Origin of the sequence: Mucilaginibacter sp. OK098 (assembly GCF_900142915.1) — a bacterium.
GTDB lineage: Bacteria > Bacteroidota > Bacteroidia > Sphingobacteriales > Sphingobacteriaceae > Mucilaginibacter.
The window spans coordinates 230687-692059 of record NZ_FRCM01000001.1; the positions used below are offsets into that span (position 1 = coordinate 230687).

Below are 461373 nucleotides of genomic sequence, written 5' to 3' on the forward strand. Positions count from 1 at the left end.
CAAGGCTGTCAGGCCTTTTAGTCGCTAAAAAGTAGCGCTGGTAAATAAGTTTGGGGTTAATTACCCCATATTCCATCGCATTAGAGTAATTTATTAATGAATTGGCCGCGGTAAGCTCAATTTTGGCTATTTCGCGATAGGCGGAATCAATGCTTTTGGTATTTTTTCTGCGGGCAAATTCATATATCAGCGTCCTTAACCTGTCCGCCTGGAATATTTTGGGATTAAGGCCATGCTCATCAGCTTTAAAACAATAACTTGCTATAGTCAACAGATCGCCATTAAATAAATGAGCCATTACCAATTGCGGTGTGTAATGATTTTTTATATAGTAATCATTAATAAAATCAGCATGTTTTAAATTTGACCGCTCACGGATCAGCTCGCTTTTAAAAACCTTTGCAAAAGCTTCAGGTGTATAATCCTGGTAAATTTTGTTGTGGGTTTTTTTAAAGAAAAATGTGGCGGTATTGTTACGCTTCTTTTTACAGCTTTGAAAAGTGATAATGAAGGCAGAAAGGATTAAAAGGGCTACGGTAATTTTTTTTACCGGGTAAAATTTGATCATAACTATTAATGGTCTCAAAGATAAGGCTTTGTTAGCAATTCATGGGAACAACTTGATATTAGATTTTTGTTAATTTTGAAATGCACAAAAAGCAACCCTTTATTACCCGGGTCCTGATTTTTATAACCAATAGCATGCCAATGAAAAGATATTTCCTGATTATTTTAATTTTATTTACTACCAGCTATCTGAAGGCTCAAAAATTTAACCCTGTAAATGAAAACGCAACGGCAGAAGTAAAGAAAACCCTTAAGTTTTTGTATGAAATAAAGGGCAAAAGTATTTTATCAGGACAGCAAAACTATAACAGCGACATGAACGTGTTTTCAGACAGCACTAAAAATATTACGGGTAAGTATCCCGCCATTTGGGGGAGTGATTTTATTAATTGGGGAGATAAGGACCTTGGGCCGCAAATAGTAGAGGAAGCCATCAAGAAATCCAAAGAAGGGTATCTGATTACCCTGATGTGGCATGAAGGAAAACCAACAGATGCCCCTCCGTATGACTTTGAAAAAAATGTAAAAGGTAAAATGACTGATGCTGAGTGGAATGAACTGGTAACACCCGGTTCTGATCTTAACAAAAAATGGCTTGCTCAGATAGATGTAATAGCAGGATACTTAAAGCAGCTTAGGAATGCAGGGGTAACCGTTTTATGGCGGCCATACCACGAGATGAACGGCGTATGGTTTTGGTGGGGAAACAGAAAAGGAGAAAACGGCATCAGTAAATTATGGAAAATGATGTTTGACAGGTATACCAATTATTTCCATTTAAATAACCTGTTATGGGTATGGGGCGCAAACGGACTGCGGGATATCCCTTTTGATGAAGCTTATGATTATAAAGATTACTACCCGGGCGCTAACTACGTTGATATTTTAGGGGCCGATGTGTACCACTTTGATTATGAGCAAAAAGACTATAATGAATTGCTTAAATTGGCCAACGGAAAACCTATAGCGCTTACTGAAACAGGCGAACTGCCCAAAGCAGAGATCTTAAAAGTACAACCTCAATGGACCTGGTTTATGGTTTGGACAAGCTGGCTATGGACAGATAATACGCATGATCGTGTCAGGGAGATTTACAATCTGCCCCAAACCCTGAGCCATGATGATGTTAAAGTTAAAATGGATCGGTTAAAATAATATTTATGAGTGATAAACCTGAAGTTTGGCTCCGTGGGCCATTAGATAATGTACCTGGTCTGTTACAGCCTGTTGCCCACGCTTTATTACAGGCGCGCGAAGAGGTCACTGAATTGATGACAGACTTTCCGGAAGCGCTATTATGGGAAATGCCCGCAGGCCTTGCATCTCCGGGCTTTCACCTGCAGCATCTTGCGGGGGTGCTTAACAGGCTTTTTACTTACGCTAATGGCGAACAGCTTAATAAACAACAATTGGATGCATTGGCGGCAGAAGGTAAACCACCGAAAAAAAAATATAGCGTAGGCGCTTTAGTCGAAATATTTAATAAACAAGTTGATGATTGCATCGCTCAGCTAAAAAACGTTGATGAATTAACCTTAACAGAAAGCAGGGGAGTGGGCAGATCAAAATTGCCATCAACCGTTATTGGTTTATATGTGCACGGGGCTGAACATACTATGCGACATACCGGGCAGCTTTTGGTTACAGTAAAAGTATTTTGGTCGATAAGTATGCTGATGTAGATTCGAGGCTTATAACTTAGGGACTTCTCCACTGTTTAGGCCGTGAAAAATAACCTGGGTTGCAAAATTTTCTATAAAGCATCGGTTACTGTCGATCGTATATATCAAAAGTAATTATTTAACTATTAAGCCACCAAAAATCAGGTGATCATAGTAATTGTGCAATAGATCCGTTTTGAATCTTCGCCGGTTGCAGAACCATTGAATATTGTGACTTTTGTAAAAGTGCCTTTAGCTTTAGTTTATGCCCAAATCTTTTGAACAGGTACGTCAATAGTAATAGAATCATAAATTTGATTTTAAGTTATGTTTTGAATTTTAATCAATGTTTATTAAAAATTAATTTTTATCCGTTAAATAGTATTTTTATATCATATTAAAGTGCAGTACGAGTGTGGTAGGGTATAGGTGCAATGATTTTAATTACAATAACTTATACGTTTACCTTTATAAATAAGATGTGTTTTTAGTTTAACTTGTTCAACTTATTAAAATGGGGAAAGAAACCGTAAGCGATCTTATGAAATTTATGCTTCCGTACCCGGATAGTGTAAAGGCTGCAGCTTTATGGTTAAGAGAATTTGTATGGGACCTGTATCCCGATACTAATGAGCTTATTTATGATAATTACAATGCGGTAGCTTTTGGCTGGTCGCCAACGGATAAGGCTGGTGATGTGTTTTGTAGTATAGCCGTGTTTAACAACCATGTGAATTTTGGCTTTAACCGCGGAACCGATTTCCCCGATCCTCAAAAAATATTACTGGGTAACGGCACACGATACAGGTATATAAAAATAAAAGAAAGGGATGATCTTCCGGAAGCCTATATAAAACAGCTATTAGAATACGCCTATGAAAATTCTACATCAAGATTGAAGCCCACCAAAAAGATAATAAAAGGCGAAACTATTGTTAAATCTATATCCCCGGTTAAAAGAAGACCTTTGTAGAGATTAGAGGCTGGAGATTAGAGGTTAGGCCTTTTCGAGTTTTAGATTGAGAAACTAATCTCTGATCTCCAGCCTCTAATCTCTAACACTAATGATTCCCTTTAACGGCCGCTTTATCTATTGCCGCCTGTTTTTTGGGGTCGACGTATTCTTCATCGCGGCTTTCGGGCACATTTCTCATGTCAATGTTTTCAATGTACACCCACCTGCCATTTTTAAATTTATAACCATCATAAGTCAAATCCGGTCCGTAAGTAGAGTATTTGCCTTTTAATTTGGGATCAGGAGGGGCAAGGTGATCAAATACGATCAAATTTTGCTCAGGCACATACTTTAGTAGCATTGATGCCTGGCGGGTATATTCAAATACTATCCGGTCGCGTGTTTTTCCGTTACCATCGAAAATACGCATCCCTAACACCGGTTTATCTTCATTAAATGATAATACATCAATTACCTTTTTTGTTGATTCTACCGTATTGCCCTTCCATCCCACTAGCACATAATAGAGCTTAGGGCTGTAAACAGGGATTATTTTATAGTATTGCGCACCATACCACTTACGATTATCAGTAACAGAATCTTCCGGGTTTTTTAACAGGGGCGAATAATCTTCCAGCGGGTACATTTTTAAATTACCACCGGTGTTTAATTGTATAGTGCCATAAAACCGGTAGCTGCCGTCTAAATTGGTGATATGCCAGCTAAAGATGCGAAAACGATTGTCGGGCGAATTTAAAATGCTGATGCTTTTTATCGAGTCGAACGGGAAAAGGAAAGAATTGGGAATCTTTAAAGCATTAACAAGTGTTTTAATAAACACATAGTTTGCATTTTTTCGCTCAAGGTCATTCTCATCGTTAACAAACTTTTTCCCCAGGTCAATCAGGGTATCTTCGTATAAATGCAGTTGTTTAATCCGTCCGCTTTCATCTGAATGCTGGGCGAAACCAGGCAAACAAAACAATAGAATAGTAATTGTTAAAAAGAAGTACTTTATCACCATTTGCATTTGTAATGTAACTAACCCAAATAACGGAAATATATTTATTTTTATTTCCTCTTAAAACTAATAATATTTAATAGGTATATTTAACTGTTAATTAGTTATTTAACCTTTATCCTTATGGCAGCGGCAGATCAAATTGTGCAAATAGCAAATACTTACAGTACTGAAAATATTACAGAGATCCAGGTAAATGCAGGGTGGACTGATAAACAGTACCAGGCCGATATGGTATCAATAGGGTGGGAGCCCGGCGATGAATGGTGCGCAGCCTCGATAAAACTTACCTGGAAAAAGGGATACGCAGACAACCCTGCTGTTTGGGCGCATGCTTTACGCCTTTTATCACTAAACAGCCAACAAATAGCAACAAACTTTCATGCCGATCCGGTATGGCCAACATCAACTCACATTCCCAAATTAGGTGCGATTGCGGTATGGCAGCAAGGCGATAGCCTAACACAGGGACATTGCGGCATTGTAGTCGCTGTTAATGGCAATCAATTTACTACTGTTGAAGGCAATACATCATCACCAAGTCAGCCCAGCATCCGCAATGGTTGGACGGTTGCTGCACATACCCATACACTAGGGTTACCACATATTGTAAACGGTCTTAATTTTGATAGGTTCGTATATGCAATAGAGAGCTACGATCCGCTGGTTGTTGCATAGTTTTCAATAACCATTGCACTGGCGCCGCCGCCGCCGTTACAAATTCCCGCCGCACCAAATTTCCCATTGTTTTGCTGTAATACATGCAGTAAGGTTACGATGATACGAGCGCCTGACGCACCCAGCGGATGGCCTAATGAAACAGCGCCCCCATTTACATTTACTTTTTCGGGGTCGAGTTTTAAAAGTTGGTTGTTTGCTATTGATACAACTGAAAATGCTTCATTTATCTCAAAATAATCAATTTCACCTGCTGATAGCCCTGCGCGATGTAAAGCCAGCGGAATAGCTTTTGACGGAGCCGTTGTAAACCACTCAGGCGCCTGCTGCGCATCAGCATACGCTACAATCTTTGCCAATGGTTTAATGCCCAACTCATCTGCTTTTTCCCTGCTCATTAAAACAACAGCTGCTGCGCCATCATTAAGGGTGGATGCATTAGCAGCGGTTACTGTGCCATCTTTTTTAAATACGGGTTTTAATGAAGGGATCTTATCAAACTTTACCGCCTTTGGCTCTTCATCATCAGCAAATAAAATTACGTCGCCTTTTTTATCTTTTAACTCAACAGGAGTTATCTCCTGCCTAAACTTGCCTTCGCTTTGCGACTGCTGCGACCTTTTGTATGATTCTATTGCAAAAGCATCCTGGTCTTCGCGGCTTATATTGCATTCAACAGCACACAATTCTGCAGCCGAACCCATGTGGTAATCGTTGTACACGTCCCAAAGACCATCTTTTATAAGACCGTCAGTAATTTGTCCGTTGCCCAGCCTGTAGCCATTCCGGGCCTTATCTAAATAGTAGGGCACATTGCTCATGCACTCCATACCGCCGGCTACAACAATTTCATTTTGGCCTAGCGCAATGCTTTGAGCTGCCAGCATAATAGCTTTCATGCCCGATGCGCATACTTTATTTACTGTAGTAGCGGGTAAATATGGCAACCCTGCAAATATGGCTGCCTGTGTTGCCGGAGCCTGGCCAAGGTTTGCCGATAATACATTTCCCATATAAACTTCCTGGATCTGTTCAGGCTTTAAACCTGCCTTTTCAACTGCAGATTTAATAACTATGCTGCCCAATTGGGTAGCTGAAAGGCTTGCTAAACTGCCGCCAAAGCTGCCTATAGGTGTACGGGTTGCCGAAACTATTACTACTTCTTTCATGAGTGATCTTTAAAATTGGTGCGGCAAATTTAATAAATTTTATTATGCACGCATAGTATTTTATAAAAGTAGAAACGCAATACTTTGCGTCTCCCTCTTTTTGTTGTCGATTTGCAATAAGACGCAAAGTATTGCGCCTCTACTAATCCGTTTTTTTCTTTTTGCTGCTTTTTTTACGCTCATTTAAAACTTGCTGCAGCAGGTATTCTATCTGGCCGTTAGTGCTCCTGAATTCATCCGCGGCCCAGTGTTCAATTTCTTTAAGCACTTCCGGGTTAATACGTAATATAAATGCCTTCTTCTCAGCCATAAATTAATGTGCAGCTTATCTTCTTCTTCTCAAAATAATTAAATACGAACCCAAAAAGGTAAGTAAGGGAATTAGTGCTGCCGGCGCCATGCTTTGATCAATATAAATGGTATTCTTTAAGCTAAAAGGGTTGCTGTGAATATGCATTATTTTCCCATAACCGCCAGATTCCCAAACATATTCCCGCGCCCAGATTGACGGCTTGTAAAATTCAGCGCTAAAACCGGTTTGTAATGTTAAAACCACCTTTCTGCTAAACAATTCCTGTGTTGCCCGTCCTGTTGTCACACTATCCTGGTTGATAATTAACAATGTCCGGCTAAAAATACCTTCCCGCTTAAGGATCCATGTATTATTAGCAGTAGCTACTGTAGCTTTACACATTGAAAGCCGGCGATAGGTAATCTTACCATAGCTGTAAGCATTGTCGGTCAATTCATATTCAGGGCTAAACCAGCCTTTTCTTATCATGAAAAGTTCACTTACTTTTTTTGTGTCGAGTATGCTGAACATGCTGTTAATGATATAAGGTACCTGTGTTTACCACCGGATTCACACTTCTGTCGCCGCATAAAACAACCAGCAGGTTACTTACCATTGCGGCTTTGCGCTCTTCGTCCAGTTCAACTATATTTTTTTCAGATAAACGCGTTAATGCCATTTCAACCATGCCCACTGCGCCCTCAACTATCAGCCTGCGGGCCGAGATAATTGCAGAAGCCTGCTGACGTTGTAACATAGTATGCGCAATTTCAGGAGCATAAGCTAAATGCGAGATGCGTGCTTCCAGTACCTCTATACCTGCCCGGGCAAGTCGTTCATTTAATTCTTTTTCTAATAAAAGGCTCACCTGCTCAGCACCGCCTCTAAGAGAGATGTGGGCAGATTCGTCTTCAAAATTATCATAAGGGAAAGAATTAGCCAGGTGCCTTACTGCGGCTTCACTCTGTATATTTACATACTGCAGGTAATTTTCAACTGCAAAAATAGCGCTGGCAGTATCCTTTATTTGCCAAACTATTACCGCGGCAATTTCAATTGGATTACCAACGCTGTCATTTACTTTAAGCTGCTGCCCGTTCAAGTTAAATGCTTTTAACGAAACTTTCTTTTTTACAGTAAATGGGTTTACCCAAAAAAAGCCGTCCTGTTTAACAGTACCTACATATTTGCCAAAAAGTGTAAGCAATTTAGACTCATTTGGATTTACAATTATAAGTCCCGGTAAAACAAAAATAAAATCTACTAAAATAATAATTACACCCGCTGCAACAGCTCGAAACACAAATGAAATGATTGCTGCGGCAAGCAGCGCCAAAAACAAAATGAAGGCAAGATAACCGGAAGGAGGGTTAATGGTTTTTTCAGTGTTCATGATTTATATTGATTTTAAAATGATATCACAAAGATATCATTCTTTATTTCATAAATACAAGAAAAACTGCATATAACAGAAACTTATATTAATTTTGAGATAGAAACGTATAAATGGCAAAACTATCTTCATCGCGCCAAAAGGCTTTATTTCGCAAATACTCCCGTAATGTTAAGTTTTTAATGATGCTGGCGAGCATCTGTGTAATTGTTTTTACGCTCCCCAAACAAGCGAAATTTAGTTATGATATTGAGAAGGGGAGGATCTGGAACCAGAAGGACCTGGTATCGCCTTATAATTTCGCCATATTAAAAACGCAGCCAGAAATTGAAAATGATCAAAAAATAGCGCTGGCAAGCATAACCCCTATATACCAGGCAGATGCCGATCTGGCCCAGCATCAGCTTGAAGGATTTAATAATGACATTGAAGTAAAATGGCATGGCGCAGGCATTGCCGATAATAAAAAAGCCAGGTATGCCCTAACCGGTTTTACCTTATTAAAAAGCATCTATGATAAAGGCGTTTTGGCGCTTAATCCAAAATACCAGCAAAATGCTGAAAATTACCAGGTAACCATATTAAACCACAATGTAGCAACCGATAAAAACACGGCTGAGCTTTTTACCAAACAAAAGGCTTTGGATTACTGCGACCAATTTTTAACTGCTCATAAGGAGCTTGATAAGGCTTTTTTACTTGATCTGATCAATAACAGGCTTCAGCCCAATTTAATATATGACAACAAACTGACCTCAAGGCTTGAAAAAGAAGTGGTTGAAAACCTGTCGACCACCAGGGGGATGGTGCAAAAAAGCGAAGTAATAATAACCAAGGGCTCAGTGGTGAGCGATGAGGCTTATCAAAAACTACAATCATACAAAAAGGCGTTTGAAGATAATGCCCGCATAAACGGCGACCGGCGATTGGTCTTGCTTGGCCAGTTCCTGCTGGTAGGCATTGCCATTACATTGCTTATTGTGTTTTTATACCTTTTTCGTAAGGATATTTATGCGGATAACCGTCTTGTAAGCTTGATATTGCTGGTAATTACGGCAATGCTGTTCACGCTATCAATAGCTATAAAGCTGCAGCTGCCCAATTTATATTATATCCCGTATTGCATAGTTCCGATAATTATCCGGATCCTGTTTGATACCCGCCTTGCGTTGAACATCCATTTACTGGTAGTGCTGATTGCCGGCTTTTTTGTACCCAACAGCTTTGAGTTTGCCTATTTTGAAATTACGGCGGGGATGGTTTCCATTTATAGTATTAAAAACCTCATCCGCCGCGAGCAGTTCCTTGTTTCGGCGCTTATCATCACCTTTACTTATTTTGTTTCTTTCCTGGGCATCTCGTTTATTCGTGAAGGCAGTTTCAGAAATATCGACTGGATGGACTTTTTGCCGTTTGTGGTGAGTGTGCTGTTAACCTTGCTGGCTTATCCGCTCATTTATATTTTTGAAAAGATCTTTGCCATAACATCAGATATTACATTAATAGAGCTAACCAATACCAATGCACCGCTGCTGCGCGAAATGGCCTTCACAGCGCCCGGTACCTTTCAGCACTCGTTACAGGTTGCCAACCTTGCAGAAAATGCCATATACAGCATTGGAGGCAATGCCTTGCTGGTTAGGGCAGGGGCATTGTACCATGACATTGGTAAAATGGAGAACCCGCTGTTTTTTATAGAGAACCAAACGTCCGGATTTAACCCGCATGATAAGTTGCCCTACCAGGAAAGCGCTCAGATAATTATCAGGCACGTAAGTAAGGGGATTGAAATGGCCCGTAAAGCAAACCTGCCCGAAATTGTGATCAACTTTATCCGCACCCATCATGGCGATACCCGGGTGGACTATTTTTACCAGTCGTTTTTGAAAAATTTTCCGGAAAAATTCATCGATGAGAACACTTTTAGGTACCCGGGACCCATTCCTTTTTCAAAAGAAGGCGGTGTTTTGATGCTTGCCGACTCGGTTGAGGCTGCTTCACGGGCATTAAAAGAACCGGACGAACAATCAATAAGTAACCTTGTTGACAGGATCGTAAAATATAAACTGGATCAAAACCAATTGAAAGACAGTGATATAACGCTTAAGGATATTGAAACCATAAAAACAATATTCAAAAAAATGCTGATGAGCATTTACCACGTTCGGGTAGATTATTAAGAAAACGAAGTTTTTTTTTGATGGATAAGCGTAATTGCTATATTTGCAATCCCGAAAAAAAGGGAATTATTGGAATACGATTCGAAAGGATCAAAATATGGTGAGGTGCCTGAGAGGCCGAAAGGATCAGTTTGCTAAACTGACGTACGGGAAACTGTACCGAGGGTTCGAATCCCTCCCTCACCGCTGAAATAGTTCGGTAGTACCGAACATTACTGTAAAAGCCTCCTTAACTTTTTAAGGAGGCTTTTCTATTTAAAACTCCAATCACCTTAAATGAATTGACTAAGCTTTTTCATTCTCATCACTTTCCAAATGTGGCGGGATCAGTTTATACATCACGGGTGTCACGATCCTCGATAATATGGTAGAACTGATGAGCCCGCCGATCAATACAATCGCCAATGGCGAAATGAGGGGGTTAGGGTTCAAAGCAATAGGAAGTAAGCCGCATATTGCGGTTATAGAAGTCAATACAACCGGCAGAAAGCGCGTTTCGCCAGCCATGCGGATGGCCTCGTCGATGCTGTGTCCTTCCAAGCGCAACTGATTGGTAAAATCAACCAATAACAGGGAATTTTTAACCTGTATTCCCGCCATTGCCACAACGCCAAACCGCATGTTATATGCACCTTTTATTGTCATTTTAAAAAATCTTCTTCTATCATAGCGTTATTTAAAAATACTCCTGTATTACTCCCTGTTGATACAGCATATGGTACAGAACGAAGAGGATTGGCACTGTCTCCACAAGCGAATATATTGTCTACTGTTGTTTTCTGAAATGCATCTACTTTGAGAAGTCCCTGTTCTGTCAATTCACAACCCAATAATTCGGGGATTTTACAATGTTGTTCAAAAGGAGGTCTTGAATAGATAACTTTTAATTGAAAAGTTGTATTGTCTGAAAAAAATATTTCTTCAACTACTCCGTCTTTGTGTTTCAATGAGGTAATTTCCCTTTCAACTATGGAAATATTGTGTCTTTTTATTTCATCGGTTTGCTCTTGTGTCAATTCCGACTTTCCATTGGTAAATATGGTTAAATCCTTTGTCCAGTTACGAATAAGTCGAGCCAGATGAAATGCACCATATCCATTTGCAAAAATCCCTGTTTTTTGATTCTTTACTTCATATCCGTGGCAATAGGGACAATGAAGTACCGTAATTCCCCAACATTCAGAAACCCCCTTGATGTTTGGCATTATGTCTTTTAAGCCTGTTGCAAAAATGAGTTTTCTAGCTGAAAACAATTTTCCTGATTGGGTTGAAATCTCAAAACCTTTATCCGTTTTCGTTCCCTTAACGGCAAGATCAGTTAAGAATTTTACCGTGTCGTATTTCAACACCTGTCCTTTTGCTTTTTCCGCAATAACGCTTGGTTTTTCACCGTCTTGGGTAATGAAATTATGTGAATGAGGTGTTTGCCGGTTACATGGCAAACCGCTGTCAATGATTAAAACATTTCTTAATGCTCGTCCCAAAGTCATTGCTGCCGAAAGTCCTGCATAGCTTCCGCCAATTATGATTACGTCAAAATTTTTGTTATCTGTCATTTCGTTAAAATTTAAAAATGCTGTTAATGGAAAAGGTAAAGTTAAAACTGATAAAACAAGTCCCCCTTGTTTAATTAGTTCACGTCTTGATATTTTTTTCATTTCAGATTATACTTTTATTGTTCCTCGTCGCTTTCTAAATGTGGCGGAATCAATTTGTACATTACGGGGGTTACTATACGCGACAGTATAGTAGAACTGATGAGGCCGCCGATCAATACAATCGCCAAAGGCGAAATGAGGGGGTTAGGGTTCAAAGCAATAGGAAGCAAGCCGCAAATTGCCGTTATAGAAGTGAGCACAACAGGTAGGAAACGTGTTTCGCCTGCCATGCTGATAGCCTCATCTATGCTATGACCTTCCGCACGTAACTGGTTGGTAAAATCTACCAGCAATAGTGAGTTTTTAACCTGTATGCCCGATAACCCAATAAATCCGATAATAGACACCATCGACATCGGGTTGCCTGTCATCAGTAACAGAACCACCCCGCCAAGTATGCCTAATGGTATGATCGAAAGCACGATAATAATTCCTTTAAATGTTTTGAATTGAAGGAGCAGCACACCGATGAAAAGGAAAGTGCTGAGTATGATCACAGACAGAAAGTTGCCGCCCAATGCATCGCCTTCCGACTCTGCTTCGCCGGAAAGTTTATAAAAATAGCCCGGCGGCATTTTTAATTTGTTTAGCTGCGGAACGATATCCTTTAGGATATCATTGGCCAAAACGCCTTCTTTAGTAAGGGAGGTCACTTTCGCAAAACGTGATTTGTTGAAATGGTTGATAGCAGTGGGCGATGTCTCAAAGGAAACAGTGGCGATCTGATCAACCAGTACCGGGGTGCCCTGCACATTGTTGACATACAGGTTTTTTAAAGCATCCAGGTTAGAGAATTTATCCCTTGGAAGTGTGATTACCACGTTGCGCGAATCGCCCCGGTCATCGATATAGTCCCCGACAGTTAATCCCGCTACGGCCATTCGTATCACTTTGTCTATGTCACTGGTCAATACCCCTAATGTTCTGGCCTTTTCTTTATCGATTTTTATTTTAACATCCGATTTATAAGAATTCAGTTCATTGTTGACGAAAAAAGTTCCCGGATGTTTTTTCAAAAGTTCTTCCACTTTAAACGAAAGCGCACGTAAGGTATCCTGGTTTTCTCCAAATACCCTGACTACAATATTAGCTTCAATAGGCGTCCCTTGGTCTAAGTCTTTAACTTCTATCCTTGCATATGGGAAATCCTTAAACTTTTTCCTCAACTGCTTGATCAGGTCTGTTTTTTCCCTGGGTTTAGCCTCTTCACCCAATTGCACAAATACCTGGGCAAAATCTGGTTTTACATCCTGCTGATGCACATTGTAATAGATCTGTGGGTTTCCTTTGCCTACATTGGAAGTGTAATAAACGATCTCCTTGTGCTTCTTCAATTCACCCTCTACCAATCTGGTCACCCTGTCACTTTCCGGGATATCTGCCTGGAGGGGTAATTTAATATTGATCAAAAACATGGGCTTCTCAGAAGTAGGGAAAAGCTTAAAGCCAGTTTGTGTGAACAGGAAAAAGGCAAGCCCGCTTAGGGCTAACGATATCCCGATAGTAGCTTTGGGCCATTTTAAGGCAAGCGGCATCACACGGGCATAAGAGCGGGTCAAAAACCTTTGCAGGTGCTTTAAAAAGAAATTACCCTCGCCATGCGTATGGGTTTTTAGCATACGGCTACCCAGGAAAGGCACCAATGTTAAAGCGACGATCATGGATGCCAAAACGCTGGTCATTATGGCCATGGGCAGGCTGCGCATAAATTCACCGGCCGAATCAGGCAAAAAGGCAAGCGGCAAAAAAGCGATCACCAGGGTAGCTGTACAGCCTACAACCGCCGCACCGATCTGTTTTGTCCCTTTCAGGATAGCTTCCATTCGGGAGTGCCCTTCCCTGAGCCAGCGTTCAATATTTTCCACCACCACAATACTGTCGTCTACCAGCAGCCCTAATGCTACGACAAACCCAACAATACTCAGTTGATTTAAAGAATACCCTAATAAATTCATGGCGATAAGGCCCAAAGCCAATGAAAGCGGAATGGAGATCATCACGATCAGCGAGGCTCTGAATCCTAAGGGTAATAGCGTGATCACCACCAAAAGTATGGCTAATCCAAAGTCGAAGCCAAGGTGGCCCAAACGCCTGGATACCATATCGGCCTGATCAAAGTTTTTGACCATGCGGATGTTTTCCGGCAGGCTTTTGCCAAATTCGTCCAGTACCGGTAGAAACTCTTTCTGAACGCTGGCAATATTCACATTGTCTTTCATTGCCGCCGTAACCAGCACGCAACGGTGTCCGTTCAAACGGGTAATGTGGTCAATTGTAGCGTCCTTATAACTTACATCGGCCACATCTTTAAGGTAAATGATCTTGCCGTTCGCATTATAGATAACCGTATTGGCGACATCATCGACGCTCTTGAACTTGCCACTGGTTTTTACGTTAAAGATCTTGCTGTCCAGGTTGACGCTGCCGCCGGGGATATCAGCCGCCTCGCTTTGCAAACTGCCTATGACCACATTAAGCGGTATTTTCAATTGTGCCAGTTTATTGAGCTGCATATCGATCCGGATCTCCTGCTCGGGCATGCCAAAGTATTTCACCTCTTTTAAATTGGTGATCTTCTCTAATTGTGTTTTCAGGATGTCTGCTTTATCCCGCAGCAATTTACCGGAGGCGTTATCTGACACGAGCGCAACCTGCAAAACTTTTACGTCTGATGAGGCCACTTTTTCTGTTTTGATCAGGTAGATATCTTTAGGAAGTTCACTGTTTTTTAGTGCGTTGATCTCTGTGGATATTTCCTGGTATTTGTTGTCCACATCTACGCCATATTTAAATTTTGGCTGGATAACGGCTACACCGTCTTCTACGGTTGTCAGGATCTTTTCAATGTTCTCCAGTCCATAGATCTTGTTTTCAATGGGTTTTACCACCTGTTCTTCCATATCCTTGGGACTGGTACCCGGATAGATAACCGTAATAATATATTGCGGCGGATGCGTGGTCGGGTCTTCCGAGCGGGGCATGGTGAACAGCGTCAGCACGCCGACAACTGCTACCAAAAGAAATATGATCAGTGTGAACTGATAGTTCTTAACGGCAAAATTTGTGATTTTCATGGCCTTAGTTGATGATTTTAATAAAAGACTGTTCGTTGAGGTAGGCGCTGTTGGAGATCACGATCTGGTCTATACCTTCCAGTTTATCTTTGAGGTACACATTTTCGTTATCAAACTTCAGGATGGTAACCGGTACTCTTTTTACCCTTGTTGCGCTAATTGTAGTGAATACAAAGCCTTTATTGCCGTCTGCTTCTACCAGTGATGCATATGGAATGACCATTACGCTTTCATCCTGATGGGTGGCTATTTCTGCTTTCCCAAACATACCCACGGCGGGTTTTACGCCGTTTAATTGTAGTTTCAGTTCTATCTGGAACGAGCCCAGTTCGCGATCAGCCGCCTGCGATTTGCGGAACACAGTGGCATCAAAGGTTTGACCGGCATAACCGTCGAGCGTTACTTTAGCTGTTTGTCCCGGTTTGATGATGGCCCATTCGCGGTCGGTCACGCCAACTTTAAGTGAATAACTGTTTCGCTGTTCAGTAGAGTTGATGAGCAGCACCGGCATCCCTTCGGCAATCACTTCACCTTCATTGGCTATCTTCTTGCTCACAAAGCCGTCAGATGCTGCATATATTTTAGAGTAGCGCTCGTTAAAGGCCGTTGCTTCACGGGCTTTTTTGGCAACATCCAAAGCTGTTTTGGTATTCTGCAATTGCTCTAACGTGTAAACACTGTCTTTGTAAAGATTTACTGCGCGGCTGTAGTCACGCTGTGCCTTTTCTACCCCCAAAGTGGATTGCGCCAGGCCTGCCGAAATTTCAGTAGAATTGAGTGTGGCCAGCAATTGACCCTGTTTAAAGAACTGGCCTTCTTGTACCAGGATACGGCTGATCACGCCGCCTATCTTAAAGGCATATTTGGCTTCATCCTCCGTACTGACCAGGCCTGTAGCGGTGATTTGATCGGGTACGCCTAAGGTAGACACCGGGGCGATTTTAACCGGGATGATATCCGGTTCTCCTATTGGATTACCTTCCTGGTGTTTTTCTTTACAGGAAGCCATTAAGGCTAAGACTGCTATGGTAATGCTGAATAATTTTATTTTTTTCATGATTGTTTGTTTTTTTAAGGTATTCAAGAGCCCTTCAGGGTTTTTCATGATCTTATTTTTATTGAATGGTGAAACTGGCGTTGGCGCGTTCGATGGCTGCATCTGCGATCCAGGTGTCGTAAAGAGCAATATTGGCGTGAAGCTGGGCATCGATCCATTGGTTCTGGGCATCCAGCAGTTCAATGTAAATGGCCGTTCCCTGTTTGTATAACTTCAGCATATCCCCGTAATAGGTCTGGCTGGTTTTCAATTGCGATTGGGCAGCTTCATATTGGGCGATAGCGCTTTGCATACCGGCCTGGCGCACCTTGAGTTCCGTGAGCAGTTGCTGTTGTACATAATCGGTCTGTGATGCCAGGGCCTCGCGGTCGGCAATCGCCTGCTTCACGCGGTAATTGTTTTTACCGGAAGAGAACAGGTTCCATTCCAGGGAAACTCCGAACAGGTAATAACGGCTGTTATTGTTGAACTTCCAGTCAAAAGCCTGCGAACCCAGATCGATAAAGGTTCCTAATTTGGGGACGATATAGGATTTGGCCAGCCCGGTCAGGTTGCCGTTGATATCTTTAGCTATTCTTAGCTTGGACAATTCTTCCCTGCCGCTAATGCTGTTTCCCAGTAATTGTTCCCGGGCAGGGAGCGCCGTAATATTATCTGAACCAATACTGTCTGTAAGCGGGCGGTTAAGCAGGAAGTTAAAGTAGTAACGGGCTGATTCTGCTGTTTTCTGTGCCTCAATAAGCGAAGCATTGATCCTGGATACTTCGTTTTGGCTTCTGAGCACCACCGTCCGGTTTACTTTGCTGTTTTCATACAACTTCGTATTGATCCTTTGCCCTTCATCAACCAAACGAAGTGAAGATTCGTAAATACCGGTAGCATAAACGGCTTTCTGGTAATTGTAATAAGCCGTTTTGATCTCTTTGACCAATTCGCGCTTATAAAGCAATACCTCAGCTTTTTGCAGGTCTATCTGCTGCTTTTTGATCCGCTTGTTATAGATCAGTTCCGCATTCAGGATGGGAAGTGTCGTGCGGAACTTGGCATCGTAAAAATTATCCGGGTTAAGCAGAATTCGCTGATTTTGCAACTGCGGAAAGGTGTTGCTGCCCGTTAACCGGTTTAGTGTGGAGTAAACTCCGTTAAACAGGTCACCGGTCGGGAAATCTATCGTACGGCCGCCATCAGCTTTCGTGTAGGTTGTGGAAAAAGTAACCTCAGGCAAAAACATGCTTTTGGCTTCCTTCAGCGCGTAGATATTTTTTTCGAGTACAAAGTTTTGTTGCTTTATACTTTCGTTAGAAGCAAGGCCCTGCCGGATATACTCATCCAGCCTGCCCTGGGCTTTTGCAATGGGTGCAGCCAGTAAGGCTGACGATAAAAGCAAAAGTTGATAGAATGTTTGACTTTTAAATTTCATTTTTAATCATTGTTTTAATTTTAAACAGTGTTCAATAATATTGCAAAAAAAGGCTAACTTTTTTCAAGCAGCGCCACAAAAGACTCATATCCGTTTTGCATCAGTTCTTCATTCGTCTTGCCGATAAAGCTTGAATTGCGGTGTTTGCAAAAAAGCGCGCAGATGCCATGAACCACCGAGATGATCAGGAAAGTAAAGTATTCCGTGTCCATATCCTTGAACTTCCCTTTTTGCTGACATTCCTTTACCATGTCCTGCATATAACTGATCGCTTCTTCTGCGATCTGAAATCCCTCGGACAACGAATCTTTAACCGGTTCGTCAACAATAAACATCAGGTTATAATAATCTTTGTTCTCCTGGGCAAATTGAATAAAAACACGCCCGGAAGCCTTTAACCGCTCGAAGGGGTCTCCAACCTTGTCCAGTACTTTTAACTGGTTCAGCAGCAGGCGAAAACCTTCTTTATGCAATTCGTGGAAAATTTCGCTTTTATCCTTAAAATAGAAATATAGCGAGCCCGGACTATAACGGATCTCCTGGGCAATACTGCGCATGCTGGCCTGTTCATAACCCTTTTCTAAAAAAATCTTACGTGCACCGTTAAGGATGCGTTTGTGCATTTCCTGCTTCTCTTCCAGTTTTCGTTCTGCTATGCCCATTTTTAGATGATGATAAGATACAAATATAAGATCGCCGTTCGTGTGGCCAAATTTCGCAAGGGTATTTCCAACTAATTAGCCATTCCCGGACTGATCCGGCCCATAATGCCCACCGCGGCCTTTCTATTTAATAACTTGAAACCGAACAGCATGAACCGGTTCTTCCAGCCTTGCACCACTCTTGGCTTTTGCCTTCTTTGCAGCGCTCTTACAAGTTCAGTAGCAACATCTTCTACGGAAGAGACAACGAACTCAGGAAAGTCGCTCGTCTGCTTGCCCGCATGTACATGAAAGTCTGAGTTCGCAGCTCCTGGATTAAAACCCATCACGTAAACACCTTTGGGCTTAAACTCATACCATAATGATTCTGAGAAATTGGCAACAAAACTTTTGGTGGCTGCATACACAGAACCGCCCGGCAGCGAAGAATGGGCAAGCAACGAGCCAATATTGATGAGCGCATCCCCTTTGACAGCTTTCTGTAAGAAGCTATACGACAAAGTAACCAAAGCTTGCATATTGAGCTGCATGGTGGCCAGCTGGTCTTCCAGCGGGATATCCGTAAATTTTCCGTAAGTACCTGTACCTGCATTGTTAATGAGAACATCGTACTTTTCAACGCTGAGATGTGCCGCCAGCTTTTGCAGATCCTCTTTGTTGTTCAGATCAGCGACCAGGATGGTGTGGCCGCTGCCGCTTAAACTGCTTAACGCCTTTTCGAGGCGGTCCCTGTTACGGGCTACCAGCGTTAGCTGGTAATTCTGTTGAGCCAGCTGCCGGGCCGTTTCGAGCCCGATGCCTCCGCTGGCGCCTGTGATCAATGCTTTTTTCATGATTGCCTGGATTAATTTAAAACCAGGACAAATTTATTGAACAGTGTTCAATAAAACAAAAGCAACCAGTCGTTATTTTAAAACCTGACATTAAAAACAGAAAACGTTACCCAATGAAGTTTAGACACTACGCACAGTTAGGCGCAAAAGAACACTTATTATTTCTCCTTGTAAACCTCTCTAATAATCCTTAAAATTTCCTGTATGTGTTCTAATAGCGTCTCTTTATCCCCGCTGATAACAATATCAAAAACACAGATGTCAAGATCTTTTATTGAGGATGTGAAAAAAAAAGTCTTGCATTATCAATAAACAATTTTGCTAAATGGGATACCGACGGTTAACCCTACGAAAGTTTTATTACGGGATAATTCGTCTCTAAGCTGCGTATGATTAATATTGGAAAAGCAAACCTGGGCCTCGAAATTTACGGCAGGCACGCCCTTTTTATCGATTAATACAATGGGTATTCCAATTATTGAATTAACAGCATGGTATGCACCAAAGTTTTTTTCAGTTTTGAAACTTAACCCAACATGAGAATCCCCGGGTATGTAGACGAATTTCCCGGAGATTGCAGGGGTAAGATAATTGTTGTAAGGCCCGGCAAACTCACCGTAAGAGGTAGTCAATAAGTCGGGATTGCCTCCTTGTACGCTGTTGCTGATAGTTGTTTTAGCTGTAAAAGTCAAAAAGAATCGACCTGCTTTAGGGCTGTCCCAAAAACGGGTATGGGTAACAAAAACCTGAAAAGGATAATTATATCTGGATCTTGTTCCATTATTCATGTTTACTATTTCAAATTTTTGCGGAATGACCGGCAAATAAACCCCAAAAGTTGTCCAGCAGTCGCTTACCAGTTTATAATTGTTGGTATTGATCAAAAGTTCAGACTGTCCTTGTGAAAAGCTTTGAAGATATTCATCTCTAAGAGCAGCATAGAAATTAAGCCGCAGGGTAGTTTTTACGATTTTTAAATCCTGCCCGGGAACATCAGCTGGCTTTAAGGAAGCCAAGCTATTTTCAAAGACGGCCACCTTTGTACGTATCTTCGCAGCTATATCTTGAACTAATATGGCCCTGCCTGCGTCCATATTCATTTTTTGGGCTCCGCAGTTATCATACCCGGTTTTGGGTTTTCCCATCCATGTTTTTTGCAAGGCGAAGCCTAACTGGTTATTGGTGTACTTATTCGTGAAATTTCCGGTATAGGTATTTGCGATATTGGCTCTCGCGCCGATAACAATAAATGACCTCACCCAATCGTCGCTATCAACCGGTTGATGAAAATTATGGTTGATTGTTATGCTCCCTTCTGTGGCATCTATAGTAATGTAATTTTTATAAAGCGAAAGATCATAATTATCTGAAAGGTATGAGCTAACCTTGTTAGAAAGAAAGGTATTCATGGCTTTATTAGAGATCAGCATACCTGTGCCGGTGACGCAAGGGGTATTTACAACTTTTGTATTTACTGCATTTATTTCAGTAATAATTTGCTCAGACGTTTGTGCCCAAACAATTTTCATTGAAATGCAGCAAACAACAAGGATACAAACACATTTTCGAACTAAGCTAGACCCCATTGCTGCAGAATTGGATTGGTGAATACTTTAATAGTGTTGGGGTCAAGCAATTGGTTACGTGCTGCTTGCCATGATGTTACAGCTGCTCCATACATATTATTTATTCGGGCTGGGTACAGTTCATTTACCTTTCCCCAATGAAAGGTGAATGGAATATCGTTGTCTTCCAACATTTTCCAAACCTGTGTATAGAAATTATAAACGCTGCTGGAATAACATGCGTCGAGCTCCATTACACAAGTTTGATCAAAACGAGTGAACCCCATTGTAGCCTGTGTCTTTTTAACAAACCTGAAAGAAAAGAGGCCGGGAAATGGACCAATGCTGGAATTTGTACTCATCATCAGCTGAATAACCTGGTTCACATTGGCGATAGAAAAGCCCACTGCAGCGCTCAGGAGCCTGCCTCTTAACGTGGTATTGTTAAAAATTTCGCCCATGGTGCCAAATTGTGGGATGGGATTGTTTTGCGAATCAACTTTACTCAACGATAGGCTTGCGCCAAGAACTTTGTTCACCAGTACAGGCACCAACGCGGGTATCGATTCTGTTAGTAAACCAATAAAAGCCGGGGCGTCATCACCCGGCCCAATGCCGGCTTCGTTGTCAACTGGCGGCGAATAGGTATTGTTATAGTCCCGCTTATACATTGTAGTTACGTAAGCCCCCTTGTCCATATCATAAGGATTCAATAAAACCGCAAAGTGATAGGGCCTCTCAGTGCCGCATGGCAAATTGGCGTTAGTAAAATCAAGCGTTTGCATGATGTTTTTTAAAGAATCGTCATAAGGCATACGCGTCATGTATGTTTCCAGCAAAAAGATCTTTTCTGTTTCTATCATCACGCCATGTACAACTCCAAAACTGCCAAAACTTACCAATGCAGCGTTAAAAAGATCATCGTCCTGAATAAACTCAGCCTGTATATTACTTATAAACGCGGCTGAAACCACCGGCGCCGTTTTTCGCTCCAGGTATACGTGCCGGTTAGGGCCAACAATTAAATGTATACCAACAACGCATTCCTGAACTGCGCCAAAATCAAACGCCGAACCATGGATACCTGTACCAATAGCGCCGGCTATTGTTTGTCCGTTACTGGCTCCGGATGCTTTTAACGATTGGTTTTTATCTTTCAAATAATCGCCGATCTCCTGGATACTCATCCCGCTTTGTGCAAAAAGCAGGTAATTTGGATCGCCTCCATAGCCGGCTGCCACACTATTTTGGGTAACATCGAAACGGGTATTAAGCGGTTTAGTGTCCAGCATAATTCCGTTATTTACTGTTGCAATCTTCGTCCATGACCAACCGGCGCCGAGTGAGCGTAAGGGAGTTTGCGTAGCGATGGCTTCGCTGATCATATTTAAAAAACCTTTTGTGGCGTCATTATAACCACTAAGCGCGTCCATATCTGGTTCATCCCCTAATTCATAAAGGTTTTTAATATCTTCTGTAAACGTCTGATGCCGGTTTTGCCAGCTCGTTTGATTTGTTTTAATAATTTTCATAGCATTACATTTTTCCGGTTTTAGGGCAAGGTTTGCTGCATTTCCAATATAATTTGGCAGGGCTCCAGATGCCGAGTGTTACGACACCTATAAGATATTGGCCAAAATTCCTTCTTAAATAAACTTCCGACATTCCGGGAGACCCCAGCGAATCACATATCGGTGTGGTTACTGCCTTCGGGCTTTGAAGAATTCCCCATAAATAAACATTGATGGGATGACTTTGATATTCGGTACCTTCCTGTTTATGAGTTTGGACCCGAAAAGTAACGCAGCTGCTTGTAAGTAATGTGATAACCAACAAAAATGCTACCACTGGCTTACGGAAATAAATTGGTTTAAAATGAATATTCATGATGGTTTTGGTTGATTAGGTTTAAAGTAAAACTTAATAGTAGTTTATAAAGAGCCTTGTTTATCCTGGGCTAACAGGGATTTTGTGTCGGCTGAAATATTGGACGTAATGCCATTTACCGTTGCGCCTGCATTAACACTGGATGGAGTTACCGGGGCATTTTTGTTTTCAGATGTTTTCAGGCCCAGGTAAGCGCTTGCGCTTATACCCATAAGGCCTAGCAGCTGGTTATTGATAACGGAATGATCAGGCAAAATTTGCTTTTGATGAACTGACGCTATATAAATAAATCCGACAACTATTATCCATATCACGTTTTGTAAACGGTGAATGCTTACACCCTTTTCATCTGAAATGATATCCATAAAAAAGCCTTTTGAGGGGATATCCTGCTGGGGAACCGCATCGCCCTGGTTATTTTGCTGGCTGGTATCAATCACTTTTGCAACAGCAGTTGTACCCCCGGCTATTCCCAATAACAGTAAATTGACAGGGTCAATATCTGGCACAGAAATAGCGCCTTTTAGTAACCCCGGGAAGATGGTATAAATAAACGAGCTTACGATGATAACAGTCCAAAAAGCGAGTTGAGTCCGCCCAAGACTGTAGGCCGGCCTCGGTTTTTTGATGCCTTTTGTGATTGTTAATTGCTGAAAGTTAGCAATGTTAAAAATTTCGGTACGTAACATCGATGATTTTTTCCCGATGATGATGACCAGTGCGCTAAAAATAAGGAGCAGAAAAAAGTAAATCATGACAGGTTGGTTTTGATTATTTATAAATTCAGTTTATTGTTCATTTTTTGTATACATCTAATTATTTAGCTTTTCGGTCTGCCCGGTAGATTACATACTTATCTTTAAAAAAAAGTGTGTTTGTTGTAAAAGGGATAAAGAGCTGAAACTTCGTTCCATCCTGCACATAATAAAACGTATTATTATTTATACTTTCTTGATTTGCTTTATTCTGCGCGTCCTTTTCCATAAAAATAATATGCCAGTCGTTTTGTTTATGAAAAGTCATACCGTTATACAGCGCATCATTTATCTCATACACATTCTCATAGGAAGCATAGCGTTTTTCTGCCACGCGGAGCAGAGTAAGCTGGTCGCCACTTTTATCCACAGTCCAATTATCGGTATGGATGCCGTCGTCAGCATAAAATATAAACTGATTTGGATCTGAATCATCTACGCTACCAATTAAAAACACCCTGAAATCGGCGCCATTGGGATGATCAAGCCCGGCAAAGCGCGAAAGATCACTGTACCGGTTCTGATACCGGTCAGCAACTGTTGATATATATACTACCGTTTTTTCAGTTTGCGAAATCCACAAATATTCGATCTCTATAATTTTTTTGTTTTGGGCGCCTGTTCCTACTACCCCAGGATTCATCGAGGTTTTGTCATCATGTAACCCTAATACTTTTTGGACTTTATCTGTTCCTTCAATAGGTTTATCCTCCGAAGTTATCGCGCGGTAATAAAAATCATAGGAGCTATCCAGCCTGATTGGTTTCCAGTTGGTTGGGACGCTGGCTGGCGTAGGAAGCGTTTTATAGGCAAACTGGCTACAGCCATTGAAAAGAAACAGCCAGCTAAGCAACGCAATGATGATCAATTTTTTTTTCATTTCAGTCCCGTTTGTTGTATTAAACCATAATAAGTTAAACCAATGGTATAATATGCCGGGGTATAAGGCACCATATGATAAGTATCCAATACTTCAGTATGAATATCGTGTTGTAAATCTAACCTCACAGAATTATATTGCTGAATTTGAAGCCCATAGCCGCGAAATGGATTCCCCAGGCTTAAATCAAACAAGCTGCGGTTAAATTGCCGTTGGTCCTTATCAAAATAATCCATAAAAGCTACATACAATTTATTGGAAGCCTCGAAGGTACTTTGCGAGTAGCCTGTGTATTTATGATAGGCAAGCTCAACTTCATTTATTAAGGTATTTCTCGGCCCGTTGTAAATCAGCATCCCGCCGCCTGTTTGGTACCGGTCAAAGGCATCGCCCAACGCGAGCTGTTTAAATGGAACTGAGCCGTCGTTGTAATAAGCGAACTGAAAGCCCCCGGCAATGTTCAGATCAATAAAACCAATACGTTGTATTTTCTTTTCAGGATCAGTAACCAGGGATACAACAGTACCAACAGAAATGGAATGATCGAATGGGTTTTGGAGGGCAGGCCTTGCATAATTTGAGAAGTAATATAAATTGACATATCGGTTAGGGTCCTGTATACCATGTAAACGGTTAGGCCAACCTGCGGTCAATGTTAATGCGGGTAATATTTCAAAGTTGGCTGGATAGAGTTGATCGTCATTACTCCGCGTACCCAAACCAAAATTATATAGTTGAAACTCAACGTTCGCTGATTCGTACAGCCAGCTGTCTATAAAGGTTGATCCAACACCAACATCGGCGCCGAGTCTGAAATATGGGTTCCTTTTATGCTTCTGGGTATCGAACAATAAAGAGGCTTTAATACTAAAACCATATTGCATATTGTTAGCAGCATAAAAATGACCTGTTGTAGTTTGCCCGAAACCTTGTATCGTTAGAAATAGCAACAGGAAAAGGCTGGTCAAACTTCTCATTATATCATCGATTTAATAATAAGTTGATGAACGAAGTATGGAACAATGTCGGGAACATATACAATAAGATTTGGTGGAATAAATTTAAATAAATAATATTTAAATAAAAGGGTGTTTTTACGGTATTTTATTAGTAATCAACGGGTAATGCATCTTACTTGGAAGTTCAATTAGTGGTTGCTGTTACAGTAATAATAGTATTTTATTTATTAAATAAATATTAGATATTCCAGTAGGTTTGGCCATTCCGGGCTACAGGTTCATTCAATAGTATAAAATACACATTTTGAAGCACAGAAACTAAGCTTGGTTAAAGTGTTTCGGAATGTTATGATCAACGGAGCAGAATCAGATGATCAATGGTTCAATTTATCCGGAAATCAGCAACATAATAATTTCATAAAAAGCATGGTAATCTTCATTACTACTGTGCTTTTTTGTGATCTTATTGTAAGAGGCTCAAGCTCTTGAAAATAATTGGTATCAAAGTATGATAGAAACAATAATTAATTCATCCGCTATTATTAGAGTAAGTTCAAAATGGATTTCATTACTCATATAAAACATAATGCGCTTTTAAAAGCTAAAAGTTATCCTTATTTTAACGATAGATATACAGTAGTAAAAATCGGGTGAGTGATTCATGTAGTTAGACAATCTCATGTGTATTAAGTGGCTGTTAATGAGAGTCAGCCATTTTTTTTTAATTAAATGTAAAAAGGCAATAACTAGATAATTGTATAGTATCGCTAGTTGCAAGATCCTCTATTTGCTAGGCCTCTTCCCCCAATATTTTCTCAAAATAAATGGTTCCTGCTATCGGACTATACCTGTAAGGTTCTATTTCATAAAACCCTAAGTAATGATATAGTTCCTGTGCCTTTGTTTGTCCCGGTACGGTGTCCAGCCTGATGGATTTATAATTCAACTGTTTTGCTGTATCAATTGCCGATTCCAATAGTCGTTTTCCTATTTTCAGGCTTCTGTAACCGGGCTTTACGTAAAGCCGTTTAAGTTCTGCTATTCCTTCAGCAAATTTACGAACGCCAGCACAGCCTATTGCATTTTCATTATCAAAAAAACACAAAAGCAAAGCTCCATCCGGTTCTTTGTATTGTTGGGCAATCGTGCTTAATTCTTTTTTAAAGTCCTGGTATCCCAAATCGAAATTTAGTGAACCTGCATATTCTTCAAACAATGCTTTTCCTTGTTAAAAATCCTTTACTGTATCAGCTCTTTTAATATTGACAGTCGACATTTATTTTATTTTTTGGCAGCAATTCTTTTATCTGTGCAATTAAAGCTACCAATTTTTTCTGTTGTGTTTTACTCAAATGTTCAATGAGGCTTTTAATTTGCCGTGAGCCTCAACCGGTGTTTGTTGGAGCAATACCATAAAAAGTAAAAAGATACTTTGTTTTCTTTAAGATCTGAGAAGAAATTTTAAGACAAAATCGTTTATATAAGTATATATTTTACCTAAATTGCATTGTTTTAAATCATTAATCACAGGCTGAATAAACACTCGCCTAAAACCTAAATCACATAAAAATGGACATGAATATGCCCGGAATGCCGGTTACAACAACCGGATCCTCAACAAATGCTAATATTACAGAGTTTAGTTTAGACTGGCCGCTCAGTAAGGGCGAAAAGCCGGGGTCAACACATGAACTGGTAATTAATAAAGAATTTATTTTTGTTACCGGCCAAAACATGCACAAGGTGGCTAAATTTAATTACGCTGGTGAATTACTGGTGTATTATAATATGCCTGATAAAAGCGGACCGCATGGACTGCTGATTGATAAAAAAGGACATCTTTGGGTATCACTTGAATTTTCCGGCCACGTAGTACGGCTTGATGAAAGCGGGAACGTTGTTCAAAGTATTGACGTGAAGATCTATACCGGCAGTGATCATACCCATCCCGTTAATACCGCCCCGCATGGCATTAGTCTTGATGCCGATGGTGAAACCATTTGGTTTACCGGGAAACGTACCAGCACCATAGGAAAAATTTCGCCGGATGGTAAGGTTACGCACTTTCAACTGGACACGCTGGCTTCGTTACCAATATTCCTGAATGCCGGAAATGGCAGCGGGATGTGGGGTACAGAACTATTGGGTAATTGTATTCTTAACATCTCACCTGATGGTAAGGTAAAAGAATATGCTATCCCAACTACAGGCAGCCGGCCCATTGCTGTAATAAATGACCCGGTAGAAAATTGTATGTGGTTTACCCAGGAGGCTGGCGTTAAGATAGGGAAAATAGATGCCCATGGTAACATCAGCGAATACCCGGTTCCGGCTATTCAAAAAAATGATATCCTGGCCTCTTTATGCTTTGATGATGAAATGAACCTGTGGGTGCAGGTGTATGTAGACTTCAATAACCCAAAGCCAGAGGGCAATGATTATATTGTAAAGTTTGATAAATCAATCAGGCAGGCTTGTGGTGTAGCTGTTACAGGCGTGCCATTTACCACACACGTTGTTCCGAGCAGGATGGTGATGATGCACCGGATAAGAAAAGATTATGAAGGCAATCTGTGGTTTACCGAAATGATGACAGACAGGTTAGGCAAGGTCACTCTGAAAAAATAGCCAGATCAACTTTTACAGCGCAAATATGCCTGATTTGCACGAGGGAGACGCAGAACTTTGCGCCTCCCTCGTGCGTTTTTAGAAAAACTCAGCGGAAAATATTTTTTTTTAAATCATTTATGGAATGTCTTTAATCCTTGCATCTGTTAGGAAAATAAGCAAACCATGAAAAGACTAAACTCCTTCCTTTTATCGGTAACTGTACTTTTAGTATTACAAATATCGATCGCCTGCGCCCAAACCCCGCAACTTACTGTAGATGGGAAAAGCAATAACGGGGTAAAGCTCCAGCAGCTAAAAATTGATGTTGCCATTTACGGTAACATCAGCCGTACTACCTGGCAAATGACGTTCTATAATTCTACTTCCCGGATTTTAGAAGGTACACTGATGTTCCCGCTTAAAGATGGTGTAAGTGTAAGCCGTTATGCATTGGATATTAACGGCAAAATGCGCGAAGCGGTTCCTGTTGACAGGGGAAAGGGCACCGTTGTTTTTGAAGCAGTTGAACGCAGGAGAATTGATCCGGGTTTGCTGGAAAAAGTAGAAGGTAACACTTTTCGCACCCGCATCTATCCGATTAACCCGCACAGTACCCGCACGGTAATTATTGGCTATGAGGAAGAGATCCCTTTGGCAGATAACGGAAACCTTAAATTTACCTTACCGCTGAATGTAAAAGATACGGTAGAGAAATTTTCGCTTAACGCATCTGTAATTCAAAGTGTGGCAGCGCCGGTTACAGATAACTCAAATGGCGATAACCTGCAGTTTGATAACCATCAAAATACTTATTCTGCTTCTATTGAAAAAAGTAATTATACTCCTGATCATTCTTTGTCGTTTTCGATCCCTAAACCACTTGACGCTAACGAAGTAATGATCCAGGCGCAAGGCAACAAGTATTATTATTTTATCAACACTACTTTACAGGCCCAAGCTATAAATAAACCTGTTCCGCACCGGATCGGTTTGTTGTGGGATGCATCATTAAGCGGTGCAAACCGGGATAGCAAAAAGGAATTTGCCCTGTTGGATGCTTATTTAAAAAAGATAAATAATGCCGAAATTACTTTAGTAGCCTTTAGCAACGCCATTATAAATACTAAGGTTTATACCATAAACAATGGTAATTGGCCGGAGCTTAAAAACGACCTGGAGCATATCACATACGATGGCGCTACTGATTTTGGGAAGATCAATTTATCTCAATACCCGGTGGATGAGTTTTTATTAATGAGCGACGGACATCAAACTTTTGGTGAAAGGTCATTGAAATTGATTAATAAGCCTGTTTATTGCATTAATTCATCAGCTTCGGCAGATTATAGTAACCTGAAACTGATCGCCCTCAAAACACATGGCGAGCTTATAGATTTAACCAGGGATGACAATGACAAGGCGCTAAAAAGTTTAACAACCCAACCATTGCGTTTTTTAGGAATAAAGGCAGGTAGTTCAGTCGAAGAAAATTATCCTTCTTTGCCTGTCGCTGTAAGCCATGTATTCTCAATAGCAGGCATCACACGCAATCCTAATCAAACAATTATTTTACAATATGGCTATGGTGATAATGTAACCTACGAAAAAGTGGTTACGCTCGATCTGTCAAAAAACGCAGTTGAAGATGTTGATGTAGCCAAACTTTGGGCACAGAAAAAGATCAGTGAACTGGACATCAATTACAACGCCAACAGGCAGGACATTGAATCGTTGGGAAAGCGGTTTGGCATTGTTACCCGTAACACTTCCCTTATTGTTTTAGAAACAATAAACGATTATATCCAATATGGTATTGAACCACCCGCTGAATTGCAGGCGGAATATAATGCAATTATGAAACAAAGGGGTGCTAACAACTCTCCGCCACAAAGAGAAAACGTTAGCGTTGCGGAAAATATGGAAAAGGAGCTAAGCCAATGGTGGAGTAGAGATATTCAACCAAAAATAGTTGAGGCAAAAAAAGCGCCGGTAAACCCACCTGCGCGGCCTGTTAGAACTATTCAAGAAACAGGGTCGGGCCATTCACAATTTACCGGGAAGATTATCAGTAGCGATGACAGACAGCCCTTGCCCGGTGTTACTATACGAATCAAAGGCACTCAGGAAGGAACCCAAACCAATTCAAACGGAGAGTTTTCCCTTAATTTAAGGCCCGGTAATGTATTGACAATATCTTTTATTGGTTTCCGGACGAAAGAGGTTACTGTAAGAGGTAATTCAGTGGGCACCATTACTTTACAAGCTTCTGCTAATAATTTAAATGAAGTGGTGGTGGTAGGTTACGGAACACAAAGAAAAACATCTGTTACTGGTTCGGTACAAACAATAACAATGAATTCCAGCTCAAATGCCGACCAAATGGTTGTGGCTCCCGACCTGAACGCAGTGCGCGAACCCAATATAAACACTGCCCTGGCAGGAAAAGTAGCTGGGGTACAGGTAATGTCGCAATCTGCAGCAGCTCCTGGTATGAACAACGAAGTACGTATTCGTGGTGCCTCTGGTGTAGGGAATGGCCAGCAAGCAATATATATTATTGATGGGACGATCTCTGCTGATAAGTCTGACGTTAATCCAAATGATATTGAATCGGTAATCGTATTGCAGGGTGCAGCTGCGGCTTCAATATATGGCTCTCGTGCCGGAAATGGCGCAATTGTAATAACAACTAAAAAAGCAAAGAAAACTTCTGCTGACACTGTTATTAATGACACAGAAAAAGATGAAGCTATTAATATTACCTATAAATCTGTTGTTACCGATTATTTGAAATCGCTCCAAAATACTGTTAAGGCTAACCGGTATCAAAAATATTTAGAGTTAAGAAATGCATTTAGTAGTAATCCTGTTTATTATTTTGATGTAGCCGACTATTTTATAAAAACCGGCAACAAAGAATTGGGCCTGCGAATCTTAAGCAATTTAGCTGAATTGGATTTAGGCAGTTATGAGCTTTACAAAATGCTGGGTTATAAACTGAAGCAATTGGGGGATTTTGACGGAGAGGTATTTGCCTTTAAAAAAGTAACCGAACTGCGCCCTTTAGATCCGCAAAGTTATCGTGATTACGGACTGGCTTTGGAAGATGCAGGTGAGCATCAGAAAGCGCTGGACGTACTTTATGCTGCCATGACAAAAAGCTACACTGCTGAAGCTGATAATCTTTATAACGGGATCCAGGAGGTCTTTCTGCCCGAAATAAACAGGATCATCGCCTTAAATAAAGGAAAGCTTAATCTTTCGCTGATCCCTAAAGCAGTTATCAAACCCTTACCGGTAGATATCCGGATTGTAATGGACTGGAATATGAATAATACCGATATTGATTTGTGGGTAACTGACCCTAATAATGAAAAATGTTTTTACAGCCATAATCGTACAGAAATTGGCGGGCGCATTTCGCATGATATGACACAAGGTTTTGGCCCGGAGCAATTTTTATTAAAAAATGCCATAAAAGGTACCTATAAAATTGAGATCAACTATTATGGCGACAGGCAAGCTACCATTGCCGGTCCTACCACCATTATGGCTGAGCTATTTACTCACTACGGTACCCCGCAGGAGAAAAAGGAAATTATTGTATTACAAATGAAAAAAGAATCGAACGGTACCGTTTATATCGGGGACTTGGATTTTAAATAACCTGGAGTCCCATAAAAAACAGTGCTTTAAAAAAGGCTGGTGTAAATTTTTACACCAGCCTTTATAGGTAGAGGATAATATTGGTTAAACTATTGATTTATTCCAAAAGCTTCCCATCCCGATGCGGTAGTGCGGGTACAGGTCATAGGCTGTGTGCCATTCTCGCTCGAAATGAATTTTCCATTGTTGCCTCTTAGGGTAACTTTTCCGTCGGTTGTTGGTACCCAGTCAAATTTTTCCCAGTCGCTAAAGGAGGTACGGTTACAGGTGATGGCTTGTGTGCCATTTTCTGATGACACGTATTTACCCATGCTGCGCAGTGCAATTTTACCACCGCCGGCATCAACAACGGTAAACGTTTCCCATGCCGATGCTGTGACACGGGTACAGGTCATAGCCTGTGTGCCATTTTCACCACTTACGTATTTGCTGTTAAATCCCTTTAGGGTGATGGTTTGCCCAATAGGAGGGTTTGTAGTCCCGCCGCCACCGGCATGGGCAACTACCACCTGGTTAATGGCAGATAGCAGCGAATTTGCACCGGTAGCATCGCCTGCTAACTCCCATAACATCATGCCGCCAATTCCATTGTTAAAAGCCAGGTTGGTTTTGCTGGTTATAGTAGGAATGCCATTATAGCCAATAGTTTGAAAAGTATCTGAATTAGGACTGCCTCCTTGTGATAGAATTACGTTATAATTAACGGTTAAATAATCATACCTGTTATCGCGCCCGTAAAACGGCACACCTAAAATGGTCTTTTCGAGCGGTAAGCCGCGGCCGCTCCAGTAGTTCAGGCAATCAACCGCTGATTGGTAGGTAGAATGTTGGAAGTTATTATCATCATAATCCATTATGTTAAGCCAATCAAGCGCGGTAAACATGCCGCTTGTAATATAAGTGGCGCCCGTTGAAATTACAGCGATGGTACAAAGCTTGCCCCCGTTATGCATAGCAGTAGCCAGCTGCTGCATCATCAATAAAAAATTACTGGCTTCGGTGCCTGCCGATGGGAATTCCCAGTCAACATCAACACCGTCTGCATTATACTGGTTCACAAAGCCAACCATGTTATTCACAAAGGCCGTGCGTAAACTTGCGCTGGCTACAATGGTATGAAAAGCGTCGCCGCCTCCGCCACCTCCAACGGAGATCATTACCTTAACATTGTTGTTATGAGCGGTAGTTACCAGGCTGGTGAATTTAGACAGGTTGTCGAGCGGATTTAATCCCCCACTGGTAGTTGGAGTTAAAAATGCATAGTTAATGTGCGTTAGCTTGCTATACTGAATGGCGTTTACATCGCCTTCCCAACTGGGTAAATAGCCAACCACCTTAAATGTTGCCGCTGTTACAGCAAGTGAGCTTTGTTTGTTTTTTGAAGACAGGTCGGCAGAAGCAGGGGCATAATCGAGTTTGTTTTCCTTACGGCAGGATGATAAGGCAAACAATGCAGCCAATACGCTGGTGAGCAGGTAAGCGTTTAATTTTGTTTTCATAAAGTAATAATTAAAGGTTAATAATCAGTTATTAGTTATTGGTTAATCTTTAGTCAATTGAAAACGATCTGTAAATAGGTATCATTAGCCGATGTTTAGGCTGCTGCAATAAATAGTATAGGCGATATATTACGAAGGTAAATATATATATTATATTGTAAATATCTGATTATAAATATGTTATGTATAAAACAATACGTATTGATCACAAGCGGGACCCAGGCATAAAGCCCTGTTTCTTTAACACAGGGCTTTAATGAAAAAAAAGAATTTTTTTTGCTGATACGCTTAATTCACAGTGGTGATTTGTTAATTAATAGGAAATGTGGGTTTGAGGTAGTAATGTAGGGTATGAAGAACGCAGTTTTTTATTATTAATAAGATAAAAAGATTTGAGTGGGGTTAAATGGCGTAGTTTATACATCGTCAAATAAATTGTAACATTTAAATCTAAATAGATCGTCGCAGAATTTATATTTGAAAAATGAAATCATTAGTCTTTAAGATCATTGTTATAGCTATCTTTTTATCCTCACACGTTTTTGCACAATCGCAATTGGTTAAAAATTTACGAAAAGGTAAACACCAGGTTTTGGTGGTATATGGAACAAGCCTTACTGCCGGAGATGGCGGCCGGGCCTGGGTTGATTCTATAGGCACTGGACTAAATAAAAAATACGGTGGAAACTTAACAGTGCTCAATGCTGCCAAAAGTGCCATGTGGTCTGGCTGGGGCATACAAAACCTGGAAGATAGTGTGATCAACAAAAAACCTGATGCAGTGATGATTGAGTTTGGGATGAATGATGCTTTCCTTAATTATAAGACATCGCCTGCGTTAGCCCGGCTTAATTTGATTTATATGATCGACAGGATTAAATTATATAATCCGGCATGCGAGGTAATATTACAGGTGATGGATATCCCCATTAACGTACATGCGGAGGCAAGACCAAATCTTACTGCCTATTACGAAATGTACAGGCAGGTGGCAGTTGACCGAAGACTGCTGTTAATTGATCACTATCCGCATTGGCAAAGGATCCTTGACCAGGGAAAAGATCTCTACCTTAAATACGTGCCTGATGGCATTCATCCCAGCCCTGAAAGTGCAAAAAGTATTATTGCGCCTTACGTATTAAAACGCCTGGAAGAGGGCGACTGAGATCAGCTTAAAACCACCCCATTTTTTAACGCTGCTTCATATTTTTCTTTATCAAAAATATAAAGATGCGGCGAGCGGTGCGGCCCTATGCTCCGTTTCTCATCCAGCTTTTTCAAAAGCCCAAGCGCCATCAGCTTTTTTGGAAAATTACTTACGTCCAACTTTTTGCCTGATAATGTTTCGTAAAGCGCATGGATCTCGGTAAGCGTGAATTTTTCGGGTAGCATGTTGTAGCCTATAGGGTAGTGGTAAAGCTGTACCCGCATAGTATGCAATGCTTCTTTAACCATTTCATCGTGGTCAAATTCCAGCTTAGGCAGCTCATTTATATCAAACCATGCGCACTTTGTAGTCATTATGTCTGTCTGCAAAACGGTTTTTGAAAAATCTGTTATAGCATAAAAGCCTATTGATATGGTTTGATCTATCAGCCAGCTGTCTTTTGTGATCCTTAGGCCGGTTGCCTTAAACCATACTTCTTCATCAAACTCTGCGAGCCGGGCACGGTCCGGATCGCCAAATGTTTTAAATTGCTGTAAAAATAAATTATCAATGCCGGTTCGTTCCTTAACATTCCGGTTAGCTGCTTCTACCAGTTTTTCGGTGCGTTTAATGTAGCCGCCAGGCAGGCACCAGCCGTTAATAGCTTTATGTTTTATGAGCAGCAGTTTTAATTGTTGTTCGTGGTATCCAAAAATTGCACAGTCTAATGACACATGGGGTACATAGTGCAGATGCCCGTTATGTACAAAATCTTCAAACTCTGCCTGCGTTTTCATGCCATAAAAGTAGCATTCCTAAGCTTAATTTTTAATGAAAATAATTATTTAGTAAAAATTACTAAATAATAGAATATTCTTTTTATCTTCATTTTGTAAAATTCACTAAATAGAATTAACCATTAAGCCAATTAGAATGAAAATTAACCGAAGACACTTTGTAAAACAAGCCGCGGTGGGCGCGACAGGTTTAGGTTTAGCCGCCGCTTTACCCGGATCTTTGTTTGCCGATACAAGTAAAGAACTGTTTTTTAAAATATCCATTTCCCAGTTTTCTTTTGCCAGCCAGTTTTGGACCCAAAAGCTTAACCCGCTTGATTTTGCAGCGAAGGCAAAAGAGCTGGGGATCTCAGGTCTGGATTATTGTTCCATGTTTTTTGCAGACAAGGCAAGAGATCAGCAGTTTTTAAATGATCTTAAAAAACGTTCGGCAGATGCCGGGAGCTATAACCTGCGCATTATGGTGGATGGTGAAGGGGTATTGGGCGATTTAAACGAAGCTGTACGCCTAAAAGCTGTAGAAGGCCATTATAAATGGATAGACGCCGCCGCAACTTTAGGCTGCCCGATGATCAGGGTTAATGTAGAGGGTGAGGGTGCGCCTGCGGACGTTGCAAAGGCTGCGGTTGATAGTCTGGGTAAATTAATAGAATATGGCAGTAAACAGCATATTGATGTTATTGTAGAAAATCACGTAGGCATTTCCTGCAACGCTGCATGGCTTGCCGGTGTTATGAAACAGGTTAACAGCAAACACTGTGGCACACTGGCCGATTTTGGTAATTTTTGTATAAACCGCACCAAACCCGAAACCAATGATATTGCAGGCTATATGAAAACAAAATGCCTGGAAGAATATGATAAATACAAAGGCATAACCGAACTGATGCCCTTTGCAAAGGGTGTTCACGCTAAATCACATTTTTTTACCACAGCGGGCGATGATGCAGAAACAGATTTTTATAAAATGTTTAAGATCATTAAAGATTCGGGCTTTAATGGCTGGGTAAGTATTGAATATGAAGGCGGCTTGTTAAAAATGTATAGCCAGGACGCGAAATACCTGGATGACTACGCAGGAGTTACAGCCACAAAAAATCTAGTTGAAAAAGCCGGTAGAATGGCCTGATCTTACCTAAATCATTAATAAAATGCAGATAAAAAAACTATCAACCGTATATGATGTGGTCATTATCGGTTCGGGTGCTGGCGGCGGTATGTCTGGTTATGTACTGGCAAATGCCGGAATAAAGGTGTTAATGCTGGAGGCCGGGCCATTCTTTGACCCCGCAAAAGATTCGCAGCAATTGAAATGGCCTTATGAGTCACCGCGGAGGGGTGGCAACGCTACCCGCCCTATGGGCGATTTTGATGCCTCGTATGGTGGCTGGCAAATTGAAGGGGAGCCTTACACGCAAAAGGATGGATCAGAATTTCAATGGTTCCGCGCTAAAATGTTGGGTGGGCGAACTAACCATTGGGGACGCATCTCATTACGCATGGGTCCAAAAGATTTTAAATGTAAAACCAACTATGATGTTGGTGACGATTGGCCAATAACTTATGACGAGATCAAACCTTATTATGACAAGGTAGACCGGTTGATTGGTGTTTATGGATCAATGGAAGGCATGGAAAACGACCCTGACGGCATCTTTCTTCCCGCTCCAAAACCCCGCCTTAATGAGCTGTTTGTAAAAAAAGCGGCTACAAGATTGGGGATTAAGGTAATAGCTGGCCGTGGTTCAGTGCTTACTGCACCTTTGCCGGGCAATAAGGATAGGGGAGCCTGTTTCTTTTGCGGGCAATGTAACCGCAGCTGTAAGATCTACGGCGATTTCTCCGCCTCATCATGCCTGGTGATCCCGGCTCTGAAAACCGGGAATCTTACGGTGTTAACAAATTCGGTTGTTCGTGAAATACTGACAAATAATGAGGGAGTGGCTACAGGTGTGTCCTATATTAGTAAAGACGACATGCAGGAATACCAGGTAAATGCCAAAACTGTAATACTGGCGGCAAGTACTTGTGAGTCGGCAAGGATACTGCTCAATTCAAAATCGACGCAACATCCCAATGGATTGGCCAATAGCAGCAATGTAGTTGGTAAATATCTGCACGACTCAACACAGGGAGCAGGAGTAGCTATTTTACCGCAGCTATTAGATAGGGAGAGATTTAATGAAGATGGCGTGGGCAGCCTGCATCTTTATGCGCCATGGTGGCTGGATAATAAGAAGCTGGATTTCCCCAGAGGATATCACCTTGAAATATTTGGCGGCATGATGATGCCCGGCTATGGCGGCTATTTTGGCTTTGAAGGAACAACAGTACCTTATTTAAACGGCTATTTACCCGGTGCAGACGGAAAAATGAAGCCCGGTGGCGGCTATGGCGCTACACTTAAAAATGACTATCGCCGCTTTTACGGCACAATGGCGGGTTTCGGCTGTCACGGTACTGCTACTGCGAGGGAAGATAATTATTGTGAGATCGATCCAACGGTGGTAGATAAATATGGCATCCCGGTTTTGCGGTTCAGGTACAAATGGAATACGGATGAGATAAACCAGGCAAAACATATGCAGCAAACAGCGCAAGCTGTTATAAAAGAGATGGGTGGGATCCCGTTGATGCAGCCTGCAGGGCCGGAAACAAACTATGGATTGGATAAGCCGGGTAAAGGAATTCATGAAGTTGGTACGGTCCGTATGGGTGATGATCCTAAAAGGTCAGCCTTAAATAAATGGGGGCAAACGCACGATTGTAAAAACCTGTTTGTAACAGATGGTTCTGTTTTTACCCAACAGTCTGAAAAAAATCCAACATGGACAATCCTTGCACTTGCAATGCGAACTGCTGAATATATTATTGACCAGCGCAAAAAACAAAATGTTTAACCCAAAACAAACCAGATCATGAACAGAAGAGATAGTTTAAAAGCAATAGGCATCGGTACACTTTCAGCAGGCACACTTTTAGCCGCTTGCAAAACACCTGGTGAAAATAAAAGTGATATAAAGACAGATAAAACAGGGCGACAGGATTTTGAGGTTACAAGAGATGAAACAATACTAAAGGAAACATTTTTTAATCAGCATGAATTGGCAACAATTACCATTTTGGCTGATCTTATTATACCAAAGGATGCCAAAAGCGGCTGTGCTTCTGATGCAAAGGTTACCGATTTTATTGAGTTTATTGTAAAGGACGAACCCGAACACCAATTACCAATGCGCGGCGGGCTTCGCTGGCTTGATGTACAGTGCCTGAACAGGTATAGCAACGCCTTTATAGATTGCACTGCAAAACAACAAACCACATTACTGGATGAGATTGCTTACCCCATGATGGCAAAACCCGCAATGCAACAGGGAGTTGCCTTTTTTAATAAAATGCGCGAGCTTACAGCCATTGGTTTTTTTACAAGTAAAATGGGGATCCAGGACCTGGGTTACCAGGGAAACGCACCCGGTAAATGGGAAGGAGTACCACAGCATGTGTTAAAAAAATACGGATTGGAAAATGTATAATGAGTAATTCAGCATGTTAGGCGATTCAAAATATTTGGATTAATCCCGTATATTTACTTTTGTAGATAATAAAGGATTACATCTCGCTTAACATGCTGTTTCAAACAATAATGCCGCCACCTGCTTTGCAATCTGTTGTCAGGTATTTTTGGACGTTAGAAGGCAGTTCAGAAAATGAACAGCAGAAAACATTCAGAACTATGGCAGATGGCTGCCCCGGCATAATTTATCAGCATGCGGATAATGGAACATTTTATCAACAGGAGAAACAGCTACCTGAGCTCTTTTTGTTCGGACAAACTACCCGGTATGCAGAGATCAGCCTGGCGGGTACCTTTAACACTGTCGGTATATATTTTCAACCAAATGCACTGCAATGTGTATTTAATGAAAATGCGGAGGAGCTTACAGATTTATGTGTTGATATAAATTTGTTGACTAACAGGCATGGCTTTAACTTATCCAATCAACTTGCTGAAGCCACATCTGCAAATAAAAAAGTCGAAATCTTATCTGCCTACCTGTCATCGCAACTAAACAGGAATAACCGAAAAGAAAATTCAACGATGGAATATGCGCTGAATCAAATTATACAAACAAAGGGGAATATAGACTTAGGAAAATTGCAAAGCCACCTGCAATTATCAGAACGGAGCTTTCTCCGTAATTTTAAGCAGTATACAGGCATCGCGCCTAAATTATTTTCAAGGATCTGCAGGTTTCAGTCATCATTAAAACAATTGCGTAAAACAGATTATAATAAGCTCTCTGATATTGCCTATGAACAGGATTATGCCGATCAATCGCACTTTATCCGCTCGTTTAAAGAATTTTCCGGCTTATCACCCAATCAATACCAAAAACAAACAAACGAGGTAGTAGAAAACTTTTCTGAAGTTTTGAAATAATCGCCGCCTGGCGGTTTTGTTCTATTTTTAAATTTTATATCGTCGCATTTTTGTCTGAAAAGGTAAACGCGATGAAATCACTTATTTTTAAAATCCCGCACACATCGGCAAAATTGCTTGTCTTCTTTATTTTAATTATCTGGATAGGATTCCAACTGTCAGCCATGGCTCAAAAGTCACCGGTTGAAATGAACGGTAAAGTATTATTCGAAAAAAACTGTACTAGTTGTCACGGTAACGACGGGACTAAAGGTGCTTACGGCGCCAAAAATTTGCGTAAAAGCAAGCTGGATAACGATGCTTTGATAAAGGCCATTGCTAATGGCAACTGGATAATGCCAAAATGGAAGAAAGGGCTAAGCCCGGAGCAAATACAAGCAATAGCCAACTACATAAAAACATTTAGAGATTAACTGCGCTTGTTATGAAAAGTAAAAATATGACAAATATAATTTTGATTATAACCGCAACAGCTACAGGCCTTATTGCAGGCTTGTTTTATGCATACAGCTGTTCGGTAAATATTGGTTTGGGCCGCTTGCCTGATAAGGAATATCTTGCCGCAATGCAATCTATCAATATTGCAATACTTAACCCTTTATTCTTTGTAAGCTTTTTAGGGACATTACTATTGCTTCCATTAAGCACGTATTTAAACTTTGAGCAGCCACTTTCAACCAGGTTTTTACTTTTACTTGCAGCTGCTATAATATATGCAATTGGTGTATTTGGTGTAACTATATTTGGTAATGTTCCATTAAATGACGCATTGTCAAACTTTAACCTGGAGCATGCATCCGTTAAAAGTATCTATGAGCAGAGGATCCGGTTTGAACAACCCTGGCTGCTGTTACACCAGGTAAGGACAATTGCCTCAGTAGTGTGTTTAATATTGGTAATAATAAGCTGCTGTTATAGATCTATCCCAATGGTTTCTATTAATCATTAGTTTTAAGTATTAATAATTGTTCGGATATTTACCCATTCACAGGTGTAATTAATTCTATTGGGCAAGCTACGCAGAAACAAGGAAAATACTTCGGGAGATCATGCTCTTATTTTTGAAGATATTACAATCAATGTATTAACCGAAACTATTATTGCGCAGCATAATATTGCCGGCATCTATACTGACCAGGTGGATAGCCGCCACGTATTTCCTGTTGAGCTTGCGATTAACCAGGGCACATTTACCAATAAATATTTAAAGTCTGCCTTTCCTGACGTAACCGTTGTACAAAAACAGGATCAGCTAAACTTAACCTGCGAATGTGGTATTAAGGGTGAAAGGCTATGCGAACACCAGTCTGCCATACTATTTGCTATAATTAAAAGGGACGAGTTTTGTATTTTTTTTGATAAAAAACTGCGTTTTGAAAAGCTGAGACGATTTGCTGCTGATTACGGCCTGGAGCAGGAGCCAGATCTTGATAGTTTTTTTAAAATAGAATATGCCAATAACCAACTAACTATAACTCCACATTCATCTGCGTTAATGCCGGTGACCAGGGAAAGCATGGGGTTGCTAAAGGCCGTAATCGCGCCTGATGCAGGCCCTTTGGATACGGAAGAAAGCACGGTTTTTGTGGTGTTAAAACAGCATAAGTATTATGGATATCTTTTTATTGAGCTTTATAAAGCTCAATTTAGTAAAGAGGGGAAGATAAAAAATCCCCTTACCGCTCTTGCCCCGCTTGATTTTATCTGGGAGACCGAAGACCCGGCACAACTGAAATTTTTTACCGGGATTCATAAATTTCAGAATCACCTTAATAAAGTGGCAAGCGATGCCGATATAACAGCTTTAAAAGCAATTGTTAAAAACCCCATGGGGTATGACTTTTATTACCACGACAGTGAGGTATCAGAAAATATAACTGCCAGTTCGGTTGTGCCGGTAAAAGTTGGTTTGCTAAGCGAAGAGGTAAAATTAGCCGTTGAGCCAAAAGATCAGTTTTTTGAATTATCAGGCACTTTGGGAATTGACGGTAAAGTTTATGAGGTAAAGGACCTGAAAATAAAATTCACCTATTTTATATCCGATAACGAAGGGCTGTACCTGGTAAATAACCTGCAGCAGCTTAATATAATTAGCCTGTTAACCAAAAAGCAAGATAATATTTTAGTACATACTTCAAAATTTGATGAGTTTCAGAAGCAATTGTTATCAAAACTGGAAGACAAGGTAGCTGTTGATTATAAACATATTCCAACGGCTACGCCTGTTCAGTTAAAACAACAGGGCTTTGATAACGAAGTGGAAAGAATAATTTACCTTTCAGATTTTGGTGCCCACGTGATGATCATCCCGGTAATGCGGTACGGAGAGGTTGAGATCTCTGTACGCACCAAAAAGCAGATCTACTCCGTAGATAATAAAGGAAAACAATTTTTGGTTAAACGAAATGATACCGATGAAGTTGATTTTACTGCATTGCTGGTAAAACAACACCCTTATTTTGAAGAGCAACTGGACAACGACCTGTATTATTTCTATCTGCATAAGAAGCGCTTTTTGGATGAAGACTGGTTTTTAAATGTGTTTGATGACTGGCGCAATCAAAAAATAACAGTATTGGGCTTTAATGAGCTGGAAGGGAATAAGCTAAATCCAAACAAGGTTAAAATAAATATAAAGATATTAAGCGGGTTCAACTGGTTTAACGTTGCAGTAAATGTGCAGTTCGGAAAAAAGCGTGCGGCCCTTAAACAGATCTATCGTGCGGTAAAAAACAAAACAAAATATGTGCAGCTTGATGATGGCACAACTGGCATTATGCCTGCCGCGTGGATAGAAAAGTTTACCAATTATTTCAACTCCGGCGAAATTGCGGATGATGAAACCCTGCAAATCTCCAAAAGTAATTTCATAGCTATTGAACAATTGTTTGATGCCGCCATGCTGGATGAAAAAGTTAGAGATGAGATCAGCATCTATCATAAAAAGCTGGATAATTTTGATTCCGTTAAATCTGTTGATGTACCGGATGGTTTTATTGGCAGCCTAAGGCATTACCAGCTGCAAGGCCTTAGCTGGCTTAATTTTCTGGATGATTTTAATTTTGGCGGCTGCCTGGCGGATGACATGGGCTTAGGGAAAACAGTGCAGATTATTGCTTTCATTCTTTCGCAAAGAGTAAAAGTTAAGCATAATACCAACCTGGTTGTTGTGCCGACTTCACTGATCTATAACTGGCAGCATGAAATAGAAAAATTTGCGCCATCTATCAAAGTGTACACCATTTATGGTGCAGACCGCATCAAAAATACCACTGACTTTGACCAATATGAAGTTGTGCTTACATCATACGGCACTTTACTTGCTGATATTATTTTTTTGAAAGATTATGAATTCAATTACGTTTTTCTTGATGAATCACAACAGATCAAGAACCCGGAATCTCAAAGATATAAGGCGTCCTGCCTGTTAAAATCCCGGAATAAAATTGTGCTCACAGGTACCCCCATAGAGAATAATACATTCGATCTTTATGGACAGCTCTCGTTTGCCTGCCCGGGATTGCTTGGCAGTAAATTATATTTCAAACAGATCTATTCTACACCTATTGATATGTTTAAAAGCAGCAAAAGGGCTCTGGAACTGCAAAATAAGATCAAACCTTTTATCCTTAGGCGAACAAAGCAACAGGTAGCCCCTGATCTGCCCGAAAAAACAGAGATGGTGCTTTATTGCGAAATGAAAGGCGAACAGCGGATTATTTATAATGCTTATGAAAAAGAATTCAGGGACTATGTATCGGCAACAACCGGAGATATTTTGAAGAAGACCCCCATGAATGTTTTGAAAGGCATTACCAGGCTCCGGCAGATCTGCGATTCACCATTGTTGATAAAAGGGGAGAAGATGCCCGGCAACGCCTCGTCAAAAATTGAAACGCTGATTGAAGAGATTGAAGGCAAAATGCCGCAGCATAAGATCCTGGTGTTTTCCCAGTTTGTATCTATGCTTGATCTTATAAGAAAAGAATTGACAGGTAGAAACATTGGTTTTAGTTATCTAACAGGCCAAACCCGTAACCGGCAGGCAGTTATTGAGGAGTTTCAAAACAATGCTGAGGTCCGTGTTTTCCTGATTAGTTTAAAAGCAGGGGGTACCGGCCTTAATTTGACTGAAGCAGATTATGTATATCTTGTTGATCCCTGGTGGAACCCCGCAGTGGAAAACCAGGCTATTGACCGTTGTCACCGGATAGGGCAGGATAAAAATATTGTTGCCGTAAGGCTCATTTGTCCGGATACTATTGAAGAAAAGATCCGGTTAATGCAGGACTCAAAAAGCGATCTGGCTAATGACCTGATAAAAACAGAGACATCTTTCTTAAATTCTCTTTCAAAAACCGACTTGTTAAATTTATTGAGTTAAAACTAAAGCCGTTACATTTTTTTTAAAAATAAATAAAACACTTTGTATTTGTATCTGTTGAATTGTCGCTTTCAAGAAGAGAATTAGGAACAGTCATTTAAACAAAATAATTGTTTTAGATTAATTTATTTACATAAAAAAAATAAAATAATAATATGAATATAATATTACCGGTTCAGCAAGTTTACATGGATGAAAAATGTAAATTGGGGATAAGAAGATAATTAAGTTAAGAGTTTAGAACCACCTGCCTGCTCGAATAAAATTTTTGCGTTTCCTTAAAAATATATACTTTTAACCCGAATGCTATTCTAAAAGATTAGTAACTATCCATGTAAACACCAAGTATGAAAAGAAATCTTTCCCTGAATATATTTTTATTTCTGGCTTTCATAATAACAATAACTTCTTGTGCCGATCAAAAAAAATATATCTATTTTCAAAAGACAAATAATCAATCAGATACGCTTAACGTAGCAAAAGCTTATACTCCTAAAATACAACCCGGAGATATTCTCTCCATCCCCATTAGCTCATTAAGCCCGGCAGCCAGCAGTTTCTTTAACCCATTTTCAGGCTCAAGTGGCACCAGCGATAATAGCTCGGTTGCCGGTGGATCCGGCACCACACCCGGACTTGCCCAATCAACAGCAACTGGGTTTTTAGTGGATGATGCTGGAATAATTGAAGTTCCTATTATTGGCAATGTTAAAGTTGGAGGGCTTACAACTTCTATAGCCAGGGATACTATAAAAAACAGATTGAAGTTTTATTTGAAAGAGCCAACTGTAAACGTACGTTTTTTGAACTACAAAATATCGGTAATGGGTGAAGTAGCACACCCTTCGGTGTATGTAATACCTAATGAAAAGGTTACCATACCTGAGGCGTTAAGCATGGCTGGTGACCTCACCATCTTTGGTAAACGCGAGAACATTTTAATCATAAGGGATGTGGATGGAAAAAAAGAGTTTGGAAGAGTGAACTTAAACAACAGGGAAGTATTTACTTCTCCATATTACTACCTGCACTCGGGTGACGTGGTTTATGTAGAACAGGGAAAAGGGAAAATAGCTCAAAGTGATAACGCTTATAGAATTCTTCCAATAATTATCAGCGCGCTAACCTTAATCTCTCTTTTTGTACTTAGGCTTAAATAATTTTTAAACGAATTTAGAATATACTCAATACATGAATACAGATAATGATTTCAACATTATTAATGAAGAAGAGCAACAGGTAAATTTAAGGGAAATTTTATTTAAGTATTTACATCATTGGAAGTGGTTTGTTTTATCACTGATTATTTTTCTTGCTTTAGGCTTTGTTTACATTAAGATCACCACTCCTTTATACCAAATAGAAACTGATTTATTAATAAAAGAAAATAAAAATAATTCAAGTGCCGGAGGAGATGATATTTTAAAAAGCCTGGATTTATTTTCATCCGATAAAGTAATTGATAACGAGATTCAGATCCTTAAATCATATACTTTAATGGAAAAAGTTGTAAAAACTTTAGGATTACAGGTTTCATATTATCAAAATGGACGGGCAAGGAAAATTCCACTCTATGAAAATCTTCCGGTTAGTGTTGAACTTTTAAAACCAACCAATAAGAGTTATAGCGATTATTTGAAAATAGAGCTCTTGGATAGCAAAAGAGTAGAAGTTGATGGCAAAGTTTTTTTACTAAATCACCCCTTTCAAACAAAACTTGGATTGGTAATGATCACTGCAACAAAGCAAATTGAGCCCATCTATCTGAATAATGAAATTGACGTATATTTCAACAATTTTTCTAACTTTTTTGATGAATATAGTAAAAATTTAACAATAACCCCTGTAAGTAAAGAAGGTACTGTTCTTATTATTACTTACAAGGATGCCATACCAAAAAGAGGAGAGGACATTCTTAACAAGTTAGTATCTGAGTATAATAACGCCGCTGTTGCAGATAAAAATAAGGTTGCTTCGAGTACATTATCATTTATTCAGGAACGTTTGGTTAAGCTGGCAGATGAGTTGGGGACTGCTGAAAAAAATGTAGAAAGCTATAAATCAAGTAATAGGATAACAGACATCAGCGCTCAATCGCAGGTGTTTATTCAAAATGTGCAACAAAATGATGCTGAATTAAGTAAAGTTACCATTCAGCTTAGCGTTTTAAAAAATATTGAAAGCTATATCCATGGTGCAAAGGGAGATCAGGGCAAGCTCCCTTCAATGCTGGGTATAGAAGATCCAACATTACTAGGTTTAGTAAATCAATTATCTGAAACGCAGCTTAGGAAAGAAAGTTTATTACAAACAATTCCTGAAACTAACCCCATTGTTAATTCTATTAACGATCAAATTAAAGCACTTAAAATTAACATTGACCAGTCTGTTCAAAATCTTCAATCAGGATTATCAGTTACCAAACAACAATTAGAAAATAAGAACAACAAATTTGAGTCAGTTATACAACAGGTCCCATCAAAAGAACGTGGCTTGATTGATGTAATGCGGCAACAAGATATAAAGAATACTCTTTTTACCTTTTTGCTTCAAAAGCGTGAAGAGCAGGAAATGTCACTAGCATCAAACTTGCCTGATAGCCGTACTATTGATGAGGCAAGAAGTACACCTTTGCCTGTAAAACCTGTAAAACCTATAATTATGTTGGTTTTTTTTATTGTGGGTTTAATAGTGCCGTTTATCGTTATTTATTTGAGAGAAGTTTTAAATAATAAGATAACCAAACGGGCAGATATTGAGAAATTAACCAGAGTACCAATTTTGGCAGAAATTGCACATTCGGAGGAATCAATCCCGCTTATAGTTGTAGAAAAACCCCGGTCTATGATATCGGAGCAAATCAGGGCATTACGTACAAACCTTCAGTTTATAAGCGCTGAACAGGAGCATAAAATATTGTTATTTACATCAGGTACAAGTGGTGAAGGTAAATCATTCGTGTCACTTAATGTTGGAGCCAGTTTGGCAATGTCAGGAAAAAAAGTAGTTATACTTGAGTTCGATCTTAGGAAACCTAAACTTCATTTAGCTCTTCAAATGGAGAATGGTAAAGGGTTATCTAATTATTTAATAACAAATTATAGCTACAAAGATGTTATTAGGGAAGTTCCTCAGCAGCCTAATTATCACATAATTACCAGTGGGCCAATTCCTCCTAATCCTGCAGAATTATTAACTAACGGACGGATAGAGTCTCTTATTAAAGATTTACAAAAGGATTTTGATTTTGTAATTATTGATGCCCCACCTATTGGGCTGGTTACTGATGCGCAAATTTTAGGTCAATATGTAAACGCCACTATATTTATTGTACGGCATAATTATACGTTCAAAAACCAGATTCTGTTAGTTGATGAGCTATACAAGACCAAAAAATTCAAAAATTTGAATATTGTATTTAATTCTATTGATTATTCTTCGGGAAGTTATGGTTATGGTTACGGCTATGGTTATGGCTACGGCTATAGTGGTGGTTACTACCATGAAGATAAACCAAGTAAAAAACGTTCTTGGCTCGGTAAAAAGAAATAGCTCATCAAATTATATGTTATTAATATATTAAAATGGCACTAACTGTTTCATCTTTCGACAATAAGTTTCCTGAAAAGGCTAAAATAGCTATTATAGGATTAGGCTATGTTGGTTTACCACTTGCAATTGAATTTGCAAAAAAATACGATGTTTTGGGTTTTGATATTGACAAGGCGAGGGTTCTGGAATTAAGTCAGGCAATTGATCGTACTAAGGAAGCTAATTTAGAAGATCTGCAAAAAGTAATATCCTTAAAAAAAGATAAAGGAAGTATAGGGTTATTGTTTTCAGACAATAAAGAGGATTTGCGAAATTATAATACTTTTATTGTAACAGTACCTACGCCAATCAACAAATTTAATGCGCCGGATCTTACCCCGTTATTAAAGGCTTCGGATATGCTGGGCACCATTTTAAAAAATGGTGATCTGGTAATTTATGAATCAACTGTTTATCCTGGCTGTACTGAAGAGGATTGTGTGCCGGTTCTTGAAAAAGTATCCGGATTGACATTTAATATTGATTTTTTTGCAGGCTACTCTCCGGAACGTATAAACCCGGGAGATAAGGTAAATACCTTAACAAAAATTAAAAAAGTAACAAGTGGTTCAACACCCGAAATTGCGGAAAGAGTTGATGAATTATACCGTTCAATTATAATAGCGGGGACGCATAAAGCCCCCAGCATTAAGGTTGCAGAAGCTTCAAAAGCTATTGAAAACGCACAAAGAGACGTAAATATTTCCTTTGTTAATGAATTAGCGTTGATTTTTGACAGGATGAATATTGATACTCATGATGTTTTGGACGCCGCAGGTACCAAATGGAATTTTTTAAAATATAAACCAGGCTTGGTTGGAGGGCACTGCATCGGTGTCGATCCTTATTATCTTGCCCATAAGGCCGAGTCATTAGGCTATCATCCACAAGTAATTTTATCAGGGCGCCGTGTAAATGACAATATGGGGATGTTTGTGGCCAACAAGGTTGTTAAACTTTTAATTCACAAGGAGCATAAAGTGTCTAAAGCGAATGCTTTAATACTCGGGATTACATTTAAAGAAAATTGCCCTGATATTCGTAACACTAAAGTTATGGATATTTATTATGAACTACAGCAATTTGGGATTGAGGTAGATATTCATGATCCATGGGCTGATACTGCCGAGGTTATGCATGAATACAATATTAACCTTATAAATCATATCGATAATAAATATGATGCCATTATACTTGCTGTCGCGCATGAACAGTATAGAAGCCTTGATTTTAGTAAGCTCATTAAAAATAGTAATTCGGTAATATTTGATACAAAATCTTTTATCCCAAGAGATATTGTTGATGCCAGACTATAATTTAGAAGTATGAAATTGTTAAATAAAAAAGTACTGGTTACTGGAGCCGATGGATTTATTGGAAGCCATTTGGTAGAACAGTTATTACAAGAGGGGTGTTCCGTAAGAGCATTCACTTATTATAACTCGTTTAACAGTTGGGGATGGTTGGATACTTTTCCACCTGAGGTGCTGTCAAAAATAGAAATATTTACCGGCGATATAAGAGATCCTAACGGTGTGCGTACCGCGATGAAAGATATTGAAATTGTTTTTCACTTGGCGGCTCTTATCGCTATTCCTTTTAGCTATCATTCACCAGATTCTTATATTGATACTAATGTAAAAGGCACGTTAAACATTGTGCAGGCTGCAAAAGATTTAAATATTGAACGAGTGTTGGTTACATCAACCTCTGAGGTATATGGTACTGCACAGTACATACCCATTGACGAAAAGCATTCAAGGCAGCCACAATCTCCTTATTCAGCCTCTAAAATTGGAGCTGATTGCATTGCAGAATCATTTTACAGAAGTTTTAATTTACCCTTAACTATTGTTAGGCCCTTTAATACATTTGGCCCCAGGCAATCTGCACGTGCTGTTATACCTACCATAATTACCCAGTTGTTGAATGGTAAAGAAGAAATAAAATTAGGAGATATTACGCCGACAAGGGATTTATTATACGTTAAGGACACCGTAAATGGCTTTATTGAAATCGCAAAATCAGAGGAGTTAATTGGGCACGATTGTAACATTGCTACACAATCAGAGATCTCGGTAGCTGATTTGGCGAATGAACTTATCAGGCAAATTAATCCTGCTGCAAAAATTATAGCAGATATAGACAGGATAAGGCCCGAAAAATCAGAAGTATTCCGTTTATATGGCTCAAATGAAAAAATAAAAAAGCATACAAACTGGCAACAAGAATACAGTTTGGCGCAGGGCCTGGCTGAAACCATAGAATGGTTTAAGCATACCGAAAATTTGATAAAGTATAAAGCTGATATTTATAATATATGATACCATTATCTGTTCCTAATCTTTCCGGTAATGAATGGAAGTACGTAAAAGATTGTTTAGATACTAATTGGGTATCATCAGTAGGCAGCTATGTAAACCAGATGGAAGAGGTTTCTGCTTCATTTTGTGGCGTTGCAAAAGCAATAGCCACTTCAAATGGAACATCTGCGTTACATATAGCTTTATTACTTGCTGGTGTAGAGCGTGGTGATTTGGTTATTTTGCCCAATATTACTTTTGTTGCCCCGGCTAATGTAATTAAGTATTTAGGCGCCGATACAGTATTAATAGACGTTTACGAGGATACGTGGCAATTGGATGTAGACCTTTTAAAGAAATTTTTAGAAGAGGAATGTATTTACCAGGATAACGCTTGCTATCATAAAGCCACCGGCAGAAAAATTTCGGCAATTGTGCCTGTACATGTTTTAGGAAATATGGTAAACCTGGATATGTTATTGCCTTTAGCAGAAAGTTATAATATACAAGTAGTTGAAGATGCTACGGAATCATTAGGTTCAACTTACGATAATAAACCTGCGGGCTCGTTTGGTTTATTTGGTTGCCTGAGTTATAATGGAAACAAAATTATTACTACTGGTGGCGGAGGTATGATTTTGACCAATAATATTGAGTTAGCTAAGAAAGCTAAACACCTGACTACACAAGCCAAAGTAGATGGAATAGAATATTATCATGATGAAATTGGCTACAATTATCGCATGGTTAACATTCTGGCTGCTATTGGAGTAGCACAAATGGAACAATTGCCAGGGTTTATAACCCACAAAAGGAATATAAGTAAATTATATACAGAAGGTTTAAAAAATATAAAAGGTTTTAAACCTCAAAAAACTACGGATAAGGTAATATCAAATTCCTGGTTATATACCGCTGTTTTTGAACGGTCAAAACAATTGTTTGAATACCTGGAGCAGCATGGTGTGCAAACCAGGCCATTTTGGGTGCCTATGAACAGACTGCCGGCTTTTGCATCAGACATTTATTATAATGAAAACGATGTTGCCGGAAATGTTTATAGTAATTGCCTTAGCCTACCCTGTTCTACTGGCATAGCCAATGAAGAAGTGGAAAAAGTTATTGAAAAAATAAATCAGTTTTATGCCTGAAAAAAAACCATTAATTTTAATAGGTGGAGGAGGGCATTGTAAATCATGTATAGAAGTTATAAATGCCACTGGTGATTGGGAAATTAAAGGAATATTAGACCCGAACTTAAAAAAAGGAGAATTTGTATTGAATTATCCGGTTATTGGTTCTGATGATGATATTGGTAAATTAATAGCTGGCGGAAACTATTTTTTAGTTACTGTGGGGCAAATAAAATCGACAGTTATCAGGAAGCGGATATATGATAATTTAAAATTAAAAAGCGCTAAAATAGCTACTGTGATTTCCCCAAAAGCCATAGTTTCAGAATATGCCAGCATTGGCTCAGGTACAATTATTCATCATTATTGCATGGTGAATGCCGATGCTTATATAGGTGAAAATTGCATAATTAATACTGCTGCTATTATTGAACATGATGCGCACGCAGGTAATAATAATCACATTTCAACCTGTGCGGTGTTAAATGGTCATGTTATTTTAGGAGACTATTGTTTTATAGGCAGTGGGGCGGTGGTATCGAATGATATAAAAATAACTGATAATGTTATAATTGGCGCTGGTAGTGTTATTGTTAAAAATATTGAAGAGCCAGGCGTGTATGCAGGCTGCCCAGCAAAAAAAATAGGAAAATGAAAAGAATTTTAATTATTGCTGAAGCCGGAGTAAACCATAATGGCAGTTTGGAGAATGCTTTTAAGTTAATAGATGCTGCAAAGGATGCCGGAGCTGATTATGTGAAATTTCAAACCTTTAAAGCAGATAAGCTGGTAAATAAATCAGCTCAAAAAGCAGATTATCAAAAAACTAACTTGCCTGATGTTGATAATTCACAATATGCGATGCTTAAAAAGCTTGAGCTAACGGAACACATGCACAATGAAATATTGAGCTATTGTGAAAAAAAAGGCATCAAATTTTTATCAACCCCTTTTGATCAGGACAGTATTATATTCCTAAAAGCTTTAGGGGTTACTATTGGTAAAATACCTTCAGGTGAGATTACTAATTTACCTTATTTGCGCCAAATGGCTCATGCATTTCCAGAGTTGATTGTATCAACAGGGATGTGTACAATGGAAGAGGTTAAAGATACAGTTGATGCTTTAATAGCTGCCGGGGCCCAAAAAGAGAATGTTACGGTTTTACATTGCAATACAGAATACCCCACTCCAATGCGGGATGTAAACTTGAAAGCAATGTTGAACATTAAAGAAGAATTGGGAATAGAGATAGGTTATTCTGATCATACAATGGGTATTGAAGTACCTATTGCTGCTGTAGCTTTAGGCGCTACAATTATTGAGAAGCATTTTACTTTGGATCGTACAATGGAAGGACCGGATCATCCGGCGTCATTAGAACCCGGTGAGTTAAAAGAAATGGTTCGCTGCATAAGAAATATAGAACAGGCTTTGGGCGGTGGTTTTAAAATACCTTCAGATTCAGAAAAAAAGAATATACAGATTGTTAGAAAAAGCATTGTTGCCAAAGTAGATATGGTAAAAGGAGCGACTTTTTCTGAAGAGAATTTGACTGTTAAAAGGCCAGGAACCGGTATTAGTCCAATGAATTGGGATAAAGTAATTGGGCAAAAGGCAAATAAGAATTATAAAAGTGATGAAATTATTTCATTATGATCAATAAAAGGAAAGTTTGCGTTGTTACCGGAACAAGGGCTGAATATGGCTTATTGTATTGGACAATTTACGGATTGCACAAAGACCCAGATGTTGAATTACAACTTTTAGTTACAGGAATGCATTTGTCTCCTGAGTTTGGCTTAACCTATAAGCAAATAGAAGCAGATGGTTTTTTTATAACAAAAAAAATAGAAATTCTGCTTTCATCAGATAGCCCTGTAGGAATATCTAAAAGTATAGGTTTGGGGGTAATGGGTTTCGCGGATGCTTACCAGGAATTATCGCCGGATATCATATTATTGCTTGGTGACAGGTTCGAGATTTTTTCAGCCGCGATTGCTGCTACGATCGCCCGTATTCCAATAGCACACTGTCATGGTGGAGAATCAACAGAAGGGGTTATTGATGAACCTATAAGACATTCCATCACTAAAATGTCGCATCTTCATTTTACTTCTACTGAAGAATACAGAAAAAGAATAATTCAGTTAGGAGAACAACCTGATTTTGTGTATAATTTTGGAGCTCTGGGAATTGAAAACATTAACAGATTAAATTTGTTATCCCGCGAAGTTTTTGAAAAGAGCATTGCGTTTAAATTAAATAAACGCAATATATTGGTTACATTTCATCCGGTAACATTAGAAAATGCTACAGCTGAAACTCAATTTAAAGGATTATTGGAGGCAGTAGATAACCTAAAAGAAGCAACCATTATTTTTACAAAGGCAAATGCTGATACGGACGGAAGAATAATTAACCAATTAATTGATGAATATGTAGCAAGGCATGGTGATAAGGCAGTAGTGTTTACCTCCATGGGGCAACTTCGTTATTTATCGGCACTGCAGTTTGTGGATGTGGTAATAGGAAACTCATCCAGCGGCCTCATAGAAGTGCCATCTTTTAAAACGGCAACTATTAATATTGGTGATAGGCAGCGCGGACGGATAAAGGCACAGAGCGTTATTGATTCCGGTGCCACTCCTGTAGAAATTAATAAGGCGATAGATAAAGCATTAAGCCTTGAATTTAGGAATAGCTTAAAATTAGTGGAAAATCCATATGGCACAAGCAATGCCTCAGGAAATATTATACCCTTGCTAAAAAGTATCCCGTTGGATAATTTGCTAAAAAAGGAATTTTATAATCTCAATTTTATATAAAAGTATTTGTTTTAGAAATTGTGATATCGGGAATAAATAATAAAATCTACTCAAGGGTACATTTGAAAAAATAATTATAGGGTTTAAAGTATCTATAAAATGATTAAATACCAGGAACATATAATTCATAAAGATAAACAAGCGCGTACCGCACTTAAAGTTTTGGATGAATTACCTTTATACGCCAGCCGCACTATATTCATTCTTGATGAAAATGATAAAATGGTTGGTTCCCTTTCTGATGGAGATATACGAAGAGGGCTTTTAAACGGACTTGAAATTTCTCAGCCAATTGAGTTATTCATGAATACCAGGTTTAAATTTTTGAATGAAGGTGCAGATAATGTTGAACTGATAAAAGCCTATCGTAAAGCCGATATTCACTTAATTCCGGTATTGGATGAAAATTTTCAGATGGTACAGATCCTGGATCTGAAAAAAACAAAAACCATTTTACCAATTGCAGCATTAATTATGGCCGGGGGGCGTGGCGAAAGATTAAAGCCTTTTACCGATCTGATACCTAAGCCCATGTTAAAAGTTGGGGATAAACCAATATTAGAACATAATATTGATCGCTTGATCTCTTACGGCATAACCGAATTTTATATAAGCGTAAAATATCTGAAAGAACAGATAATGGATTACTTCGGCGATGGATCAACAAAATTAGTAAGCATCCGCTACATCGAGGAAAATGAGCCATTGGGAACAGTTGGTGCGCTTTCATTGATTGATGAAATTAACCACGAAGATATTTTGGTTATGAATGCCGACTTGTTAACCAATATTGATCTGGAGGACTTTTATGATTTTTACAAACGGGAGCAAGCTACTATGGCATTAGTGAGCATTCCTTATGTTGTAAATGTGCCATATGCTGTATTAGAAACCAAAAATCATGAAGTAGCCTCGTTTATCGAAAAACCAACTTATACTTATTATTCTAACGGGGGAATATATATGCTAAAGTTTGCGCTAAAAGAATATTTATTGAAGGGTGTTTTTTTTAACGCCACAGATCTTATGGACAGGATAATTATTGAGGAGAATTGTAACCTTGTACATTATCCGTTACTGGGCTATTGGTTAGATATTGGTAAGCACCAGGATTATATGAAAGCACAGGTAGATATTAAACAAATTACATTTTAAAATGAGCACAAGCAAGAATATATTGGCTATTATACCTGCGCGTGGAGGATCAAAAGGAATATCTAATAAAAATATACGTGATCTTAATAATAAACCTTTAATTGCTCACCCTATTGATACTGCGTTTAAATCTAATTATATAAATAGGGTTGTTGTTTCTACTGATAATGAGTTAATTAAAAATGTTGCAATTAAATATAATGCAGAAGTAGTAGATAGGCCTGATGAATTAGCAAGTGATTCATCCCTTGTTATTGATACAATTAGGCATACTGTGCAGTATTTAGCAGAAACGGAGAATTATAAAACTGATATTATTGTTCTTCTGGAATGTACTTCACCTATAAAGAGCGTAATAGATATTGATTTAGGAATTGAAAGCATTTTGGAAGAGAAAGCAGATTCTTCCACATCATTTAAAGAGTCTCCTATATCTCCTAATCGTTTATGGAGGATTGATGAAAATTCAGTTGCTCCTTATATTGAAAATGCAAAGCCTTTTCTTCCGCGTCAGCAACAACCTGTAGCATATCAGCTAACAGGGCAATTTTATGCGCTATCAAATAAAATATTACAGGAAAATCCAGGCTCTATTTCTATAATGTTGGGTAAAGTGTATCCTATTAAGTCAACAACAGCATATGTTATTGACATAGATGAAGAAATAGATTTTTTGATAGCAGAAGAAATTTTTAAGAAAATAATTTAACATGAAATCTTTAAGTGATTTATTAAGTTTAAAAGGTAAGGTAGTATTAGTTGTTGGCGGCGCCGGCTACCTCGGAAATTCCATTTGTGAAACCATGGCTGAATTAGGCGCAAATGTTGCTATTGCATCAAGAAATAAAGAAAAATGTGATAGTTTGGCAACAGAATTAACTGAAAAATTTAGTGGCAAACACATTGGTATTCAAGCCGATATTTTGGATATTGAAAGTATAAAAGCATGTTTGGATACAGTGAAAAAGGAATTTGGAAAACTTGATGTGCTTATTAATAATGCATGGTCAGGGAAAAAGAATTCTTTTGAATCTATATCATTTGGTGATTGGGACTACGATATCAATATGTGCCTGAACGCGGTGTTTTATACAACTAAGGAGGCGTTTCCACTGTTAAAAGAAACTAAAGGTGTAATAATAAACACTGCATCAGTATATGGCCACGTTGCACCAGATTATCGTATTTACGATGGTATACAATTTACAAATCCACCAAGCTATGGTGCAGCAAAAGCAGGAGTAATTCAATTAACAAAATATTTAGCAAGTTTTTTATCTCCGCATGGTATCCGGGTAAATGCTGTAAGTCCGGGTTCTTTTCCCTTCCCTGAAACGTTAAAAAATGAAAAATTCAAAGAGAATCTTTGTGGTAAAACGATGTTAGGTAGAACGGGAGTACCTGAGGATTTAAAGGGGGCGTTTGCCTTATTATCATCTGATGCTTCTAAATATATGACAGGGCAAAATATTTGTGTAGATGGGGGATGGGCTGCATGGTAGAAACAAAAAAAATAGGGATAATAGGATATAATGAAGGCAATGGGCATCCATTTTCCTTTTCGGCAATAATAAATGGATATAGCCAGGAAAAAATGGATGTTTCCCCTTATCCTAATATAGCCAAATACCTTTCTTTACGGTTGCCTTCAGATTTTGGCATTGATAATTGGAGGGTCTCTCACATTTGGTGTCCTGATAAATCAATGGCTGATACTATTGCTAATTGTACATATATTGATAATCGGGTTGATGATTATAAAGCAATGTTGGGAATGGTTAATGCCGTAATAATAGCCAGGGATGATGTAAAATCACATATGCCAATTGCTCAATTTTTTTTAGAAAATGGAATCCCGGTGTTTATTGATAAGCCGCTTTGTGATGATTTAGCGGAGTTAAAATATTTTAAACAATATTTAGAGAACGGACTATTAATGTCTTGCACTGGTTTAAGATATTACCCAACCATCACGAATAGATTTAGCAATAAACTTGATCCTAATGACATAGTTTGGTCTCATAATGTTAGTATCATTGATTGGTATAAATATGGCATCCATGTTTTGGAAAGTATGATTGCTGTAATGGGGAGTGATATTGTATGGGTCCAAAACTTAGGAGAAGATTCAAACGACATTGTCAGGGTTCAATTTGCATCTGGAAAATTTAGCATTATTCAAGTAAATAAAGAAACAGGCTTTGTTATTCAAAGTACCTTTTACACTAGAAATTCAGAACACTTCAGGATTGATTATAATGATAATTTCACATGTTTTAGAAATATGTTATTGAATTTTGCTAATCAGTTAAATACAGGAAAACCGGCGATTAATCCTGAAGAAACAATAAAAATAATGAAAACACTTTATGCAGCTCACCTTTCCTTAAAGGAAAATGGACGCAGGGTGTATATTAATGAATTTGATTATGTATAGTTTAAAAGATAAAGTAATAATAGTAACAGGTGGAAGCGGGTTGTTGGGTAATGCTTTTATTAAACAGATAGTGAGCGAAAATGGAATTGCAATAAACGCAGACATTAATTTACCAACAGATATAGCGCAGGGAAATATTGAATGCGACATCACTAACCAAAATTCTTTAAATAATATGTTAAATATTGTTTTAGATAAATATGGAAAAATTGATGGACTGGTAAATAATGCATACCCGCGAACAGGAGATTGGGGCTTAGATTTTGAAGAAATTCCGATTGATTCATGGAGAGAAAATTTAGATATGCAATTAAATAGCTGTTTCAGCCTGTGTCAAAAAACATTAAGGATTATGAAAGATCAGAAATTTGGTTCAATTGTAAATATTGCTTCAATATATGGGGTAGTTGGTCCGGATTTTTCTGTTTATGATGGAACAGAAATGACTATGCCTGCAGCTTATTCAGCTATAAAAGGTGCGCAAATTAATTTTACAAGATATATTGCCTCTTACTATGGTAAGTATAACATAAATATAAATTGCGTGTCGCCTGGAGGAATCTTTAACGAACAAAATCCAACATTTGTAGAAAATTACAATAAGAAGGTACCTATGAGAAGAATGGGAACCCCCGAAGATATATCGCCTACGGTAGCATTTCTATTATCAGATAATGCGAAGTATATAACAGGACAAAATGTTATAATAGATGGAGGCTGGACGGCTATATAAATTCTTTAACCAATTATAAATTAAAAGCTAATAGTAAATTATTTAACATTATTCTTATCAGGATATAATGTGTTTGAATAATTGATGTTTAATAAACATTTTTCAAAAGTGTTCTTAAAAGTAAGATGGGTCATCTAAGAAAATCTTTAATCTTCTCTGCATTACGCTATCTCGAATATGGTATAATAGCACTTTCCTATATTATTATTGCAAAAAAAGTTGGCCCGGCTGAGTATAGTAAAACTATTCCGGGATTTATTTTTATTACCTATTCTCAATATTTAATGATGGGGCTTAATCAGGCTTTAATGAAAGCTTATGTAGTAGAAAGTGAGTTAGAAATAAAACAAACATATGTTAAAAACACACTATACTATATTTGTTTTATTTCCCTGGTTGCTTTTCTTACTGGGATTATGATCTTGCCTAAACAGTTGTTTATAGTTTCTCTTATATCGTCAATGATATATTTTCAAAGCATTTTTCAGACTTTACTTAGGCTTGAAAATAAAATTTTGGGAATTAATATCTCTAATTTGGTTTTCTCAATCATATATTTTGTTTTGGTGTTTTTTTATGCCTACGATATAAAGCACTTTTTTTTGTATTGGTTATTATCGTTAACAATTTCAAATGTTATTAATGGTATACAAGCATATCCTATACTACAAAAACTACAATTAAGGTTTTATAAAAAAGATATCTTAAATATTGTAAATACAATAAAGCCACAAATAAAACTGGGAATTAAAATGACGCTAATAGGCTTAATTAGCACCTACTTTTTGACTTATGATAGATTTTTATTGAATTTTTTTTCAGACAATAAATCTTTAAAAGGTAACTATCAATTAGCTGACAATATTGCCAGCACCATTTATCTGTTCTTTGTTACTGTTGTGTTTTATTATTTCCCAATACTTTTAAAAAGAGCAAGCTTAAATTCAGTTTACAGATTTCAAATTTTAAAATACGGAGCGATATTTATTTCTATAATATCAGCCCTGATTATTATTATAGGGCCATTTTCAAATGTTATTATATTAAAATACTTTCCTGCTTATAGAGTACTAGCACATTATTTGATCTATCAATCGGTATTGAAAATAAATATTTTAGGGATAGGCGTTGCCAGTACAATATCAATAGCACTCAATTTTGAATTGAAATTTCTAAAATGGTGGTTTATGGCTATATCATTAAATGGTTTATTGCTATTTATTCTCTACAAATTTTCAAATAAAAGCATCGATGAAATAGTAGTAATAACTTTAGTTTTTCAGGTGTTTACAATTCTAATTACCAACGGTCTTTATTTGTTTATAAATAGAAAAAGTTTTTTTGTAACTAAAGCGGAGGCGGTTTAAGATGAATTTATTGATTGTTTTAGATGATACAAAATATACCAAGAGTTGGGATAAATATGACTTGATACTTTGTGAAAAAAAGACTCAACAAATATCCTCTGATAAACAATTTACATTTGATTCTTTTCAACCTGAGCGGAGTGAAATTTTAGAGATGTATGATAGTCAGTATAATGCTTTTTTAAAGTTAATACCTATTGCATACATTGATATTTTTGAATCTAACCGGTCCACCGCTTTTCATGGATTAATAGTGGATGTTTATTCCCGTTTATTAGCAGTTTCTGACGTAATAACAAAGTTTAACATTACAGAGGTAACTTGTGACTGTTATGTTTATACGAGGAATTATATACCGTTTTACGAGGCCTTTGGTGAAATAAATCTAAAGCTTCTATTTAAAAACTCAGATTTTTTATCGTCATTGATAAAAGACATTTGTAATGATAAAGGAATTAAGTTTTCATATCTTAAAGAAGGTTCAAAATTTATATTAAATCTGAAGATATTTGGCAGAAGATATTGCCTCCTGCTAATAAAATTACTTTTAAGCATAAAAGCATACCTTTTTTTAAAAAAGTTCTCAATAAACCGAATAGATTTAGATGAGAATAAACCCCAATTTTATATTTCTGTTAGAAGTACCGTTCACTCAGAATTCTTATTGCCGTTTGTTCAGAAATATGCTCCTAATTGTTTAATAGTTGTTGGTGAGCGACAATTTGCCTATGGAGAAAACCGTAATTTTTGGGAAAGGAATTTTAACTTTAATGTATTTCCAGAAGGCTTTTTTTTTAGAATTGGCGACTTCTTTTCTGTTTTCTGTAAAATAATTGTTTTGATTTTTTGGGATAGTAGAAGGTTTAAAAAAGCAGTAAAGTCTTTTGAAATAAATTTTGGTTCTTTCAAGATAAAACCATATAATTTATTACCGGAATTTTGTATTGCATATTTTGAACAGTATTTACATTTTCAAAGTATAAAGCGTTTTTTAGAATATACAAATGCTAATAATGGAATTGTTATATCAACTGAACAATTAACTACATATCCGTATTGGCTAAGCAAAGCTGCCAGAGAAAGGCAATTGAAAAGCCTACAGATTCAAACAACCTTATTAAACCCTTTGGAGCATGCTGATTTTGTTAGAGCAGATAAGTTTTTGTTTTACGATGAAGGATTATTGCAGGCCTTTTCCATTAAAAATCCGTTATTAAAACATAAGTTTGATTATTGGGGCTTTTTGAAAACTAATGATACAGGTTTATCTAATAAAAATAAAACATTAAATAAAATAATTTATTTCACCCAACCTTATGAGTATGAGTCAGAAGACGAGATAATAACGTTTATAATTCAAATGGAAAAGGAGTTCGGGTTTAGGCTGTTAATTAAATTGCACCCCAGGGATCAGTTTTCACGATTTAAAAAATTCGCCGAACGTATATTGAGCAAAGATGTATCGATGAATACAATGAGGGATCAGTTTGATTTAGCAATTACAAGAACTTCAACTATTGGCTTAGATTGTTTTATTAATGATCTACCCGTGATTTTTTGTGTAATGTCTGAAACCGGAAAAAAAATTTCAGCGACATTTCTTGATAAACAGTATTTAGGCTACATTTCTTCGTTTGAAGGAATAAAGGGTCTTTTTGCCAATTATAATGATTTTTTAAATTATTTTTATAAGTATAACGATACATTCAAAAAGAAAAATAATTTAATATTTGATAGAGAAAAATTTGATGAGAAGGTGAAAATGTTTATGGCCTCTTAAATCAACCCAACTTTGAAAAAAGGTGATTATTTCACGTATACAAATCTGTAATGAATAAAATTATTAAATACTATCTTTATTTTCTCCCTTTTTTTTCATTAACAGGAATTGTTCTTGGAACTCTTAGAACAGCTTACCATGATTCCTACAGCGAAGCTTTTTTAACAGTCGGCGCAATTATTGACTTATTAATTATTTTATACGGCTTTAAACATTTATTTAAAAGGAAAATTGCAATAGTTTTTCTTTTATTGATTTTTAGTTTGATAGTCGGGGCTTTAAACAATGAGATTTCAAGAAGATTCATTACTGATTTTACTAATCCATTTTTCTTTTTTGCAAAAGTTTACATATTCGGTCAGTATTGGCTTTCAAATAATTTTAATACATATATAAAGTATTATACAAGAATAGCATTTGCGGGTAGTGTTTTGTTGTTACCTATAACTTATTTTTTATTTCAATCAACAGGCACAACCAGGTTAGCAATATTTCCACCAATGGAATTACCTTATGCAAATTATATGTTATCAAATAGCTTGTGGCTGCTTGTTTCTTTTATTATAATTATGCTGTATGGCAAAAGAGCTCAGTTATTTTCTGCAATAATTACCTTTTTATTTTATACTTTTTTATTCAAAAGAAAACAAATATTTAAATATTTTATTATGCTTTTGATCTCGGGGGGAGCTGTAATATTTATATTCAATAATTTTTCCAATAATTTGGCTGTTATTCGATTGAAAGGTACGTTTGATTTATATAATGAAAACCATTCAGGTAATGATAATTTGGATAAAATTAGTGCTGGCAGGTATAATGAATTAGAAACTATAATTAATCAAATGCAATTGAAAGATTACTTTATAGGTAAGGGATTGGGTTTTGTTTACCTCGTTGATACTGGTGTAGCATATGCCGAAACTACTAATGCCCATTTTTCCCCAATTGGATTTTTGTCGAAATATGGCCTTTTGTTTACTATCTATATTTATTATTTTATTATTTCAATTTTTGTAAAAACAAATAAAAAGTTACTATCCAGTAATGCCTATGTTATTGCTTTAGGTGTGTCCGTTTTTGTTTTTTTGGAATCTTTTTTTGCTTATGCTATATTTGTCACCCCAATTCTCCCTATTGTAATGGGTGTTTTAATCGCTATTCAGAAAAAACAAAAGCTAAGTTCATTGATAAGGCAAAATGTTGATGTAGCAGCAACCTAAATATTATAATTTGTGTTCTAATGTTAAAAAGCTACTTTAAATCAAATGTATTCTGTTTATAAATTAAATTAATTAAAATCATAAAAACCATGAAAAATTTATTTTTAATCATAAGTATAGTATTACTGGGTACAATAAGCTCAAGTGGCTACCATAAATTCTTAAATCCTAAAATTAGACATTTGAGTAACAATCAAACTGATGATTCAGATGCTTTACAGGCACTATTAGATAAGGGCGGCGTTATCAATTTGCCAGCTGGCCGTTCATTTACAACAGCTAAAACATTATATCTCAAAAACAATAGTGAAATAGTTAATGGAAACATGTGCATTATCACTTATTCAGGTACAGATGCTGCCATTGATTTTCAACGCACTAATAAGAATTTCCCTGTTCGAAACACTATTTCTGATCTTACAATAATTGTACAAAGCCCAAATGCAGTAGGCATCAGGTGGAAAAGTTCATACTCTAGTCTGAAAAACTGTTCGATTGCATTAAAATCAAGTAACCAAATAGGCTTTGAGCTATGTGGCGATGTTAGTGGAACAGGCAGCTATTACAACTTATTTGAAAATTGTTTTGTACAGGGATCCCGGCAATTAGGAAAGACAAATCAATATGGATGGAAATTTACCTATGATGCAACTTTTCCAAGCAGATGTGCCAATGCCGACCTTTGGATAGGAGGAAGAGTGGGACAATGTGACGTAGGTATGTATATAAATGGTAGTGGTAATGAAGTTAACCATGTTGCCGCTGAGGGTTGTGGCATCGCATTTTATTTCGATAATCCCGATAGTAAGGCGGGTTGTGTGTCAAACAAGGTTATAATGCCCTACATTGAAAAATGTAGTACTGCCTTTAAATATGGCTCCAATTCCATAGCTAATATAGCAACAAGCCCGTATATGACAGGTGTACCATCAATTAAAGAAGATGTTGGCAAAAATAATGTATCAAATTAACAGTGCTTTTAATTACAGTTGAATTTAAGATATGTAATTACAAATTTGATTTCGAAATAATTTGTTTGAGTAATTTACAAGCGTTTTGGTCTTGACAGTTGACCAAGGACAACCTTACAATTTGTTTCTAAACAAATAACATGCATTTTTCAGAAAAGAAATAATGTAAACGTATACTAAATCAACTATCAAACAAATAAAGGTTTAAGAAAAATATATTATAGAATTGCTTTAATGAGTTTCTTTTCCAGATTTAGAAGGATCACTTCTACAGGCAAGTATTTGCCATTTATTGATGGCCTTAGATTTATAGCAATTACGCCTGTTGTATTAAGCCATATTTTTCATTTAATTATGGTGAAAAAAAATATCCCGCAAAGCCACATAAATTCCTTTTTATGGAATCCGGTAAATAATGGTGGCCAGGGCGTTCAGATTTTTTTTGCAATAAGTGGATTTATTTTAGCCATTCCATTTATTTCTTATCACCTGGGAATTTCCCAAAAAAGTATCTCAATAAAAGGTTACTTTCTAAGGCGTCTGACAAGATTAGAACCCCCATATATTATATCCATGCTGTTTTTCTTTATGGTTTTAATTGTTACGCATAAAAATGCCTTTTCAGAGCTTTTTCCTCATTTAATTGCGTCTCTGTTTTATGTTCATAATATTATTTACGGCAAAGGAAGTGATATAAATACGGTAGCCTGGTCTCTGGAAGTTGAAATACAATTTTATATCCTGGCTCCTCTTATTTTCCTCATCTTTAAATCAAATCAACTTTTAAGAAGATCTGTAATTGTTTTGTTTATAATAACATTTGCTTTTTTAAATGCTTATTTTGATATCTACTATAGAACATTATTGGGGCAATTTCAATTTTTCTTAATAGGTGTACTTGCTGCAGATATTTATTTAACTCAAAAAGACACCAACATAATTAAGCAACTTAACAGGCCGCTGATCTTTGTTTTTTGTTTGAGCATTTTATTATTTATTAATTATAGAGATAGTTTTTTTTCTCAGTTATTATTCCTTTTCGACCTGTTAGTCCTTTTTTTATGCTCAATTTCATCAAATTTGAAAAACAAATTTTTGAAGAGTGATATAATTACTTTTACTGGTGGAATGTGTTACAGCATATACTTAATACATTATCCATTGATATCTCTTATTGGTAATAAAATCATCACCAAAATTTATTTCAATAATATTGTCCTCGATTTTATAATTAGTAGTTTGATTATTGTTCCTGTGATTTTTTTCACTTCAGTTGGTTTTTATATTTTATTTGAACGACCATTTATGGACAAAGAATGGTATAAAAAAATATTTGTTTTTAAGAATAAAAAAAGAAAATTAAATTTTTGAGTATGCTGATAGATATTATTGCGGGTGCACGCCCTAACTTTATGAAAATATCTCCTGTCATTGATTCCATTGAGCGGGCAAAGAAAGACGGTAAGGATATATTATACAGACTTATTCATACCGGTCAGCATTATGATAAAAATATGAGCGGGAGCTTTTTTGACCAATTGGGTATTCCTCATCCTGACATTAACCTGGGTGCAGGCGGTGGCTCGCAAGCGGAACAAACCGCTGCCATCATGATTGGCTACGAAAAAGTACTACTTGACAAAAAAGCCGATTTGTGTTTGGTGGTTGGGGATGTAACCTCAACAATGGCTTGCGCCATTGTTGCTCAGAAACTGCTGGTAAAGGTTGCGCATATTGAAGCCGGCATCCGCTCTGGTGATTGGACGATGCCGGAAGAAATAAATAGGATGGTAACTGATGCTATAACTAACTACTTTTTTACCACATCGGCTATCGCAGACCGAAATCTAAGAAATGCAGGTGTTGGTGATGAAAGAATATTCTTTGTAGGTAATACCATGATTGACACATTGCTTAAAAATCGCAATCGTTTTATAAAACCGGCAATATGGGATAAGTTGGGACTGGAAACAGGACAATACTTAGTTATTACGCTTCACAGGCCTGCCAATGTGGACGAAGAGGGTAAGTTAAAGGAATTAATGGAACAGATACTTATCCATACACAAAACTTACCATTAATTTTCCCGGTACATCCGCGAACTGCTCAAACTTTAAATATTTTAGGTATTGGGGATGCCAACCTGCATATGATTGAGCCTTTAAGTTACCTGGAATTTAATTATTTGGTTGAACGGGCTAAGGCCGTAATAACTGATTCGGGCGGTATTACTGAGGAAACAACGGTAATGGGTGTACCTTGTATTACTTTGCGGGATAATACAGAAAGGCCCGAAACTATTACAATTGGTACTAACGAGCTTATAGGTACCGATCCGAAGGCAATTGAACCGGCAATGAAAAAACTGTTTTCCGGCCAATGGAAAAAAGGGGGGATCCCGCCTTTGTGGGATGGCAAAACAGCAGATCGTATTGTTGAATGCCTGTTACAATTACAATTTTAACCTTAAGTTTTACCAGCTGTAAATTTAGTAATCAAATGTGTGGGATTTTTGGATTTATAAATTATAGTAATCAAAGTAACAGCCATGGATCAGGCGCTTTAAAAAAAGCATTGGATATAGTTAGTTATCGCGGTCCGGATTATTCAGGCTACAGGGAATTTACATCAGATATTGATAACGGCTCTTTCCTGTTTCTTGGGCATAATCGCTTATCAATAATTGATCTGTCTGATGCTGGTAATCAACCATTTTCTATCGATAACCGGTACCATATAATTTTTAACGGTGAAATATATAACTACCTTGAATTACGTGATGAGTTACTGAAAAAGGGGTATGTGTTTAAAACACATTCTGATACCGAGGTACTTCTGAATATGTACATTGATAGTGGTACCAGCCGTTTTAATGAACTGAACGGAATGTGGTCATTTGTGATCTATGACCAGGTGAATAACCGGGTTGTGGCAAGCAGAGACCGGTTTGGTGTAAAGCCAATGTATATTTTGGAGCAGGATGGCACAATTTTTCTGGCATCTGAGATCAAGCAGCTACTTCTTTTCCAGCATAAGCAACAAGCAAACAGCCAGGTGCTATCCCATTATCTTTATAATTATTTGCTTGATTATAATGATGAAACCTTTTTTAATGGCATAAAAAAGCTGCCGGCCATGCATACTATGGTGATTGATCTGCAAACAGGACAAAAAACGCTTGAGCCGTATTGGGAATTTACTGATATCGATTTTAGCCATCACGGTGAACAGGATATCATTGACGAGTATAAAACCTTACTTACATCGGCTGTAGCAATCAGGCTTCGCAGTGATGTGAAAGTTGGGAACACGTTAAGCGGCGGCCTTGATTCATCAAGTATTGCTGTTTTAGCACATCAGTTAACAGGAGGTAACATTTATAATTACTCGGTTATAAGTAATAACAAAGCCGTTTCTGAAGAGAAATATGTTGATTACCTGGTAGATCATAACGCAATTAATGTCCATAAGATAAATTTTGACCAAATAGACCCCTGGGAAGCTGTTGATCAGGTTATCTGGCATCATGATGAGCCTATATTATCCTTAAGTACTGTAGCTCATTTCAAAATGCTTGAGAGCCTTAAACGGGAAAGTGATATTATCGTTGTTCTAAGTGGTCAGGGGGGAGATGAATCATTAGCCGGGTATAATAAATACTTTTTCTTTAATATTAAAGATCTGATTGCAAAAGGCAGGTATGCTGAGGCTTTTTTTGAAATGGCTAAGCTATTTCCAAGAATGCGTTATGAATTTAACTGGAATTTTGCTAAAAGATATATTCCGGTTTTAAACCGAATGAAAAATAATGCCGATGTTTTAAATAAGATCTTAAAAATCGACAAAACGTATTTAAATATCGGATCGGCTAAGGATTTGAAATCAAGACAAAAAATCGATATACAACAATATTCAGTACCCGCTTTGTGTCATTATGAAGATCGGAATTCAATGGCACACTCCCTTGAAATAAGGCTTCCATTTTTAGATTATCGTTTGGTTAATTTTAGCTTAAACCTGCCTAATAATTTGAAAATAAAAGGAGCTGTAAATAAGCAGGTACTTCGCAGGTCAATGAGTGAGCTTCCCCAGGCTGTAAGGTATCGATTTGATAAAAAAGGATTTACAATTGATGAAAAAGGCCACCAGGATCACCGTTTTTTTGAGTTGCTTGATAAAACATTTCAACAATCAGCTTTAGCTGACCTGGGATATATTGATATTAACAAGTTGCGTGCTGAAAGCGATAAGATGCGAGGAGGTAAAAGTTCATTATGGGAAAGGGATTTGCATCGTTTATTATTCGCCGAAATTTGGGCCAAAAAATTCCTATAATGAATAATCTTAAAAATAAGCTAAAAACATATAAGGAATTGTTTAATCAATTTGGCCCAAGGTATGCCGCCTTTAGGTTAAAATATGAAATAAGTAAAAAATCAGGCCTTTATAAGTCCAGGTTTCCGGTACATTTCAAAATTAAACAGTATATAGATTTAGATAATTGGCGACAATCGTATTCAGATAAATTCATTACGCCAGCTAAGGAAGACTTTGATAAAGCGGGAATATCCAGATCTGATAAGTTGCAGTTTCAGCTATCAAAAATATTGAAGGGCGAAATTTTGTTTTTTAATTTTGATTGGAAACATATTGGGTTTGAAAATGATTGGAAAGAGCACCCGGTTTCAAAATATAATTACCCATTAGTGCATTGGACTAAAATGCCCATTTATGATAAAGATACCGGAGATATTAAGTATGTGTGGGAAAAATCCAAATTTTCGTATCTTTTGTATGTTTTACGTAATGATTTGCATAATAATCAAGATCACTCATCATTCGTATTCAATGAAATCGAACGTTGGATAGATCAAAATAAACCCAACATTGGGCCGCAGTATATTTGTAGCCAGGAAATGGGTATCCGGTTGATTAACTGGTGTTTTGCAATTTTTTTTTATAAGAATTCGCCGGCATTAAACCAGGATTTACTAAATAAAATATTGACCTCTATTGATGCGCAGATAGCACATGTTTTTACCAACATAAATTTTTCACGTATTGCCGTTCGCAACAATCATGCTGTAACAGAAACCTTAAGTCTTTATCTGATCAGCCTTTATTTTCCATTTTTACCAAATTCAGCAAAGTATAAAATAGCCGGTAAGCGGTGGTTTGAGCAGGAAATAGCGTATCAACTATTTGATGATGGTACCGATTCTCAATATTCTTTTAATTATCATCGTGTAAAGGTGCAATTATTAAGCCTGGCTATTAGTTCGGCTAAGGTGAACGATGAAAAATTAGACGAGAAGGTTTACCGGAAGGCTGAGCAATCACTCAAGTTTTTGTATCAGCAGGTGAGTAATTTCAACACGGGCAGTTTAACCAATTTTGGTGCTAATGATGGTTCCATCTATTTTAAATTGAATGATTGTGATTATAATAACTATCTGCCTCAATTAAATGCATTAGCATCATTGCTGGAGCTTAAACTTGCAGATATTAGTTCTGATGTGGAAGTACTTGAGGATGAACTTTGGTTTATGCAAAAACTGAGAACCAAACAATCTCCCCAAAGCACACTTAATGTTAAACAGGGAATGATCTATTATCCGGAAGGTGGGTATGTTCAAATGCGGGATAAATTATCAGTATCTTTTTTAAAAACACCGGAATTAAAATTCAGAGCGGCTCAAAATGATTTGTTCCATGTTGATATTTGGGTAGATGGTGTAAATCTATTCAGGGACGCGGGATCATATTTATACAATACCACCGAAGAAAACAGCATGTATTTCAACGGGGTAAAGGGGCACAACACAGTTGCTGTAAATGGCATTAACCATATGTTTAAAGGCCCGCGGTTTACCTGGCTTTATAAGCCTGAACATTTAAATACCCGGGTAACTGAGACGGAGGAGTTTTACGAAGTTATATCAGTTATGAAACTGGTTTTTCCACAACAATACACTCTTCAAAGAACTATGAGAAAATTCAAGTCTGGTTTAAAATGGGAAATTGAGGATAGACTTAATGAGAAACAAATGACCTCTATAGAACAATATTGGAATATTAATCCAAATTCACATTTTCCAACAAAAATTACCAGTATAGATGTTGAGGGTAACACTTTAACACCTTTAATTACTAAAGGGCACTATTCTGGTTATTACGGTTATAAGCAGGAATCTATATTACAAACATACATTTCAGCGCAGGGATATATTAAAACAACTATTACTATTGAGTAAGTAATAAAAAAAATGAAGATATTATTACTACATCAGTATTTCCTGGAGCAGGATGACTCCGGAGGCTCCCGGTTTAATGAACTAACAGCACAATGGACAGACCAGGGAAATGAGGTTACCGTTATTGCGGGTATGATGCATTACAATGGAAATGAAAAAAGGCCGGAATATAAGGGAAAGTGGTTTAAAAAAAATCAACAGGGAAAAGTTTCAGTTTGGCGTACCCATGTTTCTGAAAGCTATAACGCTGGCTTTGTTGGGCGCTTATGGGGCTATTTCTCATTTGTGTTTTCTGCTTTTTGGGCTGGATTGTTTAAAGTAAAAGGCAAATATGATATTATCCTGGTTACGTCGCCGCCACTTTTTATTGGCATTACAGGTTATTTGCTTTCAAGGATAAAAAGGGTCCCCTTTGTATTTGAAATAAGAGACCTATGGCCAGAATCAGCTATTGATACCGGTGTAGTAACCAATAAATTTATTATCAGGCTTGCTTATGCGCTTGAGGCATTTATTTATAAAAAAGCTAAAAAAATAAATGTACTAACCCCGGCTTTCAGAAAAACGCTTATTGAAAAGAAAAATGTGTCTCCTGAGAAAATTATTTTTATCCCAAATGCGGCTGATTTTAGCTTATCTGACCATTTACTTGAAACTTTTGATACGGAGCTATTTAGGAAAGAGCATGGTTGGGATGGGAAATTTGTAATAACCTACGTAGGAGCGCATGGCGTTGCCAATCATCTGGAACAAGTGCTTGAAACTGCTGACTTATTAAGAGATACAAATGTATTATTTGTTTTAATAGGGCAGGGGATGCAGAAAGATCATTTGAAAAGCTTGGCTCTGAAAATGGAGTTAATTAATGTTTTGTTTTTAGACCCTGTAGCTAAAGCTGAAGTGTTCAAATATATTTTTGCATCAGATATGGGAACATCGGTTTTAAAAAATGTTGAAACTTTTAAAACAGTTTACTCTAATAAAACATTTGATTATATGGCATGTAAAAAACCAATTTTAATGGCTATAGATGGTGTATCAAGAGAGTTAGTTGAAGAGGCTGGTGCAGGTATATTTGTTGAGCCGGAAAACCCGGATGACTTTGCGAAAAAGGTTAGGCTGTACTTGAATGATTCGGAAAGAATACAACTTGAGGGCGAGGCTGGCTATTTATATGCAAAACAAAACTTTGATAGAAAGAACTTAGCCAATAAGTATATTGATTACCTGCAATTATTTAAAAACTAAGAATGCTCGCTATTATTTATAAACGTTTTTTTAAGTTATTATTTGATGTAATTATTGGCTTATTAGCCTTTATTATATTGTTGCCGGTTTTTTTATTGGTAATAATATTGTTACTAATTTTTAATGATGGCAACGTGTTTTTTTTTCAGACCCGGCCTGGCTTGAATGGTAAGATTTTTAAAATTATAAAATTTAAAACCATGAATGACCGTTGCGACAATTCAGGCGAATTGTTGCCTGATGCTGAAAGACTTACTGTTCTGGGTAAATTTATACGTAAGACCTCAATGGATGAGATACCCCAATTATTGAATGTGATTAAAGGCGATATGAGTTTGGTTGGCCCAAGGCCGTTGCTTATAGAATATCTCCCGCTATATAATAATATCCAAAAAAAAAGACACGAAGTACGCCCTGGTATAACCGGATGGGCGCAGGTTAATGGCCGCAATGCTATTAGCTGGGAGAAAAAATTTGAATATGATGTATGGTATGTAACTAACATATCTTTTTTATTTGATATTAAAATATTATTTTTAACTATTAAAAAAATATTTAAGCCTGAAGGGGTCAATTCTGCAACCTCTGCAACAATGGAAAAATTTACAGGTTAATAATATGGTAATTTACGGATTAATAATATGATATTATACGGTGCTGGAGATCATGGTAAGGTTATTGTTGAAATATTAGAAGCTAATAATATTCAAGATATAGTTTTTTGGGATGATAATCCTAAGGGAGATTTATGGGAATTTAAAGTTTCTAAGTCATCAACTAATATTATAGTAGATAAATATATGATTATTTCTATCGGTAATAATATAATAAGAAAAATTATTGCTGAAAAAACAAATAAACAGTTTAACTTTGCTAAAGCTATTCATCCAAATTCAGTAATTTCTCGACGTAGTGTAATTGGCCAGGGAAGTGTGGTAATGCCGGGAGGGATTATTAATGCAAATTCAATTATTGGCGAACATGTAATTATAAATTCATGTGCGGTAGTTGAACATGACTGTGTACTTGCTGATTTTATCCATATATCACCTAACGCCTCAATTTGCGGAAATGTATCAATAGGAGAAGGCACCCATGTTGGGGCCGGAGCTGTTATAATACAAGGCATAAAAATAGGTAAATGGTGTACAATTGGGGCTGGAGCGGTAATAATTAAGGATATACCTGATTATGCTGTTGTAGTAGGTAATCCGGGTAAAATTATTAAATACAACCAATCAACCTAATAAAAATATATGAATCCAAAAATATGGCTTTCCAGTCCCCACATGGGGCAACAGGAGTTCGCTTTTGTAAAGGAGGCTTTTGATACCAACTGGATAGCCCCGTTAGGCCCTCTGGTTAATGGGTTTGAAAACGACCTTGAATTATTTACAGGTTCAAAGTATGCCGCTGCTTTAAGTTCTGGCACAGCTGCTTTGCACCTTGCTTTAGTTATGCTTGATATTAAGATGGGTGATGAAGTAATTTGTCAAACTCTTACCTTTTCGGCATCGGCAAATCCAATTGCTTATTTAGGCGCTATTCCTATATTTATTGATAGCGAACCAGAAACCTGGAATATGTGCCCGGATTTATTGGAAACCGCTATTAAAGATCGAATATTAAAGGGTAAAAAACCCAAGGCAATTATTGTAGTTCATATTTATGGGATGCCTGCTAAAATTGAAGAAATTGTGGCAATAGGCGATAAGTATGGAATACCCATTATTGAAGATGCTGCGGAAGCTTTAGGTTCAACTGTAAACGGGAGGTCAGTTGGTACATTTGGCCTTATGAGCATATTGTCATTTAATGGGAACAAGATCATTACGACCAGTGGTGGTGGGGCATTAATTTCTGACGATGAAAAATTTATTTGCCAGGCACGGTTTTTAGCAACCCAGGCAAGGGATGCTGCAGTGCATTATCAGCATTCGCAAATTGGATATAATTACAGAATGAGTAATGTATGCGCGGCTATTGGCAGGGGACAAATGCAGGTATTGCCTGAGCGAATTAAACAGAGAAGGAGGGTTTATGAATATTACCTGGAAAATCTGTCTGAAATACCGTGTGTTGATTTTTTACCTGAACCCGATGGCTCTTTTAGTAACAGATGGCTTACCGCTGTATTAATTGATTCATCTAAAGGTAATGGTGTAAACAGAGAAACAATTAGATTGTCTCTTGAAAAAGACAACATTGAATCGCGCCCATTATGGAAGCCAATGCATTTGCAGCCAGTATTTAAAGACTATCCTTCATACATCAATGGTATAAGTGAACCTCTTTTTAATAATGGTTTATGTCTTCCATCTGGTTCGAATCTGAAAGATGAGGATTTAAAAAGGGTAGTTGATATTATTAAAAAACATTTTTAAACTTTTTTTGTTTACATAATTGAAAATTTTCTATTTTTTGGGCTTGAGAAGAATCCCTTTAATTAGATCAGTTAATAATAAATTTGATGGCTTATACTAATACAAGTTTCATAATTGTACCATTCTTGTATGGGATATTATTACCAATTATTAAGTGTTAACATAACAATAAACATACTATTATTTATTAATATAATATTTACAAGGGGATTTTATGTTTTTTTATAAAAAATATAATTCTACTTTTACTTTAGCTAAAAAATAGTCTTATGAAAAAATATTTACTATTTAATAAAGTGGTGCCACGGTGGGTTATAGTAATATTAGATTTTTTTATTGTAGCCGCATCTTTTTCTACCTCATATTTTATTGTCTACCGTTTTGAGCTGGTAAATATTTTAAGAGGTTACTTTTTTATTTACACAGATTTATATTGTGTAATTTCATTAGCAGTAATGTATATCATGCGTATACATACGGGGCTCATCAGGTATTCGAACACCAAAGATGTATTGAGGATATTCAGCGCTGTATTTCTATGCACTTTAATATACTTACTGGTAATAAATGTATGGTTTTTACCGCGGTGGCCTATTAGTACTGTTACTATAAACATGGTAATGCTGGTTAATTTTTCAGTATCCAGCACTTTATTAATTTTATTACGCACAGCAGCTAAAAGCGCTTATTACTATATTAATACTTATTCAAATGCAACAAAAACCGTTGTGCTTATTTATGGCTCTGATACCGGTGCTGTTCTCGTAAAGCAGGCCCTGGAAAGTAGTGTGAAAACTAACTTTTCGGTTATTGGATTTGTTGACGATAACCCAAATAAGATTAATAAAGAAATTCAACAGCTTAAAGTATATGATATTGATAAGCTTGACAATCTGATAAAAAAGCGTAAAGTAGACAGGCTTATTATTATGAATCATAATCTTGATGAAGAAGCCAAGAAAACAGCTTTGGAAAAATGTCTTGCTTTAGGTATCCAGGTACTTACTGTACCCCCGTCAGATCAGTGGATATACGGAAAACTAAACCTTCAGCAAATTAAAGATTTGAAGATTGAAGATTTATTGCAACGCAAGCCTATTCAAATTGATACAACGAGAATTTCCGAAGATTTACACGGAAAGCGGGTATTGATAACAGGAGCCGCAGGTTCAATAGGGTCTGAAATTGTGCAGCAAGTTTTAAGCTATAAGCCGAACATGGTCATTTTGTGTGACCAGGCCGAATCTCCATTACATGAGCTTCGCCTGCTGGTAGAAGAAAACTTTCCTGATGTGCCTATAAAGATCTTTATTGCCGACATAAGGAATTACACCCGGATGCGTAAACTATTTGTTGATTATAAGCCCGAGGTGGTATTTCATGCCGCAGCTTATAAACATGTGCCAATGATGGAAGAGAACCCTACAGAAGGCGTATTAACCAATGTTTTAGGCACTAAATATGTTGCTGATCTTTCCGTTGCCTTTGGGGTTGATAAATTTGTAATGATTTCTACCGATAAAGCAGTTAATCCATCCAATGTAATGGGTACAACCAAACGCATTGCTGAAATTTATATACAATCGCTTAAAAACGATCCGGAGAATAATGGAACCACACGCTTTATTACTACAAGGTTTGGTAACGTATTGGGCTCTAATGGTTCTGTAATACCACGGTTTAAAGCCCAGATCCAGAAAGGCGGGCCAATAACCGTTACTCATCCGGAAATTACCCGTTATTTTATGACTATACCTGAAGCTGTGCATTTGGTTTTAGAGGCAGGTACAATGGGTACGGGTGGCGAAATATTTATTTTTGATATGGGCGATCCTGTAAAAATTACAGACCTGGCATTGAAGATGATAAAGCTGGCTGGCTTACAACCAGACAGGGATATTGAAATTGTATACACTGGTTTAAGGCCAGGCGAGAAACTGTATGAAGAGCTGTTGAATGATGGAGAAAATACAATGCCAACTTACCACGAAAAGATTAAAATTTCGCGGGTAATTGATTACTCGTATGAACAGGTACATAATGATATTAGCGAGTTGCTTGCCTTAAATAAACAAAATGATGTGCTGGGTGTGGTAAATAAAATGAAAGAAATTGTTCCAGAATTTATTAGCAAGAACTCTGAATATGAAGAACTTGATAATAAGAACGTTTCATTAGTATTAAATACTTAAAGCCCGGCTCTTTTATTTAAAGGGTGTAACTGGTTTTTGACACTATTTTGTATACTTCCATAACTTAACAATAGCTTCTCTATTGTTAACCACTAATGCTGGTGCTTATTAGCTTACAGTTTATATTATTTAAATGTACATGTATAGTAAATACATGGTATCCCGGTTTAAAGTGCCAGGTAAATTATTCCATTGAAAAATCATCCTGACAAGAAAAAAAATCAGCCTGATGTCCAATCCATGTAATTTCGTTTGTTATCTGTGTAATTCATATATTTATTAACAGTTAATATCAAAACAAAATGGACGAATTTATTTTGATCTTTAGGCATGAAGATGGTTCAAAGGTAGCTTCGCCAGAGCAATTGCAAATTTGGATGAAACAAACAATGGACTGGATAGGCGGTATTGCTTCACAAAACAAATTTAGCGGTGCTAATGGCTTGCCTTTTGATGATGCAAAAGTTGTTCATCACAATAATATAGTTACTAACGGGCCGTTTGGTGAAATTAAAGAAACAATAGGAGGCTACATTATTGTTAAAGCCAGTTCTGTTGATGAAGCGGTTGAATTTGCAAAAGGGTGCCCTGTTTTGCAGGGAGAAGGCAATAGCGTAGAAGTACGTAAAATTTTTAAAGGAGATGGTGTTCATTAAAACTAATAATGTACCTGTAAACATATCACTTGCAGGGCCCTCTTTTATTTATGGAACAGCAGGAATTAATACCTCATTTATTCAGATCAGAATACAGGAAAATAGTGGCAGTGCTTTGCAGGCGTTTTGGTTTTGATCAAATTGAAACAGCTGAAGATCTTGCCAGTGATACATTTGTAACAGCTGCACAAACCTGGGCACTCAAAGGGATTCCGCAAAACCCGGTTGCGTGGTTATATAATGTGGCAAAAAATAAAGCAAAAAACTTCTTACAACGTGAATCTACCTTCGAAAACAAGGTTACCGTTGAAGTAAAAGAAGGTTTTTCAGAACTGCATGAATTTGAAATTGACCTGTCCCCGCAAAATATTAACGATAGCCAATTGCAGATGATGTTCGCAATTTGTCATCCCTCAATCTCACCTGAGGCGCAAATTGGTTTATCGCTTCGCATTTTATGTGGTTTCGGTATTGATGAAATTGCGGAAGCTTTCCTGGTAAATAAAGAAACTATAAATAAAAGGTTATACAGGGCAAAGGAAAGGCTGAGGGAAGAAAAGATAAAAATTGAACTCCCTGCCCAATCAGGAATCAATGAAAGGCTGGAAACGGTTTTAACAACAATTTACCTGTTGTTTAGCGAAGGCTATTATTCTGTCAGTAAAAATCAAACTATCCGTAAAGAGCTGTGCCTGGAAGCTATGCGGTTATGCTACATGCTTATCGAAAATAAAAACACAAATAAACCCCATGTAAATGCATTGCTGTCGTTAATGTGCTTTCATACCTCAAGATTTGATGCGCGAATAAATAATGATGGTGAGCTTATTTTATACGATGAACAGGACCCAAATCTTTGGAACTCCGAGTTGATAAGCAAGGGCGGGTACTTTTTAAATTGTGCAGCCACCGGCAATGTACTTTCAAAATATCATTTGGAGGCTGCCATAGCTTACTGGAATACCCAACAAGGCGACACAAAAGAAAAATGGGAAAATATACTGCAACTCTACAACCGCTTGCTGCAAATAGAATATTCGCCAATAGCGGCGCTAAACAGAACTTATGCACTTTCAAAAGCAAACGGGAAGATGGAAGCTATTGCGACAGCAGAAAAGCTGAATCTTGCTAACAATCATTTTTACTTTGCTCTGCTTGGCGAGCTTTATACAGGCATTGATAACCAAAAAGCGAAGCAGAATTTTCAAAAAGCATTTTCAATAGCGAAAACACAGACTGACAAACAATCCATTCAAAGGAAAATTGACAAATTGTGCTAAATTGATTGTTGCATGTAAAATTTCTGACCCTTATATCTCCTTGTAGAATAAAAAACTAACTTCAACTTTTGTTATTTAAATTGAGCATATGAAATGGAATAGTACTTTATTAGATCATTTGCAATGGTCAGATACAATAATAAACCAGGAAGCAAAACAAAAAGTTGCACAACAAATTTCGGATAAGGTAAAAACAGGCGATATTATTGGCGCAGGTTCTGGCTCTACAGTTTACCTGGCTTTGTTTGCTATTGCAAAAAGAATTAAAAAAGAAGGCTTAGCGGTACAGGTTATCCCTGCATCCCTTGAAATAGCTATGACCTGTGAGAATTTACAGATCCCGGTAACCAGTTTGCTGACCGACAGGCCAAATTGGTGTTTTGATGGGGCCGATGAAGTTGATCCGGATAGGAGTTTAATTAAAGGGAGGGGTGGGGCCTTGTTTAAAGAAAAGCTGCTGATCCGCTCTGGTTCTAAAACCTATATCCTTGTTGATGAAACAAAACTGGTAAATAAGCTGGGAACAAACTTCCCGGTTCCAATTGAGATCTTTCCGGGTTCACTTACCTATGTAGAGTCGGCCTTAAAAGAGATGAATGTAATTGATATTGCATTACGCCTGGCAAAAGGAAAGGATGGACCGGTAATAACCGAAAATGGCAATTTTTTGCTGGATGTAAAGTTTGTAGATATTAAGGCTAACCATGAACAACAGATAAAATCAATTACCGGGGTAATAGAAAGTGGACTTTTTATTGATTATGATGTGGAAATATTGATTGCCAAATAATTTGTAAGTTATACATTTAATTTGTTTGTATAAATCCTATATTAGTAACCGTAATTTGATGAATTAACGGGTGGCTTGAGATGATTGTGTTCTGCAATTATTTATTTCATATAAATTAATTTATTCAATTATAATTACCTAACAATTATTACAATGTAATGTTATAGCATTTATAATGCATTACTAACTTTATATGACGTCCCTAATGAAAAAGTTTATATTCTATACTTTAGTTATTCTCGGGCTAATTTGTGCTATCTGCCTGGCAATTATTATTATTAACTGGTCGGTTACTACTACCATATAAGATTTTAAAAATCCCCAAAAAGTTTTATTCGCCATAACTACCCTCCAATAGTTAGAACCGGAATTGTTAACTTATTGACTTAAAGGGGGTATAAAAACAGTTTGATAATTATTCAAAAATTTCAAAAGATGAAGTTTATTTACACTACCGGAAAAAGTAAAAAATGACTGAAATTTATTTGAAAATATATTTGCAACAGTAAATTTAAAGTCTACCTTTGCAAACCCAAACGGGATGTAGCGTAGCCCGGTATCGCGCCACATTTGGGATGTGGAGGCCGCAGGTTCGAATCCTGCCATCCCGACGATACCTTTCAAAGCCTGCAGATCAATGATTTGCAGGCTTTGTTGTAATATCCCGGGACTATACTCGCAATTTACACTTCATGTCTCAATTTTGTAAAAGTATGTTCCATATATAAAATTACCGTCCATGGTATATATATTTGTACTATGAAAATAGAGGATGAAATAAAACAAAATCAATTTCATATTCCACAGCATAAGGCTGGTATGAACATCATTTTCACTGCAAACTGGCTCTTAAACGAAATTGCGGTTTCGCTAAAACCAATTGGTTTATCTCTTCAACAATTAAATGTATTGACTATTTTAAAGGGGCAACCTGATTTTACAGCTACAGTTAACCTGATCCGTGAGCGATTGATTGATCGCATGCCAAATGTATCAAGACTGTTAAATAAGCTAATGGATAAAGGACTAATTAAGAAAGACCGGGACTTATCTGACCAGCGCGTGGTATATATTAAGTTAACCGCTGAAGGTGAAACCCTGGCCATTAAAGGCAGAGAGCTTTTTAACAAGGTTTCTTATGGTATTGATAATGAACAAGCGCATCTTCTAAATGATCTTTTGGATAAAGTGAGGAAGTAAAAAAATTTGATAATTTATATTCCATGGATTATTATTCCACGGTAATTAACTTAATAGTATGAAAAACAACACGATTATTTTGAAAAGCAGGCCAGTAAGAATGCCCGATTTTTCAAATTTTGAATTCATTGAGGAACCTATGCCGCAGCATGGTATTGGTGAGGTACTTTTGAAAACTGTTTATGTATCGGTAGATCCATATTTGAGGGGGAAAATGTCGGGGACTAAAGCACCGCGCTTTGAACTAAATAAGCCAATAGCATCCAGGATAATTGCAGAGGTTATTAAATCAGATAATAAAAAATTTCTTGAGGGGGATTTTGTTAGTGGTTACCTAGAATGGAAAGAATACCAGGTATCAAACGGAACGGAAATCCAGAAAGTAAGTGCAGAAACCGCCCCATTGAGTGCTTATTTAGGTGTATTGGGGATAACCGGATTATCAGCCTATTTTGCTTTATCAGATATTGGTAAACCTAAACTAGGGGAAACGCTTGTTGTTTCTGCTGCAGCTGGTGCGGTAGGCAGTATAGCAGGTCAGATCGGAAAGATCATGGGTTGTCGTGTCATTGGCATTGTTGGTACAGACGAAAAAGCAGAATTGATCAAAACTAAATTTGGTTTTGATGCGGCAATTAATTACAAAACCAGGCCAGATATAAAAACTGCTGTAGAAGAAATATGTCCGGGCGGAGTTGATATCTATTTTGATAATGTTGGTGGCGTTATCTCTGACGGAGTGATTGCTAACATCAATAAATATGGCCGCATTCCTGTCTGTGGTTCTATATCCAATTACAATGATATCGAAGAACAAACCAGCCCGAGCCTGCTGCCGGTAGTGGTTTACAAATTCTTATCTATACAAGGCTTTTTAATTTCAGATCTGGCCGAAAGATTTCCCGAAGGAATATCCCAATTGGCCTTTTGGCTAAAAGAAGGCAAATTAAGATACTCGGAAACAATAGTAGAAGGATTCGATAAATTGCCAGGAGCATTCATAGGGCTTTTACAAGGAAAAAACATAGGTAAAATGATTGTGAAGATATAGGTAAGATATTTGCAGATTATTTATAAATATAAATTATAAAATAATGATTAAAGATAAAGGCAGTAGGGGGAAAAGCCTTTTTTAAAGAAATTCGAAAAGGGCTTTTTGTTGTTAATTACTTGTAGTTTGGCAATTCCTGAATTTCCATTAAATAGCTTTTGGGAGAAACTTTACCTGCTTTTTACTTTAAAGTAACCTCCTCATTCTCCAAAAAATCGTACTTTTAAAGCATCTTACCAGGTAATGCTGTTGGCTGCGGTAAACTATAAATAATTAGGTGCATGAATATCATTCACAATAAAGATCTTGGAACAAAACAAAAGGCGCTTGCCATTAATCTTGACCCTGAAATTTATGGCTCATTCGCAGAAATTGGCGCTGGCCAGGATGTAGCTGCTAATTTTTTCAAAGCAGGTGCTTCATCTGGCACCATCGCCAAAACAATGTCGGCTTATGACATGACCTTTTCTGACGCTATCTACGGTGCGCAACAATTGCGCCGTTATGTAAGTGAACCCCGCTTAATATCAATGCTTGACCATGAGTACGGGCTATTGATTGAACGCCTGGCCGAGCAGCGCGGCAATACAACAACTTTCTTTGCTTTTTCAGGTACATTTTCAGCACTCAACTATTACAAAACAAATGAGGGGCATGGCTGGATGGGGGTGCGTTTTCAATTAGAGCCTAATGGCGTGCTTCATGATGTTGTAATTCATGTTAAATTACTGGATAATGATAATAATTTACAGCAACAGGCTGTGGGGATTTTAGGCGTAAACCTGATCTATGCTTGCTTTTATTATCACGAAAATCCACCTGTCTTTTTGATCTCGTTAATGGATAACTTATCTAAAGACCGTATTCAAATAGACATGATCCGTTTTGAAGGGCCTAATTTTGATAAGGTAGATAACCGGCTGATGAGCTTGCACCTGGTAAAATATGGATTTTCAGATGCAGCTGTATTTGGCCCCGACGGTAAAAATCAGCAGCCTTCCGAAGTATTGTATAAAAAACATATCGTGGTGATACGCGGGCGTTTTCGCCCCATTATCAATGTGCATTTAGATATGCTCAGTACAGGGGTTAAGCAATTTATGCAAGAGCCTGATGTTGACAAAACGAATGTTATGGTTGTTACGGAGCTTACCCTTCAATCGTTAAAAGAAAGAAACGCTGACCAAACCGCCGAAATTGATGAGAAAGATTTCCTCGACCGGGTGGATATTCTTTGCTCGCTTGGGCAAACGGTATTAATCTCTAACTTTCATGAATATTATAAATTGGTGGCCTATCTTTCAAAAATTACCAAATTAAAGCTGGGGGTGGTTTTAGGCTTTCCAAACCTGGAGTATATTTTTTCTGAAGAGCATTATAAGGATCTTCCGGGCGGTATTCTGGAGTCGTTTGCTACATTGTTTAGCCGCAAGGTAAAGCTGTTTATTTATCCTACTTTGCGCGATGGAGTGATCTGGAATTGCCTTAGGTTTCACCCGCCGGCGCACCTCATAGATCTGTATCGGTACCTGATAGCTAATAATAAAATAGAAGACATCAGCCATTATAACGAGAATAACCTTCATGTGCAAACAGACAAAGTGCTGCAGCTTATAAAGCAAGGTGCGGATGGCTGGGAAGAATACGTACCAGCTGAGGTGGCCACTATGATAAAAGACAGGTGCCTGTTTGGATATTCCTGTGAGATTGATCCTGCGAAAGAAGATATAACCAAAACCGGCGGTGATATTGATACCGTACTAGATACTGCTTAAAAAACTTAAATAGAATAAGTTGCTTGTTTCATTTATTTATCACGCTTTCAATTATATCGGGAGGCAAGATCATAAATTTATCGTCATCTTATAATAGTAAGGCTACCAGATAATACCTGGTTATAAAGTTTGGTGTCAATCACATAATAATAAACGCCCACAGGCAATTGTTTACCATTAAATATACCATCCCATGGCTTATCATATCCTATAGAATGGAATACTTTTTGGCCGTACCTTGTAAAAATATCAACAGTTGCATCTGTGTAGGCAATTAGCCCCTGGATATTCCACAGATCATTAATGCCGTCAGCATTGGGGGTAAAAGTATTAGGAACAATAACTTCAGGAGATACTTTGATCATTGCAGAATCTTTGCCAACGCATCCGCGGATATCAGTAACGTACAATGTATAGGTACGGTCAACAACACCGGTTATCACCGGATTTTTTACAGTATTGTCATTTATATCCAGGTTGGGCATCCATAAATACTTTACATTTTCATCGCTTACCGTTGATTTTAGTGTTATAGTACGGTTTCTTAAAACATACCTCGTACCGCCTGCATTTACAGTTGGAGGCGGGGTTAAAGTTACTTTCATCGTATCCCTTGATATATCACAAGGCCCTGCGTTAACTGCAAGCAGTATTAAATTAACCGATCCGGCTGTAACATCGGCTGCACTTGGTATATACGCAGCATTTAATTGGTTTGCTGATGGACTGAATGTTCCTGTTCCCGTTGTGCTCCATTGGCCGCCGCCGGCTATAAGTACTTTTCCGTTCAGGTTAACAGTATTAGTTTGTGAACATACGTCCTGATCGGGCCCGGCATCTACTGCAGGTAATGGCCCGAAAAATACAGTCACATCGTCTGTTGAAACTGTACAATCGTCATTACTTGTCGAAGTCAGCGTAAAAATAACTTTACCAGCCGCTTTATCCTGCGCGGTTGGAAAATATCGCGCATGCATGTCCGTTATAGATGGCGAAAACGTTCCCCCTCCTAGCGTTGTCCAGATCCCGGTTGATGTTCCGCCTGTAACAGTACCGTTAAGCAGTATATCCGGACTGGTAACACAAACAAGCTGATCCTTGCCAGCATCAGTATGAGGAGGCTCTCTCACATCTACAGTAGCCGTAGCACCAGGGCTTGAACAGCCATTAATTGTAACAAATAAATTATAAGTACCCAAATTAGCCAAAGTAACATTGGTAATATCAGGATTTTGCATTGGTGATGTAAATCCGTTAGGCCCGGTCCATAAATAAGTTGCATTGGCAACGTTAGGGGTACGCAATTTTATTGTGCTGCCTATACAGATAGGCGAATTGCTGTTTGCCACTGGCATTGCAGGCTGCGGATTAATAATTACAACATAAAAAAATGCAGGCCCCGGGCAATTATTAGCAATAGGAGTAATAATATAAACTACGTGTGTAGCTATAGCGCCGGTATTTATTAAAGTTTCATTAATTGTTGCAGATGTTTGATTTGTTACAGCAGGATTACTAATATTAGGTACTGCCACACGGCTCCATATATAGGTGGTTGCTGGTAAATTTGATGTTATAGCATAGTTTTGAGGCACACCACTACAAACTAATCCGGTTGGGGAACTGGTTATATGTACCGGTGGATTAACCGTAATAACCAGGTTAAACGGAACGCCGGTACAGGTGCTGCTTTGGGATGTGATAGTATAAGTTACATTAATTGGGGCATTTGTACTATTAAATAAAGTTTCCCTTATAATTCCTGTGGTTTGCCCGGAAACGGATGTGTTATCAATTCCCGCAACTGCTGCCCGGCTCCATTCAAAATTTGCTGGTGTATTAAATTTAATTTCATAATTAGCTGATGTACCGTTACAAATCACGGCCGTTGGATCGCTTATGACTGTTGGGGTTGAATATACTGTAACCGTATAATTAAATGGAGTGCCGGAACAATTATTATTTATTGGGGTGATGACATAGGTAACATTAACGGTTGTACCGCTTGTATTAATTAATGTTTCGCTAATTGTTGAAGTCGTTTGATTACTTAATGCCGGGTTACTAATACCAGCCACCTGCGCCCGGCTCCACAAAAAGGTTGCTGCAGGTATATTGGCTTTTATAGTATAATTTAACGCACTGCCGCTGCAAACAGCATCGGTTGATGAGCTTATAACACTTGGCACCGCCGAAACCGAAACATCAACTTGAGTCATTGGGCTGACACAGCCATTTACCGTTTGCTCAACATAATAGGTCTGGTTGGTGGTTAATAGAGGTGTTGAATAGGTGCTATTCTGCGATAACAGGTTACCACCGGTTGCAGCATCATACCATTTAAAGCTGCCTGATAAATCAGTAGGGGTTAGGGTTATGCCGTTGCCGGCGCAAACAGGGGTAGTTGGAACAATGGGTGCAGCGGGCACAGTATTAACAGTTACCAATACAGTGGTACGCGGGCTGGCAACTCCAATACTGTTTACGGCCTCAACATAATAGGTGGTGTTGGCTAAAAGTGCGGGAGTTGTAAAATTTGCGCCTGTAAATAAAGGTATTCCACCTGTTGGTACATCATACCAATTATAAGTCCCCCCCGGTGCAATTGCCGATAAATTTGCGCTGCTACCAGAACACGTAACGTTGCCAACGACTGTGGGAGAAGCAGGAGTGTTTTCAAAAGTAATGGTAACCTGGTCAGACTTTGGTCCGCAGGTACCCGGTGGATTGCTTGAAGTATAAGTAAGTATAGCCGAAGTTTCACCGGGAGCTGGTGTATAGACCGGATTAGGAATGTTACTATTTGAAAAACTTCCAGTACCCCCCGACCATTGGGCTGTAGCATTATTGCTCACACTTCCGTTTAATTGAACCGGGCTTCCCATAGGCACCGTTTGATTTGGCCCTGCGCTAATAATAACCGATTGGTCAATTGTTATATTTGCGGTTTTATGATCACTTCCGCAGCCACCGCTTGCAGAAATATCATTGGATACAGTGTATGACCCTGGCTGACTCTTCTTAATGTCAATCTCACCTGTACTGGTATTAATAAATACCAAACCTGCAGGTATTGCGCTAAAAGTACCACCGCCGGCGCCAATGGCAAAGGTAGGCCGGGGATTAGCGGCATCCTGGCAGTAAACAGCGTTATAACTAAACAAAGCGTTTGCAATTGTAAAAATTTCATATTGGATACTTGATGGTACAGCACAGGTTCCGTTACCTTTAAATGTAATGGTATAATTTCCGGGAGCGCTGGTGCTAAGATCAATTTCGCCCGTTGTAGAATTGATAGTCATCCCGGCCGGAGTAGCGCTGAAAGTTCCGCCTGCAGGATTATTTATAACCGGAACAGGATTTGGGGCCGAAATACAAATTGAACCGCTTGGATATTTAAACTGTGGTGAAATTGGTGAATTTACAGTTATTGTTATCGGTGTGCGGGTACTGGCGCATAGGCCAGTGGTGTTTTGCACATAATAGGTTGTAGTGGCTGCTAATGCAGGTGTAGTATAATTGGCGCCATTTTTAAGAAGGTTGCCACCTGAAGCAGCATCAAACCATTGGATGGTACCGGATGCTACACTTGCGGTTAAGCTGGTAGTTGAACCCGGACAGATAGTAGTGTTGCCACTAACAGTTGGAGGCGCCGGCGAGGGATTAACCGTAACAGTTACCGCTTTGCGGGCACTTATACAGCCGCCTGCAGTTGTAGTTTGTACATAATAAGTGGTGGTGATAGTTAATGCCGGCGTTGTATAAGCCTGGCCTGACGATAGGAGTGTGCCGCCTGTTGGGCTATCATACCACTCATAAGTACCGCTTCCGCCAGTGGCAGCAAGCGATGCTAAACTGCCCGAACAGGTACTTGTATTGTTAGCTAAAGGGGGAGGGACTACAGGGCTTACTGTAACAGTTACTGCAGTACGGGCGCTGGTACAACCCGACAATATTGTTTGTACATAGTATTTTGTAGTTACAGTTAACGCAGGTGTTGTAAAGCCAGGCCCCGTGTATATGGGTGTGCCACCGGTTGCTGCGCTATACCATTCATAAGTGCCACCTGGCCCTGTTGCGTTTAATGTTGCTGAGGAGCCGCTACAAATAATTGTTCCGGAAACTGACGGAGCTGCGGGTGGTGGACTGATAACAACTTGTACCGCAGAAAGGCCGCTTGAGCAACCACCATTAGTGGCCAGCACATAATAAGTAGTTGAGCTGTTTAATACGGGAGTTTGATAAGTAACACCCGTTGCGATAGGCTGGCCACCCGCTGGTGTATTATACCATTGATACGTTCCGGAGGGTGTAGCTGAAGCGGTTAACAAAACTGAGCTGCCTTTGCATGTAGTTACTACCTGGTCGCCAGGAACCTGGGGAATGGCATTTACGGTAACGGTAACAGCGGTACGTGCACTTTCGCAAGTGTTTATAGTGTTTTCAACATAATAAGTTGTTGATTGCGTTAATGGTGGGGTTGTATAATCCGGGCTTAAAATAAGCGCGGTGCCGCCGCTCGGGACATCAAACCATGAATAAATGCCCTGCCCGGGTGCTGTTACATGCAGCGTGGCTTTTGACCCTGAGCATATGGAAGTACCGTTAGCAACCGGCTTTTGAGGAGCGGGGGTTACAATAGCAGGCACAGGCGTACGTGCACTAACACAGCCATTTGTTGTTGCCACTACATAAAAATTTGTAGTAGCTGTAAGTATAGGGGTTACAAAAGTTGGTCCTGTACCCAATACGCTGCCGCCGGTTGATGAAGCGTACCATTCATAAGTATCTCCGCCGCTTGCTTTTAAAGTGGCACTGTTGCCATAGCATACAGTCATCCCCGCAACAGCCGGATTACCCGTTGCATTAACAAAAACGCCCGATCTTAAACTTGTACAACCGTTTACTGTTGTTTGTACATAAAAAATTATTCCCGAAGTAATAGGGGGAGTGACAAAAGTATCACCGCTTCCTAAAAAATTTCCACCGGTTGGCGCATCAAACCATTGGTAGAAACCACCGGGAGCAGTTGCATGCAGCGTAGCAGAAGTATTTGTACAAACCAATTGTCCTGCCACAGTAGGTGCATCCGGAGTGGGGGCGGTAATAATATTTATACTTTTTGATACAGGCTGGCAGCCAGGTGTTTTATCACTTACTATTACAGTGTAAGTATCTTCTTTATTCACATTTATTGATGGCGAAGTTTCACCAGTGCTCCAGGAGTAGCTATAAGGCCCTGTACCACCTGATGCGGTAGCTGTTAACAGTACCTTATTGCCGGCACAGATGCTTGTGCTTGATGCTGATACATTAACACTGAGCGTACACTGACTAAATCCGCTTACTGATAGTAAAAGAAAAACAAAAACAAGTAAATAATTCCTCATAGTTCAATGAGTTTTTAATTTTCTACATTCAACAGGTAAAACCACAATGATTTCTTTTATTTCATGGATAATAAGATTAGTATAAAGCAAATCTTATAATTCACCAGGAAATATTTTTACATATCATTATACGTAATAAGTGATGTTTTTGTTTAATTAACCTTTAACTTTTTGATTTTTATGAACTTAAATACTTAATTATTAGTAAAATTACTTAAAACCTAACCGATGTAACAAACTTATGACACTATAAGTTATTAACCATAAATGTGGCTGTTTGTGTTAACTGCAAAGCAGAATGAATGTGTAACTTAGATCATACTTGTATTAGCAGAATTGGTGCTTTCTAAATTATATTTGTAGCCCCGAACCTAATAATAAGGTTACAGAAATTGTTATTTACTGATACATGTATAAGCTATTACTCTTTTTAAAGTCCTCACCTGTTCAAAAGCGTAATTACACCTTGTTAATTTTATTACTGCTTAACTTTAATGTAAAAGGCCAGGACGTAGTTAAGATAGATGATAAGGTTGATCAGCACATTTTTTCATATGGTGAAATCATGTGCCTGGAAGATCAGGCAGGAAAATTAACCTTTAGCCAGGTAGTATCGCCCCAATATTCATGTAAGTTTACCCCAAGTGATATAAGCACCCCGCAAAATTTTAATATCAAGTCGGCATATTGGTATAAGGTAACTATTAAGGATACCGTAAAATCACGGAAAAGATGGATGATTGAATTTTTTGATCAAACTATCGATGATATAACTGCCTATATGCCACAGGATAATGGTTCCTATCAATCTACACAATTCGGTGCTTTATATAAATTTAAAAACAGGCAGTTTCATCATAAAAACTTCGAGATCAATTTAGCTGTAAACCCTGACAAAGAGTACACTTATTACTTTCGTATAAAATCACAACGAACTGCCGATATTATTTTAGTATTACGCTCAGTTAGCTGGTTTATTCAATATGCTTTAAATGAATATCTACTCTTTGGCTTGTTTTATGGAATGCTACTGATTTTTGCATTTTACAACCTGTTGATTTTTGTGGCGGTAAGGCAGCGCCAGTATTTATATTATGTGCTTTATAACTTAAGTGTAGGCTTTTATGAGTTAAGTACCGATGGAATAGCCTATCAGTATATATGGCCAAACTCACCACACTGGAATGAATATGCTTTTGCAGTAGCCCTTTGCTGTTTAAGCGTATTTACGCTGCTGTTTACGAGCAGCCTCTTACATGTAAAAATGAAGGCGCCAAAATTAAACCGCCTTATTAATGGAGTAATTATAGCCCGGATAGTATTCTTTTTTATTTGCTTCATTTTTGATAAGCAATTATTTAATTATAAACTGATTGAATTCATCCCGCTGATTATTGCTTTTTATACAGGCATTATTATACTTAGAAAGGGATACAGGCCTGCAAGGTTTTTTGTACTGGGGTACAGTTTCCTGTTTTTAGGTTTCATACTTAAATTTTTATTAATGCTGGGCATAGGCTGGCTAAACATGGGTGTAGTTAGCTATTATAGCTTAAGTATATGCTTTATATTAGAAATGTGCTTTTTGGCATTTGCACTTGCCGATAAAGTACGCTTGTTAAAAAAGAAAAAGGACAAGGCGCAAAAGAAAATTATAAAACAACTTACAGCCAATAAAAAGCTGAGTGAAGAAATTAATACCAGGCTGGAGGAGCAGGTTGGGGATAGAACGAGGGAGCTTCTTGAAAAAACAACCATCATAGAACAAAAAAATGATGAATTAAATAAAACAAACATTTTGCTGCAGGAGCAGGCCGGCGAAATTTCGAGAATGAATTTACTGCTGAAGAAGGATAATATTGACCTGCAAACCAATGTTGAGAAGGTTACACGCGCAAGGGTAATGTCGGCTGATGTTGACTTTGAAGAATTTAGCAAGATCTATCCTGACAAAGACAGCTGCCTGAAATTTCTATCCACCATAAAATGGAATGAAGATTATGAATGCCATAAATGTGGTAATAAGCATTATTTTCATGGGCATGCCCCATATAGCCGCAGGTGCAGTAAGTGTAGCTATGAAGAGTCGGTTACTGCTTATACCGTATTTCAAAATACCCGGATCCCTATAAATAAAGCGTTTTACATGACTTTCCTGATCTATTCAAGCAAAGGAAAGATCTCCTCACACCAGCTTTCCGAAATACTTTCAATAAGACAAAGTACCTGCTGGGCTTTTAGCAGTCGTATTAAAAAGCTTTTATCTGATAAAAAGAAGATGATAAAAGGAGCAGGAAGCGACGGTTGGAGCAAAATTATCGTAAACTACGACCAGGAACACCTTACCACAATTGTATAAGTTCTGTAAAGATTATGTTAAGATTCCCCGGATAACAGAGGGTATCTATGCGTATCACCCGCAACGCCAAATTACTGTCAAAACGTTATTTAAACGTTAATTATCAGCATATAAACTTCTTCATAATAGCGGTATTAAAGCGTATTGTTTTTAATATAAATAGCTATATATCAATTAGTTATATAAAAAATATTTTTATTTTCCCTTGTTTTATTAATTGTAATGAGCATAACTTTACCCCACAATTAATAACTGCGCCATCCCGGCACAGCAAATTTTATAAACTTAATACAGTTACTATGAAAAGAAGAATTACTTTACTGGTAGTTATTTTGTTCGCTCAATGTTCAATGTTGTTAGCGCAAAATAATACCTCGGTAAAAGGAGCGATCAAGGATGAAAGGGGGATCCCGTTACCAGGGGTTACCGTTACAATTAAAGGCACTACAAATGCGGCTGTTTCTGATGTTAACGGATTATACAGCATTTCTGTTCCGTCAAATACTACACTTGTGTACTCGTTTATTGGCTACGACTCAAAAGAAGAGCTTGTAAACGGGCGGAATGAGATCAATGTATCCCTAATTCCAAATGTTAAACAATTGGAATCGGTGGTTGTAATAGGTTACGGTTCGCAAAAGAAAAAGGACATTACCACAGCCATTTCAACTGTAAGTGTTAAGGACGTGAGCGAAAGGCCAATTGTAAATACTGGCGAAGTTTTGGCAGGTAAAGCACCTGGTGTGCAGGTATTTAATGCTTCCGGCGCTCCGGGGGGCGGCAATTTGAGTGTACGGATAAGGGGATTGTCATCGCCAAACGGTACAGAGCCGGTTTACGTTATTGATGGCGTAATTGTACGTAACACCGAAAGTTTAGATCCTAACAATATTGAGTCAATAAGCGTGTTAAAGGATGCATCGGCAGCAGGTATTTATGGCTCATTGGGCGCCACCAACGGCGTTGTTTTAATTACAACTAAAAAGGGAACCAAAGGCCAAACTAAGGTTGATATCAACATGTACACGGGCAAGCAGCAGATTGTTAAAAAACTCGACTTGCTTAATGCTGATCAGTACAACAGCCTGATGAGCGATGAGTATAAAAATGCAAATCAGTCGGTTCCTTCATTGCCTTCGAACTTTACGGCAAATAACAACTGGCAGGACCTTGTTTATCGCAAGGCTACACAATCAGGCATTAACGTAGGTTTATCAGGAGGTTCAGATAAAGGCACATTTTATTTAGGCCTGGGAGATATAAACCAGGATGGTATAATTAACGGCACAAACTTTAAACGTTATTCCATCAATCTTAGCCTGGAGCAAACCATGAAGAGCTGGTTAACGGTAGGAACAAACATAGCTTACAACAGGAGTGATGGCCGTACAGTAAATGACAACAACTCGGCCAATCATGGCGGCGTAGTATTATCGGCTTTGTATACACCCCCAATTGTTCCAATCTTCAATTCAACCGGGATGTACCAGGCAAATTCTGATAACTCAACAAACCCGCTGGATGATATTTACAGTAATGAAAATCATTATGTAAAAAATAACCTGTTAGGTAATGTGCATGCGGAAATAACTTTGCCTTTTAACATTAAGTACCGCTCGCAATTAGGTATTGCGCTCAATAATTATAATACGGATTCGTTTACCAACCCGCTTACCAACCAGGGCGCAAGCCAGGTAAATGGTATTGGCAGCAGCGAGAATAATGAAACATTTCGCTATACCTGGGATAATACGCTAAGCTGGTCTACCGTAATTAATAAAAAGCATAACATATCTGTAGTTGCAGGTACTTCAGCCATCGAAGAAAAGTATACAGACAGCTATTTGTATGGTACCGGATTCCCTGCCGGGGTAACCACTTTAAACGCTGCAAGTGCCAATAAATCAATCTCAACGTTTAAGACTGACTACACAGTAGCTTCTTATTTTGGCCGTGTAAACTATGCATTCGAAGATAAATACCTTTTGGCAGCCTCAATAAGGGCCGATGGTTCATCAAGATCAGGCATAAATAATCAATGGGGCTATTTCCCAACCGTATCAGGTGCCTGGAGGATTTCGAGAGAAGACTTTTTGAAGGATAACACTTTCATTTACGACTTGAAAGTAAGAGCCGGTTTTGGTGAAGTAGGTAACCTGCCTCAAACTTTGTATAATAGCTACAGCGCGCTAAACCCGGCTGCCTATTTGTTTGGGGGTAACAGCAGCTCAGGTTATACCCCCGGAACCCCTTTGGGTAATCCGGATCTTAAATGGGAGACAACTAAAGGAGTTAATTTGGGTTTCGATCTATCAGTTTTAAATGACAGATTGAGCTTAAGCGCTGATTATTACAGCAAAAAAACTACCGATTTTATTTTCCCGGTTACCTTTAACACCGCGGTATCAGGAAGCGCTAACCAGGGAGCCTATAACTTGCCGGGCTATGTTTCAAATAAAGGACTTGAGTTATCATTAACAGGCAGAATTATAGCCGGAACGGATTTTTCATGGACAGCAACCGTAAATGCCTCGTTTAACAAAAACATAGTTAACGGCATTCCGCAGGTATTGGATAACAGTGGCAACAAGGTTGACCAGGTATTTCAATTTGGCGGTATAGCATTCGGCGGTAGCGGCAATGCTACAAACTTAACCATAGTTAAAAATGGCCTTCCTTTAGGTTCATTCTATGGTTATCAATATGCTGGTGTTGATCCTGCAACAGGTAATGCCCTGTACAAAACAGCAAGCGGCGGAACTACTGCAACACCTTCAACCACTGATCAAACGTCGTTAGGAAGCGGCTTGCCGAAAGCGGTTTACGGCTTTACCAACACTATAGCGTATAAAAATTTAAGCTTAGACTTTTTAATTGATGCCGTAACAGGCAACAAAGTATTTGACGCTACCCGGGTTGAAACAGAAGGTATGTACTTATCAGGTAATGCAAGTACAGCTGTATTAAAACGCTGGAGAAATCCTGGTGATATAACCGATGTGCCTGCTGCCGTATACGGTGGTACAAATAGTGCCGGTGTATCAACCATATTGCCATCATCGCGCTTTATTGAGAACGGTGCATTTGTGAGGCTTAAATCATTATCATTAAGCTACAACATTAAAAATGCTTTTTTTGATAAGCAGGGGATCAAGCTGCGGGTTTATGCCACAGCTCAAAACCTGGTGACAATTACTAAATACAAAGGATACTATCCTGAAGTGAATGCATTTAGCAGCAGCTCACAAAATGGCGGCACACTTGGTTCGCCAAGTTCTACCGCTATTGGTATTGATTATGGTACATATCCGCAAACAAAGATTTATACAGCCGGTATAAACCTATCCTTTTAACAACTTAAAATTAAAGAGATGAACAACAAGATATATATGCTAACCATTGCTGCTATGGCTGTTGGATTAGTGTCGTGTAAAAAAGATTTTTTGAATAAACTACCCATATCGCAGGGTACGGTAGGTAATTACTACAAAACAGCGAGCGATGCCGAAGGTGGTTTGGTAGGCGCCTATCAACAGGCTTTTTTAAATGACCAGTATTGGGTATGGGATTATACGACCAATGGTGATGCCCGTGCCGATAACTGCTATGCCGGCGGCGATAACCCTGATAACTTTGGCGTTGATAATTTTACAACTACACCGCTTAACGGTAATATTACACGGGATTGGCAAGGCCCTTACCAGGATATTTATGCTGCTAACACCGTAATAGATAAAGTACCGCTAATCCCGGCTGCATCTTTTACCGGTAACAGGCAGCAGGAAATTATATCAGAAGCCAAGTTTATAAGGGCGTTGTCATACTTTCAACTGGTAACTTCTTATGGTGCGGTGCCGCTGGTTACATCAACAATAGCAGGTAAATTTCAGCCTACGCCATCACGCACTGCTGTAACTGAAGTTTATGCGCAAATTGAAAAAGATCTGCTTGATGGTGAAGGCGTTTTACCAACCACCTTTCCCAGCGTTGGGCATGTTACAAAAGGCGCTGTACAAGCTTTGTTAGCAAAAGTTTACGCACAGGAAGGCAAGTACCAGCAATGTTTAGACTATTGCAATAAGGTAATATCCAGTGGGACTTATACTTTGGTGCCCGATTTTAAAACACTGTTTGACGGAACAAAAAACACAACGGAATCAATTTTTGAGATCCAGCATTCATCAGGCAGCGGATTTACCACTTATAATGTTTCATTATACCTGCCCGCTGTTTTTGGTACTTATTCTTTCAAAAAGTTCAACCTGCCAACAAACGACCTGATAGCGCTTTATAAAAGCCAAAATGATAACATCCGTTTAGGTTCTTCCATTTATACAGCGACCGTTGGAGCGGATGGTTTGGCAGCAGGCGACCCCATCCCTGCACCATATAGTAATTTATCTCCTACCGTTCCATTTTTATATAAATGGAAAACCAACATATCTCAATTTGGTGGAGGTACAGATAATACCATATTACTACGTTTGGCCGACATCATTTTATTAAAAGCCGAAGCGCTAAACCAGTTAAACCAAACTCCTGCGGCTATCCCGTTAGTTAACCAGATCAGGGCAAGGGTTCAGTTAGCAGGAATAACTGCAACATCAAAAGCTGATGTAGGCTTAGCCATACTAAATGAAAGGCGAATGGAATTAGCCTTTGAAGGCCAGCGCTGGAATGACCTGTTAAGATACGGCAGCGATTATACCATTAATTTAATGAAGAGCCAGGTTGATCCTTTTGGTAAAGCACTTAACTACGGCATAAATCAAAACAGATTGCTGTTCCCGGTACCATTAAATGAAATTCAATTAGATGGTAACCTTACGCAAAACCCTGGTTATTAATTAACCGGTATTTATTGAATAAACATTAAAACGGCAATTAGATGATTTCAAATTGCCGTTTTATTTATATTAGCAAGTCAATTGTTTTAACCTTAGTAAATTACAACCATGTCTACCTTTTATAAAAATGTTATTATTCTCTTATTGTCAGTATTGGTATTCAACAATTCTTTTTGCCAGCAGGCTGTTCATCGGGAAAGTAATAAAGTACAGTTTTGGCTTACCGATCCATCCGACTCCACGTTGTTTAAACAAAAAGCGGCCATTGAGTTTGGCAAAATTGCCGATCAGGCACGAACTATAACAATCGATAAATCGCAAGCTTATCAATCAATAGATGGCTTTGGATACGCCTTAACAGGCGGGAGCGCTATGCTGATCAATAAAATGACTGCAGGCAGCAGGATGAAATTATTGAATGAGCTGTTTACCACTAATGGCAGTTCAATTGGTGTAAGTTATTTAAGAATTAGTGTGGGTTCATCAGATTTAGATGATCATGTTTTTTCGTATGATGATCTGCCCGCCGGTGAAACAGATCCTGAGCTGAAAAAGTTTAGCCTGGCTACTGATGAAGCAAATTTGATCCCGGTGCTTAAACAAATACTGGCGATCAATCCAAAAATAAAGATCCTGGTGTCCCCATGGTCGCCACCTGCATGGATGAAAACAAATGGGGAAACACACGGCGGCCATTTAAAGCCCGAATACTATAAAACATATGCACGATACTTTGTAAAGTATATTAATGGGATGAGGGCAAGAGGAATAACTATTGATGCCTTAACTATTCAGAATGAGCCGTTAAACCCTAAAAATAACCCAAGCATGGTTATGGAAGCGCCTGAACAGGCTGATTTTATAGCCAACAACCTGGGGCCTGCCTTAGCCGCCGCAAAACTAAAAACAAAAATTATCCTGTACGATCATAATGCCGACAGACCCGATTACCCGATCTCGATATTGGATAATAAGAACGCGGCAAAATATGTTGATGGTTCGGCATTTCATTTGTATGGAGGTAAAATAGATGCTTTATCAACAGTACACAATTCACATCCTGACAAAAACCTATATTTTACCGAGCAATGGGTAGGCTCTCCGGGAAACCTTAAGGCTGAAATTAATTTCCATATTAAGGAGATAATTATTGGTGCAACCCGTAACTGGAGTCGTAATGTTATTGAATGGAACCTTGCTTCTGATCAAAACCAGGAGCCGCATACACCCGGAGGCTGCACGCGTTGTTTAGGTGCAGTAACAGTAACCGGTGATAATATTATTCGCAACCCTGCATATTACATTATTGCACATGCCGCCAAATTTGTGAGGCCCGGTTCAAAACGAATAGCATCCAATTTGCCCGCTAACCTGCCGAATGTTGCCTTTATTAATCCGGATGGTAAAATAGTTTTAATAGTTTATAACGATGATAAAACACCACTGGTCTTTAATGTAAAGTATGGTGGAAAGGCAATAACATCATCATTAAATCCGGGTGCTGTTGCTACTTATACCTGGAATTAATAAGTCAGGACTACTTAAAGAGCTTGTTAAATACGCTATAAGGCACAGCATCATTTGAAAAGGTAAAAGTGCCTTTTTTACTTATCTCTTCTGCCGCATTCATAAATGAACCGTAGGCAGCACGTGAAAGTGATGAACCGAGGCTTATCCTTTTTACACCAAGCTCAGCAAGTCCGCTTACCGTAAAATCCGATGCGCCAAGGCCCATAACAACGTTAACCGGTCTTGGTGCTACGGCTTTAACAACAGCCTCAATTTCTTCGCGGGTTTTTAAGCCGGGGGCAAACAACACATCGGCGCCTGCATCTGCAAAAGCTTCAAGACGGCGGATGGTATCTTTTAAGTCAGGGCGCCCATAAATTAGATTCTCAGCCCTGGCAGTTAGCGTAAAATGAAAAGGTAAGCTTCGCGCTGCTTTTACAGCGGCCTTTACGCGTTCCACTGCCAGCTCAAACGGGTAGATAGGATCATCGGGATTGCCTGTAGTATCTTCAATTGAACCACCCACCAAGCCGGTTTTAGCTGCAAGCAAAATAGTTTCGGCACAGGTTTCAGGGGCTTTGCCAAAACCATTTTCAAGGTCGGCAGATAGGGGGAGGCTTGTTGCCATCATAATATCATGGGCATTTTTTAGCGTTTGGTCGCGGCTTACCGCACACAAGCCATCCGGCTTTGCCAGGGAAAATGCAAGCCCGGCGCTGGTGGTAGCAAGCGCCTCAAAACCGAGGCTTTCCAATATTTTTGCCGATCCCGCGTCCCAGGGATTAGGGATAACAAAAACACCCTCGCGCTGGTGAAGCACCCTGAATACTTCGGCTTTAATTGCTTGTGTGTTATTATCAGGTGTTTCCATTTTTATAGATGTAAAATTGAAAAATGTAAAACTAATGAATATAAAAAAATAGAAATCAGTGCGATAAAACGTGACGTTTAATCAACCCGCCTTTAACTTCAGATACCGAATGCGTAATAATAAACGCGTTGGGGTCAACCTGTTGTACGGTGCTTACCAGGCGTGATACGTCAAGCCGTGTTATAACAACGTACAGGATATCTATATTTTTATCTTCAATTACATTTTTTCCAAAGCCACGCTCGCCTTTGTAAACAGTAACCCCCCGGTGCAATTGCCTGATGATCACGTTTTTTATCAATTCACTTTTAGGTGATATGATAGTAACGGCTGTATACTCGTCAAAACCCTGTATAATATAGTTGATGGTTTGTGAAGCAGCAAGATAGGTAAGGATAGAATATAAGGCAGACTGGATCCCTAAAACAAATGCAGCAACCCCAAATATGCCAATATTTATTGCAAGGATTATTTGCCCTACAGATAAAAAAGATTTTGGATTAATATACACCGCCAGTAATTCCGTTCCATCAATCACACAGCCGCCGCGCATGGCTAAACCTATTCCCGTGCCAAGGAAAAAGCCACCAAATACCGCTGTAAGCAGTTTGTCATTGGTAACATGTGGGAAATTTATAAAGTATAATACAAGGGATAGAATAAAAATGGCAATTAATGTTTTAACTGCGTATAGTTTATTTATCCGCTTATACCCCAGCCATATAAAGGGGATATTTATAACTATAATTAAAATGGATATCGGCCAGCCGGTTATTGAGCTGATCAACAGTGAGATCCCCGTTACACCACCATCAATAAATTCATTTGGGATCAAAAAGCCCTTCAACCCAAATGCAGCGCTAAATATGCCTGTTATAATAAGTAATACGTTAGTTATTTCTTTTCGAAGTTTGAATCTGCTTCTTTTCATATATTGATTAGTGATGTTTTAAAATTATCAAAAAATTACGGCTTAACGCTTTAACACTGATCTTTTACAAGATTAAGTAGTATTTAACGGCTCTTCCGATTAATTGAAAGAGCCGTTATCCAAACAAATTAAATTATCGCCTTGATCATTACTTCCCATTGAGCGGCTAACCGGATATTTCTTTTAAGCCGCCCCTCGTTATCAACGTACTGCTGATAAAAAATAATAGTGTGAAGTGCTTGCTGATCTTTGCCAATTAAAACCAATTGCAGTTGGTTGATTGCTGCACCTCGTCTTTTTTCCACTAGTGTACAATCAGTTATACTCTTAAGGTTTATAAGTTGGGGGCTGTAATCTTTCAAGTCCATTTTTATAATGATTTTTTTGCCCCTGTCTATCGCTAAAACAAAAGAATCAAACTGTTCAATTGCTTGTAATGCCAGGTCAAGATCCTTTTCTATCAATGACAGTTCGTTACTGATCTTTTTAGTTTTCTTAATGCGGGCGCTTCTTACAGCCAGGTAAATTGGAATAAATATAATAATGCACAGAATAGCCGTAATGAGGCTATTCTCAATGGTATGAGTCATTTTTTTAATTTTAAAGGTGAATATTCAGCGTGTTTTACGCTTTAGTATGTTTAATTCAAAGTCGTTTAGTGGAAACCCTAATAATTAAGCCCCCTCTAAATCTCCACCGGTAGGGGAGACTTTAGCTTCGCTCTTTTTAAAGCCCTCCCTTCCGGGGAGGGTCGGGTGGGGCTAAAATACTTTGTGGGAAGTATTATTTTGTGTTTTCCTTAACTAAACGATTAATAAACATAAATTTTACCCAAAAAAATGATACGGGAATAATAATGATCGGACAAATTGCTGCCTGTGAATAATATGCAGCCTGTTTTGAAGGAATAATGTATGGCATGCAAGCGTAAGTTCGCTTCCTGAGAGATCGGAATTCCCAACCCATAAAGGTTTGACAGATCCATAGGTGGGGTGCGTAATAACACCCTGATGAACAATCTTTTCTAATGAAAGGGCATGTGCCTGAATCTTAATGCCGGTTTGGTAATAATCAGCACCAGGGTTATTATAATATTCAGGTGCACTGTAAGCCTCCTGATCTATTACAGAAAATAGAAAAAGCGCTAAAAGTAATTTTAACAGTGCCTTGTGCATGCAGCAAAGATAAAACTATTAATGTTAGCGAAAGCGGAAGGGTGGGCGATTCTCCTTTTCGTTGCTTGAAAAGGAGTTTTTTTACGCAGGCGTGATTGTCATAATCCCCCCCTTACATTGTCATGCTTGGCACCTTCGTAAATGTTTTATGCGCTGTATGTTTGTATTGTTCAATCACAAACAATATAAAAACGAAAATCAATAAGCCATGAATATTTTATTAACCATACTTATAATTATTGCAGCCCTGGTTGTTTTGTTTTTAATAGTAGCTGCCCTGATAAAAAAAGAATACACCGTTCAGCAAGAGGTAATTATTGATAAGAACAGCAGGGACGTGTTTGATTACATCAAACTACTTAAAAACCAAAAGAATTTTAACAAATGGGCAATGATGGACCCTGATGCCAAAATGGATTACATTGGAACAGACGGAACAGTTGGATTTATTTACACCTGGGACAGTGAAAATAAAAACGTAGGGAAAGGTGAACAGGAAATAAAAAGCATTAGTGGCAACGCCCGGATTGACAGCGTGGTGAGGTTTGAGAGGCCTTTTAAAAACGTGGCTGATGTTTTTATGGAAACCAGGGCGGTGTCGGAAAAACAAACAAGCGTACAATGGGCAATGAATGGCAAAAACCCATATCCCATGAACATTATGAATTTGATTATACCCGGTATGCTTAGTAAGGACATGGGAACAAGTCTGAATAACCTGAAAAATATCCTGGAAAGCTAAAATGATCATAAAAAAAAAGCCGAAACCCAATCCGGAGCTTAAAAAGCTTGACAAGTTAGTCGGGATCTGGAATGTATCTGGCGAAGTATGTGGTCAGGTTAGTTACAGTTGGATGGAAGGTGGCTTTTTTTTAGTGCAATATGTTGATCTTGAAGGGGCAAAGGGGCTTGAATTTATCGGGTACGATGAAGAAAAGGGAGTTTTAAGATCGCACTATTTTGACGATGACGGCAAAGTATTGGAATATACCTATAAGATAAACGAAACAGATCATATTGTATCCATTGACATGCCCGGCATTAAAGGCGATTTTAATGGAAAATACAGCAATAATGGTAATACCATCAGCGGCAATTGGCACTGGAAACAAAATGGAGAAGAATTGGGATATAAGGCAATATTTACTAAAGTACACTTAAGTTAAAAACAAACCTATGAAAACACAGGAAATTGCAAAAGAAGCTAATGAGGCATTGAGCGGACTTATAGCACTGCTTTCAAAATTTGAACAGGAGCAAATTAATACTGTTCCGTTTGAAGGAAGCTGGACCGCCGGGCAACTGGCTCAACACATGATTAAAGCAAACTCAGGGTTTGCAGATATATTAAGGGGGCCAGTTAAAGATACCGAAAGAAAGCCCGATGAAGTTATACCGAAAATAAAAAACGACTTCCTGAACTTTGATATCAAAATGACCACTCCGGATTTTATTAAACCGGAAGCTAAAAGTTATGATAAGAATGAATTGCTTTCGGATTTGAAAAACATCAGAGAAAAAGTTAATAATGCAACTGAAACACTTGACCTGACAAAAACTTGTATGGCTTTTGAGTTGCCGGTATATGGTTATTTAACAAGGCAAGAGGCAATATCCTTTATAATTTGTCATACCCAAAGACATACGCATCAGTTAAAAAATATTTATCAAAAGCTTATTTGAGTAACTATTATTGAACTTATTATTATAAATTACAATCACCAATTAAAAAAAATCACGATGAAAAAAATTAACATTCTTTTTTGGGTTTTTAACGGACTGTTAGCTGCCCTTATGCTATTTTCTGCCATATCAACCTTTATGAACCCGGCGGCAACCAAGGAATTGATGAGCAAGCATTTAGGTTATCCCGAGTATTTTGCCTCACTGCTGGCTGTAGCTAAAGTATTGGGGGTTATTGCCATAGTTGTCCCCGGCTTTTCGCGCCTTAAGGAATGGGCTTATGCAGGTTTTGCCTTTGATTTGATCTGGGCCACTTACTCGAGTATTTGCGTTGGTGATCCGGTAAGCGGATGGGGCTTTATGTTTGTATTCATTATCCTTTTTGCCCTGGCTTATATCTATCACTTAAAAAAACAAAATGCTGCAATTGGCAGTACCAAATAAATAATAATGACAAACAAATCTACCTCCCTTAGTTTTAAACGCTTTTTCTTTTTATTAAAACAGGCTATAGCCGGCAGCGAACAGGACTATACAACAGGAAGCATCCGTAAGGCGGTGTTCCTGCTGGCCATTCCCATGATAATGGAAATGATGATGGAATCTGTTTTTGCGGTGGTAGATATATTTTTTGTAGGCAAACTGGGTAATGAAGCGGTTGCAACAGTTGGCCTTACAGAATCAGTTTTGAGTTTAGTTTATTCAGTAGCAATTGGTTTAAGCATGGCAGCTACTGCGCTGGTTGCCCGTAGGGTAGGTGAAAAAAACCTCGACGGGGCGGCGCATGCAGGCATACAGACCATTCTTTTTGCCGTTGTGGTCTCTGTAATTATAGCCCTTACTGGTGTTTATTCGGCAGAATCAATTTTACACCTTATGGGTGCAAATAACAAAATGATTGCTGATAATATAGTTTACACCCGCATAATGTTTGGCGGTAATATTGTTATCATGCTGCTGTTCCTGATCAATGGCATCTTTAGAGGGGCCGGTGACGCCAGTATTGCTATGAGGAGCCTTTGGATAGCTAATATCTGTAATATTATACTCTGTCCTTTACTTATTTATGGCTGGGGGCCTGTTCCGGCGCTTGGGCTAAAAGGAGCAGCTATTGCTACCACTGTTGGCAGGGGAATAGGTGTTATGTACCAGCTATACCGCTTATTCATTCGCAAAGGGCTACTGCATTTTTATGCCGCCCAGTTAAGGCCACATAAGGAATTATTGCTGCAAATTGTAAAAATAGGCAGTACCGGCACTATCCAGTTCCTGGTGAGCTCAGCAAGCTGGATCTTCCTGGCGCGGCTGATGGCCGGCTTTCATGAAGCAGCCATGGCAGGTTACCAGGTATCAATCCGGTTGCTTATATTTTTCCTGCTGCCTGCCTGGGGCATGAGCAATGCTGCAGCCACCTTAACAGGGCAAAACCTGGGTGCAGGTAAACCGGAACGTGCGGAACAAAGTGTTTGGACAACAACGCTTTACACAGTAATATTTATGTTTTGCGTAAGCTTATTCTTTTATCTTTTTGGCACCCCGGTAGTGAATTTTATGAACAGCGACCCGCAGGCCAGGCATTATGCCATACAGTCGTTACGGATAGTAAGCCTGGGTTATGTGTTTTTTGGGATTGAAATGGTAATGATGAATGCTTTTAATGGTGCAGGAGACACCCGTACACCAACAGTGGTTAACCTTATAGCATTTTGGCTGTTCCAGATCCCGCTGGCCTGGGTATTAAGCAAGTACTATATAAAAGAGCCACGAGCTATTTTTTACGCCATCCTTATATCGCAGGTGGTAGCTGCTGCATTAAGCTATTACCTGTTTAAAAAAGGAAAATGGAAGACAGTAAAAGTGTAGCCTTTTATTTACCCGGATAAAATTCACTTAATAATGGTAGAGATCTTCAGAACTAACGTGAAAAATAAAAGACTGGCCGGTAAAATATTGAAGGCGCTTCAGTCACATTTGCCGGCTTTTTATTTTAATTTCGATCTGGAGGATTGCGACAGGATCCTGCGGGTGCAAAGCAATAACACGCCTGTTGAATGCAGTAAAATAATGCAGATAGTTAAAGGATATTCAATTGAGATCAGTCTTTTTGAGGATTAAATAAGTGGAGATCAGACTTACGAAGTTTTGTGGAGACCGGACTTACGAAGTTTTCAAAACTTCGTAAGTCTTAAAGTTATTACCTTTCGCCTTTTACCTTTCAGCTTTCACCTCCTCCCCCTCACCCCGCCACTTTTATTTTTATCACAATCTTCTTCACCACATCATAGCCTGCAACTTTGATATTAGGGCGGTGAGCATCCCCAGGGAAAAACAGAAAAAATAGATCCGGAGTTGCGATATAATATTGCCCCTCGGCATTGTAATTGATGCTGTCATTTGCCTCGTTATACGGTTTAGTAACTGTGGCTTTTGATACAGGCGCCACACCAATGGTTTCCTGGCCCTTTATAACATGTTGCAGATCGATGTAGTTGCGGTGCGACTCCCATGCGGAATTTTCAAACTCTTTTGAAGGCGCTTCGGTTACTATGGCAAAAACATTAGTGCCATCTATCGGATATTTACCAGGTTTTAATTTAGTGAGATCACTATCGCGTAAAAATGCGAATGCTTTATCCCAGGCAGCCTGGTTTTTATGGTATTGTTCGGCAAATACAACTTTATTTACCGATGAATGGATCTCAGGTTTAAGCCCGTTCTTCCATTCCTTTTTATTAAGCCAGGCTGTTGCCGTATTCTCATTCCAGATGTTCTGGGCTAAGGCAGCGCTGGTTATTCCTAAAAAGGCAAAGAGCAACAGTGATTTTTTATAAATGATTAAATTTTTCATTGTACAATAGGTGTTTAGTTTTATTTAGGTTTTATGGGATGTAAATTAGCTTTTTTTTACAAAAACTAATTTACCTTTTTTTTGAGATCGTAAATATTAACTTTGGGTTTAAGTAGATGGGTTAATTTTTATCAACCAAACAATAATATCAAACCAATAAACAACCTTGAAAGTTTTACATAGTGTACATCCGGAAGATTTTAAAACCTACGACACATCATTAATAAGAGAACGTTTTTTAATAGATAATACAGTACAAAAAGAGGCTATCAATTGTGTTTATACACATTATGACCGCATGATTGTAGGCACAGCCACCCCGGTTACCCAACAGCTTACTTTAGAGAATTACCCCAACCTGCGCGCTGATTGTTTTTTGGAACGACGCGAAATAGGAATAATCAATGTGGCCGGTGAGGGAACAGTAACAGCTGATGGACAAGCTTATAAACTGAACAAGTTTGATTGCTTATATATAGGCAAAGGTGTTAAGGAAGTTACTTTTAGCAGTAAAAACAACAGAGATGCAGCCGTATTTTATTTGCTCTCAGCCCCGGCACATACAGCTTATCCAACAACTTTTATGGGGATAAATGATGCGGCCAAAGTTGAAGCGGGCAATGCGGTAACCGCTAACCTGCGTACTATCAATAAATACATTCATGCCGAAGGGATTAAAAGCTGTCAATTAGTGATGGGCCTGACCATCTTGCACCCCGGCAGCGTTTGGAACACCATGCCTGCACATACGCATGATAGGCGGATGGAGGTTTATTTTTATTTCGATTTGGCAGAAGGGCAAAAAATAGTGCATTATATGGGTGAAGGTGACGAAACCCGGCACATTATGATGAATAACTACGATGCCGTTGTTTCACCCCCATGGAGCATTCACTCCGGCAGCGGAACCAGTAATTATAACTTTATATGGGGTATGGCAGGCGAAAATCTGGATTATACAGATATGGATGTGATTTCAATAAGCGAGTTAAGATAGGTAGAGAGAATCAAGAAATCAAGAGTCAAGAATTAGGACTAGAAAAATTAAGAAACTAAACATAAATATTAACTTAAAAACATGCCTTGGATCTTGACTTCTTGATTCCTGGCTCTTAAAAAACATGGCTGATAAATTTTCATTAAGCGGAAAAGTAATTGTTGTAACCGGCGGTACCGGTATTTTAGGAAATGCATTTGTTAATGGCATAGTTGAGGCCGGCGGCACTGTTGGCATATTGGGTCGCAACGAAGCAGTTGCCGAAGAAAGAGCTGCACATATTAATGCAAATGGCGGAAAAGCTATTGCCCTGGTTGCCGATGTTATGAAGATTGATGAACTGGTGGCTGCTAAAAATAAAATATTAGAAGCATTCGGCAGGGTAGATGGGCTGGTGAACGGGGCAGGTGGTAATATGCCGCAAGGTGTTTTACAGCCGGAAGAAGATATTTTTAGTATGAACCTGCAAGGGATGAAAGAGGTGCTGGACCTTAACTTATGGGGAACACTAAACCCAACACAAGTCTTTGGCGAGGCCATTGCGAAAACTGGGAAAGGCAGCATCGTTAATATATCGTCAATGAACTCAAAAAGGGCCATTACAAAAGTATTGGGTTACAATATGGGTAAGGCCGCTGTTGATTGTTACAACCAATGGTTTGCTGTTGAATTAGCTAACCGTTATGGAGATGCCATCAGGATGAATGCACTTGCTCCCGGCTTTTTCCTTACCGAACAAAACCGGAATTTATTAACCCTGCCCGAAGGTGGTTATACAGACAGGGGCGCCAAAGTAATAAGGAACACGCCATTTAAAAGATTTGGGCATCCTGATGAATTGATTGGCGCTATTGTCTGGTTGTTAAGCGATGCATCGGCATTTGTTACAGGCTCAATGATTTGCGTTGACGGCGGTTTTTCAATATTCGGAGGGGTGTAAGGTTTGTTGATTAGGTTGGATTAGGTTGATTGAGTTGGATTAGGTTATTTTTTTAAAGGGTTTTATTTGTAACAAACCTGTGATGACTTGATTAACTTATAGTCAAATGTTCATACATTAGTGTATCAATGACAGATTTTTATTTTCCCTATAAAAGCTGGTCGACCTAATATGAATTATAACCCTTGTAAACCAAACCGTTATGGTTAATAAAAGTCTGTTTGTGTTATTACCGGCTTTGTTTTTTTCGTGCAGCATCTTTTCTCAGGGTGTTACATTACAACCTGGCAACCCGGTTGCAGAAAAATTCTCAGATGAAAGGCTTCAACGGATTGATAAGTTGATAAAGCAATATGTTGATTCAGGCTGGGTTGTTGGCGCTGATGCTTTTATAGCCCGAAACGGCAAGATAGTTTATAACAAAGCATTTGGCCAGGCGGATGCGGAGAAAAAGATTCCCATGCAAACAGATGCGATCTTCCGGATAGCATCACAAACCAAAGCCATTACCAGCGTTGCCGTAATGATGCTTTTTGAAGAAGGAAAGTTTTTGCTTGATGACCCTATCTCCAAATACATCCCTTCATTCGCGCACCCTAAAGTACTGGCTGAGTTTAATCCGAAAGATTCCACTTATACAACAATTAATGCCAGGAGGGAGATAACAATCCGCGACCTGCTTACCCATACGTCGGGTATTGATTATGCGCAGATTGGCTCGCCAAGCATGAAGGCTATTTACGCAAAGAATAATATTTATGCGGGTTTTGTATACGATAAGTTATTGCTTGCCGATGCCATTAACAAATTAGGCACCCTGCCACTGGTACATCAACCCGGCGAGCGTTTTACCTATGGTTTAAATATTGATGTGCTGGGCTATTTGGTTGAAAGGGTATCCGGCAAAAGCCTCGACCAGTTTTTGAAAGAAAGAATTTTTCAGCCCTTAGGAATGAATGACACTTATTTTTACTTGCCGCCATCAAAATATTCAAGACTGACACCTGTTTATACCCCTGACAAACAGCAGCACCTGGTTAAGGCAGATGAAAAAACTTTCCCGGGTGTAAACTGGGATTATCCCATAACGGCCGGCACTTATTACGCCGGGGGTGCGGGCCTAAGTTCAACTATACATGATTATGCCATTTTTTTACAGATGATGTTAAATAATGGTGAGTACAATGGTCATCGTTTATTATCAAGGCATACCGTTGAAATAATGACCATGAACCAGATTGGAAATTTGAATTTGAATTTAGAGCGAAACAAATTCGGTTTGGGCTTTGAGGTTTTCACTAAGGATGGCCAGGCTAAACTGGGTGAAACAGAGGGTTCATTTAGTTGGGGAGGTTTCTATGGCACTGTTTTTTGGGCTGACCCAAAGGAACACATGATCTGCCTGCTATTCGTACAGGAATGGCCCTATCCCCATGGAGAATTAACCGATAAGTTTAAAGTGCTGGTATATTCGGCTTTAGAGAATTAGAGAGTCCGAAAGTCAGTAAAGTCCGGAAGTCCGAAAGAAAAAGAGTTCTTTTTTCGGTGTAATCATTTTTAAATCAGTGCAATCATTAATAAAATAACTATGATCAACAGAAGAAAATTCATTCAAACCGCATCCGTAGCCGGAACAAGCTTTCTGCTTTCGCCACACTTGGGGAAGGCTGCCGGTTTTTTTAAGGGATCGCCAAATGAAAAAGTGGTGGTAGGTATGATGGGTACCCATAGCAGGGGATTATACCTTGCTCAAAACTTTGCAAAAATACCCAATACCGAAATTGGGTTTGTGTGTGATGTAGATTCGAAAGTTGTTGAAAGCACCATTGCCGATATTTATAAACGTACCGGGAAAAAGCCGGAAGGGTTTACCGATATAAGAAAACTGCTGGAGAAAAAGGATGTAGATGCGATTGTTATAGCTGCCCCCGATCATTGGCACGCACCAGCTACCATAATGGCTTGCCAGGCCGGCAAACATGTATATGTTGAAAAACCTTGCAGTCACAACCCGCATGAAGGCGAAATGGCTGTAGCCGCTTCAAAAAAATATAACAGGCTGGTACAGATGGGCAGTCAGCGCCGCTCGTTCAACAATGTGCAGGGGATGGTTAAAGAGCTGCATAATGGCGTTATTGGCCGCACCTATTATGCAAAAGGCTGGTATACCAATCACCGGGGTAGTATAGGCATTGGTAAACAGGTTGCTGTTCCGTCAAATCTTGATTATGAGCTTTGGCAGGGACCCGCACCGCGCAGGCCATACCAGGATAACCTGATCCACTACAACTGGCATTGGTTTTGGAACTGGGGAACAGGCGAAGCCTTAAACAATGGTACCCATGAGTTGGATGTGATCCGCTGGGGTTTAGATGTTGATTTCCCGACTAAAGTGGTTTCAACAGGTGGCCGGTTCCATTTTAAAGACGACTGGCAAACGCCCGATACGCAAAATATCCTCTACAATTTCCCAAATAACACAGCTGCCGAATGGGAGGGAAGAAGCTGTAATGGTTATAATATAGAAGGGTTAGGCCGCGGTGTTATATTTTATGGGGATAAAGGAACATTATTTTATGAAGGAGGAAATGGCTACAAGATTTATGATGGAGACAATAAGTTGGTACGGGAAGTAAAGGATGCTACTGTGGTTGATGCTACAAATAAAGTAAGCCCGACGGAAGCGCTGGATGGCTTACACATGAAAAACTTTATTGAAACCATACAGGGGACAGCAAAGCTGAATTGCCCAATTGAAACCGGGTTTAAATCAACCCTGCTGCCGCAATTGGGAAATATCTCGTACAGGGTTGACAGGGTTTTGCATATCAATCCATCAAACGGACATATTTTAAATGATCCGGAGGCTATGAAACTTTGGAGCAGGGAATATGAAAAGGGATGGGCGCCAAAGGTTTAAAATATGGCGCAGATGCATGGTGGCGAACCTACCCCCAGGGTGGGGAATCGAAAAAAGCTTATTGAATTAATCACAATATCTATATCTAACATGAAAAAACTAACTATTAATGCTGCAATTATCCTGTTGTTTGCAGCTTTCATTAATCCGTTTAATGCCAAATCGCAAAGCACACCTGGTTTGTTTGACGGCAAGACACTTAAAGGATGGAAACGACTGGCTGGTACTGCCGATTACAAGGTTGAAGACGGCGCTATTGTAGGTACTACAGTATTAAACTCGGGCAACACGTTCCTTGTAACTGAAAAGGAGTACGGCGATTTTATTTTGGAACTGGATACCAAAATTGAAAGTAAGCTAAGCAATTCCGGCGTTCAAACCCGCAGTCATTATGACCCGGCCGGGAACGACGGTAAAGGAAAAGTATATGGAAGGCAGTTTGAGATAGATCCGTCAGATCGTAAATGGTCGGGAGGAATCTATGATGAGGGCCGCAGGGATTGGTTATATCCGCTTGATCTGCATGCAAAGGTTAAAGATGTATTTAAAGTGGGAGAATATAACCACATCCGCATTGAATGTATTGGCAATGAAATGCGTACCTGGATAAATGGGGTTGCTATAGCTGATGTTGTTGATACTGTAGACAGCAAGGGTTTTATTGGTTTACAGGTACATGCTGTAAGCAAGGAAGAACAAGCCAATAAAAAGGTTTATTTTAAAAATCTTCGCATCCAAACGCAAAACCTTAAAAGAGCACCATTCCCGAAAGATGTTTATACAGTTAACCTGACCCCAAACTCACTCTCAGCAAATGAAAAAGCGGGGGGATGGAAGTTATTATATGACGGCCATACACCCAAAGGCTGGCATGGCGCAACAATTGCAACATTCCCGAACAAAGGCTGGGAATATGCTAACGGAGTAATGCATGTTTTACCATCAGAAGGAAAAGAAGAGTCAGGCGGTGGAGATGTGGTTACGGATGATTTATATAGTGCGTTTGATCTCTCTTTTGAATTTAAACTGACTCCCGGCGCAAACAGCGGTGTAAAGTATTTTGTAACACTGTCTGAAGTTACAAAAGGATCTGCCATAGGCCTGGAATACCAGGTTTTGGATGATAAACTACACCCTGATGCCAAACTTGGCAGAGATGGCGACCGGACCCTTTCATCATTATATGATTTGATCCCCGCCAAAAAGCAAGAACGTTTTGTTCACCCGATTGGTGCATGGAATATAGGGCGGATAATTGTTTATCCTAACAACCATGTTGAACACTATTTAAACGGGGTAAAAGTATTGGAGTATGAAAGAGGTTCAAAAGAATTCCGCGACCTGGTAGCCACCAGTAAATATGTTGTATGGAAAAACTTTGGCGAAGCTAAAGAAGGACATTTGCTTTTACAGGATCATGGTAATGAAGTGTTTTTCAGGAGCATAAAGGTGAAGAGGCTGTAGGATGGTTTTTGAACCATGATTTACCTGATTTAAGGATTAAAAGATTTCTTGCGGATAATCAAGATAATCTTTTAATCCCATAAATCATGGTTCAGACAACTTCATTTCTCTTTTGAAAACTGTAATACAAATAAAAGAGGGACGGAAGGATCAGCAAGCTTCCGAGCATGAGCCCGAGCGCTAAAACTTCAATTGTTTTTGCTGGTGCATGATAGGCAAACAGGGATAAATTTTGGCCGCCTTTTATCATTACTAAATAAGGGTAGTGCATGTATCCAACGGCCAGGAGGATCATTGTAACCTGGAAGCCGGCCCCAACACGGATTATTTTTCTTTTGCCTTTATTGATCAGCATCCATGATGCTGCTAATGAAATGGAAGCTGCAATAACAGCGGTTAAGCTAACAGGGTTTCCAAAGATCCAATGTGCAAGATGAATATGCTCAATTTCGGAAGCAATAAAAACTAATCCCCCAAACACAACTGCCAGTATGTTCATTGCCTTGGCTTTTAAAATAAACCGCCTTACATCATGGTCGTTATCTGCTTCGCCAATAAGGTAAATGGCCGCAAGATACCCGCTTAAAGCAACTGTAAATAAACCAACTGTTACAGAAAAATAATTTAACCAGCTAAATATATAAGCATCTAAAAATGACGTAGCATGGAGGTCGATCTGCCTTGAAATAGCGCTGCCTGCTATGATCCCCAAAAACAAAGGCGTTATAAAGCTGGAATAAACAAATACCTTGTTATAGATTCTTTGCGTGTTTTCACCTTTTATGGCGTCATAGTTTCTAAATGCAAACGCGGTACCCCGCGCGGTGATGCCCAATAGCATAATTAACAGCGGAATATGAAGGTAAGTACACATGGTACTGTAAATGGTTGGGAAAGCAACAAACATTATTACTACTGCAATTATCAGCCACATGTGGTTTGCTTCCCAGATGGGGCCAATAGCCTGGTAGCTGGTTTTACGGGTGCGCGGCTTGTTTTTCTCGGAAGTAAAAAGCTCAATTATTCCCGCGCCAAAATCAGCACCGCCAAGCAGGAAATATAAAACTATGGCCAAAAACAGGAACGAAATAACTACATACAACATAGGCTTTAAAATTTGCGGTCGTAAAGTTCAGGAACCATTTTTATCTGGCGTTTTAATAATAATATTACGGCTATACTTAAAATAATATAAACGGCGGTGAACAAATAAAACGAATATTGGATCCCCGGCATTGGTGTAACAGCCTCGCTGGTGCGCATTACGCCTTGTATTATCCAGGGTTGGCGGCCAACTTCGGTTACCGTCCAACCAGCTTCAACAGCTATAAAACCAAACGGTGTTGAGAGGATAAACAGGTTAAGGAACCATTTTTTTGAAAGCCAGCTTCGTTTTTTCCATACCGCCACAAAATACAAGATGCCAATAAGCATCATTGTTGAGCCAATAGCTATCATTATTTCAAAAGCAATATGGGTAACTGTAATTGGCGGCTGATTTTCTTTGGGGATAGTGTCAAGTGCTTTAACCGGCTGTTTAAAATTATCATACACTAAAAAACTTAACAGCCCGGGGATTTCAATACCATAATTCACTTTTTTATTCGCCGTATCGGGTATGCCGCCAATGGTTAGCGGCGAATAAGGTTGGGTATGAAAATAAGCCTCCATTGCAGCCAGCTTGGCGGGTTGTTTTGCTGCGGCATTTTTTGCAGATATATCACCACTGAAAGGTTGTAATATGGCCGCAATAGCCCCAAAAACTATGGCTATTTTAAAAGCTTTGGTATGAAACTGAACGTTCTGCTTTTTGGCTATCATTAAAGCGTGAATGCCTGCAACAGCAAAACCGGTTGCTGAAAATGCTGCAATTGTCATGTGCAGGGCTTCTGAAAACCAGGAGCCATTAAACATTGCTTTTATCGGGTCGATATTAAGGTATTGGCCATTAACATAATCAAACCCGGAAGGACTGTTCATCCATGAATTTGCCGAAACCACCAAAATGCCCGATGCAATTCCGCTAATGCCAACCATTACACCGGTGCACCAGTGGAACCATTTGTTAAACCTGTTCCACCCATACAAAAAAAAGCCTAAGGCAATAGCTTCAATAAAAAATGCCACCCCTTCCAATGAAAAGGGCATCCCGAATATTGGCCCGGCATGTTCCATAAACTTAGGCCATAATAAACCCAACTCAAACGATAAAATAGTACCTGATACAGCACCAGTGGCAAAAAATATGGCAACGCCTTTGCTCCAGGCCTGTGTTATATTCTTATAAACAGGCTCACCGGTCTTTATCCATTTGTAATGAGAGATGGCCATAAAAACCGGCATCACCATACCGATACATGAGTATATGATGTGAAAACCTAATGATATGGCCATTTGCGACCTTGCGGCAATAAAATCGTCCATCGTAATTTAATTTATTAATGAGGCAGCTTTTCGCGAAGCATGCCGTAAACCCAGGTGCCTGCAATGGCACTTAATAAGGTAACTATGGTTACTAAAAAACCACTGCCAATTTGTGCAAATAACGGCCCGGGGCACGCGCCGGTAATGGCCCACCCCAAACCAAATATCAATCCGCCATAAACATTTCCCCAATGAAACTTTTTTGTTGGGATGGTAATATCTTCCCCGGTGATTGTTTTAAGCTCAAACCGCTTGATAATTAAAACAGAGATCATACCCACAATAATAGCGCTGCCAATAATTCCATACATGTGAAATGCCTGTAGCCTGAACATTTCCTGGATGCGGAACCACGATACAACCTCGGATTTTACCAGTACAATACCGAACAACACCCCGGCAATTAAATATTTAGCATTTCTCATTATAGACGGATCAGGTAGGGTAAAATAAACCAGGTCATAACTAAACCGCCTGTCATAAAGCAACAGGTAGCTATTAAAGATGGCCATTGCAGTGTTGAGATGCCCATTATAGCATGACCTGAGGTGCAGCCTCCTGCATAACGTGTTCCAAAACCAACCAGGAACCCGCCGATAATTATAAAAACCAATCCCTTTAAAGTTAACAGTTGCTGAAAGCTGAAAATATCATTCGGTAACAGGCCTGTAAAATCTTTTACACCTTGCTGCTTTAACAGGGTTTCAGTGGCAGGGCTAATTTTAACATGGTGCTGTCCGTTTAAAAGTTGTACAGCTATAAACCCTCCTATAATAATACCGGCAACAAAAAAAAGATTCCAGGCCTCTTTCTTCCAATCGTATTTAAAAAATGAAATATTGGCCGGGATACAAATGGCGCAAATATGCCGGAGTGATGACGATATGCCAAATGCCTTATTTCCTGCAAATAGAAGGACGGGGACTATGAGGCCTATGAGCGGACCGGAAATATACCAGGGCCAGGGTTGTTTTAAAAAGTCCATTTACTATTGTTAATAGGGTACAGTACAAATATACCCATAACTAAAATGAACTAATAGCAGGCACAAAAATGATTGTTAAATAGAATATTTCTAAATATTAACCCAATTTAATAATATTTCAAAAAAATATTGCATTGTTAAACTAAATATTATATACATTTACTACCTAGAAGTAAACCATAATTATACCTGATTAATTGAAACGGTTATTTGCCATTGTAATGTTGTGTGTTCACCTGTTTACTATAGGTGGATATACCTTGCTGTTTCAATATTACATTCATAAATCGGATGTGCAGATGGTTAAGGAGATCTTTGATAATAAGATAGACAACGCAAAGCTTATTGAAATCAAAATTCCGGTAAATATGCCCACTGTGCAGGATTGGACAGAATATGAAGTGATCCAGGGCCAGATCCAGCTAAAAGATGCATATTATAACTACGTGCGGCTTAAAATGACCCACGATACTATGTATTTTGTTTGTATCCCCAATACGGTCAAAACTCATCTTGTAAAAGCAAACATTATCACAGCCAACCAGATAAATGATGTGCCGCTTACTAAAAAAGGGCATGATGCATCCTTCAAAAAAGTTAATACCCTTAGTGACTATAATTTACAGGCGTTTAAATACCATTACCAGGAATTTGAAACGCAGCTTAAACCTAATGACAAGTCTGTATCTTTTAAACTAAACAGTCCTTTTATCGACTCTCCGGGTAAACCACCCAATTCTATCAGCTAAAACTGCTTTATAACACACTTTAAGCAGCCTTATTTAAAGAGGCTGTAAATTCAATTTGTATATGTAAAACAATGCTGCATTATGCTTTTGCTTATTGCACATTTAACTATTGCTTTTGAATTAAAGTTTATAGCAGTTTCTCTTAATGCTGATGTTACCTGTCCGGGTTTTTAATCCAACTAAGCACTTACATTTTTTACTTTTTATTCACTTAACTAAAAACCATGATTAGATCTTTACCCCTGTATTTTTACAGGTATTGTTTTGTTGCATGCTGTTTCTTTTTTCTCTCAAAAACAGCGAGTGCGCAGACAGATGCCGACGCACTAATGATCCCCAAAAATTACCTCTGCACAGGCGTAGTTTACACCCACAGCGACTGGAAAAATTATTGGGAAGGAACTTTTAAACGCAATAATGCCAATATTGGCACGCTGTCGACCAATTCATTTATGGTTGTGGGCAACTATGGGATAACCAATAAGCTTGACGTTATAGCAATGGCGCCCTATGTTAAAACAAATGCATCGCAGGGAACGCTTAAAGGCCAAAGCGGTGTTCAGGACTTAACAGTAGCTTTAAAATACCTCGCTTTTACCAGCGAAATTGGAAAAGGTCTTTTCAGTATCCATGCTATTGCCGAAGGATCAATTCCGTTAACTAATTATGAGGCCGATTTTTTACCGGTATCTATTGGTTTACACAGTAAGTCGGTATCGCTGCGCGGACTTTTAAATTACCAAACAGGCAGGTTTTTTGTTGCAGGAGCAGGTCAGTATGTATTACGCAGCGATATAACCATTGACCGAAACTCTTACTATACCGATCATTTAATATACAGTAACCAGGTTGATATGCCTAATGTATCAAACCTGTTGTTCAGTGCCGGTTACCGCAGCCTTAAATTAAATATTGAAGGTATTGTTTCAAATACCACCACACAGGGCGGTTTTGATATCCGCAAAAACGATATGCCTTTTCCAAGTAACAAAATGAACATGACAACGGTTGGCGGCCTTGCAAAATACAGCTTTGAAAATGTAACCGGCCTTGAGCTTACTGTTGGTGGTAATTATGTGGTTAGTGGCAGAAATGTTGGCCAAAGCACCAATTTATTTGCCGCAGTATATTATATCCTTGATTTTTCAAAAAAGACTAAATAAATAAACCATGAAAAGACAAATACTTTATTTAATGCTGCTGTTAGTTTTAATGGCATCCGTTTTTTTAGGGTCATGTAAAAAAGCAGTGATTGATCGTACCACTTTATACCCTGCACTCGCCCCTGCAAATATTGATCTGAACGCCGATACCTGGAAACCAGTATTAGCAAAGGATCCCACTGTGTTTAACGTGCCGTCTCCCGATGCTACCAATTCAGCAGCTTATGCGGCAGACATAAATGAAATAAAATCATACCAGGGCAAATTAACCGACGATCAAAAGGCAATAGTTAAATACTGGAGCGCCGGTGCAGTATTAAGGTGGAATGAAATTTTGCGCGACCTGGTTGCAAAGCATAATTTACCCCCATATCAAAATTCTGACGGTACCTATCCTTTTCCAAGTGCCGCTAATCCGTTTGCTTATCCGCAATTCCCTTTTTCAAACCCGCCATACGCAGCTCGTGCTTATGCTTATGTAAGCGCTGCTCAATATGATGCTTTGGTAACCGCTTATCATTATAAAAACATATATAATCGTGCGGCGCCATACACTTTTGATACAAGCATAAACCCACTTATTCCTAAGTCTGCATTACCATCATACCCAAGTGAAGATGCTGTAGTAGCAGGCGCTACCGTTGAGATAATGAAATTGTTGTTTCCTGCAGACATAGATTATATAACTCAAAAAGCCGCAGATGAAAAATTATACCGCATAATGGCCGGAGCCAATGTGAGAGGTGAAATTACGGCTGGTGAAGCCCTGGGTATTAAAGTTGCTGATGTTTTTACCGCCCGCGCCAAAACAGACCGCGCAGGAAAAGCAATTGGTACCCAGGTATTATGGACACAATTACAGACACAAACAGCTGCAAAGGGCGAGCAATTCTGGATAAGCCAGGAATCGCCGTTAAGGCCGCCAATGTTGCCATTATTTGGCAAAGTTTTGCCGTTTTTATTTGATACGCTTACCGTTGTAGCTTTGAGGCCACCTCCCCCAAATCCAACAAAATCAGATGCGTTTAAGAAAGAAGTTGCAGAAGTACTTACCTATAGCGAAAACCCAACCCGCGAACACCAGGCTATAGTTGAGTTTTGGGCCGATGGTGTTGGTACTTATACGCCACCCGGACACTGGAATGCGATTGCAGCTGATGAGTTTGTAAAACAAAACTATAGCGAAGTGCGCTGGGCCCGCAATTTTGCTTTATTAAACATGGCTGAAATGGATGCGGCAATTGTATGCTGGGATACCAAGTATTTTTACTTTAACCAACGCCCAACCCAGGCAAATCCTAAAATTAAAACTTTAACGGGCATTCCTAATTTTCCGGCTTATACATCAGGTCACTCTAATTTTAGCGCTGCTGCCGCTACAGTATTAACCTATTTACTACCTGATCGGGGCAGCAAGTTTAATGATCTTGCTAACGAGGCTTCATTATCGCGGTTATACGGAGCTATCCATTACCGGTCTGATATTGACGCTGGCATTGCAACGGGTACAAAGGTTGGCCAGTATGCTGTGCAAAGAGGGAAAACTGACGGTGCCGGGAATTAAAAAACGTAACCAATCAAACAATCAAAATAAATTACTCAATCAATCAACAACCAGAAAAAAATCATGAGAATCACAATTAAATCAATTTTAACAATTTGCTTATTCCTTTTATTTAAAAACACAAATACTTTTGCCCAGGGCTGTGTTGCCATCCGGAGCACCGGCGGTATTGCTATAATGAATGAACATCCTGATAGTACAAATTCAAGCAACAGTTACTGGATCTTTAACAATAACAGCCGCTATTATAAATCATTCAGGCATTTTGTGGGTAAACAAGAACAATTTCAGCGTTTAGTATTGCATAATAACGTAATTAACAAAGTGTATACTCAGGATATGACCCTTACCCGTGTATTTAACAACCGGTGGTCGGCATCCATAAATATCCCTATGGCAGACAACAGCCGCTCACAAGTAACCAGCGGATCAAGGTTTAGCACCCATTCATTTGGTTTGGGCGATATTAATGTTTCGGGTTATTACTGGTTATTTAATCCGGCAAAAGCTCCAAAAGGAAATATACAAGTTGGAGTAGGGATCAAATTCGCTACGGGCAACTACAATGTACAGGATTATTTCCTTACAAACCCGGCCACAGGGGAAAGAACACTTAAGTATGTTGATCAATCTATCCAGTTAGGCGATGGCGGTACAGGCATCACTACTGAAATAAATGCTTACTATAATTTCACCACTAAATTTGGCGTGTATGGCAACTTTTATCACCTTACCAGCCCGCAAAATGTAAGTGTACCTAAGTCAACAGCGGCTGTGCCGGCAGTTTCTACTGCTTCGCCATATACTGCTGATGTATTTAGCGTACCTGATCAATACCTGGTAAGGTTTGGCGCAACCTTAGCTGTTAACAAATTTAACTTTTCATTAGGCGTACGTGATGATTGCTTGCCCACCCATGATATTATTGGCGGTAGCGATGGTTACAGAAGGCCAGGTTATATAATAGCAGCCGAACCAGGTATAAACTATCGGATTCACAATGTTTCATTATACGCTTATGCACCGATTGCTATAATCCGCGATCGCACACAAAGCGTAGCTGATATAAGACAAACAGAAGCAACAGGCGTTTATAAACAAGGCGATGCTGCTTTTGCTGATTACGTTATTAATATTGGCGTAACCGTTAAGTTTTAGTATAGTTGATTATTTGATTTATCAAAGCCGGGCGTGAGATACCCGGCTTTTTATTTTTATGTTTGTTTTTAATTACCACCTTTTAGAAAAATGAATACAGCTGATCAAAATTTTGCCGCACTGGGTCTTAACCTTCCGCCGGCGCCAAAACCGCTTGGGGTTTATAAGCCCTGTTTAATTGATGGAAAATATTTATATGTATCAGGCCATGGCACTGTTCAGGATGACGGGAGCCTGATCATCGGGCGAATAGGAGAGGCGCTTACACCGGAAGAAGGCAAGCTGGCCGCAAGGCAGGTTGGTTTGGCAATATTGGCCACCATAACTGCCAATATTGGAAGCTTAAACAAAGTGAAAAGAGTTATAAAAGTACTGGGGATGGTTAATTGTAAACCCGATTTTGAAAAGCATCCATTTATTATTAATGGCTGCAGCGAATTATTTGCTAAAGTTTGGGGCGAGGATAACGGGATAGGCGTTCGCAGCGCGGTTGGAATGGGGTCATTACCTGATAATATCCCGGTTGAGATTGAAGCGTTATTTGAGTTGTTTTGAGTAAGTCCGAAAGTCGGGAAAGTCAGTAAAGTCCGGAAGATTAAAGAATAACCAATAACCAATGAAAGAACAGGATTGGTACATTATAAATGATATTGACACATTAGATACACCTGCTTTGGTTGTTTATCCCGCCAGGGTAAAACAAAATATTGATCTGCTTATCAGCATGCTTGATAATGTTGCCCGCTTAAGGCCACATGTTAAAACCCATAAAAGCAAGGATGTTACTTTGCTGATGCTTAAAGCAGGCATCACCAAATTTAAATGCGCTACTATTGCCGAGGCCGAAATGCTGGCTATGTGTAACGCTCCTGATGTTTTGCTGGCCTATCAACCCATAGGGCCAAAATTAAACCGGTTTGTTGAACTGATATTGGCTTATCCTGGCACCAAATTCTCCTGCCTTGTTGATAATATAAATGTGGCAACCGAAATATCTGAAGTAGCATTACAGAACAAAATAAAGGTCCCAGTTTATATTGATCTGAATGTAGGGCAGGATCGTACCGGCATTAAACCCGGTAACGGTGCCTTGCAGCTTTATATTGATTGTAACGCTTTAAGCGGAATAACTGTAATTGGTTTACATGCTTATGATGGCCATATTCATGATGCAGACCTTAAGATCCGTACGGAACAGTGTAATAAAAGCTTTGAGCCTGTGCTTAAACTTCAATCAATTATAAAAGATAAGGGCTTTCCTGAACTTGTTATTGTAGCCGGAGGCTCGCCAACTTTCCCCATTCATGCTAAACGCGGAGTTGTAGAATGCAGTCCTGGTACTTTTGTTTATTGGGATAAAGGTTATGAAACAAGTTTTTTGGAACAGCCGTTTTTACCGGCTGCATTAGTGGTAACCCGGGTTATATCGCTGCCTGACGAAACTAAGCTGTGTTTAGACCTTGGCCATAAATCAATAGCTGCAGAAAGGGATATAAAGAGCCGGGTTTACCTGATAAATGCGCCTGAGTTGGAGGTTGTTGGGCAAAGCGAAGAGCATTTGGTTGTAGAGGCAGGTAAAGGACACGATTATAAACCGGGTGATGTGATCTATGGAATGCCTTACCATGTTTGCCCCACAGTAGCACTTTATGAAAGGGCAATTACAATTGAAAATAACAAAACAAGCGGAGAATGGAAAAACATTGCCCGCGACAGGAAAATAACAATATAATTTGTAGAGACGCAATACTTTGTGTCTCTGTATTAATGAAAATTAAAATCAGTACCTGAGACACAAAGTATTGTGTCTCAACAATTAAATAAAACATGTTCACAATTGATGCCCATTTAGACCTGAGTATGAACGCCCTGGAATGGAACCGCGACCTGCGGAGACCCATTGCGGAAATAAATGAACGCGAAGCCGGTATGACTGATAAACCCGATCGTGCAAAAGGAGTAGTTTCCTTACCCGAATTGCGGAAGGGCAATATCGGATTGGTTGTAGGCACCCAGATAGCACGCTATGTTGCACCGGGTAATCCGCTACCAGGGTGGCATTCGCCCGAACAGGCTTGGGCACAAACACAGGGCCAGGTAGCCTGGTATAAAGCAATGGAAGATGCCGGTGAAATGGTGCAGATAAATGACTTTAAAAGCCTTGAAAAGCACATTAGCCTTTGGGCTGATGGGAAACCGAATGCGGCTAAACCTGTCGGGTATATTTTAAGCCTGGAGGGTGCTGATTCAATAGTAACCATAAAACATTTAGAGTGGGCTTATAATTATGGGCTTAGGGCAGTTGGTCCGGCGCATTACGGTCCGGGGCGCTATGCGCAGGGAACGGATGCTACAGGTTTTATGGGGAGGGCCGGCCATGAGCTATTGAAAGAAATGGAGCGGCTTAATATTATTTTAGATGCTACCCATTTATGTGACGATAGTTTTTGGGAAGCATTAGATCATTTTAACGGGCATGTTTGGGCAAGTCATAACAACTGCAGGGCATTGGTGAACCATAACCGCCAGTATAGTGATGAACAGATAAAAGAGTTGGTAAAACGCGGGGCTGTAATTGGGGCCGCGTTGGATGCATGGATGATGGTGCCGGGTTGGGTACGGGGCCAGTCGGACCCTAAAGAAATGGATTGCAGTTTGGAGGTGATGATAGATCATGTGGATCACATCTGCCAGATTGCGGGTAACTCAATGCACATTGGAATAGGGTCTGATCTTGATGGTGCGTTTGGCCGCGAGCAATGTCCGTATGACCTGGAAACCATTGCAGACCTTCAAAAAATACCCGCCTTGTTAAAAAAACGAGGCTATAATGAAACCGATATAGAAAACATGATGCATGGCAATTGGCTAAGGTTTTTGAGGAATGCCTGGAAGTAAGCGTTTTTGATTTCACTGATTATAGGAAGTGATTTCACTGATTATTTTATGGAGATTTCACTGATTGTTTGAAGATCGCATCAGGTAATTTGCTGTATTGATTTTAATAGGATTGCAATAATATGAGTGCGTCTGTGCTTATAACATCCAAACTGTATTATTATGTTTAAATTATGCCGATAATCAGAGAAATCATTCCCCAATAATCAGTGCAATCATTTTAAAATCGGTGTAATCATTCAATAATCATCTCATAATATGAATGCAGAACAAACAAGACTAAAAGATCCATCCTGGAAGAAATGGGGACCGTATGTTAGCGATCGTCAATGGGGAACAGTGCGAGAAGATTATAGTGCAAATGGTGATGCCTGGAACTATATTACGCATGATATGGCCCGCAGTAAAACCTACCGGTGGGGTGAGGAAGGCATAGGGGGGATTTGTGATAACGAGCAATTACTTTGTTTTGCTGTAGCTTTATGGAATAAAAAAGACCCTATTATAAAGGAAAGGTATTTTGGCCTTAGCAATCCCGAAGGTAATCATGGCGAGGATGTAAAAGAATTATACTATTACCTGGATAATACACCTACGCATTCGTACCAGAAAATGCTGTATAAATACCCGCAGCAAGAATATCCGTATGCCTGGCTTTTGGATGAAAATAAACGAAGAAACCGAAACGACCCTGAATTTGAATTAATTGATACAGGCATATTTGACCAGGACGCCTATTTTGATGTGTTTATTGAATATGTGAAAAATGAGCAGCAGGACCTGCTAATTAAAATTACGGTTAATAACAGGGGCAGCCTTGATGCCGCTTTAAATGTTTTGCCAACCTTATGGTTCCGGAATACCTGGGCATGGGGGTATAATGATTATGTGCCTGAACTAACCGCTGATTCTCACGGTGTAATAGAGGTTTACCATGAAAAACTCGGGCAGATGTGGCTAAATGCCGAAGGATCGCCAGAGTTGATGTTTTGTGATAATGAAACAAATACCAGGCGCTTATACAATACCGATGATGGCAAACAGTTTTATAAAGATGGAATAAACGATCATATTGTACATGGCGCCGATACTATCAACTCCAAGAAAACAGGTACAAAAGCTGCGGTAAATTTTGACATAAATGTACCTGCAAAACAAAGCGTTACATTACGTTTAAGATTATCGCAGAATGCAAGTAACGGGTTTGATGATTTCGACAAGCTGTTTGATGCGAGGAAACAGGAGGCTGACGAGTTTTATTCAGATATAAATAAAGGGTCTACTAATGCTGATAAAATTTTAATCCAGCGACAGGCATTAGCCGGGATGTTATGGAACAAGCAATTTTATTATTACGATATTAACCACTGGCTGCACGGCGACCCTGCTGAGCCCCGGCCGCCTCAACAAAGAATAAACGCCCGGAACAGTAAATGGACCCACTTTAATACGAAGGACATTATTTCGATGCCCGATAAATGGGAATATCCATGGTTTGCCGCCTGGGACCTGGCTTTCCATTGTATCCCGCTTGCAAAAGTTGATATGACTTTTGCCAAAAATCAGCTTAGCTTGTTAATAAAAGATTGGTACATGCATCCCAATGGCCAGTTACCGGCTTATGAATGGGACTTTAATGATGCCAACCCGCCAGTGCATGCCATGGTTACGTGGAAAATATATCAGCAGGATAAAGCTGCAAATGATAACAAAGGCGATACTTACTTTTTAGAACGTATTTTTCATAAGCTGATGCTAAACTTTACCTGGTGGGTAAACCGGAAAGATGCATCGGGAAACAATATTTTTGAAGGTGGCTTTTTGGGGCTTGATAATATCGGCGTATTCGACAGGAATGCCCACCTGCCAATGGGTGAGCACCTTGAACAGGCTGATGGCACCAGTTGGATGGCCATATATTCATTAAACCTGTTACGCATTGCTGCCGAGCTTGCTGAAAGTAACAAGGCCTATAATGACATAGCCAGCAAGTTTTTCGAGCACTTTATATATATAGCCGGCGCCATATCAAATTTAGGGCAGGATAATGAAGGCCTTTGGGATGATACTGATGGCTTTTTTTATGATCAGCTGCGGTTGCCTGATAATAGTACTCAAAAAATGCGGGTGCGAAGCATTGTGGGACTAATTCCGCTAATAGCTGCCGAAGTGCTGGATGAGGATGACATTTTGAATAATCCAATTTTTAGCAACCGGATGAAATGGTTTTCAGAAAATCGCCCTGATCTTGCTTCATTGGTATCGCGTTGGTCAGAAACCAAAACGCCAGGCAAGCACCTGATAAGCCTGCTGCGCGGCTATCGTATGAAATCAATACTTAAGTACATGCTGGACGAAAATGAGTTTTTGAGTAAATACGGCATCCGTTCAGTTTCAAGATATCATTTAAATAACCCGTACCATGTTGCTATTGATGGCGTTGAGTTTAGCATAAAATATACGCCTGCAGAGAGTGACAGCGGCTTGTTTGGGGGCAACAGTAATTGGCGCGGACCTATCTGGATCCCTATAAATTATATGCTGATAGAAAGCCTGCATAAATTCTTCCTTTACTATGGAGACGACTTTAAAATAGAGTGTCCTACAGGCTCGGGTAACTTTATGAACCTGCAGCAGGTGGCAAATGAACTCTACAGCAGGATCTCAAACCTGTTTTTGAGAGATGAAGAGGGTAAAAGGGCTGTGTTCGGCAATTACCATAAAATGCAGAACGATCCTGATTTTAAGGATTATATATTATTTCACGAATATTTTGATGGCGATACCGGGCGCGGAATGGGCGCATCACACCAAACAGGGTGGACAGGGCTCATTGCTACCTGTTTGTATCAGCAAATCTAATTAGGAAGAGACGATTAAGCAGAAAACTTACGAAGTTTTCAAAACTTCGTAAGTCTGATGAGTTAGTTTCCTCCCGTAAACTTTTTATTCTCTAAAACATCCTGAACCTGCTGGGGCAAAGCCGATAATAAGTTATAACCGGTTGAATCTTCAATGCTTTTTACGGTGCAGGTATAATTCATCCAGTTATTGGAGATGTTGTTATCATTTGGTGTATCAATGGCTATAACCTGGGTATTTTCATCAATCCGGTTTAAATCATCATTACCCTCAGGTAACACCACTACAACTTTCCAGATATGCGCAGGTACATTTATCCGCCCTTTATCAATAGTGGTTGCAAAGCCGTTTCGCCCTGTTCCACCGCTACCATAAACGCCCATTATAACGTAAACTTCATTCCCTCTTTTTAATTTGTTCCTGCAATAGCTTTCCAAGTGTTCCCAGGTATGCTGGTTGTTATTTGGCGCCTGCGGAATTATATTATCCATCAAAAACGTGGCAGAATTTGCATCGGTTGAGCTGGTACGGTCGCCGCTTGGGCAGTTATGGCCTTTATCAAACCCTGATCTTTTATAGCTGTTGTTGTCAACTTCGTACCAGCCGTCAGGTAAAGTTTCATCGGGCCTGAAATTATTAAGCCTGTCTGTTGCGCCAAGGTCTTTACCGCACAAATGCCAGCTCACCCAATTAGGTTCAGCTTTATCCCTGTTATAGCTTTCAATATAGTATTTATGGTCGATGAGGTAGTTATCAGCATTCAATATACTTTTACTTGCATTGCTGGGATTGCCCAAAGCCATGTTGCTATCATCGGTTTGCTGAGGTTCATGCTGCTTGCAGCCAATTGCTGTTAATAAAAAAAGGCCTAAAAATGTTATTACTAAACGATTATAACGCATTTATGTTAATTGTGACAGTTCAAATATCCGGGCCGAAATATAGGAATATTTAGTTTGCTTAGCCCATTATGTGGATTATTTAAGGAGTTGATTTATAACAGAAAAAAATTATGCTTTAATGTGTATAAATGACACAATAATTTTTTAGCTTTACTAAACCACATAAACTAAATTACCAATTAAACATGAATTACAACAGGCGTAAGTTTTTACAAAGTACAGGTACACTGGTACTTGGAGGGATAGCTTTATCAGGTAAAGCCAGCTCTTTTTTATCAAATATGGCCCCGCATGCGGTGGGTTTGCAGCTTTTTACATTCTTTGGCATTATTGATGAAGATGTAAAAGGAACGTTAACTCAAATTGCCGCAGTAGGATATAAAGAAATGGAGTCGGCTTTTAGTAAAAAAGGCGGCTATTACGGTATGAAACCAAAAGAGTTTAAGGCTATGGTTAATGACCTTGGGATGTCCTGGAAGTCACACCATGTGTTGGGTGCTCCTTTTAAGTTACCAAAAGGGTTCAAAATGCCTTTGGGCGCCGATGGCAAACCTATGGTGATCCCGCCAATGATGAATTTGAGGGATAATATGCAGCAACTGGTTGATGAGGCTGCCGAAGGCGGAATCCAATACCTTGTTTGTGCTAATGCACCTACGGGTACACTTGAAGAAATTAAATCATCAATTGAAATATTGAATAAAACCGGCGAGGCTACCAAAAAGGTGGGAATCCAGTTTGCCTACCATAATCATGATATGGAGTTTAAGGCGATTGATGGCAAAGTGCCGTACCATTTGCTGCTAACGGAAACTGACGCTAAAAATGTAAAAATGGAACTCGACCTGGCCTGGGCAGTTAAAGGGGGACAAGACCCTGTGCAATTGTTTAAAGACCATCCTGGCAGGTTTCCTTTATGGCACGTAAAAGACCTGGATGCTTCTCACACTAATATTTTGCCTGTGGGTAGTGGAACCATTGATTTTAAGAGGATCTTCGCCAATAGTGTATCAGCCGGGATGCAGCATTTTTTTGTGGAACATGATAACCCTAAAGATGCTTTTGCAAGTATTAAAAGTAGTTATGGATATATAACTAATACCCTTAAAGCGTAGTCATTAAAAAAAGTAAAGCCGCCCAACACTACCAGGCGGCTTTATTTTTATTTATTGCCACAATTAAATTTATTTGTACCCTGTCTTTTTTAAGAGATAGGAGATGGTTTTATTGCCGACCTTATTGTAGATACGCGATTTTTTACCCATTGGTAAATTGTAGAGTATTCAAGGTAATTCCTTATCGTATCATCATTACGGATAGTAGTTACCAAATCTCTTAAGATGTTTTTTAAGGGAGATGTTTTGCTTACTGTAGTAACAATTTCTTCGAGTTGATCAGCGTAAACAACAGCTTCATATTCGTTATCAAATATAAGCTCAGTACCGCTTTTCCCTTTCTCCTTAATGCCTTTAGAGGGAGTTGGTAAATGATAATTTTTAAAATCAGCAGAAGTTAGTTTAGTGGGGCTGCTTGTAAACTTGATTCGTAGCATATGATTTATTTTTTAGTGCTTATTTTATCGTGTGTAACTCTGTACAAATTCATCATTCCGGATAGCCATAATAACATCACTTATAGCAATATATTGTGGCGAATGCTTATCATTTAATTCGGTTGAAAGATTCTCCAATTGTTCTGCATAAATAATCGCCTCCTCTTCATCTTCAAACTTTAATATTACATCGTTATTTATCTCAGCATCAACACCATTAAGCGGGGCAGGGAACCCGTATTCCTCAAAGGTAGAGAAATTAAGATTAGAATTACCCTGTGCGGAAATATTTATATGTAACATAATTTTATTGTCAAATCACCACTTCTCCAATAAGTGTTCAACAACTGTAAAGGTAAAGGTGTTTTAACAATTTTACATTTAATTATTGTTAAGTTTAATATATTTTTCTAAACAATCACCTAATAATTACATAATACGTGCCATTTTGAAATAACGTTGCCTTTGAGTATTTTAAAGCGATATAAAATTAGCAAATTACTCATAATGACATCCATCAAAACAGAACAATTAAAACGCGTATTAAAACCTATTCACCTTTGGGCCATTGCTGTAAGTTTAGTTATCTCAGGCGAGTATTTTGGGTGGAACCTGGGATGGAAATATGCAGGTACAGTTGGTTTCCTTATAGCCGCTGTGGTTATTACGGTTATGTACATAACTTTTATTTTCAGCTATACAGAGTTAACAACATCCATTCCGCATGCAGGCGGAGCGTTTGCCTATGCTTACCGGGCACTAGGGCCTTTTGGCGGACTTGTAGCCGGTTATGCTACTTTAATTGATTTTTTGTTCGCCACACCGGCAATAGCCTTTGGACTGGGAGCGTACCTTCATTTTTTAAACCCCGACATTCCGGTGTTATATTCGGCACTGTTTTTTAACGTGGTTTTTATAATAATAAATATTTTGGGCGTAAAGGAATCGGCAACATTTTCTTTAATTATCACCCTGCTTGCTGTTGCTGAATTATTGATTTACCTGGGTATAGTTTCCCCACATTTTAAAACCGGGAATTTTTTAAGCCACCCGATGCCGTCAGGGTGGACGGGTATTTTTCCGGCGCTGCCATATGCCGTTTGGTTTTATTTGGCCATTGAAGGGGTTGCAATGGTTGCAGAGGAGGTTAAGGATCCCAAACGGAATATTCCTAAAGGGTATATCTCCGGGCTGGCAACGTTAATATTTTTGGCATTTGGCGTTATGATATTTACCGGTGGTATTACCGACTGGCGTAAATTAGCCGAGCTTGACTATCCTTTGCCCGAAGCAATAAGTATTGTATTGGGCAAAACAAGCAGCCTTACAAAGATATTTGCCAGCATTGGGCTATTTGGCCTTATCGCCTCTTTTCACGGTACTATACTGGCATCATCAAGGCAGGTGTTTGCAATGGCCCGCAGCGGATATTTACCGGGTTGGTTATCAACAGTAAATCATAAATTTAAAACACCGCATTGGGCTATAATTGCCGGGGGCTTTATCAGCTTTATTGCCCTTTATACAGGTACCACCGGCGATGTAGTAATAATATCGGTTATGGGTGCAATTATAATGTATATGATGAGCATGATAAGCTTGTTTATATTGCGTAAAAAGGAACCGGCTTTGGAACGCCCTTTTGTAGCGCCATTTTTCCCGGTATTTCCGGCAATCGCCTTAGCAATATCGGCAATTGTCTTAATTACCATGATCTGGTTTTATGCACAGCTAAGCCTGATATTTTTTGCAGGGTTGGCTATAGCGATCGTAATATTTATGCTGATGGGTAAACATAAGCTAAAGCTTGAAGAAGAATTTATGACTGCACCGATTGTTGAATGATTGCACTGATAAATTTAAATGATTTCACCGATAAATAACTTTAATCCTGTAAATAAATCAAATCCTTAAATCGTGTACAGCTTCACCATCCGTAATAAAGTTTACAGGTTTAACGATCTGAAAACACTACTGGCTAAAGCCTCTCCATATCGTACAGGTGATGTACTGGCCGGCGTATGCGCCGAAAGCTATGAAGAGCGCGTGGCTGCCCAGATAGCGCTTGCAGATGTACCGTTAAAAACGTTTTTAAACGAGGTGATCATCCCTTACGAACAGGATGAGGTAACAAGATTAATAATTGATGATCATAACTTTGCATCGTTTAGTTTAATAAGTCACCTTACCGTTGGTGAGTTTAGGGATTGGCTGTTAAGCAATGAAACGGATACAGAGGTATTAAGATCTGTTGAAGCGGGCATCACTCCTGAAATGGCGGCTGCCGTGTCAAAGTTAATGCGTAACCAGGATTTGATCGCGGTAGCAAAAAAATGTGAGGTGATTACTGCGTTCCGTAACACCATCGGTCTAAAAGGGCATTTTTCAACCCGGTTACAACCCAATCATCCAACAGATGATCCTAAAGGGATTGCAGCCAGTATTATTGATGGTCTATTATATGGTAGCGGCGACGCCTGTATTGGCATTAACCCTGCTACTGATAGTCCTGCTGCAGTTTTAAGTCTGCTGAATTTAATAGACACCTTGCGACAGCAATTTGAGATCCCTACACAGTCGTGCATATTAAGCCATATAACTACTACTTTAGATCTTGTGAATCAGGGAGCGCCGGTTGATCTTTGTTTTCAATCAATCGGCGGCACAGAAAAAAGCAATGCCAGCTTTGGGATCAACCTGGCTTTAATTGATGAGGCTTACCAGGCTACGCTTTCCCTTAATCGGGGCACAATTGGGCGAAATGTAATGTATTTTGAAACCGGGCAGGGGAGCGAGCTTTCTGCGAACGCGCATCATGGTGTTGATCAGCAAACCTGCGAGGCACGGGCATATGCTATTGCAAGAAAATATAAACCGTTGTTAGTTAACACGGTAGTGGGATTTATCGGGCCTGAATATTTATATGATGGTAAACAGATAATAAGGGCTGCTTTAGAAGATCACTTTTGCGGTAAGCTGCTTGGGTTGCCAATGGGGGTTGATGTTTGCTATACCAACCACGCCGAAGCCGACCAGGATGATATGGATAACTTGCTGACTTTATTAGGTGTGGCAGGTTGCAATTTTATAATGGGAATCCCCGGTTCTGACGACATTATGCTCAACTATCAATCCACCTCGTTTCACGATGCCTTATATTTACGAAAAACTTTAGGCCTTAAGCCGGCGCCAGAGTTTGAACGATGGCTGATAAAACAAGGCATTACTGATGATAAGGGAGGCTTATTGCAAGTTAATCCATCCCATAAATTAATATCAGGATTATTATGAAGGATAAATTATCAATCCCCGATCCGTTAATTTCCCTGAAGGAGTTTACTGCTGCCAGGATAGCAATTGGCAGGGTGGGGAACAGTATTCCTTTAAAACAATCGATGGAGTTTAAACTGGCGCATGCCCATGCGCGGGATGCGGTATATTCCACATTGGATGTTGACGGATTGATCAATAAGCTTAAGGTATTTGAACTGCCTTTGTTTCATTTACACAGCCAGGCCGCAAACCGGCAGAAATATTTAAAGCGTCCTGATCTTGGCAGACTGTTAAGTGATGAATCAAAAGAGCTGCTAACAGATTTTACAACAAAGCCTGATGTTGCAATAATAATAGTTGACGGGCTTTCTGCAACCGCGGTTAATGAAAATGCCCCCGGCTTATTAAAAATCCTGGTCCCGCTGCTCACTGCCGCTAAAATAAGTATAGCCCCGCTTTGCCTGGTTGAACAGGGCAGGGTTGCCATAGGCGATGATATTGCATCCGGTTTAAATGCAAAATTATCCCTATTGCTGATAGGCGAAAGACCCGGGCTAAGCTCGGCAGACAGTATGGGCGCTTATCTTACCTATAACCCGCAACCGGGATTAACCGATGAATCGCGCAACTGCATTTCAAACATCAGGAAAGAGGGAATGAAGTATAAACAGGCAGCGGAAAAGATCTTTTATTTGATTAATGAGTCCTTTAAAAGAAAATTATCCGGAGTCGCATTGAAAGATAATGCCGGGCTGCTGAGATAGACAGATTCAAGAAGTTAAGAAGCAAGAGTCAAGAGATCAAGAGTCAAGATTAAAGATTGAATGGACTGAAATTTTATATCATTCTTCCAGTCTTGATTCCTGACTCTTGATTTCTTGCCTCTCTTCTTGCTTCTTTCTTAAACCTTAGCGCCCAAGATCCACCGCCATGCCCAGCGGGTGGTATTGTTGAAGCCTTTCCAGCTGTCAACAAAGTTTATAATATCCTTAAGGCAGGTTTCGCTGAATTTCTTTTTGAAATTTGCTGATGCCAGTTTGTACGCTTGTTCAGGGTTCTCAAGGCCTATGCGTTCATAGATCTCTTTTTTCACATACATGGTGCGCACAAACAGGATATTAAATAAAATTACAAAGCTGTATAAGCTTCGTTTAATATAGGCTGCCTTTTCGGCGTACTCCTTTAAAAGGCTTTTGGTGAAAAGGATATGCCGCCCTTCTTCAATGTTGTGCAGATCGAACATCTTTTTCAATACCGGGTAGATATTAGGCGCCCGGCGTACATAGTTTCCGTAAACATCAGTCACCAGCTCAACTGATACGCTTCCCATAAACAGATAATCAGCCGGCAAATACTTATTACTGAACTCGCCAAAAAACTTATGCATTCCTGATTGCCTGATCGGGCTGCCACCTATTTTGGCGATAGCCTGGCCAAACATTTCCTGGTGCCTGAATTCTTCTATCAGCTCGCGTAATAAAAAGCGATGTTCAACATTTTCTAATGGGAGGGTAAGGATATGCCTGGTCATAAACAGGCAAAACAGGCATTCGCCCCATGCGTAAGAGGCAATCACCTGTACTAATTCGTGCCTGCCAAGATCTAATTTTTGGACAGGGGTAAGGGTGTCATATATTTCAAGGCCCTGGAGTGAAGTTAGTATTTCGGGCAAAAAGATATCTTCCGACGTTGGTTCCAACTGCCAGGGGATATAGGTTTCCGGCATTAAGGGATGTTCCTTACTGATCTTTATCAGGCGCTCAACTTCTTGTACATCCATAATTTGGGGGAAGAGAGAGTCAGGAGTCATGATGACAAGAAGCAAGAGAAAAAAGCTTGATATCTACTTTCTTTCCTGATTCTTGTCATCTTGATTCTTGACTCTAATAAAGTATACCTTAAATAACGGCAACTGGTTGCCTATACAGCAAATAGCTGACCAATATCTTTAAACGATTTAAATTCGAGTGCATTGCCCGATGGGTCTAAGAAAAAGAGAGTCGCCTGCTCACCGGGTAAACCTTTAAAGCGGATGTAAGGTTCTATCACAAATTTTATGTTGTGGCTTCTTAGTCTTTCTTCCAGCTTATGCCATTCATCCCACTCCAAAACAACGCCATAATGCGGCACCGGAACATCATGCCCGTCAACCGGGTTAAAATGATGTTCAACCCTCCCGGCGGGCCTGGGTTTTAAATGAATTACGAACTGGTGCCCATAAAGGTTAAAGTCTGTCCATTGGTCCGAGCTCCGGCCTTCACTACAGCCTAATACTTCTCTGTAAAACTTACGTGCTTCTTCAAGATCATAAACAGGAACGGCTATATGGAATGGAGTTAGTTTGTTCATTTTTTTTTGAGTTAAGTAAGTTAGATTAGGTTGACTGAGTTGATTAAGTTGGAATTGCTGATCGGATGCCAAGTTTTTAACTACTCACTCAATCAACCTAATCTAACCCAATCAACTTACTTAACAGTATATCTAAATAATTGCCTGCCTATGTTACCATCTTTATCCATGCCTTCAATTATAGCGCGGTAGGTTCCTTTTCCATCAGCATTAAAATACTCAAATGAAGCTGTACCTGTTGGGTCGGTAATAATATTAGGGTTCCAGTAAATAGTGGTCCTGGTATCTGTTTGATTTGGCTGTAATTCTCTCGGGCCGCTGTACCTTGGCAGGTAAAATGATCTTTTTATAACATATCCTTTGGGGGTAACAGTCAGTTCGTTTTTAGGCGGGATCAGATCCCTAAGCTGTGCTAAAGTTATTTTTTGGCCTTCAGGGGCTTTTTTCATGTTAACAACAATCGCTCCGTTACTATTATTTGCACTATTTACCAGGCCAAGCTCATCTTTTAAAAAGATCTCTACCGATTCAATACCATCAGCTGTCATATTTGATAAATAATTCACATCAACGGGCATTCCCTTCACAAAAACCTGGACCGGGGTCCTTTTTCCCGCATTATAATCACGCATAACATAAAAGTTGTCATTTTGGAAAACCATGCCTGTGGCAAATACTTTTAAACAATCTAAAAGACTATTGCAACCCTGCAGCATATTTGGAGTAACAAGGTGGTCAGGCTCACTGCTTAAGCTTGATAAGCTACTGTAGTCCTTGTGAGTAACCAATTTTTTAATTCTTGTATCCTTAATAACCACCTCTTTTAAAATATGCGAATTACTGACCTGTACTTTGCTGTTTTTTAAATAAGGGCTAAGCGTACTGTCAATATTCATTATTTGATCGGGTGCGGCAGGGTTTACTGCAATTTTTTGATACGGATCACCATCAACATTTAATATAAGATCGCCTGCGCGCGTGTTGTTACGCGCACTTAGAAATACCTGTGTCGAGTCTGAAAACACTAAATTAGGGAACCTGAAGCGCCCATCGGCATCAGTAACTGTGTTTGCAGAAAGATTTTTATCTTTAATTTTCATGCTAACGTTACCATTGCCGATAGCCATACCATTTGAGGCACGCAACGTTCCGGTAACTGTAATGCCCTGTTCCGGCAGAAAACTTATAGGAGGATATTTATCATTCATTATACCATCGTACGAAAAGCGGCGATAACCCTGTGTCTGTAATAAAATATCCAGGTCCGCCAGTTTCTTTTCATCAGGATGATTAAAGTAATAATTTGGCTTTTCAATATAGCCGGCAATATCGCCGGTTAATAACAAATAGGTTAAAATGGTAGTTTCTGAATTTTCATCAAACGGAACTTTGGCATCGTCAATAACAGTCACAGAAAAATTTCCCTCAACCGGTTTGTCATTATTTTTAGCAGTGATGTTTAACTTAACTTTTTGCCTTGTTGTGTAAGATGGGTGATCACTTCCTACAGACAGGTTTAACTGATCGTTGTGCATTATATAAGCAATCCGTTCGCTCAAGGGCTCGCCATCATCAGCAAAAAGTGTTACCTGTACAATTCCAGTAGGAAATTTGCTTTTTGCTACCGAGGCGGTATAAACCTGGTTTTGTAATTTAGTTTGGGCAGCAAAAGCAATTGCACCGCTTGATTTTGCCAATATGAAAAATGTTTTACCCTCGTTTTCTTTTACAAATGCAGGGTCTGACAATAATTTTATTTTCAAAACCTCCGGATCTGTATTATCTATATTTACAGTAGTTGCATCAGCCAATACTTTGGGCAAATCAGGAGTTGCAATAGTTCCATCAACAAAAGCTACGTTGGCTTTGTAGGTTTTACCATCTTCAGGTGTTAATTGAAAAAAGCCCATGCCCAGGTGTGAAGAACTGAATTCTGCTACCACTTTATTGGTATTATCGGTAATGGTGCCTTTTACATCAATACCCAGGCCATCAGGCTTTAAGGCTTTAAAAGCTACTTTTGATGGGATGCCACTTATTAATTGTCCGCCTTCAGGGAAAAACTGCATGTCGTTTGGCTGGGAGACAGATTTTAGGGAGAATTTACTGGTACCCTGTTTTCTTTCACCCCTGTCAATAACTGTAATTAAGGCTGCAGAATCTAATCCTATATTTTTTGTATTGACAAAGCTGATATCAATAAAGCCATTTTTATCAGTTACTCCCTTTCCCTTTATTAGTTCATCGTAATCTTTTTCAACTGTCCAGCTTACCTTTTTATCGCTGTAGGGTTTGCCCTCATCATCTTTGTAGTATATACCCGCCGTTATTTTTGAAAACTTACTTGAAACAGATCTTTTTAAAGAAATTTGGGTTGATAAGTTGTTGTTTATTGCGTCGCCAATGGTAATGCTTTTATTAAAAAAATAGTCTGATCCGAAATTGTTCATCCAGTTTGTATAGGCTACTACCCGGTAATTTCCTTTTTTGTAGGTGAATTGGGAAAGTGCAATGTCTGCCCATGAAACGCTATTTTTTACCGGGATCTTTAACGATTCTACCAGTGAATCCTTAGCTGTTAATATATCAACATATATAATTTTACTTATTGGCGAGGGCAGATGCTCATCCATTGTCAAATATGCTTTAAACCATATGGTATCGCCTAAAGCATAGTACGGCTTATCAAAATGAAGGTAAACTCTTTCAATGGGCCTGTCATTGTAAAGCTTGGCAGTTTTGGTCATTATTTTATTTAAAACAGGCACATCCTGTGCGGCTGCCGTTAAATAAAAAAAAGCTAAAAATAAGGATAGTATAGAAATGGTCTTTATAAATCTCATGAAATTAGATTAAGCCTGATGCAAGGGCTAATATAGCCCATTGGTATCTAAAATTGATGAAATACCGCCGGGTTTAACATATTTTTACAGTTTTAACAGGAATGTTACTTAACTACCATCTGGATGGTATTACGGCTAACCTGTTCCATCAATATTATTTTATTGGTTTTTAGTTCGTTTAATGATTCGGTTGAATAATGCCTTACCGTAATTAATGTTAAGCCATCGTTATACTTCACACTAAAATCCTGGCCGAGGAGTTTTAAAAGCTTTTTAAAACGGTCTTCATAAAAATCAATACAAACGGTAAAGCTAAGAGCCGATGTTTGCATCATATTCACCTTTGCCTGGCTGGCTGCAAACATGCCGAAAATATCGCTTAAATGGTTTTCAGAAATAAAGGAATAATCTTTAGCCGATAAAGAGAGCAAAGCCTGGTTTTGTTTAAGGATGATAACGGGTTTTAAAAACTCATTCCGGCCGTTTTCCTTTATTATAGTTCCTGGTTCACCAGGGTTGGTAAATGGTTTAACCAATAATGGTATTTTAGCGTTTTGAAGCGGCTTTATAGTTTTTGGATGGATTACGGTGGCGCCATAATAGGTCATCTCTATAGCTTCTGAATAGGATAACTCATCAAATTTAATGGTATCCTTAAAAAATTTAGGGTCGGCATTTAATACGCCGGGTACATCTTTCCAGGTAGTTACAGATTCTGCGCCAAGGCAGGAAGCAAATATAGATGCCGTATAATCCGAACCCTCACGACCCAAAGTAGTAGTGAAATTCTCTGATGTGCCACCTAAAAAGCCTTGCGTAATCACGATACCTTTTTGCAGAAGAGATGGAATTTCCGCGCTGATGCTTGCGCGGGTTTTATCCCACTGCACTATGCCTTCGCGGTAGGTGTTATCTGTATGGATATATCCGCGTACATCAATCCATTGGCTCTTTATACCTGCTTTATTTAAATAAGCGCTGACAATGCGTGTTGAAACAAGTTCGCCGATGGATACTATCTGATCATAAATAAAATCATAATCATCGTGTGGCTCTTCTTCAATCACCCAGTCGATCTCCACAAAAGTATTGGCAACATCATTATATATAGCATCAGAATGGTCAAATAGCTGCTCAATTATATCATAATGATATTTTTTTATCTCATCAAAAATAGTATGCACTTCATCATCCTGGTCAACATAGGCTTTGGTAAGCTTTTCGAGTGCATTAGTGGTTTTACCCATTGCCGAAACCACGATCAATATTTGGTTTCCATCGTATTTTTTAACTACTTTGGCCAGGTTAACTATGCCATCGGCATCTTTTACAGATGCACCGCCGAATTTAAAAACAAGCATTATTTAATATATTGGGTTATAACCGTATTTGGCCTAAGTAATGATTTAATTTGTGAGTAGGGGATAACAGCTCTGTAGTGCTTATAGCAAATAAACAAATAACTAAATACCCTGCTTTCATATTTAATATTTTAAAAGCTGTTCTTTTGATAAGGACCCATTAAGCCAGCCAGCTTCAATATTAGCTTCATATTTATTATAGAAATTGATAGCCGGCTCATTCCAGTCCAGCACCTGCCATGACATCCCGTTAAAACCTAATTCTTTAGCCTCCATTATTAGCCTGTCGAATAATAATTTCCCAACCTTTTTTCCACGCATGCTTTCGGTTACAATCAAATCTTCCAAATACATCCTGTTTCCCTTCCATGTTGAATAACGGATGTAGTAAACGGCAAAGCCAACTATATGGCCATCCTCTTCTGCAACAAATGCTTTCCAAACAGGTTTATCGCCAAAACCGGCATCTTCAAACTCTTGTAAAGTTACGGTAACTTCTTCCGGCGCCTTTTCATACAGCGCCAGCTCATTTACCAATTCCATTAAACGGGGACAATCTTCTTTTTTAGCAGTTCTTATGTTCATTAGTTATTTTGTCATTAGTCATTTTTTGAACCATGATTCACTTGATTTAAAGATTACCTGATTGAAGCGACAAGAATCCTTAAATCCTGTAATCATGTGAATCATGGTTCGAAAAAATCGAAATCTTAATTATTTTTCCAGTGCTTTATTATTCTTTTTCCAAAAATTGTGCTGCCCAGGCGTACCATATTGCTGCCTTGCTCAATTGCAATTTTATAATCGGATGACATGCCCATTGATAGGGTATCAAATGCATCGTCTTTCCTGAAAAAGCTTTGTTTTATGCCATCAAAAAAAGTTTTAAGCTCGTAATACTCGTCTTTTATTTGTTTTTCAACATCGGTATTGGTTGCAATACCCATAAGGCCCCGTATTTTTATATGTTTTAAAGCGGTAAACTCTTCCGACCGTAACAGTTCAATCACTTCGTCAAAGCCCAGTCCAAATTTGGTTTCTTCATCGGCAATGTAAACCTGCAGCAGGCAATCAATAACCCGCTTGTTTTTCTCGGCATGTTTGTTTATTTCCTGCAGTAATTTAAGGCTATCAACAGATTGGATCATGCTGATAAAAGGCGCAATATACTTTACTTTATTGCTTTGCAGGTGGCCGATGAGGTGCCATTGAATATCTTTTGGGAGCTGTTCATACTTTTCTACCAGTTCCTGTACCATATTTTCACCAAATAAGCGTTGTCCTGTATTGTAAGCTTCCAGCACTTCTTCAGCGGGTTTGGTTTTTGATACTGCTATTAAGGTTACATTTATAAGTTCAGTTTCTTTTTTTAAGCTTTTGATGTTCTCTGCTATGCTCATTTATCCGTAAATTTGCTTAATTAATACGCCGCTAAATTACAGAATGCATAAATATATCACCTTGTTTTTTTCAGTATCGCTTTTTTTATTTTCATGTAAAGGTGATAAAGCCCCCGATGGGATAATAAAACACGACCCAATGATCAACCTGTTAACTGAAGTACATCTGATTGACGGGCGGGGATACGGACTCTTTCAATCGCCGGACAGCTTAAATAAATATGGGACCAGCAGGTACGACGCCTTATTTAAAAGGCACCATACCGATTCAGCTCAATTTAAAAAAAGCCTTAAATATTATGCTACTCAGCCAACTGAGTTACAAAAAATGTATGAACAGATCTTAACAAATCTGAAACAAAAAACAGATTCATTGAATAAGGTGTTACACAAAACTGATTCATTGGACTTGATAAGACGACAACAACTAAATAAATCTAAAATATAAGAATGCTTTACCCGAGTAATAGTATTGATAAGCTGGGTTTTACCGAGGTAAAAGAACTAATAAAAGCACATTGCCTAAGCGAAATGGGCATGCAGATGGTTGATAAGATCCAGGTGATGAATAATTACGACCAGATCCGTAAGTTTCTTTACCAGGCTAACGAATTTAAAAACATACTGGAGAATGATGGCCCTTTACCTATTCATCATTTTTTTGATATAAAATCCCTTGCTAATAAGGCCAAGATTGAAGGCGCTTTTTTAAGCGAAGAAGAATTTTACCAGGTGCAGGCCTCGCTCACCACCGTATTTGCCGTAATTGGTTATTTTAATGAGCGCGAAGGGCAATATCCCAACCTGGAAGCTTTATTTGAGCACCTGCCTATAGAGAAGGCAATACTCAAAAAAATAGACCTTGTTATTGACCAAAAAGGGAAAATAAGGCCTAATGCATCCCGCGAACTGGCGGATCTTACCTCCGGAATTGCGAAGGCCGAGCAGGATGCCCGTAAAAAGATTGATGTAATATTCAAAAGTGCAACAGGTAACGGCTGGACAGCGGATGGTTCATTAACCGTACGGGATGGCCGGTTGTGTATTCCATTGCTTGCTGAAAATAAACGCAAGCTGAAGGGATTTATCCATGATGAATCTGCATCTGGCCAAACAGTTTATATGGAACCTGAAGAGGTTTTTACATTAAATAACAAGATCCGTGACCTGGAGTTTGAACGCAGACGCGAGATCGTTAAAATATTAATGGCATTAACTGATGAGCTAAGGCCTTATGTTCCGCTTTTATTATCATACCATAGCCTGTTAACCAAGCTTGATTTTGTGAGGGCCAAAGCGCTGTTTGCCATAGATATTGAAGGCAATATGCCTGAAGTAGTGAACGATGCCAGGCTTAAATTAACCAATGCGCGCCACCCGCTTTTGCTTTTGAACTTTAAAAAGGAAGGGAAAACAGTTGTTCCGTTAAATGTTCAGATTGATGAGGGAACCCGCATTATTGTGGTATCCGGACCCAATGCCGGTGGAAAATCAGTTTGTATGAAAACTGTTGGCCTGCTGCAAATGATGGTACAGGCCGGCTTGCTGATCTCGGCTGCTGAGGGAAGCGTTACAGGTGTATTTAAACAGCTATTTGTTGATATAGGCGATGATCAGTCTATTGAAAGTGATTTGAGTACCTACAGCGCTCACCTATCAAAAATGAAGAATTTTGTAGAGCAGGCCAACGGGAAAACATTAATATTAATTGACGAGTTTGGTACAGGTACCGATCCCCAGTTTGGCGGCCCAATTGCCGAAGCGGTGCTGGAATCATTAAACCATAAAAAGGTTAGGGGAATGGTAACCACGCACTACTCAAACCTTAAAATTTTTGCCAGTCATACCGAAGGGATTGAGAATGCATCCATGCTTTTCAACAACGTGGAGATGAAACCGCTTTATATGCTTGAAGTAGGTAAGCCCGGAAGCTCATATGCTTTTGAGATAGCTCAGAAGATAGGTTTACCGCAAAATGTGCTTAACCTGGCAAAAAATAAAGTGAGTGCCGGTCAAAAAAAGGTGGATACTTTACTGGTAGACCTTGAACGCGAGAAAAAGGAGATTTTTGACACTAAAATAAAACTTGAAAAACAGCAACGGCAGGTAAATGTGCTTCTTGCTGAAAATGAAAAGCTTAAGAGCTACCTTGAAGAAAATAAAAAGGTATTGATCAAGGATGCTAAAGAACAGGCGAAAAACATTATTTTAAATGCCAATAAGCTTGTTGAAAATACCATATCGGAGATTAAAAGCAGCAACGCAGATAAAGAAACAACCCGCACCCTGCGCGAGAACTTAAATATCGAACTGCAAAAAAATACGGTTAAGCCAGTTGTCACAAAAACTGCCATAATAGATGAAGAACTAAAACCCGGAGATTGGGTAAAACTAGCAGACAGTGAAACCACCGGACAGGTTATTGAGCTGATTAAGGATAATGTGGTTATTGCCATTGGAGACCTGCGTACTGTAGCAAAGAAAAAGAGAGTGATGAAGATCTCTAAATCTTCTGTACCTAAGGAAATAAGAAAGAGCTATAGCCAAACTAACGATATGGCGAATTTTAGTCCGGAGATTGATGTACGGGGAATGCGTACGGAAGACGCGTTGAGCAATATTGAAAGATTGTTCGACCGGGCATTAATGATGGGCTATGGTAATTTAAAGATCATTCATGGTAAAGGTGATGGCATTCTGCGTAAAATGATAAGGCAGTATTTGAAGAAATACGACCAGGTGGATAGGATGGAAGATGAGCACGCGGACAGGGGCGGGGATGGGATCACTTATGTGTATTTGAAATAGAACCGGGATTCAGGGATTTTTTGGATTTTATCAGATTTAGTAGAAATATGAATAACAGATTTTGGTTTTTTCTGATTGGTGTTTTGATAAGCCTTAATTGTGCTGCGCAAACTGTAATTAAAAATAATGATCCGCATATTCGTTATTCTGGCAGGATTGCTATGCGGGATACTGCGGCCGAGCTTTCCTGGTCTGCAAATTCAATAAAAATTAATTTTACCGGTACAGGGGTAAGTGCTACTTTAAAAGATGAACGATCTGATAATAACTACAACGTTATTGTTGATGGTAAGGTAGTTAGTATTCTCCATCCTGAAATGGCAAAAAAGGATTATGTACTTGCATTCGGATTGCCTGCGGGCAAGCATACACTTGAGCTGTTTAAGCGCACTGAGTGGGCCATGGGTAAAACGTGGTTTTACCAGTTTAAACTTAATAATGGTGGTAAAATACTGGCGCCGCCGCCTGCTCAAAAACATAAAATAGAATACTTTGGCGACTCGATTACTTGTGGATATGCTGACGAGGATACAACAGGGCAGGACAGGGGCACCAGTCCGTACGAAAATGGCTATATCAGCTATGCTGCTTTAACGGCCCGGCATTACAATGCTGAATTTTATAACACCTCGAAAAGTGGGATAGGGATTACCATAAGCTGGTTCCCCTTAGTGATGCCTGAGATGTACGACAGGCTGGATGCTACAGACCCTAAAAGCAAATGGGATTTCTCAAAATACACGCCTGAACTGGTGATCATCAACCTGTTTCAAAATGATTCATGGCTTGTAAATATGCATGATAATGAACAATTTAAAGCGAAGTTTGGTACAACAGCCCCTGCGGATGATTTTATTATTAATGCTTACCGGGGCTTTGTGAAAAGTGTAAGAGCAAAATATCCAAAGGCACAGATCCTTTGTATCCTGGGAAGTATGGATGCAACCAAAACAGGATCGCCATGGCCCGGATATATTGATAAAGCTGTTACGGCTTTAAATGATAAAAGGATCCACACCCATTTTATCCCCTATAAAAATACAAACGGACATCCAAGCGCCAAAGAACAGCAAGCGATGGCTGATGATTTGATTGCGTATATCGACAAGACGATTGGTTGGTAGAAGGGGAAGTCCGAAAGTCCGGAAAGTCCGAAAGATGATTCTTTTTTTTCTTTCGGACTTCCGGTCTTTACTGACTTTCGGACTCAAACTACGTTTCTATATGCTCAACATCGTCACCATCTACATCTTCACCAACCTTTTGCTGATCTGGTAATTCATTAGGACCGGGGATGTTGGCATTATTTTCATCATCGGCGGTGCCTTCATAATACGTATTTCCTTTATGCGGCCGGTCATTTTCTCCATTGCCGCGTTCTATCTTTTCGGGTTTTGGCGCCTCGTTATGCCAGTTTGCATAGGGCTGCGCCCTGTTATAATCGGGTTCACCATCCTGGCTTTTAGCTTTAAAATTACTATCTTCAGGATGTTCTTCCGATGGCTCGGTACGGGCAAAATAAGCATTGGTGTATCCGGCGTTTTGCGATGGGTTATTTTTGTCATCGCCCGAAGGTGTATTGCTGTTTTTGCCGAAACTATGCCCGCCCATTGCCTGGCCTTCTTTTACGGGCTTCATATTGTTTTTAGTTCTGCCGTATAAGTTTCTTTCCAGGTTTTTTTCTTTTAGATTTTTTGCATCATCAACACGCCATGCGTTTGGTTTGTCGGCTGTTTTGATTGAATGATCGTCCCAATCATCCAAATGGTTTTTTTTATCAAATTCCATAGTTTGTTAGTTGAGGTATAAGTAATTACGTGTGGGAATTGTAATTGTTTTGAATTTGTTAAATAGTTCATGGTTGATGGTTCATAGATCATAGTAGCTGCATTGAGGACTAATAATGCATGATAAATACAATGCTGACCTCAAAAAATTCCGGCTATGGACCATGAATTAATTAAAGGGCTCATAGTTAATTTATGATACGGCCTCTTTTTTATTAATTGTCATAATAGAGGCTTTTATGCCATATAATATTTAAATTAGGTGTGTCTCCCGCTACATTTTTAACGGATCCCATTCGCTCTGTTGGGCCAAAGCGATCATAGTAAGTAATAGTGGTATTGCCTATGGTTTTCATTTTTCCTTTTAATTCATCCCAGTCAAAGCGGTCATAATAGGTAATAGCAACATTATTTACAGATTTTAATTTCCCATTTAATTCATCCCAGCCGAAGCGGTCATAATAAGTAAATGTGACGTTCCCTATAGATTTTACCTTACCTCTTAGTTCATCCCAGGCAAATCGGTCGTAATAAGTAACCTGTAAATTGCCCACCTGCTTTATTTTACCGCTCAATTCGTCCCCGTCGGTATCAACGTAATAATCTAAAGCAGGCAATATGGTATTGGATTGGCGGGAGGCGCGGTTGTCTTCGTCCGGAAAGTCGCTATCATCATTGTTTCCATTGTCGTAATTTAACAATAATCGGCCCGCCCTGTTTATATAAATAGTTAGGTTATTATCAGTAAAATGTATTGACGAAATAAAAGCCCGTCCGCTAGTTATTCTAAGGTTAAGTTCAAAATTAGCCTGGGCGTGGCAAATGAAACTAAAGGCTATTAATAAGACGGATAGAAGTGTACGTTTAAAAAGCATTATGTATGGTTTTATGATATGCGTGTTGTACGTTGTACTGGTAAGATTAGGAATGCCCCTTATGGTTTAACGGGATTTAAACTTTTGCTATGATCTATGCCAATGCATCGTCCTATGGCTTATTTGAGGTGAGGCCAATAGCACTTATATCAAATCCAAGCTAACCTGATGATAATGAACTACACTCATCAACTATTGTTTTCACTATGAACTACCAACCATGAACTCCCTAAAAAATGACTAATTTTACCCCACCAATTATAGAACATGAATAAAACAGTAAACGGAGCTGATGAAGCTATCCACGACATTCAGGACGGGATGACCTTAATGCTTGGTGGGTTTGGCATGAGCGGACTGCCCGAAAAGTGCATAGCAGCATTAGTTAAAAAAGGAGTGAAAGATTTGACCTGCATTTCCAACAATGCAGGTGTTGATGACTTTGGCATAGGCCTGATGCTTAAACAACGGCAGGTGAAAAAGATGATCTCATCATATGTAGGCGAAAATGCGGAGTTCGAAAGGCAATTGCTTAGCGGCGAGCTTGAAGTTGAGCTGATTCCGCAAGGCACACTGGCAACCCGCTGCATGGCGGCAGGATACGGAATGCCTGCAATTTTTACCCCGGCAGGAATAGGCACCGAGGTAGCCATAGGCAAAGAAGTAAGAAACTTTAATGGTAAAGATTATTTAATGGAGATGGCTTTTGAGGCTGATTTTGCTATTGTAAAAGCCTGGAAAGGCGATACTATGGGGAATTTAGTTTACCGCGCTACTGCCCGTAATTTTAACGCGGTTATGGCAATGGCTGGTAAAATTACCATTGCAGAAGTTGAAGAGCTGGTAGAACCCGGAGAAATTGATCCGGATCATGTGCATACTCCCGGGATTTATGTGCACAGGATTTTTCAGGGTTTGAATTATGAGAAAAGAATTGAACAGAGGACAGTAAGAAAGCGATAATAAACAAGGCCGTCATTGCGAGGAACGAAGCAAACTTTGCACTCGCTAATCAAAATGACTCACGCCCTGTGGTGACCAAAATGTTTAAAATCTTTTAGGTAACCAAAACATAAGGGTCCGTGATTGTCCTTTGAAGAGGTTGCTTCGTTCCTCGCAATGACGTGATGGTTTAAAGAATTTTATATATCTATAATGTTAGACAAAGAAGGAATAGCAAAACGAATTGCTAAAGAAATAAAAGATGGTTATTATGTAAACCTGGGGATTGGGATCCCAACATTGGTAGCCAATTATATCCCTGCAAATATTGATGTTGTATTGCAATCAGAAAACGGATTGCTGGGCATGGGGCCTTTTCCTTTTGAGGGGGAGGAGGATGCAGATATCATAAACGCAGGTAAACAAACCATTACCATGTTGCCCGGGTCGGCTATTTTTGATTCGGCAATGAGCTTTGGGATGATCAGGGCTAAAAAGGTAAATCTTACCATATTGGGCGCTATGGAGGTATCTGAAAATGGTGATATTGCCAACTGGAAGATCCCTGGAAAAATGGTTAAAGGAATGGGTGGCGCGATGGATTTGGTGGCATCTGCAGAGAATATCATTGTTGCCATGCAGCATGTAAATAAAGCAGGAGAATCAAAGCTGCTACCCCAATGTACATTACCATTAACCGGCGTTAATTGCGTTAAAAAAATTGTAACCGAATTAGCCGTGCTTGATGTATTGCCGGAAGGTGGTTTTAAACTACTGGAACGTGCGCCCGGTGTAAGTGTTGAAGAAATTATAAAAGCAACGGCAGGGAAATTGGTAATTGAGGGAGAGGTTACGGAGATGGTTATTTAGTCCATCGGATAAAACTTACGAAGTTTTCAAAACTTCGTAAGTTTCTAGTAGGCTAAAACAACTTCTCTCTTAAATCTTTAGATATTTCTTCCGTTACACAAATAATATCTTCAGCTTTGTTGGTGTTATTGACAATTATTTTATCGCATTCATCCCGGTAGGGCAGTAAAAATTCTTTGTATGCCGGTGTAACATGATTTGCCCATCTGTACATTACGTCTTCGTGCGAATAGCCGCGTTCAATTAAGTCGCGTTTTAAACGGCGTTGCAGGGCTATATTATCATCGGCTTCGATAAAGATCTTTAGATCAAGCTTTTCTGCTATCTTTTTAAAGTGCAGGATAAACAGGCCTTCCACAATAAGAATTGGAGCAGGCTTTATCTCCAGCATCTTAGGTACCGCATCAACATTATTAAAAGTGTATTCCTTTTTTAGAATCGTTTTGCCGTTTAGCAGGCTGTCAATATCTGTCTCAAAATGGTCATGATCTATAGTGGAAGGAAGATCGAAGTTATAATACGCAATTTCTTCCTTGGTCATATTATGCGCTACGGGGAAATAATAGTCATCCTGCGAAACAAGGCATACCTCATCGGCAGAAAAATGCTCCAAAAAACACTTCAAAAAAAAAGTTTTGCCGGATCCGCTTCCTCCGGCAATACCAATGATATATGGTTTATTCATTCGGGCTACCGTAGCTGATATTTACATGAAAGCGTTTGTCTAAAGCGCCTAATGAGTCGGCAACATTTTTTGTCATCACTAAAATAACATCTTTTGTTGATTCATTATCTGTAAAACGGCCAACTACTTTTGCAAAAGTAGTACGGTTAGTCATTGGGTTTGTAATTTTTATAACAGTGCCAATAGGGGCTGTGCGGTGAAGCACCAGCTTTTTATTAGGGTCAAGGCTGGGATCATCAATCCATGTTGCTACGCCTTTTTCATTTTTTTCATAAAGGCCGTACTTGTTTGCGTTTAAATGGCTGCTGCTGTCTTTTGCAATAACCGGCGCCAGGTTTGAGTCGCGTTTTGCCACTACAGGCTGTGTATCGGCAGTTGCCACCTGTTGAACAGCCTGCTGTGGTTGTTGTGCCTGTTGTTGCCCGGTTGCAGGCTGCACTAAAATAATTTGGCCTGGTTGCAGATTTGTTGATGTTAAGTTATTGAGCTTAGTAACTGCCTCAACATTTGTATTAAAGCGCTTTGCTATAGAATACAGGGTCTCTCCGGCCGATACTTTATATTGTGTTGGAGGGGTATTATCCTGTTGTACAGATTGCTGTACTACAGGTTGTTGTGTAACCGGGGCAGGCTGCTGTGCAACTGCATGTTCTGGCACAGATTGTTCTGGCGCTGGGTCGGGGGTAATATTCTCGGTTTTTTTGTGCTTTTTGCTCTTTGCTTCTTCCTTTGCCTCTTTAGCTTCACGGGCCAGTCTTGCTTTTTTCTCTTTTTTAGTTTCCTTTACAACAGCTTCGGCAGCTTCTTTTTTGCTTTTTTTATAGGGAATATCAGTTGGTACGTTTACAATTTTACCTAATGACAATGTTTCTTTTTTAGCACCATTAAATTTCATTAACACTTGCGGCTTTATATTATAACGCCTCCCGATGGAGTAATAGGTATCGCCTGCCTTAACTTTAAACAGCACCATTTTTTTGCCGTCGTTGTTTTTTACGCCTATGGAATCAATTATGGGGTTAGCAAATAGCGATACAGATAATGTAAATAATGATACGGTTAATAATAGAATCTTAAATTTCATAATGAACTTTGAATCAATAATTTATAGGGATAAAACTTTCAGTTCAGCCTTATTTTTTATGTAAATTAAACGGTTTTTATGCAATATAAACGCCTCCGGTTGAATTTTTTGTATATCAGTGTTCAATAAATCTTCATAAACCTCCCGATATTCATCGCGATCTGTTTTAGCAAACACATAAAGCATTTGTATTAATTGCCCTGCCTTTAACGCGTGCAAAGATACAATTCTAAAATTATTGTATTCAAGGTAATGTACCCAATTTCCATAAGGGTGGATAGTGATAAGACCAGCGGGCAAAAGTTCAGTTGTCAATTGTTCAGGTACGCTGATGCTATTTTCAGGTTCCCCATAAATATACGGTTCATAAATACGGCTGGTTGTCCCTGTTTTAATATCAGCCAAAAATAACTTACGCGGCTGCATGCGGGTATCATAAACAATTGGCCCGTTTACACTTAAATGATCAAAACCGTACGTGAAGTTGCTCCATAAAGCTTCGCCGGTATAGGCATCTATTGCCAATAAGCCTTTATGCGTTGGCCCGGTTTCTGATTGGTAATAATGGATAAGCAATACACCGTTGTAAGCCGCTTCAATTCCGGTGAGCCATCGTTCAGGTGTAACAACATCTTTAAAATATACTTTACCGCTATTCAAATCTACCGAGCCAAAACAAACTTTTTTTTCTTCATTATCCCTGATCTCAACAAAAAGCGTATCACTCAGGCTGTCAATTTCCATGCGCCATATTGTTCCTGCAAATCGCTCATTTATATGTGGCAATAGTGTCATATTACCTGCAAATATGGATATAAATCCCGGAGTTAGTTATTTTTGTATGATAAACGATCTACCTATATTTACGTAAATCAAACACACAAATACTACTATGAAAGCTGACAAAATAAGTCTTAAGGAATCAAAAGAAAAACCGGTTGTTGATCATTTAAACGAGCTATTGGCTAACTACCATATTCATTATCAAAAAGTACGCGGATGCCATTGGAACGTTAAAGGCAAAAGCTTTTTTACCTTACATGTTAAATTCGAAGAACTTTATACAGCAGCCCTTTTAACAATTGATGAACTTGCTGAAAGGATACTGACGCTTGGTAAACCACCGTACAGCACGTTTGAAGATTATATTAAAAAGGCCAAATTAAAGGAAATTGACACCATTGGTTTAAAAGACACCACTATGGTTAAAGCCATTATTGAAGATATGGCCACCTTAATTAAAATGGAACGTACAATTTTGGAAATTACTGCCGAAGCAGGCGATGACGGCACCAATGATATGGTAAACCGTTTTATGCAGTTCAAGGAAAAAAATACCTGGATGCTGCGTTCGTTTGTAAATGAAGACTAAACTAAGATTCGTAGGATTAAAAGATGAAAGGATTTTTTAATTTGAAAATTAAATAAAACCTGCACCCAAAATCACAATTTGCAACATATTGGATACTGTCAAAAGTATAGCCTTGTTATTTAACAGGGCTTTTTGCATTAAAATCCATTAATCCTATAAATCTTATAAATCTTAGTTTAAATTTGGCCTCTTTATAAATTCAAAACGTTACAAACTATAAATTAATATGAGCAAAGGGGTTGTAAGTAAGGACGAAGATTATTCGCAATGGTATAATGACCTGGTGATAAAAGCCGATATGGCCGAGTATTCGCCGGTTAAAGGATGCATGATCATTAAGCCGTATGGTTATTCAATATGGGAAAAAATGCAGGCTGTACTTGACGGCATGTTTAAAGAAACAGGGCATGTTAATGCTTATTTCCCCATGATGATCCCCAAATCTTTTTTCTCAAAAGAAGCTAGTCACGTTGAAGGGTTTGCCAAAGAATGTGCTGTTGTTACCCATTATCGGTTAAAAACTGATGAGAACGGACAGGTTGTGGTTGATGAAACTGCAAAGCTTGAGGAAGAACTTATATTACGCCCAACGTCAGAAACTATTATCTGGAATACTTACCGGGGATGGATCCAGTCGTACCGCGACTTACCGATATTGGTTAACCAATGGGCCAATGTGGTACGCTGGGAAATGCGTACCCGTTTGTTTTTACGTACAACCGAGTTTTTATGGCAGGAAGGGCATACCGCCCACGCTACTGCTGAAGAGGCAATTGTTGAAACTGAGCAAATGCTTGGTGTTTATGCTGATTTTGTTGAAAACTGGATGGCGTTGCCGGTGGTAAAAGGTAAAAAAACGGCAAACGAGCGTTTTGCAGGCGCATTGGATACTTATTGTATTGAAGCGCTGATGCAGGATGGTAAAGCTTTGCAGGCAGGAACATCGCACTTTTTAGGGCAAAATTTCGCCAAAGCATTTGATGTGAAGTTTACCAACAAAGAAAATAAGCTTGATTATGTTTGGGCTACCTCATGGGGTGTATCAACCCGTTTGATAGGCGCCTTAATTATGGCGCACTCTGATGATGCAGGCTTGGTATTGCCGCCAAAACTAGCGCCAATACAGGTTGTTGTTGTGCCTATTTATAAGCATGAAGAAGAGCTTGAAAATATATCAGGGTTTGTAAAAGAACTTACAAGGGACCTTAAGGCAAAAAATATTTCTGTTAAGTTTGATAAACGCGACACACATCGCCCGGGCGCTAAATTTGCCGAATACGAGCTTAAGGGAGTACCTCTGCGCGTAGCAATAGGCAGTCGTGATATGCAAAACGGAACAGTTGAGCTTGCCCGTCGTGATACCAAAACAAAAGAAACGGTGAACCAGGAAGGTTTAGCAACGCATATTGAAGGGTTATTGGAAGAGATCCAAAATAACATCTATCAAAAGGCTTTTAGCTTCAGAGCTGAAAACACCACCGAAGTTGACAGCTACGATGAGTTTAAGCGCCTGCTTGATGAACAGCCTGGTTTTATATCAGCCCATTGGGATGGTACATCAGAAACAGAACAACAGATAAAAGACGAGACAAAGGCTACTATACGTTGTATCCCTTTGGATAATAAACAGGAAGAAGGCAAGTGTATTTTGACTGGGAAACCAAGTAAACAAAGGGTACTGTTTGCAAGGGCGTATTAGCCCCCCTAAAGGGGGAGCTTTGAATTGCATGGGTAGTAAAAGAATAAAATAGAGAGTAGCAATATTCGTTCGTAGCCGTTGTTGGTGTTGTCACCAACAACCGATTATGTTTGTGTTTTGGAGGATGCCGCGTAATTGTCGACTGCTTTTTACGCGTTATAAATCTCTCCGCTTGTTGGTCACAAGACCAACAAGGGCATCAATCACGTTATTAATTATTGAAAATAAAGGAACCTTACAACATTCCAACTTTAAAACATTACAACACCACCACACATGAAATTCGCAACAAAAGCTATACATGCCGGACAAGAGCCCGATCCTACAACAGGGGCAGTGATGACACCGATTTATCAAACATCAACATACTGGCAGAAATCGCCGGGAGATAATAAAGGTTATGAGTACTCGCGTGGTACCAACCCAACCCGTAAGGCACTGGAAAACTGTTTGGCAGCGTTGGAAAATGCCCAATTCGGCCTTGCTTTTTCAAGCGGAATGGGAGCTACTGATGCGGTGATGAAGCTGCTTAGCCCGGGTGATGAAGTAATTACCGGGAATGATCTTTATGGCGGTTCGTACCGCATGTTTACGAAGATCTTTGCCAATTATGGGATTAAGTTTCATTTTTTGAATCTTTCTGATCCGGAGATCATCAGGGAATATGCCAATGAAAATACAAAGTTGATCTGGATTGAAACGCCAACTAATCCAACCATGCAGATTGTTGACATTGCAGCCATTGCAAAGATCAGCAAGGAGAAAAATATCCTGCTTACGGTTGATAATACATTTGCATCGCCATACCTGCAAAACCCTATTGATTTGGGTGCGGATATTGTAATGCACTCGGTAACCAAATATATTGGTGGCCACAGTGATGTGGTAATGGGCGCTTTGATGCTGAATGATGAGGAGTTATATAAAAAGCTTTGGTTCATTTACAATGCCTGCGGCGCAACACCAGGCCCAATGGATAGTTTCTTAGTACTGCGTGGTATTAAAACACTGCATCTGAGGATGAAAGCACATTGCGAGAATGGCCGTGTAATAGCCGAATTTTTAAAGACGCACCCTAAAGTAGAGAAGATCTACTGGCCGGGCTTTAAAGATCATCCAAATCATGATGTTGCCAAAAAACAAATGCGCGATTTTGGGGGAATGATCTCAATAGTGCTTAAAGATGCCGATCTGAAGGAAACTTTCCGCATTGCATCGTCATTCAAGGTATTTGCACTGGCTGAATCATTGGGCGGTGTTGAATCCCTGATCAATCACCCGGTGAGTATGACGCATGGCTCTATTCCAAAAGAAGAACGGGAAAAAGTTGGCGTGGTTGATAACCTGTTACGTTTAAGCGTAGGCGTGGAGGATGTTGATGATTTGCTGGAGGACCTCGCTAACGCCCTATCTTAAATAACATGTCATTGCGAGCGCAGCGAGGCAATCGCGAACTATGCAAGGCCGCTCTGTAAAGTTCGCTGTTGCCGCGCTGCGCTCGCAATGACAAAATGTATTAATCTAAATGATTGGCAACATACAAGTATTTCTCGATTCTAAAGTAATTCAGTACAATCGCCCTGAATTTATTCCGAACGACCCTGTTTCTATCCCACATATGTTCACCCAAAGGCAGGATATTGAAATTATGGGGTTATGGGCTGCCGTATTAGCCTGGGGGCAACGGGTAACTATCATCAATAAGTGTAAAGAGCTAATCAATCTGATGGATGGTGCACCTTATGATTTCATTATGAATCATGAAGAACTTGACCTGAAAAAGCTTTTGCATTTTAAACACCGGACATTTAATGATATCGATACGTTGTATTTTATATCATTTTTTAGGTATCATTACGAAAATAATGAATCGCTGGAATCAGCGTTTTTGCCCCTTGGCCCCCTAAAGGAGGAGCAGAAAGCAGGTGGGGAGGAACCTATTGAGAAATATTTGAATCACTTCAGAAGTTACTTTTTTTCGCTGCCGGATTTTCCGCATCGTACTAAAAAGCATATTTCATCACCATCACAAAAATCGACCTGCAAACGGTTAAATATGTTTTTACGCTGGATGGTGCGGAAGGATAATTGTGGGGTTGATTTCGGCATCTGGAACCATATCAAACCGTCAGAATTGATAGTTCCCTGCGATTTGCATGTGGATAGGGTAGCCCGCAAGCTAAATCTTATCACCCGTAAACAAACCGACTGGCAAACTGCGGTTGAGCTTACACAGCGCCTCCGCGAGTTTGATACCGCCGATCCTGTAAAATACGATTTTGCTTTGTTTGGGCTGGGGATAGAGGAAAAGTTTTGATTTTCCTCTATCCCCGGTTAACCGATACTAATTACTATTATGCTGTATAATGACATTCACGTTTGGGCCTGTTCTGTCCATACGGACTAACTTACCATCAGCAAAATAATAGTACATACCGTCATCATCATTAGAAGCCTGGCCCATGAAAGTATAATACTTTTTATAGGTTGCTGAATGTTCTGTTCGCTCAATAAGGGCAAGGTGGCCTTTGGTGTGCGCTTTGAATTCTGTTTCGGGAGTTCCGATAGCATAATAAATTTGTTTACTGCAGCCCGCAACAATTATAAGAGACAGCATGCCGGCAAATAATAGTTTTTTCATAAGTATGTGATTAGATCTTTAGTGATAAATAAAGCTTTAGTGCTTTGTTGTTTGACCTGAATCACAGAGAATGGTTTATTACCTATTATAGCTTTTGGAAGGAATATCGTGGGAAAATTAACAACTGTTTAGATCTCAGTTAATTAAAATATAACCATGTGTAAACTTTTTTCAGGACGACACACTTATTCAGCCTAAAATAACAGTATTTAGATATGAAATGCTTTGAAAATCAGTATATTACAATATTGCTGCTAAAAAGGTAAAAAACTAATGCACTGATTATTAATTAATTACAATGTGTTAAAATGCCAATATTCTGATAATCAACATGTTTCATAGCGTTCCACCCCGGTCTGTATAAAAATGGAACGCTTTGGAACGCTTACGCTTCTTCCTTAAAATAAACCTTATAATAGTTCATAGCCTTACCATCATCAAATCCCTTTTCAATTAAATCCTTATTGCCGTGGATATAGATGTGGAAGTTTTTATCCAGTTTTAACACACTTTTATAAACCTTTGCCTGCTTTTTAACGGCATTGTCTGAGATCTCGAAAGTATCAGATATAGGGCTGTCAAATTCCTGTTCGTATTGACTTTTAAAGGTTTTGAATGATTCGATAGCCTTTGGATTACCGATAACTTCCCCGGTAAACTCATCCATATCAAAAGTGTCTTTCTCCTTAAAATATTTCATGGAGCGGTTAAGCAGGTCTATTTTATCTGCTTTGCTCATTTCAAATTCGTCATCCAGTTTTTGGGTAACAAAATTTTTATAGATGCCAAGGGTATTGCTGGTTTGGTTAAAGCTGTCGTTACGGATCTTTAACTGTAAAAAGTCATCTTTCCAATAAACAGCTGCATCCTGGCCTGTATTATTTTTATCGATCACTACCACTTTGTAGCCGTTCTCTTTCTCAATATCGAAGATCAACACGCCCTTATCCAATTTGTTTATATTAATGGCATTTTCTTCATAATCAACCTGGAAACCACCTTTATCCGGATAAACTTTTAGATAAGTTTCTTTGTTTTCTGATTTGAAGATCCCTATTGCATCCAATAAATTACCTTCTATCTGCACTTTATTAAAATACACCACATAAAGCTCACCTCCCTTTATGTTGGGATGGGTTGTTACCTTAAAAAGAAACTTTGCGATCAGCTCGGATGCTTCGTGAAATTTCTCTTTCTGTTCAAAAATCCTGGTTACAAAATGATGAATTTCATTCAGGTTAAGGTCGCCGCTGCTATGGGTGAGGTGGTAAACCTCGTTTGCTTTTTCAAAAGGCTTTAAAAAATACTGCATCAGCAGGTTGGGAATGATCTCATCCTTTAGTTCAAGCGGATTATCAGACAGAGAGTACATCTCATTTATTGACGGATTGCCAACATGATGCACAGAAATAGTATTGAGCGAAGCTTCAAAAAAGGTTACCATAATGAGGCGAAAGTAGGGATTATTGTGTTAAAGGTAGCCACTAATATTATGTTAATGTATCCTTAAAATCGATAAAATCCTTTAATCCCGGTTCAGTGGCGCCTTTTTCGTAATTCGCCCAACTCTTGTATCGCCATGCGAAATCATTTCGCAAATTTTAATTGCCGATGTTTCAAAATCTTCAGCTTCGGCAGGTAGCAGCAGCCAGTTGCTTTCCCTTTCGACGCTGTCCATAAAAAAAGGCTGTAGTTCCGGCACCTCGTTAAAAAGGCCTTCGTGATGCTCCCGTTCTGTTGCTATCCAAATTCCATCCCACTCAGGGCGTTTCAGACTTTTGGAGAGAATAATCATTAATTTTTTACCCCAATAAACGTAGTGCCAGCCAAACATGTATTTTATTACGATGCTGTCCGGAAGATAATCGAGCACAAAATTGTATGGAACCGCCTTTGCCATACAACAAAAATACAGCTTAATATCTTTCACTGCTAATGGGACTGTGGTGTTTATGGCATACAGGCAACAAAAAACTCCCTTTAAATGCCGAACTTTGCGCCCTGTTCATTCGCTTGCCTCACAGCAAACGATCTAATGACTAATGACACAATGACTAATGACCAAACTATCGTCGCACTTGCCACCCCGAACGGAACGGGCGCTATTGGTATTATCCGCCTTTCGGGACCGGAAGCCATTACTATAGCTAACAACGTTTTTAAAGGTAAGGATTTGACTAAACAGCCATCACATACCATTCATTTTGGGAGTATTGTTGATGGTGATATGATTTTGGATGAAGTTTTGGTTTCATTATTTGTTGGGCCCAGATCGTACACCCGCGAAAATGTGGTGGAAATCTCCTGTCATGGTTCTGCTTACATTATTGAATCGATCATCAAACTGCTTATCAAAAAGGGAGCCCGTTCTGCAAAAGCAGGAGAATTTACTTTAAGGGCATTTTTAAACGGTCAGCTTGACCTGTCGCAAGCAGAGGCTGTGGCTGACCTGATAGCTTCTAATTCAAAAGCATCACAGCAGGTAGCTTTAAACCAGCTTAGGGGAGGGTTTAGCAACCAACTGCAGGCATTGCGTGATCAGCTGGTGCAATTTGCCTCGCTTATAGAGCTGGAACTTGATTTTGCGGAAGAAGATGTTGAATTTGCAAACCGCGATCAGCTTAAAAAACTGATCAATGAAATAAACAGGGTTATCGGCAACCTGATCCATTCGTTTGAGTTGGGCAATGCCATTAAGCAGGGTGTTAACACAGTTATAGCCGGTAGGCCTAATGCGGGTAAATCAACATTGTTAAACGCATTACTGAATGAGGAACGCGCCATTGTAAGCCACATCCCCGGCACCACACGCGACACCATTGAAGAAGTGCTGAACATACAGGGCATAAATTTCAGGCTGATAGATACAGCCGGCATCCGGGAAGCTACAGATGCAATTGAACAAATAGGGGTGCAGCGAACCATGGAAAAGATCAGCCAGTCTGCTTTGTTGATCTATTTGTTTGATGCTGAACAAATAACTATTGAAGAATTGAAACAAGATCTTGAAAGCTTGCAAAAACCGGGGATCAATATGCTGGTAGTTGCCAATAAATCAGATTTACCGGAACAATCCTCCAAACTTTCGGACTTTCGGGCTTCCGGACTTTCGGATTTCCTCTCCATTTCGGCCAAAGAAAAATTGCATATTGACGAGCTGAAAAATAAGATCTATACTTCTGCCATAAAAGATCAGCTAAGCGGTGATGAAACGCTAGTAACAAACATCCGCCACCTGGAAGCACTGCAGAAAACCGAAGAAGCATTGATAATGGTGCTTAACGGTATAGACAGCGTAACGTCCGACTTTTTGTCGATGGATATTAAACAGGCTCTGCATTATTTGGGTGAGATTACAGGAGCTGTTACTACCGATGACCTGCTGGAAAATATTTTTAGTAAGTTTTGTATCGGCAAATAAGCCGTCAAAATCAAACAAACTCAACCTTCTTTTAAACAAAGTAAACCGCTTAATTACAGCTAATTATGCGGTTTTTTGTTTGCGCTCGTTTTTTAATTTTTGTTCCCGTTTTGATGTTCCTTGTGCCTCAAAATGTTCCTCAATAGCTGATTTGTTCCTTACGCAAAAATCAGGGCGAAATCATTGCGCTTATTTACACTTAATGTCACTTAACGACACTAATTGATACTTAACCCTGATTTTTAACATGAGCTCTAATATCAGAATTACACGGGTATGCCAGTACTGCGGCTCCGAGTTTGAAGCCAAGACAACAGTTACAAAATACTGTAGCGAAGTTTGCGGGAAGCGCCATTATAAAGCGCGCACACGCGAAGCAAAAGTACAAGTCAGCAATGCTGAGACTAAGGCCGTCCTTGAAAAGCCTTTACAGGAAATTCAATCAAAAGAAATACTCACCGTACGTGATGCTGCCAAACTACTAAGTTGTTCGATCAGAACGGTCTATAATTTAATTGATCGCGGAACACTGAACGGGATTAAATTTTCAGAACGCAAGACCTTGCTCAGGCGGTCAGATATTGATCGCTTTTTTGAGGATGCCGTCATGCCCATCCCTAAAAGACCGGAGAAAGCCTTAAATATTAAGGATTGCTATCATATGGGCGAGATCCAATTGAAATTCAATATTTCAGAAAAGGCCCTGTATGATATTATCAAACGCAACAATATTCCCAAAGTTCAACAGGGCAAATTCGTGTACGCCCCCAAATCTATTATAGACCAGTTGTTAAATCCATTCCCACGTAAATCTTAAAATCGTAATATTATGCCAAAAGTAACATTAAGAAGCAAGCCGATAACCAAGGGTAGGTCGACTTATTATTTAGATCATTATCCACCGCTGATCCATCCGAAAAACGGAAAGACGCAACGCCGGGAATATTTAAAACTATACACGTTTGATAGTCCAAAGACAGATGCGGATCGCCTGCACAACAGGGAAACCAAGAAATTACTGGAACACATCCGGGCAACCCGGCAGATCAATGTACAGAACCAGGAATTTGGCTTTTTATCCGATGAACAGAAGAACGGCAACTTTGTTGACTTTTACCGTTCCTTCGCCGTCAAGAAATCGGGTTCGAATTCGGATAACTGGTATATGTCCCTGCGTTACCTGATCAGTTTTTCATCTCATAGCTTGCGCTTTTCTGATCTGACAGAATGGTTTTGTGAGGATTATAAAGACTACCTGTTAAGCGGGCCGTCGATCAACCAGCGGGGTAAAAAGATCATCAGCAATACCGCGATGGCCTATTTTGCTAAATTCAGGAGCGTACTAAAAAAAGCCTATAAGCGCCAGTTACTCAAAACGGATTTGTATGAACTCGTAACACCGATCAAAGAGGAAGAAACTAACCGGGAGTTTTTAACCATCGAGGAATTTCAGAAACTGGCGGAAACGGAGGCACCGTCTGATCTGTTTAAACGGGCGGCTTTATTTTCAGGTCTTACCGGATTGCGTTTTTCTGATGTGACTGCGCTGAAGTGGAGTACAGCACGCGGAACTGAAGACAATTACTATCTGCAATTTAAACAGGAAAAAACCAATGGAGCGGAAGTATTGCCGATCTCTAACCAAGCCTATGAGTTTTTAGGTCAAAGGGGAGAACCGCAGCAAAAGATCTTTGCCGGATTGACTTATTCGCAGGTTCGGTGGTATCTGGCTAAATGGCTGGTCAAAGGAGGGATTGATAAGAATATTACATTCCATAGTTTCCGGCATACCTATGCAACTTTGCAGCTAGAGGCAGGCACGGATATTTATACCGTGTCCAAAATGCTCGGTCATAAGCATGTGAAGACCACGCAACGTTATACCAAGGTCGTTGATAGATTGAAAAAGGATACCACCAAAAGGATCATGCTTAAGCTGCCTAATCAATAACGATGTGCCCGCCGCTTTGTGGCGGGCATAAACTTACTTGAACTTAAAAACCGTTCAGCCTTAGCACGGATATCTTCGTTGGTTGTCTTACGGGAGCTTTTGATCCAACCGGTCAATTCCTGTTTGTCGAAGTACAGGCGGCGACCTGTTTTAAAGGCAGGTATCTCGCCCCTGCATACCTTGCTGTAAATGGTCGATTTGGTTAACCGTAGAAACACGGTGGCTTCGGTGATGTTCAGCATTTTCTCTTCTGCTTTGGTCGGTAGCCTCTCTTCGGTCAGCAATTGTTCTATCCTGGATACTGCTTCGATTAATTGTGCCATCGCAGCGGGTAGCGAATCAAATGTAATTGGTGTTATCTCATTTGCTGAATCTTCCATAGCCTGACTAAAATACAATAGTGATATATTATATCAGGATAAATTGACAAGTAGTTAATTATGATGGATTAATGCTCTGATAAGGCGTTGGGAATCAATGCCAAACGTTTGCGCTTTCCGCACTATAAAAATGAATGTCCAATGATTTTTTTCCTCTTCTGACCCTTTGCAGGTCTTCCCCTTTTTTTACTATGGCCAGGTTATCTGAACTATTGATATCGCCGTAAATACTAATAAATAATTTTTCGGTTTTTCCTTTTGAGATGAGATTAAGCACATGGCTATCATTATTGGCTAAAGAATGTCCATAAATAAATAGGCTACCACCAATGTGTGAGAAACTTCGCATACCCCTTGATAAGTAGTTACTGTGCATTATTTTATCTGTTTTTTCCAGACTGGAACCTTCAGAAACAAAAAGCGGAAAAAAGTCCTTATCGAGGGCATTGCGAATTTGTTCTATTAGTTTAACACCAGTATTGATCCAAGTGAATTTTTGAAGTTCTGCCCCAGCGTCGAAAATATGCAATGCACCATGCAAGTAAAAAATATTCTGTCCGTCCGTTTTTTCAATATCCCAGCTAACATATTCAGCTTTGCCATCGTCAGGTGTTCTAAAGCCGTCATCGGCGACAATCTCCCCGGTTTCCCGGAAATGCATTGTCGTCCAATATAACAATAGGTCATAATTTAAACTGTAGATGTTTGAAAAGTGGATCAGGAAGTTTTTAGCATGTGAATATTCATTTTCTGAGATCTCTGTGGGATTTTCAGGGTGACTGGAAGCGATCGCGTTAACTAAGACATTTTTTAGATCTTCCGCATCATGCTCTAATTCTTGGATAATAGTTTTTTCTTCAGGTCTGTAGATTTGGAGAATTTTTGCTGCCCCTTTCAACTGTTTCATCACGATCTCAAAATCTTTCGTGTTGAATTTTTTAAAGACCTCTTTGATATTAGGGTTGAGCTGGCTAAAATCTGCCTGATCAAATAAGGAATCATATCTGAATATATCACTCCGGCAAGCAATGCTGAAGCCATTCCCCAGAAGTAAATGCCGTTTCGAGGTTGCAGAAGAAATTTTGAGTGCTTCCGAAAAAGACAGGATAGGATGAGGCATAATTGGGATTAAAGTTACTCGAATGTACATAAAGATACTTTAGAAAATGGGTTTGTTATTCTCCGGTTCTGGGCGTACTTGGATTAAATTTTTTAGGCTACTTGTCATAGCCTGTTTTGTAATCTCTATTGCTTTGCTATTCTAAATTCAAATGATATGCAAACCACGGTTTTAAGTTTCTATAATGCAATCGCCGCAGCCCACGAACCCCGGGAATACACCTACCTGCGCGAAGCCATCCCATTCGGCAATTACGAAGTTACCCTTGATTTTATGATCTGGTCAAAAAAGCAGGTCGGGATCAATTGTTATTGTACCATCAAAGAAACAGGTTTGAAAGTAATTCTGCCGGTTTATCGGAATGAGGCCGAGGAGTACTTAGCAGGTAGCCAGGAAATGCGCTTTGTGGTGTTTGGTACAGAGCTTCGAGCAACCGTAGATCCAAGAGGCGAACAGGGCGTGATCCTCAAAGATGCCATAATAGTTAAGCGTTAACTATGGGCAGGTAAGGATTTTCGGGTATAAAAAGCAGGTAGGTTTACTGGCCGTTATGGAACGGCCGGGCAGGACCGTGCCGCCTGTTTTTTTGGCGGAGTGAAATGTACGTTTGTGATACAAACGGATTTCACCCTACGCTCCGAAGTCGCTGAGGGATTGACAAAAGCCTCCGAAGTCGGCTTTTGTTTAACAGTCATGTATCCTAATGGAAAATTCTGATAAAGCATCTAAAAAAATCACGCGCAGCGAATGGCTGCATATCCGCCTGACACCTGACGAACTGCAAAAGATCAGCGGCAATCACCAAAGAACTACCAGCCGGGAACTGAGCGCCTTTGCCCGCAAACGGTTGTTGGAAGAACCGTTGACCTATTATACGCGCAGCGCTTCCATGGATGAGGGCTTGCAGGAACTAGTGCAGCTGCGTAAAGAACTCAATGCCATCGGTAATAATCTGAACCAGCAAACAAAGAAGCTGAACAGCTTTACGGCGACACCTGGTTTAGGTGTAATGGTTGACAGCGTTAAACTATTACGGGAGCAGCTGGACGCGAAATTAAAAGAGATCAATAACAGTATCAATCACTTGGCTAAACAATGGTTGCAAGGATCAATAGCGGAAAAAGTATCAAAGGGGCACTAAACTATAATGAGCTGAAAGTGGGGCAGGGGAAAGCTACATTGATCATGGCCGTGAACTATCCGATAGATCGCGAGGTTTTGGATTACGACCAAAAGCTACTGGTATTAAAGCGGCAGGCTCAACTTAATGAACGCGTGGCCACCAACTGCGTTCACCTCTCGCTGAACTTTGAGACGAACGAAAAGATAGCGCCCGCCGTGATGGACAATATCGTGCGGGATTACATGGCGCAGATTGGTTTCGGCGAACAGCCTTTCCTTGTTTATAGTCACACTGACGCGGCACATCCGCATGTCCACATCGTCACTACCAACATTAAGCCGGACGGAAAGCGGATCAGTTTACACAATTTGGGTAAAGAAAAATCCGAACCGGCCAGGGAGGCGCTCGAACTCAAATACGGCCTCATCCGGGCACGCGGCCGGGGTGCTAAAGAACAGGTTCGACGGGAATTGGAGCAACTCAAACCGGGCGCGGTAATCCGGGCGACCTATGGCAAAACGGAAACCAAAAAGGCCATCACGCAGATCGTTACACTGGCTTTGCAAAAATATAATGTCACCAGCCTGCCGGAACTGAACGCGGTGCTAAACGAATTTAATGTTACCGCCGACCGTGGGCACGAACAATCCAATACTTACCGTAATGGCGGATTGCTTTACCGGATGGTCGATGAACAGGGCAGGCATATGGGTGTGCCGATCAAGGCCAGTAAGCTCTATAATTCGCCTACGCTGAAGAAACTGGAAAACCGCTTTGAGAAGAACAAAGAAAAGCGGCCGCTTTTAAAAAATAAACTCAAATTCCAGATCGATAAAGTATTCAGCCAATACCGGCAGATCACCAGGGAGACGCTGGTGAAAGAATTAGCCAGGCGGGATATTCGGCTTTTAATCCGGGAAAATAAGGATGGCATTATTTACGGCCTGACCTATATCGATCACCACAACCGGAGCGTGTTTAATGGTTCGGATCTGGGCAAAGCTTACGGCGCTAAAGCAATATTGGAGCGTTTGGCTCCGGTTGACCAGAAGATCAAAACCGCCTGGGAACTTAAACACCAAGCAGGCGGCAGTCTTCAGCGACCAGCGACCCCACATTTCTTAAGGGTTCCTGCCCCGTCCCAGTTCCTTAAATTACTCATCAGCAAAAATGAGCCGGACTTGGCACCCACTGTTTCCCGCAAAAAGAAGAAGAAAAAAGTCGAACAGGAACAATCTATGAACTTATAAAACAACGTTATGCAAACAGGAGAAGATATACAAGGATTGCGTAAGATCATTGATTTTACGCGTCTGATCAGCATTTTTATACTGGCGATACATTTTTACCTGTGCTGTTACCAGGCTTTCAGGCACTGGAACTGGACAGCGGACATTACCGACCGGATTGTCGGGAATATCGCGAAGACGGGCTTGTTTACCAATATGCTCCGGCCCAAGCTGGCAGCTTTATTATTCCTGGTTATCTCGTTAGTTGGGGTAAAGGGCAGGAAGGATGAAAAGATGGAAAAGAAAACCATCGCGGCGTACCTCATCACGGGTTTGCTGATTTACTTTATCAGTGTGCTTTGCTTTTACCTCAGAGCAGCCATCGATCTGATTGCTATCGCCTATATGGCATTGACGGGAATCGGTTACCTGCTGATCCTGACGGGCGGTACCTACCTCAGCCGTTTGATCAAAAATAGCCTGAATAACGATGTTTTCAATACCGAGCAGGAAACCTTCCCACAGGAGGAGCGCCTTTTGGAAAATGAATATTCCTTTAACCTGCCCGGGAAGTATAAACTAAAAGGGGAGGAGCGCAACTCCTGGGTTAATCTTGTGAACCCGCACCGTAGTTTGCTCCTGATCGGTTCCGCGGGTGCAGGTAAGACCTATTTTGTGATCCGGCCCATGATCGACCAGGCGATCCGTAAAGGTTCCAGTTTATTTATTTATGATTTCAAGTTTGACGACTTAACCAGGATCGCTTATAACAAGCTGCTGCAATATCAGGATAATTATAAAGTCAAACCCAAATTCTACGTGATCAATTTCGAGGATGCGAACCGGAGCCACCGCTGCAACCCCTTAGAACCGGCCGGGATGACGGATATTACCGACGCGACCGAAGCTTCACGGACGATCATGCTGGGTTTGAACCGGGACTGGGCGAAGAAACAAGGTGATTTCTTCGTGGAAAGCGCGATCAACTTTTTAACTGCGATCATCTGGTACCTGCGCAAATACCGCGACGGGAAATATTGTACGCTGCCGCATGTATTGGAACTCATGCAGGTGGACTATGATAGCTTGTTTTCAGTTTTGCAGGAAGAGGAAGAGATCAAAATGCTGATCAATCCCTTTGTATCGGCGTTACTGCGTAAAGCAGCACCCCAGCTGGAGGGACAGATCGGAAGTACGAAGATCGCGATGGCGCGCTTGTCTTCACCGCAGCTGTATTATGTTTTAAGCGGGAATGATTTTACGCTGGATATCAATGATCCGAAAAGCCCAAAGATCGTTTGCCTGGGTAACAACCCGCTGAAGATCCAATCCTTCGGACCGGTGGCTTCGCTGTTCGCCACCCGTGCACTCAAAGTCTGTAATCAAAAGAATAAGCTGAAGTCGGTTTTTATTTTTGATGAATACCCCACTTTAGCGGTGGATACCATACCGGCGATCAGTACCGGGCGCAGCAATTTAATGTCGGTGGTTTTGGGTATCCAGTCCGTCGAGCAATTAAAGGACAATTATGGTGCTGAAAAAGCCGCGGTGATCACCAGTATCGGCGGTAACCTGATCTGCGGCCAGCAGACCGGGGATGCGGCTAAAAAGCTATCGGAAACATTTGGCAAGATCATGCAGGAACGGGAGAGCAAGAGTATCAACGCGAGCGATATTTCGATCACCAAATCTAAACAGCTGGAATACGCGATACCGGCGTCGCGGATCGCCTCCTTGTCATCGGGTGAATTCGTGGGCTTTATGGCTGATAACCCGAATCAGCGTATCCCGCAAAAGATATTTCATTGCGAATTGCAGAATGACAGTGAGGCTATTGCAAAAGAAACGGCTGCATATAAAGACTTGCCGCGCATCCGGGAGGTTTCGGCCGAGGATATCCAGGAGAATTATTTAAAGATCAAAGCGGATATCCGTAACCTGATCGCCGATGAGTTACCGGAAGTGGACGAAGCAGAAGCTGATGACGAAGATGAAGGAAATGAAGAACGAGCTACTGCGGTAGCTATGTAAAATTCAAGCCCGATTAATGATACCTTGACTTTATAAGCTAAAACTTTTCAAGCGGAATTTAATCGCAAAGCTTTCAACCGGATAAACTATCTTTAACCTAACCAAACCCACAATTATGTCACTCAGAAATATTATAGAAAGAAACCGGAATGATATTGCATTCATTGTCGGCAATGGTATCAATAGATACCCTAATAATCCGGATGCCATTTCATGGGATCATCTTCTTCTTAAACTTTGGCAAAAATTTGCGCCTGATGCTTTCAAAGGGGACAGAGTTCCGAAGGGTATTACATTAACAGAATTTTATGACCTTTTGGATCTTTCTAATGCCCAGCTTGAGCCCACTCAGGTTTATGCTATCCAAAAAGAAGCTGCATCGATAATGAATGACTGGAATTTTCGCCCGCATCACCGGGAGTTTATTTTAAAAGCCATAGAGCTTAACGCACCTGTGCTAACGACGAATTTTGATATGATTTTGCCGGCCGCAGGCAACCTGGAGCAATACTATATGGCCAGTAAATCTTTTACTGACTTTTATCCGTGGACGACTTATTATGGTATAGAACAGCATGTGTCACCGACTGATGGTTTCGGTGTCTGGTATATTAACGGATTTGTAAAGTATTATCGCAGTATCAGATTAGGGTTGACACATTATATGGGATGTGTGGAACGTGCGCGTGAGTTTTTGCATAAGGGTGAAAATAATCCATTCAGTGGGAAAAATCAGCACGAATGGCGGGGATTTAACACCTGGCTCCATATTGTTTTTAATAAGAACCTTTGCATTTTCGGGCTATCGCTGGAAGAGAACGAAGTTTTTATACGTTGGTTGCTTATTGAGCGGGCACGATACTTTAAGAAATTTCCTGATCGGGCTAAAAAAGGTTGGTATGTAGCATCTGCATCTGCAAATCCTGACGATTCACTGGAAGGAAAAAAAATGTTTATGCGGAGTGTCGGGCTGGAATTTATAGAAACAGAGAATTATGACGAAATTTACGATACACCATGGAGATAAGAAAGCCTAAACCGTATCGCGAAAAACAAAAGGAATACCGTCGTATTGTGTTTCACAATGAAAAGCGGCCGGCGTTTGGTATTGAATGGGTAATTCGTGTTATACTGATTTACACGCCATGGTGGTTTTTTCCCGGAAACTGGATCAAGGCTGCAACAGACCGCCCCCACATTTTTGTGCGCCGCATACTTACTGATGTTTATGTAATCGCTAAAGTTGTAATTTCCTGGTGGCTTATTACAAATCAGTATGCTGACAACTGGTATGTGACATTAATACTCGTTTGGCTTGCGATAGAAACGATTTATGCTTTACTGGGTGGTGTTTTCCTCCGGGACGTTTGGAGTGAGCCGTTCAGTTATCAGCGAAACCTGATATTAATGCTGGTCAATTATGTAGAGATTTGTTGTGCTTTGCAGCAATCTATACTTTTAAAGAACATCTTATTAATAATGCAGGACGTTCTTTGTTTGTGATTAGTGACAGTTTGGTCGGTGCTGACAAAAATCTGACATCATCACAAGCTATTTATTTCAGCTTTGTTACCGCCGCGACGATAGGATACGGAGATATCAGCCCCAAAGATGAATCCATTCAGCATGTCATTATTTTGCAGATTATGCTTTCATTGTCTTTTATAGTAATGTTCATCGCCAATGTTTCAGGAAAATTAGGAATGGGCGCTCTTGCAGTTTCGCCGCCAAATGACGGTGAGGCCATTCCAACCCAAGACCCCGGTGATTAAGAATGACTTTAGTGGAAATTATTATTTAGTATTTGCTAATATAATTAGTAATTTCGTGCGTGTTCTCCGGAGATACTGAAGATTATGATGAATAGAGATAATTGTATGTCAGGAGTTATTCCAGCTTTCGATATAATCTTCGAGATTGTCTGCTACGACCATAAGCTTATTCTTTGTTACCGGAATTTGAGCGGCAGATTCAGGGTGCTTGATATTACGTTGCAATTCTTTTAGGGCGACAACGTAAATTGTATCATCATCATCAAAATGCTGCGGATCTTCAGCGATGATATAAACGTTGTTTAGTTCTTTATCGTCCAAAGGGTTGATTATCTTACATATTTGGCCGGGACGGCTGGGTATGCTGATCTGTAATTCCATAATCAAATTTAACCATTTGAGGCTGGTTTTTCAGCAGACTATAAGTGACATGGGATAATATTGATATGTATTTTTAATGAGGTTATTATTGGAGATATGGTCGTCTCTGAATACTTCTCGTGTTGTTTCAATGAAATAATTGCATAAGTATTTTGGCTTGTTTTAGCCGATTATAATCTGATTTGTTTAGTTTTGATTTTGGGATAAAGAGGTTTATGAAACTTAAAATTATTGATTTGTTTGCAGGTGCGGGAGGTTTTACCCTTGGTTTTAAACAGTTTAAGTCCGGAGGTAAAGCAGTGTTTGATTCCGTATGGGCCAACGACTTTAATAAAGATGCGACAGATACCTATAATGCCAATTTTGGCGCACATTGTACGCATGGCGACATTGTCAGCATTCTGGAAGATCCGAAAACCGTTATTCCGCAGGCGGATGTGGTTATCGGCGGGCCTCCGTGCCAGGGATTCAGTTTGCTTAACAAAAATCGCGAACTTGATCCGAGGAAAGCTTTATGGCTGCCTTTTATGGATATTGTGGAACGGTCGGGAGCTTCTGTATTTATTATGGAGAATGTGCCCGAGTTGCTTACGTCAGACGAATTTAAGGAAATAGAAAGAGTTGCCAATGATCTTGGATTTACGATCAGGGCATCAAAACTGATCGCGGCTAATTACGGCGTTGCCCAGGTCAGGACAAGGGCATTTATCATGGGGTCAAAATTAGCTGACCCTGAGAATGTGTTCCCGCCTTTACGCACGCACCGCGATCCCCGGGATAAAAAGACACTGGATTTGAAATTATATAAACCGAATGCACAGCCATGGACAACCTTGAGGGAGGCTATCGGCGATCTTGCTCAGCCGGTCGGGACAGAGATCCGCGGTGAAAAAGGTGCGAATGCGCTGCATTTCGGCAGGAATCCGACACCGATGAGCATCGAACGTTATAAAGCGATACCGGAACAGGGAATGAACAGATTTGATCTGCTCCGTCTTGCCCCCGAGTTAACGCCGCAGTGCTGGATCAATAAAAAAAGCGGGGGGACGGATCTTTTCGGCAGATTATGGTGGGACAGGCCATCGGTAACGATACGGACAGAGTTCTTTAAACCAGAAAAAGGAAGATACCTGCATCCTGAACAGAACCGGCCTATCACGCATCGCGAAGCTGCAAGGATACAGGCTTTTCCGGATGATTTTGTTTTTAAGGGAAGTAAAACCGAAATTGCAAGGCAGATCGGTAATGCAGTGGCTGTCGGTATGGCAAAAACGATTGCCGCGACCGTATATCAACATTTTTTATTAACCCAACCGGAACAAATACCTGTCACCAGTAAAAGAACTAAAACAGCGAATGGCAAAAAAGAAACCGTCAGCCTTTGATCTCCTGAAAACCAAAGAGGAGTTAACTTCTTTGCTGGATAATTTTTCTGATCTTGTATCGTCAGGTACCGCCGACGTGCGGGCTCAGGTGCTGGAACTTATTCCTGCCTTCTATCTGCTAAGAAAACTGGGAACGAATATTCTTCCTGAAGGGGATAGCGTAGGTGCCAGGGAGCGTATACTGATCTATTTGCAGAAATATCCGGAAAAGATTATCAGCAGTGATGAACTGCTGGTTGTTTCGGGTATAACAGATTATCAGCGGCGCATCAGAGAACTCCGTTCGGAAATGGGCTGGCCGGTATTGAGCGGCAACACCATCAAGAGTATGCTGAAAGAAGGTGACTGGGATAATATGGTAGCAGATGTTTCTGCTATAAAACCTGCTCAGTACATTTTTCTTCAATCCGGTCAGGATAAAGAAGCGGCCTACCGCTGGAAACTGAGCAACGTGATTCGTCGAAAGAATATTTCCATCAAAGATAAATTACTGGAGTTCTTCAAAAATAATATAGGCCGCAGTATTACCGGTGAAGAATTAAGTTACCTGGCTAAAGATGCAACAGAGTGGGCGCGGAGGGTGCGGGAACTCAGGACGGAAGAAGGCTGGCCGGTTAAAACGAGGAACACGGGGCGGCCGGAATTGCCGGTTGGTGTATATGTTTTCGAAGAAGATAAACAGGCCGAGCAGCATGACCGTAAGATTGAAGACAGTACAAGAATTAAAGTACTGGAAAGGGATCATTTCAGCTGCCGTAAATGCGGCTGGAACCTCAATATGATCCGGCCGGAAGATCCGCGCCAGTTCCTCGAACTGCATCACTTGGAATACCACGCTCATAAAGGAGAAAATTCAGAGGAAAATCTGATCACTATTTGTAATGTGCACCACGATTATATTCATAAACACAAAATGAAGAAAGATCAGGTGCTGGAATGGGTGGAAGAAAAATAGAAACTGGTCATTTTTAAACTATACGATTTTCTTCCACCTGTTTTAAAAGTATTTCCAGGCCTTCGGCACGGCTCATGATATTTCCAAGTTCCTTTAAGGATTGTTCGTCATGATAAACGCCATTAGGGTCATTCCAGGCCAGCCATTCAATGATGTCTTTGCGATCCATTGCATTAACCAGTAAAAGCAGTGCTTCCTCTGATATTTCAATAAGCTGCTGATAGTTATATCCCGATTTTTTCCAGAAATCCATACTTAAAGATAAAGAAATTTCCTATATTTAAGTATAAAATCAGGTAATTATGATTTCAGAAATCAAAAATTTGAATGATGTGGAGCGTTTTATGAAGCAACTGGTTGCCGAGGGAACAAATGCGCATCCAGACGAAGATTTTAACAATTACATTCATATGGAATCCGGTGAACCGGCTTATACAACGGATGAAGCGGGACTGAGAAATGCTTTAATGGAGCAGGCCTTTGACGTGTGTGATCTGGCCGGTGTTGACGTTTATAACGTAATGCAGGAAATATTTCTTATAGAGACAGGGCTGGATAAATATATACCGTTGCCTTCGCAGGTGTAGTATTCTGGCACACAGGTTGCAGCTTAATTTTTATGGCAGACGTCCACTCCAAAGAAACAAGAAGTTATAATATGTCGCGGATACGAGGCAAGGACACCAAGCCGGAAATGCTCATTCGCAAATATTTATTTTCCCGTGGTTTCCGATTTCGGCTGCATGTTAAAGATCTTCCCGGTAAACCCGATATTGTTCTGCCAAAATATAAAACCGTCGTATTTATTCATGGCTGTTTTTGGCATGGCCATGAAGGATGCCGGTATTATACGATCCCTAAAACCAGAACGGAATGGTGGCTTAATAAGATTACAGGAAACACAGTTAATGACAGCAAGGCACTCACTGCGTTGACAAAAAAAGGCTGGAGAATAATAACAGTATGGGAGTGTGAGCTAAAAAAGCAGGTAATCGAAAATACAATGGTGGAGTTAGAACAGCTTATTATAAACAGCCACCCATTATCATAGTGATAACGGATGGTTTAAGTGACTACATGGTCAGTGATTGAACAAGCCGATTTCTTCCTGCGTAAGTGTCCCGACTATGGTTGCCCTGTCCAGATATTGATTCATTCGCTCACAACTCGTTTCGGGGAGTAGAACACACGAATAGCAGGCCGCCAGATTTAGGCCCATAAAGCCCTGCCCGCTGTCAGCTGATATACAAAGCGGATCTGATGAACACCAACGGGCTTTATCGACTCCTTTAATTATGATATCTCTCAGATTTTCGGGCAGGCCCTTTTCGACGAGGCCTCCCAGCGAGCCTTCGGCGTCCGATGTGGTTGTATATATGAGAATCGCATTCATTTCTTCATTTGTTCCGGTTTTCGTGTCATCACTGCAATAGATAATTTCTGCCAGTGATGAAAGGCTATATCCGCAATCTTCTGACAATTCTTTCAGCAAAATGTGTGAAAGTGTATGAAGAAACAGATAGCGCTTGCTGGTCATTTTTTTATTTTGACCGAAATCGGCGTTGGCCTGTCGCTGGTTGTTGTTAATTACATCCAGGCGCCTGTCGGGATATGCTTTTGTCCATTCATTCAGTAAAGTATCGCTGAACCTGATAAGTATTCCTTCTCCTTTAACTTCAAATGCTGGCAACTCTCTGGTGTGAACAGGATCTTTTCTTGAATCCTGAATTCGCTCAAATTCTTCCAGTTGCTTTCCTTGCAGGTTGTCGGCCAGGTCAGCAAAAACAAGTTCTTCGCCCATCAAAGGTTTAACTCTGGTAAATCCCCGATAAACTTTCAGTGCCGAAATCTTTTCAAGGAGAACTACTTCGGAAAGCATTGCTGAAGGCAAACCGCTATTATATGCTGCACCATTGATCGCTCTTTTTTTGAACCATACCTTTTCATCATCATTTATTTCGCCCGTAAAAGCTTTAAACTCCTGGAGCCGGAGCAATTCTGAGCGGTCAGCCGCACGTTCAGTCGGAGATTCCCCGAAGAAATTAGAAATGAATTGTACAACCATCGCAAGTGGATGTCCTAACCGAAGTAATCCATGGTTGGGGTTTCTATTCACCACTTTTAAAATATAAGTTTTCCACTCCTCGTTGATCATTGACGCGTATTCATCAGGCGCATCATCAATCCTTTCGGTCATAAGAGTTTGTATTTTTTGCTGTACTTCAGGCGGGCACTGCTGGTCATAAGTGGACTCAGGAAGTAATATTCCACTATAAACTATAGGAAATATAACATTTCCGGCACCTTTTTGAAGAGTCCTTGGGAATCGTCGTTTAGCAGTATCAGTTAATTCGTCTCCGTTCCAGATCGTGCTTTCATCCGGAACGGTCACCACTTCTGAGATAAAGGAGTTATCATTGTGCCAACCTTTCCATGGTTTAGGAAGAAAACCATTTACGTATTGAAGATAATTACCCTCGCTCGCTGTTCTTTCCGCAAAAATCTCCTGATCAAAAATTTTGCTCAGGTCCCTCACGGCAACGAAGGTATTGTCTTCCTTCCTGCTTTCAATCTGTATATCCGCCAGGCTGGCAGAACCACCCTTTGACTTATAGTAAAGTTTATTTCCCTTGTTACGTTCATCCGGCTTGTTTTTGTGAACATACCAGTCCCAGGGAAAGTCGTCAAGAAATCCTTCTTCCGTAGCTATAACAAATCTCATAGGAATGACTGCGGGCCCTTTGGAAGTCTGATGATTAAAGCATGCCGGACAATGGACCGGTTTCATTTCGGTATTATAACTTCTGCCTCTTGGCGTTGGCATCATGCCTGATGCCCTGTTGGTCAGGTGCATAAGGCCACACTGTGGACAGTAATTCATTCTGGGAAAACGGATAGCCCAGGTACTTAGTGCGCTGATACCATCCCTGGCAGGAGGTAGAATGAAAGCATCCACCTTAAATGCTTCTGCCAGTCTGGCGTCATTTACAGTGTTTCTGGAATTTGCCTGATTTTGTCCTGCCGGGTCCGGATTTCCCCAATCATTATACTGATGATCATGATTGAGCATAATCAATGATAACTGTGGAAAGTCAATCATTGAACCTGCCGGCCAGGTATGTATAACTTGAGATTGCCTGATATCGTAACTCATTTATTGATTTTTAATAGATACAGCAGAAGACACTTCAACATTTCTGAGGGTTTGCATAGTCGGTATGTGATCAGACAGAACACTTTCAACAAACTGGGCGGGGGCATTGTATACTGCAGTATGATGTTGCAGTGTTGGCATAAATCCACCTCCAAGCGGGTCCGGCTGAAGAAAATCCATATACTTTGCAAGTCGTCTGTTTCCCGGGAGATCTTCTGTTTTGCCGAGAAACTCCTCTTTAATCTCGTTGACAGTATGCGCGATTTCTGATCCCGCAGCCTGACCGTATATCCCGGTTCCCCGGTTAATAATATCAAGCATGATATCATCAATAAAAGCACGGAAATCGCTTCCTGAACCATCAAAGATACCGTCATTGCCATCCAGAAAGAGACTTTTGGTCAGCGCAATTAACACGGTAGGTAAAACCTTTTCCAGCGCCGGGCGTGAAAAAGGGGTTACCGAACTTGATTCTACATATGAATAATACGCCTGATGGAAGGCTTTAAATTTTTCATAATGAGATCTGTCTCTGTTTTTTGTCGGTGAAAGAAAAGTGAAAACGATACCTGGGCTTTCTCTTCCCACACGTGAACTAGCCTGAATATATTCCGCGGAAGTTTTTGGCTGCCCGTTGATAATCATGGTATTAAGCCTCGGTATGTCCATACCAACAGAAATCATATTGGTGGCAGGAGCGATCTGAATCGGTTCATCTTCTCCCGGCATAAGTCTTGCAACCAATGCCATCAGTTCACTGTAGTTTTTCTTGCTGTCATCTGTAAATTCCAGACCGATATCCTTAAAGAACTTTTCTGTCATTAATTCATCGTTCCAGCGCGAACCTTTTGCAGACCGTAGTGCCGGAAAACTACGAATACCGGATCTGTAAAGAAATTGAACAAGCGGATGAGTCTGATCTGCTCCCCCCGGGAGTGTGGTTTTTTCCAGCTTATCAAGGCCTGTGGTAATTTCATCAGATGTCATCACACTCGACAATTCACATAGCATATGCTGATCAAAAGGCCTGATAAACGTTTTGAACTCGTTTGCAAGTAATTTCCTGTAAGCGACGATATCATCAGTTAGAAAAGTCCTGAACCTACCAAGCTCCTTTAACGCATTGAAATATACAATTAGCGTATAGTAATTATCCAGGTCTTTATTTGATTCGGGAATGGCGGGAATTCTTTCCATAAGCACAGAAACAAGACGAATGAGAGCGGTACTGGTTGTAGTTCCTGATGGCATCAGGCCTACATAAAGTCTGTTTTTAGGATCATTCCCCTTGATTTTTTTTGCGTAGAAAGAATCGTCAGCATCAGTGCCTGGCGGGGGGAACTGCATAAATCCTTTTCGGCCGTAAAGGCGGAGGCACTGTTGTGCCGCATTTCTCACGGTTGCAGTTGCTCCGACTACTTTTGCAATATTTCCCCCGGCCTCACGACACATGCGATCGACCACTATTTCGTAAACACCGTAAATTGTTCCCAGCGCCGAACTGATAAGATGTAGTTCATCCTGAATAATAAGATCTGGTGAAGGGTAAATCCGCTGAATGTTTCCGTTTGTAAAAGCAGTATTAAAAAGATTAAAGCAAGTACTGTTCCAGGCTAACTGGACGAATTTATCTACAGTTGAAAATAATAGAGATGGTCTTTCTTCGTAAATGACCTCATCCACTTCGTATACGGGAAGCGTATAATCAGCTCTGGAGTTCAGTGTCGAACTACTCACATGAAAATGGCACAGGGTATTAGTACAGCCAATAAGATATGCCCCTGTTTCTAAGTTTCTGGAATTTTTCTTTCTGAAATACCCCCATCTGCCGGTGACGCTCCCGGCTAAGTTTTCTTTGACAAGCCGGTTTCCGCAGCAGGGACAGGAAAGAAGTGGCGGAGATGTTCGGTGAGTATCCGGTAAGCGGCCGCTATTAATCTGTGTGATAAAATTCCCGTAGTCACTCACTTGAGTCGTAATCTTGTTGGGTGTCATTGAACTACCCATCCAAATGCCATTTGAAATCCTTTTGGAACCATAATTTTCCGGCTCGTTTCTTCTAATCAGGTCACATGCGCAAATCATAATTGAAGCTCTTTCAAATTGTTGTTTGTTGAGCAAACGAAGGGTGTAACGCATGAGCACGGAAACGCCTGCGCCACTATCAGGATTCGTTTTTTTGAACTTCAATCTCCTATAAAAGATGGTGAAAGCAGTAAGGCCGAGGTAGGCTTCGGTTTTGCCGCCTCCGGTTGGAAACCATATCAGGTCGACAGTATCTCGGTCAGCCGATTGTATGTCTGTGATCCCTTCAATTTGTGATAAGAGAAAGGCCAGCTGGAAAGGTCGCCATCTCGCTAGGGTCCCTTTTCTTACCGTATCTGCATTTATATCCAGTACACCACTATTCCATAGTGACCCGGCAGTGGCATTAAATGGAATAAGGCGATAGTCGGGCATAGCGTCATCCAGCGCCGGTTTATTGTGTTGCACACGTTTCATTTCACGGCGATGTCTGCTGAAGTCAGCCATTACTCGTTGTATGAACATTGCGCGGTTAGCATCCTGAAAAGCTTTTTCTGCTTCAGGATCACTGAACAATAGTTTTATACCGTTGTTCATTCTTTCGGCAAGCGTTGAACATGACTTCAGATTAACCAGTGCCTGTGCACGTAATTCCTCCGGCAGAGCCGAATCATTACTAGTCATACTATACTGATTTTCAATCCAGCTTTGGTACAGCTTAACAAATTCTTCAAGTTCTGCCTTTATGATATCGCGGCTGTAGCTGGCCTCTTCTGATTTTCCGGCAAGCCTTTTAATATAAAGTACATTTCTTTCATGAAAAACCTCAGGGTTCAGGTCAACCCCATTTACTTTTTCCGCTGGCATTACTGCTGTTCGTACGCTTTTTACCGAACTATCATATTCATCCCATTCGACGGAAATACCATGACCCAGTGCCCATGTTTTGTAATTTCGGTACAAAAGCTTGAGATTAAGGTCTTCCTTACTTAGTAGTTTCAGATTAGTGAGATCTTCGAAACCTTCAAAACCCGCGGCATTATCAGCTGTTATTTCCGGTTGAAAAAGACAGTCCTCCGTTTTTTTCTGCTGTCGGAAATTTGGTGAATTTCGTTTATTTATTAGTGTAAAGGTTTTAATTTCAAGATCTGGTGTATGCCGGTAAGGTCTTGTAACCACAGAAAGCAAGGCTCTGTCACCCAGTGAGATCGTACTGATTTTTCCCTTTGAATCTGATTCTGTCGCTCCCTCGGTTATTCCATTTGTTATAATAATCTGCTGGCTGTGATGCTGATGTTTCCAAACGATTTTTTTTATAGCATGTCCGTTGGCTTCTGTTTTATCCGATTGCTTTTTTGTGTAGAATCCAAATTTGACATTAAGTGTCAGACTGGGGTTTTTCTTCGTGAGCACAGAAATTCCGGCAGCTGACGGTCTGAATTTTGTGGTGAGTTCAAGTTCATCGGGCTCAGAGAATCCATTGTTCTCCAGAGAGCTTCGCATTCTTTTTCCTGAGTCGCTTTCGGGAAGATCCTGTGCATCAAAACTTTCTTCTTTATCAACATCCGGTGCTGTTGTAAATTCAGGAAGATCATCGTCAAAATCTGGTGTCTGTTGTAACCTTGGATAAAGAATTCCCATGGTGTAAAAATCCAGCGGATTTTTGTCAAGTTCTTCTCCGAGTCCATATATCGGACCGGAAAGCAGATCGTTGACTTCACTGGCTATTTTTGCACGGATATCTGTTTTCATGTGTTATAAATTTGAATCCTCTCTGTCCTCAATAATTGTTTTAAACCTCCTGTCCAGAAAAAATATGCTTTGGGAGGTAGCCCTTGTATTTGCTATGTAGATCAGACTCATTTGAATATGATTATTAGTATCGTAGTTTTCCGGACCTGCGATCAGAATAAATTCATTTTCCAGACCTTTATAGGAATGGATGGTGCAGATATTAACCTTGCCGGCCATATGAAACGCGCACTCAGCAAAAGATCCCTTTCCGCTTTCCATCAATTGCGTAAGCTGCTTTTTTTCAGTACAGAGTATGGTGATATGTTCCTTTTTTATGCCCTCTTTTTCCAGTTTAAGGAGAAATTCATTGATTCGGTTGAACAGGTCTTGTCCGGGGTTGTAATATCTGATTTCGCTGTTCCATGTCTGGGATATTCTGAGACAAGCCATTTCGGGCAATCCGGTTTGTACTGCTGCTCTTTTAATTGTCGATCGTGTATTCCTGCAATTCAGCTGTAAAAGAGTAACGACCGATGGATATGCTTCTCTGAAATATTGATAATATTCTTCAGCGTCTTCATTATAAATATTCTGATATTGCTTATCCAGGAATACCGTCCAGTTACCTGATTCAAATCCCCCTTTAAGCAGTTTCCCTAATGCCTCCATTTGATATTCATTAAGAATATCCTGCCCCTCATCGATGATAAGGTAATCGTAACAGCCGGTCTTCGACGCTTTAAGATTTCTGTTAAAAAAGAGTGGAAGATCACGGGACCAGTAAACCTGATCGCCGGTCACGGGTGCGGACCTGCCATTAAGGTAGGTTTCGTCTTTAAGCAGTTCATGGAGGTTCCTGATTTCATAATTTTCGTTAATTCCACCTTCAGATGCTTTGCGGTTCAGATGGTCTGACAGATTTTTGTTAAAACAGACCAGCAGGGTTTTCTTTGATTGCATTACAGATCGTTTCAGCAGCTCAAGCGCCAGAATGGTTTTGCCAGTTCCCGGACCACCCATGATCAGGCCACCCTTGCCGGGATTATATTTTAAATTGTCAAGTACATACATCTGCATACCTGTTAGCCTGCCCAGCTCATGGTGGCCTTTAGCCAGTAAATCCGATATGGGTAAAGTAAAATGTAGTTCCTGCCTGAAATATTTACTGATCGTAGTCAGTTCCTTATAACTGATACCCGGTCGGTTTCTGAATTGTAAATGATTGGACCAGTAAGCTTTTATTTTCTTTATGTATTCCACCAATCCATCGGGAGATTTGTGATTATTGTAATCATACAGCAGTTGCGGGTCGAACTCCATCGCTCCTGAAGTAGATTTATGAAATTCATTTGGCCTGATGCAATCAGGAAATATAACACCAATGCCAAAAACAAGCCTTTCTGCCACGGAACGGGTATTGAAAAGTTTTGGCAGCAGAACGTCCCTTGTGCGGAAAAGTGAATTATAGGCCTGTTTAAACGGATTTCCCTTTTCAGTCGCCCCCATAACATACCATTCATTTTGCAGAGAATCGTATTTGATTTGCCCACCCTTTACCTCGAAAAAAAGAATGCAGTCTTTATCCAGATATACAAAGTCTATTTCTCCCTTTATTTTTTTGCTTCCGGTATCGGACAGGTCAAGCGAATGAAAAAAATAATGATCGCTGTTACTAAAATAGCCGCTGCTGTTTGCAGCCAGATAAATTTTCTTTTCTGCTTCTGAGTTGAATTCGTATCCGTTGAGTGTGGCTGGGCTGATCGGCATATTATTTAATATATATTCCTAAAACCGGTTTAATATCAACATGGTCGACGAAAGCGTTGAGCAGCTTTTCATCAAAAATTCCATCCTCTCCGTAATGAATGCCTTTCAGATTAAAAATCAGTTTTCGCACAGCACTTCTTACAAACATAATCTTATGCCTTTTTAAAGTCCTGTTTTCAATCAGATAACGTTCTTTCATTTCGTCCTCAATTACGTCCATTTTGATAAGCGTAAGCAGCAGCTTTTTGAAGTTATGCGGTTGTATTGTTTCCCCATCGATCCAGTTTCTTATTGTACCGGAACTAATACTAAAGCCATTTTCTATCAGCAGATCCCTGAACTGATCGGTTTCATTGTGATCCAATGTAATACAATTATTGATTTTCTTCCGCCATTCTTCGTCATACTTCAGGGAAGAAGCCATTTTCTCATCCTGTGACAACGCATTTTTCAAAATGTTTTTCATTTCCGCCCGGTTTTTCGGCAAAAGCACGAGGTCGCCAGTTACAAGATGTTGAACTTCTTTTTGTACGGAGTCCTTTTCTCCTTCAGCATGGTCTTCGAAATAGAAAACGGATTTATTTTCAGGCCATTCCACATGAGTACCGTCCTCAAAAAAGACAAAATAGGTCTTTACACCTTTTTTTGTGGCTTTTGTGGTGTCATTATTAAAGAAATTCAGCACCCCGTGGACGTACTCTGAAATATCTTCAATATCAGCAGAGTCGTCAGTTTCTGCAAAAAATTCTGCTTCATCTGCTAAAGCGATTAAACCGTTATCTTGTTTGTCCGAAGTTTCCGATGGGGGTTCAAGATTAAGGAGATTGTATTTAATATCTGTACCGCTTATCCCTGCAAGACCTGCAACCGATTTATTAAAGTGATTAATAATTATTTTGCTGCTTTTTTTGTTAACAAGGAACACCTGTTTATTGCTTAACAGGTTGACAAGTGCATTGTTTAATACGTCTTTATTCCAGCTGAGATATATGATGAGATCCGGCAGATCATTGTTCGTCTCTCTGATCTGCAAAAACTCCTTCGCTGTGCAAAAGGACATACTTGTCTCTTTTAAAACCAAAGCGAGTTCGGATTCAAAAAAACTGCGGTCGTCCTTATCGGTGTTATTGGTAACAAATACAATCTTTTTTAAGACGGTATTATTTTGTGCAATAATATGGCGTATATCCGTAAGATTACCGCCAGAAATGTTTTGTGAAGCAAGAAAATCCCTTGTTTGCTGAATCAGACCTTCATCCTGGTTGTTACTAAACCATATCCGCTGATATTCATCTAATTCCTGATCTATTATCTTATTCAGTTTAAGAAAGGTTTCCGGTTTATAAAATGACAACAACTTATCACGTAAATTATATAAATGACCGATTTGTCTGATGGTTTGTCCGTTGCAGAAATTGTTCCGCCCCAATTCTTTCCACTGATGCAAAAGGTGTTCTGCGCTGGTCTGTATGGACTCCAGCATTTTGTCAGTCATTCTTTTTACCGAAATGAGAGGTTCAGGCATATCAAGACCATCAAGTACGATTTTTTCCCTTGGTGTAACCTGCCAGGCCTCCGATCTGATCCCGTATTTTGCCATCCATTCGTGAACGGAGAAATTTCTGTTTTTACAGATCAGGTAAATGTCTTTCATTACTGTTCCGAGGCGGTCGAAATAAATCTCTTTTAATTCGCTTATTCTCTCATCCAATACGCCAGATCTTTCCCATATTTTAAGCAGTTCATCGAAATCATCAATGATTATTGTATTCAGATGGTCGATTTTGTTTTTGCCAGCCTCAATAATGTGGTTAAATGCCATCACACTATCGTTTCTCGCTACAAGAACGGTTACCGGCTGATTTTTTGTTCTGGGCGCGGAAATCAGGCTAAGTTTAATGGCATCTTCGGCAAAAGATGCCGTTTGAATGTTTAAATGCTGCCGTAGATCGTGTCCAGCTACCCGCAGATTCCGAAGGAGTGTTGAAAATTTAGAAACGCTGGAAAAAAGAATAACGCCTTCGTGGTTTCTGCCACCGTCAAGCACAGGTAATGTGAATATGTTATGATGACTCGCATTATCCAATTGGGCGAATGCGCTCAGCCGCTCACGGATATCTGCCGAATTTTTATAGCTATCCCATTTTAGTTTATAGTCGTCCTCGAACAATAATTCATGCTCACTGATTCCTGAACGGAGCTGGATTGTGCGGTTCAAAAAATTTATCCCGGTAATGGAACAAATGCTGGAGTTATATCTGACTGACTTTTTGCCAGGCTCGAATTTTTCAGTTTTGAAGCGCTGAGCAGTAAGGGCTTTATTAACTGCTTTTCTGTAAAAACCGACAGCAACGTAAAAAGGCAGAAAGTGAATACTCGCTGAATTCTCCTGTAAATACAACTCTATAATTCTGTTTTTTGAGTCAACAGTGTTCTGGTATATCAGGAAGGGCAATAAAGTATTCTCACTGAAGGCGGAAACTTCCGCGTCATTGAGATTAAATCCCGTATTTTTAAGATCGGGAAATTCCGTTGAAATATAATCAGCTATGTATTTTTTATCCAGCATAATTTATTTCAATCTGCATTGGTTAATTCTTCGTGTTTGTTCAGTACGTCCCGGACGATTTGTCCGATCTGAAAAGCAAGATAAGGCGGCACAGCATTGCCGACCTGATGAAACTGCTGGGTTCTGGGGCCACAAAAGAAGTAATTGTCCGGAAATGTCTGGATGCGGGCAGCCTCTCGTACCGTCAGACTCCGGCATTGCTGAGGGTCATAATGGATAAAGTAATGTCCGTCTTTCGAGATATGACTCGTTACAGTAGTAGCGGGCTCGTCCGGCAGCTGTACTCGGAACCTGTCATTAAATTTTCCGGATTCTACATTCTCATGGTCGGGAACAAGATCGTCGCCGAATTCCCTGTAATCCTGCATTCTCGGAAACTTTCCGTGGACCTTGCTGTAAAGTGCAGCGAACATATATCTTTTCAGATCCAGTGACAAATGAGCACGGGATGCGTGCTGAACTACACCTTCTGTTTTTTTATCATTAAACCAGCTATAAAGCGGATGGTCTGTACTGAGTGTGTCTGTGACATAGGAAAGATATTCCACACCAGTGCCGACCGGAAATCCGCTGGGCTCAGCATTACCTTCCGGAAAATGAGATGAAAGTTCCGATGCGTATTTACTGACTCTGCCGGACCAGTTTTCATAAGAGTCTTTGACGGGGAGATAATGCCGCTTCTTTTTTAATATTCCACCGGTAACAATCTCTTCTGTATGTGAATAATCGCGATATATTCCGCTTCTTACTTTTGGCAACATTCCGATCACTGAACCAAGATTGACCTTTTGTGATTTCTTAAGGATTCCGGGTTCTGCTTTAACATCTTCCCTTACACCCAGCAATATAACACGGTGCCTTTTCTGCGGAACACCGTAGTTTTCAGACCGGATAAGAAAGTCGCTGTCTGTTTTAATCTGATCGGTAACCAGAGAATGAATTCTATATTTTGAGGAAACATGCTCCGGGAAAACGGAGGATGGATCGGAAAGGTCTGCCAGTATTCGTGGAAATATTTTTTCACCGTTCAATTCGGCGGACAACAATCCCTTAACATTTTCCATAACGAATACCGCGGGTTGATGTGCTGCGATAATACGGAGGTATTCCTTGTAAAGATGAACCCGGTGATCATCCTCATGAACTCCGCCAACCCGTGACCTGCCGACCAAGGAGTATGCCTGGCAGGGTGGCCCACCGATCAATACCCAGTTGTTTTCATGCTCAAGTTCCTCTGATATCCGGGAGTCAATTTCTTCTGAAGATGTCGCTCCCAGTGTTGCCTGCCAGGCTTCCTTAATGGCACCCTGATAAGCTTCCGGGTATTGATCAAACAGTTCGGCCTGTGTAATTGTCTGCCGAAGAAAGTCGTAATATTCCGCAGGCAATGCGTTTACCGGAAACTGACGGAGAAAAGACCGCAGTGTGAGCGTCTGATGCGCAAAAGCATCTTTTTCAACGGATAGTTTTATTTTAAAAACCCGGTTGCCCTGAGTATCCACAAGAGTACTAAAGCCTTCGGCTAAACCGCCGGGACCGGCAAACAGATCAATGATAGGAACAGGCATCTACAAAAAATAATTATTAAATATAAAGCTAATGTATTTTAATTTAGGGATTGATTTTCTATAATATTCAGGAGAATTTTGTTTTCCTGTTGCGGCTCCCCAATACGCCAGTTTTCAAATTGCAAAGTATTATAAAATATCCGGTATAAATATTTTATACGTTCTTCCACCGCGGTTTGCCATGCTTTACGTCGGTTGTCAGGCCATTTAGCGGGATTGCCTGCACAGCCAAACCATGAATCCCGGTTATCAGGGTTTATACAGGATGCTTCAGTAAAATCTTTTTCTGTGGTATATTTAAGTTGACGTGCAACTTTATCTTCACTGAGGTCTGGCATATCCATGCGGAGTTTTTCAGCCGGACAAATATTGCCGTCAGAACGGTTGGCCCACAACGGCCAGATCCTGTAGTTTCCGATTGACCCTAGATATCGTCCTCGGCGTTCTCTGAACGCATTTTCATGGTCAGGTGTCGCGCCCGGAAGATTGTTTCGTGAACCCTGTCCGAAAATGTGGGAGGCAGGGAGTATATGATCATAGTCATATGGGGTATCACTGGCATCTTCACTCATGGGATTATAACCGGGAAACCACACAGGAATATCAGATCGCTGAAACCATAGTAACAACTCTTTTTTCCACCAGAAAGAAAGCCTGAAGGGACGAAGCGGATCGGTTTCTTCTCCCAGTAGCGCATCCCAATGTCGCAGGTAACCATCAGCAGGCGCATTTCCAAATGAAAGGATCTGATCCGGCGCGGGTACAACCTTTGCCAGATCGTTTTCAAGACATTCGAGATATATTTCACGATCCGGAAAAATGGTATTGTTTGTCGAAGTTATAACTCTTACTGCTGCTTTGGATACTTTGTCGGGGTCGTCGAATCCGACAAGAGAATAAGACAAATATCTGATGATCCCTTTTCTGCTGACCTCAAAATCTATTTCCTGATCCAGTTGCCGGTCTATCCAGATAAGAACGGGGTGTATCAGGGATGCCCGCAGATGAAGCAAAAGCTTTCGAGGTAACCCCGGATCGCCTGAAGGGCCATTCTCACGAAATATTGCCAGCTGACAAAAATGACTTAGAATGCGTGTAAAGCGGGACACCTGCAAATCATCCGGTAACATGAGCCTTTTCATTTCATCAAGAAAGAATGATTGATCATTAGGGCTTCTTTCCGCTATCCATTGTCTGAATTTTGTAACACTAGGCTTTGGATCATCATTTTTCTTCGCCCGCAGTGCTGCAATCCTTGATGCGGCCATGACCAGCTTGGTAGGTGTGAAAAGATAACCTATCTCAGGATTATTTAAAATCTGGGAAACGAGATTATAGGCTTCATCCCAAGATGATTTCAGAAGGGAGTAAGCCATTTCTTCCCCCTCAAGCGGAGTGCCGTTAGCGTTTACACGTGTAAAAAGCACTTCCAAAGGGTCTATATTTTTTGTGGTGTTTTGTGATACCTCTTCTTCTGTGTGAAGCAAAAGTGAAATATGCCGTTGCCTGACTGCGTCTTTTCTTAAAAGATTTCGCATGCTTTTAAGTACGTCTTTGAAACAGCTGGTTGGTTCTGTTGTCCTGTTCGATTTATATTGTTCAGGAACATACTCCATAATGAAATTCCAGTCGGCTTCGCGGAAATTGCCGGAATAGCCGCCGCAGGCTTCAATTAAGATATCAACGGGTACGGGTAGTCGTGACTGTATGGGCCATGGGCTGAATCCATTGAGGCGCTGGTACTCATCAAGCACGGTTCCATGATTAATTTTTAACTGATAATCATAGTGAAGATTGCTTTCTGCCAGTACTTTCCTTGCATTCTGCTTTTCCGGATCGGAGAGTTTCCTAACCGGTGTTTCCTTGTTCATTCCCCATGGCTGATAGTTGGTCAGCAATCTGAATATAAACTTTCTGTCGTTATCCTCGGGATTTTGAAAAGGCAATTGAGGATCAAGATCTATATATAATCTTGCGGAACCGGTTGCCTTAAATCCCAATAACAGTGCGCGTGTTCTTTGCTGACCGTCCAATAGAAAATAGCCGTTCCCCGGTTGCTCTCTTTGAATACCGTCAAGCACCGACCTCGCAACAGTTTTTTGCTTTCTTTCAGAAAGATAAAAGCTTCCAATGGGGAAGCCCCGAAATAATGAATCCCACAGCCGTTCGATCTGAGCAACATTCCACACAGAATTTCGCTGAATGGGCGGTAACTGAATGCAGTCGAACTCGCCGTGACTTTTATTCAAAAACAACTCGGCATAGTGAATAAACGAAATATGGCCGATATCGGTTGATTGGAAAAGGTCTGGCATTTGGTAAATATAGTTGATTAGCGGTATTGTATTTTTATCCTCTTACTTAAATGAGTTTAATGAATATATGTCACGCTTAATAATATAATAGGTATTCTGATGTCTGGTTAACAACTACATTGCATTTAATTTAATGTCGAACCGGGTCTGAAAAGTAAACGAAATCTCGGCCGGAACGCTGGCCCATTGGCTTCCTTTTTTTCCTGTTCGAGTAAGGTTTGAAGATTGCCCTGCCTGATATTATCCATCGAATCCTCGTGTACGTCTACGGGAAGCCATTCCGGATTATCCAGCGTCTCTGCCAAGGTGCGCGATCTCAGAGGATAACCGGGAAGACCGATTTCTGTTAGGATATCAATATCTCTCAACGAAGTAAATCTACAGATCAACTCATGCCAAGGAATTGCGGGAGAGGGGTGTAGGTCATTGAACTTGACAGTTGCTTTCAGATTGCCGTCAGATAAACCGTGATTGGCTTGCAGATATTCAGCGGTCACGACCGTACAGCCATAAAGGTCATTATCGACACCTGTTTTGATTGCCGTTCTTTTTAACACGTAGTTGTACAGTAAATACATAGGAATTTGACCCAGCGATTTGGCATAATCAATCAGCAGCTGAACCTGATTGGCACGCCGAATTCCTACATAGTGATTCATCTGTTTGTAATTTCCGTTACCAAGTTTGATCCATTTTTTTGTTGAGGTATGATAAATGATTTTGGCCTGAAGCGCGTAGGTAATGACCCGCCCATCATTTTGCTCAATACAAAGTTCGAGATCATCACCATGTGTATCTTCCATCGTTGATTCGAAAAGGGAAAATCCTAAGTGGGGATAGACAGCTTTTAATAGCCGCATTTCATAAACCAGGTTTTGTGTAATTGTAGTTTCATGTATTTTCAGACGGGGTTTAATCCTGGAAAAACGGATTCTTGCCCAGCTGTCTTTGGCGGCGGCTTTAAATATATCGCACTCGTCGGGTGGATTAAGAGGATCAAGATAATAGAGTAAACTCATGCTGTTATTTGTAAATTGACCTTTAGCCCGCTGTGTAAATGGATATTATAAATAGTGTATCGATATAATATACTGAAAAAAAGTTTAATGCTAATATCACACTGCTTTTAAGGGTGGCGACATAGGCGATTTGCTCTTTCGGGATAATTTATACGCGATTGAATTGGCGAATAATCCTAAGAATGTACCAACGGGTATATCATACAACAAATTTGCTGAATAGCCAAGAATCTTAAATGTGACCGTAATAAAGATGGAAGTCAGCAGACAACAAATCAGGGAAATTTTGTTATGTCGGAAACTAAATATTTTAATCAGCATACAAGGGGCGAGCACCGCACCCAGAGAAACTGCAAAAATGGTAAGATTAAATACGGTGGTATGCACAAGTAAGATTGCGGGTATAATTGTTCCCATAAATACCAGGATTAGTAATAACCGAGAATTGATTGCCCACCTGTCCTTCAGAATATCCGAGGAAATATAATTAGCAATGGAAATGTTAAGTGAACCAGCAGAGGAGGCGATGGTCGAAAACACACCGGCCAGGACCAGGCCTAAAAGCCAAGGTGAGGAGTTTAGGTTAATAAAAATCGCCAATGCTTTTTCAGCCTGCAATTCTTTTAGATCGGGATAAACCGCTTTGATAAGCATACCCAAGAAAGTCATGCCGATCCAGGTATATTGTACGAAGAACATATACAGGTATCTCGCTTTTTTAACATTCCTTTCATCTTTTGCAGCGATAATCTTATCCAGTATTTGCGGCTGGCTGAAACTAAAGCCAATGGAAGCTGCTGCCCAACCCAGTATGAAAACAATCCCGTTCTCAGATAAAAATACGAAACTGCGAGCGAAAGTCTGAAATGACTGGCTGAGAAAGCCGCTAAAATCAGGGGTTTGCCAAGCACAAACCAAGGTGGTTACTGTGGCGAGTAAAACCATAAAGCTCCCCTGCACGATATCCGCATAAACGGACGAAAGAAATCCTCCGATCAGACAATAACCAATAACAAGTATGGAAAACAAGATAATACAGTAAGCATCATCGATATTAAAAAAGGCGTTGTAAAGTTTTCCCGCAGCGTTCCATTGAGCTATAGTATAAAGTGTAGCTGAGAGGATGATACAGACGCTAATCAGAGTATTAAAGCCAGAAACCTTTCCGGAGAGTTTACTGGTAATAAATTCCGGTATTGTTCTGATCGAGTTTTCAGCGGCATAGGTGTGCACTTTGGGTGCGAAAAACTGCCAGTAGATAAGGTCACCTAATAGGAAGGATAGTGGGAAAACGATTGCACTGAACCCCATGCCATAGCCCATAGCTACCGCGGTTGTAATTATAAAACCGGTGTTGGTGGTTGTTCCCGCGCTAAATGCGATCAAAAACCAGTTGAGGGATTTGAACTTTAAAAAGGTAATCTTTTTAGACCTGGCCCGCCAGCTGTTCAAAAATACCAAAGCTAAGAAAGCGATAAAAATAACGATGCTCATATTGATGTCTTTTAAAATTCTTTCATTCCGGGTAACCTTTTCAGTTTATCAAAGGTTGCCTGGAACTCCTGTATCTTTTCTTCCGAACCATAATAGGCCACGCTGAGCGGATTACGTTTATCATCCAGCGTCAATTTTCCGGCAAGTTGGTTACTTACGACTATGATATCTTCTTTTAAATTATAGTAATCATCAGGGATGTCTTTGGTGAAAATATAATAGACCTTAATTTTGTGTGCTTTTTCCTGCCCCATAATCGACCAGAAGAAATGAGAATCTGCGGTGTCTTTGAACAAATGAATCCGGGTGATTGAACCCGATTTGTCTTTTATGAAATCATAATTGGTTTTCAGGTAGTCCTGCCCCTCGACTTCTTTCCACCATCGATCATGATTGACGTAACTGGTCGCATAAATACGCGAACCATCGTCACAGTTTTTAAATATCTTATCCGCAGATTCACTGAATTCATTGGAGTTTTTATCGATATTCATGACCTTTTCGTTGTTCGTTGCGTAAGTTAGGAACTTATTGAACTTAGCGACTTTGTCATTTATAATGGACGTAATAATCTTGTCGTGCGGATTGTCGAATTGCTTATAAACGATGTTGAGCTTGCTGGAAAGTTCACTGACATCCGCTCTTTTACTCAATTGCTCATTGAAGTTGACATATTTCATCTCGGTTACTACCGTTGATATATAAAACAGCATGGATAACGCCATCGGTTTATAAATGATAAAATTCAGAAAATCGATACCCGTGTCCGGGTCTTTCTTTTTGATCGCGGCGAATTGTATCCAGCGGTAACTAATACCGGCTACAGCAATAATGGCAGATACCCATATTTGCAGTTCCTTCCAAGATGATGGGTCCATAGCTGATTTAATTTGAAAATTTAAAAGATGCTAAACTGATGTCCTTTTCGTTATGCTCGAAAAACTCGAAACAAGAAAAATATTTATTGATGTGCTTAATCAGGTTGTTTTTTGAATACCTATAAGAGATCGCCGTGATGATTTCGGTGTCCTTCTCGATCACAAGGTCCGGTGCCAGCTGAAGGTCTTCCAATACTCTGAATCCCATTTCTATTCTTTGGTTACGAAATTCAGTGAAATAACTGAGTTGTTCCTGTTCGATCCCCGCCAGTTTTAAGGACAGGTAATTGAAATATTCGGCGTATTTATCCCGGTAGGGTAGCAGAATCGTTTCTATATTTTTCTTTTTAAAGTATTCAGTTATAATTAGACAGGTTCCGTCATTTCCAGCTAATTGCTTTAATAATTTCAGGATTTTGTCCGGACGGTAATTATTAAAGGTCAAACCAATAAAAAAAAGTTTTTCCTCGTTCTTGTCATTAACGATAACTTTCGGCAGGTCTTCGAACAGGGAGTTGATGCGATGGCAGGTTATACCAATCTTATTAATCTCCTTTTCAGTTATGTTAAGGAAGTTCTCACTTACATCTACCGGAAAGTAGTCAAAGGGAACTCCGGTTTCTTGCAATTGCTTGAGTAGCGGTATTGTTTTGGTAGGCATGCCCGGCCCGAGGTCATAAAAACTCAATTTCCCGGTAAATCCCTTTAAAATTTTGTGCTTGTATTTTTCTATAAGGTTTAGCGTGGGATCGTGTAGCAGACTGGAGAACTTGTCCGCTTCGATCATCGTGATGTAAGCCTGTGACTGGCTTTTATCCAGATAAAGATGGTAAGGCTGATCAAAAATTATTTTATAATGCCCGTTTTTAAAAAGCTTTTTACTTTTCTTCAAATCACCCAGAATAATATTTGCAGGCTGCATGGATCAGGTTTAGATTATTAGGAAATTGTGATAGTATCCTATTAACAGTAAGATAGTTAGTCTTTAGATGATAAAAGGTTAGCTAAAACTACAATTATTATTTTTCAATCCAAGAAGGAAAATAATATTATTCATTTTTCTATCAAAAATTATTTCGCTGCTCCTTCGCCCAAGCCATCCATTCCAGAAACTCCGGCGTATGTTCCGCCTTATAAAACAATTCCGCCAGGTATTCATCCAGTACTTTCAATTCCTTCCAGCATTTAGCCTCCTTCAATAATTTCTTAAACTTTTTTTTCTTCTTTCTAACCTTTTCGGGTCTAACAGCCGTTTCCTCATCCTCAGCCAACACCTGTTTCACCACCGGTCGCTGTTTCGCCAATTCCCTTTCTGCCTCCTTCTCTGCCTGTTCCGCCCAGCCTTTTTCCAGCTGTCGCCCCGCCACCTCCATATGGTTAAGGATATCCAGGATCTGGTCTTCGAGAAATTGTTTACCATCCCGCCATTCCCTTCCCAGGTAGTATTCCATCTTAAAGGCCAGCTTGCCGGTCGGGTCATACAACTGGTGACCGTGCAGCGTTTCTTTTGGTCTTTTCGTCGTGATCTCCCATAGGCGTACCCGTTGTTCCACCTTGCGCCGGCAGACCAGCGTGTCCCGTCCATCAAACTCGATCCGGTAACCGCGCCGCCGCCAGCACTTGACCAAAGTATCCATAATGCGCAGCGCCCGGTTGATATTACCCGGTGAAACCCGGATGTTCAGTTGTTCCAGTTCGGTATGAACGGTTCCGAATTCAGGGTTGGGTTTAGTGATCCGCGAACGCAGCGTATGTTCGGCCGTTAGGATCAGTTTATCGGGGTGGATCAACCGGTCCGGTACAGCAAAGGACAGTTCCTTTTCACCGGGGAAGAGGATAGGAGGTTCGTGTACCTGCCGGGATTCCCTCAGGTCAGGTGGCGCCGTTTCAGCAGCGGCCAGTTCGGGTTTAGCTTCAACGGATAGCTCTGTAAGGGAATACGCTCAACGGGCTTCCCGAACTGGATGCGTGACCAATGCCCCACCGGTGGCAAAGGCACCTCTAGCTTTTTGCACCATTGTTTGATATCCCAGTTGCTCAGGGACAATTCCGCTTCCAGTTTGGATACGGGTTTGCTCCAGATGTGTTCGTAGAGCTCTTCCCGGCTGAAGGGCGCTTTCATCGTTTCCGTGCCTGCTTTGCCAGGTAAGCAACGGCCTGCTGCTCGATCTCGGCTTTGCTGTTGCGTCTTTGGCTGCCCATCCATTCATTGATCTCGGAACGTTTCAGGTAGATCCTTTTGCCGCCCGGCCGGTAGGTGGGAAGTTCGCTCTGCATGGTCATTTTATAGAGCGAGGATTTGGAGATGCCGATGTATTCCGCAGCTTCTTCCATATTGAGCATTTCTTTCAGAACGATCCCATCCTCTTTACCGGTAAGCAACAGGTTTTCCAATCGTTCGACCTTTTCGAGCAGCAAGGCCATCATTTCGGGCAATTGTTCAAAGCTGATCTTATCCATTTAGTTTCCGATGTTATCCTTTGATTTCCTGTAAGTTAAATTTGGATGATTGTAAAATATTTTTTTTATCATTAGGGCTAATTTTCTTATATTTATTGATAAGACTCTCTAAAAAATGAACGCGGGCGGGCCATACGATCATGATGAACAACTTTTGCTGATCCAGTTAAGAAACGGGAACGAACGCGCCTTTACTTACTTCTACGAACGCCACAGCCTTATCATTTACAGGAAGATCAAAAAAATGGTAAAAGTGGATGTTTTAGCCGATGAGCTGATGCAGGATGTGTTCGTGCGGCTCTGGGATAAGCGGCACCTGATCGACCCGGAAAAGCCTTTAAAATCTTATCTTTTTTTGATTGCGCAGAACCTGGTGTATGATTTTTACCGCAAGCTGGGCAGGGAAGAGCGTTTGCAGTCGGAGGTGATGAAGGCGTTTACGGAAACTTACCTGCATACGGAAGAGGAGGTGTTCGCCAGGGAAACTCAGGACATACTCAATAAGGCGGTGGAACATTTACCGCCGCAGCAACAGCTGGTGTTCCGGTTATGCAAGCTGGAGGGTAAAACGTATGAGCAGGTGAGCCAGGAGTTGGGGATATCCACCGCGACGATCAATACCCATATTGTCCGGGCGACTAAGAGTATCAAGGAGTTTATGTTTAATTATAACCATGTGGCCATGCAGGTGCTGCTGGCTTCGGTGATCACGGACCTGGCGAGGAAGCTGTAGCTATTTACAAAGTCGTTAATAACCTAATTCTAAATACTTTTTAAGCAAAATCTTGTAATCGGGATGTTTGACAGGATACTCCTCTGTACTGATCAAGTTATCAGCCTTATCGTAAAAGAAGGCTTCGTTTTCGAATTTGTAGATTTTAACCACTAAAAGTTCTGCCTTGTAATCGTTATCAATGACAATACCTTTTTTCAATGACTTGTTATTTCGCATTATTCTGTTTACGAAGCGCAGAGTATACCGATCGGTACTGGCGACAAATAACATTGCGATATCTAAAAAATCTTCCACGATGGTCAACTCTGGTTTAATAAATTGGTGCTCAAGGAGATTTCTTTGCTTGTTAACTTTATTTAATATTCTCGGCGCGATGATACCTAATTCTTTAACCAGATCTATTTTTTTCGGGAAGCCCCAATAGCCTTTTTGTGATGTTTTATAGTATCCAAACGATAAAAGTAATGAATCCAGTTGCCCATCCATCGCACGTTTTGCATTCGATAATGCGTTAACCGCCTTGTGGTCATAGGAGCTGGTCAAATCGAATTCAGCGTATTTTATAAATTCTGCAGGGCTAATGTCGAATGGCGTTTCCAACGTGGATACATGAGTTTGTGAAAATTTTGTATCCACGTCATCCAGCAGCGTTAATAAATCGGCTATCGTTGTTTGGTTCATTAAATTTTATTGGGATAAGCTGAAATTATAAAGGTATTATCGAATTGGCCAGTCTTTTTTGTTTTCCCTGTTCGGTAGTGTAATACCGTTCTTCAATTCCAAAAAGAATTTGTTTCAGTTCTTCTTCGTTATTAACAGTGAACTGTTCTGACTTTTTATCATAAGTGATTGTATTGCAATATTTTCCTATATACTTAAAAAGACTGCTCTTTTGCTTGGTACTGTAAGATTTTAAGGTGTCTATTACCATTGCAATGCGCTTCCTGTTCGCTGTTTTGACTTTTGTTGCATCATAGGCTGCATCGAGTTTGAGAAAGGTACTTTTGAGAAAGTTTTCAGTTTCTGTATCGGTAGCCTCTCGATAAATTACGTCAATACCTTTAAATATTGTTGTTATTGATGAAAGACGTTTAAAATATAAAACATCTAAATTCTGATCATATACTGCATCGGGTGAATTATTTATTACGATGATTAATTTGTCACTCATTAACGTGGGCGCACTACCTGCTTGAAAAAATTTTTTGTTCAATACCATGCTTGGTGCCATTTTCTGAAAGAAGAATTGTTCATCTTGAACTGAGCATAGAAATTCAATGTCCTTGTATTTATCTTCAGGTAATTGCGGGTACTCTGTTGAAGAAAAAGGCTTGCCCAGGAAGTCAATGAAAAAGTCTTTTTTCGAGAATTCCCTTATTTCCAGCCATTCTTCTTCTTCTGGTTTATATCCCGCTTCATAAGCCCGTGTCTCTGAGAGATCAGGTTGAGAAAAGATTTTTGTATTGGATAAAACCTTTTTATAAGGTCCGTTAACTCCTTTCAATTTTGCTATTAAGTGGTCCATTTATAAATCAGTTTTTAGAAATAAAAGTGAAATCATTGATGCGTTTCAGATGAGGGCAATCCAAACTGATCGGACTACTAATTGTTCGTTTGGAAATAATAAAATTTCGGATAGCGTTCTGTGTAGTTATATAGTAAAATTTATAGCCGAATAATAAAAAGATCGGATTAAAATAAGCGGTCTGAGACAAAAATGTCATTACAAAGATAATGAGGTACACGAACATAAGCGTAGTGTTATCCGGTACGCTCAAGGCAACGAAGAAATAGCCTAAGTAACTTGGCAGGAACGAATCGTTGGCTGGTTCAGCAGTTTTGACGCTGAGCAATTCATCATCGTCTAAATTATCAACGATGGCAAGACTGATTGCAGTGAGTATGATCGGTAGGGTAATGTAAAGCACATAAGAAATAACGTGAGGTAATTCTTTCAATAACGGATGTAGCGAATTAATTACTGCGCTGGTTTTGATTAAATAAACCACTACAATTAATGCAGTGGCATTTACGGTTAAAAATATTCTGTAAAAAAAATTGAGCATGAATTAATTAAGGTTTCGGGATATCAACACCAAAGTTACTAACTAAAAATAACTTATTGTTATAGAGGTTTTTAATATGCCCTTCTCTTTCTGCCCCATTGTCCGTGGTGGTATATATTAACTTATCAAAAAATAATTATTAAGTTTTTTTTCATTCCGTGTCATTGACAGGCTTTGCACAGGCGTAATAGCTTATAAAAGGACCTTTATTTTGGCAAAACAAATACAACCGGAATTTTTATATCGCAGGTATCTTTCAGGAGATTGCACCCCGGAAGAACTGGCGGCCCTGTTCCGTTATTTCGGAACGGCGGATGAAACCGCGCTGCGCGGGCTGATCGAAACCGAGTTACAGGCTTCGGAAGAAACTACGGCATCAGTAGCGGAGGAGCAGAAGCTTGCCGTACTTAAAGAACTGATCGATGCGCGTATCCGCCCGGATGCAGGACGTTATTACCATTTATGGCAGCGGATCGCGGTGGCGGCTTCGGTACTGTTCATTCTTTCAGCGGGCGGGTATTTCCTGTTACATAAACCAACGGTGCCTGTACAGGTGGCGGTACTGAAACCGGAAGACCTGTCGCCGATGAATAAGGGGGTTATCCTGACGATGGGCGGCGGTAAGAGGTTGGTATTAAATAATAACCATAAAGGCACCATACAGACCGCTGACGGCGCGAAGGCCAGTCAGTCGGACGAAGCCTTAACTTATGAGCAAACCGCATCAGCTGAGCCGGTAGCCCATACGCTGACCAATAATACGGCTAATAAATACAGCCTGACTTTAGCCGACGGCACCGAAGTGTTCCTGGATGCGGCTTCCTCGATCACTTACCCGGTGGCCTTTACGGGCAAGCAGCGTAAGGTGAGTGTGACCGGGCAGGTCTATTTAAAGGTAAAACATAATACGGCAATGCCTTTCTATGTAGCGGTCGCTGACGAGATCATTGAAGATATTGGTACGGAATTCAATATCAATGCTTACCCGGATGAATCGGCGCTGAAAACAACCCTGGTCGAAGGTGCGGTAAAGGTGAGCCGGAAACAGCAGGCGATCTTGTTGCAACCGGGAGAGGAAGTGGTCGCTACCAATTCAGCGATGGACCGTAAACCGGCTGACCTGGAAAAGACGCTGGCCTGGTTACAGGGTAAACAGATTTTTAATAAGGAGCCGCTGGAAAATATCATGAACCGGATCGCGCGCATCTATGATGTGCAGCTGGTTTGGGTGGACCCGGAAACCAAGAAGATGAAGTTCGGCGGTTCTTTCGACCGGACGAAAAAACTGTCTACGGTGCTGAACTTCCTGCGTAAGGTTGGACCTGATGTTGATTTTGCGGTGGAGGGAAAAACGGTTAAAATATTTAAGAAGAAACACAAGTAGAACCCCATGAACAGATTTATAACTAAATGTTAAACGCTTAAACAAAGGACTATGAAAAGAATTTTACGCGAATGATGCCGTGAGGCCAGCGTGAAACGGATAAAAAAAACGCATCCCGAATTGAGCCTCGGGACACGTTAACGTCCGGGTCACCATTCCTTTCCGGCGGAGCCGGTAAGGGGATAAAAACAATTTGTCAGTCAACAAATAAGTCTAACCCGAACAATTCAAAAGTATGAATTTAAATGCAATACGCATAAGCGGCGGCTATAACTATGTCCCGCGTAAACTCTTTTTAGTCATGAAGATCACTACATTTTTACTGTTGATCTCAGTTCTGACCGTCAGCGCATCCAGTTATGCGCAGAAAATCACCCTGAATGAGAAAAAGGCCGGCCTCGATGAGGTGTTGGCGAAGATCCGCCAGCAAAGCGGTTATGATGTTATTTATAGTAATGATGTGCTGGAGAAGAGCACGCCGGTAACGATTAAGGTTTCTAATGTGAATTTGGAAGATGCGCTGAAAGCCAGTTTGCTGAACCAGCCGCTGACGTATGAGATTGAGGAAAAAACGATACTGATCAAAATGAAAGAACCATCTTTCATGGATAAGGTGAAGGATGTTTTGGCTTTAATTGATGTGCATGGCCGTGTGGTCGATGAAAAAGGCAACCCACTCCCTGGCGTAACGGTAAAACTGAAAGACGAAAGCCAGGCAATGGCTACAGATAAAGGCGGATATTTCACATTAAAAAGCGTCAATGAAAATGCTGTTATCGTCATATCATCAATTGGGTATCTTACCAAAGAAATTAGAGCTTCCGCCGAACTGGGAACGATCTCGCTCGAAGTCAGCAGCTCACAATTAGACGCAGTACAGGTTATTGCCTACGGCACCACTTCTAAAAGATTCTCAACAAGTAACATTGGGAGCATAATAGCTGAAGATATCCAAAAACAACCGGTGGGGAATTTAGCGCTAGCCTTGCAAGGAAGAATACCTGGTTTATATATTCAGCAAAATAGCGGAAATACCATTGGAAATGTGAGGATGTCAGTCCAAGGGAAAAATAGTTTACTTAATGGCAGCGATCCATTTTATGTCGTAGATGGCGTACCCTATCCCAATAACAACAACTCTGGCTTGGAAGGGGGAATTACTGCCGGAGGTGGCAATAGCACGCTTAATTTTCTTAATCCCGCGGATATCGAAAGTGTAGAGATTTTGAAAGATGCTGATGCAACGGCCATCTATGGCTCCAGAGCGGCCAACGGTGCTATTTTAATTACGACAAAACGCGGCAAAGCTGGAGAAACGAAGGTCGATTTAAATATGCAAAGTGGCTGGGGCAAAATTACTAAAAGAACTTACGATTTAATGAATACGGAACAGTATGTAGCCTTACGAAAAGAAGCCATCAAAAATGGAGGCGCTACAATATCTAGTACAGATTACGATGTAAACGGCATTTGGGATCAAAGCCGCAACACCGACTGGCAAAAAGAGCTGGCTGGTGGTACAGCGTATTTCACCAATCTAAATGCAGCTATCTCTGGAGGAAATGAAAACACGCAGTTCAGGGCCGGGGCTGGCTATACTCGGCAAACAACAGTTTATCCTGGCGATTTTTCAAATTATAAAAACAATGTACTTCTAAGCGTCAATCACCATTCTACCAATCAAAAATTCACATTCAATCTTTCAGGCAATTACTTACAAGATGAAAATAATATATCAACAGGTGATTTGTTTCAGGTGGCGCTAACTTTAGCACCAGATGCACCTGCGCTCTTTAATCGAGATGGCAGTATCAATTGGTCACCACTTCCAACTAATCCAGATGTGTATACTTTTAACAATCCGGCAAAAGTGGTGTTAAATGAATATAGAGCACAAACCAGCAATCTGATCGCCAACTCCAATATAGGATATAAAATTTTGCCTGGTTTAGAATTTAAAACGAATTTAGGTTATAATAAGTTGGAAGCAAATGTTGAAAATCTTATTCCCATAACATATTATAAACCAGATGGATACAAATCACGGGGTGCGGCTTTTGGTACCAATACTATCGCTTCCTGGATTATAGAACCACAATTAACTTATAGCCAGCAATTTAGTTTTGGTCATGTAGAAGGCTTATTAGGCAGTACCTTTCAGCAAAGCAAAACAAATTTATTGAATCAAAACGCTTCAGGGTTTAATAACGATGCGCAATTGGAAAACATTGGTGCTGCGTCAACAATAACGGTTGTAAATACAGTTCAAAGTTTATATCGATATAGTGCAATATTTGGACGTATCAATTATCGATTGAAAGATCGCTATATAATTAACTTGTCGGCTCGCAGAGATGGCAGTAGCCGATTTGGTTCTGCAAACATGCTTAATAGTTTTTATTCGGCAGCAGGCGCCTGGATTTTTAGCGAAGAGCCGATCATGAAATTTACCAATAACTTTTTAAGCTTTGGTAAACTTCATGCGAGTTATGGAACAACCGGTAACGACCAAATTGGTGACTATAATTTTTTGAGTTTATATAACAATCAAAATTATTCCCCCAATTACCAAAATACAACTGGACTAATCCCTGCTGGTTTAAGTAACCCGTATTTGCAGTGGGAAGAAACTAAAAAGTTAAATATAGGCTTGGATCTTGGTTTCTTTACTAATCAATTTTTCCTAAATGTCAATTATTTCAGGAATCGGTCGTCTAATCAACTCGTATCGTCACCTTTACCAATAACAACAGGATTTACAAGTATTCGACAAAATTTACCTGCGACTGTTCAGAACACAGGGTGGGAGTTAACCCTTGACGCGACTCCCTATAAAAACGGAAAATTCAATTGGCAAATTTCAGCAAACTTCACATTACCTAAAAATAAACTCATTGCCTTTCCCAATCTTGAAAAATCCAGCTTTGCAAGTCTTTTCGTTGTCGGACAGTCGATTACAATTACAAAGGCATATAAATTCGAAGGCGTAAATCCACAAACCGGGTTTTATCAATTTCTAACAGCTGACGGTAAGTTAGTTTCTAATCCAAGTTCTCTAAATGACAAAACTCAACTATTATCCACAGATCCTAAATGGTATGGCGGGATTTCCAATAGATTTAGCTATAAAGGTTTTGAGTTGAGTTTTTTACTACAGTTTGTAAAACATGCTCTGCCTAATTACCGTTTTGGCCCTTACTTCCCAGGCTTTCCCAACTTAAATCTTCCCGCAAACTTCACGAATCGTTGGCAAAAAAATGGCGATAATGGACTTTATCAACAAGTGCAAACGAGTTTTAACTTTATTACCCCATTCTTAAGTGCTACGCAGAGTGATGCAGCTTACAGCGACGCGACGTTTATGCGTCTAAAAAATGCGTCTTTATCTTATACAATTCCCAACTATTTTTTACACAAAATCCATATAGCCAATGCAAGGGTATATTTTCAAGGGCAAAACCTTTTAACTATTTCGAATTATATAGGAGACCCGGAAACTGGTTATGGTACATTGCCTCCACTAAGGGTTTTTTCACTGGGTTTACAATTAACATTTTAAAATTATCGTCATGAATATTTATTATTATTCGCCTCTATATCGAAAATTTTCAAATCAATGGGGCATCTTTATTTGTATTACTATGCTGTGCTTGAGTACCGGCTGTAAAAAATTTATTGAAGTACCAGCTCCAACTACTAGTACAAATACGGATATCGTTTTTTCAGATGATGCGCAAGCGATCTCAGTAATGACAGGTTTATTGGCACAAATTAGCGAAAGTAATACGAATACAAATGGAGGTATTGCCTCTGCTTCTATCATTACAGATTTATCCGCTGATAATTTGAATTTGTCTACATCAGCTTTTGGATCATATGATGGATATGCTCAATATTATCAGAATAAAATAAATTCTCAGTATAGCTCTATCCAAGGTATTCAAAGTTTCTGGCAAAAGATATATCCAATGATTTATACGGTCAATTCCACTATTAATGGTTTAAATAAATCCGACAAAATTACTCCGGCTGTTAAACAAAGGTTGCTCGGAGAAGCCTATTTTTTACGGTCATTCTTCTATTTCTACTTGGTTAATTTTTATGGAGATGTTCCTTTGGTATTGGACATCGATTATAAAGTGAACTCTACAATTGCTCGCAGCTCTTCTTCTGACATTTATAACCAAATTCTTTCAGATCTCAACCAGTCTTTGCAATTGATGGATGATCGTTATGTCAATTCTGATGTTGTGACAACGACAACGGAGCGTGTCCGTCCCAACAAGGAAACTGTGAACGCTTTATTGGCCAGGACCCAATTATATTTAAAGCATTATGCTGAAGCAGATGCCGCAGCTACCCATGTTATAAACCAAACAACATCATATTCAACCAATATTCCGTTAAACACCGTATTTCTAAAAAACAGCCAAGAAACGATCTGGTCTTTACAATCTGTAAATTCGTTTTACAACACCTATGAGGGAGAAATTTTTAAATTGCCTAGTGCTGGTCCTGCCTCTGCGCACCCATTTTATGTTTCTGTTAGTTTATATCATAGTTTTGAGAGCGGGGATCTAAGAAAAGTTACTTGGATAGATAGTGTTACAGTTGGGACACAAGTTTTTCCTTTTGCATCTAAGTATAAAGCATTATTGGGAAATTACAATGCAGCTACTTTAACTGAATATTTAATTGTATTTCGCCTTGCAGAACAATATTTAATAAGGGCAGAGGCTAGAAATGAACAGGGAAACTTGAATGGAGCAAAGTCCGATCTTAACACCATTAGAAATCGAGCTGGTTTAGCTAATACGACCGCAATTACACAATCTGAACTGAGATCGGCGATCTTGAGAGAGAGACGGACAGAACTATTTACCGAATGGGGGCACCGTTGGTTAGACTTAAAGCGAAGCGGTACAATTGATGCGGCGATGCAAATTGCAACGCCTTTAAAGGGCGGTGGTGCATGGGACCCTACAAAGGGGCTATATCCCGTTCCATTATCAGACATAAAAGTAAATGAAAATTTAACTCAAAATCCAGGGTATTAAAAATTTAAGTATTTCACTAATGACTGAAATCTCCGCAAGCGATTTCAGTCATTTAAAACCTAAAAATATGATAAGAAACATCAAATATACCCTTGCTATGCTCCTTTTTTGCCTTAATGGATTTTGCCAGGGCGTTAATTTCGAAAAGAACTTACTCTGGCCTGAAATATTGAAGAAAGCAAAAAAAGAAAATAAATTTATTTTTATTGATGTATTTGCGACTTGGTGCGGGCCTTGTAAAGAGATGGATCAGGAAGTGTATATCAATGATAGCTTAGGTCGAAAAATCAACGACCGATTTATATCTATTAAAGTACAAATGGACCAGACAGAAATAGATAATGATGTTGTAAAATCCTGGTATGCACGTGCGCAGCAATTAAGTAAGCACTATGCTATTGATGTTTTACCCACTTTCATTTTTTTAACCCCCAATGGAGAGTTAACCTACCGCGATGTAGGTTATAAAAATACCGAACAGTTTTCACAAATAATAGATGATGTCATTAATCCAAAGCAAAACTACGCAGCTAAGATTAAGGCCTTTAAATCCCATACCTTAAATTTAGAAGATATGGAATGGCTTGCCATCACCGCAAATCAATTTAAAGAGGACAGTTTAGCTAAGATAGTGGCCAAAGAATATAAGTCTCGGTTTTTAAACGCGCAAAAACCTTCAGCAAATCTGATCAAGCAGCATGTTAAATTTATTCTTACTTTTCAGACACTATTTAGCCCCAATGACCAGTTGGTTCAATATTTTTTTAAAAATCAAATGATGTCAGATTCAGCGATGGGATACGCTGGATTTTCTAGGGCTTTTACAGATTACATCATTCAAAATCATTTTTATGCATTTTCATATAAAGAGAATATAAAACCTCAAAATTATGCCTGGCAAGAAATCTTTAAAAAGGTTAAGCAAAAGTATGACGAGCGAACTGCAAAGCGCATAGAATTAAGAAGTAAATCCTTGTATTACACTTCGATAAAAGATTGGCCCAATGCAGTAACATATGAAATTGCTCAAGTAGAAAATAACGAAGCAAACCATGAAAAAATCAGCCCATCAGGGATTAACAATTTAGTATTTGAAGTTATTTTCCGGCATGCTACTGATAAACCTCATTTGCTAAAAGCCATAGAATTCATGGAGAAATTTGTGCTACCGACTGATGCCTCGCCAAATCACATTGACACCTATGCGAATGTCTTGTATAAGGCAGGCCGTAAAGAGGATGCAATTATCGCAGAACAAATGGCCAAGGATAAAGCGATGGATAAGAATCAAAAATGGTTTAATCTGCAAATCGCGAAGGACATTCAGGACGTCATTGATAAGATGGAAGCCGGGAAGCCTACGTGGGAGACGACTATAAATTGATAGAAGTAGTGACAATGTTTCAAAGAAATTAATCGATAAAATGAAAGTTTATAAATTTTTAATAGGGATACTAATAATAGCATTTGGCGAAGATGTCTATTGTCAATCAAAGAAAAGTATCGATTTCGAGGCTATTGATAACTGGACTACCGAACTAAGGCCTACAATTGCGCCGGATGGAAAATACTTTACCACTACAACCGATAATCTGCCTCGCGGCTGTCAAACCCTAACTTTATCTTCGACTGATCGAAAGTGGGTGAGAAAATACGTGTCGAAAAATTATATTCGCGTCACTTATTCTGATGACAGCAATTACTGTTTGATTATACATGACGATAGTTTGAGTATTGAAAAGTTGGGACATGCTGTTCGTCAAAACATAACTAGAGTTGCAAATTTCGAGTTAGTGAAAGGCAATCACCCCCTAATTTTATATACAACAAAAGATAACCCCGAACAAACCATAATTTATAATTTAAATACACATATAGCTCTGTCGCCCCTCAACTGTAAGAGCCGCTTCGCAACAAAAAATGGAAAATATTTGATTTATCAAAATGTAGACAAAGAGGAAGGTTTGACTCAATTACATTTATTTAATTTCGAGACACTAATTGATCATTTAATATGGTCTGGCTCGGATTTAAATGAGGTAAAATTAAATATTCCGGAAAAATCAATTGCGTTTATCGCTAAAGAAAAAGCAGCGAATGAATTTAGCATGATGTTTTATACAATTGGTAATATATCAGCAAAACGTATAGCAACTGAAAAAGATATTCCGTTAAAGGAAAATTTTTCGTTTGATTCCTTCATCGGTTTCTCAAGTGATGGCAGTCAAATCTATTTTAAAGTAAAAAAAAATCAGACTTCCCCGACGCCGTCTCCAGAAAAAGCTAAAGTAGATATTTGGGGATTCAATGATCCAATGATTCAGTCTGCTAGCAGGGCTGTCGATGACCGCCTGATATTTGGATTGGATATTAACATGAAAAAATTTCTGTTTTTAAGTAAATCGGAAGGAACAGATTTTGATGGGATTAATGAAAACTTTTTATTTATTCAGTCTGATGCGGGACGGGATTATTGGAACGCCGCGGGTTACTCTAAGATTTTTATTGTGTCAGCGCTTAATGGTAAAAGGAGGTTAATTGACTCAAATGTTACATCTGGCGATGCTGGTAGCTACAGAGTTTCGCCGAACGGAAAATATGTAATTTACTTCAATAGTAAGTTAAATAATTATTATAGCTATTCCGTTGATAATGACTCCCGGATTAATTTAACTAACAATATTAAGGATGAATGGGACTATCATTTTTTTTATCTACAACCCGGAGCCAGCCGTGTTACGCTTGGAACTGCTGGGTGGATCGGAGTTAATAACGATGTTATCATTAAAGGACGTTATGATATTTGGCGCGCAAGTCTCAATGGAAGGGAAATGCCAATTTCTATTACCCATCAGTATGGCATGAAAAATGGGATTGAATTTATCATCCCAAAAAACGTTGGCTTGGCGTCTACTTTACAACCGGAGAATAAAACCATAAACCTAGTCGCGTTTGATCCAAAAACTAAAAGGAATGGCTTTTTTACTGTAGATATTACAGGTGACAAAGCACCAGTGCAATTAACCATGGAAGATTATGCTTATTATGTGCCGTGGACAAGTCATTCATGGGGAGAAACTGAATTCATTAAAGCAGATCGCGCAAGCGTATGGATTGTTCCTAGACAACGGAGCAGCGAATCACTCAATTATTTCGTCACAAAGGATTTTAAACATTTTAGCCCGGTTACGAATAATCATCCTGAAAATAAATATAATTTTATAAGAACTAAATTGATCAGTTGGGCATTGCCTAGCGGCAGCATTTCCCAAGGGGTGCTTTACCAGCCAGAGAATTTTGACCCTTCAAAGAAATATCCGGTTATATTTAATTATTATGAAGAAAAGTCTAATAATCTTAATGTCTATCCTTATGTTGAAAGATCGAGTGCCGACATTAATATACCTTATTTTGTTAGCAATGGATATTTAGTATTTACACCTGATATTAAACGCACAAAAGAAGGTGCCGGTCAGGACGCCTTGGTTGCAATGGAGTCCGCAGCTAAATATTTGTCTTCACTACCCTATGTGGATGGATCCAAATTGGGTTTAAACGGAACAAGTATGGGAGGATATAAAACTAACTTTATCGTTACGCATACCCATCTTTTTGCAGCCGCTAACGCTAACGCTGATATATCAAATGTCGCAGCATTAGATTTGGATATTTGGGGCAACGTTTTGGAAGATAGTTTCGCCGGGGCTATGGATGCTCAAGTAGAATTATTTCAGTTTTATCTTGGGAAATCAATTGTTCAAAACTCGGATCTGTATATAAAAAACAGCCCCATATTCTATTTGAAAGATGTTATTACACCTCTGCTAATTATGCATAATAAGCACGATGGCGGCTCTCCATGGTCTCATGGGCTAGCTATGTATATGGGATTGAGAAGGCTTGGCAAACCAGTATGGATGCTTCAATATGACGGCGCCTCACATTTTCTTGACTCTCACGATAAGGTCGCAACCACAGATTGGACTATTCGTCAAAAACAATTTTTCGATCATTATTTAAAAGGGGCCGCAGCACCTGTTTGGATGACAAAAGGACGAGCCCGGAGTGAAAAGCAAATTAACGATCATTTTGAACTCGATACGACAATCCAAACACCAAGATCAACATTGGGAATTTTTCAATAAATTTTAAATCAACCATTCTCGATCCTTAGCATTAAATAAACATAAACAATATGAAATTGAAAGCAAAAACACTCTTGCTTATAGCGACGGCTTTGGCCTTAAATTCAAAAATCAGTGCTCAAAGTGCATATAAAATGCAATCTATAACCATCCAGACCCGCTGGGCTAAAGAAGTTTCACCAACCAATGTCCTAAAAGAATATCCGCGCCCACAGCTGATCAGAGCTAACTGGACAAACCTTAACGGGCTTTGGAGTTATGCGGTAACTAAGAAGGACGCGGAAAAGCCTGGGGCCTATCTGGGGCAGATATTAGTTCCCTATCCGATTGAAAGCGCCTTATCGGGCGTTAAAAAGGCTTTGATGCCGGATGAAAACTTGTGGTACAAACGTGCCTTCATAGCGAACGGCAAAGGCAGGACGCTGCTTCATTTCGGTGCGGTGGATTGGCAGGCAACCGTGTTCGTTAATGGTAAACAGGTTGGCCGGCATGAGGGTGGTTATACGGCGTTCACCATTGACATCGGTAAGGCCATCAAGATTGGCGACAATGAATTGGTTGTAAAGGTTTTTGACCCGACCGATCAGGGCATTGGACCTCACGGTAAACAAGTGCTCAACCCGCAAAATATATATTACACCGCTACCTCTGGTATCTGGCAAACTGTATGGCTGGAAACAGTACCTGATATCTATATCCAAGACCTGAAGCTTACCCCGGACATTGATAAAGGGCTTCTCAAACTTTCTGTCTTTTTAAACGACCCAAAAACAAAAGTAGAAATCGAAGCAATAGTCTACGATAAAGGCAAAAAAATTGCCAATTGGCATAGTGATCATATTGAAGTTCCGAACGCACATTTATGGTCACCGTCTGACCCCTTTTTATACGACCTCGTAGTACGCATCAAACGCGGCGGCAAAGTGATCGACGAAGTAAAAAGCTATTTCGGAATGCGTAAGATATCAGTAGCCAATGACGAAAAAGGCATAGAAAGGATATGCTTAAACAATAAGCCCTATTTCAATTTAGGAACACTTGACCAAGGCTTCTGGCCTGACGGGCTGTACACTGCACCCACCGACGAAGCATTAGCCTTTGACATCAAAGCTATCAAAGCCATGGGTTTTAATACCATTAGAAAACACATTAAGGTAGAACCTGCCCGATGGTACTTTTGGGCAGATAAGTTAGGTATTTTGGTATGGCAGGATATGGTGAATCCAAACCAGGGATTGCCTGAGGGGGCGAAGCCAGAATTTGAACGGGAGATGCATGAAGAGATGACCCAATTGCATAATTTTCCTTGCATAACGACCTGGGTATTGTTCAATGAAAAATGGGGGCAGTACGATCAGCAGCGGTTAACCAGAGAGATAAAGGCGGCTGATCCTAGCCGCATTGTGAATGGTCATACCGGTGAGTTGCTTTACGTAAACGAGCAACTCAGAAGCCCAAGCCCTAATTCCTATATCAATGCGGATATGACAGATGTGCACAGTTATCCTGACCCAATGATGCCTATCAAACAAACCGGTAAAGCCCAGGTAGTAGGTGAGTTCGGAGGCATCGGTGTATTTATACCCGAACACCAATGGTTGACAGGCAGCGCATGGGGGTATATTCAGGAACAACCATCCGGGCTAATGGCCAAATATAAGATCATGAACCAGCACTTAAAACTGCTGGAACAACAAGGCTTATCAGGCAGCATCTATACCCAACCCTTTGATGTTGAAGGAGAACAAAACGGCCTGATGAGTTATGACCGCGAGGTGGTCAAGGTCCCTTTTATAGAACTGCGAAAGATCCATAACCAATTGAACCCGGACGCAAATACCAATGTACCTGACGTTACCGCTCAGGATGCCGACCTAACTGATCCAGGTATTAAGTACAGCGCGATGCTGGATGAATATATTGGAGGTAAACGTGACGCCGTTTTCTTAAAGAAAATGGCCATGATGGCGACACAGACCGGAGACAAGCCAGGAGCGGTAATGGCGGGTAACGCTTATATCACAGGTTTAAAACCCCCGCTTTCAGAAGAAGATGTACAATCAGTCAGCCAGTTCACAAAGAGTACCAAAGATCCCGGTTTCGTGCTGATGAATACTAATCCTGAGACGTTCAAAAAGTTGATCGGTGATCGCCAATACACGGTCAACATGATGAACATGATCTACAAAGGGGAAATAGAGCCTTTTGTTAATGCCAATACCAATCCTGACTGGAACGCATTAGAAACTAAGATTCGATCTTATGGCACTTCAGGCGAAGAGATCTTCCTGCGCGCAAAAACTATCGCCTGCTATAATCAACAGGACTGGCCGAATTATGTATCGTCAGCAAGTAAGTATTTAGCGAAATATGGCAGTAATATCAGCCAGCAGGAACGCACTACTTTCCAACAAGCCATTGATCAGCACAAAGACAATCAGAAATAATAAATCATTAAAATAAACATAATTATGAAACGTATCTTTTTCTTAACGATCCTGTGCAGCGTGCTGTTACGCCCTGCGATATTCGCTCAATCTAAAACTGCTGATTTTAGCGGTAGCTGGACTTTAGCCACTGATAAAAGTTCTTTTGGCAAGTTGCCGGCCGTAGTAGCTGTTCAGCAAATGACAGTTACCCAAAACGCTAATAAACTCACTATTATCAGCGTTAATGGCGAGAATAAAAATACTTATATCAACACACTGGATAATCAACCCGCTAATATTATTACCGGTGCCGGTGCTAAGATCATTTCATCTGTTCAGTCCAACGGTGAAAAGGGCTTACAACGAAGTTTGCAAGCCAGTGTCCCTAATGAATACGATAAAATACAGTATACCAGAGTGGAGACGTGGACACTTGGTGCAGATGGGAAAACGCTGAGTATGGCTGTAACCGTAACACCGGGTGGCGCAGGCAGTCCCTATAGTTTTACTGCCGTTTACGATAAACAATAGCTGAGGGATAGTGGAAAGGTTAATTAAACTTATAGTATTCGCCACAGGTATGTTGACCTGGCTGGACGGATTTGGGCAACATATCCCTAATTGGCAAAATAAGGATCTGCAAAAAGATTCTTTATTCGGGATCAGTACGGATAAAGCCTATACTTTGCTTCAGGGCAAAAAACCCACAAGGATTACCGTAGCCGTTATTGATGCCGGTGTTGATACAACGCATGAGGATCTCAAAAGTATTTTATGGATCAACCTAAAGAAGAAAGCTTTTGACGATGGTACTTACGGCTGGAGTTATCTCGGTTCTGCCAAGGGTAACGTCCATTATGATAATCTGGAACTGACCCGGCAGGTGCGCCAGTTTGAGCAACGGGATACCGCTAAGTTACCGGTTTCTGATTTGCTGGCTTATCGCGCTGAAAAACAGGAACTCGGAAAACAATTGGCGGAAGCGCGGCAAATGGTGGGAGGCATGGGCAATTTCCGGCGGGTGCTTGATGGCATCATTCAAAAGATCGGCAAGGACGAAGTGGGACTTGCAGACTTTGAAGCATATCAGCCCATTGATGCGACTGAATCCCAGGTCCGGGGGACGGTCATTAGGATACTGAGCGAAACCAACAATTACAGGTCCTTTAGGGAAGAGCAACTGGACGGTCCGCTGGAGCATTTCAAGGTTCAAACGGATTACCAGTTAAATACGGCTTATGATTCCCGTCCTATCGTTGGCGATGATTATTTTAACAGTAAGCAGCATAATTATGGTAGTACGGATGTTATGGGACCTGATGCTACGCACGGTACGCATGTATCGGGTATTATTGCGGCTGTCAGAAATAACGGCATTGGCCTGGATGGCGTTGCCGATAATGTAGAAATATTAACGGTTCGCGCAGTTCCTGACGGTGATGAGCGGGATAAAGATGTAACCAATGCGATCCGTTATGCAACTGACCATGGTGCCAGGGTGATCAATATGAGTTTCGGGAAAGACTATAGTCAGGATAAAAAAGCGGTGGATGAAGCGGTTAAATACGCGCTAAAGAAAGATGTCTTATTGATCCAGGCTGCGGGCAACAGCAATAAAAATATTGATTCTGCGGCTAATTTTCCGAGTCGAAAATTTACGAATGGCAAAGTTGCCGGGGCCTATATCGTGGTCGCGGCATCAGGGCTGAAGGATGATGCAAAGCTAAAGGCTGATTTTTCTAATTATGGCAAAAACTCAGTGGACGTCTTCGCGCCTGGCGTGCAGATCTATTCGAGTATACCTGGTTCGAAGTATGCTTATTTCGACGGCACCAGTATGGCCTGCCCTGTGGTTGCCGGACTGGCAGCCCTGATCCGCGAATACTACCCGAAACTTACAGCCTTACAGGTAAAGGAAATTATATTAAAAAGCGTGGTGAAGCGTGATGCGCTGGCTAACTATTGCCAGACCGGCGGGGTGGTGAATGCCTACAATGCTTTGCTATTAGCGGAAACCTATCTTAAATAACCAGGCAATGGTAACGGAGCATATGAAAAAGGATGAATGCCTTTCGGTTGAATTGAAGGATAAATTCAATCACCTGTGGCATTTGGTTGGCAATACGCCTATGCTGGAATTGCAGTACCTGTATGACGGCCTGCCCGGTAAAATTTTTGTGAAGTGCGAGCATTATAACCTGACGGGCAGCATCAAGGACCGGATGGCTTTGTATGTGCTTTATAAGGCCTATCAGGATGGTTTGATCAAACCGGGTAAGGTGATCGTGGAAGCGACCTCGGGTAATACCGGGATTGCCTTTGCCGCTATCGGCAAAGCTTTCGGACATGAGGTGATCATTATTATGCCGGATTGGTTAAGCCGGGAACGGATCGATATTATCAGGAGCCTGGGTGCTAAAATTACGCTGGTCAGTAAGTCGCAGGGTGGCTTTTTGGGGAGCATCGCTTTAGCCGAACAGATGGCGAAAGGCTCGGACAGGTTTTTCCTGCCGCGGCAATTTGAAAATATATACAATGCCGAGGCGCATGAGCGTACGACCGGGCCGGAGATTATTAGGCAACTGGAAAGCGTGGGTAAGGTCCCCGATGCTTTTGTAGCCGGTGTAGGTACCGGAGGTACGGTAATGGGGGTGGGCAGTTGCCTGAAAACCTTTTTTCCAAAGGTTAAGATCCACCCGCTGGAGCCTGCGGAGAGCCCGACCTTATCAACTGGTTTTAAAACAGGCAGTCACCGCATCCAGGGGATCTCCGATGAGTTTATACCGGCTATTGTTGACCTGGGGAAGCTGGATGAGATTATCCGGGTCAATGACGGTGATGCGATCCTGATGGCTCAGAAACTGGGTCAGCAATTAGGACTGGCCGTGGGTATATCCTCCGGTGCGAATGTGCTTGGAGCTATTAAGCTTCAGGAGACGCTTGGCCGCGACGCGGTGGTTGTTACGCTGCTTTGCGACAGTAACAAAAAATACCTGAGCACGGACCTTTTTAAAGAGGAACCGGCCGCGCCTGGTTACCTGTCGCCCGCTGTTACGTTTACGGGTTACCAGCCTATCGCGCGCTGTGGTCACGATATTCAACTAACAAAAGATTTTTATGCACTTTAATGCGATGATGACACCTTACCGGGAATTGCTGTCCCGGACGCATGGCGGGTTGGAACCGATCGTGGTACGGGCACCGGGACGGATCAATTTGATCGGGGAACATACGGATTATAATGGCGGCCTAGCTTTGCCGGCGGCGATCAATCGTTACATCTATGTTTCGGTGACCTGGCGGGACGATGAACAGGTGAATATGATGGCAGCGGAATTTCCGTCGAAGGAGCTTGCGTTGAGCGAGCTTTATCCCTGCCCGGGGGAATGGCATACCTATATCCAAGGGGTGGCCGCGGTGTTGCTGGGGTGGGGTTACGTGTTGGGTGGGTTTAATATCCATGTCTGTGGCGACATACCGGTTGGCGCTGGTTTGTCTTCGTCCGCGGCTTTATGTTGCGGAACGGTGATGGCATTGGACGCGCTTTTTGATCTGCAATTAACGCGACAGGAAATGGCTTTGATCGCCCAGCAGGCCGAACACACGTTTGCGGGGGTGGCCTGTGGCTTAATGGATCAATATGCCTGTTTGTTCGGCAAACGCGGTTACGCGCTGAAACTGGATTTCAGGACGCTGCAATTTGAGTATGTCCGGTTGAACCTGGAGTTTTTAGACCTGGTGCTATTGGACAGCGGGGTAAAACACAGCCTGGCTTCGACGGAATATAATTTACGCAAAATGGAAACCGGCCGGGCGTTGAGCAGGGTACAGGAAAAACATGCCACGGTAGAACGCCTGCGTGATTGTAGCCTGGAGCAGCTTTATGATGAGGTATTGGTGGCTGACCCCGTGGCTTATAAACGTGCTAAATTTTTTGTGGAAGAAAATAAGCGGGTCGAGACCGCGGCAGTGGCTTTGGACAGGCGCAAGCTGACCTTGATGGGCGACCTGCTGTATGAAAGTCACCAGGGGTTGACCGCTTTATACCAAGTAAGCTGTGCGGAACTGGATTTATTGATCCAGCTGGCTAAGGAAGAAAAGTCGGTGGTCGGGGCCAGGATGATGGGTGGTGGTTTTGGTGGCTGTACGATCAATCTGATCGAAAAGAAATATAAAAGCTGCATTGGGCGATTGCAAGCGGAGTATGAGCGCAGAACGGGGATACCCCTCAAGGCTTACCGCGTGATGATCGCTGAGGGGGCAAGGGTCTGTAATAACCGGGAGCTTCGCCAGATCAAATACAATGAAAAAAGTCTGGAGGAAAATTATGCCTAAGATTTTAGTGACAGGAGCGCTTGGACAGATCGGCACGGAATTGTGCGCGGCGTTGCGGTTGATCCACGGCCAGGAGCAGGTGATCGCATCTGACATCAGGATCCTGAATGATACGCCTTTTGCGATTCGGCCCTATGTTCAGCTGGATGTGCTGGATAAGATCGCTTTGCATGCATTAATACTCAAAGAAAAGATAACGGAGGTTTATCATTTAGCGGCAACGTTGTCTGCTACGGGAGAAAAGCATCCGCTGAAAGCCTGGGAGCTGAATATGCAGGGTTTGTTTAATGTGCTGGATATTGCTAAAACCGATAAGCTGAAGATCTTCTGGCCCAGTAGTATTGCCGTGTTCGGGCCAACGGGTAATAAGGCGTTCAGCCAGCAACATAGTGTAACCGCGCCAACGACTGCTTACGGGATCAGTAAAGTGGCGGGTGAGCTTTGGTGTAAATATTATCATGAACAGTATGGGGTGGATGTGCGCAGTATCCGTTATCCCGGTTTGATCAGTCATACCGCTCCTCCGGGCGGCGGTACGACCGATTATGCCGTGGATATCTTTCACCAGGCTTTGAAGCACCGGCATTATACCTGTTTCCTGAAACCGCATACGACCCTGCCGATGATGTATATGCCGGACGCGATCAGGGCCACGTTGCAGTTGATGTCGGCACCGGCGGATAAGGTGAAGATCAGGATCGGTTATAATGTCCATGCGCTGAGTTTTTCACCCGAACAACTGGCGCAGGAGATCGGGAAGCATTTGCCGTCGCTGAAGATCTATTATAAGCCTGACGACAGGCAGGTGATAGCGGATAGCTGGCCGACCAGTGTGGACGATCACCACGCCCGGCAGGACTGGCACTGGCAGCACGAGTTTGAACTCGATACGATGGTAGCCGATATGCTGAAGAATCTGAAACAATTAGTACAACACATATGAGCTTTAAAATCGGAATGGTGCTGATCATAGCCTTCACCATTTTTATTGCTTACAAGATATCCAAAGATGATGACCTCGACTAACAGGGGCAGCGTTTGCCGGAAGCCCGTTCTTTATACACAGTTAATAATAAAATGGTTAGTAGTTAATTAAATGGGGCGTATCCCGGTGGTCGCCGGGTGCGCTTTTTTTGTAAATGATGATTTTTGGCAAGTGGTCATTGATGATTTGTATCTGCCTGTTTTAAAGCAAGTTTAACGAGTTGTTTTATTTTTTTAAATAAAAGTTAAAAAAGTCATGTTATGTGACCACCACGGAGTGTTTTCGCCGATACTTTAGTGTTCAAACCAAATAACAGATCTATGGACATTAATTTTGAAAATGCGAGTTTTAAGGATTTTGAGAACATCCCGGGGATGGACTTTTATGGCTGGGCGGAACAGTTCGACCGCTATGTCAACAATTGGGACAGCCGCGGCCACTGGAACTACCGGCAGGAGAGCCTGAATGGCTGTCAGCCGGAAGTGGAACTGGCCGGACATCCCGGTAAAAGTTTTGTCGCGCTGGTCTTTAACGATTACCTGGGCCTGACCCAGCATCCCAAGGTCAAGGCTGCCGCTATAGCGGCTATCGAACAATTTGGCGTCGGGGCTGCGGCTTCACCGGCTATCGGCGGGCATTTCACCTACCACCGGCAGTTGGAAGAAAAGATAGCCAAATTCTTCCGGCGCGAGAGCGCCGTACTGTTTACCACCGGTTATACCGCCAACAGCGCTACGATCCAGTCCCTGCTGAAAATGCAGGATCTGGCTATCGTCGATATGGGTGTCCATGCCAGTATGTATGAAGGCTGTTTGACGACCAATGTCAAAATGTTTCCGCATAATGATATGGATAAGCTGGAGCGCATCCTGCGGGATACGCAGGGGCAGTACCGCACGCGTATCGTGATCGTGGATGGTGTTTATTCGCAGCCAGCGGATATCGTTAAGCTGGATGAGATGGTGAGGTTAGCCAAACATTACGGCGCTTATACGGCGATGGATGATGCGCACGGCGTGGGTGTGATCGGGGAAACCGGCCGCGGGGTGATCGAGCTGTATAACCTGTTTGACCAGGTGGATATCATTACCGGTACGTTCAGCAAGACCTTCGGGCATTTGGGCGGCTACGTGGTAGCCGATCCCAAAGTGGTCAATTTCTTAAAGTTCCAGGCCAGGCAGCATATCTTTTCGGTAAGCGCGACACCGGCTTCGGCCTGTATCCTGAAAAGTATCGATCTGATCGATGAGGAGCCGGAGCTGCGGGCGAAACTGTGGGGAAATATTGATTACCTGAAGAGCGGGCTGGACGAAATGGGTTTTGATACCGGCAATACGCAGTCGGCGATCATCCCGGTGATGACGGGCAAACCGGACCTGAACGCGGAAGTCTGCCGGCTTTTGATCGAGGCCGGTGTGTATGCCAACCAGATCGGTTATCCCGCGGTGGCCCGTAAGAACGCGCGCATCCGGATGAGCCTGATGGCTACGCATACCCGGGAGCAGCTGGACCGGGTGCTGAATGCCTGGGAATGGGTCGGTGGTAAACTGCACCTCACTAAACGAGTCACGAATTAAAAACTATATGGGAATAAAGAACAGGGATGAAACGATGCGCAAGCTGATCGACGCCGTAGGCGAAATATTGAAGGAAAAAGGTTATACCGGTTTGGGTATTAACCGGATCGCGCTGCGTGCGGGCGTGAGCAAGGAGCTGATCTACCGGTATTATGAAGGGGTGAACAACCTTGTCAAAACCTATATCCGCTCCAGGGACTACTGGCTGCCCTTGTTCGACCAGATCCAGACGCACCCGTCGCCGGGTAAGGATGAAGTATTGGCAACTTTTATTTCGCTGTTCCAGGAACAGTTCCGGTTCTTTTTCAAGGAACCTGAAATGCAGAAGTTCATTCTCTGGCAGATCAGCGAGGTCAACCCGCTGATGCGCAGTATCTCGGAAAAGCGGGAGTCGGAGGGTGCCAAACTATTGGCCTTGACCGAGGATCATTTCAGGGATTCCGGTATCAATTTCAAAGTGGTGGCGGCGCTCTTATTAGGCGGTATTTATTATGTGGTACTGCACGCCGGTGCCAATAAAAGTACGGTCGCGGGGATCGATGCCAACCTGGAAAGGGACCGGGAGGAGATCCTGAAGACCATTGAGCAGATATTGAACTGGGCCTGGGAAGCGGCGGCACAAAAGGTTAAGGGTTAAACAACAAATTATTTATATTTTTACGGAGGATTAATAATGAATATACAACACAGAAATACGTTTTTATAACATATAGATAACCTACGCGTTCACTTCGTTCTCACACATAAAAGTCGAAAATTATAAAAGAGAAGAACAATTGTGCAACGCCTGCCAAAGCGCGGGCTTGTTTGTTGTTTCTCTTTAGGGCTTCGACTCCCTTTGTGTGGCACTCACAATGTCCCGCGCCTTTTTTAAGGTTTCTTTTGACAGCTCTTGTCAATTAAAAGCGGGTTTCAGACCATCAAGATATTTACGGGTTTAAAAGTTGGCTTGTATGCTTTGCATAGGGTTTAGCTACGCTTTTGCGATTTTTCTGACCCGGATGTGGATTTGGGAAGTGTTGGAGGTTTTGATTTAAATAACGGATAAGCGTATGGAATGACAACTACTTTTTGCCGGGCGGGTGTTTTGGGTACAGGGATGTACCGGCCCGCGCGGCGCTCACTAAATGTAGGAATATGTTCAGAGAATTAGGTGAAAGCTGGTACAAGGCCTTGGTTTTGGTACTGGAAGGGTTGGAGCAGCAGGGCTTGCCTGCTTTAGAAAAGATGACCGCTTCGGTGAAGGCGGTAAGGGAAACCTTGCAGGAGCTGCGGGCTTATGTGGTTTCGCATCCTTTTGCGGATGCGGCGGAAGAGATCCGCTTTTTTAAGATGGAGAAGCCGCGGGTGTATGCGCTGCTGATCTACGCGGTGGCGGCTTTCAACCTGGAGCAGCAAAGACCGGTGGCGACGCGGGAGGAACTGCGGGGCTATTATTTGGAGGAGCTGGAGGCGATCCGCCGGTTCTTTAAGCAGTATGGGTTTTTGTATGCTTATTTCCGCCGGGAAATGACGGAACTCGATCATTTGTATTTTATCCGCGGGGCAGAGGTGCAGACCTTATTGCTGCCGGAGGTGCCGGAACCCGATCCTGGCTTTTCGACGGGCGCGGATTATCTTTTTGCCAAATTTATCGCGCTGGAGCGGCAGCAGGAATGGCTGATCGAACGGGCCAGGGAGCTGGAACCTGCGGCTGTTGCGGTAGCCAGGAAGGCGCGTTCGCTGCGCTGGACAGGGGAGAGCATCAACCTGGTGGAACTGGGCTATGGTTTGTATGAGAGCGGGCAGTTCAATGATGGTAAGGCCGGGATCGGGGAGATCTTTTCCTGGCTGGAGGAGAATTTGCAGATCAGCATCGGGATACCGGCCCGCAGGTTCGTGGAGATCAGCCGAAGGAAGCGGCTGAGCCGGACGAAGTTTTTGGACCAGCTAAGGGATGCGGTGAACCGGAAGGCAGATGAAGGGGATGCTTTTGTGCCGGGTAAGGGGAACAGGAAATTGGATTAAGCTAGGGGGATGTGGTGATGAAAAGGAAGGAAAATGATGGTTTTTCAAGGCGTTGGTTATTAAGGAATTACCCGCTAATTATGGCTACTTGCCTAATCGTGCTGGTGATGTACGGCAACTTTGCTTTCGTTAATGCTGCCGCAATGGAGCGGCGGTTAAATTCTAAAGCGATGATGTTACATCAATTCACCTGGCAGCAATTTTTGGTAGCTGCCGCTGTGCTGACCCTGGTTTGGTATGGCTTGTTGTTTGTGTCCTGGTATTTGAAGGGTAAAGCGTGGTTTGGTTTAGGTAGTAGGGTTGGTGCCGGTAATGGCCGGTCCGCGGAACCTTTGCCGCATACTTGGGAAAGGGGCGTGGATGTATTATCTGATGACCCGGCAGGTGACGACCTGATGGGGGTATCGCAAGGACCGGAAGGTTTGAGCCGGGTCAGTATGGATCAGTTTAGTTTTGCCGCGCCTGTTGAGCGTTCGGTTACGGTGGTTGCGGAAGCTGAAGTTTTGGAAAGGCCTGCGGTTAGCGGCGGTTTTTTGCAGGGAACGGTGGCGGACTTTTTAGAAGAGCTGAAACCGGTGTTTGATTACGCGGCCAGGTACAAGAAAGGGTTACCGGTTTTCCTGGAGCATTTGCAGGCTTTGCTGGGGCGTTACCCGGAGATCAGGGAAAGCCCGAACTGGGAGGCGATTGTCGGGCACATCTGTGAACTGGCTGTTGATGCTTTGCCTTTCGAGGTTAGCCCGCAGGAGATCCATATGTTCCTGGAGCAGGAAGCGGAGTAGTGCCTGTTTACTATTGATTTAAACTTTTTTTATTTCTTGATTTCGGCGGACGGTTCCTTTCAGAGCTGGCGGGAATGCTGTTGCCAAGTCATTTTATTTTTTAATTCTATGCTATGAAAAACCACATCCCTTATACGCCGAAACAGCAAGCGCTTTTGAAGACGCTCATGTTCGCTTCGGCTTTAATTTCCCTTAATTTTTTGTGCACGGTCTGCTTCGGGCAGGACGGTAACGCGGGTATCCAGGAAGCGACCAATAAGGTCAAAGGCTACTTTGATACGGGCTGCAGCCTGATGTATGCCATCGGCGCGGTGGTCGGTATCATTGGCGCGATCAAGGTCTTTAACAAATGGAACGCGGGGGAGCCGGATACCAATAAGGTAGCGGCGGCCTGGTTCGGTTCCTGTGTTTTCCTGGTGATCGTGGCGACCGTGCTCAAATCGTTCTTTGGTATTTAATGGATTGTTTAAATGACGGTTGTCATGCAATTCATAGTTGATGTTTTATATAATTTTTTTGTGATGAGTTCGATCTATCATATCAATAAAGGGGTTTCCAAACCCATTGTTTTCAAAGGGCTGAAGGCGCAGTATATCGCTTATTTGGCGGTCGGGCTGGTGGCTTTACTGGTGGCTTTCGCGGTGCTGTATATCTGCGGGGTGAGTCTTTGGGTTATCCTGCCTTTAGTGTTTGGCCTGGGTGGGGCTTTATGTTTTTCGGTGTTTCGCTTAAGCCACCGCTTTGGTGAGCACGGGCTGATGAAGTTCTTCGCTAAACGCGGCCTGCCTTCTTCTATCCGTTTTGATTCCCGGCGTTTGTTTACGGGTTTGAACGGTTCTACTATTCACTCTTCTATTAACCATAAAACTGCTTATCATGGTTGAAGCTTCTAAAATTTTGCCGGTGTTCAAGGTGGAACATAACTGTATCGTTTCGATGCAGGGGGATATCACGGTGGCTTATGCCCTGGAACTGCCGGAGCTGTTTACGCTATCGGATAGGGACTATGAAGCTTACCACCAGGCCTGGGTGCGGGCGATCAGGGTGCTGCCGCAGCATAGTATCTTCCATAAGCAGGACTGGTTCACCGAAGCTTCGGTGAAAGCGGATTTTACGGGTGCTGGGGACCGGTTCCTGTCCCGCGCCAGTGAGCGGTTCTTTCATGAGCGGCCTTTCCTGGATCACCGCTGTTATTTGTTCTTAACGAAGAAGCCGGAAGGGCGGAAGCTGTCTTCCTCGGTCTATTCCAATGTTTTGCGCAAGTCGGTGGTGCCTGCGCAAACGGTCAATCCGCTATTGGCGCAGGAGTTTTTGGATAAGGCAGGACAGTTCGAGCGCATTTTGGCGGATACGGGTTTTGTGCGCCTGGTTCGGCTGGGTGATGAGGAGCTGGCGGGGAATACGATCACGGCCGGGGTCATCGAGCAGTATTGCTTTCTGACTGGTGCGGATGAGGTGCCGCTGATCCGGGATATCCGGGTGAAGGGTGGTTTGCAGGTGGGCGAGAAGACCTGTGAGCTGTATACACTGGCGGACGCGGATGACCTGCCTGCGCTTTGCGGGAGCCGGATCAATTATGATAAGTTCAGTACGGATAGGACAAAATTCAGTGTGGGTTTTGCTTCGCCATTGGGGGCGCTTTTGAACTGTAACCATATCCTGAACCAGTATGTGTTTACCGGCGACGCGCAGCAAACGATCAAACGGCTGGAAGCGAAAAAACTGCGGTTGCAGTCGCTGTTGGGTTATTCCCGCGAGAACGCGGTTGGCCGGGATGCCTGTAATGATTTTTTACAGGAGGCGATAGCCGAGGGCCGTTTGCCGGTGAAGGCGCATTTCAATGTGCTGGCCTGGTCGGATGAGCCGGGTAAGGTGAAGGAGCTGAAGAACCTGGTATCGTCGGCTATGGCGCAGCTGGATGCGACGGCCAAGCTGGAAACGGACGGACAGGCGCAGGTCTGGTTCGCAGGTATGCCGGGGAATGAGGCGGACTTCCCGATGAACGATACGTTCGATACCTTTTTAGAACAAGCCACTTGCTTCTTTAACCTGGAAACGAATTACCGGTCGAGTCTGAGCCCGTTCGGGCTAAGGATGGGTGACCGGTTAACGGGCAGGCCGGTGCAGGTGGATATTTCCGATGAACCGATGAAACGGGGCTGGACGACGAACCGCAATAAGTTTATTTTGGGTCCTTCCGGTTCGGGTAAGTCTTTCTTTACGAACCATATGGTGCGCTCTTATTACGAGCAGGGTACGCATATCGTACTGGTGGATGTGGGTCACAGTTATAAGGGATTATGCGAGCTGGTGGGCGGATATTATTTCACCTATGGCGAGGGTAACCCCATTAAGTTCAATCCTTTTTACCTGACGGAAGGCGATGTGCTGGATACGGAGAAGAAAGAAAGTATTAAAACGCTTTTGCTGGCGCTCTGGAAAAAGGATGATGAGCCTTTCCGACGGTCGGAGTATGTGGCGCTATCCAATGCGCTGACGGGGTATTTTGAGCATTTGGCTAAGTACCCTGATCTTTTCCCATGCTTCAATACTTTCTACGAGTACTTGCAGGAGCATTACCTGGGGGTGCTGGAGCGGGGTAAAGTAAAGGAAAAAGACTTTGATGTGGCGAACTTCCTGTATGTGCTGAATCCCTATTACCGGGGCGGGGAGTTTGATTTTTTATTGAACGCCACCGAGAACCTGGATCTGCTGAATGAGCGGCTGGTCGTCTTTGAAATTGACGCGATCAAAGACCATCCCATTTTATTTGCCGCCACGACCCTCATAGTAATGGAATTGTTCATTTCAAAGATGCGCAAGCTGAAAGGGGTGCGCAAGATGATCCTGATCGAGGAGTGCTGGAAAGCCATTGCCAAGGAGGGAATGGCGGAATATATCAAGTATTTGTTCAAGACCGTGCGTAAGTTCTTCGGGGAAGCGGTGGTGGTCACACAGGAAGTGGAGGATATCATTTCTTCACCTATTGTCAAACAGGCGATCATCAATAACGCGGATTGTAAGATCCTGCTGGATCAAAGTAAGTACCAGAATAAGTTTGACGCGATCCAGGAGCTGATGGGGTTGACCGATAAGGATAAGGCGATCATTCTCTCGATGAACCGGGCCAATGATCCCAAGCTCCGGTACAAGGAAGTGGCTTTTGTGCTGGGCGGGCAGAATACGAAGGTTTACCGTACGGAGGTGTCGGTGGAAGAATACCTGGCTTATACGACCGAGGAAAGCGAGAAGGTGAAGGTAGCGGCTTACGCGAAGAAGTATGGCAGTATCCAAAAGGGTATCGCGGTGCTGGCGGAGGAGCTGCGGAACGGCAGGGATTAAAGGCTAGCTAATGAATTATTCCATTAAAATTTAAGGATATGAAAAAGTTATTGAAGATCAGTTCAGGGTTTGCTGCTTTTGCATTGTTGTTTTTAGCAGCTTGTCATAGCGCATCGGATAAGATCGTTTCGTTCATCCCCGGTACTTATGTACATGCCGCTAAAGGGGAATACAGCCAGGCGGAAGATACGCTGGTCATTACCCTGGTGAGCGGGAAAGCCTATAATATCCAGCGGCGGGTTGGTTTCCGGCCCATACGCGATGGGAAGTTGTTGCCGAAGCGCTGGAAAGTACAGTCGCTGAACGGTAATTATGATCCGCAGCGACAAGTGCTGTTTGAAACGAGCAACGGGCGGGCGTTTTCGTTCGACCCGGTTAAGGGTGTGCTGCTGGTGAACAGCGCGGTTTACCGGAAGCTGTAGGGTTAATTAACAAGATTATTTAAGTGTAAATGAACTTTCCCTAAAGGGGAGGTATTGGAGGGTTTATGATGAAAAAGTATATGGTGATCCTGCCCTTATCGGCGATCACGCTGTTTGTGTCGCTACCGAAGGAAGCGGACGCGCAGTTCGCGATCGCGGAGGTGATCACGTCAGCTATCAAAAAGGTGGTGAAGGCTATCGACCTGCAGGTGCAACGCATGCAGAATAAAACGATTTGGTTACAGAATGCGCAGAAGGCGCTGGAAAACCAGCTGAGCAAATTAAAACTGACCGAGATCTCGGACTGGTCACAAAAGCAAAAGGAGTTGTACGGGCAGTATTACGAGGAACTCTGGAAGGTGAAGGCGGCTATCGCTTATTATGAGCGGATCAGGGATATGACGGAAAAGCAGACGGCAATGCTTAGCCAGTATAACCATGCCTGGGGTTTGCTGCGTAATGACCGGCATTTCAGCCCGGAGGAAGTGGCATATATGCAGAAGGTCTATGCAGGTCTGCTGGAGGAAAGTGTCAGGAACCTCGACCAGATCCTGGTAGTGGTGAATGCTTTTAAAACGCAGATGAGCGATGAGAAAAGGCTGGAACTGATCTCGGCGGCGGCTGACCGGATGGATACGAATTACAGTGACCTGAAACAGTTTACTAACCAGAATTTCCTGATGAGCATCCAGCGGGGTAAGACAGAAAGCGAGGTGCAAACTTTAAAGAAATATTATGGAGTACAGTAAGGTTAATGTTTGGCTATGGCTGAAAGGTTGCCGGTATGTGTTTGCTACTGGTGTTATGTGCTTTGTGCTTTGCGCTTTCAGCTTTCAGCCGGCCAGAGCACAAACTTTCGCCGAGTGGTGGTCGCAGAAGAAAACACAGCTCAAGTATTTAAACCAGCAGATCGCGGCTTTGATGGTCTATGGCCAGTATGTGAAGCAGGGTTACCAGGTCTCACAGAATGGTTTGGGCAGTATCAGCGGCTGGGCGAAGGGGGAGTTTGATTTGCATACGTCCCGCTATCGTTCGCTGCGGCAGGTGAACCCGGCTATTAAGGATGATGTCCGGGCGGTAGCTGTCGTGAATAACCTGGAGACTATTTCTTTGCAGCTTTCGGGGTTAGGTGGTGTGGCTGGGTTGAAGGCGGATGACCGGGAGTATTTGAATTCGGTGCGGGTGAAGGTGCTTTCGGAATGCGATGCCCAGGCTTCGGAACTGGAGCTGGTGATGACCTCGGGAAAAGCGGAAATGACGGATGATGAACGGCTGGCACGGCTGGTGCAGATTGATGAGCGGGTCAAGGATCTGTTGTCTTTTACGACGGGCTTTTGTTCGCGGGTGAAGGCTTTGGTCTTGCAGCGGGAGCAGGCGGAAAGAGATCTGAAAACGGTAGGGAGGTTATATGGAATTGATTAGCGGGTTTTGTTTGGTTCGGTTAAGGATTGTTTTTGGTTTGGTATCGCTGGTTATGGTAATGGTTGGGGGCTGCATTCGCCCCGCGCAGGCGCAGTCCTACGAAGTCCAGCAGTTGCTGCTGGATATGGAAAAGCTTTCGCAATTCAAGAGTATCCTGTCGGATATGGAAAAGGGGTATGTGATGCTGGCCCAGGGTTACGGGCAGGTGAAGGATTTGGCGCAAGGGAATTTTAGTTTGCACCAGGTGTTTTTGGATGGCTTGCTGGTGGTCAACCCGGAGGTGCGGAAGTATAAACGGGTGGCGGATATTATCGCGGATGAGGGCAGCATTCTGTCGGAATATAAGTCAGCTTACCGGCGCTTCAGTTCGGGAGGTTTATTAAATGCAGGGGAACTGGGTTATATCAGTAATGTCTATGCCAAGCTGACCAAACAGGCTTTGCAGAACGCTTCCGACCTGGCGGATGTGCTGACGGACAGTAAGCTGCGGATGAGCGACGATGAACGGCTGTCGGCGATTGACCGGATCTACCTGGATACGAATGATAAGCTGGTCTTCCTGCGGAGTTTTAACCGGCGAACGGGTATGCTGCAACTACAGCGGCAAAAGGAACTGAATGATACACGCACACTTCAAAAACTCTATCAGCCATGAGTAAGTATTTTAAATTATTAATGAATAAGCCGGTGGCTAGGATGCTATTGGCTTTGGTGGTCTGTTTAGGATTACCCGTGTTAAGCCAGGCGCAGGATATAACGACGAGTTTACAGGGGATGCAGCCGGTGCTGGATAATGTGTATAATGAAATGATCCCGCTGTGCAGCCGGTTGATCGATGCGGCAAGGGGTATCGCCGGGTTTGCCGCTTTATGGTATATCGCGTCGCGGGTATGGCGGCAGATCGCGCATGCGGAGCCGATCGATTTTTATCCTTTGTTGAGGCCCTTTGCTTTAGGTTTAGCGGTCATGCTGTTCCCGATGGTGATCAGTTTGATGAACGGGGTGTTGCAGCCTATTGTTACGGCGACGAGCGCGATGGTGAAGGATTCGAATAAGTCCATCGCGGTATTGCTCAAACAGAAGGAGGCTGCGGTCAAGCAAAGCAGCAGTTACCAGATGTATGTAGGCGATGATGGCAACGGTGACCGCGATAAGTGGTATAAGTACACGCACCCGGATGATCCGAATGATGAGGGGGAAGGTGTGTTTTCAGGGTTGGGTAATGACGTCAAGTTCTGGATGGATAAACAGCAGTATAATTTTCAGAACAGCATCAAGCAGTGGATGTCAGAAGTATTGCAGGTGATCTATGCGGCGGCGATCCTTTGTATCAATACGATACGGACATTTTACCTGATCGTGCTGGCGATCTTAGGGCCATTGGTATTCGGTTTTTCGGTCTTCGATGGGTTGCAGCATACGCTGACGCAATGGCTCAGCCGCTATATCAATATCTTTTTATGGCTGCCAATCGCCAATATCTTCGGGAGTATCATCGGTAAGGTGCAGGAGAAAATGATCGCTTTGGATATCTCGCAGATCCAGAGCGCCGGGGATACGTTCTTCAGTCCGACCGATACGGCGTACCTCATCTTTTTATGTATCGGGATCGTGGGCTATTTCTCGGTACCGAGCGTGGCCAATTATGTGATCCACGCGCATGGGGGTAACGGCCTGTTGAGCCGGGTGACTTCGGTAGCCACCTCAACGGTGAGTATGGCCGGTGGCGCGGCATCTGCGACTGCCGGAAGGGCGGCGCAGGGTGCCGGTAACCTGGCCGGTATGCCGGGTAATATCGCGGCTGGTTTGTCCGGTGAAAAACAGGGTCAGGGCGCTTACGGCGCCGTGGGCCGGGCGGTTGGTAAGACCGGCGCTTATATGCACGATAAGTTATCAGGGAATTGATTTTAAATACAATGAGCATGTTTACACATTTCAAAAATATCGATACGGCTTTTAAGCATATCAAAGTGTTCGCCATTTGCTTTTTAGCGGCGAATGTGCTGGTGAGCGGCATCTTCGCACTGCTGTGTTACCGTTCGGTCAACGCGGCGCAGGGGCGGGTGTTCATCCTGCATAACGGCAAAGAGCTGTCGGCTTTTGCTTCGGACCGGAAAACGAACCTGCCGGTGGTACTGCGGGATCATATCAAAACGTTCCACGAGGATTTCTTTAATCTCAGCCCGGATGATAAGGCGATACAGGCCAATGTGACTAAGGCGCTTTACCTGGCAGATGAATCGGCCAAGAAGCAGTATGATAACCTGCGGGAGTCCGGTTATTACAATAACCTGATCGCGGCGAATATCTCGCAGCAGATCAAGGTGGATAGTACGATCCTGGATACAGAAAGCCAGCCGTACCGCTTTACCTGTTATGCCACGGAAAAACTGATCCGTTCGTCCAGTACAACGGTTCGGAAGCTGGTGACCCGCGGCGTGGTGGAGGATATCCGGCAGCAGAGTGATAATAACCCGCACGGCTTTTTGATCCGCCGCTGGGAGGTCCTGGAGAACGGGGATGAATCGGTTAAAACGGTACAACCATGAGGGATATGCGCTTTATATACGGGATGCCGGCAAGGCTAGCTACCGGGCTAAACCGCCGGACGCAGTACTGGAATAAAGCCTCGAAGCTGGTGGCCTTAGGGGTGTTTGTATTGTTACTCGGTGGTGGCAGTGTTTACCTCATCGTCAAAGCGATCTGGTTAAAGTGAGTTTAATCTTAAAATTTTTATGCAATCAATATGAAAACACAGCAGGAAAGAAAACAAAAATTGTTGCTGCTTTTGCCGCTGGTCATGATCCCTTTGCTGGCGCTGGCATTTTATGCTTTGGGCGGCGGCAGGGGTGATGATACAACGAAGGAGCGGCCCGCGGGTCTGAACACCCGTTTACCGGGCGCGCAGATCAAAGAGCAGGCCACGGATAAACTGGCGCTTTATGACCAGGCGAAACGGGATTCGGCGCATGCGGCGTCTTCCAATTCCGGTAATGCTTTCGCGGCCTTAGGCTGGGACACGGCGTCACGCAGCCCGGTGAATGTGGCCAAAACGCATGAGGCGGAGATTAACCGGAAGCTTTCGGAGATCAACCGGCAGATCAGCCAGCCGGTAACGAATAGCCCGCCGATAGGTTCAGGTTATCGCGGGAATGTTCCGGCAAGTTCATCGCCGGATATGGAAAGGCTGGAAAAATTGCTCCAGGCCAAACAAAGGCCGGATACGCCCGATCCGGAAATGCAGCAGCTGAATACGATGCTGGATAAGATCATGCAGATCCAAAACCCTTCGTCGGGTAAATCGGGCGAAGTTAAGGTCGATGTTACGGTTAAGGACAGCGCGTTCAAAGCGATACCGGCCATTATTGATGGTAACCAGAAGGTAGCGCCCGGCGGTATGGTGAAATTGCGGTTAGCGGATTCGGTCCATATCGGCAGCTATACTTTTCCGAAAGGGCAGTCTTTATCCGGGTTATGTTCGGTGACCAACCAGCGTTTGCTGCTGGAGATACGCAATATCCGCATCGGTACTTCGATCATGCCGGTTAACCTGACGGTGTTTTCGTTGGACGGGATGGCCGGGATCAATGCGCCGGAAGCGGAGCTGGGCGAGGCTGCGGGTAATGGCGCCAACGGTGCGCTTGGCAGTATGCAGTTCCTGAGTATGGATCAGTCGCTGGGTACGCAGGCGGCATCAGCGGGTATTTCCGCGGCGAAGGATCTGCTGGGCAAGAAGGTGAAAAAGATCCGGGTGAAGCTGAAGGGCGGCACACCTGTATTATTAAGGCTTAACAAATCTTAGCCATGCAACTGGAAACGAGTTATGCCGGGGAGATCATCGTGATGTTGGAAGAGGCGCAGGATGTCGGCCTCCACCATGTGGTGTTTCCGCTGGTGCCAGCGGTGGCTGAACTAAAACCGCAGCATTGCGCTTTTTTTGATACGCTAGGCGAAGCGCTGCAATACCGGGACAGTAAGGGGCCTTATTATGAACCACCGGGGCCGGGGCAATCTTATGAGATCCATTACCGGCATGTGGAGCAATTGCTGGAAGAAATAAAACAAGCTAATTCATTAACTAAAGAAAATAGTATGAACAGAAACAATTTAGAGAACCTGACCGAGGAAATGAAAATGCTGGGTCTGGGTGAAAAAGAGATCAGGCAGATGGAAGAACTTATGCTGAAGAATTCGCCGGAATTTCAATTGCGGACACACTTTCCGGGTAATAAGGAGGTAGTCGATACGGTGCTGCATTTTAAGCAGTCCAACCAGTCTGACAATTATTACCTGAATAAGTTTCACGTAATGCTGAACAATGCGCCGACGTTAGAAGAAGGGCAAAAGTACGTGATTATCACCCAGCGTCCGGAGGGTGCTGATCTAAAACCAATAATTCGCAATTTTGAAAGCCCTTATGAAGCTGTGGCATTTTTTAAAGAAGTTCAGGAAAAGAGCGAGTTGGTTGTAGGTCATATGACGGGTAATAAAAATGATAAACTTGTCATTGATCATTTGTTGGCCGAACGTGAGCATGGTAAGGAAACCTATGTTGCCAAGGAGTTTAACAGGACTTACCGTGCGCCTGTGGTAGATCAAACCTTTTTTGTAGAGAAAGGGCGCGGGTTTACTGTACCACAAGCTGTTAATATGATCCAGGGCCGCTCTGTTTACCGGGATGATCTGTTGAATATCGGCGGCCAGCCTTACAAAGCCTGGATGAAGTTGGATATGGACGGAGCCAAAGACCGTCATGGGAATTATATGATGAACCAGTATAATGATCCGCATTACGGTTATGATATTTCGAAAGTACTGGATCAGTATCAGATCAAAGAAGTGGGCGACCCGGCTCAAAAAGAAGTGCTGATCGCCGAGCTGAAGAATGGTAACCGCCCGATGATCACCACCGTAAAAGACGGGGAGGAATTGAAATTGCACCTGGAAGCGGTGCCGCGTTATTCGCAGGTGAATTTCTACCAGGAGAACGGCAAGCCGGAAAAGCGCGAACAGTTTGAAACGGCAGTTGCAAAAGCGGAAAAATTAGCGATGAGCAAGAGCAAAGGAAAAGCCACCGCTAAACAGGAAGCAAAGGGCATTGAGATGTAGTTGAGTTTACGTGTACTTCATGTGCCGGTTATTTTTTATATTATTAACCATCAATTTTAATTTAAGACCATGGAAAAGTTTAAAGCATTGCAAGAGTTAGTTAACGCCGCTGAAAAAGACGCGGCAGCATTTTATGAAAAAGGGAACAAAGCAGCGGGTACGCGTTTGCGTAACGCGCTGCAGCAGTTGAAAGTAGCTGCAACAGATATCCGTAAGGATGTGACAGAGAAAAAAAATGCTGTTAAATAATATTGTCAGCTTATGGTATGGTAAAGGAAGCCTGGTCAATGACCGGGCTTTTTTTAAAAGCACCGCACTATCAATAAAAATTTAATCCGACCTTTTATCGAAATCAATGAACAATTGCTCACTTATTTTAGGTATTCCTCCTAAGTTGGCGTTAAGATACTCCTTTTCCATAATAGCATCACCTCTAACTTGATTCTTATTGGTGTATACACTTGCCATAGCAGACACACCAAATTTGTTTTTCTCTAAAGTGATCATTTGGTCACGGCGCAGGCGTTTGAAAAGTTGAACATTATGGGTTGTTATGATTGCTTGCGCACCACTACGGTTATACGCAGCTGAGTTGATTAATTGCACTAACAATCTTACTAAAACGGTATGCAGACGTGCGTCTAATTCGTCAATCCAGATCGTAGTACCGTCAACTAAGGCCTTCACAATCGGGCCGAGCAAAGCCACAAATTTTCTTGCACCTGCAGATTCCTGTTCTTCTAAGTCAAAATAAATAGTGTCCTTGATTATTAACTCTGAATTGTACTTCTCGTGACGTGTTTTTATTTTATAAGTTTTTAACACTTCCTCATTCAGAAGATCATAAACATTTTGGGTTCTTCTGGGTTTTTTTGTGTCATCAATTTCTTCTTTAATGGTGGCAAAACCAAGGTCCGATTCCTTAATGATCTTATAAATAATCTCCCGATAGCCTTCTTTCAAGAGTAAATCAGCAGTGATATTTACATCATCATCCAGTTCGTTGTCAAGATACATGCGATGAGTCAGGAACCATTTCATTATGGTTTCTGCGAAACCGATGTTAAATTGAGCAAGTACCGTTAAAAACAATGCTGAGCCTTTGGTGAATTCCATCAGCATTTTTAAGCGTTGCTTTTGCTCAGATTGAAAACCGCGATCAAGATGGTATTCCCCATCAGCGCGCGTGAAAACAGTTTCTTCTTTTCTTTTTGTAGTGGTCAGTAACCACTCCTCATGAACTTTTTCCTTGTCTGCTAAAAACCCATAACGGTAACCTGTATTTCCGATTATAAAATGCACATCGAAGTAAGACGGCCCGTTTTCTGTCACAGTATTAAGTACAAACGGTCTAACCGGAATTTTTTTGCCTTCGGTAGTATCACTGTAGCTCTTAACAACCCAATAGCGCATCATTGAAAAAGCGCGAAGAATATTTGTCTTGCCGGAAGAATTACCTCCAAAAAGAGTTACGTTTTTTAATAAACGAATATCTTGTGTTCCTTTTTGTCTTGAAAAAGTATTATTTGGAAACTCACGTATTGATCCCGCTTCAAGGTCAAGAGTGGCTTCACCCATGAAGGACAAAAAGTTTTTTACGGTGAATTTTATTAACATCGGTTGTACAACGATAAGACCAAGTTATGAAATTTTAGTGAAAAACAGCTTTTTTTAGCTTTTCTACGCATTTTTTTACAAAAATGTTTATGTTGAAAAGTAGTTGTTGTATAAAAGTGAATTTTTCTGTAGAAAATCCGTAATTTTAATTGTTTTTACAAATCGTTCTTTATTATAAAAAAAGAAAGCCTGATCCGGAGTACCATTCCAAAATCAGGCTAAGTGTTTCAAAGCTAATCAGGCCGACTCAGTCGGTGACTCACTTGTATGACATGTTATTTTTTTAACAGGTGCTAAAGTAATAAAGTTTTTATTTTTTTACAAAGCATTTGCTACTCTTCATCCATATTTCTTCTACCTGATACCGGGCAACGCTATCTGGCACGCGACGCATGATAGCTTTAGAGAGTTACATCAATAAAATCACAAAGATGGCAACAAATGGTAAACCGGGCGACGGACATCGCAATGGCGCGGTAAGAGAGCGCAGCCAGACTTTTAATCCCTTGACAGAACAATGGGTTAAGAGAGACACGGAAACAGGTAGATTTATGGACGTTAAAAAAGATGGCGAGCCTTTTAAAGGTGTGCGAAAGGAAAAGTAACATGTCAAAAACGAAAATACCGGAGTCTGTTAAATTGCGGCTCTGGGGTGTGGCTGCTGGACGATGTCAGTATGAAGACTGTAATGAACCTTTGTTTTATGATGAATTGACGAAGGCGGAATTTAACAGTGCTTATGTTGCGCATATCTATGCAGATAGTGTTGGAGGCCCGCGTTACGATCCTGTATTTTCTCCTTTATTGAAAAAGGATCTTTCCAACTTAATGTTGATGTGCGACCGGCATCATCGCTTAATTGACAGGGAGCAAGTGGCTGAACATCCTGTAGAACGGCTTAAGGCTATGAAGGCTAGACACGAAGAGCGGATATCGATCGTGACTGCTATTACGGTTGAAAAGCAAAGTCATATTGTACTTTTTGGGGCTAATATTGGCCAGGAGAAAGTGCCTCTTAGTTACCGGGATGCAGCTAAGGCAATGCTTCCGCGTCGGTATCCGGCTTCCGGAAAGGCAATCGAATTAGGCATTAAAAATCTATCCTTCGAGGATCACTCTCCTGGTTATTGGTTTTTTCAGGAAAAACAACTGAATGATATGTTCCGGGAGCACATATTACCATTGAAAGGTATACATCCTGTACAGCACTTTTCAATTTTTGGTCTGGCACCTATGCCGTTGCTTGTCAAATTCGGTACACTCCTTTCTGATATTTTTGATGCTGATGTTTATCAGCGTCACCGCGAACCCGCAACCTGGGAATGGCAAGCAGGGAATCAGGCTGATTTATTTATCATAAAACCACCGCAGCAAATTGTCGGAGTGCCAGTCTTAAAAATTTCCCTCAGTGCTCAAATCAGCGAAGACCGCATCAGTCAAGTTATGGATCAGCCGCATTCGGTATGGGAGATTACGGTTCTTGAGCCAGGTAACGATTTACTACGCAGCCCTGAACTCTTATGCCAATTCCGGCAGGTTTGTCGTCAACTATATGATCAGATTAAAGTAAGGCATGGTCAGCAAGCCGAGTTGCACGTCTTTCCTGCAATGCCTGTGTCAGCAGCTATTGAATTCGGGCGTGTAAGGATGCCTAAGGCTGATCTACCGATGATCATTTATGATCAGAATAAGGTCAGTAACAGTTTTGTACCCACTATTAAAATAATATAATTATGATAGACACTTTAAGTTTATATCACAGACAACAAGCCGGTACTCGTTTAGAACAGCTGGCCAGATCAATTGACCTCACCGAAAGCCAATATCGCGACGCCATAGAGCGTTACGAAGCGGTTGGTCGCTTTTTAGCTGATCCATCAGGATCACTTGCAATCTATAATCCCAGACTTGTGCCACAGGGTTCTTTTCGGATCGGAACGGTAATTCGTCCCGATCACGAAGAATGTGAGTTTGATGTTGATACAACTTGCTGGTTGATGATTAACCTACCAGACAGCCAATACCGTATCAAGCAACTGATTGCTCACCGTTTGAACCAAAATGCTAATTATCAGCGTATGCTAAAAGAAAAGCATAGATGCTGGCGATTGATTTACAGCGAGGCGACCCGGTTTCACCTGGACATTGTTCCGGCAGTTCCGGATGATTACCTTCAGTTCGTCAGGTTGGGTGTGCCCGAGGAATTCGCTAAGCACGCTATTAAAATCACGGATGACCGTCATCCTCAGTATTATAATCGCACAACTGACTGGATGGGCAGTAACCCGGAAGGATATGCTTTATGGTTTTTAGAGGTTATGAAGGTGCAAGCACATCGGATTCGCACTGCACTTTCCGCCGAATTGAAAATGAGTCTGGATAAGATTCCTGAATACAAGATAAGAACTCCGTTACAACGTGGCGTTCAACTAATGAAACGACACCGAGATCAGAAATACGGTGATGATGATTTTAAACCCATTTCTGTCATTATTACTACGCTCGCTGCATTATCATATGCCGAAGTAGTCCGTTCTCTCAACTCCGACCTTTTCTTTGATATCATCTATCACATGGTAGAGAAGATGCCATCATTTATCGAAAACCGGGCTGGTGTCAAGTGGATACCGAATCCGGTAAATCCAAATGAGAATTTTGCAGATAAATGGGCTGCTAACAGTAAGCTTGAAAAGAAATTTTATGAGTGGCACGCATCGTTCATGGCTTTATTGCGTAATGATAAGCTTTCCAAAGGTTACCAGGATATAGCTTCAGCGTTAAAGTTATCTTTTGGCGAAAAAACCTTTAACAGAGCTTTTAGTCCGGACTCGAACTTACATAATCCGGCTTCATCTTCGAAGTTGCGAGAAGCGGCCACTTTGCTTTCTGGGGGGATGGCTGCAACTAATCAGTCAGGTCATATAACTAGCAGTTCGTCTGGTATGACGAATCAACCTCACCGTTTCCACTTTTCCCAACCGCCTTATATTCCTAAAAGAAGAGACCATAAGTATGGCGCGTTACGCTACCAGCAAACACTGATCGAGAAAAACTTTTCGTTCTTGAAATGTAAGATAGAAAACAAAGTTTTAAAATGTACCGGTTGGATCACCCCGCCAGGTGCATTAAATGCTTACAAGCTGATGATTGAGTACGTTGTCGGTAAAGAACCTAAAACGACGATTATACATCCAGAAATACAGCCATCACACAAGATTCATATGTATAGAGATCATAGTTTATGCCTCAGCTTTCCGCCGGATATGAAATGGACAGAGGCCAGTCGGGTCGCTGAACTCACCATTCCCTGGCTCGCAGAGTGGCTCGTATACTATGAATTATATCAGGTCAATGGAGGAATATGGGAAGGTCCTCAATCTCCGGCTCACTTAACTGAAGCAACCGTTAATGTAAATGTTGATTGTGACTAAAAAAGGGGAGGCATATTTAAAAATCATGACCTCCCTTTTTATTGTATCTGACTTAATATTATTTTTTTTTAACTACAGATTCTTATTTGATATCCCCCATTTATTAATACTGCTGAAAACGTTGCGTAGCGTTAAGTAAACCATTGATGGCATACAAGAGGGTGTTTTCATCATTAGCACGCTCGGCATGCGTTGCATAAACCTGCACCTGATGTCTTTCTTCAGGGCTTAATTTCCATTTTAATACTTTTTCTACTGCTTTGGCTAAGTAAGTTTTGATCTTAACTATTTGTTTTTCGTAGTCCCTTGGTTTGCCATAGTGCCCTTGGTTAATGTGATCAAGTAGCAGAAATACACTGTTGTCGATTCCTTTTTTTAAATCGCGGCTGGTTTTGTACGCACGCATCATAAATGCCTGGTAGAGGAACGAATCCCCGTAACTGTTTTTTTGAGTTGTCATTTTTATTTAAATTATTTTAAGTGAAACTATAAGTTATCCGGCTTGCCGTAAACGACACAGACGGTTGACTAAAAGTAGTGTGCAACTTGGTTGTAATAAAGGACAGCTTTTTTCAAACTTTTGCGCAGTTTGATGAATGCTCTCAATTACATTGCAGCGTCAAACGGTTTGAAAATAAAAAATATACAAAATCAAAAAAACGACACGGAGTGTTTTGGGTTAAAATTATTGAATATCAGATAGTTGTAAAGTCAAACCTGTAACAGTTGACATTTATAGCTGTTAGAAGATTTCAGCTTTGTAAAAGAAATCTGATTAGGAAATGATTTAAATCGCAAGAATAATTAACCCGGAAAATGAAATAACATAAATTCAATCCATATGCTACTGCTCGAATCGCCGGTTAGCGACATTTCATAGGCAAATGAGGTAGGGTGGGTTGCACCAACAAATCGTTTGAAATTGGGGTGACGATTGACAAATAATGAGACAACTTCGATCGCTTTGCTAAAATCTGGTTGTTTAACAAAAATCATTAGTGCTGTTTTTGTATCCCGCCAGGTCAGGTATCCCAGCAATTGGTCAATAGCTTCAAAAAGTTTTTTCTGTCCTTTCCATATTTTGCATTCCGCAACAAACACATTGGTACCATCTCCCGCATATTTTAGGAGAATATCAGTTTTGCCTTTTTTGTTAAATGCTTCACCTGAACCGGTGGTTGATTCGTAACGGGTTTCCAGAAATAGTAGAAAAATATCACGAAGATCTTCCTCGTGTTTCCCAAGATAGAGTGATGGCTTACGTTCCATAGCCTGTCCGGCATGATAAAGTACTTCCCGGATATCATTATAGACTTTTGACTCCAGAACAGGGATGGTTATGCCATTTATGCGCTCTGCTGAAGGTAATGGAACGGCTTTACGTTTGACCGGCGATGGCGTCAGAAATTCATTTGATCGTGGATTAATGTTTAGTCCGATTTGTCTTCTGAATGCGATTTGTTTGTTAAGTTCTGTTTCTTTATTCCGAAGAAGACCGTCTATAAAATCATATAAATCGTCATTAAAAAGTTCAGCCTGGTTATTGATTCTTTCCAGATTTTTGCTGATCTCCGTTACAAAAGCATTTAACTCCTGTTCGTATTTCTGAGCAGTTTCTTCCGCTATTTCTACATAAACTACAATGATATCCTTGTAGAGTATATGTCGGTGCCGGGTAAAAACGCGATCGTAAGGAACCGGTTTACAGTTAAATAATTCTTTGTCCCCTTTATAAGGTATGGTCACTTTAATTTCGAAAACTTTTTCAACCCATGTATTTTCCAATAGTCTTCTGGGGACATTTTTGATTGTAGATGTACTTGGAGTTGGGGGCTGCAACTGTATGGGACGGGTTTTATATTTGTTTTTTAAGTTTTCGATGAATGAAAGCCGATCGTCAGGCGGAGAATTTAGGGCATTAATTTGTTCGCGTATAGCAGATTTTAAATTTTTAAAATGATCTTGTAGAGATAATTGGGGATTGATTTGTTCAGGCATACACAAAACTAAAAATATTTTAGCCAAATTAATTGAATGCGATTAGGACTCAATTTTCGATATTCAAGTTAAAGCATTATATATCTGCCTGCTCGATTTTTCTTACCAGAAGTATTTTGCCGCTTTCTGTAGCCAGCCAACCATAGTCAAATACATAGTGGTAAATATCGCCTTTCTGCGTTTGATAGATACTTGTGAAAAATTTAAAGCTGAACCCTCGTTCGATCAGCTCTTGTCGTGACACGAGCCGGTTATCCGAACCGTCGTTGTATCGCTCCAGAATTTTATGATTGCGTCGGATAACGTTGATCACTTGCCGGATAAACGGTGGTTCAATACTTTTTTCGAATAATCGCTTTTTTCGATTGTAATCATTTCGGCAAAGGTCATTGCAGAAGCGCTGATCGATCCGGCCGTGCAATCCCTTACCGCACTCTTCGCATTTGCGATCATTTTCTTCAGGAGTCAGACGTATCATTTTTATGCAGTTAGTTGACAGTTAAATACATATCCGATCTATAAACGGTTATATCGGGTGTTTGTGTTTTTTTACCGGATAATTCTGGTAGTGGCTTTCAGTTTTGCAGGAACTAAAAGAGGCAAATCATGGATAGGGAAAATAAAAGCAGGAACACCCAAGACAGGGAAATCATTGCTACGGAAAGTTTTACAAATGGAAACAAGATCTATTTTTTTGACTACATGCAGGCTGTCAATGGCAGTGATTTCATAAAGATCAGCCGTAGCGATCATCTGCCGCAAGGAGGATATGATAAGAACGGCATAGTGTTTTTTGAAGAAGATTTTGAATTTCTATTAGAAGCCATGTCCTCCTTGTTCCGTACAGCAGGCTACCAGCGTGCAGCCATTGATACCACGGGACGCAAAGCCGAAGGCGAACGCACTACCGGTATCAAGAGCTGGGATCCTGACTGCCGGCCGCGTGAGAAATTAATGGGCTCGGGGCGCGAAGCCATGGCAGATGCGGAACTCATAGCTATACTCATTTCTTCAGGTTCACCCAGGGAAACGGCGGTGGAATTGGCGGGTCGTATCCTTGCGAGTGTTGATTTCAGTTTGTTACGATTAAGTTGGTTGAATGTAGAAGAACTTTGCATGTTCAAAGGCATGGGACATGCGAAGAGCACTGCCATCATTGCGGCGATGGAACTATCGGCCAGGTTGGCGGAAGAAAAGATACTGTTAGGGGAGTCGAAGTAGGAAGTGGTCAGCCGGGCCTGTCGCGCTTCTTTACGATTTTCAAAGTGCGCAGGTCCAGCCGCTTCCGTTGTCAGCCGCTTCCCTGCGGTTTAAAACACCGGGTGTCCCGTGCCGCCGCATGCGCGCTGCCCGGATCACCCGGATTTTTTGCGGTCACTTGATAATGTTTTTTTAAGTGCTGTTTTACGCTTTCCCATTCTCTCCACGGGCTTTTTGAGTACAAATTTCTAAAGAGTCGGTCAGATCGCCAAGACCGTGCCCTGCGGGTTTTTGAAAAAAAATCTCCACACCCCGCTGCGCGGGGGTCGTATTTTTTTCCAAAAAGTCTTGTCGTTCTGCCCGCCTCTGTTAGGTGAGGCTGTCATCAAAAAGCCACCGAGGCGTAGCCGAGGGTGACTTAAAAAAGAGAATTATTTAGACAGCGAACCATGAACACGAAGAATTGCAGGGCACCGCCACGGCGCAGAGTCCACAGACCGAAGAACCGAAGCACAGCGAACAGTAATTATTAAAAACACATTAAAATTTAGAAATCATGAAAACAGAAATAATTGATAAGGCCACCAATTTAAACGGTGCAGAAAAGAAAGATAACAAAGCCGCTTTTGTAAATGCTAATCCTGTAAATAAGGACAGTAAGCCACAACCCGAAACCGCCAAGCCTGCCGAGGTGAAGACCGAAGCGCCAAAGGCAGACGCACCCAAGGCGGAGGCGGTTAAAACGGATGCGCCGAAAACCGAAGCACCGAAAGCAGAGGTTGCCCCGGTTGCGGAAGCTAAGCCCGAACCGAAAAAGATCGTGCTGAATTTAGAAGGTACTTTAAAGTTCATCGAGGAAATGCACCGCAAGGCGAAACAGCGCACGAAGTTGCAGGACACCATTAAAAATCTGGACGATTTCGAGGTGGAGTTAAGGGATGAAGCGGACACGACCGACACCAATTATTACAGTGGCTGTGTGCTGACCATCGAGGATGATAACCGCAGGAAGTTTGAAACCAAGAACCCGACCATTATTTGGACGGTAGCGCAGTTGGTAAATAATATGTGCGTGGAAAAACTGGCCGAGATCGAGGCGGGTATTGTGATACCGCAATAATCTTTTAAAAATGGTAACGCCCCCGATAATGGAAGCATCGGGGGCGTTGTTTAAGACAATTTCTAATCTTAAAGCTACAGCAATGTTAGAACTATTTATCGAATTAACCAACCAAATATTTTGGGAGGGTTACGCACAGCAACTGGCACAGGAGCAACCCGCACTATACCAGTACGAACTGGCAGAGTTTATTCAAACTATAACGCTTAGGTTATGGATGATACAATTTTTTTATTGGTCAAGGTAACGATAGCGACCACGCACCGCAATGTGCATGAAGCTATTACGGAGTTGCAACAGCAATCCACCTGTACCATCAGAAACACCCGAAAAGTGCGGGTAAAGAAAACAGAGTTTATGGACTACAAACTAAAATTTTAAAGAAATGGCACACAATCTTAATTATAACGAGCAGACGCAGAAACATAGTTTTATGAGCGTAAAGGAAAAGGCCTGGCATGGTTTGGGGCAGGTCATTGAGCAATACCCGACAAGTGCGGAAGCCTTGATACAGGCGGGGTTAAATTTCGAGGTATTGAAACGCCCGAATATCCACCCGCTACCGAGCGGGGTTAATATTATTTCCGAGAACAGTTATTTTACTTTCCGCACGGATACCGAGGCGGTTTTAGGTGATAAAATTGGCAGGGATTACGAAGTGGTACAGAATACCGAGGCGTTCAGTTTTTTTGATAGCATCGTAGGTGGTAAGGATGGTATTTTATACGAAACTGCCGGGGCGTTAGGGCAGGGGGAAATTATTTTTATTACGGCAAAACTGCCCGATTATATCCGTGTCGGGCGCAATGATTGCATTGAAAAGTATTTATTCCTAACTTCATCACATGACGGAACAGGCAGTATAAATATTGCCTTTACTCCTGTGCGTGTGGTTTGTCAAAATACCTTAAATGCCGCTTTGCGTAATCAAACGAACTGTATTAAGATACGCCATACGGCCAGCGCAGGGGATAAGCTGAAAGAGGCTTATAAAATGTTAGGTATCTCTAACCAGTTATCGGTGGAGTTGGAAGCCATTTATAATCGATGGTCAAGGGTGAGGATCAGCGACCCTGAGGTCAAAAAGCTGATACAGTTAGCCATGATCCCTAATAAGGAGGTTTACGAAAAACTGAAAATGGGTAAGGGAGATGAGTTAAGCAGTCATTTTACCAATATGGTAAGCAGCGTTTTTGATTACGCCATGACCAGCCCGACCCAGCAGGAGGAAACTACGAAAGGTACTTTGTTTGGTGCCTACAATGCCGTTACCGGCTATTTTCAGAATGTCCGCAATTTTAAGACGGAGGAAAGCAAGTTCAAATCCATTATGTACGGCACGGGTTTCGACCGTGCGCAAACCGCTTTTAACCTGTGCAATGATTTTGCGAAGGAGGGAAGCAGCGCATTGCTATTAAACTGAATTTTTAACGGGGGAGCAATCCCCCTTTTAATTTTTAAAGAAGATGGAATTTAAGTCAGTAAACCCCGATCAAAAGTATTCAAAGATCACTTATGATGGAACACATACGTTGGTTAATGTGGAGGACGTTTCAGGGGAAACCATAGCGCAGGTAATGCAGTTATGCGATTACCACCACCTGAATACAAATGCAGGTTTTAAATGCAAACGATTTTATTATCTGCGTGGTGTACGAAACCAATGCCCTTATAACGAGGTATTAGTCGGCTTTTTAGAAACCGAAATTTTGCCAGTTGAATTATTTGAAATTGTGCATTGCCTCTCTTTTTGGAATCAGGAAGCACAAAAGATGTTTGCCATGAATGCCGATAAAGGGGAAAACCTGCAACAGTTTGTTTTGCGGTGTATCGCCGCTGATTGCAGGGCGTTTGTACAACCTTGCGCCGACCGTTTTATAACAGGTCGGGATGCGCAACAGGTTTGGGTTTCGGATAAGGAAACGGAAGAACGGATTTTATTAATTCAATTTATGGAGGAAAAAGGATGAGTTTTATAGTCATTGAAATGCACGGTGGTGCAGCATACGCTATCATCGCAACCGATACAGACGGCAATAATTTAGTGTTTGAGAATAGGGAAGAGGCTGAAAAGGAAGCCGGCGATTGCCAGGACGGTTTAGTAGTCGAATTATAACCACTTGCCAGTTTCAAGATTAGCCCCGAAAGGGGCTTTTTTGCGGGTTAACTTCCGCAAACTTCCCGAAACTCACGATATGATGAAAATGTGAACTTTGAAAGTGAATTATAAGGCCTGATCAAGATTTTGTGCCTTTGTCGATTGTAACTATTTGACGCTCAGTATAGCTTATTTGCGTTTACATTAAGTGGAAAATATTTTCATAATCATTTGATATTCAAATTATTATGCGTAGCTTTGAATTAGTTCCCCATAAGTTCCTTCTTTAAATAAATAAAACTGATACTCAAATGACTTCACTTAGTGTATCGGAAAATGAAATTTACTAATTTTTCGGACAAATCCCATAAACGCTTAGCAAGTAGAGCGTCGTACGAACGTTCATTGCTTTTAACTTTCTCAGGATAACCCCAAAAGAATACTTATTATTGACGGCGATGAGGATATTCTTGAAATTTTGAATGTCGTCTTTACAATTGAACATAACAAATTCCAATTGCACTTCTTTTGCAGGATCTTCCGGATGCTGAAAAATGAAGGAAGCACGGCTATCCTATGTTTTGTCATTATATTTCTTAAATAACGGATGTTTTTGTAGTATATTAATTGCTTAAGTGCGGACTGGAATGAAATTTACCCGCAGTCGGGCAAATTACAAAGGCAAAAGATCTCAAAAGCCTTAGCTAAAGCAAAAGGTGAACAGCAATAACATGGGATAACAAGGGATAACAAGGGTCATATGAAGCGAGAGTTTCACGTATGGCTCTGTGAGGGGCTTGGGCTGAAATGGCCTTGCCTACTCTACCATAAGTAGCTAAAAAGAAAAACACGCCATGAAAACCATGGCGTGTTCCGCTCCAGATATGATAAGATTTAACGCCCAATAATTACAACGGAATTAATTGCCATTGCTGGTTATAGCTGGAACCGTTGTACCATTGCTGAACAGACGAGCCGTTTGTCGTATTGCCGCCGGTATCAAGGCATTTACCTGTTTGAAGGTTAATAACACGGTAATAACCATCTCCGGTTGAAACCAATGACCACCGCTGCGAGTTATTGGTGTCTGTTCCATAGTGTAAAACAGTTGAGCCGTCGCTGGTATTACTACTAACGTCTAAACAACCTCTTCCGTTTTGGCAGCTGAGTGTATAATAGCCGGCGGTGTAGCTAATGTTCCATTTTTGGTTATCGCTTGTTGAACTTGCCCATAATCCGGTGGCTGAGCCGTCACTGGTATTCCCTAAGTTATCTAAACAAATACCTGAAGCGCGATTCTTCAGTTGATAACGGGAATCAGCTACAGGGCCTTGCCAAACAGCCGCTGTCGTTAATTTCCATGACCATCTGAACATATTGGCAGCACCAGGGCTCACTTCTGTGAGATTGGTATTTGAAACATACCACCGATAAGTATCAATATCATTTACACCGGACCAGGCTATGGTACCCATGCTGTTGTCTTTTGCATAAGATAAACCGCCGGTAATAAGAGCCTGATCTTCTTCAACACCGGTACCCCATTGCCAATAAAAACCAATATTTCGGTAGGTTTCAACACCGATCTCAGTAATGATTGTTCTGGCAGCATAGGAGCCGACCTTGGACGACATTATATTATAGTAGCTGCTCCAAACATTATAAGACCCCCAAAACCACCAATAACTATGCAGAGCCAGGTATTGGTTAGTTAACCGGCTATCCGCGCCAACTGCAGTAACATCTGTAGCATATCCGGTTCCATCCAATACACATTTACCAATAGCAGGGCTAAATGTTGTTAGAAAGTTTGCATATAAATTGCATAAGTCGGTGCTTGAATAGTCAACGGGTTCGTTGATTGGCTCATAAAGTACAGAACTATTATTCTTATAAACCTGATTCACGCTCGTCCACATAGTTTTCCATTGCGTAGTATCAGGAACATGATGAACGCTAACCGGCCAATAACATAGGATTACATTACAGCCGTTTGCTACAATTGCATTGATTGCAGATTGATAGGCCGTCCAATAACTTGAGTTTTGTGGTGTCCATGGATTAATAGGCATGCGGATAGTTGTTCCTCCGCTTGCTTTCAATGCATTAGAAATTCTTGTGCCAACGGCTGCTGCTGCAGTTGCCGTTATTGTACTCGTCATACCGCTGGGCAGCACAACACGATTTGATGCATCATTTCCATTGGGGTCGGCCCAGTTGATACCTCTAAAGCCATTTGTGTTACTTGTGGCTAAAGCTAAGTTGTTCGAGATGGTTAACGGCTGGGAAATCCGGGGTTGGATTTCTTTTTTTGAACATCCGGCTAAGTAAAAGGTAAGAAATAATAGGAATGGAATTTTGATTTTGTTTCTCATAACTGTGAATTGAAATTAATTGATAATTGGTTAAGTGTTTGAAAGTTATTTATAATTGTAACCTGTAACGGACTGCTGAAAACGAATAAGGATACAAAAATGCAATCAGGCAACACCGTGATAACCCAGCCTAAATTCGGCACGGAATCCTGTAAATTAATTATCGGCGTATAGAAAGCCATGGTTCGCACATCTGACATAAAATCCTGTACTTCAGTTTTAATCTTGAAATTATCGTTGTTAAAGGCTGCCTTAAACAACGATAATTGGGGGAACGGTTAGTTTAAATTGGTTACGGTAAAGCTCCGGAAAATAGAAAAATTGTAAAGGGGGCAATAGCTCAATATTATGGGGGTAAAATGCTATTTATTGTAGTTTTAACACTAAATTTAAATATTTTGCAGGCAGGAAAGGGGACGAATCGAAATTTAAATTAGCTATAAAAAAAGCTACAGCTCAATGAGATAGCCTTGTTGTTGATTTTTATAAAAATTGTTAAAATAACACTTAAAATTTATTTACATTCGGCCTATTATAAACACTATGCTCTATCGCAAAATAGAAGTTTCTGATAATATCTGAATCTTGAGACTGATGTTTTGAACAGTTGGATTGCGCGATATTTACATTTATAAACGCAACGCTTTTTTTAGCGATAGCCGCACACCCTGTATAGTTAATATTTATTCCGAATTGAATAAGCAATAGTTAACGCTAATGGTACTTTCTTTTCGGTAAATATAATTTGTGTTGATTTTTAAAAAATTAGTAGAAGGCTTCAACTGATTGTATAGCAAGTTTTGGGACATTTCTGTTAATTGCAAGGCCCTGATAGAGACCTGTGAAATAAATTTTAATTAGAGTTTGCCGGCAGCCGATATGAATTGGAAGAGAATCTTTGTTTGTTTGGTTTTTAACATTATGTGCGTATTCCTTGCAGAGGCGCAAGATATGACGTTCATCATACCGAAGGGTGTGAACGGTTATGCGTTAAAGTCTTACACAACCCATGATGGTTTACTCTCAGAAAATATAACGGTAGCTCTTAAAGATAAACAGGGATACATGTGGGTAGGGACTGATAATGGCCTCTGTAAATTTGATGGTTACACCTTCAAATACTTCATAAATATTCCTGGTGATAGCAGCACCATCAGTTCAAACTTCATCAATGCCCTTGCCGAAGACAAAGATGGCAGGATATGGGTAGGTACAATGGATGGACTAAATGTTTTGGACCCGGTAACCGAAAAATTTCAGCGATTCTACCATAGTGAAAATAGGAAGGGTACAATCAGCAACAACAAAATATTTTCTATTTTTTGCGATCGGCAAGGATCGGTTTGGACAGGGACTGATGATGGTTTTAATCAATTTGTCAAAAGTAACCGCACATTTATTGTATATAAACCCGATGTAAGAAACCCATTTGCAATAAAAGGAAAGTCTGTTAATGCCATTATTGAAGATGCTGATAATAATTTGTGGCTTGGGAATTGGAGCGGTGGACTGATTAAATTTGATAAGCTCAAAAAACACTTTTTTAATTACCCTCAAGTTCAACTCCCTCACGAAAAAAATCCAAATGACATATGGACGCTCTGTTATGATCATAAGAGGCATTGTATATGGGTCGGTACCTATTGGGTCGGGCTTTTTTGTTTTGACCTCAGCAACCTGCATTACACTACTTATCAAAGCCCTAACAATCAGAATAAAGCGGCTTTCAGTATCGGGGAATTAAATGACGCATACTTAATAGTTGGAAGTAATGCCGGATTCTATTTCGTAAATAAGGACAACAACATATGGACGAAAATTGACGAGATAAGCAGTACCGCAGATGGGTATGTTTACAACGACAAAGCCGGTATAGTATGGCTTTGCGGTAAGGAAGGTTTAACAAAACTTGATTTTACACAGTATAAATTCCACTTCTCGCCGCTGTCTATTAAACCTAATGATGTAAAAAGCATGTTGTTGAAAGGCTCAGTTTTATGGCTTGGAACTAACAACGGTCTTTATCAACATGATTTGCAAACTAAAACAACTAAAATATTCACTCATACGCATTCCCCGTTCAGTTTAGCAAGTAATCAAATCAGCAAGCTTTACCTTGACAATGAAGGGGCGCTATGGATGGCGACAGAAAACGGATTTGACAAATTCGATGCTAAAACCAATACATTTAGTCATCACTTTCATCATTCTGCACTTGGAAACTTATATAACGAAGATGTTTTCAGAGATATCCTTGAAGTAAATCCTCATGAATACTGGCTTGCGACAGATGCCGGACTTAAGATTTATAATGACGAAAAAAAACAATTTACGCACTATTATAATGACGAAAAAAATCCAAATTCAATTGCCAGCAATCACATTTATAGTTTGTTAAAAGATAAAAACGGCGACGTTTGGATAGGGACGGATGGCAATGGCGTTGACCGTTTTGATCCTAAAACCCAAATATTTCATCATTATACATTTAACGATAAGAAAAATGGAAGTTTAAGCAGTAACATTATTAAATGTCTTTTTGAGGATAGTAATAAAAATATTTGGATTTGCACTGCTGATGGTCTGAATAAATACGTCTTCCAAACAGATACTTTTGTTGTATACTCGCGTAAGGATGGTTTTGCAAATAACGTTTTTAACAATCTTGTCGAAGATAGTAATGGGATCCTTTGGGTTAATACCACGACTGGATTATCCAAATTTGACCCCAGAACGTTGTCGGTAACGAACTTTGATGAAGGCGACGGCGTTTTTTCACACTCATTGATATACAGAACAACCAATGATCAAATTTACTTAGGCGGAAATTCGGGTATAGTATTTTTCGATCCGAAAAAAATAAAGCTTAATAAAAAGACACCGGAAATTTACTTTGTCGATTTTCAGGTGTTTAACAAGTCGGTTCAGCCCGGACCAAATTCTCCAATCAATAAAGTGATCAATAGGGCTGATACGGTCACGCTTGATTATGGACAAAGCGTGTTTTCCATTGAATTTGTAGCGCTTAACTACACTCATTCAGAAAAGAATCTCTACGAGTATATGTTGGAAGGCTTCGATAAAAAATGGATTTTTGGAGGAAGACAAAGACGGGTAACCTATACCAATCTTAACCCCGGGATTTACGTTTTTAAGGTAATTGGAAGTAACAATGATGGTGTTTGGAATAAACATCCAAAATCTTTAACGATCATCATAACACCACCCTGGTATCTGACCTGGTGGGCTTACACAATTTACGCAATAGTTGTTGCCGGACTTATCTATGCCTATTTAAGATATAAAGACCGTCAGGCTAAACTGAAGTATGAAATTCAAATTGCACACTTTGAAAGCGAACAGGAAAAGGAACTCAGTAAAAAGAAATCATCATTCTTTACGAATATTTCCCACGAATTCAGGACGCCACTCACATTAATAATCAATCCCATTAAAGATCTTCTGTATGGCGATAAAAAGGAGGCTGATACCCCCACCTTAACAATTGTTTACCGCAATGCACGGCGTTTGTTAGGTTTAGTGGATCAGCTGTTACTGTTTAAAACAGCAGAGTCAGAGTCAGGCGAGTTAAGATGGAGTAATCTTAATATCATTGACTTGTGTAAGGAGGTTTATTTATGTTTTACGCATGAAGCAAAGCGTAAAAATATTCTCTTTGAATTTGTGTCATCATCTGATTATTTAAACATTTTTGCAGATAGGGAAAAAATCGAAATTGTACTATTTAATCTGCTTTCAAATGCAATTAAATTTACACCTGAACGGGGTGTGATCAGGATCATTACCGAAGAGAGTGAAGAAAGTGTATCTGTCAAAATTCAGGATTCGGGTTTCGGTATTCCAATTGAAGTTGGCGAAAAGCTTTTTGATCGTTTTTATCAAGTTGCTGATGCGAGTGGTAATTCCAACGGCGGTTTTGGTATTGGGCTTTACCTGGTGAAAACTTTTGTTGAACGCCATGGTGGTTCGATAGATTATATAAGTGAATTCGGTAAAGGCACTACCTTCACCATTACTTTAAGAAAGGGTCGTTCGCATTTGAAAGATCAAATCATCTTAGAGCATCCGTCTGCGAGTTCTGTTTTCTTAAAAGAGCTAATTGATAGTGAAATCTCTGCGAATACTTTGGTCGCTACAGCCAACGACCCATCGGACGAGCAGATAGCAGTGGATTTTAAGTCATTACTCATTATCGACGACAACGAAGACATGAGGGAATATATCCGGCAGCTATTTAAGCTGGAATATAATGTGCTTGACGCGGGCAGCGGTGAAGAAGGCCTTAAAATTTTAAATGAACAATGGCCTGATATCGTTATATGTGATGTAATGATGAATGGCTTAACCGGGATAGAAGTTTGTTCCGCCATTAAGGAGAATATAACAACTGCTCATATACCTGTGATTTTGCTAACTGCCAGCGCTTCCACTGAAATCAAGCTAAAGGGGATAGAAGGTGGTGCGGATGACTACATCGGAAAGCCGTTCGACAAAAACATTCTTAAAGCGCGCGTTCATGGACTTCTTAAAAGTAAAAATACGCTTCAGCAATATTTTTACAACGAAATTACCTTAAACAATAATCCTCACAAGGTTTCTATTGAGTATAAGGTGTTTTTGGAATCATGCATTAGAATTATCGAACGACATTTGACCGATCCGAATTTCAATCTTCAAATGCTCGCTTCTGAGTTAAATTTGTCGTATTCAAGTATCTGCAAAAAAATTAAAATGATATCCGGCCAATCTGCAAACAACTTTATAAGGGCTATCAGGCTTAGGAAAGCAGCACAACTATTTGTACATAGCGATTTAAATATATTAGAAACAGCAGACGCGGTAGGGATCAAAGACATTAAATATTTTAGAGAACAATTTAAAAAACTATTTGACTTAAACCCTTCTGAATACATTAAAAGATTCCGAAAGAACTTCAAAAGTGATATGGTCAATCATCGTTCGGATTCAAAAAAAACCAGGAAAGGAATATATCCTTAATTGTTCCTGAAAGTCGGGTTGTTTTTTAACTTTTCTTTCATCTTAAAGAAAAGTTTTACGGGGATGATATTACTGCAATTGCATCGGGGCGGCAATCACTTTCTTGAATTTTATTCAGGAAAGCCGGTTTTTCCTTTTTTACCCCTTTAATTTTGATAATTCATCCCCTTTTGAAATACTGAATTTACATCCACTTTAGCAATGCAAAACCAATTAGCGCAATTCTCAACAAACCATTGTGGCTACAGCAAAAGTTGTGCTGTGTGCTGTTCAGTTGAGTTAGCTACTTCGTAAACTTAAACCATATGAATAACGCTATAAACAAATAACATATCGTGTCATAACACTTAAAAATTGTAACTAAACATAATATTAATGAGATTTTTTTTTATTCTTCAAATTGCCGGGTTGCTTCTTTTCGGCCAGGCTGGTAAAGCCCAACCTAAACATCAATTCGCATTAGGCGGTAGCGACTTTCTGCTCGATGGTAAGCCCTTCCAAATGATTTCGGGCGAAATGCATTATCCCCGTGTGCCGCGCGAGGCATGGCGCGCACGTATGAAAATGGCGAAGGCTATGGGCCTGAATACAATCGGCACCTACGTATTCTGGAACCTGCACGAACCCCAAAAAGGCAAGTTTGACTTCAGCGGCAATAACGATGTGGCTGAATTTGTAAAAATAGCCAGGGAAGAAGGCCTTTGGGTGATTTTACGCCCCAGCCCCTATGTGTGCGCCGAATGGGAATTTGGCGGGTATCCGTATTGGCTTCAAAATGAAAAAGGATTGGTGGTGCGTAGCAAAGAGGCTAAGTATCTGAAGGAATATGAAACTTACATTAAAGAAGTGGGTAAGCAGCTGGCACCATTGCAAGTTAATCATGGTGGGAACATTTTAATGGTGCAAATTGAAAATGAGTATGGCTCTTACGGCAACGATAAGGAATATTTGGCCGTCAATCAGCGGTTGTTTAAAGAAGCGGGTTTCGATGGATTGCTATATACCTGCGATCCTCCTGAAGCTATAGAAAATGGGCATTTGCCCGGTTTGCTGTCGGCTATTAATGGTATTGATAATCCGGCAAAGGTGAAGAAACTGATTAGTGAGAATCATGATGGCAAGGGGCCTTTTTATATAGCGGAGTGGTATCCGGCATGGTTTGACTGGTGGGGAACAAAACATCATACTGTGCCTGCCGAAAGTTATACAGGCAGATTGGATAGCGTATTATCAGCAGGTATTTCTATTAATATGTACATGTTTCATGGTGGCACTACCCGAGGTTTTATGAATGGTGCAAACTATAACGATACTCACCCTTTTGAACCCCAGATAAGCAGCTATGATTATGACGCACCGCTCGATGAGGCAGGTAACGCTACGCCTAAATTTATGCTATTCAGGAGCGTTATCGCAAAACATCTTCCTGCCGGGCAAACATTGCCAGCCGTGCCCGTCGCTAAACCGTCTATGGCCGTTCCTGGCATTAAGTTAAATCAGTCGGTAGGTTTGTTGAATATATTACCAAAACCTGTGCTGAATAAAACCCCGTTAACTTTTGAAGATTTGAATCAGGACTACGGCTTTGTTTTATACCGAAGCACTTTAACAGGCGGGAGAGAGGGGCTGCTAAAACTTAACGAACTGCGTGATTATGCCGTTATTATGGTGAACGGAAAACGGGTGGGGGTTTTAGACAGGCGACATAATCAAGACAGCCTTCGGCTTGTTTTGCCATCGGGGAGGGTGAAATTAGATATTCTGGTGGAGAACCTGGGCCGCATAAACTTTGGGCCATATCTTCTTCATAACAAAAAAGGAATAACCCAACGCGTACTGTTTAATGGTAAGGAAGTTTACAACTGGGCTATGTACAGTTTGCCATTTAGCAAGGTAAGCGGTATAACATACACCGCTAAAAAAGTGGATGATATACCTGTTGTAAGAAAAGGAATTTTCAACTTAAAAGCCGCGGCCGATACTTACCTGGATATGAGCCATTGGGGCAAGGGTGTAGCATGGGTAAATGGACATAGCTTGGGAAGATACTGGTCTGTTGGCCCTCAGCAAACCCTGTATGTTCCGGCAGAGTGGTTAAAGACCGGCTCAAATGAAATCGTCGTGTTTGAATTACTCAAACCACAAAAAACAATGGATGCTTTGGATAAACCCATTCTTGACCAACTACAATAGTTTTTTTGCTGAATACATTAACATGAAAAAGAAAATCTCAAGGTATATAACTGTCGTCTTCAAACTAGCGTCTCTGCTAATCTTATCAGGGTGGGTTCGTACGGCATCTGCACAAACAAATGCTGGTAAACAGGGCTATTCGGGTTATCTGTTCGTCTACTTTACTGGGAATGATCGTGCGGAGGAATCAATCCATTTTGCCACCAGTACGGATGGGTATCGTTTTGCGGCGCTTAACAATAACAAAGCGATTTTTTCTTCCGTAGCAATCAGCGAAACCGGCGGTGTCAGGGACCCGCATATTCTGAGAGGCAACGATGGTAAGACATTTTATATGGTGGCCACCGACATGGTATCTGCAAACGGCTGGAACTCCAACCGTGGAATGGTATTGTTAAAATCAGAGGATCTGATCCACTGGTCTTCCAAAGCGATCAATATTCAACAAAAATACCCGAACCAGGATAGCCTGCTCCGGGTGTGGGCGCCTCAGACAATTTTCGACCCTGTACAGCAGAAATACATGGTCTATTGGTCAATGAAATATGGCGCAGGCCCGGATCGAATCTATTATGCATATGCAAACGCGGCATTTACTGATTTGACAACCGAACCTAAAGTATTGTTTTCTCTTCCAGACCAGAAGTCAAGTATCGACGCAGACATAATTTTCCATGATGGAATCTATCATCTTTTTTTTAAAACCGAAGGCAATGGCAATGGGATTAAACAGGCCGTTTCTGCGCAACTTACCGGCGTTTACAGTTTGGAAGACAGATATCTGCAGCAAACCGATCTTCCGGTAGAGGGTTCAGGCGTATTCAGCCTGATCAACGGGAGCGGTTTTATTTTGATGTATGATATGTATACAAGCGGGCGTTACCAATTCACTTTCAGCAAGGAACTTGAACATTTCAAGGCGGTAGATCAGGATGTGAGTATGAACTTTAATCCCAGGCATGGAACCGTTATGCCCATTACCGAAAAAGAATTACAGCGGCTACTGAAAAATTGGAAAAAGCTCAATGTCAATTAAGGCAAAGCGCCGCATTACATGTGACAGTCAAGGAAAAGTAACTTATAATGGGCCATCTTGCCGGCAAAATCCATGAAATGATACTTATGGAAAAGTAAAAAAATTATGGTCCTCCAATAATTCCATATGATTGGCGTTTTTGGCAAGCGTTTCCGTCGAAGTCTCGACGTAATAGCGGCTCCTTTTATAATTGATCGGGTAGTTCCCTTCCATAAGGAGGACAGGCGCTTATCGGTGAAATTGTATTCATCCGTAAATGGATGATCGGTTCTGTAGAAGCGATATGATGATCACTGAAGTGTGGGGCGATGAGTTTCTAACGATCTCGAAGTGCCAGGACTAAAGCCCGAAGGCATACCTTTGTATTTGTAATTTACTCAAAAAAACATCTGTTGGCTGTAATTTAACCGGTATAGCCTTAATAGTATTTTCCGTACTCATTACCAAAACAGCATTCTTTTTTACAAGCAGTACACAAGCCGGGCCGTGTACAGGAACCAAAATCAATCAACGATTGGCTAAACTTCACCACGATGTTAAAAAACAGATGGGTTGCCATCGTCTATGTCACCAGTGGGCATACGGTTAGCAAGGTAAATCAACCTTACCCTAACGCTGTTTATGCTAATGGCTTCAGAGTGAAATACAATCAATATCGAACTACGGCAAATGATAAGGCGGGGTTTTTACGCATGCTTGATAGGATAGAATACGCTTTCATGATAGTAGTTGCCATATAAAGAAAATGATAAAGTTAAAACTGTTGATATTACTATAAATTACATCAACGTATTTTGACGTTATGCGCAAAATACAAAACCCTTAATAAACAACCTGAATTCGGTCATTTATTAAGGGTTAAGTCTTATTGCTGCAAAAAATAAACCCAGCTACAGCAAGAATAAATAAAACTGTGTATATCAGTTCTCAAATCAGTATCCGGGGTTGTTAGGTAGCAATTTTTTGTTGATATCAATATCACCTTGAGGTACAGGCCATAACCATCCTTTAGCCGGATTGAAAACTCTTGTTTCCAATTTAACACGTGCAAATGTCCATGTTGATGGATTTGCAGGATTGGAAAGCAAGGATACGTTAAATCCATAAACGTCATGAACCAAAGATTCGTCTTTCCAACGTAACATGTCGGCGTAACGGGTCCCTTCATTGTAAAACTCAACGCGACGTTCGTGCCGCACTATTGCGCGTAGTTGAGTTTGACTTAAACCGGTACCTTCTACATTTTCCACCTTAGGCATGTTAACACGTGCACGTACTTTATCTATTAGCGTGTATATTTCGGATGAAGTGCTGCCCGATTCAATCAAAGCTTCTGCCCGCATCAGGTAAACATCGGCTAAACGCATTAAAATGGTATTCAATGAGCAGTTGTTTACATCCGCAATTCCGATAGCCGCATATTTTCTGGGACGTGCTCCTGATAGAACTTGGTCCTTTGCAGGAATGTAAGTTGTAGTCCCCCACTGTGAACCTGGCAACACAACAGATGCTGCTAACCTGGGATCGCGGTTAACAAATGGATTTTGAGGATCGTAACCAGATGCCGGATTTGATATCGGCAATCCGTTAGTCGCATAATAAGAATCAATGAGGTCAGCGTTTACGTTTGCTGTTCCCCAAACACTAAGTGACGTAGCTGATGAGGGCCATGGTTGGGGCTGTGTGGTTGGGATATATTGTATATCAAAAATCACCTCACTATTGTCCTCATGCGCTTCGGCAAAAGTACTGCCATAATCTGCATATAAACTATACGCATTGAGGTTGATCACATCCTGTGCCGCCTGTGCAGCATCAGCCCATTGTTGATTGTATAGCAGAATCCTGGCTTTATAAGCCAGGGCTGCACCTTTTGTAGCACGGCCAATATCCGAACCGGAGTAAGATGCAGGTAGCGCGGCCGCTGCATCAGTTAAATCACTAACAACCTGAATTAACACCGTTGCTTTTGGTGTTCTTGACACATAGGCATCAGACAATGATAAAACTTTAGTAATAAGAGGGACATCGCCAAAGTAAGTGATCAGGTCGGCATAAGCGTAACCACGCAGAAACTTGGCTTCACCAGACATTTGAGCCTTAACAGCGGCATCAATAGTAGCGTTCGCCACATCTTGAAGGAATTCGTTCGCCCTGGAAATAATGGTGTAATCTTGAGTCCATTTTGCATAAGGCGCCCAGCTTGTGCTTGTAGTTTGCCACTCGCCAACTTCTTTAGAACCTTGCCATGAATCCTGGCAGTAACCATTATCAGATTCAAATTCAAACTGGTAAAAGTGGCCGGGAGTAGCGTTTGGCGGCAATGCATTGTAAAGCCCGACGAGGGCCATTTTTACCTGGGTTTCGTTTTTAAAAAACGTTGACGGAGATAACCGGTCTTTAGGGGTCTTGTTCAGAAGATCTTTATTACAACTTGCGAGGCCAATAACAAATAATAGAATTAAGACTTTATTTATAGCTTTCATAATTTTTTGTCTTTTAGAAATTAACATTTAAACCTGCGGTCATGACGCGAACCTGCGGAAAAGCTTCTGCCCTGGTCTGGTCAGTCGTTTGTTCCGGATCAAATCCTTTAAACTTAGTAAAGGTGAATGCGTTTTGAACATTTACATATAGCCTAAGCGAGCTTAAACCAATTCTTTTGATTACCGTTGGACTTAGGGTATATCCCAACTCGATATTTTTCACACGTAAGTAAGACGCATCTTCTACATAGAAAGAAGAATGAATATTGTTTCTATTACCGTCTAACGTTAAGCGTGGCATAGTGTTAGAAGGATTCGTGGGTGTCCATCGGTTCAACCACCAACTGCCTGTGTTGGCGAAACCGCTAAAAGGGGTTGCAATTTCATAATATGTATAACCTTGTATACCCTTTACGCCCTGCAAAAAAGCTCCCAGATCGAAGCCTTTCCACGCAATGTTAAAATTGAATGCATAAGTTATGTCAGGAAACTGCTTTCCAATAATTTTACGGTCATGATTCATATCTACTATACCATCACCATTCAAATCAGCATATTTAATGTCTCCGGGTTGAGCGTTATAATCACTTTCTTTAACTACGCCTGGCTTAAGGGTAAATACTCTGTTTGCATAAGGTGTTGCCGGATCACTGTTGTTTTGCCATGTAAAATCTGAAATTTGGTAAATACCGGTCATTTGATAACCGTAGAAAGAATTTATAGCCGAGCCTACTACAATTGCTTTTGGCGAGTTAAATTGCTGAGGAACATTCATTGCAGTGATTTTATTCACTATATGTGAGAGGTTTAAAGAAGTTCTGAGCTTAATTCCGTTATCAAAAGTCTTTTTATAAGAAACACCTATTTCAAAACCTTTATTTTCTACCTCACCTGCGTTAGCTAAGGGTGCAGATTCTGCAATAGTTAAAGGAATTGGTTGGGTGAGCAGCAGATTTTTTGTTTTTTTATCAAAATAATCGGCAGTAATTTCAATGTTATTATGCAATGAAACATCTATACCGAAGTCTAATTGCTGTGCGGTCTCCCAGGTTAAGTTTTTGTTCGTCATTGCAGTTATTGCAGCTCCGGAATTTAGATTGCCACCGAATGAATAATTTTGGCCTGAACTCAGAATATCGCTTCCGTTGTAATAGTTATTCACATTCTGATTCCCCAACTGCCCCCAGGATGCCCGTAATTTGGCAAAATCTAACCACTTTACGTCCTTCATAAAGTTTTCCTTAGAAATTACCCAGCCCCCAGAGAACGATGGGAATGTTCCCCATTGTTTTCCCTGGGCGAACCTTGAAGAACCATCTCTCCTTACATTGGCCTCAAATAAGTATTTCCCATCAAAAGAATAGTTAAAACGGCCAAAAAAAGAGCGGAGACCAAGGTCATAACTTCCCGCATTATTAGTTTGTGTAGCTGCGTCACCCAGGCTTAAAACGCGTTGCGTATTATTTACAAAACTAGCACGGTAACCGCTTTGCCAGTCCCAGCTAAATTCTTCTTCACTATAGCCTCCCAACAAGTTAATTGAATGGCGGCCAAGGGTTTTGTTGTATTTAAGGAGTCCCGTTAGCAATGAATGCAGGTCAATTTCATTCGTAACGTTGAGATTAGATGATAATTGAGTTGTGGTTCCGTTTTGATTTTGTAAGGTCACATTGGCATGAAAAGCATTACCATTAGTATAAACTGCGCCATATCCATAAGTTACCTGGGCACTCAAATCATTCGATAACTTATATTCAGCTTCTGCCTGACCATTAAAGTTCCAGCCTTTGGTAATGTTGGTACTTCCTTCCTTGATTTCACCATAAAAATTCCGCTCACCATTCACAGATACCCAATTGCCATTTGCATCCTTAAGGGGGTGTATTGGGGCCAGTGTTGAGTACCATTCAGCGCTCCAGAGATCAGTTGGTTCGGTTTTAAGACCATAATTGCCTGATATATTTCCGGAGACACGTAGTCGTTTATCTTTAAGATGATAAGTGTCTAAATTTAATCGGAAATCGGTTTTTTTATAGTTTGTTCCAACAAGAATACCATCCTGATTAAGATGCCCCAACATAAAGGCATAATTAGCGTTGTCGTTTCCGCCAGTTACACTAAAGCGATGATTTTGTATGTTGGCGTTATTGTAGTAAACTTTAAAATAGTTGATATCCGGAAACATTGGGTCGTTATGGGCGGCATATTTGGCAATAGTTGCGTCTGAAAAAGGGGCCGCCTGGCCAGAATTTACAGCCGCTTCATTGTAAAGTGCAGTATATTGAATGGAGTTCAGAACACCAGGCAGCCTTGTTGGGCTTTGAACGCCGGCGTACACACTATAATTGACGCGGGTTTTTCCGGCAGATCCCCGCTTAGTGGTTATCAGAATTACACCATTGGCGGCGCGGCTACCATAAATGGCCGAGGAAGCGGCATCCTTTAGCACCGAAATAGATTGCAAGTCGTTGGGATTTACATCGCCAATGTTACCGGGGAAACCGTCAACTAACACTAAGGGGGAGTTGTCGCCAAAGGTCCCAACACCCCTGATATCTATAACTGTTTTATCATCACCAGGTTTTCCTGAACTTTGAAGCGCGTATACACCGGATACGGTACCCTGTAACGCCTGGCTTGAATTTGTTAACGGCCGGCTTTCCAGGTCTTGAGTGTTTACTGTGCCCACGGAACCGGTTAAATTTGCTTTTTTCTGGGTTCCATAACCCACCACCACTATTTCATTCAATGTTTGCATGGAGGGCTTTAGTTTGATTTCGAAATTGTTTTGGCCTTTTACCGCAACTTCCAGCTTATCAAATGAGATATAGGAAAAGACAAGAACTGCGTTATCAGGCAAGTTGGAAAGTTGAAAATTACCTTTACTGTCGGTAATTGTTGCAATTGGTGTACCTTTCACCGCAACAGATACGCCAATCAGCGGCTGCCCGTTTGAAGCATCAACAACGTTACCTTTTACAGTAATGGCGGTTTTCTTTAAAACCGACAAAGAATTTGCCGCTGCTTGTGAATGGTTTGTTGCCGCAGGAGTTGAGGCAGAAACTGCAAATGGCAGTAATATTAAGGCCAGCGGTTTGAATATTGCCCTAAACCGGCCGGAAGACAAATTACTTGAAATGAGTATTTTTTGTTCCATAATTGGGTTTCAATAATTAAATAGGTTAATAATTAGGATTTCTGTGCAGTTGCCTTTATTGACGGGACGCTTGATTTGCGATCATGCTATAGCTATTTAGCGTTGAGATACTGAGGGTTTTTTAGCGGGATCAACGATGTTGACTAAGTGATGATTCTTGAAATCTATAAGCGCACCCATTTCCATTTATCTCGTAGATTAGTTATAAGAACTAAAAACGCTGCGATTAATAAAACTCAGGCGTACTGGTACCGCATTAAGGTATCGCGTAATTGTTTCTATAACGCGGATGCACTTTTGGGGGATTTTCTAATGGCGGTTTCTCTTTTCCAAGAGCATGCGCTACGAATGAACTTCTTCTCATGATGTTTATTTAATATAACTGGTTGATAGGTTAGCAGACCGATTGAGCTAACTATAAGGCTAATGTCATCGAAAAAAAAAGAAACGAAAAGGGGCTGGTTTGCAAAATAGAAGGGGTAATACAGCATTTTTCAACCAGAAATAGCTGAATATTACAATGTAATACTAAATCAATCGAATTTTATGCCAACAAGCATAGCCCGATGCATCAATATTGTGGATAAGGACAGCTTCGACAGGCGATAGATTATTTAGTGTTAATTAAACAATTATATATCATTTATTGTCTATCGACTCCTCTTTAAACAAAAAATAGATACAGGTAAACGACCGTAATTTACATCCCGAATCAAGAGAATTGTTCAGTCAGGATCAATAATTTAAATACTAACAATTAAAATATGTAAATTATTGATTTACAATAAGTAAATTGAATTATATTAAAAAAAAAGGTTTAATTTTCCTGAGTAATTTTCTTTTTATTGCAGGTTCAACAGGTCACTATTGGTCTTCTGTATTTCACTTAAAATTGATGCCTCAGTAAATTTTTTACATGGAATTTAACCATAACCAATTTATTTATTGGTTATTAGTGTATAATTTACAATTTATTTATAGCAAAGCTTTATTTGTTTTAACCGCTGATTGGAGCTGTAACTTCCATAAGGTCATAAACATTTATTACTGGCGATTGAATACAGAGCCCAAGCCGTTTTTTACATGCTAATAGCCCCAAAAAAAGTAAAACATTATAATTGACAGGCATAACCTAATATGGACAACCATAACGTTAGTTATTCTTCAGATTCTGATGCCAATCAATATATTTTCCCAAATCAATGCACCTACTGAAGCATGATGAACATTAAGAAACAGCATTTTTCTTTTACCATTGCTTTCAGTCATTTTTTCCAAATGTAATTTTTATTAGAAATTATCAACTTTGATTAATATTATTCTTTTTGAAGTCACTTGGCGTACACCCATATTTTCCTTTAAATACAGTTGAGAAATACGTGGGGGATGAAAATCCGGTTTGATAAGTTACTTCGGCTATTGACAGGTCTTCATTTAATAACAGGTATTTGGCTTTTTGCAACCGTCTGCTCAAAATATAGTCGGTTATACTACAACCGAGTAAAGCTTTAACTTTTCGGTAAAGCTGGATCCTTGAAATGCCTATGTTTTTGCAAATGTCATCCACAGTAAACTTTTCGTTTGATAAATTGGCCTCAACAATTCCTGAAAATTCATTCAGGAATTTTTTATCAAGCTTTTTGGATACCGGCACTTTGTTGCCACCTGGATATTCGCTCGAATAATGTTCTTTTAGCAGTTGCCGGTTATTCAGAAGGTTTCGAACATTTTCAAGCAGGTAGTCAAAGTTAAATGGTTTTACAATATAAACATCCGCTTTGTTGCGGATTCCTTCAATTTGCTGCTCAAGGCTCCCTTTAGCAGTTAATAAAATAATGGGAATATGTGATGTTCTGATGTCTGTTTTAAGCTTATTCGTTATTTCTTTCCCGGAGAGTTCGGGTAAAACCACATCCGAAATAATAATGTCCGGTATTTTTTCAAATGCCAGGTTAAAGCCATCGTTGCCGTTTGTTGTTGCAAAAACCTCATAGTCCGTTTCAAATTTCGATGTTAAATAGGCTAATAGGTCAGTATTGTCTTCAATAATTAAGATGGATTGTTCTTTAATCACCCCGCCAGCAGGTTTGTTTAGTTGTATTGGCAGATCTTCAAGGGTTATGTTGTAAATTTTTTCCTGTTCATAAATATTTTCGATCTGACCTTTATGAGTGTACTTTTCATCTTCAAGCAGGTGGCTATCGCCCGTACGTAAATTAATGGTAAAGGTAGTTCCCTGTCCTTTTTTGCTTTTAACTTTAAGGGAGCCTTTATGCAGGTTCATAAACTCTTTGGAAAGAGATAACCCAAGCCCCGATCCTTTAAAAGAATATGAATCAGCCTGGTAAAACATGTCAAATGCATGCAATACCGATTCTTCAGTCATGCCAATGCCGTTATCTTCTACCTCTATGATTATTTCATCAGCCTCCTGTGGTTTTTTTATTGATATTTTAATTAATCCATTGTTTTTTGTGAATTTAAAAGCGTTTGAAAGCAGGTTGAAAATTACTTTATCAAGCATGTTTACATCAAACCAAATCATAATTGAATTGGTAAATGAAGTAAACTGTAGATTGATATTATTCTTAACAGCCATATCATTAAAGGAGCTTACAATCTCTTTAACAAACGGAACAAGATTGTTTTCAGTAGCCCTGATCTTCAGCTTATCATATTCTATTTTCCGGTATTCTATCAGTTGGTTAACATAACGCAACAGTCTGATCACATTTTTATGGATCAGCTTAAGATTTTTACTTTGAACGGAATCAGTTTTTATTTGTGCAATTAAATCTTCAAGGGGCAATAGTATTAATGTTAAGGGCGTCCTGAACTCATGCGAAATATTTGTAAAGAAATTTAACTTGGCTTCTGTAGCTACTTCAGCTTTTGCCGACATTTCTATTAACTGGTTACGCTGGCTCAAAATTTCGTAGTTTTTGGCTTCCAGTTTCTTATTGGTTTTTCGGTTTTCGTTCAGCAGGAAAAATGCCAGGCCGCCAAATACAATAGCAACCACCATGGTTATTACAATTATATTCAAAATAACTCTTTGGCTGTTGTATACTTTTTGCTGCTCTGCCAGCAAACTTTGTTGCCTTTCAATATCATTTTGCTGGCTGCTGATCCTATTCCATTGAATTTGCATTAATTGCACGTTTGATGAATCAATAACCAGTGTAGGCTGAATGCTTTCTTTGTTAAATGATGTCTTATTTAAAATTGAAAAAGCAGTTCTGATAGCCTCTTTACCGCCTGTAGGGTAAAGCATGCTTGCATTTAATTGTTTACCGGCTATCAGCTGCAAACCACCACCTGTTCCCGGTGAAGCATCAACGCCAATAAATTTCATATTTCTATCCAGGTTTAAGCTTTTAAAAACCTCTTTGGCGCCCAGGGCCATCATATCATTATGGGCAAAAACGATGTCTATATTTTTTAGCTCAGCGCTAATTTGCAGCAGTTTCTTTTTAGTGGTGTCTTTTAACCAGTTACAATATAATTGTTTGTCAAGGTGTAAATTAGGGTATTTCTTTAGTGCATCGCTAAACCCTTTTTGTCTTTCAATGGTTGGAGACGATCCCGGTAAGCCCAGGATTTCCATTACTGAAGCATTCGTTTTTACCGTCCTGCCTAAATAATCACCCGCGAGTTTCCCTATTTCGTAATTATTTGACCCAACATAGGCAGTATAAAAGTTTGATGAAGTTTTACGGTCAATAACAATTACCGGGATTCCCTTACTAAAAGCCTCCTCCACAATTGGTGTAAGCGGCCTGGCTTCGTTGGGAGATATGATTAAAAGATCAATATCATCGTCAAGCAGTTGTTTAACCTGCCTGATCTGTACAGCGCTGTTATTATCCGCATCCTTATAAACAAATTCAATACCCGGGTGTAATGAAAGTTCAATCCTCATTTCTTCGAGCATGGTTCTGCGCCACAGATCTGCCCCAACGCATTGTGAAAAACCAATCTTAAAATGGGGGTGGTTATTTTGCTTGTTACATGAAGAGAAAAGTGCAAAGCAAAAGATCGCCATGAAAATCCTTTTCCAATGAAAAGAAAAAAACAGGTTTATATACCTGTAATAATTTAACATAATAGGGGGAAATTAAATGGAATATAACGGTTATTAACTCTGTCTGACTATAAGCTGATGCTCCTGTAAACCTAAAGCTAATGATAATTAGCATAAATCTCAAATGTTATTTATCACCATGCCCCCCTACTAAAGCGCTGGCATGTAACTACACTTAAAACTATTGTAACCAGGTTTAAGGTTTTGCACGCTCATTAATTTTAGCAAATTTTAAATTATTGATTATCAATTGTTTATTGTGGTTTTAAAAATTTCATAAATTTTAATGAATTTGAAACAATAGCAATAACTCCTGTACCCAACTTCCGGGCATCTTAGCAGCATAATAAACCAATTATACTTTTAAATTTATGACTAAATATTCTGTCCTGGCCTGGTCCATGGTCGTGGCCCTTGGTGGCTTCCTGTTTGGTTTTGATACCGCAGTAATATCGGGCGCCGAAAAATCAATTCAACAATTCTGGAATTTAAATGTGTTTGAACATGGCCTCACCATTTCAATTGCATTAATCGGAACAGTGATAGGTTCCTTGCTGGGTTCAAAACCATCAGATCGTTTTGGGCGCAAAAATACGCTGTATTGTGTAGCAATAGCCTACTTACTGGCATCATTAGGAACAGCACTGGCCGACAACTGGTATATGTTTTTGATCTTCCGCTTATTAGGCGGATTAGGTGTTGGAGTATCATCAGTAACTGCTCCTATTTATATTTCTGAAATTTCGCCGGCTGATCGCCGCGGCCGTTTGGTGGGCTTGTTTCAATTCAATGTTGTTTTAGGAATTTTGATCTCCTATTTATCCAATTACCTGATAGGGCAGGGAGGAGAGACTTCATGGCGATGGATGCTGGGTGTTCAGGCCGTACCATCATTTGTATTCCTGGTATTGATCCGTTATATTCCCGAGAGCCCGAGATGGCTGATCCTTAAAAAGCAGGCGAATGAAAAAGCATTAGCAATTCTAAGAATTATCAACCCCCTTAATTGCGACCAGGAACTGATATCCATCCAAAATTCAGCGCTTGACAGCGAAGGGAAGAAACATAAAAAGGAAAGCCTGTTTTCGGGGAGATACAGTAAACCTGTAATGCTGGCCATGTCATTTGCATTTTTCAACCAGGTCTCGGGTATTAATGCCATTATTTATTACGCGCCAAGGATCTTTGAAATGGCCGGTCTGGGGACGCATTCCTCACTTCTTTCAACCGTAGGAATAGGCCTCATCAATTTTACATTCACCCTTCTGGCTATAAGCATTATTGATAAAGTGGGCCGGCGGGTACTTATGTTAATTGGTTCAATCGGGCTCATCACCTCCTTGTTTTTAGTTTCCTATACTTTTTACGCGGGCGATTTTGGCGGCTTTGCCATACCGGTTTATATCATGCTTTTCATCGCTTTTTTCGCCTTCTCGCAGGGAGCCGTTATCTGGGTATTTATATCCGAAATATTTCCAAACCAGGTAAGAGCGCAGGGGCAAACATTAGGAAGTTCAACTCATTGGATAATGGCAGCATTAATTGCTTTCAGCTTCCCATACTTCGCCGAAAAACTGGGCGGGGGAAATACATTCCTGTTTTTTGGTGTGATGATGGTAGCGCAGCTGGTTTTTGTTTGGAAGATCATGCCCGAAACAAAAGGCAAGTCGTTGGAGCAAATTGATAACAGTGTTTTGGTGATGCATTAAAAACAAACAAGATGAACAACGAAGCTAATAAAACAAAGGCAATGTGTTATGGTGAGGTACTTTGGGATGTTCTCCCTGAAGGTTCCCAACCTGGTGGGGCGCCTTTAAATGTAGCCTATCATTTAAATAAAATGGGGTTATCAACCAGTATTATAAGCAAGGTTGGGGATGACAGCAACGGAGAGCGATTGGTACGCCTGATGGATGAATGGGGGATTAATTTGCAGTTTTTACAGGTAGATACCGAGTACCCTACAAGCGAGGTCTTAGCAAAAATGAATGGCAATGAGGCCTCCTACGAAATTGTTTTTCCGGTTGCCTGGGATTTTATCGGCAAAAACAACCAGATCCAATCGGTAATAAATTCATCAACCTATTTCGTGTACGGCAGTTTGGCCTCCAGAAATGAAACCTCGAGGGATACGCTTTTCAGATTGCTTGAAACCGATGCTATAAAAGTATTTGACATTAACCTGCGGCCTCCTTTTATGGGACAGGACCTGTTGAAAGTTTTATTGGAAAAGGCCGATATCGTAAAACTTAACCAGGCCGAGCTGGAAATGGTACAGATCATTTTCAATGGCCCATTGGATAAGGAGGCAAGCCAGGTAAAATTTATCCAGGATCATTTTAATATCGGGGAAGTGATCATCACCAAGGGAGAATTCGGCGCCTCTTACTATACAAATAAAAAGGGATACCATTTATGGGGAAACGAAGTGCAGGTGCGGGATACAATAGGCAGTGGCGATTCATTCCTGGCTGCATTTATTGCCAATCACTATTTAAAAGCACAACCTAAAATAATATTAAAAAACGCAATAGCTATGGGGGCTTTTATTGCAACAAAGAAAGGAGGTTGCCCGGATTACCGGATAGAAGAATACGAAAGCTTTAAAAGCAAAATGTTTTAAATAAACCAACCAATTATACTTAAATAAAAATCAATGAGAAAATTATTACTTATTTGTTCTTTCCTTATCCTGTTGATAAGTGAAGGATACGCGCAATCCCGAATCATTACCGGGACTGTATCCGATAACTCATCTAAACCATTGGATGGAGTTACGATAGCGGTTGTTGAAACCCAAAAATCAACGGTTTCAGATGTTAATGGAAAATTCAAAATAGCTGTAGAAAACGGCCAGTCGTTAAGATTTTCTTATGTGGGTGCAAAATCAATAGTTGTTCCCATCGCTGCTGATACGAAGGTACTTAATATTGTATTTAAAGATGCGGAAAACACACTTAACGAAGTGGTTGTAACCGGTTATACTTCTGAAAGAAAGAAAGACCTGATAGGTGCGGTGTCAGTTGTTGACCTGGCCCCGGTAAAAAACAACAGTTCGGGAAATACCATGCAGGCTTTACAAGGAAGGGTTGCCGGTTTGTTTATTGAAAAAGACGGATCAGTTAACGGGGGAACCAGCAGGATTTTAATCAGGGGAGCCAATACTTTAGGCAACAACAACCCTTTGTATATTATCGATGGGATTCCTACTACCAGGCCTGAAGTATTTCAAAACCTGTCACCTGCAAATATAGCATCTGTCCAGGTACTAAAGGATGCCTCAGCCGAGTCAATTTACGGATCACGGGCCTCAAATGGCGTTATCATCGTTACTACCAAAAATGGGGGGAATACACAGGATAAGGTTCAGTTTCAGTTTAATAACAGCACATCAGTTGAATCAGAAAAGTCTTCAAGGTTCAAAATGTTAAGCGCTGTTGACAGGGGCAAGGCATTATGGCAAGCCTCTGTAAATGATGGCCAGGACCCTGCTGCCGGTTATGGCGACATCTATGCTTTTAACTGGAATAATGATTATCAAAACCCTGTTTTAAACAGCGTTACCGTGAAACCTTTTGTGGGCGGGGATCCTAATACACCTGCAGGAAATACTGACTGGCAAAGTGTATTGTATAAAACGGCAATTGCTACAAATAATGATTTAACGGCCTCCGTAGGTAATAAAAATTCATCGCTTCAAATAAATTTTGGGCATATAAGTAATAACGGGCTTGTTAAATTTACCAAATACGGGCGCACAACCGGGAGCATTAATGCAATAACACATTCTTTTAATAATAAAGCCACTTTTGGCGTTAATTTAAAAATTACCAACTCGAACGAAACCCTTACAACTAACGACCTGGGTGGCGCATCAACCCCATTTTTGGCGGTTACATTAGCTCCAACTATCCCGGTTTACCAAAAAGACGGGACTACTTATGCAGGTGAATTGGGTGCAGGTTATTCTGATAGGAACAATCCTTTGCACATGCAGGACCTCGCAAAATGGAATAACGCGAATCGTTTAAACACATTTGGAAATGTTTTTTTAGAAATTCAGCCAATTAAGAATTTGTTTTTCAAATCTAATTATGGTGCTGACAATGCGAACTATTTAAATAAGATAATTACACCAACTTTTTCGGAAGGGGCCTTAAACCGTACAACCAATAGTTTATTTTTTGATCAAAACCATTATTTAAGTACTACCTGGTCAAATACTTTAAGATATAATTATGATTTGAACGCCAATAATCATTTCAAAATATTGGTTGGTACTGAATACATCAAAACCTTTACTGATTATCAAACAACCTTAAAACAAGGGTTTGCTCTGCAAACGGAAGATTATTTCACATTAAACGCAGGAACAGGAAATACAACGGTTACAGGTACATCACTTGGGAATAGGCTGCTTTCTGAGTTTGGACGTTTGGATTACAACTACTCCAATAAATATTTAGCGTCAGTTACCGTTCGCCGCGACGGTTCTTCAAGGTTTGGTACTGATAATCAATACGGTATTTTTCCTGCCGCTTCGGCCGGGTGGAGAATTGACAGGGAAGGCTTCATGAAGAATAAAACCTTTTTCTCTGAATTAAAAGCAAGAGTTGGCGTAGGCCGGGTAGGTAACCAGGAAATTGGTGACCTGTCGCGTTTTGCCCTTTACGATACCCGGTATGGTACTACATTATCGCAGCTTGTAGGTGGATTTTGGGAACAATACATGAATATCGGAACTGCATATTCTTTGTCGGGTGCTAATACAGGAACCTTACCATCAGGTTTTGTTCAAACCCAGGCAGCAAACCCCGGACTTAAATGGGAAACTACCGATGAAATAAACGCAGGGGTAGATTTTACAATATTTAATGAGAAAATTTCCGGTTCATTCGATTATTTTTCCAGGAAAACTACAGGCATTTTGATCACTCCTCCGGTTGCGTCGGCACTAGGCGAGGGGCAAACTAAAACAGTTAACGGTGCTTCAAAAAGCAATAAGGGTTGGGAGCTTTTAGTAACCTACCATGGGCAACAAAAAGGAGATTTCAACTATAATGTAACGCTAAACTTCTCCCACTTCAGAGATAAGATCACAAATTTACCGGAGAACGTGAGGCCTGCTTACCCGGGGAATATCGACAATACAATAATTGGCCATTCGCAATTTGACATTTTTGGATATAAAACCAATGGCCTTTTCCAATCTCAGGCCGAAGTTGATGCTGCTCCCACTCAAATAGGTGCAGGGCCGGGAAGAATTCGTTATGTTGATATAAATCATGACGGCAAAATTGACGCTAACGATCAAACCTGGATCGGAACTACACTACCGGCTTTGGAGTATGGTGCAAGAATTGATTTGACTTATAAAAGGTTTGACCTATCAATATTTGGATCTGGTGTTGCCGGTAGAAAAGGATATGATCCCTATACATTTTATAACAACCTGATGCATAGCAGGGAAAATGTAGGCCCGGGCGTATTTAATGGTTGGACACCGCAGCATACCAACACAAACGTACCTGCATTAACACTTAAAGACAATAATAATGAAGGACGGACTTCTGACTATTTCATTGTAAATACTTCATACTTCAAAGTTCGGAATATTCAAGTTGGATATAACATAGAGCCTAAAGCAATCTTTACCAGGTTACGGGTATTTGCTATGGCCGAGAACGTATTTGTTTTGAAAAGCAAGCAATATTTAAGTCCCGATCCTGAAAGATTGAGTCTCGACCAGGTTCCGGTCCCCAGGATCTTCAGTTTTGGTATTAACGCATCATTTTAACAAGAAAAAATATTCGATATGAAAACGAAAATATTATTAACAACTATTTTATCGGGGCTCTTGATTTTTGGCTCCTGTAAAAAAGCATTAGACTATACTCCAAAGGGAGTGCTGTCTTCTACAGATTTAAAATCGCCAACCGCTGTTGAGGGCTTGGTAACGGCAGCTTATGCAGCTATTGGGAATGGTGATATGATAGGGCCTATATATAGCAATTGGGCTTATGGCAGCGTTCGCTCAGATGATGCTTATAAAGGTGGTGGCGGTACAGGTGACGTTGGCGAAGTTGATGCGATGGAGCATTACAACCTGGTTACGCCATCAATGGACTCATATGTTTCGCGCACCTGGAAAAATTTGTTTAAATCTATTTCAAGGGCAAATGTGGCGCTTAGAGCAGTTAATTCACTTTCAGACGCTGAATTTCCAAACAAAAAGATCCGTTTGGCCGAATTGAGATTTTTAAGAGCACATAGTTATTTTACGATGAAACGGTTATATAAAAACATCCCGATTTTTGATGAAAATGCAACTGCTGCAGATATCCTGAAGGTTTCAAATACGTTAACAAACGACGAATCATGGAATAAAATTGCCGCCGATTTTCAGTATGCTATTGACAATTTACCCGATACGCAACCAGAACTAGCCAGGGCTAATAAATTAGCTGCTGAGGCATATTTGGCAGAATTAAAATTATACCAGGCTTATGAACAGGATGATAAACACCAGGTAATAAATATTAATCAAACAAGATTACAGGAAGTGGTTACGCTTACGCAAGCAGTGATTGGTTCCGGTAAATATTCATTAAGCAATGATATTGCTGATAATTTTTTACCTGAAACTGAAAACGGGCCTGAATCAGTATTCGCGATACAATTTACAATCAATGATGGAACTACTGCCGGTCGTTTGAATTTTGAAGATGGGTTAAACTATCCACATGGTGCGCCTCAATACGGGTGCTGCGGTTTTCATGCCGCAAGTCAGAACTTGGTGAACGCCTATACAACTGATACAAACGGGTTACCTAATTTTGATACCTTTAATAATAGTATTGCAGACCTGTCAACCGCAACAGTTGATACCCGGTTAGATCATACAGTTGGCATTGACGGGCATCCGTATAAATACGATAATACAAAACCATTCAGCAACAGTTGGGTGCGCGATCCGGGTGTTTATGGTAATTTTCATACCATGCGTAACCAGCAGCTGGCTACAAGTTCATCATATTTTAAGCTTGGGCCATTTATGGGTTCGGCAAAAAACTATGATATCCTCAGGTATGACGACATTTTATTAATGCAGGCCGAAGCTTATATTGAATTAGGGCAACAGGCTAATGCGCTGCCATTAATTAATCAAATCAGGAACAGGGCTGCGGCAAGTACCGGGAGGCTTAAAAAGCTGGATGGTACTTTTGCCTCAAATTATAATGTAAAGCCATATACTTCAGCAAACTGGACCCAGGCCTACGCACGCAAAGCATTACAATGGGAGAGACGCCTTGAGTTTGCAACCGAAGGCGAACGTTTTTTTGATTTAGTGAGATGGGGAATTGCAGAAAAAACATTGAACGATTATATTAATATTGAAAAAGTAAGAAGGCCATTTTTATCTACAGCTAAATTTACTGCCGGAAGAGATGAGTACCTTCCTATTCCGCAATCAGAAATTACATTTACCAACGGTTTATATAAACAAAATCCGGGCTATTAAAATTGGTAATAAAAACAACTTGCACCCCGGTTTGGTTTACCAGGCGGGATGCCGGTTGTTTTTAAATAAGTAAATATCCCTGCCGGATAATCAAACCCATTAAAAGCTTAAATTATGAAAACTAAATGCGGCATATTAATGCTGATTGCCTTTATTACAGTAACATGTATTTGTAATGCGCAGGACCGTATACAAAAAAAATACACGGAACAATACCGCCCCCAGCTGCATTTTTCGCCAAAGGCACATTGGACAAATGACCCTAACGGGATGGTTTACTACAAGGGTGCTTACCACTTGTTCTTCCAATATTATCCTAAGGATATTATTTGGGGGCCAATGCATTGGGGGCACGCAGTAAGTAAGGACCTGGTGCATTGGAAGGAATTGCCGATTGCGCTTTATCCGGATAGTTTGGGTTATATATTTTCGGGCAGCGCGGTGGTTGATTCCAATAACACTTCGGGTTTTGGTAAAAAAGGGAAGATCCCTATGGTAGCCATATTTACGCACCATGATCCAAAAGGGGAGAAGGAGGGCAGGGATAACTTTCAGAACGAAAGTCTCGCTTATAGCCTTGATAATGGCAATACCTGGATCAAGTATAAAGGTAACCCGGTGCTGAAAAATCCCGGGATCAAAGATTTTCGCGACCCTAAAGTAATGTGGTATGCAAAGGAGAAAAAGTGGGTGATGACGCTTGCGACCCTGGACCATATTACCTTCTATTCTTCACCTAACCTAAAGGATTGGAAAAAGGAAAGTGAGTTTGGAAAAGAAATTGGCGCCCATGGCGGGGTATGGGAATGCCCGGATCTTTTTCCTTTAAAGTTGAATGGAAAAACCTATTGGATATTAATTGTGAATCTTAACCCCGGCGGGCCAAACGGAGGTTCGGCCACCCAGTACTTTACAGGTAGTTTTGACGGGAACAAGTTTACCCCTGTTGATACACAAACCCGCTGGCTTGATTACGGCCCAGATGAATATGCCGGCATTACCTGGAGCAATACCGGCAACCGCAAAATATTTTTAGGCTGGATGAGTAACTGGGAATACGCTAACCAGGTACCCACAAAAGTTTGGCGCAATGCTATGACCATTCCGCGCGAGCTGAATTTGGAGCAAACGGATAATGGCCTTTTATTAAAATCCCAACCTGTAGCTGAACTGAAAAATATCTATACTAACACTACTGAATTAAAAAATGTGCAGGTAAATAAAAACGTTAATTTATCTGCAAGGGTTAAGGGATTTGAAAGCAGGTATATGTTGAAGTTACGTTTTGATAAACTAAAAAACTACGCTGTAAGGTTATCAAACGGAAAGAACGAAGAGTTGCTGATTGGCTATGATGCAGTTAAAAATCAATATTATATTGACCGTACAAAAGCCGGCAAAATGGATTTTCAAAAAGATTTTGCAGGGCGATTTACAGCACCACGTTTAACAGCCGTAAAAGGTTCCGATATCACCCTGGTGGTTGATAAGGCATCGGTTGAGGTGTTTGCCGATGGTGGGCTAACAGTAATGACTGTTATTTATTTTCCAAATAGTGATTTTAATAATTTGGCAATAACGTCAGCAGACATGCTGAAAGTCAGTAGCCTGAAGCTAACCGGGCTGCATTCTATCTGGAAATAAAGAAAAACGGGAGATTTTACTCCGGGATTTTGATTGATTAATTAAAAGGCGCTTCAGGTGAGATGGAAGCCCTTTTTTTCTATTATTTAACCTTTTTAACCCCTTCTGTTGTCATCACTACCCGCTTTATAGTTCCATCTTTATTATAATACAAATAATCAATACACACTGAACGGTGAAAACGGCCTTCATCAGCAGCAAGGGCTCCGTTATGGTAGATAAAGTAGCTTTTACCTTTAAAATCAATTATCGCCTGGTGATTGGTATTACTGTTCCCCGCCAGCTCGTTAATTATACCTTTATAGATCCAGGGCCCCTCAATATTCCGGCTCATGGCATAGGCTATCTTTTCAGGAAACTCATAAGCATACGAAAGGTAGTACCCTCCATCTCGTTTATGGATCCACGGCGCTTCGGTATAATGAGGCAAGGTGATAGTTTTGATCGATCCGTCTAATTCAATCATGTTTTTTTTCAATTTAGCGTAATAGCAAATGCCATTTCCCCAAAATAACCAGGCCTGTCCATCGTCATCAATCATCACTGTAGGATCAATATCATCTAAGGCTTTGATCATGTCATTTGTTACCAATGCTGTACCCCTGGCATCAACAAACGGACCTGTTGGATTATCGGAAATGCCTACGCCTATTGCTTTACCAGGAATGGTGGCATGTTCTATTGCGGCGTACCAATAAAACTTTCCGTCCCGTTCAATCACCTGCGATGCCCAGGCATCATCCTTTGCCCAGCTAAACGTTTTAACATTCATCAGGATCGGCGTGGGCTCTGTCCAGGTTACCATATCGTCCGATGAAAAACAAAACCAGTTATGCATTACGTAACCATTATGCCCTGTTGGCGCTTCGTCATGGCCGGTATATAAATAACCCGTCCCTTATAAACCATTGCTGCGGGGGCGGCAGTGAAAAGAACACGACCGACACCTTTGGTCGCTTGGATATGGCATTTAACAATGCTGGTATTGCCGGTCCGTCCAGTATTTTCACAGATGAGACGGTTGAGGAATTCGATAAAGTGAATGCCATTAACCTCAAAGGCGTTTGGACCTGCATGAAACACGAAATCAAACAGATGGAAGCTCAGGGAAGCGGCGCCATTGTTAACTGCTCTTCGCTTGGTGGTCTTGTTGGGCAAGCTGGTCGTAGTGCTTACCACGGAACTAAGCATGGTGTCATTGGACTTACAAAAAGCGTCGGATTGGAATATGCATCCCGTGGGACCAGGGTGAATGCAGTTTGTCCCGGTGTAATTGACACCCCAATGTTCGCTGCCCTTGGCACTATATCACCGGCAGCAATGAAGCAAGTCATGCTCGATCAACCAATTGAAAGATTGGGCAGTCCGGAGGAAATTGCTGAGGCAGTTCCATGGCTCTGTAGTCCTGGAGCCAGCTTTGTTATCCCTACTGCTTTGCCTGTCGACGGAGGATTTATCGCTCACTAATCTAAACGTAAATTAAATTTTAATAGAAATTATATAGATAATAAAAAATTTGGGCTTATTACTGGCGCAGGGCGTGGCATGGGCGTTGAAATTACTAAGGCCGCCATAGAGGCTGGTCACAAAGTAATTGCAAGAGGTCGTAACCCAGAAAAAGTGGCTGAGGCTCTGGGATATCATTACGATATCTTCAACTGCAGGGTTGGTAGGTTATACATGTTGTTCCGCTTATGCCGCATCCAAATTTGGCGTGGATGGCTGGATGGAATCGCTGCAAACCGAGGTCGAGCAATTTGGTATCAAAACCACCATTGTCAATCCATGCTTTTTCCGTACTGAATTACTCACTGAAGAATCAACGAATTATGCAAACCACCCAATCGATGATTACAACGAAGCAAGGATGCAGGAAATGCAATTTTGGAAAGGTGCGAATGCCCAGCAGCCTGGAGATCCTGCAAAATTAGCTCAGGCGCTTATAACGATCACAAAGGAGCAAAATCCACCAAGCCGCTTTTTGGCCGGAGCAGATGCCGTTGGTACAGCCGAGCAGGTTGCGACGACGCTTCAGCAGCAGGCAATAGCATATCGCGAATTGTCTTCGTCGTTGGCTTACTAAAAAGCAAATACTACCACCCATTCAATGGTTAACTATTGAGTGGATATTTAGCATAAGACAGATGGGTGATTTTAACTCAATTGGGCAGAATGGGTAATTAGCCTAACCTGCCTATTGATCGCCACATTTCGAATTCTTCCTTCCAACGATCATTTATTACTTCATTTTGCAAGGTTGTTTAAACAAAAGTTGGGCAGGGGCCTCTTGAATACAGGTTTATGAATTAGTTTCTAACTGTTTTTTGGAATCTGAGTCCATCTGATTAAGAAGGCTTTGCAATCCTCGACCTAAAAAATTATGAGTTATATTGTAGATTTGTTACTCATTTGCACCTTAAAGTATATAATTTCCTGATAATCACACACTAAATGCTTTCTGTATCGGGGAAATAATAAACGATAAATAACAATAAACAATAATTATAAAAGCCTATTAAAATTCATGCCCTGCTTGCTTAGTAGCCAACAATGTAGTAGCTTCAGCTGTTGATAAGCACAAAATATAAATTCAGAATAAGCTTTATTTTGTAAGTCTTTCTGTTGTACATTGGATGGGTTGTTTATCCGCCACTGCTCAAACAATACGCCTAAACCGACGGAAACATTATTTATTAATAATTAAACTTGACATTTTCCAATTATGTAATTAGCTTAGGCTGCTATAAACAAATGAAAGCTAGAGACCCCTTATTACAAAAAAAAGTCAGTGCCTATACGCTTACCGAGATCCTGGTGGTGCTGGTGATCATCGGTATTTTAATATTGCTGGCGCTGCCAAACTTACTGCCACTTATTACAAAAGCCAAAAGCCTGGAGGCAAAAACACAGCTAAACCATGTGCAAACCCTGGAGCAAAGCTATTTTTATGAGCACTCAAAATATTCAAAAGATTTAACCGAGATAGGCTTTATACAGGATAAGCTGGTAACTGACGGAAAAGATGCCCGGGCAAATTACCGCATAGAAATAACCAGTGCAACCAATACAGGTTTTACCGCAAAAGCTACATCGGTGGTTGATTTTAACGGCAACGGCACCTTTAACGTCTGGGAAATTGACCAGGACAAAAGCTTACACGAAGTAACCCCGGATTAAGTGCTGCTGCTGAAACTTTTTATTGAAGCCGTTTTATTGATGATTTTCGTCCAGGACATTAAGGAAAGATCAGTTTACTGGTTCCTGTTCCCGGTATTGACATTGTTGTTTCTGGGACTACAGTTATTGCAGGGTCATGCATTTGCGGAGATGGGGCAATCAGTAATTGTTAATATTGGGTTTCTTGTGTTTCAATTTTTAATTGTATCAGTATATTTTTCAGTGAAGAGTAAAAAATGGACAAACATAACGGCAGGGCTATTGGGCTGGGGGGATGTATTGTTCCTGCTAACGCTTTGCTTTTACCTATCAGTGTTGAATTTTTTATTTTTTTACATAACCAGTTTAATCCTGGTGCTGATCATATGGTTGGTCTGGCAATTCTTGGCAAAAGAAATAAACAAACAGGTGCCGCTGGCCGGCCTGCAGGCATTGGTGTTCGCAGTTTTTTCGGGTGCCTGCTGGTGGATCTGGCCATTAAATTTAACAAATGATAACTGGCTGCTGAAAGTGATTTACAAATGAGTGTGATGGAGGAAATAACGCTTTTAACAGAAAATATCCATTGGCTGACCAAGGATCAGGCATGGCATTACAAGGTTTTGCCAAAGCATAAGGCCAGTGATCATTACCTGCTTTATTGCGAGGAATCAGTTGATAAAGATATATTATCTGCGGAACTGGAAATGCTGCTTAACCAGGATGTACGGCTTGAACCGCTACCGGCAACCCAAGTGGCCAGGTTGCTTTCAAAATATTACATAAAAGATAACGCTGCACAGGGATCGTCACAGCTCCAAATAAATAATGCCGATGATTTTCTGGTGAATTTGATAAGGGAAGCAAAAGGGCTTAAAAGCAGCGATATTCATATAGAAAGCTATGAAAATAAATGCCGGGTAAGGATCCGTATTGACGGGATGATGGTGGAGCGGTATTTGTTAAAGCGGGATGAATACCCGGCGCTGATCAACAAAATAAAAATATACGCCAACCTTGATATTGCTGAAAAACGGCTGCCGCAGGATGGCCGTATCAATTTTAAACAGCAGGATCAGCAATTTGATATCCGGGTATCCGTACTGCCAACCCTTTTTGGCGAAAAGGTTGTTTTAAGGTTGCTCAACAGCGATGCTACAGATATCGACCTGAACAGCCTTGGTTTTTCTAAATTCGACCTGGACAATTATTTGCAGGGTGTTAAAAAACCAAACGGCATTTTACTCATCAGCGGCCCGACAGGCAGCGGTAAAACAACCACGCTGTACGCCACGCTCAAATTGTTAAATAAAGAGACCCGGAATATACTAACCATTGAAGACCCGGTTGAATATACGCTAGAAGGAATTAACCAGGTTCAGTTAAAAGAATCAATAGGGTTAAATTTTGCGGCTGCGTTAAGGACATTCCTAAGGCAGGATCCTGATGTGATAATGGTTGGAGAAATAAGGGATACTGAAACCGCCAACATGGCTATCCGGGCAGCGCTGACAGGTCACCTGGTATTATCTACTATTCACACTAATTCCGCCTGGGGCACAGTATCCAGGTTATCTGACATGGGGGTTCCACCGTTTTTAGTGGCTAATACACTAAATACAACGGCAGCGCAACGGCTGATCCGTTTATTGTGCCCGCATTGTAAAAGAAGTGAAAAATTCAGCAATGATCTGTATCCTAAGCAATTTAAACCCTATAAGATTGTTACTGAGCACTATAAAGCTCATGGTTGTGAACAATGCTATTACACCGGTTATAAAGGCCGTAAGGCTGTTTATGAAGTAATACCAATTGACCAGGAACTTGCCCTGCAAATAAAGAATGGAAATATGTATATTCAAAGCCTCTTACAGGAAAGAGGAATCCAAACGCTGGCCGAAAATGCATTTAATATATTTTTTGAAGGGGGTACATCAATAGATGAAATTTATCCTTTATTGTTTAACTATTGAACCCCAACTGAATGCATAAAAAATTTACTTTGCCGGTGTTTATTCTGCTGTTTCTTATCTGCCCGTTTAAAATTATGGCGCAGCAGAATGGTCGTATCCAGGCTATCCAAAAAAAGCTGGACAGCCTTTCGAGAAGTGTTCCGGGCCTGAATCAAAAGGTGCAGCTTTTTCTTAATGGCTCCTTGCAACAATACCTGATGGGGATCTCAAGCGCCAATGGCTTAAGCATTAGTGTTGATCCCAAACTGAGTTTTCCGGTTAATGATAATTTTACGGATGTAACCGCAACAAATATTTTAGTGTTCCTGGCGCAAAAATATAACCTGGATATTGCGATAACAGGCTCTATCATTTACATTACACCATACATTGATCCTGCCCAATTTGCAAAGCCGCCCGTAAAGGAAATAATTGCAAGCTATAACCATGCGGAAAATACATTATCCTTAACGTTAGATAATGACAGCCTCACCAGCGTTGCCCGGAAAATTACGCAGATATCCGGCAAAAATGTCGTTGTGCCCAATTCACTTCAAAGTAAAAGGGTAAGCGCTTTTATCGCAGCAGCGCCTTTTGAAACGGCTATAGATAAGCTCGCGTTTTCAAACGAGATAAAGATGGTGAAAACCAACGATAATTTTTACCTTTTTCAGCCGCTTGGAGAAAACGAAGAATTATATATTAATGGCGACAAGAACACATCTGTAAGGCGAACCTTTAAACCTGCAAATTCAAATACAGGAAGTAATGGCTCAACCGGCGTTTTTAGCAAAATGGTAAACGGGCAGAAACTAATTTCTGCCGATGCTGTTAATTCGCCTATTATAAACCTTGTAAAACAGGCATCCCAGGAACTTGGAATTAATTATTCTATCTATTCTGACATCAAGGGAACAATAGATATTCATGTAAACGATGTTTCTTATGATCAGTTTTTAACCCTTTTGTTTAAAGGCACCGATTATACCTTCCAGGAAGAAGACGGTATTTACCTCATAGGAGATCGTAAGATTGAGGGGCTTCGGACGTTCAAATCTATCCACTTGCAAAACAGGGCCATTGATACCGTGGTAGCCATGATTCCTGCCGAATGGAAAAAAGGAATTGAAATAAAAGAGTTCAGGGAGCAGAATACCTTGTTATTATCCGGTTCGAGTGCGCAGATCCGCGAAATAGAAAACTTTGTTAAACAGCTTGATGTGCTGGTGCCGGTGGTGTTGATAGAGGTCACGATGATTGATTTTCGAAAAAGCAGGTCGATCGCCACCGGGATATCAGCAGGTGTAGCAGACAGCATAAAAACAGGAGGGACAGTGTTACCGGGGGTAGATTTTACCTTCAGTGCCACTTCAGTCAATAGCTTTTTAAGTAGTATAAGTAAATTTACTTCTGTTAACCTGGGACATGTGGTTCCTAACTTTTATGTAAGGCTGCAGGCGCTGGAAACCAATAATAACGTTGATATCCGGTCGGTTCCAAAGCTAACAACTATGAACGGGCATACCGCAACTTTAAGCATAGGGAGTAAGCTGTATTACAAAAATACCACTCAGAATCTTTATCCTTCGGCAACAACAAGCGCCTCGGTTTTCACAAACGTGTATACTCCTGTTGAGGCAAATTTATCGGTTGATATTAAACCGCTCGTTTCCGGCGATGATCAGGTAACCCTTGGTATAAAAGTAAATATTTCAGATTTTACCTCTGTGCCTACAGATGGTTCTCCGCCCCCTCAGTCCATCAGTAAATTTGAGACCAGCTTACGGGTACATAGCGAAGACACCATTTTACTTGGTGGCATTGAACGAACAGAAAATGATAGCGGCGGCTCGGGATTTCCCATATTATCAAGAATCCCTATCCTAAAATGGATCTTTGGCAGCAGAACCAAATCATCTTCCAAGGTAGTGACTGTGCTGTTTATCAAATCAACCATTATGCGTTGACCTATGAATATGCTGCAGCAATATTATGGTATTAACGAAGCAACGGGCATCAGTATAACCATTGGAAAAGATGGGAATTATATTGTTAATGTATGTGCTGTAAGTATTCAAAATGATCAGCTTTCTTTCCAAAAGAAATTATTGGATATTACTGACATTAATGAACTAAAAAAGCTTTTACCTGTTAAATCATATGTTTCGCTTAATTTATATGGGAAAGGTATTCTGCAAAAACAAATAGAAAAAACAGAAGAAATCAATCAGCATAACTTCAGCCAAATACTTCCCAACGCTAATATTGAAGACTTTTACGTTCAGAATTTTATTTCCGGTAATAAATCTTTTGTTTCAGTTGTCCGTAAAGCCGAGGCGGATAAGTGGATCAGCCAGTTAAAGGAATTGGGATTTATTGCACTGATGCTTGGTCTTGGGCCTTTTCCTGTTCAAAATGTTACCGCTCAGTTAAATGTTTATGGCAACGATGTAATATTTGACGGGCATATTATACACAGGAATGAGGAGTCTGAATGGATCTCAGTTAAGTACCATGAAAATACGACATCTGAATTCCCATTAAAGATTGAATCGGAAAGTATTAGTGAAAAATTATTAATTGCCTATGCATCCGCATTTCAATTGGTTCTATCAGCAAAGATCGATGGCGTGCAGGCAGAAGTTCCAGGTTTAAATGAGGAACTAAAAAAGGTACTGGAAGAAAAAAAACTGAAAGTTTATGGCTTTCTTACACTCGCCATATTTTTTATCTTATTACTGGTCAACTTCTTTTTGTTTTCAGGGCTAAATTCGTCAAACGCTAAACTAACTGAACAGGTAAGTCGTACGGCCCAAAGCTCAAGCGGGATACAGCAAATTAACGACCAGGTGCAGCAAAAAGATTCATTATTGAAAACACTGGGATGGGAGGGGAATATTAACAAAGCCTCACTCATTGATCAGATTGCATCCCTGTTGCCTGAGGAAATTACCTGGAAGGAAGCTGCTGTTGATCCTGTTGATATGTCAGCAAGCCGGATCCAAAAATCAATTGTATTTTATACCCGTAAAATTCGGATAACAGGCAATTCTGAAAAGATAATCCCTGTTAATGAGTGGATAGCAAGAATTAAAACAAAGGCATGGGTAAAAAATGTACAGCTTGATAGTTATACATTTAATAGCGAACAGAACACAGGGCAGTTTACTATATTAATTGATTATTGAGATGCTGAAACAATTACCTGTTAAAAAAGAATACCTGTTTATCGCATCAGTAATAATCTTGTTGCTGATAAGCTACCAGCTTGCATTTAAAAAAACACTTGAAGCCTGGCAGATCAATAAGCAATTAAAAACTCAGATTGCACAAGCCTCAGACCTAAGCATTCAGCCGGCATACCTCGAAAGGAAAAATAATAACCTTAGTAAGATCATTAGTACTTATAAAACAGATACCATTACATTTAGAAGCAATATTATAAATACCATTTCAATAATTGCCGAAAAAGAGCATGTAAAGCTGAGCGAAGTTCCGCTGGCTGATCCGCTTTTTCATAATGATAAATTCATTATTCAGAAATTGAGTTTTGAGGGTGATTTTTTTGCTTTGACTAAAGTGCTTAATCAATTGCAGGCAGCAAAAGGTGTTGGGGTGGTGCGTTCAATATCCTATAAATCAATAGCGTTAAATTCAAAGAACGATGATGTTAAAAAAATAGTTATGGGGATTTATTTTGAGATATTGAAATAACTATTAATTCAATATGTTGATTATGAATGATATATGCAGAGGTAGGTGTTATAAATTAATGAAAGACGAATTTTCTTTTAATATTTAGCTAAATAACTTTTGAAATAAATAAGTTTTTGTTTATCATTGTTACTGAAGGAGTTACCCCACCCTGAAAAATTAAAATTTTACCTAACTATCGCAAAATGCAACAAAAATTAATAAGTAATTCTTCCTGAAAAAGATACTTAACTGAAAAACCTCACTTCTTAGTTAGCTTTACTTTATCTTAAAATTTTAGCAGTCTGACATTCGGATTGTTGTGGATTTTTTTTGCCTCAAAGTTTGACATAGATAGTGTGGTTTTTCAACTGAATCACTTATTTCAGCTTATATCAATAATTGATCAACGCCTTTAAAATTTATCACAAATTACTCCCTCATTATATGATAAAGAAGATCATATCCACTTGTTCTCTTGTATTGTTTTTTAGTGTATTTAATGTTTATTCTCAGCAAAAAGCTAAGAGTTTAAATGCGCTTTCTCCAAACAGTGTAACTCCTCCCACTTCAGGGCAAAATTCTATTAATACGCCATCATTAACAACGGTTTTGTCAGCTGCACCCAATGCATTTGAGCTCACCAGGTATAGTGGTTTGCCTGTCAATATGTCCGCAGGTTCAGTTAATGCCAAAATTCCCTTAGGTGATGTTAAGTCTGGCAAGGTTGATGTTCCGATCCTTCTTTCGTATAATTCAGGTAATGGTATTTTGCTTGATCAGGCGGGATCCCGAACAGGCATGAACTGGACGCTTGAAGCCGGTGGGGTTATTACCAGAACCGTTAATGGTAACCCGGATGAGCTTTCAACCTGGTTGAAACCGACTGCAAATATTAATGATGGTAGCCAGGCTTCATTTGACTACCTTAATAATTCTGTTGGCAACATCAGCAATGATACCCAGGTTGATATCTTCAGTTTTAATTTTAATGGATATTCCGGCCAGTTTTATTTGGATACAAATTCTACAGGTAACAGAACGAAAGCTGTACTGATTGATGCTAAAAACTTGAAAATAGAAACTAATTTTCATAATGAGTTTGCAGGAAGCGACTGGACGATAAGGATTACTGACCCGCAAGGCACTAAATATTACTTTGGAGGAAGCCTGGCAACAGAAACATCCAAAACGTCATCATATGGATGTGGTAAGAATTTTCTTAGCCCGTGGGCCACGGCATGGTATTTAAAAGCTATTCAGCATTACACAGGAGAATACGTGTGGTTTGATTACAAACCGGTTTCGTTTGACTATTTTACCAGTGTTTCTCAAACCATTATCAGAACCCCGGGTACAGGGGCAGGTTATGCCTGTGGTTCAGCATGTCCTATCCGTACAGAGGACCAAACATGTATGAGCTTATTAACCAGCACAGGTGTTATATTAAAATCTATAAGCTCGAGATTTGAAAGGGTCAATTTTAAATATACTTCCAGGAATGATCTTATTGGTGATTCATTGTTAACATCGGTTGAGTTCCTTAGTAAAGGATTAGTTGATACTACACAATTTACTACTTTAAATAACTATACTTTAGCATATACGGTCGCAAATAATTCTACGTATTTTAATTATTATTCAAATAGCAGTATTTTAAGTTATAGGCCGTTTTTAACATCTGTTGCACGGAATGCGCCCGGAATGCCAACGCAAACTCACCAAATGAATTATTATAACATCAATAGCCTGGCCTCACGCTTGTCCTTTGCGCAAGATTACTGGGGCTATTTTAACGGGGCTAACAACAATAATTTTATACCAACAAGTAATAATCCACAGATTTCTCCGGTTTTTCCATCGGCAACAGCAGACAGGGAACCGAATGGTAGTTTTGCCTATTACGGATTGCTTAGTAAAATAACTTATCCTACAAAAGGGTCAGACAGTTTGCAATATGAACCAAATACAATTTACGAAACACGCAGCCAGTACTCAAGTACATTTGTAAACAAAACAGCAACCGGAACTGGTGACAATGGTGAAGTGGATACTACGTTTCCCTTTAATATTTATGCTGAACAAAATATAACCCTGAACATGTCATGCCCTTATAGCGGCACCGGATTAAATGACCTGAGGCGTCAACACCTGATTGTGACTATTCTCAATTCTAGCGGCACCGAAATATACAACCAGCTTACCCCCGTCGACTCGGTAAACAGCCGGGTAATTGATCTGCCTGTAGGTAATTACACTTTAAAGCTTGCTGCTTATGGGGCGGCAGCGGCTGGAAGTACAACAATGTTTTATAGAATAGCCCTACCACCAGTAACAGCAAACTACCAGGTTGGTGGTGTAAGGTTGTTGAGGAATATATCAACACCACTAACCGGTACTGCACTTGTTAAAAAATATGTTTACGCTGCCCTCACATCCCAAACACAATCTTCCGGCAGGATAAGGTATCATTCTGACCCTTCTGATTATTATAGCATGCTTACTGACGGAAGTGCCTGTGCTGACCTCTCAATTAAACAATGTACTTATTTTATCGCATATTCAACGCCACTGCATTCTTTACGTTACTATTCAGGTGGCCATGTTTGGTATTCAAACGTAATAGAATTACAAGGTGACCAATGGGCAAACGGTGGCATTGAGCACCAATATCAGTTTGTATCGCCGGGATCGGATGCATTGTTGATCAAGGGAAGATATATTCCCGGGGTGCCGTTAACAGGTTCCGGTTTCCCAATGGGCTTAGAAACTTTAAAACAGACCTTCGTTACAACGGGTGGGACAGACGGTAATTATACCTATAAATTTATTAACAAGGTAGCAACGCATTATGTGACAGATGTTCGCCGTACACAATTCGCGGATAACTACACGATCAGAAAAGACTGGGGCATAACAGAATGGGGCACCCCTCCGTTAGCCACACAATTTGACCCTTTCGATGTGGCTCTTTATAGTTATACCGCTCAATGGATCTATCCTGATACGGTTACCACTACTAATTATGACCTGGCAGGCAATAATCCTGTAAAAAGTATACAGTATGATGTATATAACAATGCCACTAACCTGATGGTTAGTGAAAAACATACCATAGGCAGTGATGGTATTGACCAGAAAATGGTTTATAAATACCCGCACGAAATGGTGGCTGCCGGTAACACTACCCCATACCAGGCCATGATTAATGACAATGTTGTTGAGCCGGTGGTAGAGCAAACTTATTATAAAAATAATGTACTGTTAGAAGGACTAATGAACAATTATGGAGATTTTGGTAACCACGTTTATGAACCATCAACCATACAAACAAAAACAACAGGCAGTTATGAAAATCGAATAAGCTTTGCTAATTACAATATAAACGGCGGAATTTTAGCACAATCAAAATCTTCAGGAACCCCAACAAGTTACATTTGGGGATACAATAACCTGTTTCCTGTAGCTGAAATTAAAAATGCAGACATTACATCCATCGCCTACACTTCTTTCGAGGCTGATGTTACCGGTAATTGGACCATACCATCAGCAACAAGGGATGCTACTAAGGCAATTACAGGCAGTCAATCATATATATTAAGTAATGGCAGCATAAGTAAAAGTGGATTGACCGCAGCAAAAACATATGTAGTATCATACTGGACATTGAACAGTACGCCATATACCATTACAGGTACAATAACAGGTTATCCGTTAAAAGGGGCAACCAATAATGGTTGGACCTATTATGAACATCGCGTTACAGGGCAAACAACTATTACCATATCGGGAGCAGGAAATATTGATGAATTGCGGTTATATCCTATAGGTGCACAAATAACTACCCGAACTTACAACCCATCAATTGGCATAACCAGCAATATTGATGCGAAGGGAGAGGTAAGTTATTATGAGTATGACAACTTCCAGCGATTGATGAATATAAAGGACAAAGATGGCAATATCATCAAACGCATGGATTATCATTACCAGGGGAACTAACCGCATAACGAAACCTAACCACGAAACACCATCATGAACACCATTCATACAATTATAAAGCAAAGAGTCTCATTAGTAATTATACTCCTTGGTTTGCTGCTAAGCTGTTTACCGGCAATAGGACAGGTACACACCAATGTAGTAACCCCGCCAACAGGCCCGCCCGCAGTAGCAACAGTAAGCGGTCCCTCTGCCATCCCGCAGGGGACGGTTTCCAGTAACTATTCAGAAACCGGCTTAACTACAGGTTCTTTTGATTCATTTACCTGGTCGCTGAGCAACAGCTCGGCAGGTACTATTACTAATGGCAGCTACAACTCAGCAACCGTAACGTGGAACCCAGCCTTTACCGGTAATGTGTATATCCAGTTCAGCGCCACCAATTCATACGGCACCACGCCCGGAAACGCCAAGTCAACATTTGTATACATAGTACCGGTTATCAGTCCCGCTACAATAAACACTAATTATAACACTAGCCCCGGCGCCATCAGCATGACCAACACTGTTGATGCGGGCGGCTCGTTTCAATGGCAAAGCTCACCCGACGGCAGCAGCTGGACCAATATTACCGGAGCTTACTCCACTTCGTTTACGCCTGCCAGCCTTACCGCAACTACTTATTACAGGTTAACTGATTTTAACGATGGGTACGGCGGCGGATTCAATGTAGTCAGTAATACCAGCCAGGTAACAGTTTACCCACAACTGGTAGCTGGCGCGGTGATTTTAGGAGATGCCACAGCATATTATAACCACCAGGCCGCCATATCATGCGCTGCAGCAACAGGTGGTAGCGGGACTTATACCTACCAATGGCAAAGCTCTGCCAATGGCACCAGTGGCTGGACAAATGTCTCCGGGAAAACAGTGGCATCCATTATCACGCCAACCCTTACAGCCAAGACCTACTTTCAATTAATATCAACCAGCAATGGCGTAAGCGTAACGGGGCCAACCATAACCGTTTCGGTATACCCGCAGATCCAGTCGGGAACAGTTAGTCCGGCAACCCAAAGCATCAATTATAATACCACTGCAGGCACTCTTACCGGCACGGCAGCAACAGGCGGGAACGGCACTTTCACCTACCAGTGGCAAAGTTCGCCCGATGGGAGTACCTGGACCAATATTTCAGCAGCTACAGCATTAACCTATGCGCCAGGGGTTCGCACATCAACCACCTATTTTCACCTGGTTTCCACTGCTCCAAATGGCGACTTAGTCACCAGTGCCACAGCAACAGTAACAGTATACCCGCAGCTGGCAACCGGAACAGTTAGCCCGGCCACCCAAACTATCAATTACAACGCAGCAGCCGGCACACTAACCAGCACGGCAGCAACGGGTGGCAATGGCACCTATACCTACCAATGGCAAAGCTCGCCAGATGGCAGTACCTGGGCCAATGTTTCAGCTGCTACCGCATTAACATATGCACCCGGAGCCCGCACAGCAACCACTTATTTTCATATTATATCAACCAGCAACGGGGTAAGCGTAACCGGCCCTACAGCCACAGTAACGGTTTATCCGCAACTGGTAACAGGCACGGCCAGCCCCGTAACCCAAACCATCAATTACGGAGCAACGGCCGCAACCATAACCAGCACGGTGGCAACAGGCGGCAGCGGCACCTATACTTATCAGTGGCAAAGCTCTGCTAACGGCACCACCTGGGCCAATATCCCGGGGGCAACTGCATTAAGCTATGCACCCGGCACTGGTACAGCAACCACCTATTTTCATATCGTATCCACCAGCAACGGTGTAAGCGTAACGGGGGCAACCGCCACAGTAACGGTATATCCGCAACTGGTAACCGGAACGGCCAGCCCCGCAACCCAAACCATCAATTACGGAGCAACGGCCGCAACCATAACCAGCACGGCGGCAACAGGCGGCAGCGGCACCTATACCTACCAATGGCAAAGCTCGGCTAACGGCACCACCTGGGCCAATATCCCGGGGGCAACCGCATTAAGCTACGCTCCGGGCATTGGTACAGCAACCACTTATTTCCATATCGTATCTACCAGCAACGGAGTAAGCGTTACGGGGGCAACCGCCACAGTAACGGTATATCCGCAGCTGGTAACAGGCACAGCCAGCCCCGCAACACAAACCATCAATTACGGGGCAACGGCAGGAACTATAACCAGTACGGCAGCAACCGGCGGCAACGGTACTTATACTTATCAGTGGCAAAGCTCGCCCGATGGCAGTACCTGGGCCAATGTTTCAGCTGCTACCGCATTAACATATGCACCTGGAGCCCGCACAGCAACCACTTATTTTCATATTATATCAACCAGCAACGGGGTAAGCGTAACCGGCCCTACAGCTACAGTAACGGTATATTCGCAACTGGTAACAGGCACGGCCACCCCCGCAACCCAAACCATCAATTATGGGGCAACAGCCGCAACTATAACCAGTACGACGGCAACGGGTGGCAGCGGTACGTATACTTACCAGTGGCAAAGCTCAGCTAACGGTACCACCTGGGCCAATATCCCGGGGGCAACGGCATTAAGCTATGTACCAGGCATCGGTACAGCAACCACTTATTTCCATATTGTATCCACCAGCAACGGGGTAAGCGTAACGGGTGCAACTGCCACCGTAACGGTATACCCGCAGCTGGTAGCAGGAACAGTAACACCGGCAACACAAACCATGAATTATGGAATAGCAGCAGGCGCATTAACCAGTACGGCAGCAACAGGCGGTAACGGCGCCTATACCTACCAGTGGCAAAGCTCAGCTGATAATATAACCTTCAGCAATATCAGCGGTGCTACCGGCCTCAGCTATAGCCCGGGGGTCTTGGCCTCAAGCGCTTACTACCGGGTAGTGGCAAGCAGCAACGGCGCAACGGCCAATACCAATACAGCAACTGTAGTAATTATAACCGATTGTGTATTGCTGGCATCGGCCCCGCAGACAACAATGAATTATATAATTTCTTCAACGCCGAGGATCCCTAACTACAACCCGGCCTTATCAAATTATACCACCTGCGATGTTAACCAAACCATACAGTATATGGATGGCCTTGGCCGCCCTATTCAAACAGTACAGGTAAAAGGCTCACCTGCGGATAATGACATTGTGCAACCCATAGCTTATGATGCCTATAACCGGGAAGTAACCAAATATTTACCCTATGCTTTTACAACCGGGACAAGCGATGGCAGTTATAAAACGGATGCTTTAACCGCATTGGCAGGCCAAGCCCAATTTTATAACCCCAGCGGGAGTAGTACCATTACCCAGCAGGCTAATGGTATGGTAAATACCCTGTATCCATCTGCAACAACAGTTTTTGAGGCCTCACCTTTAAACCGGGTAACAGAACAAGGTGCACAAGGAACTAACTGGCAACCGGGCAGCGGGCATACGGTAACAATGGCCTATGGTACAAATGCAGCTAGCGATGTTATTTTTTGGAAGGTAAATGCCGCAAGTAACGGCCTAACCGGGGGCACTACCTACTATACTGCAGGCACCCTTTATGCCACTACTACTACTGATGAGAACGGCTTTAGCTCCATTGAGTATAAAGACCTGGATGGCAGGGTAGTATGTAAAAAAGCACAGTTAACCCCAACCGCCGGAAGCTATATTGCCACCTATTATGTTTATAATGATCTAAGTAAACTATGTTATGTGGTCCCGCCGCAACCGGCAGGCATAGCCTACCCCGCCAGTATATTAGAAACTGACGCGACATTTACGAGCTATTTATATGGTTACCATTACGACGAACGGAATCGGCTGATCCAAAAGAAAGTTCCAGGGAAAGGATGGGAATATATGGTTTATAACCAGCTCGACCAGCCGGTGCTTTCACAAGATGCTGTACAGCGGGCTGCCAATCAATGGACGGTCACCAAGTATGATGGAGCGGAGCGGGTGATAATGACAGGGTTATGGAACGCGGGATCGGCAATAGCGCAAAGCACCCTGCAAGCCAGCATTTATGCAGGGGCTCAATGGGATACCAGGGACTATACTGATAACGTTGACGGCTATAATATAACAAGCTACCCAGCAACCCTTACTAAAATACTAACCATTAATTATTACGACGACTATAACAATATCCCCGGCTTACCAACAGACTTTGCAGTAACTGGCTCCAGCAATATGACTAATGGCCTGTTAACCGCCTCAAAAGTCGCTGTGTTGAACAGCGCAACCGATATGTTATATTCAGCACTTTGCTATGATGACCTGGGCCGTAACGTAAAAAGCTACCGGCAGCATTACTTGAGCGGCGTGTTAAGCACACATAATTACGATGCTATAACAAATATATACAATTTTGCAAATGAGGTAACAGCCACAACTAGGCAACATTACACCAAAAATGCCGGCAATACAGCAGCCGTACTGGGCGTAACCATAGCAAATACTTATATATATGACCATATCGGACGTAAGATCCAAACTTTTGAAAAGATAAATGCAGGAGCCAATATATTGTTATCACAAACAGATTATAACCCTATAGGACAGCTAACCGCTAAACACCTGCACAGTGCAACAGGGGCAACGCCATTTTTGCAGGACATTAGTTTCAAATATAACGAGCGCGGCTGGCTGAAGCGGATCAACGATCCGGCCATGGTGCCAACAGCAACCCGTATGTTCTCGGAACAGCTGAACTATGATTCGGTTAAATTTGCAGCCCCCCCCAAATATAATGGCAACATAACAGAGCAAATGTTTCGTGTCTATAGCATCCCTACACCCGGCGCACAGCAGCATGTAGTTTATATCTACGATCCGTTGAACCGTTTAAATTCAGGTATCAGCAGTACAACTCTGAGTGAAACTGGCATTACATATGATAACCTGGGGAATATAAAAACATTAACTAGGGGAGCCAATACCGGTGCCTACAGTTATAATGGCAACCAGCTCACATCGGTAAGTGGCGTCACAAGTACAAACTATACCTATGACCTAAACGGTAATGTGTATCATGATGGCAGAACAGGTGCAACAGTAAATTATAACCTGTTAAACCTGCCGCAAACAGTAACTGATGGAGCCAATATTAACATTACCTACACCTATGACGCCACAGGACAAAAACTGCGAAAAGTAAGCACAGCAAGCGGCATAACTACCAATACTGATTATATAGTGGGCATCCAGTATAAAACAGATGAAACAACGATAGATTTTATCCAAACGGAAGAAGGACGGGCAATTAATAATGCTGGTGTTTATACTTATGAATATACCCTAACAGACCACCTGGGGAATAATAGGGTAACATTTGACCAAACCAATGGTAAGGTTGGCGAAGAAGACTTTTATCCGTTCGGCCTTAATATGGACCGGCAACTAAATGCAGGAAACAACTACCTTTACAATAGAAAAGAAATACAGGCGGAGTTAGGGCAATACGATTATGGCTCAAGATTTTATGACCCTGTTACCGGGAGATGGACAACTGTGGATATATCAACGGAACATAGCAGGCGATACTCACCTTATGCATATGGGTTTGATTCACCTATCGTATTTTATGATCCTGATGGTAACTGGCCTAGAATTGGTCAAATGTTGTCTGGCCTTGGCGGAATGTTTGGTGGGGCGGTTGCATTTTCAGGAGGTATTGCAATTGCAACGGGAGGTGCTCCAACCGGTGTAGCAATCGTTGGAGGAGTAGCACTTGCAAGTTATGGTGTAACAACCTTTGGTTTAGGGCTTGCTAATTTTATGAAAAGTTTTACAGATGACGACACAGAAATCCCCGGGTCCATTCCGGAAGTGATCGGTGTTGCTTATGATAAGGCCCACGGCGACCAAAATAATAATGGCAAAGTTATCGGTGGGGCAGTTAATTTAGCGGTAGATGTGGCTACTGGAAGAGAAGAATTAGACGGTATTGTTGATCTTATTGATACTTATTTCTTCATCAAAGGAGAAGTGTCTGAACCAGCAAAGAAAGAAGACCATAAAGAAGAGACCCCGAGGCCGGAAATAAATAAAACAGGAACGGAAACAGGCCCGTCTGGCTCTTCGTTGCCAGCACCCCCAGCACCTAACTTGCCTACACCTAAACCGCCATTACCATCGCCACCGAAGCCAACACCGAAGCCGGCACCTAAACCAGCGCCCAAACCAGCGCCTAAGCCAGCGCCGCCTAAGCCTCTACATGTTGTATTTCCTACTGATTAATATTAATATTATTAACAGGAAATAATTAAATTTGAAAAAATCAACTATGAATACAATCGTTTTGAAGAGCTATTATTTAACAAGGAGCTTATATTGGCTTATAGGGATAGGAATATTACTAAGTACGTTTATTTTTTTAGACCTTGATATGTCCAGTAGTGCTAAATACCAAATTAGTACTACAATTGTCGGCTTTGGAAGTATAATCGTGATTTATTTGAACCGATTGGAACCACATTATATTAAGTTCGACAGTGATACATTTACAATAGATTATATAAATAAATTAATTTTTAAGCCGGCTACTAAGATTTATCTTAAAAAAGAGAGCACCGTTTTATTAAAGAACGATAGTTTTATTTTGTATGACAATGGAGTAAAACAAGCGATAGTTCGCAGAAAAGCGTTAGATCAAAAAGATTGGGAGATTTTGAAAAAATATTTTGCAGGATAAAGAACTCCTAGAATTATTTACTTAAATGACTCAAAATGACGTTTTTTTATCTTTTATAAATAATTATATATGGAATCAGGAAGTGAAGACAGTAAAAAATATTATAAATTTATATTTTACTTTGATCATACAACTAAAAAATTATTTGTCTACAGCCCCTATACTAATCGTTATACAATAAATTGTGCAAATAAATGGTCATACGTAATTCATGCATTAATTTTAGCCTTGCTGGTTGGGATTGTCATATCAAATCCGCTATGGTAGTAAACAGAGGCAAGCCTCATAGCCAGTAATCCGATTAGGGCGCAAGGTTATATGATCTTGTAATAGCAAGGTGGACGATTGTGGATCCGCTGGCAGAAATTGACAGGCGTATAACACCTTAGACCTACACCTTTGATGATCCAATACGCCAGCTGCCGCAAGGTTTTTTCTGTCGCTGCCGCATGTGTCTCCGGCTTGTGGCCCGCAGGGCCGGTAGCCAATAAACAAATAGCCTGCAGGACAACAACCTGCAGGCTATTTTGCTTTATAAAGTACAACCACAAATTGTACTTTTAATTTATGAGCCGCAATTATAAATTACAGGAAGATTTATAGATTAAACAGTTGGATTACTTAGCACATGGGCCACAAGCCGAGGACGCTTGCGGCAGCGGGGGCTGTACCTCATGTTGATCAGCCAATTAATGCACCTATAGCAGACGGAGCCTCAGCAGCAAATGAATTTGTAACCCCTCCTGACCTTGAAGAGGAACTTACCCCCGCAGCTACCTCAACTCCTGCAGCTGCCACATCATCCCCCCCGGTTGTTAGTATTCATAACAGTGGCACTTTTACTTTTCCAACAACTCAGAGTTTAATCGAGCGAGAGAACCCCCTTTTACTACTTGACAACCTTCAAGGTAACGGAAAAGCGATTGGAATGTTTGACACTTATGCTACCGCTCAATTGGTGGATGGCACCTACAATATCAACGTTCAGTATATTAAAATAGAGGGTGATAGAAACTTGCTTGGTTTAGGGCAGGTAATGCGAACGTATGAAAACGAGGCAATTGCCGCTGGCGCAACTCAAATATCGATTCATGGATCAACTTTTTCTAATACCACATTTTTTAAATATTTACTGCAAAAGGCTGGAAATTTTGGTTATACTGCCACAGCAAGTACTAATGGCATAATTTTAAACAAAATACTAACTAATATTAAATAAATAAAATGGCAATTACCGCAAAAAGAATTCCGCTTGTATTAAAGTATTTTGGCGAAAGTGCAAGTGAAGGAGCCTACACAAAAATCATAACAGAAGACAACAAGCATGAGTATGAAGAGCTACTGCATTACCTTCAAAGTGATGAAATTCCGCTAATTGTCTGCAGGCTTAATACTGGAGATTGGACCTTGCTAACAACACATCGAGTTCTTTCAATGAACTCGGAAGGTTTAAGAATCATGAACCATGCGGAACTCACCTATTGCGACGTTGACAGGAAGTGGGAAATAGCTAATAGGGCCAGAAGTTTAGCCGATTTTAGTAAAATTGTTTTAAGAGATGTAAATAATAAAACTTTCACACTCACTATAGAAAAAGGTTATCCCATGGGGGGATTTTTAAATGCATTGTCTTTTATCCAGGGTTTGTTCCCTAAAGAGAAATAAATGTTTTCAAACTGAAGCTCGCCAGGCTCGTAATAGATTTCCCTTGCAGTTACATTATTATGGATTCTAAAAATATGGCAGTTACCCTAAAAAAAATTCCTATTGTACTAAAAAAATTTGGTGGAAGTGAAAGCCAGGGAGTTTATACAAAAATCATAACAGATGAAAATAAACACGAGTATGAAGAGTTGCAGCACTTCCTTGAAGGTGATGAAATTCCACTAATTGTTTGCCGGTTTAACGCTTCAGACTGGACCATGTTAACCACAAAACGGATTCTTTCGATGAATTCGGAAGGTTTAAGAATTATGAATCTCGCAGAACTCGTTTATAGCAATATTGATATGCCTGGTGAAGTAGCGCATGGCGCCAAAGGTTGGGCCGATTTTAGTAAAATAATTTTAAGAGATGTAAATAATAAAACTTTCACACTTACGATAGAAAAAGGTTATCCCTTTGGGGGATTCTTACAAGTACTGACTTCTATTCGAGGTTGGTTTCCTAAAGAGAAATAAATGTTTTCAAAATGAAGCTCGCTGGGCTCGTAACAGATTTCCTTTGCAGTTACAGTATTATGGATTCTAAAAATATGGCAATTACAGCAAAAAGAATACCGTTCCTGATGAGACCTTAGGACAGGTAACCAACAAGCAAAGTAGCCCGCAGGACAACAACCTGCAGGCTATTTTGCTTTTCAAGCCATTTGTATTCCAATAATTTATACCTGTGTATTTGAGGTTGTGCAATTGAGATCTTGTTCCACCTGTTCCACTTGTTCCATGCTGTTTCAAAAGGCTTGATTTTGTTCCATTTGTTCCCGTTGTGCACTTTGTTTCGCGGAACACGCTATAGTACCTACTGAAAACTATTGCTCATCTGGAATAACGGCAGGTACATCGCTATCAAAATAACCCCAACTATCAGCCCTAAAAATATGATGATAAGGGGTTCCATCATGCTGCTTAGGGTTGAGGTTTTGTATTCTACTTCATCAATGTATTGCTCGGAGATCTTGCCAAAAAAGAGGTCGAGCTGGTTGGTTTCTTCACCAACTTTTATCAGCTGGATCATTTTGGAAGGGTAAACTTTAAACTGCTGCAGGCTTTCGTACAGTGATTTTCCTTTCATAATATCATCCTCCACCTTTTGTAGTGATGATTCGATAGGGTAGTAGTTGATCATCTGCCTGATGAGGGCAATTGCCCGTAAAAGTGGTAACCGCGCGTTGATCAGTAAGCGCATGGAGTTACAAAACCGGGCCAGGTAGATCTTTTGTACCAGGTTACCAATCAGCGGTGTGCGCAGCAGGATCTGTGAAAATATTTGCTTGAACTTTTGTGTTTTGCGGGTAAACAGGATGAAGCCAACTATCAGTGCTACTAAGATAATAAACCGCCAAAAGTTGTTTTCCATGGCATTTGAAGCGCTGATGATCTTTTCGGTGATCCATGGTAGTTTCCCGCCGAAACGTTTAAATACATCGCCAAACATAGGTACAACAAATTTCAGCATAAAAAACACAGCACCTAAAGAGGTAGTCAACACCACGCAAGGGTAGGTGAGGGCCGAAACTATTTTGCGGCGCTGCTTTATTTTGTTCTGGTAAAACTTAGCGAGGTCGGATAATACTTCTATCAGCTTCCCGGTTTCTTCCCCTATCTGTAAGCTGTAAACCTCGTACAAGGAGAACTTCCCGGTTTGCTTCAATGCCTGCGAAAAGGTAGTTCCGCCTAAAACAGCCTCCTGGATCTTTTTATAAAGTTCCTTGTCTTTCTCTTTTTGCTGGTCTGCAGTGATCAGCTCAAAGCTGCTTTTTAAGTTAATGCCTGCCTGCAGCAAAGAACTAAGCTCAAGGTACAGGTACTCTTTCTTCTTATCGTTCAGCTCCTTACTGCCAAAGCTGATGTCACGATTAAGCAGGGCCATAAGGCCACCTTCATCTTTTTGTTTTGATGGCTTAACCGTTTTTTTTGCTTCGTATCTGCTCAGGTCAATTGATGGCATTTGGATTCTTTTCTATCAGGTTTTCGGAACTGTAAGTTTTATGATAATGGTAACCAATCTTTTCTTTTTGATATAGAGTTTCAAAGTCAAGTTCATCTATAATATTTTGCGCCGCTGTAGTTTGCAACTCCAGTAAAGGCACATTTTCAAAGCTTGCACTAACATCCTGATTTTGCACTTTAAAGGTATCAATCCTTGCAGCTTTTCTAACAATATAATCCGCAGAAAACTCATATCGTATTAAAATGCTTTCCTTCCTGAAAGAAAAACCGGCTGAATCCTTCAAAATAGTCTTGGATTGTTCAAAATCACGCTTTAAAACATGATCGAGGCTTACTAAAACAGCCATGTCATTATTCTTATTGGTAAATGAATTATAGGATTTGATGACGATTGAATACGAAGTATAAGTAACAGCAATAAGTATGGCAGCAATCAGCATAGTGATGGTTACTTCCATTATTGTAAATGCTTGTACTTTATATTTACTCATGGCTTACTATTAATCACCTTTTGTAATTCTGCAATTTTTTGCTGGTTGGCGTCAAAAGCGGTTAAATGTATTTCGGTAAGGCCCGCATTATCCTGGTAAGGCTTTACTTCCTGCTCAATCCTGAAATCGCCTGTGGTAACAGATTGGGTTGTGTTTTCAGAACTGTGTTCAGCCTTCAACATGGTTTCCTGTAATAAGGCTTGCGCTTTTAGTTTTTTTACAGATAGAGATAATCGTAAAACGTTGGTGTAGATCATCATAGCAATGCCGAAAACGATAACAATGATCACCATTGATACAATAACCTCCAATATGCTGGAAGCCTTTACCCGCCCTTTTAATTTGCTTCCAGCCATTGTAAAACTTTTTTCTTTTTTCCTGAAACAGGTAATAACCCACTGCTTAAATAATAGGGCGATAATGCTTTCGAGTTGATAGTGGCATTAATCAGGTAATTTTCAAACAGCGTAAATGAATTTTTGTACCAGAAACGACTGGTGAACACACTACCATCAATTTCGCTTTTATCATTCAACTGCACAATTCCCTGCGAATAAATCTGGCCAGTTATTTTAACATTTTTATCAGCTATAATTAATGGCTTTAATTGACTGTCCATTTTATCATAGGTAAATATCAGTCCGTTAAAACTGACGTTTTTCCCCATTGAGACTTTAGCCTGAAAATTAACAACTGGAGATTTAAAACGCAAAACACCCAAACAGGAAGGATAACCAAGCTCGCAATTTTGTTCAACCCGTATAGAATCGGTGGCAAACAGCTGGCAACTGCCATGAAACCCAGATTTAACAATAATTGCCCTGGCATACGCCTGGATGTTTTTAAAAACAGCGGTACTATCAATAGTTAAGGTTGTGTCTGAAAATAATATAACATTTCCGCTTATATAAATATTTTCAATGGTTTTGGCTGTTTTCTTAAAATTGAAAACGTGGGTAGGTCGTAAAAAAGAGTTTTGTAAAGAATCCTTTTTAGAGAGCGTGCTATCACCAATATTAGCCTGGGTAAAATACTGTTCAAATTGCTTTAATCTTTTTTCATCCAATGGAGGTAATTTTCTTTCACTGTTATGTTTAGTGCCGATGATAAATCGCTTGTCGCCCTCATAGGCTTTATTATCAATATAAGCAGCCTGAACACCTGCTTTGGGGATATAGGCATCCCCACGTATGGTGGTTTTGCCGCTTAATGAAAATGGCCTGTCCTCATCAATTAAATAAAGCGCTGCCCATTTAGTGGAGTCGATAGTGTTTGCGAAAGAAAAAGACTTAAACAATGTATCTCTCTGTGCAAAAGCTTTGACCGTCCCTATGTCATATACGCCCCACGGAATCCTTTGTATAGAAACCGAATCCATTTCGTTGCTAAATAGGCTGAATGTTTTTTCACGGGTAAAAGAAGTGTCCGTGCTATTTAACAGGATGTTTGTACCTGAACTTATATTGTTTTCCAGCTGATCCTGCCTGAATTTCCGCTGGTATTGGATCCTGTATAAATAAGCGGCAACAATTAAGGAAGAACAAAGCAGCCCGATTACCAGGGCAATAACAATGACGATATACAGCGCAGAAGCTTTGATCATTCAGGCTAACTTTTTGGATCAGCCTTTTCCGGCTGGCGTTTTCTTTTTCTGATAAGGGGTAACCTCTTCCAAAATGAAACGGTGCTATCTGGCAAAATTATGCCATTTTTCCATGATGACTTATGCAATAATGTGCCGTCTTCGTTCCAGTCTTTCCAGCTACCGGTCTTTAAGCCATTTTTATAAGTTCCCTGTTCCCTGAGGTTCTTATTTAAATAATACTCATTGTACTGGCCGTTTAGCAGCTTGCCGCTGTAGCCGCCTTGCGTAGCATGAATTGTATTAGCGCCATACCATACATAAAACAGGTCTTTTTTAACATCAGGTTTTGAGGTTGGCTGTTTTATTTCTGCCACAATTACCTTAGTCGGCTCAATGAGCCTTACCTTTTCAAAGCCTGAATTGGGCAGATCCTGGGCGTAAATGGCCCCGTTAACCAAACAAAAAGCGATGGTGATTAATCTTTTCATAAACCAGATGGCTTTATTGCTATGTATTTTATTTTCCCGTTATAGCTGATCTTGATCGAGTCGCGCATGTTTTTGATCAGCTTAACTTGTCTCTTAACCTCACCTTCAGTAAGCATTTCGTTTTGACCGTTAATACTTATCAAAGTTATTAATTTCTTTGACGCCGGGTTGCGGATATAGCCCGAATATTGGATAAAATTCCAGTTCATAGCAGGCTTTTGCGTTACAGGGATGATCCTATTCTGAATTCGTTTGACTGCGACAACATTTGTATCTTTTTGCTTTGTTACCCCAAATGGATCACGGTAGTTTAACAGCAAATGAGCGGTGTCTTTAGGGATGGAAAAATCATTATAGGCTTCTTTTTTAATATTGGTTTGCACAGGTACAACAGTATCATCGCTCCCTGCTGCGGCGTCAAAAATACGATAAATGATAATGCCCCATACTATTGCTACTATCAACCCTAAAAGATAGGTGACTTTTTTGTTCTTCATGACCTTTATTGTAAAACAAAGCTTCTTAACTCACTTGCCTGCCCCTCATTACCGGCAGCATCAAGGGCAGATACTTTCCAGTATATTTTGTCACCCGGGCTGCCCAGGTTGAAGCTATAACTCGTTGTGGTTACTGATAATGGAAAGCTGGTATTATAAAGTGAAGTGGAATCACTTTTAAACACATAAAGCTTATAACGCACAGCAGTTGTTACCGCACCCCACTGCAGTGTAACCGGCAGACTTACAGTTTGCCCGTTAGTTGGTGAAACCAACGCGGGTACAGCAGGCGGAGTATGGTCATAAATTATTGAATTTATGGCCGACCACCTGGATTGCGCGGTATCATTTTCAGCCCGTACCCGCCATTGGTATGACTGGTCTTTTGGGAAAGTATAATTAAGCTGCTGCCCCGGAATAATTTGGTTGGACAATATGGTGCTTTCGTTTGAAAAATTATTGGTATCGATCTCGAAACGATATTTGGTAGCACCAAACAAGCTTCCCCATTGAAAAGTTTGTACACTTTGGTTGGTGATGAGATTATTGGCCGGTGAATTAAGCTGGACAGTTTGTAGCTTAATTGATGACGCTTCAACTTCCAGGTCCCTTGGGTTTGCGAATGCGGTTTGCGAGCTGCCATTTTGTGCCAATACCCTCCATTGGTATTTACCCGGATCAAGGGTAAATGAAAACCGGTTTTTTGTAACGACGGTGTCAAGTACCAGGCCGCCGGGAGAAGCGAAGCTCTGCGAAACCACCTGCAGGCGGTACGATAGGGCATGCTCAACTTCGTCCCACCAAAAATTTATGGAATAGCTGCTGCTTTGATACTGGTCGGCGGGGGCCTCCAGTATAACTTGCTTCTTGCTTATTGACGGCTCAATGATTGCATCGCAGGATGCCAGGAACGCAATTCCAATCATCAGTAGGGCCGATAACGGATAAAGTTTTAGTCTTAAATTCATTCCGCACTAAATTACAAACTTCTTTGGTATTGTTTTAATTGGAAACAAACATTGCTTAATTAACCGGAAAATAATTAAAGAGGTAATCTGGAAAAGTGATTGGGTTTTACTCTCCGAAGCGGGAGACGAGGCAGAGCATAAAGCCAAAGAGAACTTGGGGGCGAAGAACGCGGTTAAGTCCGCTATTATCTGGGATGGAGGTATGAACGATACAGCAAATACATATGCATACGTCAACAAAAGAACATGTTGGCGATGACACAACCATTTGTGAAAAACAATACAGCTCATTAATCGGTATTTTACGTGTTTGCAAATAGCCTCCCTAAACAGCGCGCTAAAACCTCGCTGGTTAAAAATTAAAGCCCAGGGCAATTTTAAAACTATCTTGTAATATGCTTGTACATAGTGTTTTAAGTTGTGAAATTGCAAATAAATTATTAGCAGGGAAATTTTGAATAGCCATCTTTTGGCACTAATAAAATAAAGCTTTCTAAGGAATTAATTAAATCAAATTATTACTTACAGCCACCTTTATTAGTGCTGCCGTGTTTTTTACTTTATATTTCGACAGCATGTTTTTGCGGTGAAAATCAATAGTGGTAACATCCACAAAAAGCGATTCTGCAATCTGCGGATTGGTATAACCATCGGCAATCAGCTCAAGAACTTCCCTTTCACGTCTGGTAAGCGGCGGGAGGTCGGTGGCATCGGTTTTACGAAGCGCCATTGATACAGAGCGGCTAAAATAGGTTTTGCCTTTTGCCACAGTTCTTATGGCTTCAATTATCTCCTGCCTTGATGCATCTTTTAAAACATAGCCGCTGGCTCCGCTTTCGGTCATTTTACGGATAATTCCCGGCTGGTTATTTATGCTCAATGCTAAAACAACTATCCCGGGGTATTTGTCTTTTACCAGCTTGCAAAGCTCAATCCCTGTTGTATCAGGCAAGTTTATATCCATCAAAATAACATCCGGTTGCCGGCTTTGCAATACCTGGACCAGGTTTTCGCCGCTATTACAGGAAGCAGTATACTCCATATCAGCTTCAGCAGCAATAAATGCCCTTACGCCCTCCGTCACTAAGCTATGGTCCTCAACCTGGATGATCTTTATCATAATTAAACCGGTAATTGAATAAATATTGACGTTCCTTTGCCCGGCTCCGACTTCACATCTATATTCCCCTTCAAAAAGTCGACCCTGCTTTTTAAATTTTTGTAGCCCATGCCTTCTGCAACTGACAACTCTGATAATTCAATCCCCTTACCATCATCTTCAACCGTTATCCCTAACACATTCTCTTTAAGGGTGATCTGCACTATGGCGCTTTTAGCATCAGCGTGCTTAACAACATTGTTTATCAACTCCTGCACAATGCGGTAAACTGCTATTTTAACGGCTTCGTCTGCCTGTAACTTATCAATGCCAAAGCTTTGATAAGTTACAGGCAGAGCGCCACTGTGTGTAACCTGGTGGCAGTAATCTTCAAGCGCATCGTTCAGGCTCAACTTAAGCAAACTTTCCGGCATCATATTATGCGCCACACGCCTAAGTTCAGTAATTGACTGATCAAGCATGTTCATTGTTTTTTCAAAGGCTGCAGCATTTTCTGCACTAATAATCATGTTTTGTTTCATACTGCTTAAAGAATATTTGGTACCTGTTAATATTCCCCCAAGTCCATCATGAAGATCTTTAGCAAGGCGGCTTCGCTCAGCTTCCTGCCCCTCCATCAAGGCTTGCGTTGATAATAATTCTTTTTCTTTTTCCAATATCTGGATCTGTTGTTCCTTTAATTCTCTTTCAGATATTAGCAGTTTTTCTTTACGGATGCTGTTGTTGCGCAATAGCCAGGCTATAATAAGCAATGCCACTACGGCACAGGTTAAAACCACTATATAAATACTGCGTTTTTGAAGTGTAAGCTCCCTGATCTGCTTTTCCTTATTCAGGTTACTTATTTCTGCCTCTTTTTTTGATACGTTATATTTAGTTTCAAGCTCCTGGGTATTTATCAGGATCTGGTCTGCATGAAGTTTTGCTCTTACTGAATCCTCTAAAAGCCGGTTATGGTGATATGCCGCAATATTTCCCGTGAGCAGTTCAACATCGCCAAGTACGCTGTAATCTTTCTCCTCAACCAAAATTGCCCCGGTTTCCTGAGCAATAGCCACTGATGTTTTAAGGTGCGATTTAACAGACACGTAGTCTTTTTGATTAAATGCGTATAACGCTAAAAAATATTCTGCATCAGCAAGGACTCTTTTGTTTCCGGTTTCTTTACTCAACAGCATTATCTCATCTGTATAATTTTTCAATAGATCATACTTATCCTGCAAAACGAAAATATTATTAAACGCTACCAGCTCACTTAACAGCGCAATTTTGTCGTTTAACCGTTCGCTAATTGCTTTTGCCTCCTTTAAAAGGGCTAACGCTTTATTTAATTTTCCCAAATTCACATAAACAAAACTTACGTTTAACAAGGCTTCCTGCAGCACATTTTCGTTATTAACAGACCTGCTAACCGCAATTGCTTTTAATCCGTATTCAAGCGCCTTTTGCGGCGAATGGCCTACAGAAGAAAAGATCCCCAGTATATTAGCATAAACAGCGGCAAGATGTTTTTTATCGTTAAGCCTTTCATAGGCTGCAACAGCCTTCAAGTAATAAGCATATGCCTTTTCAATATCCGAGGCATCGGTATAACAACCGGCGATATTATTATAGGCTGCTCCTTTAAAATAATCGTTATTGGTGGTTTCTGCCAGGGCAACAGCTTTTAATGCCATGTTTATGGCTTCAAAGTTTTTGGCCTTTGAGCTTAATACGTCACCATAACAAGCATAATACTTTAACAGGCCTGTTTTGTTTTTTAAACGGATTGCTATAGCATAAGCCATATTGTAATAATAAAGAGCCGAATCAGGCTTGCTGCCGGCATATACCTTATACCCCAGGCCAATCAGGTTCATCATTTTGGTGCTGTCGTCCATCGAGTTTTTAACCGCAGCAAAATACTTCGCACGATCTTTTGCATTATCCTGGGCCGCGCTTTTAAAAGGCGAAAGGACCAGGTAAAACGAAAACAGTAAAAGGTACCTCATTTATTATTATATATTATATATAAGCAACAATGTAAAAGTGAGATTTATTTTTTCATAAAAAAACTCCCTTTTTAGGGAGTATGGTGTTGGTCATCAACAAGATACTTTTGGATTGTAATAAGTATTAAAAGTTGTTCATTCTAATAAAACAAAACAATATCATGAAGTATTTTAAAATTCTAATTGCCACAATAGCCCTGGGTTCGCTAACCCAGCTTGGCAGTGCACAAATACTAAAACCAGGTGAAGTAGCCAAAGAAGCCGGCACCAGCGAGGTAAACAACACCGAAAGCAGCACCATTAACAGTGGGGTTGATAAAGCAGCCGGGGCCATAAAGGGTTTATTTAAAAAGAAGAAAAAAACAGACTCAGCACCTGCCGCGGCAGCAAACGCTCCGGCAGCTCTGCCGCCTCCAACTCAGTCTGCGCAAGGGATGGTTAATCAACAAGGCCCAATAAGCGCCTACAATAACTACGACTTTGTGCCCGGCGACCAGATTGTTTTTGATGATAACTTTATGGACGACCAAAACGGCGAGTTTCCGGCACATTGGAACTTAGGCGCAGGGCAGGCTGTGGTTAACACGATAGCCGGTCGGCCTGCATTTTTATTGACAGATGGCAACTATGCACATGTTAGCCCGCTGATTAAATCGCCATCGTACCTGGGTGATGCATTTACTATTGAGTTTGACGATTATAGCAGCGGCGGGTATCACCCCAAACTATATTTCTACAACAGTAACGCCAACGCAATTGCTGCAACAAGTGACCAGGCCTATGTAAGTTTAGGTACCGACGTAATTGGGGTTGTAAACAAAACAACCGGCCTTGATTTGCAGGGAAAGATCCCGGCAGACATCCTTGGAGAAAAGTATCTGAATAAATGGCATCACATAGCTATTGCTTACCGTAATAACCAGATTAAGGTATATGTGGACCAGTATCGCGTTGCAGTTGCGCCAAACCTGGGCACCAAGCCCCGTGCATTTGATATAGAGGGAATAGGCGATCCAAACAACCCTATCATAATAGCCAATGTACGCGTTGCCAACGGCGGTGGAATGACCATGCTGGGTAAAAAGTTTACAGATGCTAAAATTATCACCCACGGGATAAACTTTGATATTGACAAGGCTACTATTAAGCCCGAAAGCATGGGTACACTTAACATGATAGTTGGCATATTAAGAGATAACCCCGATTTGAAATTTGAGGTGGATGGGCATACCGATAATACCGGTGGAGCAGCCCACAACGCAACACTTTCACAACAGCGGGCTGATGCCGTAAAAGCACAATTGATAACCATGAGCGTTGATGCCTCACGCCTTACTACCAAGGGTTTTGGCGACACTAAACCTATCAGCGATAACCTTACACCCGAAGGCAAAGCGAATAACCGCCGGGTTGAATTTGTAAAACAATAAACATCAATTAAAATAATAAACTCAAAAATAACTACTATGAAAAAGAAAGTAATGTACTTAGCACTGGTTGCCTTATCGTTTTTTGCATACTCGTGCAGCACCAAAAACGACCCTACGCCAACCAATACAACCTTTAAGTTTACGGTTAACGGAACTGCATATACAGAAACAGCAGCTGCCGATTCTACCACATCAATATCAGGCGGAACAAAAAACCTGAATGCCCTGGGTATAACAGGTCAATCGGTTGATAAATCGGCACAGGCGGCCATTATATTTTTCTGGGCAGGCACCGCTAAACCCAAAGCAGGCACATATACTGTAGTTGGCGATGCTACTAAAATTGCGGCAGGGCAGGTAGCTGCTTTGATAATAGATAAGGTAACCGTGGCCAAACAGGGTTTGTATGGAACTACCGGGTTAGACGGCACATCAATAACAGTAGCAGTGAGCGCATCAGGAAAAATATCGCTTACTATACCATCGGTAGCTATCAAAGGGTCGAATTTTGATAACACCGATCCAAAAAATACGGTTATTACTGATGTTACCGGGTCTATTTCCGGTTCGGCAGGGGAATAGCAATAAGCTTAGCATACCGAATAAAAACTACATAGCAGGCCGGTAATTATTACAGGCCTGCTTTAAAAATCCCAACAATATGAAAAAGATGCTTTTTTTGATCGGCATTGGTATGCTGATATATTGCGGCTTACTTGCGCAGCCCGCCACCTTCCCTATAACCGATAAGCAGCCGGCACTGGTTGACGGACTTGAATTGGGTTACGTTATCAAATCAACCGAAGTAAAGACCGTAAGCAATAAAGGCGATTTTAGCCGCTACTCGGTAAGTTTTTACGTTCGTAACACTACGAACCAGGGCAAAATAATGCTATATAAACAGGGTTGGAACGTGTTGAACAACGTATCAGACCAATTGGCCCAGTTTAATTGTTTGAACGCTACCGGCGCCAGGCTAACATCAAAAGAAGCAATTATTAATGCAGAAGCCTGCAACGTGCTGGCGATGGTGAACGACTGCGACCCCAAAAAGGTTGACAGGAAGAAACAATTTGTGCAAATAGGCTACTGGATAAAACCCGGCCAAACCATAAGCACCACCGCTATTTTAATTACCCCTTTAAATACCCTGCCCGATGTGCAGGCAACCTACCTTGCCAGCCAGCTAACGCCACTTTCATCGGCATCAATAGGTGGCCCGCAACTGATATCTGTAGCAGGTGACCAAAATAGCCCGCAACCTCCGGCTGACGGGCAGGGCTTTGTAAAACTGAAAAACAACTTTAACAACATGTACCTGAATAACCAGCAAGGCCCGCCGGAGGCAACAAATATTGATGTAGGCTGGTGGAGCGCCCAATGGCAGGTTATAGCCATACCCAACAGCCGCTATGTTAACCTGAAAAATAGATGGAAAGAGAACTACCTGTTGGTTGACCAGCGCGGCTATGTAACGTTTACAGATAATTATAACGACCGCGCAGGCTTTTGGACAATGGAATCTACCAACGACCAAAATGTTTTCAGGTTCCGTAACCTGATGACGGGCGGCTACCTGTGCATCGCCGCTAACGGTGTATTGATCCAATCAAAAACTCCTGTTAATAATTTTTGCTCGGGTTGGCTAATGGAGCAACCCTGATAAGCAAGGTGCTTTTACAGCACTGACTAATATAAAAACCTAAAACAATGAAAAAAATAATATACACCATAGTCTTACTTGCAGCGGTAACCACGCTTAACGCGCAGGGTATTTTAGGTAAGCTAAAAAATAAATTAGCCAGTGGCGCTTCAAAAGATGTGCAAAGCCAGGTGGTAAACCAGGCGGGCAGTCCAGGTTCGTCAAAGGCTCCGGACGGCAGCATGGTAAAGTACACCGATCCTGCTACAGTTGGAACGGTATTAATGAGCTACACCCAAGCGGAACGGGGCAACCATCCCGACGGCTTTGATATATGGTTCCTGTCTGTACAGGTTGCGAACAACCAAATAGTGGCTAAAATAGCCGAATCTAATATAGTGGTGTATAGCTATAGCGGCGGTCGGCTTCAAAAAACCGGCGAAACACCGCCCAATATCAACCGTAATACTTTAAAAAATGGCAGCGAGATTGAGCTGTTCAGCAAAGATTTTACGCAAACTGATATGGGCAATGCCATGCTGAAAAACGGGCATAATGTTACCAGTGGCATGATCCCCGGCAAGGCCGAACAAACCTTTACTTTTAATGGAAAAGTGGTAGGCCGCTTTGCAATGGCGCAAATTGCGCATAATGCCGACTCAACAGTTGTTGCTGTAGCAGGGATGAGCGTTACAGGTGGAATGAGCTATCATTTAAATCCGTCAAATGGTGCCCAAATAACCCTGCCAAAAGGCTACGGCGCACTGCCCCTTATTAGCCCCGACGGTAAAATTACGGCAGCGCTGTTTGGCGTGGATAAGAAGGTGATCCTATCAACCGGAGCCACTTATACAATAAACGACCCATCGAACAACCAAATTTGGCTACGCAATACGGGTAATGTTTTTTACATCCCCTCTATCGGTAATTCGTTGGTTATGGAACGTAACGGCACTCTGTTTTACAAGTTTAATAACCCTGTTGATTTAAAACGCGTGTTTTTAAACGCCAATGAAACGGGTATGGCATGGGAGGGATACCGTGGTCTGTACTTCTCGGATGGTACCATATTTGAAAATGCATCAGCGCCCACTAAGGTGGTACTTGACAACAAGGAAGTGATTGTGTTTTTAGACGTTGACACCAATAACGGTAACCTTTACCTATGTAAACACGATTTGTAGAATAAAGCTATGGGAAAGCATTGTTTATGGCCTGTTTAGCGCAGGCCGTTGACCTGCGCTAACGGATTTGCCCCTTTCAGGCTCAGTAATAATAAGGTAGAACCCAAAACTGAAAGCCCTGAAAGGGCGCAACTCACCAGCACGGTCGCAGGCCTGTGCGATGGCGAAATGTTCGAATATATGACAACGCATTATTAAAATCTATCTATCAAAAACATGAAAAATAAATTTTACTTGGCAGCACTGTTATTTATAACATCGGCTATACACGCTCAAACCATTACGTTGCCGCCATTTTTAAGGTGGGAAACCAACAATGCTCCCGGCTGTAAAAACGTGTTTATTACTAAAGACAGCATGTTAATGGCCGTGAAAAATAAGTGTGTGAGCGAAGGCGTGTTGGCAAACTGGAGGCCTTCTATAGGGCTGAGCAATGATAAGCTGCACTTTGCCATACCTGCAAACGCTACTATACAACTTACCATCACTTATAAATTTAAACCGGCCCAAGGCGATGTACTATCGTTTTACGGCACCTTCGACCCTGAAAGCGACAATAGTGATATAGCTTTTAGCAGATCATTACAAATGAAGGGCGGTGAAAGCAGTTTACCTGCTTCTGGTGGGTTTACAACGGCGGTGCTACTGGTAAATTTCAGCAACGAAAGCGATAAGCCTGTATGGAATGCACTTACTGCACTAAAAGGTTCCATGAATTTTAGTTTTAATGTTACAGCTAACGGTGGCGAAACGCACCAGGGCAGTTATGCGGTAATTAAAAATGTTAAACTGGAAGTAAAGTAAAATAGAGTTAGGGAAGATTATTGAAACTTAATATTTATAAGATGAAAAGATATTTTAGCATAGCGGTATTTATCCTGATTTCCGCAAAATTGTTTGCCCAAAGCGGCCCCGATTTAGTGAGGGCAATGCGTGGCGGTCGTTTGTCGCTCAACGCCGAAAAAAGCATCTTGTCGGCCGGCGAACAAACGCAAATAAATATCGATGTATTTATCCCGCCTGATGTTAATTCGGTAACCGGCGAGGCAAACGGAGATGGGCACCCCGTACACATGTCTGATGCTGCACATACGCTGGCAAGTGCGGATTTACCCATCTCATATCATGCCCAAAACTGGAAGATTTTGCAGGGTGGAGGTTCATTGGATATAGTTGATGAATATTTAGTGCGCTATACCGCTCCAGGCCAGGCGCCAGGGGATAATACTATGGTGATCTCGGTAGAGCTGATACCCACCGGGCACGACCTGCCTAAAGTGGTGTTGTTGAAGACCTTGTATTTTGAAGACGGGGATAATATTTTTGCTTTTAATGTGCCAGCATCAGGCATTAACGATGCGCGTTACAGCCAGAAAACAACCGGTGCCAAGGCGTCTGCCACCAATCCGTCAACAGTTGCAGCTATCGACCCGGCCATCCTGGCCCGTATACCGGCTGCCGACAGGGCAAGACTGCGGGCTCAAAAAAACCATGTTGATGCAGCGGTACAAGCCAGCAATGTAAACCTGGTAAGCCTTACCAGTAACGCAAATGCAATATTCGACCCTTCAAATAATGTAACAATAATAAAGTTTATAGGCCTCGGGCGCGATTTGGGCCCCGGTCACCCTTCAGCCGCTGGATCCGGTATAATGATAATAACTTATACCGGCGGGTTAACCAAAGGGGTACATCCGTTCAACGGTATATCAAATGCGATATCGTTCAGTCCCGACCTGCGGCCCGGCATAAAAACCTGCGCATGCGCCATGCAAGGCAATCAAAGCCTTCAAAGGTTAAAATGTGGTGGTACACTTACCATAACAAGTATGGACGGCGATTTCATAAAAGGCACCATCAGCTCCACTATATGGAACAACAAAACCGGACAGGATAAAACCTTTAACCGGGGAACCGTTTATGGTGTATTTAAAATAAGGAAAGCATATTAATAATATCCGCATGAAAAAAATAGTGTTATTATCAGTGTTGTTCGCTTGTTTGCTCTTTAATGCGCAGGCACAAAAAAAAGATGTTAAAGCAGGTTTCCGCAAGCAAACGCCAGCCGAGACACGGTTTTTAAACAGCCTTCACCAGTCGTTATACGCATCACTGCCGCATGTTTACAAGGATTGGAAAACAGCCCCGGAAAACAGTTTCGACGCGATAAAATATTGGTGCGACATCCCAACCCAATGGCATGACTGTACCGCCGATATCCCAACCAGTATTGGGCATGGGGATCCCTGGGCGCTGGATTGGCAGGTAGATTTTGTAATGCCCGACGAGCAGAGCAGTGGCCTTATGATGGCAGCCATGAAAGGGGTAACTGATTACACCAACGGGCAGCAGGTTGCAACTTGCCTTAAGGCTACCAACAAAAGCAAACTGGGCATTTATATATATGCCAATGTTTCATCCGGTGTTACGGGCGCTTTCCCAATATCTTATTGCGGTAAAACGCCACCGGTAACAATCCCGTTGCCTATAGCTGCAACGCTGGCAGTAAAGGGGATTCGGTCTGTTGATTGCCCTATAATGGACGGGGGGCGCGTGAGTATGTCGGGAAATTATTATGATAATGCAGTAGTGTTTCTTGGTAAACAGGTTAGCAGCAAAACCACATCAACAGGTAGCGATGGCCTTACCACAACCCGTTATGCTATCGGCTTCGACAAAACCCGTATCGGTAAGCTGGTGGTTCAAAATATCGTGGTAACATTTAAAGGCGATTCGGCAGATATTGATGAAGCCATAAAGCTGATTGACTGGCAAAAATTAAGTGATTTAATTGAAAGATAATTGTTAGGGATGGCGTCGCAAAGCAGGCTGGGGCGAGCCTGGCCTGTGAGCGGCCCAAAATTCAATATTGACAAAAAAACTTTATACATATAGTATGATACCCGGTGAATACGGGGAGTGATTAAGTATTATAAATTGTAGTGATATGAAAAGACTGTTATTGTTGATAATAACTATAATGGTGATTTGCGCCGTTCGGCCTTTGCATGCCCAAACACCCACCAAGGCCCAGGCCGAGGAAATGGCGCGCCGCATCCGCACCATGACACCGGCGCAGATGATGAAGTTCCGCGACTCCATGGTAAAAGCTATGACGCAACAACAGGCCAGGGCACTGCCTAATGGCGACCAATTGCTGATACAACACCATTATGATACCACGTATACCACGGTTAGCTTTAATTACTCCAAAAAGGTATCGGAATCCCATACCAATGGCGGTACATCAGGCTCGTCAACATATCTATGTTATGGCAGGTCGGCAAAAGCGCCTATGATATACGAGGCAAACGGGCATACAATAGTTCAATGCGCTTTGAACCCGCCGGGAGCCAATACATCGCAACTGGATAATATGGCCAAAAATATAAACCGGGACAAAAAATACATGACGCCTGACCAGGCAGTTAAGGGTACCGATTTGGCAAGGCAGATGTCGTTTTCTTCGATGACTACAAATGATAATTCGCTTACGGGCACAGCCAGCGAGAATTCGCTCTACAACGGAAATGGCTCAAACACTATCATTACAACAAAGCCTCCACTAATTAAAATGGGGTTTTCATTTGTATACGACCCGGTGCAAGTAGTATCGACAGTAGGTGTCGGGGCATCAATAAACATTCGCACAGTCGGGCATGATGAACATGGCAACTCCTACAGTTCTGACGGTACTACAGATGTGGGTATGGGAGCAACAACCGACCCCCAATATGCAAAGATAGTAGGCGGCGGTACGCCGCAACGTAACCCGAACGATGTCTACATAACCGTTACAAAAACAACACGGGGATTTAAGGTGCAATATTCTAAAGTTCAGCATATCCGCGAGTCAAATGCCGATATTACCGAGACTTTAACCGCAGACATAGGCGAGCCGCTGCAGGATTATGAGGCGGTGCTGAAACCAATGCCCGAAAGTAAATACGAAAAGTGGCTGCCAAAAGGGCCAAATGTTGATGGCAGTGACGATACCAAAGGCGATGACAGCCTGCGTTTTTATGTAGTAGTTAGGGATAAATTTGATACCACCAAATCGTACGCAGGCAATTACACTGTAAAATATAAGCTGAAAGATATAACTCATTATAAAGGGTTTAATAGCAATTATCCGCTTGAAAAAGCAGACCAAAAGCCCGATTTTAAGATAGCAAGTGCTGTGCGTACGTTTGCCAATGGTGTATTCGACCCAAGATCGTTAACGGATAGCACGGCGGCGTCGCAACCTAATAAAGGGGCTGCGGCTATAGTACAGTTAACTTGTATGGATTATGGCGCCTGGGCAAGGCTTACTGCGGAAGTTACGCTTGATAATGGCCAGGTTGTACAGGCAAGGCCCTACTATGAACCAATAGATACGGGTATAACCGTGCCGTTTGACCGTGATAAAAATAAAATTGCTGATGCCTGGGAAAAGTATGAACACATTTTAAACCAGGGCTACAATTTAACCTGGGATAAGGATGTAAGGCCTGATAACGGGCACCCCGGCGACAACATCCCGCTGATAGATGAATACCGGGGTTTTTTAACTGAAGACAATAATTATAAACCGGTTTTTAAAAGGCTGTCGCCCCAGGTGAAGGAGTTGTTTACAGTTGGCCTTGCTGATAAAAGTGGCTATGGCACAACTTATAAAGCAGCGATAAGAGCCGGTGCTTTTGGTTACGCTAAGGTCACCAAAGTGCAGGTTTATCATTTCACCGACTCCAAATACGGGCATCATGAGCCGGGCCAGCCATCGGTGGTTACTTATGGCCGCTGGATTAACTTCAACAGTCCTACCGATGTGCGTACTTGCGGTGTGGTGATATATGCGGATGATAATCCCAACCCCGACACCGACCCGGCATCTGTAAAGGCGCTGGCTACAACCTTCCCGATTTTTGATATCAGCAGGGCCGGCTATCATGGTGGTCAGGTACCTAATGAAACCAAAGAAATTCATTTATGGACCTACTATGTAACCCGTGGTGTACCTTTTAAGCCTACGGAGTTTTTGCCTGATCACCCCGGTGGAAATGACGCATATGCCCAACGGATGTCGGCCAATATACGGGCCGCCAACGCAGAGTTCCATGTGAATATCGATCCTAACCATGCGTCTCCAATAGTGGCCCAATACCTTGAAGTAAATATTGCGCGGATAATAACGTTTACGGTAGCGCATGAGCTTTGCCACGCCACCAATATCCATCACCATCATGTAGCGGATGCCAATACCGACGACCTTGCGTTTTTTAAAGGCGTATCAACCTGCCCAGTGCGCTATTGGATGGATAACCACTATACCGTAAATTGTATGACATGGCAGCAGATGTGGATTTTTGGCCTGTGGGACCCGGGCCAAATGACAACCCCCTGGGGGCCGGGAGATGTGATGTCGCTTTGTACCCATGGTGATGATTGCTTCCATCAAATGGAGCTGAAGAAAAATTAATGCAAATTACACTGAGCGCTGTAATGTTTGTTATATCCTTTGTTTCATACTGAAAAAAGTTTACCAAGAAAAAAATCCGTGTGAAGGAGACAAAATGCATTGAGTTGCTTTTTGTCTCCTTTTTTATGCGGAATAAATTGAAATTTATTAGAACATCCTGATGGGATTTTTGTTTGTTTATTATACGTTTTGCCTTTTAGCTTAAACCTGAAAAACAACTTAGTCCTATTTATTAACCTTATTATCAGTATGGAGTATGGAAAAGCGACACTCACACGTTCATGGTTGCACACATTGCGCCTGTAACAACCCAGTTTTAAACATTCTTAAAGATGCTATTTTTGGCCCGGAAAATTTAGCAAAAATGAAATCCGAAGCTGGCCAAAAAACCACCAGCCAGCAACCGCAAACCCTTATGATCAGCGGCGGGACCATCCTGCCAATGACCGGAGGATTAACGGATCCGGTTGATGCTATCGGGATAGCCGGTGGAAAGGTTGTTGTAACCGGGGACTCAAATACCGTATCAACGTATATGACCCAAAATTATCCTGGGTATCAAACAAAGCAATTAACCGGCACACAAACTTTGCTCCCCGGCCTGATCGAGCCGCACGTTCATATAGTTCCCACAGCTATCATGACAGACTGGATAGATGTGAGCCCTTTTAACGGGCAGGATTTACTGTCGACATATAATTTGACCACTGTAGGGACAACCATAAACAATAACCTTCCTAGAATTACCGGGTATGTTATTTTAGGAAGAGGATTAGATCCGTCACTGATGCCTTTTGTACAAGTTAATGGTGTAAACGAATTGCAAACCATTGATAATAGCGTACTCGACAACATTAACTCCAAAAAATCAATGATGCTGTTAAGTGCATCGATGCATACGCTTTATTTAAACACTAAGGCTTTAAATTACGTATATAATAACAGCAGTGCTGTGCGGGCAATATATGCATCAGCTTCCGATTATATCCAGGCTACCCAGGGCCAGCTGCAGGAAGAAGCAGAAATGACACCCGCATTAACAGTGATAAAGGCACAGATTACCGCCATGAGCACCAACGTTTATAGTTATCTGACATCCCTTTTTCAATTGGCGAATTCGAGAGGAGTGACTTTTATGTATGATGCAGCGCTGAGCGCCAATTTTGAAGGCCTGCTGAGTAAATATCTTAAAATTAATCAGGCATTAGTGCGGATCGGCGGCGCATTGCTTTGTTCTGACCAGAATGATGCTAATGGACTAGGCAATTATACACCACCAGCCGAGTATCAGCCTGTATATTATGGACATGTTAAATTAGTTTCGGATGGTTCAAACCAGGGATTAACCGGCTATCAGAGCACTGCATATTTGTGCGACCCTCCTGATAACACCGGGATCTTCAATTTTCCGCAAGTGGGTATCCCGCCATCCACTATTCCACCAGATTATGAAACATTGATCACTACCGTTGTGGCCGACAAGGGCTGGCCCCTGATGGTCCATGCCAACGGCGACCTTGCAGTAACATTTGCTATTGAGGCCTATCAAAACGCCCTTTCTAATTATAACGGTCCCGTATTGCGCAATCGAATTGAGCATTGCTCACTTATAACTATAGATCAACTTGCAACTATGCAGCAGATGGGTGTTTCGCCAAGTTTCCTTATCGGGCACGTAGGTTATTGGGGGTATGCTTTTAGCCAGGTAATCTTCGGTCAAAAAGCGCAAATGCTCGACCTTTGCAATTCGGCCCTTGCAGCGGGATTGAGAATTACGCTTCATAGCGACAATGAGGTAAGTCCGTTAGGTCCATTAAGGATGATGGAACAATCCATTACCAGGATAATGGAAGAAGATACAACAAATAATGAAGTATTAAATGTCGCGGAATGCCTTACACCCGAGCAGGCTTTAGTTGCTGTTACTTATGATGCTGCCTGGCAATGTTATGCTGACCAATGGGTTGGATCATTAAATCCAGGCTACTATGCCGATTTCGTTATATTGGGGAAGGATCCGCTTACATTAACCTCTCAATCTACCTATATGCAAATGCGAAACATTCAGGTGTTGGAAACCTGGTTAGGTGGCGTGCAGGTGTACACTGCATGAGGGTCGTAATAAATAACGGAATGCTTAAAAAGAAAAAGTTTTACAGGCATCCGTTATAAATAATCACCACCTCAAGTGGGGGAATAAAAACCTGAAAATCATATGATTTCAGGTTTTTGTCTTTTAGGCATATAACTATATTATTTAATTAAATGCGGATCAAAGTCCTTCTTTCTTCCTGATCCTTAACAAGCCGTTAGCCGTGGTTGCATAGATAACACCTTTTGAGTCCTGGACCAATTGATAAATTGTATAGCCAGGTGCAGGAGAATTGTTGTTGTGATAGTTTTCCCAACCATCTTTTAAATTAAACCTCACCAGGCCCGACTGATCAGTACCTATCCATAAAACATGTTCAAACTTGTCATACAATATATTATTGACATGGTTTGAGGGCATTCCGGAATTTTTATCATTATAATGAAGCCAGTTGCCTTCTGTTTTCAGCACCGCTATACCCTCTTTATCACTGTCTGTCGGAACTTTATCACAATCAATCAGCGAGAAGTAAAGGTTTCCTTTTTCATCTTCTACCGCACCGGAAATGCACATGTTTTTTAAAGGTGTATTTGATGTATTAAAGGTAGTTACGAAAAAATATTTATCAATCATGATACTTCCTTTCGAAGTGCCTATCCATAAACGATTATGGCTATCAACATAAGCGAAAGAGATATCGTTTGACGGTAGCTTCGGTATGTTTTTCTTGTTCAATAGCACCACCTTATCATTTCTTATTGCCACCAGGCCATCCTTGGTAGTAAAAAGTAGCTTGCCGTTGCTGCTATTTAAGATGTGGGTGACACCTGATGATATAAATTTTTGGAAATCATATACCTGCCACAATACCCCAGTACACTTGTAGATCTTACCGTCAACGTATACCCATTTGTTATTGTCTTTATCTACGGTTATATCTCCTATAGGTGTTTCTGCTGTAAATGGCGAGTTAAATTCATTAACAGGATTGAAAAATTTTCCATCAAACCGGGTTAGCCCCCTGGCTGTAGCATACCACAAAATATCAGATTTATCCACCGCGCATGACTGGCTGATATTATCCGGAAGGGGTGAATTATATTTGGTCCACACCGTGAATTCATAGTTTTTTAAAGATGGATTAGTATAAACAGCATTTTTGTTATAAATAACAGGATCGCCGGGTGGCTTTAATTCAGCCAGGTCCATTCTTTGAATTTGGCTTGACATTTTACCACCAGCCATGCGAAAAATCACATTCACAGATGCAGTTACAGGTTTTCCATTTACTAAAGCTGGTTTCCACAAGAAACCATTCAGGTACCTGATCAGGTCAGCTGTTAATGTGCTGTTTGTGATATCAGTATGGCTAAGCACGCGGCCAAAACCTGTGGATTCAACCAAAACCTGGAAGGTTATTGATCCGCTTACATCTTTTAAAATGTATTTACGCATACTTCTCTCACAAATATTATCCAGGATAATCTGATCACAAGTTGCTTTTGGGTCTCCGCAGTCTATACAATAGTTTGAAGTATTGCATGCTTCTACTTTTTCAAGGAAAAGATTCTGTGCCGGGAGTGCTGCAGGTAAAACTAAAATAAACAGGATGATAAGTGATAGTTTGCAAATTTGGGTTGGGAATAACAATGCTGACATTACGGTTATAAATTAAAGAAAGCAAACTCAAAACACCAAATGTATGATAGTTAAAATAGGTTAAAGTTTGATACCAGTTACTTAAGCAAATTTAAGAACCTGGGGAAAACGATTTATAACGGAAAAAACATATTATCAGTATAAGTGACAGCCGGGAAGCCTTGAATAACTAATGTGCAAATTAGTTGCGATACTTGCAGTCATATGTTATCTTACAACCAGAAACTATTGCATGAATAATTGGTTTAAAAATTATAGCGGAATAATTTGGCTGATAACTGGGATAACAATCGGCAGTATAGCAGGTATAGTATTAGGTAAACAAGCAGAAGTGCTTAAGCCAATAGGCGATATATTTTTGAATCTGTTGTTTGTAGCTGTTGTCCCACTCGTTTTCTTTGCCATATCCTCGGCAATTGCTAATCTTCATGGCGAACAAAAGGTAAGCCGGATAATTACTATAATGTCAGGCGTATTCTTGTCTACCGTGCTGGTTGCGGCATTACTTACCATAGTTGCTGTGTGGTTATTTCCTGTTCATCAGCAGGTTGTGGTGTCTTCTGAATTATTAAACCAGCAAGCCGGTAAAAAGCTCTCCGGCGACCAGGTAACTCAACTATTTACTACGGGTGAATTTTATCAATTGCTTTCACGCAAAAATATGCTGGCCATGATCATTTTTGCTATCCTTACCGGGTTTGGAACATTGCGCGCAGGAGAAAAGGGTTTGGATTTCGGCCGTTTTCTGAATGCAGGCAACGAAGTTTTTAAAAACATTTTTGTGCTCATAATGAAGATTGGGCCTGTTGGATTAGGCGCTTATTTTGCTTATCAGGTTGCTGTATTTGGTCCCTCGCTCTTTGGCGATTATGCACATTCAATGGGTATAGGCTACGGTGTCAGCATTTTTTATTATGCGGTGTTTTATAGTATCTACGCATTTATTGCCGGGGGGGTAAGGGGTGTAAAAAAATACTGGAAAAACAACTTCATCCCATCCTTTACAGCGGTTGGTACCTGTAGTAGTATTGCCACTATACCCGCAAACCTGGAAGCAGCAAGAAAAATGGGTGTTTCTGCCACCATCGCCGGGATAACCATCCCGCTTGGTGCAACCTTACATAAAGATGGATCAAGCATCTCATCTGTTTTAAAAATGGCAGTTGTGTTTGCCATGTTTGGCAAAAGCTTTAACAGTCCTGAAGTTATTCTGCTGGCTCTCGGTATGACCGTAATTGTCAGTATTGTTGAAGGCGGGATTCCAAACGGCGGCTATGTGGGTGAGCTTCTTTTTATCTCGGCTTATGGTTTCCCACCGGAGGCCCTTCCGCCAGCCATTATAATCGGCACACTAATTGATCCAGTAGCTACCCTGCTGAATGCAACAGGTGATACAGTGGCTGCTATGCTTATTAACCGGTTTGTTGATAAGGAGGAGTGGAGTAAAAATAATCAACAGGTTTCGGGCTGAAATTTTAGATTTTTTTAGATTCCATAATCTGGAATTAATCTAATTGAATTAGGCTTTTTGTTCTAAAATGAATGGTTTGGTACTCATCAAAACCGATTTTTGATGGCTCTGTATTGTTCGGGGGACATACCCATCAATTTTTTAAACAAACGGGAAAAATAATACGGATCATCATACCCCATTTCTTTAGCTACATCTTTAATTTTAACGCTGGTATTAAAAAGAAGCTGACAGGATTTTTGAATTTTGAGATGTATGAAATATTCCATTGGCGACATCCCGGTTGATTGCCTGAATAAACCAGAGAAATAAGATGCTGATAACTGATAACGTGCTCCGAAATCTTCTACAGTGAACCTGCCATCAAGTTTTTCACGCATAAACTCAATCGTTTCTTTGATTATATCTTTATCACCGGTAATTGAAAAATGCCTGTCTGGGTATAGGAAAGTCGACAAAAAATAATATAAACACATATTGGCGTTATTTAAATTGTCCTTATTATACCCCATCTCCAGCGAGCTGTACATCTCCTTCCAAATTAGAAGTCCTTTTTCATTGTACGGAATGTTTTGCGGGCCGTCATTAAGTGTGATATTCAACAATCTGTTAAAGGAGTTTAGGTCCGTTCCGCTAAAATGGACCCAGAATATGGTCCATGGCTGTGCCTCGTCAGCGCCATATTTAAGATATTCAGTGGTAGCAGGTATCTGAAAAAACTGGTTAGGCAAAACTTCATATTTCTTCTTATCCACTATATACCACCCTTTTCCATACAGGCAATAAATAAATATATTGTCTTCGCAGCCTTTTCTACGTTCCCGAAAATGATAAGATGCCTTGGGAAAATATCCAATATGAGTAATAAAGATCTGATTTAAAATTACATTATCAGATCTCATATTCTTATAAATCATTTTAGGTAAGCTGATGAGTTTTTGTCCTTCAAAACCATCTCTGACCTTTATTTTTCTCATGTTCATAAATATTATAATGCTTTTGCTTCCGGTTGCATAAATATACCTTGTATGGCAGGTTTTGCCAGGATGGTATGGCTAATATAGGGATTTTATAAATTTTATAGTAGGATAATCCATTAAAAGAGAAGTATAATTCATTGTAAGGAATAAGGTAATGATCTAATTTAGATTTTCTTAACCAGTTACTAACTTACCATGAAATACTTTTTTAATCTTTTAATCCTTTTTCTGCCTTTTTGCCAGTTAAAGGCACAATCCTCATCTATAGATCCTTCTATTAAAACATCCAAAGCCCTGATGGATGATTTTATGGATCAACGATTTGGGATGTTTATCCATTGGGGGCCTGTAACATTACGTGGCACGGAAATAGGGTGGAGCAGGGGAACCAGTGTGCCAACTGAAGACTACGATAATCTGTATAAAGAATTCAATCCTGTTTTATTTGATGCAAATGCATGGGTGAAAGCCGCTAAAGAAGCCGGTATGAAATACCTGACTATTACTGCTAAGCACCATGATGGGTTTTGTTTGTGGCCAACAAAGGTGTCGAATTACAATATCATGAATTCCCCTTATAAAAAAGATATTGTTGGTGAGCTTGCCCGCGCCTGTAAAAAATATGATATTAAGTTTTGTATTTATTTTACAGTGCTGGATTGGCATGATCCGGATTATCCCATTCATATTTCGGGTTCAAAGGCAGACCCAAATGCCAATATGGATAAGTTTGTAATTACTATGAAAAGTGAATTGCAGGAGCTGGTAACTAACTATCATCCTTATATGCTATGGTTTGATGGCAATTGGGAAAGCCCATGGAAAAACGAATATGCAGCAAATATTTATACCTTCCTGAAAAAGCTTGACCCTAATGTCATCATCAATAACAGGCTTGGAGCCAATGACAATCATCCAACGCTAACACATGAAACTATTGGTGACTTTGCTACACCTGAACAAAGAATTGGTGAACTTAATATGAAGACTCCGTGGGAAACTTGTATGACTATTTGTAACCAATGGGCCTGGAAACCAAATGATACAATGAAGACGCTAAAGCAATGCATCCAAACTTTAGTTAAAACAGCAGGGGGAAACGGGAACCTGCTTTTCAACGTAGGGCCTATGCCTGATGGAAGGATGGAAGAACGACAAGTGAAAAGGCTGAAAGAAATGGGCGATTGGCTGAAAATATACGGTGAAAGTGTATACGGAACAAAAGGTGGTCCGTTTAAACCGAATGAGGCTTTTGCTGCAACCCGTAAAGGCAATAAACTCTATGTGCATATTTTTGAAAAAAAATCTAACACTTTAACACTTCCGGCTATTGCCAATGTGAAGGTTAAACAAGCTTATTTATTGAAGGGGGATAAGATAAATTATAACCAGGATACCGATGGAGCTGTTACTCTTCAATTACCCGGACAGCTTCCCGATAGCAATGATTCAGTAATTGTACTGGAATTAACTACGAACGCAGAAACCATACCTGTGGTTTCTTAACTATTTATAACCTAACGAATGATCCAAAAGATTCAGATAAGCGACAGGCGATTTCCGCTAGCCAAGGGAGCCGGAAGCGATGCTATTCATAGAGACCCCATATATTCTTATGCAGTAACTAACCTGATTGACGATAGCGGCTTTATCGGGACAGGTTTTGCTTTTACATTGGGCGAGGGGAATGACCTGGTTTGCAAGGCTGCGCAGTTTTATGCGGAACAACTAAAAGGGAAAGATATTGAAGAACTAATGTTGAATTTCGGGACAGTGTTCAATCAGCTTTCCAATGAGCAGCAGTTTCGCTGGCTTGGGCCGCATAAGGGTGTTGTGCATTTGGCATTAGCCTCAGTTACCAATGCCTGTTATGATCTGTGGGCTAAGAAAAGAGGTGTACCACTATGGAAATTACTAATCGATCTGTCGCCTGAAGAAATCATCAATACACTCGATCTATCTTATCTTGAAGACGAGCTTACCCACATACAAGCGTTGCAATTGTTAAAAGATAACCGGGTGGGTAAAGAACATCGTCAGCAAATAATTAATTCGGGTTATCCTGGCTATGATACCTCTATAGGCTGGTTTAATTACACTGATGAAAAAGTACGCGAAAATTGCCATAAGGCCGTAGCGGAAGGCTTTACTGCTATGAAGCTGAAGGTAGGAAGCACAGATCCGGAAAGAGATATCCGCCGTTCTCATATTGTACGTGAAGAAGCAGGTGATAGCATAAAAGTGATGCTGGATGCCAACCAGCAATGGACTCTTCCGCAGGCTCTTAAAATATGCAGGGAGTTACAAGGCATGAATCCATATTGGATTGAAGAGCCCACCCATCCCGATGATGTGCTGGCCCATAAAACGCTGGCTGATGCTATTGCACCTACCAAACTGGCATTAGGAGAGCATGTGCCCAACCGAATTATCTTTAAAAACTATCTGCAAACAGGGGCAGCCGGTTTTATCCAGGTAGATGCGGTAAGAGTTGGGGGCGTAAGCGAGTTTATAACCATTAGCTTGCTTTGCCGTAAATATAATATCCCGGTAGTGCCTCATGTTGGTGATATGGGCCAGTTGCACCAGCACCTGGTATTGTTCAATCATATCTCCATTGGGCATGAGGCTTTGTTTTTGGAGCACATCCCTCATTTACAAGAGCATTTTTTACATCCCGTTAAAATAGAGAGTGGTGTTTATAAAACTCCAATGGAGCCTGGCAGCAGTTGTGACTTTAAAATATGAGTAATATAGCTAAATAGAAATGTTAAAATCACTCGACTTAAACATTAGTATTATATATATCCTGGCTATTTTGTTTATAGGGTTATGGGTAGGAATTCGCCATCGCCGTAAAAGCAAAGCAAATGCCGCCGGTGAATATTTTTTGGCTGGAAAAACCTTAAAATGGCCTGCTATTGGCCTGGCTCTTTTTGCAACTAATATTTCTACGGTACACCTGGTTAGCCTTGCACAAAGCGGGTTTGACAGCGGGTTGCTTAATGGGAATTTTGAATGGATGGCAGCCTTTACGCTTATTTTATTAGCCTTGTTCTTTGTCCCTTTTTATATAAAATCCGGTATTTCCACCTTGCCCGATTTTTTGGAAAAACGTTATGACCGGTCAAGCCGCGACTGGTTGGCGGTTGTATCTGTTGTATCTGCCGTTATCATTCACATCGCTTTTTCCATGCTGGCAGGGGGGATTGTATTGAAAACTTTATTTGGGCTTAATATGTATGTCAGCGTGATCGTAATATGTATCATAACGGCCATATATACAATTATTGGCGGGTTAAAAGCAGTAGTTGTAACAGAGTCTATTCAAACAGTAGTGTTATTATCGGGTGCAATCATCATTAGCTACGCTGCCTTTCACAGGATGGGCGGCTGGGAACCTATGGTGGATGTATTGAAAAGTCATAAGGAAATAAATAAGCTTTCGATGTTGCGTCCGCATGGCGATAGTAGCGGAATGCCCTGGTATGCCGTGTTCTTAGGCTATCCAGTTTTGGGTATTTGGTACTGGTGTGCTGATCAAACTATTGTGCAGCGGGTGCTTGGGGCTAAAGATGAAAATAATGCAAGATTAGGACCCCTTTTTTGTGGCTTTATTAAAATTCTGCCGGTATTCATTTTTGTATTACCAGGTTTGTTCGCTTACACTTTGGCACAATCAGGACACCTGGATATTAGCAGCTTAGGTTTAAATGATAAAGGACAGGTAAATTCAAAAGGTATTTACACATTGATGATCACGCAACTTTTACCATCAGGATTAATTGGTGTTTTGGTGGCTGCCCTTTTATCGGGTCTAATGAGCCAGGTTTCGGGCGCATTGAATTCTATTTCTACCATGGTAAGTTACGATATGTACCAGCGCTACAGGCCTGCGGCTTCCGATAAACAATTGGTATTTGCAGGGAAAATATCGGCGGGTGTTGCCCTTGTATTTTCCCTTGCTTTATTGCCATTATTAAACAGGTATGAAAGTATATTCGGTGGGATTAATGATATTATCGCTCATATTGCACCGCCAATTACGTGCGTTTTTCTGCTCGGCATATTCTGGAAAGGGGCATCAGCGATGTCTGCCAAACTTACATTGTGGATTGGTTCTGCCCTGGGCGTAGTAGTATTTGCCATTAGTAAATTATATCCTAATACATTCATCGGCCACATTCCTTTTATGATGATGGCTTTTTACCTGTTTTGCGGATGCATGGTGATGCAAATTTCTTTTTCGTTTCGCTACCCGGTACAACACAATAGAGAAAGCTCGCAGCTGTATTGGAAATCACCATGGGAACCTCTGCATGGCGTAGCGTTGAAAGGTATTGGTAATTATAAAGTATTATCCGTGTTGCTGTTAATGATAATAGGTGTTTTATATTATGTATTCAAATAAGTAAAATGAAAAAACATATTGTTGCCATTCTCCTGGCGGGCTTCTTGTTTACTTCTTGCATGCAAAGCAAAGAAGCAACTCATATTCAACGCTATGCTTCAATAACGGGGTTAAAGCCAGAGAAATTGGCTTATTACAAGAAACTTCACGCCAATGCCTGGCCGGCGGTATTGAAAAAAATAAAGGAGTGTAACATCCAAAACTATTCCATCTACCTGAAAAAGATACAGGATAATTATTACCTGTTCAGCTACTTTGAATATGTTGGGTCTGACTTTTCAGCCGATATGAAAAAAATGGCGGACGATCCGGTTACTCAGCGCTGGTGGAAAGAAACCGATCCCTGCCAGCAGCCATTGCCTGAAGCTGCTGCTAAAAAACAAATATGGACGGCTATGGAAGAGGTTTTCCATACTGATTAAAACTGTTTTTATTTAAACGATCACAGAAAGTTATTTTATGCAAATATTATCCGACAAAGTTATTTTTCTCACAGGAGGCTCAATGGGCATTGGGTTTGAATGCGCGAAAGCTTATGCAAATGAAGGTGCAAAAGTGGTGATTGTAGCGTCTTCATGGGGGCAGGTTGAAGAAGCGGTAGAACGGTTGGGAAGCGAACATCTTGGCATTGTATGCGATGTATCAAATGCTTCAGACGTAGAAGGCGCCATTCATCAAACAATAGAAAAGTATGGCAGAATTAATGCTATACATAATAATGCCGGTATTGCCACACCATCTAAACCCTTACACCAAACAAGCGATGAAGAATGGCAGCTGTTGATGGACGTAAATTTAAAAAGCCTATTGTTTACTACCCGTTTTGGTTTTGAAGAATTAAAAAAGTCTGGAGGATGTATTTTAAATACCAGCAGCCTTGTTGGCGAGATTGGACAAGAAAACCATGCCGCCTACACTGCCACAAAAGGGGCCATGAATGCGCTCACCAAATCTATGGCCCTGGATTATGCTCCTTATAAAATACGCGTAAATGCAGTGTTGCCAGCAGGTGTATGGACCCCAATGTTACGAAAATGGCAGGAGGAGCAGCCCGACCCTGCGTCAGTAGAAAAATATTTAGATGAGATCCACCCGTTAGGTTATTGTCCTGAAGGTGATGTGATTGCGGATGCCTGTGTTTTTCTTCTTTCAGACAAGGCACGATTCATTACAGGAACTATTTTGCCTGTTAGCGGGGGTGCAGAATTAGGATATAGATCATTGAGATAAATCGAAATACAGCTAAAACAATCATTTAAATACTGCTCATAACGTTTTTTGCACCAAGCCTTTTCTTATAATCGGTAGGATTCATCCCCCGGTATTTTTTAAATATCCTGTTTAGGTGACTTTTATCTGTAAAACCAAATTCGTCAGCAATTTCTGTGACCCTCATGTTACTTTGCAATAAACGGTTCTCAATCAGCCTGAGTTTATAGTTTAAAACATACTGCTGTAGTGTTTCATTTGTATGTTTTTTAAAATAACTGCCAAGGTAAGTTTCGGCAATGCCAAAACGCTCGCTGATCTGTACAGCTCTTAACTTTTCAGGGTAATAAATATTAGCCTGTATGTATTGTAAAATATCAACTGCCTTTTGCTCACTCGTTTCATCGATCTTTTCAGGAAATGCCTGGCCGATGTTCCTGGCGATTATTACAAGGAGGGTATTAACCAGTTGAGTGATCAGTTCATTGTGATACAGATCATGATGCAGATGTTCATGAATTAATATCTCCATTAAATGGTTGACAGAGGTCTTGTCCGTTTCATTCATTAAAATACATCCAGGCTCATGCCGGGCATTCTGCAGGATCATTTCCAGGCGCCTGATCAGATCTTCATCCTTTTTAGATGCTTTTATAAAGATCTGGTTGAAACGGATAAAGAAGAACCGGGTAGTGGTTTTAATCTTAAAAAGGTGTGTGTCATTCGGCGCCATCAGGAATAAGTTTCCTTGTTTGTAAGCAAATTCACTTTCATTGATACATTGTTTGCCTGTGCCGGTTACAATATAGATCAACTCAAAAAAAGTATGTTTATGTATGCCCCGTGGGCATTCGTCCATTAATTCTTTTAAAACCAGCTCGAATGGTTGACGCAAATGATCTTTAACCATAGTGTAAAAGTACACCAAAATCATGTATAAATGCAACAAATTATATTGTGATCTTTCTGAAATTTGAATAATCAATTTAACATATATTAATAGATCAAAAAATGAAAGCGCTGATTTTAGAAAGTTTTAATACACCCTTCCAGTTAAAAGATGTTGAAAAGCCTGTAGCGGATAAAGGCCAGGTTTTAGTTAAGATTAAAGCCAGTGGCGTTAACCCGATTGATCTGAAAATTAAGGCAGGGGAGGCCACTCATGCCTATGCAAAATTACCCGCTATACTGGGTATTGATATGGCCGGAGTAGTTGAAGCTGTTGGAGATGGGGTTACCAACTTCCGGGTAGGTGACGAAGTGTATGGGATGACTGGTGGTATTGCAGGTGTTCAAGGTTCCCTTGCAGAATATGCTGCAGTTGATGCTGACTTGTTAGCGCTAAAGCCTCAAAACCTTAGTATGCGGGAAGCTGCTGCGATTCCCTTAGTGTTTATAACCGCCTGGGAAGGCCTGGTTGACCGGGCTAAAGTAAAAGAAGGGCAAACTGTATTAATACATGGTGGCGCCGGCGGTGTGGGGCATATTGCGGTACAATTGGCTAAAGCCGGGGGCGCACAGGTTTTTACCACTGTTGACCCAGCCATGAACGAAATAATTTATGGTTATGGTGCAATACCAATAGATTATAAAAAACTATCATTGGAGGATTATATAAAGGAATATACAGCAGGTGAAGGCTTTGACATCATTTTCGATACTGTGGGAGGCGCAACACTGGATGCTTCCTTTAAAGCTGCAAAACAATATTCAGGTCATGTACTAAGTATTTTGGGGTGGGGGACACATAGCTTAGCTCCACTATCATTTCATGGAGCTACCTATTCAGGGGTGTTTACTTTATATCCTTTAATTTCAGGTAAAGGAAGGACCAATCATGGCAATATTTTACGTGAAGCAACTAAACTGTCATTAGAGCAACGGACCGCCAATGGAAAAGTGGTCATTGCTATAGATGAATTTTAAATGCTTAATTCTTGTTAGTTTTTTATTTCATTGAATTACCATGTTTTTTAGGATCAACTTTAAATTTAAACAAGCGGGCATCCGCGCCCGGTACATTTATCTGTGTATGATTATTAAAAGATATTTCACCCCCCTGCAACAGCTCGGTCCCCTCATAAAAGCCAGGCTGTTGTAATCCAATTCGTTTTGCATCAATTACCAGCGTTTTGGCATCTGTATCATAATTGAAAACTGCTACATACAGATAATTCCCTATCCTGCGGCTAAACATATTTGCAGTGCCTGTTCCAATTGCCGCATCCACAGGTGTGAATGCCCTTCCGTTTTCAATAATTTTCAATAATTCCTTATTTTGATACCATTGCCTGGCATGTTTTGACCAAGGGCCATGTTCAGAAAAATCATCCCCGGTAATGAACGTTCCGGTAATAATGGAGGATAACATCCGCGCCCTGTTCTCGCCTTCCGATTGGTGATCCAGAACCACATGGTCTGCATCAAGATAATTATATAAATAGGTTTGCCACCATCCATAAGTGACACTATTAAGCGTGTACTTAGTATGAGCAATTGTTTGGAAGGCATCACACGCAATCCGTCGCGAATGCACATATCTTCCTGTTGCTAGGCTTGGAGAAATGGCTGCGTAAACCAGCATCTGCCCGTCAAGCTGATGTATTAGATACTCCATTCCCTTACGATAGGCCTGCATTCCCGTAGTTACCGTAGTATCATAAAATTTTGATGACTCTACCGCAGCATGACCCAGGAAATCAATCTTTATCATTTTAAATCCGCATGCTTTAAATTGGCCGATAAAATAATCAATCCGTCGCAGTGTACCCGGATGGGTGGGATCTAATGCTCTTGCTCCGTCCAGATCGTGGTAACCATTACCTGCCCTGGTCCACAAGTCACCAAATTTATAATTACTGCCTTCAGCTTTTCTATCCGGACCAGCCTTATGCCCCCAATCGGTAAACGGCGCCCAATAAACTCCGGGTTGCAATCCTTTTGATTTACAGTAATCAGCAAATTGCTTTAACTTACTAAAATCACTGCCTTTTACCATTTTGTCCCAGTAGGAGTCAAGGTCGATATAAACAGTTTTGCCTATACGAAAAGCGGCTAGGCTATCGGCAAAAAAGTCGGCTACTTTTACGGCTTTTTCAAAAGTTAATTTATCCTGGATCACGCCCCAGCTATTCCAGCCAACAGGCGTAGGCTTCGTCCAGTTAAACACAAAAGGCGGATCTGCAATGCGGTTAGCTTTGCCATATTCTTCTAACCCATTCCTCCAGTCGGAAAAATAACCGACAAATACCCTGGGGGATCTAAGTATAGATCCGCTAATTTCTCCATGCGCTATTTCATCCCTTGTAACTTTTTGTGAAGAGTACCCGGCCCAGACCTCAATTTGATTTCCTTCCCGGTACCAGGCGGTCCGCACACCTGTTTTCCAAATACCATGTTCTAATGACCCGGCAATAATTCCATTGCGGCTTTGGTTATCAAAAACAGCCCCCACCTCGGCGCTTGTATCACTGCCAGGTGCAGTAAATTGCTTTGCCTCGTAGCTGATAAAAGTGTCATTATCAAAAGGAAAAAATACTGATTTGGCATCACCCTTGATAGAAACAAAATTCCCGGTTAACGGGACCATGTAATTACTTTTTAAATCCTTTCCGGCTACTTCCACCACTACGGTCAAAAAATCACGACCGGGATAGGTATAGAATACTTGTTTCATTTGCGGGATATCCTTATTGCTCAACGTAATTACGTGTTTTTCTCCCTTACCAAAACCATCAGTAATAGCTACATGTGAATAGCTTCGTTCCGGATAATCTTTCGAGGATAATGTTTTGCCATTTATTTTAACAGAGGAGTAAGCGTTATATACAATGCGGCTATTGTTTTTATAAATAGTGAAAGTTCCGCTTTTTAAGTCATAGGTAACAGTTCCCTTATTACCATAACTCATTGAAATTAGTTTGTTTTGTACAGGAGCTTTTGCAAATACAGGGATTAACGATTGTAAAGATATAACTACAAAAAGGACTGCTAACCGTAATGAATGAGCATTTATCTTCCAGATCATTTTATGTTGTTTCATGAGGTTAGATCTTTTCAGCATTTACTTCTTTCACCTGTCCGTTTACTTTTAGTTTCACCATTTTTGAAGCAGGGGAGCTTATGTGGTAGCTGGTTACCCTGCCGTCTTTCCATTTAAAACTGACCGTAAAGTTACCCCGGGCCTTTAATCCTTTTACTTCTCCACCTGATTTCCATGCATCTGGCATAGCTGGCAATAATTCAATATATCCCGCATGACTTTGGATCAGCATTTCAGCTATTCCGGCCTCGGCCCCAAAGTTGCCGTCAATTTGGAACGGTGGTCCGGCTGAAAGCAAATTAGGATAAACACCTCCACCAGCGCCGTAATTAATATTGGTTTTTAGTGTCGGACTTGTCATTTCTGTAAATAGTTTATATGCACGGTTGCCATCATGTAATCTGGCCCAAAAGAGCTGTTTAAAAGCAATTGACCAGCTCGGCCCGTCATCGCCGCGTGTATCCAGTGTTTTTTTACAAGCTTCTGCAAGCTCAGGTGTTGATTCGGGCGTAATGAGAGAGGCAGGGTATAGGCCATACAAGTGAGAAACATGCCGGTGATGTACTTCTGTTTCTTTATAATCTTCCAGCCATTCCATTAGTCTGCCGTCTTTGGCAATTCGACCCGGGGGAGGAAGTTGCTTAAGTCTTGAAGTTAGCAAATTTCTGAACGATGCATCTATGCCCAATGTTTTTGATGCAGTAATCACGTTATTAAATAATTCCCTAAGGATCTGGTTATCAATTGTAGGCCCTTCACAAATGCTTGCTATTTTACCGTTAGGAAGATAAAAACCATTTTCGGGTGATGAAGAAGGCGAAGTTACCAGCCAACCTGTTTTAGTATTGTGTACCAGCGTGCTGTTATAAAATTGGGCGGATCCTTTTAATATAGGATAGATCTCTGCCAGGTATTTCCTATCCATTGTAAATTCATAATGTTGCCATAAATTATTGCACAACCAGCCTGAACCTGATTTGGTGATGCCCCACGAGGCGCTTTCGCCGGGTTCGGTAAAGCCCCATACGTTTGTAATTACATGCGCAATCCAGCCATCGGCATTATAATAGGCTTTTGCCGTACGTTCACCATTTTTCATCATCCCTTTTACCAACTCTGTTAATGGCAGGTCAAGCTCCGGCAGATTGGATACTTCAACGGGCCAGTGATTCATCTGTACATTGATATCCAAATGGTAATCCCCGTTCCATGGTGTTTGGATCTCATTGGCCCATAAACCCTGTAAATTTGGCGGCAACAAACCAACCCTGGTACTGCAAATAGATAAGTAACGCCCAAACTGGAAAAATAGAACCGGGAAAGCCTTGTCGGCATCTGGGTTAGTATGATAATTTACCAGGCGTTCATCTGTAGGTATATTAGGTACGGATTGATCGCCGAAAGACAGCTGTACCCGGTTAAACAGCTTATGATAATAGCTTAAATGTTGAGCTTTTTCTGCATTATAGTTGATGTGTATGGCTTTATTTAAAGTTGAAGCTACCTTTTGTTTATAAAACGGATCTTTAAAATTAGTGCCGGTTGAAATGTAAAGGATAACGCTTGTTGCATTTTTTACTACAAGCTCATCACCATTAATACTTACAGCGCCGCCATTTAAAACAGGTTTTACCTGGGTTAGGTATTTCATCCCCGGTGCTGTTGAACCGCTCGGTAGTTGCCCATACATTTGGAGCATGCCATCTTCCGCCTTTACAGTTGCCCTTTCAGGCCGGGAAAGCGCTATGGAAAAATTAAGCTGTCCGGATTTATCCGCAGAGAGTTTAACAATGCTGACATCGTTACCAAAACTGGTAAAGTACTCACGGGTATAAGTTACCCCGGCTGATTTATAGGAGCAGGCAGCTGTTGCGGTATTTAAATTTAAGGTCCGTTTATAATTTTCAATTTTTGCACTATCTGCCGGTTGTCCATTATAGCTAAATTTAAGAGATAGGTTACCCAAAACCTGGTAACATCCGAAAGCAACATTAGCCCCGTTACCGCTGCCTGATCCGGGCCCTTTACAGATATAATTAGAGTCGACAAGAAGCTGTGCCTCATCATTTTTACCTTCGACAAGCAACTGCCTGATGCGGGGCAAGCTTTTATAGGCATTATAATTATTCGCGTCCTGCGGCGAACCAGACCATAGGGTAATATCATTCAATACAATGTTTTCCCTGTTAATTCCTCCATCAGGCATCATGCCTAAACGGCCATTGCCTAATGGTAAAGTTTCTTCCCAATGGGCTGCGGGTTTATTATACCAAAGCTGTAAGTTGTTTTGCTGGCAAAAGCCAACGCGGCATAAAACTGTAAATAATACAGTTAAAAGTAATTGCAGTTTTTTAATCATAATGTTAATTTTTATCAGGATAGATCAGGAATTATACGGGTTTATTTAATGTAATTGGTCGTACTAAAATTACAACATAATATTTTGCTTTAAAATGGATAAATCTTCAATAAAAATGGACTATCCTACTTTTTTTAATAAAACAATCGGCTTTTTATTACCCATGAGCATTTGAGAAACTGATCAATCATTTTTAAAGAAAGTAACTATCCGGCAGGCATTTCCTTTGCTATTTGCGTTTTTACTATCTGCGATTGTTAATTTTAATATATGCCCTTTGTTTGCCAGGCTTCCATCAAGTAAAAGGTACCAGGGTAAATGGAGAAAACTGCTCCATTGAGTATAAAGGTCAATGGTTTTTGATGGGCCCCCATCAATTGAATAGGTGACCATTCCTGCATCAGCGCCTGATACTATAGCTATACCGATTGCTGTGCCCTTAAATGCTAATGATAATGAAGCTCCCGGCTGATCAGCACTTAGTACCGGAACATGTACAAAACCATCCCTCGTACCCAGGTGATCCTGTGGGCTCCAGTTTTCAGTATAGGTCCACTTGCTGTCCCGCTTGGCCTGGGTAAGCGGGTAATAGCTACCGTTGTTGAAGCTGAATTTATTCAATGGTTTTGGTATGATCAGATTTGGGCTGATAGACCGTGTTTGCAGGGCATAATTTTCACGACAAGCCTGTAGCAGGCTTTTAATCGTTTCAAAATAAATCTCCTGTCCAAAGGGTGCAGGGTGCAGGTCCTTAAAATCATCGGCCCAGCTAAATTCATTATTTTTTAATTTATCATACACTTCCTTAGCCAGGTTGATGGATGGCAGTTGATAATGCCCGGCAACTAATTCATGATTCTCTATTTCTACCGGAAGAATCCCTTTACTGTAATCCTTATTTTTATCAGGGTCGGCAAACTCCATCACTACAACATCCACTAAAGGATTGTTTTGTTTGGTATGCCTGATAATTCCTTCCAGGTCCCTGACCTGGGTAAGGCTATCCGTACCATTAACCCGGTCGTTTACGGCTGCTTCCACAAAAAGCAGGTCGATCTTCCCGGAATCCAAAACATCCCTTTGTAAACGGAACGCATGGGGCAAGCTGCCTAAAGAAGGGATGCCTGCAGCAATAAAATGGAATTCCGTTTCGGGAAAACACTCTTGCAAGTAGGCACATGTTTTTCCCCGCCAACCAGGATTATAGGTTATCGAACCACCAAGAAAGGCAACGGTTACTTTCCTTTTATTGGATGCTGCTTCGAAAAAATGGGGCAAGCCGGTCCTTATCTTAAAATAATCTGTATAAGGCAAGGTCTTTTTTACAGGGTACGAATTACTGAAGATAAAATCAGCATAAAGCCCGGCATGTTTAATAGGGAAATGATGCCCGCGCAGTTCCTGGGGGCCATCTGTTACAGGGTAAATACTTGCTGGACCACCTAACGTGGTATACCGTTGTACAAACAGATCTGTATTCTCTGCCCGCGGTGCTAATTCATCATTGATGCCGATAACATTTAAAACCGGCACCTTAAAGCCGGCGAGGCCTTCCAAATGATCAATAGGATTATCCCGGTAATCCATTGCCTGTTGTTCCGTAAAATTACATACCTGTTTCAATTGTTTCCAGGCGGCTGTATCACCGGGGCCTTTGCCTTTTCCGCCGGGCCAGCTTTTAAAGTCGTAAACAGGAGTTTCGTTATAGATGCAACTTACCTTATCAGGGTTTCTTTTAGCCCAGGCCATTGTATACAAAGCACCCCGGCTTACCCCTTCAAGGCTCGCTTGCCTGGCTAATGAAACTGTTTCCGTTAAATACTTATAGAATTTGTCCCAAATCTGCATAGCCTGCGGGTTACCATATTGGTCATCTGCATTAATATAGGCTACATAAAAGCCTCTTTTTAGCAGGAGGCTATCCATTTGGGTATGCCAGTCGGGAAAAGAAGCACGCCAAACCCAGGGATTACCGGGAAGTGGATTATCCGGCTTTACATAATATGCTTTGTGGTTATCTATCGTAATAAAAACACGCTTAAAGCCCATCCAGTTTTCAGCATTGGCTACAGTAGTTTGTGCCCTTAACAAATATGGGGCACAAAAAATTAATAAGAATAATTGAACACGTTTAAACATTAATACGGGTTTTATTGATTTACAAAAAAGGAGTTATGCTAAAATAACTCCTTTTTTTGTATAATTAGTAGTTAGGGTTTTGTTTCAATACACCACCGCTCTTATCAATTTCGGTTTGGGGCAATGGCCATTGATAGAACTTATCTTCAAAATGATAATTGATGAGGGAGGTTTTTACCGCGTTAAGTACCGGCCCGGCAATGTGCCATCTTAAAAGATCATAATGACGCAAACCTTCAAAAGCAAGCTCGATCCTGCGTTCATGCCTTATCCTCTCGCGCATCTGATCTTTAGTGTAACCTGCAAGGTATGGCGGCATATTTACACGTGCCCTCAGATCGGTCATCGCTTTATAAACTGTAGCATCCGGACCGGCAATCTCATTTTGAGCTTCGGCATACATCAGCATCACTTCACCTAAACGTAGTATAACGGCATCCTGCTGGCTCAAAGTAGAAAAGCCATAAGGCATATTATTAGGCTCCAGGAATTTAATGGTTCCGTAACCGGTAGGGCGAAGGTTTGATGGGTGATACACCTTGCCAGGACCAAAATCAACAGAATCTGCATACACGGTTTTACGCAAGCGTGAGTCGCGGTTGTTGAATTGATTTTTGGTATCGGTTAATGGAGATGTGCCATAAGGCTGGCCATCTGTACATTCAAACGCATCAACCATGTTTTGTAGCGGGGCGCAGGCATCCCAGTCGCCGTAGTACAGATCCCAGGGCGCTGTATTATTGGGCGCCAGGAAGTTAATAGAGAAAATGATCTCGGTATTATTTTTTTGCGTGGCATCCCTGAATATATCCTCAAAATTGGTACTCAGCTTGTATTGTCCCATCAGGTCCTGGCACAGGTCTCTCACCTGCGTAAGCATAGCCGGGTCTGGTGTACCTGTATTGCCAAAAGCGGCAAATAACAACACTCTTGCTTTTAAAGCTTTTGCTGAAGATGCCGCCGCATGGCCGCCATTGGCATAGTAAGCAGCAGTATTCAGGTTGGCAATACTATAATCCAAATCTGCGGTGATCTGGGTCAAAACTTGTGCAGCCGGTACTTTAGGCTGTTTTTGATTACTCAGATCAAGCGGTTGCAACACCAATGGTACATCGCCATAAATGCTATATAACTGAAAATAGAAAAAAGCCCTGATGAACCTTACTTCGCCTTGATACACTTTTCTTTGTGCATCAGAAATATCAGCACCTTTGTAGTTTCCCAGGTTCTGCAGAAACAAATTTACCCGGGCAATACCGGTATAGCTGTCATTGTAAATCGCGGTTTCGTAACCGCTGGTAGTTGGGTTAAAATTACCCTGAACAAAATCCTTAGAGCTACCCGAGTTAAACTGATTATATCCGTTATCCGTAAAGCCATCCCTGAAACCTATGCCTACCGCAAATTCCTCTGGTTGCAAAGAGGCATACACAGCAGCAAGAGCCTCATCAAAATCGGCTTTTGACTTATAAAAGGTTGAAGTGGCAATCTGATCTAAAGGGTTCAGATCCAACGTTTTTTTACATGCATCTAAAAACAGCGATGTAATTAATATGATGGTTATTATAATTCGATTTTTCATGTAGGGTTAATTAAAAAGAAACATTTACACCAAAAGAGTATATTTTATTTTGCGGGTATTGCAGGTCTCCGTTACCATAACGCTCAGGATCAAGGCCTTTGAACTTGGTTATGGTTAATAAATTATCGCCGGCAAAGTAAACCCTTAGCCTGTTTATGCCAATTTTTTTGGTTACCTGGGCCGGAATGGTATACCCAAACACCAGGTTCTTAAGCCTTAAATACGATGCATCCTGCAGGAAGAAAGTAGATGGACGGCCGATCTTATCCGGCGCACTCTGCCCAAAATAAATGCGCGGCATTGTGGTTGACGGGTGTTCAGGCGTCCAGGCATTTAACCAATCTGTAGTTGGTGAAGACCCTTGAACAAACGGAATAGTTCCCCAGCCGGATACGTATGATTTAACTCCGTAAACCCCCTGGAACATAGTCGAAAGATCGAAGCCCTTAAAACTTGCCCCAAGATTAAATGAATAGTTCAATTTAGGATATACACCACCAATAATGGTACGGTCATTCTGGTCAATTTTACCATCGCCGTTAACGTCTTTATATTTCAGGTCGCCGGGCAGGGTAGAGTCAGAGAACTGCTTGGGTGAACTGGCCACCTCAGCTGCTGATTGGAATATCCCGATCACCTGCAGCATATAAAAGGAGTTCCAGGGCTGCCCGTTTTGATTAATGGTATAACCACCAATTTCCTGCTGGCCAAATTTTACCAGCTTGTTGTGGTTATGGTCAACGTTAACACCAAAGTTATAGGCAAGGCCCCCTAAAGCACCATCACGCACAACATTGTAGTACGTTAAACCAAGCTCAATACCGCGGTTGTTCACCACACCATCATTAATAGTAGGAGCGTATAAGCCCACCACAGCGGTAACCTGTGCCTGCCTTAAAATATCAGATGTGGTTTTATTATACCAATCGGCTGTTAAATTAAAGTTTTTGAAAATGGCGACATCTAAACCAATATCGGTCATTGTGGTTGTTTCCCATTTAATAACCGGGTTGTTCAGGTTTTGCTGCGCTACACCTGTTGTAAGGGTTGAGTTATCAAAAGAGTAATTTCCGGTAAGGTTCAGCAATGCCTGAAAAGGATAGTTACCGATATTTTGGTTACCTAACTGCCCCCATGATCCCCTGAGCTTAAAATTATCCAGCCAGGTTAAATTCATGGCTTTTACAAAAGGCTCCTCGGTGGCCCGCCAACCTCCTGAAAACGATGGAAATACTCCCCACTTGTTCTTACCCGCAAATTTTGAACTTCCGTCATCACGGATGTTAGCTTCCAACAGGTAACGACCTTTGTAATCATAATTCAAACGGCCGAAGTATGACATCAAAGCCCATTGATTAGATGTACCGTAAGCATTTTGTATGTCTGAACCACCTGCGTTCAGTTCCTGTAAATCCAAATCAGGAAAGTTCTTGCGATAGCCCTGTAAGTATGAATATTTACTTTGCTCAATGCTATAGCCAAATTGCGCCTTAATATTATGCCCGTGAAAATCATGCGCATAATTTAAGTAGCTATATAAATTGGTATATACCGTTTGTTCGTCCTGGTCTGTTAAACCTTTGCCCAGGTCCAACGAGGTTTGCAGTTGATTGGTCTTGAAATTGTATTCATCAAGGGTTGCTTTAAAATCCTTGTATTTATCCATGTTAAAGTTCACCGCACCTTTGGTGTACCAGGAAAGATCCTTACTGAATTGAACTTCAACCCAGCCTTGTGCATTTACGGCGTAATCATTAGTTACCCGGGTAAAGTTTTGATCCAGTACAGCTATCGGGTTCTTATTATTATACTCAAAGTCATAGGCTTTGTAGGTGTAATGTCCGCTGCCATCAGTCAGGTACGGGCCATAAGTAGGTGCTTGTGACATGGCCGAAAGAAAGAGGTCCATGGAAGAACCGTCCCATTGGCTGGGTGATGAAGGATTACCTGCGACAGCATCCCTTGTGCCTGATTTTAACAGCACATTGGTTCCGAATTTAATATGATTGTTAACCTTTGAAGTTAAATTGATCCGGGCATTGTATCGTTTATAATCAAAGCCTCTTTCAATACCATTTTGATTAATATAACCCAATGATACATTATAAGTAGTTTTGTCAGTACCGCCACTAAATGTCAGGTTATGATTTTGTGTGGGAGCCGTTCTGAATATCAGGCTTAGCCAATCGGTATTAGGATAGTGAAGTTTGTCTGTACTGTTACGGTAAAGATCGATCTGATCCTGTGGATAAAGCGAGCCAGGATCTGTTGTACCACTGTTAATGCGCGCCTGGTTAAACATTTCCATATACTGGGCCGAGTTGGTTACCAGTTTAAACATTTTAGTAGCACTGGAAAAACCCACGTTGCCATCATAAGTAACCGACATTTGCCCGGCTTTACCTTGTTTGGTGGTAACCAGCACAACGCCATTGGCCGCTCTTGAGCCATATATAGATGCAGAAGCTGCATCTTTCAACACAGATACGTTGTCTATATCTGTTGGGTTAATATCGTTAAAGCTGCCGGGGACGCCATCGATCAATACTAATGGATCTGAACCCGCACCGCTAAATGTACTGTTACCGCGGATCCGGATAGATACACTTTCATTACCTGGTTCACCAGAGCCGGTGTTTACCTGTACGCCAGGTGCCAGACCTTCCAGCATGGAGGCAGGATTCACAACCGGGCGTTTATTCAATGTTTCGCCGGTAACAGATGAAACTGCACCCGTCAAATTAACTTTCTTTTGGGTGCCATAACCCACAACAACCACTTCATTAAGTCTTGAGTCTATCGGATTTAAAGTAATCACGATATTGGTTTGCCCATTTATTGCTATTTCCTTTTGTTGAAAGCCAAGGAAGGAAGCTACCAGGACAGCGTTTTCACCTGTAACCTTGATGGTAAAGGAGCCGTCTTCTTTGCTTGTAGTGCCATTTGCCGTTCCTTTTTCTGTAATGGTAGCCCCAGGTAAAGGAAGGCCTTTGTCATCAATTATCTTTCCGTTAATAATTATTGGAGCCTGTTTTTCATCATTTGATATTTTGGGAGTTTTTTCTCTTTCTTTTACAATAATTATTTTGTTGTAAATAGTAAAACTCAACGGCAGCTTTTCAAAACAGGCCTTAAGTGCATCTTCAATTGAAGCGTTTTCTATGTGTATACTTATCTTATCAGCTTTATTTATTTGGCTTTCAGTAAATACAAATGTGTAATTGGTTTGCTTCCTGATTTTTTTAAATATAACCTTAAGAGAAGTATTGTTTTCATTTAAATTGACTTTTTGAGCAAGCACATTCGCAAAACTGCTCAGTGTTAAACTTAAAAGTATGATTAAAGTTAGCTTCATTATCAGAAGTTTTTTGAGAAGGTTACCCCGGCTAAAGAGCAGGAGGTTACATTTCGAAATTAATTCCATAAATTTGTTTTGTTTGGGTTTAAGAATAAAGAGTGCGCAACACGTCAATATTGTATAGCCTGAACAGCAACCGGGGGTGGTACCAACACTTCCGGTTTAATTTTTCAGACTAATTAATATTGAAAAAGGGGCTGATTATAAATCAGCAAATGTGGGTTTATATATCTATTATCATCTAATGGGGTTTTAAGTTTATAAATTGTTAATTGGTTAGCTTTTATTTAAGGGTTTATAATAATTTTCCTGCCCTGAATATCAAAATTTACTTTTCCGGTTAATTCCAGCGCCTTTAACACCTCAGATAGCTTAGATGTGGTTGGGATTTCTGCAAAAAAACGATCGTTAACTTTTTTATTGTAGACCACATCAACATCATACCATCTGGATAATTGACGCATAACAACTTCTATATCAGTGTTTTCAAAATTAAACATGTTGTTTTTCCATGCGATGGCATTATCAACATCTACGCCTGAGATAACTTTAACCTGTCCACTCTTATTTAATTGTGACTGCTCGCCGGGTTTAAGCATACAACTTGCCAAACCATTACTAAACTGGACAGAACCTTCTAATAAAGTTGTTTTAATAGCTGCCTCGTCTGTGTAAGCCATCACATTAAAATGAGTACCAAAAACCCTTACTTCTGAATTATTAACTTTTACAACAAATGGTAAAGTTTTATTTTTTGCTACCTCAAAATAAGCTTCACCAGTAATTTCTACTATTCGTTCCTTACCAGTGAAAGCTGTTGGAAAACGGATTGATGACGCTGCATTTAACCAAACCTGGCTACCATCAGGCAAGACAACCTGGTAATGTCCGCCCCGCGGCGTTGATACAGTGTTATAAACATTACCAATTAAATCATTCTTGTCAGCATTGTAGGCTAGCTTTCCGTTTGTTTTGATCACCCTTGTATTACCCTGACTGGATAGTGTACCATTTTTTGCATCATCCAGCAAGATCCTGGCGCCATTTGCTAATGTAAGTGTCGCTTTTTGCCCCCCTGCGTTTACATCATTTGTAAATGTTTTAGGTTTATGATGATTTGCGGCAAGGTTATTTGAGTTTTTCCTGGTTAAATAAAGGATTCCTACAGAGATTACACCTATAAAACACGCTGCTACTGCAACACGCTTCATCCATAATTGGAAAATATTCGATGGCGTTTCCGGCAAGCGTATTTTTTGATGGATTTCGGCCAGGATCTTAACACTCCTTTCCGAAGTTATTGAAGGTGATTGATTTAAATTATTTGTAAATTGATTTTCAAGTATCTCTAATAATACATCCTGATCTGTGTTTTCGATATAATTTAAAAGCCAGCTTTTTTCCGGGAAAGACAACTCTTTCTTATCAAGCAATTGCAAAAGATATTTTTTGTCGTCCTGCATAAAACTGTTTTAGGTTGATTTTTTAAAATGCTGCAGAATACATGAATACATTATCCAGGCAATTCAAAAAACTTAATAAAAGGTAATTTATAATGGTTTATTATGTACTAATACTCCGCAAAGAAGAAAAAGGGGGGGGACATTGGAGGTTTTTTTTAAAATAATAGTAAAATAAATTACAGCATTATTTTTAAAGCCACTATTATATAAATAAATACGACATTATTAACAGGATGCTGTTCAACATATTCTTTAACAGCTTTAACGGCAACAGATAAATATTCTTTAACCGTGTGTTTGGAAATATTCAACTCCCGGGCGGTTTCCTCATAGGATTTGCCCTGGATCTTGCATAAATCAAATACCTTTCTTTTTTGTGGGGATAGCTTAACAAAAGCTTCTTCAAGTATTTTTATCTTTGCCTCTCTAAAATATACATCTTTCTCATCAGCTAACATCATGTCGTTTTCAATCTGTTTAAAAGCTAAAGATTGCTTTAGATTTTTTTTTAACTGGGTTATTGATTTGTTATAACTCACCTGGAAAAGCCAGTTTGCTATTGGTTTTTGAGGATCAATAGAAAAACGTTTTTCCCAAAGGGTTATAAATAGATCCTGTAATATATTTTCTGATTCATCAGCATCTTTTAGAAGCCGAAGAATATTATTGTAAATCTGAGCATGATATTTTTTATAAAGCTGATCGAATGCTTTTATATTGTCCATTTGCAATAATGCGACAAGCTCGGATTCACTATAATCTTCAATTCTCATTTAATCTGTAAGTACCGCCGAAATTGGGTCTATTTAGCCGGGTGGCTTAAATTAGCGTTTGTAAACATAAATAAAAATTTGAGATGCAAAGCTGAATAATTGAATGATTAGCTTAATATTTTTATTGCAGAGCAATCTAATTCCCATTAGGTGAGTTCGATATAAGCAAACGGTCACCTCACCCCAAACCCTTCTCCAACCGCGTGCAACCGTAGTTTTAGATGAGGCGAAGCGTTCCATTTTTCTACACGGAACACCCGGAACGCTGTGAAACATGCTGATTATCAGTGTGTTTTATTTTGTTGTAGCAGTTAAATAAATGCAAATAGCTGATAATCAAGCATTATACTACCCACCTTTATATCGAATACGTTAGCTTAATTTAAAAGGGACAGTGCTTTAGCCCCAATGCCAGGCAACCGGTAGTTTCTTGAGCCTTTTAGGCACAGAGAAAGTATTTTTCGCTTGTGAGTTAGGTAATACAAACCAGCTAAAAAAAATATTTTACAATTAGTTTGTTAATGACATAAATTCTATTCTATATTTGTAGTGTACTATTATACTAATACACTATAGCATTAAAATGATAGCAATCAAAAGTTTAAGTTTCGGTTACCGGCACAAACCGCTGCTTTTTAAAGATCTTGATCTTTCTTTACAACAGGGCCATATTTATGGCTTGCTTGGAAAAAACGGCGCTGGAAAATCAACCCTGTTAAAAAATATAGCGGGCCTTGCATATCCTGAAAAAGGGAGCTGCCTTTTTAATGGTATTAATGTTTCCAACCGGCCTGTAACTGTTTTGGAAGATATCTACTTTTTGGCCGAGGAGTTATTTGTTCCCGCATTAACACCCGAACAATTTGTAAAAAGCACAGCAGGCTTCTATCCAAAATTCAGCAATGCTGATTTTTACCAATATTTAAAAGCATTGGATGTTGACCCCGCCTCTGTGATGGATAAACAGTCGTTTGGGCAGCAAAAAAAGGCCATGATTGCTTTCGGGCTTGCAACCAATACCAGCTTATTAATAATGGATGAGCCAACCAACGGCCTGGATATTCCATCGAAAGTTCAATTCAGAAAATTGATAGCTTCTGTTTTAACTGAAGAACGCTGCATTGTGATCTCTACCCACCAGGTACGCGACCTTGACAGTTTGATTGATACCCTTTTAATTCTGCATGATCGTGAAATTATTGTGAACCATTCGGTAGAAGAAATTACAGAAAAAATAACTTTCGGTGTTTTTAATGATACCAACGGATTGGAGGTATTGTATGAAGAAGATGGTATGCGGGGCAAAAATGCTATCCTTAAAAACACAACCGGGAAGTTTAGCAAAATTGACCTGGAGCTATTTTTTAATGCCATAACCAGCGGTAACAACTCGCTTATAACAACGCTTAAAGCCAGCTAATATGAATAACATATTTAATGCAAAAAGATTTAGCCTGTTGTTTATAAAACAACTTACAGAGCATTATAAAACTTACCTGATGAGCTTAACAGTATTGCTTGGCGTTATGCTTGTGGGTGGGAGTTTTTTGGTTTACTTAATATCTGCGCCAATAGACTCAAGTATGCAAACCCTGCTATTCTCAACAATTTATTTTTTAGCCGGAACAATATTTACAAGCATCATATTTGCCGATTTAAGTGATAAGAAAAAGGCAATAGGGTATCTTACTTTACCGGCATCCCATTTTGAAAAATTTATTATTGGGTGGCTGTTTTCCTATGTGATATTTTCATTGATCTATACAGGTAGTTTTTACCTAATCCTGATGCTGTTGCTAAGCCTTAAACATTGGCCTAACCAGCATATTGAGGTGTTTAATGTTTTTGCTGAACCAATGACGTTTCTTTTCATAGTTTTTACTTTGCTGCACAGTATTGCTATGTGGGGGGCTGTGTTTTTTGAAAAGCTTCATTTTATAAAAACGGCATTTTGCTTTTTTATAGGAATAGTAGTGCTTACACTGATCAATACATGGTTTATTGAAACTTTGATTGGAAGAGAAGTGCGCGCGGCTACTCCATTCAGCAATATCATGTTTTTTGAAAATAACAGGAACATAACAGTTGCGGGTATAAGGCAAAGCGATGTATTGGTTGTATACGTCATAGTTTTTGCATCCATTATTTTATGGGCTGCAGCGTATTATCGTTTAAAAGAAAAACAGGTTTAAGGGAATGGCTGATTATGGAATTTAAAGATAACGAAGCCATATACCTGCAAATAGCAGCCTATGTGTGCGATAATATATTACTGGATAAGTGGCCGCCTGAGCAAAAGATCCCATCGGTTCGCGATCTGGCTATTGAGCTCGAAGTAAATCCTAATACGGTAATGCGGTCGTATGAGTTTTTGCAGAAACAGGAAGTGGTTTACAATAAAAGGGGGCTGGGCTTATTTGTAGCGCCTGATGGTTACGAAACGGTAAAAAGGCTGCGTAAAGAGAATTTTTTACAGCAAAACCTGCCCGAACTGTTCAAAAATATGTACTTACTTGATATTTCTGCTAAAGAGATCCTGGAAAGGTATGAAAGTTTTAAATCGATTCATTATGGATCAACCCCAGATAAAAAAGATAATGAAAACAAGTAATAAACTTACTATAGCAGCCATTTTATTGATATTAGTATCACTGATTTATTATGACCTGATGCTGAAAGTATCGTACCAGGGCGGAACCTATAAGGATCAATTTAAAGATTTTGTGACCCTAAATTTTAAAGATTTTAAGTCAATCGATCTTGGCTCATCAACTGCTTCAAATATCATAGTGAAGCAAGGGCCTTTCAGTGTGCGAATTGAGCCTGCTGCAACTCAATTTGTTAAGGTAAGCCAGCGAGATCAAACACTTCATATCGAGACTGCATTCCCGGGAAATTATCAAAATAGCCGTGGCGATTATGTGCTCGTTATATCTTGCCCTAACCTTGTAAGATTTGATGCCGATGCCCGGTATATGGCCGGCGACCGGCAAATTATTGATACCCTGGCCAGTGAAGATTTTAAGTGGCGGCCAACCATTATCAGTGGGTTTACTCTTGATAGCCTGTCGATTACTGAAAAGCATGCCAGTTCAATTATTCTGATAAGAAATAAGATCAAAGTAATACATGCAGTAATTGGTTTAAGCGATGGGAGCCGGTCGAATATGATCATCCAAAAAGATAACCAGTTCAGTAATGCAAATCTGAATATACTTAACAAAAGCCAGCTTCAATTACATGAGGCTATTATCCCCAATTTAAAATACCAAATAGCAGATAGCGCCAAACTTATAATAACCGGAGCTCTTAAGAATCAAATAATAAAAAAATAGTCCTTAAACTTTAACAGATATGAAATTACAAATAAACGCACTCTCAAAAACATATTCCAATGGGGTGCAGGCCCTAAAAGATGTTTCACTAACCTTAAATAACGGCATGTTTGGCCTGCTTGGCCCTAATGGCGCCGGTAAATCATCACTGATGCGCACTATTGCCACATTGCAGGAAGCAGATGCCGGCAGTATTTTTCTTGACGACCTTGATGTGATTAATAATAAAACACAGGTGAGGCAGTTGTTGGGTTATTTGCCCCAGGAATTTGGTGTGTACCCAAAAATCTCCGCTGAACGCATGCTTGATCATATCGCCCAGCTTAAAGGGGTTGGCAATGCGGCAGAGCGAAAAGACCTGGTAGCGGCATTGCTGGATAATGTAAACCTCAGTAAAGACAGGAAAAAGAACCTTGGCACATATTCAGGTGGCATGAAACAGCGTTTCGGCATAGCACAAGCACTTATAGGAAATCCAAAACTGATAATTGTTGATGAACCTACCGCCGGGCTTGATCCTGCAGAACGCAACCGTTTTTATAACTTGCTTAGCCAGTTAGGCGAAAATACAATCGTTATTCTTTCAACCCATATTGTTGAAGATGTTAGTACCCTTTGCTCCAACTTTGCTATTATTTGCCAGGGCGAGGTATTATATGCAGGTCAGCCCGATGCTGCGGTTAGTGAAATGGAAGGCAAAATATTCACCAAAGCAATTGATAAAGCAGAGCTAAGTTTTTACCAGGATGATTTTACAGTAATATCTACCCAATTAAAAACCGGGAGACTCCACATCCGCATATTACAGGATACAGATCCGGGCAAAGGCTTTGTATCAGCTACTCCCAACCTTGAGGATGTTTATTTCAGCAATATTGCTACCCGTGTAGATGTAAATACCATTTAAACCCTTTAAATCAACTCATTATGTTCTGGAAAATATTCATTTTCGAGCTTCAAAACAAGCTCAGAAGGCCCGCGGTTTACGTTTATTTCGCGGCTGCATTTCTCTTTATGCTATTCACTTTTACAGCAGGTGCGTTGCCTGTAGGCGAAAAAGAGCATATTAACAGCCCCAGGCTTATTGTATTTGTTATGGGCTGGATCTCAATTGTAATGATGCTGGTTACATCGGCCATAATGGGTATGCCGCTGTATAAGGATATAGAGCATAACACTAAAGATTATTATTTGACATATCCCATAACCAAATTCGGATACTTTTGGGGGCGATATTTTAGCTCGTTATTATTCGTATTGATTATTGGCAGTGCAGTAATGTTTGGGGCCTTTGCGGGCACCAAACTCGGGCCGCTTATGGGTTTCAATATTGCCGCCAGGTATGGCCCCAATAATTTAAAATATTACCTGCAGCCTTTTTTAATGATCGGTGTTCCCAATCTCGTTTTTACTTCATCAGTATTTTATGGTTTAGTTGCCATTACAAGGAACATAAAAGTAATTTACAGCAGCGGAATAGTTTTGTTTTTAGGTTACCTGATAGCAACCTTCTTTTTGGCGCACACCAATAACCAGGATGTAATAAACCTGGCTGATCCGTTTGCATTCAGCGGAATACGGATGCAGTTTCAGGATGTAAATGATGAGCTGAGAAATGTAACCATGATGGCCTTTAACGGATCGTTGTTATTGAACAGGATAATATGGCCTTTATTAGGTGTTGGTGTTTTAGTATTTACCTACATCAGGTTTAATTTTGAGGATTTCTTTAGCGGGAAGCGCGATAAGAACAATGTTAAGGATGAACTGAAAATAAATCGGAATGCTGTACGGCCACAGGTGGCTACAAGCTTCGCAGGGTCATATAATATCAAAACCATTCTGAGCCTAACAAAAACTGAATTACTGAACATCATACGCGATAATTATTTCTGGATCATTATGTCGTGCGGGCTTTTATTCTTAGGATTTGTGTTTTACATGGGCGATGGACGCAATTATGGTGTTGACGATTTTCCTCGTACGGTTTCTTTAATAGCAATCTTTAACGAAGTGTTCCTGTTTTTCATTTTCTTTATTATCATATTTTATACGGGCGAAACCGTTCACCGCGACCGGATTACCCGTTATGCTTTTATAAATGACTCGTTGCCTGCACCAAACTGGGTTTTAAATGGATCAAAGCTGTTGAGTTTGCTTGTGCTTGGTTTTGGCCTTTCGCTAATACCAATGGTATTAGGGGTAATGGTTCAGTTGATAAAGGGTTATACAGAACTTAACCTTCCCGTTTATTTAATGGCCGTATTTACGCTTGTACTTCCCCGGTTTTTGGAGATGGTAGTTTTTTCGTATGTAATACATGTAGTTGTTAATAACAAGTTTGCTGCGCATGGAATAGGCATAGTAATCTGGGTTGTGATGTTCTTTATGAACATTACGTCTATATTCAATTACAGGCCATTATTATACTCATATACACCAGGATACGAAATATCAGATATGGATGGTATCGGCCATATGGCTGGTCCGGTAGCGTGGTTTAATTTGTACTGGCTGCTTGCGGCGGGTTTATTGATAATAATAGCAGCGCTGTTTTATTACCGTGGCATTTCATCAACGTTTAAGGAAAGATGGCAGCTTGTTAAAGAAAGATTTGATAACAGAACAAAAATAATAACAGGCGCTTTACTTGTATGTTTTTTGGCAGTTGGTTCTTTTATATACTATAACGTAAGTTATTTGAACAGCTATATCACAAATTCTGAAAACATACAACGTGCTGTACTTTATGAACGGACTTTAAAACCCTACGACAAGCTCCCTTTGCCAAAAGTAAGTGCAATGAAGCTGGCCGTTGATCTGTTTCCCGATCAGCAACGTGCACAAACACACGGGTTTATTACTTTGATAAATAAAACGGATAAACCCATAAGCAAAATGTTACTTGATGCGGATGGTGTAACAGAATATACTTTGAAGACAGGGGGGAAGGAAATTTCATTTACATCTCCATTGATCTATTCAAGGGGGGAGCTCAACTTTTTCAGGCCTAAACAAGATACTTCCGACTTCAGGTTGTATCAGTTTAGCAAGGCCTTGGCACCTGGTGATTCAATTGTTGTAGAGATTAACTCCGCTGTATTTTATAAAGGGTTTAGTAATGACCTTTTCAGTGCTAATATACTCCGTAACGGTACATTTTATAAAGGAGGGTTACCCGGCCTTGGTTATGATGACGATGATGAGCTGGGAAGTCCTTACGAACGTAAGCAAAATCACCTTCCGCCCAAAGCCGAAGAGGAAGTTGCCCAAAATGATCCTGAAGGAATAAACAGGCTCAAAGCCGGTAAACCCGCCATGTTGGCCAAAATGGATCTTACTGTGAGCACTTCGGGAGACCAAACTGCCATAGCCCCTGGAGCACTTCAAAAAAAATGGACCTCAAACGGGCGCAACTATTTCCATTATGTCCAGGATAGGCCGGGGATGTATCCGCCGTTTGGCTTTATAAGTGCAAGGTATGCCGTGTTGCATAGCGATGTTAAAGTTGATAGCGGGCAAAGTGTTAATGTAAACATATACTACCATCCTGAGCATAAGGCAAACATCAATCGCTTTATGAATGCTTTTAAGGATGGCTTAAGCTATTATTCAAATGTTTATGGTAACTATCCGTTTAAAGACATGAGCCTTGCTGAAACCAGTATTTATGGCCCGGGATCATCTTCAGCTACCTCACTTGATACCTATAAGGAAAAACTTGGCTGGAATGCGGATTTTAATAATCCTGATCAGCTAGATTATTGTTATTATATGACAACACAGCAGCTTGCCCAGCAATGGTGGCGCTTCCAGGTAGCGCCCAATAATACAGTTGGTTCATTGGTAATCCCGGAGGGACTTGCCAAATACGATTCATATATAATGGCCGAAAAACGCTATGGTAAAAATAATATACGCGGTTTACTGGTTGATCAGATGTGGGGGTATCTGTTTCTCCATAGCAGAACCGAGGAAGCTGAACATCCGCTTATAAAAGCAAATGAATGGTTTGAATGGGAAAACAAGGCAGGTACAGTTTTATATGGATTAAGAGATCTGATAGGCGATGATAATATGAATGCGGCATTGCGTGAGTTTAAAAAGGATTATGCATTTAAAAAAGAACCACCATATGCCGGTAGCAATGATCTGTACCGTTATCTGAAAAAGCATACGCCTGATTCATTGCAGTATTATTTAACAGATACCTGGGAAAAGATCACTTTTTACGACAACAAGATTGTTAGTGCAAAATCTGTTGCTATTGGTAATAACAAATACAAGGTTACTTTAAATGTAAGCACAGGTAAATCATATATCCAAGGCAAAGGGAATTATGTAAACGCGCCGATGAATGATTACATTGATATCGCGATTTTTGCTGCACAAACCAAAGATAAAGAAGGACGGTCGCAGGTAAACCCGCTGTATATTAAAAAGCATAAGCTTACAGCAGGCAAACATACCATTGAAATTGTTGTCACTGGTAAACCAGTAAGTGTGGGTATTGATCCCTATGACAAGCTTGTTGATAAAATGCCGAACGATAACTTGAAAGATCTGTAAATCGCCTAACAGTTGATATTTAATACAGTAAATATCAACTGTTAGCTTTATAAAGCTGTTTTCAGGCACGATTTATTGGCTCAAATATATAATGGCGCTTAAATCACAGAATACGCCAACCGGGTTGGTAGTAAGTGTTTAAAGTGAGTTTTAAGAGATCAGGGCCTGGAGATCGGAGATTATTGACTTCCTGCAGGTTTAGCTACAGGTTCGTTCAGTTTGTAATTTATCCCTTTTGATGTTTTTAAACTATCTGCCGGTATAGTTTTTGCCATTTTAATGGCTTGTAAAGCCAGGTTGGTTTTTTTCCATTCTTTCGGATCTTTTTGAGCAAGTGCAGTTGTATCTGCTTTACTGTAATAATTAAGAATATTTTGCCTTAAGGGCTTAGTAAGATTCTTAAATTTTGAATCTTCCAGTTGATCTACCAAATCGTTGTAAGTTTTATCAGCAAGTTTGTATTCGCCCATCATGGTAGGTTTGCCTGTATCATAATCAATGTCCTGTAGCTCAAGGTTTCCACGTTGAAGCCGGGCAAGCGCATCATCATAGTGAATTAAAACTGTATCAAAGCTCCGGATAAATAATTTTTCTCCTTCGGGGCCGACATCTTTAAATCTTAATGCCTTTAATGGGCCTACTTTTGGCAAAAATCGTACAATAAAAGATAAAACCTGTGCTTTAAAACCCGGTTTTTGTCGTTCTGATCCAAACTCTTTGTAGTAATCTTTTTTACTCATTTTATAATGAAAAGAATGGCTGTTGGCACTTGGGTTTAGTTTTTTAATATCGTGCTTTTTTAATACCCAGGCCGTACGGGTTACAGTTGGTAATAAGCTTTTAACAGACCACCGAAAAGTGGATATCGCAAGGCCAAGGTCGCCAAATACTACATTTATATCCTGGCCATAAGTTTTCAGAAAAGCTCTTTCCAAAACAGGCCTTGCAACTTCAAAACCAATAAAATCATGATAAGCCTGGGAAGCGTAGTTGCCCCTTGCTGTTTGTAATACATCAAAGGAGATTTCCACCCTGCTATGTGAAGTATGATCTTCTTCATAAGTTACTACATGACCAAATTTCTTTTCCATTTTTGGATAAACGATGGGTACCGCAATATTTGTAGCTAATGAGTGCCCGTATTTATCGCCCATGTAATGGCATAATGAACCAAGCGCAAACGCGTATTCATTAAGATTTTCTGATTCTGAAATTAATGCCTCTACAAAATCGCCACTGCGTACATAATGTGAAAGATTTGTAAAATAAACGCTGCCAAATGGGAAATAACCCATATCAGCTATAAGGCAGCCTCCATAAGCATAGGCATGCGCTTTTTTAAGGTCATCCTCCGTTGCATTTGGGAATTTTAGTTTTAATAAAGGTTTTATGTTTTTATTCCAGCTGGCATCAATAAGGGCCTCGTGGGTTAAAACAGAATATGCCCTGGTTGAAAAAGGGATGAATAACAGAAAAACAAAAAGTATAAATAATAACCTGTAGGACAAAGGCTTTTTCATTATAATTTAGGGCTAATATGTTGTTATAAGTATTGAAAGGGGAAAAGGTTTTATCTTATTGCAGTATTATTTAACCATGTTGTTAAAAACAAAAGAATAACAATATCAAAAATTAAATAGAATAAAGGGAGTTGAAGTTGAGTGGATTTCTTTCCAATAAAAAAGGGTGACCAGAAAACCGGATCACCCTTTGTATGGAAAATTTTATATTTTTTAGTTTTGAGGCTCGTCTGCCGGAGTGCTCACAACTTTATATACTTTATTGCCGCTGGTATCTGTTGTTGCCTGGTAATACACATCATCCGGAGATACATATAAGGTTTGTCCGTTAACATGTATGGTACGGGTGCCTTCAGGTAATTCGTTATAAATATCACCTAATTGTGGCAGTTGTGCATTTTGTCCATTACCGGCTTGTCCCTGCTGGTTTGTTTCCAACTGACCGTCTTTACCTGCAATAACATATGTTTGAGTGCCATCGTCTTTCGTAACCGGTTGGTAGTAAACCCCATTCAGCTCATAATACTGCTCGCCATTTATTGTTATCGGCTGAGCTTTGGCTGGAAGTTGGGTAATTTCGGCACCAAGCGGTGGTTCAACCACAGTATATTGATTATTTTCATGCTGATAGTAAAAACCATCGCTGTAATAATATTGTGCATCACCCCAATAAAACGGATAATAACCGAATGGTAAAAAGCCTAAGCTAAAACCAAGACGCGGGTAATATAAACTACCGTAAAAACCGCCATTGTAAAAATAACCGCCACGGTATCCCCAATAGCCGCGTCCTCCCCAATAGCTTGGGCCATAATAATGACCTCTTCCATAGTAGCCGCCGCCACGGCCATAATAGCCACCATGGCCATAATAACCGCCTCTATAGCCACCACGACCATAATAACCGCGAGAACCGGCATGGCCACGGGCACCAACGTATCCGCGTGATCCGGTAAAGCCACGGTTTCCGCTTACGCCAACCCTGCCACCATTAAAACGGCTGCTTGATTGTGTAGACGGGCGACCACCAAAGCTTTGACGCTGACCACCAAATCCTGATCGTGGTGCAACAGCTGTACGGCCACCACCAGAGAATCCACCAGAACGACCGCCGCCTGAAAATCCACCAGAACGGCCTCCACCTGAAAATCCACCGCTACTAACATGGCCGCCTCCGCCACCTCCACCGAAATGACTGCCACCGCCGCCGCCGCCATGGCTACCGCCGCCGCCGCCACTACCACCTCTGTGTTGGGCGCTGGCCGGAAAAGCTAAAAACAAGCAGAGCAGTCCGCTTAAGCTTGTGAATACCAAATATTTTAATGCCTTTTTCATGTTGATATTAATTGAACAGTTTTCGCTGCTGTTTTTTTTATAGACTGATAATAATATAAACGGTTTAATGCCGATATAATTATTTTATTCAACAATTGTGCCCGTATTAATATTGACAGTTTATTTTGACAAGTTATAAACAAAATTGGTTCATATTTATATATTAGCAGCACTTGTATTAACGGATAAATATAAGCTGAATTATAATTAAACACGCAATGATAAAAGATACGAACTCATTAAACCAGGTAGCAGAATTCCATACCACATTTAAACACCCGATTGTACCGCAGCCGGCAATTCCTTCAAAAGAAAGAAGCGCGTTAAGGATTGAGCTTTTAGCCGAAGAGTTGAAAGAACTGCAACAAGCTGTAAATGATAATGACCTGGTTGAAGTTGCAGATGCACTTTGCGATCTGCAATACGTACTTTCAGGCGCTATTCTTGAATTTGGGCTTGGCGAAAAGTTTAAGGAACTATTTGATGAAGTTCACCGCTCAAATATGAGTAAGGCCTGTAAAACTGTTGAGGAGGCCGATAAAACAATTGCACACTATAAAAGCACTGCCGATACTGATTCATACCATAAAGAAATTGACGGCTTGTTTTTAGTTTACCGTACAGGCGACAATAAAACCCTAAAATCAATAAACTATTCTCCCGCTTCTCTCAAAGCGATACTGGAAAAATAATGCTGTGTTGCTCTGTGCATTCTTTGTGGACTTTGCGGTAAAATAACCACGGAGATACGGAGAATGCACAGAGGGCACTAAGAATTAAACCCGTAAAAAAGTCTTTTTCTGATACAGGTAATAAAGGAACACCCATTTTACCAGCACAAAGGTAATTGCCATTAATACAGCGCCGTAAGGTTCGCCCGCTAATTGGCCCAGCCATTTAAAAAAGCCCTCGTTAGTGTAATTCCACTTTATAAAGTGCCCGGATATATATATCAGGATAGAGTTCATCCCAATTACTTTAAAAAAGAATGCCCATTTCTGATATCCTAGTACATCTATTACATAATAAAACAAGGCCATCAACAATAAGCTTAATCCACCAACATGCATTACAAATGAACTAGACCAGAGATTTTTATTGATAGGGAAATCAAGGTTCCAGATCTGTGCTACAACCAGGAAAATAACACCGGCTATTGCCAAGCGTAATGTTTTGGCATTTTGTGATAGAGTTTTATTTTTTAATGTTAAACCTGCTAAAATGCCTAATAGGCCGGTACTGATAGCTGGTATTGTTGAGAACAGCCCTTCAGGATCATGCATGTTAAGCCTGCCATCAGGAAAGGGAACATATAAACGGCCGGGTAAAATAGTACGGTCGACATAGGAAGCGAAGTTGCCCTCGGGAGTAAGGTCGCCAGGGTGAAATCCGGGAGCCGAAGTGAATTTTAACAATAGATAATAACCTACAATAAAGAAAAAGAACCAGAAGATCTGCGCCCACTCTTTTGCATACAGGTAGATGATATTAGCAAACATATAAGCAATACCAATCCGCCCAAGTACGCTAGGGAATCGAAATTCCGCAATGGGCCTTAATTGAAGTCCGTTGTTTACTAAAAAGCCTAAAAGGATAAGCATTACGGTTCTTTTTATTACCCGCAATAATAACTGATTCCGAGTTTTTCCTTTCTCCAGCTCCCGGCCTACTGAAAATGGGGTGGATACCCCTGCCATAAACAGGAAAAGCGGGAAAATAAGGTCATAAACATGAAAGCCATTCCAGTCCGGGTGCGTAAATTGTAAGGCAAGTGCGTTCCAGAAAGGTGCATTTGTGGCATGGGCCATGGTGTGAAAGATCTCTTCGGCACCCATTATCCAAAACATATCGAAGCCCCTGAGGGCGTCTAATGAGAACAAACGGGTAGAGGCAGCGTCGAAATCGTCTGCCGGTTGTTGTTGTTTTACTGATAGGGCCATTCCGGTTTTAAATATTAGGTTAGTAACCGAAAGGTAGGTTTTTTTAGGAGAATAACAAAATTGGTTGATTAAGTTGATTGGGTTAGATTGAGTTGATTAGGTTAAAGCAGGTATAACTCAGTCAACCTAATCTAACATAATCAACTCATTCAACTCAAAATTACTCGCCTCTCTTCAGGCCAAATTTTTCAATCTTGCTGTAAAGGTGGCTCCGTTGGATGTCAATATCATCGGCCGTTTTAGAAACGTTCCAGTTGTTTTTTTCAAGCTTGAATTTGATGTATTCGCGCTCGGCAAAATCTTTGTATTCCTGGAAATTTGTAAACTGATCAAAATCTGTTTGAGGTGAAGCATTTCCGCTTGTTGTAACAGCAGGGGATGACGGATTGGCAAATGCTTTTACATCACTGTCTGTAATGGTTTTATCGCTCAAAATTATCAAACGCTCAACCATGTTCCTTAACTCACGAATATTACCTGTCCACGGTAAGGCTTTCAGTGCTTCAAGGGCTGCTTCCGAGATCTTTTTCACCGGCATTCCGTAGTCATTGCAGATCTCATCTAAAAAGCTTTGTGTAAGCAGGGCGATATCATCTTTACGGTCAGTTAGCGGTGGTACGTGGATCAGTATAACACTAAGACGATGGTAAAGGTCCATCCGGAAATTACCGGCCTCAATTTCTTTTAGCAGGTCCTTATTGGTTGCAGCAACTACACGTACATCAACCTCAATTTCTTTTTCGCCGCCGACGCGGGTTATTTTATTTTCCTGCAGGGCGCGCAATACTTTTGCCTGGGTTGATGAGCTCATGTCGCCAATTTCGTCAAGAAAAAGTGTTCCGCCATTGGCTGATTCAAATTTACCAATCCGTTGTTTAATGGCTGATGTAAATGAACCTTTCTCGTGGCCAAATAGTTCACTTTCAATTAATTCTGAAGGTATGGCCGCGCAGTTAACCTCAATTAATGGCGCGCCGGAACGGTTTGATTTTTCGTGCAGCCAGCGTGCAACCAGCTCCTTACCGCTACCATTAGCACCGGTAACCAGCACACGAGCATCAGTAGGGGCAACACGATCAATAGTTTCCTTTATTTTTAATATAGCCTGCGAATCACCCAAAATAGGGCGGACTTTGGATACCCTTCTTTTTAATACTTTGGCCTCGGTAACCAGGCTTCCCCTGTCTAACGCGTTGCGTACAGTTATCAGCAGGCGGTTAAGATCGGGCGGTTTCGAAATAAAATCGAAAGCTCCTTTTTTACTGGCCTCAATGGCGGTTTCAACCGTTCCATGACCAGATATCATTATGAAAGGAAGATCAGGCTTAATGTTAAGTCCCTCAGTTAGCACTTCCATGCCATCCATGCGGTTCATTTTTATATCGCACAGTACCAGGTCATAGTCGTTTTTTCTTATCAGTTCTAAGCCATCTATCCCGTTATCAACATCTTCAACTGCGTAATCTTCGTATTCTAAGATCTCGCGCAGGGTACTCCGTATCGCACGTTCATCATCAATTATTAAAATTTTAGCCATTGCCTGTTTTAAGTTTTTCTTGTGGAAGTATGATACCGCTAATATATATAATTGTATAGAAAAATAAACACATTTTTTAAGTTGATTGAGTTTATTAGGTTGAATGGTTGATTAAGTTGAGCCAGGAAGTAGAATAGCGGATTTTAGTTGATTGCTTGATTATGCTGATCCCAATAGCTTGGTAGCCAATATTAAAACACAATCAACTCAATCAACCTAATCAACTAAAAATAAATAACCCCTCCCGTTTTACCGGAAGGGGTGTATCAGCAGCAAACCTGTAAGCCGGGTTCTGTTCCATTATAAACACGCAAAGTATTGCGTCTCTACATTGGCTTCTATCATTAATCTGGCCCTGCCATTGCTGACAGGTTTAATCAACCTACCCATCCTGACAAATTACCTGCCTTGCGGCAAATAGATTAGGGAACGAGCAGCTCCGCTTTCAGGACCTATTTGGTTTTTCAACTCCTGAGGTTTACCGCGATCCCGGTCGCCCGGAAAAGCCGTGAGCTCTTACCTCACGTTTTCACCCTTACCCTGATAAATCGGGGCGGTTTATTTTCTGTGGCACTTGCTGTCGCCGGCTGCCGGCGCCTTCCCGTTAGGAAGCAGGATACTCTATGTTGCCCGGACTTTCCTCCGCTCGCTAGCTAGCGGGCAGCGATAGAACGTTTTGCAAGGCAAAGTTAGCTGTTTTTTGCGGGGTTACCGTTATACAGCTTTAAATACTGCTCAGCTTTTGATTGAAGTACATGCTCCTGCACACGATATAAAAGAAAAAAGAATACCAGTACAGCCGGGAACAAAATAGCAGTTATCCAAACCGGAACTGGCTGTTTGCCTGCTAACTGGAACAGCGCAATTACTATCCAAAGGCAAAATGTTAAGATCAACTCAAACCTCAATTTTGTTTTAAACGTTACTACAGCTGCGTTTTTATTTACAGGGGTTACAATTACTTTTGTTTGGATGCCGTTAATTGCCGGTGGTCGTGCATTTTTTAATAGCGTTCCTAATGAAAGGTTTGATAAAAATATATACTCGTAATTGGCTGTTTTATGTGCCGTGAAACTTCCGGGCGGATTACGGGAAATATAATTGTCAATAGACCCGGCAGAACCGCGTACCTCAAACTGTTTATTTAATGAAACCGGGTTAAAAAAGCTCATGGTGTTAATTGTGAGCAGTTAAGGTAATCATAATTAATTACACTTAGCTAAATCAGCGTTTGCCAGTTCAGTAGTAATTGTTGCCGACCTGTTACCAAAAGAATTTGTTACATAAGTAAGAACCTGGGCAATCTCAACAGGGGAAAGGTCGTTAGGGGGCATTTCGCCTTCAAACTGTCTGCCTGAGATTTTGATCTGCCCTTTTAAACCGTTTTTAACAAAACAGGCCAGCTGATATTTATTGCTTTTAAGATAGGCTGAATCAGTAAGCGAGGGGATCAATCCCTGGAGGCCTTCACCCTTCGCTCCATGACAATTTTGACAATGTTCCTGGTACACAGCGCTCCCGGCTGAAAAATAACGGTTAAATTCAACCTGCTCATCGCTTTGACATGAAATTACCAAAGCTATCAACACAATACAAATAATGCCTATGAGCTTTATTTTCATTTGGTCGGCTTTTGATCAGGCTCGGCCATTAGTGTTTTAATATCGGTAGTCATTTTCTCAACCTCTTTAGCATCGGTTCCCTGGTAGGTTCCGCGAATGCGTTTTTGCTTATCGATCAATATAAAATAACCGTCGTGTACGTACTGCCCTTGCGGATTTTTCTCTTGTAATGATACCAGGTAGCTTTTAGCAATAGTATAAGTATCATTTTTTTGCCCGTGTAAAAGCCACCAGGTGTTGCCGCTTATGCCCATCTTATCTGCATATTTTTTCAATACTGGTACAGTGTCATACTTAGGGTCGATGGTATGCGATATGATCCTGAAATCTGCATGGCTTTTAAACTCATTATAAACAGGCAGCATGTTGCGGTGCATAACAGGGCAAATATTGGGGCAGGTAGTGAAAAAGAAATCCGCTACATAGATCTTACCGTCAAGGCTTTTGTCTGTAATAGTATCGCCATACTGGTTAACAAACTTAAATGCAGGGATTGTTTGATATAATGTATCAGTTACCTGCTTGCCATTAACAGTTTTGGTAACTGCCTCTTTATTGCCAAAAATAGGTAAGGCTTTATTATCACTGCTGTTAATCTTGCAGGCGTTCCACAACAAAATAAATGCAATTGCATATACCAGTTTCTTCATTTTGATTTGACTTTTTTAAGGTAAAGGTTCGATTCGGTGACCGCAATGTTAAGTTGTGAGTCTATGGCCATTATCAGTTTTTTCTGATCGTTCATATAAGTTATAACTTCTTCGTCCGATTTGCCTTTTTGCTCGTAATCAAACTTATGCATCCAGTCTTCCATAGCATCTTCAGCCGCTGTTAACTTTTTATTTAGTTGTAAGGCAGTATCTTTTGCAGCTAAGGTGTTGTCTTTTAATAGCGTATCAAGCTTCATGCGGTTTGCAATTACCTGTCCGTCAACCTCCATTACTTTTTCATGTACTTTCATTACCTGATCCATAACGGCACTCTTTTCTGCTTTTTTATTTGAGCAGCCAAATAATACGGAAGCGGTAAGCAGTATTAATAATGTTTTCTTCATTTTTATGGTTTATATGCGGTCAAATTTAAGCAACAAGGCACACAGGTTAACTATTTAATTGTCTTATATAAGCAATATAATCTGTGTTTGGCAGGCTGTCAGCGCCTGCAAATTTTAATTGCTGCCCAATTTGCGCCCGATGGTGAGTGCCATGGTTAATCAAATGCGCCAAAACATCAGGTAATTTATTTTCAAAACTTTCTCCCTTTGAATTTTTATAGGGGATCGATTTTTCAAAATCATTTTCCTGTAAACTGTCAATGTAATTAAGCCATTCATTACTGTTTTTAGCTATAATATCGCTAAAAGTATCAGCTTTCCAATCAGGCCATAATGCACCGCCAACAGCAGGTAATCCTTTACACCGGCTAAGCCAGATCTGTTGGGCCACCAATAAGTGCGCCATTAGTTCTACCGGTTTTTCGGGCATGTTGGCTTTAATAATAGCATTCAGTATGGTTTCGTTAGCGTATTTATCGTAGTTCAACAGCCTGGTGAAATAAGTTTTCATCCGGTAAAATAAAAACATAATCATCATTAAAACAAATTGCCGGGTTCAACCATTATCTGTTAACAATAATATAATAATAGCAACACACGAAAGATATACCTGTAAACTACCTTAGTAACAAATAAAACGCCTTTGTTATGAAATTCATTTTAAATTTTCCGAAGCTTATCAAGAATTTTCGTGAATGGATGATTCTTAGAAGTATGAGATCATCTTTTATTCATTAAAATTTATTTCTCTAAAAATCTTAATTATATAATTGTATTGCACAATTTTGCTTTACAATAGCTCTTTAATGGAAAGCACTTTTCAGGATTTACATATTAACAGGGAACTTTTTGGGGATGATTTTATTTGGGGAGTTTCTGTAGCTGCCCTGCAAATAGAGGGTGCATGTGATGCTGATGGCAAGGGTGAATCCATCTGGGATGTATTTGCAGCAAAAAAAGGTAAAATATTAAACGGCGATGTTCCCAGCAAAGCCTGTGATTTTTATAATCAATACCAACAGGATATTGATTTGATTAAACAGCTTAACATCCCGTGTTTCAGATTTTCTATCTCATGGACCCGCATATTTCCAAATGGAACCGGCGAAATAAACCAGGCCGGAATTGATTTTTATAACCAGGTTATCAACTATTGCCTTGAAAAAGGAGTGGAGCCATGGGTTACTGTTTATCATTGGGATCTGCCGCATGCGCTTGAACTTAAAGGCGGCTGGACAAATCGCGATATTGTTGGATGGTTTGAAGAATTTACAACAGTATGTGCCCGGAATTTTGGTGACAGGGTAAAAAACTGGATGGTTATGAACGAACCGGGCGTGTTTACCGGTGCAGGATATTTTTTGGGGATCCATGCACCAGGCCGTACCGGACTTAAAAGCTTCCTTCCTGCAATACATCATGCCGTTTTATGTATGGCTGCCGGGGGCAGGCTGCTACGCAATATAGTTCCTGATGCCCAGATAGGTACAACATTTTCATGCTCATATATCGAACCTTATTCTGATAGATCTAAAGATATTAATGCCGCTAAACGTGTAGATGCTTTGCTTAACCGGTTGTTTATTGAGCCTGTTTTAGGGCTTGGCTACCCAATAAATGAAGTTTCTGCATTAAAGGGGATCACCAAATATTTTCAGCCGGGTGACGAGGATGCAATGAAGTTTGATTTTGATTTTATAGGGGTACAGAATTATACCCGTGAAATTGTAAAGAATTCGTTTTTTACCCCTTATGTTGGTGCGTCACTCGTAAAGGCTGAAAAAAGGGGAGTCCCTTTAACAAATATGAAATGGGAGGTATACCCGCCATCGATATACCAGATGATAAAAAAGTTTAATGGCTACCCGCAAATAAAAAACATTATTGTAACTGAAAATGGCGCCGCCTTTCCAGACCAGGTAACTGACGGCGCAGTTAATGACCCTAAACGGGTTGCTTATTTGCAGAGCTACCTGCAGCAGGTATTAAAAGCTAAAAATGAAGGACTGAAAGTTAATGGCTATTTTATATGGACATTGACTGATAATTTTGAATGGGCAGAAGGGTATCATCCGCGTTTTGGATTGATACACGTTGATTTTGAAACGCAACAACGCATTGTTAAGTCATCAGGACATTGGTATGCCGGCTTTTTAAAAGGCAATTAGTCATCATAAAGAAGCCTTCAGTTCCAATTTAGACTTGCTCACATTATGGACTTTGCTTTTCTTATACCTGGGCAGGTTAATAAAAAAGGTAGTTCCCGTTTTAACGTCACTTTCAAACCATATTTCGCCGCTATGGTTTTCAATAATTTGCTTACTGATTGACAGGCCAAGACCGAATGATTTTTCGCCCGATGTTCCGGGTCTTTTGGCATCGGTGAACATATTGAAGACCTTATCTTTTACATTGTCAGGAATACCAATACCTTCGTCCTTAACAGAGATAGCCAATACATTTTTTGCCTCAACAACCTTTACGTAAATAGTACCGCCAACAGGGCTGAACTTTATAGCATTTGTGATCAAATTACTCATTACCCGCCATATTTTTTCGCGGCTAATGAGTAATTCTTCAGGTTCTTTCAATAGCTCAAGTTTGATTTCCTGTTTTTTTTCTGCTGCTTTAAAACGCAATAACTCCACGCTTTTGCTTAATAACGAGTTAATATCTACCAACTCCTTTTTAAGTTGCGTTGCCCCGGTATTTGTTACTTCCAGAATTTCATTTATCAATTCTATCGAATTGTTTGAGGTTTCCTTTATAAGGATAATTAATTCTTTTTGATCATCAGTGTAGTCATCAAGCATCATTACCTGTGTTAATGATGCTATACCACCAATAGGGTTCCTAAGATCGTGTGCTACCGTTCTTAATATGCGGTCTTTTTCCTGGCTGCTTAATTTAAGTTCGGATAGGGTGATTTCAAGATCATTTTTTTGAAGGTTTATCCGTTTATTTAAATTGCTTACAACCTGTACATCGCTTTTTGATTTTTTCCAGTTACGATATACCAAGGCGACAATTATAACGGCCATTATAGCACAGGTTACTGCCAGGTATATATAAATCTGCTGTTGTTTGTTATTATCTTTAAGGTTTTCAATCTGATATTGCTTGTCGTAATTAGCCTGTTGCTGATTTACATCGGTTTCTTTTAATGAACTTGAGCGTTTAATTACTGAGTCTTTTAACGAGTTGTAGTTTTCAAGGTGCTTATATGCTTTCACCATGTCACCTGTTTTAACATAATACCTGCTCATCAGCAAGTTCCAGCTGGTTTCTGCCTCTTCATTTTTAACTGAATCCAGCTGACTATGAAGATCACCAGATAATTTAATAAATGGCTGGTATTGATGATTGTTAAAATATAATTTACCCAGGTTTATTTCAACCAGTTCGGCGTTTGAATTATCGTAGCCTTTTTTAAGGTTTATTGCAATACTTTTTTGCAGAAGCTGTTCCGATAGCTGGTTTCGCCCTTTTAACATGGCAACCTCACCCAGGTTACCATAAACCACTGCGCGGGCCATCTCAAGAAGCTTTGGATGAGTCCTGAATCTTTCGCTATTGCTGTTTATGTAATCAAGTGTTTTGTTAAAGTAGATGGAGGCGCTGTCAATGTCGCCATTACTTTTGTAGCTTTCGCCTATATTATCCAGCAATTCCTGGCGTTGATAAAAGGCAGCAAAGTTATCTTTGTATGACAGGCTTTGCCTGTGGCTTAATTTAAAATAGTTAGCAGCATCAATATAATGTGCCTGCTTAAACATAACCATGCCCATGCGGTACGTATACTCTGCCAGGATCTCGTTCTTTAGGTTGTTTTTACCCATAAAGTAACCCTGGTAGTAGCATTGATAAGCATTACTGTATTGCGAAAGACCGAAGTAGGCGTCGCCCATGGCAAAATTGGCCTCGGCATAGTTGGTTACATACTGTTTGCGGTTAACGCTTTTTTTTGCCATTATTAACATGCTATCGGCATATAATAAGGCCTTTTTGGGGTTGTTGAGCCCTTTTTTGTAGTAAAGGTATTTTAATCCGTAATATCTGAAAATGTCGTTAACGTATGGCTTTTTAATTTGCTTAAACGCAGAATCAAGATAGTGTTGGTCATCATTGCCTCTTTTGTGGTTATCAGGGCTGATTACATCGGCAAAAAGAAATTTAAATTTATCAGAATAATCCCCTGTATCAGCATCTTTTTTTCTGCACGATGATAACACGCAAAAAACAACCAATAAGAGCCATAGCTTATTGATTTTTACAGTTTTATAAATCAGGGAACAAGGGGCCATTAACCAATATGTAATATACAAATATGCAACCCGGTCCTAAAAGGAATGAGTTGCATATTTGTAATTAAACGTTTATTTATTGATTAAGGTTACTGTTATTTAAAAGCTTCCTCCCCTGTTATGTCCATCCCGGTTATTAGTAAATGAATATCATGTGTGCCTTCATAGGTAATAACAGACTCAAGATTCATCATGTGGCGCATTATAGGGTATTCGCCGGTAATGCCCATGCCTCCAAGCATTTGGCGGGCCTCGCGGGCAATGTTTAGGGCGGTTATAACACTGTTACGTTTACTCATTGAAATTTGTGCGGGAGTTGCACGGTTCTCATTTTTCAATGTGCCTAAACGCCATACCAGCAACTGACCTTTAGTTATTTCAGTGATCATTTCGGCCAGTTTTTTCTGCTGTAGCTGAAAACCTGCTATCGGTTTGCCAAACTGTCTGCGTTCTTTTGAATATCTTAACGCGGTATCGTAGCAATCCATAGCTGCACCAAGCGCTCCCCATGCAATGCCATATCTCGCCTGGTTAAGGCAGCCCAATGGGCCTTTTAAGCCGGCAACATTTGGTAATAAGTTTTCTTTGGGAACTTTAACATTATCAAAAACAAGCTCGCCGGTGGCCGATGCCCTTAATGACCATTTATTATGTGTTTCGGGTGTGGTAAACCCTTCCATGCCGCGTTCAACAATTAATCCGCGGATCTTCCCGCTTTCATCTTTAGCCCAAACAATGGCAATATCAGCAAATGGGGAGTTAGAGATCCACATTTTTGCTCCGTTCAATACATAATGATCACCGGCATCCTTAAAATTTGTAGTCATTCCACCAGGGTCTGAACCATGATCAGGCTCGGTAAGGCCAAAACAACCCATCAATTCACCGGTAGCTAATTTGGGAAGATATTTATGTTTTTGTTCTTCTGATCCGTAAGCATAAATAGGATACATTACTAATGACCCTTGTACTGAGGCGGCAGATCTGATCCCTGAATCACCACGTTCAATTTCCTGCATAATTATACCATATGCCATATAATCAAGTCCGGCGCCCCCATATTCAACCGGGATAGTAGGGCCAAAGGCTCCAATTTCACCAAGACCTTTAATTAAGTGCTTTGGGAACTCGGCCCTTTGGGCGTAATCTTCAATAATGGGACTAACTTCTTTCTTAACCCAATCGCGCACGCTTGCGCGGATCAGTTTATGTTCATCACTAAGTAACTCATCTGCTAAATAATAATCAGGCGATTCGTAAAGATCTTTTTTAGACATATAGTGTATAATTGGTGGGCAAAGATATGGGTTTTGATTTCGGATTTCGGATGTTCGATTTCGGAATTTTTTAAATTTGAATGGATTTAGGGTTCGGAACGCCAGTTGCATGACGTTTTAGACTTTAAATTCCATCAAATCCGAAATCGAACATCCGAATTCCGAAATTTCTCAAATATTCCGAAATCAAAAAGTACTTTTGAAATATGATTACAATAGCGCTGCACGGGGCTGAGTTTTTTGCTTTCCATGGGTTTTATCCCGAAGAGCAAAAACTCGGAAGTAAATTTATTGTTGATGTAGATGTGAACTTTACGCCTTTAAAAGACCTTAAAGAAGATAAAATAGGCAACACAGTTGATTATGAGAAAGTATATGCGATTGTTGAAGAGCAAATGCGAAAAACAGCCAAGCTGATTGAAACAGTAGCACAATCTATTGTTGATGAGATCAAAGTGCAGTTTTCATTTGCTGATAGTATCAGGGTTTCAATTAAGAAAATGAATCCTCCGCTTAAAGGCAAAGTTGAGTATTCAAATATTGTAATTTCTGAACCATAATTTACCTGATTTTAGGATGACTTGATAGAACAGGCATCACATTAATCTTTAAATTATGTAAACTGCGCAGCACTCTTGAACACCTTGTAAAAACAAACGACAGTGAAAAATCATGGTTTAAAAAATAACCGCCAATTATGACTTATAATAAAATAACGGAAAATATTCTCATAGCCATTAAAAAAATCGTTGGTGAAAATGCGGTTATAACCGGACACGCTGATCTTGAAAAGTATAGTCACGATGAAACTGAGGACCTGCACTTTTACCCTGAAGTTGTAGCCAAACCTAAATCAACACAGGAGGTTTCAGTATTGATGAAGCTTTGCAATGAAAACCTGATCCCGGTTACCCCGCGTGGTGCAGGTACAGGTTTAAGTGGTGGTGCGTTGCCCGTTATGGGCGGTTTACTGATAGCTATGGAGCGTTTCAATAAGGTACTGCAAATTGATGAGCAAAACCTGCAAGCCACAGTTGAACCAGGTGTGATTACAGAAGAGTTTATGAACCAGGTGGCAGCCAAAGGCTTATTGTATCCGGTTGACCCGGCCAGTAAAGGCAGTTGCTTTATTGGTGGTAATGTATCACATGGATCAGGGGGGCCGAGGGTGGTTAAATATGGCACGATAAGAGAATATATTTTGAACCTTGAAGTTGTGTTACCGTCAGGTGAGATTATCTGGACGGGTGCAAATACATTAAAATATGCCTCAGGGTATAATTTAACCCAACTGATGATAGGATCAGAAGGTACATTGGGAATTATTACAAAAATAGTAGTAAAACTTATTCCGCGCCCAACGCTGGATGCTTTGCTGCTGGCATCATTTAGTTCAAATGACGCTGCATGTGGTGCGGTATCGGCTATTTTCAGGGCGGGGATAGTTCCTTCAGCGCTTGAGTTTATGGAGCGGAAAGGAGTAGAGTGGGTAATAGAAAAAGACGGGCTGGCATTTGACCTGAAAGAGGGTATTGAAGCTTTTTTACTGATAGAGGTTGACGGCACAAACCAGGATGTAATATTTGCTGATTGTGAAAAAATAAACCGTGTATTGGAAGACTTTGACTGTAAAGATGTTTTATTTGCTGATACGTCTGCACAAAAAGAAGAGCTATGGCGATTGAGAAGAACTATGGCTGTTTCAGTAAAATCCAACTCAATATATAAGGAAGAAGATACGGTGGTGCCGCGTGCAAGCCTGCCCCAATTAATTAAAGGAATAAAACAATCCGGACTTAAATATGGTTTTGAATCAATATGTTATGGTCATGCCGGGGATGGAAACCTGCATGTAAATATTATAAAAGGCCAGATGAGCGATGAGGATTGGAACAATAAATTAAAGGACGGTATCCGCGAGATCTTTGAACTTACTGTATCATTAGGAGGCACTTTATCCGGTGAGCATGGCATTGGGTTGGTACAAAAGGGCTTTATGCCGATAAAATATAGTGAAACTCATTTTGCATTATGGCGGGGTATAAAGCAAGTGTTTGATAAAAATGGTATATTAAACCCTGGAAAGATCTTTGACACGATTTAAGGATTTGTATGATTTGTCAATTTTTTATCCTGTTAATCTTTTTAATCCTTTAATCGTGTTATGTCTGCATTAGAATTTAACATAGCCAATCAGGACCTGATTAAAATAGCCATAGCGGTTGTTTGTGGTGGGTTATTGGGCCTTGAGCGCCAGTATAAAAATAAAACTGCAGGGTTTCGTACCATTATTTTGATCTGCCTGGGCTCAACCATTTATACGATGGTTGCGCAACGTGCGGGCGCCGGCGTTAATATTAATATAGTAACCGGGATAGGTTTTATAGGTGCAGGCGTGATTTTTAAGGATAATATAGCTGTTAGCGGGCTCACCACTGCTGCCGTTATCTGGATCTCAGCAGCTATAGGTATGGCTGATGGTTCAGGGAACTACTTGCTTGCGTTGGTTTGTACAGTTCTTACTTTAATGGTGTTACTGCTATTTAACCTGCTTGAACGGTATATTGATAAGGTTCACCGCGATAAGCTATTTGTAATTGTGTTTACCAATTCCAACTATGATAATATGACCCCTGTTGAGGAGGCCATAGCTACATTACAGTTAACATCAAGACGTGTGCAGGTTTCCAAAAAGGATGGCTGCCTTCAGTTTGCAATATTAGTAACGGGCCACCGACAAAACATAAGCAAACTTGATGAAAAGTTATTGCAAATGGACCAGGTGAAATCTTTCTGAGACCAGTATCGGAACCGGGATTAAGCGGATTTTGGGATTAATAGGGATTGTGTTTATTAAATGAAGTTGTAAGATTGAGGGATTGGTTGTCGTTTTTAAAATCGAATGCCTGTATTTTCAACCTAATCAACCACTCACTTAATCAACCAACTAATTAGTATTCAAAATCAACCTTGGCTCATCATAGGCTATCATTTTCTCCCTTTCTCTTAGCGGAATAGAAACCGATTTGTTTAAAGAATAATCATAGCTAATACATACAGTTTTACCTGTGGTGCAAATTTCCTCGCCGTTTGGAGTTATCCTTACCAGTAAATGCATCATATCAAAGCTGCTGTTCCCTATCCTTGTGGTTCGCACGTAGCAAACAATTTCGTCTTCAAGCGTAATTGGTTTAAGGTAGTTAACTTCAGACCGGCCAACAATAACCCCGTTTTTACGTAAATCCCAGTTAATTATTTCTCTCCAATAATTAAGACGGGCTACTTCAAAGTATGTTAAATAGATAGCGTTGTTTACATGACCAACAGCATCAATATCTGAAAAGCGGATGGCTATCGGCGTTTTATATTTATAATCGGATATTTTTTCACTCATTATATGTCAAGTTGTCTGTGTGTGGTGATTGTAAACAGACAAATTGTCCGCTTGTTTTGGTTTTTTACCATTGGTACAACAGTTGATTAACCTTCAGCAAATATATTAAAAGAAAAACTTAACAGAATATAATCATGACTTTAGTAAAATTTGCAAACGGACAAAAGAATCACACAGTTAATCCATTTTTTAGCGACGTATTTGATTCAATATTAAACGACTCATTTTTGAGCGACAAATTAGCAAGCCGCGCACCTGCTGTAAACATAGCAGAAACAGAAAATGAATTCCAGATCGAATTGGCTGCACCAGGCTTAAAGAAGGAAGATTTTAAGATCAGCCTTGATAAAAATGTATTAAGCGTTTCTGTTGATAAGAAAGTGGAAAATGTTGAAGAAGGTAAGAAATTCAGCAAACGTGAGTACAGCTACAACACATTCACCAGGTCATTTACCTTGCCTGAAACAGCTGATCATTCAAAAATTGAAGCTGAATATACCGATGGTATTTTGAAGCTGAATGTAGCCAAAAAGGAAGAAGCTAAAATTCAGTCACGCGAAATTTCAGTAAAATAATTAAGTCCGAAAAGTCGGAAAGACAGAAAGTCCGGAAGATGGAGTTTGATTAAAGAGTTTTAAATCCGAAATCGAACATCCGAATTCCGAAATAGAAAGAGTGTTTTCATAATAGTTGGTTTAGTTTGAAAGGCCGTTCCGCAAGGAGCGGTCTTTTTTTGTTATTAGTGATTACACCGATTATTAGTGATTACACCGATTGATGATGCAATACATTTTGGCAAATCATTTTTAAAAAAATCGGTGAAATCATCCCACAATCGATGTAATCTCAAAAAAACTAATCCCTCATATTAATATACTGAAGCGGCTGTCCAAAGTCATCTTTCCGGCAAAGGCTGATAACAGCTTGCAGATCATCAATCTTTTTGGCTTGAACACGTACCTGGTCGTCCATTATAGATGCCTGAACTTTTAAGCCGCTGTCCTTTATTTTTTTAACAATTTTTTTTGCCGCTTCCTTATCAAGGCCCTCCTTAATTTTTATTTCTTTTCGTATCATGTTACCCGACGCAGTTTGTACATTGCCATCTAAATCCAAAGCTTTTGGGTCAAGGTTTTGTTTTACCATACGGCTGATGATAGCATCGCTGATAGCTTTTAAACGCATATCATTTTCCGTAACTACGGTTATGATATTGGTTTTTTTATCAAGATCGATAGTGCTTTTGGAATCGTTAAAATCATAACGGTTCAAAATCTCTTTTTTTGCGATGTTGATGGCATTATCAAGTGTTTGTCCATCTATTTTGCTTACTATATCAAAGGTTGGCATATGTATAGGTATTTGGTGCAATGCAAAGTTAATGATTTTTAGTTCATGGTTGATTATTGGTTCATAGTTGATTATTGGTTCATAGTTGATAGTTCATAATAGCTGCACTAAGCAATCGGGACCAACTGGAATATTTAATAAATCTGTTTTTCCTATGAACTATGAACCATCAACTATGAACTTTCTTGCATTAACTAAATAATAAAAACACATTAACATACCAATGAGTTAATATTAAGTTAACATTTAAATAAGCAGATTTGTAAACGTGGTCGGAGGGCCAGTCTTTTTTATATGGATAATAAACACGTACCCTTAATTAATCGGGAAATTAGCTGGTTGTATTTTAATGACCGGGTTTTGCAGGAAGCTGCAGACCCAACCGTTCCGCTAATTGACAGGATAAAATTTTTAGCCATATTTTCATCAAATCTCGATGAGTTTTATCGTGTAAGAGTAGCAACCCTAAGCCGGTTGGCAAACCTTAACGAGAAGGCAAAAGAAATTTTAGGCTACAACCCTAAAAAGATCCTAAACCAGATAAAAAACATTGTTGTAAGGCAGGAACGCCGGTTTAACAATTTATACGAAAATATAATTGTTAAACAGCTTGCCGAAGAAAAGATCTTTATTCTTAACGACAAGCAACTAAATGTAAGCAGGGGCGAGTTCGTTAAAAGGTATTTCAGGGAAAGCCTGCTGGCTACCCTGGTTCCTATAATGCTTGATGAAAGCCTGCCTTTGCCAGAATTAAGAGACCGGGCTATTTACTTTTTTGTAAAACTTACTAAAAATAAAAAATCGCGGCTTGCATTAATTGAATTCCCTGATTCGCTTTCGCGCTTTGTTGTTTTGCCTGAGACCAATAATCTTAAATTCATTATTTTACTGGATGATATTATCAGGTATAGCCTTGAAGATATCTTCTTCATTTTTGAGCACGATTCGGTTGAAGCCTACTCATTACAGCTTACCCGCGATGCCGAGCTGGACCTTGACAAAGAAGTGAGCGAAAAATTTATCGACTCCTTATCAAAAAGCTTACAAAAGCGAAAGAAAGGCAAGCCAATGCGTTTATTATATGATTCAGATATGCCATTGGATATGCTCAAATACCTGGTAAACAAAATGGGTTTACATGGTGAAAGCCTTATCCCGGGTAATAGGTATCACAATTTTAAAAACTTTATTGCTTTTCCTAATGTGGGGCGCCCTGAGCTGGAATATGAAAAAAGTATTCCTTTACCTGTTGATGGCCTTTCGTTTGGCAAAAGTTTAATGGGGATGATCGCCAAAAAAGACTTCCTGATAAGTACGCCATACCAGTCGTACGATTATGTGATCCATTTTTTACGTGAAGCGGCTATTGATCCTAAAGTAAAGGAGATTAGCATAGCCGTATATCGCCTTGCAGAAAACTCACGCATAATGCATGCGCTAATGAGCGCTGCAAAAAACGGAAAAAAGGTAACCTGTTTGGTAGAGTTGAGGGCAAGGTTTGATGAACAAAATAATATATCATGGAGCAGAAGACTGGAAGAAGAGGGTGTTACTGTACTTTATGGTATTGAAGGTTACAAAGTTCACTCAAAAATTTGCCTGGTTATGCGCATTGAAAAGGAAAAACCGGCTTATTATGCCTGTTTATCAACCGGGAACTTCAATGAAAAAACGGCTCGCATGTACGCAGATCATACACTGCTTACAGCTAACAAAAAAATAACAGTTGATCTTGTAAACGTTTTTAAAGCTTTGGGTAGAAACACCTTGCCAAGGGGGTTAAAAAGCCTGATCGTATCGCCAATTGATTCACGCCCGGCAATTTATAGGCTTATTGATAATGAAATAAAGAATGCAAAGGCTGGTAAAGAGGCTTACATGATATTAAAAATGAACAGCCTTGCCGATGAACAACTAATAACCAAGCTTTACCAGGCCAGCAATGCCGGGGTTAAAATGAAGTTGATAATTAGAGGGATGTGCTGCCTTATTGCCGGTATGAAGGGATACAGCGAGAATATTGAAGTGATAAGTATTGTTGATAAATACCTTGAGCATGCAAGGGTGCACATTTATTGTAACGGGGGTAATGAGCTGATCTACCTTACATCCGCAGACTTTATGACCCGTAATATCGATACCCGGGTTGAAGTTGGGTTCCCGATATATGATGAGGAACTTAAAAAAGAGGTGAGGGATATTATTGACCTTCAACTACAGGATAACACAAAATCAAGAGAGATTAATAGCCATAATACTAATAAATACCACAAAACCAGCTCGGAATTACCACACAGGGCCCAGGTTGACACTTACAATTACTTAAAACATAAAGTATAATAAATTGAGATACGCCGCGATAGATATAGGTTCAAATGCAGTAAGGCTGCTTATTGCTGATATTATTGAAAACAATGGTTCAGTTTCGTTCAAGAAAAATACATTGATCAGGGTGCCGTTGCGTTTAGGTGATGATGCATTTTTAGATCATCAGCTTTCTGATAAAAAAACGGCCGACCTTGTGAAAACCATGCAGGCATTTGGCAAACTGATGGAGGTATATAAGGTAGCCGATTATATGGCCTATGCAACATCAGCCATGCGGGAAGCTAAGAACGGGGCGGAGATAGTAAAACAAATAAAAAACGATGCAGGGGTTGATCTGGAGATTGTTCATGGCCAAAAGGAAGCAGGGATGATATACGCCAGCCATGCAGACCAAACCATTGATAAAAGTAAAAACTACCTTTATATTGATGTAGGTGGAGGGAGCACTGAGCTATCATTTTTTTCGGCAGGAGAAATGTGGGCCTCAAAGTCATTTAATATAGGTACCATCCGGATGCTGGATAACCAGGATACGGAAGAGAGTTGGAACAACATGAAAGATTTTATACGTGAAAACACTAAACAGTTCAAAATTATTTCAGGCATCGGAACCGGCGGAAACATCAATAAATTGTATAAATTATCCGAAGAAAAAGATAAGGCTCCTTTAACTTTTGGGAAACTTAAAGCGCTGTATAGTTATTTAACTTCATTTTCGCTTAAAGACAGGATAAATGTGCTTGGCCTTAACCAGGATCGCGCCGACGTAATTATACCTGCTTGCGAAATTTATATAACGGTAATGAAATGGGCTAATATTAAAAACATATACGTGCCTACAGTTGGATTGGTAGATGGTATCATTCAAACCCTTATAGAAAAAAACTTTCCAAAAGCAGGTTAAATTTATTTTAAGAAATTATTTAAAAATTAAAAAACTGTTAGTACATTTGTAGTGCCCTCTCAAAGGGCATGTTTTTCATAGGTAGATGTAGGGTCGAGTATTTATATTCGACCCTTTTTTATGCATTCAATTTTAATTGGCCGGTTTTGTTAATATGGATATGAAGAAAAAGATTGTTGTTGCTATTACCGGGGCCAGTGGTTCAATATATGCTAAATTATTACTGCAACAATTGCAAAGACTGGGCACTCAACTTGCCGAAGTAGCCGTAGTAATGTCTGATAATGCTAAAGATGTTTGGAAGTTTGAGCTTGATAATGAAGAATATAACGATTTACCATACAAGATATATTCTAAAACGGATTTCATGGCGCCTTTTGCTTCCGGTTCGGCAAAGTTTGATACCATGGTTATAGTTCCCTGTTCCATGGGTACGCTGGGCCGCATTGCTTCCGGGATCTCTGATGACCTGATAAGCCGTGCCGCCGATGTAATACTAAAAGAACGCCGTAAGCTGATCCTGGTTGCCCGGGATACGCCGCTTAACCTGATCCATATCCGCAATATGCAAACTGTTACAGAAGCAGGTGGCATCATTTGCCCTGCAATTCCATCGTACTACAGTAAACCTCAAACAATTGAAGAGTTGGCCATGACTGTGGTTAACAGGGTTATAGATCTGATAGGACTAGAGAACGAGAGCTATAGGTGGAGCGAATAGTTTGATTTCGGATTTCGGATGTTCGATTTCGGATTTAAGAAATTTTAAGTTTAAAACTATTTCGCATTCAAATAATTCCGAAATCGAACATCCGAAATCCGAAATAAATAAAATTCTTATCTTTGCGCCTTCAAAATGAATAAGAAAGTAGCATTTTATACATTAGGTTGTAAGCTGAATTATTCGGAAACTTCGTCTATTGGCCGCCAGTTTAACCAGGCCGGCTTTAATACGGTTGAGTTTACCGATACGCCGGATGTGTTTGTTATTAATACTTGTTCAGTTACTGATAACGCCGATAAAAAGTGCAAAAAGGTTGTTAAGGAAGCCCTTAAGATCTCGCCAAATGCATATGTTACCATTGTTGGGTGTTACGCCCAGCTAAAACCAAAGGAGATTGCCGAAATTCCGGGTGTCGACATGGTCTTGGGCGCTGCAGAGAAGTTTCAGATCATAGACTATATTAGCGACCTGACCAAAAAGCCTAAAGCCCTGGTTTATAACCAGCCGGTATCTGAGGCAAAAGATTTTATACCCGGATTTTCAATTGGCGACCGTACCCGTACGTTTTTAAAAGTGCAGGACGGATGCGATTATTCATGTACTTTTTGCACCATTCCATTGGCCCGTGGCAGCAGCCGGAGCGATACCATTGAACATGTTATTGAACAGGCAAATGAAATTGCAGCTTCAGGTGTAAAGGAGATCGTATTAACAGGCGTAAACCTTGGTGATTTTGGCATAAGGGGTGGTGAGCGCCAGGATAAGTTTTTTGACCTGGTTAAAGCGCTGGATGACGTAGAAGGAATCAATAGGTTTAGGATCTCGTCTATTGAGCCTAATTTGTTGAGCGATGAAATTATTGAGTTCGTAGCCCAGTCGAAACGTTTTGTACCGCATTTTCATATTCCATTGCAATCCGGCTCTGATAAGATCCTTGGATTGATGCGCCGAAGGTATAAGCGTGATCTGTATGTAAGCCGGGTAGCTAAAATTAAACAGCTGATGCCCCATTGCTGCATAGGTGTTGATATAATTGTGGGCTTCCCCGGCGAAACAAGAGAAGATTTTATTGATACCTACAATTTTTTAAACGAGCTTAACGTTTCTTACCTGCATGTATTCACTTATTCAGAGCGGGAAAACACCCTTGCCAGCGAGATGAGCGGTGTAGTACCCGGCTCAACACGCGCTGAACGGAGTAAAATGCTGCATATATTATCGGATAAAAAACGCAGGGCATTTTATGAAAGCCAGCTGGATAAAACAGAAGAAGTGTTATTTGAGGGTGATATTAAAGATGGATTTATGCACGGATTTACCCGTAACTATGTTAAAGTGAAAACAGCATATGATCCTTTGCTTGTAAACGAATTAAAATCAGTTCATTTAACAAAAATATCATCTGACGGTGATGTTGAAATTACCGAAAGCGAAGAAATATTAGCTCATTAACGCTATCTTGGCCCCAAATTACTAACGATGTTTCCAACTATATCCTTCCTTATTCAATACCTTACCGGGCTCGACATTCCACTTCCTATACAAACTTTTGGCTTTTTTGTAGCTATTGCATTTATGGGAGGCTATTGGGCATTCGTACAGGAGTTTAAACGCAAAGAGAAATTAGGATACATACATTCGTTTGAAAAAACTGTTACAATTGGTGCGCCGGTATCATTTTCAGAACTGCTTGGGAATGGAATTTTTGGGTTTGTATTGGGTTATAAAATATTGGACTCCATTCTGCATTATCACGCATTACTGGATGATCCGCAGGATTTTATTCTTTCGTTAAAGGGTAATTGGTTAGGCGGGATAATAGGTGCAGCAGGCTTTGCCTATTGGGCTTATTATGAGAATAAAAAGCAATTGCTTCCGCAGCCTAAAACACAACAGGTTACAGTACATCCAAGCGAATTAATGGGTAGCATACTGCTTTGGGCAGCTATTTGCGGCTTTGCGGGTGCTAAATTATTTAATGCGCTTGAAAACTGGGGCGAATTCATGAAAGACCCGGTTGGGATGCTGATTGGATTTAGCGGACTTACCTTTTATGGTGGTTTAATATGCGGTGGCGCTGCCGTATTATATATTGCCCGTAAACACGGTATTAAGCCACTTGATATGCTTGATATTGGTGGGCCTGGCATGATGCTAGCTTATGGAATAGGCCGCATTGGCTGCCAGATGTCGGGTGATGGTGACTGGGGTATTTATAATTTAAATGCCAAACCACATTGGTTAAGCTGGATGCCTGATTGGATGTGGGGGTTTAAATTTCCGCATAACGTAAACAACGAAGGCAACATAATACCAGGCTATATTGGTAAATTTAACCATGAATTGCCTGCGCCGGTATATCCTACTTCATTTTATGAATCTATAATTTGTATTTTATTGTTCCTGTTTCTATGGAGCATTCGCGACAGGATAAAGATCCCGGGAGTAATGTTTGGGATCTATATGATATTAAATGGCGTTGAACGCTTTTTTATAGAACTGATTCGCGTAAATACTAAATACCACGTTGCAGGAATAAACTTTACTCAAGCTGAAATGATCTCTCTTTTAATGGTAATAGGTGGGGCCGCTTTAATTTTTACCGGCTTAAACAAAAAACAGACCCTTCCAAAACATGACTGAAATAAACCTGGGTAATAAGCTGTTAGATAACCATATAATAAGGTTTGTATTTTCTGCCGGATTAGGTTTTTTGGTTGATATATCAGCTTTCTATTTATTTTACCATAATTTCCTGGTTCAAAAAACTTATAACATATTTACACTAACTGTTCGTAATTCCACACTTTCGCTGGCTTTATCTTTCTTTATGGGAGTGGTTGTTAACTTTATAATAACCAGGTATTTTGTTTTCTCTCAATCAAAATCATCACCCTATAAACAATTCTTCAGGTTTGTATTGGTAGCTATAGTGGGCTTTTTTGCAAACCTTGTAATTTTGAAACTCTTTATACAGGATCTGCAAATGTACCCGCCGGTGGCCCGTCCGCTCGCAGCATTAAGCCTGTTTTTTGCCAGTTATTTTATTCATAAGTTTTTTTCGTTCAGCCTATCGTTACGACACCAAAGTACAGACTGAAGTAACACTAATTGCCGCTAATTTATTCGAATTTCACAAATCTAATTTGTTGCAATTTGTATTATTTCGGTTTATCCGCGTTACTCAATTCGTGTAATTCGAATAAATTCGTGACATTCGTGTCCATTCACTCGTGCTTATATGGAACTTGATCAGATAGTAAATAAAGTAATTGAAATTTCAAAGGAAGTAGGCGGTTTCATCAGGGAACAGAGAAAAACGTTTAGTCCGGATAAAATAGAGATCAAGGGGCTTAATGACCTGGTATCGTATGTTGATAAAACTGCCGAACAAAAAATTGTCACCTTCTTACAAACGGTTTTGCCCGAAGCCGGCTTTATAACCGAAGAGAAAACCATTAATACAGTTGGCGAAAGATATAACTGGATAATTGATCCGCTTGATGGTACTACTAATTTTATACATGGTTTACCAGTTTACTCTGTAAGTATTGCGCTGCAGGAATACGATGAGCTGATATTAGGTGTGGTATATGAAATTAACCAGGATGAGTGCTTTTATGCCTGGAAAGATTCACCTGCCTATCTTAATGGGAACATAATTAAAACAAGTGATAGCCCGACAATTGATAAAAGCTTATTAGCCACCGGATTTCCATATTACGATTTTACAAAACAGGCAGCTTATATTAATTTGTTTACAGAGTTAATGAGAAGTTGCCACGGCCTCAGGCGTTTAGGATCGGCAGCTGTTGACCTTGCATATACGGCATGCGGAAGATTCGATGCTTTTTATGAATATAACCTAAACCCATGGGATGTTGCAGCCGGAATTATAATAGTAAAACAAGCAGGCGGAGATGTAGTAAACTTTAAAGGTGGGGATGAGGTTTTGCAAACCCGTGAGCTATTAGCTACTAACGGGAAGATAACAGGGGAACTGTTGGAGGCGATAGATAAACATTTTAAATAAGCACTAATTTTCTCGAATTAGATCGAATTTCACGAATTAAAAGAGATAGAGTAATTCGTGAAATTCGAATAAATTAGTGTCATTCGTGTTAGTCTTATAGTGCTTCAGAAACAACCTCGGTAACTTCAGGTACCATACGTTTCAGTAGGTTTTCAATACCTGCTTTAAGTGTTACAGTAGATGATGGGCAACCACTGCATGATCCGCGCAGCTCAACCGTTACCACACCTTCATCAAATGACTTATAGGTAATTGCACCGCCATCCTGCTCAACTGCCGGGCGTACATAATCATGCAAGATCTGCTGGATCTTAACTTCTGTTTCTGAACCTTCAAAATCACCGGCTTCGGCCTGCTCTTCATCCTGAACCTTTAATTCAGATTCAACGGCGCCTTTTACAAACTCTTTTAATATCGGTAAAATATCTTCCCAGTTATCATTCTCAAACTTGGTTACCGTAACAAAATTGCTGGCAAAGAAAACACCGTTTACAAACGAGAATTTAAAAAGCTCTTTTGCGAAAGGTGACTTTTCAGCACTTTCCCTGGTGGCAAAGTCAACGCTGCCATTTATTAGCAACTTGTTCACAATGAACTTGGTAGTTGCCGGGTTGGGAGTTGATTCTGTATATACGTTGATATTCATCTTATTTTTAATTAGTCTTAAGTAAACAAATTTAAGCAGCTTTTTGATTTATAGATGCTTATTTTATTGTTATGACCCGTGGGTGACGATATGTTAATGATGTACGAATGTGCAGATATGCAAATGTGCGGATGAATAAATTAAAATCTATACGATAGAAAAGCATCCGCACATTCGCATATCAAAAATCCGCACATTAATCAAATTCCGGTATAATTACTTGGTGTTATCTTCTTCAGCTCTTCTTTAATAGTATCACTTACCTGTAGCCCGTCAACAAAAGTAGCAATAGTTTGAGCATTAACCTTTGTATTGGTACGGGTAAGTTCTTTAAGTGCCTCATACGGGTTTGGATAAGCCTCTCGACGCAATATGGTTTGGATAGCTTCAGCAACTACAGCCCAGTTAGCTTCAAGGTCAGCATTAATGGCGTCGTTATTAAGCAATAGCTTATTTAGGCCTTTTATGGTTGATTTAATTGCGATAAGGGTATGACCAACCGGCACGCCAATATTACGCAGAACGGTTGAGTCGGTTAAATCTCGCTGTAGCCTTGAGATAGGTAATTTGGCTGCAAAGTGCTCAAACAAAGCATTGGCAATACCAAGGTTGCCTTCAGAGTTTTCAAAATCAATAGGATTAACCTTATGCGGCATTGCCGATGAACCAATTTCGCCTTCTTTTATTTTTTGCTTAAAGTAGTTCATAGATATATAAGCCCACATATCCCGGTCAAGATCTATCAGGATGTTATTTATCCTTTTTAAGGCATCACATTGAGCTGCAAAATTATCATAATGCTCTATCTGGGTAGTAAATTGTGAACGGCTTAGTCCTAAAATATCATTCACAAAATGATTTCCGAATGCTTTCCAGTCAATTTCGGCGTAGCCGATATAATGCGCATTGTAGTTACCAGTAGCACCGCCAAATTTGGCAGAATATGGGATTGGTTTTAAAAGATTAAGCTGATTTTCTAATCGCTCAACAAAAACCATTATTTCTTTACCCAGACGGCTTGGCGATGCCGGCTGACCATGGGTATGCGCCAGCATTGATACTTTGTCCCAATCCGCCGCGTATTTTTTAAGGAGGCTTACCAGCTCATTAATTGCGGGGTAGTAGGTGTTGCTTAATGCCTCTTTAAAAGAGTAAGGGATGGCAGTATTGTTAATATCCTGAGACGTTAAACCAAAGTGGATAAATTCTTTATAATCTTCTAATCCGAGTTTATCAAACTCTTTTTTAATAAAATACTCAACCGCCTTTACATCGTGATTGGTTATTTTCTCGATCTCTTTTATGCTTGCGGCATCTTCTTCAGTAAAATTTTTATAAATGTTGCGTAACTTTTCTGCTACATTTTTATCAAACTTTTGTAGTTGTGGCAACGGATGTTCACAAAGGGCTATAAAATATTCAATTTCAACAAACACCCGGTATTTGATCAGCGCATATTCAGAAAAATAAGCAGCAAGTTCTGCTGTTGTATTACGATAGCGGCCATCAATAGGTGAAATTGCTGAAAGAGGAGTAAGGGTCATGTTCTTTTAAATTTTTTGCAAAGATAAGGATTTGATGTGCAGATGATGTGCGGATGTGCAAATATGCAGATGTGCGAATGGGAAGATGACTATTAATAGGCTCGATTTTAGATTGTTTCTTTTCATCCGCACATCTGCACATCCGAAATTCGCACATCCTTTTGTCATCCGCACATCAAAAATCCGCACATCCGCACATTGTTTGTAGGAAACTTTGAAATCTAAAAATGTTTCCTTAGTTTTGACCCTGAAAGTCAATGAGTCAAATAGAAAGAATAATTCAAGGTGGTGAAGAGCTGTTTTTAACGGCAGGGATCAAAAGCGTAACCATGGATGATATAGCCAAACATCTGGGTATGTCGAAAAAAACCATTTACCAGTTTTTTAAAGACAAGAATGAGCTGGTAATAGCCTTAGTAAAGAAAAAGCTAAAGGAAGATGAAGATCAGATTGCGGAGATCATGAGTAAATCGGGCAATGTGATAGAGGAAATGATCAATATGATGAAGTGTTCAGAAGATATATTCTCAAGGATCAACCCGATAGTAATACATGATATGCAGAAATATCACCCGGAAGCCTGGGCGGAATTTCAGAAATTCAAAGCAGATGTTTTGATAAGCACGCTGGAAGAACTTTTAACAAAAGGTATAAAGCAAAGTTACATAAGGCCTGATATTGACGTAAAGATAATTGCCAGGATGCGGGTGAGCCAGGTAGAAATGGGCTTTAATACTAACATATTCCCCATGGCTGAATTTAACCCATGGAAAGTACAGGTGCAATTTTTAGAACATTTTAATTATGGTATTTGCACGCTTAAAGGATACAAGCTTTTAAATCAGTATAAAAATATAAACGAAGAATAAAAAAGACTGCTGACATAGGGCTGTCATTAATGGCCACGATTTTTGGATCAGTATAAAACAATAGCAAACAAATCACAACTCTATAAAATGAAACATATACTAATTATAATATGCATGTTAAGCGGAATCGCCTTAAAAGGCTTTTCGCAGCAAGCACGACCTGATACACAAAAATATAATTTCAGCATCCAGGATTGTATAAACTATGCTTATGTACACCAGGATTCGATAGTAAATGCTGCGCTTGATGTAAAAAGCGCTGAGTATAAAGTAAAAGAAACCACAGGGATTGGTTTACCGCAGATAAAAGGAACAGCTTCCTTCCAGGATTATTTAAAGATCCCCACAACCTTGTTGCCTGGTCAATTTTTTGGCGCGCCTGCGGGTACTTTTATCCCTGTACAGTTTGGGGTTAAGTATCAATCGAGTCTTGGGATAAATGCGGATCAAATATTATTTGATGGTAGTTACCTGGTTGGTTTAAAGGCCTCAAGAACATACAAAGAGCTTTCTATAAAGAGTCATGTTCGTTCGCAAATTGAAGTTAACGTGAGTGTAACTAAAGCCTATTACCAGGTTTTGGTTAGTAATGAGCAGTTGAGATTAATAAATGCCAACCTGGCTCAATTAAAACAACAAATGGATGAAACAGTTCAGCAAAATAAACAAGGTGTTGTTGAAAAGATAGATGTTGACCGCATTACCGTTCAATATAATAATTTAGTGACTGACCGTGAAAATACCATTCGTTCGCTGGCATTAAATTACCAGGTTTTAAAATTTCAGATGGGAATGCCTATTGAGAATCCTTTATCATTAAGAGATAAACTGGATGATATAAAACTAGATGACATCGCCGGCCTTTCGGGTGATACTTCTTTTTATCATAGCAGGATTGAATACAGCCTTGCCGAAACCGGGATTGCTTTAAAACAACTTGATTTAAAACGGCAAAAATCACAGTATCTGCCTACGCTGAAGCTTAATGCAAGTTATACCTCATCATATCAGAATAATAATTTTGGTAACTTGTATAAAATGAGCTTTCCATCAAGTTATGTGGGGCTTACATTGGATGTGCCTATATTTAATGGTTTTCAACGCTTAAACCAGGTAAAACAATCTCAGATTGCGGTTTTAAAATCACAAAACGATTTGGAGAATGCCAAAAACGGACTAAAACTGCAAGCCAGCCAGGCAAATGTGAACTATATTAATGGTTTACAAAGCCTTAATAATCAAAAAAGGAACATGAATTTGGCTGAAGAAGTGTTAAGAGTATCTAAAATAAAATATCAGCAGGGGGTAGGCTCGAGCATTGAAGTAACACAGGCACAAACCTCGCTTGAAGATGCTGACAATAAATATATACAAGGATTATACGATGCCTTAATAAGCAAAGTAGACCTGGATAAAGCATACGGACGAATAAAATAAATCAAAACAATCACAACATATTATAGAACATGAAAAAAATATTATATATACCAGTTTTAGTTTTACTTGCAGCTTGCTCCAATAAGCCAAAAGATAAAAAAACAGAGCTTGCCGATCTGAAAAAGCAACAGGCGGACCTGAGTACAAAAATTGCAACATTACAGGCCCAAGTTGGTACTACCGACTCGGCAAAAACCACAGATGTTAGCTCGGTGGTGTTGAAACCTGCTGATTTTACCAATTATGTACAGATCCAGGGTAAAATTGATGCACAGGATAATGTTATAGCTTATCCGCAGGCACAGGCCATTATTACCAGTATTTATGTTAAACCCGGCCAGCATGTAAGCAAAGGGCAAGTATTAGCACAATTGGATAATAGCGTATTGCAACAAAATATTGCGCAATCAGAATCGCAGGTTAGTTTAAATCAAACATTGTTCCAGCGTCAAAAGAACTTATGGGATCAGAAAATAGGAACTGAAGTTCAATTTTTACAGGCACAAACCACATTGCAGGCTAGCCAGAAAGCTTTATCTGCTCTTAAACAACAGTCCATCCAATATCGTATTGTATCGCCTATCAATGGTACAATTGATCAAATGGACCTTAAATTAGGCCAGGTTGCTGCACCGGGACAAACAGGGATCCGCGTTGTAAACGCCGATGTTTTAAAAGTTAAGGCAGATGTTCCTGAGTCATACGCAGGCACCGTTAACACCGGTAATGTTGTAAAGATATTGGTGCCTGATGCCAATGATTCATTAACTACTAAAGTAACTTTTGCAGCTAAGGTTATTGATCCGTCTTCACGCAGTTTTGGTGTTGAAATAAAATTGCCGGTACGGAAAACTTTACGCCCGAATATGACTGCGATTATACAGATTGCCAATTACTCAAAACCTAATACAATAGTTGCACCTGTAAAAGCGATTCAGAAATCGGAAGCAGGTGACTATGTTTTTATTAACAATAATGGCATTGCCAAAAGGGTAAATGTTAAGGTTGGCGCTACTTATGGCGGTCAATCAGAAATATTATCGGGTTTAAAAAGCGGTGATGAACTGGTTACTGAAGGCGCTACAGAAATTGAAGATGGCGACAAAATAAAGATTTTAGCTTCTGGTAATTAATTAAATTAACACTTGATCTGTTTATTATGAAAGATCTGAACAAAGAATTTGGGCCCTCAAGCTGGGCCATCGAAAATAAAACAGCTGTTTACGTACTCATATTTTTGATTACCGTATTGGGGCTCATTAGCTATAATCATTTACCCAAGGAAAATTTTCCGGATATAGCGCAATCAAAAGTGTTTGTTTCGACAGCATTTATTGGGCAATCTCCGCAAAATGTGGAAAACCTGGTTACAAGGCAAATTGAAAAGCAATTAAAGTCTTTAAAAGGTCTTAAAAAGGTTACTTCAAACTCGGCACAGAATATATCGATAATTACAGCAGAATTTAATGCAAACATTGATATTAAGGATGCCAAAATTGATGTTAAGGATGCAGTGGATAAAGCCAAGCAGGATTTGCCTCAAAATGATAATAACCTTAAAGAATCAGTTATATCTGATATCAATGTTGCAGATCTTCCAATTTTGTATATCAATATTTCTGGTGATTACGATCTTAAGAAATTGAAGGAATATGCTGATAACTTAAAGGATGAAATTGAAAGCTATAAGGAGATATCGAAAGTTGATGAAGTAGGGGCTTTAACTCCCGAAATTCAGATCAATGTTGATATGAATAAGATGGCTGCTGCACAAATAGGCTTTAATGATATTTTAACTGCAGTTGGTAATGAGAACGTATTAGCTTCGGTCGGTACGGTTACAACCGATGGCGTACGCCGCAGCATTGACATTAAACAGGATTTTAAAAATGCTGATGATGTTGCTGCAATGGCTATCAGGAACCCAAAAGGGCAGGCTGTTTATTTAAGAGATATTGCAGAAGTAAAGGATTCATTTTTAGAGCAGGAAAGTTATGCCCGTTTGAAAACAAATGATAACGCCAACTTTAAAAATGTAATTACCTTAAATGTAAGTAAAAGAGCTGGAGAAAACCTGATTGAAGCATCTGATAAGATCAATCAGCTTATCAAACAAAAACAAAAAACAGTTTTTCCAAAAGGATTAAATATTACAGTTACAGGCGATCAGTCTGATAAAACCCGGACAACGCTTAACGACCTTATAAATACTATAGTAATAGGCTTTTTACTGGTAACGCTTATTCTGATGTTTTTTATGGGCACCACCAACGCCATTTTTGTGGCGTTATCGGTTCCTTTATCCTGTTTTATTGCCTTCCTGGTGATGCCTGTTATTGGCTTTACGCTGAATATGATCGTGCTGTTTTCATTCCTTCTGGCTTTAGGTATTGTGGTGGATGATGCTATTGTGGTAATTGAAAACACGCACAGGATATTTGCTAATGGAAGAGTTCCAATTAAGCAGGCTGCTAAAATGGCTGCCGGTGAGGTGTTTTTACCTGTATTTTCAGGTACCATGACTACTTTGGCACCATTTGTTCCGTTAGCTTTCTGGAATAGTTTGATAGGCCATTTTATGTTCTTTTTACCTATCACACTAATTATTACGTTGCTGGCATCGTTGGTGGTAGCTTATATAATGAACCCGGTGTTTGCGGTTGATTTTATGAAACCCCATCACGATGGCGAGCATGATAATCCGAAATTTGACCGCCCGGTGAAGCGTGCTATGATATTTTTAGTAATTGCTGCTGCTTTAGGTTATTGGATTAACGTAGGTATAGGAAATTTAGTGGCCCTGATTGCTGTTCTTTACCTTTTAAATCATTTCTTCTTATTGAAAGTGATTGACAGGTTCCAGAAAAATGCATGGCCAAAATTCCAAAACTGGTATGCAAAATGGCTGGAACGGGCTGTTAAAAGACCCGTACTAATGCTGTTCAGCACATTTGTTTTATTCATACTCGCTATTGTACTGATGGTTGTAAGAGGTAAAACACCGGAGTTTTTCCCATCAGGCGACCCTAACTTTGCTTACGTGTATATAACAATGCCAATAGGAACCGACCAGGCATATACCAATGAGGTTACCAAAAAGCTTGAAAAACGTGTGGCTGAAGTTGTAGAGCCTGACAAAGATGTGGTGACATCAATTATATCGAATGTAACTAAAGGCGTTACCGATCCTACCGATGAGGATCAGGGTGATTATGAAAACAAAGGTAAGGTTACTGTAGCTTTTGTTGAATTTGGTAAACGAAATGGCAAGGATACAAAAGCTATTTTGAAAAGGATTCGTGGCGCGGTTCAGGGTGTTCCGGGTGCTAAAATCTCTGTAACCCAGGAAAACAGCGGGCCACCGGTACAAAAAGATATCAGTATTGAATTAATAGGGGATAACCTTGATTCATTAGTTAAAACAGGCGAACGCCTTAAAAGTTATATTGCTAAACAAAACATTGCTGGTATTGAAAACCTTACCGCTGATGTGCAAAGCGATAAACCTACTATTGTATTTGATGTTGACAGGGAGCGTGCTAATCGTGAAGGAATAAGCTCGAGCCAAATAACAACTAATTTATTAACGGCAGTACTGGGGCAAAAAGCTGCTGATTTTAGAAATACAAAAGAGGATGATTACCAGATAAAAGTGCGGGCTTTGCAAAGCCAGCGTGGTGATATTGATGCCTTGAAAAATTTAAAAGTCACTTACCGGGACCTGGCGACAGGAGGAGCAATCAGGCAGGTCCCTATCTCGGCCTTTACTGATGTACGTTACACTACTACATTTAGCAATATAAAACGTAAACAACAAAGGCGTGTACTCACTTTAGGCTCAAACGTAATTAAGCCGTTTAATCCTAATGATGTTAATGCAAGTATACTACGGGCTATCGGAAATTTTAAAACCCCTGACAATATTTCGATCAGGCAGGGTGGTGGCCAGGAAGATCAAATGGAAGCAATGAACTTTTTGTTAGGTGCTTTGGCTACTTCATTCGGTTTAATATTGATCATTTTAATGATCCAGTTTAACTCGATAGGAAAGACGTTTATTATTATCAGTGAGATCTTCTTTAGTATAATAGGGGTGTTGCTGGGAGTAAGTATTTTCGGAATGACTATGTCAATAGTAATGACTGGTGTGGGGATCATAGCCCTGGCAGGTGTTGTAGTGCGAAACGGGATCCTGCTGGTTGAGTTTACCGATATGCTGATAGAGCAAGGTGTAAGTCTTCATGACGCAGTTGTAGAAGCCGGGCATACCCGTATGACCCCGGTATTATTAACAGCAACTGCTGCCATATTGGGCCTGATCCCTTTAGCTGTAGGCTTTAATATTGACTTTGTTGGTTTGTTTACTCATTTTGCACCGCATATTCACTTTGGTGGTGATAACGTTGCCTTCTGGGGCCCGTTAGCCTGGACAATGATCTTTGGTTTAGGCTTTGCAACTGTTATTACCTTAATATTAGTGCCTTGTATGTACATTATAAGGGTTAACATTAAAAATAAATTATTCGGCAAAAAGGAAATAGTAACTGAAGAAGAATTTGCAGAAGTTACTGCCTGATAACTGAGTACCTGATATAAAAAACAGCCTTTCAAATTATTGGAAGGCTGTTTTTTGTTATAAAGGTTTATAATTGTGGGCTGCTTTAGACGGTTTTAGTTTCCTGGAATAACCCTGATTCAATTGTTGAACCGGGACCAACCTTTAACCTGATAAAATACCCGTTTTCGGCCCTGAGATTGATTTAATGAGGTTCGGTATAATGACAGGGTCAAGGTCCGGCTTAATCATTTCTGCGTAATTTTGTTGGTGTAATGTAGCATTAACAGTTATGGTATCGTATGTATATTTAGAAAAATTGATAAATTTGTTAAAAAAGTCAGGATATAGGATAACCAATTTTACCTTACACAGTATACTACTATATTAATTGCTTAAAATGATTTCAGCTACAGATCAGCAGGATGTAAAAAAGGAGAAGATTTTAGAAGCTGCCCATCACCGGTTTTTACACTTTGGTTATTCAAAAACCACAATGAATGAAATAGCGGGCGACCTTTCAATGTCAAAGGCGCTGCTTTACTATTATTTCCCGGATAAAAGCCAGCTATATGTTGCTGTTATGCATAAAGTAGCTGATGACTATTTAAAAAAATTAGCGGATAAAATAAATACTTTCGCTAATTTAAAGGAGGCTTTTATATTCCAGATTGATACCCAGCACGATTTTATCGTGACCAATTATAATTTTTTTGATTACTTCAGGCTGAATGAACAAAACTTGCCCGAAATGATCTGGGATATAGTTAAGCAGGTGCATGAATCGGAAATGGAATTGCTGGTTAGCGCAATAACAACCGAGGTTGAAAGGGGGCAAATTAAACCGGTCGCTAATCCAAATGAAATTGTAGAAGTTTTATTGGATGCTTTACATGGGGTTAGAGCTAAATCTTTATCGCATAAAAAAACAATGTTCCCCAATAAAGAGCACTTGGATGAGATCCGCGCTAAACGTTTATTGCTTGCTGATATATTTATTAAGGGATTGATGTATTAGCCTCATTTTTACCGGGCTACTGTCACCTGTCAGTCAAAAGAAGCCCGTGAATATTTAATAGAAAAACATTATTAATATATTTGACTAAATAAATTATTTAGTCAAAAACTAATCAATTTATTTAAAATACTTCTAATTATAGAGGTGATTGTTTTAGAGTGATTGAAGCGGGCCCGAAAGTATTTTGGGCCTGCTTTTTTAATGGCTTTTAAACTCTAAAATCAATTGTGAGGCCATTAGCCAAAAAATAAATAGGATATTAAAATAGCAGTTACAATACCGAAAAAATCGGCAATCAACATGGCCGGTAAGGTATAACGTGTGTGTTTTATCCCTACCGCACCAAAATATAAAGCAATAATATAAAAAGTGGTATCAGCTGTGCCGTATAACACGCTTGACATATGCCCTATAAAGCTATCTGCGCCAAAATGCTTTAAATTGTCGAGCATAAGAGCCCGGGCGCCCGAACCGCTGAGTGGGCGTATAAATGCAATAGGTAATACGTCTGTAAAACGTGTATCCATATTAAAATGACCGAACAACCATCTAAATCCTTCACCAAGATACGTTAACGCCCCGCAAGTACGGAACAAACTTACCGCAACGAGCAAGCCAACCAAATATGGAATTATTTTAACGGAGACCTCAAAGCCCTCTTTAGCGCCTTCAACAAAAGCGTCGAACACGTTTATTTTTTTTCGTACGCCACCCAAAATGAAAATTACCGGAATGCCCAGATAAATTACATTACTGAAAACTGCTGAAAATCCACTTATCTGAGCTTTATTAAGGTATTCAGTAAAATACCATATTAACACTGCTATAAAACCTGTTATACCAAGGAGCCAGGCCAGAACTACTTTATCAAACAAATTTATTTTCTGTTTTATCGATACAACAATCAATCCGGCAAGTGTGGCAACGAATGTTGCCACTATACAAGGAATAAAAATGTCTGTCGGGTCTTTAGAGTGATAAATAGCTCGTTGTGCAATTATGGCTATTGGCAAAATAGTTAAGCCTGATGCATGCAGCACTAAAAACATAATCTGTGCGTTAGATGCCGTTTCTTTATCTTTATTTAACTCCTGAAGGCCTGCCATGGCTTTTAAGCCAAGCGGTGTTGCAGCGTTATCGAGCCCTAATAAATTTGCAGAAAAGTTAAGCATCATTTGCCCTACAGCAGGGTGGTTTTGGGGGACTTCCGGAAAAAGCCTGCTAAAAAATGGGCCTACAATCTTCGAAAGAAAATTTATAGCCCCCGCTTTTTCACCTATCTTCATTACCCCCAACCAAAGTGACATAATACCAACAAGCGGAAGAGCAATATCCATAACCGATGACTTTGCCGAATCAAACGTGCCTTCAGCCATCATCCTGAAGATCTCTGTATCGCCAAAAAATATCAGACGGATGAGTGCTATTACAAAGGCGATCAAAAAAAATGCTATCCAGATATAGTTAAGGGCCATAGAAGATATTTAAGCTTTGAAGATAAAGTTTTTTGATAATTATTTATCTTTAAATTGATTTTAACTTACTTCAATTCTTAATCTACGGATACTTAATTTACTATGGTTGATACTATAAAAAAGCTTACCGACACTATTGACGATCTTTTAAATGCTGATATTGATGCTATTGACTGGGCACACAAACCAAGTTCCGAAAAATGGTCGAAAAAACAAATTATTGGCCATTTGATTGATAGCGCCCAAATTAACCTGCAACGTTTTGTGCGCTGTACTTATGAAGAAAACTTTAAATTAACATATGAGCAGGTAGAATGGGTTGAGGCCCAGCATTACCAGGCGGCGAATGTTAATGAACTATTAGGCTTGTGGAAGCTTCTGAACCTGCAAATTGTCCGCGTGTTGGCTAACTACCCGGCCGAAAGGTTACAGGCACAATGCGATAACAATAAAACAACAGCAAGTTTGCATTCGGTTGAGTGGCTTGCAGCAGACTATGTAGTGCATATGAGGCATCATTTAAAACAGGTAATTAAAAGCTAAAAGCAGAAAGGGTAAAGCAAAAAGCTAAGAATTTGACTATCAATAGCACTAGATTGATTTATGTGAAATTATTTAATAGACTTTATATAATTAAAAAAGCTATGAACCCGTTAACAGAAACCTGGCAAATTCACAATCGCATTAATTTGTATTTGCTTGATAATATTGAAGAAGCAAATTTGAATGATATATCTGCCTCAAAAGGTCGCACTGTTGGTGAACAATTTGCACATATGCATAATGTGCGTTTGATGTGGCTAAAAGTTGCAGACCCTTTACTTTTTGATGGAACTGTTAAAATTGAGAAAGAGAATATAAGCAAGGACGTACTGATAACCGGACTAAAAGCCAGCGCAGTTGCAATAGAACAACTTTTTGAAAAGACTTACGCTGATGGCAAAATAAAAAACTTTAAACCGCATGCTACGGGTTTTTTAGGATACCTTGTTTCGCATGAATCTCATCATCGGGGACAAATTATGCTTGCTTTAAAACAATCAGGTCATCCGGTTGATAAAAAAGCACAATTTGGGATATGGGAGTGGGGGACAAGGTAATGATACAGTCGGCAGGATACTCGGGCACTCCTTTAGCTAAGAAGCTTGGCATTAAGCAGGGGGATAACATTATACTTATTAATGCGCCTGATTATTATTTTAATTTGTTTACTGATTTGCCTCCGGATGTACAGGTTAATGATGACATGATCGCCAAAAAAGACCTTATCCATTTTTTTACAAAACAAAAAGATGAGTATATAAGCTTATTGCCCAAGCTAAAGGATCAGATCAAATCCAACGGCATTATATGGGTCTCGTGGCCAAAAAAAGCATCGAAAATTGTTACCGACATCACAGAGGATATAATCCGGAACTATGCCATCCAAACCGGCCTTGTTGATATTAAAGTATGCGCAGTTGATGAAATATGGTCGGGGTTAAAATTGGTTATACCGGTTAAGGATAGGGGGGAGTTGATTAGGTTGATTGAGTTAGACTAGGTTGATTAAGTTAGAAATACTTCCAGGAACAACTTAATCAACCTAGTCTAACTCAATCAACTAATTTAATTAAATTACAGCGATACACTCCATTGAAAAAAGAATACCGCCCGGAAAAGGCATAACCTGCGGAGCGCTGCGGGCAGGCGTCATGTTTTGGAAGAACGTACTATAAATTTTATTGATGACTGAAAAATCAGGATCCGAGCCCGATACCATAAACACTGTTACTTTCACTACTTTATCCATTGAGCTGCCCGCATCTTCTAAAATTGTTTTTACATTTTTAAAAGATTGCACAACCTGCGCTTCATAACCGCCCTCTACAAGTTTGCCAGTGGTTATATCAGTACCTGCAGTACCTGATACAAAAACAAAATTACCTGCAATTACTGCCTGGGGTACAAAGGCGTTTGGACGCGGTGCGTTAGGGGTGTAAAAAACTTCTGGCTCCATTGTGATTTGATTTTGATTATTACAAAGGTGCGTAATAAATAATTTAATTATATGCCGTAATATGTTTATCACCCACAACCTGTATATCATAATCTTTTCTCATAGGGTCATAGGGCATGGTATCATTTACGGTGATATAAATATTACCCAGTTCCTTTACCGAGTATGATTGAACGTCAGCAGCCATGCTGTCTTTTAAAAGATATTGCGAAATAGATTCGCGGATCAGGTTGTATTGATTCAGTTCATTGGTTTCAATTTCAATAAATAGTCGCTTCCCATCTGCACGGAGAGAAATATTATTATGGGTTCCACCCTGGAGCGTTAAGGCGTATTTCTTGTTTTTTGTATTGTTGTCCTTTTTAGTAATAACGTATCCTTTTGCTACTAAAAAAGTATCGGCCTGGTTTATGTTGTTGTTTAACAGGAATTTGATGTCTTCATATGATATCAGGCCATTTTGGCTAAATCCCTTTAAAGCTGACAGCATTATTAAGGCGAAAAAAATATGTTTCATAACAAGGTTGTTAATATTACATCCAAGTTAAACTTTCATCCCTGTAAAGTATTACCTTAGCTTTATTGTTACAAAAAAGTATATGCCTAAAATAGAACTCACACGCGTAAAAGGCGATTTTGGCTTTGAGGCCAAAGATGAAAACGGTCATGTTGTAAGAATGGACAGCAGCCCTGAAAGCGGTGGCTGGGATTTTGGCGTTCGCCCTATGCAAATGCTGCTTATGGGGCTTGCAGGCTGCTCGGCTATTGATGTTATTGCCATTTTAAAGAAACAGCGCCAGGAAATTAAGAATTACAAAATGGTTGTTAACGGCGACCGTGAGGCCGGAAAAGAACCATCTTTATGGAAAGATATTTCTATGGAATTTCATTTATATGGAAATATTGATGAAGATAAGGCTATTAAGGCAGTGGAGCTATCTCTAAGCAAGTATTGCTCGGTAGCAGCTACGCTTGACAAAGCGGGCGCCCAAATTAAATGGAAGGTATTTGTACATTCTGCCTGAGCGTAAATAAATATATTATGCTATAAGAAGTTATGCATAGAACTGTACCTATACAAACGCTGCACCTGTTTCCGGTTTTAAATGATTTATTGATAGAACTGCTTACCTCGCTTGAACCGGCCGATTGGAATAAACCTACTATAGCGCCTTTGTGGACAGTGAAAGATATTGCTGCTCATTTGCTGGATACCAACATGCGTACTATAGCGACAGCAAATAATTACAGCGGCAAACCGCCAGAAAACATCCAATCATATAATGACCTTGTTACTTATCTGAACGACCTTAACGCCGTTTGGGTAAAAGCAATGGACAGGATTAGCCCACAACAACTGATTGGGTTAATGCAAACCACCAACGAACCATATGTTGATTATTTAGCACAGCTTGATCCTTTTGCTTCTGCCAAATATGCTGTTTCGTGGGCAGGGGAAGAGCAATCTGAAAATTGGTTTCACATTGCAAGGGAATATACCGAAAAATGGCATCACCAGCAACAGATCCGGGATGCAGTTGGTAAGCCTGGCATAATGCACAGAGAATTATTTTATCCTTGCATGGACACATTTATGCGTGGTTTGCCCCATACTTACCGCAATATTATGGCAGAGGAAGGCATGGTGATTGAAATCACCATAAGCACTGCAGCAGGCGGAATCTGGTATCTGCAAAGAAATACCAATAGCTGGGTCTTAATTAAAGATGCGTTAGGTAAAAGCCCTGATGCTGCAATTACGATTAAACCTGATACAGCCTGGAAGTTATTTACGAAAGGTATAAGACCGCAAGTAGCAATTGAAGAATCAGATTTGCGCGGCGACGAAAAACTATCAAAAGTTATGTTTAATATGATAGCGGTTATGGCTTAATAAAAGCGACATCGTTTAACATAATAAAATTTATTATACTTTAAACCACCTCAATTAGCTGCACTTTAAATTCCTAAGGAATAATGTTACAAAGTGTACACTTTTAAGCTCATAAGACGGGGTAAACTATTTTTGTACACTTAAAGTGTTTTAGGGATGGCAGAGCACAATTCAAATTACAGTATTGGGTTTTCATTGTCGTTGTTTATCAACTGTTTACACCCGTATTTAATTTTAGTAATTAATAATTAATCAGTAATCCCTTGCTGCGTTTTTCAGGGTCGTATTTTGTATGGCATTAATGTTGCCAATAGGGGTATGTTCTAAAAAGAACAGATACTTAATTACAAAATTATGAAATCAAATTTAAAAAAAGCCAGCCTGCTGTTCACCGGAATATTGGTTGGTGGTAAATTATTCGCTCAAACTCCTGATACAACCCGAGCCTCAGATTATGTTAAACCCTTTTCGGGCGATGATGCTTTTCGTACCTGGTCAATAGGTGTAAGCGGCGGTGTTTTAACACCATACACTATTATAGGGTCGAACAGGAAACAGGATTTTACTTCGCCTAAAGCAAATTTAGGATATGGTGTTTACATTAAAAAACAAATAACCCCTGCAGTTGGCATTCAGGCCGACTTTCTCGGAGGAAAGCTTGGTGCTGATAACAGCCAGGTAAATTCATTTGGTAACACTTATGATAGCTATAGCACCAAGCTTCATTACGCTGCAAGTTTAAGCGCAAACGTTACCGTGGGCAACATTAGCTGGCACGATAATAAAAGTGCAATACAGCCTTATGTTAGCGTAGGTGGCGGTACAATGCATTATACCCCCGTATTAACTTCGGGTGGAACTTCAACCAATTTTAGAACTGATAACGGAGGCGCTATAAATGAATTTTACATACCGGTAGGAGTAGGTGTTAAGTTTAACATTGCAAAAGGTATAAACCTTGACCTGGGTTACCAGGTGAGTTTTGTTTACTCTGATAACGTTGACGGATTCAACTACGGATCAAATAACGACAGGTTTTCATACGCACACGCTGGTTTAGAATTTGCGCTGGGTAAAAAATCAAAACCTCAAATGGCTGTTCATAACCCTGTTTCATCAATGAGAACAGAGTACATGATGGAAAATCAAAATACTAAAAATCAATTGCAAGCCCAGATTGATGCCCAAAAAGCTCAAAATGATCAGCTAAAGGCCGACTTAGCAACTACAAACGCTAACCTTGCCAAATTCACAGCCGATAGTGATGGTGATGGTGTGCCTGATTTTTACGATAAATGCCCTAACACACCGGCAGGAACAAAGGTTGATGGCGCAGGTTGCCCGCTTCCGGTTGCTAAAGATGTAAAGGTTTATGTTACTGAAGCAGATAGACAAGTTGCCAGGGAAGCGGTAAAAAACCTGGAATTTGATTTTGGTAAAGCAACTATCCGTCAGCATTCTGATGAGAGCTTGAATAAATTAGCTCAATTAATGGTAGCTAAAAAATTCAGCTTAAAATTATCAGGATATACTGATAATGTAGGTTCAGTTGAAGCTAACCTGAAATTATCAAGAGCGCGTGCTGAAGCTGTTAAAACATACCTTGCCACTCAGGGTGTTGAACCATCAAAAATAACAGCTGAAGGTTACGGAAAAGCCAGTCCTATTGCAAGTAATAAAACTGCAAAAGGCCGTCAGCAAAACCGTAGAGTTGAATTTAGCTTATATTAATAGTATAAGATACTTAAAACAAAAGCCGCCTCATTTGGGGCGGCTTTTTGTTTAGGTTAAATTTATACTTTATTCTACTTCAAAAAAATCGGCTAACGCTCCAAAATAACTGCTATTCCATCCTTCAACCATGTCATTATATTCCTCATCGGGAATATTGGTATGCCTTAACTCAATAGAGGTTTCATTCTTATCAGGATGCAGCTTGATAGTTACAATTGAATCTTCAGGCTGCCCGTCAAAATACCATTGCTGAACTATCTTTTTATTTTCTTCAAATTCAAGGTTTTTCCCAACAATGCTTCCTTCCCATAAAGAAAACTCCGAACCTGGCTCAGTCGACATCTCAACAGCTTCACCAGTCCACAATTCAATAGTGAGTGGGTTTGTTAATGCAGTATAAACCTCTTCAGGTGTTGCCGGCAGGCTGTAATATTTTTTAAAGTCCTTCATTTAACACGATTAATTGATTTAAAAGATTTTCAGGATAATGAATTTCAAATATTAAATCTTAGTTCCACTTTGTAAAGATATTAAAGCTTGGTAATTTAAATCTTGTAAATCCTTAAAATCCCTAAATCGTGTTTATCCGAGCGGCCACACTGTTTTGCCATAAACCTCATTTAAAACATTGGCGATGCCTGCATAAATTGCTGATAAGCCGCAAAATATCCCTTCATAGCCAGCCAGTTTTCCTATACTTTCATTCCCGGTACCATGTTCTGCCGCCAATAAAATGAATAAAATAACTAAAGTTCCAAAAACAACCTGCAGGGCGCGATTTAATTTTAATGTGCCGAAAAACAGGCATAAGGTAAATAGTCCCCACATTAACAAATAGGCACACATAGCACTTTCCGATGGTTTTGCCGCCCAGCCAAACTTAGGGATAACGATTAACCCAACCAGTGACAGCCAGAAAAAGCCATAAGAGGTAAAGGCTGTTAGCCCGAAGGTGTTATTCTTTTTTGCTTCAATAATACCGGCAATTACCTGTGCCAGGCCTCCATAAAAAATACCCATAGCAAGTATCATCGAATTCAGTTCGTAGAAGCCTGCATTATGAAGATTTAATAGAACTGTGGTCATTCCGAAGGCACAAAGACCTAGCGGAGCAGGGTTGGCAATGCCGTCCTTTACCGTAACTGGAGTTGTTGGGATCATAGTTTAAAGGTTTTTTTATTTGGTTTATCATGCAATTTAATGGTTCTGAACACATTTAGCAATTTTTTCTGAAAACTGATCTGTAACTTTATGGTTAACCATTTAACTATGCAAAAATTAGTACTGCTTCGTCACGGTGAAAGCGTGTGGAATAAAGAAAATCGTTTTACCGGATGGACAGATGTAGATCTGTCAGAAGAAGGCATTAACCAGGCTAAAAGGGCAGGGGAACTATTGAAAAAGCAAGGCTATAATTTTGATGTTGGTTTTACTTCGCTTTTAAAACGGGCAATAAAAACACTTGATATCGTACTGGAAGAGTTGGATCATTTATGGATCCCGGTTCAAAAATCGTGGCGGTTAAATGAACGTTTTTATGGAGCGCTTCAAGGTTTAAATAAAGATGAAACCATTGCAAAATACGGACCCGACCTGGTGCAAAAATGGCGGCGTGACCCGCATGAGCTGCCTCCTGCAATAACTACGGATGATGAGCGATACCCGGGGAAAGATCTGCGCTATAAAGACCTTACTGAACGGGAACTGCCTTTAACTGAGAACCTGAGTGAAACAATGGACAGGGTACTGCCTTTTTGGAATGAATTTATAGTGCCAGCCATACGGAAAGATCAAAAAGTAATTGTTTGTGCCCATGGTAATAGCCTGCGTGCGCTGATACAGTATATCGATCATCTTACTGATGAGGAAGTTACTCAATTGGATTTGCCAACAGGAGTGCCTTTAATTTATGAATTGGATGAAGGATTGAACAGGGTACGGCACTATTATTTGGAATAATATACCTTATTCCTAACCACTATGTCATTGCGAGCGAAGCGTGGCAATCGCGAACCATGCATTTACGCTTTGCAGGTAGCACACTATTATACTGCTCTGTAAAGTTCGCGATTGCTTCGTACCTCGCAATGACAATTGACGCTATTTATCCCATTGCCTTATTCAGTGCAATAATTGCCGTATCAAAATCCTCTCTCGCTATTAAAAACTGGATGTTTACTTTGCGTAAAGCAAAACCAGCGCTTTTAATGTTTATGTTATTTTCTGCAAGTGCGTTTGCTGATTTTGCCAATAAACCGGGCCTGTCCATATTTGAACCTATCAAGCATACCATGGCCGCTTTTTCAACGGTTACCTTTTCAAAGTTTGCCTCCAGCTCATGAATAAGCTTTTTGTCAAAATCTTTTTCCCAGATCACTATTGAGATGCTATTGGCATTAGTAGCTTTAAAGTTATAGCTGATGTTGTGGTTATAAAACAGCTGCATGATCTCCAAATCGCTGCCTGGCGTGCCTACCATAGATGGGTCATAAATATCAATGATCATCACCTTTTCGGTACCGGTAATTACTTCAACCCTTTTATGCTCACAGATGTAATCTTTTGTTATTAAAGTACCTGGGTGCTCAGGATCAAAAGTGTTTTTAATGCGAAGGTTTATATTGTTGATCTCCAATGGTTTTGATGCCTTTGGATGAATGGCCTCCATGCCCACATCAGCCAGCTGATCGGCAACATCATAATTAGTATTGCCTACCGGCGAGCAGTTTTCGATGCCTACTAAAACAGGGTCGGCCGTACATAAATGATATTCTTTGTGGATGATGGCTTCCTGTGGCTTAACAGCTACCGCTATCTTGCTGAAAGTAACTTCAGAGTAGCCGCGGTCAAATTCACGCATAATTCCTTCTGTACCTTTTGCATAACCTGTTACTATACAGATAGTGCTCTCAAAATCAATATGCTGCAGCTCTCTTTTAATACGCTGGTCAATGGTGTAAGAGTGATGGTCGTGAAAGCCGCTCAAATCAACCAGGGTGGCATTAATGCCCATATTCTGTAAAATATTGGCAAAGTTAAATGCGGAATGACTTTCACCAATGGATGCTAAGATTTCTCTTGCAGCCTGTAAAATCCCTTCGTTACTTACATATCCGGACGTAAGGATATTTGCAAGATTCTCCAGGTAGGTTTGCGCTTCCTTTATCCGGTTTTCAATAAATTTATCTGCTTCGGCAATATTTAAACCAAGGCTTTCATAGCTTTTGTTGATCTGTTTAAGCTTTACTACAAGGTCTTTTAACGGTTTATGAAAATCCCTGAAATTAGCCAGGTTATGATAAACGCCAGGTTCGCCTGTTTTTTTATTTTCGAGCAACAGGTTGGTTACCCCTGAAAATGCCGATACTACAAAAATGCGGTTATACAATTGCTGGCCGCTGCGGTTAAAAAGGATGATGTTTTTTATTACATCGTTTAGTGCGGTCATGGAGGTACCGCCAATTTTTTCTACTGTTAACATTTTAAAAAATATACGCTTTGAGGCGCAGGTACTAAAATTATGCCTGTTACAATAAATAATATATTATAAACTGATTTACAGGGTGTTGTGGTTTATATTGAAATGGTTAGTTAAGCTAATTATTATTGTTTTGATAAGCTTTTTATTAAAATAGAATGACTTATTCCGGCTTGTGATAAAGATCGCCGGCCTTTGCCGCAGATAGCTTTATTCCCTTTATCATGGCAGAGCTGAAACCGTTATGCTCCATTTCGTTCAAGCCTGCAATGGTACATCCGCTCGGTGAAGTTACCTTATCAATCTCTTGTTCAGGGTGCGATGCAAGCTGTAACAACAGGTCGGCTGCGCCCTTGGCTGTTTGTGCAGCCATTTTCAGGGCATCATGCGCATGAAAGCCAATTTCAGTACCACCCTGTGAAGCCGCACGGATCGATCTTAAAAAGAAGGCTATCCCGCAGGCGCATAATGCGGTGGCCGAGGTCATTAATTCTTCATTGATCTGTATGGTTACCCCAACAGTATCAAAAAGAGAGCGTACAAAATTTATGTTCTTAGGTGTACCATTATCTGTGGCAATACAGGTCATGGAATGGCCTATAGCAATGGCAGTATTAGGCATAGCACGCACTACCTGCACACTAAGATCAAGCTGCGTACGGATATCGCCGCAGCTAACGCCTGATACTACAGAGATAAGCAACTGTTTTTCGGCTTTTATAGATGGCTTTATTTCATCCAGTAATTTGTTTAACTGGTGCGGTAAAACGGCTAACACTATAAAGTCAGCCTTTCGTACAGCTTTAAGATTATTATCAGTTACATGATAACCCAATTCTGCAAACTGTGTAAGTGCGCCAACATTTCTGCGGGTTAGCGAAATTTGCTGTGGTTTGCAAATCCCGGCTTTAACAAGTCCTTTTGCTAAAGAGAGGCCTATGTTGCCACTGCCCAATATGGCTATATGTTGTTGTGAGTTCATTTGCTTTTGCTTAAAAGTGTTCCAAAAGGTTTATTATGTTTCAATTTCCCCAGATCATTTGAATGGCCAATAATTACAGCTTTAACTCCGCAGGCTATTGCAGTAAACGCATTATCCAGTTTGGGGAGCATCCCACTATGAATTATTTGCTGTGTTTTTAATACTTCATATTGTTGAGGGTCGATTTCCTGGATCAGTGAATCCTCATCATCAATATCTTTCAATACGCCCTTTTTTTCAAAACAATAGATAAGGGTAGTTTGATATAGCTCTGAAAGCGTAACAGCTAATGCAGATGCAATAGTATCGGCATTGGTGTTTAACAGCTGACCTTCCCCATCGTGGGTTAGCGCGCAAAAAACGGGGGTAAAGCCGGCATCCATCAGGCTTTTTAAATTTGTGGACTTAATTGAATTTTCATCAATATCGCCTACAAAACCATAGTCAATAGTTTTAACAGGACGTTTTTTTGCACGGATAAAATCTCCGTCAGCGCCGGTAAGGCCAATTGCATTGGTTCCAAAACGTTGTAACTGCGCTACTATGTTTTTATTGATAAGGCCGCCGTACACCATAGTTACTACACGCAACGTTTCAATATCAGTGATCCTGCGTCCGTCAACAAGCTTAGGCTCAATGCCTAAAGTTTCAGAAAGCTGGGTAGCCACCTTACCGCCACCATGCACTAAAATTTTAAAGCCATCAAGCGCTGTGAAATCTTTTAGAAAATTATGCAGGTTTTCGGAGTTATCAATAACGTTTCCACCAATTTTTACAATATAAAGACTATTAATCACCTCAACTTTATTGTCATTACCTGAAACTTTGCCAATTCTGCCCATATATTAGCCTTTATTATCCAATAGAAGTTAAAAATCTTCTATTATACTATCATTGCGGTTAAAAATAGCAAAAAAAAGCCTGTTTGTTTATATAAATGGTGAAAAAAAGCTCGTTTTTTTATTAAATGTAGTTTCGACACGCGTTAATAAATAACCCTCCGGTTAAATTATGCTGGTATAGTAATTTAATATCCGGGTAATTTTTAAAACTGCTAAGTCAGTCAATTGTATATAAATGGCGCAGGCTGATAAGTTTACATCAGATTAATGAAAGATTGTGTATTATTGAAATTTATAAGCATATATGTTTACTGTTACATCCGAAAATAAAAATAATGGTTCCAAACCAAGAGTAGTGATCATAGGAGGAGGATTTGGTGGTTTGGCCTTAGCACAAAAATTAAAAAAAGCACCGGTTGAAATACTGCTGCTTGATAAAAATAATTATCACACCTTTCAGCCTTTGCTTTACCAGGTTGCTATAGGCTCAATTGAGGCCGATTCCATTGGCTTCCCAATCCGCAGGATCTTTACCAAACAAAATAATTTTAGCTTTAATCTTGCCGAGGTAAAAAAGATAAACCCTGAAAGTAATACTGTAACTACTGATATAGGCACTGTACATTACGATTACCTGGTAATTGCTACAGGTTCAAATACCAATTTTTTCGGGAATACGGAAATTGAGCATTTTGCCATGTCAATGAAGAACATTCCGGAGGCATTGAACTTACGGAGCCTGATCCTTCAAAACCTTGAAACTGCATTGGTTACTACAGACATGCGGGAGAAATTTGCCCTGATGACCTTTGTGGTTGTTGGCGGCGGACCAACAGGTGTGGAACTTTCCGGCGCATTGGCTGAGATGCGGCATTTAATTTTAGGGAAGGATTACCACGGCTTAAGTAAATACGATATGCGGGTTTACCTGGTTGAAGGTAAAGACAGGTTGCTGGCTGCCATGTCGCCCCAGGCATCGGAAAAGGCAAAAAAGTTTTTGACTGATGGAGATGTAACCATATTTAACAGTGCACACGTGCAAAGTTATGATGGGTTTTATTTAACCATTGATAACGGCAAGACAATAAAAACCCGTAATGTACTATGGGCAGCGGGGGTAAAGGGGGAGGTTCCGGATGGGATTCCTGCAGACATTATTACCCGTGGCAACCGGATCCAGACGGATGAGATAAACAGGGTAAAAGGTTATGAGAATATTTTTGCCATAGGCGATGTTTCTGCAATTATTACCCCCGAAACCCCAAACGGCCACCCGGGCGTAGCGCCGACTGCTATACAACAAGGGGAGTGGCTGGCTAAAAATTTGGTTAATTTAATCAATAATCAGCCAACAACGCCGTTTGTATACAAAGACAAAGGCACATTAGCCACCATAGGCCGTAACCAAGCCGTTGCCGATTTGGGTAGACTCCGCTTCCAGGGCTTTTTTGCATGGCTGTTATGGGGATTTGTACACATCATGTCATTGGCAGGCTTTTCAAATAAGGGTATTATATTTTTTAGCTGGTTTATAAATTATTTTAATAAAAATAGTGATAACAGGTTGATCGTAAGGAGTTTTAATACTGAAACAAGAAAGATCAACGAAGCGTCAAAATAGAAAATCTACAGTTTTAAAAACATTGTTCCATTAATTACCTTAGTAAGGTAACTAGTTACTAATGGGTCTGTTTTTAATCATTGCGCTGCTGATTATAGTCAGCGCTTTTTATTCATATATTAATGCCCGCTATATTAAGCTACCGGGCACCATCGGCATTATTACCATAGCTATTATTGTTTCGGTTATCACCATTATTATTGATAAGCTCGATCCGGAAATAGCGCGTTACCTCACTGTTTTAGCAAAACACATCAACTTTTCAGGTACGGTATTAAACATAATGCTGGGTTTCCTGCTTTTTGCGGGATCGTTTAATTCAAATACAAAAAGACTAAAGAAAGAACTAAGGCCAGTATTTGTTTTGAGCACACTCAGTGTAATCCTTTCAACTGTTGTTTTTGGCGCCTTATTTTATTACGGCACTATGCTGTTTAAGATCCACATGTCGTTTGTTTATTGTCTTTTATTTGGCGCATTGATCTCGCCCACAGACCCGGTTGCTGTGGGTGCCATCATCAAAAATTCAAAGCTGCCAACAAATCTGGCAACCATCATTTCAGGCGAATCACTATTTAATGACGGGGTGGGCCTGGTGCTTTTTATTACTATTCTGGAGGTCATAAACTCCGGTATTGATAATGTGAGCTTTGCACAAACTGCACTGTTATTTGTAAGAGAAGTTTTTGGAGGAGTTGCTTTAGGTATAATAATAGGCTTTGTAGCTTTCAGGTTAATGAAATCAATAACAGATTTTCAAACCATTGTGCTGGTTTCTTTATCCGTAGTAATGAGTGTTTCTGTTATCGCGTCTTATTTGGGACTGTCTATTCCATTGGCCGTAGTATCGGCAGGCTTGTTTATGGGGAACAGGACGATCAATATTGACGAGAAAGAACGATCGCACGAGGCATTGGAAAAATTCTGGCAACTGATAGATGAAATGCTGAATACCATTTTGTTTGTGATGATAGGCTTACAGATGGTGAACCTGCCTTATATTACCAACTATTGGTTAACGGGTGGGATAGCCATTGTGCTTATTTTGATAGCCCGCTGGTTAAGTATATTATTGCCGTTAACATTTCTGCGCCGTACATTGAATGTTAATTATAAAAACATTAATATTTTAACATGGGCAGGGGTAAGAGGAGGGATTTCTATTGCGCTGGCATTGTCATTGCCCGCTAGTCCGTATAGGCATGTTATATTGTGCGGGAGTTATTTTATAGTGATATTTTCTATTGTGGTGCAGGGATTAACATTGAATAAGTTGATCAATTCATCGTTGAGGGAGAAGGAAGTAAGTTAGATGATATCATTACTCACCAGCTTATCTCCATTTTGACCGCTCCATCGGAGCGAAATATTGGTAGAAACATAAGCGAAAAGATTTTCGCTCCGTAGGTGCGTAACAAAACGCGGGGTTACGCGCCTACGGAGCGCCATAAATTTATGATTGTGTTTCTACCAATATTTGACTCCGATGGAGTCTGAGATGTTAACGAAATAATTCTATTTTTTTAACGATTTCATATAATCAGCAATTTCTTTTTCATTGTTATTGGCTGATTTTCCTAAATCTTCAATAATGTTTTCCTGTTCCTTTTCGGTGCGGTTTTGACTCAGTTTCTTTTTGGCTTGCAGATCATCCACTACAATTTGAAAGGCGACAATGCCCTTCATCATTTTTTGCTTGTAATCATCAGGAAGGCTTTCGTATTGCTTTAAGTAATCGGCATCGTAATATTTAATGGTTTCCTTTAATAAAGCGGATTTGTTTTCTTCACCATCCAATAATAAACAATTGCCATAGGCATGTACAGCTAAATAGTTCCAAGTAGGTACGTTTGCTTCCTTTTCGTAGTTTTTAGGCGAGATATAGGCATGAGGCTCGGTAAATATTACCAGCGCCCGGTTGTTTATAATATCAGCGGATTGCGGGTTTGCTTTTGCAAAATGGGATGAGATTACAACTTTTCCATCAACCTCTCTTACTATGAAAGGTAAATGTGTAGCTGATGGAATGCCATCTTTAACCGTCACGATAGTTGCAAAGCTATAACGTTGCATAAAGCTGATAGCTTCCGGCTGATTTGGAAAATGGTTGAAGGATGGTATGTACATATTTTAGTTGTAACGGTTGTAAACGTTGTAAGGGTTATAATTGTTAAACCTATTCAACTTAATCCAACCTAATCTAACTCAATCAACTTAAAGATTCCAGCATCCGCTTTAATACCGCCTGTGCTGCCCAAACACGGTTTGCTGCTTCATGAACTACTATGGAACTCTCACCATCTAAGATCTCATCAGAAAGCTCCAAATTACGCCTTACCGGCAGGCAATGCATAATTTTTGCACTGTTGGTGATCTTTAACTTTTCGTTAGTCAACATCCAATCCTCATTGCCCGGGAAAATCTTTCCATAAGGCTCATACGCCGACCAGTTTTTTACATAGATAAAATCGGCATCAGCCAAAGCTTCATCCTGGTTATTGGTAATTTTGGCGCCTTTTGTAAAATCGGTGCTAAGCTCGTAACCCTTTGGATGGGTTATGGTAAAATCGACATCGGCCCTGCACATCCATTCGGAAAATGAATTTGGTACTGCCTGGGGTAATGGTTTTATATGCGGAGCCCAGGTTAAAACTACTTTGGGTTTGCTGCGGGTTTTTAATTCTTCAATAGTTACTAAATCAGCCAGACTTTGCAGCGGGTGACGGGTTGCCGATTCAAGGCTCACTACAGGCACACCGCAAAACTGCACGAATTTGTTAAAGATCATTTCGCTATAATCTTCCTTCCGATCTTTTAATCCGGGGAAAGAGCGCACACCAATAATATCCGCATACTGGCCCATAACTGCAGCAGCTTCACGAATGTGTTCAACCGTATTGCCGTTCATTATCACGTTATCGCGCAACTCCAATGCCCAGCCTTCTTTATCCATGTTCAGCACCATCACATTCATACCCAGGTTAAGGGCTGCTTTTTGCGTACTCATACGGGTACGCAGGCTCGGATTCAAAAAAACGAGCGCCATTGTCTTGTTTTCTCCCAAATCCTTATAGGCATAAGGGAATTGTTTCAAATGTAAAGCCTCTTTAACAAGCTCATTTATATCAGGAACATCGTTTACAGAAGAAAATAGTTTCATGGCGTGATAAAATGGTAATGGTTATTGATTTAATACGGTTGTAAATGCGTCTAAAAACCTATCTGCATGTGCTTTTGTTAAATTAAGTGCAGGTAAGAGTCTTACTACGTTTGGCTTTGCCTCACCCGTGAATATGTGATGCTTAAATAAAAGCTCCTTACGTGCATGAGCAAATTCAGCAGGCAATTCAATGCCAATCATTAACCCACGGCCACGTACTTCGGTAACCTGTTTAAACTTTTTAATTTCCTCAATCAGGTAGCCACCAACTTCTGCAGCGTTTTGCATTAGGTTATCCCGCTCCATTACTTCAAGCACCGCTAAACCTGCAGCACAGGCAAGGTGGTTACCACCAAATGTAGTACCCAGCATACCATAAGAGGGCTGAATTTTAGGCGATATGATAATACCGCCAACAGGAAAGCCATTGCCCATACCTTTAGCCATGGTATAAATATCGGCATTGATACCGGCATAATCATGCGAGAAGAATTTACCGGTTCGTCCGTAACCGCACTGTACAGAATCTGCAATAAAAACGGCATTGTTGGCATCACATAGTGACCTTATCTTTTGCAAAAAGCTTTCAGGCGCTACCTGGATACCGCCAACGCCCTGGATGCCTTCGATAATAACAGATGAAATTTCATTTTCGGCAAATGCCTGCTCTAAAGCTGCTTCATCTTTCCATGGTAAAAAGATAGCATTATCAGTTTCGTTTACCGGAGCAACAATTTTAGGATTATCAGTAACGGCAACAGCCAAAGAAGTACGCCCGTGAAAAGCGCCGGTAAAAGCAATTACTTTCTTTTTACCATTATAAAAAGATGCCAGCTTTAAGGCATTCTCATTTGCTTCAGCACCTGAGTTACATAAAAATAGTTGATAATCTTCTTTACCAGAAACATGGCCTAATTTCTCAGCCAGTTGTTTTTGCAAAGGGATTTCAATAGAATTTGAATAAAATCCTATCTGGTGCAGCTGATCTTCCAATCGTTTAACATAATGCGGATTGGTATGACCGATAGAAATAACCGCATGGCCTCCATAAAGATCTAAATACTCAGTACCCTTGTCGTCATATACAAGACTGCCAACACCTTTTACAATATTTATTGGATTGATAGGATAAACGTCGAATAACTTCATTTTTTTGAGGTGAAAGGTAAAAGGCGAAAGGTTTCCGCATCCTACTCAATTTATATCTAATTATTTACTTATCAAGATGAATGAATAACTGGCTAGTGTTGGATTCTCACCTTTCGCCTTTTACCTTTATCCTTTCACCTTCTTCTAAAATCCGGTTGCTTTTAACCGTAAACCCGCCTTTTCGTCCAACCCAAACATCAGGTTCATATTCTGCACAGCTTGTCCCGAAGCGCCTTTTAGCAAATTATCTAAAATGCTAATAATCAAAAGCTTGTTGCCATGTTTCTTGACCTGGATAAAGCATTTATTGGTATTTACAATTTGCTTTAAGTCGATATCATGCCTGGTTACATGTGTGAACGGATGCGCATCATAATATTGATGATACAGTTTTAATGCTTCCGCATCTGACAAATCAGTATCAAGATACATGGATGCGATTATCCCACGGGTAAAATCACCACGGTACGGGATGAAATTTATTGCCTGGTTAAAGCCTGATTGTAATTGTCTTAGCGACTGCCCGATCTCGTTTAAATGTTGATGTTCGAATGCTTTGTAAACCGAAAGGTTATCATTACGCCAGGTAAAATGTGTAGTGGCTGACGGACTTTGCCCGGCACCTGTTGAACCTGTTGTTGCCGTAACATGCACCTCGCTGTTTAATAAGCCCTTTGATGCCAATGGGAGCAGACCTAATTGCAAACACGTAGCAAAACAACCTGGGTTGGCAATATTACTTGCTTGTTTAATAGCTTCACGATTTAACTCAGGTAACCCGTAAGTAAAGCTTTTTGTTTTAAGCTTTGAGCTTTGAGTCAATCTAAAATCCTGGCTTAGGTCAATGATCTTAATATTATCAGGGATTGGGTTTGCTTCCAAAAACTTTTTAGCATCGCCATGCCCAACACAAAGAAACAGCACGTCAATATTATAAGCCAGCTCAGCAGCAAACTTAAGGTCGGTATCGCCAAACAGGTCGGTATGCACATCATAAACATGGTTGCCCGCATTGCTGGTGCTGTGCACAAAAGAGATCTCCACATTGGGATGGTTGATCAGGATCCGAAGCATTTCTCCTCCGGTATAACCTGCCCCGCCAACAATTCCTGCTCTTATTTTAGTTTCCATGGGTTTCTGAATTAACCTTATGATAGATCATTACCTGGTTGCCAAATATTTTGGAGAACCCTTTAACATCCTCGCCGCTCCATGAATTGTTCATCTCGCCGTACGTGCCAAATTTATTAGACATCAGATCATGTGCCGATTCAATTCCTATAATTTGGAAACGATATGGATGCAGCTGTACAAATACTTTACCGCTTACATACTGCTGTGTATCACTTAAAAAGGCTTCTATATTACGCATGATAGGATCATGGAACTGCCCTTCATGCAGCCAGTTGCCATAGAAAGACGATAGTTGGTCTTTCCATGAGAGCTGCCATTTGGTAAGCACGTGTTTCTCTAAGGTATGATGCGCTTTTATAATTACCATTGGTGCAGCCGCTTCAAAGCCTACACGGCCTTTAATACCTATAATGGTATCGCCCACATGGATATCCCTGCCAATGCCATAAGGCTGTGCAATTGCTTGTAGCGCCTGAATAGCTTTTGTTGGATGGTCAAACTTTTCATTATCGATTCCAATTAGCTCTCCTTTTTCAAATACTAACTCAAGATTTTTAACTTCAGACTCGGTGACTTGAGTAGGCCATGCCTCTTCAGGCAGACCAAGGTTTGATGTTAATGTTTCCTTACCGCCAACTGAAGTTCCCCAGATGCCTTTATTGATGGAGTATTTTGCTTTTTCAAAGTTCATCTCCACACCATGATCTTTCAGATACTGGATCTCTGCCTCGCGGCTTAATTTTAAATCGCGGATAGGGGTGATGATCTGTACTTCGGGAACCAGGATATTGAAGATCATATCAAAACGCACCTGGTCGTTACCGGCACCTGTACTGCCATGGGCAACAAACTCGGCCCCTATTTCTTTAGCGTAGTTTGCTATAGCAGTTGCCTGGCTAACCCGCTCGGCGCTTACCGAAAGGGGATAGGTGTTATTTTTTAAAACATTGCCATAAATCAAAAAGCGAACGCAAGTATTGTAGAAGTTTTTTGTTTCATCAACCACATGATGCGAGGTAACGCCCATTTTATAAGCGCGTTCTTCAACACCTTTAAGCTCTTCATCGCTAAAACCACCGGTGTTTACAATTACCGAGTGAACTTCATAACCCAGATCCTGTGTTAAATATATGCAGCAAAAGGATGTATCTAATCCGCCACTGTATGCAAGTACTACTTTTTTCTTCATGGAATGTATGTTTATGTAGAGACGCAATACTTTGCGTCTTTGTAATAATTCATTGTTTAATGGTAAAGGGCGTATGCAATACGCCCGTACGATTGTTTAATTAATCGTGATCAGCACCTATGCGCTTTTTTATCGCGTTTTCTATACGCTCTAACAAAGTGGCTTTATGCGTGATCTTTTTCATTTTATCTTCGTATTCCTTTTGCTTTTCAGCCGGATCAAATAGCATGGCGGTGCACATGCAGTTTTTACGGCCTTTGCTGGTAAGGATATCAAAGTTGACGCAGCTTTTGCAGCCTGCCCAAAAATCTTCATCCTGCGTAAGCTCAGAGTAGGTTACCGGTTCGTATCCCAAATCTGAGTTGATCTTCATTACCGCCAAACCCGTGGTTAAGCCAAAGATCTTTGCATTAGGGTATTTGGAACGCGACAATTTGAAGATGCTTTCTTTAATAGCTTTAGCAAGTCCCTCTTTTCTAAATTGGGGACTAACAATTAAACCGGAGTTTGCCACAAAATCACCATGGCTCCAGGTTTCTATGTAGCAGAAGCCTGCCCATGTACCATCTTTATGAAAAGCTATCACAGCCTTGCCTTCCAGCATTTTATTGGCTACATATTCGGGCGAACGCTGTGCAATACCCGTTCCGCGAGCCTTTGCAGATTCGGCCATCTCATCGCAAATCAGCTGTGCATAGTCTGCATGCTGAGCGGTTGCAACCTGTATATCAAAATCTTTAATCATTGAAATAGAAAAATTACCGTTAAATTATTGGCTTTTTAAAGCATTAATAATTAGATGATCTTTTTTTGATGAGGTTTAATAAACCTCAATGGGTATAGGAAGAGAAATAAATCAAACCCGGGGCATGTACGGCCTTCGTCGTGAAGGAGAAAATAAAAAAACAGTTGAAACCAAAGCAGCTGCAACCGGAGCAAATATTGCTCTGATCATTGGCTTATTTAAGCTTTGTTGATTCATTTTGATGTTGTTTTTATTGTTTTTTAAATTTTGTGCAAAGTATTGCATTAATTTTTATTTATGCAAGAAAAAAATGAATTAGTTGATTAGTGAGTTGTTGATTGAGTTGATTAGGTTTTTTGCATGACATAAGTTTTTTAAAAGAACCGTTTAACCAGTCACTTAATCAACTCAATCAACCACTCACTTCCTCCCCACAATATCCTCCAAAATCATCTCCGCATGCACCCTTGAGTTTTCAATGAACCATAAATGGGTATCCATTCCGCCGCAAACTACACCGGCAAGGTAAAGGCCGGACAGGTTGGTTTCCATAGTTTCGGGGTTGTAATGGGGGATAAACTTATCATCGGTTAGCGTAATGCCCAGCTTTTTTAAAAACTCAAAGTTGGGCCGGTAGCCTGTCATTGCCATTACATAATCGTTAGGGATAGTTACCAGGCCCGCAGGGGTTTCAATATCAACCTCATACTCACGCACAGCTTTTAAATGGGAATTGAAATAAGCCTGTATACTGCCTTCTTTTATACGGTTGATAATATCAGGCCGCACCCAGTATTTAACCCGGCTGCTAACTTCTTCACCGCGAATAACGAGTGTAACATCAGCCCCCTTACGGTAGGTTTCCAGTGCTACGTCAATTGCGGAGTTGCTTGAGCCTACTACAACCACCTTTTGCATGGCGTAATAATGCGGGTCTTTATAGTAGTGCTTTACTTTTGGCAGCTCCTCGCCGGGGATATCAAGCTTTACAGCAATGTCATAAAATCCGGTTGAAAGGATCACCTTTTTAGCCTGGTAGATTGCTTTGCTGGTGGTAATGGTAAATACATCGTCCTTTTTTACCAAATTGGTAACTTCTTCAAATAAATTAACCGGCAGATTATTTGATGTAGCAACCCTGCGGTAATATTCCAATGCTTCGGAACGGGTTGGTTTGTTACTGATTGTTACAAAGGGAATCCCGCCAATCTCCAGTTTCTCGGATGTAGAGAAAAACGTCATGGTTGACGGATAATTGTATAGTGAATTAACCAGGCAGCCCTTTTCAACAATTAAAAAGCTTAAGCCTGCCTTTTGCGCCTTTAGTCCGCATGCTATTCCGATGGGGCCGCCTCCTATGATGAGTATATCGAGCATTGTGTAGAAGATATTTTTGCGAAGATAGCTTTTTTAGAGATTAGAGGCCGGAGATTAGAGATTAGTTGAGTCGGTAAAGTCCGAAAGTCAGTAAAGTCCGAAAGAAAAACAGGGGAAGAGGAAGAAAAGTCATTGAGTTATGCGATTAGTTCCCTTGGGAAAGAGGAGGTAGGGGGCTCGCCGATAGATGTATACAAGCAAACGCCTGCAAACCGAAACATAAAGGCACAAAAAAGGGTAAGCTACTTTTATCGCGCCGCTCAACTCTCTACCCTTGCTGCGTTCCCACCCTGGGGGAGTTCAAGAGGAGCTGGCCGTAAAAGACTTACCCCGCCGCAAAGATAGGAAAAGGTTTGTTTTTGGTTAATAAATTGTTAAAAAAGGCTATTTATTGTGATAAGGTTTAGGTTTTTCTATGCTGAAATATTGTAATACAACAGGTTACACAAATAAAAAAGTTTAATTATTTAAAGATCATCCCCATTTACACGGTTTAAAAAAGACTAAACTGCGGTGAGGCTGACTGTTTTTCTACCGATGCCGGCGCTTTATGCTTTGAATTTGCGAACGTATAAAAATCATACCTGCTGTTAAACGGGATCTCTTTGATCTTTTTATAGCTTTTATCGTGACCAATCGTATCCCTTCGTAATATAGTAAGCCTGTCAATTTTAATTTGCTCGTTCCATTCCAGCTTTTGAAAATAAGGCCATAATTTATTAAAAGCCTTATTCGGGATGCTTTTGGCTATGGTTATGTGAGGGATAAAATCCTGCCGGCTAAAATATTTTCTTAGCTGTTTAAACCAGACTTCGGTTAAAGGGGTAGAATTTATTTTTGCATAAATTGTAGGATTGTATTGATGATCAAAAAAATCAAATCCATTCAGATCCAGAATTATCGGCGAAAGGTTTTGCAGGTCGCGTTCCAGTTTGGGGATCATCGGGTCAATCCATACCGATCTTTTACGGGGCCAGTATTGAATGGTTATGTGTGCCTTTGCATAATGACCCTCATATTCACCAATAACGCGTGCACTGCTATTTTTTAGCTGTTTTATACTGTTAGTAACACTTTCAGATGGTGAAAGCACTATTAAATAATCATGGTAGGCTGTCATAGCTTCATTGATTTGATGAAACAAATATTGCTAATATTTTTAGTATTTGCAAATAATTTTTGATTTTTTTTTGAGGTGGATCTGATAAATTTGTAGTTTACTTTCCTGTTTAAAATATTGTTTTTACACCATTATTTTTCCTTCCCTCTTTACGCGCAGCGAAGAGAGGGAGGTCCAGCGAAGCGTTGACCGGGTGAGTAAATATGCGCGCAATATTAACGCAAATGCATTGGCGTAAATGCATGGCGGGGGGGACTCACCGACATTGCTTCGCTCGTCACCCTCTCTTCGCCTGCTGCGGAAAGAAGGAAAATTATCCTAAAACGCCAGCAACTTATTACCAAAGTGCAGCTCGCGGTAAACTTTCCATTCGTGGTGTTCTGCAAAAGTGTCTCTGTGTAAGATAGTTAGGTTATTTACAATAAACGAGTGCTTAAATTCCCTCCTCTCAAAATTTGGCCAGAGTTTGTTGAATGCCGTTACCGGGATGTTTTTTGCGATGGTGATATGCGGTACAAAACCCTTAACCTTTATCCCCATTTGCATGGTGAGCAGCTTAAACCAGTTTTCGGCACGGCCCGTGTGTTCAATTTTGGCGTAGATGGTTTTGGTGGTTTGGCTATGGCTAAAATGGTCAAAGCCATTTAGATACAGCTCAACCGGGGGCATAGTGCTTAAGCGTTGCCCCATCCTTTGTATAGCTGGCTGTGCCAAAAAGGGTTTGCAGCGTACCTGGTGCGTTATGGTTATGTAGGCCCTGCTGTGCATCCCCTCAAAATGCCCGATTGTATTTACCGATGCCCGCTTATACCTGCTGATCTCCTTAACCAGGTCGGCTGGTAAGGAAATTATCATCAAATAATCAGCGTAGGCAGTCATAAATAGCGATTGAATTACGGGTGTAAAAATGCTAATATTTTTAGTAATATCAATTAATTTTTTACATTTGTTCCATGCAAACCAAACGCACCATCATGCATATTGATCTTGATTCGTTCTTCGTATCTGTTGAACGTAAGTTTGATCCTTCGCTTATCGGTAAGGCGGTGATCATCGGCGGCTCGGCGGATAGGGGTGTGGTGGCCAGCTGCAGCTATGAAGCGCGTAAGTTTGGGGTGCATTCGGCTATGCCTACGCGGCAGGCGCTTAAGCTTTGTCCGCATGCTATTGTTTTGCGTGGTTCGCATGGCAGGTATGGCGAGGCCAGCAGGGAGGTAACTGAGATAATCCACAATGCTGTGCCGCTGTACATGAAAACATCTGTAGATGAGTTCTATATTGACTATACGGGGATGGACCGCTTTCATAACTGTTATAAACATGCCAGCGAACTAAGGCAAAAGATAATAAAGGATACCGAACTGCCTATTTCGTTCGGGATGTCATCAGGTAAAACGGTGTCCAAGATGGCTACCAACCAGGCAAAGCCCAATGGGCAGCTCTATATTCCGCATGGGAGGGAGAAAGAGTTTTTGGCGCCATTGGCGATAGGTAAAATCCCCGGGCTTGGCGAAAGCACGGCTAACAAGCTGCACCTGTATGGCATAGAGCGGATTGGTCAGCTTCAAAAAATGGATGTACGGTTTTTGGAGACAGTTTTTGGCAGGATGGGCAAATACATATGGGAAAAGGCAAATGGTATTGATGACAGCGAGATTGTGCCTCACAGCGACCGTAAGTCCATCTCGACTGAGCATACCTTTCATACCAATATTAACGACAGGCAAGCTATAGAAACTATCCTGGTATCAATGACGGAAGAGCTGGCCGGGAAACTGCGGAAAGAAAACAAAGTGGCATCATGCCTGGCTATAAAGGTGCGCTATGCCAATTTTGAAACCCATACCCAACAGGAAAAGATAGCCTTAACCGCAGCCGAGCATATCCTGATCCCCGGGATAAAAAATTTGCTTAAAAAAGCATGGAACCAGCACAGGCCGATCAGGCTGATAGGCGTAAGGCTTAGTAACCTTTGTACAGGCAGCTACCAGATAAACTTGTTTGAAGATAACGAGGAACGGATAAAGCTTTACCAGGCCATGGATAAGATCAATTTTAAATTTGGTGAAAAAACTGTTTGCCGGGCTGCAGGGATGGAGATTGGGACAAGGAATTTTAACCCGTTTATGCGTGGGTGAACTAAGATTTTTAGGATTAGTAGGATTTTAGGATGAAGTAGGAAAACTTACGAAGTTTTTAAAACTTCGTAAGTTTGATGCATAATTAATTAACTCGAGATAGGAATCCTTACATCATTTAATCCTACAAATCTTAGTTCAAAACCTTCTTCATCAACAAATCCGTTTGCTTGTCATCGCCCAAGAAAAATTCGTGGCTGCTGAATACTTCAAAGCCGTTGTGCTGGTAAAAGCCTATGGCATTGGCGTTATGCTCCCACACGCCCAGCCAAACGTATTCAAACTGCTTTTTAGTGGCGGTTTCAACTGCGAAATCCAATAGTTGCTGGCCAATACGTTTTTTGTGATGCTGGCGCGATACGTAAATTCGTTCAATTTCCATGGCGTTTTCGTCCTTGAACTCGGTTTGGGCATCGTTAAAGTTTAACTTTAAATAACCAGCTACTTCATTATCAAGCATAGCAAAATAAAATTCAGAATCGGGGTTGATCAGTTCAGTCAGTATTTTTTGTGATGTAAAAGCAACGGAGGAATAAGCTTCCATGTTTGCGACCTCATTCAGTGGGCCAAAGAAATCGAAAAAGGTTGTTTTACTGAAATCAAGCAGTACAGCTGCATCTGTCATTTCAGCTTTTTGGATGGTTACTTTATTAGGCGACATTGGTATTTTAACTTAGTGATCTCCGCACCCTCTTTGTGATCTTTGCGGTTATTTTAACACGGAGATGCAGAGGAGGCACAAAGTACGCGGAGTTTTTTATATAATATTCAAATTTTCAAATCAACACATTTTCAAATCAATCAATCGAACTGTTCCTGTAGTCTGATCAGCCTGTCAATCATCAGGTTCAGTTTTTCCTCTTCGTTTTTAAACATACGGGGCTTAAGGTAAAAGGTGATGAACAGGAACCATAAAATTATTGACCCGTAAGTGACCAGCTTAAAGTAAAGGGGGGCATCTTCCAGCACCTCGACAAAATACAATGCCAATCCAACACTTATCAACAGCATAAATAAATAATAAAACCAGCCTATTACTTTGCTGCGGTTTTTTTGATAAGCTTTAAGGGTGTTTAAATATTCGGTTGGGTTTTGGGTGAGATCGTGCTTATTCAGGATATGATAGTGACGTATAATGAGGGACAGGTACATTAGCATAGTAACTAAAATAATCAGGATGCCTATAATAGTGGCAGGAGAGCGAAATGCAAAAAAGAAGGTAATGATAAAGGCGCAGACTATTAAAGCAATCATTGCCACAATACCCCAGTATAACTTGCTGGTTATACCGCGGATCCCCTTTTTTACCTGCTTTAGCGCCTCGTCCACCGAAAGCTTGTCGGGTTTTGGCTGTCCCTGCCAAACCGACATTAAGTGCTCAAACTCTTTCATAGTGGTTATACAATTCTGTTAATTTCTGTTTAATACGATATATTTTCACCCTTAAATTCCCCTCCGAGATCCCCGAAACATCCGCAATTTCGGGGTATGGCACTTCATCAAGCACCAGTGTAATTATAATTCTTTCTGATTCTTCCAATTTCGATATACACTTATAAAGCAAGACGACCTGCTCATTCTTTTCAGATAGTTCTTCTTTTTTGTTCTCAGCAATAAAAAGTGTAAGCTCGTCTTTTGCCTGTCGTTTCTCCGAACGCAGGTAAGTAAGGCAGGTATTAACAGCAATACGATAAATCCAGGTTGAGATCATTGCCTGGTTACGAAATTTATCAAGGTTTTGCCAAACTTTTAAAAATGTTTCCTGTAAAAGGTCGTTCGCAGCATCATCATCCCCGGTGTAACCATAACACAAATGGTAGATTTTTTTTGAATTGGCTTCATAAATCTTCTTAAAAGCTGCTTCTTTTTCTGCCACTATCAGTTAATTTTTATTAGTTAGATTTTATAACCCCAAAGATGTTACAACAAATAGTCATTCTTGTAAAACCATGGAAATTTATTTTCGGCCTCATCAAGCAGCCTGTTATATTCCTGGCTATGATCAAACTGCAGGTCCTCGTGTAGTTTTTTAATGTTTGCGTTGATCTTGTCCACCTGCCTCATTAATATCAACCTTAAGGGCTTGTAAGAAGTGTTTTTGTTGATGTATTGCAGGTAGTTAAAGCAAAAGCTTAAAAGCAGGTCAATTTCTGCAGGTTTTGAAGCTATAAATTTGGTGTATTTACCAATCAGCCTTAAAACCTTACGTACACTTTTTGATGCCAGGTAGCTATGCGATGGCAGCTGGCTCAGCATAAAACCAACTTCGGCCTTTACCTTTTCAACAAAGGCATGTTCATCATTGGCTTCAAACAACAGGTAGGCAAGCAATTCTTTGTTCTCCTTTTTATACCTAACCAGGCGCAGACAAAGCTCAGCCAATTGCTCATGCGGCAAATGCTGAACTTCTTTCTTTATATCCTGTAAGCCATAGGTAGATATGCTCATAAGTTTTAGTATGGGTGCAATTTACTAAATTTTGTAGTATGTCGGTAATTTTGGCTATTTGCATTAACAAAATGGCAATAACATACAATGTTACACTATGAGAAAATTATTTCAAATCAATATTTTCAGACCTTATAAATTCTTGATAAGGAAATTCAGTAGACGTATTAACAATTTTTACGACATACTTATATTCTCTTACATTTTTATCAACCATATTTTCATATATAACTACCCCATCTATATATACATATGCTTTTTTATAAACCGTCAAATATCTAAACCAATCATTAGTAAGTTTTATTTTTCCTGTAATCGATCCATTATAAGGAAGCGATTCAGTTATATAAAAATTTTTTATGCTGAATTTTATTGTATCAATGTCTTTCTTTTTATTAATTGTATCAATGTAAATAAAACACTTGCTCTTCAAAACTTTAACAGGTGTTTTTGTAGCATTGGAGATAGAATAGAAAACTTTCTGGGTATCCATTCTAACCAAAATTGTATCTATTTTTATTTGAAGATATGGTTCGTTTTGGGCCTTAAATTGTTTCTGAGTTTCTTTAAGAGATGCTATTTGAGCGTTAAGCGAACTATCCTGAAGTTTAAGGTTTTTTTCAGCTCGCTTATCTCTTTCATCTTCTCGTTTATCACTTTCCGTAGCATCTTTGCGAGATTGAGTATAGACTTTGTTTGCATTGGTTGTGTCTGCTTTAAAAACGCGCTCCGCAATGGATATAGATTGCCTTGTCAAGCACCCCTGCCAAATGGAAATCCCGGCAAGAATTGCGGTGAAAATGAAAAGCCCACAATTAATAATTACAGACCTGTTGGCAATTTTGTTAGCGTCAATTTGTGGGCTGTTATCGCTTTGTGGATTAGAAAAGTTTATTACTACATGTCTATTCTCGGTATTTTGTTCATAGTTTGTTGCGTTTTCGTTTCTTACCTGATCTAAACTGGTATTTACGGAAATATTAACAATAGGGGTGTTTTTACTCCTGTTAGATATAGGAGGCTTAGGTTTATCTTGGCCGGGGTTATTATTTGGGGGTGGTGGCATTTAGGTCTTATTTTAATAAAGATACTTTTTGCCATTCAATAACCAAATTATTTATCCTTTTCAGTCGGCGGCAAGTCTTCTTTCTTAGGCGGCTTAGTCTTAAGAAGATGTAATAAACTCCTGTTAAATTCAGTAAGTATCACAGGTCCCGGCTCGGGCTTTATAGCTCTTTTAACATATCTTCTTTTACTCATTTTGTCAATTCTTTATAAGTTAAACAACATACCAAGTTTGTTAATACAAAATCGGAACGCGATGAAGTGGTAAATTTACGAGCATTATAACGTAATGTATATTCATTTACGTAAGCCTATAAATGTTCGCGGCTAAGATGCCGGTAGGTGGATTGTATAAATGTTGTGACTCCATTAACCAAACTGGCTGCCCATAATTGTTTATTAAACATTTAATGCTTTGCTTAGTTAACACAAATTTATATTATTGTATAACCAATAGTTCTCCACTTTTTACGCTCTTACACCAATAAATAAACTTAAATTATGGCAGCAGATACTGTAAATATAAACGGCAAGGCTAAGATCAATAATACTTACGATGCAATTGTTATAGGCTCGGGGATAAGTGGCGGATGGGCTGCAAAAGAGCTTACCGGCAGGGGCTTAAAAACCATTATGCTGGAGCGCGGTCGTAATTTTGAGCACCTGAAAGACTATAAATCAGCAGCAAAAGACCCCTGGGAATTTGAGCACCGCGGAAGTGTTACGCAGGAACAGCGAAAAGTACGTCCTGTAATTTCGCGCGGATGGGGAGCTACGGAGCCTATTATGGATTATTGGGTTAATGAACAGGAAGCACCATATACCGAGATAAAGCCTTTTAACTGGTGGCGGTCGTACCAGTTGGGTGGGCGTTCCATTTTATGGGGAAGGCAAAGTTACCGCTGGAGCGATTTTGATTTTGAAGCAAATGCCAAAGACGGCTGGGCAATTGACTGGCCAATAAGATATAAAGACTTGGCGCCATGGTATGACCATGTAGAGAAATTTGCAGGAGTGAACGGATCAAAAGAAGGCCTGGCGCAATTACCCGATGGGCATTTTTTGAAGCCTATGGATCTGAATGTTGTGGAAAAAGATGTTGCTGACCGCATTAAAAAGCATTATAACAATACCCGGCATATGATAATTGGCCGCAGCGCCAATCTTACCGAAGCTATTCCGGACAGAACTGCCTGCCATTTCAGGAACAGATGCTGGGAGGGGTGCCCGTTTGGAGGGTATTTTAGCACACAGTCATCTACTTTGCCGGCAGCCGTGGCTACAGGCAATTTAACGGTGAGGCCGTTTTCAATTGTTACTAAAATTATTTATGATAAGAACACGCAAAAGGCAACAGGCGTAGAGATCATTGATGCCGAAACGCATCAGACCTATGAATACCATGCAAAAATTGTGTTTGTAAATGCTTCAGCCTTAAATAGCGCATGGGTTTTAATGAACTCGGCTACAGATGTATGGCACGGTGGATTGGGCAGCAGCAGTGGCGAGCTTGGTCATAATATTATGGATCACCATTATAACCTCGGTGCATCGGGCACAGTTGAAGGTTATGAGGATAAATATTATTTTGGAAGAAGACCTAATGGAATTTACGTAGTACGTTTTGCTAATTTGTTTGGCGATAAGCGCGATTATATGCGTGGGTTTGGTTACCAGGGCAGCGCAAGCCGTGATGGATGGAGCAGAAACGTAGCCGAGCTTAATATAGGGTCAGCATTTAAAGAAGCACTTACCGAACCGGGGCAATGGTCAATCGGCATTGGCGGCTTTGGCGAGCTGTTGCCGTATCATGAAAATAAGATCACGCTTGATCCGCATAGAAAAGATAAATGGGGTTTGCCAATTTTAGCGATGGATGCCGAAATAAAGGACAATGAAAAAAAGATGCGGGTAGATATTGTGAAAGAGGCCCGGGAAATGCTGGAAATTTCAGGTGTTAAAAACATTACCTCATGGGATAGAGGGCACAATGTGGGCGATGGGATCCATGAAATGGGTACAGCCCGGATGGGACGCGACCCTAAAACATCGGTGCTTAATGAACATAACCAGGTATGGGATGCTAAAAATGTGTTTGTAACTGATGGCGCCTGCATGGTTTCATCGGCCTGCCAAAACCCATCATTAACTTATATGGCATTAACGGCCCGAGCTGCTAACTTTGCTGCAGATGAATTAAAGAAGGGTAATATTTAAGGGGAGAGGTTAAAGGCGAAAGATAAAAGCTGAAAGGTTTTTGTGATTAAATGAATGTAAGTTCGATATAAAGGTTGGTGGAACATTCTGATTATAAGCAACTTACACCTATTTAATTCTTTATAAATAGCTAAATATTTGATAATCAGTATGTTTCACTGCGTTCCGGGTGTTCCGTCATAAAAATGGAACGCTTGTCAGCGTAGATACACAAACTAGCGCTTCGCCTCAACGCGGTTGGAGAAGGGTTTAAGAGGGGATGGCCGTTTGCTTATGTCTCATGTTAAATTAATAAAACAATTACTAATTAATGGATATTTTTCCGACGCAGTATTCCACGCTTTCGTCAATTGCTTTAAATGGGTTTCTTTCAGAACGTTATGGATTTATAGATACATCCTGCCGTTTACTTATCCGTAATGTTAGTGATACTTACCTGGTGGAGAACCGGACAGACAAATACATTTTTAAGATCTATCGTGATGCGCACCGAAAGCTGGATGAGATAAAAGGCGAGGTTGAGCTGCTTACTATTTTGGCTGATAAAGGGGCAAAAGTCTCGTACCCGATAAAAGATATTAGGGGCGATGTTATCCAGGCTTTTAATGCTGCCGAAGGCACCCGATATGGTGTTTTATTCACTTATGCCATGGGAAAGGTGGTTAACGCCATGAATAATGAGCAATTAGTGGTGTTGGGCAGGGAGATGGCAGTAATACATAACATAACTGCCAATATTGAGCTGAGCTACAGGCGGATAGTATTTGATACAGATACAACCATTACCGAGCCCATTAAAATTATAAAAAGCGTATTTGATGAGTTACCTGATGAATATGCTTATTTAACTGATACTGCAAAAGAAGTAATTGAAAAGCTCGGGCAGTTTGATTATTCCAACTTTAGTTATGGTTATTGCCATTATGATTTTTTGCCAAAGAATTTTCATTTTGACGGGGACAATAACATTACCTTTTTTGATTTTGATTTTGCAGGAAAGGGCTACCTGGCAAATGATATAACCATATTGTATATTCATTACTTTTTAGAAGCAAGTTCAGGGAAAATAACGAGGGAAGAAGCCGACTCCGCTTTCGCTGTTTTTGTTGAGAATTACCGCAAGGTAAGGCCTTTGCATTATGATGAGCTTAAGTCTATTCCTTATTTGGGCTTTGCGTTTTGGGTGTTTTATCTTGGGTTTCAGTATGATAATTTTGATGATTGGTCGAGCATTTTTTTCGGCCCTAAGTTTTTAAAGGATAGGGTAGCGTTGATAAAAAGATGGATGGAATGGTTTGAAATATAAGCTACCTTTATTTTTATGAATGATTCAAAATTTAATCTTGATGGCCGCATCTGGATAGAAACAGCAGGTGAGAAAATACTGGGACACGGGCGGGTTGAATTATTGGAAAGGATCAAAGAATCAGGCTCTATCCGGCAGGCTGCATTGCAGATGAAAATGTCATACAAACAAGCCTGGGACCTGATCAACCATATGAATACACATTTTACATCGCCTGTTGTAATATCACACAGAGGGGGCAAAGGCGGCGGGAACGCTGTAGTAACAGATTACGGACTTAAAGTGATCAGCCAGTTTCATTCCTTTCAGGTTAAACTAAAGGCCTTTTTGGCTGAAAATAGCAGCGAGATCAACCTGTAAATTTTAATATTACTTAATTGTAAATAAAAGAAAACATATTCCCATTTTTGCGTTATATAAATTTTAATATATCGCTTTGTATGAAAAAAACCTTACTCAATTTATTATTCGTTTTTATTACCCTGGTTACTATAAAGGCTAATGCGCAAAAAACCGACACCGGTAAGCGCGTTTTTCAACTGGGGCAGGTAACCATTAAAGGAACCCGCGACAGTTTAAAGTCAAATAAACTAAATGCCGCCTCAATAAATTTATATAACAGACTCACTGTATCACAAGCTTTAAGCTTATTGCCAGGGATTACTTTAACCGCTGTTGGTGCGCGTAATGAGTCGGCAATAAATGTACGTGGTTTTGATATCAGGCAGGTGCCCATTTACCTTGACGGCGTGCCGCTTTATGTGCCATACGATGGTTATGTTGATTTGGGAAGGTACAATACCTTTAACCTTTCGGAAATTGATGTGGCAAAAGGATATTCATCGGTGTTATTCGGCCCGAATGCCGAGGGCGGCGCAATTAACCTGGTTACCCGCAAGCCGGTGAACCAGTTTGAGGCAAACGTAGTTGCGGGCTGGTTAAATGGTGGATACCGTTTAAATACAAACCTGGGTGGTAATTTGGGCAAGTTCTATTATGAGCTATCAGCATCACAATTAAAACGAAATTATTACCCGCTTTCGTCATCCTACATCCCAACAAAAAATGAAAATGGCGGGCACAGGGATAATTCTTACAGCAATGATATTGGTGTAAGCGGTAAAATTGGCTTTGTTCCAACCGCAAACCAGGAATATGCCATTGGGTATAGTTATCAGCATGGTACAAAGGGTACCCCTGTATATGCCGGGAATGATCCGTTAAACTCGCTTTCAAAAAGCGCCCGTTACTGGAAATGGCCAAACTGGGATACGCAGGGCCTTTATTTGCTGAGTAATAACAAACTGAACAGCACCAATGTTATCAAAACCCGCTGGTATTATAACCAGTTTAAAAATGAGATTGATAGCTATGATAATGCTACTTATACAACTATAAGCAAACCTTATGCTTTTAAGAGCATTTATAACGATTATACATTGGGAGCAAGCTTAATATTCGAAAACACAGACATAAAGAACAACAATTTCAGCATTGCAGGTCATTACAAGCAGGACGTACATCGCGAGCATAATGTTGGTGAACCAATAAGAAGGGATGCCGATAATAATTTTGATATAGGGGCCGAGGATACCTACAAGATCACATCAGCCTTAAAAGCAAACGCCGGGATCAGCTATAACGACAGGAGGAGCAGCGAGGCGCAACAATATACCGGTGGGGTAGTTTCCGATCTGCCAGCCAACAGCAACGGCGCATGGAACATACAAGGCTTATTGCAATATGATTTTGATAAGGATAATGCGCTGAGCTTTTCTGTTGCCCGTAAAACCCGCTTTGCGACTATTAAAGACAGGTATTCATACCGATTTGGTACGGCTATCCCAAACCCTGATCTGAAAGCTGAAGATGCTTTAAATTACGATTTGACATACCATACTTTACTGGCAAGTAAGCTAAGTATTGAAGCATCCGGTTTTTACAGCAAAATAAATAACAGTATTCAAAACGTTAATAATGTACAGTTCAATTCAGCTACAAATACTTCTGTTTCACAGGTTCAAAATGTGGGCCGGGCAGAATATTATGGAGCGGAGCTGGCTTTGGGCTATGCCATCAGTACGCAATTCCAGGTGAATGCGAATTATACACACATTGTTCGCAATAATTTATCAGCTCCGAAGATCTACTTTACAGATGTGCCAAGGGATAAAGTGTTTGCCTCGCTTGAATTTAAACCCATCAGCAAGTTGTATATCCTGGCTTCTGAAGAATATGATTCAAAAAGGTTCAGCACCAGTTATGGAACCGTATCGGGTGCATTCTATTTAACCAATGCAAAGGTGCATTTATCGCTGGCCAAAGGCTTTTCTGTTGAAGGGGGAGTAAATAACCTGTTCGACAGAAATTATACGCTTGTTGAAGGTTACCCGGAAGAAGGACGGAACTATTTTGCTAATATTATCTATAACTATTAGTGGGGGAAAAGAGTCAGGAATTCAAGAATCAAGATGCAAGAGAGAAAAAATAGATCAACATAAGATTAATACGTTTACTTTCTTTATTTATCTTGATTCTTATATCTTGACTTCTTGATTCTTATATTTAAAACGAATGAAGATAAACAAGTATAACATTGTTTTTATCAGGCATAAAGGCTTTGTTATACTTGTGCTTTTACTGTTGATAACAGCTTTATCGGCATGGACTACAATTAGGGATGCTATTGAAACCGGGCCTTATCAATTGGTATATCCTGCCAATTTTGGGAACCGCATTAATGTTCCTGATGATAACCCAACCACCAAACAGGGGGTTTATTTGGGCAGGTTATTATTTTATGAGAAGAAGCTATCAGCAAATAATACCCTGTCATGTGCCAGTTGTCATCAGCAGGATAAAGCATTTACTGATGGTAAAGCACTTAGTGAGGGTGTTGACCAGGTACTAACTGCCCGAAACTCCATGTCGCTGGCTAACCTGTTGTGGACAAGAAAGTTCTTTTGGGATGGAAGGGCAGGTAGTTTGGAAGATCAGGCAATTACCCCAATGATTAATCCGCATGAGATGGGTCAATCGCTGGATGTATCTGTTAAAAAACTCAGTAACACAGCTACTTATCCTGCTCTATTTAAACTGGTTTATGGTAATGAAACCATAACGGGTGATAGGATCTGCAAAGCAATTTCACAGTTTGAGCGCACGCTTATTTCGTGTAATTCACGGTATGATCAATATTTAAAAAACGCTTACCTGCCAACCAGGCAGGAACTGAACGGGATGAATTTGTTCATGAACGGACCTAATCCTGAAAAGGGCATCCGCGGAGCTAATTGTGCACATTGCCATGGCGGCCCTAAAACCTATAACGAACTTTTTCACAACAACGGGCTGGATAGTATTCCTAAAGATGTAGGTATCGAGTCTTTAACAGGTTTGGCTGCAGATCGTGGTCGTTTTAAAGTGCCAACCCTGCGGAATATAGCCTTAACTTCTCCCTATATGCACGATGGCAGGTTTAAAACCTTAGAAGAAGTTGTAGATCATTACAGTGATCATTTAAAAGAATCGGAGGCTTTAAGTACTTTTTTACGCGGAGAATCAAACGATATAGGCGGGAAGACCTTACATTTAAGGCCGGATGAGAAAAAGGATATCATTGCATTTTTAAACATGCTTACGGATTCAACATTTATTAATGACCCGCGTTTTTCTGATCCGAATAAAACAATCGCACTGAAAAAATCAAAATCCAACTCCAAATGAAGAAATATACATTTATAATAATTGCGCTGTTCGCGTTTTTTATAAACGCTTATTTAACAAAAGCACAGCCAACTACTAAGGATGCATCTGTAAAAGTAACAGGTGAGGTAACTTTACCTCTCGACTTAAAATTAGCTGATCTACAGCAATTTAAACAAACTGAAGTTACACGAAAAGACAGGGATGGAAAAGATCATACTTATTCAGGTGTAATACTTTCAGAGATCTTGCAAAAAGCTGGCGTTACATTAGGAAAAGACCTGCGCGGCGAAAACCTTACCAAATTTGTACAGGTTACAGCCAGCGATGGTTACCAGGTTGTTTTCGCACTTGCTGAGTTGGATAAGGATTTTACAGACCGGATGATCATACTTGCTGATAAAGTTGATGGCAAACCATTGTTGCCTGCTGACGGCCCATTTCGTATTATTGTACAGGATGAAAAAAAGCCGGCACGATGCATTAAGCAGGTAAGCGGTATAAAGGTTCAGTTTGCCAAATAAATGAAGAAACACTTATTTGTATTCCTGATTTTTATTTTAGATATCGGGCTTGTATCGGCACAAACGCCAATTGTTAAAAGTGTTGAGCTGCATACAACAGTGCCAGGGCAAACACAGTTGAAATTACTGAATGCCCTTGATACCTTAATGTTGCATATTAGTAAAGGTACACCTCAATCAATTGAAATAAACCAGGTTGGTTCTGCATTAAGCTTATCGGTTTTCAAAGATCTCAAAGGCATTGAAAATAATGCAAAGGGTGAGCATTATTATAACCCAACGCTTTTAAATTTATACCCTGTAACAGGTAATCAGTATTTTATTTCACTGGCTTTTATAAGTAATGTTTCTACAGGTAATCCTGTCAGGGCAATAATTGATTTGGTTGCCGCTGTTGATAGTAACAGTACTACTTTCTCTATCCCTGTTTATTACCTTACCCGTAGTTGGAAAACAGTTAAAACAGGTAATATAACCTATCATTACGCTGATAATATAAATATTTTAAGGGCTAAGGGGTTTGATAAAGCAAATACAAGAATTGCATTAAAACTGGGCCTAAAGCCAGAACAATTTGATTTTTACCTGTGCAATAATTACCAGGAAATAATACACTTGCTTGGTTACGGGTATGACAGGGAATCTGCAGGCATTGTAAGTGATGGATATGGGGTAGATGCCCACACCATTTTTTCTATTGTGCATAATGAGGATTTTTCGCATGATACTTTCCATTATTATGCAGCAAAAGTCAGAAAGAACGCCCGTAATTCGGCAGCAGAAGAGGGAATTGCCTATAGTTGGGGGAATGCCTATTATACTGATGAGCATGGCGAAATGATAACCCAGAAACAATTGGTGCCAAAGTTAAAAGAATATCTTCTGCAGCATCCGCAAGCAAGCTTACTCGAATTGTTTAGCAAAAACCCTATGATCCTTACCGGGCAGTTAAAGGTACGATCATTATTAGCTAGCCTTATTTGCGATGAGGTAGAACGTAAGCAAGGAATTACCGGGATAAAGGAATTGATTAATTGCGGCAGGGGAGATGATAACTATTTTACTGTGGTAAATAAATTTACAGGCATTAACACCTCAAACTTTAACGAACGGGTAAAAGCGTTACTGGAAAATTATAAATAAACTTTTAACTTAGTTAAATATTGATCTCAACGGCCCTTAAATACCAAAATGGATAAAGAAAAACCTTTTGATAAAAATGATATTGAAGGTATGGCCCCGCTTATATCGGTGTTTGATATGCCTGTGTCGTTAAAATTTTACAGGGATCTGTTAGGCTTTTCTGTTGCAATGTCATCTGGAGAAGGAGATGATGTAGATTGGGTGCTGTTAAGGCTCAATGAGATTGAACTGATGCTGAATACTGCTTATGAAAGCGCATTTAGACCCTTAAAACCAGATACAGACCGGATTGCAGCTCATGAAGACATGACTTTATACTTTGGCTGCCCGGATACCGATGCTTTATATGAGCATCTTCAAGCCAATAATGTAGCTGTTAGTAAACCCGAAATTACCAGGTACAACTGGAAGGCATTGACCCTTAAAGATCCGGACGGATACGGGCTTTGTTTTCACTGGCCATTGCCAAATTCCTGATTATTTATTGAAATTATAAATATGGTTATTTATATATAATTATAATCGCTCCCGTCAGGAGCATTATTCTTTCTTCCCATCTTTTTTTAACTTTTATAGCTGCATTATGCTTTAGATTCAATGCTGCTACCTCAATTTTCATTGTGTTTTTAATTGGTAATATTATTTATTCCCCAGAGGAGTAAGTAAATAATATTTATTAAATCCGTTTGCTGCAAGGCTGCGTAATTCTTTAAAAATCATACTATAACTTAAAAGATTACAAATGAAAAAGACTAAACTTATTATTGCAGCCGCTGCCATGGCATTAGTACTTGGCGGGGGGATCTTGTGGGCATCGGATCATGCCGATGCACCCAACGTAAAAGGAAAGAGTACAGACATTACAGATCTGTACGTGTTTCAGGGTGAGAACACCAGCAATCTTGTTTTTGTTGGAAACGTACAGGGATTATTAAGTCCCACGGCCACCAAAACCGCCTCATTTGACGAAAACACCATGATTGAATTTAAGATTGACAACACCGGCGACAATGTTGAAGACCTGGTAATTCAATGTGTTTATAAAGGCGGCAAAATGTACATATACGGGCCGGTAAAACCTGTTAGCCCGGGTACATCAAGTACTGTAGTGGGTACGGCATCTGTAGTGGTACCTGTTACACCTTATGGCGCTGATGCTGTTACTGTAACTTCATCAACCGGCATTAAAGCGTTTGCAGGCCCAAGAGATGATCCTTTCTTTTTTGACCTTGATCAATTTCACAAAATTGTCGGCGGAACAGCTTCAGGCTTTAACAATCCCGGAACTGATACTTTCGCCGGAACAAATGTGCTGAGCGTTGTGGTTGAAGTACCCAAAAGCATGTTGAACAGCACCGGTAAATTGGGTGTCTGGTTACAAACAAAAACTAAATAATTAATTAAAGAAAGAAATCAAGATCATGAAAAAGAATATATTATACAGCATAATCAGCCTTTGCGCGTTAACCATTACGCTAAGCGCCTGCCATAAAGATAAGAAAGTTACACCAGGTGATCCCAATACCGGACAAGTGTTTTCAGTAGCAGGCGACCAGGTAGGCCGTCCCGGTATTGCTACCGTTTTTGTTAGCGCTGCCGATAAAGATAATTTTAACGTAACTGTACCATCTGTAATGGGGGCTGCTTACCAGGCAAAATTTCAAACCCAGCTTCAGGCCTATAATGGTGGTGCGTACACTACCAACTTATTAGGCTTATCTGCTTCAGCATTTACAGGTGTTTTAGCAACCGATGTATTGGGTGTTTCCACAACCGGTAAAACTACTTATTATGACGGAACAAACGTATTGACAGGCAGAACCCTGACGGATGATGTTATTGATGTAAGTTTAATTTTAATATTCGGCGGTCCTGATGCCTCTAAAAACCCGGGTTTAACATCAGATCATGTTAATGGTAATGATAAACCATTTTCAACTTCATTCCCTTACGAGGCCGCACCCTGGTAATATTAATTTAATCTATCTGAATAAAAGGCCGGGGTAATTCCCGGCTTTTGTTTTAGGTTCCATTTATCCAATTAATTTATACTTACTTAGCTTATCAAAATTTTAATGGAAGATAATATCAAAAGCCAATTACTTCAATACAGTCGCGTAGCGGGGATAGCTTTATTGCTGGTGTTATTTAGTCAGCCGCTTTGGGCACATGTAATTGTGGGCGAACTGGAAAAGATGTCGAAAGCGGATGCCGCCCTGGTATATCTTGGCCTGGGTTATAAGCATATTCTTCCGTTGGGGTTTGATCATATCCTGTTCATACTCAGTTTGTTTTTGTTAAGTCCTAAATTAAAACCAGTGTTATGGCAGGCAACAGCTTTTACAATAGCTCATTCTGTTACACTGGGTTTGGCAATGTATCATGTAATTACGCCGCCAGCCAAAATTGTTGAGCCTGTTATAGCGATGTCAATATTATATGTGGCTTTGGAGAATATCTTTTCACCAAGGCTAAAAACCTCGCGGATAGGTGTGGTATTTTTATTCGGGCTGGTACATGGAATGGGCTTTGCAGGCGCTTTAGGGCAATTAGGACTGCCTAAGAACTCTTACCTTATCTCGCTGGTAATGTTTAATGTTGGGGTTGAGCTTGGGCAATTAACGGTAATAATAACAGCCTATTTTTTATTAGCCAGGTATTTTGGAGATAAGCCTTATTACCGCAAATACATTGTGATCCCTTTATCTGTCATAATAGCTTTAATAGCTACTTACTGGACAATACAAAGGTTATTCTTCTAAACTTTTTTGAAGGTCTTTTTCCTGGTCTGGGCTTAGGTCGTATTTATTTTTCTCCGCAGCTTTAAAAAACTCGCCGGCGTTGTATCCTTTGCCAAGCCCTTTCATCATTTTACCCATATAATATAGTTCAAGCCCTTCAAGCGGCTGGCCTGATACATGCTGCTGAAATACTTTGTAGGCTTCGTCTTTCTTATTATTTTCAAATAGGGTATAGGCATACCATGCATAGGTTTGTGGTGTTGCGCGATTATTTAATTCATTTTTTGCAAGATCCTCGGCTTTTGACGGATTATTCAAAATACCGGTATAAATCTCAATTACATATTTATTATACATTTGGCCATAAACAGTATCTGTTGACTTTGCAACAAACTCATTAGCGTATCTTTTTTCAAGTGATTTATCGCCTCTTTCCTGGGCCATTTGATACAATTTAAAAAGTGGATCAGGCAGCTTATTTTTTGTCAGCACAAATTTAAAAAGGCGCTCGGCGAGGGTATCGTTTTTATCATGCACTAAAGTAAGCCAACCCAAACCAAGGATACTGTGAAAATCAGCACTGTTTAGCCTGAGGCATTCTTTATAGATCTCGCCTGCCTTTTGCAGTTTGCCTGCATGAATATTAAGGTCTGCTGCGTTTGATAAAGCAATCCCTTTAAGGTAAGGTGAAGCTTTTGCAAGCTTAGCTGCCTGCATCATTCCGCTTATGGCGCTATCAATAGTGCCATTAAAGTGATCGTATTTTGATCGCCTGAAATAATAGCTGTAATCCTTGTCAGACTTTAAACTGTTTAAATATAAACTTGATTTAATATATCTGCCCAATTCAAAATTCACATCAAACGAAAGCGTATAAAGGGTAAAATTGTCAACCCCTATCTTTTTGGCCTTTTCAAGCAGCGTATCGGCCTGGCTAAAATGATGCTGCAGCATTGCTGACGAGGTTAATGCAACAAATGGTGATGCCAGGGAGCTGTTATATGTTTTATTGATATTTTTATAAATCGCTTCTGCCTGTTTTACATCCTGTATATCGCCAAAAAGATGAAACCTCGCTATTAAAGTTGAAGCGTATTTGGATTCATTTACCTGTCGCGATTGTTTGGGGTCAATCCTGCTTTTCCAAAACTCCAGATCCGCTTCATTATCTTTTGCCTGTTGGGGTAAAGTATAATGGTTGATGAGGCTGTCAACGTAAACTTTTGAAACGATTTTAGAATTTTGATTTTTACAGGAGATAAAAAATGATGCCATTAAAATTGCACCAACTAAATACTTCATAAGCCAGGTTTTTAGAATAAGTTACGTAAATACAGAGGTAACAGTTTTACAACTACCATCATCATTTAAAATGAATAATTAAATCCCTGCATAAGCAAACTACGTAAATGCCTAAAACCTTTGACTAATATCTATTCCCCTTGCTTAAGAAACTTAAATTCGCGGTCCGGTTAAATAATAGCGTTGAGCTTTTTATGAAGAAAATTGCTGTGCTCAGTTTATTATTATTTATCAGCAATTTTTTATTCGCGCAGCATAATATTAACGGCAAGATTATAGATAGTGTTACCAATGAACCTGTTAGTGGTGTGACAATTGTGTTATTACCCACAAATACTACCACAGTGACTAACGAGATAGGCCGTTTTACTTTTAAAAACATCTCTGCAGCAAAAACTATACTAGTTACTGCCGTTGGTTTTGAAAAGAAAACCTTTGATGTATCAGGTTTTAAAGACGGACAAACTATCAGTCTGATAACGTACCAAACCCAGCTGGCGGACGTTGTTGTGAGGGCCGATGCCGGAAACCCCTACAAAGCCATCAGCGAAACGGATATTAAAATGCGGGGCATCTCCAATTCGCAAGAAGTATTGCGCATTGTACCCGGTTTATTTATCGGGCAGCACCAGGGTGGCGGCAAGGCAGAACAGATCTTTCTGCGTGGTTTTGATGCAGATCATGGCACAGATATCGGCCTTTATGTTGACGGGATTCCTATTAATATGGTTTCGCACGCTCACGGGCAGGGATATGCCGATAGTCATTTTATCATCCCCGAAACAATAGAAAGTACCGAATTTAAAAAAGGCCCTTACGATGCGAAAAAAGGTGATCTGGTAACATCAGGCTTTGTTGATTTCCATACAGTAGATGCCATTAGCAATAATACCATAAAGCTGGAAGGCGGGCAGTTTAACACCTTCAGAGCTTTGGCAATGTTGAATTTATTAGATGACAAGGCAAAGACTAAAGGAGAATCATGGTATGCCGCATCCGAGTTCAGGTATAGCGACAGTTATTTTGATAACCCGCAGCATTTTAAGCGCTTCAATTTCTTCACCAAATACAAGAATAAGCTATCTGAACATAATATACTTAGCTTATCAGTCTCAACTTTGTACAGTACCTGGCTTGCCTCCGGGCAAATTCCCGATCAGGCAATTGACCAGCATGTTGTAGGCTTTTATGGCGCGCTTGACCCTAAAGAAGGCGGAGTAACCTCACGTACCAATATTAACGCCCAATTACTAACCACCTTGAACAATAATGCCATTATAAAAAACCAGCTTTATTATACCCGCTATAAATTCGATCTGCATACCAACTTTACCTTCTTTTTAGTTGATACTATTAACGGTGATGAGATAAGGCAAAAAGAAGCCCGTAATTTATATGGTTATAATGGCAGCTATGTGCATGAAAGTTATTGGGGCAATACTAAAATAACTACAGATATTGGCCTGAACGCCCGTTTGGATGTTACCGATAGTTCGGAATTATCGCATACAAAGGATAGATACACCTTACTTAACCGCATAAAGCTGGGCGATATTACCGAGTTTGGTGGCGGCGCCTACATTAGTGAAACTTTTAGATTCAATGAAAAATTCAGCATTAATGCAGGTTTGAGATTCGATCAGTTCTTTTACAGGTACAATAACAAATTTGTCGGGGATACCACCTTGCCGGGATTAGGAGCGTATAAAGCACATAACAATATTATTAGCCCTAAACTAAATTTTTATTACCAGGCTAATGATAAAACGGAGGTTTACCTTTCAATGGGAAAGGGCTTTCATTCTAACGACGCAAGGGTAGTTGTTGCGGTAAACGGCTTTCAAACCCTTCCCGCAGCTTATGGAACCGATCTGGGTGTTGTGTTTAAACCAGCAGAGAACTTATTAATAAATGCCGCCCTTTGGTATATATACCTGCAAAAGGAATACGTTTACGGGGGCGACGGAGGCACGATAGATTTTAGCGGACGTACACAGCGTTTAGGACTTGATTTTTCGACCCGGTACCAACCTGTAAAGTCTTTTTTCTTTGATTTGGATGTAAATTATGCTCATGGCCGATCGCTTGATGATCCTGCCGGGAAAAACTATATACCATTGGCGCCTGTTTTTAGCAGCACTGCCGGGATAACTTACACCAACAAAAATGGCCTTAACGGAAGCTTGCGCTATCGCTTTTTAGCCGACAGGCCTGCAAACGAAGATTACAGCCTTACTGCACAGGGTTATTTTGTGAATGACCTGGTGTTTAACTACACCCGTACTAAGTACGAAATTGGCTTAACTATTAATAACGTATTTAATGTGCAATGGAAGGAAACCCAGTTTGATACGCTAACCCGTTTGCAACACCAAACAACCCCTGTTGATGGAATAGCCTTTACACCGGGTACTAAATTTGCTGCGGTTTTGCATGTAAGCTATTTCTTTAAGTAATTAGCAAACGCAGATACTACTAAACGCCGGTATTTGCTTTAACAGCTTATAAGTTTTAATTGAAATATATAAATATAGTTGACAAAAGCAACTGTATTTATATATTTGCATTATGATTGAAGATAAGATAATACGGATCCGATCATTTAACCGGTATTATACCTCTGTAATCGGCCTGCTGGATAAGCAATATTTAAACAGCGAATTTTCATTGACGGAAGCGCGCATAATGTATGAGTTGAATCATCATCCCGATGGCATGACAGCGAAGGCTATTATTGAATTGCTGGATCTTGATAAAGGCTATTTGAGCCGGATGTTACAGAGCTTTGAAAAAAGAAAATTGATTGAAAAAAGGCAGTCGGCATATGATAAGCGCTCTTTTTACCTGCATTTATCGCAAAAAGGGAGTGCTGAATTCTCAAAATTAAATAATGCCTCTGTGCAACAGCTTACAGAGCTGCTTGCATCTTTTACCGAAAAGGAAGTAAACGAGCTTACAGGCCATATGGATGCCATCAGGAATATTTTAGAAAAATCAGCTACAAAAAAACATGACTAATAATATCAACTTAAATGATGTTGTTATCCGCACAACGTTAAGGCCGGGCGACATTGGGTATGTTACCTGGATGCATGGTGTTCTGTACAGGGAAGAGCATAATTTCGGGGTAATCTTTGAAGCCTATGTAGCATCAGGCTTGTATGAATTTTATAAAAATTATAATCCTGAAAAAGACTGTGTATGGGTTGCTGAATACAATGGAAAGATAGTGGGGTTCCTGTTATTAATGCACCGCGGAGATGATACTGCGCAACTCCGTTATTTTATCCTTGATCCTGCTTATCGCGGAATTGGCCTCGGGAAAAAACTGGTTGGTATGTATATGGATTTCCTGAAAGAACGGAACTATAAAAAATGCTATTTATGGACAACAAATGAGCAATTTACCGCCGCAGGCATTTATAAAAAACTAGGTTTTACGCTGACTGAGGAGGTTGATTCAACTGCATTTGGCAAACCGCTTAAAGAACAACGTTATGATTTGCTATTGCACTAATAAATAGTTGTGGTTGTTTAATCCAGCGCAGGCAGTTCAATGTAAAATATTGTCCCGTTGCCTGCATTGCTTTCAAACCAGATGTTGCCATTATGCATCTCAACTATCTTTTTAGAAATAGATAAGCCAAGGCCAAATGGCTGCTCACCATCGGTGCCGTTCTTTTTTGCAGGTGTAAACATTTCAAATACGCTATCTTTTTGATCAGCAGGAATACCGATCCCGTTATCAGCGACCGATATAAGAATTCGCTTGTTTTCTGATTGAATGCCAACCCTGATTATCCCGGAAATATGACTGAATTTTATAGCATTTACAATTAGATTATTAATTGCCCGCCATATTTTTTCGTGGTTTACTTCGGCTATTATTGGCGTGTTAATATGATTGAAAATTATTGTCTGTTGTTTTTCCTGTGCCCTAAACTGTAGTAGTTCAACAGAATCATAAAGCAGCGAATTTAAATCTATCCTTTGTGTTACCAGCTTTTCATTTTCATCTGCCAGGCCCGAATTAAGCAATTCGTTTATCATTTTCATTGAATTCAATCCTGTTGTTTCTATGAGCTTAAGGATACCCTTGTTCTCTTCTGAAAACTCATCTTCGGCAAGCATGAGTGACACAAGACCGGTTATACCTGAAATAGGATTTCTCAGGTCATGCGCCATTACACGCATAATGCGGATATAGTTTTTGTTAGCATGTTCCAATTCACCAAGTGTGCGCTGCAGGTGCTGATTTTGCTGATTAATTTCTGCCTGACTTTCTTTGGATTTTCTGAGGTTTTTATTAATTATAAAAATGAGCACTAGTGAAAAAATAACAAATATTGCAGAGCTAGCCAGGTATATTTTTTTTACTTTGTTTTCCTGTTCAAGGCTGGTTAAAGCTTGTTTTTGCTGTAAGTTGTGAAGCTCCTGTTCTACGTTTAAGCTGTAAAGGTTAGCAGATCTGGTATCTAAAGCGTCTTTTAGTTTAATATAAACATCCTGGTAATGATATGCTGCCCCGGGTTGGTTAATTTTATACAAATACTGGGCATATAGCTTGTTCCATTTAATCACATACTCTTCTTCGTTATCAGCGGGTAAATGATCAAACACTTGCCTGCTTTTATCAAAAGATTCTTTTGCCTTTAAATTATCACCCAATTTTATGTATAATTCGGCCAGTTTTAACAAAGGCGGAATAATAGCACCGTCCGGATCTTCGCCAACAAGGGTAACACTTTTTGTCAGATAGCTTTTGGCGATACTAAGGTTTCCCTGTTTTAAATTCACGCCCCCGAGGTTATCATATACAACCACACTGGCTGTATTGATATAATGTTTGCCTATCAGTTTATTGCTGTCGGTTTTAGTTATTAAATCCAGATCCTTTAAATAGTAAGCAGTTGCACTATCAAGCTTACCCGCCATTTCATAAGAAAAGCCGGTGTTATTAAGGGTTCCCTGTTTTATAAAAAATAGTTTTTGAGCAGTGATGTTTTTATTACATAAACCCAGCTTATTGTAGCTTTCTGCCCAATATTTGGCAGCCACAAAATAGTTTTTTTGTGTAAAATAAATGATGCCAATTTTACTTGCCAGCTCGCCATTATCACAAATACCAGATGACAATACTTTTTGGCCTTTATAATAATAATCAAGCGCTTTAGAATAGTTTTTAGTCCTAAAGCAGGCATCTCCTTTAATAAGTAAAGATTGAAAGTATTCGTCAGGATACTTTTCAATATTTTTTGAATTATTAAAAAAGTCAAGACAGCTGTCGGCATATAGATCCATAACAGCAGGCTTATAAAAGTAATGATCAGCCTGCAGATGATAATAAGTACATATAAGGGGATCGGAACCAGGAATTTGTTTGCGTAATTTTGTTAAAAGCAGCATAGCGCTATCACCTTTACCCGCAATAATAAGGCTGTCAGTAATTTGCAACTGCTTTTTTAATTTATCATGAACAGGGTTGTTTTTTTGAAGGCAAGAGCTTAGGAGAAATAAAAATAAGACAGCTATATTTCTGAGAGATGAGCCTGGTAATATAAATTTCATGGTTAAGGATGATGTATTGCCGCATTATCAGGGGTTAATAAATGCTTGTTTACAAAAGCGAAAATACTTGAAAATGATAATAGTAGCTAATAAATAGCCAGTGATTTAATATCATTTTGTGTACACAATGTAAAATTAACGTTGTTAAACGGCAAGTTTTTTATAAAAGAGTTGTGTATGGCTCTAAGTGGCTATCAATGAAAAATAAAATTGCTTAACCCGGAATATCAGGCCGTTATTGAGCGATCTGTTATTTAATAGATACATTGTATATTACGGCTGTAAACAATGCTATACATGCCTAAGAGATATATGAATAAATTTTTAACGGTTATAGTCCTTTTTTCCCTGCTAACAGGGTGCAAAAGGAGCAGTGCCCAGGCAAGTGGATTGAACAGCGTCCGGAAAAATGGAAATTTTAGGGTTGTTGGCTATCTAACGGTTCACAGTATTGAAAATGGAGCGGGCGCCAGTTTTGATTTCAGCAGGATAAACTACCTGAATATTGCCTTTATTAACCCGGATGCAAAAGCAAATTTTACAGTAACACCTGCACTGGCGAGCGTTATTACTGCTGCTCATGCAAAAAATACGAAAGTTTTGGTATCGATAGGAGGAGGGTCTGCACCGGAGTATTATACATCGCTTTTATCAGATCCGTTGCGTAATATTCTTATTAACAACCTTGTAAAACTAGTTGCAGATAATAACCTGGATGGCGTTGATGTCGACCTTGAAGGGCAACGGATTGATAATAATTATGAAGCTTTTGTTACGGGGTTATCAGTAGCGTTAAAGTCGAAAAATAAATTGCTTACATCTGCTTTTGCTACCGCATATAAATCACAATACACAGATAAGGCTTTGGCTGTTTATGATTTTATAAATATCATGTCGTATGATAAAACCGGCCCATGGCGACCGGCAAATCCGGGGCAGCATGCTCCATATGATATGGCGGTTTCCGACCTTGAATACTGGACAAACACAAGGGGGATAGCCAAAGAAAAGCTTTGCCTTGGCGTGCCTTTTTATGGGTATGGATTTGGAGCAGGTGCACCTGCTGATATGAATTTCAGTAACATTGCAGCACAATATCCTGGTTCGGAAAATACCGATGAGGTAACCGTTACAGGTGGCGGCATCATTTATTATAACGGGATCCCCACAATTAAAAACAAAACAACACTTGCTTTACAAAATGCCGGTGGGGTGATGATCTGGCAGCTGATGGGAGATGATTTTGGGAGCAAGTCATTATTAAATGTTATAAATAAAACAATAAATTCGGCAAAGTAGCAGATCTGTTGACTTTTGTTGGTTACGGGAAGCTTTAGGTTTAAGAGTCAAGAAGTCAAGAATCAAGAGTCAGGACAGATAATATGTCGTTTTTTCTCTTAATTCCTGATTCTTGACCTCTTGATTCTTTTTCACAAGATTAATTTGATAAAAACTTATAAATATCTATATTCAATTCGCCAATTAACATAATATTTAAATGAAAGAGAATAAAACTAGCCCCTGGATCTTTTGGACAGGCTTCTGTTTATTGCTGATCCCCGGACTGGTACACGCTTATCTGTTAATGCCTTTTCCGGGCAGCCAGGATCTCAATGCTATAACCGTTTCTTATTATCTCGAAAAAATTATAACACCGCTGCGCATAGCCGGAGCCATATTGGTGCTTTTTTATATTGTAAAATATTTTACAGCAAACACCCTTAAAAATAAGGTAATTAAGGTTGCGGCATTAGTGCTTTACCTGGGGACTTTTTATGTAAGCGATGTTATGTATAAGGCAGAAACCATGTTTGAAGAACCCAAAACAGTAAGTTTTGCTAATGCGATACATAACCATGTGCCTGAGAGCCTTGTAATATTAGGGGTTGTTAATAATGGTGTTGCAAAGGCTTATCCACTTGTTTATTTGGGGTATCACCATAAAGTACAGGACAATGTTGGGGGCGAACCTGTGCTGGTTACTTATTGCACCATGTGCCGTACCGGGCGTGTATTTAGTCCGGTAGTTAATGGCAAAAGGCAGGATTTTCGGTTAGTTGGGGCAAGGCATTATAATGCAGTAATTGAAGACTCCGCAACAAAAAGCTGGTGGTACCAGGCTACAGGTATTGCAGCCGCTGGTCCGTTAAAAGGGAGCCGTTTGAAGGAGCTGTACTATGAGCAATCAACCCTGGGTGCATGGCTGGCCAAATATCCCGGTTCACTGATCCTGCAACCCGATAAACATTACCTGACCGATTATGACGACTTGAAAAATTATGATAGGATCCAATCTGTTGACAAGGACAGCACCATTAAAAACAAGGATACCATAGTAAGAAAAAGCTGGATTGTTGGCGTAATTGTTGATAAACAGGCAAAAGCCTATAACTGGCGCAAGCTGGTAAAAACAAGGTTGGTGAATGATAAACTGGCAAACACGCCGCTTATGGTAAGCCTGGAAAAAGATAGCCTTACCTACCATGTTTGGAACAGAATGGTAAACGGAAAGGAACTGCACTTTAACCTTGATCAGGCCGGATTACTAACAGACCAGGAGACAGTGTCAACCTGGAACTGGGATGGTTTATGTACTGCAGGAGTGAATAAAGGGGCACAATTAGGAAAGATCCAGGCTTACCAGGAGTATATGCATTCGTGGAAGCACTTTCATCCGGATTCATCATTTCAATAAAAAAGTTATTATAAAATATAGAGCCCGGTTTGCATTGCAGGCCGGGCTTGTTTTTTAGAACTGAAATAGCTAGTGTTAAATCGAAAGTCTTAAGTTCCAGAACACTTGGCATTAGCAGAAACTTGCTTTACCCCATTTTGCTTAATGTTTGGCCTGCTACCATGGCCTAACCGTTTTGGAATTGCTAATTTTGTAGGCATGAAGCTCTACATCAAAAACATGGTTTGCAATCGCTGTAAACTGGCTGTTCAATCTGAAATGGAAAAAGCGGGTTTGGAAGTTATACACATGGAGCTGGGCGAAGTTGACTTATTAAAAGAACCAACCACCCGGCAATTGGAGCAGTTAGAAACGGGCTTAAACAGCCTGGGCTTTGAATTGATCAGCGATCAAAAAAGCAGGGTTATTGAGCAGATAAAGACACAGATCATTTCGATGGTGCATTATGCAGATAAGCCGGAACATTTTAAATTGTCTGTATTACTGGCAGATCGCCTTCATCATGATTACAGCTATCTCAGTAACCTGTTCTCGGCTGTTGAGGGCATAACCATTGAAAAATATCACATCGCACAAAAAATTGAACGGGTAAAAGAACTGTTGGTTTATAATGAGTTGAGCTTGTCGGAAATAGCTTATCAGATGAGCTACAGCAGTGTGGCACATCTATCAAGTCAGTTTAAACAGGTAACCGGCCTTACGCCTTCGGCCTTTAAATCTCTCCAAAAGCAACAGCGTAAACCCCTCGATATGGTTTAATTTTATAACTCTTTGCCATAATTGTGTAACAGGCAGGGGGAGTGTCGATGGTAAATTTGTGTCAGTAAACAAAAAATTTATCATGACACATACTTATCAAATTACCGGTATGACCTGTTCAGGCTGCCAGGCAAAAGTTCAAAGCCTTTTAACACAGGTTAACGGCGTTAAAAAGGTTGATATATCCCTAGCTGAAGGGACTGCTGAAATTACCATGCAGCAACATATCCACACCACGGTTTTACAACAAGCTCTTGCAGATTACCCTAAATACCAGTTAAGTGAAGTTGCAGTACATCAAAACATAAACACTGTAACTGATGATACCGAAAACAAAAGCTGGCTGCAAACCTATAAGCCCATCCTGCTGATATTTGCGTATATCCTGGCGATTTCTTTAATAGCAGCTTCACAAACCGGGCATTTTGAAACCGCTACCCTGATGCGCATTTTTATGAGCGGTTTTTTCCTGGTCTTTTCTTTTTTTAAATTGCTGGATCTAAGAGGATTTGCTGAAAGCTATAGCATGTATGACCTGGTTGCCAAACGCTGGCGTGGCTGGGCTTACCTGTACGCTTTTATAGAACTGGGCCTTGGACTTGCTTATGCACTTAACCTGGTTCCTATGGCAGTAAATTTTATTACATTTATTGTTATGTCGCTTAGTATTATTGGCGTATTGCAAAGCGTTTTTAACAAGCAGAAAATTCGTTGTGCCTGCCTCGGAGCTGTGTTTAATTTGCCGATGAGCACCGTTACAATTATTGAAGATGGCCTGATGATACTGATGAGCGCATGGATGATCATCGCTTAATGAGGCGATTTCTGGTTCAGGTGCCTTTGTAAGGATTCATTTACAAAGGCATCTGTACAATTATTATAACTATTATTGAATAACAAACCAATTTTAGTACCTACCTGATCGTATTATGCAGCTAAAATCGCTTTTATATCTCCTGGTTCCAATAGCAGTTTTGTTTTGCAGCAGCAATGTTTCAAAGCCGGCAAATGATCCTTACAAAACGAAAAATAACCATCACCACAACGATGATTATAAGCTGGTTTGGGCAGATGAATTTAATAATGACGGACCTGTTGATTCAAAGAACTGGACTTACGAAACAGGTTTTGTACGCAACCATGAGCTGCAGTGGTACCAGGACAAAAATGTGTATTGTGAAAAAGGGAATTTAATTATTGAAGCCCGCAAGGCACACGAGCCTAATCCAAATTATGTTGCCGGCAATACTGACTGGAAAAAAAGCAGGGAATTTATTGATTATACATCCGGATGTATAAAAACTGCGGGCAAACAAAGCTGGAAATATGGCCGCTTTGTTATGCGGGCAAGGATAAATACCCATATGGGCTTATGGCCTGCGTTTTGGACGTTAGGGGAGAAGGGCCGCTGGCCATCAAACGGGGAAATTGACATAATGGAGTTTTACCGGGAGAAGTTGCTGGCCAATATTGCGGTTGGAGCAGCACAGCCCTCAAAAGCTTTATGGTTTAGTAATACCCGGCTGATCCTGTCATTTAATGATGCGGATTGGTCAAACAAGTTTCACACCTGGCAAATGGATTGGGACGAGCAAAGCATAAGCTTGTATGTAGATGATATATTGCTTAATCAACAGCCAATGAAATTCCTTTACAACCGGGACAGTACAGGAATTAACCCTTTTCAGCAACCACATTATATACTTTTAAACCTGGCTATTGGTGGTGATAACGGTGGTGACCCCGGATCAACAGATTTTCCAAACCGGTATGAAATAGATTACGTTAGGGTTTACCAAAAGTAATGTTTCACCATCGCAATCTTTGTGATTGAACCACCAAAATCTAATCAACTAAAAAACTGGAACACGCTCATTATGAGCAAATTATGAAAACTCATCCAAAAGGCACAAATTTTGTAACGATTGATTATCAACTACTTGTATTTTATAAAAATCAAAACATACTGATAATCAACGTGTTTTACTGCGTTTCACCCCGTTCTGTGTAAAAATGGAACGCTTTGCCGGCGTGGATACACAAATTTGCGCTTCGCCTCAAGGCGGTTGGAGAAGGATTTGGGCTGAGGTGACCGTTTACTTATGCCGAACTCACGTTAACTTAAAAGTTGCTCACACCTTCTGCTTTATATTCTTCAATATCATTCAAAAACTCCATTGCCTTAATTAGTTTTTTTCCGCCGAAGCCTTCAATAAATGCTTTTACCCATTTAATGTGGATGTTTTTATATGTGAGTTTTTGGTACAGGTAAACAGACAGGATAACAAAGAAAGAAACCACTGCGAGGTTAATAAGCCAGAATGTAGCGCCGCCGTGATCAACAAGCTGTTGGTTATACCAAAAGGTGCACCATAGCGGCGCCTGCAAGATCATTATCCTGCCAGAATTGTTTAGTGAGGATTGGATAGTGGCCAGTTTTTGCTGCGCACCGGTAATGCTATCGGTTATATTTACCTGGCTAAGCAGGGCCAGGTGCCTGATGTAGGTGGCAACGGCAAAAATATTGAATAGCGCAATCAAGCCCATTGAACCGGCGAAGTAGATATTTCTGTAGCCGACGATCGTCCAAAATACCAAAAACAATATCCATAGTATGCCAATCACTACCCCGGCAACCTGGTTACGTTTAAAGGCATTGATATTGCTCTCCGCTTTTTGTGTTTGGATCTCTTTTATTATTTTTTGATTAAGCTGCAGGGATCTTTCCAGTTTAGCATCATATGCCTGCCATAGTTGTTTTATATCTAACTCTTCCATTATTTTAATTGTTGATTTTTGAAAACCGTTGTTTTAATTGTTCTTTTATCCTGTTTGTTTTTGTCCGGATGTTTGTTTCGGACAGGCCAAGGATCTCGGCCATTTCTTTCCCGTTTTTTTCCTCCAGGTAAAGCAGTATCAGCGCCCTGTCAAGTTCCTTCAACTCACTAATAAATTGCTGTAACAGGTTCAAATGGTCTTCCTTTTCATTTGTGGGCTCTTCTTCATCGAATGCTATTATGCTTTCTGAAATAGGTGTTATCAGTTCATTTTTTCTTTTTTCCTTGCGATAGGAGGCAATTGCTACGTTGAGGGCAACCCGGTAGATCCAGGTGGAAAGCTTACTCCGCGCATCATAACTTGAAAAAGAGCGCCACAGCTGCAAGACGATCTCCTGCACGAGGTCTTTTTTATCGTCTTCGTCTTTTTTGAAAGAATTAGCGATCTTATAAATGATCCCTTTGTTCTGTTCAATCACCAATAGAAATTCCTCTTCCTGCTCAGGCGTATTCATTATTGCTAAAATTCATATGCTGTAATTAAAGTTAATTTTAAATTCTACCAATTATTCGCATGGGGAGGGGAAATGTCACAGATGGGCGCTAAATAATTTTATAATTGTCTGTAAGCATTGATTTAAAAAGTATTTTCGTGTTACCCAACCTGCTTTTGTTATTTATGAAGATCTCACTGGCCATTACTGATATTTTGATCCTTTCGCTGGCGTTCCAGGGTCTGATCTTATCGGCCATGCTATTCTATACTTCAAAAACCATCAGGAGTAACCGTTGGATTGCTGCTTTTATTTTTGTGATAGCTGAAACCACGCTGGTAATGGAGGCGCATTTTTCAGGCATGGTAAATAAATACCCACAGATCAGTCCCCTGATCCTGAATCTGAGGATGGCATTAGGGCCGTTGATCTATTTTTATGCCCGGAGTCTTATTTATGGCGATGCAAAATTTAAGGGCAGGCAATATCTTCATTTTGCGCCGTTGATAATTGATGCCCAGGCACAGGTTATCTACCTGCTTTTTATAACCGGCATTTTGTCGATCCCGTTCGTTACTGACCTTTATGGTCAACCGGTAGTTCAAAGCTTTTTATTTAACAAAACCATTATTTCTGACCTGCCTACATTTTTTTCGATGGTGATATACTCAGCGTTGAGTTATAGAATGGTACGCAGATCAATGAAAGCACCTGAGCTATCTGCTTATAAGCTTGCAGATTTGAAATGGCTGAGAAACCTGCTCTACATGGTATTTGCTCTGGCTGCAGTTTTTTTAGTTAATATTTTATTAGCAGTTGTTTCAAGCTGGAGCAATTACCTGCTTTATATCCCCGCTACCTTGTTTATTTACTGGCTTGGGATGGCAACCTACATCAGGCAAAGTAAAATGAAAACTGCAGATGTTATGGAATATACCAAATTACCTGCTAAAATATATTTCACTGAGGAACATGCGGATCTGCACCATCAGCAGCTTATCAGCCTGATGGAAACAGAGCAGATCTATCTGAACCCGCTTTTAAAGCTTGATGTTGTTGCCGATAAGCTTTCACTTTCTGAAAAAGTTGTTTCAAGCCTGCTGAACCAATATGTTGGAAAGAATTTTAATGATTTTGTTAATGAATACCGGGTATTGGAGGCTAAGAAAAAACTGGCCGAACCTGCTTTTAGCCAGTTTACTATAGCTGCCATTGCCTATGAGTGCGGCTTTAATTCGCTGGCTACCTTTCAACGGTGCTTTAAACAGTTTACAGGGATTACACCGAGCCAATACCAAAACAGCTTAAAGTCTGGTAAAATTGAAGCAAATAATGCTCAAATCCCGATTTGAGTAGTTGTATAAAGGTGTATCGATCTCTTTTGTATAAGCAATACAAATTGCTGGCAAACCTATATTATACAAAATGGAAAAACGTTTTTTACTACTATGTATACTGCTAACAGCTTTATACTACCAGGTTGCAAAAGCACAACAAGCTAAAATTGACTGGGATGAATGGGGGGTACCGCATATAACCGCCACCAACGAAAAAGATTTGTTTTTTGCGCAGGGCTGGGCAGAAATGCAGGCGCATGCCAACCTGGTTTTAAAAGTATACGGAACTGCACGCGGAAAGGCCGCCGCCTATTGGGGCCCGCAGTTTGAAACCTCAGACCTGCTGATTCATAATTTAAATTTCCTGCAGATAACCCGGTCATTTCAAAAAAGTCAGGATCCTGAATTAAAGCAGATCATCAGGTCATTTACCGATGGGATGAATGCTTATGCAAAGGCCCATCCGGAAGTTATTGACAAAAATAACACCGTTGTATTACCTGTTACGCCAGATGATGTTAACCTGCAAAGCTTATTTATATTTGTAACGCGATTTATTGGCGGCAGCGAATTTACCCACGTACCCAACTGGGAGGACATGGGATCAAATGCTTTGGCTGTTGCTGCTAAAAGAACAGCATCCCACAACGCCATGCTGGTTCAAAACCCGCATTTGCCATGGAGCGGCGAATTTACCTTCTTTGAAAGCGAGCTTACTTTAAACGGCAACCCGGTTTATGGAGCGAATTTAATCGGCTTTCCGGGAATTGCGATTGGCTTTAATAAATACCTGGGTTGGACCCATACCAACAATACACTGGATAATGCAGACAGCTTTGAAATAAGCCTTAAAGATGGCGGTTATTTGCTGGATGGAAAAAGGCATGAATTTAAAACCCGTAACGACACCATTTGGATAAAGCAAACAAATGGTACGCTTTTACCAAAGCCGATGAAATTTTATTCATCTGCCTATGGCGATGTGTTAAAAATGGGTAAGAATAAAGCCCTGGCAATAAAAGTTGCCGGAACTGACAGGCCAAATGCCTTGTTTGAATGGTGGAAAATGGCAAAAAGCCGGAATTTCAACCAATTTGAAGCCGCTTTAAAGATGCAGCAACTGCCGTTTTGGAATATTTTATATGCCGATGCAACTGGCTCTATTTTTTATTTGTTTAACGGGCTTGTCCCCAGGCGGCCGGGCGGCACTTTTGAATACTGGAACCAAATTATTGAAGGCGGTGCTTCAAAAAACATCTGGAGCAGCTATTTAAAATACGATGAATTACCAAAACTTAAAGACCCGGCAAGCGGCTGGCTGCAAAACGCCAATGATCCGCCGTGGACAGTAACACTGCCAAGGGAACTGAACAAAAAGAATTACCCGGCCTATATTGCGCCTGATAAAATGGAATTACGCCCGCAAAGGGCTGCTAATATGATGCTGGCAGATAGTAATATCACCTTTGAGCATTTAATTGATTATAAATTGTCAACCCATATTGGCCTTGCAGACAGGGTGCTGGATGACTTGCTGGCGGGTATTGATAGTGCTTCATCGCCTTTGTTACAGGAAGCAAAACAGGTATTAAGCAAATGGGATCGCAATGCAGATAATGACAGTAAGGGAATGTTATTATTTTATGCATGGGCCAATATGTTTCAACCCATGAATGAATATAATTATGCTGTTCGCTGGAATGCTGATCAGCCCAATACAACACCATATGGATTGAGGGATAAAAAGCATTCCCTGCAACTTTTGGAACAAGCTGCTAAATTAATGAAAGGCACATTTAGCGACCTGGCCACATCATGGGGCACTTTTTACAGGCTACGAAGAAACGGGATAGATCTGCCGGCTAATGGGGTAGATGGAGGATTAGGTGTGTTCAGGGTTGCGAATACTGAACAAAGGGGTAAAACAGCAGTGGTTAGCAGCGGTGATTCATGGGTAGGGATCATTGAATTTGGTGAAAAGATCAGGGCTAAAGTATTATTGAGCTATGGCAATTCATCACAAAAACAATCGGTGCATAATGGTGATCAATTAAAGCTGTTTTCAGAAAAGAAGCTGCGGGATGCCTGGTTTTACCCGGAAGACCTGCAAGGACATATTGCCTTTACAGAAGTTAAGCAAGGTGATACTTTTATAACTAACAAATAACGAACTATAGAAATGAAGAAGATCTTATTATTTACTGCGATACTTTTTTTAATAACAACGACATTTTGCAAAGCATTACCGTTAAAGCCCGTTACTATAAGCACGGATAAAAGACAGAAAGACCCGCTTATTGACTATACCGGCAAGTTTAAGATAGACCTTAAAAAGGGACCTGCCGTTTTGGAGATTGCTATAGTAAATGGCGAACTAGTAGCTACGCAACTATGGGATGGTGAAAAGGTGTTACTTAAGCATTTATCAGGAGATAGTTTTATGGTTGCCGGTTTTGACTGGTCGGCTAAGTTTTTAAGGGGTAAGGATAAAAAGGTTACGGAGATATTGGTAATGGGTACTGACCATTGGATGAAAATAAAGGAGTAAATATTTGCAATACCCTGGTTACTTTATAATACATTATGAAATAATGTGCGGGCAGTTTGCCGCTATTCTTTATTTCATACAGAAATTATTATATCTTCGTTTTATTACAATTGTTTTATAAATATAGACCCAAAACATGAATGCATGATCGCGTTTTTGTAGCCCGGCTGATCCATCGATTCGACCGGATTAATAACTTATGTATATTTTTTATAAAACAAAATGAATTTAATCGATCCCTCAATAACAGCCTTTTATTCACAAAGTGCTGAAGAATCAAGACTAAAAATGGGGCTTGGTCCCCTGGAGTTTGAAAGAAATAAAGATCTGATAAGCAGGTATCTACCTGGATCAAAAGGACTTGTAGCTGATGTGGGTGGCGGCCCCGGCCATTATGCGCAGTGGTTAACCAGCCTTGGCCACCAGGTAATATTAGTTGACCCTGTTGCCAAACATATTCAACAGGCTGAAAAGCGCTCCCTTAAATCCAAATATTCTTTTAAATGTATCCTTGGAGAAGCACGCCGGCTGCCGATAGATGACCATTCTGTGGATCTGGTGATCTTACACGGGCCGCTTTATCATCTTCAGGACCAGGCAGATCGTATTGCCGCCATCAAGGAGGCTCGCAGAGTGTTGAAAATTGGTGGCGTAGTACTTGGCTTTGCCATTACGTACGCAGCTTCAACATTGGCAGCCCTTCAAAACGGATTAATACATGATCCGGATGTTTTCAGTATGTGCAAAGATGAGCTTTCCAGCGGTGACCATCATCCGCCTGAAACCCTTCCGGGGATTTTGGCACAGGCTTATTTTCACCGGCCTTCTGCATTAATAAGCGAGTTTGCTGCGGCTGGCTTTAAACCCATTGATCTTTTGGCTGTTGAAGGAATTGCCTGGTTTGACAAAAAATACTTTGAAAGCTGGGCATCGCCTGATAAAAAAGAGCGTTTGTTGGAGATCCTTAAGCTTACAGAAGCAGACCCTGAATTATTATGCTTAAGCCCGCATATTATGCTTGCTGCCGGGGTGGATTTGGATAACCTCGTTGATTTAGGATAATTCGCAATAGAAAGAGGATTTAAAATCCCCCGCTTGTGATCTATACCAATCAAAGGGAGCCAAACGTTGATTTGGCTCCCTTTTTAATAATTATATAGCATTAATTATTTAATGCATTCATATTTCGTTATTCCCTTATCCAGATATTTCTAAAACTTATGGGTAAGCTTTTATCGCCATGCGCCTGCAATTTGAGTGGGGCAGGGCCATGCTTAACATATACATGTTTGGTTCCAGTAGAGGTGAACCCCTGTATTTCCTGGTTATTTTGAACTAATACACCGTTAAAAAAGATGGTAACGCGGGCAGGTGTTTTTATTGAACCATCTTCGTTAAATTCAGGATCGATATAAGCAATATCATATACATTCCATTCGCCCGGTTTTTTCTCAGGGTTTGCTAAAGGAATTGCTTCACGGTAAACACTGCCTGCCATTCCGTTAACATAAGTTTTATTGTCGTTGTTGGAGTTATCCAATACCTGGATCTCGTATTTTCCGGATAAAAACACACCGCTGTTACCTCTTTCCTGTCCCTCGCCTTCAATTTTTGCGGGAATTCTCCATTCAATATGTAACTGGTAGCTTGTGAACTTTCTTTTGGTTTCTATATCGCCCGTTGCTTTATTTACGGTAAGAATATCATCAGCCACTGTCCATTTTGCCGGCGACTGATCTTTTGCTGATACCCATTCATCCAAATTTTTGCCATCAAACAATATAATGGCATCAGAAGGAGCGCTGCTAAAGGTTTTCCCGGGGACAACTACATTGGGTAATGGCGCATAAATCTCTGCATTGTTTGGGTTTGCCGAATTGATATTTGCTTGTTTAATAGCAGATGTTTGCGTTTGCCCGTGTGCAATAAATGTTGCACATAACAGCACTGACGTTAAGATCAGGTGATTTTTCATAGGTTAACTCTTTTTATAGTTAGTATAAATGGTTTGGAGATCACAAGATAAGCATTATGTAATTTGCACCTTATGGGTAATAAAAATTATACAAAAGCCTTATAAGAAAGAAGTTGTCGTAATTACCCCCTTAAGTTGACCTTTTCTGCATCTATCATGATAAATTAATGGAAATACATTTACATTATAAATTTAACCTTAAAAAATTATATCATGGAAACTGTAAAATCAACAAACACACCTTCAAAAACTTCATTATGGATTGGCTGGATAATCAGCGGGCTTTGCATTCTGTTCCTCCTGTTTGACGCCATTATGAAAATTATAAAAGAAGAACATTCTATAAAAGGATCGGTTCAACTGGGGTGGCCGGAACATTCTATTCAAAGCATCGGAATAGTATTACTGATCTGTACCATATTATATTTAATTCCGAAGACATCTATCCTTGGAGCCGTTTTGCTTACCGGTTATCTTGGCGGGGCTATTGCGATAATGATCCGTGCGGAGCAACAATTGTATTTTGCACTTGTTTTTGGTTTGCTGGTATGGTTAGGGTTATACCTTCGGGATAAAAAATTGCAAACAATCCTTCCATTGCGAAAAGAGGAATAGTTTAAAAAGATTTACTTAATTTGGGAACTCAAATCCATCGGATCTGATTTACCAATTATTAAAAATCAAATTAAGGATCATATGAAATACTTATCAGCGCCAGCCCGTACCTCTGTTTTTCGCTTTCTCCACATACAGCTTATTTTATTGTTGTTTGTTTCTTCAGCGATCAAAGTATCAGCCAGGTCAATAGAACCAACCAAAGACCCGGATGTAATAGGAAGATGGGATATTACTATTGATAAAGCAGGTAAAAGCCTGCCTTCATGGTTAGAGGTACAGAAATCAGGAACGCATACCCTGATTGGTCGTTTTGTATATGCTTTTGGAAGTGCACGGCCTATATCGGAAGTTAAACCTAATGATGGTAAATACAGCTTTTCTATTCCCCCGCAATGGGAGGAAGGAAACAGGAACATGGATTTCCAGTTTGAAGTTAGTGGTGATAAGCTAAAAGGCACCATGGTTTATACCGACGGCGTTACCTATAATTTTACGGGTGTTCGTGCTCCTTTATTGATAAGGGCTAAAAATCCAGTTTGGGGCGTACCGGTTAAATTGTTTAATGGAAAAAATGTTAAAGGGTGGCATACAGATGGTACAAATCAATGGATAGCCGAAGGTGGTATATTGAGAAGTCCGCATTCGGGAGCTAACCTGATAACCGATAAAACCTTTACAGATTTTAAGCTTCATATTGAATTCCGGTACCCGCAGGGCAGCAACAGCGGCGTTTATCTTAGGGGAAGGTATGAAGTGCAGATCATCGACACTAAAAGCGGTGACCCGGAACCTATTAATAACCAATTCAGCTCAGTATACGGTTTCCTGCCACCAAACAAAATGATGGCAAAAAATCCGGGTGAGTGGCAGTCATACGATATTACACTGGTTGGCAGAATGGTAACTATTGTAGCTAACGGAAAAACGGTAATATGCGACCAGGTAATACCCGGAATAACCGGCGGAGCAATCAACAGCAAAGAAGGCGAACCAGGTCCGATCCTGATCCAGGGGGATCACGGACCGATCGATTATAGAAATATTGTTATAACAGTTGTGAAGTAAGGAGTAAAAAGCAAAGCCTTCCTGATTTATTGGGAGGGCTTTGAAAATATTATTTTAAATCTGTGGTTTAAGCTAACTCCGCGTTGTTTGATAAACAACCCTCCACCATATGGATCACCGCATCTACATTAAATGGTTTTGCTATAAAGCCATCCGAACCATAGCTGCCAAAGGATTCAGGAAAACGCGGGTATCCGGAAAGCAAGATAACTGGGAGGCTGCCGGTCATAATGTTGCTTTTAAGCTCATGGCAAAGCTCTCAGCCATTAATACCTGGGACAAGCATTGTAAGATCAGGCTTGTTGGTTAACACCCCTTCAATAATTGGGTGGGTGAAATTCAGGCCAATAACTCCATAACCTTCCTGGTTCAGAAGATCGGTTAACAGGCAGAAGATGTCATAGCCATCTTTTACAATCAATATTCTTTTTGATATAATATCTATAATTGGTACATAGCTGATCAATGAAAATTAAGTAATAATTAATCTTTTATTAATCACCCCAACTTACTTTATAATTAATCAATTGTAAAGGTGAAAAATTTCACAAATCCTAAACAAATTAATCTGCATTTATGAAAAGGAAACTCTTTGTGCCCCCGTACTTGGACGAAACTCCGCTGTTTAACCAATTATTAAATTTTTTAACGCAAATATTTATGAATCTTAAGAAACCCAACCTTATTTTGATGATGGCTTGTGCAGCCGTCATAATTAGCTGCTCCAAAAATAAACTTATCGCCCCTTCTCCAACTTCGGGTGATAAGACACCTAAGCTTAAAATTACAGCTTCTGCTGCCGGCGATGTTGTTGGTAAAGTAATTGTAGGCTACCAGGGTTGGTTCGCGGCGCCGGGTGACGGTTCGCCCCTTAATACCTGGTGGCATTACGCTTCCGGCGACCCCTTCGGTGTCCCTACACCAAGCAATGCCAGTATCATATCCTGGCCGGACGTTCGCGAGTATACCAACACCTACCAGGCATCCAATTTTGGCAATCTGGGCAATGGCCAGCCGGCCAAGCTGTTCTCTTCGTTCAATGATCAGACAGTAAACACCCATTTTTTATGGATGCAGCAAAATAATATAGACGGAGCAGCCTTACAACGATTTAATCCCAATGGACAGGAGGGGCCGATCCGTGACGCCATCACTGCTAAAGTTAAGACGGCGGCCGAAACCTACGGTCGTAAATTTTACATTATGTACGATGTAGGCGGCTGGACTAACATGCAATCGGAAATTAAAACAGACTGGACCAACAAAATGTCGGCTTATACCTCATCTTCGGCTTACGCTAAACAAAATGGCAAGCCTGTGGTATGCATCTGGGGATTTGGTTTTAATGATACCAATCACCCCTGGTCGGCGGCGGTATGTCTTGATGTAATTAACTGGTTTAAAGCCCAGGGCTGTTATATAATTGGCGGTGTACCTGCTTATTGGCGCGACACGAATAGTACCGAGGTAAGAACTGGCTTTTTGGCGACTTATAACGCATTGAACATGATTTCGCCATGGATGATTGGAAAGATCTCTGATGTATCCGGTTCCGACGGTTTCTATACCGATCATAATGCCGGCGACCAGGCTTACTGTAACGCTAACGGAATTGACTACCAGCCATGCGTTTTACCGGGAGATTTGCAAAAACATCAAAGAGTTCATGGCGATTTTATGTGGAGGCAATTTTATAACATGGTAAGGCTGGGCGCCCAGGGCATTTACATTTCCATGTTCGACGAATATAACGAGGGCAACCAAATAGCCAAAACTACCGAAACTTCCGCCTTTACACCGGCTGGTTTAGGCTTTTTCTCGTTGGATGAAGATGGTACAGCCTGCTCTGCAGATTATTATTTACGCCTTACAGGAGATGGCGGCAGGATGCTGAAAGGCCAGCTTGGGCTTACAGCTACACGCCCTACGCAACCGGTGGTATCCGGCAGTGTTTCTGCGCCAATCGGGCAAACAATTACGATCAAGGGAAACAATAATCTTTACGTCAGCAGCGAAAACGGCACTCAGGCTATGAATTGTAACCGCTCTACTGCTCAGGGCTGGGAGCAGTTTACGATTGTTGATGCCGGAGGAGGCAAGGTCGCCCTGATGAGCCAGGGCAAATATGTATCTTCTGAAAATGGAACCCAAGCTATAAATTGCAACCGGACATCGATCGGGCCATGGGAACAATTTGATTGGATAGACAATGGAAATGGTACATTTTCGCTGAGGGGAAACAACGTGAAATTTATTTCCAGCGAAAACGGTACCCAGGCTATGACCTGTAATCGTACTGTAGCCCAGGCTTACGAATCATTCCGGGTAAATCAATAAATAACCTAACCAGGAATAAGCTTTAAGCTTCTTTTTTTTGAATGGCCGGTTTACCAATGGCCGGCCATTCGTTGAAGTTGAAAAATCTTTTATATGGGTTGACTGTTATTGATGAGAAGAAACCCATCCTGCGCTTTGCAGATATTTAATCAGGCGGGAGTCGTTGGCTGAAAGGGCTGGGATCCAGTCACCAATTTGTTCACGGGTACAATATTTTGATCATAAATGGCGAATTGCACTGGATTAGCCAGCAAAAACCGTTGCTTAAGCCATTTCAGCGTTGTTTGATAAACAGCCCTCTACCATATGAATTACCGCATCTACATTAAATGGTTTTGCTATAAAGCCATCCGAACCATAACTGCCAAAGCACTCGAGGAAATGCGGGTATCCGGAAAGCAGGATAACCGGGAGACAGGAGGTCAAAATATTGCCTTTAAGCTCATAGCAGAGTTCGCCTCCATTAATGCCGGGAATAAGAAAATCAAGCATTACAAGGTCAGGTTTGTGGGTTAACGCACTTTCAATAATTGAGGGTGTGAAATTCAGACCAACAACTTCGTAACCTTCTTCATTCAGAAGATCGGTTAACAGGCAGAGGATGTCATAGTCATCTTCTACGATCAGTATTCTCTTTGACATAACATTCTATAATTGGTAAATATATAACGATCAAACAGGCATTATAGTTTGATGGTCATCCTGATAAATATAAGGTATTTACCTGACTTTAAGGTTACTGGAATATTATATAATTACACCGGGTTAGTTCCTTATTCTTCCTCATAGGCAAAGTGTTGGCGCATTTTTTCTTCTTCCAGGTCCAGCAACTCAAGTTGTTGTTTAACGATGTCATCGTTAATGTTTTCCTTTTTGTTAAGGGTATGGAGCAATGCCCGTTGTTCTTTCATCAACTCGGCCATTATAACCCTGTAATCTTTATAAAAAGCATCGGAGCGGGTTTTATTATCTTCTTTCTCCCAGTCCTTCAGTAGTTCAAGATCTGCTGTCAGCTTTAGCCGGAGTGATTTGACCATATCGTTATCCTTAAGCTGTGCTGCATATTTTTCGTCCAGTATTTTAAGGGAAAGGTGGGACAGCTTTTTCCTGACTAGCTGTTTTTGTTGTCCAAACGAAATGGTATAATCACGGTCGGGCATATTTATCCATTTAACCAGCGCCGGCAAGGTCAGGCCCTGCAATACCAATGTTACCAATATAACTATAAAGGTGATAAACAGAATGAGCGGACGCTGGGGAAAGGCCGTGCCTGAATTTAACATAACCGGAACACTTAAGGCTGCCGCTAAAGATACTACACCACGCATCCCTGTCCAGCCAAACAGGATAGGGGCCTTCCAGCCGGGTTTATCATCGGCAACTGTAATGAACTTGCTTATGAACATTGTAAAAACAGTTGCCCCGAAAGTGCTTGCAAAACGGGTAACGATCAAAATAGCAGTAATGATGAGGCTGTATTTGATAGCCGGGCCAAGCCCGTCGGGCCCCAGCGCCTTAATAATCACCGGGAACTCCAGGCCTATCAGTATAAACACAAAACCATTAAGCACAAAAGCTACAGCCTCCCAAACATTAATACCCTTTAGCCTGCTCTGGTTGCTGAAAATAGATTGCCGCCTTGCAGAAAGGAACAGCCCGCCACTCACCACCGCCAGTACTCCCGAAAAATGAAATTCTTCGGCCGCCATGTACATAGCATAAGGCGTAATAAAAGTAAGTACAATATCAATATTGGTAGTAGTAGGCAGCCAGCGATGAATGGCATAAAATACCAGTGCAACTGCTAAACCTATTAAAATTCCCATAACAATTACCAAAACAAAACTAACCGCTGCCTGGCTAAAAACAAACGTGCCAGTAGTTACAGCTGCAAGCGCAAAGCGAAAAATAACCAAACTGGAGGCATCATTCAGCAAGCTTTCGCCCTCTACAATGGTGATGAACCGTTTGGGTACTTTAACATTCTTTAATATCGTGCTTGCCGAAACCGCGTCGGGAGGGGAGATGATGCCGCCTAACAGGAAACCGGTTGCTAAAGTAAAGCCCGGAATAAGGCCATAAGACACAAACGCTACAACACAGGAAGTAATAATAACAATTGGCACAGCAAAGCTGGAGATCACCCGGCGCCATTTCCAGAAATCTTTCCAGGAAGTACTCCACGCTGCCTCATAAAGCAATGGGGGAAGGAAGATCACAAAGATCATGTCCGGGTCAATTTCAATACCTCTTAAAATAGGAACAAAGCCCAGTGGCAACCCTGCCAGTACCAGCAGGATAGGATAGGCAATCTTAATTTTTTGTGCCAGCATAACGATGAACAGGATCACAGCCAGCAGGAAGGTATATTGAATGATGAGGTGGTGCATAACCAAAAATAAGTCAATTTAAGCAAACCTTAAACACGTTGCTGTTTAAAAAATAGCTTTATTCTATACGTTTAGCGCCCAATAATTAATAAGACTCTGGCAAAAGGAAGTTTCTGTACTTTGAAGGAGTTATAAATAGCTAAATTACTAAGCATTGGCAAGCCTCGCCATAACAGGAGAGGAACCTGTATATTTCTTAAAAAAATTGGCGAAATAGGCAGGTTCTTCAAAACCAAGAATATTAGCGATTTGGGCTATGCTCCAGTCGGTGTGCTTTAATAAAGCATGCGCTTCTTTTAAAACGCGTTCAGAAATATGTTGGGTAGTGGTCTTGCCGGTGATTTCCTTTACAGACCGGTTCAGGTGATTGGTATGCACGGAAAGGTTTTTGGCAAAATCATTAGCCGTTTTCAGTTTAAGGAATTGGCCTGACGTATCAATTGGAAACTGTCTTTCCAGTAACTCTAAAAACGAGGTGGTGATTCTTGCTGCAGCACTGGTATTGGTTTCATATACGGTAACAGGTGCTATCTTTAAAGCCTCATGCATCAGGATGCGCAGGTAACTACGGAGCAAGTCGTACTTATGAGCATAATCTGAATCCATTTCTTCCATCATCCTGCCAAGAGTGGCCGAAAGGAAAGCCAGCTGGGCCTCATTTAAAAAAACAATGTGATTGCCGCCTGCCTTAAACAATGGAAAATCCTGCAGGGTGCTTCTATGCTCGTGCGATTCAATAAAGGCCTGGGTAAATAAACAGAAACAGCCTTCCTGCGGCCCTGGTCCTGATTCCCAGGATGATGGTACCGACGGGCTGGAAAACACAAGTGCGGGCCGGTCAATATCCACATACCTGTCCGCATAATGCATTTTACCATTCCCAATTACAAGCGCTATTTTATAAAAATCACGCCGGCTAAATGGTGTTTTCGGAAAGCAAGGCTTACGCAAAAAAACGTTGAAATGCCCCTGCCCGGTATTATTTTCTGCAAATACCTTTTGATTGTCTACCGGATGACGCCGGTAAAATTCTTCGAGTGTTTCCGTACTAAGCATAGGTAAAGGTAGTAATTATTTGATTATTATAATTAAATATGACTATTGAATGATGGTTAAATGATTGGCTGTTTGAAAATTATAAGTTTCTGCTTGAATACTATAAATAGAAAGCAAACAGGCGCTGCTACTTTTGCGCTATGGAAACCGGTTTTAGAAAATGGATCATTGTAGTTACGATCATTACTTCCACCATTATTGAGCTGATAGATACTACTATTGTAAACGTATCCATCAATACCATGAGCGGGAATTTGGGGGCATCGCTTGAGGACACAGCATGGGTTATTACTTCCTACGCCATAGCCAATGTGATCATCATCCCGATGACCAGTTTCCTGGCCGAAAAGATCGGGAGGAAACAATACTACATTGGTTCTATACTTCTGTTTACACTGGCCTCGGCTATGTGCGGGTTTTCACATAATTTATGGGAGTTGGTCGCCTTTCGTTTTCTCCAGGGCATTGGCGGGGGCGCTCTGTTGTCTACTTCACAGTCTATTCTTTTTGAAACCTTCCCGATAAAAGAACGTGCTACCGCCAGCGGCATTTTCAGCCTGGGTATTATTATCGGCCCGTCCATCGGACCGGTGATGGGGGGCTTCATCGTGGATAATTTATCCTGGCAATGGATCTTTTATGTGAATATCCCTATCGGGCTTTTGGCCGCTGTTTTATCCTTCATTTATCTTAAGCCCACTAAACGATCAGAAGACGGGAGAAGTATCGACTGGCTTGGCATCTTTTTATTGGCCGTAGGAGTCGGTTCCCTGCAAATAGTGCTGGAAAGAGGAGAAACAGACGACTGGTTTGCAGCAAATTATATTGTAGTACTGAGTATTATATCAGCCTTGTCTTTAGCCGTTTTGGTTTGGTGGGAGCTTAATATTAAACACCCGGTAATTAACCTGCGCGTTTTAAAAAGCACCACTTTATCTATTTCTGCTATTATGACCTTTGTGCTGGGCTTTGGCCTGTTCAGTGCTGTATTCGTTTTTCCTTTATATGCACAGCGGATCATCGGTTATTCTGCCTTCCAAACTGGTACCATGCTCTTGCCCGGGACGCTGATGGCGGCAATGATCTCGCCGTTTTTGGGAAAAATGCTGCAAAGCGGAGTCCGCCCGCAATACCTGATTATCCTTGGCTTTGGGCTGTCGGCCATTTTTGGCTTCATGATGTCGGGCTCGAACCTGGAAACCGGCGGCGCATATTTTTTCATCCCATTGATCTGCCGTGGATTGGGCGCGGCACTGCTGATCGTACCATTAACCGCCCTTGCGGTGTCAGAATTAAAACCGGCTGAAATACCGCAAGGCGCCGCTTTGAATAATATGATGCGGCAAATGGGCGGATCGTTTGGTATCGCCTTGATAAATACCTATATCGCGCACCGGGCAGCGGCAAACCGCATGTCCCTGATCCCTCACGTTACAGCCTCCGACCCACTTACGGTTATGCGGCGGCAATCATACATCAGTAATTTCCTAGCCCATGGCGCCAGCTACCTGCGTGCCTTACAACAATCCCTGGGGGCGCTGGAAAACACTGTTGCCCGGCAAACTTTTCTGCTAAGTTATATGGACGCATTTCTGCTGCTGGCCATTTTAAATGCCTGCTGTATCCCGCTGGTAATCCTGACCATCAAAAAAAGACAGGTTGTAAAGGTCGGTAAGGTGGAGCTTCCGGATGCGCATTGATTGGTGTTGAGATAGATCAGGAAAAATTATTCCTTGTCCTTTCAAAACAGCCAGGCATTGTAATTATGCTAGTTTCCAGTCGGGCCGTTCAAAGTGGCAGGTGTATCCGTATGGGTTCTTTTGCAGATAGTCCTGGTGTTCGGCTTCGGCATTCCAAAAATCGGTTTCAGGTACAACTTCGGTAACAATCTTTCCGGGCCATTTCCCTGAGGCTTCCATTTCCTTGATCAGCACGTTTGCAGTTTCCCGCTGATTTTCATCCAGGTAAAAGATCGCAGAGCGATAGGAGGCCCCGATATCATTTCCCTGCCTGTTCCGGGTGGTAGGGTCATGGATCTGGAAGAAATATTCCAGGAGCTTGCGATAGGATAGCAGCTCAGGGTCAAATGTAACTGCAATGGCTTCAGCATGTGTGCCGTGATTCCGGTAAGTGGCATTAGGTACATTACCGCCTGTGTATCCCACTACAGTTGAAATAACACCCGGATAATGCCTGATTAATTCTTCTACACCCCAAAAGCAACCGCCGGCCAGAATGGCTTTTTCAATATTCATTTTGTCTTATTTTTTAAAGGATAAAAATAAGGCTTTTAGGTTACACATTCTTAATTCGAAGGTCACGAATTAAGAATGTGTAGCAGGCAGGATTTAAAGTACGGATACCAGTTCGGCTATGCGGTTGGAGATCCCCACTTCGTTATCGTACCAGGCGACTACCTTGACCAGCTTGCCAATTGATTTGGTCAGGTTGCCGTCTACTATTGAGCTATGGGTATTGCCTAAAATATCAGCCGATACGAATTGTTCTTCGGTATATTGTAAAATACCCTTTAAAGAAGTATCTGCGTACTGCTTTAATATCGTATTCAGGTCTTTAGCCGAAACCTCCTGCTTTAAGTTGATTGACAAGTCAACGATCGACCCATCGATCACGGGGACACGATAGGAGAACCCGTCCAGCTTGCCTTTCAGCGCCGGTAAAACGTCACCAATGGCTTTTGCCGCGCCGGTGGTTGTGGGAATGATTGAATGCGGTGCTGACCGTGCCCTGCGCAGATCTTTATGCGGCCCATCCTGCAAATGCTGGTCGGCGGTAAAGGCATGAACAGTCGCCATATAACCGGATTCAACGCCGAACTCTTTGTCCAGGATGTATAACACAGGGGCAATGCTGCCAGTGGTACAAGATGCGGTGGAATAGATCTGATCGCCGCCGATCAGTTGATTGTTAACGCCGTGAACGATAGTTTTTATCCCGCCCGTAGCCGGTGCCGTGATCAATACTTTTTTCGCACCGGCATCGATATGTGCCTGTGCGGTGGCTTTATCCGTAAAGCGCCCGGTAGATTCGATCACCACATCGATCCCGAGGTCTCCCCATGGCAGATTTTTCGGATCTTTTTCGCTCAATAAGCTGATCTTTTTTCCGTTGACCAGCATAGCCCCGTCTTCTGCAGCGACTGTACCCGGGAAATGCCCATGCGCGCTGTCATACTTCAGCAGGTGGATCAAGGTGTTAAGGTCCGTCAGGTCATTGATCGCAACGACTTCGATATCCTGTTTATTCTGTAAGGCCCTAAGCGTCATGCGCCCGATCCGGCCGAATCCATTAATTGCAATTTTCATATTTCTGTAGTTTTAAAAGTCTTCTGTAATCAGATGGTGTAACCATCAGGTGTCTTAAAAATAGCCTTCTCATCGATACTAACCCGCCTAAACCGCAGCGCAAAGCAACTTGCTCAAGGGGCACATCGCTTTCTTCAATGCAAACCCGGGCGGCTTCAACACGGAGTTTTTCGATATATTTTGCCGGGGAGATCCCGGTTTGCCGGGTAAAGACCCGGGTGAAGTTCCGGTGACTCATGTTCGTTTTTTCTGCTAATCGCCCTACATCCAGCGGTTCATGCAACCGTTCTGCCAGCCATTCTTTTAACTGTATGGCCACAGGTGAAGCATCAACCATGCTGCCGAACTGTACCTGGTAAGCCTGCCTGTTCAGGTAAAAAAAGATAAGTTTTCGTGCTATTTCAGCAGCCACAGCCCGCCCGCAATCTTCTTCCACCATTGCTAAAGCAAGGTCGATCCCGGAAGATACGCCGCCGGATGTAAACAGCTGCCCATCCCTTGAATGAAAGAAATTACGGTCGGGCAGCATGCCTGACTTTTCCAAAATGGAACTGCCAACACCTACAAAGCCGATCCTGCGGATTCCGTTGTGAGCTGCCGCCAGCCAGGTATAAAATTCCCCGTAGTTTGATGCGGGATCATCGCCCACAATTAACAGCGTATCTATGATCCCCTCCAGCTCTGTTAACTGTAAACAATGGATCTTAATCCCTGAAGAAGCCTGCACCGGCACTGTGCCCGGCGAAACCAATACGACATCGTAAATCCCCCGAAGCTTGTCCGCATGATTAAATACATCCGCCGGGCCGGCGAAGTCCATCAACGAATTACCGGACATCACCACGATAGCGACCTTCTTTCTATCCATAAGTCAAAATTAAAACATTCAATTTATGTCTCAAAGGACATTAATTAAACAATTTAGGCCATAAATGAAATAAGAAATTAATGGAAAATCGAACCAATTTATCTAGGATTTGAAGAAAATAATTTGTTTAGATGAATTGCAGGCCTTAATCCTGTAAGCATCTTGATATAACGTTTTAAGGTTTGTCTTGTTCTTGAATTATCACGAAATTTGCCCGGAATGACGGAATTGAATGAATACGAGTGCGAAATTCTGGACACGATGCTGGAAGCTTTTGGCGTCCCAGACAGCCTGACGCGGGCGCAGCTGATGAACCTTTTTGAGCATGACGAGGCTTCGGCTTTTGCAATGGTGCAGATATTGATCAGGGAAGGCCTGATCGCTGAAACCGGCAAACATGGCGATTACGAATTGCCCGAAAAGGTTGTACTAAAGCCCAAAGGAGACAAGTTTCTGAAAGAAGGCGGTTTTATGCGCCGCTATAAGCTGGAACAGGAAAAGCCGGTAGAAGTTGGCGGCACACTTTTCAAGCTGCAACAGCAAAATATGAAACTGCAAAATCTGAAGCTTGAAAATGAAAGAGAACTCGTTGAACTTCGGGGAACCATTAATAACCTTCAAATCAGGCAATACATTTGGTGGGTACTGATCATCATTGCGCTAATAGCAGGCTACCTGATTGGCCACAAGTCAGGCGTTCATGTGCGCTCACATAGATGATCTCTTCTTATTACTGAATTGTTAACCATTCATTAAGCGAATGCATTACTTCGTATAAGTAATTTGTTACAATTAACTAATTGTTAAGTAGTTTTAATATATTTGATTTAAGCTCTTACCAATTAGGAGCTGCCTTTATAAACCTTAAATAAAAATAATATGAAAAATTTAAATGGAATTAAAAAACTATCCAGAAAGGATTTAAAAAACATTATGGGAGGAACCAGGGTACCTCCTGCGGGTTGTAGTTGTTTTTGCTATATAGGTTCTGTAAAAGTAAGTCACTCTTGCACTACTTATTGCCCGGGTGATGTAATACCTGGTATTGACCCTGGTTCGCCTTCAAATTGTGGCACTCCTCCTCCGTTGAATTAATATAATCTTACAAACAGAAAGCCTTTAGATTTTTTTTAAGGGCTTTTTTTATGCTTTTTAAAAAACGATACTTCCCTTAAAACAACAAAGCCCGATCCGCTTTAACGGACCGGGCTTTGTACTCTGAGTCGGAGAAAGGTCGAACAAATTTTTGGAAGATTTGAAGAAGACAGCGGCTTTAAATTGTTTAGAAACACGCTCATCGCTGCTCTGTTATTAACATAAATGATACATAAAATTGTAGATTTTTTTTATCAATTTTAAATATCACTTCCCCTGAACCAATTATAAACCAATTTTTATGAAAAAAGATCAACCCTCAAACTCTCCTTTGGCCGTAAATGGCAAACCCGAGAAATCCGAAGAAAAAACAGGCATAGATCGCCGCCATTTTATTAAAACAGCCGGGATAGGCGCACTGGCATTCAGTATCGTTCCGCGGCACGTGCTTGGCGGTACCGGTTTTATAGCGCCCAGCGATAAATTAACCCTCGCCTATGTAGGCTGCGGCACCCAGGGTATGCGCGAAATGCTGCCGATGCTGGCTGTGCCCGAAATACAGATAATTGCCGTTTGCGATCCCAACCGGGATGCGGTGGGATATAGAGATTGGTCGAAGAACGGTCTTCGCGATGAGATCAGAAGGGCCATCAATAAACCGGATTGGCAGCCGGGCGGTGAAAATATTGTACCCGGCGGCAGGGAAGTGGGAAAAAACGTTGTTGATAGTTTTTATGGCAATATCCGCGCCAGCGACAATTTTAAAGCGTGCACTGCCTATGCAGATTATCGCGAATTGCTGGATAGAGAAAAAGACCTGGATGCAGTGAAGATCATGACGCCTGATCACTTGCATGGTCTATTCGCGATCGCTGCATTGAAACGTAATAAACACGTACTTATGCATAAGCCGGTTTCGAACCGCTTACAGGAAGGTAAGGCGGTTATTGAATTGGCTCGTCAGAAAACCAATATCGTTACCCACCTGGTGCCCTGGGATTCCAACGGATCGATGGACCAGGTAATGGCGTGGATCAATGACGGTAAGATCGGCAAATTGAAGGAGATTCATAACTGGACCAATCGTCCTGTATGGCCGCAGTATCCGACCCTGCCAACTGATAATGTGCCCGTTCCTGACGGCCTTGACTGGAACCTATGGCTTGGGCCGGAGGCAGACCGGCCATACTCACCTAATTATACAAATATGGTTTTCCGTGGCTGGTACGATTTCGGTGGCGGTTCCATGGCCGATATGGGGCATTATAGTTTGTGGACCGTATTTAATGCGCTGCAATTGACTTCTCCTGAAGTGATCGTGCCGAATTTAACCCACTATGTCGGCATGGGTGACCACACCCCGAATTTCGTGCACAACGATTTCTCGTTCCCTACAGGGTGTACCGTTAAGTTCAAATACCCTGCTAACGGCGACAGGCCACCTGTTGACCTGTTTTGGTGGGATGGGGGTATCCGGCCCACGGTGCCTGAAGAATTAATTGCGATAAACGAGGAAGATCTGCCTGCCGAGGGTATGATGTTCATCGGTTCAAAAGGCAAGATAATAGCCGGTTTCAATGTGCAGAATCCAAGATTGTTTTCGAAGAAAAAGAAGGAGGTGAAAGCCACTATTGCCCCCAATAACTCTTATGAGCATAACAAAATGGTGGATGCTTTATCGCTGTTTGCCAAAAGCTGCAAAGCCGGTACGCAGTATCCGGGTAGTTTCCCGGAAGCGGAGGGTCTGACAGAAGCCGTAAACTTATATGCAGCATCACTTAGGTCGCAGAAGCTGTTAAAGTATGATGCCGCAACAAGGCAGATTACCAATGTGCCGGATGCAAACAAATACCTTTCGAGGAATTATAGAACAGGCTGGGATCCGGCTACAATTTAGCCTCACGCCAATCCGCTCCCCGCAGGCGAAGGGGCTAAACTTATTTGATAAGACAAAAATTCGAGATTAAAAGAATAAACGACAATGGACAGAAGAAAATTTATTGGCCAGAGCGCCATAAGCGCAGGAGCGATGCTCCTGATACCCGGTTTCCTGCACGCGGCCGCTGCATACAAAACACCAATCGGTTTCCAGACTTACCCCATCCGGGATGTACTTGCAAAGGATTTCGCAGGCACGATGAAAATGATGGCTGGCTTAGGGTATCAATATACCGAAATGTGTTACCCGAAGGGATATGCGGGCTCGGGTTTTGGACCCCTTGTTGATGTAAAAGCCACCGATATTAAAAAAATTATAGAAGATGCCGGCCTTCATTGCCCCAGTTGCCATATTGGTATTGGTAGTTTGAAAGATAATTTTGGAGAGTGTATGGACTTCGCCCACGGACTGGGGCTGTCACAGATAGTTGCGCCTGGCCTGGATACTCCCGGGAAAACGATAGCTGATTATAAAATGGCAGCCGGCGATCTCAATAAAATAGCCGAAAAGATCAAAGCTGAAGGTATGGTTACAGGCTTGCACAATCACAGTGGCGAATTTAAGATGCTGGATGGTGAGCTGATTTACGATGCTATAATGGCTGCGCTTGACGGCAACCTGGTGAAAATGCAGTTTCAAACCGAAGTAATAACGCTGGGCTATAAAGGCCCGGCCTATTTCGAAAAGTATCCCGGCAGGTTCATCTCTTCCCACCTGTCAGATTGGACAACAGATAAAAAGCAGGTGCCTATTGGCAAAGGAATTATTGACTGGAAAGAATTTTTTGCCGCTGCTAAAACAGGCGGCGTTAAGAATTTCTTTGTCGAAATGAACATGGATACCTACAAGTACAGCGCGGAATATATTCATGGTTTGTTAAGTTAGTTCATAAAAATTTGCCATCAGGTTTTTTTTTGGAATCATATAAACAACAAAACCTTCCTTATAAAGAGGGTCGGGCTTTGTACTCCCGACCATAGAGAGGTCGAACCAATTTTTAAATAATTTGGTGAAATGTCCTCATTATCAGATATTAAAAAAATAAACATGAAGTAGTGGCTTGCCATGCTATTGATAAAGCTCTTAACGTCTGAGTTTAGATTTATTTTCCGCCCATTGTATCCTGAAACCTCGCGTACCTAAACCAAAGGAAAAATAAGACTTAAGTCCCCGATTTAAGCAGTCGCGTTTCAGCCCGGGCTATAAAAAAAGATTTTTACGTCAACAAAAATATCTACATTTACAAAAAACTTTAGGGGTGCCTTGTGCTGAGAAATACCCTTTGAACCTGATGCAGTTAGTACTGCCGAAGGGAAAAGTAGAACAACATTCTTGTTGTTTACCAATCCTCCAACGGGTCCATTCCTATCGTTTAAAAATTAAACACGATGGAAATCACCGTAAATCAACAAAGTTATTCCGTTTCAGATACTTGCTGTTTACAGCAAATGCTTGACACTGTTCTTTTGCAGCCGGCAAAAGGCATTGCCATAGCTGTCAACCAGGAAATCATTGCTAAAAGCAACTGGCCAAACCATTTCCTGAAACCCGGCGATAACCTCACCATCATCAAAGCAACCCAAGGAGGATAAAAACATAAAACCCTAATTATGAAAACTGAAAAAATTCCAGGCGAACAAGTGATCAGCCGAACGCCGTTTCCAGCGTCCCGAAAAGTTTATGTGAAAGGACAGCTGCATAACATCGAAGTAGCGATGCGCGAAGTAAGCCTGAGCGAAACCAAACTGCATGGCAGGTTTGGCGAAACCGAGCCGAATGCATCCGTCACTATTTATGATACAAGTGGCCCCTTTACCGACCCTGATATCGAAATTGATGTGAAACAAGGTTTACCACGCTTGCGTGAGCAATGGATAGTTGACCGGGGCGATGTGGAACAGTTGCAAGCGATTTCATCAGATTATGGAAACCTGCGTGCCAACGATCAAAACCTGGACGCCTTAAGGTTTGCACACATTAGCAAGCCTTATAAAGCCAAACCAGGCATGAACGTATCGCAGATGCATTATGCAAGAAAAGGCATCATTACACCCGAAATGGAATATATCGCTATCCGCGAAAACCAGCGTATCGATTTATTAAAGGAGCAATTGAACGGCCAGTATGAGGTGATGTCGCACCAGCACCCCGGTCAAAGCTTTGGCGCTAATACGCCTAAAGGCTATATCACCCCGGAATTTGTACGTCAGGAAGTGGCCTGTGGCCGCGCGGTCATCCCTTCCAATATTAACCACCCCGAAAGCGAACCGATGATCATCGGGCGTAATTTCCTGGTGAAGATCAATGCCAACATCGGTAACTCCGCTGTTACTTCAAGTATCGAAGAAGAAGTCGAAAAAACCGTATGGGCCTGCCGCTGGGGCGCAGATACGATCATGGACCTTTCTACAGGCAAAAACATCCACGAAACCCGCGAATGGATCATCCGCAATTCACCTGTGCCGATCGGTACCGTACCGATTTACCAGGCCTTAGAGAAAGTAAATGGCAAAGCCGAAGACCTGACTTGGGAACTCTTCAGGGATACTTTGATCGAACAGGCCGAACAAGGGGTAGATTATTTCACCATTCACGCCGGCGTACTGCTGCGTTATGTACCGCTTACCGCTAAGCGTATTACGGGTATCGTATCGCGTGGCGGTTCTATCATGGCTAAATGGTGTTTGGCACACCATAAAGAGAACTTCCTGTACACGCATTTCGAAGAGATCTGCGAGATCATGAAAGCCTATGATGTTGCCTTTTCATTGGGCGATGGATTAAGGCCCGGCTGTATTGCCGATGCCAACGATGCTGCGCAATTTGGTGAACTGGAAACTTTAGGCGAACTGACCAAAATCGCGTGGAAACATGACGTGCAAACGATTATTGAAGGCCCCGGACATATCCCGATGCATATGATCAAAGAAAACATGGATAAGCAACTGGCACACTGCGGTGAAGCACCATTTTATACATTAGGCCCCTTAACCACAGATATTGCACCCGGCTACGATCATATCACCTCCGCTATTGGCGCGGCTATGATCGGCTGGTTCGGTACGGCGATGCTTTGTTATGTTACACCCAAAGAACACTTAGGCCTGCCTAACAAAAAAGACGTGAAAGATGGCGTGATCACGTATAAAATTGCAGCCCATGCAGCCGATCTGGCCAAAGGGCATCCGGGTGCGCAATACCGTGATAACGCTTTAAGCAAAGCACGTTTTGAGTTCCGTTGGGAGGATCAGTTCAACCTGTCGCTAGATCCTGACACAGCCCGGGAATTTCATGACGAAACCCTGCCTGCCGATGGTGCCAAGATCGCCCATTTCTGCTCCATGTGTGGCCCTAATTTCTGCTCGATGAAGATAACCCAGGATGTCCGAGACTATGCCAAAGAAAATGGCATGGGTGAAAATGATGCGCTATCCAAAGGAATGGAAGAAAAATCAAAAGAGTTTTTACAAAAAGGGAGCGAAATTTATTTGTAGTATGGAGCTGATCATTATTTCAAACCCGATCCCTGTTGCTAATGAGCCTATGCTCATCAACAACCTGTTTATGGCGGGTTTGAAATGTTTTCATCTTCGGAAACCGGAAAGCGATATTCAATCGATAAAAGATTTATTGAATGGTATTGCATCACGTTTTTATGACCGGATCGCTTTACACCAGTATCATGAGATCGCGTCTGAATACGGGATTAAAAGATTGCATTATACAGAAAAGGCGCGGGAAGTATTAAGCGTTGAAAAGTGGCAAAATTACCTGGATGAGGGATTTATGTTAAGCACCTCTGTCCATGATCTTTCGATACTTCCTTATTTAGGGCATTTTGATTATGTTTTTTATGGGCCGGTATTTAATAGCATATCTAAGCCCGGCCATCAAAGTAAATTAACCGGTGATTTTAGATTGGATAAAACCAATACCAAACCTCAAGTGATCGCTTTAGGTGGAGTGGAAGTATCCAATTTGCGCCATATCAAGCGAATGGGATTTGATGGAGCCGCCGTATTGGGGACGCTTTGGAACCAGCCGGATAAGGCGATATCGCGTTTTAATCAATTACAGGAAAATCTGCCAGATTAAATATAACACGAATACCATGATCGATAAACTACATTATATTTCACAGCAACCCGAAAACGGGTCACACCTGACCGCCATTAGCCAGGCATTGGAAGCAGGCTGCAAATGGGTGCAACTCCGGGTTAAGAACCAGCCCGCCGATATGATCCTGGAATACGCCATAGAAGCGAACAAGTTATGCAACCAGCATGGTGCGAAATTGATCGTGAATGACCACCCTGAGATCGCACTAAAAGCGGGGGCTTATGGTGTACACCTGGGTTTGCAGGATATGTCTGTCACCCAGGCCAGGTGTATCGTGGGTCAAAAAATGATCATCGGGGGAACGGCGAATACCTTTCAGCATGTTCAGCAAAGGGTGGCCGAAGGGGTTGACTATATTGGTTGCGGCCCTTACCGGTTCACGACAACCAAAGAAAAGCTAAGCCCGATTTTAGGTCTGGAAGGCTTTAAGGCCATCATAAAACAAATGCTTGCTGCAAACATGGCCGTTCCCGTTATCGGTATTGGCGGTGTATTGCCTGACGATATCACCTCGCTGATGGATGCCGGCCTCTATGGTGTTGCGATATCCGGCGCGATTACCAGGGCCGCAGACCCGAAAGCCATTGTTGATTATAGCTATCAGCGGTTGAATACCCCGGAAATAAATGAACTTATTTAAGCAAAACCCCATGTTAACCATAGCCGATAAAATCTTTAATTCCCGTTTATTTACCGGAACCGGTAAATTCAGTTCTTCCATTCTGATGGAAGAAGCCCTGCTCGCTTCAGGCTCGGAACTGGTTACCGTTGCCCTCAAACGTGTGGATATAAAAAACAATGACCAGGATGACCTGCTCAACCGGCTAAAATATCAGCATATTAATCTTTTACCCAATACGTCGGGTGTGCGTAACGCCAAAGAAGCAGTATTTGCAGCACAACTGGCAAGGGAAGCATTAGAAACCAACTGGATAAAACTGGAAATACACCCCGATCCTAAGTACCTGATGCCTGACCCCATCGAAACCCTAAAAGCGACAGAAGAACTGGCCAAATTGGGCTTTATCGTATTACCTTATATCCACGCTGACCCGGTGCTGTGTAAACGGCTGGAAGATGCGGGCACTTCGGCAGTGATGCCGCTGGGTTCGCCGATAGGTAGCAATAAGGGTTTAAAAACTATCGATTTTTTAGAGATCATCATCAGCCAGAGCAATGTACCGGTGATTGTAGATGCAGGCATCGGCTCACCATCTGATGCGGCCTGGGCAATGGAGATCGGCGCCGATGCCGTTTTGGTGAATACCGCTATCGCGGTATCGGGCAACCCGGTACAAATGGCAAAAGCATTTAAAATGGCTGTAGAAGCCGGACGGCTGGCTTTTGAAGCTAAACTGGCGCTGCCGGTAACTCACGCAGTGGCAAGCAGCCCCTTAATCTCCTTTTTAGATGAATAACTTTAGCGATATTTTCAACACCTATAATTGGGACGAAACCAAAGCGGGCATCTATGCCAAAACGGGGCAAGATGTAGAACGGGCATTAGCTGCCAGTAAACGAACGTTGGAAGACTTTAAAGCCCTGGTATCCCCGGCGGCAGCGCCATACCTGGAGCAAATGGCGGCTATCAGCCAGCAATTGACCCAGAAGCGTTTTGGCAAAGTGATACAAATGTATGTACCGCTTTACCTATCAAATGAGTGTAAAAACATTTGCACCTATTGCGGTTTTAGCTATGATAATAAGGTAAAGCGCAAAACACTTTTGCCAATGGAGATCATGCAGGAGGTTAGCGTTATTAAAGCTATGGGCTATGACCATGTGCTCTTAGTGACCGGGGAAGATAACGAAACCGTTCATGTGGACTACTTCAAAAAGGTACTCGATCTGATCCGTCCGCATTTTGCACATATCTCTATGGAAGTGCAGCCGCTTGACCTGGAAGATTACCTGCAACTAACCCCTTATGGCTTGAACACGGTGCTGGTTTACCAGGAAACCTATCATCAGGAAGATTATAAAAAACACCATCCCAAAGGGAAGAAATCCAACTTCAGGTATCGCCTGGAAACCCCTGACAGGCTGGGCCAGGCTGGAATTCACAAAATGGGTTTAGGCATATTGATCGGCCTGGAAGACTGGCGCACCGATTGTTTTTTCACGGCACTGCACCTTAATTACCTAGAGAAAAATTACTGGCAAACTAAATATAGCCTGTCCTTCCCCCGTTTGAGGCCATTTAGCGGGGGCTTAGAACCTAAAGTGGAAATGAGCGACCGCGAACTTGTACAGCTGATCTGTGCGTACAGGATATTTAACGAAGAGGTAGAACTCTCAATGTCCACACGGGAATCTGAAAACTTTCGGAACAATATTGTCAAGTTAGGTATAACCAATATCAGCGCAGGATCAAAAACCAATCCCGGCGGATATGCCGTTGAACCGGAGTCGCTGGAACAATTTGAGATCAGCGACGAACGCAGCCCGGAACAAATTGCACAAGTCATCAGATCGCAAGGTTACGAACCGGTTTGGAAAGATTGGGATAACAGTTTAGCGCAATAGGTATGTTAAAAGGCGAAGAACTCAAACGGTATAGCAGGCAGATCATTTTACCTGAGATCGGAATAACAGGGCAGGAAAAACTAAAGAACGCTAAAGTGCTGATGATCGGCGCTGGCGGTTTGGGCTGCCCTGTGTTGCAATACCTGGTTGCAGCCGGGGTCGGTGAGATCGGTATCGTAGATGCTGATATCGTGGATATCAGCAACCTGCACCGGCAGATCTTATACGGCCTGAATGATGTTGGTGGCTTAAAGGCGGTCCTTGCCAAAGAAAAACTCGAATTGCTCAATCCGCATACTTTTATTACGGCTTATCCGGTACGCTTTACATCAGTTAATGCGGAAGCTATTTGCGGGGTTTATGACATGGTGATCGATGGCTCCGATAATTTTGAGACACGTTATCTGGTCAATGATACCTGTGTGGCTTTAAATAAGCCGCTTGTATTTGGTTCTATATTTAAGTTTGAAGGTCATGTATCTGTGTTTAATTATCAGGATGGACCCGATTACAGAGATGTATTTCCCGAAACACCGCCAGCTGATGAAGTTTCCAATTGTGCCGGGATCGGTGTGTTGGGTGTTTTGCCCGGCATCATAGGAACCTATATGGCAAATGAAGCTATCAAGATCATTTGCGGTATTGGCGAAACCCTGTCGGGTAAATTGATGACCATGAGTGCGCTTGATAACACCACTAGTATTTTTAAAGTCGGGAAACTACAAAAACAGGTTCAGGTAAAAAACATCACCACAGTGGCGCCCGCACCTGCCGATGAGCTAACGATAGACGAACTGAATGCGTGGCTAAGCGAATCTGCAGATCAAATCTACCTGGTTGATGTGCGTGAAACGTATGAGTTTGAAGATTATAATATCGGTGGGATCAACATTCCTTTATACGAATTGAAAGAACATATTGATGAATTGCCGCAGGACAAAAAATTGATATTTTGTTGCCAGACCGGTCAGCGCAGTAAGATGGCGATCCAACTATTAAAGCCTTTGTACAAAGGCGAAATGTACAGTTTAAAAAACGGGGTGATCTAAGATGAGCAAATATAAATACCCGGTAGTACTGAGCATTGCCGGATCAGACAGTGGCGGAGGGGCCGGTATACAGGCCGATCTAAAAACGATAAGCGCCCTGGGTTGTTTTGCAACCACGGCTATCACCGCGGTTACGGTACAAAATACCTTAGGTGTTAGTGGTATTCACCCTATTCCAGTCGAGTTTGTAAAAGCGCAGATCAAAGCGGTGATGGATGATCTTAAACCCTCTGCGATTAAGATCGGGATGATGCACAGCGCCGAATTGGCTATT

Annotated in this window: 396 protein-coding genes, 2 tRNA genes, 2 other RNA genes and 1 riboswitch (2 of these 401 only partly in view); of the genes, 250 read left to right on the forward strand and 150 right to left on the reverse strand. The window is 40.6% G+C overall.

The genetic code is table 11. The features are described 5' to 3' along the window. A protein-coding gene (locus BUE31_RS00865; protein WP_073399363.1) for a L,D-transpeptidase family protein crosses the window boundary here: on the reverse strand, positions 1-568 show its beginning. It extends 995 nt beyond the left edge of the window; the window shows 568 of its 1563 coding nt (coding positions 1-568); its start codon is at positions 566-568; its stop codon lies beyond the left edge, outside the window. Positions 569-708: 140 nt separating this feature from the next. On the opposite strand from BUE31_RS00865, the gene BUE31_RS00870 reads away from it, so the two are divergent. The 3 genes from BUE31_RS00870 to BUE31_RS00880 all read left to right on the forward strand — a co-directional run bounded on the left by BUE31_RS00870 (position 709) and on the right by BUE31_RS00880 (position 3201). Then, the gene (locus BUE31_RS00870; protein WP_073401540.1) at positions 709-1722 is read left to right on the forward strand and encodes a glycosyl hydrolase; all 1014 of its coding nucleotides are present in this window, start codon (positions 709-711) and stop codon (positions 1720-1722) included. 5 nt (positions 1723-1727) lie between these two features. After that, positions 1728-2249: a DinB family protein gene (locus BUE31_RS00875; RefSeq protein WP_073399365.1), complete on the forward strand. Its 522-nt coding sequence runs from the start codon at positions 1728-1730 to the stop codon at positions 2247-2249. 493 nt (positions 2250-2742) lie between these two features. Then, positions 2743-3201: a DUF1801 domain-containing protein gene (locus tag BUE31_RS00880; RefSeq protein ID WP_073399366.1), complete on the forward strand. Its 459-nt coding sequence runs from the start codon at positions 2743-2745 to the stop codon at positions 3199-3201. A gap of 88 nt (positions 3202-3289) precedes the next feature. Here BUE31_RS00880 and BUE31_RS00885 read toward each other — a convergent pair whose 3' ends face one another. Beyond that, on the reverse strand, positions 3290-4207 hold the full coding sequence (locus tag BUE31_RS00885; protein ID WP_143167001.1) for a hypothetical protein: 918 nt from the start codon (positions 4205-4207) through the stop codon (positions 3290-3292). 120 nt (positions 4208-4327) lie between these two features. On the opposite strand from BUE31_RS00885, the gene BUE31_RS00890 reads away from it, so the two are divergent. After that, complete coding sequence (locus BUE31_RS00890) at positions 4328-4882, forward strand: CHAP domain-containing protein (protein WP_073399368.1); 555 nt, start codon at positions 4328-4330, stop codon at positions 4880-4882. Here the strand turns inward: BUE31_RS00890 and BUE31_RS00895 are convergent. From BUE31_RS00895 to BUE31_RS00910, 4 genes are all read right to left on the reverse strand, one after another. Beyond that, entirely contained in the window at positions 4858-6051 is a 1194-nt protein-coding gene (locus BUE31_RS00895; RefSeq protein WP_073399370.1) for an acetyl-CoA C-acyltransferase, read from the reverse strand. The two genes, BUE31_RS00890 and BUE31_RS00895, sit on opposite strands and share 25 nt — an antisense overlap. Before the next feature lie 142 nt (positions 6052-6193). Continuing rightward, complete coding sequence (locus BUE31_RS00900; protein WP_073399372.1) at positions 6194-6361, reverse strand: type II toxin-antitoxin system antitoxin; 168 nt, start codon at positions 6359-6361, stop codon at positions 6194-6196. 15 nt (positions 6362-6376) lie between these two features. After that, positions 6377-6874, reverse strand: a complete 498-nt coding sequence (locus BUE31_RS00905; protein ID WP_073399374.1) for a hypothetical protein — start codon at positions 6872-6874, stop codon at positions 6377-6379. A 4-nt stretch (positions 6875-6878) separates the two neighbouring features. Further along, positions 6879-7736 (reverse strand): SPFH domain-containing protein, encoded by an 858-nt coding sequence (locus BUE31_RS00910; protein WP_073399376.1) that lies wholly within the window; start codon positions 7734-7736, stop codon positions 6879-6881. 113 nt (positions 7737-7849) lie between these two features. On the opposite strand from BUE31_RS00910, the gene BUE31_RS00915 reads away from it, so the two are divergent. Together BUE31_RS00915 and BUE31_RS00920 are read left to right on the forward strand one after the other, a co-directional pair. Continuing rightward, on the forward strand, positions 7850-9916 hold the full coding sequence (locus tag BUE31_RS00915; protein ID WP_073399378.1) for an HD family phosphohydrolase: 2067 nt from the start codon (positions 7850-7852) through the stop codon (positions 9914-9916). Positions 9917-10015: 99 nt separating this feature from the next. Continuing rightward, positions 10016-10102, forward strand: a tRNA-Ser gene (locus BUE31_RS00920). Positions 10103-10201: 99 nt separating this feature from the next. Here the strand turns inward: BUE31_RS00920 and BUE31_RS00925 are convergent. From BUE31_RS00925 to BUE31_RS00990, 14 genes are all read right to left on the reverse strand, one after another. After that, positions 10202-10561 (reverse strand): efflux RND transporter permease subunit, encoded by a 360-nt coding sequence (locus tag BUE31_RS00925; protein ID WP_073399380.1) that lies wholly within the window; start codon positions 10559-10561, stop codon positions 10202-10204. Next, positions 10558-11574 (reverse strand): NAD(P)/FAD-dependent oxidoreductase, encoded by a 1017-nt coding sequence (locus BUE31_RS00930; protein ID WP_083619201.1) that lies wholly within the window; start codon positions 11572-11574, stop codon positions 10558-10560. The genes BUE31_RS00925 and BUE31_RS00930 overlap by 4 nt, the downstream gene beginning before the upstream one ends. A 14-nt stretch (positions 11575-11588) precedes the next feature. Continuing rightward, complete coding sequence (locus BUE31_RS00935) at positions 11589-14648, reverse strand: efflux RND transporter permease subunit (RefSeq protein WP_073399382.1); 3060 nt, start codon at positions 14646-14648, stop codon at positions 11589-11591. 4 nt (positions 14649-14652) lie between these two features. Then, on the reverse strand, positions 14653-15705 hold the full coding sequence (locus BUE31_RS00940; protein ID WP_073401545.1) for an efflux RND transporter periplasmic adaptor subunit: 1053 nt from the start codon (positions 15703-15705) through the stop codon (positions 14653-14655). Positions 15706-15763: 58 nt separating this feature from the next. After that, positions 15764-17125: a TolC family protein gene (locus BUE31_RS00945; RefSeq protein ID WP_073399384.1), complete on the reverse strand. Its 1362-nt coding sequence runs from the start codon at positions 17123-17125 to the stop codon at positions 15764-15766. A 53-nt stretch (positions 17126-17178) separates the two neighbouring features. Continuing rightward, positions 17179-17787, reverse strand: coding sequence for a TetR/AcrR family transcriptional regulator (locus BUE31_RS00950; RefSeq protein ID WP_073399386.1), 609 nt, complete (start codon positions 17785-17787; stop codon positions 17179-17181). Between the two features lie 71 nt (positions 17788-17858). Then, entirely contained in the window at positions 17859-18620 is a 762-nt protein-coding gene (locus BUE31_RS00955) for an SDR family NAD(P)-dependent oxidoreductase (RefSeq protein ID WP_073399388.1), read from the reverse strand. A 305-nt stretch (positions 18621-18925) separates the two neighbouring features. After that, positions 18926-20149, reverse strand: a complete 1224-nt coding sequence (locus tag BUE31_RS00960) for a hypothetical protein (RefSeq protein WP_073399390.1) — start codon at positions 20147-20149, stop codon at positions 18926-18928. A 41-nt stretch (positions 20150-20190) separates the two neighbouring features. Further along, positions 20191-21717: an FAD-binding protein gene (locus BUE31_RS00965; protein ID WP_073399392.1), complete on the reverse strand. Its 1527-nt coding sequence runs from the start codon at positions 21715-21717 to the stop codon at positions 20191-20193. 4 nt (positions 21718-21721) lie between these two features. Then, positions 21722-22072: a Bor/Iss family lipoprotein gene (locus BUE31_RS31635; protein ID WP_073399394.1), complete on the reverse strand. Its 351-nt coding sequence runs from the start codon at positions 22070-22072 to the stop codon at positions 21722-21724. Between the two features lie 44 nt (positions 22073-22116). Next, positions 22117-22827 carry a hypothetical protein gene (locus BUE31_RS00975; protein WP_073399396.1) on the reverse strand — a complete coding sequence of 237 codons (711 nt, stop codon included), beginning with the start codon at positions 22825-22827 and terminating at the stop codon, positions 22117-22119. A gap of 61 nt (positions 22828-22888) precedes the next feature. Further along, positions 22889-23707 (reverse strand): hypothetical protein, encoded by an 819-nt coding sequence (locus BUE31_RS00980; RefSeq protein WP_073399398.1) that lies wholly within the window; start codon positions 23705-23707, stop codon positions 22889-22891. Continuing rightward, positions 23704-24684 carry a hypothetical protein gene (locus BUE31_RS00985; protein WP_073399400.1) on the reverse strand — a complete coding sequence of 327 codons (981 nt, stop codon included), beginning with the start codon at positions 24682-24684 and terminating at the stop codon, positions 23704-23706. The genes BUE31_RS00980 and BUE31_RS00985 overlap by 4 nt, the downstream gene beginning before the upstream one ends. Before the next feature lie 772 nt (positions 24685-25456). Further along, a complete protein-coding gene (locus tag BUE31_RS00990; protein WP_073399401.1) occupies positions 25457-25882 on the reverse strand; it encodes a GNAT family N-acetyltransferase in 426 nt (141 codons plus the stop codon). Between the two features lie 353 nt (positions 25883-26235). Here BUE31_RS00990 and BUE31_RS00995 point away from each other — a divergent pair, with 353 nt between their 5' ends. Then, positions 26236-27294 carry a Vgb family protein gene (locus BUE31_RS00995; RefSeq protein WP_073399403.1) on the forward strand — a complete coding sequence of 353 codons (1059 nt, stop codon included), beginning with the start codon at positions 26236-26238 and terminating at the stop codon, positions 27292-27294. A 165-nt stretch (positions 27295-27459) separates the two neighbouring features. Next, positions 27460-30942 carry a VIT domain-containing protein gene (locus BUE31_RS01000; RefSeq protein ID WP_073399405.1) on the forward strand — a complete coding sequence of 1161 codons (3483 nt, stop codon included), beginning with the start codon at positions 27460-27462 and terminating at the stop codon, positions 30940-30942. Between the two features lie 89 nt (positions 30943-31031). Here the strand turns inward: BUE31_RS01000 and BUE31_RS01005 are convergent, their stop codons facing one another. Beyond that, positions 31032-32441: a glycosyl hydrolase family 18 protein gene (locus BUE31_RS01005; protein ID WP_073399407.1), complete on the reverse strand. Its 1410-nt coding sequence runs from the start codon at positions 32439-32441 to the stop codon at positions 31032-31034. A gap of 484 nt (positions 32442-32925) precedes the next feature. Between BUE31_RS01005 and BUE31_RS01010 the strand changes: the two genes are divergently transcribed. Further along, positions 32926-33606 (forward strand): SGNH/GDSL hydrolase family protein, encoded by a 681-nt coding sequence (locus BUE31_RS01010; protein WP_073399409.1) that lies wholly within the window; start codon positions 32926-32928, stop codon positions 33604-33606. A gap of 2 nt (positions 33607-33608) precedes the next feature. Here the strand turns inward: BUE31_RS01010 and BUE31_RS01015 are convergent, their stop codons facing one another. After that, the gene (locus tag BUE31_RS01015; protein ID WP_073399411.1) at positions 33609-34385 is read right to left on the reverse strand and encodes an NUDIX hydrolase; all 777 of its coding nucleotides are present in this window, start codon (positions 34383-34385) and stop codon (positions 33609-33611) included. A gap of 136 nt (positions 34386-34521) precedes the next feature. Here BUE31_RS01015 and BUE31_RS01020 point away from each other — a divergent pair, with 136 nt between their 5' ends. From BUE31_RS01020 to BUE31_RS01220, 40 genes are all read left to right on the forward strand, one after another. Next, on the forward strand, positions 34522-35514 hold the full coding sequence (locus BUE31_RS01020) for a sugar phosphate isomerase/epimerase family protein (protein ID WP_073399413.1): 993 nt from the start codon (positions 34522-34524) through the stop codon (positions 35512-35514). 22 nt (positions 35515-35536) lie between these two features. After that, positions 35537-37285 carry a GMC family oxidoreductase gene (locus tag BUE31_RS01025; RefSeq protein ID WP_073399415.1) on the forward strand — a complete coding sequence of 583 codons (1749 nt, stop codon included), beginning with the start codon at positions 35537-35539 and terminating at the stop codon, positions 37283-37285. A gap of 18 nt (positions 37286-37303) precedes the next feature. Then, positions 37304-37918: a gluconate 2-dehydrogenase subunit 3 family protein gene (locus tag BUE31_RS01030; RefSeq protein WP_073399417.1), complete on the forward strand. Its 615-nt coding sequence runs from the start codon at positions 37304-37306 to the stop codon at positions 37916-37918. Between the two features lie 92 nt (positions 37919-38010). After that, entirely contained in the window at positions 38011-38826 is an 816-nt protein-coding gene (locus tag BUE31_RS01035; protein WP_073399419.1) for a response regulator transcription factor, read from the forward strand. A 71-nt stretch (positions 38827-38897) separates the two neighbouring features. Continuing rightward, entirely contained in the window at positions 38898-39239 is a 342-nt protein-coding gene (locus BUE31_RS01040; RefSeq protein ID WP_073399421.1) for a c-type cytochrome, read from the forward strand. 11 nt (positions 39240-39250) lie between these two features. Further along, positions 39251-39775, forward strand: coding sequence for an anthrone oxygenase family protein (locus BUE31_RS01045; protein ID WP_200801842.1), 525 nt, complete (start codon positions 39251-39253; stop codon positions 39773-39775). A gap of 57 nt (positions 39776-39832) precedes the next feature. Beyond that, entirely contained in the window at positions 39833-43210 is a 3378-nt protein-coding gene (locus tag BUE31_RS01050; protein WP_234997722.1) for a DEAD/DEAH box helicase, read from the forward strand. 347 nt (positions 43211-43557) lie between these two features. Continuing rightward, positions 43558-44370 carry a polysaccharide biosynthesis/export family protein gene (locus BUE31_RS01055; RefSeq protein ID WP_073399423.1) on the forward strand — a complete coding sequence of 271 codons (813 nt, stop codon included), beginning with the start codon at positions 43558-43560 and terminating at the stop codon, positions 44368-44370. A 31-nt stretch (positions 44371-44401) separates the two neighbouring features. Further along, on the forward strand, positions 44402-46762 hold the full coding sequence (locus BUE31_RS01060) for a GumC family protein (RefSeq protein ID WP_073399425.1): 2361 nt from the start codon (positions 44402-44404) through the stop codon (positions 46760-46762). A gap of 32 nt (positions 46763-46794) precedes the next feature. Then, the gene (locus BUE31_RS01065) at positions 46795-48117 is read left to right on the forward strand and encodes a nucleotide sugar dehydrogenase (RefSeq protein ID WP_073399427.1); all 1323 of its coding nucleotides are present in this window, start codon (positions 46795-46797) and stop codon (positions 48115-48117) included. A gap of 9 nt (positions 48118-48126) precedes the next feature. After that, a complete protein-coding gene (locus BUE31_RS01070; protein ID WP_073399429.1) occupies positions 48127-49125 on the forward strand; it encodes an NAD-dependent 4,6-dehydratase LegB in 999 nt (332 codons plus the stop codon). Next, positions 49122-50255 carry a LegC family aminotransferase gene (locus BUE31_RS01075; protein ID WP_073399432.1) on the forward strand — a complete coding sequence of 378 codons (1134 nt, stop codon included), beginning with the start codon at positions 49122-49124 and terminating at the stop codon, positions 50253-50255. Before BUE31_RS01070 ends, BUE31_RS01075 begins: the two co-directional genes overlap by 4 nt. Next, complete coding sequence (locus BUE31_RS01080; protein WP_073399434.1) at positions 50248-50892, forward strand: acetyltransferase; 645 nt, start codon at positions 50248-50250, stop codon at positions 50890-50892. Before BUE31_RS01075 ends, BUE31_RS01080 begins: the two co-directional genes overlap by 8 nt. After that, positions 50889-51896, forward strand: a complete 1008-nt coding sequence (gene neuB / locus BUE31_RS01085; RefSeq protein ID WP_073399436.1) for an N-acetylneuraminate synthase — start codon at positions 50889-50891, stop codon at positions 51894-51896. The genes BUE31_RS01080 and neuB overlap by 4 nt, the downstream gene beginning before the upstream one ends. Further along, the gene (neuC, locus tag BUE31_RS01090; RefSeq protein ID WP_073399438.1) at positions 51893-53065 is read left to right on the forward strand and encodes a UDP-N-acetylglucosamine 2-epimerase; all 1173 of its coding nucleotides are present in this window, start codon (positions 51893-51895) and stop codon (positions 53063-53065) included. The genes neuB and neuC overlap by 4 nt, the downstream gene beginning before the upstream one ends. Positions 53066-53164: 99 nt before the next feature. Further along, positions 53165-54220, forward strand: coding sequence for a nucleotidyltransferase family protein (locus BUE31_RS01095; protein ID WP_073399440.1), 1056 nt, complete (start codon positions 53165-53167; stop codon positions 54218-54220). Between the two features lies 1 nt (position 54221). Then, a complete protein-coding gene (locus BUE31_RS01100; protein ID WP_073399442.1) occupies positions 54222-54929 on the forward strand; it encodes an acylneuraminate cytidylyltransferase family protein in 708 nt (235 codons plus the stop codon). 1 nt (position 54930) lies between these two features. Beyond that, a complete protein-coding gene (locus tag BUE31_RS01105) occupies positions 54931-55722 on the forward strand; it encodes an SDR family NAD(P)-dependent oxidoreductase (protein WP_073399444.1) in 792 nt (263 codons plus the stop codon). Further along, positions 55716-56657, forward strand: a complete 942-nt coding sequence (locus tag BUE31_RS01110; protein ID WP_073399446.1) for a Gfo/Idh/MocA family oxidoreductase — start codon at positions 55716-55718, stop codon at positions 56655-56657. Before BUE31_RS01105 ends, BUE31_RS01110 begins: the two co-directional genes overlap by 7 nt. Further along, the gene (locus BUE31_RS01115; RefSeq protein ID WP_073399448.1) at positions 56650-57390 is read left to right on the forward strand and encodes an oxidoreductase; all 741 of its coding nucleotides are present in this window, start codon (positions 56650-56652) and stop codon (positions 57388-57390) included. The genes BUE31_RS01110 and BUE31_RS01115 overlap by 8 nt, the downstream gene beginning before the upstream one ends. A gap of 125 nt (positions 57391-57515) precedes the next feature. Next, on the forward strand, positions 57516-58757 hold the full coding sequence (locus tag BUE31_RS01120) for an MATE family efflux transporter (RefSeq protein ID WP_073399450.1): 1242 nt from the start codon (positions 57516-57518) through the stop codon (positions 58755-58757). A gap of 1 nt (position 58758) precedes the next feature. Next, positions 58759-60537 carry a polysialyltransferase family glycosyltransferase gene (locus BUE31_RS01125; protein WP_073399452.1) on the forward strand — a complete coding sequence of 593 codons (1779 nt, stop codon included), beginning with the start codon at positions 58759-58761 and terminating at the stop codon, positions 60535-60537. Positions 60538-60587: 50 nt separating this feature from the next. After that, a complete protein-coding gene (locus BUE31_RS01130; protein ID WP_073399454.1) occupies positions 60588-61760 on the forward strand; it encodes a hypothetical protein in 1173 nt (390 codons plus the stop codon). Positions 61761-61849: 89 nt separating this feature from the next. Next, the gene (locus tag BUE31_RS01135) at positions 61850-62731 is read left to right on the forward strand and encodes a hypothetical protein (protein ID WP_073399456.1); all 882 of its coding nucleotides are present in this window, start codon (positions 61850-61852) and stop codon (positions 62729-62731) included. 234 nt (positions 62732-62965) lie between these two features. Beyond that, entirely contained in the window at positions 62966-64102 is a 1137-nt protein-coding gene (locus tag BUE31_RS01140) for an acyltransferase family protein (RefSeq protein ID WP_073399458.1), read from the forward strand. Positions 64103-64104: 2 nt separating this feature from the next. Continuing rightward, positions 64105-65196: a non-hydrolyzing UDP-N-acetylglucosamine 2-epimerase gene (wecB, locus tag BUE31_RS01145; RefSeq protein WP_073399460.1), complete on the forward strand. Its 1092-nt coding sequence runs from the start codon at positions 64105-64107 to the stop codon at positions 65194-65196. A gap of 35 nt (positions 65197-65231) precedes the next feature. Continuing rightward, positions 65232-67067 carry an asparagine synthase (glutamine-hydrolyzing) gene (gene asnB, locus BUE31_RS01150; RefSeq protein ID WP_159440617.1) on the forward strand — a complete coding sequence of 612 codons (1836 nt, stop codon included), beginning with the start codon at positions 65232-65234 and terminating at the stop codon, positions 67065-67067. After that, the gene (locus tag BUE31_RS01155; RefSeq protein ID WP_073399464.1) at positions 67067-68986 is read left to right on the forward strand and encodes a heparinase II/III domain-containing protein; all 1920 of its coding nucleotides are present in this window, start codon (positions 67067-67069) and stop codon (positions 68984-68986) included. Before asnB ends, BUE31_RS01155 begins: the two co-directional genes overlap by 1 nt. A 12-nt stretch (positions 68987-68998) precedes the next feature. Then, a complete protein-coding gene (locus BUE31_RS01160; protein ID WP_073399466.1) occupies positions 68999-70234 on the forward strand; it encodes a glycosyltransferase family 4 protein in 1236 nt (411 codons plus the stop codon). Between the two features lie 2 nt (positions 70235-70236). After that, complete coding sequence (locus BUE31_RS01165) at positions 70237-70848, forward strand: sugar transferase (protein WP_317042432.1); 612 nt, start codon at positions 70237-70239, stop codon at positions 70846-70848. Positions 70849-70875: 27 nt separating this feature from the next. Next, a complete protein-coding gene (locus BUE31_RS01170) occupies positions 70876-71481 on the forward strand; it encodes an acetyltransferase (RefSeq protein WP_073399468.1) in 606 nt (201 codons plus the stop codon). Positions 71482-71490: 9 nt separating this feature from the next. Beyond that, positions 71491-72618: a DegT/DnrJ/EryC1/StrS family aminotransferase gene (locus BUE31_RS01175; RefSeq protein ID WP_073399470.1), complete on the forward strand. Its 1128-nt coding sequence runs from the start codon at positions 71491-71493 to the stop codon at positions 72616-72618. A 269-nt stretch (positions 72619-72887) separates the two neighbouring features. After that, on the forward strand, positions 72888-74810 hold the full coding sequence (locus tag BUE31_RS01180; protein WP_073399472.1) for a polysaccharide biosynthesis protein: 1923 nt from the start codon (positions 72888-72890) through the stop codon (positions 74808-74810). Positions 74811-75112: 302 nt separating this feature from the next. Further along, positions 75113-75466, forward strand: a complete 354-nt coding sequence (locus tag BUE31_RS01185; protein ID WP_073399474.1) for a YciI family protein — start codon at positions 75113-75115, stop codon at positions 75464-75466. Positions 75467-75516: 50 nt separating this feature from the next. Continuing rightward, positions 75517-76746, forward strand: coding sequence for an RNA polymerase sigma factor (locus tag BUE31_RS01190; RefSeq protein WP_073399475.1), 1230 nt, complete (start codon positions 75517-75519; stop codon positions 76744-76746). Between the two features lie 88 nt (positions 76747-76834). After that, positions 76835-77536 carry a ribose 5-phosphate isomerase A gene (gene rpiA / locus BUE31_RS01195; protein WP_073399477.1) on the forward strand — a complete coding sequence of 234 codons (702 nt, stop codon included), beginning with the start codon at positions 76835-76837 and terminating at the stop codon, positions 77534-77536. 537 nt (positions 77537-78073) lie between these two features. Continuing rightward, positions 78074-78147, forward strand: a tRNA-Pro gene (locus BUE31_RS01205). A gap of 148 nt (positions 78148-78295) precedes the next feature. Beyond that, a complete protein-coding gene (locus BUE31_RS01210) occupies positions 78296-78736 on the forward strand; it encodes a MarR family winged helix-turn-helix transcriptional regulator (protein ID WP_073399480.1) in 441 nt (146 codons plus the stop codon). Between the two features lie 58 nt (positions 78737-78794). Then, positions 78795-79787: an NADP-dependent oxidoreductase gene (locus tag BUE31_RS01215; RefSeq protein ID WP_073399482.1), complete on the forward strand. Its 993-nt coding sequence runs from the start codon at positions 78795-78797 to the stop codon at positions 79785-79787. Positions 79788-80068: 281 nt separating this feature from the next. Further along, positions 80069-81562 (forward strand): nicotinate-nucleotide adenylyltransferase, encoded by a 1494-nt coding sequence (locus BUE31_RS01220; protein ID WP_073399484.1) that lies wholly within the window; start codon positions 80069-80071, stop codon positions 81560-81562. 83 nt (positions 81563-81645) lie between these two features. On the opposite strand, the gene BUE31_RS01225 is transcribed toward BUE31_RS01220, so the two are convergent. After that, the gene (locus BUE31_RS01225) at positions 81646-86952 is read right to left on the reverse strand and encodes an Ig-like domain-containing protein (protein ID WP_073399486.1); all 5307 of its coding nucleotides are present in this window, start codon (positions 86950-86952) and stop codon (positions 81646-81648) included. 409 nt (positions 86953-87361) lie between these two features. Between BUE31_RS01225 and BUE31_RS01230 the strand changes: the two genes are divergently transcribed. The 4 genes from BUE31_RS01230 to BUE31_RS01245 all read left to right on the forward strand — a co-directional run bounded on the left by BUE31_RS01230 (position 87362) and on the right by BUE31_RS01245 (position 95685). Further along, positions 87362-89311 carry a 7TMR-DISM family protein gene (locus tag BUE31_RS01230; RefSeq protein ID WP_073399488.1) on the forward strand — a complete coding sequence of 650 codons (1950 nt, stop codon included), beginning with the start codon at positions 87362-87364 and terminating at the stop codon, positions 89309-89311. 299 nt (positions 89312-89610) lie between these two features. Continuing rightward, a complete protein-coding gene (locus BUE31_RS01235) occupies positions 89611-92664 on the forward strand; it encodes a SusC/RagA family TonB-linked outer membrane protein (RefSeq protein ID WP_073401553.1) in 3054 nt (1017 codons plus the stop codon). A gap of 18 nt (positions 92665-92682) precedes the next feature. Then, positions 92683-94158: a RagB/SusD family nutrient uptake outer membrane protein gene (locus BUE31_RS01240; protein WP_073399490.1), complete on the forward strand. Its 1476-nt coding sequence runs from the start codon at positions 92683-92685 to the stop codon at positions 94156-94158. A gap of 108 nt (positions 94159-94266) precedes the next feature. After that, the gene (locus BUE31_RS01245) at positions 94267-95685 is read left to right on the forward strand and encodes a glycoside hydrolase family 30 protein (RefSeq protein ID WP_073399492.1); all 1419 of its coding nucleotides are present in this window, start codon (positions 94267-94269) and stop codon (positions 95683-95685) included. 10 nt (positions 95686-95695) lie between these two features. On the opposite strand, the gene BUE31_RS01250 is transcribed toward BUE31_RS01245, so the two are convergent. From BUE31_RS01250 to BUE31_RS01265, 4 genes are all read right to left on the reverse strand, one after another. Continuing rightward, on the reverse strand, positions 95696-96538 hold the full coding sequence (locus BUE31_RS01250) for an isocitrate lyase/PEP mutase family protein (RefSeq protein ID WP_073399494.1): 843 nt from the start codon (positions 96536-96538) through the stop codon (positions 95696-95698). Between the two features lie 55 nt (positions 96539-96593). After that, a complete protein-coding gene (locus tag BUE31_RS01255) occupies positions 96594-97469 on the reverse strand; it encodes a YitT family protein (RefSeq protein WP_073399496.1) in 876 nt (291 codons plus the stop codon). 128 nt (positions 97470-97597) lie between these two features. Next, on the reverse strand, positions 97598-98059 hold the full coding sequence (locus BUE31_RS01260; protein ID WP_073399498.1) for a hypothetical protein: 462 nt from the start codon (positions 98057-98059) through the stop codon (positions 97598-97600). A gap of 237 nt (positions 98060-98296) precedes the next feature. Beyond that, positions 98297-98644, reverse strand: coding sequence for a hypothetical protein (locus BUE31_RS01265; RefSeq protein ID WP_073399499.1), 348 nt, complete (start codon positions 98642-98644; stop codon positions 98297-98299). 208 nt (positions 98645-98852) lie between these two features. On the opposite strand from BUE31_RS01265, the gene BUE31_RS01270 reads away from it, so the two are divergent. Genes BUE31_RS01270 through BUE31_RS01295 form a run of 6 tightly spaced genes read left to right on the forward strand, consistent with a single transcriptional unit; the run spans position 98853 to position 102442 of the window. Beyond that, on the forward strand, positions 98853-99386 hold the full coding sequence (locus tag BUE31_RS01270) for an SRPBCC family protein (protein WP_073399501.1): 534 nt from the start codon (positions 98853-98855) through the stop codon (positions 99384-99386). Between the two features lies 1 nt (position 99387). Further along, positions 99388-99810, forward strand: a complete 423-nt coding sequence (locus tag BUE31_RS01275; RefSeq protein WP_073399503.1) for a hypothetical protein — start codon at positions 99388-99390, stop codon at positions 99808-99810. A 10-nt stretch (positions 99811-99820) separates the two neighbouring features. Next, positions 99821-100327 (forward strand): DinB family protein, encoded by a 507-nt coding sequence (locus tag BUE31_RS01280; protein WP_073399505.1) that lies wholly within the window; start codon positions 99821-99823, stop codon positions 100325-100327. A 57-nt stretch (positions 100328-100384) separates the two neighbouring features. Beyond that, positions 100385-100771 carry a DoxX family protein gene (locus tag BUE31_RS01285; protein WP_073399507.1) on the forward strand — a complete coding sequence of 129 codons (387 nt, stop codon included), beginning with the start codon at positions 100385-100387 and terminating at the stop codon, positions 100769-100771. Positions 100772-100777: 6 nt separating this feature from the next. Beyond that, complete coding sequence (locus BUE31_RS01290; RefSeq protein ID WP_073399509.1) at positions 100778-102190, forward strand: MATE family efflux transporter; 1413 nt, start codon at positions 100778-100780, stop codon at positions 102188-102190. Between the two features lie 33 nt (positions 102191-102223). Beyond that, on the forward strand, positions 102224-102442 hold the full coding sequence (locus tag BUE31_RS01295) for a hypothetical protein (RefSeq protein WP_073399510.1): 219 nt from the start codon (positions 102224-102226) through the stop codon (positions 102440-102442). A gap of 121 nt (positions 102443-102563) precedes the next feature. Here BUE31_RS01295 and BUE31_RS01300 read toward each other — a convergent pair whose 3' ends face one another. After that, positions 102564-103175 carry a NanQ anomerase/TabA/YiaL family protein gene (locus tag BUE31_RS01300; RefSeq protein WP_073399512.1) on the reverse strand — a complete coding sequence of 204 codons (612 nt, stop codon included), beginning with the start codon at positions 103173-103175 and terminating at the stop codon, positions 102564-102566. A gap of 166 nt (positions 103176-103341) precedes the next feature. Here BUE31_RS01300 and kduI point away from each other — a divergent pair, with 166 nt between their 5' ends. The 5 genes from kduI (at position 103342) to BUE31_RS01325 (ending at position 109496) form a co-directional block, all read left to right on the forward strand. Then, positions 103342-104172 carry a 5-dehydro-4-deoxy-D-glucuronate isomerase gene (gene kduI / locus BUE31_RS01305; RefSeq protein WP_073399514.1) on the forward strand — a complete coding sequence of 277 codons (831 nt, stop codon included), beginning with the start codon at positions 103342-103344 and terminating at the stop codon, positions 104170-104172. Between the two features lie 124 nt (positions 104173-104296). After that, the gene (locus tag BUE31_RS01310; RefSeq protein WP_073399516.1) at positions 104297-105112 is read left to right on the forward strand and encodes an SDR family oxidoreductase; all 816 of its coding nucleotides are present in this window, start codon (positions 104297-104299) and stop codon (positions 105110-105112) included. A gap of 202 nt (positions 105113-105314) precedes the next feature. After that, positions 105315-106601 (forward strand): serine hydrolase domain-containing protein, encoded by a 1287-nt coding sequence (locus BUE31_RS01315; RefSeq protein ID WP_073399518.1) that lies wholly within the window; start codon positions 105315-105317, stop codon positions 106599-106601. A gap of 99 nt (positions 106602-106700) precedes the next feature. Continuing rightward, entirely contained in the window at positions 106701-108032 is a 1332-nt protein-coding gene (locus tag BUE31_RS01320) for a Gfo/Idh/MocA family protein (protein ID WP_073399520.1), read from the forward strand. 90 nt (positions 108033-108122) lie between these two features. After that, a complete protein-coding gene (locus BUE31_RS01325) occupies positions 108123-109496 on the forward strand; it encodes a 3-keto-disaccharide hydrolase (protein WP_073401555.1) in 1374 nt (457 codons plus the stop codon). Between the two features lie 91 nt (positions 109497-109587). Here the strand turns inward: BUE31_RS01325 and BUE31_RS01330 are convergent, their stop codons facing one another. From BUE31_RS01330 to BUE31_RS01345, 4 genes are read right to left on the reverse strand one after another with little or no spacing between them, the layout of a single operon-like run. After that, positions 109588-110601: a cytochrome d ubiquinol oxidase subunit II gene (locus BUE31_RS01330; RefSeq protein WP_073399522.1), complete on the reverse strand. Its 1014-nt coding sequence runs from the start codon at positions 110599-110601 to the stop codon at positions 109588-109590. Between the two features lie 5 nt (positions 110602-110606). Then, positions 110607-111920 carry a cytochrome ubiquinol oxidase subunit I gene (locus BUE31_RS01335; RefSeq protein ID WP_073399524.1) on the reverse strand — a complete coding sequence of 438 codons (1314 nt, stop codon included), beginning with the start codon at positions 111918-111920 and terminating at the stop codon, positions 110607-110609. Between the two features lie 14 nt (positions 111921-111934). Continuing rightward, the gene (locus BUE31_RS01340) at positions 111935-112345 is read right to left on the reverse strand and encodes a DUF6691 family protein (RefSeq protein WP_200801843.1); all 411 of its coding nucleotides are present in this window, start codon (positions 112343-112345) and stop codon (positions 111935-111937) included. Continuing rightward, a complete protein-coding gene (locus BUE31_RS01345) occupies positions 112345-112905 on the reverse strand; it encodes a YeeE/YedE family protein (protein ID WP_073399526.1) in 561 nt (186 codons plus the stop codon). The genes BUE31_RS01340 and BUE31_RS01345 overlap by 1 nt, the downstream gene beginning before the upstream one ends. A 197-nt stretch (positions 112906-113102) precedes the next feature. Between BUE31_RS01345 and BUE31_RS01350 the strand changes: the two genes are divergently transcribed. The 8 genes from BUE31_RS01350 (at position 113103) to BUE31_RS01385 (ending at position 123299) form a co-directional block, all read left to right on the forward strand. Beyond that, the gene (locus BUE31_RS01350; protein ID WP_143167002.1) at positions 113103-113654 is read left to right on the forward strand and encodes a hypothetical protein; all 552 of its coding nucleotides are present in this window, start codon (positions 113103-113105) and stop codon (positions 113652-113654) included. A 224-nt stretch (positions 113655-113878) separates the two neighbouring features. Then, positions 113879-114817: a transporter gene (locus BUE31_RS01355; protein WP_083619220.1), complete on the forward strand. Its 939-nt coding sequence runs from the start codon at positions 113879-113881 to the stop codon at positions 114815-114817. Positions 114818-114824: 7 nt separating this feature from the next. Continuing rightward, positions 114825-116381 carry a vanadium-dependent haloperoxidase gene (locus tag BUE31_RS01360; RefSeq protein WP_073399531.1) on the forward strand — a complete coding sequence of 519 codons (1557 nt, stop codon included), beginning with the start codon at positions 114825-114827 and terminating at the stop codon, positions 116379-116381. Between the two features lie 63 nt (positions 116382-116444). Further along, positions 116445-117539: a hypothetical protein gene (locus BUE31_RS01365; protein WP_200801844.1), complete on the forward strand. Its 1095-nt coding sequence runs from the start codon at positions 116445-116447 to the stop codon at positions 117537-117539. Between the two features lie 90 nt (positions 117540-117629). Further along, positions 117630-118094, forward strand: coding sequence for a RidA family protein (locus BUE31_RS01370; RefSeq protein WP_073399533.1), 465 nt, complete (start codon positions 117630-117632; stop codon positions 118092-118094). A 61-nt stretch (positions 118095-118155) separates the two neighbouring features. Further along, positions 118156-119271 carry a D-TA family PLP-dependent enzyme gene (locus BUE31_RS01375; RefSeq protein WP_073399535.1) on the forward strand — a complete coding sequence of 372 codons (1116 nt, stop codon included), beginning with the start codon at positions 118156-118158 and terminating at the stop codon, positions 119269-119271. Positions 119272-119366: 95 nt separating this feature from the next. Then, positions 119367-120437 carry a dipeptidase gene (locus tag BUE31_RS01380; protein WP_073399537.1) on the forward strand — a complete coding sequence of 357 codons (1071 nt, stop codon included), beginning with the start codon at positions 119367-119369 and terminating at the stop codon, positions 120435-120437. A 258-nt stretch (positions 120438-120695) separates the two neighbouring features. Continuing rightward, positions 120696-123299 carry an MGH1-like glycoside hydrolase domain-containing protein gene (locus BUE31_RS01385; RefSeq protein WP_073399538.1) on the forward strand — a complete coding sequence of 868 codons (2604 nt, stop codon included), beginning with the start codon at positions 120696-120698 and terminating at the stop codon, positions 123297-123299. A 62-nt stretch (positions 123300-123361) separates the two neighbouring features. Here the strand turns inward: BUE31_RS01385 and BUE31_RS01390 are convergent, their stop codons facing one another. Next, positions 123362-124201, reverse strand: a complete 840-nt coding sequence (locus BUE31_RS01390; protein ID WP_073399540.1) for a DNA/RNA non-specific endonuclease — start codon at positions 124199-124201, stop codon at positions 123362-123364. A 185-nt stretch (positions 124202-124386) separates the two neighbouring features. On the opposite strand from BUE31_RS01390, the gene BUE31_RS01395 reads away from it, so the two are divergent. Then, positions 124387-125316: a sugar phosphate isomerase/epimerase family protein gene (locus BUE31_RS01395; protein WP_073399542.1), complete on the forward strand. Its 930-nt coding sequence runs from the start codon at positions 124387-124389 to the stop codon at positions 125314-125316. A gap of 89 nt (positions 125317-125405) precedes the next feature. Here the strand turns inward: BUE31_RS01395 and BUE31_RS01400 are convergent, their stop codons facing one another. Both BUE31_RS01400 and BUE31_RS01405 read right to left on the reverse strand, forming a co-directional pair. Then, a complete protein-coding gene (locus BUE31_RS01400) occupies positions 125406-125753 on the reverse strand; it encodes a hypothetical protein (RefSeq protein WP_073399543.1) in 348 nt (115 codons plus the stop codon). Positions 125754-125777: 24 nt separating this feature from the next. Further along, positions 125778-126056, reverse strand: coding sequence for a hypothetical protein (locus BUE31_RS01405; RefSeq protein ID WP_073399545.1), 279 nt, complete (start codon positions 126054-126056; stop codon positions 125778-125780). A 204-nt stretch (positions 126057-126260) separates the two neighbouring features. Between BUE31_RS01405 and eat the strand changes: the two genes are divergently transcribed. The 3 genes from eat to eutC all read left to right on the forward strand — a co-directional run bounded on the left by eat (position 126261) and on the right by eutC (position 129790). Then, on the forward strand, positions 126261-127598 hold the full coding sequence (gene eat / locus BUE31_RS01410) for an ethanolamine permease (protein WP_073399547.1): 1338 nt from the start codon (positions 126261-126263) through the stop codon (positions 127596-127598). Between the two features lie 72 nt (positions 127599-127670). Further along, positions 127671-129044 carry an ethanolamine ammonia-lyase subunit EutB gene (locus BUE31_RS01415; protein WP_234997724.1) on the forward strand — a complete coding sequence of 458 codons (1374 nt, stop codon included), beginning with the start codon at positions 127671-127673 and terminating at the stop codon, positions 129042-129044. Next, positions 129041-129790 (forward strand): ethanolamine ammonia-lyase subunit EutC, encoded by a 750-nt coding sequence (gene eutC / locus BUE31_RS01420; protein ID WP_073399551.1) that lies wholly within the window; start codon positions 129041-129043, stop codon positions 129788-129790. Before BUE31_RS01415 ends, eutC begins: the two co-directional genes overlap by 4 nt. 137 nt (positions 129791-129927) lie before the next feature. Here the strand turns inward: eutC and BUE31_RS01425 are convergent, their stop codons facing one another. The 6 genes from BUE31_RS01425 to BUE31_RS01450 form a co-directional block, all read right to left on the reverse strand. Then, positions 129928-130806: a diiron oxygenase gene (locus BUE31_RS01425; RefSeq protein ID WP_073399553.1), complete on the reverse strand. Its 879-nt coding sequence runs from the start codon at positions 130804-130806 to the stop codon at positions 129928-129930. A 140-nt stretch (positions 130807-130946) separates the two neighbouring features. After that, the gene (locus tag BUE31_RS01430; RefSeq protein WP_073399555.1) at positions 130947-131375 is read right to left on the reverse strand and encodes a VOC family protein; all 429 of its coding nucleotides are present in this window, start codon (positions 131373-131375) and stop codon (positions 130947-130949) included. A 116-nt stretch (positions 131376-131491) separates the two neighbouring features. After that, positions 131492-134218, reverse strand: coding sequence for a carboxypeptidase-like regulatory domain-containing protein (locus BUE31_RS01435; RefSeq protein ID WP_073399557.1), 2727 nt, complete (start codon positions 134216-134218; stop codon positions 131492-131494). Between the two features lie 104 nt (positions 134219-134322). After that, complete coding sequence (locus BUE31_RS01440; RefSeq protein WP_073399559.1) at positions 134323-135579, reverse strand: aspartate kinase; 1257 nt, start codon at positions 135577-135579, stop codon at positions 134323-134325. A gap of 123 nt (positions 135580-135702) precedes the next feature. After that, complete coding sequence (locus BUE31_RS01445; RefSeq protein WP_073399560.1) at positions 135703-136164, reverse strand: GNAT family N-acetyltransferase; 462 nt, start codon at positions 136162-136164, stop codon at positions 135703-135705. Positions 136165-136289: 125 nt separating this feature from the next. Further along, positions 136290-136979, reverse strand: coding sequence for a YggS family pyridoxal phosphate-dependent enzyme (locus BUE31_RS01450; RefSeq protein ID WP_073399562.1), 690 nt, complete (start codon positions 136977-136979; stop codon positions 136290-136292). A 43-nt stretch (positions 136980-137022) separates the two neighbouring features. Here BUE31_RS01450 and BUE31_RS01455 point away from each other — a divergent pair, with 43 nt between their 5' ends. Genes BUE31_RS01455 through BUE31_RS01465 form a run of 3 tightly spaced genes read left to right on the forward strand, consistent with a single transcriptional unit; the run spans position 137023 to position 140911 of the window. Further along, positions 137023-137427, forward strand: a complete 405-nt coding sequence (locus BUE31_RS01455) for a DUF4296 domain-containing protein (RefSeq protein WP_073399564.1) — start codon at positions 137023-137025, stop codon at positions 137425-137427. A gap of 2 nt (positions 137428-137429) precedes the next feature. Further along, the gene (locus BUE31_RS01460) at positions 137430-139787 is read left to right on the forward strand and encodes an endonuclease MutS2 (protein WP_073399566.1); all 2358 of its coding nucleotides are present in this window, start codon (positions 137430-137432) and stop codon (positions 139785-139787) included. 47 nt (positions 139788-139834) lie between these two features. Continuing rightward, positions 139835-140911 carry an SGNH/GDSL hydrolase family protein gene (locus tag BUE31_RS01465; protein ID WP_073399567.1) on the forward strand — a complete coding sequence of 359 codons (1077 nt, stop codon included), beginning with the start codon at positions 139835-139837 and terminating at the stop codon, positions 140909-140911. An 88-nt stretch (positions 140912-140999) separates the two neighbouring features. Here the strand turns inward: BUE31_RS01465 and BUE31_RS01470 are convergent, their stop codons facing one another. Beyond that, complete coding sequence (locus tag BUE31_RS01470) at positions 141000-141575, reverse strand: hypothetical protein (RefSeq protein WP_073399569.1); 576 nt, start codon at positions 141573-141575, stop codon at positions 141000-141002. 214 nt (positions 141576-141789) lie between these two features. Continuing rightward, entirely contained in the window at positions 141790-142449 is a 660-nt protein-coding gene (locus BUE31_RS01475) for a hypothetical protein (protein ID WP_143167003.1), read from the reverse strand. A gap of 267 nt (positions 142450-142716) precedes the next feature. On the opposite strand from BUE31_RS01475, the gene BUE31_RS01480 reads away from it, so the two are divergent. Both BUE31_RS01480 and BUE31_RS01485 read left to right on the forward strand, forming a co-directional pair. Next, complete coding sequence (locus tag BUE31_RS01480; protein WP_073399573.1) at positions 142717-143412, forward strand: CoA transferase subunit A; 696 nt, start codon at positions 142717-142719, stop codon at positions 143410-143412. 192 nt (positions 143413-143604) lie between these two features. Next, positions 143605-144261 (forward strand): 3-oxoacid CoA-transferase subunit B, encoded by a 657-nt coding sequence (locus BUE31_RS01485; protein WP_073399575.1) that lies wholly within the window; start codon positions 143605-143607, stop codon positions 144259-144261. 52 nt (positions 144262-144313) lie between these two features. Here the strand turns inward: BUE31_RS01485 and BUE31_RS01490 are convergent, their stop codons facing one another. From BUE31_RS01490 to BUE31_RS01500, 3 genes are read right to left on the reverse strand one after another with little or no spacing between them, the layout of a single operon-like run. Further along, positions 144314-144946 (reverse strand): uridine kinase family protein, encoded by a 633-nt coding sequence (locus BUE31_RS01490; RefSeq protein ID WP_073399577.1) that lies wholly within the window; start codon positions 144944-144946, stop codon positions 144314-144316. Beyond that, complete coding sequence (locus BUE31_RS01495) at positions 144939-146030, reverse strand: LysM peptidoglycan-binding domain-containing protein (protein WP_073399579.1); 1092 nt, start codon at positions 146028-146030, stop codon at positions 144939-144941. The genes BUE31_RS01490 and BUE31_RS01495 overlap by 8 nt, the downstream gene beginning before the upstream one ends. Before the next feature lie 21 nt (positions 146031-146051). Beyond that, positions 146052-146825: a DUF4905 domain-containing protein gene (locus BUE31_RS01500; RefSeq protein WP_083619227.1), complete on the reverse strand. Its 774-nt coding sequence runs from the start codon at positions 146823-146825 to the stop codon at positions 146052-146054. A 97-nt stretch (positions 146826-146922) separates the two neighbouring features. On the opposite strand from BUE31_RS01500, the gene BUE31_RS01505 reads away from it, so the two are divergent. The 4 genes from BUE31_RS01505 (at position 146923) to BUE31_RS01520 (ending at position 151418) form a co-directional block, all read left to right on the forward strand. After that, positions 146923-147402, forward strand: coding sequence for a Dps family protein (locus BUE31_RS01505; RefSeq protein ID WP_073399582.1), 480 nt, complete (start codon positions 146923-146925; stop codon positions 147400-147402). Positions 147403-147628: 226 nt separating this feature from the next. Further along, positions 147629-149101, forward strand: a complete 1473-nt coding sequence (proS, locus tag BUE31_RS01510; RefSeq protein WP_073399584.1) for a proline--tRNA ligase — start codon at positions 147629-147631, stop codon at positions 149099-149101. 276 nt (positions 149102-149377) lie between these two features. Further along, complete coding sequence (locus tag BUE31_RS01515; RefSeq protein WP_073399586.1) at positions 149378-150517, forward strand: cystathionine gamma-synthase; 1140 nt, start codon at positions 149378-149380, stop codon at positions 150515-150517. A 109-nt stretch (positions 150518-150626) separates the two neighbouring features. Further along, positions 150627-151418: a TIGR02757 family protein gene (locus tag BUE31_RS01520; protein WP_073399588.1), complete on the forward strand. Its 792-nt coding sequence runs from the start codon at positions 150627-150629 to the stop codon at positions 151416-151418. 27 nt (positions 151419-151445) lie between these two features. Here BUE31_RS01520 and BUE31_RS01525 read toward each other — a convergent pair whose 3' ends face one another. The 3 genes from BUE31_RS01525 to BUE31_RS01535 all read right to left on the reverse strand — a co-directional run bounded on the left by BUE31_RS01525 (position 151446) and on the right by BUE31_RS01535 (position 153642). Beyond that, complete coding sequence (locus BUE31_RS01525; RefSeq protein WP_073399590.1) at positions 151446-151742, reverse strand: hypothetical protein; 297 nt, start codon at positions 151740-151742, stop codon at positions 151446-151448. Between the two features lie 385 nt (positions 151743-152127). Continuing rightward, positions 152128-153186 carry a nucleoid-associated protein gene (locus BUE31_RS01530; RefSeq protein WP_073399592.1) on the reverse strand — a complete coding sequence of 353 codons (1059 nt, stop codon included), beginning with the start codon at positions 153184-153186 and terminating at the stop codon, positions 152128-152130. 81 nt (positions 153187-153267) lie between these two features. Then, positions 153268-153642 carry a hypothetical protein gene (locus BUE31_RS01535; protein WP_073399593.1) on the reverse strand — a complete coding sequence of 125 codons (375 nt, stop codon included), beginning with the start codon at positions 153640-153642 and terminating at the stop codon, positions 153268-153270. Positions 153643-153777: 135 nt separating this feature from the next. Here BUE31_RS01535 and mnmE point away from each other — a divergent pair, with 135 nt between their 5' ends. The 3 genes from mnmE (at position 153778) to BUE31_RS01550 (ending at position 157114) form a co-directional block, all read left to right on the forward strand. Further along, on the forward strand, positions 153778-155163 hold the full coding sequence (gene mnmE / locus BUE31_RS01540) for a tRNA uridine-5-carboxymethylaminomethyl(34) synthesis GTPase MnmE (RefSeq protein WP_073399595.1): 1386 nt from the start codon (positions 153778-153780) through the stop codon (positions 155161-155163). Between the two features lie 247 nt (positions 155164-155410). Beyond that, a complete protein-coding gene (locus tag BUE31_RS01545; protein ID WP_073399597.1) occupies positions 155411-155980 on the forward strand; it encodes a helix-turn-helix domain-containing protein in 570 nt (189 codons plus the stop codon). A gap of 12 nt (positions 155981-155992) precedes the next feature. Beyond that, positions 155993-157114 (forward strand): tyrosine-type recombinase/integrase, encoded by a 1122-nt coding sequence (locus tag BUE31_RS01550; RefSeq protein WP_073399599.1) that lies wholly within the window; start codon positions 155993-155995, stop codon positions 157112-157114. On the opposite strand, the gene BUE31_RS01555 is transcribed toward BUE31_RS01550, so the two are convergent. Further along, complete coding sequence (locus BUE31_RS01555; RefSeq protein ID WP_073399601.1) at positions 157108-157494, reverse strand: helix-turn-helix domain-containing protein; 387 nt, start codon at positions 157492-157494, stop codon at positions 157108-157110. The genes BUE31_RS01550 and BUE31_RS01555 overlap by 7 nt on opposite strands. A gap of 94 nt (positions 157495-157588) precedes the next feature. Then, positions 157589-158614 (reverse strand): DUF4917 family protein, encoded by a 1026-nt coding sequence (locus BUE31_RS01560; RefSeq protein WP_073399602.1) that lies wholly within the window; start codon positions 158612-158614, stop codon positions 157589-157591. A gap of 156 nt (positions 158615-158770) precedes the next feature. Between BUE31_RS01560 and BUE31_RS01565 the strand changes: the two genes are divergently transcribed. The 7 genes from BUE31_RS01565 (at position 158771) to BUE31_RS01595 (ending at position 164769) form a co-directional block, all read left to right on the forward strand. Continuing rightward, complete coding sequence (locus BUE31_RS01565) at positions 158771-159109, forward strand: hypothetical protein (protein ID WP_073399604.1); 339 nt, start codon at positions 158771-158773, stop codon at positions 159107-159109. Between the two features lie 208 nt (positions 159110-159317). Beyond that, on the forward strand, positions 159318-159755 hold the full coding sequence (locus tag BUE31_RS01570; RefSeq protein ID WP_073399606.1) for a plasmid mobilization protein: 438 nt from the start codon (positions 159318-159320) through the stop codon (positions 159753-159755). Beyond that, the gene (locus tag BUE31_RS01575) at positions 159710-160987 is read left to right on the forward strand and encodes a relaxase/mobilization nuclease domain-containing protein (protein WP_073399607.1); all 1278 of its coding nucleotides are present in this window, start codon (positions 159710-159712) and stop codon (positions 160985-160987) included. The genes BUE31_RS01570 and BUE31_RS01575 overlap by 46 nt, the downstream gene beginning before the upstream one ends. A 9-nt stretch (positions 160988-160996) precedes the next feature. After that, positions 160997-162997: a conjugal transfer protein MobC gene (gene mobC / locus BUE31_RS01580; protein ID WP_073399609.1), complete on the forward strand. Its 2001-nt coding sequence runs from the start codon at positions 160997-160999 to the stop codon at positions 162995-162997. Positions 162998-163112: 115 nt separating this feature from the next. After that, the gene (locus BUE31_RS01585) at positions 163113-164024 is read left to right on the forward strand and encodes a hypothetical protein (RefSeq protein WP_073399611.1); all 912 of its coding nucleotides are present in this window, start codon (positions 163113-163115) and stop codon (positions 164022-164024) included. Next, positions 164015-164500 (forward strand): hypothetical protein, encoded by a 486-nt coding sequence (locus BUE31_RS01590; RefSeq protein WP_073399613.1) that lies wholly within the window; start codon positions 164015-164017, stop codon positions 164498-164500. Before BUE31_RS01585 ends, BUE31_RS01590 begins: the two co-directional genes overlap by 10 nt. Next, positions 164497-164769, forward strand: a complete 273-nt coding sequence (locus BUE31_RS01595) for a potassium channel family protein (protein WP_234997765.1) — start codon at positions 164497-164499, stop codon at positions 164767-164769. The genes BUE31_RS01590 and BUE31_RS01595 overlap by 4 nt, the downstream gene beginning before the upstream one ends. Positions 164770-164877: 108 nt before the next feature. On the opposite strand, the gene BUE31_RS01600 is transcribed toward BUE31_RS01595, so the two are convergent. Next, positions 164878-165150, reverse strand: a complete 273-nt coding sequence (locus BUE31_RS01600) for a hypothetical protein (protein ID WP_073399617.1) — start codon at positions 165148-165150, stop codon at positions 164878-164880. 215 nt (positions 165151-165365) lie between these two features. On the opposite strand from BUE31_RS01600, the gene BUE31_RS01605 reads away from it, so the two are divergent. Both BUE31_RS01605 and BUE31_RS01610 read left to right on the forward strand, forming a co-directional pair. Then, entirely contained in the window at positions 165366-166535 is a 1170-nt protein-coding gene (locus BUE31_RS01605) for a DNA cytosine methyltransferase (RefSeq protein WP_073399619.1), read from the forward strand. Next, the gene (locus tag BUE31_RS01610) at positions 166507-167490 is read left to right on the forward strand and encodes an HNH endonuclease (protein WP_073399620.1); all 984 of its coding nucleotides are present in this window, start codon (positions 166507-166509) and stop codon (positions 167488-167490) included. The genes BUE31_RS01605 and BUE31_RS01610 overlap by 29 nt, the downstream gene beginning before the upstream one ends. A gap of 13 nt (positions 167491-167503) precedes the next feature. On the opposite strand, the gene BUE31_RS01615 is transcribed toward BUE31_RS01610, so the two are convergent. Continuing rightward, positions 167504-167743, reverse strand: a complete 240-nt coding sequence (locus tag BUE31_RS01615; RefSeq protein ID WP_073399622.1) for a hypothetical protein — start codon at positions 167741-167743, stop codon at positions 167504-167506. Positions 167744-167792: 49 nt separating this feature from the next. Here BUE31_RS01615 and BUE31_RS01620 point away from each other — a divergent pair, with 49 nt between their 5' ends. After that, positions 167793-168077, forward strand: coding sequence for a hypothetical protein (locus BUE31_RS01620; RefSeq protein WP_073399624.1), 285 nt, complete (start codon positions 167793-167795; stop codon positions 168075-168077). Between the two features lie 32 nt (positions 168078-168109). Beyond that, on the forward strand, positions 168110-168541 hold the full coding sequence (locus BUE31_RS01625) for a very short patch repair endonuclease (protein ID WP_073399626.1): 432 nt from the start codon (positions 168110-168112) through the stop codon (positions 168539-168541). Between the two features lie 30 nt (positions 168542-168571). On the opposite strand, the gene drmB is transcribed toward BUE31_RS01625, so the two are convergent. From drmB to BUE31_RS01690, 13 genes are all read right to left on the reverse strand, one after another. Then, on the reverse strand, positions 168572-170644 hold the full coding sequence (gene drmB, locus BUE31_RS01630; protein ID WP_073399628.1) for a DUF1998 domain-containing protein: 2073 nt from the start codon (positions 170642-170644) through the stop codon (positions 168572-168574). Then, positions 170645-174421 (reverse strand): helicase-related protein, encoded by a 3777-nt coding sequence (locus BUE31_RS01635; RefSeq protein ID WP_073399630.1) that lies wholly within the window; start codon positions 174419-174421, stop codon positions 170645-170647. A gap of 3 nt (positions 174422-174424) precedes the next feature. Further along, positions 174425-176170: a nuclease-related domain-containing DEAD/DEAH box helicase gene (locus tag BUE31_RS01640; RefSeq protein ID WP_073399632.1), complete on the reverse strand. Its 1746-nt coding sequence runs from the start codon at positions 176168-176170 to the stop codon at positions 174425-174427. 1 nt (position 176171) lies between these two features. After that, positions 176172-178739, reverse strand: a complete 2568-nt coding sequence (locus BUE31_RS01645; RefSeq protein WP_073399634.1) for a DISARM anti-phage system protein DrmE domain-containing protein — start codon at positions 178737-178739, stop codon at positions 176172-176174. A gap of 8 nt (positions 178740-178747) precedes the next feature. Beyond that, on the reverse strand, positions 178748-180307 hold the full coding sequence (locus BUE31_RS01650; RefSeq protein ID WP_073399636.1) for a DNA cytosine methyltransferase: 1560 nt from the start codon (positions 180305-180307) through the stop codon (positions 178748-178750). 38 nt (positions 180308-180345) lie between these two features. Beyond that, positions 180346-182622, reverse strand: coding sequence for a DUF262 domain-containing protein (locus BUE31_RS01655; RefSeq protein ID WP_073399638.1), 2277 nt, complete (start codon positions 182620-182622; stop codon positions 180346-180348). Between the two features lie 125 nt (positions 182623-182747). Continuing rightward, the gene (locus BUE31_RS01660) at positions 182748-183641 is read right to left on the reverse strand and encodes a DUF6615 family protein (RefSeq protein WP_073399640.1); all 894 of its coding nucleotides are present in this window, start codon (positions 183639-183641) and stop codon (positions 182748-182750) included. Positions 183642-183737: 96 nt separating this feature from the next. After that, on the reverse strand, positions 183738-185135 hold the full coding sequence (locus BUE31_RS01665; RefSeq protein ID WP_073399642.1) for a sodium:solute symporter family protein: 1398 nt from the start codon (positions 185133-185135) through the stop codon (positions 183738-183740). Positions 185136-185146: 11 nt separating this feature from the next. Beyond that, the gene (locus tag BUE31_RS01670; protein ID WP_073399644.1) at positions 185147-186013 is read right to left on the reverse strand and encodes a hypothetical protein; all 867 of its coding nucleotides are present in this window, start codon (positions 186011-186013) and stop codon (positions 185147-185149) included. Between the two features lie 7 nt (positions 186014-186020). Next, a complete protein-coding gene (locus tag BUE31_RS01675) occupies positions 186021-186935 on the reverse strand; it encodes an L-histidine N(alpha)-methyltransferase (protein WP_073399646.1) in 915 nt (304 codons plus the stop codon). 142 nt (positions 186936-187077) lie between these two features. Continuing rightward, the gene (locus BUE31_RS01680; protein ID WP_073399648.1) at positions 187078-187803 is read right to left on the reverse strand and encodes a hypothetical protein; all 726 of its coding nucleotides are present in this window, start codon (positions 187801-187803) and stop codon (positions 187078-187080) included. A gap of 77 nt (positions 187804-187880) precedes the next feature. Further along, positions 187881-188135, reverse strand: coding sequence for a hypothetical protein (locus BUE31_RS01685; RefSeq protein WP_073399650.1), 255 nt, complete (start codon positions 188133-188135; stop codon positions 187881-187883). After that, positions 188132-188473 (reverse strand): helix-turn-helix transcriptional regulator, encoded by a 342-nt coding sequence (locus tag BUE31_RS01690; protein WP_073399652.1) that lies wholly within the window; start codon positions 188471-188473, stop codon positions 188132-188134. Before BUE31_RS01690 ends, BUE31_RS01685 begins: the two co-directional genes overlap by 4 nt. 115 nt (positions 188474-188588) lie before the next feature. Between BUE31_RS01690 and BUE31_RS01695 the strand changes: the two genes are divergently transcribed. Further along, a complete protein-coding gene (locus tag BUE31_RS01695; protein ID WP_073399654.1) occupies positions 188589-189206 on the forward strand; it encodes an RNA polymerase sigma factor in 618 nt (205 codons plus the stop codon). Positions 189207-189221: 15 nt separating this feature from the next. Here BUE31_RS01695 and BUE31_RS01700 read toward each other — a convergent pair whose 3' ends face one another. From BUE31_RS01700 to BUE31_RS01710, 3 genes are read right to left on the reverse strand one after another with little or no spacing between them, the layout of a single operon-like run. Beyond that, positions 189222-189890: a hypothetical protein gene (locus tag BUE31_RS01700; RefSeq protein WP_073399655.1), complete on the reverse strand. Its 669-nt coding sequence runs from the start codon at positions 189888-189890 to the stop codon at positions 189222-189224. A gap of 25 nt (positions 189891-189915) precedes the next feature. Continuing rightward, positions 189916-190734, reverse strand: coding sequence for a hypothetical protein (locus BUE31_RS01705; protein ID WP_073399656.1), 819 nt, complete (start codon positions 190732-190734; stop codon positions 189916-189918). A 7-nt stretch (positions 190735-190741) separates the two neighbouring features. Then, a complete protein-coding gene (locus BUE31_RS01710; protein WP_073399658.1) occupies positions 190742-191275 on the reverse strand; it encodes a hypothetical protein in 534 nt (177 codons plus the stop codon). Positions 191276-191486: 211 nt separating this feature from the next. On the opposite strand from BUE31_RS01710, the gene BUE31_RS01715 reads away from it, so the two are divergent. The 28 genes from BUE31_RS01715 (at position 191487) to BUE31_RS01845 (ending at position 224520) form a co-directional block, all read left to right on the forward strand. Continuing rightward, positions 191487-192659: a FecR family protein gene (locus tag BUE31_RS01715; protein ID WP_073399659.1), complete on the forward strand. Its 1173-nt coding sequence runs from the start codon at positions 191487-191489 to the stop codon at positions 192657-192659. A gap of 301 nt (positions 192660-192960) precedes the next feature. Then, on the forward strand, positions 192961-196218 hold the full coding sequence (locus BUE31_RS01720; RefSeq protein WP_234997726.1) for a SusC/RagA family TonB-linked outer membrane protein: 3258 nt from the start codon (positions 192961-192963) through the stop codon (positions 196216-196218). Between the two features lie 10 nt (positions 196219-196228). Further along, the gene (locus BUE31_RS01725; RefSeq protein ID WP_083619236.1) at positions 196229-197716 is read left to right on the forward strand and encodes a RagB/SusD family nutrient uptake outer membrane protein; all 1488 of its coding nucleotides are present in this window, start codon (positions 196229-196231) and stop codon (positions 197714-197716) included. Between the two features lie 19 nt (positions 197717-197735). After that, positions 197736-199100 (forward strand): thioredoxin family protein, encoded by a 1365-nt coding sequence (locus BUE31_RS01730; RefSeq protein ID WP_073399663.1) that lies wholly within the window; start codon positions 197736-197738, stop codon positions 199098-199100. A 40-nt stretch (positions 199101-199140) separates the two neighbouring features. Next, the gene (locus tag BUE31_RS01735; RefSeq protein ID WP_073399664.1) at positions 199141-201861 is read left to right on the forward strand and encodes an alpha/beta hydrolase family protein; all 2721 of its coding nucleotides are present in this window, start codon (positions 199141-199143) and stop codon (positions 201859-201861) included. A 50-nt stretch (positions 201862-201911) separates the two neighbouring features. Further along, positions 201912-204308, forward strand: a complete 2397-nt coding sequence (locus tag BUE31_RS01740; protein WP_073399666.1) for a glycoside hydrolase family 2 protein — start codon at positions 201912-201914, stop codon at positions 204306-204308. A gap of 24 nt (positions 204309-204332) precedes the next feature. Continuing rightward, the gene (locus BUE31_RS01745; protein WP_073399668.1) at positions 204333-204821 is read left to right on the forward strand and encodes a hypothetical protein; all 489 of its coding nucleotides are present in this window, start codon (positions 204333-204335) and stop codon (positions 204819-204821) included. 10 nt (positions 204822-204831) lie between these two features. Then, positions 204832-206319, forward strand: coding sequence for a S8 family serine peptidase (locus tag BUE31_RS01750; RefSeq protein WP_234997727.1), 1488 nt, complete (start codon positions 204832-204834; stop codon positions 206317-206319). Positions 206320-206326: 7 nt separating this feature from the next. After that, the gene (locus BUE31_RS01755; RefSeq protein WP_143167004.1) at positions 206327-207418 is read left to right on the forward strand and encodes a PLP-dependent cysteine synthase family protein; all 1092 of its coding nucleotides are present in this window, start codon (positions 206327-206329) and stop codon (positions 207416-207418) included. Further along, complete coding sequence (gene galK, locus BUE31_RS01760; protein ID WP_073399672.1) at positions 207408-208625, forward strand: galactokinase; 1218 nt, start codon at positions 207408-207410, stop codon at positions 208623-208625. Before BUE31_RS01755 ends, galK begins: the two co-directional genes overlap by 11 nt. Beyond that, positions 208618-209568 carry an NAD-dependent epimerase/dehydratase family protein gene (locus tag BUE31_RS01765; protein WP_073401566.1) on the forward strand — a complete coding sequence of 317 codons (951 nt, stop codon included), beginning with the start codon at positions 208618-208620 and terminating at the stop codon, positions 209566-209568. Before galK ends, BUE31_RS01765 begins: the two co-directional genes overlap by 8 nt. A 362-nt stretch (positions 209569-209930) precedes the next feature. After that, positions 209931-211187, forward strand: coding sequence for an aminotransferase class I/II-fold pyridoxal phosphate-dependent enzyme (locus BUE31_RS01770; protein WP_073399674.1), 1257 nt, complete (start codon positions 209931-209933; stop codon positions 211185-211187). Positions 211188-211194: 7 nt separating this feature from the next. Then, positions 211195-211824, forward strand: coding sequence for a TetR/AcrR family transcriptional regulator (locus BUE31_RS01775; protein ID WP_073399676.1), 630 nt, complete (start codon positions 211195-211197; stop codon positions 211822-211824). Positions 211825-212324: 500 nt separating this feature from the next. Continuing rightward, the gene (locus BUE31_RS01780; protein WP_143167005.1) at positions 212325-213194 is read left to right on the forward strand and encodes an RteC domain-containing protein; all 870 of its coding nucleotides are present in this window, start codon (positions 212325-212327) and stop codon (positions 213192-213194) included. Between the two features lie 80 nt (positions 213195-213274). After that, positions 213275-213976, forward strand: a complete 702-nt coding sequence (locus tag BUE31_RS01785) for a hypothetical protein (protein WP_143167006.1) — start codon at positions 213275-213277, stop codon at positions 213974-213976. A gap of 113 nt (positions 213977-214089) precedes the next feature. Next, complete coding sequence (locus BUE31_RS01790; protein WP_073399682.1) at positions 214090-214434, forward strand: DUF4134 domain-containing protein; 345 nt, start codon at positions 214090-214092, stop codon at positions 214432-214434. Positions 214435-214497: 63 nt separating this feature from the next. Beyond that, positions 214498-214860 carry a DUF4133 domain-containing protein gene (locus tag BUE31_RS01795; RefSeq protein WP_073401568.1) on the forward strand — a complete coding sequence of 121 codons (363 nt, stop codon included), beginning with the start codon at positions 214498-214500 and terminating at the stop codon, positions 214858-214860. Further along, a complete protein-coding gene (locus BUE31_RS01800; protein WP_073399684.1) occupies positions 214853-217318 on the forward strand; it encodes a TraG family conjugative transposon ATPase in 2466 nt (821 codons plus the stop codon). Before BUE31_RS01795 ends, BUE31_RS01800 begins: the two co-directional genes overlap by 8 nt. A 38-nt stretch (positions 217319-217356) precedes the next feature. After that, a complete protein-coding gene (locus BUE31_RS01805; RefSeq protein WP_073399686.1) occupies positions 217357-217740 on the forward strand; it encodes a hypothetical protein in 384 nt (127 codons plus the stop codon). A gap of 65 nt (positions 217741-217805) precedes the next feature. Beyond that, the gene (locus tag BUE31_RS01810) at positions 217806-218489 is read left to right on the forward strand and encodes a conjugal transfer protein TraI (protein WP_073399688.1); all 684 of its coding nucleotides are present in this window, start codon (positions 217806-217808) and stop codon (positions 218487-218489) included. Beyond that, a complete protein-coding gene (locus BUE31_RS01815; RefSeq protein WP_073399690.1) occupies positions 218476-219162 on the forward strand; it encodes a hypothetical protein in 687 nt (228 codons plus the stop codon). The genes BUE31_RS01810 and BUE31_RS01815 overlap by 14 nt, the downstream gene beginning before the upstream one ends. Beyond that, positions 219149-219817: a TerB family tellurite resistance protein gene (locus tag BUE31_RS01820; RefSeq protein ID WP_234997728.1), complete on the forward strand. Its 669-nt coding sequence runs from the start codon at positions 219149-219151 to the stop codon at positions 219815-219817. The genes BUE31_RS01815 and BUE31_RS01820 overlap by 14 nt, the downstream gene beginning before the upstream one ends. Further along, on the forward strand, positions 219814-221067 hold the full coding sequence (gene traJ / locus BUE31_RS01825; protein ID WP_234997729.1) for a conjugative transposon protein TraJ: 1254 nt from the start codon (positions 219814-219816) through the stop codon (positions 221065-221067). Before BUE31_RS01820 ends, traJ begins: the two co-directional genes overlap by 4 nt. Positions 221068-221084: 17 nt before the next feature. Further along, the gene (gene traK, locus BUE31_RS01830; RefSeq protein ID WP_073401574.1) at positions 221085-221711 is read left to right on the forward strand and encodes a conjugative transposon protein TraK; all 627 of its coding nucleotides are present in this window, start codon (positions 221085-221087) and stop codon (positions 221709-221711) included. Next, positions 221708-221878 carry a hypothetical protein gene (locus tag BUE31_RS30905; protein WP_159440620.1) on the forward strand — a complete coding sequence of 57 codons (171 nt, stop codon included), beginning with the start codon at positions 221708-221710 and terminating at the stop codon, positions 221876-221878. The genes traK and BUE31_RS30905 overlap by 4 nt, the downstream gene beginning before the upstream one ends. A gap of 30 nt (positions 221879-221908) precedes the next feature. Beyond that, positions 221909-222964: a conjugative transposon protein TraM gene (locus BUE31_RS01835; protein WP_073399693.1), complete on the forward strand. Its 1056-nt coding sequence runs from the start codon at positions 221909-221911 to the stop codon at positions 222962-222964. A 2-nt stretch (positions 222965-222966) separates the two neighbouring features. Further along, positions 222967-224271, forward strand: a complete 1305-nt coding sequence (locus BUE31_RS01840) for a hypothetical protein (protein ID WP_143167007.1) — start codon at positions 222967-222969, stop codon at positions 224269-224271. Between the two features lie 69 nt (positions 224272-224340). After that, complete coding sequence (locus tag BUE31_RS01845) at positions 224341-224520, forward strand: histone H1 (protein WP_073399695.1); 180 nt, start codon at positions 224341-224343, stop codon at positions 224518-224520. Between the two features lie 81 nt (positions 224521-224601). On the opposite strand, the gene BUE31_RS01850 is transcribed toward BUE31_RS01845, so the two are convergent. Further along, positions 224602-225849: an AAA family ATPase gene (locus tag BUE31_RS01850; protein ID WP_073399696.1), complete on the reverse strand. Its 1248-nt coding sequence runs from the start codon at positions 225847-225849 to the stop codon at positions 224602-224604. Positions 225850-226280: 431 nt separating this feature from the next. Here BUE31_RS01850 and BUE31_RS31280 point away from each other — a divergent pair, with 431 nt between their 5' ends. Genes BUE31_RS31280 through BUE31_RS01860 form a run of 3 tightly spaced genes read left to right on the forward strand, consistent with a single transcriptional unit; the run spans position 226281 to position 229319 of the window. Beyond that, positions 226281-226493: a hypothetical protein gene (locus tag BUE31_RS31280; RefSeq protein ID WP_234997730.1), complete on the forward strand. Its 213-nt coding sequence runs from the start codon at positions 226281-226283 to the stop codon at positions 226491-226493. A gap of 1 nt (position 226494) precedes the next feature. After that, complete coding sequence (locus BUE31_RS01855; protein WP_073399698.1) at positions 226495-227619, forward strand: SAVED domain-containing protein; 1125 nt, start codon at positions 226495-226497, stop codon at positions 227617-227619. A gap of 2 nt (positions 227620-227621) precedes the next feature. Then, complete coding sequence (locus tag BUE31_RS01860) at positions 227622-229319, forward strand: nucleotidyltransferase domain-containing protein (RefSeq protein ID WP_073399700.1); 1698 nt, start codon at positions 227622-227624, stop codon at positions 229317-229319. Between the two features lie 103 nt (positions 229320-229422). Here BUE31_RS01860 and BUE31_RS01865 read toward each other — a convergent pair whose 3' ends face one another. The 3 genes from BUE31_RS01865 to BUE31_RS01875 form a co-directional block, all read right to left on the reverse strand. After that, a complete protein-coding gene (locus tag BUE31_RS01865; protein ID WP_073399701.1) occupies positions 229423-229779 on the reverse strand; it encodes a hypothetical protein in 357 nt (118 codons plus the stop codon). A 344-nt stretch (positions 229780-230123) separates the two neighbouring features. Continuing rightward, a complete protein-coding gene (locus BUE31_RS01870; protein ID WP_073399703.1) occupies positions 230124-231317 on the reverse strand; it encodes a hypothetical protein in 1194 nt (397 codons plus the stop codon). Between the two features lie 76 nt (positions 231318-231393). Continuing rightward, positions 231394-231795: a hypothetical protein gene (locus BUE31_RS01875; protein ID WP_073399705.1), complete on the reverse strand. Its 402-nt coding sequence runs from the start codon at positions 231793-231795 to the stop codon at positions 231394-231396. Between the two features lie 128 nt (positions 231796-231923). Between BUE31_RS01875 and BUE31_RS01880 the strand changes: the two genes are divergently transcribed. The 7 genes from BUE31_RS01880 to BUE31_RS30910 all read left to right on the forward strand — a co-directional run bounded on the left by BUE31_RS01880 (position 231924) and on the right by BUE31_RS30910 (position 235753). After that, the gene (locus BUE31_RS01880; protein ID WP_073399706.1) at positions 231924-232538 is read left to right on the forward strand and encodes a UPF0758 domain-containing protein; all 615 of its coding nucleotides are present in this window, start codon (positions 231924-231926) and stop codon (positions 232536-232538) included. Positions 232539-233073: 535 nt separating this feature from the next. Then, positions 233074-233637, forward strand: a complete 564-nt coding sequence (locus BUE31_RS01885; protein ID WP_073399708.1) for a hypothetical protein — start codon at positions 233074-233076, stop codon at positions 233635-233637. Between the two features lie 82 nt (positions 233638-233719). Beyond that, on the forward strand, positions 233720-233884 hold the full coding sequence (locus BUE31_RS31285; protein ID WP_200801846.1) for a hypothetical protein: 165 nt from the start codon (positions 233720-233722) through the stop codon (positions 233882-233884). After that, positions 233851-234018 (forward strand): hypothetical protein, encoded by a 168-nt coding sequence (locus BUE31_RS31290; RefSeq protein ID WP_200801847.1) that lies wholly within the window; start codon positions 233851-233853, stop codon positions 234016-234018. Before BUE31_RS31285 ends, BUE31_RS31290 begins: the two co-directional genes overlap by 34 nt. A 4-nt stretch (positions 234019-234022) precedes the next feature. Further along, a complete protein-coding gene (locus tag BUE31_RS01895) occupies positions 234023-235060 on the forward strand; it encodes a DUF932 domain-containing protein (protein ID WP_073399712.1) in 1038 nt (345 codons plus the stop codon). 43 nt (positions 235061-235103) lie between these two features. Then, complete coding sequence (locus BUE31_RS01900; RefSeq protein ID WP_073399714.1) at positions 235104-235607, forward strand: hypothetical protein; 504 nt, start codon at positions 235104-235106, stop codon at positions 235605-235607. Further along, a complete protein-coding gene (locus BUE31_RS30910) occupies positions 235604-235753 on the forward strand; it encodes a hypothetical protein (protein WP_159440621.1) in 150 nt (49 codons plus the stop codon). Before BUE31_RS01900 ends, BUE31_RS30910 begins: the two co-directional genes overlap by 4 nt. A gap of 890 nt (positions 235754-236643) precedes the next feature. Here the strand turns inward: BUE31_RS30910 and BUE31_RS01905 are convergent. Continuing rightward, on the reverse strand, positions 236644-238110 hold the full coding sequence (locus tag BUE31_RS01905) for an RICIN domain-containing protein (protein ID WP_073399716.1): 1467 nt from the start codon (positions 238108-238110) through the stop codon (positions 236644-236646). A gap of 864 nt (positions 238111-238974) precedes the next feature. Here BUE31_RS01905 and BUE31_RS01915 point away from each other — a divergent pair. From BUE31_RS01915 to BUE31_RS01930, 4 genes are all read left to right on the forward strand, one after another. Continuing rightward, positions 238975-243129: a hybrid sensor histidine kinase/response regulator transcription factor gene (locus BUE31_RS01915; protein ID WP_143167009.1), complete on the forward strand. Its 4155-nt coding sequence runs from the start codon at positions 238975-238977 to the stop codon at positions 243127-243129. A 375-nt stretch (positions 243130-243504) separates the two neighbouring features. Beyond that, entirely contained in the window at positions 243505-245322 is a 1818-nt protein-coding gene (locus tag BUE31_RS01920; RefSeq protein ID WP_073399722.1) for a glycoside hydrolase family 35 protein, read from the forward strand. A gap of 22 nt (positions 245323-245344) precedes the next feature. After that, entirely contained in the window at positions 245345-246358 is a 1014-nt protein-coding gene (locus tag BUE31_RS01925; RefSeq protein WP_083619406.1) for a glycoside hydrolase family 43 protein, read from the forward strand. 533 nt (positions 246359-246891) lie between these two features. After that, a complete protein-coding gene (locus BUE31_RS01930; RefSeq protein ID WP_073399724.1) occupies positions 246892-247098 on the forward strand; it encodes a hypothetical protein in 207 nt (68 codons plus the stop codon). A gap of 192 nt (positions 247099-247290) precedes the next feature. Here the strand turns inward: BUE31_RS01930 and BUE31_RS01935 are convergent, their stop codons facing one another. From BUE31_RS01935 to BUE31_RS01950, 3 genes are all read right to left on the reverse strand, one after another. Then, the gene (locus BUE31_RS01935; protein WP_159440622.1) at positions 247291-248844 is read right to left on the reverse strand and encodes a RagB/SusD family nutrient uptake outer membrane protein; all 1554 of its coding nucleotides are present in this window, start codon (positions 248842-248844) and stop codon (positions 247291-247293) included. Positions 248845-248857: 13 nt separating this feature from the next. Further along, a complete protein-coding gene (locus BUE31_RS01940; protein WP_083619248.1) occupies positions 248858-252001 on the reverse strand; it encodes a SusC/RagA family TonB-linked outer membrane protein in 3144 nt (1047 codons plus the stop codon). Between the two features lie 1300 nt (positions 252002-253301). Next, complete coding sequence (locus BUE31_RS01950; protein ID WP_234997731.1) at positions 253302-256106, reverse strand: hybrid sensor histidine kinase/response regulator transcription factor; 2805 nt, start codon at positions 256104-256106, stop codon at positions 253302-253304. A gap of 350 nt (positions 256107-256456) precedes the next feature. On the opposite strand from BUE31_RS01950, the gene BUE31_RS01955 reads away from it, so the two are divergent. The 5 genes from BUE31_RS01955 (at position 256457) to BUE31_RS01975 (ending at position 265251) form a co-directional block, all read left to right on the forward strand. Next, positions 256457-257794, forward strand: a complete 1338-nt coding sequence (locus BUE31_RS01955) for a sugar porter family MFS transporter (protein ID WP_073399732.1) — start codon at positions 256457-256459, stop codon at positions 257792-257794. Between the two features lie 11 nt (positions 257795-257805). Next, positions 257806-258708: a carbohydrate kinase family protein gene (locus tag BUE31_RS01960; protein WP_073399734.1), complete on the forward strand. Its 903-nt coding sequence runs from the start codon at positions 257806-257808 to the stop codon at positions 258706-258708. A gap of 33 nt (positions 258709-258741) precedes the next feature. Continuing rightward, on the forward strand, positions 258742-261882 hold the full coding sequence (locus tag BUE31_RS01965) for a SusC/RagA family TonB-linked outer membrane protein (protein ID WP_073399736.1): 3141 nt from the start codon (positions 258742-258744) through the stop codon (positions 261880-261882). 18 nt (positions 261883-261900) lie between these two features. Next, complete coding sequence (locus BUE31_RS01970; RefSeq protein ID WP_073399738.1) at positions 261901-263607, forward strand: RagB/SusD family nutrient uptake outer membrane protein; 1707 nt, start codon at positions 261901-261903, stop codon at positions 263605-263607. Between the two features lie 114 nt (positions 263608-263721). Then, a complete protein-coding gene (locus tag BUE31_RS01975; RefSeq protein WP_073399740.1) occupies positions 263722-265251 on the forward strand; it encodes a glycoside hydrolase family 32 protein in 1530 nt (509 codons plus the stop codon). An 82-nt stretch (positions 265252-265333) separates the two neighbouring features. Here BUE31_RS01975 and BUE31_RS01980 read toward each other — a convergent pair whose 3' ends face one another. Beyond that, positions 265334-266089 carry a glycoside hydrolase family 43 protein gene (locus BUE31_RS01980; RefSeq protein ID WP_073399742.1) on the reverse strand — a complete coding sequence of 252 codons (756 nt, stop codon included), beginning with the start codon at positions 266087-266089 and terminating at the stop codon, positions 265334-265336. Here BUE31_RS01980 and BUE31_RS01985 point away from each other — a divergent pair. The 14 genes from BUE31_RS01985 (at position 266065) to BUE31_RS02055 (ending at position 286889) form a co-directional block, all read left to right on the forward strand. After that, entirely contained in the window at positions 266065-266718 is a 654-nt protein-coding gene (locus tag BUE31_RS01985; RefSeq protein ID WP_083619251.1) for an SDR family oxidoreductase, read from the forward strand. The two genes, BUE31_RS01980 and BUE31_RS01985, sit on opposite strands and share 25 nt — an antisense overlap. Before the next feature lie 127 nt (positions 266719-266845). After that, a complete protein-coding gene (locus tag BUE31_RS01990) occupies positions 266846-267334 on the forward strand; it encodes an SDR family NAD(P)-dependent oxidoreductase (protein WP_200801848.1) in 489 nt (162 codons plus the stop codon). Between the two features lie 668 nt (positions 267335-268002). Next, the gene (locus BUE31_RS01995; RefSeq protein ID WP_073399746.1) at positions 268003-268428 is read left to right on the forward strand and encodes a type IV pilin protein; all 426 of its coding nucleotides are present in this window, start codon (positions 268003-268005) and stop codon (positions 268426-268428) included. Positions 268429-268664: 236 nt separating this feature from the next. Further along, positions 268665-268922, forward strand: coding sequence for a hypothetical protein (locus BUE31_RS30915; protein WP_159440623.1), 258 nt, complete (start codon positions 268665-268667; stop codon positions 268920-268922). Positions 268923-268949: 27 nt separating this feature from the next. Next, positions 268950-270380 carry a GspE/PulE family protein gene (locus tag BUE31_RS02005; protein WP_073399750.1) on the forward strand — a complete coding sequence of 477 codons (1431 nt, stop codon included), beginning with the start codon at positions 268950-268952 and terminating at the stop codon, positions 270378-270380. 74 nt (positions 270381-270454) lie between these two features. Continuing rightward, positions 270455-272326: a secretin and TonB N-terminal domain-containing protein gene (locus BUE31_RS02010; protein WP_234997732.1), complete on the forward strand. Its 1872-nt coding sequence runs from the start codon at positions 270455-270457 to the stop codon at positions 272324-272326. A 9-nt stretch (positions 272327-272335) separates the two neighbouring features. Continuing rightward, positions 272336-273547, forward strand: a complete 1212-nt coding sequence (locus BUE31_RS02015; RefSeq protein ID WP_234997733.1) for a hypothetical protein — start codon at positions 272336-272338, stop codon at positions 273545-273547. Between the two features lies 1 nt (position 273548). Continuing rightward, positions 273549-274073, forward strand: coding sequence for a hypothetical protein (locus BUE31_RS02020; protein ID WP_073399756.1), 525 nt, complete (start codon positions 273549-273551; stop codon positions 274071-274073). A gap of 426 nt (positions 274074-274499) precedes the next feature. Continuing rightward, positions 274500-278054: an RHS repeat domain-containing protein gene (locus BUE31_RS02025; RefSeq protein WP_143167010.1), complete on the forward strand. Its 3555-nt coding sequence runs from the start codon at positions 274500-274502 to the stop codon at positions 278052-278054. Between the two features lie 33 nt (positions 278055-278087). After that, a complete protein-coding gene (locus BUE31_RS02030; protein WP_083619254.1) occupies positions 278088-284255 on the forward strand; it encodes a DUF6443 domain-containing protein in 6168 nt (2055 codons plus the stop codon). Between the two features lie 46 nt (positions 284256-284301). Beyond that, the gene (locus BUE31_RS02035; RefSeq protein WP_073399762.1) at positions 284302-284709 is read left to right on the forward strand and encodes a hypothetical protein; all 408 of its coding nucleotides are present in this window, start codon (positions 284302-284304) and stop codon (positions 284707-284709) included. A gap of 628 nt (positions 284710-285337) precedes the next feature. Next, positions 285338-285928, forward strand: coding sequence for a hypothetical protein (locus BUE31_RS02045; protein ID WP_073399766.1), 591 nt, complete (start codon positions 285338-285340; stop codon positions 285926-285928). 5 nt (positions 285929-285933) lie between these two features. Continuing rightward, positions 285934-286374, forward strand: a complete 441-nt coding sequence (locus BUE31_RS02050) for a hypothetical protein (protein WP_073399768.1) — start codon at positions 285934-285936, stop codon at positions 286372-286374. A gap of 74 nt (positions 286375-286448) precedes the next feature. Continuing rightward, the gene (locus BUE31_RS02055; RefSeq protein WP_234997734.1) at positions 286449-286889 is read left to right on the forward strand and encodes a hypothetical protein; all 441 of its coding nucleotides are present in this window, start codon (positions 286449-286451) and stop codon (positions 286887-286889) included. Positions 286890-287004: 115 nt separating this feature from the next. Here BUE31_RS02055 and BUE31_RS02060 read toward each other — a convergent pair whose 3' ends face one another. The 10 genes from BUE31_RS02060 to BUE31_RS02105 all read right to left on the reverse strand — a co-directional run bounded on the left by BUE31_RS02060 (position 287005) and on the right by BUE31_RS02105 (position 295520). Next, on the reverse strand, positions 287005-287202 hold the full coding sequence (locus BUE31_RS02060) for a hypothetical protein (RefSeq protein WP_073399772.1): 198 nt from the start codon (positions 287200-287202) through the stop codon (positions 287005-287007). A gap of 27 nt (positions 287203-287229) precedes the next feature. Next, positions 287230-288378, reverse strand: coding sequence for a type II secretion system F family protein (locus tag BUE31_RS02065; protein ID WP_083619257.1), 1149 nt, complete (start codon positions 288376-288378; stop codon positions 287230-287232). Further along, on the reverse strand, positions 288365-288871 hold the full coding sequence (locus BUE31_RS02070; RefSeq protein ID WP_073399774.1) for a PulJ/GspJ family protein: 507 nt from the start codon (positions 288869-288871) through the stop codon (positions 288365-288367). Before BUE31_RS02070 ends, BUE31_RS02065 begins: the two co-directional genes overlap by 14 nt. Further along, on the reverse strand, positions 288868-289227 hold the full coding sequence (locus BUE31_RS02075; protein WP_073399776.1) for a hypothetical protein: 360 nt from the start codon (positions 289225-289227) through the stop codon (positions 288868-288870). Before BUE31_RS02075 ends, BUE31_RS02070 begins: the two co-directional genes overlap by 4 nt. Beyond that, the gene (locus BUE31_RS02080) at positions 289209-290474 is read right to left on the reverse strand and encodes a hypothetical protein (protein ID WP_073399778.1); all 1266 of its coding nucleotides are present in this window, start codon (positions 290472-290474) and stop codon (positions 289209-289211) included. Before BUE31_RS02080 ends, BUE31_RS02075 begins: the two co-directional genes overlap by 19 nt. 5 nt (positions 290475-290479) lie before the next feature. Further along, positions 290480-290944: a toxin-antitoxin system YwqK family antitoxin gene (locus tag BUE31_RS02085; protein ID WP_073399780.1), complete on the reverse strand. Its 465-nt coding sequence runs from the start codon at positions 290942-290944 to the stop codon at positions 290480-290482. Continuing rightward, complete coding sequence (locus BUE31_RS02090; protein WP_073399782.1) at positions 290941-291441, reverse strand: hypothetical protein; 501 nt, start codon at positions 291439-291441, stop codon at positions 290941-290943. The genes BUE31_RS02085 and BUE31_RS02090 overlap by 4 nt, the downstream gene beginning before the upstream one ends. 5 nt (positions 291442-291446) lie before the next feature. Continuing rightward, positions 291447-292409 carry a fibronectin type III domain-containing protein gene (locus tag BUE31_RS02095; RefSeq protein WP_073399784.1) on the reverse strand — a complete coding sequence of 321 codons (963 nt, stop codon included), beginning with the start codon at positions 292407-292409 and terminating at the stop codon, positions 291447-291449. 505 nt (positions 292410-292914) lie between these two features. Further along, positions 292915-293529 carry a response regulator gene (locus BUE31_RS02100; RefSeq protein WP_073399786.1) on the reverse strand — a complete coding sequence of 205 codons (615 nt, stop codon included), beginning with the start codon at positions 293527-293529 and terminating at the stop codon, positions 292915-292917. A 2-nt stretch (positions 293530-293531) separates the two neighbouring features. Next, entirely contained in the window at positions 293532-295520 is a 1989-nt protein-coding gene (locus BUE31_RS02105; RefSeq protein ID WP_073399788.1) for an ATP-binding protein, read from the reverse strand. A 161-nt stretch (positions 295521-295681) separates the two neighbouring features. Here BUE31_RS02105 and BUE31_RS02110 point away from each other — a divergent pair, with 161 nt between their 5' ends. From BUE31_RS02110 to BUE31_RS02150, 9 genes are all read left to right on the forward strand, one after another. After that, a complete protein-coding gene (locus BUE31_RS02110; RefSeq protein WP_073399790.1) occupies positions 295682-296950 on the forward strand; it encodes an OmpA family protein in 1269 nt (422 codons plus the stop codon). A gap of 36 nt (positions 296951-296986) precedes the next feature. Continuing rightward, complete coding sequence (locus BUE31_RS02115) at positions 296987-297532, forward strand: hypothetical protein (RefSeq protein WP_073399792.1); 546 nt, start codon at positions 296987-296989, stop codon at positions 297530-297532. Between the two features lie 79 nt (positions 297533-297611). Continuing rightward, on the forward strand, positions 297612-298613 hold the full coding sequence (locus tag BUE31_RS02120) for an RICIN domain-containing protein (RefSeq protein WP_073399794.1): 1002 nt from the start codon (positions 297612-297614) through the stop codon (positions 298611-298613). 47 nt (positions 298614-298660) lie between these two features. Beyond that, positions 298661-299776, forward strand: a complete 1116-nt coding sequence (locus BUE31_RS02125) for a hypothetical protein (RefSeq protein ID WP_073399796.1) — start codon at positions 298661-298663, stop codon at positions 299774-299776. Positions 299777-299992: 216 nt separating this feature from the next. Further along, the gene (locus BUE31_RS02130; RefSeq protein ID WP_073399798.1) at positions 299993-300580 is read left to right on the forward strand and encodes a hypothetical protein; all 588 of its coding nucleotides are present in this window, start codon (positions 299993-299995) and stop codon (positions 300578-300580) included. Positions 300581-300621: 41 nt separating this feature from the next. Further along, the gene (locus BUE31_RS02135) at positions 300622-301728 is read left to right on the forward strand and encodes a hypothetical protein (protein ID WP_073399800.1); all 1107 of its coding nucleotides are present in this window, start codon (positions 300622-300624) and stop codon (positions 301726-301728) included. 10 nt (positions 301729-301738) lie between these two features. Further along, on the forward strand, positions 301739-302578 hold the full coding sequence (locus tag BUE31_RS02140; protein ID WP_073399802.1) for a hypothetical protein: 840 nt from the start codon (positions 301739-301741) through the stop codon (positions 302576-302578). 145 nt (positions 302579-302723) lie between these two features. Beyond that, positions 302724-305237 carry a hypothetical protein gene (locus tag BUE31_RS02145; protein ID WP_073399804.1) on the forward strand — a complete coding sequence of 838 codons (2514 nt, stop codon included), beginning with the start codon at positions 302724-302726 and terminating at the stop codon, positions 305235-305237. Positions 305238-305601: 364 nt separating this feature from the next. Continuing rightward, complete coding sequence (locus BUE31_RS02150; RefSeq protein ID WP_159440624.1) at positions 305602-307350, forward strand: amidohydrolase; 1749 nt, start codon at positions 305602-305604, stop codon at positions 307348-307350. A 159-nt stretch (positions 307351-307509) separates the two neighbouring features. Here the strand turns inward: BUE31_RS02150 and BUE31_RS02155 are convergent, their stop codons facing one another. Then, entirely contained in the window at positions 307510-308988 is a 1479-nt protein-coding gene (locus BUE31_RS02155; protein WP_073399808.1) for a ligand-binding sensor domain-containing protein, read from the reverse strand. A gap of 232 nt (positions 308989-309220) precedes the next feature. Here BUE31_RS02155 and BUE31_RS02160 point away from each other — a divergent pair, with 232 nt between their 5' ends. Beyond that, a complete protein-coding gene (locus BUE31_RS02160) occupies positions 309221-310459 on the forward strand; it encodes a dicarboxylate/amino acid:cation symporter (RefSeq protein ID WP_073399810.1) in 1239 nt (412 codons plus the stop codon). An 86-nt stretch (positions 310460-310545) separates the two neighbouring features. Here the strand turns inward: BUE31_RS02160 and BUE31_RS02165 are convergent, their stop codons facing one another. Further along, a complete protein-coding gene (locus BUE31_RS02165; RefSeq protein WP_083619409.1) occupies positions 310546-311436 on the reverse strand; it encodes an AraC family transcriptional regulator in 891 nt (296 codons plus the stop codon). A 198-nt stretch (positions 311437-311634) separates the two neighbouring features. On the opposite strand from BUE31_RS02165, the gene BUE31_RS02170 reads away from it, so the two are divergent. From BUE31_RS02170 to BUE31_RS02190, 5 genes are read left to right on the forward strand one after another with little or no spacing between them, the layout of a single operon-like run. Next, the gene (locus tag BUE31_RS02170) at positions 311635-312945 is read left to right on the forward strand and encodes an alpha-L-fucosidase (protein ID WP_073399814.1); all 1311 of its coding nucleotides are present in this window, start codon (positions 311635-311637) and stop codon (positions 312943-312945) included. An 18-nt stretch (positions 312946-312963) separates the two neighbouring features. Further along, positions 312964-314187 carry an enolase C-terminal domain-like protein gene (locus BUE31_RS02175; RefSeq protein ID WP_073399816.1) on the forward strand — a complete coding sequence of 408 codons (1224 nt, stop codon included), beginning with the start codon at positions 312964-312966 and terminating at the stop codon, positions 314185-314187. Positions 314188-314206: 19 nt separating this feature from the next. After that, positions 314207-315850 (forward strand): sodium:solute symporter, encoded by a 1644-nt coding sequence (locus tag BUE31_RS02180; RefSeq protein WP_073399818.1) that lies wholly within the window; start codon positions 314207-314209, stop codon positions 315848-315850. Between the two features lie 5 nt (positions 315851-315855). Beyond that, positions 315856-316272, forward strand: coding sequence for an L-rhamnose mutarotase (locus BUE31_RS02185; protein WP_200801849.1), 417 nt, complete (start codon positions 315856-315858; stop codon positions 316270-316272). Positions 316273-316309: 37 nt separating this feature from the next. Continuing rightward, a complete protein-coding gene (locus BUE31_RS02190; RefSeq protein ID WP_073399820.1) occupies positions 316310-317080 on the forward strand; it encodes an SDR family NAD(P)-dependent oxidoreductase in 771 nt (256 codons plus the stop codon). Positions 317081-317105: 25 nt separating this feature from the next. Here BUE31_RS02190 and BUE31_RS02195 read toward each other — a convergent pair whose 3' ends face one another. Next, complete coding sequence (locus BUE31_RS02195; RefSeq protein WP_073399823.1) at positions 317106-317969, reverse strand: AraC family transcriptional regulator; 864 nt, start codon at positions 317967-317969, stop codon at positions 317106-317108. Between the two features lie 101 nt (positions 317970-318070). Between BUE31_RS02195 and BUE31_RS02200 the strand changes: the two genes are divergently transcribed. Beyond that, a complete protein-coding gene (locus BUE31_RS02200) occupies positions 318071-318985 on the forward strand; it encodes a zinc-dependent alcohol dehydrogenase family protein (RefSeq protein WP_073399825.1) in 915 nt (304 codons plus the stop codon). A 22-nt stretch (positions 318986-319007) separates the two neighbouring features. On the opposite strand, the gene BUE31_RS02205 is transcribed toward BUE31_RS02200, so the two are convergent. The 7 genes from BUE31_RS02205 to BUE31_RS02235 all read right to left on the reverse strand — a co-directional run bounded on the left by BUE31_RS02205 (position 319008) and on the right by BUE31_RS02235 (position 332775). Then, on the reverse strand, positions 319008-321101 hold the full coding sequence (locus BUE31_RS02205; protein WP_234997735.1) for an alpha-amylase family protein: 2094 nt from the start codon (positions 321099-321101) through the stop codon (positions 319008-319010). Positions 321102-321105: 4 nt separating this feature from the next. Continuing rightward, positions 321106-323460 carry a glycoside hydrolase family 95 protein gene (locus tag BUE31_RS02210; protein WP_073399827.1) on the reverse strand — a complete coding sequence of 785 codons (2355 nt, stop codon included), beginning with the start codon at positions 323458-323460 and terminating at the stop codon, positions 321106-321108. A gap of 183 nt (positions 323461-323643) precedes the next feature. Further along, complete coding sequence (locus BUE31_RS02215; protein ID WP_073399829.1) at positions 323644-325599, reverse strand: SGNH/GDSL hydrolase family protein; 1956 nt, start codon at positions 325597-325599, stop codon at positions 323644-323646. A 64-nt stretch (positions 325600-325663) separates the two neighbouring features. Continuing rightward, positions 325664-327181, reverse strand: a complete 1518-nt coding sequence (locus BUE31_RS02220; RefSeq protein WP_073399831.1) for a RagB/SusD family nutrient uptake outer membrane protein — start codon at positions 327179-327181, stop codon at positions 325664-325666. Between the two features lie 10 nt (positions 327182-327191). Beyond that, positions 327192-330536, reverse strand: a complete 3345-nt coding sequence (locus tag BUE31_RS02225) for a TonB-dependent receptor (RefSeq protein WP_073399833.1) — start codon at positions 330534-330536, stop codon at positions 327192-327194. 290 nt (positions 330537-330826) lie between these two features. Then, positions 330827-332002, reverse strand: a complete 1176-nt coding sequence (locus tag BUE31_RS02230) for a FecR family protein (protein WP_073399835.1) — start codon at positions 332000-332002, stop codon at positions 330827-330829. A gap of 176 nt (positions 332003-332178) precedes the next feature. After that, the gene (locus BUE31_RS02235) at positions 332179-332775 is read right to left on the reverse strand and encodes an RNA polymerase sigma factor (protein WP_073399837.1); all 597 of its coding nucleotides are present in this window, start codon (positions 332773-332775) and stop codon (positions 332179-332181) included. A gap of 583 nt (positions 332776-333358) precedes the next feature. Here BUE31_RS02235 and BUE31_RS02240 point away from each other — a divergent pair. From BUE31_RS02240 to BUE31_RS02265, 6 genes are read left to right on the forward strand one after another with little or no spacing between them, the layout of a single operon-like run. Further along, entirely contained in the window at positions 333359-334195 is an 837-nt protein-coding gene (locus BUE31_RS02240) for an ABC transporter ATP-binding protein (RefSeq protein ID WP_073399839.1), read from the forward strand. A gap of 1 nt (position 334196) precedes the next feature. Next, positions 334197-334967 (forward strand): hypothetical protein, encoded by a 771-nt coding sequence (locus BUE31_RS02245; protein ID WP_073399841.1) that lies wholly within the window; start codon positions 334197-334199, stop codon positions 334965-334967. 14 nt (positions 334968-334981) lie between these two features. Continuing rightward, a complete protein-coding gene (locus tag BUE31_RS02250; RefSeq protein ID WP_073401588.1) occupies positions 334982-335386 on the forward strand; it encodes a GntR family transcriptional regulator in 405 nt (134 codons plus the stop codon). Continuing rightward, positions 335373-336110 carry a hypothetical protein gene (locus tag BUE31_RS02255; RefSeq protein WP_143167011.1) on the forward strand — a complete coding sequence of 246 codons (738 nt, stop codon included), beginning with the start codon at positions 335373-335375 and terminating at the stop codon, positions 336108-336110. Before BUE31_RS02250 ends, BUE31_RS02255 begins: the two co-directional genes overlap by 14 nt. A 19-nt stretch (positions 336111-336129) precedes the next feature. Continuing rightward, the gene (locus BUE31_RS02260) at positions 336130-337017 is read left to right on the forward strand and encodes an ABC transporter ATP-binding protein (protein ID WP_073399845.1); all 888 of its coding nucleotides are present in this window, start codon (positions 336130-336132) and stop codon (positions 337015-337017) included. 20 nt (positions 337018-337037) lie between these two features. Further along, positions 337038-340679 carry an ABC transporter permease/M1 family aminopeptidase gene (locus BUE31_RS02265; protein WP_073399847.1) on the forward strand — a complete coding sequence of 1214 codons (3642 nt, stop codon included), beginning with the start codon at positions 337038-337040 and terminating at the stop codon, positions 340677-340679. A 179-nt stretch (positions 340680-340858) separates the two neighbouring features. Here the strand turns inward: BUE31_RS02265 and BUE31_RS02270 are convergent, their stop codons facing one another. Then, positions 340859-342199, reverse strand: a complete 1341-nt coding sequence (locus BUE31_RS02270; RefSeq protein WP_083619260.1) for a zinc dependent phospholipase C family protein — start codon at positions 342197-342199, stop codon at positions 340859-340861. Between the two features lie 213 nt (positions 342200-342412). Next, on the reverse strand, positions 342413-343534 hold the full coding sequence (locus tag BUE31_RS02275; RefSeq protein ID WP_073399849.1) for a DUF6515 family protein: 1122 nt from the start codon (positions 343532-343534) through the stop codon (positions 342413-342415). Positions 343535-343752: 218 nt separating this feature from the next. Between BUE31_RS02275 and BUE31_RS02285 the strand changes: the two genes are divergently transcribed. Continuing rightward, positions 343753-344226 carry a pyrophosphohydrolase domain-containing protein gene (locus BUE31_RS02285; RefSeq protein ID WP_234997736.1) on the forward strand — a complete coding sequence of 158 codons (474 nt, stop codon included), beginning with the start codon at positions 343753-343755 and terminating at the stop codon, positions 344224-344226. A gap of 84 nt (positions 344227-344310) precedes the next feature. Here BUE31_RS02285 and BUE31_RS02290 read toward each other — a convergent pair whose 3' ends face one another. The 8 genes from BUE31_RS02290 to BUE31_RS02325 all read right to left on the reverse strand — a co-directional run bounded on the left by BUE31_RS02290 (position 344311) and on the right by BUE31_RS02325 (position 350198). Continuing rightward, positions 344311-345474, reverse strand: coding sequence for an acyltransferase family protein (locus BUE31_RS02290; RefSeq protein ID WP_073399852.1), 1164 nt, complete (start codon positions 345472-345474; stop codon positions 344311-344313). A 160-nt stretch (positions 345475-345634) separates the two neighbouring features. Further along, complete coding sequence (locus BUE31_RS02295) at positions 345635-347011, reverse strand: sigma-54-dependent transcriptional regulator (RefSeq protein ID WP_073399854.1); 1377 nt, start codon at positions 347009-347011, stop codon at positions 345635-345637. Between the two features lie 265 nt (positions 347012-347276). Continuing rightward, an RNA gene (gene rnpB / locus BUE31_RS02300) (RNase P RNA component class A) lies at positions 347277-347694 on the reverse strand. Positions 347695-347700: 6 nt separating this feature from the next. Then, on the reverse strand, positions 347701-348183 hold the full coding sequence (locus BUE31_RS02305) for a hypothetical protein (RefSeq protein WP_073399856.1): 483 nt from the start codon (positions 348181-348183) through the stop codon (positions 347701-347703). 33 nt (positions 348184-348216) lie between these two features. After that, the gene (locus BUE31_RS02310; RefSeq protein ID WP_073399858.1) at positions 348217-348633 is read right to left on the reverse strand and encodes a c-type cytochrome; all 417 of its coding nucleotides are present in this window, start codon (positions 348631-348633) and stop codon (positions 348217-348219) included. Further along, complete coding sequence (locus BUE31_RS02315) at positions 348630-349283, reverse strand: SCO family protein (RefSeq protein WP_073399860.1); 654 nt, start codon at positions 349281-349283, stop codon at positions 348630-348632. The genes BUE31_RS02310 and BUE31_RS02315 overlap by 4 nt, the downstream gene beginning before the upstream one ends. After that, positions 349280-349687: a hypothetical protein gene (locus tag BUE31_RS02320; RefSeq protein ID WP_073399862.1), complete on the reverse strand. Its 408-nt coding sequence runs from the start codon at positions 349685-349687 to the stop codon at positions 349280-349282. The genes BUE31_RS02315 and BUE31_RS02320 overlap by 4 nt, the downstream gene beginning before the upstream one ends. 46 nt (positions 349688-349733) lie before the next feature. Continuing rightward, on the reverse strand, positions 349734-350198 hold the full coding sequence (locus tag BUE31_RS02325) for a DinB family protein (RefSeq protein WP_159440625.1): 465 nt from the start codon (positions 350196-350198) through the stop codon (positions 349734-349736). A 295-nt stretch (positions 350199-350493) separates the two neighbouring features. Between BUE31_RS02325 and BUE31_RS02330 the strand changes: the two genes are divergently transcribed. Continuing rightward, on the forward strand, positions 350494-351855 hold the full coding sequence (locus BUE31_RS02330; protein ID WP_073399866.1) for a GH1 family beta-glucosidase: 1362 nt from the start codon (positions 350494-350496) through the stop codon (positions 351853-351855). A gap of 3 nt (positions 351856-351858) precedes the next feature. Here BUE31_RS02330 and BUE31_RS02335 read toward each other — a convergent pair whose 3' ends face one another. Both BUE31_RS02335 and BUE31_RS02340 read right to left on the reverse strand, forming a co-directional pair. Then, positions 351859-353991, reverse strand: coding sequence for a tetratricopeptide repeat-containing sensor histidine kinase (locus BUE31_RS02335; protein WP_073399868.1), 2133 nt, complete (start codon positions 353989-353991; stop codon positions 351859-351861). Between the two features lie 95 nt (positions 353992-354086). Further along, positions 354087-355268: an acyl-CoA dehydrogenase family protein gene (locus BUE31_RS02340; protein ID WP_073399870.1), complete on the reverse strand. Its 1182-nt coding sequence runs from the start codon at positions 355266-355268 to the stop codon at positions 354087-354089. A 206-nt stretch (positions 355269-355474) separates the two neighbouring features. Between BUE31_RS02340 and folB the strand changes: the two genes are divergently transcribed. The 3 genes from folB (at position 355475) to BUE31_RS02355 (ending at position 358065) form a co-directional block, all read left to right on the forward strand. Continuing rightward, positions 355475-355828: a dihydroneopterin aldolase gene (gene folB, locus BUE31_RS02345; protein WP_073399872.1), complete on the forward strand. Its 354-nt coding sequence runs from the start codon at positions 355475-355477 to the stop codon at positions 355826-355828. Positions 355829-355965: 137 nt separating this feature from the next. Beyond that, a complete protein-coding gene (locus BUE31_RS02350) occupies positions 355966-357372 on the forward strand; it encodes an FAD-binding oxidoreductase (RefSeq protein WP_073399873.1) in 1407 nt (468 codons plus the stop codon). Between the two features lie 60 nt (positions 357373-357432). Next, complete coding sequence (locus tag BUE31_RS02355; RefSeq protein ID WP_073399875.1) at positions 357433-358065, forward strand: MgtC/SapB family protein; 633 nt, start codon at positions 357433-357435, stop codon at positions 358063-358065. A gap of 150 nt (positions 358066-358215) precedes the next feature. Here the strand turns inward: BUE31_RS02355 and BUE31_RS02360 are convergent, their stop codons facing one another. Further along, on the reverse strand, positions 358216-358662 hold the full coding sequence (locus BUE31_RS02360) for an acyl-CoA thioesterase (RefSeq protein ID WP_073399877.1): 447 nt from the start codon (positions 358660-358662) through the stop codon (positions 358216-358218). Between the two features lie 134 nt (positions 358663-358796). On the opposite strand from BUE31_RS02360, the gene BUE31_RS02365 reads away from it, so the two are divergent. Then, complete coding sequence (locus tag BUE31_RS02365) at positions 358797-359237, forward strand: Hsp20/alpha crystallin family protein (RefSeq protein WP_073399879.1); 441 nt, start codon at positions 358797-358799, stop codon at positions 359235-359237. 280 nt (positions 359238-359517) lie between these two features. On the opposite strand, the gene BUE31_RS02370 is transcribed toward BUE31_RS02365, so the two are convergent. Then, positions 359518-360012, reverse strand: coding sequence for a YajQ family cyclic di-GMP-binding protein (locus tag BUE31_RS02370; RefSeq protein WP_073399880.1), 495 nt, complete (start codon positions 360010-360012; stop codon positions 359518-359520). Between the two features lie 294 nt (positions 360013-360306). Here BUE31_RS02370 and ppk1 point away from each other — a divergent pair, with 294 nt between their 5' ends. The 7 genes from ppk1 to BUE31_RS02405 all read left to right on the forward strand — a co-directional run bounded on the left by ppk1 (position 360307) and on the right by BUE31_RS02405 (position 368001). Next, positions 360307-362352 (forward strand): polyphosphate kinase 1, encoded by a 2046-nt coding sequence (ppk1, locus tag BUE31_RS02375; RefSeq protein ID WP_073399882.1) that lies wholly within the window; start codon positions 360307-360309, stop codon positions 362350-362352. A 4-nt stretch (positions 362353-362356) separates the two neighbouring features. After that, a complete protein-coding gene (locus BUE31_RS02380) occupies positions 362357-363244 on the forward strand; it encodes a Ppx/GppA phosphatase family protein (RefSeq protein ID WP_073399884.1) in 888 nt (295 codons plus the stop codon). Positions 363245-363404: 160 nt separating this feature from the next. After that, entirely contained in the window at positions 363405-363965 is a 561-nt protein-coding gene (locus BUE31_RS02385; RefSeq protein WP_073401594.1) for a UbiX family flavin prenyltransferase, read from the forward strand. 135 nt (positions 363966-364100) lie between these two features. Further along, entirely contained in the window at positions 364101-365420 is a 1320-nt protein-coding gene (mtaB, locus tag BUE31_RS02390) for a tRNA (N(6)-L-threonylcarbamoyladenosine(37)-C(2))-methylthiotransferase MtaB (protein ID WP_073399886.1), read from the forward strand. Between the two features lie 27 nt (positions 365421-365447). Further along, positions 365448-366611, forward strand: coding sequence for a prolipoprotein diacylglyceryl transferase (locus BUE31_RS02395; RefSeq protein ID WP_073399888.1), 1164 nt, complete (start codon positions 365448-365450; stop codon positions 366609-366611). Then, positions 366604-367068 (forward strand): GtrA family protein, encoded by a 465-nt coding sequence (locus BUE31_RS02400; RefSeq protein ID WP_073399890.1) that lies wholly within the window; start codon positions 366604-366606, stop codon positions 367066-367068. Before BUE31_RS02395 ends, BUE31_RS02400 begins: the two co-directional genes overlap by 8 nt. Before the next feature lie 141 nt (positions 367069-367209). Then, a complete protein-coding gene (locus tag BUE31_RS02405) occupies positions 367210-368001 on the forward strand; it encodes an inositol monophosphatase family protein (protein ID WP_073399891.1) in 792 nt (263 codons plus the stop codon). A 94-nt stretch (positions 368002-368095) separates the two neighbouring features. Here the strand turns inward: BUE31_RS02405 and BUE31_RS02410 are convergent, their stop codons facing one another. Both BUE31_RS02410 and purB read right to left on the reverse strand, forming a co-directional pair. Beyond that, positions 368096-368647, reverse strand: a complete 552-nt coding sequence (locus BUE31_RS02410) for a NifU family protein (RefSeq protein WP_073399893.1) — start codon at positions 368645-368647, stop codon at positions 368096-368098. A gap of 200 nt (positions 368648-368847) precedes the next feature. Further along, the gene (gene purB / locus BUE31_RS02415; RefSeq protein WP_073399895.1) at positions 368848-370191 is read right to left on the reverse strand and encodes an adenylosuccinate lyase; all 1344 of its coding nucleotides are present in this window, start codon (positions 370189-370191) and stop codon (positions 368848-368850) included. 257 nt (positions 370192-370448) lie between these two features. On the opposite strand from purB, the gene BUE31_RS02420 reads away from it, so the two are divergent. The 5 genes from BUE31_RS02420 to BUE31_RS02445 all read left to right on the forward strand — a co-directional run bounded on the left by BUE31_RS02420 (position 370449) and on the right by BUE31_RS02445 (position 378070). Beyond that, on the forward strand, positions 370449-371060 hold the full coding sequence (locus tag BUE31_RS02420; protein WP_073399897.1) for a TetR/AcrR family transcriptional regulator: 612 nt from the start codon (positions 370449-370451) through the stop codon (positions 371058-371060). Positions 371061-371174: 114 nt separating this feature from the next. Further along, the gene (locus tag BUE31_RS02425) at positions 371175-372497 is read left to right on the forward strand and encodes a TolC family protein (RefSeq protein ID WP_234997737.1); all 1323 of its coding nucleotides are present in this window, start codon (positions 371175-371177) and stop codon (positions 372495-372497) included. A 29-nt stretch (positions 372498-372526) separates the two neighbouring features. Next, positions 372527-373630 (forward strand): efflux RND transporter periplasmic adaptor subunit, encoded by a 1104-nt coding sequence (locus BUE31_RS02430; RefSeq protein WP_073399907.1) that lies wholly within the window; start codon positions 372527-372529, stop codon positions 373628-373630. 26 nt (positions 373631-373656) lie between these two features. Then, complete coding sequence (locus tag BUE31_RS02435) at positions 373657-377073, forward strand: efflux RND transporter permease subunit (protein ID WP_073399909.1); 3417 nt, start codon at positions 373657-373659, stop codon at positions 377071-377073. 379 nt (positions 377074-377452) lie between these two features. Beyond that, positions 377453-378070 carry a TetR/AcrR family transcriptional regulator gene (locus BUE31_RS02445; RefSeq protein WP_073399913.1) on the forward strand — a complete coding sequence of 206 codons (618 nt, stop codon included), beginning with the start codon at positions 377453-377455 and terminating at the stop codon, positions 378068-378070. 236 nt (positions 378071-378306) lie between these two features. Here the strand turns inward: BUE31_RS02445 and BUE31_RS02450 are convergent, their stop codons facing one another. Next, complete coding sequence (locus BUE31_RS02450; protein WP_073399915.1) at positions 378307-379545, reverse strand: nucleoside recognition domain-containing protein; 1239 nt, start codon at positions 379543-379545, stop codon at positions 378307-378309. A 102-nt stretch (positions 379546-379647) separates the two neighbouring features. Between BUE31_RS02450 and BUE31_RS02455 the strand changes: the two genes are divergently transcribed. The 3 genes from BUE31_RS02455 to BUE31_RS02465 are packed head-to-tail and all read left to right on the forward strand — an operon-like array spanning position 379648 to position 381088. Then, positions 379648-380088 carry a DinB family protein gene (locus BUE31_RS02455; RefSeq protein WP_073399917.1) on the forward strand — a complete coding sequence of 147 codons (441 nt, stop codon included), beginning with the start codon at positions 379648-379650 and terminating at the stop codon, positions 380086-380088. A 32-nt stretch (positions 380089-380120) separates the two neighbouring features. After that, complete coding sequence (locus BUE31_RS02460) at positions 380121-380645, forward strand: DinB family protein (RefSeq protein WP_143167012.1); 525 nt, start codon at positions 380121-380123, stop codon at positions 380643-380645. Beyond that, the gene (locus BUE31_RS02465) at positions 380624-381088 is read left to right on the forward strand and encodes a DUF3052 domain-containing protein (protein WP_234997738.1); all 465 of its coding nucleotides are present in this window, start codon (positions 380624-380626) and stop codon (positions 381086-381088) included. Before BUE31_RS02460 ends, BUE31_RS02465 begins: the two co-directional genes overlap by 22 nt. A gap of 69 nt (positions 381089-381157) precedes the next feature. Here BUE31_RS02465 and BUE31_RS02470 read toward each other — a convergent pair whose 3' ends face one another. Beyond that, positions 381158-381544 (reverse strand): RidA family protein, encoded by a 387-nt coding sequence (locus BUE31_RS02470; protein WP_073399923.1) that lies wholly within the window; start codon positions 381542-381544, stop codon positions 381158-381160. 43 nt (positions 381545-381587) lie between these two features. Next, positions 381588-382061 (reverse strand): hypothetical protein, encoded by a 474-nt coding sequence (locus BUE31_RS02475; protein ID WP_073399925.1) that lies wholly within the window; start codon positions 382059-382061, stop codon positions 381588-381590. 82 nt (positions 382062-382143) lie between these two features. Here BUE31_RS02475 and BUE31_RS02480 point away from each other — a divergent pair, with 82 nt between their 5' ends. The 3 genes from BUE31_RS02480 (at position 382144) to BUE31_RS02490 (ending at position 385169) form a co-directional block, all read left to right on the forward strand. After that, positions 382144-382569, forward strand: a complete 426-nt coding sequence (locus tag BUE31_RS02480; RefSeq protein ID WP_073399927.1) for an OsmC family protein — start codon at positions 382144-382146, stop codon at positions 382567-382569. A gap of 32 nt (positions 382570-382601) precedes the next feature. Next, positions 382602-383438, forward strand: a complete 837-nt coding sequence (locus BUE31_RS02485) for a maleylpyruvate isomerase N-terminal domain-containing protein (RefSeq protein ID WP_073399929.1) — start codon at positions 382602-382604, stop codon at positions 383436-383438. A 354-nt stretch (positions 383439-383792) separates the two neighbouring features. Then, the gene (locus tag BUE31_RS02490; protein ID WP_073399931.1) at positions 383793-385169 is read left to right on the forward strand and encodes a DUF6089 family protein; all 1377 of its coding nucleotides are present in this window, start codon (positions 383793-383795) and stop codon (positions 385167-385169) included. A 69-nt stretch (positions 385170-385238) separates the two neighbouring features. On the opposite strand, the gene BUE31_RS02495 is transcribed toward BUE31_RS02490, so the two are convergent. Then, positions 385239-385622 carry an SRPBCC domain-containing protein gene (locus tag BUE31_RS02495; RefSeq protein ID WP_073399933.1) on the reverse strand — a complete coding sequence of 128 codons (384 nt, stop codon included), beginning with the start codon at positions 385620-385622 and terminating at the stop codon, positions 385239-385241. A 132-nt stretch (positions 385623-385754) separates the two neighbouring features. Then, a complete protein-coding gene (locus tag BUE31_RS02500) occupies positions 385755-386333 on the reverse strand; it encodes an acetate uptake transporter (protein ID WP_073399935.1) in 579 nt (192 codons plus the stop codon). Positions 386334-386441: 108 nt separating this feature from the next. Here BUE31_RS02500 and gpmA point away from each other — a divergent pair, with 108 nt between their 5' ends. Then, positions 386442-387131, forward strand: a complete 690-nt coding sequence (gene gpmA, locus BUE31_RS02505; protein ID WP_073401598.1) for a 2,3-diphosphoglycerate-dependent phosphoglycerate mutase — start codon at positions 386442-386444, stop codon at positions 387129-387131. A gap of 145 nt (positions 387132-387276) precedes the next feature. Here gpmA and BUE31_RS02510 read toward each other — a convergent pair whose 3' ends face one another. From BUE31_RS02510 to argB, 3 genes are all read right to left on the reverse strand, one after another. Beyond that, positions 387277-388653, reverse strand: coding sequence for an aspartate kinase (locus BUE31_RS02510; RefSeq protein WP_073399937.1), 1377 nt, complete (start codon positions 388651-388653; stop codon positions 387277-387279). Positions 388654-388813: 160 nt separating this feature from the next. Next, positions 388814-389632, reverse strand: coding sequence for a pyrroline-5-carboxylate reductase (proC, locus tag BUE31_RS02515; RefSeq protein WP_073399939.1), 819 nt, complete (start codon positions 389630-389632; stop codon positions 388814-388816). Further along, a complete protein-coding gene (gene argB, locus BUE31_RS02520) occupies positions 389629-390474 on the reverse strand; it encodes an acetylglutamate kinase (RefSeq protein ID WP_073399941.1) in 846 nt (281 codons plus the stop codon). Before argB ends, proC begins: the two co-directional genes overlap by 4 nt. 304 nt (positions 390475-390778) lie before the next feature. Between argB and BUE31_RS02525 the strand changes: the two genes are divergently transcribed. Both BUE31_RS02525 and BUE31_RS02530 read left to right on the forward strand, forming a co-directional pair. Next, positions 390779-392095 carry an NAD(P)/FAD-dependent oxidoreductase gene (locus tag BUE31_RS02525; RefSeq protein ID WP_073399943.1) on the forward strand — a complete coding sequence of 439 codons (1317 nt, stop codon included), beginning with the start codon at positions 390779-390781 and terminating at the stop codon, positions 392093-392095. Positions 392096-392156: 61 nt separating this feature from the next. Beyond that, positions 392157-393407 (forward strand): cation:proton antiporter, encoded by a 1251-nt coding sequence (locus BUE31_RS02530; RefSeq protein ID WP_073399945.1) that lies wholly within the window; start codon positions 392157-392159, stop codon positions 393405-393407. A 203-nt stretch (positions 393408-393610) separates the two neighbouring features. On the opposite strand, the gene BUE31_RS02535 is transcribed toward BUE31_RS02530, so the two are convergent. The 6 genes from BUE31_RS02535 to BUE31_RS02560 form a co-directional block, all read right to left on the reverse strand. Next, positions 393611-394222 carry an FMN-binding negative transcriptional regulator gene (locus BUE31_RS02535; RefSeq protein ID WP_073399947.1) on the reverse strand — a complete coding sequence of 204 codons (612 nt, stop codon included), beginning with the start codon at positions 394220-394222 and terminating at the stop codon, positions 393611-393613. A gap of 82 nt (positions 394223-394304) precedes the next feature. Then, positions 394305-395255 carry a Rossmann-fold NAD(P)-binding domain-containing protein gene (locus BUE31_RS02540; RefSeq protein WP_073399949.1) on the reverse strand — a complete coding sequence of 317 codons (951 nt, stop codon included), beginning with the start codon at positions 395253-395255 and terminating at the stop codon, positions 394305-394307. A gap of 21 nt (positions 395256-395276) precedes the next feature. Continuing rightward, on the reverse strand, positions 395277-396404 hold the full coding sequence (locus BUE31_RS02545) for an aspartate aminotransferase family protein (protein WP_073399950.1): 1128 nt from the start codon (positions 396402-396404) through the stop codon (positions 395277-395279). Positions 396405-396548: 144 nt separating this feature from the next. Then, positions 396549-397535, reverse strand: a complete 987-nt coding sequence (gene argC, locus BUE31_RS02550) for an N-acetyl-gamma-glutamyl-phosphate reductase (RefSeq protein WP_073399952.1) — start codon at positions 397533-397535, stop codon at positions 396549-396551. Continuing rightward, positions 397525-398727, reverse strand: coding sequence for an argininosuccinate synthase (gene argG / locus BUE31_RS02555; RefSeq protein WP_073399954.1), 1203 nt, complete (start codon positions 398725-398727; stop codon positions 397525-397527). The genes argC and argG overlap by 11 nt, the downstream gene beginning before the upstream one ends. 100 nt (positions 398728-398827) lie before the next feature. Next, positions 398828-399472 carry an N-acetyltransferase gene (locus tag BUE31_RS02560; protein WP_073399956.1) on the reverse strand — a complete coding sequence of 215 codons (645 nt, stop codon included), beginning with the start codon at positions 399470-399472 and terminating at the stop codon, positions 398828-398830. An 88-nt stretch (positions 399473-399560) separates the two neighbouring features. Here BUE31_RS02560 and BUE31_RS30925 point away from each other — a divergent pair, with 88 nt between their 5' ends. Continuing rightward, positions 399561-399704 carry a hypothetical protein gene (locus BUE31_RS30925; protein WP_159440627.1) on the forward strand — a complete coding sequence of 48 codons (144 nt, stop codon included), beginning with the start codon at positions 399561-399563 and terminating at the stop codon, positions 399702-399704. A 188-nt stretch (positions 399705-399892) separates the two neighbouring features. On the opposite strand, the gene BUE31_RS02565 is transcribed toward BUE31_RS30925, so the two are convergent. The 4 genes from BUE31_RS02565 to BUE31_RS02580 all read right to left on the reverse strand — a co-directional run bounded on the left by BUE31_RS02565 (position 399893) and on the right by BUE31_RS02580 (position 402848). Next, entirely contained in the window at positions 399893-400849 is a 957-nt protein-coding gene (locus tag BUE31_RS02565; protein WP_073399958.1) for a YpdA family putative bacillithiol disulfide reductase, read from the reverse strand. A gap of 232 nt (positions 400850-401081) precedes the next feature. Continuing rightward, positions 401082-401180, reverse strand: an RNA gene (gene ffs, locus BUE31_RS02570) — signal recognition particle sRNA small type. A 162-nt stretch (positions 401181-401342) separates the two neighbouring features. Continuing rightward, positions 401343-401969, reverse strand: coding sequence for a 2'-5' RNA ligase family protein (locus tag BUE31_RS02575; RefSeq protein ID WP_073399960.1), 627 nt, complete (start codon positions 401967-401969; stop codon positions 401343-401345). A 318-nt stretch (positions 401970-402287) separates the two neighbouring features. Beyond that, complete coding sequence (locus BUE31_RS02580; RefSeq protein WP_073399962.1) at positions 402288-402848, reverse strand: 2'-5' RNA ligase family protein; 561 nt, start codon at positions 402846-402848, stop codon at positions 402288-402290. A 74-nt stretch (positions 402849-402922) separates the two neighbouring features. On the opposite strand from BUE31_RS02580, the gene dinB reads away from it, so the two are divergent. After that, positions 402923-404107, forward strand: coding sequence for a DNA polymerase IV (dinB, locus tag BUE31_RS02585; RefSeq protein WP_073399964.1), 1185 nt, complete (start codon positions 402923-402925; stop codon positions 404105-404107). 133 nt (positions 404108-404240) lie between these two features. Here dinB and BUE31_RS02590 read toward each other — a convergent pair whose 3' ends face one another. From BUE31_RS02590 to BUE31_RS02610, 5 genes are all read right to left on the reverse strand, one after another. After that, a complete protein-coding gene (locus tag BUE31_RS02590) occupies positions 404241-404768 on the reverse strand; it encodes a GNAT family N-acetyltransferase (RefSeq protein ID WP_200801850.1) in 528 nt (175 codons plus the stop codon). A 140-nt stretch (positions 404769-404908) separates the two neighbouring features. Continuing rightward, complete coding sequence (locus BUE31_RS02595; protein ID WP_073399966.1) at positions 404909-405499, reverse strand: hypothetical protein; 591 nt, start codon at positions 405497-405499, stop codon at positions 404909-404911. After that, complete coding sequence (locus tag BUE31_RS02600; RefSeq protein WP_073399968.1) at positions 405486-405983, reverse strand: RNA polymerase sigma factor; 498 nt, start codon at positions 405981-405983, stop codon at positions 405486-405488. The genes BUE31_RS02595 and BUE31_RS02600 overlap by 14 nt, the downstream gene beginning before the upstream one ends. 44 nt (positions 405984-406027) lie before the next feature. Continuing rightward, complete coding sequence (locus tag BUE31_RS02605; protein WP_073399970.1) at positions 406028-406555, reverse strand: hypothetical protein; 528 nt, start codon at positions 406553-406555, stop codon at positions 406028-406030. A gap of 106 nt (positions 406556-406661) precedes the next feature. Continuing rightward, complete coding sequence (locus tag BUE31_RS02610) at positions 406662-407621, reverse strand: hypothetical protein (protein WP_073399972.1); 960 nt, start codon at positions 407619-407621, stop codon at positions 406662-406664. A gap of 500 nt (positions 407622-408121) precedes the next feature. On the opposite strand from BUE31_RS02610, the gene BUE31_RS02615 reads away from it, so the two are divergent. The 11 genes from BUE31_RS02615 to BUE31_RS02665 all read left to right on the forward strand — a co-directional run bounded on the left by BUE31_RS02615 (position 408122) and on the right by BUE31_RS02665 (position 419277). After that, positions 408122-409837 (forward strand): GMC oxidoreductase, encoded by a 1716-nt coding sequence (locus BUE31_RS02615; protein ID WP_073399974.1) that lies wholly within the window; start codon positions 408122-408124, stop codon positions 409835-409837. A gap of 310 nt (positions 409838-410147) precedes the next feature. Beyond that, positions 410148-411143, forward strand: a complete 996-nt coding sequence (locus BUE31_RS02620) for a phosphotransferase enzyme family protein (protein ID WP_073399976.1) — start codon at positions 410148-410150, stop codon at positions 411141-411143. A gap of 15 nt (positions 411144-411158) precedes the next feature. Continuing rightward, complete coding sequence (locus tag BUE31_RS02625) at positions 411159-411503, forward strand: winged helix-turn-helix domain-containing protein (RefSeq protein ID WP_073399978.1); 345 nt, start codon at positions 411159-411161, stop codon at positions 411501-411503. Between the two features lie 80 nt (positions 411504-411583). Continuing rightward, positions 411584-413581: a TonB-dependent receptor plug domain-containing protein gene (locus tag BUE31_RS02630; protein ID WP_073399980.1), complete on the forward strand. Its 1998-nt coding sequence runs from the start codon at positions 411584-411586 to the stop codon at positions 413579-413581. A gap of 136 nt (positions 413582-413717) precedes the next feature. Further along, on the forward strand, positions 413718-414869 hold the full coding sequence (locus BUE31_RS02635) for a cytochrome-c peroxidase (RefSeq protein ID WP_073399982.1): 1152 nt from the start codon (positions 413718-413720) through the stop codon (positions 414867-414869). Next, entirely contained in the window at positions 414866-415372 is a 507-nt protein-coding gene (locus tag BUE31_RS02640) for a molybdopterin-dependent oxidoreductase (protein WP_073399984.1), read from the forward strand. Before BUE31_RS02635 ends, BUE31_RS02640 begins: the two co-directional genes overlap by 4 nt. Next, on the forward strand, positions 415373-416515 hold the full coding sequence (locus tag BUE31_RS02645; RefSeq protein WP_073399986.1) for a hypothetical protein: 1143 nt from the start codon (positions 415373-415375) through the stop codon (positions 416513-416515). Positions 416516-416563: 48 nt separating this feature from the next. Then, positions 416564-416992, forward strand: a complete 429-nt coding sequence (locus BUE31_RS02650) for a VOC family protein (RefSeq protein WP_073399988.1) — start codon at positions 416564-416566, stop codon at positions 416990-416992. 265 nt (positions 416993-417257) lie between these two features. Next, a complete protein-coding gene (locus BUE31_RS02655) occupies positions 417258-417911 on the forward strand; it encodes a DUF4331 family protein (RefSeq protein WP_073399990.1) in 654 nt (217 codons plus the stop codon). 25 nt (positions 417912-417936) lie between these two features. Further along, a complete protein-coding gene (locus tag BUE31_RS02660) occupies positions 417937-418485 on the forward strand; it encodes a DUF4331 family protein (RefSeq protein ID WP_073399992.1) in 549 nt (182 codons plus the stop codon). A gap of 105 nt (positions 418486-418590) precedes the next feature. After that, on the forward strand, positions 418591-419277 hold the full coding sequence (locus BUE31_RS02665) for a HupE/UreJ family protein (RefSeq protein ID WP_073399994.1): 687 nt from the start codon (positions 418591-418593) through the stop codon (positions 419275-419277). Here BUE31_RS02665 and BUE31_RS02670 read toward each other — a convergent pair. Then, positions 419266-420558, reverse strand: a complete 1293-nt coding sequence (locus BUE31_RS02670) for a tetratricopeptide repeat protein (protein WP_073399996.1) — start codon at positions 420556-420558, stop codon at positions 419266-419268. The two genes, BUE31_RS02665 and BUE31_RS02670, sit on opposite strands and share 12 nt — an antisense overlap. A gap of 194 nt (positions 420559-420752) precedes the next feature. Between BUE31_RS02670 and BUE31_RS02675 the strand changes: the two genes are divergently transcribed. The 3 genes from BUE31_RS02675 (at position 420753) to BUE31_RS02685 (ending at position 424075) form a co-directional block, all read left to right on the forward strand. After that, positions 420753-423014 carry a TonB-dependent receptor gene (locus BUE31_RS02675; RefSeq protein WP_073401602.1) on the forward strand — a complete coding sequence of 754 codons (2262 nt, stop codon included), beginning with the start codon at positions 420753-420755 and terminating at the stop codon, positions 423012-423014. A gap of 112 nt (positions 423015-423126) precedes the next feature. Next, on the forward strand, positions 423127-423576 hold the full coding sequence (locus BUE31_RS02680) for a MarR family winged helix-turn-helix transcriptional regulator (protein WP_073399998.1): 450 nt from the start codon (positions 423127-423129) through the stop codon (positions 423574-423576). Further along, positions 423569-424075: a GNAT family N-acetyltransferase gene (locus BUE31_RS02685; protein ID WP_073400000.1), complete on the forward strand. Its 507-nt coding sequence runs from the start codon at positions 423569-423571 to the stop codon at positions 424073-424075. Before BUE31_RS02680 ends, BUE31_RS02685 begins: the two co-directional genes overlap by 8 nt. A gap of 17 nt (positions 424076-424092) precedes the next feature. Here the strand turns inward: BUE31_RS02685 and BUE31_RS02690 are convergent, their stop codons facing one another. After that, complete coding sequence (locus tag BUE31_RS02690; protein WP_073400002.1) at positions 424093-426126, reverse strand: tetratricopeptide repeat-containing sensor histidine kinase; 2034 nt, start codon at positions 426124-426126, stop codon at positions 424093-424095. A gap of 312 nt (positions 426127-426438) precedes the next feature. Here BUE31_RS02690 and BUE31_RS02695 point away from each other — a divergent pair, with 312 nt between their 5' ends. The 5 genes from BUE31_RS02695 to BUE31_RS02715 all read left to right on the forward strand — a co-directional run bounded on the left by BUE31_RS02695 (position 426439) and on the right by BUE31_RS02715 (position 431385). Beyond that, the gene (locus BUE31_RS02695) at positions 426439-427425 is read left to right on the forward strand and encodes a glycosyl hydrolase family 18 protein (protein WP_073400004.1); all 987 of its coding nucleotides are present in this window, start codon (positions 426439-426441) and stop codon (positions 427423-427425) included. Between the two features lie 199 nt (positions 427426-427624). Continuing rightward, positions 427625-428821, forward strand: coding sequence for a DUF3179 domain-containing (seleno)protein (locus BUE31_RS02700; RefSeq protein WP_073400006.1), 1197 nt, complete (start codon positions 427625-427627; stop codon positions 428819-428821). A 198-nt stretch (positions 428822-429019) separates the two neighbouring features. Continuing rightward, positions 429020-429580: a helix-turn-helix domain-containing protein gene (locus tag BUE31_RS02705; protein ID WP_073401604.1), complete on the forward strand. Its 561-nt coding sequence runs from the start codon at positions 429020-429022 to the stop codon at positions 429578-429580. 82 nt (positions 429581-429662) lie between these two features. Then, positions 429663-430394 (forward strand): heavy metal translocating P-type ATPase, encoded by a 732-nt coding sequence (locus tag BUE31_RS02710; protein WP_073400008.1) that lies wholly within the window; start codon positions 429663-429665, stop codon positions 430392-430394. Positions 430395-430509: 115 nt separating this feature from the next. After that, the gene (locus BUE31_RS02715; protein ID WP_083619268.1) at positions 430510-431385 is read left to right on the forward strand and encodes a glycoside hydrolase family 16 protein; all 876 of its coding nucleotides are present in this window, start codon (positions 430510-430512) and stop codon (positions 431383-431385) included. A 316-nt stretch (positions 431386-431701) separates the two neighbouring features. Here BUE31_RS02715 and BUE31_RS02720 read toward each other — a convergent pair whose 3' ends face one another. Continuing rightward, positions 431702-432358 carry a hypothetical protein gene (locus BUE31_RS02720; RefSeq protein WP_073400010.1) on the reverse strand — a complete coding sequence of 219 codons (657 nt, stop codon included), beginning with the start codon at positions 432356-432358 and terminating at the stop codon, positions 431702-431704. 4 nt (positions 432359-432362) lie between these two features. Next, on the reverse strand, positions 432363-432872 hold the full coding sequence (locus BUE31_RS02725) for an RNA polymerase sigma factor (protein ID WP_073400012.1): 510 nt from the start codon (positions 432870-432872) through the stop codon (positions 432363-432365). Positions 432873-433036: 164 nt separating this feature from the next. Between BUE31_RS02725 and BUE31_RS02730 the strand changes: the two genes are divergently transcribed. From BUE31_RS02730 to BUE31_RS02745, 4 genes are all read left to right on the forward strand, one after another. After that, complete coding sequence (locus BUE31_RS02730) at positions 433037-434203, forward strand: helix-turn-helix domain-containing protein (RefSeq protein WP_143167013.1); 1167 nt, start codon at positions 433037-433039, stop codon at positions 434201-434203. Positions 434204-434276: 73 nt separating this feature from the next. Beyond that, positions 434277-436355: an acylase gene (locus BUE31_RS02735; RefSeq protein WP_073400016.1), complete on the forward strand. Its 2079-nt coding sequence runs from the start codon at positions 434277-434279 to the stop codon at positions 436353-436355. A 12-nt stretch (positions 436356-436367) separates the two neighbouring features. Continuing rightward, complete coding sequence (locus tag BUE31_RS02740; protein ID WP_073400018.1) at positions 436368-436736, forward strand: hypothetical protein; 369 nt, start codon at positions 436368-436370, stop codon at positions 436734-436736. A gap of 222 nt (positions 436737-436958) precedes the next feature. Further along, positions 436959-437798 (forward strand): class I SAM-dependent methyltransferase, encoded by an 840-nt coding sequence (locus BUE31_RS02745; protein WP_073400020.1) that lies wholly within the window; start codon positions 436959-436961, stop codon positions 437796-437798. 127 nt (positions 437799-437925) lie between these two features. On the opposite strand, the gene BUE31_RS02750 is transcribed toward BUE31_RS02745, so the two are convergent. Next, on the reverse strand, positions 437926-438711 hold the full coding sequence (locus BUE31_RS02750; RefSeq protein WP_073400023.1) for a 3-keto-disaccharide hydrolase: 786 nt from the start codon (positions 438709-438711) through the stop codon (positions 437926-437928). A gap of 213 nt (positions 438712-438924) precedes the next feature. Here BUE31_RS02750 and BUE31_RS02755 point away from each other — a divergent pair, with 213 nt between their 5' ends. Both BUE31_RS02755 and BUE31_RS02760 read left to right on the forward strand, forming a co-directional pair. Beyond that, the gene (locus BUE31_RS02755; RefSeq protein WP_073400025.1) at positions 438925-439326 is read left to right on the forward strand and encodes a DoxX family protein; all 402 of its coding nucleotides are present in this window, start codon (positions 438925-438927) and stop codon (positions 439324-439326) included. 81 nt (positions 439327-439407) lie between these two features. After that, positions 439408-440394, forward strand: coding sequence for a 3-keto-disaccharide hydrolase (locus tag BUE31_RS02760; RefSeq protein WP_083619270.1), 987 nt, complete (start codon positions 439408-439410; stop codon positions 440392-440394). 67 nt (positions 440395-440461) lie between these two features. Here the strand turns inward: BUE31_RS02760 and BUE31_RS30935 are convergent, their stop codons facing one another. Further along, positions 440462-440623, reverse strand: a complete 162-nt coding sequence (locus BUE31_RS30935) for a response regulator (RefSeq protein WP_159440630.1) — start codon at positions 440621-440623, stop codon at positions 440462-440464. Between the two features lie 30 nt (positions 440624-440653). After that, positions 440654-440860 (reverse strand): response regulator, encoded by a 207-nt coding sequence (locus tag BUE31_RS02765; RefSeq protein WP_073400027.1) that lies wholly within the window; start codon positions 440858-440860, stop codon positions 440654-440656. Positions 440861-441054: 194 nt separating this feature from the next. Here BUE31_RS02765 and BUE31_RS02770 point away from each other — a divergent pair, with 194 nt between their 5' ends. After that, the gene (locus BUE31_RS02770; RefSeq protein WP_083619412.1) at positions 441055-442731 is read left to right on the forward strand and encodes a lectin; all 1677 of its coding nucleotides are present in this window, start codon (positions 441055-441057) and stop codon (positions 442729-442731) included. Between the two features lie 264 nt (positions 442732-442995). Here the strand turns inward: BUE31_RS02770 and BUE31_RS02775 are convergent, their stop codons facing one another. The 3 genes from BUE31_RS02775 to BUE31_RS02785 form a co-directional block, all read right to left on the reverse strand. Beyond that, complete coding sequence (locus BUE31_RS02775; RefSeq protein WP_073400029.1) at positions 442996-443373, reverse strand: response regulator; 378 nt, start codon at positions 443371-443373, stop codon at positions 442996-442998. 131 nt (positions 443374-443504) lie between these two features. Beyond that, positions 443505-445121 (reverse strand): Na+/H+ antiporter, encoded by a 1617-nt coding sequence (locus tag BUE31_RS02780; protein WP_073400031.1) that lies wholly within the window; start codon positions 445119-445121, stop codon positions 443505-443507. A 147-nt stretch (positions 445122-445268) separates the two neighbouring features. Continuing rightward, positions 445269-446177, reverse strand: a complete 909-nt coding sequence (locus tag BUE31_RS02785; RefSeq protein WP_073400033.1) for a helix-turn-helix domain-containing protein — start codon at positions 446175-446177, stop codon at positions 445269-445271. A gap of 140 nt (positions 446178-446317) precedes the next feature. Between BUE31_RS02785 and BUE31_RS02790 the strand changes: the two genes are divergently transcribed. Beyond that, entirely contained in the window at positions 446318-447877 is a 1560-nt protein-coding gene (locus tag BUE31_RS02790) for a DHA2 family efflux MFS transporter permease subunit (protein ID WP_073400035.1), read from the forward strand. 63 nt (positions 447878-447940) lie between these two features. Here BUE31_RS02790 and msrA read toward each other — a convergent pair whose 3' ends face one another. The 3 genes from msrA to BUE31_RS02805 form a co-directional block, all read right to left on the reverse strand. After that, positions 447941-448432: a peptide-methionine (S)-S-oxide reductase MsrA gene (msrA, locus tag BUE31_RS02795; protein WP_073400037.1), complete on the reverse strand. Its 492-nt coding sequence runs from the start codon at positions 448430-448432 to the stop codon at positions 447941-447943. Positions 448433-448525: 93 nt separating this feature from the next. Then, positions 448526-449503: a type I glyceraldehyde-3-phosphate dehydrogenase gene (gap, locus tag BUE31_RS02800; protein ID WP_073400039.1), complete on the reverse strand. Its 978-nt coding sequence runs from the start codon at positions 449501-449503 to the stop codon at positions 448526-448528. Next, positions 449487-450371, reverse strand: coding sequence for a GlxA family transcriptional regulator (locus BUE31_RS02805; RefSeq protein ID WP_073400041.1), 885 nt, complete (start codon positions 450369-450371; stop codon positions 449487-449489). The genes gap and BUE31_RS02805 overlap by 17 nt, the downstream gene beginning before the upstream one ends. 219 nt (positions 450372-450590) lie before the next feature. On the opposite strand from BUE31_RS02805, the gene BUE31_RS02810 reads away from it, so the two are divergent. The 11 genes from BUE31_RS02810 to thiD all read left to right on the forward strand — a co-directional run. After that, positions 450591-451091 carry a hypothetical protein gene (locus tag BUE31_RS02810; RefSeq protein ID WP_073400043.1) on the forward strand — a complete coding sequence of 167 codons (501 nt, stop codon included), beginning with the start codon at positions 450591-450593 and terminating at the stop codon, positions 451089-451091. 676 nt (positions 451092-451767) lie between these two features. After that, entirely contained in the window at positions 451768-453363 is a 1596-nt protein-coding gene (locus BUE31_RS02815; RefSeq protein WP_073400045.1) for a Gfo/Idh/MocA family protein, read from the forward strand. Between the two features lie 84 nt (positions 453364-453447). After that, on the forward strand, positions 453448-454290 hold the full coding sequence (locus BUE31_RS02820) for a sugar phosphate isomerase/epimerase family protein (protein WP_073400047.1): 843 nt from the start codon (positions 453448-453450) through the stop codon (positions 454288-454290). A gap of 359 nt (positions 454291-454649) precedes the next feature. Then, positions 454650-454737: riboswitch (TPP riboswitch) on the forward strand. A 56-nt stretch (positions 454738-454793) separates the two neighbouring features. Then, positions 454794-454997 carry a sulfur carrier protein ThiS gene (thiS, locus tag BUE31_RS02825; protein WP_073400049.1) on the forward strand — a complete coding sequence of 68 codons (204 nt, stop codon included), beginning with the start codon at positions 454794-454796 and terminating at the stop codon, positions 454995-454997. Positions 454998-455015: 18 nt separating this feature from the next. Then, positions 455016-456899: a phosphomethylpyrimidine synthase ThiC gene (thiC, locus tag BUE31_RS02830; RefSeq protein ID WP_073400050.1), complete on the forward strand. Its 1884-nt coding sequence runs from the start codon at positions 455016-455018 to the stop codon at positions 456897-456899. Between the two features lies 1 nt (position 456900). Continuing rightward, positions 456901-457500, forward strand: coding sequence for a thiamine phosphate synthase (locus tag BUE31_RS02835; RefSeq protein ID WP_073400052.1), 600 nt, complete (start codon positions 456901-456903; stop codon positions 457498-457500). Between the two features lie 16 nt (positions 457501-457516). Beyond that, positions 457517-458164, forward strand: a complete 648-nt coding sequence (locus tag BUE31_RS02840) for a thiamine phosphate synthase (RefSeq protein ID WP_073400054.1) — start codon at positions 457517-457519, stop codon at positions 458162-458164. A 10-nt stretch (positions 458165-458174) separates the two neighbouring features. Then, on the forward strand, positions 458175-458942 hold the full coding sequence (locus tag BUE31_RS02845; RefSeq protein WP_073401609.1) for a thiazole synthase: 768 nt from the start codon (positions 458175-458177) through the stop codon (positions 458940-458942). Next, complete coding sequence (thiH, locus tag BUE31_RS02850; RefSeq protein WP_073400056.1) at positions 458935-460050, forward strand: 2-iminoacetate synthase ThiH; 1116 nt, start codon at positions 458935-458937, stop codon at positions 460048-460050. The genes BUE31_RS02845 and thiH overlap by 8 nt, the downstream gene beginning before the upstream one ends. 2 nt (positions 460051-460052) lie before the next feature. After that, positions 460053-461099: a HesA/MoeB/ThiF family protein gene (locus BUE31_RS02855; protein WP_073400058.1), complete on the forward strand. Its 1047-nt coding sequence runs from the start codon at positions 460053-460055 to the stop codon at positions 461097-461099. Position 461100: 1 nt separating this feature from the next. Next, positions 461101-461373, forward strand: partial view of a bifunctional hydroxymethylpyrimidine kinase/phosphomethylpyrimidine kinase gene (thiD, locus tag BUE31_RS02860; RefSeq protein WP_073400060.1) — the start only. The gene runs 561 nt beyond the window's last position; the window shows 273 of its 834 coding nt (coding positions 1-273); it begins with the start codon at positions 461101-461103; its stop codon lies beyond the right edge, outside the window.

Bases quoted from the DNA above. Each gene is read 5' to 3' on its own strand.
- BUE31_RS00870 (WP_073401540.1), top strand. From the start codon at position 709: ATGAAAAGATATTTCCTGATTATTTTAATTTTATTTACTACCAGCTAT.
- BUE31_RS00875 (WP_073399365.1), top strand. From the start codon at position 1,728: ATGAGTGATAAACCTGAAGTTTGGCTCCGTGGGCCATTAGATAATGTA.
- BUE31_RS00880 (WP_073399366.1), top strand. From the start codon at position 2,743: ATGGGGAAAGAAACCGTAAGCGATCTTATGAAATTTATGCTTCCGTAC.
- BUE31_RS00885 (WP_143167001.1), bottom strand. From the start codon at position 4,207: ATGGTGATAAAGTACTTCTTTTTAACAATTACTATTCTATTGTTTTGT.
- BUE31_RS00890 (WP_073399368.1), top strand. From the start codon at position 4,328: ATGGCAGCGGCAGATCAAATTGTGCAAATAGCAAATACTTACAGTACT.
- BUE31_RS00895 (WP_073399370.1), bottom strand. From the start codon at position 6,051: ATGAAAGAAGTAGTAATAGTTTCGGCAACCCGTACACCTATAGGCAGC.
- BUE31_RS00900 (WP_073399372.1), bottom strand. From the start codon at position 6,361: ATGGCTGAGAAGAAGGCATTTATATTACGTATTAACCCGGAAGTGCTT.
- BUE31_RS00905 (WP_073399374.1), bottom strand. From the start codon at position 6,874: ATGTTCAGCATACTCGACACAAAAAAAGTAAGTGAACTTTTCATGATA.
- BUE31_RS00910 (WP_073399376.1), bottom strand. From the start codon at position 7,736: ATGAACACTGAAAAAACCATTAACCCTCCTTCCGGTTATCTTGCCTTC.
- BUE31_RS00915 (WP_073399378.1), top strand. From the start codon at position 7,850: ATGGCAAAACTATCTTCATCGCGCCAAAAGGCTTTATTTCGCAAATAC.
- BUE31_RS00925 (WP_073399380.1), bottom strand. From the start codon at position 10,561: ATGACAATAAAAGGTGCATATAACATGCGGTTTGGCGTTGTGGCAATG.
- BUE31_RS00930 (WP_083619201.1), bottom strand. From the start codon at position 11,574: ATGAAAAAAATATCAAGACGTGAACTAATTAAACAAGGGGGACTTGTT.
- BUE31_RS00935 (WP_073399382.1), bottom strand. From the start codon at position 14,648: ATGAAAATCACAAATTTTGCCGTTAAGAACTATCAGTTCACACTGATC.
- BUE31_RS00940 (WP_073401545.1), bottom strand. From the start codon at position 15,705: ATGAAAAAAATAAAATTATTCAGCATTACCATAGCAGTCTTAGCCTTA.
- BUE31_RS00945 (WP_073399384.1), bottom strand. From the start codon at position 17,125: ATGAAATTTAAAAGTCAAACATTCTATCAACTTTTGCTTTTATCGTCA.
- BUE31_RS00950 (WP_073399386.1), bottom strand. From the start codon at position 17,787: ATGGGCATAGCAGAACGAAAACTGGAAGAGAAGCAGGAAATGCACAAA.
- BUE31_RS00955 (WP_073399388.1), bottom strand. From the start codon at position 18,620: ATGAAAAAAGCATTGATCACAGGCGCCAGCGGAGGCATCGGGCTCGAA.
- BUE31_RS00960 (WP_073399390.1), bottom strand. From the start codon at position 20,149: ATGAAAATTGTTTGGGCACAAACGTCTGAGCAAATTATTACTGAAATA.
- BUE31_RS00965 (WP_073399392.1), bottom strand. From the start codon at position 21,717: ATGAAAATTATTAAAACAAATCAAACGAGCTGGCAAAACCGGCATCAG.
- BUE31_RS31635 (WP_073399394.1), bottom strand. From the start codon at position 22,072: ATGAATATTCATTTTAAACCAATTTATTTCCGTAAGCCAGTGGTAGCA.
- BUE31_RS00975 (WP_073399396.1), bottom strand. From the start codon at position 22,827: ATGATTTACTTTTTTCTGCTCCTTATTTTTAGCGCACTGGTCATCATC.
- BUE31_RS00980 (WP_073399398.1), bottom strand. From the start codon at position 23,707: ATGAAAAAAAAATTGATCATCATTGCGTTGCTTAGCTGGCTGTTTCTT.
- BUE31_RS00985 (WP_073399400.1), bottom strand. From the start codon at position 24,684: ATGAGAAGTTTGACCAGCCTTTTCCTGTTGCTATTTCTAACGATACAA.
- BUE31_RS00995 (WP_073399403.1), top strand. From the start codon at position 26,236: ATGGACATGAATATGCCCGGAATGCCGGTTACAACAACCGGATCCTCA.
- BUE31_RS01000 (WP_073399405.1), top strand. From the start codon at position 27,460: ATGAAAAGACTAAACTCCTTCCTTTTATCGGTAACTGTACTTTTAGTA.
- BUE31_RS01005 (WP_073399407.1), bottom strand. From the start codon at position 32,441: ATGAAAACAAAATTAAACGCTTACCTGCTCACCAGCGTATTGGCTGCA.
- BUE31_RS01010 (WP_073399409.1), top strand. From the start codon at position 32,926: ATGAAATCATTAGTCTTTAAGATCATTGTTATAGCTATCTTTTTATCC.
- BUE31_RS01015 (WP_073399411.1), bottom strand. From the start codon at position 34,385: ATGAAAACGCAGGCAGAGTTTGAAGATTTTGTACATAACGGGCATCTG.
- BUE31_RS01020 (WP_073399413.1), top strand. From the start codon at position 34,522: ATGAAAATTAACCGAAGACACTTTGTAAAACAAGCCGCGGTGGGCGCG.
- BUE31_RS01025 (WP_073399415.1), top strand. From the start codon at position 35,537: ATGCAGATAAAAAAACTATCAACCGTATATGATGTGGTCATTATCGGT.
- BUE31_RS01030 (WP_073399417.1), top strand. From the start codon at position 37,304: ATGAACAGAAGAGATAGTTTAAAAGCAATAGGCATCGGTACACTTTCA.
- BUE31_RS01035 (WP_073399419.1), top strand. From the start codon at position 38,011: ATGCTGTTTCAAACAATAATGCCGCCACCTGCTTTGCAATCTGTTGTC.
- BUE31_RS01040 (WP_073399421.1), top strand. From the start codon at position 38,898: ATGAAATCACTTATTTTTAAAATCCCGCACACATCGGCAAAATTGCTT.
- BUE31_RS01045 (WP_200801842.1), top strand. From the start codon at position 39,251: ATGAAAAGTAAAAATATGACAAATATAATTTTGATTATAACCGCAACA.
- BUE31_RS01055 (WP_073399423.1), top strand. From the start codon at position 43,558: ATGAAAAGAAATCTTTCCCTGAATATATTTTTATTTCTGGCTTTCATA.
- BUE31_RS01060 (WP_073399425.1), top strand. From the start codon at position 44,402: ATGAATACAGATAATGATTTCAACATTATTAATGAAGAAGAGCAACAG.
- BUE31_RS01065 (WP_073399427.1), top strand. From the start codon at position 46,795: ATGGCACTAACTGTTTCATCTTTCGACAATAAGTTTCCTGAAAAGGCT.
- BUE31_RS01070 (WP_073399429.1), top strand. From the start codon at position 48,127: ATGAAATTGTTAAATAAAAAAGTACTGGTTACTGGAGCCGATGGATTT.
- BUE31_RS01075 (WP_073399432.1), top strand. From the start codon at position 49,122: ATGATACCATTATCTGTTCCTAATCTTTCCGGTAATGAATGGAAGTAC.
- BUE31_RS01080 (WP_073399434.1), top strand. From the start codon at position 50,248: ATGCCTGAAAAAAAACCATTAATTTTAATAGGTGGAGGAGGGCATTGT.
- neuB (WP_073399436.1), top strand. From the start codon at position 50,889: ATGAAAAGAATTTTAATTATTGCTGAAGCCGGAGTAAACCATAATGGC.
- neuC (WP_073399438.1), top strand. From the start codon at position 51,893: ATGATCAATAAAAGGAAAGTTTGCGTTGTTACCGGAACAAGGGCTGAA.
- BUE31_RS01095 (WP_073399440.1), top strand. From the start codon at position 53,165: ATGATTAAATACCAGGAACATATAATTCATAAAGATAAACAAGCGCGT.
- BUE31_RS01100 (WP_073399442.1), top strand. From the start codon at position 54,222: ATGAGCACAAGCAAGAATATATTGGCTATTATACCTGCGCGTGGAGGA.
- BUE31_RS01105 (WP_073399444.1), top strand. From the start codon at position 54,931: ATGAAATCTTTAAGTGATTTATTAAGTTTAAAAGGTAAGGTAGTATTA.
- BUE31_RS01110 (WP_073399446.1), top strand. From the start codon at position 55,716: ATGGTAGAAACAAAAAAAATAGGGATAATAGGATATAATGAAGGCAAT.
- BUE31_RS01115 (WP_073399448.1), top strand. From the start codon at position 56,650: ATGTATAGTTTAAAAGATAAAGTAATAATAGTAACAGGTGGAAGCGGG.
- BUE31_RS01120 (WP_073399450.1), top strand. From the start codon at position 57,516: ATGGGTCATCTAAGAAAATCTTTAATCTTCTCTGCATTACGCTATCTC.
- BUE31_RS01125 (WP_073399452.1), top strand. From the start codon at position 58,759: ATGAATTTATTGATTGTTTTAGATGATACAAAATATACCAAGAGTTGG.
- BUE31_RS01130 (WP_073399454.1), top strand. From the start codon at position 60,588: ATGAATAAAATTATTAAATACTATCTTTATTTTCTCCCTTTTTTTTCA.
- BUE31_RS01135 (WP_073399456.1), top strand. From the start codon at position 61,850: ATGAAAAATTTATTTTTAATCATAAGTATAGTATTACTGGGTACAATA.
- BUE31_RS01140 (WP_073399458.1), top strand. From the start codon at position 62,966: ATGAGTTTCTTTTCCAGATTTAGAAGGATCACTTCTACAGGCAAGTAT.
- wecB (WP_073399460.1), top strand. From the start codon at position 64,105: ATGCTGATAGATATTATTGCGGGTGCACGCCCTAACTTTATGAAAATA.
- asnB (WP_159440617.1), top strand. From the start codon at position 65,232: ATGTGTGGGATTTTTGGATTTATAAATTATAGTAATCAAAGTAACAGC.
- BUE31_RS01155 (WP_073399464.1), top strand. From the start codon at position 67,067: ATGAATAATCTTAAAAATAAGCTAAAAACATATAAGGAATTGTTTAAT.
- BUE31_RS01160 (WP_073399466.1), top strand. From the start codon at position 68,999: ATGAAGATATTATTACTACATCAGTATTTCCTGGAGCAGGATGACTCC.
- BUE31_RS01165 (WP_317042432.1), top strand. From the start codon at position 70,237: ATGCTCGCTATTATTTATAAACGTTTTTTTAAGTTATTATTTGATGTA.
- BUE31_RS01170 (WP_073399468.1), top strand. From the start codon at position 70,876: ATGATATTATACGGTGCTGGAGATCATGGTAAGGTTATTGTTGAAATA.
- BUE31_RS01175 (WP_073399470.1), top strand. From the start codon at position 71,491: ATGAATCCAAAAATATGGCTTTCCAGTCCCCACATGGGGCAACAGGAG.
- BUE31_RS01180 (WP_073399472.1), top strand. From the start codon at position 72,888: ATGAAAAAATATTTACTATTTAATAAAGTGGTGCCACGGTGGGTTATA.
- BUE31_RS01185 (WP_073399474.1), top strand. From the start codon at position 75,113: ATGGACGAATTTATTTTGATCTTTAGGCATGAAGATGGTTCAAAGGTA.
- BUE31_RS01190 (WP_073399475.1), top strand. From the start codon at position 75,517: ATGGAACAGCAGGAATTAATACCTCATTTATTCAGATCAGAATACAGG.
- rpiA (WP_073399477.1), top strand. From the start codon at position 76,835: ATGAAATGGAATAGTACTTTATTAGATCATTTGCAATGGTCAGATACA.
- BUE31_RS01210 (WP_073399480.1), top strand. From the start codon at position 78,296: ATGAAAATAGAGGATGAAATAAAACAAAATCAATTTCATATTCCACAG.
- BUE31_RS01215 (WP_073399482.1), top strand. From the start codon at position 78,795: ATGAAAAACAACACGATTATTTTGAAAAGCAGGCCAGTAAGAATGCCC.
- BUE31_RS01220 (WP_073399484.1), top strand. From the start codon at position 80,069: ATGAATATCATTCACAATAAAGATCTTGGAACAAAACAAAAGGCGCTT.
- BUE31_RS01225 (WP_073399486.1), bottom strand. From the start codon at position 86,952: ATGAGGAATTATTTACTTGTTTTTGTTTTTCTTTTACTATCAGTAAGC.
- BUE31_RS01230 (WP_073399488.1), top strand. From the start codon at position 87,362: ATGTATAAGCTATTACTCTTTTTAAAGTCCTCACCTGTTCAAAAGCGT.
- BUE31_RS01235 (WP_073401553.1), top strand. From the start codon at position 89,611: ATGAAAAGAAGAATTACTTTACTGGTAGTTATTTTGTTCGCTCAATGT.
- BUE31_RS01240 (WP_073399490.1), top strand. From the start codon at position 92,683: ATGAACAACAAGATATATATGCTAACCATTGCTGCTATGGCTGTTGGA.
- BUE31_RS01245 (WP_073399492.1), top strand. From the start codon at position 94,267: ATGTCTACCTTTTATAAAAATGTTATTATTCTCTTATTGTCAGTATTG.
- BUE31_RS01250 (WP_073399494.1), bottom strand. From the start codon at position 96,538: ATGGAAACACCTGATAATAACACACAAGCAATTAAAGCCGAAGTATTC.
- BUE31_RS01255 (WP_073399496.1), bottom strand. From the start codon at position 97,469: ATGAAAAGAAGCAGATTCAAACTTCGAAAAGAAATAACTAACGTATTA.
- BUE31_RS01260 (WP_073399498.1), bottom strand. From the start codon at position 98,059: ATGACTCATACCATTGAGAATAGCCTCATTACGGCTATTCTGTGCATT.
- BUE31_RS01265 (WP_073399499.1), bottom strand. From the start codon at position 98,644: ATGCACAAGGCACTGTTAAAATTACTTTTAGCGCTTTTTCTATTTTCT.
- BUE31_RS01270 (WP_073399501.1), top strand. From the start codon at position 98,853: ATGAATATTTTATTAACCATACTTATAATTATTGCAGCCCTGGTTGTT.
- BUE31_RS01275 (WP_073399503.1), top strand. From the start codon at position 99,388: ATGATCATAAAAAAAAAGCCGAAACCCAATCCGGAGCTTAAAAAGCTT.
- BUE31_RS01280 (WP_073399505.1), top strand. From the start codon at position 99,821: ATGAAAACACAGGAAATTGCAAAAGAAGCTAATGAGGCATTGAGCGGA.
- BUE31_RS01285 (WP_073399507.1), top strand. From the start codon at position 100,385: ATGAAAAAAATTAACATTCTTTTTTGGGTTTTTAACGGACTGTTAGCT.
- BUE31_RS01290 (WP_073399509.1), top strand. From the start codon at position 100,778: ATGACAAACAAATCTACCTCCCTTAGTTTTAAACGCTTTTTCTTTTTA.
- BUE31_RS01295 (WP_073399510.1), top strand. From the start codon at position 102,224: ATGGTAGAGATCTTCAGAACTAACGTGAAAAATAAAAGACTGGCCGGT.
- BUE31_RS01300 (WP_073399512.1), bottom strand. From the start codon at position 103,175: ATGAAAAATTTAATCATTTATAAAAAATCACTGTTGCTCTTTGCCTTT.
- BUE31_RS01310 (WP_073399516.1), top strand. From the start codon at position 104,297: ATGGCTGATAAATTTTCATTAAGCGGAAAAGTAATTGTTGTAACCGGC.
- BUE31_RS01315 (WP_073399518.1), top strand. From the start codon at position 105,315: ATGGTTAATAAAAGTCTGTTTGTGTTATTACCGGCTTTGTTTTTTTCG.
- BUE31_RS01320 (WP_073399520.1), top strand. From the start codon at position 106,701: ATGATCAACAGAAGAAAATTCATTCAAACCGCATCCGTAGCCGGAACA.
- BUE31_RS01325 (WP_073401555.1), top strand. From the start codon at position 108,123: ATGAAAAAACTAACTATTAATGCTGCAATTATCCTGTTGTTTGCAGCT.
- BUE31_RS01330 (WP_073399522.1), bottom strand. From the start codon at position 110,601: ATGTTGTATGTAGTTATTTCGTTCCTGTTTTTGGCCATAGTTTTATAT.
- BUE31_RS01335 (WP_073399524.1), bottom strand. From the start codon at position 111,920: ATGGACGATTTTATTGCCGCAAGGTCGCAAATGGCCATATCATTAGGT.
- BUE31_RS01340 (WP_200801843.1), bottom strand. From the start codon at position 112,345: ATGAGAAATGCTAAATATTTAATTGCCGGGGTGTTGTTCGGTATTGTA.
- BUE31_RS01345 (WP_073399526.1), bottom strand. From the start codon at position 112,905: ATGGACTTTTTAAAACAACCCTGGCCCTGGTATATTTCCGGTCCGCTC.
- BUE31_RS01355 (WP_083619220.1), top strand. From the start codon at position 113,879: ATGATTAGATCTTTACCCCTGTATTTTTACAGGTATTGTTTTGTTGCA.
- BUE31_RS01360 (WP_073399531.1), top strand. From the start codon at position 114,825: ATGAAAAGACAAATACTTTATTTAATGCTGCTGTTAGTTTTAATGGCA.
- BUE31_RS01365 (WP_200801844.1), top strand. From the start codon at position 116,445: ATGAGAATCACAATTAAATCAATTTTAACAATTTGCTTATTCCTTTTA.
- BUE31_RS01370 (WP_073399533.1), top strand. From the start codon at position 117,630: ATGAATACAGCTGATCAAAATTTTGCCGCACTGGGTCTTAACCTTCCG.
- BUE31_RS01375 (WP_073399535.1), top strand. From the start codon at position 118,156: ATGAAAGAACAGGATTGGTACATTATAAATGATATTGACACATTAGAT.
- BUE31_RS01380 (WP_073399537.1), top strand. From the start codon at position 119,367: ATGTTCACAATTGATGCCCATTTAGACCTGAGTATGAACGCCCTGGAA.
- BUE31_RS01385 (WP_073399538.1), top strand. From the start codon at position 120,696: ATGAATGCAGAACAAACAAGACTAAAAGATCCATCCTGGAAGAAATGG.
- BUE31_RS01390 (WP_073399540.1), bottom strand. From the start codon at position 124,201: ATGCGTTATAATCGTTTAGTAATAACATTTTTAGGCCTTTTTTTATTA.
- BUE31_RS01395 (WP_073399542.1), top strand. From the start codon at position 124,387: ATGAATTACAACAGGCGTAAGTTTTTACAAAGTACAGGTACACTGGTA.
- BUE31_RS01400 (WP_073399543.1), bottom strand. From the start codon at position 125,753: ATGCTACGAATCAAGTTTACAAGCAGCCCCACTAAACTAACTTCTGCT.
- BUE31_RS01405 (WP_073399545.1), bottom strand. From the start codon at position 126,056: ATGTTACATATAAATATTTCCGCACAGGGTAATTCTAATCTTAATTTC.
- eat (WP_073399547.1), top strand. From the start codon at position 126,261: ATGACATCCATCAAAACAGAACAATTAAAACGCGTATTAAAACCTATT.
- eutC (WP_073399551.1), top strand. From the start codon at position 129,041: ATGAAGGATAAATTATCAATCCCCGATCCGTTAATTTCCCTGAAGGAG.
- BUE31_RS01425 (WP_073399553.1), bottom strand. From the start codon at position 130,806: ATGGATGTACAAGAAGTTGAGCGCCTGATAAAGATCAGTAAGGAACAT.
- BUE31_RS01430 (WP_073399555.1), bottom strand. From the start codon at position 131,375: ATGAACAAACTAACTCCATTCCATATAGCCGTTCCTGTTTATGATCTT.
- BUE31_RS01435 (WP_073399557.1), bottom strand. From the start codon at position 134,218: ATGAGATTTATAAAGACCATTTCTATACTATCCTTATTTTTAGCTTTT.
- BUE31_RS01440 (WP_073399559.1), bottom strand. From the start codon at position 135,579: ATGCTTGTTTTTAAATTCGGCGGTGCATCTGTAAAAGATGCCGATGGC.
- BUE31_RS01445 (WP_073399560.1), bottom strand. From the start codon at position 136,164: ATGAACATAAGAACTGCTAAAAAAGAAGATTGTCCCCGTTTAATGGAA.
- BUE31_RS01450 (WP_073399562.1), bottom strand. From the start codon at position 136,979: ATGAGCATAGCAGAGAACATCAAAAGCTTAAAAAAAGAAACTGAACTT.
- BUE31_RS01455 (WP_073399564.1), top strand. From the start codon at position 137,023: ATGCATAAATATATCACCTTGTTTTTTTCAGTATCGCTTTTTTTATTT.
- BUE31_RS01460 (WP_073399566.1), top strand. From the start codon at position 137,430: ATGCTTTACCCGAGTAATAGTATTGATAAGCTGGGTTTTACCGAGGTA.
- BUE31_RS01465 (WP_073399567.1), top strand. From the start codon at position 139,835: ATGAATAACAGATTTTGGTTTTTTCTGATTGGTGTTTTGATAAGCCTT.
- BUE31_RS01470 (WP_073399569.1), bottom strand. From the start codon at position 141,575: ATGGAATTTGATAAAAAAAACCATTTGGATGATTGGGACGATCATTCA.
- BUE31_RS01475 (WP_143167003.1), bottom strand. From the start codon at position 142,449: ATGCTTTTTAAACGTACACTTCTATCCGTCTTATTAATAGCCTTTAGT.
- BUE31_RS01480 (WP_073399573.1), top strand. From the start codon at position 142,717: ATGAATAAAACAGTAAACGGAGCTGATGAAGCTATCCACGACATTCAG.
- BUE31_RS01485 (WP_073399575.1), top strand. From the start codon at position 143,605: ATGTTAGACAAAGAAGGAATAGCAAAACGAATTGCTAAAGAAATAAAA.
- BUE31_RS01490 (WP_073399577.1), bottom strand. From the start codon at position 144,946: ATGAATAAACCATATATCATTGGTATTGCCGGAGGAAGCGGATCCGGC.
- BUE31_RS01495 (WP_073399579.1), bottom strand. From the start codon at position 146,030: ATGAAATTTAAGATTCTATTATTAACCGTATCATTATTTACATTATCT.
- BUE31_RS01500 (WP_083619227.1), bottom strand. From the start codon at position 146,825: ATGACACTATTGCCACATATAAATGAGCGATTTGCAGGAACAATATGG.
- BUE31_RS01505 (WP_073399582.1), top strand. From the start codon at position 146,923: ATGAAAGCTGACAAAATAAGTCTTAAGGAATCAAAAGAAAAACCGGTT.
- proS (WP_073399584.1), top strand. From the start codon at position 147,629: ATGAGCAAAGGGGTTGTAAGTAAGGACGAAGATTATTCGCAATGGTAT.
- BUE31_RS01515 (WP_073399586.1), top strand. From the start codon at position 149,378: ATGAAATTCGCAACAAAAGCTATACATGCCGGACAAGAGCCCGATCCT.
- BUE31_RS01520 (WP_073399588.1), top strand. From the start codon at position 150,627: ATGATTGGCAACATACAAGTATTTCTCGATTCTAAAGTAATTCAGTAC.
- BUE31_RS01525 (WP_073399590.1), bottom strand. From the start codon at position 151,742: ATGAAAAAACTATTATTTGCCGGCATGCTGTCTCTTATAATTGTTGCG.
- BUE31_RS01530 (WP_073399592.1), bottom strand. From the start codon at position 153,186: ATGGTAACCTTTTTTGAAGCTTCGCTCAATACTATTTCTGTGCATCAT.
- BUE31_RS01535 (WP_073399593.1), bottom strand. From the start codon at position 153,642: ATGGCAAAGGCGGTTCCATACAATTTTGTGCTCGATTATCTTCCGGAC.
- mnmE (WP_073399595.1), top strand. From the start codon at position 153,778: ATGACTAATGACACAATGACTAATGACCAAACTATCGTCGCACTTGCC.
- BUE31_RS01545 (WP_073399597.1), top strand. From the start codon at position 155,411: ATGAGCTCTAATATCAGAATTACACGGGTATGCCAGTACTGCGGCTCC.
- BUE31_RS01550 (WP_073399599.1), top strand. From the start codon at position 155,993: ATGCCAAAAGTAACATTAAGAAGCAAGCCGATAACCAAGGGTAGGTCG.
- BUE31_RS01555 (WP_073399601.1), bottom strand. From the start codon at position 157,494: ATGGAAGATTCAGCAAATGAGATAACACCAATTACATTTGATTCGCTA.
- BUE31_RS01560 (WP_073399602.1), bottom strand. From the start codon at position 158,614: ATGCCTCATCCTATCCTGTCTTTTTCGGAAGCACTCAAAATTTCTTCT.
- BUE31_RS01565 (WP_073399604.1), top strand. From the start codon at position 158,771: ATGCAAACCACGGTTTTAAGTTTCTATAATGCAATCGCCGCAGCCCAC.
- BUE31_RS01570 (WP_073399606.1), top strand. From the start codon at position 159,318: ATGGAAAATTCTGATAAAGCATCTAAAAAAATCACGCGCAGCGAATGG.
- BUE31_RS01575 (WP_073399607.1), top strand. From the start codon at position 159,710: ATGGTTGCAAGGATCAATAGCGGAAAAAGTATCAAAGGGGCACTAAAC.
- mobC (WP_073399609.1), top strand. From the start codon at position 160,997: ATGCAAACAGGAGAAGATATACAAGGATTGCGTAAGATCATTGATTTT.
- BUE31_RS01585 (WP_073399611.1), top strand. From the start codon at position 163,113: ATGTCACTCAGAAATATTATAGAAAGAAACCGGAATGATATTGCATTC.
- BUE31_RS01590 (WP_073399613.1), top strand. From the start codon at position 164,015: ATGGAGATAAGAAAGCCTAAACCGTATCGCGAAAAACAAAAGGAATAC.
- BUE31_RS01600 (WP_073399617.1), bottom strand. From the start codon at position 165,150: ATGGAATTACAGATCAGCATACCCAGCCGTCCCGGCCAAATATGTAAG.
- BUE31_RS01605 (WP_073399619.1), top strand. From the start codon at position 165,366: ATGAAACTTAAAATTATTGATTTGTTTGCAGGTGCGGGAGGTTTTACC.
- BUE31_RS01610 (WP_073399620.1), top strand. From the start codon at position 166,507: ATGGCAAAAAAGAAACCGTCAGCCTTTGATCTCCTGAAAACCAAAGAG.
- BUE31_RS01615 (WP_073399622.1), bottom strand. From the start codon at position 167,743: ATGGATTTCTGGAAAAAATCGGGATATAACTATCAGCAGCTTATTGAA.
- BUE31_RS01620 (WP_073399624.1), top strand. From the start codon at position 167,793: ATGATTTCAGAAATCAAAAATTTGAATGATGTGGAGCGTTTTATGAAG.
- BUE31_RS01625 (WP_073399626.1), top strand. From the start codon at position 168,110: ATGGCAGACGTCCACTCCAAAGAAACAAGAAGTTATAATATGTCGCGG.
- drmB (WP_073399628.1), bottom strand. From the start codon at position 170,644: ATGAGTTACGATATCAGGCAATCTCAAGTTATACATACCTGGCCGGCA.
- BUE31_RS01635 (WP_073399630.1), bottom strand. From the start codon at position 174,421: ATGAAAACAGATATCCGTGCAAAAATAGCCAGTGAAGTCAACGATCTG.
- BUE31_RS01640 (WP_073399632.1), bottom strand. From the start codon at position 176,170: ATGCCGATCAGCCCAGCCACACTCAACGGATACGAATTCAACTCAGAA.
- BUE31_RS01645 (WP_073399634.1), bottom strand. From the start codon at position 178,739: ATGCTGGATAAAAAATACATAGCTGATTATATTTCAACGGAATTTCCC.
- BUE31_RS01650 (WP_073399636.1), bottom strand. From the start codon at position 180,307: ATGCCTGTTCCTATCATTGATCTGTTTGCCGGTCCCGGCGGTTTAGCC.
- BUE31_RS01655 (WP_073399638.1), bottom strand. From the start codon at position 182,622: ATGCCAGACCTTTTCCAATCAACCGATATCGGCCATATTTCGTTTATT.
- BUE31_RS01660 (WP_073399640.1), bottom strand. From the start codon at position 183,641: ATGAGTTTACTCTATTATCTTGATCCTCTTAATCCACCCGACGAGTGC.
- BUE31_RS01665 (WP_073399642.1), bottom strand. From the start codon at position 185,135: ATGAGCATCGTTATTTTTATCGCTTTCTTAGCTTTGGTATTTTTGAAC.
- BUE31_RS01670 (WP_073399644.1), bottom strand. From the start codon at position 186,013: ATGGACCCATCATCTTGGAAGGAACTGCAAATATGGGTATCTGCCATT.
- BUE31_RS01675 (WP_073399646.1), bottom strand. From the start codon at position 186,935: ATGCAGCCTGCAAATATTATTCTGGGTGATTTGAAGAAAAGTAAAAAG.
- BUE31_RS01685 (WP_073399650.1), bottom strand. From the start codon at position 188,135: ATGAAAGCGCCCTTCAGCCGGGAAGAGCTCTACGAACACATCTGGAGC.
- BUE31_RS01690 (WP_073399652.1), bottom strand. From the start codon at position 188,473: ATGGATAAGATCAGCTTTGAACAATTGCCCGAAATGATGGCCTTGCTG.
- BUE31_RS01695 (WP_073399654.1), top strand. From the start codon at position 188,589: ATGAACGCGGGCGGGCCATACGATCATGATGAACAACTTTTGCTGATC.
- BUE31_RS01700 (WP_073399655.1), bottom strand. From the start codon at position 189,890: ATGAACCAAACAACGATAGCCGATTTATTAACGCTGCTGGATGACGTG.
- BUE31_RS01705 (WP_073399656.1), bottom strand. From the start codon at position 190,734: ATGGACCACTTAATAGCAAAATTGAAAGGAGTTAACGGACCTTATAAA.
- BUE31_RS01710 (WP_073399658.1), bottom strand. From the start codon at position 191,275: ATGCTCAATTTTTTTTACAGAATATTTTTAACCGTAAATGCCACTGCA.
- BUE31_RS01720 (WP_234997726.1), top strand. From the start codon at position 192,961: ATGAAGATCACTACATTTTTACTGTTGATCTCAGTTCTGACCGTCAGC.
- BUE31_RS01725 (WP_083619236.1), top strand. From the start codon at position 196,229: ATGAATATTTATTATTATTCGCCTCTATATCGAAAATTTTCAAATCAA.
- BUE31_RS01730 (WP_073399663.1), top strand. From the start codon at position 197,736: ATGACTGAAATCTCCGCAAGCGATTTCAGTCATTTAAAACCTAAAAAT.
- BUE31_RS01735 (WP_073399664.1), top strand. From the start codon at position 199,141: ATGAAAGTTTATAAATTTTTAATAGGGATACTAATAATAGCATTTGGC.
- BUE31_RS01740 (WP_073399666.1), top strand. From the start codon at position 201,912: ATGAAATTGAAAGCAAAAACACTCTTGCTTATAGCGACGGCTTTGGCC.
- BUE31_RS01745 (WP_073399668.1), top strand. From the start codon at position 204,333: ATGAAACGTATCTTTTTCTTAACGATCCTGTGCAGCGTGCTGTTACGC.
- BUE31_RS01755 (WP_143167004.1), top strand. From the start codon at position 206,327: ATGGTAACGGAGCATATGAAAAAGGATGAATGCCTTTCGGTTGAATTG.
- galK (WP_073399672.1), top strand. From the start codon at position 207,408: ATGCACTTTAATGCGATGATGACACCTTACCGGGAATTGCTGTCCCGG.
- BUE31_RS01765 (WP_073401566.1), top strand. From the start codon at position 208,618: ATGCCTAAGATTTTAGTGACAGGAGCGCTTGGACAGATCGGCACGGAA.
- BUE31_RS01770 (WP_073399674.1), top strand. From the start codon at position 209,931: ATGGACATTAATTTTGAAAATGCGAGTTTTAAGGATTTTGAGAACATC.
- BUE31_RS01775 (WP_073399676.1), top strand. From the start codon at position 211,195: ATGGGAATAAAGAACAGGGATGAAACGATGCGCAAGCTGATCGACGCC.
- BUE31_RS01780 (WP_143167005.1), top strand. From the start codon at position 212,325: ATGTTCAGAGAATTAGGTGAAAGCTGGTACAAGGCCTTGGTTTTGGTA.
- BUE31_RS01785 (WP_143167006.1), top strand. From the start codon at position 213,275: ATGGCTACTTGCCTAATCGTGCTGGTGATGTACGGCAACTTTGCTTTC.
- BUE31_RS01790 (WP_073399682.1), top strand. From the start codon at position 214,090: ATGAAAAACCACATCCCTTATACGCCGAAACAGCAAGCGCTTTTGAAG.
- BUE31_RS01795 (WP_073401568.1), top strand. From the start codon at position 214,498: ATGAGTTCGATCTATCATATCAATAAAGGGGTTTCCAAACCCATTGTT.
- BUE31_RS01800 (WP_073399684.1), top strand. From the start codon at position 214,853: ATGGTTGAAGCTTCTAAAATTTTGCCGGTGTTCAAGGTGGAACATAAC.
- BUE31_RS01805 (WP_073399686.1), top strand. From the start codon at position 217,357: ATGAAAAAGTTATTGAAGATCAGTTCAGGGTTTGCTGCTTTTGCATTG.
- BUE31_RS01810 (WP_073399688.1), top strand. From the start codon at position 217,806: ATGATGAAAAAGTATATGGTGATCCTGCCCTTATCGGCGATCACGCTG.
- BUE31_RS01815 (WP_073399690.1), top strand. From the start codon at position 218,476: ATGGAGTACAGTAAGGTTAATGTTTGGCTATGGCTGAAAGGTTGCCGG.
- BUE31_RS01820 (WP_234997728.1), top strand. From the start codon at position 219,149: ATGGAATTGATTAGCGGGTTTTGTTTGGTTCGGTTAAGGATTGTTTTT.
- traJ (WP_234997729.1), top strand. From the start codon at position 219,814: ATGAGTAAGTATTTTAAATTATTAATGAATAAGCCGGTGGCTAGGATG.
- traK (WP_073401574.1), top strand. From the start codon at position 221,085: ATGTTTACACATTTCAAAAATATCGATACGGCTTTTAAGCATATCAAA.
- BUE31_RS30905 (WP_159440620.1), top strand. From the start codon at position 221,708: ATGAGGGATATGCGCTTTATATACGGGATGCCGGCAAGGCTAGCTACC.
- BUE31_RS01835 (WP_073399693.1), top strand. From the start codon at position 221,909: ATGAAAACACAGCAGGAAAGAAAACAAAAATTGTTGCTGCTTTTGCCG.
- BUE31_RS01840 (WP_143167007.1), top strand. From the start codon at position 222,967: ATGCAACTGGAAACGAGTTATGCCGGGGAGATCATCGTGATGTTGGAA.
- BUE31_RS01845 (WP_073399695.1), top strand. From the start codon at position 224,341: ATGGAAAAGTTTAAAGCATTGCAAGAGTTAGTTAACGCCGCTGAAAAA.
- BUE31_RS01850 (WP_073399696.1), bottom strand. From the start codon at position 225,849: ATGGGTGAAGCCACTCTTGACCTTGAAGCGGGATCAATACGTGAGTTT.
- BUE31_RS31280 (WP_234997730.1), top strand. From the start codon at position 226,281: ATGATAGCTTTAGAGAGTTACATCAATAAAATCACAAAGATGGCAACA.
- BUE31_RS01855 (WP_073399698.1), top strand. From the start codon at position 226,495: ATGTCAAAAACGAAAATACCGGAGTCTGTTAAATTGCGGCTCTGGGGT.
- BUE31_RS01860 (WP_073399700.1), top strand. From the start codon at position 227,622: ATGATAGACACTTTAAGTTTATATCACAGACAACAAGCCGGTACTCGT.
- BUE31_RS01865 (WP_073399701.1), bottom strand. From the start codon at position 229,779: ATGACAACTCAAAAAAACAGTTACGGGGATTCGTTCCTCTACCAGGCA.
- BUE31_RS01870 (WP_073399703.1), bottom strand. From the start codon at position 231,317: ATGCCTGAACAAATCAATCCCCAATTATCTCTACAAGATCATTTTAAA.
- BUE31_RS01875 (WP_073399705.1), bottom strand. From the start codon at position 231,795: ATGATACGTCTGACTCCTGAAGAAAATGATCGCAAATGCGAAGAGTGC.
- BUE31_RS01880 (WP_073399706.1), top strand. From the start codon at position 231,924: ATGGATAGGGAAAATAAAAGCAGGAACACCCAAGACAGGGAAATCATT.
- BUE31_RS01885 (WP_073399708.1), top strand. From the start codon at position 233,074: ATGAAAACAGAAATAATTGATAAGGCCACCAATTTAAACGGTGCAGAA.
- BUE31_RS31285 (WP_200801846.1), top strand. From the start codon at position 233,720: ATGTTAGAACTATTTATCGAATTAACCAACCAAATATTTTGGGAGGGT.
- BUE31_RS31290 (WP_200801847.1), top strand. From the start codon at position 233,851: ATGGATGATACAATTTTTTTATTGGTCAAGGTAACGATAGCGACCACG.
- BUE31_RS01895 (WP_073399712.1), top strand. From the start codon at position 234,023: ATGGCACACAATCTTAATTATAACGAGCAGACGCAGAAACATAGTTTT.
- BUE31_RS01900 (WP_073399714.1), top strand. From the start codon at position 235,104: ATGGAATTTAAGTCAGTAAACCCCGATCAAAAGTATTCAAAGATCACT.
- BUE31_RS30910 (WP_159440621.1), top strand. From the start codon at position 235,604: ATGAGTTTTATAGTCATTGAAATGCACGGTGGTGCAGCATACGCTATC.
- BUE31_RS01905 (WP_073399716.1), bottom strand. From the start codon at position 238,110: ATGAGAAACAAAATCAAAATTCCATTCCTATTATTTCTTACCTTTTAC.
- BUE31_RS01920 (WP_073399722.1), top strand. From the start codon at position 243,505: ATGAGATTTTTTTTTATTCTTCAAATTGCCGGGTTGCTTCTTTTCGGC.
- BUE31_RS01925 (WP_083619406.1), top strand. From the start codon at position 245,345: ATGAAAAAGAAAATCTCAAGGTATATAACTGTCGTCTTCAAACTAGCG.
- BUE31_RS01930 (WP_073399724.1), top strand. From the start codon at position 246,892: ATGTTAAAAAACAGATGGGTTGCCATCGTCTATGTCACCAGTGGGCAT.
- BUE31_RS01935 (WP_159440622.1), bottom strand. From the start codon at position 248,844: ATGAAAGCTATAAATAAAGTCTTAATTCTATTATTTGTTATTGGCCTC.
- BUE31_RS01940 (WP_083619248.1), bottom strand. From the start codon at position 252,001: ATGGAACAAAAAATACTCATTTCAAGTAATTTGTCTTCCGGCCGGTTT.
- BUE31_RS01950 (WP_234997731.1), bottom strand. From the start codon at position 256,106: ATGTTAAATTATTACAGGTATATAAACCTGTTTTTTTCTTTTCATTGG.
- BUE31_RS01955 (WP_073399732.1), top strand. From the start codon at position 256,457: ATGACTAAATATTCTGTCCTGGCCTGGTCCATGGTCGTGGCCCTTGGT.
- BUE31_RS01960 (WP_073399734.1), top strand. From the start codon at position 257,806: ATGAACAACGAAGCTAATAAAACAAAGGCAATGTGTTATGGTGAGGTA.
- BUE31_RS01965 (WP_073399736.1), top strand. From the start codon at position 258,742: ATGAGAAAATTATTACTTATTTGTTCTTTCCTTATCCTGTTGATAAGT.
- BUE31_RS01970 (WP_073399738.1), top strand. From the start codon at position 261,901: ATGAAAACGAAAATATTATTAACAACTATTTTATCGGGGCTCTTGATT.
- BUE31_RS01975 (WP_073399740.1), top strand. From the start codon at position 263,722: ATGAAAACTAAATGCGGCATATTAATGCTGATTGCCTTTATTACAGTA.
- BUE31_RS01985 (WP_083619251.1), top strand. From the start codon at position 266,065: ATGAAAAACAAAACCAGTTATGCATTACGTAACCATTATGCCCTGTTG.
- BUE31_RS01980 (WP_073399742.1), bottom strand. From the start codon at position 266,089: ATGCATAACTGGTTTTGTTTTTCATCGGACGATATGGTAACCTGGACA.
- BUE31_RS01995 (WP_073399746.1), top strand. From the start codon at position 268,003: ATGAAAGCTAGAGACCCCTTATTACAAAAAAAAGTCAGTGCCTATACG.
- BUE31_RS30915 (WP_159440623.1), top strand. From the start codon at position 268,665: ATGGACAAACATAACGGCAGGGCTATTGGGCTGGGGGGATGTATTGTT.
- BUE31_RS02005 (WP_073399750.1), top strand. From the start codon at position 268,950: ATGAGTGTGATGGAGGAAATAACGCTTTTAACAGAAAATATCCATTGG.
- BUE31_RS02010 (WP_234997732.1), top strand. From the start codon at position 270,455: ATGGCGCAGCAGAATGGTCGTATCCAGGCTATCCAAAAAAAGCTGGAC.
- BUE31_RS02015 (WP_234997733.1), top strand. From the start codon at position 272,336: ATGCTGCAGCAATATTATGGTATTAACGAAGCAACGGGCATCAGTATA.
- BUE31_RS02020 (WP_073399756.1), top strand. From the start codon at position 273,549: ATGCTGAAACAATTACCTGTTAAAAAAGAATACCTGTTTATCGCATCA.
- BUE31_RS02025 (WP_143167010.1), top strand. From the start codon at position 274,500: ATGATAAAGAAGATCATATCCACTTGTTCTCTTGTATTGTTTTTTAGT.
- BUE31_RS02030 (WP_083619254.1), top strand. From the start codon at position 278,088: ATGAACACCATTCATACAATTATAAAGCAAAGAGTCTCATTAGTAATT.
- BUE31_RS02035 (WP_073399762.1), top strand. From the start codon at position 284,302: ATGAATACAATCGTTTTGAAGAGCTATTATTTAACAAGGAGCTTATAT.
- BUE31_RS02045 (WP_073399766.1), top strand. From the start codon at position 285,338: ATGGGCCACAAGCCGAGGACGCTTGCGGCAGCGGGGGCTGTACCTCAT.
- BUE31_RS02050 (WP_073399768.1), top strand. From the start codon at position 285,934: ATGGCAATTACCGCAAAAAGAATTCCGCTTGTATTAAAGTATTTTGGC.
- BUE31_RS02055 (WP_234997734.1), top strand. From the start codon at position 286,449: ATGGCAGTTACCCTAAAAAAAATTCCTATTGTACTAAAAAAATTTGGT.
- BUE31_RS02065 (WP_083619257.1), bottom strand. From the start codon at position 288,378: ATGCCATCAATTGACCTGAGCAGATACGAAGCAAAAAAAACGGTTAAG.
- BUE31_RS02070 (WP_073399774.1), bottom strand. From the start codon at position 288,871: ATGAGTAAATATAAAGTACAAGCATTTACAATAATGGAAGTAACCATC.
- BUE31_RS02075 (WP_073399776.1), bottom strand. From the start codon at position 289,227: ATGGCTGGAAGCAAATTAAAAGGGCGGGTAAAGGCTTCCAGCATATTG.
- BUE31_RS02080 (WP_073399778.1), bottom strand. From the start codon at position 290,474: ATGATCAAAGCTTCTGCGCTGTATATCGTCATTGTTATTGCCCTGGTA.
- BUE31_RS02085 (WP_073399780.1), bottom strand. From the start codon at position 290,944: ATGAAAAGATTAATCACCATCGCTTTTTGTTTGGTTAACGGGGCCATT.
- BUE31_RS02090 (WP_073399782.1), bottom strand. From the start codon at position 291,441: ATGAAGAACAAAAAAGTCACCTATCTTTTAGGGTTGATAGTAGCAATA.
- BUE31_RS02095 (WP_073399784.1), bottom strand. From the start codon at position 292,409: ATGAATTTAAGACTAAAACTTTATCCGTTATCGGCCCTACTGATGATT.
- BUE31_RS02100 (WP_073399786.1), bottom strand. From the start codon at position 293,529: ATGATAAAGATCATCCAGGTTGAGGACCATAGCTTAGTGACGGAGGGC.
- BUE31_RS02105 (WP_073399788.1), bottom strand. From the start codon at position 295,520: ATGAGGTACCTTTTACTGTTTTCGTTTTACCTGGTCCTTTCGCCTTTT.
- BUE31_RS02110 (WP_073399790.1), top strand. From the start codon at position 295,682: ATGAAGTATTTTAAAATTCTAATTGCCACAATAGCCCTGGGTTCGCTA.
- BUE31_RS02115 (WP_073399792.1), top strand. From the start codon at position 296,987: ATGAAAAAGAAAGTAATGTACTTAGCACTGGTTGCCTTATCGTTTTTT.
- BUE31_RS02120 (WP_073399794.1), top strand. From the start codon at position 297,612: ATGAAAAAGATGCTTTTTTTGATCGGCATTGGTATGCTGATATATTGC.
- BUE31_RS02125 (WP_073399796.1), top strand. From the start codon at position 298,661: ATGAAAAAAATAATATACACCATAGTCTTACTTGCAGCGGTAACCACG.
- BUE31_RS02130 (WP_073399798.1), top strand. From the start codon at position 299,993: ATGAAAAATAAATTTTACTTGGCAGCACTGTTATTTATAACATCGGCT.
- BUE31_RS02135 (WP_073399800.1), top strand. From the start codon at position 300,622: ATGAAAAGATATTTTAGCATAGCGGTATTTATCCTGATTTCCGCAAAA.
- BUE31_RS02140 (WP_073399802.1), top strand. From the start codon at position 301,739: ATGAAAAAAATAGTGTTATTATCAGTGTTGTTCGCTTGTTTGCTCTTT.
- BUE31_RS02145 (WP_073399804.1), top strand. From the start codon at position 302,724: ATGAAAAGACTGTTATTGTTGATAATAACTATAATGGTGATTTGCGCC.
- BUE31_RS02150 (WP_159440624.1), top strand. From the start codon at position 305,602: ATGAAATCCGAAGCTGGCCAAAAAACCACCAGCCAGCAACCGCAAACC.
- BUE31_RS02155 (WP_073399808.1), bottom strand. From the start codon at position 308,988: ATGTCAGCATTGTTATTCCCAACCCAAATTTGCAAACTATCACTTATC.
- BUE31_RS02160 (WP_073399810.1), top strand. From the start codon at position 309,221: ATGAATAATTGGTTTAAAAATTATAGCGGAATAATTTGGCTGATAACT.
- BUE31_RS02165 (WP_083619409.1), bottom strand. From the start codon at position 311,436: ATGAGAAAAATAAAGGTCAGAGATGGTTTTGAAGGACAAAAACTCATC.
- BUE31_RS02170 (WP_073399814.1), top strand. From the start codon at position 311,635: ATGAAATACTTTTTTAATCTTTTAATCCTTTTTCTGCCTTTTTGCCAG.
- BUE31_RS02175 (WP_073399816.1), top strand. From the start codon at position 312,964: ATGATCCAAAAGATTCAGATAAGCGACAGGCGATTTCCGCTAGCCAAG.
- BUE31_RS02180 (WP_073399818.1), top strand. From the start codon at position 314,207: ATGTTAAAATCACTCGACTTAAACATTAGTATTATATATATCCTGGCT.
- BUE31_RS02185 (WP_200801849.1), top strand. From the start codon at position 315,856: ATGAAAAAACATATTGTTGCCATTCTCCTGGCGGGCTTCTTGTTTACT.
- BUE31_RS02190 (WP_073399820.1), top strand. From the start codon at position 316,310: ATGCAAATATTATCCGACAAAGTTATTTTTCTCACAGGAGGCTCAATG.
- BUE31_RS02195 (WP_073399823.1), bottom strand. From the start codon at position 317,969: ATGGTTAAAGATCATTTGCGTCAACCATTCGAGCTGGTTTTAAAAGAA.
- BUE31_RS02200 (WP_073399825.1), top strand. From the start codon at position 318,071: ATGAAAGCGCTGATTTTAGAAAGTTTTAATACACCCTTCCAGTTAAAA.
- BUE31_RS02205 (WP_234997735.1), bottom strand. From the start codon at position 321,101: ATGAAACAACATAAAATGATCTGGAAGATAAATGCTCATTCATTACGG.
- BUE31_RS02210 (WP_073399827.1), bottom strand. From the start codon at position 323,460: ATGATTAAAAAACTGCAATTACTTTTAACTGTATTATTTACAGTTTTA.
- BUE31_RS02215 (WP_073399829.1), bottom strand. From the start codon at position 325,599: ATGTTTAAACGTGTTCAATTATTCTTATTAATTTTTTGTGCCCCATAT.
- BUE31_RS02220 (WP_073399831.1), bottom strand. From the start codon at position 327,181: ATGAAAAATCGAATTATAATAACCATCATATTAATTACATCGCTGTTT.
- BUE31_RS02225 (WP_073399833.1), bottom strand. From the start codon at position 330,536: ATGAAGCTAACTTTAATCATACTTTTAAGTTTAACACTGAGCAGTTTT.
- BUE31_RS02230 (WP_073399835.1), bottom strand. From the start codon at position 332,002: ATGCAGGACGACAAAAAATATCTTTTGCAATTGCTTGATAAGAAAGAG.
- BUE31_RS02235 (WP_073399837.1), bottom strand. From the start codon at position 332,775: ATGAGAATTGAAGATTATAGTGAATCCGAGCTTGTCGCATTATTGCAA.
- BUE31_RS02240 (WP_073399839.1), top strand. From the start codon at position 333,359: ATGATAGCAATCAAAAGTTTAAGTTTCGGTTACCGGCACAAACCGCTG.
- BUE31_RS02245 (WP_073399841.1), top strand. From the start codon at position 334,197: ATGAATAACATATTTAATGCAAAAAGATTTAGCCTGTTGTTTATAAAA.
- BUE31_RS02250 (WP_073401588.1), top strand. From the start codon at position 334,982: ATGGAATTTAAAGATAACGAAGCCATATACCTGCAAATAGCAGCCTAT.
- BUE31_RS02255 (WP_143167011.1), top strand. From the start codon at position 335,373: ATGAAAACAAGTAATAAACTTACTATAGCAGCCATTTTATTGATATTA.
- BUE31_RS02260 (WP_073399845.1), top strand. From the start codon at position 336,130: ATGAAATTACAAATAAACGCACTCTCAAAAACATATTCCAATGGGGTG.
- BUE31_RS02265 (WP_073399847.1), top strand. From the start codon at position 337,038: ATGTTCTGGAAAATATTCATTTTCGAGCTTCAAAACAAGCTCAGAAGG.
- BUE31_RS02270 (WP_083619260.1), bottom strand. From the start codon at position 342,199: ATGAAAAAGCCTTTGTCCTACAGGTTATTATTTATACTTTTTGTTTTT.
- BUE31_RS02275 (WP_073399849.1), bottom strand. From the start codon at position 343,534: ATGAAAAAGGCATTAAAATATTTGGTATTCACAAGCTTAAGCGGACTG.
- BUE31_RS02285 (WP_234997736.1), top strand. From the start codon at position 343,753: ATGATAAAAGATACGAACTCATTAAACCAGGTAGCAGAATTCCATACC.
- BUE31_RS02290 (WP_073399852.1), bottom strand. From the start codon at position 345,474: ATGGCCCTATCAGTAAAACAACAACAACCGGCAGACGATTTCGACGCT.
- BUE31_RS02295 (WP_073399854.1), bottom strand. From the start codon at position 347,011: ATGGCTAAAATTTTAATAATTGATGATGAACGTGCGATACGGAGTACC.
- BUE31_RS02305 (WP_073399856.1), bottom strand. From the start codon at position 348,183: ATGAGCTTTTTTAACCCGGTTTCATTAAATAAACAGTTTGAGGTACGC.
- BUE31_RS02310 (WP_073399858.1), bottom strand. From the start codon at position 348,633: ATGAAAATAAAGCTCATAGGCATTATTTGTATTGTGTTGATAGCTTTG.
- BUE31_RS02315 (WP_073399860.1), bottom strand. From the start codon at position 349,283: ATGAAGAAACTGGTATATGCAATTGCATTTATTTTGTTGTGGAACGCC.
- BUE31_RS02320 (WP_073399862.1), bottom strand. From the start codon at position 349,687: ATGAAGAAAACATTATTAATACTGCTTACCGCTTCCGTATTATTTGGC.
- BUE31_RS02325 (WP_159440625.1), bottom strand. From the start codon at position 350,198: ATGAAAACTTATTTCACCAGGCTGTTGAACTACGATAAATACGCTAAC.
- BUE31_RS02330 (WP_073399866.1), top strand. From the start codon at position 350,494: ATGGAAAGCACTTTTCAGGATTTACATATTAACAGGGAACTTTTTGGG.
- BUE31_RS02335 (WP_073399868.1), bottom strand. From the start codon at position 353,991: ATGGCCCCTTGTTCCCTGATTTATAAAACTGTAAAAATCAATAAGCTA.
- BUE31_RS02340 (WP_073399870.1), bottom strand. From the start codon at position 355,268: ATGTCTAAAAAAGATCTTTACGAATCGCCTGATTATTATTTAGCAGAT.
- folB (WP_073399872.1), top strand. From the start codon at position 355,475: ATGATTACAATAGCGCTGCACGGGGCTGAGTTTTTTGCTTTCCATGGG.
- BUE31_RS02350 (WP_073399873.1), top strand. From the start codon at position 355,966: ATGACTTATAATAAAATAACGGAAAATATTCTCATAGCCATTAAAAAA.
- BUE31_RS02355 (WP_073399875.1), top strand. From the start codon at position 357,433: ATGTCTGCATTAGAATTTAACATAGCCAATCAGGACCTGATTAAAATA.
- BUE31_RS02360 (WP_073399877.1), bottom strand. From the start codon at position 358,662: ATGAGTGAAAAAATATCCGATTATAAATATAAAACGCCGATAGCCATC.
- BUE31_RS02365 (WP_073399879.1), top strand. From the start codon at position 358,797: ATGACTTTAGTAAAATTTGCAAACGGACAAAAGAATCACACAGTTAAT.
- BUE31_RS02370 (WP_073399880.1), bottom strand. From the start codon at position 360,012: ATGCCAACCTTTGATATAGTAAGCAAAATAGATGGACAAACACTTGAT.
- ppk1 (WP_073399882.1), top strand. From the start codon at position 360,307: ATGGATAATAAACACGTACCCTTAATTAATCGGGAAATTAGCTGGTTG.
- BUE31_RS02385 (WP_073401594.1), top strand. From the start codon at position 363,405: ATGAAGAAAAAGATTGTTGTTGCTATTACCGGGGCCAGTGGTTCAATA.
- mtaB (WP_073399886.1), top strand. From the start codon at position 364,101: ATGAATAAGAAAGTAGCATTTTATACATTAGGTTGTAAGCTGAATTAT.
- BUE31_RS02395 (WP_073399888.1), top strand. From the start codon at position 365,448: ATGTTTCCAACTATATCCTTCCTTATTCAATACCTTACCGGGCTCGAC.
- BUE31_RS02400 (WP_073399890.1), top strand. From the start codon at position 366,604: ATGACTGAAATAAACCTGGGTAATAAGCTGTTAGATAACCATATAATA.
- BUE31_RS02405 (WP_073399891.1), top strand. From the start codon at position 367,210: ATGGAACTTGATCAGATAGTAAATAAAGTAATTGAAATTTCAAAGGAA.
- BUE31_RS02410 (WP_073399893.1), bottom strand. From the start codon at position 368,647: ATGAATATCAACGTATATACAGAATCAACTCCCAACCCGGCAACTACC.
- purB (WP_073399895.1), bottom strand. From the start codon at position 370,191: ATGACCCTTACTCCTCTTTCAGCAATTTCACCTATTGATGGCCGCTAT.
- BUE31_RS02420 (WP_073399897.1), top strand. From the start codon at position 370,449: ATGAGTCAAATAGAAAGAATAATTCAAGGTGGTGAAGAGCTGTTTTTA.
- BUE31_RS02425 (WP_234997737.1), top strand. From the start codon at position 371,175: ATGTTAAGCGGAATCGCCTTAAAAGGCTTTTCGCAGCAAGCACGACCT.
- BUE31_RS02430 (WP_073399907.1), top strand. From the start codon at position 372,527: ATGAAAAAAATATTATATATACCAGTTTTAGTTTTACTTGCAGCTTGC.
- BUE31_RS02435 (WP_073399909.1), top strand. From the start codon at position 373,657: ATGAAAGATCTGAACAAAGAATTTGGGCCCTCAAGCTGGGCCATCGAA.
- BUE31_RS02445 (WP_073399913.1), top strand. From the start codon at position 377,453: ATGATTTCAGCTACAGATCAGCAGGATGTAAAAAAGGAGAAGATTTTA.
- BUE31_RS02450 (WP_073399915.1), bottom strand. From the start codon at position 379,545: ATGGCCCTTAACTATATCTGGATAGCATTTTTTTTGATCGCCTTTGTA.
- BUE31_RS02455 (WP_073399917.1), top strand. From the start codon at position 379,648: ATGGTTGATACTATAAAAAAGCTTACCGACACTATTGACGATCTTTTA.
- BUE31_RS02465 (WP_234997738.1), top strand. From the start codon at position 380,624: ATGGGAGTGGGGGACAAGGTAATGATACAGTCGGCAGGATACTCGGGC.
- BUE31_RS02470 (WP_073399923.1), bottom strand. From the start codon at position 381,544: ATGGAGCCAGAAGTTTTTTACACCCCTAACGCACCGCGTCCAAACGCC.
- BUE31_RS02475 (WP_073399925.1), bottom strand. From the start codon at position 382,061: ATGAAACATATTTTTTTCGCCTTAATAATGCTGTCAGCTTTAAAGGGA.
- BUE31_RS02480 (WP_073399927.1), top strand. From the start codon at position 382,144: ATGCCTAAAATAGAACTCACACGCGTAAAAGGCGATTTTGGCTTTGAG.
- BUE31_RS02485 (WP_073399929.1), top strand. From the start codon at position 382,602: ATGCATAGAACTGTACCTATACAAACGCTGCACCTGTTTCCGGTTTTA.
- BUE31_RS02490 (WP_073399931.1), top strand. From the start codon at position 383,793: ATGAAATCAAATTTAAAAAAAGCCAGCCTGCTGTTCACCGGAATATTG.
- BUE31_RS02495 (WP_073399933.1), bottom strand. From the start codon at position 385,622: ATGAAGGACTTTAAAAAATATTACAGCCTGCCGGCAACACCTGAAGAG.
- BUE31_RS02500 (WP_073399935.1), bottom strand. From the start codon at position 386,333: ATGATCCCAACAACTCCAGTTACGGTAAAGGACGGCATTGCCAACCCT.
- gpmA (WP_073401598.1), top strand. From the start codon at position 386,442: ATGCAAAAATTAGTACTGCTTCGTCACGGTGAAAGCGTGTGGAATAAA.
- BUE31_RS02510 (WP_073399937.1), bottom strand. From the start codon at position 388,653: ATGTTAACAGTAGAAAAAATTGGCGGTACCTCCATGACCGCACTAAAC.
- proC (WP_073399939.1), bottom strand. From the start codon at position 389,632: ATGAACTCACAACAACATATAGCCATATTGGGCAGTGGCAACATAGGC.
- argB (WP_073399941.1), bottom strand. From the start codon at position 390,474: ATGGGCAGAATTGGCAAAGTTTCAGGTAATGACAATAAAGTTGAGGTG.
- BUE31_RS02525 (WP_073399943.1), top strand. From the start codon at position 390,779: ATGTTTACTGTTACATCCGAAAATAAAAATAATGGTTCCAAACCAAGA.
- BUE31_RS02530 (WP_073399945.1), top strand. From the start codon at position 392,157: ATGGGTCTGTTTTTAATCATTGCGCTGCTGATTATAGTCAGCGCTTTT.
- BUE31_RS02535 (WP_073399947.1), bottom strand. From the start codon at position 394,222: ATGTACATACCATCCTTCAACCATTTTCCAAATCAGCCGGAAGCTATC.
- BUE31_RS02540 (WP_073399949.1), bottom strand. From the start codon at position 395,255: ATGAAACTATTTTCTTCTGTAAACGATGTTCCTGATATAAATGAGCTT.
- BUE31_RS02545 (WP_073399950.1), bottom strand. From the start codon at position 396,404: ATGAAGTTATTCGACGTTTATCCTATCAATCCAATAAATATTGTAAAA.
- argC (WP_073399952.1), bottom strand. From the start codon at position 397,535: ATGGAAACTAAAATAAGAGCAGGAATTGTTGGCGGGGCAGGTTATACC.
- argG (WP_073399954.1), bottom strand. From the start codon at position 398,727: ATGAAGAAAAAAGTAGTACTTGCATACAGTGGCGGATTAGATACATCC.
- BUE31_RS02560 (WP_073399956.1), bottom strand. From the start codon at position 399,472: ATGATTAAAGATTTTGATATACAGGTTGCAACCGCTCAGCATGCAGAC.
- BUE31_RS30925 (WP_159440627.1), top strand. From the start codon at position 399,561: ATGGGTATAGGAAGAGAAATAAATCAAACCCGGGGCATGTACGGCCTT.
- BUE31_RS02565 (WP_073399958.1), bottom strand. From the start codon at position 400,849: ATGCTCGATATACTCATCATAGGAGGCGGCCCCATCGGAATAGCATGC.
- BUE31_RS02575 (WP_073399960.1), bottom strand. From the start codon at position 401,969: ATGACAGCCTACCATGATTATTTAATAGTGCTTTCACCATCTGAAAGT.
- BUE31_RS02580 (WP_073399962.1), bottom strand. From the start codon at position 402,848: ATGACTGCCTACGCTGATTATTTGATGATAATTTCCTTACCAGCCGAC.
- dinB (WP_073399964.1), top strand. From the start codon at position 402,923: ATGCAAACCAAACGCACCATCATGCATATTGATCTTGATTCGTTCTTC.
- BUE31_RS02590 (WP_200801850.1), bottom strand. From the start codon at position 404,768: ATGTCGCCTAATAAAGTAACCATCCAAAAAGCTGAAATGACAGATGCA.
- BUE31_RS02595 (WP_073399966.1), bottom strand. From the start codon at position 405,499: ATGAAAGAGTTTGAGCACTTAATGTCGGTTTGGCAGGGACAGCCAAAA.
- BUE31_RS02605 (WP_073399970.1), bottom strand. From the start codon at position 406,555: ATGAGCATATCTACCTATGGCTTACAGGATATAAAGAAAGAAGTTCAG.
- BUE31_RS02610 (WP_073399972.1), bottom strand. From the start codon at position 407,621: ATGCCACCACCCCCAAATAATAACCCCGGCCAAGATAAACCTAAGCCT.
- BUE31_RS02615 (WP_073399974.1), top strand. From the start codon at position 408,122: ATGGCAGCAGATACTGTAAATATAAACGGCAAGGCTAAGATCAATAAT.
- BUE31_RS02620 (WP_073399976.1), top strand. From the start codon at position 410,148: ATGGATATTTTTCCGACGCAGTATTCCACGCTTTCGTCAATTGCTTTA.
- BUE31_RS02625 (WP_073399978.1), top strand. From the start codon at position 411,159: ATGAATGATTCAAAATTTAATCTTGATGGCCGCATCTGGATAGAAACA.
- BUE31_RS02630 (WP_073399980.1), top strand. From the start codon at position 411,584: ATGAAAAAAACCTTACTCAATTTATTATTCGTTTTTATTACCCTGGTT.
- BUE31_RS02635 (WP_073399982.1), top strand. From the start codon at position 413,718: ATGAAGATAAACAAGTATAACATTGTTTTTATCAGGCATAAAGGCTTT.
- BUE31_RS02640 (WP_073399984.1), top strand. From the start codon at position 414,866: ATGAAGAAATATACATTTATAATAATTGCGCTGTTCGCGTTTTTTATA.
- BUE31_RS02645 (WP_073399986.1), top strand. From the start codon at position 415,373: ATGAAGAAACACTTATTTGTATTCCTGATTTTTATTTTAGATATCGGG.
- BUE31_RS02650 (WP_073399988.1), top strand. From the start codon at position 416,564: ATGGATAAAGAAAAACCTTTTGATAAAAATGATATTGAAGGTATGGCC.
- BUE31_RS02655 (WP_073399990.1), top strand. From the start codon at position 417,258: ATGAAAAAGACTAAACTTATTATTGCAGCCGCTGCCATGGCATTAGTA.
- BUE31_RS02660 (WP_073399992.1), top strand. From the start codon at position 417,937: ATGAAAAAGAATATATTATACAGCATAATCAGCCTTTGCGCGTTAACC.
- BUE31_RS02665 (WP_073399994.1), top strand. From the start codon at position 418,591: ATGGAAGATAATATCAAAAGCCAATTACTTCAATACAGTCGCGTAGCG.
- BUE31_RS02670 (WP_073399996.1), bottom strand. From the start codon at position 420,558: ATGAAGTATTTAGTTGGTGCAATTTTAATGGCATCATTTTTTATCTCC.
- BUE31_RS02675 (WP_073401602.1), top strand. From the start codon at position 420,753: ATGAAGAAAATTGCTGTGCTCAGTTTATTATTATTTATCAGCAATTTT.
- BUE31_RS02680 (WP_073399998.1), top strand. From the start codon at position 423,127: ATGATTGAAGATAAGATAATACGGATCCGATCATTTAACCGGTATTAT.
- BUE31_RS02685 (WP_073400000.1), top strand. From the start codon at position 423,569: ATGACTAATAATATCAACTTAAATGATGTTGTTATCCGCACAACGTTA.
- BUE31_RS02690 (WP_073400002.1), bottom strand. From the start codon at position 426,126: ATGAAATTTATATTACCAGGCTCATCTCTCAGAAATATAGCTGTCTTA.
- BUE31_RS02695 (WP_073400004.1), top strand. From the start codon at position 426,439: ATGAATAAATTTTTAACGGTTATAGTCCTTTTTTCCCTGCTAACAGGG.
- BUE31_RS02700 (WP_073400006.1), top strand. From the start codon at position 427,625: ATGAAAGAGAATAAAACTAGCCCCTGGATCTTTTGGACAGGCTTCTGT.
- BUE31_RS02705 (WP_073401604.1), top strand. From the start codon at position 429,020: ATGAAGCTCTACATCAAAAACATGGTTTGCAATCGCTGTAAACTGGCT.
- BUE31_RS02710 (WP_073400008.1), top strand. From the start codon at position 429,663: ATGACACATACTTATCAAATTACCGGTATGACCTGTTCAGGCTGCCAG.
- BUE31_RS02715 (WP_083619268.1), top strand. From the start codon at position 430,510: ATGCAGCTAAAATCGCTTTTATATCTCCTGGTTCCAATAGCAGTTTTG.
- BUE31_RS02720 (WP_073400010.1), bottom strand. From the start codon at position 432,358: ATGGAAGAGTTAGATATAAAACAACTATGGCAGGCATATGATGCTAAA.
- BUE31_RS02725 (WP_073400012.1), bottom strand. From the start codon at position 432,872: ATGAATACGCCTGAGCAGGAAGAGGAATTTCTATTGGTGATTGAACAG.
- BUE31_RS02730 (WP_143167013.1), top strand. From the start codon at position 433,037: ATGAAGATCTCACTGGCCATTACTGATATTTTGATCCTTTCGCTGGCG.
- BUE31_RS02735 (WP_073400016.1), top strand. From the start codon at position 434,277: ATGGAAAAACGTTTTTTACTACTATGTATACTGCTAACAGCTTTATAC.
- BUE31_RS02740 (WP_073400018.1), top strand. From the start codon at position 436,368: ATGAAGAAGATCTTATTATTTACTGCGATACTTTTTTTAATAACAACG.
- BUE31_RS02745 (WP_073400020.1), top strand. From the start codon at position 436,959: ATGAATTTAATCGATCCCTCAATAACAGCCTTTTATTCACAAAGTGCT.
- BUE31_RS02750 (WP_073400023.1), bottom strand. From the start codon at position 438,711: ATGAAAAATCACCTGATCTTAACGTCAGTGCTGTTATGTGCAACATTT.
- BUE31_RS02755 (WP_073400025.1), top strand. From the start codon at position 438,925: ATGGAAACTGTAAAATCAACAAACACACCTTCAAAAACTTCATTATGG.
- BUE31_RS02760 (WP_083619270.1), top strand. From the start codon at position 439,408: ATGAAATACTTATCAGCGCCAGCCCGTACCTCTGTTTTTCGCTTTCTC.
- BUE31_RS30935 (WP_159440630.1), bottom strand. From the start codon at position 440,623: ATGACCGGCAGCCTCCCAGTTATCTTGCTTTCCGGATACCCGCGTTTT.
- BUE31_RS02770 (WP_083619412.1), top strand. From the start codon at position 441,055: ATGAATCTTAAGAAACCCAACCTTATTTTGATGATGGCTTGTGCAGCC.
- BUE31_RS02775 (WP_073400029.1), bottom strand. From the start codon at position 443,373: ATGTCAAAGAGAATACTGATCGTAGAAGATGACTATGACATCCTCTGC.
- BUE31_RS02780 (WP_073400031.1), bottom strand. From the start codon at position 445,121: ATGCACCACCTCATCATTCAATATACCTTCCTGCTGGCTGTGATCCTG.
- BUE31_RS02785 (WP_073400033.1), bottom strand. From the start codon at position 446,177: ATGCTTAGTACGGAAACACTCGAAGAATTTTACCGGCGTCATCCGGTA.
- BUE31_RS02790 (WP_073400035.1), top strand. From the start codon at position 446,318: ATGGAAACCGGTTTTAGAAAATGGATCATTGTAGTTACGATCATTACT.
- msrA (WP_073400037.1), bottom strand. From the start codon at position 448,432: ATGAATATTGAAAAAGCCATTCTGGCCGGCGGTTGCTTTTGGGGTGTA.
- gap (WP_073400039.1), bottom strand. From the start codon at position 449,503: ATGAAAATTGCAATTAATGGATTCGGCCGGATCGGGCGCATGACGCTT.
- BUE31_RS02805 (WP_073400041.1), bottom strand. From the start codon at position 450,371: ATGGATAGAAAGAAGGTCGCTATCGTGGTGATGTCCGGTAATTCGTTG.
- BUE31_RS02810 (WP_073400043.1), top strand. From the start codon at position 450,591: ATGACGGAATTGAATGAATACGAGTGCGAAATTCTGGACACGATGCTG.
- BUE31_RS02815 (WP_073400045.1), top strand. From the start codon at position 451,768: ATGAAAAAAGATCAACCCTCAAACTCTCCTTTGGCCGTAAATGGCAAA.
- BUE31_RS02820 (WP_073400047.1), top strand. From the start codon at position 453,448: ATGGACAGAAGAAAATTTATTGGCCAGAGCGCCATAAGCGCAGGAGCG.
- thiS (WP_073400049.1), top strand. From the start codon at position 454,794: ATGGAAATCACCGTAAATCAACAAAGTTATTCCGTTTCAGATACTTGC.
- thiC (WP_073400050.1), top strand. From the start codon at position 455,016: ATGAAAACTGAAAAAATTCCAGGCGAACAAGTGATCAGCCGAACGCCG.
- BUE31_RS02835 (WP_073400052.1), top strand. From the start codon at position 456,901: ATGGAGCTGATCATTATTTCAAACCCGATCCCTGTTGCTAATGAGCCT.
- BUE31_RS02840 (WP_073400054.1), top strand. From the start codon at position 457,517: ATGATCGATAAACTACATTATATTTCACAGCAACCCGAAAACGGGTCA.
- BUE31_RS02845 (WP_073401609.1), top strand. From the start codon at position 458,175: ATGTTAACCATAGCCGATAAAATCTTTAATTCCCGTTTATTTACCGGA.
- thiH (WP_073400056.1), top strand. From the start codon at position 458,935: ATGAATAACTTTAGCGATATTTTCAACACCTATAATTGGGACGAAACC.
- BUE31_RS02855 (WP_073400058.1), top strand. From the start codon at position 460,053: ATGTTAAAAGGCGAAGAACTCAAACGGTATAGCAGGCAGATCATTTTA.